This is a genomic window from Rickettsia sp. Oklahoma-10 (assembly GCF_039954865.1).
Taxonomy (GTDB): Bacteria; Pseudomonadota; Alphaproteobacteria; order Rickettsiales; family Rickettsiaceae; genus Rickettsia; species Rickettsia oklahomensis.
Window position 1 is genome coordinate 305858 of record NZ_CP157197.1, and the last position, 461373, is coordinate 767230.

Below are 461373 nucleotides of genomic sequence, written 5' to 3' on the forward strand. Positions count from 1 at the left end.
TCGGTTGCTTTAAGATTACAAGTGAAAGTGCCATAGCGACAGGTGTTCGCAGAATTGAAGCAGTTTGCGGTGAATTCGTAATTAAATTAATGAGAGAAAAAGAGAATTTACTTAAATCAGTAGAAAGCAGTTTAAAAACTAACAAAAATGAGCTTATTACCAAAGTAAACAACATTTTAGAACGGAATAAAAGTCTTGAGAAAGAGCTTGAAAAAGTCCATTTAGCCCATTTAGATTTAAGCATAGAGCAGATTAATAAAAAAGCTGAAGAGATAAAAGGAGTTAAGTTAATTTATCGATACATAGAAAATTTAGACAATAAAGTACTACGTCAGGCTGCAGACAATTTAACGAAAAAAATAGAGAATTTAATAGTAGTATATATTGTAGGTAATAGCAATAAATTATCTATTACGGTTGGGGTAAGTAAAGCTATAACAGATAAGTTCAACGCCGGTAATATTGCAAAAGAACTTTCATTATTCTTAGGTGGCACAGGAGGTGGTGGACAGGCAAGCCTTGCTCAAGCTGGTGGAAATGAGATAGGTAAGCTAACTAAAATACATGAAAAATTATATAGTTTATTAACAGTGTAATATGCTCTGTGAACATTTTAAAAAAGTTTTATTATCATTCCTGGCAGAGCTTTGTAGTTTTGTTGCACTGTTATCAATGCCATGCTCACGTAGGTAGACGTTGGTTACGTAAATTGATTTTGCAATTTTTATCCCCCGTGACTTAAAATAGCGGTATCCAGTTTAAAATGCTAAAATTATCAGTATTTTAAGTTGTTTTTGATCAAGGCCATGGGGGGGGGACGACACAGCAGGTTTATCGCACCAAACAAATGACAAGCGACTATATTAAACGTTCAGAATCCAAGGACTTACAATGTAACCAATTTTTCAAGTAGACGATTATATAGATTATATATAATTAAAGTGTTAATACTCAGTTCTCACAAAATAAAGGCCGAATGCGGGAGCAGTAGGACCCGCAGCTTTTCTATCTTTTGCTTCTAAAAGTTCTTTAATGTATTCTGCTTGCCAAACATTCTTACCGACAAGTACTAAACTACCGACAATATTACGTACCATATGATGCAAAAATGAGGGTGCTGAAAGATATAATTTTATTTCTTCGTCTTCTTTAATGATATTAAGTTCAGTTAAAGTTTTAATCGGTGATTTTGATTGACATGAGCTAGCCCTAAATGAAGTAAAATCATGTTTACCTAAGAGATAAGTTGCAGCTTTTTGCATAGCTAGAACATCCAAAGGTGAACTAATCCACCAAACACGATCACGATTAATTACTGATGAGTAAGGTCTATTAAGAATCCTATATATGTAGTGACGAGAGATAGCTGAAAATCTTGCATGAAAATTATTTGGAGCAATTTCACAGTTCCATACTATTACTGTATAAGGTCGTGCAAAATAGTTAATAGCTGTAATAATTTTGTGAGGTTCTAAATATTTTGAAAGATCAAAATGTGCTACCTGACCTATAGCATGTACACCAGCATCTGTTCTTCCTGATCCAAACAATACTACCTGTTCACCAGAAAATTTATAAATCGCTTCTTCTAATATTTGCTGTATCGACATTATTCCTACTTGCCTTTGCCAACCTGCAAGATCCGTGCCTAAATACTCAATGGTGATCTTATACCGATACATAATTAGCCTGATGTCATGCCGCAGCATAATATAAGTGTTATCACGCTTCTAGCAAATCCGATGGATTACTATCACTACGCTTTCCTCTACTTCTAAAACTATTAAGCTTCTTAGATCTAATAGGATGCTGTAACTTTCTTAAAGCTTTTGACTCGATTTGTCTTATACGTTCTCTAGTTACTTTAAATTGCTGTCCTACTTCTTCTAATGTATGATCAGTGTTCATACCTATACCAAAACGCATTCTAAGCACTCTTTCTTCACGAGGTGTAAGAGTTGCAAGTACTCTAGTAGTAACTTCTCGTAAATTTGACTGAATTGCTGCATCAATCGGTGCTACTGCATTCTTATCTTCGATAAAATCCCCTAATTGACCGCCATCACTCTCATCCCCTACGGGATTCTCAAGACTTACAGGTTCTTTAGCTATTTTCATGACCTTACGCACTTTATCAAGCGGCATTGAAAGACGGTTAGCGATTTCCGTTGCCGTAGGTTCATAGCCCAGTTCATTAAGCATTTGCCTTGAAGTACGCAATATCTTATTAATTGTTTCAATCATATGCACAGGAATACGTATAGTTCTTGCTTGATCAGCAATAGCTCTTGTTATAGCTTGTCTAATCCACCAAGTAGCATAGGTAGAGAATTTATAGCCACGGCGATATTCAAATTTATCCACGGCTTTCATAAGCCCTATATTACCTTCCTGAATTAAATCTAAAAACTGCAATCCTCTATTAGCATATTTTTTAGCAATAGATATAACTAAACGTAAATTAGCTTCTATCATATCTTTTTTTGCTTGCAGTGTTTGTCTTTCACTTTTTTGTATAGTATTCACTAATTTTTTAAAATCGTTAACTGAAAGACCGGTATCAGATTCTATAACCGATAATTCGACAATCATTTGATCTATATAATCTGATTCTTTGGTAATTAACTCTTTCCAAGCGACCTTTTTATTTTTTAGCATTTTTTCTTTCCATTCTGCATTGATAACCGATCCTATGTATTCATCAAGGAAATTTTGACGAGTCACTCCGTATTTTTCAGCAAGTTTTAAAAAAGCTGTTTCTTTATTAATTAAATCACGATTTATTCCATACATCTTACTTAAAATTTCTTCTGTTTTTTTAGAATTAAAATGTATTTCTGAAACTTCATTTATTAGCAATTCCAAGTTATTATTATATTTTTTGCTATGTTGTAAAACCTTCAATTCAAAAGATTTTTCATAACATTTTTTAGCTTCACATAGTAGTTCTTCGCAGATAAAAGAAATCTTTTTCATACGCTCTATAATATTAGGTAATATCTGCGTTTCTACTTTAGACATAGATAAGTGATTATCCTCATGCTCTTCTCCTTCAGTATCACTACCATTTTCTTCATCATTTTCGGATGTTTCATCATGTAACATGTTAGCTTCCAAATCTATTAGATCACGTAGTAATATTTTTTCATTCACTAAATCTTCATACCATAATATAAAACAACGCATAGCAATAGGGCTTCTGCATAAGGAAGCAGTCATTGTTTTACGCCCTTCCTCAATTCTTTTTGCTATTTCTACTTCGTTTTCACGAGTTAAAAGATCAACTCCCCCCATATCCTTAAGATACAATCTTACAGGATCATCGGTAGTACCTATATTTTTTTCTTCTACCTCATCATCAGGTTCATTATCAACATTGATAGATAACTTAAATTCTTCATCCATTCCAATATCAAGCTTAATTTCATCATCTTCGTTAGATTCTAAAATATCTACTCCCGCATCGGAAAATTTTAATATAGCTTCCTCTAATTGTCTTATCGAAGGATTTTTATTAAGAGGAAGAGCTTTGTTTATATCATCATAAGTGACCGGTATCTTTTTAGATTTAGCTTTTTTAAGTAAACTATCTACCTTATCTAGATCATTATCTATATTACTATTGCTCATTAAATACCTATATGTTTTTTTGCTTTCAAAAGGTAGTGTAATACTACTTATTGAAAGCAAAATTAAAATAATACGTGTATCGATATGGAAAGCAGTGCCCATCTCAAATACAAATTTAATTTATATTTTTTGTTTTCTTTACTCTTCATTATACTTGAAGTATAGAAATATTAAATTATAGTATGGTTAATAAAAGATTCGTTTAAAACTTGAAGTTCATTTGCAATCTTCAGAATTTCTTTTTTATATAGTAAAACTTTTTCAAAATCGTGATTATCATTACTGTTTATAATATACGTGTATTCTTGTTGTAAATTTATTAGATAATATTTCTTATGTAGCCACTGCCATAATAAATCTAGTCTGATGTTATTTTTATTAAATGAGGTATCTAAAAACAAATTATCTGTTTTTGATAATAATAAAAAAATATCAAAAAAGCTAGTTTTTTTGACAATTGCAGTAATTTCACTTGTTTCTACGTTATTATCTATAATCTCGTTTAAATACCAATTACGGAACGCTTCAAGCAATTTATTGTTAAAATTTAAATTTAGGATGAAATCTTTAATATCTTTTTCTTCAAGTATTGTAGGAAACTTAACCAACAAAGCACAAAAAGCATGTTCTAGCATTTCAAGCTCTGAATAGCCATGACTTGAAACTATAGGTATTAAATTTGAGCTTTTAGTTATAACTTTCTTCTGTTTTATGACTAAATTCTGCCATATTTGATCTTTAAAAAACCTGTAATAACTTACTCTTAAATCACTATCCGATATTTTGCTGCAATAATCTTTTAAATTTTTTTCTAAATTAGCTTTTTCTTCTGCAGTTTTAAAACTCTTGCCACTATATTCTATATGCCAAATCATTTCTGATAGGCTTATTCTTGTATCTATAAGCTTTACAAAAAAATCAGCACCATTTTTATTTACTGCATCGTCGGGATCAAGTCCGCTTGGTAACCTAATAAAAGAAATTTTCTTTTTACTATTAATAAGCGGCAATGCTATGTTAATAGTTCTTATGCTAGCTTTTATGCCTGCATTATCTCCATCAAGACATAATATAATTTCATCACCGGCACGCCATAATTTATTTAAGTGATGCTCGGTAACGTTAGTGCCGAGGCTTGCAACCGCTTCGCTAAAACCTGCTTGATGTAGTGCTATAACGTCAAAATAACCTTCTACTAAAATCGAGTGATTTTTTTTATAGCTACTGCTTATTGCTTTGTTCTCACCATATAGTGTTTCACTTTTTTGAAATACTATAGTTTCAGGTGAATTTAAATATTTAGGCAGCCCCTCCCCTAGTACTCTACCGCCAAAACCTACAATTTTATTGTAAATATTTCTAATTGGAATGGTAATACGATTAGAAAATAAATTATATATTTCTCCGTTTTCTCGTTTGCCAATTAAACCTGCTTTACCGAGTTTTACAACATCTATATTTTTATCATGAAAAAACTTTTCAAATTTATTATTTTTTGGTGCAAATCCTATTGAGAACTCTTTGACTGTTTTTTCAGTAATATTTCTCCCGTGTAGATAATTTAATATTTCAGGCGTTAATTGTGTCCTGAAAAACTTATTGGCGAGCTCTAGAATATTGAGAATTTCATCAGATTCTTCATAAAATTCTTTTTGTTTCACAGTTAATTTTGGCATTTCTATACCGTAATCAGTTGCAAGCTTTATAGCAGACTGCTTATAGGATAGACCACTAATATTAGAAGTAAATTTTATAACGTCACCGGCTGCTTTACAACCAAAACAATAAAAAAACCTCTTACTATCATTAACCGTAAAAGAAGGAGTCTTTTCTTGATGGAAAGGACACAAACCTACATAGTTACCGGATTTTTTAGTTAAAACTACTTTTTGCCGTATTACATCAAATATGTTAATACGGTTTCTTAATAACTCATAAAATTCAGATGCAACTCGCATATTTTATATTATATAAAAAAGAATAGTAGTAAAAAGACAATAAGCAAGAGGTATAGATAGATTATCGTTAATTTTTAAATCTTTTGAATAAAATTCAGATGCTGTAGCCCCTATACAACTTATAATGATAATAATAAAACTTGTATTATATCCTAAATAGAAATACACTAATATGCTTATAAACATTGCAGAAACTAAAAAGGTAATAGAACCTGCTATTGATTTACCATTACTTAAACTATTACCTATTTTAACGCCGACAAGAGCAGCTAAACAATCTGAAATAATTAAAATTAACCACGAACAAATTACTAAATTTTTAGGAAAAAAAAGAGCAGTTAAGAAAAAACCGAGCATCATAAAGCTAATGCCGCTTAAAACAAAAGAGCCGTTATTTTCTTCGGGCCTTATAACTTTTGAAAAAAATCTAGTTACAAATTTGCTAATTCTTGTATTATTATGACGTAATATATCTAAATATAATGTAATAACCGTTATTATAAATAATAAGAGCTTAATAGAGGTTCTTGGAATAAATAAATAAAGTATCGGAAATATTATAGCCGATAGGTGAAAAATTTTACGCTTTTTCTCGAAGTCAAAATCGTTAATTACCATAGAGCCGTTAATATGTTTTTAGATATGTGAAAAATAATGCCTGCATCATTGCAAGAAGCTTTAGTGCCATCCCTATGAAAACAATGATACATAAAACATAACCTGAGTATTGGCATAAAAATTAAATTACATATTTAGTAAAATAACCACATAAGAAACTAGTTTTTTTATACGTTTTACTGGATTTCCGCCTCTGCAAGAATGACATAACAAAATCCAACAATGCCAATTCACAATGAATATCTATAATTAAAAAGGCTTATTTGACAAATTTAACTATTACAAATATACTTGCTGAGATCTGAAAAGAGTATACTATAAATTACTAAATCTACACAATATAATTATGAATACAAAATTTCCTATCACTACTAAAGGTTTTGAAAAATTAGAATACGAGCTTAGACATTTAAAACATGTAGAGCGTAAAAAAATTAGTGAAGATATAGCAGAAGCACGAGAACACGGCGATTTATCTGAAAACGCGGAATATGAAGCAGCACGTGAAAAACAAGCATTTATAGAAGGGCGCATTAAAGAGCTTGAAGATATGACGGCAAGAGCGGAAATTATTAATATTGGTAAACTATCAGGAGATAACATAAAATTTGGGGCTACAGTTACTTTAATTGACGACGATTCTGAAGAAGAAGTAACATATATTATTGTAGGAGAATATGAAGCTGATATAACTAGAAAAAGAGTTTCAATAGCTTCTCCTATAGCAAAAGCGTTGATTGGGAAATCAGTAGGTGATTTTGTAGAAGTCACAACACCAAAAGGATCAAAATCATATGAAGTAGTTGAGATTAAATATAAAGAATTAGAACTTTAGCTACATAACTTGCCCTGAAAAAATTTATGCATCGATTCGGTACTCGCATCCTTACATACTTTGTGTACGTGGGTGGTGCTATATCCTGCATCTCTTACCAGTTCCTCCTTATTAGCTATGCTTATCTAGGTTTATACTTCTAAGTAAAATGAAGAGTTAATAGACAAGTATATTTCTTCTTAAACATCTCTATCATTCTTTTTGTCACTATAAATCCGCCGAAAATGTTTATAGAAACGAGTAAAGGGGTTTTTTCCCCGAAATTTTTGCAGTAGTAATAACTATACATATCCTTTAATATTTTTTGCTAAAAACTCCTCTTATTTAGCTTTGTAATCTTCCGAACTTTCTAAAGCATAACCTGATTTATCTTGCAAATCTTATTGTAGCTCTGGTGAAACAAACTTAGCTCCTAAGCTTTCTACCTGCTCTTTGGTAGCAGCTCTTCATCGTACCATACAACTATACTACCAAACCGTTTTGCTGTTGCAATAGTTTGAAGACCAGCAACATTGATACCAAGCACTAAAGTTTTACACGGTGAAATAGTCCCCGCTGCCGGTCATCATCAGAAAAGCTTTTGTGTAATGATAACTTGCCTCAATTACTGCTCTATACCCTATTAAATTACTTTGAGAAGATAAAGCATCCATATTTTGAGCTTTAGTAATTCTCGGCACAAACTCTATAGCAACAAGTATAAGCTTTTTTAGCTGCTGCTTTTATATAATCATTAAATAAGGGGTGATAGAAGACCGATAATAATTGCACCTGATTTTGCAAATTCAAGCTTACTATATTTATCTGTAGCAGATGAAGTTTGTATCTTTAATATAATATCGGCATTGGAAATAATCTCGAGCGATACCGAAAATATTTTAGCACCAGCTGCAATATACTTTTCATCAAGAAAACCAGCAGAAAGCCCTATATCTTTTTTACAGTAACTAAATAGCTTTTTTGACTAGCAACCTGCTACTTCAGGTGTTATAGCAGTACGTGCTTCATACTTGGCTTTTTCTTTTAAAGCGACGATTTTCATAAAAATTATTTGTTTTAACAAAAAAACTAAGGTAGTTTAAACATAATCACAAATATAAAACAATAAAAATGAAAAAAATATTGTTCTTAGCAGTTATTTGTTTTTTTGTAAATTCTGTTACAGTATATGCAAATAATCATACTGTTATTTTAGAGCTAAAAACTTATCTACGTACGATAAAATCAGTTGCGATAGATTTTACTCAAGAAGATTCTAAGAATACTATAGCTAAAGGAAAATTATTAATAAGAAAACCTTATTTTAGATGTAATTATTATCCCCCGTTTCCTTTAATTATAATAGGTACTAAAAATTTCGTATCGATGTATGATTATGATATGGAACAAGTAAGTCGTATTAATAGAAGTGAAAATATATTTAATTTCTTATTAGAAGATAATGAGAATTTTGACAAGGATTTTATTTTTGAATCAGTAATTAATGAAGGAAATATTTTTAAAATTACTATCTACCATACTCTAACAGAAAAGCGTAGCGAAATTACTTTTAATAAAGCTACTAAACAAATTGAGCTAATCAAAATATTTGAAGATAATAATATAGTCACTATTACTTTTGATAAAATAGCTAAAGTACAAAAATTTTCCGATGATTTGTTTAAATTAAAAAACCCTGAAATATTTGGACCGCCTGAAAGGTTACCAAAATCAGAAATAGAAAAAAAATATATTGTTTCTTCCAGATAAATAGGTTATGTTAATTATGCTAGTAATGGGCATTATGCCTGTTTAGTTGGTCAGGTCTGAAAGGAAGCAGCCGGAGCAGGATTTGGTGGGTCATTACTAGCACATTATTCTTAAAAGAATTGGATGTTATGCCTATTTTTCATTGTCACCCCACAACTTGATTGCAGTATCCAATTTAAAATACTAAAATTAGTAGTTATACTTTTGGATACCGTTGTCAAGTCACGGTATGGCATCGAGTATTTTTTAAATCGTGTAGTAACAATGCCTACAAGTGAGCTAGGTAATTATATCTTATAACAATCGTGACCGATATAAATTCATCTAATAAGTATATTCCTTTTGCAAGGAAATATCGTCCTAGTAACTTTGCCGAGCTTCAGGGGCAGGAGGTACTAGTCAAAGTTTTAAGCTATACTATTTTAAACGATAAGCTTGCCGGAGGTTATCTTTTAACGGGTATTAGAGGGGTTGGTAAAACTACCTCAGCCCGTATTATTGCTAAAGCAGTAAATTGTTCTGCTTTAATTACTGAAGACACTGTAGTCAATTCAGTTAACCTTAAATACAAGAGGCAAGGAGGGAAAACTATAGATAATAGAGCGACAAATGACAATGTAAACAATTTTAAATCAATTGACTATACTATTAGAACATGTGAAGAATGTACGAATTGCATTAGTTTTAACAATCATAATCATCCTGATATAATTGAAATTGATGCAGCAAGTAAAACTAGCGTAGATGATATACGTAGAATTATAGAATCAGCTGAGTATAAACCTTTACAAGGTAAATATAAAATCTTCATTATTGATGAAATACATATGCTTTCTAAAGGAGCGTTTAATGCACTTCTTAAGACTTTGGAAGAACCACCACCTCATATAATATTTATTTTTGCAACGACGGAAGTACAAAAAATACCTGCAACTATTATTTCAAGATGTCAGCGTTATGATTTAAGACGTCTTAGTTTTGAAGAGATTTTTAAATTACTTAAATATATAACTAAGCAAGAAAATTTAAAAGCCGATATAGAAGCACTCAGAATTATATCTTTTAAATCAGAAGGTTCAGCACGTGATGCAGTATCTATTTTAGATCAAGCAGCTAGTATGTCGGCAAAATCCGATAATATAATTAGCTCTCAAGTAATTAATCAAATGCTTGGACTTGTTGATACTTCAGTTATAATAGAATTCTTCGAATATATTATCTGTAGAGAGACAGAAAAAGCTATAAACTTAATAAATAAGCTTTATGGTTTTTCAGTTAATCTTGAGATTTTTATAGAATCAGTAGCAGATTTTATTGCTTATCTTAATAAAGTAAAAATGTTACCTAATTATAGTTTGCCCATATATGAATCATTTAATGGTAGAATTAAAAACATCTTAAGTGAAATTAGTTTGCCTTATCTGTCAATCTTATGGCAAATATATAATAAAGGAGTCACGGAAATAAAAAATTCCTATAATCAACTGACAGAAGCAGAAATGTTAGTTATAAAATCTATATATTCGACGTCACTACCATTGCTTACAGATTTTGACGTTAATAATCAAAATTCCAATCAATCAATCAATCCAGAAATAAAAAAAAAATTTGAAATTGTAGACTTTCTTGAATATCTATATAAAAATAATGAAATAGATATGTATTACTTCCTACTCAATCATACGGAACTTAAAAATTTTGGTGATAATAGATTAGAGTTCTGCAGTTTTGAAGCTACAAGCAATATAAAAAAACAAATAGAAGATTTACTAGTTACTTTTAGCAAGGAAAAATTTGAGGTTATAATAATAAAAGAGCAGAACAAGCAAACCTTAAAAAACCAGCTCATAGGGAAGATTGAAGCAAATAATGATTTTGCTTTAATTAAAAAACATTTCCCAAATGCAATGATTTCAGATATTTTACTTAAAAATTAAAGGATAGAATTATGGTAAATTTTAATCAGTTTTTAAAAAAAGCCCAATCAATGCAAAAGAAAATGCAAGAAGCCCAAGAACAAATGGCAAATGCAAGGTTTAACGGTAAAGCCGGAGGCGGGCTTGTTGAAATTACTATCACCGGCCATAGTGAAGTAGCAAATGTTTCAGTTGATGAATCTTTATTAAAAGTAGAAGAAAAAGAGATGCTTGAGGATTTAATTAAAGTTGCCTTTAATGACGCTAAGCAAAAATGTGATAAAGATTCCCAAAATTCTTTATCAGGAGCTTTAAGCGGTATAAATTTACCATCGGGTTTTAAAATGCCGTTCTAACATGGCTCTCATTTCATTCTAGCTAAAAGCAGAAATTTAGGTTATTTGTCTCACCTCTTGGCTTGACAACAGAGTCTTGATCTTAGATTATTCTAAGATACCAATACAAGCTCGCAGGGTTTTTAGGTTCCAGATTCTTAGCTAGAATGACATCGAACTCTTTTTAAGATAAAACAAAACCTGCTAAGTTCTGTAAAATTCTTTGGAAAGATATCTAATAATTCAAGATCAACAAATCCTTATCAATCCTGAAACTTTTAAAACGTTCTAATAGTGACATACCAAGTAGTGAAATATCAAGATCACCAAGACCTACATGACCTTTGATATTCTTAAATTCCGTACCGATTACTACACTGTTTAAGGTTATAGGTGCGGCTTTATTTTCACCGTTAGCTGTTAGGTAAGTTTTAGTATATTTTAATTTAGTTAAGTCAAATCCTAATTTTTGGGCATCTTCTTTAGTTAAAGCTATATCACTTGCACCGGTATCTACCATAAATTTTATTTTAATGTTATTTACAAAAGCATTGATATAGAAATGCCCGTCTCCACTACGGGCTATAATAATTTCTCCAACTTCAGTAGACCACTTATATGATGGAATTAAAGCAGACATTACTCTATGATAAGCATAGTTCAGCTCAAACCTAAAAGCATAACAGGTTATTATAACTAAAAAAATTGCTGTCCACATTGCTAATTGTAAGCAAAATTTGCGTACCTTATTTTGGTTAATAGTACTATAAATTATACTAAATAATATTAATAACAACGCACAAAAACTTCCTATATTTTGTGATTCTTTAAAAAATTTCGGATAATGTTGATTAATATATTTGTATAATAAACCGCTTACAATTATGGTACTGCAAACGATAAAAACAAATTTTATGAGTTTTTTATTCATACGTTAATATTGTTTATTGATTCGATGTCATTCCTGCATAGGCAGTGTTGTGTATGGATACCAAATCGTCATTGCAAGCGACTGTAAGGAAGCATGACAATCTAAAAAAATTTAAAAAATGCTAATCTTTAGCATTTTTATTCTTCATTGCTTAGTCAATTATTTCGTAATTTCCCTTAGCTCAGACGAAAAAACGATCCATGCAAACAACAAATTAAATTTTATATCAAAGGTTGAAGCCACCTTCATCTTTGGTACTATTTATTTACTCTTCTCTATGAAAAAATACATTTTTTCATAGAGAAGAGTTACATTAAATCACCAATATTTTCCAAAAACAACCTAGCTCGATGCGATACCGGTTTATTAAAAAAATCTGGTGCATCCTGATTTGCTAAAATCTGCCCTTGATCCATAAAAATAATACGATCTGCTATTAATTTTGCAAATTTCAAATGATGAGTGACTACTACCATACTCATTTTGTCTTTTAATAAATTTATATTCTCTATAACATCTTTAATATTTTCAGGATCTAAGGCTGAAGTTGGTTCGTCGAATAACAAAATTTCTGGCTTCATCATTAAAGCCCTTGCTATTGCTATACGTTGTTTCTGTCCTCCTGATAGGCTTGCCGGACATGAGTCAAATTTCTGCGTTAGCTTAAACTTTTTGAGTAGTTCTTTTGCCTTAAGAACTGCTTTTTCTCTTGGCAAATTTAAAACATTTATTGGTGTATATATTAGATTTTCCCCTACCGTTAAATGTGGGAAGAGATTAAAATTTTGAAAAACCATACCTACTTTTAAACGAAGTTTTCTTCTATCCCTTAGCAGTAGCTTTTTTCTGTCTACCAAAAAAGTACCACTACTTGGTTCTTCTAAATTATTTAAAATTCGTAACAGAGTAGTTTTACCGCTTCCCGAAGGACCTATTATTACAGTAGTTTCCTTAGTAGTAAAACTTAAATCAATATTTTTAATTGCGTAATTTTTGCCATAACGCTTACAGACTTTTTCTAATACTATCATACACTAAATAGTAAATTTATAACCGTCATAAAGTGGCTTAACATTACTTGGGAGTATTTTTGTAATTTCATGATAATCTATCGTGTGTCTCATATTGGTTAATAATATCTCTTCAGGTTTATATTTTTCACGCCATTCTAGAACTTTATCAAGCCCTGCATGATTCGAATTTGATTTGTAATCCATACAATCCAATATCCATACTTTTATATCTTTTAAAAATTTTTCCGATTCAAGTGGAAAATCGATTACATCAGACGAATAGACAAAATCACCTATACGTAACCCTAAACTATCTATAGAACCATGATACTGTCTAAAAAACTGTATTTCTATAGTAGAGATCTTAATTTTATCAAAAAAATCAATAGGTCTAGTAGCTAGCACTTGCCAAGGCATAACAAATAAATAATCGAATTTCTTATGTAGCTTTGCTATTGTATTATAATTGGTATAAATTTCTAATGGCTTTTTTGAGGTAAAAGAAAATACTCGCAAATCTTCAATACCGTTAACGTGATCAGAATGATCATGGGTTAATATCGCACAATCAAGCTTACTAATTTTTTCTCTAACTAGCTGATATTTAATATCATAACCGAAATCAACTAATATTTGACTATTTTCATCATTGATATATATTGCTGATCTAGTTCTTTTATTGTACTTTGAAGTAGATGTGCATATACTGCAATCACATCCGATCACTGGTACGCCTATAGATGCTCCACACCCAAGTATTGTTACTTGTAACATAAATATTTAAAATAATGTTTGAAGTTTTTTATAATTTTTGCCTATTAAATCAAGAAATATTCTTATTTTTAAATAAAATTACTAATATAGGTTTTATACCGTATTTTCTGAAAATAATTTCTTTTTGTTTTAATATTGCTAATTTCGCCTTAATATATATTTTATACTGTATATATCTTTATATTCAACTAAAGAAAATTAAAAATGATAATGAGCGACAAAATAAATTTTGGGGCAACTATAATAAATTAGTTGAAATCGGTATAATATACGCAGTATTCGGTTTAGTTTTTACTACTCTTAAATTTTCCGTTAGTTTACCTCGCCCTTATTGCAGTCTTCCTATAGATAGTTTCATGACCATAATAAATACTGCAAACGAAAGATGCTTTTCAAGTTTTCCAAGCAGCCATGCTGCTCTTAGCATTTTGGTAACGTATCTTGCTTGGGATTATATTAAATTACGGTTAAAAATCTTAATGATTTGTGTTATTATACTCGTGTCTTTATCTCGCATAAGTCTTGCTATGCATTACCCAAGTGATATAACCTACGGCATTGCTATTGCATTTATAACAATACTAATAGGTAAGTTAATTTATCGAATCTTTGCAAATAATGTAATAAAAAAGGTCGGTCATTATTTTTGCACGGCTCTTGATGTCATTCCCGTGCAGCTGGAAATCCAGAAAAAATAACCTTAACATTGGTACAAAAATTACGTATTTGATAAAAAATTGTTTTTGTCTTTCTTTCTGGGGATTCCCGCCTGCACGGGAATGACATAAGAGAACAGCAGGAATAATATCAAAAAAACATTATGTTACTATACCGAAAATACTTTATAAAAAATATTTTACCACTGCTTATAGTCATTACTTTTTCGATGACTAGTATAGTATGGATAACGCAAGTATTAAAACTTTTATATTTATTTGATAAAGGTATAAAAGTTATGGACTTCCTCAGTTTAATAGTTTTAGTACTTCCTACTTTATTATTTATTCTATTACCGGTAATAACAGTTATTGCAGTAATCTATATCTATAATAATTTAAAAGTTGAGCGACAACTAATTATATTACAAGCCTCGGGAGTTAACAATGTACAGTTGGCATTGCCTGCTTTGTATTTAGCATTAATAGTTATGCTGCTTGCTTATTATATATCTTCCACCATTATGCCTTTATCTCATATAAACTTAAAATCACGTTTAAGTTTTATAAAGAATAATTATATATCAAGCATGATTGAAGAGAAAACTTTTAATAAAGTAACTAAAGATATCACTGTTTTTATAGATAAAAAATCAGCAGGAAATATTATGAACGGTGTAATAATATTTGATAATCGTAATACTAATAACCCATCAGTAGTATTTGCAGATTCAGGTACTCTTAATATATATGATAATAGCCCGATTTTTGAACTTAATAAAGGTCTAAGACAAGAATATGACGTAAACGGTAATTTAACACAACTAACTTTCGATTCTTTAATGATAAAGCTGCAAAATGATAATCCTTTAGTATCACAAAGAACTAAACATAATAAAGAAGCAAACGAATATTATATAAGCGAATTACTTGCCCCACCTCATGATTTAGCTATTACTAAAAAAATTAAATTAATTGCTGAAGCACATCAAAGAATAATTTGGCCTTTATATAATTTTGTATTACCTTTTTTAGCACTGGCAGTTTTTTTGAGATATCCTTATAGCAAAAAAACAACTTTTATGCCGGTATTATTTTCAACTTTGACAGTATTGCTTGTTACTTCTATTCATTTTATATTACAAAACTTTGCTTCAAAAAATCCAGATTTTATTTTTGCTTGTTATTCCAATTTGGTTATTGCTTTAACTATTGGATTATATTTATTTATAAATAAAAAAATATAATCTTATTTTACTTTACTCCACAAACCCTGCATATCTTGTTTAAAACAATCAATTTTATTTTCCTGCTCAGTAAATTTATTTACTTTAGCTGTTAATTCTTTTAAATCTTCCGGTAAATCAGTTATAATAATTATTCTTTTAAAAACTTCTACATAGTCCTTAACTTGTAAAATTTTTCCTATATCTATGGGTGAAATAATGATAAGCACACTAGCATTATTAGGATTTTGTAACTCATCAGTAATATAAATCGGCTGTTTTTCAGGCTGCGGATCAAGCTTACTACCGTGAGGTATAAATTGCTTGCGTGAATAAGTCCAAAGATTTTTATTGAGGATTTCCTGCTGTTCTTTATCAGTCGCAAGTATAACACTTTTAAGATCAGAGTGATAACATTTTTCTATCAGAAGCAATATCGATTTTAGAAGTAATTCACCACTTGTTTGATAAATACTAAATTGCTGCATAAAATTTTTATATTATTTTTTATAAGAAAATTTAAGTGGTACGGATGAAGGGACTTGAACCCCCACGCCTCACGGCACAAGAACCTAAATCTTGCATGTCTACCAGTTCCATCACATCCGCATAATGATGCTATTTCCATAAAAGAATTGTTATATAGACCAGATAAATTAGCTGTCATCCCGTGACTTGATCACATGATCCAGTAAAAATGCTAAAATTACTAGGATTATAAGGATACTCTGTGGTTAAGCCATAGTATGATTTACTTTGATCCACAAAACAGCATATAACAGGAATAACTATTTATCGGTCAGCGTTTCAATCAAAAAATTATAATACACATCATATAATTTTTGTAAATCGCTAATTTTAGTGTATTCATTTATTTTATGTGCCGTTTCAGATAATAAACCGAACTCTACCAAGGAACAATAATTTTTAACGAATCTTGCATCCGAGGTACCACCACTTGTAGAGAATTCTGGCTTTATTTTTAATGTACTCTCTACTACATCAGCAAAATCTTTTATTTTATTATTAGGATTCTGAATAAAACTTTCAGCAGAATTAATATATTCTAGCTTATAGTCTACTTTATATCCTTTGCAATATTGTTTAACAATTTGCTCTATTAATTGCACTAAAGTTTCTGCATTATGTAAATTATTAAAACGTATATTGAAATATGCTTCCACACTTGCCGGAATTAAGTTTGAAGTATTATTGCCAACATCAATATTCGTCACTTCAAGATTTGAACTTTGAAAAAACTCTGTTCCCTCATCAAGTCTTATATTTATTAACTCGTTCAATATTTTTATTAAGCAAGGTAAAGGATTATTAGCTTTATGAGGATAAGCTGCATGTCCTGCTAAGCCTTCTATATTTAATTTAAAGTTAATGCTTCCTCTTCTACCAATCTTAATTGTATCGCCTATTTCTTTTTCGCAAGTAGGCTCACCAACAACGGAAAAATCAATCTTATGCTCTTGATCATAAATATATTGCAACATTTCTTTAGTACCGTGTTTTGCTTTTCCTTCTTCATCACTAGTCAGTAAGAAACTAACGGAACCTTTAAAATCAGGGTTATTTTTTATAAGATCTAAAGCTGCAGCTAGAAAGCACGCTATAGCTCCTTTCATATCAACTACACCCCTGCCGTATATCTTGCCGTCTTGTTCATTAACCTTAAATGGAGCGGAATTATGCCAAAGATGATAATCACCTGCAGGCACCACATCTACATGCCCAACAAAGCAAATATTAGGTTTGCCCTTACCATACACAGCATAAAGATTAGTGACTTGCTCACTTTTAGAATCACCGAATATTTTTATTTCAGTCTTAAAGCAGTGTTTTTTAAGCAAACCATCAATATACTCAATAGCTCCATTACTCTCAGGAGTTATAGATTTAAAACTGATCAAATCTTTTAAGTAGTTAATGTACATAAATATTATATATTCTTACACTAATATTTATATGGTAAATGATAAATAAAAAATTAATATTACCTGCTGCTGTAACCCTTGGCAGTATGGTAGTTCCTTCCTTAGTATACATGTTTTTTTATTATGATAAATCCTAGTTAATAAAAGGATGTAGTATTAACTTTGAGAGTAGTTATCATTTCAAACTCTATGAAAGCTGCAGTAATAATAGGCTTTTTAATTTCTGCATTATATTTGGCATAATCGTTTTAAAAAATTGAACTAAAAAAGAGTAAAATGTCAAATTAAGGAATAGAAAATATATACTCCTGATAAATGAAAAGTTTTGTTTGTATTCAAGATAGGAACTACTTTCTTTCCATCTCAAGTGCTTATTATTTTAAACTTCTTTCAAAAAAGCAGTATATAATAAATTCAGCCCCATTTTGTAACAAGCACGAGGAGGAAACCTATACCAATAGGTAAGTCGACAAACAACTAAGTACAAAGTGGAGATCAGTTTATTATACTCATTAAATAACGATGATAGGATTTAAATAAAATATCATATTTTTGTTTAGAAAAAACAGGATATGGTACTATATAGACATTATTGGAAGATGGAATCGCTTTTTCAAGCTTATTTAGTATAAAAGGCATATTATAATTATGCTCTACTAAAATTATTGAAGTAAGATTGTAAGTCAAAATAAAATCACCTGCTTTCTTAATATTATCTTCTTTAGAATTCGGAGCAAGTATTACTTGTTGTTCTATTACTCTATGTTCTTTTAACAAATTTTTTAATTGCTCTGCAGATTCTATACCGATAACAAATAATATAGGTGCATAGCCTGCCTTAAGCATCGAAATACTGGTTTCAATTTTATGCACTCCTCCTGCAAATACTATTATTGCATTAGTAGTGTTACTGTTAAGCTTATAAGAATTTATTAAATATATATAATAACTAAAACCACCGATCCAAAGAGCAAAAATTACTAAAATTGTGAGTAAAAAATTTCTGATCATTTAAATATTTTGTTAAATTCAGTTTGAATAATTTTATCAAATTCAGACATTTCAATATAAACTCCTAATTGATTTAAAGATATTACTAAAGAATTTTCAAGTCCACAAGGAACAATTCCACAAAACTTACTTAAATCTGTTGAAATATTTATAGCTACACCGTGATATGTAACCCATTTTCTTACTCTAACACCTATTGCAGCAATTTTTGCAAATTCATCTTTGCTTACTTTTACCCAAATGCCTACTTTATCTTTAATGATATATGCTTTAATTCCAAAATAATTTAAGCTATTTATAATCCATTCTTCAAGCATTTTTATATATAGCTTTAAATCTTTACTGCGATTCATTGAAGCTAAATTAATAATTGGATAAATAACACGCTGACCTGGTCCATGAAAAGTAAATTTACCACCACGTCCTGTATAAATTACCGGAATATCACCGTAATTTAATAATTCTTCTCGTTTATAATTAGTACCGGCAGTGTATACTTCAGAATGTTCAACTAAATAAACAATTTCTGGCTCATCAGCATTGATTACCTTATTAACATAGTTTTCCATTAATTTTAAAGTAACCTGATAATCTGTAAGATTCGGTATAGTTACAAATTGTACCATATTAGCTGCTTAACTCAGATTTATATTTTAATATTAATGCATCTAAAATTGCTACGGTTTCAGCATCCAAATTACCAGAAAAATTACTAGGACGAAAATGCATTTGAAATGAAATTATAACATCTTTCATTTTAGATTCTAAAACTCCGGTAACTTCAAGTTTATAACCATATTTAATAAATTTTTGCTGAATTGCCATAATATCGGTTATATCAATTTGCGGCAGTAACTCGTTAAAAGTTTGCTCATCATACCATGCTCCTATACCGTTATCATATAATAGCTTCCAAGGAAATAGCGGACCTGGGTCCTGCTTTCTACCTGGAGCAATATCAGAATGCCCAACCACTCTAGTAGGTTTAATATCATATTTAGCAATAATCTTTTTACACAAACTTATAACACTATTAATTTGCCTTTCTAAATAAGGTAACCACAATACATCATTATTTTTTGGATCTACTTTAAAAGCAGGATTCACGATTTCAATACCAATTGATGTATCATTAATATGCTCATGACCTTGCCAGTAACTCACTCCGGCATGCCATGCTCTATCACTCTCTTCTACTAATTGAAATATATGTTCAGGGTTTTTATCGTTTATTAAATAATGACTACTTAACTTTTCACCGGTTAGAAAATCTAAAGATTGTTTAAAATTACACTGTGTATAATGTAGCACTAGGAATTTAATACGTTTATCAAAACCTACAGCTCTATAAGATGTTTTATCAATTACTATCATAGGATAAAATTTTAGATGTTAATCTTACTTACCTCCAGCGTAAGCATTGTTGTGTGGCTCGGTAAAGTGGTTATCATACTGCGACTTGATCACGGGATCCAGATAAAATGTTAAAAGTTATTTTTTGGACACCATGGTCAAGCCATGGTATTATACCGAATGCGTTTTTGATCGACACAATAAAGCCTTCCCGCCACCTACACGGGAATAACATTGAGTAAGTAGGCCTTCCGTAACACCGCTTCTAGCTATCGATCACCTAAACGTTTGTACAATACATGACCAAGCCACAGTATGACATCTATATAATGTTCATATAGTAACAATACTATAATTAAAGTTAGAGATATTTTTTTGATGGTGCCGGATATCGGATTTGAACTGATGACCTACCGCTTACAAGGCGGTTGCTCTACCACTGAGCTAATCCGGCATACAAAGATAAAGTCAACTATTTAGAAATAAGCATATAATACCCTAATTATAATGAGCTGTTGTTGCATTGATCAACATTTTTCCATTTTCATCCCACGATCAAGCCAAGGGATGACAGGTTACTGGATCCCTGCTTTTGCAGGAATAACAATATAAAAACAAACTAAGCTTCTTTAGCTTCCTTTACTTGTTTTAGGTTTACGATTTTTTGCTTTAATTGCCATTCCTTTTTTGACTTTTTTAGGAATAATAACGCCAGCTTGCTCTATAAATTTTGCAACTCGTTCGGTTGGTTTAGCACCTGTACTAAGCCAATATTCTATACGATCTTTTTTTAAAATCACACGCTCACTATTATCTGAAGCCAGCATTGGATTATAAGTTCCAACTTTTTCTAAAAAATCACCGTCACGAGGTGCTGTTGCGTTAGCTACTACTACACGGTAAAAAGGATGCTTTTTAGCACCGCCTCTAGCTAAACGAATTTTTACTGCCATATATTACTTACAATTTATTTTATTTTTTCTTCTTTAAAAAGAACATGTCTTCTAACTACTTTATCATACTTACGAAAAGAAAGCTTCTCGGTTTGGGTTTTTGGATTACGTTTTTTTACCCAAAAAACACCTGTACCAGCAGTACTTACTAACTTTACCAAAACATTTTTATTTTTCTTTGCCATTAGCTGACACCTTAAATCAAGATATTATTTATTCTTCTAAGAATGAGGAGAATAAAACAAAATTGAAAAATAGTCAAGTAAAATGAAATAATTTAGCGACCGAATAAACGTTCTATGTCTTTAAGTTTTAATTCAATATAAGTAGGTCTACCGTGATTACATTGTCCTGAAAACGGTGTATTTTCCATTTGACGTAGTAAAGCATTCATTTCATCCACCGATAATTTTCGCCCTGATCTAATAGAGTAATGACAGGCATAAGTCTTTGTTATATGCTCGATCAACTCAGTTAAAACTATATTCTCGCCAAAGTCCAATAAATGATCAGCGAGATCTTGGATTAACTTTTGTACATTTACATCTCCAAGAATATTTGGAATTTCAGTTACTATAATAGATTTTTCACCAAATTTTTCCAAAGTTAAACCAAGTTTAGATAATTTTTCCCTATGCTCATACAAGCAATCTGATCTTTTTTCATTTGGCAGCTCTACTATTTCAGGAATAAGTAAACGTTGCTTTATTAGTTTTTCTGTATTAATATAGTTTTTTATTTTTTCATATCCAAGACGCTCATGTGCTGCATGTTGATCGGTAATTACTATACTATCTTCGGTTTGCGAAATAATATAAGTCGTATGAAGCTGAGCTTTAGCTGCTCCAAGTCTATATTGTTTACTAATTTGCTGCTCATGTTCTATACGATTTTCTACTTCCTGCTCTATTTTAGCATGTGGCAATGTATCAATTAGTTTTTGATAAATATGATTTTGTGATATTTTAGGCGTACTAGCTGAACTATAAGACCTATAATCCACTAATTTACTATTAACATTTACCTGTTTATTTATAGTCGGTTGTTTATTGATGAGAGAATTTTTAAATAACTCAAGAGTATCAGAGGCGATAGTAGTAGAAGTAACATGGCTTTTATTTGTTAAAGCACTTTTAATTGCTTCTATTAATAAGTTTCGTACATAATTCGGATCATGAAACCTTACTTCTGCTTTTGCCGGATGTACATTAACATCAACAAATTGTGGATCAATTTGTAAGAATATAACACATAGTGGATAACGATCACGGGCCAAATAGTCTTGATATGCTACCCTCAAAGCTACTTGCAGTAATTTATCTTTTACCGGTCTATTATTGATAAATAAAAACTGATCTTCACTTGAAGCTCTATTATATGTTGGGATACTAGTATAGCCACAAACAGAGAAATCCAGTGTTTTGAAATCTACATAAGCAGCATTTTTTATAAAACCATCACCTATTACATCAATTATACGCTGTTTTAAGTTAGTTCCTACATCTTTATTCTGTCCCTTTAGTTTTAATAAATTCTTACCGTCATGCGTTAAACTAAAAGAAATTTTAGGATGTGCTAAAGCGACTTTCTTAACTATATCCAAAATTGCTGCAAGTTCAGTTTTATCAGTTCTAAGAAATTTTAGACGTGCAGGTGTTGCGAAAAATAAATCTCGTATCTCTATTTTAGTACCTTCATTATGGACAGAAATAGTAACTTGTTTTTTACTACCACCAATTAATTTAATTTGAAAAGCTTTGTCAGTTCCTCGTTTTTTAGAAGTAATTATCATTTTGCTAATGGCAGCAATCGAAGATAATGCTTCACCACGAAAACCAAAAGTATGAATGTTTAGAAAATTGCTTTCATCAAGCTTAGAAGTTGTATGACGTTCAACAGCAATTTCTAATTCCTTATCAGTCATACCGATACCGTCATCAGAAATAATAATTAGGTTTTTGCCTGCACGTTCTAAAATAATATCTATTTTAGTACTACCAGCATCAACAGCATTTTCCACTAATTCTTTTACTACTGATGCAGGTCTTTCTATAACCTCACCGGCAGCAATTCGATTGATAGTACTTTCTGAAAGAAACTTAATAGTCATTTTGTTATTAATTTAAATTTCTTAATACAATATGGGCAGATAACTTCCTTCTTTTCTTTATCTATTTCTAAATAAACTTTTGGGTGGTCATATGGAGGTTCTTTGCCGCAACAAGATACAGATGCATCAACACTATTAATAATTTCCATAGTTTTATATATTTATTTCTTTAAATCTAATATAAGTTACTTTTAAATAAAAGACAAATAATATGAAAAGGATTTAACAAAATCACTTGCACGAAAACTAAGTAAATGCAGTATATAAGATATACCAAGATCAATTTCAAAAAGAACAAGGAAGTCTATAAGATGAGGAGCAGAGCATAAATTAATAAGTGAGTACCGCAGAACTTATAGATAGGACGACATAACCAATCTTTGAAGTTCATCAAGTATATTAACACTTTATACTTTAAAAATGATGTAACTTGTCTATAATAGCTAATTAGTAATTAAATTATTTAAAGCTCGATGAATAGATCTAAGTTCATTTTTTTATCTGCTATTTCAGGTAATGTACTCGAATATTATGATTTTACGGTATACTCAGTTTTTTCATTGATTATTGGACAAGTTTTTTTTCCAGGTAAGTCAGAATTTATCCGAACTCTTTTAAGTCTCGGAGTGTTTGCGGTCGGTTTTCTGACAAGACCGATAGGAGGAATATTATTTGGTTATATCGGTGATAGGTACGGCAGACGTACCGCTTTAATAATCTCGATGTTAGGTATGACTATTCCAACCTTTATTATGGGTCTCATACCCTCATACACAAGTATTGGGATTTATGCCCCCATAACGCTAGTTATAATGCGGCTTATTCAAGGTTTATGTATTAGCGGTGAAGGAACAGGAGCAGCTATTTTTATTCTAGAACATCGTCAAAATTTAAAACCTGGCTTTACAGCTGGTTTGGTTCACAGTTCAAATATTGCAGGTACTTTAGTTGCAACATTTATCGGTATTATAATTGAACATTATTTTTCCCATATAGATTTTGCTTGGCGTTTTGCTTTCTTGCTTGGTGGTTTCATGGGTCTTGTCGGATTTTATTTGCGGTTGCGTGTATCAGAAACACCAATTTTTAAAATGCTTGAGGAAAAGAAACAAGTTCTTAAAGCACCTTTTTCTAACGTAATTAAAACTGCTTGGAGATCTATGTTTTTAACTATATGTACAGGTGCAATTGCTAGCAGTGTTATGTATTTAGTAAAAACTTATATAAATGTTTTCTATCATAATATTATGCATCTTAGTAATACTATTGCTTTATCATATTTGGCTTATAGCTCATTTATTGCAATGATAGCGATGCCGCTTGCCGGCGGTACTACCGATATCATTGGAAAATTTAAAACGGCAATATTTGTTGGAGTTGCTATCTTAATATTAATTTTACCTACTATGTTACTTATGTCAGCAGAAGAGATGTGGCAACAATTTATAGCACTTACAATTCTTGGTATGCTTGCAGGAAGTATAGCAGGCACAGCTTATATATTCGTTATATCATTATTTACAGCAGAACAAAGATTTACTGGTGTTGCTTTCAGCTACAATTTTGCAATAGCGATATTCGGTGGAACTTCACCGATTATTTCTAGTTGGCTTGTAGAGCATACAGGAGTATTTTATGCTCCAGCTTTTTATATCATGATTATTGCTGCTACATTTTTAGTGATTATGTATATGATGAGAAATATAATTAAACGAATATCGGATAGTATACTCGTTTAATTTAAAAAATTGGCAGTGTTATTTCTTGCTTATAGTCCTTACGTAGATTAAACTACACTGTAAGCATTCAAAATGCTCTGCTCTTTTCTATTAAAATTCGTCTACTGACTCCTCATTTATTAGGTATGTGAATATGGAAAATAGAAAAATAACTAGTAATTGGTTTACTGATTTACGCGATTTATTATGCGCAGAATTTGAAAAAATTGAAGAAGAATATACAAAAGAAAAAGATATAGAACCTGCCAAATTTGTGTATTCAAACTGGGAACGTAACGGCGGAGGTGGCGGTGTTATGTCCATTATGAAAGGAGAAGTATTTGAAAAAGTAGGAGTTAATATTTCTACCGTATTTGGTAAATTATCTCCAGAATTTCGTACAGAAATTCCAGGAGCAGAACTAGACGGGAAATTCTTTGCAACCGGTATTTCAGTAGTTGCACATCTTAAATCACCGTTAATTCCTGCTATGCATTTTAATACTCGTTATATAGAAACTTCTAAAAGTTGGTTTGGAGGAGGAGGAGATTTAACACCATATTACCCAGAAGAAAACGAAACAACAAAATTTCATACAGCTTTTAAAAAAGCATGTGATAAATATGATTTTAGCTATTATCCTAAATTCAAAAAGCAATGTAATGAATATTTTTATCTAAAGCATCGAAAGGAACCAAGAGGAGTAGGCGGAATATTCTATGATTACTTAAATAGCGGTAATTTTGAGCAAGATTTTGCTTTCACTAAGGATGTAGGTAAGGCTTTACTATCGGTATATCCTGAAATCGTTAGAAATAAGCTATCTTTGCCTTGGACTACTGAACAGAAAGAATACCAACTTATAAGGCGAGGTAGATATGTAGAATTTAATTTACTATATGATCGCGGTACTAAATTCGGCTTAATGACTTATGGGAATGTTGAAGCAATATTAATGTCACTACCACCCGAGGTAAAATGGTGTTAAATACTTAAGTTTGATTGCACAAATTAAAAAACATGCCTAAATACTACACCGTGGTTCAACCACAGTACTCAAAAATATAACTTACAATACTAATAATTTTTTCATAGAACAATACCGGTCAAGCCAATCGAAAAGTGACACTATACTAGTCAAATGGCTTCACTATAACCATTATTACTGCAATAACCATACAAATAGTAGGAATCTCATTGACTATACCATAAAATTTTTCTGAATGGACATTCTTACCGTTTACAAAATCTTTTCTCCATCTAGCAAGTAAACCATGAAATATCACTAAAATTAATACTGCAAACATTTTAACGTGAAACCAAGTGCCAAGAGCAACAAATCCATAAATATGAGCATTTATTATACCAAATATAAATGTGCTAATCATTGCCGGATTCATAATGAATCTAAGTAATTTTAGCTCCATTACTTGTAAAGTATTATCTAGCTCACTACCTATTTTAGCTTTGGTATGATAAACATATATTCTAGGTAAATAAAGAAGCCCTGCAATCCAACATATAGCAGATATCAGATGGATTGACTTAAACCATAAATAATAACTTGCCATTTTTTTTCTTATTAATTCTTTAATTTACACAAGCATTTAGTAAATTCGTTTGGACATATTCTTGTACTAGAGCTACTCATAACTAAATTAGTATCAGCATTATTAATAAATCGTAGTAATATATTTGTCAAACTATTAATAAAAATTTTATTTGTACCAAGCGTCGGGATTCGAGTATATTGAATTTCATATCTATCTGCAATTAATTTATATTCAATATCCAGCTCTACAAGCGTCTCAACATGCTCAGACACAAAGGATATAGGTACAATAATTATGTCTTTTTTTAACTTTCCCGCTAGCTTTATTTCGTCTTCCGTACTTGGTTTCAACCATTCTATAGGTCCTACTCTGCTTTGATAAGTTATCTTATAATCTAGATCTTTTATATTTAATTCTTTAACTATTGCTTTTACTGTTTCTTTTATCTGAAAACTATAAGGATCACCTGCTTTTATTATTTTTTCGGGCAACCCGTGAGCAGAAAATAATATACGAAAATTTTTACTGTATAGTTTTTCTTTTATTAAGTAAACATGAGCTTTTATAAAATCTTCTTCTAGAGGATAACAGCAAACTACTTTAATTGGAATATCAAGATTTTGTAAAAAATTTTTAACCGACGATCCTGTCGTAGTACTTGAAAATTGAGGGTATAGAGGCAATAATATTATTTCACTTGGATTATACTTTTTTATTTGATTTATCGTTTCTTTAGCAAACGGTGCTGAATATCTCATATTTATAAAAACAGAAAAATCTTCTTTTACAAGTTGCTTTAGCTTTTCAGTTAATACTAACCGCTGCTCTTGCGTTTCCTGAAGTAGGGAAGATTTACCACCGATTAAAGAATAAATCTTTTGAGATTTTTTCTCTCTAGTAATAGAAAGTATCTTGGCTATAATATAACGCAAGGGATTTGGTAGATTAATTATAGCTTTGTCATAGAATAAATTAAATAAAAAAGGTTTTACGGATTCAAGACTATTTGGACCTCCTAAATTAAAAAGTACTATTGCTATTCTTTTCTTCATATTATCTCATTTTTTAAAACTTCTAACAAATTCTGTTAAAAATTCTACGTTTTCTTGAGGTGTTTCAGGCAAAATACCATGTCCTAAGTTAAAGATAAAATTCTTTCCTTCCATTATCTGAAGAATTTTGTAAGCTTTTTCTTTAATAATTTCTTTATTAGTAAGTAATACAACTGGATCTAAATTACCTTGTACTATTACTTTATCACTCCACTCTTTCATTTTTTCAAGAGGAATCATTTGATCTACAGCTAAAATATCTATCGGTGCTTCTTTTATAAATTTTTCGTACAATAATCCCGCTCCTTTAGGAAAAGCAATGATAGGAGTTTTTGGAAAAACTTCTTTTACTTTTAGTATAATCTTTTTTGTCGGCTCTATTACGAATTCTGTAAATTCTTCTTCTGCAAGTACTCCCGACCATGAATCAAAAAGTTTTAAAATGTTTGCTCCTGATTCTACTTGATTTATAAGATGATAAGTTGTTTTATCTATCAAAAAATTCAATAATTCTTTAGCTAATACTTTATTTTCATAGATAAATTTTTTGCTTGTTTTAAAATTCTGTTTTCCTTTTCCTTCTAGCATGTAACTCATCACTGTCCAAGGGCTTCCTGCAAATCCTATTAAAGAAGTAGTGGATGGTAATTCTTTTTTAACTTTTCTTATTATTTCATAAACCTTTTCTAATTTATTATTCGGATCGCTTTGCAAATATTTAAAATCTTCTTGCGATCTAAATTGTCTTAATATAGGTCCTATGTTTTCTTTAAAATCCACTTCCCATCCAAGAGCATGAGGTAAAACTAATATATCGGAAAAAATAATAGCTGCGTCAAAATGATACCGTCTTATCGGTTGTAATGTTACTTCTGTTGCTTTGTTAACGTCATAACAAAAATCTAAAAAATTTTTTATTGTTTCTCTTGTTTTTTTATATTCTGGTAAGTATCTACCTGCTTGACGCATAAACCAAACAGGTATTTTATCGCTATTTCCTTTTAATGGATTTAAAGGTTGCTTCATACTATTACTGAAAATATTAAGTTTAAGTATATTTGTTGTTTATATAAATAGAATTATGTAGATTAAATGTTTTGAACAGAGTTATCAACAAAATTTTCAATAAGATTTTCTTAAAAAGATTAGTATTTTTAATTATTATTCACATAAGTTTGTAAAGAATTTATAAAAGTGTATAATTAAGTGTAAAATTCATTTCTAGTTTAGAAAAGACTATTCTTTCAAAGAAAAATAATATTTATTCACAATTTTATCCACAAACTATTTATTTAAAAGGAAATACGCTAGATTTTCTTTATTTAATAAGGATTTGAGAAGATTTTTAATAGATTTTAATAGGAAAAATAATAAGTTATTAAAAAATTTATCCACAATTACATGTGTAAAGTATGACAAAGTTAATTATTCACTTGGTTTCAGACTCTTCCGTGCAAACTGCAAAATATGCAGCAAATTCTGCTCTTGCACAATTTACTTCTGTGAAATCAAAATTATATCATTGGCCAATGATTAGAAATTTAGAATTGCTAAATGAAGTATTAAGTAAAATAGAATCTAAACATGGTGTAGTATTATACACGATTGCTGATCATGAACTAAGAAAAACATTGACAAAGTTTTGTTATGAATTAAAAATCCCATGTATTTCCGTAATAGGTAAAATTATTAAAGAAATGTCTGTTTTTTCAGGTATTGAAATAGAAAAAGAACAGAATTATAATTGTAAATTCAATAAGACTTATTTTGATACACTTAATGCTATAGATTACGCTATAAGACATGATGACGGACAAATTCTTAATGAATTATCGAAAGCTGATATAATATTAATAGGTCCTTCTAGGACTTCCAAAACTCCGACTTCCATATTTTTAGCATATAACGGTCTAAAAACTGCCAATATTCCTTATGTTTATAATTGTCCTTTTCACGATTTTATAGAAAAAGATATAGATCAGTTGGTGGTAGGACTTGTCATTAATCCAAATAGGTTAATTGAGATAAGAGAAGCTAGGTTAAATTTATTGCAAATTAATGAAAATAAAAGCTATACGGATTTTAATGTAGTACAAAAAGAGTGTTTTGAAGTCAGAAAAATTTGTGAGCAAAGAAGTTGGCCGGTAATTGACGTATCTGCTAGATCAATAGAGGAAACGGCGGCTTTAATAATGCGAATATATTATAATAGAAAAAACAAATATAATAAATAAAAAGATTTTCATTATTTACAATTAGAAACCTGTACTTTATTATTTTTTATAAAAGATGTTGTTCACATGGATCAGAAAAAACAATATGTCATTCCTATAAAAGTGGGAATTCATTATAAATATAAGAAAACAGAAAGTTTTATATAAATTTAAAAATTTTAATAGTTCTATAATTTTTAAAATTTTTCTGGATTTATGCTTTTGTGAGAATGACATAGAGGCCATATGGGCAATACCACAAAAACATAGAGGACAAATATGGCAAATAACGTAAAGGATAGCTCTTTTAAGAAGGAAGTATTAGAATCGAATTTACCGGTACTAGTCGATTTTTGGGCAGAATGGTGTGGACCATGTAAAATGTTAACACCGGTAATAGATGAAATCAGTAAAGAATTACAAGGAAAAGTAAAAGTACTCAAAATGAATATTGATGAAAATCCTAATACTCCTTCAGAATACGGTATTCGTAGTATCCCGACAATAATGTTATTTAAAAATGGTGAACAGAAAGATACTAAAATAGGTTTGCAACAAAAAAGTTCTCTTTTAGATTGGATTAATAAATCTATTTAATATTTTTTTATGTTACTTAGCCATAGCCATTCAAAAGTGTTTATAGAGATAACCGATGGTTATGTAGAAGGTATAGATACTAACAAAAGAGCTCAAGGTTTAAAACATTTTTTTTTAAAAAAAGGAGTTTCTCTTTCTCCAAATATACCCATATTAAATAATATTAATTTTTCTTGTTATGAAGGAGAAAAAGTAGCTTTTATAGGAAGTAACGGTTCGGGAAAAAGTTCACTTCTAAAACTAATCGCTGGAATATACCCGTTAAAATTAGGTACAATAAAAGTTCGTGGAGATATTGCGGCAATTATAGATATGGGAGTCGGTTTTGAGCTAGAACAAACTGGTCGTGAAAATATAAAAATATTAATGCTATATAATAATATGCTGGATAAATATAGCAAAAAAATCGAAAAAGAGATTATAGATTTTTCAGAACTTGGCAGCAAAATTGATTTACCGATAAAAATTTATAGTTCAGGTATGTTATCACGCCTTGCTTTTTCTGTATCAATATTTCAAAATCCACAGATTTTGTTACTTGATGAGGTTTTTGCGGCAGGCGATAGTTATTTTATAGAAAAATCTCTTAGTTTAATGAAGAATAAATTTAAAAATACTCCTATTTCGATAATAGTAAGTCATCAAGAAGAAATTATAAAAGATAATTGCGATAGATGTATTTTATTGAAAGACGGTAATATTATAGGTGATGGAACCCCATCAGAAATGTTTAAAATTTATAATAGACTTCTTGTATAACTTTGCTTCTAAGGGTAATTTGTGCATTGATTCGGTACTCAAATCCTCATTTGATATGCTGTGTGTATCTCCTGCAAATTTCCTCTTTATTAGCTATGTTACACAAGAAGTCTAATGGAGAAACTCATAAATGATAAAGTATCTATTTTCTAAAGAATACTGGCAGGCAATAGCATTATTGGTTAAAGCTTCTATAATTAGACAAAATAAGGATTCTTTTTTAGGTTCTTTATGGAGTTTAATTCAGCCTTTTATTCACATAATGGTAATTTCATATTTTTTCGGTTTTTTATTAAGACAACCAAGAGAATTTATGGTAATGAACTTAGTTGGTGGTATTCCTTTATGGAGTTTTATAGTAAGCAGCCTAACTATTTGTTCAAGTTCCTTAGTTACACGTGATCAAATAATAAAAAAGGTTAGAATTTCTAAGACTTTTTTTCCTGTTGCAGATAGTTTAGGGCAATTATATAATTTAATTTGTTCCTTTTCGGCAATGTATTTTGCTTTTATTTTATTATTTCCGGAAAAATTTTCTTGGCAAATAGTATTTATGCCGATATTAATTTTACCCTTAATAATATGTGTGATTAGTGGCTCTATTGCAGTAGCATTTTTAACACCCTATATTCGAGATATTCCGCAAATATTAAATGTTATTCTTGGAGTTATTTATTGGAGTATACCGATAGTTTATCCCTATTCGCTAATTCCAGAGTCTAAAAGGATATATTTTGAGTTTAATCCGTTTTTTTTAGTTATAAGACCTGTACAAGCATTGGTGATTGATGGAACATTACCTGATATGATATTAACAGTTAAGTCTGTTATAGTTGCATTTATCACTGTTTGTATAAGTTATTTTATTTATAGACAATTTTCTAAAAGAGTTATTTATTATTTATGAAACTTGGTTTTAATCTAGATTTTAATGAATTAGATTTAACTGGGCTTAAAAAATTAGATCAAATATTTTTAGATTATCTCTTTAAAGCCGATAGATCTCTGCATAAAGATTTAATATTATTTAGATCAATTCCTTTCTCTATTATTCCACAAGATTATTCTAAGTTTTTATTAAAAATTTCTCCTTATTTAGATGATTTTTTAGCGGAGTTATTTTGTATTTCAAAAGAAGTAATAATATCAAGGTTGAAACATAAAGATTTTAATATTATTTATGAATGTAAAAGAAAATTTGTTCAGCGTATTGCTGTAAAAAAATATCCACTGGAAAAAATAAAAAATATTGATTTTGAAGAGATATATTTAAAGCTAACTGATTTAATAGGTACGAATTTTACTTCTAGAGAATTTGCAAAACAAATAATTATATGGCAACAGAAGGAAGAGAGTTTTGTACAAGAGTTAGACATAGCAGCACAATATGCAGCTTATAGGGTGTATGGTCAATGTAATTCTCTTTACAATCGTTGTCATTTCCGCGAAGGCGGGAATCTAGAAAAATTAAGTCTAGATCTGCATTTTCACGGGGATGACATAAGAAATGATAGTATATTATTCAATTTTCCACAAAAACTAGATAAAGAAAATCTAATAGATGATAAAAAAATATCAAAATATCAAAGGAATCAACGAATAGATTTTAATTATATCGATATCTTTTCAAATTTAGAGGAAGCTTTAAACAATTCTCATTATTGTATTTATTGTCATAAGCAGGATAAGGATTCATGTTCTAAAGGAATGAGTATCATTCCGTGGTCTTGCAACATGATCCAAAAAAAAGTTAAGAAAGACTGCGTCCTGCAATCAAGTCGCGGGATGAAAACCGGTTGTCCTTTAAAGCAAAAAATTTCTGAAATGAATTATGTTAAGTCACAAGGTTTTAACCTAAGTGCTCTTGCTATCATTGTTATTGATAACCCAATGGTTGCAGCAACGGGTCATAGGATTTGTAATGATTGTGTGAAAGCTTGTATTTATCAAAAGCAAGATCCAGTAAATATTCCTTTAATAGAATCTAATATTTTGGAAGAAACGCTTAAATTACCTTATGGTCTAGAGATATATCTGCTCCTTACCCGCTGGAACCCGCTTAATATTTATTCACCACTTCCGAAAGAATCTACTAATTATAATATTTTAGTTACTGGTCTTGGTCCTGCAGGTTTTAGTCTTAGCTATTATTTATTACGGTCAGGTCACAATGTTACAGCTATTGACGGATTAAAAATTTCTCACCTGCCTTTTGATATTAATAAACCTATCAAATTTTGGCATGAATATAAAAGTTTGTTATCGGAAAGAATGACAAGGGGATTTGGAGGAGTAGCAGAATACGGTATAACTGTTCGTTGGGATAAAAATAACCTTGATATATTGCGGCTAATATTAGAGAGAAATGATAACTTTAAATATTATGATGGAGTGACTTTGGGTAGTAATATAATGGAAGAACAAGCTTTTAGTTTAGGATTTGATCATATAGCTTTTTGTATTGGAGCAGGTCAGCCAAAAGTTTTAGATATAGAAAATTTTGAAGCTAAAGGCATAAAAACGGCTTCTGATTTTTTAATGACTCTGCAAAGTGGAGGAGCATTTTTAGAAAATTCTAATGCTAATATGCTAATTAGGATGCCGGTTGCAATCATAGGTGGTGGTCTTACTTCAATTGATGCGGCAACGGAAAGTCTATTTTACTATAAAATGCAAGTAGAGAAATTTTTTAAAGATTATGAGCTTGCTGTTCAAAAATACGGCAAAGATTATATAGAAAAAGATTTAACAGAGGAAGATAAAGAAATAGCTGAAGAATTTATTGTTCATGCAAGATTATTTAAAGAAGTTAAGAATAATGAAGAGTTAAGAAAGGTTTTTAATAAGCTTGGCGGTAGCACCATCTATTATCGTGGAAAACTTCAAGAGTCACCTGCGTATAAGTTAAATCACGAAGAGCTTATATATGCTATGGCACTTGGTGTTGATTTTAGAGAAAATATGCAACCTCTAGGGATTAACACTGATAAATATGGTCATGTAGAGTCTGTGGTGTTTATCCAGCGAACCGGGGTTCACGGAAAGTATCAGGACAATATTATCAAATCACGGGATAACACTAAAGTATTTAAAGCCAAAACTGTGATTATGGCAATCGGTGTAGAAAATAACCTTGAACTCAATGAAAATAAATATAGTTATTTCGGCGATTGTAATCCTAGGTATTCAGGTAGTGTGGTTAAGGCACTTGCAAGTAGCAAGGAAGAATATGAAAATATTAACAAAAGACTTATAAATAATAATCCTAGCTTTAAGGATAGTCACAAAGACTTTATAACGCAGCTTGATTATTTATTGGTCAGCAGAATCCATAAAATAAATATTTTAGATGATAAAACTTTTGAGTTGGTAATTCACTCACCTCTTGCTGCTAAAAATTTTAAGTTTGGTCAGTTCTTTCGCTTACAAAATTATTCTGAAGATGTTGCTAAATTAATAGAACCGTTAGCCTTAAGCCCCAAAGATATTGATATAGAAAAAGGTTTGATTAGTTTTATACTTTTTGAAGTAGGTAAGTCTACTAGCTTATGTAAAACATTATCTGAAAATGAGAGAGTGGTTTTAATGGGACCGACAGGCATGCCACTAGAAATACCTCAAAATAAAAAAATAGTTATTGTTGGTTCCGAAGTTGGTAATATAGGTTTGTTAAAAGTTTTAAAAGAAAATAATAATGAAGTTATATTTTTTACCTATCCTGATATAAAAACCTATAAATTAACTTCTGTGGATAGAGTAATAATTAATGCTTCTCCTGAAATAATAGAAGAATTGCAAAGTCTAAAAAATGAAATATTCGGTGAAAATACGGAAATAATAGTTAGCGTTAATTCATCGATGCAATGTATGATGAAAGGAATTTGTGGACAATGTATACAAAAAGTTAAAGGAGAGCAGAAATATATTTTTGCATGTAGCTGTCAAAATCAAAAAGCAGAAATAGTTGATTTTGAGAGCTTAAAAACTCGTTTACGTAAAAATTCTTTACAAGAAAAAATGAGAAGATTAGTTTGATAGGTATTCATACCGTGACTTGACCACCACGGTATCTAGAAAAATATTATAATATTAGTATTTATCTAGTTTTTACTGAGTTCCGTGATCAAGTCGCGAATAATAAAACATATAAGTTATTTCTCAAAATAGCAAAATGCTCTACTACTATCTTGATTAAGAAAATCAATAATTTGCATTACTATAGAATTATTTTTATACTTCTCTGCAACTTGTTTAATACGCTCAGCAAAATTACCTTCGCTTGAAAAAATTTCTTTGATGGCATTTAAAGCACTTAAAGACTCTGCTTTATCAAATCCTTTTCTATTCATACCGATTAGGTTTAAACCCTCAAGCACTGCACGTTTACTGCTTACAAGTCCGAATGGTATTACATCTGTTCCGACAGGTGATAGTCCGCCAATCATCGAATATTTACCGATTCTAGTATATTGATGTACTGCAGATAGTCCACCGATTATTGCGTAATCATCTACCTCAATATGACCTGCTAGGCTTACGTAATTAGCAAATACTATATTATTGCCGATTTTACAGTCATGGCCGATATGAACACCGACCATAAATAAATTATTATTTCCTATTCTTGTTATCATTCCACCGCCTTGGCTTCCTGCTTGCACTGTAACATATTCTCTAATAGTATTATTAGAGCCGATTATCGTACTTGATCTCTCATTAGCATATTTTAAGATTTGCGGCGGTTGACCAATTGATGCAAAAGGATAAATAACTGTGTTTTCACCGATTTCGGTAATCCCTTCAATTACCACATGAGATTTTAGCTCTACATTATCATGAATTACTGCTTCAGGACCTATAATACAATACGGACCGATTTTTACGTTTTTACCAAGATTTGCACCTTTAGCAATTACAGTTGTAGAATGTATATTAGAATTTGACACTATATGGTTCCTATGCTTTATCTTTAATCATTGCAGTAAATTTACTTTCTGCAGCTATTTCATCTTCAATTTTAACTGTACTTGAAAATTTCCATACGTTAGTTCTTTGCTGATCAATAACAACGTGGATATGCATAGTATCCCCAGGCTGAACAATTCTACGAAATTTTGAGTTCTCTATTGCCATTAAGAATACTTCTTTATTCTTAGTAGAACCTAAAGATCTAGCAACTAATATAGCAGCAAGCTGTGCCATGGCTTCAACCATTAGAACACCAGGCATCACAGGTTTTGTCGGAAAATGTCCTTTAAATTGCGGTTCATTAACGGTAACGTTTTTTATACCTAGTATTGATTTGTTAAGATCAATTTCAAGTACTCTATCTACTAATAAAAATGGGTAGCGATGAGGTATCAAATCCATAATTTCTGTAATATCAATCATCATTTATTTAGGTCTCTTTTTTAGTAATTGTTTCATAATAATAGATTGTCTATGCCAGTCTATGATATGAACTGCAGGGCTGCCGCCGACAATTTTACCTGCCTCTATATTTTGTGCTACGCCGCCTTGTGCCGCTACCTGTACTCCGTCGCCTATATTTAGATGTCCTGCAATTCCTACTTGTCCTCCAAGAGCACAATATTTCCCAATTGTACTACTACCTGCTATACCTGCTTGTGCTACGATAATAGAGCCTTTACCTATTTTTACGCCATGCCCTATTTGTACTAGATTATCTATACGGCATAAATCTTCTATAATTGTATCTTGAAGTGCCCCTCTATCAATAGTAGTGTTCGCACCGATTTCAACATTATTGCCGATTTTAACTATCTTTGCATGAAATATTTTATGATGTACACCTTTTTCGGTAGAAAATCCAAACCCATCTTGTCCTATTTTTGCACCTGTGAGTATTACAACGTCATCGCCTATAATTGCATAATTTATTGAAACATGTTGCTCTATTCTAGCGTTTCTGCCTAAGTTTACACCTCTACCTATAAAACTTCCAGCTTCTATGATACTATTATCACCTATAATAACATCCTCTTCAATAACTACATTGTGACCTATATAACAATTTTTTCCTATAATTGCTGAATCTGCAACAATAGCTGATTTCATTATTTTAGCAGGATATGATTTAATAGGAGTATAAAAAAAATCAATCAATTTGCCGTAAGCAAAATACGAGTTCTCAGCATGTATTAAAAGAGTATTTGGATTTACTTCTCCTGTAAAATTTTTTGGCACAATACAAGCAGCAGCTTTAGTAGTTTTTAAAAATTCGGAATATTTTGTGTTACTTAAAAAGCTAATATCATTTGGGGATGCTTCTTGCAGAATTTTAATATCATGAATAGCTATATCTTCATGAATCTTAGGAGGCTCTATAATATCATGTAAAAAATCTATAATTGTCGTTAGTTTTCGTGGTCCTAGATTTTTATAAAATTTACTACTTGCCATATAAGACTTCAGCAAAAATGGTGGTGGCCACGGTTGGAATCGAACCAACGACACAAGGATTTTCAGTCCTTTGCTCTACCGACTGAGCTACGTGGCCATAATAAGTGACTGTCATTCTCCTGTGGAAGCCGGAACCCAGAAAAATATAATTTTTAAATTATCAGCACTTTTAAGTTACTAGATTCCCGCTTCTGTGGGAATGAAATTTTATTCAGAAAGAAACATAACTTAAGCTTATAATAGATTCATCGGCTTTTGTCTATTCTTAATTAGTAATATTAGACAAAAATACTTAATTATACTATTATACGAGTTTATTTTATAACGGTTTTTATGATCAAAATCGGTGATATTGTACTTTCTTCAAATATTATACTAGCGCCAATGTCAGGTGTTACGGATTTAGAATTTAGAAGATTAGTAAAGAAATTTGGTGCAGGGCTGGTAGTTTCTGAAATGGTTACAAGTAGAGCAATGATTGTGGAATCTAGACAATCGTTACAAAAAAGTGCCATTATGCGTGATGATGCAACAAGTGCTTGCGTGCAGTTAGCAGGCTGTGAACCAAATGTAATAGCAGAAGCCGCAAAAATGAATGAGGATATGGGTGCAAAAATTATTGATCTTAATTTTGGTTGTCCAGCAAAAAAGGTCATAGGAGGTTATTCAGGTTCAGCTTTAATGAAGGATGAACAGCTTGCAGCTAAGATTTTTGAAGCAACCGTTAAAGCAGTAAGAATTCCAGTAACGGTTAAAATGCGTATGGGCTGGGATGATCAAACGAAAAATGCTCCAACTTTAGCTAAAATTGCCGAAAGTTCAGGTATTCAGATGATTACTGTTCACGGCAGAACAAGGTGTCAATTTTACTCCGGTAATGCCGATTGGGATTTTATACGATCAGTTAAAGAAGTTGTAAAGATTCCGGTTATTGCTAACGGTGATATTACTAATTTTACCAAAGCAAAAGAAGCTCTGCAAAAATCCGGTGCGGACGGTATTATGGTCGGTAGAGGGGTATATGGCAAACCTTGGCTTATTTCACAAATTGATCATTACCTTAAAACAGGTGAAGCAAAACCTGCTCCCTCTATAGCAGAGCAGCTAGATATTGTAACAGAGCATTATGAGGCAATACTTGATTATTACGGTGAATCTGTGGGCATATCTATTGCTCGTAAACATATTGGTTGGTATAGTAGCGGGCTACCTAATTCAGCAGAGTTTAGAGGTGCTGTTAATTTAATGAACGATTCTATGGCGGTAAAAGAGAAAATCAATGAATTTTATACGAGTGTTATGAATGCGAATAAATGAAAAAAGTTTTATTTTTATAATATTATTTTTTAATTTAAGCTATGCAAGTGAAAAGGCAGCAATTATAACTGATTATAAACCGGTATTTTTGCCTGTAATTGCTAAAAATAAAAAAATGAAAATTGCTATTCGTTCTTATTTAAGTAATGAAAAATCATATTTTGTGTTAGTAGATCCGAATTCTTTTAAAACTGAACTAGTTCTAAAAGAATGGGTAATTTTACCTATGAATAAAATAGAAAAACAAAATCTTCTAAAAAAATTAAATAAAACTCCGTATATTAAAACTTTAAATAAATATAGCTCTGCACCTTATATACAACAAAATTACGGTGCTACAAGTAGCATACATGAAGAAAAAGGACAATTTCTTACAATTGATATGTGTCCTTCTTCTAAAAATTTTGAAGAAGAGTTTTTTAACACGCTTGTAGAATTAGCAATAAAACTAAATAAGCCTATTCCGATTGCTATATGTGTTTCAGGCTTATGGATTAAAAGACATACGGAAGAGTTTTTGTGGTTAATAAAGCAACAAGAAAATGGTTATCTACAAATAACATGGGTTAATCATTCATTTAGCCATCCTTACTTTAAAGATAAACCACTTGAAGATAATTTCCTTCTTTCCAATAAGAAGGATTTTGAAAATGAAGTATTAGAAGCAGGAAAAATATTGGTAAGTTATAATATTGCTCCATCACCTTTCTTTCGTTTTCCAGGATTAGTTTCTGATCAAACATTAATAGAAAAATTAAAAGATCTTGGACTTATTCCACTCGGTAGTGATGCTTGGCTTGCTAAAGGCGAAAAAGTTCAAGATGGTTCTTTTATATTAGTACACGGTAATAGTAATGAAAAAGTTGGAATAGACTTAATTATGTCGATGTTACCAAAACTAAAATTATTTCCTATTGAAAAAGCATTTTTACCATATACTAATTGATTAGCTAAATATTAATAATTATATAAACTAAATAAATGAATCAAACAGTAAAATCTCTTGTAATTATAAATAAATACGGTAAACCCATGGTGGTTCTTATATTGCATTAAGAATATGAGAAATTTAATCAGCTTGAATATATATGGGGCAAGACAAGCAAAAAATATAAGTAAAAGCAGTTTTTTATTATAGAAAGAAAGTAAGGATTTTTTAGAATAAGATATTAAAGGAATAGATATGACTATAATTCAATTTTTAGAAAGACTTTTATCTATTTGAATATCAAGCTTTGTACCCTGAGAATTTTGTAAAAAATCAATAAAGGAAGAATTCTTGTTTATTATTTGTTGTAATACTACACAAACGTTTGTTTTCGTCTAATACCTCTAGGTTTACCTCAATTAAAGTAGATGGAAGTAGGTGCTTAATTATTTTAGACCATTCTATTAAAATTAAATTACAGTTTAACGCATCTTCAAATCCAAGCTCATAGATTTCTTCAGGTGATTTTAGACGATAGAGGTCGTAGTGATAAATAGTGAAGTCAGAGGCTTTATATGTTTGGAGTAAATTAAAAGTTGGGCTTATAATGCTTGTATGTTCACCGCAAAAATATTTAATAATTTCACGACAAAAAAACGTTTTACCGGAACCAAGATCACTGTTCAGTAAAACTATATCATTTGGTTTTAAGTTTTGTGCAAAGAGTTTTGCAAGATTCTTTGTCTCTTCTTCATTATTTAAGTTTATAAACATTTTTTAACTTGATCAATTATTTGTAAATATTGATTTTGAAAAGTGTTTGAATTAATACTTTTTACATTCCAGTTTTCGCTATTTAATATTATCATTTTAGTATTTAATTTATCATATAGTTGTGAATTTTGTTCATTACTTAAAACAAGACATTTATTATTAGACCCTTTAATTAAAGCTTCTAAATTCCTTATATATTGGAGACTTTTTTGACTTTCACTGTATAGTTTTGCAGTTTTGATATTAGTATTAAGAAAAAAATACTCTGTACTATCACTTAATAAAATTACATCTTTTAAAGTAGCAAGCTCATTATTTTTAATTTCTTGTAGCTTGTTTAATTCTTTAAGTGCTGCTGAAAGGTTATTGTTAATATCTTCTTCTAACTCAGGGAACTTCTCGCTAAATATTTGTGCAAATTCTTGTAATAAAATTGCAGCATTATTAAGATCAAGCCAAATATGCCAATTGTCTTTTATAGTGGTTAAAGATTTAATATCACTGATTTTTATAATATTTTGGCTATGATTATCAATTAATTTTTTAGCAAAACCATCAAATTGTTCATTAATGTAAATAGATATATACGCATTTTTAACTTTGGCTAAATCAGTAGGTTTTAAATGATAATGATGAGGACAATTGCTATTAGTAGCTAAACTTTCTATATCTGTTTTATCTTTAACAAGCATTGAAATAATACTAGCGATTGGCGTAATGCTTACAACTATCTTAGGCTTAGCATAACTAGCAAAGCTGAAGAACGTAAAGAATATTAATGTTATGTATGTCATCCCATGACTTGATCAGTGTTGTTGCAGGTTGCTGATGTCATTCTTGCAAAAGCAGGAATCTAAAAAAAGTAAAGTAATTTCTATTTTTCATGTTTGCTCCTTTTGAATACTGGATCTCTGCTTTCGCGGGAATGATATTACACGTAACAATTCTAATTTACTAGGTTTAAAATCCTGTTCTATCCAAAAATTTTTTAGATATTCTAATTTTGTACCTATCTCTTTTTTTTCTATATTCATATTTAACAAATCATTACCGTTTACTTGGAATTTAGGACGTAACACTGCATCATATTTATGTATAAATTCTTTTACTTGTAAATAATCTAGTTTACCTATTATACTGGCAGCTAATAAATATTCTTTATAATTCTTTTTTTCTAACCAAATTTTCTTCATATTAAATTTAGTGTTATTCAAAAAGTTTGTTATTGATAGTATTTGCATTGCCTCATGTTTTGAGAATTTCCAATCTAGAAAAACCTGTAAGTTTAACTCTTTTTGATTATATAATAAGAGTGCATATCGAGTAGCTAATTCTAATTTAAAATCATTTGCCTGCTCAAAAAATTTTATTTTATAATTTTGTATAGAAAATATTAGTTCTAATATTCCTATTTCAAACATAGTTTCTAAAATTTGTGCTGCTCTTTTTGAAATAATAATTTTATCCATTTCACTTTTTGTTCGCTCTTGTGATAAAGTTTTTAAGCCGTTTTTTAAAGCTTGACATGCTTTTAACCCTTCATTATCAAGCTGATTAGCATAATAGCTAGAAAAACGGAAGAAGCGTAGAATTCGTAAATAATCTTCTTTAATTCTATCCAGAGCTTTCCCTATAAATACAACCTTTTCCTGTTGTAAATCCTTAAACCCGTCAAAATAATCATATATCTCGTTCTTAAAGGGACAATAACTTAAAGCATTAATAGTAAAATCTCGTCTTGCAGCATCTTTGGCAAAATCATTTGTGAATACTACTTTGGCATGCCTGCCGTTGCATTCAATATCTTTTCTAAGAGTTGTAATTTCAAATTTTTCCTTATCTAAAATAGCTGTAATCGTACCAAATTTTAAACCGGTCGGGATGGTTTTTATTTTAGCTCTAGACAAAATATTTATTACTTCACTTGGTATCAAAGTAGTATCTATATCAATATCGTAGTTATCCTTTTTAAGTAGAGCATCTCGCACGCATCCACCTATAAGTCTTGATTGTCCTTTTTCATTTAAGAGGCTTAAGATTTTTATATATCCTTTTGAAGAAATTTTTAATGTTTTTTGTATAATTTGCATCTTTTATAATGAATATATTTTTGAGTAAGATAATACAATTTCTTTGAATATATGACTATATTTAATTTTTATTGATATTAATTATCATATTATATGGTAATTGCATAAAAATTAAGATAAATTATTATGACCGCTAATATTAATGTAGATTCCACAGATAAAAACCTATAAGAAAGATTAGAAGCATTGTCATTAATGAAATATATTTTGTGAGTTTGAAGAAACATTAAAAATATTTCAAAAATTATATCAAGGTAATCATCGCTATATGCTAACTCTATAATAATGTTGGATTAACTTCTAATAAATTAGATAATACTAAAAAGAGATGAAATATCTAGAAGAAGAAAGGTGAAACCATTTTAAACAAACTATTAGATAATGGTTAGTATGGCTATGTAACTTTATCATCATTATGGGAAAAATCAGATTTATCTATAAAATTTTTAGCAATGTTGCTCTCTAAAAGCTTAACTGACTGAAAATATTTGGAGACAAGTTTTATCACTTCATCACAAAATTCATCTTGTAATTCTTTACTTGTGATTAATTTTTGGTTTTGAATTAATTTCATAGCATTAGATTTTTTATGCTCTAAAAATTCTTCAATTTCTTTAGTTTTTTCTTGAATGATTTTTTTTGTAATTTCATTGCTTTCTTCTATCATTTGAGAGCGTAAAGTTTCTAATTGCTTTATTTGTGCATTGGCTTGTTTAAAGAGTAAGGTAGCATCTTCTTTTAACTTTTCAGCTTTTAGAACTCTTTCTTGGACTTCTAAAATCTTAGCATCTAAAGAATTTAAAATAGCTTTTTTTGCTGGTCTATAAATTAAATATATAAAAATTACAAAACTAATTGCAAGCCAGAAGCTTTCATCTAGGAAATTCATTATTTTATTTTTTTTAGTAAATCTATATCTGCTTTAGTTCCGGCTACTTTTTCAATAATATGAACTGCAAGTTCTATAATTGCTTCACCTTTATTAATTCTAAACTGCTTAGCAGCTAAATTTATATCTTTAATATTTTTATTTATAGAATTTTTTAAATCTTGTTCTAGATTCTTTTTCTTAATTAAGAATTCTGATTCTAAAGAGTCTATTTTTTCTTTTTTTAGCCTATTTATTTCAGTATTTGTTTTTTCTATTTCCTCATTATAATATTTATTTAGTTTTTCTGCTTCTAAGATCAGTGTATCAGCTTGTGTAATATTATCTTGAATATTTGTCTGTCTATTATTAAAAATTTCTTCAGCTTTTGGAGTGATAAATTTATAAACAAAGATATACAATAAGCTGAAAGCAACTATAAGCCAAAAAATTTGTGAATAATAGGTAGCAATATCAAATTGAGGCATCTTATTTTGCATTTTAAGAAAAAATAAGTAACATAGCAATCACAAAGGAAAAAAGCCCCATTGCTTCAGCGAGACCTGCTCCGATAAGAGCCATTCTTTGTAAGTTTTCTGCAGCTGAAGGATTTCGTGCTATTGAACTAAGTAGAGAGCTAAATATATTACTAACGCCTAGAGCTGCACCATACATACCGATAGCCATAAACCCTATACCAATAAATTTTAAAGAAACTATATCCATAAGAAATTCCAATTTTAATTAAAAACATTTAAGAATTCTTACAAAATTGGCTTATAGAGAAGAATTTGAAGGAGACGCGCACAACCACAGTGTACACAAAAGTACATGATGATTCAAGTACCGGATCAACATACAAATTACCTCTAGAAGTAGAGCTTTGTAAGAAGTCTAGTGTAAATTAATAGCATCATTAAGATACATACAAGACAAAATAGTAAAAATATAAGCTTGAAGTACTGAAACGAAAATTTCAAACCCAATCAGTATAACCATAAGAGGGATTGGCAGAAATTTCAAGTAAATCATTAATGAAACGGTAAAACCGGCTATTACTTTTAATAAAACATGCCCTGCCATCATATTAGTAGCAAGTCGTAAAGATAAACTAACCGGTCTTGCTAAATATGTAAACAGTTCAATTACTATCATTAGCGGTGCTAACCATAAAGGAGTACCGTGTGGTAAAAAAAGAGTTAAAAAACGTAAGCTGTGTTTTACAAAACCAACTATAGTTACCGTTAAAAATACTAAAATTGCTAAGGCAAAAGTAATGATAATATGACTAGTAGTAGTAAAGCTATAGGGTGTCATACCAAGTAAATTACAGAATAAAATGAAAATAAATAAACTAAAAACTAAGGGAATAAATTTATGTCCTTTTACTCCTATATTCTGATTTAACATATCAGCTACAAGATTATAAACTATTTCAGCACTTACTTGTAATCTAGAAGGTATTACATTCCGGTTATAAAAAGCTAAGTAAAAATAAGTTAAAGCTAAGATGCTAGCAAGTAACATATAGACACTCGAATTAGTAAAACTAACATCAAAACCAAAAATTTTGATTTCTATCAATTTTTTGATATCAAATTGTATTAAAGGGTTATGTATCATTTCCTTACTGTTTATTATTTACTTTTTGCCTTATAATATTAAAACCAGCAATTATTCCTATTATTGTAAATATAATAAGAAATAAAGGTTTAGAATAAAAGAACTTATCTGTGAATATTCCACTCACGACACCTACCATTGCACCTGCAACTAAATCTATAGCGATAGTGAACGGACTAATTTCTTGCTGAATTTTAGAATTAGAAAGTTTAGCACTTTTTAATTCTTTAATTCTTGCTTTGATATTATTTAGTTTTTCTGTATCCACAGCTATGCTCGTTTAATTTGAAAATTGGCTACGTCGTCTGTATAAGTTACAATGCTCACTTACTAAATATAATGTACGCTCCTTTTCCAAATTAAACTTTGTATAGCAATCATAATTATATTAAATTATAAATTCATCTCATTTTTTGCTTTTTCCTTTTGCTCATCTAAAGCTTTATCCACCGTTGCAGAAATATTATCTATACTATAATTTTTGGTTTGTACTCCATTAACAAATAAAGAAGGAGTGCCTATAAATTTTGGTACTTTTGCTACTAAATTAGTATTAGCAATTAGTATTTCAGTAATTTTTTCACTATTTAAGCATTGTTGATATTCTTCCGGAGAAATGCCACCAAGCTGACCTATATCTGTTAATAATTCTCTGTATTTATTGCTATATGCCCACTTATCTTGTTGTTTTAATATGATATTATGAAACTGTATAAAACTACTTATATCACCCTTGCAACGGGCTAAAATTGCAGCATCTAAATCTTGTTTAGTACCAATAAATTCACGAACCACATATGCAATTTTATTAGTATCGATATATTTTTTCTTAAGTTCCGGAAAAATGTTCTGATGATAATAAGCACAATGTGGACATGTAGGAGAAAAATACTCAACTACTATAACATTTGATTTTTTGTTACCGAGAACCATATCATAGTCATCAACTTTAAAAGTGACTTTAATAGGTTTTGTTTCAGGATTTTTTTGTTCTTGTGAATCTGGCGTTGGTAATTCATTAGTCTGATTGCTATCATTAGCAGGTACTATCAATTTAGCTGCATTTTTAGAATTTACAGCTTCTTGATTTATTTCTTGAGAAGTTTCGTTATTTTGTATGGTTTCTTGCTCTATTATTTGTTTCTCCCCGTGGTTCTGATCTTGTGCTTTTGCTTCTGAATAGCTACTCAAAAACAATAAAAATACTAGCACAATAAAAATACTTCGCATATTTATCCTTACCTTATATTAACGTTAACTTTACTTAAAATATAGATTGTATCGATTTTATTTCAATAAAAATATCTACTTTATAAAAAAAGTAAAATATGTTATTCTATAGAAAGATAATAGTCTAACATTAAATTCTTAGGCACTAAAACCACTACGGAGGAATTAATAATGGCAAATACAACACAATCCGAACATAAAACGAAATCCGAGTTTAAAATAGGACAACGAATTGTCTATCCTGCACATGGAGTGGGTGAAATAACAAATATAGAATATCATACTATATCAGGTACTGAAATTAAAGTATATGTAATTTTTTTTGCTCAAGATAAAATGACATTAAAAGTTCCAGTTAATAGGGCTACAATTGTTGGTCTTAGAGCAGTCGCAAGCAGGAAAGATTTAGATATCATATATTCAATTCTTCAAGGTAAACCAAAACAAGGGAATAGAATGTGGAGCAGAAGAGCACAAGAATATGAAGGCAAAATTAATTCAGGTAACATTGTAGCTATAGCTGAAGTATTACGCGACTTACATAAAAATGTCGATAACGATCGTTCTTACAGTGAAAGAACACTCTATGAATCAGCTTTAAATAGACTTGCAGGCGAACTTGCTATCCTTGAAAACATACATCCAACCGAAGCAATTAATAAATTAGTTGAAGTATTACGTGAAAAATTAGTAGCATAGTTGCACTTTTTGTCATTAGTGAGTATGCATCGTTGCGCATGAATCAAAAACACGCTTCAGGTTATTCTGTGGTTTGACCACGGGATCTTAAAGTACTCATAATCTTAGTATTTTAACTGAAGCCCGCTATCAAGTTGTGGCGGGCGACATAAAATCATACTGGTTTACCTTACTAAAAGATAGTTTATTCGAAATTTCTCAAGAGACAAAGTAACTATATAGTCAATAAATTCTTTTAACAATTTTGGATCAGTTATTTCCCGTCCTTTATTATCGCGAGCAGTTAAGAGTTTTGAATTAATCTTTTCAAGAACTTCTTTTTTAATATCATCAATATTATGAGTACCGTCTAACATTTCTAAAATATATTTTTCATGTAATGTTATACCTATCATATCATTAAGTCTATTAGTAATACTAAACATATTAGTTGCATTATTAAACTGCGCTTGTTGTGTTTGGTATCTTGCAAATTCACTGGTTTTAGGTTTTTTAGTGATAGTAGCTATAGTATGTGGTTTGGTCTCAAATATTTTTAGATAACCTTGAAAAATTAATTTGATAAAATGTTGCTCTAGTGCAGATAGGAAATCTTGCAATCGATATTTATCAAGCTTTTTTAAAGCTTCTTTTGCTACTTGTTCTAAACTTATTGGATTGCTAATATTTTCAGCATATACATATAAAATGGCTTTTATAATTGGTGAAGTGCTTGAAATAAAAGGGTCAGGTAAATTTTCATAATAGAAGCTGAGATTTTCTTGTTCGTTAGTTAAATCAGCATCTTTTTCCAGAGTTACCGGTCTAATATTAAGGCTAGTATAAAAATCTTTTAAATTATTAAATTCAATTTTTCTATTTATAGGTATGTTCTTATGACATAACAATGTAGAGCGGAACTTTCGATTAGTAATAAAATCCATATATTGCTCAGTACGGACAATATCATTAATAGTTTGTAGCTTTTCTGCTGTCTTAGCAGGTAAATTACCGATAAACATTGAAGCAAGCAACGCATCTCCTAAGTAATTTAAATGATTTTTTTGCGCTTTTTCTATGAATTGATGAAAATATATACCTGTATTAATTTCACCTAAATATTCATGTAATACGTATGAATTATTATATGCAGATAATAATTTTGTTTCGTCACGTAAAAAGCTAGAATAAGGCGTTGTAGAACTTTCTAATGATTCATTGATAAAATTTAAAAGTAATCTAGCTTGCTGTAACTTATCATGGCTATTATTAAAAAGTTCTGAGTGAAACATCATCATGTCACGTATTGTTCTCTGCATATTCCAACCAGGCAGAGTATTATAGCTTATAAAAGTTATACCGTTTGGATTTAGCAGCTTACTACAAACTTCAAATATCTTATTTTGTACTTCTTCAGGTACCCACGAATATACACCATGACAAACTATGTAATCAAACTTACCGTATGATTCATCGAGGTCCAATATAGATAATGCCTTTAGTTCAGCATTTTTTATTTTTAAATCACCTATAATTTTTTTGCCTAATTCTATTTGTGTTTTGGATAAATCAATACCAAGAGAATTTGATTTAGGATATGTTTCAGCAAAGTTAAGTATATTAACTCCAACCCCGCAACCGATATCAAGTATTTTAGCAGTTTCAAGAGGTGGTGGATTTAGCCCAAATAGCTTGCCGATAGTTCTTAAATGTGACGGAGCAGTATAACTGAAAGTAAATGGGGGATAAGGTACTTCGTCATAGGATATTTTATTGGTTTGTTTTGTCATAGTAGATACATAAATTAAAAGTTAATTTTAAGCAGTTTCAAAAGATTAAGCAATACATTTATAAATTTAATTGACATTTCAGTTTTAATTTTAATACAAAGTTGTCTTTTGCTTCATTATAAATATAAAGATCTGGCAGATAGATTTATTATAGCTGTTGCTAGAACAGTTAATGCATATTTTTACTTTATGATCAAAAATTGTAGAATATGCTAATTTAGGTTATTTGAAAATAATACAAATTAAATGATCATAATTATAATTTAATCAATTGTACTTTACTTGCAAAATTTTCTATACTTTCTAAATTGGTAGCGGTAATCCATAACTGTAAATTTAAATAGGTAAAAAATCCAGTTAAATAATCACGTCTTTTACCGTCTAGATGCACAAAGACTTCATCCAAAAGTAAAACCGGTGCTATTTTAGTGAGCTTTATAGCATAATTCATTTCAGCAAGAATTATTGCAATTAATATGGCTTTCTGCTCACCGGTAGAACAGAGTTTTGCTAATATATTTTTCTTTTTATGCTTCACTAGAAAGTCACTTTTATGAACTCCAAAACTAGTACGACCGGTTAATTTATCTTTGCTTCTTGTTTTATAAAGTTCTGCCGTAATAACACTAACTATATTCTCTTCACCGTCTAATATTTTTTGTTCAACAATGCCATCAATCGATAAATTGGCTTTTGGAAACTCGTTTTCAAGATCATCTATTGCTTGCTGCATAAATTCTAAGGTTTTTAAGCGGTTAACAGCAATATGGTTAGAAATATAAGCCATTTTTTCTTCAATGATTTTCAGCCAATTATAATCTTGTATTTCTTCTGCTAGAATTTTATTTCTCTCATGCATGTAATATTCATACTTACACACTAATTCTGCATGTTTTGGATCAAAATTATAAACTATTCTATCAAGGAATTTTCTTCTTTCTACAGTTCCGCTTGTAAAAATTCCTTCCATTTGCGGAGTTAACCATACCATACTAGTGAATTTACTTAACTCGTTATTGGCTATTTTACTTTCATTATATTCGGTTATTCTTCTATTTGAACTACGCTTGAATTGTGTAGTGAGCTCTGCAAGCCCTAATTTACTTTGTAATAAAGCTTTAATAGAGAAATGATCTTCTGAAGTTTTACATATATCAGCAAGTTTAGCTGATCGGAGCCCTCTTCCTGGATAAAACAGCGATATTGCTTCTAAAATATTGGTTTTACCGCTACCGTTTTCCCCGATAAGAATTATAGGTGTATTATCTGTTTTCAGTTCAAGATTTTTAAAATTACGATAATTCTCAAAAATTAAGGAGTGCAGAAAAATATTTTTCATTTAGTAGAAAGAAGAGAAGAATAGTTAAATTGATATACTGCTGCTTTTTTTAAAACTGGCATGAGCTTTTTCAAGCTTTTTAATAAGTTTAGGTGAATATGATTTAATATTTTTTTCCTTGCCACCTTCATATTTTTGAGCGAGTTTCATTCCACCTTTGATCATATTATAGGCAAAGTTCATTAGCTTCGTTTCGCCTGCTATTCTTTTTGGGTTCATAAACATATAAATTTGATAAACGGCAAAGCTTTTTAATAAACGCTTTAAGTTTATTCTAGCTTGTTTGGTTAAACCTTGCAATTGATCTTTTGGGTTTGCAAGGTGTTTATTAGCATCTCTAACTATTTTAGAATGTTGATGCATTAAATAATTACTGACTTCGGCAACATTCTTGTTAATGTGCTTCTCATTCACTTTAAGCATTTTAAGCTTAAAGTTTCTAGTTTTACCTAAATACTTACGGATTAATAAGATAATTCGGCTTTGCAGTTGAATCAAATCCATAGTTTGTTCGTTTAAGATAGCAAGTATTCGCTCTATCTCATACTCAAATTCTTCATTTTGGCTTAATTCTTCAAAAATTTCCTCTACCTCTTTACTCTCAACCACAAGATCATCACTAATACCCATTAATGCATCTTTTATTTGATCGGCAATTTTTTTGGTATCTTCAGAAAACTGATTATTTGTCATAATCTAATTCATTGTTAAATATAGCTTATTTTTATATCAGCAACTTAATTTCTACTTTTCTATTTAAATAATTATTAAGAGATATTTTTTCTGTATCATAATTATAATTGACTAAAAAAGCTACATTTTCTTTAGAAAATGTAGCTATATTCTATGAATGAGCTGTATTTCTTCTATTATGAAGGAGATTATATTTTGTATTGTATAGATCAACAGATGAATCATCTTCTGACTATTCTTCTATATTACTACTAAACCTTTGTGCTAAATTATTGTTATTTTATTACTCTTAAACTCCTAATTTTGATCTTTAAAAAGATTAGTTAGAATGTTTTAATTCTCTTTATAGTCTTAAAATAACTATAGCTTTTATTTTTGCTCATATTCATTATTAGCTTAACCGGTTCTAATATTTCAAAAACAGATTTTTCTGTTTCTTGCAAATTGAGTACCATGTTAATTATTCGAAACAGTTGTTTTTATAATTTAACTTTAAGGTTAACTCAAAAAAATCAACTTAGCTAAAAAATAAAAATATCACAGTTTAGATATTACAATAGTTAAAACATATTAGAAGATGATTTTTAGACAAGAATAAGTTTTATTTCAATAATTATTTATGATATGAGAACTAACAAAAACTAAATGTAGTTTATATATTAAAAATATTCGATATGAAAATAAACAAATATGAATTACACAAAATTCTAACTTTGTGTATTTAATTTAGTAGTAAGGGAAAATTTTAAAGCATTATTGCTTAGGCTTACCGAAAAATATTGATTAAATAAAAACGTCATTTCTAGATAAAAGTGGAAACCAAGAAAAAAGTGAGGCAGTTTAGTCATATTAGTTTTAAATTAAACCCAATTGTATTTGTGCTTTTGACTGTGGTGACTCCTGTTTTTGCAATTTGCAGGAAGTAACATATGAGCAATGCCCAATGACGTTATCTAAGCATTGCCTATTTGTGATGAGAAATGTGTTTCATCAATACCTAAGTGCTTTAATGCATTATGCCATTTACTTTCAGGATTATCAGCAAAAATAAATTCTTTATTGCAATCCATAACCAGCCATAAGTTTTTTTCTAATTCTTCTTCAAGCTGTCCAGATTTCCATGCGGTATAACCGACAATGAATAAACTATTTTTAGGTCCTTTACCAAAAGCTATATCTTCCGAAATTTCTAAATTAGAGCTTACTGCTAAATCATTATGGAAATCCAATAACAAATTTTTATTATAATCGCTAGAATGAAGAAAAAACCCTTTTTCATGTTCTACTGGTCCACCAAGATATATAGGAACCATAACAGGGTTTATTATTTCATCATTTTTTATTTTAAAAAATGATTTTAAATCTATGTGATTTACTAAACGATTAAAAATTAATCCTATTGCTCCTTCTTCCGTATGTGATAACATATAAATTAATGACTTATGGTAAATGCCCTTTGTAATCACATATGGTGTAGCAACGAGTGTTTTACCGGATAAGTTATGAAAAATTTTATCACTCATAAATTAAACTTTAATTATTATAATTAATATATAAGATATAAATCAAATATATTCAATAGAAGTTAACAATAATGATTACATTTTTTGATATTACTATTTTTGCTATTATTACTATTTGCTCATTTTTTGGGTTATATCAAGGCATAATTGGGTTTTTAACTAGAATACTCAGTTTTATTACTTCTATAATGATAGCATATTTCTTATATCAATATATTGCTGAATTAATTGGGAAATATATGGACAATGAGGTTATAAGAATAATTATTGCCGGTGTTATATCTTATGTTATTTCTTTAATTTTATGTGTTTTTATATTTTATAAATTTCTTGCTATAATTTCGTTTATGAGAAACGGTTTTATTGATAGATTCTTAGGGCTGTTAGTAGGATTTGCCGTAGGTGTTACTATCTCGGTAGTACTATTTTTTATAACAATGATTTTTACTTCTGAAAATTATTTTAAAAGTAAATCTTTAAAAGATTTTATAGTAAGTAGCAAACAGAGCAAATATTCAGGGGTGCTGAAAGTTTCTGTCACCACTGATTATTTAGATAAATTAAGTAAAAATATTATATTTATAATTCCAAACGAGACTTTCAAATCTATTGAAATATTTGAAAATAGAGACTTTAATAATTTTAAAAACTCTCTTAAGAAATCGAATGATTCTAACGATGATGAGGATATCTTTTCTCAAGAATTACAAGATGAGCTTTATAGATTATAAATAAATTGCTATTACATTGCTTGAAAAACACGTTCGATTTCATTCCTGCTTTCGCGAAAATGAAATTATGAGCTATGCAACGAAAACACTCATTCATGGGATCCAGTTTAAAATATTAATATTATAAAGGTGGATACCTGTAGTCAAGCCACGGTATGATAACTGAATGAATTTTTTAACCCACAAAACAAGTACCATAACCCTACCTAAACAATTTATTCCCTTAAATTGCATAAATTTAATATTTAATAGATATTAATTGAGAGTAAATTAATTATTGTATGTAAACTATAATATGCAAGTAAGTTAAGTGGTAAAACTATTAAAAACAACAATTTATAGTGATGAGATCTTATTAAGAAAAAACTTTTTTAAATAAATTTTTATTACTAACAATTAGTATTTGGTCTACTTTCAAGCATAAAAAGCTTTACAGTAGATACTTCTGCCATGGAGGACATGTTTTAATGGAATCAGGGTTTCCTACAGTATAATGGAGGTAATTATGCTCTACAAAATGTCAATAATATTATTTTAACAGAAAATAGATTTTGATATATAAGTATTAGTATAGGTAATATTAATAATCTTTACGGTTATAGTTCAGATGGATTTGTAATTCATGTAAATAATCCACTCGTACAGTTAATATTAATAACCACTAAGCCCAAATGACAGTTCCAGTGTACAGGTTCTGAATTAATTATTACCAGTATGATATTAGTTCTGTTGATTTTTTAGAAATAGCAGGAGGAGGGTACTAAACTCTTTCTTCAAAAACATTACGGTAAATACTACACAATAATATTCTAACGGTATTGCTAGAGGAATAATAAAAATAAAAAACTAATGTTAAAATAATAGTATTTGTCTAATGTAAGTAGATTATTATGAATCAATCACTTTAAAATCCGCATGTTCATTCTTAGAGATATTATGCTGGAAAAAATTCCGTACTAATCGTAGATTCTTCTAAACAAAATATAAATGTTTAATCTGGGATTGTTATTGATAAGCTTGGAAGTATTGAGGATGGTTATGGTAAAATTCAAGTGCAAGGATAACAAGAATACTGTGTGGATATAGGTATAAGAACAAGAATTGCTGAAATGAATATTGAAACCGGCAAGAAAACTACATGTAAAAGGGATGTATAAAAGACAATTAAAGTAGCAGTCAATAGATATTATATTTGAATAAAAAACTTGATATGTATGCTATTGATAACAGACAATGAAAATGCCGGTAATTTTAGAATTTTACAGGTCGTGGTAAAAAATTCAATAAGGATTTCATCGGTAATATTACTATATAAAATGCTAATCAAGGTAAAGTAACTTAATATACATACTCCTGATATTTACAGTGTCGGTGCAGTAAATAAAAGAATAAAGAAGCTAATATTTACAGGTAACCATGTTCCACAATCTGCATAAAAATATTCAAGGGACTCAAGTTAATTTTTGATGTAGGCACCGATTAAATAATGTACCTGTTGCTGTAGCCGCTACAAATATCACAACTACTGTTAATGTTGTACTTTCGCAGATGAAGTGGCGGTCTCGCTCTCTTTTCACGGTTCATAGCGCTAAGTTTGCTCCTGTAGGTCATTAATTATGATACAGGTACAGAAAACTTTAACTTTACCAATTAATGCACAAGTGCAGGTTCAGGCTCAGCAGCAGAGCCTACAAGTTTAAGTAGCAGTTACACCACCAAAGCTGGAACTAGCAAAAATGTTATTTCTAATGTTGCTGTTCCTACTGTATCGTAAGACCTTAAGGTACTGGAAGCACGTCAAGAAGTGATCAGAGAGAAAACATATGGTAAGAACTTGCTCAGGAATTAGTAAATAATAAAGTTGAGCTTAAAGAAGTTGTAAAGTAGCAGTAGTGATGGTACAGCTATAAACGCTAAAACAAAACAAGAGCAATTCGTAGCAAACTTAGTGCAAATCTCACCTAATAAAGAAAAAGAAACGGTATAGCATTTAGCAGAACAAGGAACACTATCTGTAGTGCCTGTTACACATGAATCAGTAACTTCTAACATTAATATCACCCAGGTGGGGTAAGTATGATAGCAGTTGCAGTAGGTGAGAAAACACTATAATTACTAAAAAAGATTATGGTTTGCCGTGTACTTAGATTCATATGAAGAGTCCTAGCGATAAAGGCACAGTAACAGGAGTCAATCTTTATATCAGGGAAAACCGTCTTGGCGGTATAGCTGTATGAACTCTGACTTTAAGTTTAAAGGTTCTAATTATTGGCAGAAAGTGATATTATTTCTTTATTATGGTCAGCAACAATTTATTAGTTTTAATAACTAATAGCATTGATGCTGTTTGATTATGGATTCCCGCAGTATACGCGGGAATAACATAAAGATATACAAAAAGCTCATTGGAAGGCAGGGAATTACGTATTAAATATGTGATTTATAGACAATGTATTAATTTACTTGCCAAATTTAATTATATTATTAACAGGTATAAACTCAAGTATCTTAATTTATTGTTTTCTTAACTAATGTGTCATCTTTAGGTTCTTACTTTTATGTAAGACCAATCTAATATTTCCTCACATTTTATAGGTTTACCTGTTTTAGGATCTATATAACATTGAATCAAGTAAGTAAATATATATATATTTAATGTATTTATTATTTTACTGCTATATTTCAGCTGCAGTAATTTTAGGAAATAATTTATATACTTTGTGAATATGCAGATTACAAATATTCACAAAATTTGGTACAGATAAATTAGTTGTTTCTTAAATATAAATCAGTTTCATGACTATGAATATTTAAGTATATCCATAATTTTTGCAGAACCCGGATTATCAAAAGTTATTGCTTTTAAGTAATTAAAATTTTGATGAGCAAAACATAAAATAAACTCTGCAAACCAAGTATCTAATAAATAACTGCTAAAAGATAGATTATAATTATTCTCTTCAGCGTATTGAATAATTTCCTTTATAGCTTAATATGATCCCGCTTGTGGCTATCATTTGTCAGCTAAAACACTTTTAAAATGATGAGCTTTAAGCAGTGAATTAGTTTTGAGCAAATTTCTAATTTTTCAAATATAGTAACCACAATGAGCAAATACTATTTAACTTTATATATATGCTGCGTAATATCTTCCTATTTTAGGCTCATTAAATATTTTAATCTTCTAATTGTTCATTGTGAATTCTTATCTTTTCATCATTTTCATAGGATCTATAATAAACATGTAAACTAAATAAACCATACACAAATTCATTAGGGTGATGCTTATAATTTTGTAATTTCAATTTTTTTTACAAGATCAATAGAAGCGTTAGACGTTTTACTCCAGCTTACATTACTAATAAAATTATTACTTTGGATTTTGCTTGCGAGTTCCCACTTAACTGCTCTTGGTTCAGATACCTATTGCTAAGATTAAGATGAATAAATAAAGGATCATTCTTATCTAGACATGCTATAACTGTTTAATCGTCACTTATATATTTTGAGAATAGTTAACTGGATTTTTTTTGAAAAAAACTATTTAATAAATATATTTCATAAGATTTTATTAGCTGTATTGTATAGCTCTAATTAGAATTTATTGTTTTAACCATGAAGCATTATGAATTAAAGGTTATCAACTATTATTTTTAATGTTTTTTTGAATTTCAAGTTCTAATTATAAAATTAGATTATTTAGGTAATACATTTATGGAAAATAGAGAGTGGTGACTCCTACGGGACTCGAACCCGTGTTCCCACCGTGAAAGGGTGGTGTCCTAACCGCTAGACGAAGGGGCCTTAATTTTATAAGTAAACAGGTAGATGCATTAAAAGCTTGCCATCCCGTGATTTACTCACGGGTGAAAGTAAGTTAGGTGTTTTATACAACACCTTTGCAAATATTGCAAGTATAAAAATTATAGGTTTACCTTAAGCTTAATGCTACCTTGATGACTTCGATAATGTTTATTTAGATAATAATTATAATCCAAAGAAATAGTAGTATTTTTTATAATTCCCATAACCCCTGCTCCTAAATTATAGGATGTTTTTGCTTGTTTTGGTATTAGATAATTTTGCTTGAATGTATTATCAAATATTTTAACAACTCTATTTATTCTTTGGGTTTTCTCTTTAAAATTATGCTCTACAGCTCCTTGGAATATTAGCCCTAAATTATGAAATTTTAAAGCATCTTTCAAAGGTACTTTAACTTTAGTACCAACAATTCCGGACAATATATTATTCTCTTTCATTGTAAGAGCTATTTCTTGTACATTAATACCAGTTTCATTGTATACCCCGTCTCGTGACTTGCCGTATCTTAAGCCAATATTTGGAGTAATAATGAGATTGTTTTTAACAAGATAATTATAATTTAGTAATGCTTCCGCATTATAACTATGATTACGATGCTTTACATTACTTCTAATTTTAATACCACCGTATGAATAAGTCGTCTTATCTTTAATAAAGTTTTTAGAAGCAGATACTAAGGCTTGTACTAAAAAATTCTTCGGTAATTCTTTTTGTCCGTAAATAGAAACTACATGACTCTTAATAAATTCTTTGTCATTATTTTTACTATTTTTAAATTTAAATACTGAATAAACATTACTATAAGCTATACCTACAATATTATTATCGATTTCAATGTCAAAGCCGATAGTAGCAGCTTTATTAATACCTCTATAACCGGTCATATTGTCAACACGTCCATGATTATTAGTGCCGTACATACCACGAATCCATAAACCTCTTTTTATACGAAAATCTTCTTCATCACCGGATGCAACGGCATTAAGAGCTTCAGAGGAATCTAACCTTGCACTAAGAATAGACTTACTTATATTTTTAACGACTTGAACTCCTTGATTAAGGGTAGGAGCAATTGCTGCAATACTCTTTTTTGCTTCTTCTATTACTTCCTGTTTAAGAGAAGTAACTGTATCAAATTCTGTTGTTGTAAGATTATCCTCTCTAGAGTCATCAGGTAATTGATCTACTAATTCATCTTCAGATTCTGAACCTATTCCTGAGTCATGATCATTATCTTCAGATTCTGAAGCTATTCCTGAGTCATAATCGTTATCTTCAGATTCTGAACCTATTCCTGAGTCATGATCGTTGTCTTCAGATTCTGAAGCTATTCCTGAGTCATAATCGTTATCTTCAGATTCTGAACCTATTCCTGAGTCATAATCGTTATCTTCATCTTCACTATCATCACTTAATATTAATTTATACTCATTACTTGATATAGGTAGTGTAGCAGGTAATCCTTTATCTTCTGCTTTTTGAATACCTGTGTCTATTGACTCTTCATCTTCTGATGATTGTTTCTCTTCTGATTGCAAAGAATTTATAGTTGTATCATCATTGTTTGAACTTAACATTTTCTGTGATGTTGCATCCAAAGTAGAGTCAGGATCTTCCAGGTCTTTAGATTCAAGAATATTAATAACTGATCTGGAACTCCCTGCACTCACTTTTTTAAGTGCATCATTTATTTCTTCAAGAGAAACATTATTTAATTTTGATGGATCTGCTATACATGCATTTATAATATCATGCATAGTTAGTTCTTCTTCTTTTAGCTCTTTAATTTGCTGAGAAGTTTGATCAACTCCTGAGCTTGTACTTGGTAATTGTTCTAGTTCTTGCCTTTTAACCGTTACTGCTATTTGATATGCCTGCAAAACAGCTATTTTATTTCTGATTGATGTTGTTGAATCATTCGAATCAATACCACTAGATACACTGTTTATGTTGTCAACTGAAGATGAGCGTGATAACTCTGAGCATCCTGTGTCTGAATATATAGCAGATTGAAATAAAGAATCTATGGCTTCTATATCTTGTTCTAATTGTGACTGTTTTTTTTGTGGCGCCATATGCTCTATAGTTAATTTCTCAGGTTTTGGGTTATCTTCAAGTACAAAGTATTGTCCTTCCGTATCTCTCTTAGAAGCAATTAATTTTTGAGATTCCTCAGGTACAGCATCATATTCTCTTAGAGGTACAAGCTTTGCTTCAAGTACTGGATCTAAGTGCTCTAATGGTTTTTGTATATTATTATTTCTTCTATTATTTTCTTTGTTATCCTCTAAAGCTTTTTTAACTAATTTTATATCCGTATTATATTTTTCCAATAATTTGCTCACTAATGCTGCTTGCTCTTTTGCTTTATTATCATTTGGATTATGTGTTACATGTACAATAGCTTGCTCTGCTACCAGCTGAGCTTCTTGCTTTTTTCTTTCTAAATCTTTTAATAGGTTCTGAAATAATATAGGATGTTCTATACTATCTGCTCTAGCAATTGTATCTAATTGCTGATTAATATTATCTTGATACCCTAAAGCTTTCAAAGCAGCCACTTCAGACGAAGGTTCTTTTCCAACTTGTAAATATGTACCTTCACCCCAACTTGGATTAAATCCAACATCTGTATCTGTTTCTTTACCTAAACTTACAAAGCCTAAATCCATACTTTTAAGGTCTACTACTGTTTGATCCGGCAACACTGTTGTATAAATTTGTGAATGAGCTTGGTTTGGGACTAAGTACCCATCTTTCTCATCAAGTTGCTTGCCTAAAGTTCCCTGAATTCGACTAGTTAATAGCATGTCTGGCTTCGCTTTTGGCGGCTGCTTATAAATAGAATCTTTAGAATTATAAACAACAGGAGTTAATAACTTTATCTTATCCTCTATCTTATATAATTGTTTAGAATAATCATTCATTTTATCTTGCATTGCTCGTAATGCTGTTCTACTTGTTTCTGTTTCTAAATCACTTACTGTTTTTTCTGCCTTACTTACTAATTTTTCTATATTTTTTAGTTCTTTTTTTATTTTTGCTGATACTTTATTTTTTGCTTCTATTTTTTCCGCTTCCTGCACTTTCTTCTTATAATCCAACATTTGTGTCAGTTGCTCTGAAACTGTCAATTTTATATTTCTTATCTCTTCAGCCTTTTCTGCTTGTTTATTTCTTTCTTTTCTTGTCTTTTCTGCTATGGTTCTAACCTTTTTGTCGTTAGCAGTTTTCTTTTCTTCTTCAGTTTTAGTTAATTTTATCTTCTGCAACAAGGTTTTTTCTTTTCTAACTTTATCTGCTTTTGATTTATTTTCAATCTTTATTGTTTCGCGTTTATCTAATTTTCTTTTGCGTTCTTCAGCAATATGTTGTTGATTTTGTTCTAATTGAGCTTGCTTTATTTGAGCTATGAGTTTTTTCGTATCTGCACTATTTCTTTTTACTTGCTCTGCTTGCGCTTTCTTTTTATCAACTACAGCTTTTCTAACAGCATTGACTCTCTGCTGTTGATTAAACACATCCAATTTTCTTTGCTGATTTAAGAATGGTCCAGCTATCGTTGTCTCTGTAACCGGAGCTTTTTCTTGAGGTTTTGTTAAAACTAATTCATTTACTAAACTATCTATTTCTTGAGATAACTTATCTGCTTCATTTTTTTTATCTGTTAACTTTTTTTCAAATTGCTTTATTTTTTCTATATTTTTTGTTATTTGTGTTTTGTGTTTTGCTCGCTCATTATCACTTTTTATCCCGTTGTTACCATCTTGTAGACTTGTATTTGCCTTAACTAATATTCTTATTTCTTTTTCTATATTTTTTGCTTGTGACTCTACTTTTTGTATTTTTTTCTGGTCAGAGGCTATTCTTGATTTTATCTTTTGTGCTGCTTGTTTAACTTTTTTATCTGATGTTTCAATAGCTGTTATTATCGTACTTAACTTGCTTTTTGCGTTTTCATTATACTTAGATATATGATTTATAATTCCTGCTGTAGTTTCAAGTGTGGTTGGTTTTGGAGGAAGTACGGGTTTAATCGTTGTAATAGCTTGCCCTATCTGTTGTGGCTCACTAAACGATAATCTTCTTTGTACTGCTGCTGGGTTGAACTGTTTATGACCTGCTACTGCATGTTGATTATTTGGAGTAGCATGCGTGGTAGGTTCATACTGAGTGCCAGGTGCTGTAGTATAAATATGTTCCGGTGATGTTGACGGAGTTAAAAATATTGGTGTAGTACTTGGGGTGTTAGGTGCAGTGACAAAGCTACTTGAAGTTGAGCTAACAGTAGGTTGCTCTGTCGGTTCAGGATTATAAGTATTTTGATTTTGTTCTGTTGTTTCATTACCTACTAATGTTTTCCTTCTAGTAGGAGGCCTTTTTCTCTTATTATCAGCAGTACCAAAAGACTTAACACGCTCAAATTTATTATTTATTACAGGTGGTAATAAACCATTATCTCCTCTTTCAATAACATTTAAATTAATATGTTCACTACTCGCGATACCCTCAAAAGGTACTGTCATTATTGCTCCTACTGATGAGATGGAGGCAAGCAGAGAATATTTTAAAAATCTTGATTTTTTAAGCGGGTTTTGTTCTATTAACTTACTCATACAAATACCTCAGTTTAAATTAATATATTAATATAAATAAAAAACGTTGAGTATTGTAATAAATAAGTTAATAAAAAGCAATATATGAGTTTAACTTTTAATTATAAGAAAATTTGGTTCTCATATTGAAAATATTATGGATATAATATATAGTATATTATATTTCTAGTTGAAATAGAATGTTTCGAAATAACTTTGGAAGCAGAATATAATAATTTAAATATTGAGTGTGTTGTTCGTTTTATTTATAGGGTATAGTAATTGATTTTGAGTTTTCATTTACAACAAATTTCATCATTTTTTGTGTTTGCTTAATAGTAACTACTACTAGAAAGTTTAGCATATTTTTACAGTTTTTACTGTATGATTATTGCTTTTATTTTTTGGTGTATTTATCTATAAATATTATGTGACAAATTTACATGGATAAACTCTTTACAAACCAATAATCACAGAAATTAGTATCAATATAGAATCTATAAAACCCACTCTTATAGGAGGACAAGTAGTATTTAATTTTAACATTAAGATTGCAAACATTAATAGAAATCTTGTCAAATGAGCTTATAGAAAGGAATTTGTAGAAGACATAATAAGTAGTGTACAAGAATGTAATTATCAGATCGATGCACAAATTACCTATAGTAAGTAGAGTTTGAGAAGAACTCTACTAAAATGCCTATTTTCCACAGAACTTACTGGTCTAATTGGTTTAAAAAGATAGCTTCTTAGTATTATCTTTAGAAAAAATGTTTTTATAATTACTTATAATTAAAAATTCTTATTAATAAGAACAATAATTGTACCAACGCCGAAATTCATAATTAGAAAACGAAATGCTATGTGGACATTTTAGTTTGTTCTGAATACATCTTACTTCTAACTTTCTTGCTTTTCTTAAAACTAGTATTTGTTGATCTGTTATATCAGTTACTTTCTAAAAAGGAAATGTATGTAGTTTTCTGCTTAAATTATGTAATCCATCTACACCTTTATACCATTTGTGTAAAGTTAATCTCGAAATACTATAAGTGTAGCCACAACTTTCCCTGTATTACCTACCTCTTTATATAAATTAACCCAATTTAAACGTAATCTTAGGATCAATACTGGCATTTTTATAACTAGATCACTGCTAATCTTACATTATTATTGTAATTATGTCTATAAATCATATAATTAAAGCAATAGCTTATAATTCTCTGACCGGTTTTATTACTAATTTCTTGTTATTAAAAATATTAATTTTAGTAAAGAAATTACTTTTTGGCTTTTTAAAATCACGTTTATAATCTTTACCGGTAACGACATTATAGTTAGTAATTAAAGAAGGTATCACCTCATTAATAATATTTTTTTAAAGGTTTTGCTTAGTTTCTTTGGTATTTAAATATCCCCATTTTACGGCTTGCTTAGGTACTCTTGCTAAGGGTTTAATCAAGCTATTGCTCCTTCAATTTTAGGGTTTTTATTTTTATATACGTCAGCTGCCGGTGATAAATTAGTTTGCATATTTTTAAAAGTTCTTGAGCTGGGATAAGCTTGAGTTTTACTGCTGCAGTAAGGCTGTTGCCGTAAGTCAGATAACCTTTGTTGTTTTTAGCAAAAGGATTACCGCTGCATTAAACAAAAATAGCTACATCCTTGCCGTTAGTATTTTGCATACTGCTGCTCCTACCAGTTGCCAGTTAACCATATCAATTATATAGCCGATTTGTGCGAGTAGGTAAGAAATACTTCTGTCTTATTAAGAAGAAGCCACCTTATTACGATTGGATGAGCAGATTGGACAAAAATACGTGTCAATAATTTTGATACTTCTTGCTTAACAGTCTGTAGCTTGTGTATTTACTTTTTTAAATTGTCAAAAATTGATTTTATTTTCTGACCTGAAGCGGAGTGTCTGTATAAACTCTCAAAAAGCTTGGTAGTTTCATAGATTAAATGCAGGTTTGCTAGTTGTTCTTTACTAACTATTAAGCTTATATTAAGAGCGGAATTGATAAATCTTGCAAAATTGCAGCAATCATTGGTAGCTATTTGTAATTTACCGGACTTAATTAATTGCATTGCCAAATGCTCACACTCTATTATTCTATGTCCTACTTATAAATAAATAGCAGGAACATGATCAAGAATGTGGTACATGTTGGTAATATTATTTAATTTAGTAATTCACAACTGCTATTTCAACATCATTTCTAGAATGCAAACATTTATATCAAAATGTAGTGTCAAATACAAGTTCAGGGTTCGGTTTATTTTCTTCTTCTAATAGAAGTTTTACAAAAACTTTAACAATATTTAAAATTAAGGAATACTTTTTTAAACGAAGCAATCTTTAAAAAATTTATCTGACAATTTTAACTGTGTAATTCAAGTAATGTTTTTTGTCTAGTTGCTTTTGAATTTCCTGAACTGTTGTCTCATTCTCTCGGCAAGTTTGTATTACTCTTTACATGTAAAGTACACTCGCAGCTTTCTTTAATTTACCTGCTTTATAATGTAAATCTTATTTATCTCTTGGATCATTAGTAGCGTCTGCTTGGCAAGCATAAATAATACCCTTTTCATAGTAATGGTATTGTTTGTGTGCAGTGCAGCTAGTTCTTTATTAAATACTTCTTTATATACACAGAGTGCTTTAATATAATATTTGTTCTATATATATTCTAATCTATATTAGCTAATTTTTTAAATCATATTATAACCGTTGTTGATGGAAATAGTCTCAACTAAAAATGCTATAGCTCTAGCTATTTCTTACGGTGTACATAGTTTTGGGAGGATTAACACTTTTAAGCACGTCTTCATGTACTACTCATACCATTTCTGTTGCAATATGGAGGCAGTTAAAGGTGAGAAGTAGATTCACATGCTAAGACTTTAGTGAAAACAATAATGGTAGCCTTAGCAGCACAATAATTAGTTTGCTCAATCTTGCCCTGCTTGAGAATTAATTGAACTGATATTTACTATACGACCATAATCTTGGTTTTGCATCTGCTCTATCACACTACTAGACAAAATAAGAATTAAGATTAATATTAATCACATCATTACAATTTTTCTACAAATCTGTAAAATTATACATTCCAACATTTAGTTTTTATGCCGTATTTTTCTTCCATTTCTTTAGCAGCATCGTAATTACTGAAAAATTTAGCAACTACTGCAAGCCCCTTATTTTGTGATTCTAGAGTAGTAGCTTGTCCTATTCCTTTAATCCTGCCTGTTACAATTGCATTTAACCGTTGGTGTTATCGAAGGATTTAAGTCATGACACTGATTCAGTTATTGGTTTAACAACTTGCCTATCACTGCATATTGTGACAGATTCTTGAGGATGACTTGCTTCATATCAAACTTTCTATCCATACTTTTTTCTGCAATTTTATTTGTTTTAGCTGTTACCTCCATTGTAGCATCAAGGTATTTTTCTACTTTTTGGAATACCTGTTTTATTTTCGTTTTTTGTGCCATAATACCCAATAGTTGCGCTATCAGCGTTTTGACAGTATGACTGTTTTTAAGCAATTGCTTATCTAGCTCTCTATATGTTGATATATTTAACTCATTTGCTACCACCCATACTATCTGATTATGTATAGAAAAACCTGTTCTATCCTTACCACTTACACATTGTTAGTATTGCTTCTTTTTGTTGAGCCAAGTATTACTTGTTTTTGCTGTTAGAAAATTAAATTTAGTTAATATTTTCTTTATCAAAAAATAACCTAAAGGGTATATAAGTTTTTTCAACATCTTCTCTTAATTTTATAGCATTTCTTAATGTCTATTTATCGTGCAATTCTAATAATGATTTCTCTATCAATGTTTTTGTATTTTTACAGGTTTATTAATTCCAGAAAGCCGTTTCAAACTTCATCTAGGCTAATATGATGTTGTAAGTTCTTCATGTGAATTTTCTGCTCTTGTTTCAATAGCATCTTTAATATCAAATTATTTGCACCTCTTGCTAAATTAGAAAGACGAATTAATGTTTTCCCATGTTTTCATAGTTTTAATAATCTCCAGATGTATTGATAGGTTCTGAATTTAACGTATTTGTATGGAGTATTTTACCTATTTTTCATTTAAATTGGTAGTTTCTTGCCTAGAACCCTTATTATACGAAAGGGATGTAAGTGCGCCTTCATGTTTTGAATTATGTAATTCTTTACCATCTTTGTCAGTTATTGCAGTAATTTTTTCAAAAGCATTCTTCATACCGGCGACTTGCTGTAATTGTGTTGTGATAAGATGCTTAATGTTTTGAATTACATCGGCCTATTTATTGACTAGTTTTCTTTCTCAAACTAGCATTTTGGTAACCATTTTTTATCTATTCAGTTTTGATATTATTGTTTTTGCTTGTCTGTTCCCTTTTGAAGCTCATTCTGCTTCAACTACTTACCGTATTATATTTTCCTTGCTTATCGGTAATTTTAGCAAGTGTTAATTATATTAATAATGCTGATTGTTAAAATTTTGAAAATCCTTAGTGATATTTAGTTTCTTATGGGCATCTTTAGCACTGTTTTCACTTAGTAATTTGCTACACCGTCAATTTCTGTTTTTATCTTCTTTGAGAGATTTTCTTGAGATTTTTTCATATTCAAGGCATTAAAACTTTTAATAAATTTTACAGTTTCTTTATTTAATTTTAGCACAAGCTCAGATTTATTTTTACCATCTGCTATGTTGATTACTCCTCTGATGGTTAAATATTATATTTCAAAAGATTCAGTGTATAAAACCCATGATTTGTTAGAATTCTTTCGACCATCATATATTAATATAGTATCCGTCTTTTCTTTCAATTTTGATGAGCTTTATACCGGTTTTGTCTTTATATAAAATTTCGAGTTTTGCAATGCCTAAGTAAAATTACCATCTTTAATTGCCTTATTGACCTCTTCTCTATTAGCTCTTAAAGGTTCACCGAATTCTGAATTTTGGTTTAGAGGTGATACTGTCATAAGGTAATATTTTATAATTATTTCACCCCTTGTTATTTTAATTTCATATAATTATATGAAAATTAACTATTAAAAATATTATTTATATGAACATTGATAAATTTACTGCACATGCTAAATCAGTGATAGTTAGTAGCCAATCGCTTGCTGCTAAAAACGATCATCAACAAATATTACCTTTGCATTTATTATCTAGTCTTTTAAGTGAGGAAACAGGCATTATCAGGAGTATTATTAATAATATCGGTGGTGATTTAAATATAATACACTCTCAAGTCAAAGCAGAGCTAAATAAAATACCGCAAGTACAAGTTGCAGGCGGAGGACAAGTTTATTCTTCTGCTGAAGCTCTTAAAGTTTTAGAAAAAGCGAGTAGCCTTGCTAAAGATAGTAGTGATAGTTTTGTAACCATAGAGCGTGTACTTGAAGCATTAACTTATGATAATACTATAGCCGGTAAAATTTTAGTGAATAATGGAGTTGGTAGTAAAAAAGTAGCAGCTAGCATTTTGCAGCTTCGTAAAGGTAAAAGAGCTGATACTGAGTCAGCAGAGAATAGCTATAATGCTCTAAAAAAATACGGTAGAGACATAACAGAGTTGGCAGAAAGGTGTATGCTTGATCCAATAATTGGGCGTGATGAAGAAATAAGAAGAACTGTGCAGGTACTATCACGCCGCATGAAAAATAATCCTGTATTGATTGGTGAGCCTGGAGTTGGTAAAACTGCTATAATTGAAGGTTTAGCTCAAAGAATTTTTAGCAAAGATGTACCTGAATCACTTATGAACTGCTGTATTATTGAGCTTGATATGGGAGCATTAATAGCAGGAGCTAAATATCGAGGCGAATTTGAGGAGCGTCTTAAAGCAGTACTTAGTGAAATCAAAGAATCAAGTGGTGAGATTATTTTATTTATCGATGAATTGCATCTATTAGTCGGTACCGGTAAAACCGACGGTGCTATGGATGCCTCGAATTTACTAAAGCCGATGCTTGCTCGTGGTGAGCTACACTGCATTGGTGCTACTACTTTAGATGAATATTGTAAATATATTGAGAAGGATGCCGCACTTGCCCGCCGTTTTCAGCCTGTTTATGTGAGTGAGCCGACTGTTGAGGATACTATATCAATACTTAGAGGCATTAAAGAAAAATATGAATTACATCATGCTGTGCAAATTTCCGACAGTGCAATAGTTGCAGCAGCTACGCTTTCAAATCGTTATATTACTGATCGTTATTTACCTGATAAAGCTATTGATTTGATCGATGAGGCTTGTAGCCGTATGAAAATAGAATTGTCAAGTAAACCTGAAGAGCTTGATGAATTAGATCGTCGTATTATTCAGATAAAAATTGAGCTTGCAGCACTTAAAAAGGAAAATGACGAGCATTCTAAAAAGAAAATTACCCATTTAACAGAAGAACTCGAAAAGTTGGAATCTAAATCATATGATATGAATGCTAAATGGCAGGCGGAAAAGTCTAAATTACAGCAAGCCCAAAAACTTAAGGAAGAGTTAGAACGAGCAAGAATTGATCTAGAGCGTGCTGAGCGTGATGCTAATCTTGCTAAAGCTAGTGAATTAAAATACGGAATTATACCTGAGATTATGAAAAAAATTCAGGAAGCCGAAAGTATGGATAATAAAGGGTTGTTAAAAGAAATTGTATTGGAAAGTGATATAGCAAGTATTATCTCTCGTATTACCGGAATCCCAATTGATACTATGCTGTCAAGTGAGCGTGAGCGTTTGCTTGTAATGGAGCAGAAATTACGAGAATCGGTTATAGGCCAGGATGAAGCGATTAAAGGTGTTAGTGATGCAGTTAGAAGATCACGTGCAGGTATTCAGGATATTAACCGTCCGCTTGGTTCGTTCTTATTCTTAGGACCGACTGGTGTCGGTAAAACAGAGCTTACCAAAGCATTAGCTAATTTTCTTTTTGATGATCGTAATGCAATACTGCGTATAGATATGTCGGAATATATGGAGAAGCATACTATTTCTCGTCTGATAGGAGCTCCTCCAGGCTATATCGGATATGATCAGGGTGGCGCACTAACAGAAGCAGTAAGACGCCGTCCTTATCAGGTAATATTATTTGATGAAGTGGAAAAAGCACATCATGATATTTTTAATATTATGCTGCAAATACTTGATGAGGGAAGATTAACCGATAGTCAAGGTATAACAGTTGATTTTAAAAATACTATTATAGTTTTAACATCTAATTTAGGTGCAGAAATACTTGTTAACCAAAAAGAAGGTGAAGATAGTTATAAAGTTAAGAATAAGGTTATGGAGTATGTTAGAGCAGTATTTAAACCTGAGTTTTTAAATAGGCTAGATGAGATTATATTATTTCATCGCCTAAATCGTAACAATATTCACGATATTGTTAAGATTCAACTTGAAAGCTTGAAGAAAATTTTACTAGCACAAAATATTACTATTGAATTTGATGAATCTGCCTTAAATTATTTAGCTACAAAAGGCTATGATCCAAGTTTTGGAGCTAGACCATTAAAACGCCTTATCCAGCGAGAAATACAAAATAATTTAGCTAAGCTGATTTTAGCAGGTGAAATAAGTAGTGGTAAAACGGTTAAAATAAGTAGAGAAAAAGAAGAGCTAAGGATAAGTCTTGTGAATTAAGTCCTAAAGAGTACTAAAATTATTAGTACTTTGAGTTGTTTTGTTAAATACCGTGATCAAGCCCACGGTATAATATTTTGATTGTGTTTTAATCCATGCAGATAATGTCTTTAGAACTTCAGCTAGGTTTATATTTAAAAAATATAGGGTTAACAACTTTCAATCTCAGCTAAATTTATTAATTCTCCTGATAATTTATAATCACCAGTATCAGTAGAGTTAGGAATTTGTAAATCAAATAATAGTGTTTTTTCTTCTTTATACGGATCAACTAAGTAAGAGTTTGTAATATCTTTAACTATTGGCGATAAGTAGCTTGTTGTTTCTATAAGTTTATTAATAGCATTTTGTCCGTCTTTTAATATTTTATCAACTAGTTTTTTATCATTATAAACAGTATTTACGGCACCTATTAAGGTTGTTGATATCTCATATATAATAAAACCATTTTTAATTATATTGGTCATATTAGAGTCTAATTTTGCTGTTTTAGAAAGAATTAAAGAAATAACAGTAGAATATTTATGAAATACATTAGGTAATTCTAAAAAATTATTTACAGCTGAATAGGCAGAATTTGTTGCTTCTGAAAAACAATTAAATGCTTTATATATGTTTTCATAATTATTAGTACTCATAAACTTACCTTTTTTATAGATAATTGCCATGAAACATGGTAATTACATATTATACTACAAATTAAGAAGTGTCAATATTAAAAATTATATAGTAAACTAATTTGAATGCTGTAACGTTATTTGTTGACGTGCCTATATTGACTTCGCTCCTCAAGTCTGTCATAAAATGGGGTTGAGTTTAACTATATTTCTTCCAAGCTCCACCTAGCTTTTGGACAGAAATTCAAAGAAGTAAATAACTTATTATTGTAACGCTCAAGTCCTGCGTATGCAATCATTGCAGCATTATCGGTGCATAAGTGGATAGGTGGATAAATAAGCTGATAACCATATGTTTGAGCACAATTACTTAATATTTTTTGTAAATATTTATTAGCAGCCACACCGCCGGCAATTACTATATTTTTCTTATCACAATTATTTATCATTTGTTCATATGCTCTAACAGCATCCTGTACCTTACTACTGAGAATTTCTCCTATTGTGAACTGAAAACTTGCTGCTATATCATTAACTACAGTATCATTAATTTCCTTTAGGCTCATTATTAAAGTATGTACGGCAGTTTTAAGTCCTGAAAAGGACATATTGCAATTACCGCTGTTAATTATAGGTTTTGGAAATTTATATTTATGAGAATTACCAAATTTTGCTCTTTTCTCAATTTCAGGTCCTCCGGGAAAAGCTAAATTTAACATTTTGGCTACCTTGTCAAAGGCTTCGCCTATGGCATCATCTATAGTAGATCCTAGTATTTTATATTTTCTGAGTCCTAAGATTGCTACAAATTGGCAATGCCCACCTGAAGCTAGTAAGAGTAAATAAGGATAAGGGATATTATTGGTTAATCTTGCGGTTAAGGCATGACCTTCTAAATGATTAATTGCAATAAAGGGTTTTTTTAAAGCGCTGCTTAGTGATCTTGCAAACATTGAACCCACCATAACACCGCCGATTAAACCGGGACCGGAAGTTGCGGCAATTGCACTAATATCCGTTAATTTAGTATTACTTTCTTTTAAGGCACTTTTTAATGCTTTATCTAGATTTGATAAATGAGAACGTGCAGCAATCTCAGGTACTACCCCTCCAAAAACTGCATGTTCTGTATTTTGTGAAATGATTATATTAGACAAGATTTCTCGATTTTCGGTGATTATAGCAGCAGCTGTATCATCACAACTTGATTCTATACCTAAAATTTTTATCATTCAAATTGAAATTAACTAGATACCTTTAAGGTATTTAATTGATTATACAGCTTATAAATAGATTGTTCAGCATCAATAATTTTTTTATTAACTATTTTTAGTAATCTTTCTGAAGATTTTTCTGTTACTTGTGTTGCAGAACTTATTTGCTCCGCTAAATTTTTAAGCGATTCTTGTATTTCTACAAAAGATTTTTTAAATTGTTCTTTAATTGTAATAGATGATTCTTCAAGTTCCTTAATTTTAAAGCATAAATTTTCTAGAAGCTGATCTACTTTAGTTTGCATTAGGCTCAATTTTTGCTTTTGTTTTTCGCTAAGATATCTTAAAGTTTCTTGCATTTTTGCCTGTATCCGCACTTTTGTGGTAAGTTCGAGTTCTGAAGCTAACCCGACTTTACTCATTAAAAATATTATCCATTTGTGAACATCAAAATGATACCATTTTGCACCGTTACGATAATCTGAAGGAAAAGCATGATGGTAATTGTGCCAATTTTCACCGAGTAAGAATAATGCCATCCACCAAATGTCTCCAGCAGTGCCTTTATAATATTTTTTACTACCAGCAAAATGGCATAAAGAATTGACGCAGAATGTTGCTTGCTGTTGCAGGAATCTACCGAGTCCCATAAATAAAAATCCTGCATATGCTGATTGCATAGTGCCGTTAACTAAATAACCGATAAATAAAGGTACAACAATATTCATAAAGGCTGCTATTTGCCAATAATATTTTAGCTGCCATTTTAATAAATTGTTCTTCCCATGCTTAGCCCAAGTAATGCGATCAATAGATTTATAGCTACCGCTTCCAACTAACATCCACCCTATATGAGACCACATAAAACCTAAGAATTTATTGTCAAATTTTAAAGGAGTATGCGGGTCTTGATCTTTATCTGTAAAAGCGTGATGTTTATAATGATTTGATGCCCAAGATAAAGCCGGTCCTTGTAATGTTCCTGCAGACAGCATAACTAAAATAAACTCAGCATATTTATTTATTTTATAAGAATTATGAGACCATAGCCTATGTAAACCGATTCCAACGGTAATATTATTAACATAATAGCTAGCAATTATAAGAATAACTTCAGCTAATCCTATTCCATAATCAAATGAATATTTAACTATAAGAGATATAATCAAAATAGGATAAAATATTAAAGAAAATAAAGCAGGTTTATTTAGTTTACTTAACATAAAATTTACGGTTTTTAGTTTAAAATATACAATTGGTACTTCAATTAGTACATGTAAGTATTATAACATATTTAATATATAAATACAAAGAAAATTTTAGCTACAAAATTCTGGTCGCTATCCTTGCTTAAACAATAACCGGTAAACCAAACGGTTTTAATAAGTAAATATGTCTTTTCCTAAAGTCTTTTATAAATATCTATTAAGACGTTCATTAAATACCTTTTCACTTGCTCATAAAATATTTTTATTTCTCTTGACACAAAAAATACTTAATTTGGAAACTGAACAACAAGTAGTAAAATTTTAAACTCAGTAGGATCTATACAAATGTGCGTCTTTAAATATACGTTTTTCTTTATATTCTTAAATTCAATAATGTTGTCTTGTAAAACTAATTTGTATCTGAATAAACTCTATTTTTTGTTATTAAAGGATTTTCCTGTAATTCTAAACTAATAATCTTGATAACAAGAGGTTAAAAAATAAGTTAATGCTTTTTTTAGAGTTGAAACTCTACCTTAATTATATAAAGTTGCTAAAACATTTTTTATTTTTTCTTCTATAATTAAAACCTCTAGGTAATAGCTGATCAAAAACTGAATTAATCTCAATTAATATTTAAAATAATTAAAACTTTTATAATATATTTTCTAATTTATTAGGGTTTATAGCAGCATACTTTAATTGTAACAAAGAAAAAGAAATGATTATTTTTAAAGATAATACTTGAATTTAATAGTTTTAGTTGCTATAAAGTTTATTTTAGTTTGTTTGGAGATCCTTATATATCATGAGCTTTTATGAATCAGTTTTTATTATACGACAAGATGTGTCATTAAACGATATAGATAAAATTGTTGATGATTTTGCTAAAATTATTAAAGATAATAATGGCACTATCATAAAAAAAGAATATTGGGGGTTAAGAACTTTAGCTTATAAAATCGGTAATAGTAAAAAAGGACATTATTATTTTTTAGGTTTAGACATTACTAGGAATGTAAAAGAAGAAATAGAAAGAAAAATGAAGCTTAATGAAAATATCATTAGATTTCTTACAATTAAAGCAGATTCAATTAGTAGTGAACCTTCGCCGATATTAAAAAATCAGAGTACAGAGAATACTCTGGTAATTGATGTAACAGCTAATAATTAAATTTGTCAGGATTAAGGTTAAAGAATGTTAAAAAGTAATAATGCTAGTGAAACAGCTATAAGCAAAATGGGAGATAAAACTAATAAAAAAGTATTTTTTAGAAGACGTAAAGGATGTCCTCTTTCTGTGCCTAATGCACCTATTATTGATTATAAAAATCCTGAACTTTTAATAAAGTTTGTTTCTGAAGGCGGTAGAATGTTACCAAGCAGGATCACAAATGTTTGTGCAAAAAAACAAAGAAAGTTAAATAATGCTATTAAAATTGCGAGAATTTTAGCGTTATTACCTTTTGTATTTCAAGCTAAATAAAGGCATAATACATGGAAATTATATTAATAAAACCCGTAAGAAAATTAGGTAAAATTGGCGATATACTCAAAGTAGCAGACGGATTTGGTCGTAATTATCTTTTACCGCAAAAATTAGCTATTAGAGCTACTGAGACTAATAAAGAATTAATAGTTAAACAAAAGCACGAATTTGAAGCAAAAGATAAGCAAATAAGAGAAGAAGTAGAAAAAATCAATGCGCTTATTAAAGATCAAAAATTAGTTTTTATCCGTCAAACATCAGATGATGGTAAACTTTTCGGTTCAGTTACTAATAAGGAAATAGCTGATAAATTATCTGAAAATGTATCTTATAATATTATTCATTCAAATATTGTCCTTGATAAAAAAATTAAATCTATCGGAGTTTATACGGTTGAAATAAGACTCCATGCAGAACTTAATTCTATAGTTACGGTTATTGTTGCAAGATCAGAATCAGAGGCACAAGATTATTTACGTGAACAAAAGACTGAAATTTCAGAAACATTAGCTGAATCAGCATAAAATCTTTCTTTATCCTCTAGTTTTATAGATACAAAAATTTTCATAAGCTAAGCAACTGAAAGGATTATGATAATCCAGTAAAATAATTATATTTTTATTCTTCCTTGTTTTGTCAATTTACTGTTGTAAATTTTCTCACAGAAAAACAAGTTATAACAGCATACATTACTGTATAATAATACTAGATATTTTTCAACTATGCTACAGCTAAATCTATGTTGTTTCAGATAGGATGAATTTAAGAGTAAGTCTGCGAAAGCAGTGCAAATAGTACATGAGCGTAGACTTAACTCAAACAATTTGCCTGTATTAAGCTTTTAAAATGATGCTATGTATTCCTGTGAAATGAAGAGTTGGGATATGAAGTTTAACTTGGAAAAGAACAAGGAGCCTATAAGCCAAGGAGCAGAGCGTATAATAAACGTTCAGCATCCAAGGGCTTGCAAAGACATTGTTCCCAATTTTTCAAGTAAGGCGAGTATATATGAAAAATTTGAGTATAATATCAATAATCTAATAGGTAATTTTGGTTTATCTAAAATAGCAGTTGCAGTCTCCGGTGGAAGTGATTCGGTAGCACTTCTTTATCTTACTAATATTTGGGCAGAAAAAAATAATGTAGAATTATTTGTTATATCGGTTGATCATAATTTACGGGCACAGTCAAAGCAAGAGACTTATTATATTCAAAATATCAGTAATAGTCTAAATCGCAAACATTATAATTTATCTTTTGATCATCAAAATAATTTTTCTAATTTACAAGAAAGAGCAAGAGAAGGACGATATGATTTAATGACAAATCTATGCTTGGAACTTGATATATTAGTGCTTCTAACTGCTCACCATGAGGATGATTACATAGAAAATTTTTGTTTGAGGTTAGAACGCAATAGTAGTATATTTGGTCTTAGTAGCAGCAATATAAATTGGCATAATAATACACAAATTATTAGGCCTCTATATAATATTCCAAAAAGTGAATTAGTAAAATATTTAGTCAGCCATAATATAAAATGGTTTGAAGACGAATCGAATTTATCAGCTAAATATAAGCGGAATCTTATTAGACAAAAATTAGCTAAAGAAGAAGGTTATATTAAAGCCGATATAATCTTGCAACAACTTAAAATTAATAATCTACTGGATGATAAATTTAAACCGGAGTTAATATCAGCAATAGCTGAAGCGGTCAAGATGTTTAAATATGGTTTTGCTTTTCTTGATTTAGTAAAATTTGATAAGTTTTCAAATGAGGTAAAAGTACAACTAATTAATTTTTTACTGCTAATGATTAGCGGAAAATTTAGAGTAGCACGTTTTTATTCAGTATCCCATATTTTGGAGCTAATTACTCAAGAGGTAAACTTTAAGAAAACACTTCATGGTTGTGTAATTAAGCGTATACAAAACCAGTTGCTTATATACAGGGAATTTGGTAGAAAATTACCTGAGAGTAAAATACTACTAGATAAGTCGGTTATTTGGGATAGTAGATTTTGTATTACAAAAAATCAAGAAACACCAAATTGTTTTGTAACTCATTTATCGTTAGAAGATTATAAAACGATAAAGAAACAATTAGATTTAGAACCTTTAAAAAGTTTATCCTGCAAAAACCACAATGCAATTTTATTTACCTTACCTATCGTTAAAATACTTGAAAAAGTTATAGCAATACCACATATATCATATTATGATAACGACATGAGGGGTTTTGGAGTCTCTTTTGCTCCAAATTTTGTATCTCGTTTTACACATTTTTGCTGAGATTAGTATTAAAGATTTTATAATCTTATACTGATGCATTTTATATATTTTGTTAGGTTTTATATCGATGAATAATCAAGGTAGAAGTATTTTAGCTTGGGCAGCACTTTTCATTTTTGTAATATTACTTTTTAATGTTTTCCAAACCGATGGTTTACTTGGTGGAAGAAATAATATAACTTTCTCGGATTTTTTAACACGAGTTGATGAAAAGACTGTTAATTCGGTAAAAATTCAAGGTAGAGTAATTGAAGGCACTTCAAATGATGGCTCTACTTTTAGCACTTATGCTCCTGATTATCCTGATTTAGTAAATCGTCTTACTAGTAATGACGTTAATATTGAAGTCGTGCCTCTTGAAACAAGAATGAATACCTTTTTAGGTTTCTTAATTTCTTGGTTTCCTATGCTTTTGTTGATAGGTGTTTGGATTTTTTTTATGCGTCAAATGCATGGCGGTGGCAAAGTCATGGGGTTTGGAAAATCTAAAGCTAGATTGTTATCAGATAAAGGACCCAAAATTACCTTTAAAGATGTGGCAGGTATCGATGAAGCAAAAGAAGAATTAACTGAAATAGTAGATTTTTTAAGAGATCCAAATAAGTTCCAAAAGCTTGGCGGTAAAATACCGAAAGGCTGTTTGCTTATTGGTCCTCCAGGAACAGGAAAAACACTTCTTGCTAAAGCAATTGCAGGCGAAGCCAATGTCCCGTTTTTTAGCATATCCGGTTCTGATTTTGTCGAAATGTTTGTAGGTGTTGGTGCAAGTCGTGTGCGTGATATGTTCGAGCAAGGTAAACGCAATGCTCCATGTATTATCTTTATCGATGAGATTGATGCTGTAGGTCGTCATAGAGGTATCGGTATGGGTGGCGGTAATGACGAGCGTGAGCAAACATTAAACCAAATGTTAGTTGAAATGGATGGCTTTGAAGCAAATGAGGGTGTCGTGATCATTGCAGCTACGAATCGCCCTGATGTTCTTGATCGTGCCTTACTACGGCCCGGTAGATTTGATCGTCAAATTGCTGTTGCAAATCCCGATATAAACGGTCGAGAGCAAATCCTAAAAGTACATTTAAAGAAGATTAAATATAATAGTACAGTACTAGCACGAATTATTGCTCGTGGTACCCCAGGTTTTTCTGGTGCTGAACTTGCTAATTTAGTTAATGAAGCTGCTCTTATTGCTGCAAGGCTTGGTAAGAAAGAAGTAGATATGCACGATATGGAAGAGGCAAAAGATAAGGTGCTAATGGGAGTGGTACGTCGCTCTATTGCAATGTCAGAGAAGGAAAAAAGGTTGACTGCGTATCATGAAGGAGGACATGCATTAGTTGGGCTTTATTGTCCTGCAGCATCACCTATTCATAAAGCTACGATTATACCGCGTGGTAATGCTCTTGGGATGGTGCAAAGACTTCCTGAAACTGATGAATATTCTCAGAATCGTGAACAAATGGAATCATCTATAGCAGTTTATATGGCAGGAAGAGTAGCGGAGGAAATCGTTTTCGGTAGAAATAAAGTTACCTCAGGAGCTGCATCTGATATAAAAGGTGCAACCAATATTGCAAGAGCAATGGTTACAAAAGCAGGTTTAAGTGATTTAATAGGACCGATATTTCATGGTTCAAGCAGTGATGATATGTATGGTAGACAACCTAATCATGAAACGTCAGAAGCTACTGCAGAGTTAATTGATACTGAAGTTAAAAGAATTATTATGCAAGGATATGAATTTGCAAAAGATATTTTAACAAAGCATATAGATCAGCTTCATACGCTAGCTAATGCTTTAATTGAATATGAGACATTATCTGGTCAGCAAATTAAAAATTTACTTAGTGGTCGAGCTTTAGATTCAGAAGAGGAAAATAAATTTCCTTTTAATGATTCATATGCTATCAAACTAGATAAAGACAAATCACCTGAAAAAGCAAAAACAACTACAGCTAAAAAAGAGAGTACTTAAATGGCAGCGTTAAGATTACCGCCAAATTCAGTAGTAGAAAAAGGTAGAGAGTATAAAGAAAATGAGGAAATGCTAAAACCTTGTAAAATAAAGATTTATAGATATAATCCTGACCTTGATAAGAATCCTACTATCGATAGCTTTGAGATAGATTTAAGTAAAACCGGCCCAATGGTTTTAGATGCTTTAATTAAAATCAAAAATGAAATCGATTCGACTCTAACATTTAGACGTTCTTGTCGAGAAGGAATTTGTGGTAGTTGTGCAATGAATATTGACGGCACAAATACTTTAGCATGCATAAAACCAATAGAAGATATATCGGGCGATATCAAAATCTATCCGCTGCCTCATATGAAAGTAGTGAAAGACTTAGTACCTGATATGTCACATTTTTACGCACAATATGAATCGATAGAACCTTGGCTTAAAAATAATAACCCTGCTCCTTCAAACTCTGAAAGGTTACAGTCAATTAAGGACCGAGAAAATCTTGATGGTTTATATGAGTGCATATTATGTGCATGCTGTTCTACTTCCTGTCCTAGCTATTGGTGGAACAGTGATAAATATTTAGGCCCTGCGATTTTGTTACAGGCTTATAGGTGGATTGCCGATTCGCGGGATGATCATACCGGTGAACGTCTTGAAGCTTTAGAAGATCCGTTCAAGCTTTATCGTTGCCATACGATTATGAACTGCACTAAAACCTGTCCTAAAAGTTTAAACCCTGCTAAAGCTATCGGTAAAATAAAAAGTTTAATTGCAGAACATAATAGCGTGTAATTCTTAATTTTTTCTAAAAATAATGAAAAAACAATTATTTGCTGTTAGGCTATTACTTACTTCTATATCTTGCATTTTTGCCGTTGATTGTAATAGTGCCCTAACACAAGGTAACATGAAGATTATTGTGTTGGTAAAGAATATAAGAAAGTTGATAAGAAACTAAATTAAATATACCAAGGAATGTTAAAACGTATTTCAGATGAATAAGAACAAAGTCATTTGCTTAAAAAACCTCAAAACTTATGTATTAAGTATTGAAAGCTAAATGTGAATTCTGGAGTTTAGGTTGGCTCTGTATACCTAATGATACTGCTTACGTGTTTTACAGGAAAAATTGGAGAGCGTATCAAAGAATTTGAAGTTATGCTGAAGTGTAAAGAAAGTGACTTAAGTTGTCCAGTGCTAATCAAGAAAGACGCAGAACCTAGATAATTGAGGATAGCAAATATATTTATGTAATTTGCTATTTGTGGTATAAATTATTAAGAACTATTCGTCCCTTTTTTAATATTTTTTGTTATAAGACTTGATTTAATTGATTAATTCAATTATTTCACTAATTTCAAAAAAATCACCTATATTACCTAGATTATCATTTATAATATCAATAATAAATTTATGAAATTCTCCGATTTGTTTTGTGATATTGTCTTTCTAATTGCTTTTCTATATATTTGTGCTTGCTCAGACATAAACTCTATTTTTAGAGGTACTTTGTACTAGATGATAGTTTAAATTCTTATATAGTTTTGATTACATTGGAAATGTCTCTTTAATACAAAAAGTTATTCAAGAGGGCTTATTTTTAACGTTTAAATACATATTTAAAAAAATTATAGCTAATCAAATATATTTTACTTTATAGTAAAAGATTATACCAATAAGTCAGCCTAGTAAATCCTGGGATGCATTCTGTTGGAACAACAAAAAATTTAGCCAATACTAAAATGGAACGAGAAGTTTCTACCATAAAAATTTAGAAAACTCTCCTAGTACTACAGCTGAACATATTAAGATTAATAGGCTCTAGCGAGTTAACTGATGTGATGTGGCTAGTTTATCGGCGCTTATGGTAAAATACGCATCTATTTGCTATTAGAAATACTATAATCTACAAATAGAAAACGAAGAAGCTTTTATTGCCAATATGTCAGCCTGTATGATAAAAAAGGTTAATAAAGATAAAGCACTGAATATGTTAATTGATACGATAATGCCTAATCAAGGTAGATTGGATGCAATATAAAATGTAGGAAAAGCTCTGACGTTATTACAATTCCTGTTGAAATATGCTTAGAGAAAGCGTTTTAGATAGTAGAGCTCAAGGATGAGTAATAATCGGTTATATTATAAATTCAAATATTAATGTTGCAAAAAGATTTCACAATATAATGGATAAAAAATATAAATTGGTTGACGATGACATCAATTGGGAAGCAAAAACCAATCTTAATGGAAGAGGGTAAGTTTAAAAGAGAAAAAGTAGAAATACATGAATGATAGGGCAAGATTAGATAAATTTTGACATAAACAAAATCTCAATCCTAATACTAAGTGTTTAAATACAGGCAGGATTATAAAACCAATAATCTATTTATAAATTTGAGGATAGTAAAGATATAGAGTGACGTATACCAATTTTAAGGATTAAGCTAAACGTATTGGAAAAGAAATATTAAATTCTGTTAATTTGTTGACAAATTCTACTACTTCTAATATAGATTAAGAAGGAATCTGCATATAAACTACAGGTATGAGTATTTCAAATAATATTTGATGAAAAAGGGAGTTATATGTCAAAAGAGAATAAATTAACTGAATAAGAGATGAAATTTGGTGATAGAAAATCTGAAAATGCAATTATTAATGCTGTAGTTGAAAATTTTAATGCATAAGACTAGGATAAAATATTATTAGGAGAGATATCTTCAAGAGAAAATACTTCTAACACTCCTACTAATATAGATAAAGAACTAAATTGTGAGACTTTCTATAGAGAGATCAATACTAATGCATTATTTGTAGGACTTTAAATAATTCTCCCATTTGTTTTGGCGATATTAGTCTTTCTACCTGCTTTTCTATTATTTGTGCTTGCTCATCGTTAAGCTTATCTTGCAATGTTTTGCTACGTAATAAGATTCCGTTTTCTATTAAAAAATCACGTTGCAAGAGTGTATCTATTACATTTATTTTGCTATTTTTAGCTACCATTTTTAATGTATAAAAATCTACATGTGCAGATAAATCGGCCTCTCCACAATTCTCAAGGATGGAACAATATTTGTGATTTTTAACCGCTTGTAATGTTGGATTATATTGATAGCTAGTTCTACTACTCAAAGCTATATCATAGCCGTAATCTATTATTAAGCAGCTGCCGCTTAGTTTTTGTAGATGTTTAGCTATAAATTTTATAATTTCTATCGATTTATAAGATTCTTCAAGTATTGCTCCGTCTTTTGCTTCAATATGAGTTCGCAGCAGATATTCTTGTAATTGCTTATTAACGCTTATTTTATCGTATTTAATTCTTCCGTCTCCTGGCTGTACCACAAATATTCTTTCATACCATAATTCCTTGATTTTAATATATTGCTTTATCGGCATAGAATCAAAGAATTCATTAGCTACTATTATGGTAGGTTTTTTTGGTATATCTTTTATAAATGATAAGTGTTTAATCGGTAAATTAATATCTTGTAAATTAGACTTTTGATGAGCAATAAAATTTTGATTAATTTCTATTAGTGTAATTGATAAAGCTTTATAAAATTCTGGTACTAATTTTGCGGTACGTAGTAAATCACGCATTAATAGGCCTCGACCAGGTCCAAGCTCAACTAAACTAAGACTTTTGGGACAACCAATTCTTTGCCACTCTTTAATACACCATAAGCCGATAATTTCACCAAATAGCTGTGAAACTTCAGGAGCAGTAATAAAGTCACCTTCGCTAGCCAAAGATTTTGTTTGTCTATAATATGAAGCAGGATGTGAATGTAATATTTCTTGTATGAGAACATCGCAAGTAATATAACCGTTTTGATCAATTAATTGTCTTATCTTGAAGTCGATCGACATATTAAATAACTTCCTAAGATTAGCATTGGTATTGATAAAATCTGTCCCATAGTTAAGATATCTAAAATAAACCCAATCTGCACATCGGGTTCTCTAAATATTTCAATAGTTATTCGGCAAAGAGCATAAAATGTTAGAAATAGTCCTGAGTTTAAAGCACGTTGTTCAAGAGTTTTGTGCTTAAATGTTACATATGCTAAGATACAAAATAATACTAAACCTTCAAAAAAAGCTTCATATAATTGACTAGGGTGACGTAGACTCAGATCACTATTTGGGAAAATTATACCAAAAGAAGAATTTGTAATACGTCCATATAGTTCACCGTTAATAAAATTAGCGATTCTACCTAAAAATAATCCGATAGGTACTACCGGTGCTATTATATCTGTAAGACTTAAAAAATTAACTTTATATTTTCGACAAAACAAATAAGCAGTAATAATTACTCCTAAAGCTCCGCCATGGAAAGACATTCCACCTTCATAAGTTTTTAAGATATCTATTGGATTTGCAAAATATCTAGAAGGGTTATATAATAAAACAAATCCTATTCTACCTCCAACTATTATACCTATAACAGCATAAGTAATGAAATCTTCTAGATTTTTTTTGGTAATTTGAGGCTTAAATTTTTCTATAATTTTGTTTGCATAAAACCAGCCTAGTAAAATTCCTATTACATATGAAAGGGAATACCAAGATATAGCAAATGGCCCTATAGAAAAAATAACAGGATTAATATTTGGAAATATCATAGTAAATAAGTAATTAGATGTTTTGTATAACTTGCTTCTGAGGATAATTTGTACGTTACCGGTACTTGTATTCTCACGTATGTCTTAATATATGCTTGCAGTGCTGCGTTCTGTGTTTCCTTCAAGTTTTTCCTTATTATTTATTATACAAAAAATCTATTTTTTTGAATTAGAATTATTGATAAAATAAAATTTTTAGTAATAATAAAAAAGATTTATATTTTATCAATAATAATAATAATAGGAAAGTATGCAATATTTAATAGATCTATATTATACCTCAAATATGGAGTTAGTATTATTGTTTATTATGTTAGTATCTCTTATACCGGTGATATTTCTAATTAAAAGATTAATTTTTGTTCCTGTAAACAATTATTTAACTAGAAATTATTATGATGATTATGAAAGGACACTAAAAAAATATCCTATATTTCGTTATTTATTACACACTTTATTAGCATTTTATTTTGTCTGTTGGAAAAATATTTTCCATACTACTTCTTTTAAAGCCCATGTGTTACTTAGAATTAAAGATACTATAGTAATCTTATATACTAGTATATCCATGACTATGTTATTATTAACGCTTATAGATGCGTTTGCAGATCTGTATCACAATAGGATCAAAACCATTACAAAAAATGTGCCGCTTAGCTTATATTTTCAAATATTAAAAATCATTATCATGGTTATTGCAGCTATGATAACTATTTCCTACATATTAAATATTTCACTTAGTACATTTCTAACAAGTTTAGGTGCAGCTGCAGCTCTTTTAACATTTGTTTTTAAAGATACCGTTTTAGGATTACTTGCAAGCTTGCAACTAACTACTCAAGAAATTATTAATATTGGAGACTGGGTACGTATCGGCGAAATTGAAGGAATAGTTGAAAAAATTACTATTTCTGTAGTGAAAATTAGGAATTTTGATCAGTCTATTTCTACAATTCCTACTTATAGTATTTTAAATTCTAACGTCACTAATTATAAAGGAATTAGTGAATCAGGCGCAAGAAGGGTAAAGAGAGTATTTAATATTAATATGGCAACTATTAACTTCTGTGATGCTACTCTTTTAAAAGAATTAAAAAAATCTCCTTATATATCAAAGGATATAATCAGTCAAATCACTCTTGATAAAGAAGAAAAAGATTTAACTAATATTAAGCTATTCAAATTATACGTTCAGGAATATCTAAGAAATAATCCGGCAGTATATACCGCAGGGTTTACGTTTTTAGTAAGACAGCTTGAACCTACGATTAACGGGTTACCTATAGAAATATATATCTTCGTTAAAGAAGTAAATTTAGTAGGTTATGAAAATATACAAGATAGTATTTCTGAACATTTGATTTCTATACTACCTGAATTTAAATTAAAAATATTTCAGAGGGGAGGAGTAGTATAGTATATCCGAGTAAATGAATATTAGTAAAAATAGAAAAATAAATTAAATTTGCATCCAAGGTGGAAGTTGACTTTCATTTAAACTTATTTCAAAAGTAGGTATATACTACTTGATTATTTTCTATAAATGCTTTAACTTTAAGCTTTAAAAATATGAAATTTTAAGACCTAGGAATGAATAATAATATAATTAATTTAATAGCCGCTATTATAATGTCTTTAAGTATAATTTTCGGTTGGCAATATTTGGTTTTAAAACCTGAATACAAAAAACAACAACAGCAAATAACAGTGCAGAAAGCAGAAAATTTAAAGAAACAAAAGTTAAAAGCTTTAGTGGAACCTACATCTGATATTTTTGTGCAAGATGAAAATCAAGTACAGCGTATTAAAATAGAATCTGAATCACTTTCTGGTTCTATTTCATTAAAAGGCCTTAGATTCGACGATTTAATATTAAAAAAATATAAACAAGATTTATCTAAAAATAGTTCTGAAGTAAGGTTATTTTCAGCTGCTAATACAGAGAATGCTTATTTTGCCGAAATTGGCTTAGTTAGTAATTTATCTAGTGTAAAACTTCCTAATAACGATACTATATGGAATAGCGATAGTGAAATATTAAGTCCTGAAAAACCAGTTAATTTATTTTGGGTTAATGAAGACGGAATTAAATTTTTAGTTACTATTACTATAGATAAAAACTATTTATTTACTATAGAGCAAACCATAGTTAATAATAGTAATAAAGCACTTCCTGTGCAATCTTACGGTTTAATAAACCGTAAATATGTTGCTGTAGAGAAAGCGGTGAATATATTACATCAAGGACCTATAGGTTGTATAAACGAAAATCTTAAGGAATATTCGTATGATGATATTAAAGATAAGAGAAGAGAAAAGTTTGCAGCAAGTAAAGTTGATTGGATAGGAATTACTGATAAATATTGGTTATCTGCCTTAATTCCAGATAAAGCAAGTCATTACAGCTCAAATTTTAATTATGCTCTTAAGCAGGGTGTTGAAAGATATCAAGTAGATTTTATTTCACCGGTACAAATAATAAAGCCTGGTGAAAATTTTTCCATTACAAACAGAATGTTTGCTGGAGCAAAAAAAGTAGACTTACTAGATAAATATGAAAAACAATATGATATTAAGTTATTCGATAGGGCTATTGATTTCGGTTGGTTTTATGTAATTACTAAACCAGTCTTCTATGCCATGAATTTTTTCTATGGTTATGTTGGTAATTTCGGGATTAGTATATTAATCGTTACGGTTATAATTAAACTGCTAATGTTTACTTTAGCGAATAAATCTTATCGTTCGATGAAAAAAATGAAAAATTTGCAGCCGGAAATAGATAGGATAAAAAATTTATACGGTGATGATAAAGCGCGTTTAAATCAAGAAATTATGACTTTATATAAAAAAGAAAAAGTAAATCCGGTAGCGGGTTGTTTGCCCATACTTGTGCAAATACCTGTATTTTTCTCTATATATAAAGTATTGTATGTAACTATTGAAATGCGGCAAGCACCGTTTTACGGTTGGATTCAAGACTTATCTGTACCTGACCCTACTACTATTTTTAATTTATTCGGTTTATTACCATTTTCACCGCCATCATTTTTAATGATTGGAGCATGGCCTATTTTAATGGCTATTACTATGTTCTTACAACAAAGAATGAGTCCTGCACCTGCTGATCCCGTGCAGGCACAAGTAATGAAATTTATGCCGTTAATTTTTTTAGTAATGTTTAGTAGTTTTCCTGTGGGGCTTTTAATATATTGGTCTTGGAATAATATTCTATCTATAATCCAACAATATTATATTAATAAATTTAATTAATGAGAATAGATAAAAATTTACCTAATTATCTAACTGTTGCTCGAATAATGGTAATTCCTGTTATTATACTGGTATTTTATATAAATAATTCACTTGCACGTACATTTGGGGCATTATTATTTGTTTTAGCTAGTATTACAGATTTTTTTGATGGTTATATTGCAAGGAAATATAATTTAGTTACAAGTTTTGGTAAGATGTTCGACCCTATAGCAGATAAATTATTAGTAGGTTGTGTTATTATAATGCTACTAAAGAAAGATAATGTAGATGAGATACCTTGTTTATTAATTTTAGCACGAGAATTTTTAGTTAGCGGTCTTCGAGAGTTCTTAGCTCTAGTAAAGGTTAGTTTACCTGTGTCGCGACTCGCTAAGGTAAAAACGTTTTTACAAATGTTTGCTTTGTCTATATTAATACTAGGTTCAAAAGGTTCAGGAATTGTTTATTTAGATATAGTAGGGGAAATAATTTTGTGGATTGCTGCCTTTTTAACAATCATTACAGGTTATTCTTATTTTAAAGCATGTAAGAAATATTTTTAAAAATGCCAATAAAATTACTATAGGTAATTTGCTATTGATTGAAAGGTGGTAGCAATAAAGCTGAATATATTTATATTATATTCATACAAAATTGCTCAACTTGAAAGATTTATATCTAAGAGAGAAGTCTCCTTTCTCTTTGGATATTAATTATTTTGTACTGAATAGCTATTTATCCTATAATTAGGTATTTGAATTAAGAAGACTTTTAAAAAATATATAATTTTAGGGTTTATTTTTAAATCTTTATGCTGCTAACAATAATATAATTGCTGATAAGAAAGTTGTAAAGGTAGAAGTAAGTCATAGGAATATTTAAAAACATTAAATGAAGCTTCTACTCTTTTATGTGTAGATTTAATAGATGAAACAGATAAATTAATGAAGCAATTGGGATTAGAAGAAGATAATTTTCGATAAAGTATCACTGCAGTGTGTGTATCGTTTATCCTTGTTAATCAGAAATATACTCATTGGAGAAAAACAATAGAAAATACTAGTGAGCTTTTGCAAGAATTACATAAATATTAAACAAATTGTTTTTTAATCATAGAGAATGTAGAGCCTATAGTATAGGCCAGGGGTAGCTAAACACTAAGAAAAAAGAAACAGTAGTACATGCAGCAATTTTAAATAAAGGCATCTAGCATAATAAAAATTTCTTTCAATTATAAATTTTATACGGCTTGACATGGAGCAGGTCTTATAAACCTACCCACACCATACACCTTACAAGTGCACAAAATAATAGATTTTATTTTGTATCTTTATCCTTATTATCGTTAGAATTAGTAGCATTATTTGGGGGGTCATTTTCTGTTGTTAGTTTAGAGAGAGATAGTTTTTGTTTGTATTTTTGTTGCTCTACTAAAAAATTTTGAGCTTCTTTAGAAAGGCTATTGTATAATTTACGTTTTTCTTTGTTGATATTAACTATTTCTACTCTATATTTTTGTATTTCCTCACGTACTTCCGGTTTTATAGTACCGGCGTAAGCAGAAAAATCATCTATAATTTTTTGTGTTGTAAAATCATTAGTTTTCGCTGCATCTTTTTTAGGGCTATTGGAAGTGATACTGTTAGCAGAGCTGCTTGTACTAAGTAAAAAAGCTATTCCATATATGATGTTTTTAATTATTTTTCTTGTCATATAAACCTTAATTTACGCGAATAGTGAATTATTACATAATCCGCTATTTGGTTAGAAATATTGCATATAGTAAGATGACACCTTACATTATATACTAAAACCGGGATGAAGAACTGCTTCAAACGCCGATTTCTAGAACTTTTTAATCAATAGCAAATTATAAAAGTAATTTGCTATTGGCGATAATTTTATCCCTAGCAAGTAGATCATGTTTAAGTCTAATAGTCAATGAAAAGATATATAATAATTAGGGTATTAGCTAAAAAGAATTATTTGGAACAGCTTTATGCTTCAATGTCATTCCCGCGAAAGTGGAAATCGAGAAAAAATATTAATACAAAAATTACATATTTGATAAAATGAACATATAAAAACAAGTTTTATATATTTTATTGGATCCTTGCTTTTGCAGGAATGACAATAAGGTCTTTTAAAGAGTTGTGTAAAATAAAACCATTTTTTTAGGCAATGCCAATAATAGCACCTCATATTTCACACTTGTATTTTATTATTGGTTACAAAAGTATAACTATTACTCATAGTTGGGCAATATATAAAATGATGAAAAAGATAAGCATTATGCATTTGTTCACTATTGATCCTAAGGATTTTGGGTTTTAATTTTAGTTAAAGTAACCACTTTATAGGCAGAGACACAGTGGATGCTATGGCACTGCGTAATTATTATACTATAGTGATGATGGTAGAGCACACTTAACTTTAATGATTAACAGCTTAGTCTTAGAAAGCACTTACGAAGTTTGTTAAACATAGATCAAAGTAATATTCAAATTACTAAAGCTAATGAACTAATTTCATTAGAAGTAGACGATAAATATATTATTTCAAATCTAAAAGATATTACTTTCTATAATGTTTGGGTATTCTAATACATTAACGCCGTATACTAATAAAGAAATGTTGGTTGACCGAAATTTTATTATTACAGAAATAAGTGGGTATGGTGACAAATTCCATTTAAAGGTTTTAATTGTCCTTTCCACAAGCGACAAGTTGTCAGCAGTAAATATTAAGTGATTCCATAAAGCTGAATTTAGAATTTATCGATAAAATTTAAGTAAAAATGTTTCAGTAGTAACCGGTATTCTCTTGTTTGTTCAAAATAGTAAGAATGTTATTGTAAGTTTATTTTTAACAGAAATAGCCATAGCAAGGGATTGTGATTTATCGGATCAATTGAAGACGCTTTCTTATTTAAGAGTAAAGGTAGCGCAAACTGCTAGGAAATGAAGCTAAAAGTATCAAATGACTAAAGTTTAGAGCCATTGCTCAATTATACTGATTAGAATTTTGTATATATTATTAGAACTACAAAATTTTCTACCTAACACTACTTTAGAATTATTAATTGAAATAGATGAAAATATTTCTCATATTATCGGGTGTCAGTGGCATAAGATTGATTATTCCAGTGAAAATATGAAGTTACAAGGTCGAAGAGCAAAATATGCTTGTTCTAAATATAGTATATTTCAAATCTGTAGATTGCAAAAACTGTTTAACAGCTGAATCAAAACAGTCCTATTTTACTAAAAATAAGGTCTAAGTAGATTTTGTTGTTACATCTCTCTATCTAATGACATTCTCCCTAGAGCAGGAAGAAATGAAAAAGATTTTAATTATAGCAACTAAAAATTATTTGTTGTGCCACTTGTATTTTATTGAGTTATGTAAAAGTCAATTTGTCAAGCTTAGCAAATCTAGAAAATTCTAAGCTTTTATTAGTTGCAGTTCTCTATATACATAAGCTTTGTTACATTTTTCTAAATATGCTTCTTTACTCAAGAGTTTTTAGAGAGATTTATAATCTAAAAGTACTTTTCTATTTGGATGATCAATTTCTGCTAGATAACTCTTGCTAAAAATCCTTCTATAATATCTTGAATTTGGTTCCTGGTTCCAATTTTATATTATATGCCTGATAATGACTTGTTTTATATCTTACTACCAGTCCTGTAGCATTTTTAACAGAAAAGTATCATTTGTAATCTTCATGTTTGTCAACACCTATCAGTTTATATGATGGGTTGATCCATATGGTTTTAGGCATTGTATCAGTAAGGTTAATATGCTTTTTTTAAACTCTTCATTTTCATGTACTGAAAATATTATTATATGTTTTTGATATGTCTATTTGTTGTGCAGTAAGCCCTTTCCCATTTTCTTCTTGATCATATTGCTTTTCTAAAATAGATTTATTGCATAAACCTGTTATAGATAATATAATGGAAAGTTTAAAATTTTTGCCTGTTGTCGATAGTTTTATCCTCTGAACTACAGCTTCTATATTTAAGGTTATATATTTTGGTAATAAATCTTTTTTATTGAATATATTTTTGTATCTTTACAACCTCTAATAATAATGATTATTATATTTCTTTACTTATCTTAACATTAATAATTTCATTCAATTGCCTTTGAGTAAAAATCAATACATTTGACTTTTCTAACATATTCTAGTAGAATATATATCTTTAAAAATAAATAGAAAAATTTAATTTATGAGTACTACGAAAAGTGATAATTCTATCTCAGAACTGAGAAAAGTAATTTGGCCTATAGAAAGATATGAAAATAAAAAGTTTCTTCCTATGGCGTTTATGATGTTCTGTATTTTATTAAACTATTCAACCCTTCGCTCAATTAAAGACGGGTTTGTAGTAACGGATATAGGGGCAGAAGCAATAAGTTTCTTAAAAACATATATAGTATTACCTTCTGCTGTAATTGCTATGGTAATTTATGTTAAACTTTGCGATATTTTAAAGCAAGAAAACGTGTTTTATGTCATTACTTCATTTTTCTTAGGGTATTTTGCACTATTTGCATTTGTTCTTTATCCTTATCCTGATTTAGTACATCCTGATCCTGAAACGATTAAACATTTGAGTTTAGCTTATCCTAATTTCAAATGGTTTATAAGAATAGTTGGGAAATGGAGTTTTGCATCTTTTTATACTATGGCAGAGCTTTGGGGAACAATGATACTGAGTTTATTATTTTGGCAATTTGCTAACCAAATTACTAAAATTGACGAAGCTAAACGTTTTTACTCAATGTTTGGTTTACTTGCTAATTTAGCCTTGCCTGTAGCATCTGTTATTATTGGATATTTCTTACATGAAGAAACACAAATAGTTGCAGAACATCTAAAATTTTTTCCGTTATTTATTATTATGATAACAAGCAGCTTTTTGATAATATTAACATATAGATGGATGAATAAAAATGTTTTGACTGATCCGCTTCTTTATGATCCTACTCTTGTAAAAGAAAAGAAATCTAAGGCAAAAATGTCGCTCCTAGATAGCTTTAAAATGATTTTTACGTCTAAATATGTGGGTTATATTGCTCTACTCCTTATTGCTTACGGTGTTTCTGTAAATTTAGTTGAAGGGGTTTGGAAGTCAAAAGTAAAAGAATTGTATCCAACAAAAGAAGCTTATACTATGTATATGGGCAGATTTCAATTTTATCAAGGTTGGGTTGCTATTGCTTTTATGATTGTAGGCAGTAATATTTTACGAAAGGTATCATGGTTGACTGCTGCAATGATTACTCCTTTAATGATGTTACTTACCGGTGTTGCCTTTTTTACATTTATCTTTTTTGATAGCATTATTGCTATGTATTTAACAGGAATTCTTGCTTCAAGTCCTTTAGTACTTTCGGTTATGATTGGTATGATTCAGAATGTTTTAAGTAAAGGTGTAAAATATTCTTTATTTGATGCAACTAAAAATATGGCATATATTCCACTTGATAAAGATTTACGTGTAAAAGGACAAGCTGCCGTTGAGGTTATCGGTGGGAGATTCGGTAAATCAGGCGGTGCTATTATTCAATCTACATTCTTTATTTTATTTCCTGCATTTGGTTTTATAGAGGCGACTCCTTATTTTGCTTCTATATTCTTTATAATAGTAATATTATGGATATATGCAGTTAAAAGTTTAAATAAAGAATATCAAGTTTTGGTCAATAAAATCGACAATAGAATTTAAGTTTAATGTCATAAAAAACAAGCGTTTAAGAAATTTGTGTTTTTTTATAGTTCAAGGGTTTATGGTATGACAAATACAAAATCCAAAATTAAAACTCCAAGATCGCCATATGTGAAAAAATATAATAGTTGGCGAGTAAGGATTTTGTATTCTATTATTATAGGGTATGCGACTTTTTATTTTTGTCGTCAGAATTTTAATATAGCAACTCCTGATATAAGAGAATATTTTGGGGTTACTAAAACACAAATTGGTTGGATATTAACAGCTTCTTCTATAATGTACGGAGTTAGCAAAGTTTGTAACGGCTTTATTAGTGATAAAGTTAATGCACGTATATTTATGGTATTAGGGCTTTTACTTGTTGGGATCATTACTATTCTAATAGGCTGTTCGGATTCTTTATGGCTTATAGGTATTTTATGGATAGCCAGTAATTGGTTTCAATCTATGGGCTGGCCTCCTGCAACAAAAATGCTTACTCACTGGTTTGCTCCAAAAGAGCTTGGTACTAAATGGGCTATGGGTGCAACTTCCAATCAAATAGGCGGGGCTTTAGCTATGGTAAGCTGTGGTTATTTAATCGATAAATTCGATTGGAGAACTGCTTTTTTTGTTCCCGGTGTTGTTGCTTGTATAATATCGTTTTTCTTATATAATAGGCTTCGGCATTCTCCAAAAGAAGTAGGCTTATCTACCGTGGAAGAATATAAAGAATATCCACCTGAATCTATAGGTGATTATGAAAAGCTATTAACTCCGCAATTACTTAGAATGGTTTTTTGTAACAAGCTAATGTGGTATGTTTGTCTAGCTAACATGTTTGTTTATATAATACGTTCCGGTGTAATTTATTGGGCTCCAACATTTTTAAGAGATTTACGTAATATCAGTCTTGCAAATGCAGGCTTACAAGTCGGTTTATATGAAATGATAGGTATTCCAGGGGCATTAATAGCAGGAGTTTTATCAGATAGACTATTCCAAGGGCGTCGAGGTCCTGTTGCTGCCATATGTATGATATCACTGAGCTTATTGCTAGTCTTGTTTTGGAAAATACCTATTCAAAGTGAATTATTAAGCATAGTAATTCTTTCTTTAGTAGGCTTTTTTGTTTCAGGACCGCAGCTCCTTGTAGGTATTGCTGCTGCGGATTTTAGCTCACGTCAAGCTGTTGGTACTGCTAACGGATTATCAGGGTTATTTGGTTATTTAGGAGCAGCTATTGCAGGTGTTGGGGTAGGATGGATTAGTGATAATTATGGTTGGAATGGGGTATTTATCTTTTTTAGTCTTTCTGCTCTTTTAGGAGGTAGTTTATTTGCTTTAACATGGAATCATTCAGCTAAAAAATAAATTTAATAATTATATTAATAGGTTAAAAAATGACAATACAATATACTTTTTCAATGATTAAGCCTGATGCTATTAAAAGGAATAAAATAGGGCAAATCAATACTTATTTAGAAAATGCAGGCTTAAAAATAGTAGCTCAAAAAATGAAGCATTTAACTAAATATGAAGCAGAATGTTTTTATGATGAACATAGAGCAAGACCATTTTTTAATAGTTTAGTTGCATATATTACTTCAGGAGCAGTAGTGCTTCAAGTTCTTAAGGGTACAGATGCTATAACTTTAAATCGTAAGATTATGGGAGTGACTAATCCTGATGAAGCTGAAGCCGGAACTATTAGAAAAGATTTTGGTGAATCCATTGAAGCTAATAGTATTCACGGTTCTGATAGTGAAAATAGTGCAAAAAGAGAAATTGAGTTTTTCTTTAATAAATCTGAAATTATAGAATAATTAATGTTAAAATATGACGTAATAGTTATAGGTGGTGGGCATGCAGGAGCAGAAGCTGCAGCTGCTTCTGCACGTCTTGGAGTTTCTACTCTTTTAATTACATTAAAACCGGAAAATTTAGGTGAAATGTCTTGCAATCCAGCAATTGGTGGAATTGCAAAAGGCACATTAGTTAAAGAAATCGATGCACTTGATGGGTTAATGGGTTATGTTATAGACCAAGCCGGTATACATTATAAAATGCTTAACGAAACTAGAGGTCCAGCAGTTTGGGGGCCTCGGGCACAAGCTGATAGGAAGCTTTATAAAAAAGCGATGTATCAAATATTAACAAATTACCCGAATTTAGATATTTTATATGGAAAAGTGGAAGATATAGAAATTAAATCTTCTAAAGTTGAAGCAGTTGTTTTAAGTGATGGTAACAAAATTTCTTGTCAAAAAATTATATTAACTACAGGTACTTTCCTATCAGGTCTTATTCATATTGGCTTGACAAAAATTCCTGCAGGTAGATTAGATGAAGAATCTGCTTATGGCTTATCCAATACATTAAAAAGAGTAGGATTTAAGATTGCTCGTTTAAAAACAGGTACACCGCCGCGAATTGACGGGCTTACAATTGATTATAGCAAAACAACTCTACAGCCTGGTGATAAAACTCCTAATCCTTTTTCGGCATTAACAAATATTGTTGATGTTCCTCAGATAAATTGTTTTATCACAAAAACCACCTCAGAAACTCATGATATTATACGTGAGAATCTTGATAAATCTGCTATGTATTCAGGACAAATACAGGGTATAGGACCAAGGTATTGTCCTTCTATAGAAGATAAAATAGTCAGATTTAGCGCAAAATCAGAACATCGTATATTTTTGGAACCTGAAGGGTTGGATGATTATACAATTTATCCAAACGGTATTTCTACTTCTTTGCCTGAAGAAGTACAATGCAAATTAATAAGAACAATCCCTGGTCTAGAAAAAGCAACTATTTTACGTCCTGGTTATGCTATAGAGTATGATTATGTTGATCCACGTGAAATAAGTATTACTCTAGAGACAAAAAAAATAACAGGACTATATTTTGCCGGGCAAATTAATGGTACTACAGGATATGAAGAAGCAGCAGGACAAGGTATAGTTGCAGGTATTAATGCTGCTTTGGCGATAAAAAATCAACCACCTTTTATATTAACAAGAGCAAATAGTTATATTGGGGTAATGATAGATGATTTAACAATATTTGGCACTACAGAGCCATATCGCATGTTTACCTCCCGCGCGGAATATAGATTGTCTTTAAGAGCAGATAATGCGGACTTACGTTTAACTGAATTAGGAATAAATATTGGAGTTGTATCAAAAAAACGTAAAGAAATTTTTGAAAAAAAATGTTTTAATATAGAAAAAGCAAAAAATTTATTAAAAACATTATCTTTCACTACTAGTAAGCTTGTTAAAATAGGAGTGCAAGTGGCACAAAACGGTACGTATAAAACCGTTTTAGATTTATTTAAAATACCTAATTTTACTATTGAGCAGGCTATTAAAATTTTTCCGGAGCTTCAAGACATTAATAGTAATATTTTACAATTGTTATATATTGAAGCTAAATACGAATCATATTTAGCTAAACAGCAATCAGATATTAATTTGTTTCAAAATGAGGAAATGCAGTTAATACCTAAAAATATTGACTATTTTAAAATACCAAGTATATCATTAGAAATACAGGAAAAACTTTCTTATCATAAGCCTACTACTATTGGCGTAGCACGTCGAATTCCATCGATTACGCCTGCAGCAATTACAGCTATTATAATTTATTTAAAAACTAAATATAGTGATAGAAGTTCCACATGAAATGCTTGAAAAGTTAGAAATGTTTCAAGAATTAATAAAAAAATGGAATAAAGCAATTAATCTTGTATCAGATAATAGTATACATAATTTTTGGCAACGTCATATATTAGACTCATTACAATTAATACAATACATTGATAATAAAGAGATACACTTGGTTGATATAGGAAGTGGTTCCGGTTTTCCCGGTATAGTATTATCTATAGCAGGTGTAGCGAAAGTAAGTTTAATAGAAGCTGATTTACGTAAATGTATATTTTTAGAAGAAGCATCAAAGCTATCAAATAATAACATACAAATAATCAATCAAAGAATAGAAAAGGTAGAAATGGATTGTAGTATATTAACTTGTAGGGCTTTTTCTAACTTAAATACAATATTTAATTGTATAAAGAATATTTCAGTACAAGAAAAATTTTTGTTATTAAAAGGAAAAAATTATTTAACTGAAATAGTAGAAGCTAAAAAGAAGTGGTTATTTGATTATTTAATACATCAAAGTATCTCTTTTAGAGAAGGGAAAATTCTAGAAGTTAGTAATTTAACAAAAATTATATGAAAGTTATTGCTATTGTTAATCAAAAAGGAGGAGTAGCTAAAACTACAACTACTATAAATTTAGCTACAGCTTTTGCTGCTGTAAATAAAAAAGTTTTAGTTATAGATCTTGATCCTCAGGGGAATAGTAGTACTGGTTTTGGAATTGGTCAGCAACAACGCAAAAATACTATATATCAGGTATTAATAAATCTAATAGAATTGAAAGATGCAATAATTCCTACAAATATACCAAATTTAGAAATAATTACTTCAAATACTAATCTATCTGCAGCTGAATTAGATTTAACAAAATTAAATGACCGAGAATATATTTTAATGAATTTATTAAAAGAAGTAAAAGCATTGTATGATTATATAATTGTTGATTGTCCTCCTTCGTTAAATTTATTAACGGTAAATGCTTTAGTTGCAAGTGATGGAGTACTGATTCCAATGCAATGCGATTTTTATTCTTTAGAAGGATTAAGTCATTTGCTAAAAACAATTAGAATTGTAGAAAAAAAATTAAATCCTAAGATAAAGATTGCAGGTATATTATTTACAATGTATGATAAGCGTAATCGTTTAACTGAGCAAGTAGAAGATGATGTTAGGAAATGCTTAGGAGAGTTAGTATTTAAAACCGTTATTCCAAGAAATATTAAACTATCTGAAGCTCCTTCATATGGAAAGCCAGCTATTATATATGATTATAAATGTTCTGGAGCAGTTGCATATATAGAACTTACAAAAGAAATCTTAGAAAGATATGGCGAAAAATAAAGGATTAGGAAGAGGATTATCTGCATTACTTGGAGAAGAAGTTATCCCTATAGAATCAGAAAAAATACAAATAATAAATATTGATAAAATAAGACCGAATGAAAATCAACCTAGAAAAAACTTTGAATATGATAAAATAAAAGAGTTAGCAGATTCTATATTGAATAATGGTTTATTACAGCCTATTATTATTGATAATAATTTCCAAATTATAGCAGGAGAACGACGCTGGCGTGCATGTAAATTAGCAAAAGTTTTAGAGATACCGGTAATTGTAAAAAATTTAGATGCTAAGGAGAGTATGGAGGTAGCATTAATTGAGAACATACAAAGAACTGATTTAACAGTTATGGAAGAAGCTCGTGGTTTTAAATATTTAGTAGAAAATTTTAATTACACGGTAGAAAAATTAGCTGAGAGGCTTGGTAAGAGTCGTAGTCATATAGCTAATTTGTTAAGGCTTAATAACTTGCCGCAGTCTATTCAAGATAAAGTAAACAAAAATATACTAAGTATGGGTCAAGCTCGATGTTTAATAAATCATGAACATGCAGAAGTAATAGCTGATCATATTATAAATAATAATTTAAATGTACGTCAAACAGAAGAACTAGTAAGACAATGGTATAAAAATGAGTATACTAAATCTCATAAAAATAATACCAAAGTAGGAAAGCGTTTTTCAAAGGAAAGTACCACAGACAATGATTTAGAACTACTAGTAAAAGTTTTATCAGAAAAATTTGGTATAAAAATAACAATAGAAAATTATCAATTAGGCGGCAAATTAATATTGCATTATAATGATTTGGAAGAATTAGACTTGATATTATTAAAATTAAATGCAATATGGAAAAATCATCAATAAGCTTGAACGAAATAAAGTTAGTAGGTATAACAGTATAAGCAATAATAAAGCATTTAATCCTCAAACTGCTAAAATTAAAGTATGTGTACAGCATTTTATTTCGTAAGATTTGACAGATCAAATATCTGAACAAGAAAAACCAATGATAGAAATTAATAATATCTGATTTTAAATTATATGATCATAGAGCAATAAATTCATACAATGTGGTGGTAGCAGATTATAAAATAATAATATAAAGAAATAAGTATGTATGTCATATCAATATGTTTATGAAATGGTGGGTTTAAGCAAAGTTATAAATGGTAAACAAATTTTAAAAGAAACGAATTTATCATTTTTACCAAAAGCTAAAATTGGTATAATAGGTTCAAATGGAGCAGGTAAATCGACTTTATTAAAAATAATGGCAGGTATTGACAAAGAATTTGAAGGTAAAGCAACGGCTAAAGTTGGTATAAAAGTAGGATATTTACCTCAAGAACCGTATCTTGATCCTAGTAAAAATGTTTTTGACAATATTATAGAAGGCCTTCATGAAAAGAAAAAACTTATTGAAGAATTTAATGATATAAGTAACAAATTTACTACTGAGATCACTGATGAAGAAATTCAAAAGCTTTTTGATAAGCAAGCAGAATTACAAGAAAAAATAGACAATTGTGATGGATGGAATTTAGAACGTGAAATAGAAATCGCAATGCTTGCTTTACGTTGTCCACCAAAAGACGCAGATATTACAAAAATTTCTGGTGGGGAAAAAAGAAGAGTAGCTTTATGTAAATTGCTTTTAGAGAAACCTGATATGTTGTTACTTGATGAACCTACAAATCATTTGGATGCAGAATCAGTTTCTTGGCTTGAAGATTATTTAAAGCATTATGAAGGTACCGTAATAGTAATTACCCATGATCGTTATTTTTTAGATAATGTTACAGAATGGATATTAGAAATAGATCGTGGCAATTGTATACCTTGGGAATCAAATTATAGTTCTTGGCTTGAGCAGAAGCAAAAAAAATTAGCTTTAGAAAATAAAGAAGACAATGATAGAAAAAAACAATTGAGTCGTGAACTTGAATGGATTCGTCAAACTCCAAAAGCTAGACAATCAAAGAATAAAGCACGTATTACAGCATATCAAGAGTTATTAAACAAACAACAAGAGCAAAAAAATGACTCTACTCAAATAATAATACCTAACGGACTTCGTTTAGGTGATCTTGTTATTGAAGCAGAACATATAGCTAAAAAATTTAACAATAAAATATTATTATCAGATTTTAGTTTTAAAGTTCCACGTGGAGCTATTGTAGGAATTATTGGACCAAATGGAGCAGGCAAGTCTACTTTATTTAATATGATTACAGGTAAAATAGTACCGGATAGCGGTTCTATTAAAATTGGTCAAACAGTAAAATTAGGATATATTGATCAATCACGTGATCATTTGGATGATAATAAAACTATATGGGAAGAAATTTCAGAAGGTTTAGATGAATTGCAACTTGGTAATAGAATAGTTAAAAGTAGAGCTTATTGTGCAGCTTTTAATTTTAGGGGTGGTGATCAACAAAAGAAAGTTGGAAACCTTTCAGGTGGAGAACGTAATAGAGTGCATTTAGCAAAATTACTAAAAGAAGGAGCAAATGTTCTATTATTAGATGAGCCATCTAATGATTTAGATATTGATACCTTAAGAGCACTTGAAGATGCTATTTTAGATTTTGCAGGTTGTGTATTAGTGATTAGTCATGATAGGTGGTTTTTAGATAAAATAGCCACTCATATTATAGCATATGATAAAGCAAATAATGCTACATGGTTTGAAGGAAATTATCAAGATTATCATGAGTATATGTTAAGTACTAACGGGGAAAGTATTTTAAATCCAAAATATAAACATAAGAAACTAATATAAATATGTCTTTAACGCAAATATTATTAATTTTGTTTGTAGGAATATTGGTAACAAAACCGAGTGATATTTTTATAATTATTACAGAATTTAAAAAAATAAAAGCATATTTAATTAATATTAATTCTTCTATTATAAAAAATATAGATGAACCATTAGAAACAGAACGATTAAATTTTTATTTAAAAAAAATTATTAACCTAGAAGGTTATTATCATGGTAATTATGATTTAACGACAATAAAAGAAAAATATTATACATTAATTAACAATGACTTACTAAAAACTAAATCAGTAACTGATGTAACAGAGAAATACTAATTCGTTACTCACTTAATAATTAAATCTAAGAATTATGCAAAAAGTAATAAAACTTAACAACATCAAAATAGGAAATGATTTACCGTTTATTCTAATTGCAGGACCATGTCAGATTGAAGGACAAGATCATGCTTTATTTATGGCGGAAAAACTTATTAAATTAACTAGCAAGCTTGATATTCCGTTTATTTATAAATCTTCATTTGATAAAGCTAATAGAACTTCTATAAATGGGGTTAGAGGGCTTGGTATTAAGAAAGGTTTGGAAGTTTTATCAAAAGTAAAAGCTGAATTTGATTGTCCTATTGTTACTGATGTCCATTCAGAAAGCCAATGTACTGAAACAGCGGAAGTAGCAGATATTTTACAAATTCCGGCATTTTTATGCAGACAAACTGACTTACTTCAAGCTGCAGCGAAAACTGGTAAAATAGTAAAAGTAAAAAAGGGACAGTTTTTAGCTCCTTGGGATATGAAAAATGTACAAGTAAAACTAGAAGCTTTTGGAGCAGAAAATATATTATTTACAGAGCGTGGGGTATGTTTTGGCTATAATAATTTGGTGTCTGATATGCGTAGTATTGCAATAATGGCAGAGCTAAATGTACCTGTAGTTTTTGATGCAACACATTCTGTTCAGCAACCTGGAGGATTAGGAAGTAGTACCGGAGGGAAAAGAAAATATGTAGAGTTACTTGCAAAGGCAGCAACGGCTGTAGGTATTGCCGGTATATATATGGAAGTACATCAAGATCCGGATAACGCTCCAAGCGATGGTCCATGTATGATTAAGTTGAATAATCTAGAGTCTATTCTTATCAAACTAAAAAAGTATGATAAAATTACAAAAGAAAAATAACCTTAATTTTACCTTTCAAAATATATTATTAAATATCCCCTACTAGTTCAATTTTAAAATAAGAGTGATAACTTTTTTAAGCAGTAATATTTATTCAACTTACAGATTAAAAATATTTAAATTTGTATTGATATTATAAAGATATAATTATTATGTGTTATTTGAATAGTGTCATTAGTAGTATGTTTGGTAGCACACAACAGGAACAAGTTTAAAAAAATATAAATGATTTTTTGACAGAAAATTTTTAATAATCTTTTTAAAACAAGGAAAAATCAAACCTTAACTGTTGCTCAATAATGCAGTGCTTTAGAAAAATTATGTAATATTAAGAATATATTAACTCCAAACAAAAACAAGTGCTGCATAGCTGATTATAAATATGAAGATATTATAGATTTGCTTTCTAATAATACCCATTCTAACTTTAATGAAAAATTAGTAACCCCAAATAATGAGTTTATGCAATTTATTACTATAGTCACTTTGGATTTTAGTCATGACACCTTTATAACAAAAGATCTACAATATATAACAAATTATTTAAATATAACAAGACTACCAGTATTTAGATAACTGCAGTATAAATGATGAGCAGCTACTAATGATCAAAAAGAATTAATCAAACAGAATGATACATAGCAGTAAGCACAAGAAGAATCTTTAGTGCAGCAACAGGAAATACACCGTCTGTTAATCAAACTTTTGTAAAAGCAACAGAAAATATAGGCTAAATTCTCAAACTTTATATCCACATTCCATGCTTTGCATTGGAAAACCGGAGTACTGGTATAGTGAATATGAAAATCAAAATGAATTCTCTATAGTTCAGCATGTTGATTTAACAAAACCTGAATTACAAAAGATACGCTGAAGGTGAGAGTGAATGGGGATTTGATTAAAGATAATAAAACTGTACTTATGCCTATAAAATACAGGACATGCATATTGGATAAGTATTAATACAAATATACTTATAATAATCCTTTATGCACACTGTTAAATAATTAGTCCTGTCTTTATTACCAAGGTTTGTCCTGATGCAACAATAATAAGGAAGAAGTAGAAGTCCTTCTTTCTTATGGTGATAATAATGAAGTGGATGGGATTGGTAGTATCTTTCAACCTAATTATCTAGATTATACTATAAGTTTTTTATAGGTTTCACTGGATTCACACTTTTGCTGGAATAACATTATGTTACAATGTTTACTCATAATATTCGTATCTATACTGCAAAAGAATTGCCGCAACCGCATTTTGTCTTAGCTTGTGGATTGCTAACATTGAAATATGAGCTACTAAGTTCTTCTATAAAATCTAAAGTACAATCCAACATAAATTTTTGAGAAATAGAATCAATAATAATTGTAGCATTATGTTTAGTAATGACATAATCATCCTGTTCTATAGTGTTTTTTGAGACTAATTCATAATTATACATTAGACCTGAGCAACCACCGCTATCAACAGAAACTCGCAATGCTAAATTCTTATCTTTTTCTAGCCCTATTAGCTCACAGACTCGCTGAAAGGCTCTATCCGTAATTGTTATCATCACTTAAAATTACCTTGTAAAAGTCTTATAAATTATATAGTATATTTTGATATTTTTCAAGATTGCGTTGTTGCATAATGCTTGATGTCATTGACGCCTTTGCTGGAATGACATAGAACGCTTTTCAAAATAAAGGATAATGATGCTAGCTTCATATGCTTCCAATCCTCTTAAAAGTAGGGGAAGATTATATAAAGAGATTCCGACTTCATATAGAAATGAATTTGAACGTGATCGTGATCGCATCATTCATACTAATGCATTTAGGCGTTTACAGTATAAAACTCAGGTTTTTATTAATCATGAAGGAGATCATTATAGAAATAGATTAACTCATTCTCTAGAGGTTTCAACTGTTGCACGTTCGGTTGCTAATACTTTAAATTTATCAAGTGACTTAGCTGAAACAATAGCACTTGCTCACGATCTTGGTCATACGCCTTTTGGTCATGTGGGAGAGAGAGCTTTAAACGCTTGTATGAGCGAGTATAATGGCTTTTCCCATAATGCTCAATCTTTAAAGATACTAACACTACTTGAAAAAAGATATGTGGCTTATAACGGAGTGAATTTAACATGGGAAGTTTTAGAAGGAATTGTAAAACATAACGGGCCTATAACTGGTGAGATAAATGAATATATAGCAGAGTATAATAAGCAAAATGATTTAGAGCTTGATACATATGCATCTGCAGAAGCACAAATAGCAGCACTTGCCGATGACATTAGTTATATTTCGCATGATTTGGAAGATAGTATCAATGCTAAAATTATTGATTTTAATAGTCTTGCTGAATTTAAATATATTGATCAGCATGTTTTTGAACTCAAGTCAAAATTTAAAAATATTAGCTCGTCATGTCTTATTTATGAGATAGTACGTAAGCTAATGCATGAATTGATAACCGATGTATTATGGAAAACAAAAGAAAATTTAAATAAAGAAAAAATTACTGATATAGATGAGATACGTAATTTGAATTATCAGCTAGTGGATTTTACGGAAAAAACTAATGAACGTATTAAGGAAATTAAAAAGTTTCTACATGAGCGAGTTTATAAAAGTAATAAAATTATGTCTATCAGCCTTAAATGTACTAAAATCATACAAGGTTTGTTTAAAGTTTATATGGATGATATTAATTTATTACCGGTTAATTGGAAAATGCTAATAGACTCTAATGAAATATATAGTAAAGCTAGAGTTATTGCCGATTATATAGCAGGTATGACAGATCGCTTTGCTATTCAGGAATATAATCAGCTTTGTTAGACTTTCTGCATAACTTGCTTTTAAGGGTATATTTTTGTAAGCCGATTCAGTGCTCAAGTCCTCATGTGCTAAGTATATGCTGCGGTTCGCAGCGAAGTGTCTCCTATATAAATTCTTCCTTATTAGATAGATTATGCAGGGAGTTTATTCTATACATTTTAATGAAATCTAAAATTATGAATATATTTAATCAGTTGAAACAAGACATAATTGCAGCAAGCCAGCAATTATATAATGATCAGGAAATAGCGAATATTGCTACTATTGAAATGTCGAAAGATAATTTTAACGGTGATTTATCAAGTAATATTGCAATGATCATTGCTGCTAAAGAAAACGTTCCTTCCCGTACGGTGGCCCTGAAGTTTAAAGAAATACTTATAACATTACCTTATATTGCGAGTATAGAAATAGCAGGACCGGGATTTATTAATTTTACTATAAAAGCTGAAAGTTGGCAGGTAGCAATAAAAAATATTCTACAGCATGAAGAAAAGTTTTTTGAAATTGATGTAGATCAGAACAAAAATATTAATATCGAGTATGTTTCGGCCAATCCCACTGGTCCAATGCATATAGGTCATGCTAGAGGAGCAGTATACGGTGATGTGTTAGCAAGAATTTTGCAAAAGGTAGGTTACAATGTTACAAAAGAATATTATGTTAATGATGCAGGATCACAAATAAATGATTTAGCTAGTACAGTATTATTACGTTATAGAGAAGCTTTAGGCGAAAAAATTACTATCCCTGTCGGTTTGTATCCAGGAGAATATTTAATTCCGGTTGGGCAAGTTTTAGTGAAAGAATACGGTAATAAATTATTAGCGATGGATGAAGCGGAAAGGTTTAAAATAGTTAAAAATTTTGCTGTAAAAAAGATGCTTGATTTAAATAGAAAAGATTTAGAAGAGCTAGGTATTAAACATGATCTATTTTTCTCTGAACAGTCATTACATGATAAAGGTGCAATAGAGGCAATAGTTAAATTACTTACTAATATGGGGCTAATTTATGAAGGTACACTACCTGCTCCTAAAGGTAAAATTTATGAAAAATGGGATAACAGAGTTCAAAAATTATTTAAATCTACCAATTATGGTGATAGTCAAGATCGTCCTATAGAAAAAGCTGATGGAAGTTGGTCGTATTTTGCTTCCGATCTTGCATATGCTAAGGATAAAATAGATAGAGGAGCTAACCACTTAATTTATATACTTGGCGCTGATCATAGCGGATATGTTAAAAGAATTGAGGCAATAGTTAAAGCTCTAGGTAAAGAGCAGGTTAAAGTAGATGTTAAAATCTGTCAATTGGTCAATTTTGTTGAAAACGGTGTGCCGGTTAAAATGTCAAAACGTCTTGGAAGCTTTGCTAGTGTACAAGATGTAAATCATGAGGTGGGGAAAGATATAATAAGGTTTATGATGTTGACTAGACAAAATGATAAGCCGCTTGATTTTGATTTAGTAAAAGTAAAAGAACAATCACGAGAAAATCCTATCTTTTATGTACAATATGCACATGTGAGAACAATATCAATTTTATCAAAAGCCATGGAACTAATGCCGGAATCTTATAGTGCTTTTGAAGCCGGTATATATGATTTATCATTATTATCATCAGAAGAAGAAATTGAGATCATAAAACTTTTATCTGCATGGACAAAAACATTAGAAGCATCTACAAAATATTTTGAACCGCATCGTATAGCATTTTATTTAATAAATTTAGCTTCAAAATTTCATTCTATATGGAATTTTGGTAAAGAAAATAGTGACTATAGATTTGTAATTGGAAACAATAAAGAATTAACTACCGCTCGTCTTGCTCTTGCTAAAGCTATACAAAAAGTTATAGCTAGTGGTCTTGAAGTGATAGGTATAGAACCAATGAAAAAAATGTAATTATTATAAAACGTTAGTACTAAACTTGCTATTGTCATTCCCGCTTTTGCGGGAATGACGGCCAGAGTATTTTATTTATGATCAATAGTATTGTTGTTAAAATATGTCTAAGGTGTTTAATATGTATATCTGCTATCTATTTTGCTTATCAATATTATCAGAATAGTAAGCCGGTAATTACTATTTATCCTGATGAGCTGCTCACCAAAATAAAACCGTCTATAATAGAAAATCACCAAATAGCAGCAGTACATAGTACGATATATGAAAATCTTATTGCTAAAGATACAAATATTAAAACTGTAAAATTACTTCCTGATCCTGAGAAACCAATAAATATAGATTCTCGCAACCAAATTCAAAGCGATGAATCTTTTGATAAAATATCTAGCCTTATTACAGTAATAGAGCCAAGTAATAACTCCAAAAATGAAACAAATTTAAATATAATAAAGCTTGAAAAAGGAAGTAAAGATAAGGCTAGTAATGCTAAAAATTGTAAAAATAATGAAAGTTATAAAGTACAACTTGGTTCGGTAAAATCTGAAGCAGAAGCAATAAAGGAAGGGGAAAGAATAAAACAGAAATTCCCGAAAATTCTTAAAAATGTTGTTATCACAACCAAAAAAGTTAAATATGACGATGGCAAATTTTTCTATTTAATCTTAGCTGGTGATTATGATAGTTTTAGTCAAGCTAAAGCGGTTTGTAAGAAATTAGCTTATAACAAGCAGAGTTGTGTGTTAAAATGATGTTTTATTGTCATATCGTGGGTTTGACCACGGTATCTAGAAGTACAACTTAAAAATATTAATAATTTTAGTATTTTTAGCTGGATCATGAGCTCAAGTCGTGGGATGACAACAAAAAATCGAGCTATACAATAAAGTTTTCGCTAGAATGAAATAGTAAAAACAAATACTAAACATTTTATGAAAGAAGCTAAAATAGAAAATATTGATTTTGGTAATGCATTATCGGAGCGTTATCTTGCTTATGCATTATCAACAATTATGTCACGCTCGCTTCCTGACGTACGTGATGGACTTAAGCCTGTACATCGTAGGCTATTATACGCAATGCTACAGTTAAGGCTTGAGCCGAATTCCGGCTATAAGAAATGTGCAAGAGTAGTTGGTGACGTGATCGGTAAATATCACCCACACGGTGATGGTGCAGTATATGATACTTTAGTGCGTCTTGCTCAGCATTTTTCATTACGTTATCCTTTAATTGACGGACAGGGCAACTTCGGTTCTATAGACGGTGATAATGCAGCAGCTATGCGTTATACCGAATCACGTATGACTGAAATATGTATGTTATTAATGGATGATATTGATAAAGATACGGTAGATTTTCGCCCTACTTATGATGATTCCGATTTAGAACCGGTAATAATGCCGGCAAGTTTTCCGAACTTGCTAGCTAATGGTTCTGAAGGGATAGCAGTCGGTATGGCAACCAATATACCGCCGCATAATTTATATGAGTTATGTGATGCTCTAATACATTTAATCGACCATCCAAAAGCTGAAATTAGTGATATAATGCACTTTATTAAAGGGCCTGATTTTCCAACTGGTGGCATAATTATTGATAAAGCTGAAGTTATTAATACTGCATATAGTACGGGACGTGGTAGTCTTAGAGTGAGAAGCAGATGGGTAAAAGAGGAGTTAAGTTACGGTACATATCAGATAGTTGTAACCGAAATACCTTATCAAGTGCAGAAATCAAAACTCATAGAACAAATAGCAATATTACTAAAGGATAAAAAAATCCCGCTTGTTAGTAATATTAGAGATGAATCAACCGATGTTATCAGGTTGGTTATAGAGCCAAGAGATCGTAGTTGTGATCCGCAGATAGTGATGGAATCTCTATTCAAGCTAACGAATTTGGAAAGCAGAATTCAACTAAATATGAATGTAATAGGAAGTAATAACATACCGAGAGTAATGAATGTTTTAGAGATTTTACAAGAGTTTCTAGATCATAGACAAAATATTGTTACTCGCAGGTCAACTTATCTTTTAAATAAAATCAAACATCGTTTAGAAATTCTAGAAGGGCTTAGAATAACTTATCTAAATCTTGATGAAATCATTAAAATTATTCGTGAAGAAGATGAGTCGAAAGTGATAATGATGGAGCGGTTTAAGCTAACTGAAATACAGGTAGAGGCAATATTAAATACCCGTCTTCGTTCGCTTCACAGGCTTGAAGAGCAGGAAATTATTAATGAATATAGTAGTTTACAAAAACAGCAAGTCATATTAGACGAGATTTTAAATAATCCTAAAGAATTATGGACAGTAGTGAAAAAAGAAATAAAGACAGTACAGACAAAATTTGGATTAAATACAGTAATAGGAGCAAGGCGGACCTACTTTGAAGAAGTAACGCTTACAAATCAAGTAGTTGATATAACGGCTTTCATTACTAAAGAACCAATTACTATTATCTGCTCAAAAATGGGGTGGGTACGTTCATTAAAAGGCCATAATACTGATTTATCAAATATAAAATATAAAGAAGGTGACGCAGAAAAATTTATTTTAGAAGCTTATACGACTGATAAAATATTAATAGTTAGTTCGGAAGGGAAGTTTTTTACATTGCTTGCTGATAATATTTCTAAAGGTAAAGGAACGGGTGAATCTATAAAGTTACTTGTGGATATAGGGAATAATGATATTATTAATATTTTAGTCTATAAACCTGATCAGCTTTTATTACTTGCAAGTAGCATAGGTAAGGGATTTTTAGTTAATTCAAATGACGTGATGGCTCAAACAAAAGCAGGCAAGCAAATTATGAACATACCAAACGGACATATATGCATTACTTGCTTGCCTGCAAATGGAGATAGTGTTGCTTGCATTGGTGAGAACCGAAAATTGCTTGTGTTTAATATAGATGAAATACCTGAAATGAAAAAAGGACAAGGCGTCATGTTACAAAAATTTAAAAATGCAAAGCTTCTAGATATTAAAATATTTAATAAAGAAGATGGCTTAGGCTGGAATAATAATGGCAAAGTAAAGCTCGAGAAAAATATTATTGCCTTTTTAGGGAAAAGAGGTGGTACAGGTAAATTACCACCTATGGGTTTCCCTAAAAATAATAGGTTTTCATTATAATTGTAATAAAGATTGAGTATATATAAGAAACCAACCATATTTTATATGGTTTTATACAAGCGAATTATTTACAAATTTGCTCATACCAGTCTGTATATTAAAAGTTTTTGTAAGCTTTTAATTTCATCTTTTAGTTCAAATTAATAGATGTTAATCTACACGCCTATAACATCAACTTAATCATCCTGATGACCTTCCTTTGGCGAAAAATCTTCATGATATTTATTATTACTGAAAAAGTTATAAACACTAGTTAAGAACTTTTACTACCCTTGAAAGATTGAATTAGTCTTCTCTAATTGTATCTATCAAAGGTTTCCGATGGCGGGTAGCGCTGTGCTGGTATATTTTATTGCATCAAAATTGCTTATAACGTGGTGGTGGTTGGGCTTGAAATTTTTTTATCCTCATTAAATGAGGGATTGCTGTAATATATTTATCTATAATATTACTTATTTTCATAATGTTTTTAAATACATTTAATATAGGAAAAAATTTTTTCATTGTTCTCTCTGATTCTTGCTTTTTTATGTTTTGAGTGATATCTATCTTATAAACTTGTTGAATATTTAACTATGTGATCAGTTGAAAAATTATATGTAATAATAATTTAAAGTGGCTATATATCTTGTAACTGATTTTAATATATTTACACAAGAATATCCTGAGCTTGTAAGTTGAGCATGATTCATAGTGTTACTTCTGCTTTAAAATATAAAAATCACATATTACATGATTACCAAAATACACATGATTTTATTTAATCAAAGCAGTAATTCTTAGTCATTTGATACAAGCGAATTTCTCAGGATTTGCTGATACACACCTAATTTATTCTGTATAGTCTCAATTTTAAATTCATCTTGCTGTAGCTTTTTGGAATATGCTGTTTTAGTAATAGCTAAGCATAATTTGATAAGAAATTAGAAATCTACAGGCTAATAGAATAATTGAGAAGTTTAACAGAAGAGTAAAAATACTATTATAACGACAAACTATAATAAAAACTTATTGATAGTGCGATTAGAAAAGTTGAGTAATCAAGGCATTAGCTTACTCTAAGCCTTGGTTTCAATAGTGATAGAATTTATTATATCCTCATGAATAGCATAACGAATTTGTTAGTAATTTTGTTAACTCTTAAAGCTAATGCTATAAAAAGATATCAATTTGTAAGCAATTAAAACTTAAGTTTTGTGCCTATAAGAGCAACAGTACCTCGTGTTGTCTTACTAGGTGCTTCAGGGCAATATACAGGCTTACCTTTAGCTTGGAAATGAGAAATTTCAGCATATGGTAATAAACCAGGCATGATATTATATTCAGTAGCTAAGCTTACAGTATCAAAGGTGTTTTTATATTTTGAAGTTTTAAGATATTCAAGGCTTGTTTTTATAGGTCCTTGTCTATAAGCAACTGCTCCATTGTAATAATAGGTATCACGACTGACTTTATGATATTCCTTAGCAGTTAAGCTTTTACCTAAACTACCGTAAGAAGCCCCACAAGAGAAATTACCGTAAGTAAATACTAAGCCAAGATTATATGCTTTTAAATTAGAAAGCTTATAAGTATTTAGTGCTCCTACTACTTTAGTGTCGTCCATTTTAGCATGAATAAGACGACGAACAGGTCTGCCATACTCTCCGGTAACAGATAATTTCAAGTCTGCATCTTCACTAATTTCATGTTCATAAGTTAAGCCGGCAGAAAAAGCATCTCTAACATTTTGATTGATAGTCATAGTTTCATTATTTCCTAATTTCACTGTCTTTATTCCAGTTTTAGAAACACTCATCCCATTTCTTCCTGAGCTTTCAAGTGCTAAATTATTTATATCTCTATTACCGCCTGTATTAGCAGTATCGGGAGTATAAGAGATACCGGCTTGGAAGCCTTGCATTTTAGGTGTAAAAAAGTTTATTCTTCTAGCTCTTTCAGATTTATCATTGATTTGATCAAAAGAGTTCGAGTATGATTCAAGATAAAAGCTAGAATTAGTATCAAAATCTGGTTTTAAGCCTTTATACCTCATATACTGACCGTCAAGTAGGGCATATCTAGAACATCCTCCGGTTCCTGCAGTTACTTGAGAGCCGGTAATACGCAATTTAGCACTTGCGTCGGCAGGAGAACCGAGTTCTACTTTACCGTAACTAGTTTCAATGAAGATATGTGATCCATTATAACTTGTTGAGGTTTTTGCTCTTGTGGTAGGCTGAAGCACTATTTTAGCACCTGCTACTACATCATTGATTATTTTAGTAATAGTTGCTGCAAACGCTGCTTCCGTATAAAACCCTAGCTTTTTCCTATTATCGGTCAAATTTTTATCAAATAAAATTAAATGATCCTGTTTAAGATAACCACTTTCAAATAAATAAAATCCTTCTAATTTTATTTCAGTATCAGAATGAGAAATAACAGGTATTGGATTTACTGCAGCAACACCAGCCGATGCAAAACAAATAATACTTGTAGCTAATAATAAACTTTTCATTTTATAAAGCCTCCATAAACCTTAAATATAAATCTAACTATGCTACATAATACTTTATTATAATTGACAATAAAAAACTAGTTTAATTTTTAATAGTTTAATTTTTAAATAAGATAATGTTGTATTATTATCACTATCATTATTCAAGTAGTTTTAGGCCTAGAGTTTAAAAGAAAAATTTTGTATTGTAAATAATTATAAGTTATAATTATTAGTTTATTAATTAAGTTAAGTTTTGATTATGGCTATTATGTCAGATAAGTGGATAAAAGAAGCTGTTATAAATCAAAGTATGATTAAGCCATTTGTGGAAAATCAGGTAAGAGTTCTTAATAAAGAAAAGATTATTTCTTATGGCTTATCTTCTTACGGCTATGATGCTAGAGTATCTAATGAATTTAAAATATTTACTAATATTAATTCTACTACGGTTGATCCAAAAAATTTCAGTAAATATAATTTAGTTGATAGAGAAGTAGATGTGTGTATTATTCCACCTAATAGTTTTGCACTTGGCAGAACTATAGAATATTTTAAAATACCGCGTGATGTATTAGTTATTTGTGTCGGCAAGTCCACTTATGCAAGGTGCGGTATAATAGTAAATGTGACTCCGTTAGAGCCAGAGTGGGAAGGACATGTAACTTTAGAGTTTTCTAATACTACTCCATTACCTGCTAAAGTATATGCAAATGAAGGAGCTTGTCAATTTTTATTTTTAAGAAGTGATCAAATTTGTGATACTTCATATGCTGATCGACAAGGGAAATATATGAAACAAGTAGGTGTCACTTTACCGTTAACATAACTGTTTTATGTAAAAATTTTATTAGTTCTTAACTTTAAAAAACAATACTAATTTAAGTAAGTAATTAATAAATATTTAATGTTTAAAAAGGATTTTTATGAGCACAATAAATACCAATACAAATGAGGCAATGCCTCATATTTCCGTTAATGCACAATATATAAAAGATTTATCTCTTGAGAACCCTTCCGCCCCATCTTCTCTTGCAGCTTTGGATCAACGCCCTCAAATTGATTTATCTTTAGATATAAATATTACTAATTTATCGGAAGAAAATTTCTATGAAGTAGAGTTAAATATTGAAGCAATTGCAAGAAATGCAAAATATAAATTATTTCAGATAGAATTAAAATATGCTGGAGTATTTAATTTAATTAATATTGATTCTAAACAACATCCGATTTTATTATCCGTTCATTGTCCGGCAATGATATTTCCATTTGCTAGAAAAATTATAGCTAGTTGTACTCAAGATGCAGGATTCCAGCCTTTAATGATTGATCCTATAGATTTTGGTGCCTTATATCATAAGAAAATGTCAGCGCATCAAAACTAAGAAAATCATTTAATTATTTAATAAACTTCATTTTAAACACCATGGTTTTTAAATCTATAGAGATGTAGTAAAAATTTTATCAATATGATTAAATATTCTTTACTTATATTATTAATGAATGTATAAAGCGCTAGATAAGAAATTATAAATTAATTAATAATAATTAATTGTAGTTAAATTTATAGTACAATACAAAAATTGAATTTTATGGAGAAAAACAATGAGAGTTTTGTTAATTGAAGACAAGCCAGAAATGGCTAACTTAATTGAGCTAGCTTTAGCTTCAGAGGGTATAGTTTGTGATAAAGCTTCAGTTGGTGTAGAAGATTTAAGGCTTGCTAAAGTCAGTGGTTATGATCTAGTGATTTTAGATCTTATGTTACCTGATATTAATAGTTTTGAGATCTTACTAAGATTGCGTGCTGCAAAAATCAAAACCCCAATCTTAATTCTATCAAGTTTAACAGATACAGATCAAAAAATTACTGGTTTCTCTTTTGGAGCCGATGATTATCTAACCAAGCCGTTTGTAAGAGAGGAATTAATTGCTAGAATTAAAGCTATAGTGAGACGTTCTAAGGGGCATGCAACATCAGTATTTAGATTTGATAAGGTTAGTGTAAACCTAGATACTAGAAGTGTAGAAGTGGACGGCAAAAAAGTACATTTAACTAACAAAGAATATGCTGTTTTAGAGCTATTAATACTTCGAAGAGGAGCTATTTTAACTAAAGAAATGTTCTTAAATCACTTATATAGTAGTGTTGACGAACCGGCAATGAAAATTATTGATGTATTTATTTGTAAGCTTCGTAAAAAGTTAAGTGATGCTGCTGGTGGTAGAGATTATATCGATACAGTATGGGGACGCGGTTATATGCTAAAAGAATATGATGAATTACAACAAAAAGAAATTTTAGCACAAGGAGCATAATTAATGCCGTTATCTGCTTCTTTACTTGGTAAAAAAAGTACTTATAAAGATAGTTACGATGCAACTTTATTATTTAAAATTCCACGTATAAATAATCGAAACAAACTTGGAATAAATAGTAATAATCTTCCGTTTTATGGTGTAGATATTTGGAATACATATGAATTATCTTGTCTTAATAAGAACGGTAAGCCGTGGGTTGGAGTGGGCACTTTTTATATACCAACGGATTCTGAAAATATAGTTGAATCAAAATCATTTAAATTATATCTTAATTCTTTTAATAACTTTGTTGTTGAATCAATAGAAGAATTAGAACGAATTATCTTGCAGGACCTAAGTAATGTTACACATGCTAAAGTAACAGGAAAGATATTTCCTATAAATACAAAAATAGAATTTGGTATTCCAAGCGGTAAAAATATCGATTATTTAGATATAGAATGTAATAATTATGGTCCACCCGATAATAGTTTAATTGAGTATGAAGATGTTTTGGTAGAAGAGGAGATTAATTCTAATTTACTAAAATCAAATTGCTTAGTAACCGGTCAGCCGGATTGGGGTACAATCGTTATAAAATATCAAGGAAAAAAGTTAAAACATGATGCTTTCCTAAAATATCTAATATCTTTTAGAAATTGTAATGAATTTGCGGAGCAGTGTGCCGAACGTATTTTTACAGATATTAAAAACACTATAAATCCTGATTTTCTTTCTATTTATATAGTATATACGCGACGTGGAGGGGTTGATATTTGTCCATATCGTTCTCTAGATCAAAATTATAATTTACCTAGCGATACACGACTTATTAGACAGTAATTTACTTTTTAAATCCATAAAAAAATTCTCCTTGTGCGGAAGGCTTGTACGTGGATAACAAGTCATTATTGTGAGCATTGGTTGGTCTTGTTGCATGGATCGAAAAATGTGTTCGGTGCCATACTTTGGTTTGACTACACGATTCAGAAATACTACTTACAATACTAATAATTTTATTATTTTGAACTGGATCCCGCAATCACCACGTGTGCAGTATAGATGATAATCAGAAAATGATCCACGCAAGCAAGTACTTCGCAGAATAGAAGTGAGTATAATTTTTATGATTCTTTTGTAGGATGTATAGGTTTTAATATTTCTACTATTTTATTTAGGTCTATTTGACTACAGATTCCCAGTAATACAGGGTCACGAGGACGAATAGAATTCATATTCCAATGGCTACGCGTTCTAATAGCATCGATAGTAGTTTTAGTAGTACCTATTAGTTTAATTATTTGATGGTCTTGGATATTTGGATAATTAGACAATAACCAGTATATAGCATCTGGTTTATCTTGACGTCTTGCTATAGGGGTGTATTTAGCACGTTGTTTTTTCTGATTTTTCATCAACTCATTAGCTGGACTACATGAAATTTGCAAGCTAGTATTAGGATCTTTACTGCAACGCTCAATTTCCTCTAAAGTTAATTGACCGTTTGCAATTGGACTTAACCCTTTTATAGATTGTGCTACTTCACCGTCAGCCATACCTTTTATTTCAAATTCATGAATGCCGCAAAAATCGGCAATTTGTTTAAAAGTTAAAGCAGTATTTTCAATTAACCACATAGCCGTGGCTTTTGGCAGAACCGGTAATGTTTTTTGCAAATTCATGATAATTGTTTTTTGGCTTAATTTAAAAAGTTATAACAAATAGAGTTATTTAAGTCAATCTTCATTTAAAACGATTAATATTATTCTAACTAAAAGCAGGAATCTGGTAACATATAATGTTATCACGCGAGCTTGTAATATTTGTTACATGGATACCTTGCGAGTCACTGTAATATGGTAATCCAGAAAAAGTAATATAAAGAATACTATAAATTAGCATTTTTAACTGGATTGCTGCATCAATTACTTTGTAATTTTCTTTACAATGATGAAAAAATCGGTTTATGCAACAAAGAGCTGAGCTTGTAGCAGGGTCCATCCAGGTCTTTTTATTTTTTTTATGGATATCGTGGAGAGGCACAGTATGACAAAGAAAAGATCTGAATTCCTGCTTCTATGGGAAGATATATTACATTCTAATCTTCATTTAAAAATTTAATGATTTCCTCAGCTACTTTCTTAGCATCTCCATAATAAGTATTATCATGATACAATAGTTCATTTTCTATGCCTGCATATCCTGATGTCATAGAGCGTTTAATAAACAAAATAGTATGAGCTTTTTCAACATCAAGTACTGGCATACCGTAAATTGGACTATTCGGATCATTTTTAGCAGCGTGATTAGTTACGTCATTTGCCCCAATTGCAAGTACTACGTCAGTGGTAGTGAAATCTCTATTAATGTCTTCAAGCTCAAGTACTGTGTCATAATCTATATTAGTTTCTGCAAGTAAAACATTCATATGCCCGGGCATTCTACCGGCTACCGGATGTACGGCAAAACGTACATTAATATTTGAATGCTCTAATATATCAACCATCTCTTTTATAATATGTTGAGATTGGGTTACTGCCATAACCCAGGACAATTATCACCGATAATGCATTAAGTAGTAGAATATGAATTTATATCAATAATACTCCAATTAACAGTGATAAAAAGACTATTATAAATAAAAATATATCCTCTGAACGAATAAAATAATCTTATCAAAAGAACTAATATTATTGCTGTTAATAAGCTTACATATTGCTGATTGTAGAATTTTAACGTGTTACTTTTCATTAAACCTTGTAATTTTAGAAAAGCTATTATCGAACCACTAAAAGTTAAATGCGCTTATGGAAATGCCGAGTGATATCTTCTATTAATGAATTAATTGATACGCTGCCTGCTGTTCCTATAGAAAAATTTTCAGGAGTAAGTAACGTAGTGTAAGCTACAAATACTGCAGCAAGACCGACAAAAGAGTGAAAACCTGTTACTAATTGAGGGATTGCCGTCATAGAAATTTTAAGTGCAGTAATTCCTCCAATTATACTGCCCAATAATATAGTGATTATAATGGGTAATTTATGAGTAAAACCAGGTAGGAAAAAAAGTAACACTGACTGCTATTGTCATCCCCAAAGTTCATATAGTACTACCTAACCGTGCTTTTTCTGTGAGGATAAGAACTTGAGGGATAAAATAAAACAAATAGCAGAAGCTAAATATAGTAATTGGATAATCTGCAAAGACATAGGTGAATTACTTAATTTTTAGATTCCTGCATATGCGGGAATGATATGAGAACCATGCAGGTATGAGAATAACAGCAAAAATTAACTATTATTAAAAAGTAAATCCTATACCTATAGAAACTATTAAAGGATCAAGCTTAACTTTAGAGGCCACGGTTTTATTACCTACTAAATTCGGTTTGTATTTAAGTTTGGGATTTAAGTAAAATTGTTTTATGTCTAGATTGATTAAAGTATCATCTTTAGCGTAAAGATCTACACCTATTTGTCCTACGGCACCATGTCCGTTTCTAATTTTAAGACCGGTAGCTTGTGTAAGCATATAAGAACCGTGATAACCCAGACCTATATATGGTCTTATCCCACCGTAAGGAGCTATATGAAACTGTGTTATAATCGTTGCAGGAATCATATAAATTGGTTTGTTTTTTCCTAGTTTAGCGTCAAAACCATAATTATGAGCAACCTTTGTAAGAGATATATTCTTGGTACGTAGAACATTAAAGCCAAGTGATAACTCAGTCGCTAAATAATTGTTAAAGAATATGGTAGTCGATGCATCAGCACCATAACCGTTTTCTACAATTTTTCCTATTGAACCCGGTTGAGTAGACGTAGGAGGAGGTAGTCCATTTTGCTTAGCACTTGAAAAAACACCGCCTAGACGCACCTTGAAAACTAAACTTCCTTCATTTTCATAATATGGTGTATCATATACCAGCATAGAGTCTATATCATAGCTTTTAGCAAAACTATTAATGCTTATGCTGGATACAAACAAAATTACCCCTAATTTTTTCACTATTCTTAACATATAAGTATAACCTTTACTTGTTTAAAATTGATTACCATATTATTATATAAAATTTTGTTTATACATTTATACACATTGGCATAAATGATAGAATTCTTTTATGCCAAAAGTCAAGACATTTAAATAAATTTATAGGAATAATCGGAGTATATTAATGAATAATGCATTAAAAACATATTTAACCGGTATAGGTTGGTTTTTACTTAGTTTAGTCAGTAGTAGTGCCAATGATGTAATGTCTAAATATCTTGGGACTCGTTTACATAGTTTTGAAGTAGCTTTTTTCCGTTTCTTTTTCAGTAGTATAGTTTTACTACCTTTTGTTGCTTACTACGGTAAAAATACCTTAAAGACAAGTCGTCCTTTTGTACATATATTAAGAGGATTATTATTATTTTTCGGTATGACTGCATGGACTTACGGTCTTACTATTGCTCCTGTTACTACCGCAACCGTCATAAGTTTTGCTATCCCTTTATTTACTTTAATACTTGCCGTATTTTTTCTTAGCGAAAATATTATTTGGCAAAGATGGGTGGTTACCATAGTAGGATTTATAGGGCTTGTTATTACGCTTAAACCGCATGCAGAGGATTTTAATCCCGAAATTTTGTATTTTGTATTAGCGGCTATTTCATTTGCTATGCTTGATATTATTAATAAAAAATTTGTAATAAAAGAATCAATGATTAGTATGTTATTTTATTCTGCAATAGTTACTGCTGTAGTATCGCTACCTGTAGCATCTCAGTATTGGCTAACTCCAAGTAGTTTTGAATTAGTTTTATTGTTTGTACTTGGTAGTAGTGGAAGTGTAATATTATTCTTCCTGCTTAAAGCCTTTTCTATGATAGATGCTACCGCTACTGCTCCTTATAGATATTTAGAACTTGTAATTTCAGCAATAGCAGCATATTTAATATTTAATGAATTTCCTGATAAAAACACACTCAATGGAGCAGTAATAATAATTCCGGCCACCTTATTTATAATATACTCTGAAAAAAAAAACATGAGCAGATAACATGAATCGCAGTAAACTAGTATTTTCAAGTGGTATCGCCAATACTTTTGAATGGTATGATTATGTATTATTTGGTTATTTTGCACCTATAATCGGAGCGAAATTTTTCCCTAATGATGACGCTAATACTTCTTTACTACAAGCTTTTTTAGTTTTTGCTATAGGCTATTTAGCAAGACTGCTTGGAGGAATATTTTTTGGTATTATAGGTGATAGATTTGGGCGAAAAGTAGCCCTAACTAGTGCATTATTTTGTATGTCTGCTCCAACCGTATTAATTGGAATATTACCGACCTATCATACTATCGGCATTACTGCTACCGTATTAATGATTATTGTTAGAATTTTGCAAGGATTCTCGATTGGAGGAGCTTTGACAGGTTCTATTTCATTTGTTATTGAGCATACTAGCAAATACCGAGGCTTTACCGGTAGTATTTTAATGTCTAGTATATGCTCCGGTTTACTGCTCGGTGCTTTTGTTTCTTATATAGTCAAGAATATCCTAACAGCTTCGCAATTTGATAATTTTGGCTGGAGAATACCTTTTTTACTTGGTTTCTTTATTCTTTGTGCAGCATTTTATATTAAAAAACATACCTACGAAACACCGAATTTTAAACATCTAATAGAGCAGAAAAAGATTTTACAATCACCGTTAAAAAAAGTTATTACCAATCATTGGTTTGATATATTAATCTCAATTTTTATCAATGCTCCAGGTTCAATAATATTCTACCTCACTACAATTTACTTAGTATCATTCCTAAAAATCAGCCGTAATTTCACTGGAGATGAGGTAAATAGTCTCGCCAGTGTATGTTATGTGATAATGATAGCTGTAACTTTATTAAGCGGTTATCTATCAGATATTATAGGTCGCAGGATAATTTTTGTAATTAATCTTGTAGTAATTATTGTAATGACACCATTTTTACTTAATAATTTTGAGAACGGCGACTTTACAAACGTAATTATCTCACAATTTATATTGGCAGTACTTGCTGCTAGCTATATTGGTCCTGAGCCAGCATTGCAAGCAGAATTTTATCCTACAAATATACGTAATACCGCTCTCTCTATTTCATATAACACTGCTACAAGTATTTTTGGTGGTACTACGCCCCTTGTCTTTGAATACTTAGTACAAAAAACAGGTCATGTAACCTCGGCAGTTTATTACACTATATTAAGCTGCATTGTTGCATTGATCGCCTTATCTTTTTACAAAAATAGAAGTTTAGATAAGAATATTAAAAGCTAACATGATGTAATAATATAACAAATTAAAAATTCTTCTTGATTTGATAGCAAATATGTGGCACAAAGAGTTTGAAATAAAGTTTAGGCTACTATAGCTCAGGGGTAGAGCACTTCATTGGTAATGAAGAGGTCGGGGGTTCAATTCCCCCTAGTAGCACCACTGGTAATATTTAAAGCTTTATAAGTTTTGATCTTTTCTTGAAAAAATACGCTGATTTTAGTCTAGTTTCTATCAGATAATATTTTATAGTATTACGTTTATTTTAAAAGCTAAGTTGCAAATAATATAAAACTAATGTATAAATCTTATTTATAAGTACGTTAATAATTATTTATAATGATAGACATATTTCTTTTTGTACATATTATTATTGCAATATTGTTAATTATAGTTATTCTGATGCAGCGTAGCGGATCAGATGGAATTAGTAGTATAAGCGGTGGTAATAATATGGGAGTGGTCAGTGCTAAAACAGTTGGTAATTTTCTTACTAAAAGCACTATAATACTTACTATATTATTTTTAATAAATGCAATAGTACTTGCCAACCTTTCAGCAAAAAAGAAATCTGATTTAGTTTCTAAGATTAATCAAATTGAAGAAAATCAAGCCGAAAATAGTTTACCTATAGCTAAATAAGTTACAGCTTTACAGTTGCTTATTATATTAATATAATTCTATCTTTGTAGTACATTGTTGTTAGTTTGATGTGTAGCAGCAATTGATGTCATACTAGTGAAAAAGGTATCCAGTAAAATAAACTTGTTTTTATACGTTTATTTTATCAAATATTTTTATATTAATATAAGGTTATTGGTTCTAGATTCCTGCCTACGTGATAATGACCTCAAAGCATTAGAGCTAACTGAAGCAATTCTTTTTAGGAAAAACCTATAATGTAATGTTAAAAATGTCTGTAGAATTTATTAATATAAAAGAAAGCTTTATATCATTTTGTGTACGTTTCTTACGGTACTTATTAATTATATGTTTGCCTTAATCTTTTTAATTTTTATATTCTTAAACGCAGGGCAATTTTTTACCTGTTAACTTTTTTCTGGCTTAATAGCTAAGTTTTACTGTAAAGCTTGCTATTAGTTTTACTATAATAGTAGTTTAATAATTAAGTCTTATGGATAAATTGAAGCTACTAATTGGTCTAATGTTGATAACATAATTTTTTATAAAGTTTTTGGTTCATATCATATATCTTTTTAGCATCAACTTTTGCCTGCTATATAGCTCAACTTGTTTATATTAATATCTATTTATAGATAAAAAACAATTTCAGTACAGCAATTTCTTCTTAATACGAATAGTGAATTATTACATAATCCGCTATTCTAGTAATAATAATATTTAGACATCTTTCTAAACTTTGCTTCTAGGTAATTTATACGTCGATACAGTACTTGAATCCTCACTTATGTCTATAATAAGCTCTTGTTCAAGGTAAAGGGCCTCATTTCAATTTCTTTCTATAAGTTGGTTTGGAAAGATGTCTATTGAATATAAAAGGCGAAAGACGACCTCTACCTTTTATATAAAAATATATATTATTTTGAAATCAGGGTGGAGAACTGCTGCAAAACTTTATAACTTAAATCAATAGCAAATTACATATATAATTTGCTATTGTTGATTGGTGATTTATAAATTGACTTTTAATTTAACAAGACCTTGATGGCTTTGATATTTTCTATGCGTATAATAATTATACTCAAGTAGAATATTTATATTTTTTCTACTCATAAGTATAGTACTACCGATATTATATCCAAGCTTAGGTTGTTTTGGTAGAATAATTGTTTCTTGTAATGTTTGTCCTTTAAAAGTCGCTTTTGCATTAACTTTTGTATTTTTATTATTGAAGTGATGCTCAATATTACCGTACAAACTTGATGTTAATACTATATCACTTATGGTTGCTATAGGCTTAAACACTATTTTACCTCCAAGGCTACTTTCAAATGATTGATGTGATTTCTTTTGAATCATTAAATTTTCTATATCTACATTATACTCTTTATAGTTGCTAGCTCTTGAATAATCATATTTAAAGCCGATATTAGGAATTAAATATAAATCATATTTTGTACGATATTTATAATTTAACGAGCTTTCAAAACTTATGTTATTGTTTTGATATTTTCCAATTATATTATTGGTACTTATAGATTTGTTTTTAATATAATTATGACCGTAAGATGTTATAGCTTGCAACAAGAAACTGTTATTTAGTTCTTTTAAACCGTAAATGCTTAAAAGATGACCGTTAACTGCTGTTTTGCCTAGGTTTTTATTATATTTCACTTGGGAGGCCAAACGGCTATAAGCTATTCCCATGACATCATTACTATTGATAAATTCAGCATCGACCCCGATAGTTATACCGGTTGTACTACCTTGATATTTTGGAATATTTTTCCAAGTGCTTTGTTTATTGATCCCATATAAGCCGCTAATCCATAATCCTCTATTTATACTAGCTTCTTCATCATCACCGGCAGCTATAGCACCAATATTAAGTCTATTAGTTAAAATACTAGGATGAACATGCTTATGAAGAGTTGAAGTAGCTTTAACTAATACTGCTACTTTGTTATTAGTATCTTTAGAGATCTTTAATACAGCCTCATCTTGTCTTACAGTTTCTAATGACATATTGGCTTCATCTTTGGTTTCTAAAGGTATATCTTTTAATTCTTCTTCAGTTGTGTTATTGTTTTCTTCTAATTCTTGTTCATCAGTTTCATACCCTTCATCTTCTTCATCACTAGAGCTTAATGCTAGAAGTGATTTTGTATCATCTGAGGATTGATCATTTTTGCTATCGTTAGAATCTGATAAGCTTGATGATAAAGTAGTTTGTAAATCAGATACCTCTAACTTTTTATTGTTATCTTCATGTTGTGTATCACTTTCTGTTGAGGATACATCATTTTTGCTATCGTTAGAATCTGATAAGCTTGATGATAAAGTAGTTTGTGAATCAGATACCTCTAACTTTTTATTGTTATCTTCATGTTGTATATCACTTTCTGTTGAGGATGCATCATTTTTGCTATTGTTAGAATCCGATAAGCTTGATGGTAAAATAGTTTGTGAATCAGATACCTCTAACTTTTTATTGTTATCTTCATGTTGTGTACCACTTTCTGTTAAGGATGCATCATTTTTAACTGCGTTTTCTTGTGGGGAGAATCGTTGTTTTATTTTATCTACAAGCAATTTTTTCTTATCTTTATTTTCTAGTTTAATATCAATACCATGTTTTTGTGCTAATTCAGTAGATTCTACTAGTAATTGTTCAACAAAACACAATAAGTCTTTATCTTTTATCGATTCTAAAAGCTTCTCTTTATAAATATTATGTACTTCTTGCCCTATTTCGGTTCTAGGACCTATAAAATCAGTGTGAGCAGTATTAAATGCCTCTATTACTGTTTCCTCTATATGTTTCTGTATATCCTGTTCTATTGCAGTTCTAGGACCTATAAAATCAGAGTTAGCAGCTTTTATTACTTCTTCTGTATATTTCTGTGTATAAATGTTATGTATATCCTGTTCTATTGCAGTTCTAGGCAAATTAGAGCTAGCAGAAGCAAACGCCTTCATTAATTCATCTTTACGTTTTTTGTTAGGTTTAATATTATCTTCAACATATCTAATAAATTCTTTATCTTGTGTTAATTCCAAAAGTTTAGAAGTATAAATATTATGTACTTCTTGTCCTATTTCAGTTCTAGGGCCTGTAAAGCTAGAGTACATAGTGCTAATTGCCTCTTGAATTTTGTCAAAATATTCCTTGTTCTGATTGGCTTCAGATACATTTTTTGAATGCTCAAGTGCTATTGATTCTACCATAGCTTTTTCAAGCAAATTGGTATCCGAGTATTTTGCTTTATGTCCTGCTGATTTGTGTCCTGATAAAGCCAATTCATTGTATCTTACAGCTATATCAGACTTAAATTCATAAACTTTCGGAGCTGCTGTGCTAGTACGTTTGTTAGTATTTTCATTTAATTTATGAATTCTATTTATCCAATCTTCAGTAATACCTAATTTTGTTAGATAAGTTAGTTGTAACATTTTTGAACCAGGTGGTGGTGGTGGTGGTGGTGGTGGTGGCGGCGCCCCTGGTGATATATTGCTAGTATGAACTGGATTTTTAGTGTTTTCTTGCGCATATTCTTTAAGAGCATTTAATATTACAGACATATTTAGTTTATTAGCAAGAAGTCTTACTTGTTGATCACTCATACCTGTAAATGAAGGTAAAGCTAATCTTAATTGATCTAAATTATTATTACTTTCTTGTTTGATAATAGTAGCTTTTAAAAACTCTTTTAATAATTCAGGCTCTTTTGCTTTTACTATAGCAATAAAATCATTTTGAGATAAATTTGTTGTAGTTAATTCTTCAAATTTTATTGTGTTTAAAATAGCTGTTTTTAAAGCATCAAGTTTAGCTTGTGCTGCTTGGTCAGAATTAATTACTTTTTTTAATTTATTATTTTCTTGTGTTAAGAAAGTAATTTGTTCGTTGATTGTTAATATATCAGGGTTTTTGATTAATGTTGCAATCTGAGTGTCAAACCTCTGACCAAGAATTCCTGAATTTTCATAAGCAAATTTTAATTGTTGAAATGGATTTTGTTTACTCTCTAATTCTCTAATCAATTTTGATTTATTTAATTCATATACAATAGGTTGCTTTAATTCTTTAGATATTTTACATGACGATAATAAAATACGCTCTACTGCATCATCACTGTCTTCATTAAAAAGATTTTGAAGTATTACTTCGCTTGTTATGGCTTTCTTACCAGTTGCGGTTAAATCTTGTATATATGGGTCTTGAACAAGGCTAACAAAAACTCCTTTAGCTTTTTCTGTAACTTCTGGATTTGGATTACCAAATAAAGTTATAAGATCTTCAGTATTGATTCCTTGCTCAGCATATGATGCTGTTAATATTTGGCGGATAACATTTGTAATATCACTTTGTTTCTTTATTAGTTGATCTTGCAAATCATCAGCTTTATGACCGCCTGTCTCAGCTCTATATTGCTTATATAATTTAGCATATTCTGTTTTTGGTTCACTTCTTTTTGGAGTATTACTTTTAATTATATTTTTATGGGGCTTTTTTTGATTTTGTGATTTATTGTTCTGAATAAATTGATCATATAATGCATGTAATTGAGGAATATTTTGAAGTTTATTCAAATAAGGATTAATACCAAATACAGGCAGTGGTGGTGGTGGTGGTGGCAGCGACGGCGGTTGCGTGGTGTTATCATTAACATGTAATCCAAACAAATCATATATTTGCTTAGTTAATTCTTGCTCAGAAGAGGTCATAATTCTAATACTATCTTCAAATGCTTGAGTCTTAAAAGAATTTGCTAACTTCATTATTTCTGAACTACTCAAGTCTTTCTCTATAGCATTACGTTCTCTTAGTACAGCATTAATTGCTTTTATTACTTCAGGAGTTATACCATTGCCTTGAGCATTATGTGAGTGTAAATCATTTTTTAACTCTAATTGTAAAGTTAAAAGTTCTTGTACTATTGATTTGTCTGTAATTGCTGCTAGTTTCAGCAAATCTGATAATTTATCATGTCGAATTTCTCCTTTAAATACTAAAGGAATTATATTTTCTTGTGCATATTTGCTAATATTTTGAATAATTTTATTTCTTTGTTCTTCAGAGCTATTTTTCAATAATTCTTTTAGAATAGGTTTATCTTTAACGTTAATATTTGTATTAAAATCTAATTTTCCATTATCATCACTAAATAATATTTTTTGAATAAAAGTATTATTAAAATTACTTAAGATAGTATCTACTGCTTCTTTTTTATAAATACTATCTACTTCAAGATTTAGTGCTGCTATAGGATCTGTTTTAATAAGATTCTTAAATTCTTCAATATTTGCTTCTTGTTGTATTATTTTATATATATTTTGCTGGGACTGCGTATAATTCTGTCCTTTTCCTTTAAGCAAGCTTTCGAAAGTCCTTCTAGGATCAAAAGAATATTTTTGTTTCTCTTTTCTACCTGTGTAAAAAGGAAATTGAGATTCTGCAGTATTTATAGTTGTTCTAGAATGTTGAGTAAGTGGTTTAGTAGTCTTTTGGTTATTTTCAGATTGATTCTTTATTTCTATTTCAGTTTTTATTTGCTTTAGATAACGGTTTGCAAGTTCTTTATCTATATTAAATTCTTGCATTATTTCTTGAGTTTTAGGAATAGTAGTAGTCTCTATATACTTCTGTTTTTTATTCTGCATAACAGTCTGTCTTATATTCTTACTATATTGTTTATCATTTGATTCTTTATCTTTACCAAAAAGTTTATTCAGTTCTTCTTGTGTAGGAACCTTACCAATAGTTATAAGCTCTGCTTTTTTATTCTCCATCACTTGATGTCTTATTGCAGTCCTACGAAGTTTTGCTGTGGTTTTATCTATATTCAGTCTTTGCATTAATTCTGCTAATTCAGGAACCCTGCCGGTATTTGTATAATCCGTTTCTATAAGTGCAATTCTTACTAAATCAATATATCGATCTATTATTGCTTTCTTATCCTTTTCTGCGCGACGTACTTTTTGATCTTTTTCTATTTTATTGTTTGTTTTTCTAACATCATAATCTATGCCAAGGCTTTGTCCTGCCTCTTCATGTGTTGGAATGACTCCTCGCTTAATATATTCATTAAATTTTTTATCATAATCTGGTTCTGCTATTTGTTTGATATATAAAGTAATTTCAGCATTTTTTTCTCTTGCTTTGTGTCGGACATTTTTGTTTGGATCTGATAAAAGATTTGGATCAAAACCATTTTGTACATCAAGTATTGCTTGATTAAGATTAGGTACTAACTTTGCTGCTTTCCAAGCTGCTTGTTTGGTTACTAAACTATATTTATTCCATGTATTTTTTTGCTGCACTTCTGAAAGATTGCTCAAAGCCGGTGTTATGTTAGCTAATTGTGTAAAACTTGCTGCTCTAGCACTTGTACTTAAAAAGCTACCAGCCAACAAACATGTTGACATAAAAAAAGCTAAGGCATATTTTTTTGAATTGAAACCTTGTGAATGCATTAGAACCTCAATTAGTTATTATTTTTTAATATAAACGAGGCGCATTATATAATATTTATTAACTTATGTAAAATATTAATTACTAATTTCCATTAATTAATAAATTTTTTGTCAAGTGTGATTATTATAGTATGCAATGGTAATTCAGTTTTCAGTAATAAAATATGCAGGTTCAATTTCATTTATATAATACGCTTACTCGCACTAAAGAGCTTTTTAGCCCTCAAGCTCAGACTAATGTAAAAATGTATGTATGTGGACCGACTGTTTACGATAATCCTCATATAGGCAATAGTAGATCGGTAGTGGTATATGATTTACTTTATCGTATACTTATAAAAATATTTGGAAGTGCAGCAGTAAAATATGTACGTAACATTACCGATGTTGACGATAAAATTATCAATAGAGCTAAACTACTTGGCAGTACTATTAATGAGTTGACTGATAAAGTTACACAGGAGTTTCATATAAATATGGAATATTTAGGTTGTAAACTACCAAGTATTGAGCCGAAAGCTACAGAGCATATTGATATAATGATTGAAATAATAGAACGCTTAATAGCAAAAAAACATGCATATATTGCTGATAAGCATGTATATTTTAACGTTTTATCAGCTCCTCATTATACAGAATTATCTAACCGAAATTTGGAGGAAATGTTTGAGGGAGTACGTGTAGAAAATAGTAAAACCAAAAAGCACCCAAAGGATTTTGTATTATGGAAACCAGCAAAGCCAAATGAATCCGCAAATATGAATTTTGAGAGTCCTTGGGGACTTGGTCGTCCTGGATGGCATATTGAATGTTCAGCCATGAGCTACAAATATTTAGGTGAGAATTTTGATATTCACGGTGGCGGAGCAGATTTAATATTTCCACATCATACTAATGAAATTGCTCAAAGTAGATGTGCGTTTCCAAGTTCTACCTATGCTAAATATTGGGTACATAATGGTTTTTTAACAGTTAATGGCGAAAAAATGAGTAAATCCCTCGGTAATTTTATTACCGTAAGGGACTTAATGGACAAAGCAATTTCAGGAGAAGTAATAAGATTATTTTTATTAAGTAGTCACTATAGACGTCCCCTTGATTATAATGATAAAGCTATAGAAGATGCTAAGAAAACTTTAGATTATTGGTATAGAGCTATAGTAAATATTAATTTACAAAAAATAGACATCATACCTCATGATTTTATGCAAAGCTTACTTGATGATATAAATACGCCGCTTGCCATAAAAATAATTAATGATTACGCTAAAGGGATATTTACTTCTATAACTGAAGAGGAAAAAAAGTTTAATGCATCTAACCTTATTACTTGTGCTAATTTTATTGGTTTAATGAATAAGACTCCACATGAATGGTTTAATAGTGGTGTGAATGAATTCTATATAAGTGAGCTTGTAAATAAACGTTTAGAAGCCAAAAAACAAAAAAATTGGTTATTAGCCGATCAAATTCGTAATCAATTATTAGAACAACAAATAATTCTAGAGGATAAACCTGATGGTACTACTATATGGCGAAAAGAATAAAAACTTGTAAATTACGTATTATGCTTATATAATTTGTAGTCTTATGAGGTTTGATCTGTCGTTACCCAGATAGGTAGAAATCCAGAAAATAACCTTCAGTACATATTTGATAAAATAAACTTTTTATATGTTTTACTAGGTTTCTACCTATCTGGGTAACGACATCCTAGATCTAAATAAGGAAAATTCACACGTAAGATATATGTTAGTTCATTGGATGAACATCTTACGGAGGTATAAACTAACAATTAGGAGAATGTAAAAATGTCAAAAATACCATCTGTTAACATTAAAGCATTATTGGATGCGGGGGTGCATTTTGGTCACAAGACCTCACGCTGGAATCCTAAAATGGCATCTTATATATATGGTGAACGTGATGATGTGCATATAATTGATTTAAGACAAAGTGCCGTTTTAATGAGTGTTGCTTTGAATGCGATATATGAAACTGTAAAAAAAGATGGTAAAATATTATTTGTAAGTACAAAAATACAGGCAAGTGATATTATAGCAGAATATGCTGAAAAATGTGGGCAATATTATGTAAATCATAGATGGCTTGGTGGTATGCTAACTAACTGGAAAACTATTGCAGGTTCAATAGAAAAACTAAATAAGTTAGAAAAAACCTTAGAAAATGAAGAAGCACTTATGGGCTATACTAAGAAAGAGATACTGGATATGAGCCGTAAGAAAGATAAATTACTTTTATCTCTTTCTGGTATTAGACATCTTAATGCTCAACCTGATCTTCTAGTAGTTATTGACACTAATAAAGAGCATATAGCAATTAATGAAGCGGTAAAGCTTAATATTCCTATAATTGCAATAGTTGATACTAATTCTAATCCTGACAATGTGGATTATCCGATTCCAGGTAATGATGATTCTATAAGATCAATAAGACTTTATTGTAGTTTATTTGCAGATGCGGCATTACAAGGACTTGCAGAATCAATGAGAGCCTCAGGAGTTGATATGGGTGTTATGCAGGAAGAACATATAGATAAGGTGTTAACTTCTAAAAATGTTTCTAAATTAAAACAAGCTAGAAAATTCTCTAAAACAAAAAATATTGATGAAGAGACAAATACAGGATTTGAGCAAGCATTAAATGATTCAGATAAAAATAAAAATTCTGAAAATGCATAATTAAATGGGAGATTAAGTAAATATGAGTAAAGTAAATATAAGTGCTGCAGTAGTTAAAGAATTAAGAGAAAAAACCGGTGCAGGTATGATGGACTGCAAAAAGGCATTAATAGAAACTAGCGGTAATTGTGAAGAAGCTATAGATTTTCTTCGTAAGAAAGGTTTAGCTGCTGCTGCAAAGAAATCCGGACGTATTGCTGCTGAGGGCTTAACAGCTGCAAAAGTTAAAGGACTTGCCGGAGTAGTCATTGAAGTAAATTCCGAAACAGATTTTGTTGCTAGAAATGAGCAATTTCAGGATTTAGTTAAGAATATTGCGAACCTTGCGGTAATTGCAAAAACTATAGACAAGTTAAAAACATCTAAAATGCCGAATGGTCAATCAGTTGAAGAAGATATTATAGAAAATATCACTACAATCGGCGAAAATTTAACATTACGTCGTATGGATGTATTAGAAATATCCGAAGGAGCAATTGGTTCGTACGTACATAATGAAGTTGTACCAAATCTAGGAAAAATTTCTGTATTAGTAGGTCTAGAGTCTAAGGCAAAAGATAAAATGAAACTAGGAGCTTTAGCTAAGCAAATTGCAGTTCATATAGCAGGGCATAACCCGCAAAGTATAGATGATTCAAGTTTGGATCAAGCACTTGTGGAGCATGAGAGAAAAGTATTCTTTGAGAAATCTAAAGAAGAAGGAAAGTCTGATAATATTATAGAAAAAATGGTAGAAGGTAGAATACGTAAATTCTTTTCGGAAGTTGTATTACTTAGACAAGGTTTCTTGTTTGAGCCTAAACTTACCGTTGCGGAAGTAATTAAAAATACTGAAAAAGAACTCGGTGCAGAAATTAAAATTACCAAATTTATTAGATATGAACTTGGTGACGGTATAGAACATAAAGAAAAAAACTTTGCAGCTGAAGTAGCAGCGATTAAACAGGGTTAACATTTGTATCAAGTTGCCGTCAAGCTCAAGAGCTAAGCAATAGTGTGGCAATCTAGCAACAATAATAAGAAATACTAATAATTTTTTACTGGATTGCTTTGTTAAACTTAGAATTTTTCCTTGCAATGACTTTAAATTATTAAGCTCTTTTCAGCTTAATAAAATAAGTCTTGATTATAGATCATATATAGCTTCTATATGATACGCAGGGTCAGTGTACATAATACGCCTTTATTTTTATAAATTTTTTGAGTTAAATACTCATAATATCCACTATTTACCGGTAAATATTATGTAGTTGTTATAGCCGATTAACACCGGATAATGAGAAATATGACAAGGTACTGGAGGATTGTTTAAAGCTCACTTTTATAATTTATTGTTTATATTATAAATTTTAAAGCAAGTTTTATTGATCTCCATTCTTTCTCAACATGATTATGTAAAGCTAATTTGTATTGAAATGAACTATCTAGATTTACAGTGTCGGTAAAAGTAAGATTGCTATAAATCTTGTTATTAAACTTATATTTTAGTGGATTGTTTATAATATCTTTATGCTTCACTGTAAGTCTGCTTCTCATGAATAAGTGGGATCATTTTATAAGGCATATTGCATTTTTGGTTTAGAAGTTGTAACTTTGTGTTTATCTGTCTCATGAGTACTAACTATTTCTGTGGTACTAGTAGTTAATTTGTAAGCAGTTGTGATCAATTTATTAGCTGATTTACTTCTTTTTCAATTCATTTCAAAAGTAAAATTTTATTAACTATAACCTTAACTATCAAAGAAACTTTGTGATTACTTTCAAATATTCATATAGGATTTTTTGGTTGTGCGCAATAAAGTTTAAAGCATTTTCACGATAAATTTTAAGTTCTATAGAATTATTAGATCTGAGTAGATATTTTAGTTTAGTTAGTAAATCCTTACCATTTTTGATTTGGATAGCAGCTTTATGTTGCAGTATGTCTTTAGCGATATCAGTGTTTTTACTCATATCGGGACCGAATATAATACAATTAGAGAAATATGCTGCTTCTAAAATATTATGTCCACCTTGTTTAAAAGAGCCACCTATAAAAGAAATTGCAGCTACAGAAAAAAACAGTCCCATTTCACCGAATCTATCAACTATATAAAGATCATCGCTTAATACCGGTAAATCATTTTGGGATTTAGCAGTAGCGGATAAATTATGTAACTTACAGTTATCAATAATAGATTTAACTCGCTCAGGATGTCTTGGAATTAAGATAACATAACAATCTAAAAACTGTTCTTTTAAGCTTTTAATTATAGGTAAAATCAGTTCTTCATCTTCCACGTGAGTGCTAGCGAATACCACGACTTGCCTATTGTTTAAATGTGAGCTTAATTTTGATAACTCTTCTTGATTGACTGGAAGTTTTTCATTAGCGAATTTAATATTTCCTAGGTTAATTGCATCTGATACTCCAAGTTCATTAAATTTTTGTAAGTCACGTTCACTTTGTACAATAATTTTACTGAAATTTTTGAGGATAAGCTGAAAAAAACTTTTTCTTTTTTGCCAAGCTTTAAACGATTTATCAGAAATACGAGCATTTATTAGTAGTAATTTACACTGTTTAGCTCCCTCATTAATAGTACACGGCCATAATTCCGATTCTATAAAAATACCTAAATTAGGTTGCCAATTTCTTAAAAATTTTTTAGTAACAATAATATTATCTATTGGTAAGAATTGATGCGTGGCTATTTTAGGTAGCTTAGTACTTAATATTTTAGCGGAAGCTTGTGTCCAAGAAGTTACTAGAAACCGAATATCAGGATAGCGTTTACTTATATTATGTATTAATGTTAAAGCTGCCATAGATTCACCGACGCTAGCTGCATGAATCCATATTAAGAAAGAGCTATTTTGTCTATGCTTCCCAATAGCAAAACGTTCTTGTATACGTTTTATATCTTCTTTACCTATTAATAAACGAATAAGAATTATGATAAAATAAACAGGTAATAATATAAAGCTTAAAGCGTAATATAATAACATCATTTCTTTAAGCTCTCTGTTAAACTTGCTAATTGTTTTTCAAGGTTTATATGGTTTTGTATTGTATCATTTGTAAGTTCTAAAGGTGCCCCAACTATGATTTTAATAGTACCAAACGGTAGGGGTATTATTAATTTATCCCAACTGTTTAGTCTAAAGCATTTAGAGGTACTACTTATTATCGGAATAACTTTTTTGTTATATCTATACGCAATTTCAGTAATTCGACTATTTACTTTATATACTGGCCCTTTAGGACCGTCCGGCGTAACTATTATATTTGCACCTTGAGATAGCTTACCTATAATATTGCGTAAAGCTTTAATTGGATTTTTATTAGTAGAACCTACTATAACTCTGCAACCGAATTTTCCTACTAGATCGTTTAAAATTTTCCCATCTAAATGTGGTGATATTAAAGCATAGATATTTCTATGTCCTATAAACATAGCCGGACTCAAAGCAAGCATATTATGCCAAAATGCAAAGATTGTACCTTGTTCGTTTAGGAATTTTTCCTTATTGCTGTTATTGTAAAATATAAATTTCTGCCTTGAAGTAAAGTAAACAAAACGCAAGTACCAATATAGTACAATAGTAATTATACTAAGTACGCATTTGTTACGTTTTAAAAATTTTTTAAAAGCTTTCCGCATTATTTTTTTTGTTGGTTTGGCTTTGCTCTATATTATTCCCGCTTTTGTGGGAATAATATCAATCGCTCTCTCAATTCTAAGGCAAGCTTCTTCTAGCTCTTTCATAGAAGTAGCATAAGAAATTCTAAAATAACCCTCTAAGCCGAAAGCAATACCGGGTACTACGGCAACTTTTGCTTCTTCAAGTAAATATTCTGCAAAATCATTACTATTTGTAATCATTTTTCCTGACTTAGTTTTATGTCCAAATATTTTATCGCATTTAACAAATAAGTAAAATGCCCCTTCCGGTTTATAGCACTCAAAATATTTTACTCTTTTCAAAATTGATAAAGCGAGGTCACGCTTTTGCTGAAAATTTAAAGCATTAGGCCCTATATAATCTTGAGGACCGTTTAATGCTTCAATAGCAGCCATTTGACTTATTGAGCTAGGGTTTGAGGTGCTTTGCGACTGAATAATAATCATTGCTTTAATTAAAGCTTTTGAACCTACGCCGTAGCCTATACGCCATCCCGTCATAGAATAAGTTTTAGATACTCCGTTTACAGTAAATATTCGTTCTTTTAAATCTGGTGCTATTTGAGCTAATGTATAAAATTTAAAATCATCAAAAGTAATATGTTCATAAATATCATCTGACATTACATTTACATGAGAATATTTTCTTAAAACTTTAGCAATATCTTCTAATTCTTCAAAATTATAACTTGCACCTGTAGGATTACTTGGAGAGTTAATAATAAGCCACTTAGTTTTATCTGTAATTAAACGTGCCAGAACTTCCGCACTTAATTTAAAATTATTTTCAATTCCGCAATTTGCAAATACCGGCGTTCCTAAACTAAGTGCAACTATATCAGGATATGAAACCCAATAAGGAGCTGGAATAATTACCTCATCCCCTTTATCTAAAGATGCCATAAACAGATTATATATAACTTGTTTACCGCCGGCACTAATTATTATTTCATCAAGTTCATAATCTATATTATTTTCACGTTTGAACTTGTCTTTTATTGCTTGCTTTAAAAGCGGCATACCCTCAACGTTAGTATATTTGGTAAAGCCGTCTTTGATAGCTTGAATTGCCACTTCCTTAATGTTATCAGGCGTATCAAAATCAGGCTCACCGGCACCAAGGGCAATAATATCAACGCCCCGCCTTTTAAGCTCAAGAGTTTTTGTTACAACTGCAAGGGTTGGTGACGGCTTTATAGAATTTAGTCTAGTAGAAATAATTGACATAATTTTGAGTATGTATTGTTAGGTATCTGTTATTGCACAGTTCAATGTCATTCCAGTGAAGGCAGGAATCCAATAATTAAAAATTTTAAAATATTAATAAGTTATAGTTGTTTCACTTATTTTCTGTATTCCCGCCTACGCGGGAATGACATACGTAGTTTTTCTGAGCTATATAACAAGGCTTAATTTATAAAAGCAATAATACAGTAATTTTAATCCCAATAAAATTATTTTATTTAAAAATTTATCAAGATATGTTTATTATAATTAAGTAATATTAATTTAGTAATTGTACTATGCTCGGTAAAATAAAAGATAAAATTAAATATGCTTGCTTAGCTATAATAAATATACCGAATTTTATTAAGAATAAAATTTTAGGATTTAAAAATTATATAAGTGATTGTAAATATAAATTCTCCCATCTAGCTGAAACAAATTATCAGCTTGGACTCGATCATTTATATAGAGGTAATTTAAATGATGCACTACTGAGATTTAAACTAGTTGATAAATTTTTTAATCCTAACGATTCTAAAGTATATTATCAACTTGGATGGGTCTATTTTTTAAAAAATAACTACAGGCAAGCCATAGAATATTTAGAAAAATCTCATGAAAAATATACAACTATTTTTATAAATTTTTTGAAAAATTATAAGGATTTTACTGAAATACCTCAAGAAATTTGGGAAAAATATCGAGACTTAAATGCAAAATATTATCCTACTATTTTTAATAACGATAAAAATATTCATCTTCCATATAGGATTGTTAATGAAACACTGAAGCAAATATCTGATTTACCGGATAATTACTCTATTTTAGAACTTGGAAGTAATATAGGGCTTGTAGGTTATGAAATACAAAAATATTTTCCAGAAAGTTTTACTTTAACTGGTGTAGAAATTTCTACTTTAATGAATGATTTACAAGAAACATATTATCCAAATACTAAAATTTACAATCATATATATAATATTTCTATCAATAAATTTTTAAGCCAAAACTCTGATAAATTTAATATTATTTTTAACTTTTGTGGATTATCGTTTACTAACAATTTAGTAGAATATTTTAATTTAATATACTCATCTCTTAGTGCACAAGGGTATTTTGCCCTTTGTTTACCTACTTCTGTACAGACACAATTTTCAGTAAAACGCAAAGAATTTATTTTTAACTTAAATGAAATACATAATATTTTACGTAAAAATAATTTTACTATATTGACTTCGGACGAAATAGTACTAGCGGAAAACAATAAATATAGTATTATTGTTTGTTGTAAGGAAACAACATAAATCAATGAGAATTTTAATTATACTATCTATTATACTATGCTCATTGTTTGTAAGAGCTGATCTTGAATATGTTGATGATGAAATATATAATTATAATGGTGGAAGAAATGAAAGCGGTTGTTTAGAAGTTTATGATCCATACGAAAAATTTAACCGTAAAGTGTTTGCATTTAATTCTGCGTTAGATTATATAATATTACGTCCTTTAGTGGTAGTTTATAAGAATATCACGAATGATTACGTAAAAGCACGCGTTAATAGTTTTGTTAGTAATGTTAATACACTGCCTACAGCAGTAAATTATGGGCTTCAGTTAAATTACGATAAAACTATGAAAAGCATTTGGCGGTTTCTTATTAATACAATGTTTGGCATAGGCGGTTTATTTGATGTGGCAGGTAAAGTAGGTTTGCCATCTGAGCATCAAACCTTTGGTAATACTCTTGCACATTATGGAGTAGCTCCAGGTCCTTATTTAGTATTACCGATAATTGGTAGTACTAATGCAAGAGATATGACAGATCCGATATTTACTAACTATCTTTTTAATCCCTTAATGTACACTCATAATGATTTTGATCTTGGAGTATTGATAGTTAGTAAAATAAACGATCGGTATGTTGTACTACCATTTAGTGATTATGTAATGAAGAATTCTACTGACCCTTACGTGGCTATTAGATCGGCATTACATCGTGCTCGTGAAGCATCGGTGCAATATCCTGAGAATTTTAAATGCCCTAAACCTACAAATTAACTTAAAAGAGGATTATATGCAAAAAATTATTACAGGTTTATTTCTATTAGTTATAACGTGTTCTGCTTATTCTAATGAGAAAGTACCTGCCGGTTTGAACGATTATGTTACTAATTTAGTAAATGAAGCTTCAATTACACTAAATAATAGCAGGTTATCTCAAGAAGCAAAAATTTCTAAAGCTCGTAAGTTAATATACAATAACTTAGATTTTAACTGGATGGCTAGATATACTTTAGGACGTAATGGAGTAAAAACTTTATCTAATGAACAAATTAGGGAATTTACAAAAATTTATTCTAAATATGTTACTAAAGCTTATACTGATTTAATAAAAGATTATAAAGGTGCAAAACCTAAAATAGTAGGAGTACGTGCGTTGAATTCTACTGATTTTATGGTTGCTATGAATATTATTAGTAATAAAGGACAAGAGCCTATTAAAGTAGAGTATTTAGTACGCGAAATGAAAAAAGACGGGAAAGATATTTTTAAAGTTTCTGATATAATTACAGAAGGTGTAAGTCTTGTTGGAGCTCAACAAGATGAGTTTACAAATACTTTAAAGAATGAAGGTTTTGATCAATTAATACAAAATTTACAAAGTCGTTCTTAAATTTGGTGTCATCACTAAAATGTCATTGTGGGCATTTGTTTGGAGCATGGCAATCAAGAAAAATTATATCATTTTTTCTGGATTGCTTCGTCAGTTACTTAGTAATTTGTCTTGCAATAACCTTAAACAACATAAACTACACACATGAAAGTCCTAGCAGGCAGTAGTAATGAGTTACTCGCATCTCGTTTAGCTATGGCATTGAGTACATTAAGTATTAAATATATTGAGCCAAGAATTACCTATTTTGATGATTCTGAAATAAAAGTAGAAATTCAAGAGTCGCTTCATAATGAAGAGATAATAGTAGTACAATTTACTTTAAAACCTGTTAATATTTATTAATTGCGCTGTTTTTGTTAGTATATGCAATAAAAAAGCGGGAGCGAATCGAATAATATTGATAATGCCTTATTTTGGTTATGCAAGGCAAGATAATATATGTTTTAATTCTATCTACAATTCCTGCTAGGTTAATAGCTGATTTTTTAGAGAAGCTTGGAGTAAACCATGTAATTACTATTGATTTACATTCCGAAATAGAGAAATTTTTTAAAATTCCTGTTTCTAATCTCAAACCTACAAATATTATATATCCCGTTTTTAAAAACTTTTAGCAATTGCACCGTCGTTGTACTCGACAAAGGAAGTATTGAGCGAATTCAAAAAATTAGTAATTTACTGAATATAGATTCAGCTTCTATAAATAAAGAAAGAGATATAAATAATAATTGTGAGATGCTAGAAATAAGGGGTAAAACCCAGGGAAAAATTGCATATTAATTGATGATATTATAGATAGTGGCGAAACAATCTGTAAAGCAGCAAGGTTTTAAAAAACATTCGGCTTTATTGGTTAATGCTTTTATAACTCATGCAGTGTTGTCTGTTAATTCTAAAGGTCAAGTTGAAAATTCGCTGATATATAATATTTTTGTTACCGATACTATACAAAATTTCATATAATACCCGTGTTGCATATCATCATAAAAGAGTTAAGAAATATAATATGAGCTTGTGTACTTTAGAAATAAATCTATCTGCAATAAAAAATAATTATCGTTTATTACAAAATATTTGCAAAAACTCGTTAGTTGGTGCTGTCGTTAAAGCTAACGGTTACGGTCTTGGAGCAGTACAAATTTCTAAAGCTTTAATAGAAGAAAATTGTAGACATTTTTTTGTAGCCTCAAATGAAGAAGGAATTAATGTACGTAAAGCTTTAGAAATAGATGTTAATATTTTAGTCTTAAACGGTGTTTTTGAACATGATGCTTTAGAGCTTATAGAATATAATTTAATACCTGTCCTAAATAACTTAAAGCAAATCGAAATTTGGCAAAAATGCGGTAATTTGAAAAACCGATTATTACCTTGTTATTTACATTTTAATACGGGGATTAATCGTCTCGGTTTAAGCGCTAATGAGATAGAGCAGTTAATTAATAATCGTGATTTGTTAAAAGGGCTCAATTTACAATATGTTATAAGCCATCTAGCTATATCTGAGGAAATAGATAACCCCTATAATCTAGAACAATTAAACAAATTTAAAGCTTATTTACGATCTTTTCCAAGTACAAAAGCAAGTCTTGCTAATTCCGGAGGCATATTTTTAGGGCAGGATTACCATTTTGATTTAGTAAGACCTGGTGCTGCTTTATATGGTCTTAATCCTTTAATGCAAAATCCTGTAACCTTGAAAGCTCCCATAATTCACTTACAGAATTTGACACTAGATAGCCATATCGGTTATAATATGACATTTACCACTAAGCGTGATAGTGTTATTGCAACATTACCGCTTGGTTATGCCGACGGGTATAGCCGTAATTTTAGTAATCAAGGCGAAGTGTTTATTAACGGTTACAGCGTTCCTATAGTAGGGCGAGTATCAATGGATTTGATAAATATTGATGTTACCGATCTACCACCTTCTGATATTTTTCTAGGGCAGGAAGCAGAAATTATTGGAAATCATTGCACGCCTGATAAAATAGCGAGTAGTATAGGTACTATCGGGTATGAGGTATTAACTAGCCTTGGTAATAGATATAGAAGAAAGTATTCTAGATGAATTTTAAAAATTTGTTGCGTCATTCTACAAGTACTGCGGTGCTCATGTGCTAAGTATATACTCCGCTATTTGTATTGTACGTATCCTTACTTTTTTTGAAGTTGATCTTCGTATATCGGATAATTTTTAAAAATGTTATGTTTGCGTAAGGTGTGAACAGCCTTATAATGTCATGCTTGTGAAAGCGGGGGCCAGAAAACACTGAAATTATAAAAAAAGATATGCACAAATGTTATTAAATATAGCTAATTTAGTTGGTAAGCATACCATAAAATTTGCTCAAAATATAGGCAATTTTTCTCTATTTAGCTTTGCTGCCGTTAGCAGTATTATAAGACCACCTTTATATTTTAGTTTAATCGTTCGTCAATTACTATTTATCGGGTTTTACTCTTTGCCAGTTGTTGCTATGACAACTTTCTTTTCAGGTGCAGTACTTGCATTACAGAGTTATACTGGTTTTTCCCGTTTTTCAGCTGAAAGTTCCATTGCAACAGTAGTAGTATTATCCTTGACTAGAGAACTTGGGCCTGTCTTAGCTGGGCTAATGGTAGCAGGAAGAGTTGGAGCATCGATTGCTGCTGAAATAGCAACAATGAGAGTAACGGAGCAAGTAGATGCTTTATATACTTTATCTACCGATCCTATTAAATATTTAGTTTTCCCAAGGGTGATAGCAGCTATTATTACAATGCCTTATCTTGTTTTAGTAGGGGATGTAATCGGTGTTATGGGTGGTTATTTGGTAGGTGTATATAAACTTGATTTTAATAGTGCAGCTTATTTAAGCAGTACTTTTCAGTATTTAGAGCCAATTGACGTAATTTCCGGTCTTGTTAAAGCGGGAGTTTTTGGGTTTATTATTTCTATAATAAGTTGCTATAGCGGCTATTATTCAGGTAAAGGGGCTAAGGGAGTCGGAAGAGCAACTACCTCGGCAGTAGTAAATTCGTCTATTCTTATCTTAATAAGCAATTATTTAATAACTGAATTATTTTTTAAAGTATATATATGAGTGCAAAAGCAGAATTTAAAATTAAAGTTCGGTCATTATATAAATCATTTGCTAATCATAAGGTATTAGACGGGATAGATTTGGATGTAAAAAAGGGTAGTTCATTAGTTATTTTAGGTGGCTCCGGTAGTGGCAAATCGGTTCTCATTAAAAATATAGTAGGACTTATTAAACCTGATAAAGGTCAAATTTTTATTGATGATGTAGAAATCCAAGATATCTCAAGTAAAAAAAAAAATGAGGTTATGGGCAGTATAGGTTTTTTATTCCAAGGCGGAGCATTATTTGACTCCTTAAATGTACGTGATAATATTACTTTTGAGATTAAAAAATTGTCTAAGAAAGAAAAAAACGACCTTGCCGGTGCAAAGCTTAATTCTGTCGGTTTATCCCCTAGAATACTCGAGCTTTATCCTTCCGAATTATCAGGAGGAATGCAAAAAAGAGTCGCCCTTGCTAGGGCTATTTGTAGTACACCGTCGATTTTATGTCTTGATGAACCGACCACAGGGCTTGATCCTATAATGTCAAATGTTATTAATGAATTAATTATAAAAATACAAGAGGAGCTTGGGGCAACTACGATTACTATAACTCACGATATGATTAGTGCTAAAAAAATAGCTAAAGAAGTAGCTATGATTTATCAAGGAAAAATTAAATGGTATGGCAGTAAAGATGAAATGTGTAATAGTGATAATCCTTATTTACAACAATTTATAAATGGATTAACTACCGGTCCTATAGATTTTAATTAGGATAAGCATTTATCCTAATTTTGTATTATTGAGGTATAACATGTTAAGAAATTTATTATTTGTAATAATCTTTTTAGGTATAAATCTGAATGTTTATTCTGTAAATAATAGTTCTTATACTGCAGATGATATACTAAAAATAGTAATTATTCTTGGAATAGTTATTTTAATTTTTAGTCCTGCAAAATTTCGTATAGTAGTTATCGGTACTATTTTAGGTTTGGCTTTTGCCTATTTCACGTATAAATATATTATACCTATTTTTATTTCTTCATTAAATGGACCATAATTACCTCTTGACACTAGGGTAGTATTACTTTATATTTTTCACCTGTTGTATATTAATAAGTTTTCAGGTATTTAGCTTATGTCTCGTAAGTGCGAACTCACAGGTGTGGGTGTTTTATACGGCAATAATGTATCACATTCTCAGCGTAAAATTAGAAGACGTTTTGAGCCTAATTTGAGATCAGTTAAATTTAGAAGTGATATCACAGCCCGAGAATATAGATTATCAGTGAATGCTAGATGTATTAGTTCAGTGGAAAAAGCTGGCGGTTTTGATGCATATATTCTAAAAGCCGATGATAATGTTTTATCTAGTACGGCTAGAGCTATTAAGAAACAAATAATTCAGAATAAAATGGAAAAATCATTATGAAAAGCGGTATACACCCAGAATATAAAAAGCTTTTGATTAAAGTAGGGAGTGATGTTTTTGAAACAATGTCAACTCATCCTACGAGTGAGATTTTAATGGATGTTGATTTTAGAAAGCATCCAGCATGGAATAAAGATTCTGGAAATGTGTTAAATCAATCGAATAAAAGTGTTAGTGATTTTAATAAAAGATTCTCAGGTCTTTCTTTTGGTAGTAAGAAAGAAGCTAGTTAAGCTTATATTTCTTGGGCATTATAAGGAAGTTCTTTTGTTACATGTGTTAGTTTCTCGTATTTTTACATCCCTTTCAGTTGCTTAGCTCATGACGATTAGTATCTAAGTAAGTCTTACGCAGAAGTGACATTCTAAGTGTTCGTATAGCATTGGTTTAGCACGATATAACACAGGCTCAAAGTCATTAATTCTCAATTATTGCGGGGTGGAGCAGCTCGGTAGCTCGTCAGGCTCATAACCTGAAGGTCGTTGGTTCAAATCCAGCCCCCGCTACCATGTTTCTATATTTTCAGTAAAGTTATTTTTTTTAGGTTATTGGACAATTTGGTAACTCTAAGAAGTTATGGTAGTTTTTTGATCGATATCATTGTATAGATATCGATGTGATTCTTGTTCAATTGTTGTTGCATGGATCAGTCAAATCCTCTGGGTATCACCCCGTGGTTTGACCATGGGGTCCGAAAAACAACTTAAAACACTAATAATTTTAGTGTTTTAAACTGGATCCTGCGATCAAGTCGCAGGATGACAATCAGAAAATTATCCACGCAACAATAGTGTCTTTCTATGAAAGTGGCAAAAAATAACTTTGATATTGATACAAAAATTACATTTTTGATAAAAAACATATAAAAAAGTTTTTGTATATGTTTTACTGGATTCCCGGTTTTAGTTAGAAATAATGTTTTAGCTATTTTCTGAGCTATGTAACAAAACCTAATTCTTTCCGCAATGATAATTAAAAAATTATGACTAATAATGAGAAAATGATAAATAATCAAAAATCAACTGATAGCTGCGAGCTTTTTCGTCGTCAAGCTAAATTTGTAGCTGGTGCTATGAATATAAATCAAATTCCTAATTTCTCATTACCGGAAATTGCTTTTGTCGGTAAATCAAATGTTGGTAAATCAAGTCTCATAAACACTATATGTAATAATAAAAATCTTGCTAAAGTTTCTAATACTCCAGGGCGTACTGGGCAAATCAATTTCTTTAACCTTGCAGATAAACTTATTATAGTTGATCTTCCAGGTTATGGTTTTGCTAATGTACCTATATCAGTCAAAGAACAGTGGGAGTTATTAATTAGTTATTATTTACAAAATAGCCATAATTTAAGGTTAGTTAACTTATTGATTGACTCAAGAAGAGGCATAAAAGAAAACGATAAAAAAGTAGCTGAGCTATTACTTAAGAATAAACGAAATTTTCAAATGATTTTTACAAAGTTCGATAAAGTTACGGATTGTAAAAACCTGACTGATGAAGCACAGAATTTTCTTGCAACTTTAAACTACTCATGTAATGTTATGTATGTAAGTAGTAGGAGTAAAGAAGGTGCAAGAGAACTTAAAGCTAGTTTGGCAAAATGCATCAAACATGAAAGGTAAAGAGATAGATAGTATTTCTTCATTAAATAACATTGCTATAATTAAGAATATAATAAAGTGTAGTAGTGAGCTGAAAAATCAAGTAATAGTTCTAAAATTACCTACTACTGTTATTATTGACGATAAATTATTTACGGCTTTTATTGAATCTGTTAGATTGCTTGAGATGTGTGATGCTAAAGTATATATAGTACATGATCATATTGATTTACAAAGTGCGTCTTTAATATCACAAATAGATGAAAACTTTAGTCAAAAGATTAGTAAAATAAGCGACTATATTTCTCTAAATAACCCTATTATTATGGAGATTTTATCCAGTTACGTTAACAAGCTTATAGTAACAAAGTTAAGTAGTATAGGTTGTTATGCAGTTGGTATTTCGGGTAAGGATGCTAATTTACTGCAAGCAAAAAAACCAAAATTATCTCACCGAAAAATTGTAAATCATGATGTTATAAATGTTGGTTTTTTAAGTGAGCCTATTCTGGTTAATCCAGAAATTTTATTAAATTTTGAAGATAATAATATTATACCTGTAATAGCACCATTTGCTAACGATGATCGGGAGAAAACACATTTATTAAATGTTAACTTAACAGTATTAACAATTACTTCTGCATTAAGTGCAGAGCATTTAATATTGCCATATGAGATATTAGAGGTATCCGAGACATTGCCGTATAATATAAAAATACGAGATATTAACTTATTGAAATCAATGTTAGATGATACTAATAATTTTATTGAAGAAGAATTAATTAAAATAGCAGTTAATGTACTTGAAAATAATAACAGTTACATACATTTTGTAAATAGCGGAGTACCGAATGCAATATTGTCAACTATATTTGATATTAATATAAATTAATGAAAATAGCAAATTATATCTGCTATTAATTAAATTAAGAGAGGTTTTTTATGGCAGGAACATTATCATCCGATCTTTTATTTGTAGGGTTGACTAGACCACCAATGATATTTGGAGTAAGTATTAAGTTTGCTGCATTAAATATGATAATGACGATGATAGTATTTATTTGGAGTAACGGTATTATAATTTTATTCGTTGCAGCGGTTTTGCATTTGATAGCTTATATTATATGTTTTAAAGAACCAAGGTTCATAGAATTATATTTAAATAAAATGTCAAGAACTAGCCAATGTCCTAATAAATTTTACTACGGAGCAAATTCGTATGGTATTTGAGTTTGATGTCATTCCCACCTATACTAGAAAGCATTGTTGTGTGGCTCGGTAAATCGGTTTTTATCCCACGACTTGTAAGCTGCTAGAACCAGATGAAAATGTCAAAATATATACTAAAAGTTGTTTTTTGGATACTGTGGTCAAGCTAAGGTATGATGTCGCATATGTTTTTTGATCTATGCGACACAAAGCCATGCAGTAGTGACATCAGTGCAATCTTTCAGAAAGAATAAAATAATATTTTAAATCGGGTGAGTAATGAAGTTATTTAGAACTAGAGCAGCTAAAGAATTAAGGTCTAAACAAGAAAGATCCACCTCACATTTTATTCCTTATAAATGTCATTGGGATAGTAATACCATTTTAACTAAAGATAATTCGTTATTACAAGTTATTAAAGTAAACGGCTTTTCTTTTGAAACTGCGGATGATGAAGATTTGGACATTAAGAAGAATATAAGAAATTCCTTACTCAAAAATATGTCTTCAGGAAATATCGTTATGTATTTCCATACTATTAGAAGACGTAAAGCAGTAATATTTGATGATACTGAATTTACTTATGATCCTACTGTAAAAGTACCTAATGATTTTATTACTTATTTAGGTGCAGAATGGCGTAAAAAACATGCAGGTAGTAAGTCGTTTTTTAATGAATTATATATTAGCATTTTATATAAGCCTGATACTGGAGGTGCTGCTATAGTTGAGTATTTTCTCAAGAAGCTTAGACAAAAATCTAATAAAACCGCTTGGGAAAACGACATGAAAGAGATGAAAGAAAATCTTCAAGAAATGTCCACTAGAGTGGTTAATACATTCAGAAGTTATGGAGCAAGATTACTTGGAGTGCGTCAAACGCCGTCAGGTAATTATTGTGAAATTTTAGAATTTCTTTCATCTTTAGTTAATTGCGGTGATTCACCCGGTCCTATAGCATTACCGCGTGGTACTATTGATGAATATTTACCAACACATCGCTTATTTTTTGATTCACGTACTATTGAAGCAAGAAGTCCGCTTGGCAAAAAATATGCAGGAATAATTAGTATACTTGAATATGGTCCTAATACTTCAGCGGGAATTTTTGATGGATTTCTGCAAATGCCTTTTGAATTTGTTATGACTCAAAGTTTTGTTTTTGCTAACCGAACTGTAGCAATAGGTAAAATGCAATTACAACAAAACCGGATGATACAAGCAGGTGATAAAGCTACTTCACAAATTGCTGAAATTTCAATGGCGCTTGATATGGCTACTAGCGGTGATATCGGTTTTGGTGAGCACCACTTATCCCTTTTATGTTCTGCAAATAGTATTAAATCTTTAGAGGATATATTGTCAATGGCAGCAGTTGAGCTGTCTAATTCAGGGATTCAACCGGTAAGAGAAAAGGTTAATATGGAACCTAGTTATTGGGGGCAACTACCCGGAAATATGGAATATATAGTACGTAAATCTACTATAAACACCTTGAATATGGCTAGCTTTGCATCGCAGCATAATTACCCGCTTGGTAAGATTAAAGATAATCATTGGGGAGAATATGTCACAGTGCTTGATACTACTTCAGGTACACCGTTTTATTTTAATTTCCATGTAAGGGATGTTGGACATACTCTAATTATTGGTCCAACAGGTGCCGGTAAAACAGTTCTTATGAATTTTTTATGTGCTGAAGCACAAAAATTCAAACCTCGTATGTTCTTTTTTGATAAAGATCGAGGAGCAGAAATATTTATACGTGCTTTAAACGGGGTTTATACAGTAATTGATCCGGGTTTAAAATGCAATTTTAACCCTTTGCAGCTTGAAGATACTGGTGAGAATAGGGCGTTTATTTTAGAGTGGCTTCGTGTGCTTGTAACTTCTAACGGTGAAAGTTTAACTGCACAAGATAATAAAATCTTATCTCAAGCGGTAAGTGGTAATTTTAGATTAGACAGAAAAGACAGAAGGCTTAGTACTGTTATAGCATTTCTTGGTATTGATACACCAAATAGTTTGGCAAGTAGGATGGCAATGTGGGTCGGTAAAGGTTCACATGCTAAAATATTTGATAATGAAATAGATGATATCGATTTGCAAAAAGCAAGGGTATTCGGTTTTGATATGACTGAATTACTTAAAGACCCTATAAGTCTTGCACCGGTATTGTTATATATTTTCCATCGTATTAATATCTCTTTAGATGGGCAGAAAACCATGATAGTGCTTGATGAAGCATGGGCTTTGATCGATAATCCGGTATTTGCACCTAAGATCAAAGATTGGTTAAAAGTGTTGAGAAAATTAAATACTTTTGTTATATTTGCGACGCAGAGTGTTGAAGATGCTGCAAAAAGTAGAATTAGCGATACACTGATTCAACAAACAGCCACACAGATTTTTTTACCTAATTTGAAAGCTACGGATATTTATCGTAGTGCATTTATGTTAAGTCAGCGAGAATATATTTTAATTAAAACTACCGATCCTACTACACGTTATTTTTTAATAAAACAAGGAATAGATGCCGTAGTTGCCAAAGTTAATTTAGATGGTATGAATAATATAATTAGTGTTTTATCTGGCAGAGTTGAGACTGTAATATTGCTTGATCAAATTAGAGAGAAATATGGAAATGATCCGGATAAGTGGTTACCTATATTTTATGAAGCAGTTAAAACATTATAGATTGAAAGTGTGTCAAAAAGGACTGTCATACTGTGGCTTGACCACAATATCTATAAAAATAATCAAGAATAGTATTATGGATACTGTGGTCGTCAAGCCACAGTATGACAGTGTTACTATACACGAGGCAAGTAACTAGTTATGCAATTATTTCCTCATAGGATACTTATAACATTAGTAATAAGCTTTGCCTTAAATTTAGGGCTAGTCACTAACATTCATGCCAAAGATACTCTTGATAGCATTGTAGATGTTTTAAGCGGTTTAACTTGTGAAACTCAAGGAGTCGGTGATTTATTACGTAGTGAATTCTCTCATACATGTATTGTTGCCCCGTTCTTTACTTTTGCAGTAATGAATCTAGTTTCTCCTGTTTTATACATGAATACGTTTTTAAAGCTTAAAATAAATGATAACGATTTATTTGGTAAGAATGAGCATGATGATTTTGGGTATTTTCCTGGAGGTCAATGCACTCGTGAAAACAGAATTGATCCTAAAAAGCCGGAATTACGTTTTGCTTTATGTAGCAATACTAAATTAATTATAGCTCGAGCAGAAGCAGTAGCACAATCAGCACTTGCTATTGCTAAAGCTGTATTAACAGGGAGCGATCCTTGGGACGATATAAAAGAAGCATGGAAAAATAATAAAAAGGATTATTATGTTCCATATAGCGGTAAGCCTGGTGATGATGGTTTTGCCTTTGATATCGGCTTCCCTGTAATATATTGGAAAGTTATTCAAGATAAAGATAGAATATGTGTCTCAACAAAGGGTTTTACAGGAGATATTCCAGTCGGCTGTAAATATATGAAAGAGCCGTTTCCAAAATCTATGTATAATAGTTTTATGGATATAGAAGATAAGGATTTTATTGAGGATCCAAATAAAACTCCTACCGATCCTTTAGCCCTAGTTTCATGCAGTAGTGCGGGTGGAGGATGTTATCAAAAAGCTTATAATGCTTCAAAAACTGCAGTAGTTATGACCTCTCCTCTTATAGAATGTATAAGGCAAATGATTGCTAGGTTACTCATTAGTAAAGATGTTTGTAGTGTTGATAATGTAAGTCAAGTTGTTAATTTTGCTTCGAGGCAAGATAGTGCATTATTTCAGTTCCAGGTAGGAATGTATAAAATAGTTACAGCTTTCTTAACTTTATATGTTATGTTTTTTGGTTTTAAACTGCTACTTGCAGGTGGAGTGCCGCCAAAAAGTGAGTATATAAATTTTATATTGAAAATGATATTCGTGACTTATTTCTCAATAGGAATTAATATAACCCCTGGTAGTGGTTCTCCGTATGATCGGCTAGACGGTATGATTCAGTGGGCGTTTCCTTTCTTACTTGATGGTATAAACAGTTTAGCAAGTTGGGTTATGAATGCTGCTCCGTCTAATTTATGTAAATTTAATGGTCCTAGTGTTTCCTATGATGGTAGTGTTTCCTATATTGCATTATGGGATGCATTAGATTGTAGGGTAGCTCATTATTTAGGGCTTGATATATTATCTACGTTACTTGTCGAAAATGCTTACCGAAGCCATGATTTTTTAAATTTTGATTTCTTTAGTTTTAGTGCTCCGCCATATATTTATTTGCTAATTCCAGCGATAATCTCTGGTCATATGATATTAGTGTCACTCGCTCTTGCTTATCCGTTACTTGTGATTTCGGTTGCTGCCTTTATGGTTAATGCAACAATTATGTGTATAATATCTATAGTAATACTTGGCATTTTAGCTCCTCTTTTTGTACCCATGTTTTTATTCACGTATACGCGAAATTATTTTGATAGTTGGGTTAAACTAATGATCTCGTTCTTGCTACAGCCTATGGTGGTAGTTACTTTTATGATCACGATGTTTTCAGTATATGATTATGGTTTCTATGGTAAATGTCAATATAAGAGCAAGTTAATTCACAATAGTATAGAAAATCGTGCACAGGGTGGTACTTCAAGTCGTGATGTTTTGATATTTTATATTAATAATGATTGGAATGATAAGTCACAATATCCTACTAATGAGGATGTGGAAAGTTGTCAAAATAGTTTAGGTTACATGTTAAATAACCCTATGACTACTGCATTTAATTTTGCAAAAGATAGTGTAAGTGAAATTGTTGATAGTAAACCTGGTGCTACACCTACCGATAAATTTCTTGCCAAATTTCAATTTTTATCGGGAGTTGTTTTAAGTCCAGGGATGTTTTTTATATCCCCAAAAGTGCTTTTTGAGAAAGTTAAAAATATTTTGCTTGCGTTAGTTACGGCATGTTTTACATTGTACTTGATGTATCATTTTAGTAGTCAGTTGGCTGCATTTGCTGCAGATATGACGGAAGGAGTAGCTCTTAATAATGTTGTTATAAAGCCACAAGCAATATTTAAGGCAGGTATGGCAGCAACAGCTGCTACTGTAGGTGCTGTAACCAAGGGTTTCGATCAGGTAGCAAGTAGGAAAGGAGTTGTAAGTGATTTGGCAGGTGGTGCAGGCGGAGGAGTAAGCGATAATATTTCCACAAGTGGAGGTGTGTCAGCAACTAAGGTAAAGACGACAACTTTATCTTCTGCAGCCACTTCTAGCATAAAAACTGTAGGTAGTGAAGCAAGATCCGGTGTTGTTACTCCTGCTACTCATCCAGAAGTTGTTTTAACGTCTGCTAGTATTAGATCCACACCTGCACCACAAAGTAATATTGAAGCTGAAAGTGCTGTAAAAATCATAGGAGACAATGATCGAGAAAGTAAAAAAGAGATATATACTCCACATTCACAAGAAAAAGTTGAACATACAAATAAGGGTTCAGAAGTAATTGATTATAGTGTTAACTTGAAAGAATATGATAATCCAATACGGGTAAAGCAGATACGTGACAATGCAGAGATTCGGGATCAACGTGTAAAAGTAGAAAAAACATGGAATGAACTAGTAGCAAGTGGAGGAGAAAGAGTAAGAGAACAAGAAGAAGGAGAAATATCAGAACGGTATACAAATGCTGAAAAGGTATTGGATGAGTCGGTAAAAAATGGCATAGTAATAGAAAAAAAAGATAATAGTTCTAATGACAACTCTTAAAACCTTAAAGATATTTATTATAGTTTGTATAGTGTTTGTACGCTTAGATAGCTTTGCCGGTTTTGGGGAGTCATGTTCTAGTTTACCGACTTCAGACCACTATTTAGAAACAGATACGGCATATGGCTATATCATTCGTAATATTGATATGAAAGATCCAAGAGGTAGTTGTGACTCGGCTGTGTCTGGTATAACGTTTTGTTTTAAAAATAAAGAAGGTAGTAGTAGTCCTTGTACTATGTATACTTTAAAAGAAGGTGATTCTAGGAAGATTAGAGATTTAAGTACTGATAATAATCCTGACCTTGGAGAAAATCCTATATTAAAGAATATAGTTTTGACGGTTAAAAAATGGGGTCATGATTTATGTTTAGTTATGCCCACATCAAGGGGACCAATGCCGGTAGCATGTAAATCTTTAAGTGATACTCCGCCACCTACTCCACCTGATTATGAAAATTGTAATATAGGCAAAAGCTGTTATACGGGAACAAGTTATAGTCAATCGTTAATTAATTTTTCTGGTCTTGCAGTTCAGTGTTTGAGTGAAACGCTTAATAAAATATTTTTTGTTGGAAATAGCTGTAGTGCTCAAAATCAAGATTCTATAATAACTCATCTTGCTGCTTTTTCTACGTTTCAAGGTTATTTAAAGAGAACTATAGGTGCAGCACTAATTCTTTATACTATGTTTTTTGCCTGTAATATGGTTCTAAATAAAGAATATGCAAGTACTGAGAAAATAGCTTTTTTTATAATAAAATTCTTATTTGTTGCTTATTTTTCTATCGGTCTTGGACCTTTAGATTTTAGCAGTGGTCAGCCGACAAAAGAAAACGGTATGTTAAAATACGGACTACCTATTTTGACTGGAGCAGCACCAGATTTTGCACAGATGATCTTTAATGCAGCAGGTTCTCGAGGATTATGTCAGTTTGATAATTCAAAGTATAAGGACGGTTATAAATTTTACGGTTTATGGGACGCTATTGATTGCCGTATAGGTTATTATCTTGGTTTAGATTTACTTTATAATATAGATAAGAATGGAGTTTTAGGACGTTCAGTCGGCAATGGTCCAAGTGGTAATAACAAGAAGATACCTAACCTTGGCACTCCGGATAAAAATAGTCCTAGTGATTTAAGTAAAGCAGGATCACTGAGGTTTTTTACAGTTATGTTTGGATTCTTTATGGCTGGAAACATCATTATATTTGCAGCAGGTTTAGTATTTTCTGTAATGTTTTTATCTATACTTTTATATTTTATTACGCATTATTTAGTTTGCATAATTACTATTTACGTTATGACATATATTTCTCCTATATTCATTCCTATGGCTCTATTTACTCGTACAAAAGCTTATTTTGATGGGTGGTTAAAAGTATGTATTTCATGCGCATTGCAGCCGGCAGTAATAGCAGGTTTTATAGCTTTATTAATAACTATGTATGATTCCGCAATATTTAAAAATTGTGAATTCCTGAGATATGATTATGAAAAAGGAGATATTAGATTTAGTACTTTTGAGTTGAGGCTCCCTGTTAATGCTGCAGACAAATGTCAGGAAAGTTTTGGATATAAAATGTTACAATATTATGCAGGTGAAGGTTGGGAAGAACATTTATTGATACTTTTTCCAATAAAGTCAATTGTTAAAGATGTTGTATCTATTTTAGCAGAACTTTTGTGCGTATTCGTATTTTCAGTTATTTTTTATTATTTCTCTAAATCTATAGGGCGGTTTGCTGCTGATTTAACTAACGGTCCTAATATGGACGCAGTAACAGCACGTTCAACTAAAATCGTTGATTTAGTAAAGAAAGGAGTTGCTTTCCTTAAGGATGCTACTATGCCCTCGCAAGGTAAGCCACCGGTTGGAGATAAGTCGAATGGAGGAAGTAGACGTAAAGGTGGCGAGCAAAGTGATGATACACTTGGTTCAAATGGTGGAAGTAGTGATGATGTTGAAGACACTTTATCGACAAGTAGAGGTAAATGATAGAATATGCAGAGTAACTTGTTAAAAGTTTTAGGAGTACTCGCTATAGTAGCAATGTTAGTTTGCTTTATTTTTGCAGCACTTGGTATGATAGGAGCAGTAAAAGTTGGTAGCGGTTGCTACATGAGATATGATGCGGATGGTAAAAGCGGTATGGATTCAATAACCAATACCGTAACCCTTAATGCTAATGGTAATTATGTACAAACTTATAAGATGCAGCCCAACGGTGTAACTCAGCTGATTCCTGATCCTACTCATTATGGTGAATGGTTAAATACTCAGGTGCTAGTAGCAAATAGCCAGCCGGTGAATTTACAAGTGGTTGGTCAGATTAGTTTGTGTTTAGCTTATATACCGAAAGATAATGTCCAACGTACTGGACCTAGATCTAATTTAGATGATCACGGTAAAATGATTCCGATTCCTCGTGTCAACAATGCAAATACTCCGCCTGTCTCTCTGATAATGGATGCAAAAAATAGTGAATGGCGTAATATTGCCGAATTATACGCCAATGATAGGGTTTTAGTTTCCATATCTCCTAATTTTGTTGGTGCGGAGGTGACAGTTAATGATGCCTTTAAAGGTACTACGGTTACAAAAGATTGTTCACAAGGTAAAACTTCTTATGAGCCAATTTGTGGAAAATATTCTATTTATTCCGGTAAATATGTTAATGCTTGTGAATTGAAAGAAAATTATTGGCAAGGTAATAAGCATCGGGAAGAGTGTTATTGTGTTTTGGGATGTATTCATAAAGAAGACGTTGCTTCGTGGTTATGTGATAGTGCTAATGCAGCTTCTCATTGTTGCGTTGGTTTGATATGTGACTCTTTACCTGCTTGGATAAATCACTATGGCACAATGCCAGAATCTTATAAAGATGATGGTAGTTTTACCTTTAGTTGGTCAGATAATTTGAATAATTTATTTATTGATTATGCGAATCTCCAATGTTCCATTAATGTTAATATTGCGCCGAATGGTCAATGTCCTGATAGTGTCGATGATCGTAGTCCTAAAGATAAAGATTATATTGGAGGTGTAAATTGTACTTCAGGAATATGTAACAACGGAGATTTTCAAAAGGATCGGAGGTTTTGGTATACGGCGGACGGTAAAGGAGGAAGAGGACCAACCGGATTAATATATCAAATGAATGATACGGGTTCTGTAAGTAAAACTTTGCCTTCTAATCTAGAATTTGCTCAGTTTGTTGCAGATTCAGATCAACCGTTTGAATATAAAGATAAAGGCGGTAAATATATATATAAAGTTATATATAATACACCTTTTAACAGTAATGTTGAAAAAAGTTATTTACAATATAGACTTTGGTCTCCCCCCTCACAAGATGCTAGTAATAATACAGGCGGATATGTTCTAAATATTAAACAGACTAAATGCTATAGAGAAAACGGTAATAGTTTTAACGACACTTTTAATGAGCGTGGACGAGTGCAATACATAATAGTAGCAAGTTCAGAAAACCCGAATACTAGCGGTAAACCTTATTCGCCTCAAGGAATTAACGTTGATAGTGACGGTAAAGCTAACTTTATTGCAAATGGAGACGGTTATATATGGATGAGAATTCTAAACGATTCTAATGATTACAAAGATAGTGATGGTCAATATAAAGTACATTTCTCAACATCCTTAAAAATAGGAAGTTTTACTATTAAGGTAATGAATCCGTTGCTTCAGTTATTTAAAACGAGAGTGCAAGGTGCTGCTACTTCTATTTTTAAAAATATGGTATGTTATAAAGCTAGTGATAGCTCATCCTGTACTAATTTTTTTACCTATGTTAAAGCGATTTTAATTCTGTATGTGATGACTTACGGAGCAATGTTCTTGCTCGGCTTTGCTAAGATAAACCAAAAAGAGCTAGTAATTAGAATAGCAAAAATAGGAGTGGTTAGTGGGCTTATAAGCGGTAATACTTTTGAGTTTTTCAATAATTATCTTTTTGATGCAATTACCGGTTTTTCAGATTCAATTATTGCTAATATGAGTGGGTATAGTTTGTTTACTTCTACTAATACTATTTCTAATCCTTTTATGTTTTTAGATGCAGTAATGAGTAAAATATTTTTTAGTCAAACATTTATTGCACAATTACTTGCACTTCTTTCTCTTGGGCTTAGCGGTATTATATATTTTGTAATTACTTTTATTGCACTTGGTATAGTAATTATTACAGTACTTAGAGCTATTGCCGTTTATATTATGGCATTTATGGTAACTTGTATATTAATCGGTATAGCCCCTTTATTTATCAGTTTCTTATTATTTGATTTTACTAGGTATTTATTTGATAATTGGGTAAGGTTTACGATCCGCTATATGATAGAACCAGTAGTTATGATGGCAGGTATTATAGTATTAACACAGCTATTTACCATTTATTTAGATTTTGTTTTAGGTTATAGCGTTTGTTGGAAATGTGCTTTACCAATAAAAATTCCATTTATTGGTACTATTTTACCGATTGCATTACTGAATGTGCCAATTTTCTGTATTAATTGGTTTGCCCCTTGGGGGATGGATTATATGTCAGGTATGATGGGCGTGAATATGCAAAACATTGTAGCTTTAGTTATTATTGCTTACTGTATGTATGGATACGTCGAATTTTCAGGACGTATGGTAGCAAAATTAACTAGTGCTGCTGGACCTTCGGCTACTGGTATGGGCGAAGCAATGTATAATGCTGCAGAACAGAAAACGTTGAGTCAAGTAGGAATGGATGCTGGGACAAGAAAAGGTATTACCGGCAGAGCGAAAGCGCGATTAAAACAACGCAATAAAACGTTAGATCAAGCTGAGAAAAACAGAAAAAATACTCAGCAAGAATGAGGTGAGAAGACAAATGAAGAACCGTCTAAACCTGAAACACTGAATAATATAATTTGATGAAAATTCTTAAGAGTTTAGTTTTGTTAGTTTTATTTATGACCGTACCAGCTAAAGCTGTTGATGCTTTTTCATGGATGTCAACCAGTTTTAGTGGGTTAAAAAGCTTATTTGGTTGTTTAGAAGTGCCTGAATTTACAAGTTTTCAAGAGGGTAATATAGGAATTAGTTTATCTACAGCTGGAACTTGGCAGTCAACAGGTAATGCTGTTAAGAAAGGTAAATTGTTAAAAATAAATTGGTCGACTCCAGGTGTTACTCATGAACCTAGAAGATATCTAGTATTATATAGAATTGATCCAAGGTTTAGTAGGCCGCAAGTTTTTATTAAAACTTATAATTATAATAAATTAAAATTTGAGGCTTTAGGATTTCCTCGTTTTGTTACAGAAAATAACGGTGCTATACCACCTGATAAAGACCTTGATGCACTTTCATTTACTAAAATGTCTGATTATATTAAGTATTTTTACTATTCTAACGGAAAAATTCAAGTTAATGCCGGTGATGTAGTAAATATTAGTTTAGTTGGTAAAGATAGTTTTTTTGGCTCTAATACTGTAGATAATATTTTAACACAGGAGCTTGATAGTTCGGTATTTGCTGCTTCTGCACTTTATACTCAAAGTAACCTTGGCGACTTTGATAATAGAATAATTTACTCATCTGCAGAGCAGGTATGTAATATAATAGATCCTGCAAGGACAAGCGTATGTAGCGGTACAGGTACTGCTACAAAATATAAAAATACCGATAATGGAATAATAGTTGGTAAGCCTATGATGGTGGAAGCAGTACAGAATTTTATGAGCTTAATTAATTCTTGTCCTCCTAATTCTTTTTTAGATGTTAGCCCTGCTTGCTATTACGATCAAGGTAGAGGGATGTTAATTCTAGTAGGCAAGAATGTTATTAAGAGACAAGATCAGCGTTTTGTAAATTCAGGCAGTACTCGCAGTAGTTTTATATATTATCACGCAACTCAAGGCGGTATGATGGATTTTACTACTGACTGGTTGCCTTACGGAATGTTTAGTAAAATAGTTTCAATGTTGGGTTGGAATCGAATTTATTCTGGTAATTATAATAGGTTTATAAATGATATAAATAAGAATGATTGGTCAGCTAATTTTTTATATTTCGGTCGTTATGTGATGCTTGTTGAAATAGGTAATGGGGAAAAGTCAATTAGTTCAAGTAATCAACAAAGTATAAAGTTAGAATATTTAATAACACCGGACTGTGTGTTACCTGATTCATCTGTTCGTGGTACTCCGGTAGAGTATAATTTTGCAATTGATGCACCGCAAGATGGATATTTATGGTTAAGGGTGGTAAATCCTAATAGTAATATACAAGGGGTAGTTAGTGTAAATTATGCTAATTATACCGGTACAACTTGGTTTTCTGATATAGTATATAACGGTGCTATTAAACCTATTACAGATCAGTTTAGAACTTTTAGTCAAAACTTTTATATTAAGTTAGTAAAAAATTCTGCAGTGCAGAATATAGCTAAAGCTTCATTAACCCTTTATATTACTATATTTGGACTAATGTTTGTTGCAGGAGCATTAAAATTAACTGCCGTAGAAGTAATAACACGTCTGTGCAAGATAGCTATAGTAGCTCTTTTAATTAGAGAAGACAGTTGGGATTTCTTTAATACATATTTTTTTAGTGTATTTACTAATGGTATTGATTTCTTTGTAACCAATGTGGTAGGTGCTACAAGCTCTAGATCTAATATTTTTGGTTTTATTGACCCTATATTTGATAAATATACTAACGGTAGGATTTGGGGACTGCTATTTATTGAATTATTGCAAATACATAATGGTTTAGCGTTTATTGCTATTATAACCATTTATTCTCTTATCACTTATTTTAGAGCTATTTTAGAAGTTATAATAGGCTATATTATTGCATTCATAGGGGTAACTGTTATAATTTCATTAGCACCATTTTTCATAATATTAATGTTATTTGAAAAAACTAAGAGTTTATTTGATAACTGGATATCGATATTGCTTAGCTATGTAGTGCAACCGACAATATTATTAATTTTCTTTTTATTTATAGATCAGGTTTTATCTGAACAGCTTTTAAAAGTAGTAGTTAGAGCCTGTTGGGATACTCTTATACCGATAAAGATAGGGTTTGATTTAACACATCTTAATATTCCAGTCAATTTCTCTTTTACATTGCCGTTCTTACCTGGAATACCTTTTTTTGTACCAGATGTTCCGGAAATTAGTAGTTCAAATATTTTAACGAACAATGCTAATACTTTTTTAGTATTATTTACTACAGCTTTATTATTTTATTCATATTGCCTGATGTCATATGGTTTAGTAACTTTTGTAAATGTAGTAGTTGGAATGCTTACAAATGTTACACCGGCACGAATATCGGGAAATTATCAAGAACGTTCTGATCCTGTGGGAGACATTATGCATGATATAGGTTCGGTAACAAAACCGATTAAAAAGGCTGCAATGGTTCCATCTAGAGTTATCAAAGACAAGATCATTGATCAAAATTATAAAGCTAGAAAACCAGACGGAGGTAGTGAATATACAAATAAATTCATTGCTGAGCGTAATGATGGCCAGAAAGAGAAAGAATAGATTAAATAAATTAATTTGTTATATCGTGATTTGATTGCGGTATATATCTATAAAAATTAAAAATAACTGTTTTTAAAGATGTTGTGATCCAAGTCACGGCATGACAAAATAACTTGAAATGAACATAAATATTTTTAGTACATTATTAATATTACTATTATTGCTTTCCGGTTGTACCGGCGATACTTGCATTGATCCTGATGATTTTGGTTTTATCAAATTTAATGTCTCTTCTAGATATAATCTGGAAGAAATTACTTCAAAACAGGAAGGAGATCAGGTAGCACCATGGCGTGATAGTACTTATAAAGTAAACGGTTATCCTTTAACCATTATGGTAAGACCGTGGAGTTATATACTTGGTGATAAAAATACTCCAGGTCAGTTGTCTGCATGGTGTCCATGGTATGGTCAAAAAAATAATACAACTACTTTATCTGCTTTTTGCGTTAAGCTACAACCGTGTCTTTTTATAGATAATGACATGTGTAGACCTAGTCCTACAAATCAAAATGATGCAGCTATTTATAATGCTCCATGTATAATGACAAACGGTGTAGGGCTTTATTTTCTTATTGCCGCTAAAAATACTGATCCTAATATTTCGCCGGATTCACAGCGTAAACCGCAAGGTATAACTCAGCATTTAGGAGAACCACCTCCAAATAACGATTATGCATTTTATAGTGTTAGTAGTACAGGACAATTCTTGAAAGCTGGCGGTATAAATTATCAATATACAGGTGAGGATAAGTCAAAATATGCTCAATCTTCTCTTTATTTTAAGATTATAGATAAATTTTATAATGATAATAGCGGGCAATATAGATTAGTGATAAAGTCTGGCGTTAGTGATACTAGGCCTGACCCATTACAATTTTTAACGAATTTAATAAAAAAAGTATTATTTGGTACTAGTGATCAAGATCATGGCATTGTAAGAAAAGTTTATAAACAAATAATTGAGACTCCTGGTTATAGAATAAGTGTTTCGGCTATTTTAACTCTATATATAATGTTTACGGGTTTTTCCTTTTTAATAGGTAATATAAACCTTACTCATGTCGAACTTATAATTAGAATATTAAAAGTTAGTATAGTCTCAATATTACTAAGTACTAATAAAGCTTGGACATTTTTTCATGATTATTTATTTGTATTTTTTATTGATGGAGTGCAACAAATACTGCAAATAATTAATGAGGCTTCTGCTAACGGGCCAGGTTCTCAAAGCTTGCTTGGGTTACTTATTGCTCCTCAAACTTTATCTAAATTATTTTCTTTACTGTTTGTTGATTGGCTTGGCTTTATATATATCATTTTATATTTGATAGCTCTGTATTTTCTTTTCTTTCTTATATTTAAAGCTACTATTATCTATCTAACTGCTCTTATAACTATTGGTATGATTATAACTATGGGACCGATATTTATTTGCTTCATGTTGTTTAATATTACTCGTTCGTTATTTGAGAATTGGTTAAGGCAATTAATATCATATGCAATACAACCTTTAATCTTATTTACCGGTATCGCTTTTATTTCAATGATCATCAGAACCGAAATATATTCAACACTTGGTTTTGCAGTATGTAAACATGATTTTCCTAATTTAGGTCCGATAAATGAAATATTTGGTAGTTTCCTTGAGGATATAGATCCAAGTCTTGGTAATTCGATATTTTATTGGTGGTTTCCCGTACCAATGAAAGGTGGTATACATAATTTCCACAAAGCAAAGATATTAGTTCCTAAAGATCATATAAAAGATGACGGTACTACTAACGATAAGCATTGTGCTGCGTATGAGTGTATAGATGAACGCTATATTGAGTTACCGTTTTTAGATTTAGTTAAAGATGCAAAAAGAATTAATAATTTTATAAATGGGAAATTTATCCAACTTGATGGAATATTACTGATTTTTGTATCTATTTATTTATTAAGTAAATTTAACGATACTGCTATATCAACAGCAGAATTTATTGCTAGTACTTCAGGTAATTTAACAGACATACAAAAAGTTAATCAGCAATCTGTATCATCTGCAGCGAAGCAAATTAATAGACCGCTAAATTATGTCGCTAAGACAATAAGTACACCTGTAACTACCCGTGTCAGTTCTAAGTTAGAGAAAACTAGTATGTTCTTTGCCACGAAATTTGAAAATATGATGATGGGAAGACTTGAAAATCAAGCTCTTGGTTCTTCTGCTAACAAAGCAGTACAAAATGAAGTTAAGAGAAAATACGGTATAGATTATAAAGATGTAAAAATGAATGCTATTACGGATTATGAAAACAGTATTGCAGAATTATTAAAGCATTTACCTAAGGGGAATGAATTGAAAGCAAAAGAGCTATCACAAATGAAATTTACTCAGCTTCGAGATAAAATTGCTGAAAATAATTATGGAGTGAAAGATTACACTGCTTTAAGTAAAGAACAAAAAACAGAGCTTGATAAGTTATTAAAAGATTCTAACTTGCGTGAACTCGCTAGTGATGCAAACTTTACTAGAGATTATCAAAAAGCTTATAGAGATGCTCATCAAGATATGTCAGGGCGAGGAGTAGGTTTATTTGGTAAGAATATAGGAGTACTGAGAAGTTGGCAAGAGATAGAACATCGGGTTGAATCTAAGAGAGTGTTAAAAGAACAAAAACGTGTGGGTATAGGCGAAAAAATATATGCTGGTTATACAGGAATAAAAAGAGGGGCTTTAACTGCAATAGTTGGTAAAGATTTACGTGATGCTTATGAGGGTAATATAACTAGTGCCGAATGGCATGATTTTGAATATAATGATCCAAGACTTAGAACTTATAGTGAAAAATTAAAAGATGAAGAAAAAGCACGAGAATTTAAAGAGCTGCAAATGCATATTAATAAGGAAACGTTAGCTGCCCAAGCAGATGTGTTATCACCGGAATATCTAACAAGACTAGAGAAAACAGGTAGACAGAGTGATGTGGAATACTATCAAGCATTAGCTCAAAGAGAGCTCATTCATGAGGTACGTAGTAGGTTATCTGAAGGAGATGATCCAGTAATAATGGGTGACAGATTTATGCGTGAGAAAGCTACTGATTCTCAGATGCGGGATATGATAGATAACGCTCATAGAAAATGTGCACAATTTATAGATGAAGATCGATATACGCGTCGTCAAGAGTATTATGATATTATGCGTGAGAAAGCTCAGGAAAATTTAGAACAAACTTATAAGGAGCTTAAAGATCATTTCAAAAGAGATGATATAAAGCTCAAAGAAATGCCGGTATTAATAGCACAAAAGGTTAAAGATACTGAAGGGGGAGCTGAAATAGACAAAAAGATTAGAGAAGAGATTAATAGTTTTAATGCTAATGTTAAAAATTATGAATATAGTGCTGAAGTACTAAATAAAATAGAGGAAAGAAAGCAAATTATTACCGATGAAGTAAATGCTCAGATCAATCAGATTAATAAATATAGGGAAAATGCAAAAATGCAAACATATGTAAAACCTATAGTAAATGAAGGCAGAAAACTAAGAAAATTAGAAGATCATTTGAGAAATATGAAATAGTAAAATATAGAATTTTTGTTTGTGTAATTATATATACTATCCATGTATTATTATGAATAAAGCAAAGATATTTATTAGTGGTCAAAGTTGAACAGTAAGATTACCTAAGGAATTTTATTTTCAGCTAAAGATAAGCATCATTCCTTTAGGAAAAGTAATAGTATTGCAGCCAATATTTAAAAACATGGGAGGAAGTCTTTGATGAAATAAACCTATAGGTGTTTTCCTTCTGAAGGAAGTAGGGATTTACTACTAAAATTGGGAGTTGTTTAAATGATTTACATGTTAAATATAAACATTTGTATTTCAGGAATTCATAAAGAACCTATACCTTGCTTACCAAATGGTTAAAATAGTTGAAAAAATAACTCTGTAGTTATTTCTTCTATAGTATGAAACAAAGTTTCAGTATGGAGTGTCTTATGCGAATAATCAAAAAACAAAATTAACTTAGATGCTTTTTAAAATAAAGTTGCAGTAATAAGTTTCTCTGCAAAATGTGTATTTTATTATGACGAATTGAGAAGTATGTTAGAGAAGAAAGGGACTATAATAATAAGGAGTCATAATTTAATTTTAGACAATTGGGATAAATAAAAATAGTAGACGAAGTTTAATCTGGAAAAAGAGCAATGAGTATCTAATGTGAGGAGCAGAGCGTATATTAAATGTTTGTTTAGCAGTCTATAAATACGACGTAGAGCCAATTTTCAAGTTCAACGAGTATGTACACTGTTGCGGTAATGCTGCTTATAATTTTCTATTAAAAATCATCTTTAATTTTCCCTTTAATTACTTAATAATATATTATCTAATTAAGTTTAGTAATTAATTTATTAAGGGGTTTATGGAGAAGCAACATATAATAACAAGACTTTTTTAGATGCGATTCTAGCTAAGAAATTAGGCACTAATTACACTCCTCCAGAAGCAATCAACAATCCTAACTTTGACTAAGCAGCAAAGCATTTAATCTGATCGATAAAGAGTTATTACTCGGTGGCAGTTAGAGAGCAGCAAAATTTAATGTAATAAGAACAATTTTAATTAGGCTTTAACATAAAATAGAAGCAGTAGCAAAAGTTAATAATGTTGATCTTGAGGATTATCAAGTAATGAACATTGGGGTCTATAGCCCCACGGAGCAGTAAAAAAGTCGTAGAGCTTGCACAAGAAAAGAGAAGTAGCAGTTCTTATGAAAGGATTATTGTATAATGATGAGCTTATGTCTGCAGTAGTGCATAAAGACAATAGTCTTCATACCGAACACTGTATAAGTCATGCTTTCCTAATGGTGGCAGTTGCTATTGTTCCACATCGCTTATTATTACCGATGCTGTTATTAAATATCTGCCTTACTCTAGAAGATAAATTTGATATAGTGCAGAATGCTATTGATTTATGATTAAAGAAGACAAATTAAGTTAGAGTGACGGTATTAATCATCAGTTGAAACAGTAACTTCTACAATCCTTGATGCTGACATTTTATCAAAAATTGTCAATCGCAGACAGATTACGAATGCTATAGTTATGGAACGCTTTGCGTTTGATAATGCTATATGTTGTTGCTGTAGAAACAAATGGTATTAGCTCCTCAGTTTCAGGAAATGTTGATATATTAGTAAATCAGCTAATATACTTGAAACCAAGCTAAAGTATTTGGGTTAAGCGGTTATAGCAGGTATTGTTGTAGTGTGCCGATTATTCTAATAAGCAGAGCCATACTATAGATATGCATGTTATTGCCTGTGTACTTTCTTTGTTTGTTTATAATCATACCAAGGTAAAGTTACAGCATATCCAAGCCAAGCAGGTACATAATATGAAAGATATTATTTTAATAGCTAATGCCGGTTCATCTAGTTTTAAAAATTTCTATTTTTGCAACTCAGAATAAAAATTAGGAAGATTTAAGCTTTAAAAGCCCCTTGCATTAACCCTATAATTTGCAGGTACTGGATTTATTTTTTCAGAAATATAAAGAAGTCTCGCATATAACCTGTTTTGATACATCGTTTCATTCTACCAATTCGCCTATTACAAAAGCTTTTAGTTTATCACAAAAATATTATGATAAAGGGATACTTTGTTATGGGTTTCATGGGTTATATGTTATTAGCCATTTTAAAGAAAGGAAGATTTACATGCTAGGACTAATTCACTTAGGAAGTAGTAGTCTATGTGCTATTAAAAATGGTCTCGGTTTAACAAAAATTCCATGGACTTTAGTGTAATTGACAGTGTTATGATGGGTACAAGAATAGGTAACCTTGATCTTGGAATAGTGCTGTATCTTGTTGATCATGAGAAAGTGAACGCGCAAGAAGTAACCGAGTTATTATATAAGTAATCAGTGTTAATAGGTATGTATGTTCAGTGAAAGCTCTGGGATACGTACTTTACTTGTAAGCAATGTCCTTGACGCCTAAATTCGCTATAGATTTATTTGTATATCATATCCAACTTGAAATAGTTAAGCTAACTGCTGTATTTGAGCAGCTTGATTATACTTAATGTTTACTGTTGGTGAGAATTCTACTATAATACATGGATGATTAATGAAAAACTTGCATGGTTAGGCATTAAAATAAGTGATGCAAAAAACCAAAAAATGAGTTATAATAAGTATCGAAGATAGCAGCGTTAAGGTCTTCAATGTGTCGACAAACGAAAAGCTATTATATGCAGCTATAAATATATTTTAAACTTAAGTTTTGGAGGAAGTTATAGTAAGAAATTTGATCAACAATAAGCAGAAAAACAAATAAAGGATATAAAAAATAATATGATAAATCCATATCGTGATGCAATAAGGTTGGGTTCTGAAGTGGATTTATAAAACAGCAAACTAAAAATCATCTAAAGATTATAATAAAACATTAGAGATAAAAGCGGCAACAGTTGGAGTTAAGCTAGATAAAGTTTTTATGATACATTTGGATAAAATATAAAGACCGTCTTGAAGCAGATACGCAGAAAAGTAATTTAAACAATATCAAAGTGCTCAGGCTCGTAGAACGAATTAACAAAAAAGCTGAAGTGTTTAGGTGTAGTGTAACAGTTTCTGCTAGAAAGTAAAGAAAAGAAGGTTATAACAGAGCTACCTTTATATAAAATTATAATTTTATTGTGTTAATTGGTAGGTATTATTTTAAACATATGTCTATACTTCATGCTATAATCTTAACCGTTTTTCCTGAAATGTTTCCTGGGACTTTAGGGTATTCTTTAGCAGGGCAAGCACTGCACAAAAATATTTGGTCATATGATGTTATTAATATTCGGGATTTTGGTTTAACTAAGCATAAAAATGTTGATGATGAAGCTTACGGTGGAGGTGACGGGCTTATCATGCGTCCTGATGTGCTGGGGCATAGCATAGATCATGCTTTATCGTTAAATCCTAATGCTGAAATTTATTATCCTTCACCTCGTGGTAGAGTCTTTAATCAAAGCTTTGCTAAAGAAATGATAAAAACCAAAAACCTCATATTCTTATGCGGACGTTATGAAGGGATTGACGAACGTATAATTGAAGAGTATAATATCATGGAAATTAGTGTGGGTGATTATATTTTATCCGGTGGAGAAATACCTACCCTTACCATTCTTGATTGCTTAATTAGGTTACTTCCTGGGGTGTTGATGAATCAAAATACCTTATCTTCCGAGTCTTTTGAAGAAGACGGAGAATTTAAGGGAGGGCTTGAATGTAGTCTATATACAAGACCTGAAATTTGGCGTGGAAGAAAAGTACCTGAGATATTATTATCAGGTAATCATAAATTAATTAATGACTGGAAAAGAGAGCAGTCTCTTATGATTACTAAATTACGCCGTCCAGAGTTACTTAAAGATTTATAGATCGCCAATGGCAAATTATATAAGTAATTTGCTATTGTAGTCTTCACCCAGGTTTCAATTAATATATTATTATATTGAGTAAAGAATTATTAGTGTTTACTAAAAAATAACGTATGTTATGAATTTATATAAAAGGTGGAAGTTGTATTTCACCTTTTATATTCAATATTTTAACCGAATAGTGGGTTATGCAATAATGTGCTATTTGCATCATATAGATTAAGGAGTTAAAAAATGAATATTATTGATAGTTTTGAACAAGAAAGTATTTCAAAACTTACGGCAAATAAAAAGATTCCTTATTTTGAAGCCGGCGATACAGTTAAGGTGACTGTTAAAATTATTGATAGATCAATTGAGAAAGACGGTAAGGAAAAACTAACGGAAAGATTCCAAGCTTATGAAGGTGTAGTGATTGCCAAAAGAAATCGTGGTATTACTTCTTCTTTTTTAGTGCGTAAAATTAGCCATGGAGAAGGTGTTGAAAGACGTTTTATGACTTACTCGCCGATAGTACATTCTATTGATGTAGTAAAGTACGGGGTGGTTCGTCGTGCTAAACTTTATTATTTAAGAAATAGAAGTGGTAAGTCAGCTAGAATTAAAGAGAGATATATCCCCATTGCTAAAACTAGGGCAGCAAAAGCGTAAGTATTAGCTGTGTCAGCCCTAGTTAAATTGATTGGTCTTACGTGGTTTAGTTTTTTCATCATTACGAGTGACTGCAAAGCATTATTGTATAGTTTAGAAAAGGCACTCGGTGTTGTATCATCACTTAACCGCGGTATCTGAAAAAATATACAAACTATATGTCTTAAGTTATTTTGCTTGATTTTCGCACATTCGTGGAGATGACATCTTAACTGTTTGTACAATACATGGTCAAGCTACAATATCAAAAAATTCAAATTCCTAAAGTATCTCTATAAAGCTCAAGCATAGCGTCTTGTTCGGCAAGTTTATCTTTATCTAATTTCTTTAGTTTCAATATAGATTTCATAGCTTTAACGTCAAATCCATGCGCAGAAGCATCTTGAAAAATATCTTTTATTTCCTCTGATAAATCAGCTTTTTCTTGTTCTAATCTTTCTATTTTGCTTATATATTGCTCTAATTGTTCTTTTACTACTACTTCTGACATAAAAAAATCATTTAACCTTTTTAAATTTACTATATAATATAAATATCACTTTTATTCAATACAATATAATAATAATGCAATTTTATCCTTTAAAGCTTTTACCGAATAAAATCGATTTTGATTTTATGAATTGTAAAAAAGTCAGTTACACTTTTTCAATTATTTTATCACTTATCAGCTTTATTTGGATTGGTATATATAAATTTAATTTCGGTATTGATTTTGCCGGTGGTATAGTTATTGAAGTAAGGCTGGATCAAACTCCTGATTTGCCAAAAATGCGTCAAGTTCTAGGCGATCTTGGAATAGGTGAGGTGGTCTTACAAAATTTCGGTACTGAGCATGATTTATCAATTAGATTTGGTAGTAGTGCATCAAATCTTATGAAAAATATTGAGCTAATTAAAGCATCTTTGCAGAATAATTTTCCGTATAAGTTTGAATATCGTAAGATAGATTTTGTCGGTCCGCAGGTTGGTAAGCAGTTAATAGAAGCAGGGGCTATGGCAATGCTATTCTCTTTCTTAGCAATTATGGTTTATATTTGGGTACGGTTTGAATGGTATTTTGGTCTTGGTATACTTATTGCTTTAGTGCATGACGTAATAATTGCTCTTGGTTTTATGAGTATGACAAAGCTTGATTTTAACTTAAGTACTATTGCTGCAGTGTTAACTATTATAGGTTATTCCGTTAATGATTCGGTAGTAATATATGATAGGATTAGAGAGAATTTACGTAAATACCATAAAAAAAATATCACGGAAATTATTAATTTAAGTATTAACGAGACTTTATCGAGAACTATTTTAACGGTAATTACTACGCTACTTGCCAATTTAGCTCTTATTCTTTTTGGTGGGGAGGCGATTCATAGTTTTAGTGTACTTGTATTTTTTGGGATAATAGCCGGTACTTATTCATCAATTTTTATCTCTGCTCCGATACTTACAGTATTTGCTAATAAGAAGAAGTTTAATAATAAGAGGTAATGAATACTTTTATTCATTATTATCTTGCAACTTGATCGCAGGATCCAGTTTTTTTAATTTTTCTGGATACCACAAACCACGTTATGACAATAATTAAAACGAGAACTATTTATGTTAAAAGAAGAAGATAAAATTTTTATTAATCTACATGGTCAGCAAAGCCATGATTTAAAATCTAGTAAGAAACGTGGTGATTGGGCTAATACTAAAGCTTTGCTTGATAAAGGTAGAGACTTCATTATTGAAGAGGTCAAGAAATCAGGGCTTAGAGGGCGAGGTGGTGCAGGCTTTTCTACAGGTATGAAATGGTCTTTTATGCCCAAAAATTCGGAGGAACCTTGCTATTTAGTAGTAAATGCAGATGAGTCTGAGCCTGGTACATGCAAAGATCGGGATATATTAAGGTGTGAGCCGCATAAATTAATAGAAGGTTGTTTGCTTGCAAGTTTTGCTATAGGAGCAAATAATTGTTATATCTACATTAGAGGTGAATTTTATAATGAAGCTTCTAATATTCAGCATGCATTAGATGAAGCTTATAAAGAAGGATTAATAGGAAAGAATGCTTGCGGTTCAGGATTTGATTGTAATATTTATTTACACCGTGGAGCAGGGGCTTATATTTGCGGTGAAGAAACAGCACTGCTTGAAAGCTTAGAGGGTAAAAAAGGCATGCCACGGCTGAAGCCGCCTTTTCCTGCTGGCTTTGGGTTATATGGCTGTCCAACTACTATAAATAATGTTGAGTCTATCGCAGTAGTGCCGACCATTTTAAGACGTGGAGCTAATTGGTTTGCGTCCATTGGTAAGCCTAACAATACGGGAACTAAGGTTTTCTGCATATCAGGTCATGTTAACAAGCCTTGCAATGTTGAAGAAGTAATGGGGATTCCGTTAAAAGAATTGATTGAGAAATATGCTGGTGGTGTGCGAGGTGGTTGGGATAATCTTAAAGCCATAATTCCAGGCGGTTCTTCCGTTCCATTAATTCCGAAATATATCTGTGAAACTGTTGATATGGATTTTGATAGTTTGAGAGTTGCGGGTTCCGGACTCGGTACAGGCGGTATTATAGTGATGGATAAATCTACTGACATTATTTATGCAATAGCTAGGCTTAGTAAGTTTTATATGCATGAATCATGTGGGCAGTGTACTCCTTGTCGTGAGGGTACAGGTTGGATGTGGCGGGTTATGATGCGGTTAGTTAAAGGTAATGCCAAAAAATCTGAGATAGACGAACTTCTTAATGTTACAACAGAAATAGAGGGGCATACTATTTGTGCTTTAGGTGATGCGGCAGCTTGGCCGATTCAAGGACTGGTACGCCATTTTAGAGATGAGATTGAAGAGAGGATATTATCAATCGCGTAGATTGATTTAGCTTGTTGTATGGGTTAGCCTATGTCATTTCAGCAACGGAAAAATAACCTCAATATTAATATGATAAATAAACATATCAAAAAACAAGTTCTTTAATATGTTTTACTGGATTCCCGCTTACACAGGCATGACATAGTTAAGAGCCATGTAACAAATCTTAATGATCAATAATTAAGAGATTATGCAAATAGATACAAAAACAAAAACTCATAAAACAACTGCTCAAGAATGGAAATCTTTTGCTTTTGTAGTATGTATTGCTTTACTGATTAGAATCCTTATTATGGAGCCGTTTACCGTTCCAACAGGTTCTATGAAAGCAACCATACTTGAGAATGATTATATATTTTCTACTAAATATAGTTATGGTTATAGTAATTATTCTTTATCTTTCTTTGATTTTATTCCTCTTTTTAAAGGGCGAATATTTGCTCATGAACCGGAGCGTGGCGATATTATAGTTTTTCGTCCACCTAATGATATGAGTGTTAGATATATAAAACGCTTAATAGGGTTACCTGGTGATAAAATTCAATTGATCGATGATGTGATATATATTAACGATAAAAAAATAGAACGCACGGAAGTTGGAACTTATATAAGTGAAGAAGGAAGAAAATATTTGAAATTTAAAGAAACATTGCCAAATGGTAGGGTATATTTTTCATATAAGCTTGCTCCTGTTTTTGGTGTTATATCTGATGATAGGTACGCTAATACAGATGTTTTTTATGTGCCAGAGGGAAAATATTTCTTTTTAGGCGATAATAGAGATCAATCAAATGATAGTAGAGTAAATCTTGGATTTGTACCGTTTGAAAATTTTATTGCTAAGGCACAATTTATTTGGTTCTCAACAAAAATAACTTTGTGGGATAATGATATAGGAGTTATTAATTTAATATTAAAGTTAAAACCATGGATTGAATCTATTAGATTAAATAGAATTTTTAGAAATCTTTATAATATGGATGAATAATGTCGTCATTTAACGAATTAGAAAAATTACTAGGCTATAGTTTCAAAAATACAAAGCTTTTAATAGAGGCGTTAAGTCATCCGTCTTTAAGGCAGCATCACGAGTACAAGGATGATAAAGATTATGAACGGTTGGAGTTTTTAGGTGATGCCGTATTAAATTTAGTAATCACAGAAATTTTATTTAGTAATTTTGCAAGTTATAATGAAGGGAATTTAGCTAAAATTAGATCATATTTGGTTTGCAAAGCAACAATATGTATGGTTGGTGCTAAGCTTGCTTTAAAAGATTATATAATTATGACTCATGGTGAAGAAGTAGCAGGGGGGCGTGATAACCCTAATAATATAGCAAATGCTACGGAAGCTTTGATTGCAGCTATATATCTTGATAGCAATATTAAGACAACCCATAATGTTATTGGGAAATTATGGGCAGAATTTATAAAAGTTCAGAATTTAATAGATTATGACCCAAAAACTGCTCTACAAGAATGGGCTCAAGCTAGTGATCGTTACCTACCTATATACCGTTTAATCAAAAGAGAAGGAGCTGCTCATTCATCGATTTTTACGGTTCTTGTGAAAGTAAAAGATTATGAACAAGTCGGTATAGGTTACTCGATAAAAGAAGCAGAGAAAAATGCAGCAAGAAGCTTATTACATAGGCTTAAAAATGATTAAACAAATTCAGAAAACAGTTTCAGTGTGTATCATCGGCAGACCAAATAGTGGTAAATCAACTTTATTAAACAGAATAGTTGGTGAGAAGCTTTCTATAGTTACGCCCAAAGTCCAAACAACTAGGTCAATTATTACTGGCATTATTACCTTAAAAGATACGCAGGTAATTTTATATGACACGCCTGGTATATTTGAGCCGAAAGGGACACTTGAGAAAGTGATGGTTAGATGTGCATGGTCAAGTTTACATAATGCAGATTTGGTTATGTTGATTATCGATAGTTTAAAACCGTTTGATGATGTAACGTATAATATTTTAGATAAGCTTCGCTCACTTAATATTGTACCAGTATTTTTATTGAATAAAATAGATATCAAATCAAAATATCTCAATAACATTAAAGTTTTTTTAATGGAAAATCATACTGATAGTTTGCTTTTTCCTATTTCTGCTTTATCAGGCAAAAATATTGATAGATTGCTTGGATATATAACAAGTAAAGCAAAAATTGCTCCTTGGCTTTATGCGGAAGATTACATAACGGATTTACCGATGCGTTTTATTGCAGCAGAAATTACAAGAGAGCAGTTATTTTTAAATTTGCAGCAAGAACTTCCGTATAAACTAACAGTGCAAACCGAAAAATGGACAGAGCTTAAAGACAAGTCTGTAAAAATTAATCAAGTTATAGTAGTTTCAAGAGAAAGCTATAAAACTATAATCCTTGGTAAACATGGCTCTAGAATCAAAGATATTGGGGCAAAATCCCGTATGCAAATGGAGCAGTTTTTTGGATGCTCCTTTCATTTATTTTTATTTGTTAAGGTGCGTGAGCTGTGGGAGAATAATCAAGAATTTTATCAGTATATGAAGATATGAAAGTATATCATTTCTACAAAAGCAGGAATCTTAGTAAAAATGAATTATTGTTACCCCATGGCTTGACCACAAGGTCCATAAAAAAAGACTGGATGCTGTGTTCAAGTCACAGAATGACACTGGCAAAACTGGATTCTTGCTTTCGCAGGAATAACATCGGAATCGTGCATAAGCATAAAAAATAAAATACTCACTATGATAGTAATTGGTATTGATCCAGCACTTGTGAGTCTTGGATGGGCATTAGTTGCAAGGCAGTCGACAGCATTGAAATATTTAGCCAGCGGTACGATAAAGACAAATAGCAAAGATGCAATTTATTATAGGCTTGCTTTTATCAATAGCACGTTAGAAAAAGTAATATTAGAATATCGGCCAAATATGGCAGCGATTGAAGAAACATTTGTTAATACTAATAGCGTGACTTCTTTAAAACTCGGCTATGTTAGAGGTGCGATAATGTCGCTGATCGGTAGATATAATTTGGGCTTACAAGAGTTTAAGCCAAATACGGTAAAAAAGACCATAACAGGATATGGTCATGCAAAGAAAGAACAAATTTTGCATATGATTAAACTCTTGCTGCCTGGAACTCCCTTAATTACTAACTCTGATGAAGCGGACGCTGTGGCAATCGCTTATACTTGCCTAGTTACTACAAATAAGTTATTAAAATGAATCCAATAGTAATATTAGTTGCACCACAAATGGGTGAAAATATTGGTGCTACTGCAAGAGCAATAAAGAATTTCAATTTAAATGAGCTTAGAATCGTAGCACCAAGAGACGGATGGTCAAATGAGCAAGCGCGCAGTAATGCAGTGGGAGCAGTCAATATTATAGATAATGCAAAAATTTATGATAGCTTAAAGGATAGTATTAAAGACCTCGAATATTTATACGCTACTACTTGTATTAAAAGGGCTATGAATAAAGATTATGTATTTTCACAAAATTTATCTTTAGATTATCCAAATTCTGTAAAAGTTGGGATAATGTTCGGGCGGGAAAATAACGGGCTGAGTAATGAAGAGATTTCAATTGCCAATAAGATTATCACTATTAATACAACTGAATTTAGCTCGTTAAATATTGCTCAAGCAGTGATTATTATATGTTATGAATTATTTCATAATTCTAAGCCTAGAGAGAATATAAATAATATTCAAAAATTAGCTACTAAAGAAGAAATAGAGCATTTTTTAACAAATTTATTCGGCAAACTCGATAAAGTTGGATTCTTCAAAGCTCCCGATAAAAAGTATAATATGCAGCAAAATATCACCAATATATTTACACGTATCAATAACCTCTCTTCTCCTGAAGTTCAACACTACAAGGCATTATAAAGTCTTTGTATACTTAGATCAACTTTAAAAAGAGCAAGGAGTTCATAAGGTGAGGAGTCATTAATATGTGGCACCACGGTTATTATAGAACAACTTGGCCAATTTTTGAAGTTGGTCAAAAGTATATTGCTCGGAGAATATATCATTCTTAATGACAGGTATTTATTTTATCAAAGATTTAATGATTTTAGCTACTCGATCTGCTTCATTTAAAGGTTTATAATTATATTCTTCTAGAGAAATAACTGACTCATTAAAAATTCTTGCTATTTTCTGCTCTACTAATTGCTTTATAAAAATCTTATGTTTTGCGGAATTAAAGTTTGGTGGGCAGAATATATAAAGAGGCTTACCGCTTGAAGCTGCTTCGCTACACATTGAAATCGAATCGGCTGTAACTATTATGTACTTCGCATTAGCAAGCATAGCAATATAAGGGTTATAGCCTATATCTTTATTCGGGTCATAAATAATTGTGGAAGACGGCATGTTATTTTTAATAATGGACTTCACTTCTAAAGGAGTACGTCTACTGAAACTAATGAAAAAAGGTATTTTTTGATTAGTATATATTTTATTTAATAATGAAGAAAATAAAATTGCTTCATCTTCATGAAAATTAAATTTTTTATTATTTCCGCCTATTATCACTGTAATAAATTGTTTAAGATCAGGATAATATTTTTGTAGTTCTAGACTTGCAGCAGCAAACTTATCGGTTACGTTGTTGATAGCTCCATTGATGGGAATTATTTTTTTATATTTGATATTATTCCAGCAAAAGCAGGAATCCACTTTGTCATACCATGGCTTGACCAAGGTATCTAGAAAATAATTTATATTATTAATTATTTTAGAATTTTGATTGGATTCCGTTGTTAAGTCGCAGGATGAAAGATGACAATCGTGATAAGGCAGGATAACGGCATCAAATGTATTATAAGGAAGATTAGGTTGCATTATTTGTATTAACTTGATGTTTTTAAATTTCTTTTTTAAGTAAAATGCCAGTACTGTAGTTCTCCTTCCAGCGGTAATTATCATGTTAGGCAGGGATTTATTCAAAATATCTTGCAATAGTTCACTTTTTATATGAATAGGATAATATTTTAGTAAAAAGTTCGGTAGCTTAGCTAAGCAATTATATTGAAGTTTAATTAAAGTGTAATCTGTAGCTAATTTTTCTGCAAGTGCAATGGTCTGATGTGTGTTGCCTGTTCTATCATCTGCAAATATGTATATTTTCATTATAGATATTTCTCTAAAGGTAGTGTTAATAAGTCTGTTAGGGGTAGTGATTTATCACAAGCATTAGCTATTTGTGGTGTGATTGGGATTTGAGCAATTAAAGGTATATTATATTTTTGTGATAGATGGTTGCCACTATTATCTTCAAGCATATAGCTCATATTTTCAATTATTCCAAGTATAGGTAGTCCTAATTTTTGATATAAATCGATAGAACGTATTACATCTATTTCTGATATTTTTTGTGGAGTAGTGACTATTATTACGCCGTCTAAATGATAATTCTCTAAGATACTTAAATGAATATCACCGGTACCAGGGGGCATATCGATAATTAAATAATCAAGGTTATCCCATTTTGTTACTGATAATAATTGATAAATAGTCTTACTTGCCATAGGACCACGCCAAATAATAGCTGAATGATCTTTAACAAAAAATCCTATAGACATAATTTGAATAATAGATATCTTCCAAAACTTTACTTCTATAGGTAATTTGTGCATTGATCCGGTACTCATATCCTCACATACTTCTTTGTACGCTGCGGTGGTACGTTCCGTATTTCTTTCAAATTCCTCTCTATAAGTGCATTTGGAAAGATATCTATTTTGTGCCGTTATAGGTATTATTCGACCTTCAATGGTTTTTGGCACTTCGTTAATGCCAAAGATGTGAGGAATTGACGGACCGTAAATATCAGCATCTACTATCCCGACTCGGTAATTTTCGCAACTTAACTGCTGAGCAATAAGAGCTGCTATTGTAGATTTGCCAACTCCGCCTTTACCTGACGCTACTAAGATAATTTTTTGTACGTTTTCTACCAAGTGTTTTGGTTTTTGAGGTTTTTGTTCTAAAGTTTTGTGGTGTGTAAAAACAATTGTTATATTACCTATTCCAGAAATTTCGTTAAGTTTATTAATTGCTTTAAGTCTGATTTCTTCAGCTTCTAACTTTTCTTTACCTGATATATTTATTGAGAAACCTATATTATTACCCTTAATTACAATATTCGATATAACTTGTTTTAAAAAAGAACCGTCTTTAAAAGTAATATTCTGAATCTTATCGATAATTTGTCTTTGATGTAAATTCGCCATAATTAAATTTCCTTTTTAAATCTATTAAAGCTCATAACTTGACGTTATATACTATATAATATATATAATTATCTCATCTTTAAAATAATATAAAAAGCAAATGCTTAATAAAAAATATATCTTGATTTTAAAAAAATCTCCATGGAGAGATTTTGATTCTAATAAAGACGATAACATATTCACAAGACCGCGTAAAAATCAATTTAATTTTGATAAATTTCAATTCCAGTTTAATTTTAATGCTAAAACAATAATTTTAGCTGTTGTTGCGGTGGCTACTTTATGGTTTGCTTCGGGTATTTATGAAATAAAAGAGGGTGAAGAAGCTGCAGTGATAAGGTTTGGACGCTTTGTACGTAAGGGCTATCCAGGGCTTAATTATCATTTACCTGCTCCTTTTGAAAAGATAATAGTTGAGAAGGTTAAACAATCACGTCGTATTGAAATTGGTTATCGTACAAATAACTCGATACGTAGTGGTGGCGATAATACTAAAAATATTGCCGGTGAAAGTATAATGCTCACCGGTGATGAAAATATCGTTGCTTTAAATTGTGATGTAATGTGGCATATTAATAATCTTGAAGAGTTTATTTTTAATGTACAAAGACCTGAAGAAACAGTAAAAGCAACAGTAGAAAGTGCTGTTAGGGAAGTAATAGGTAATACTCCTATTTCTTGGGTATTATCCGATCAAAAGCAAGAAATTACTTATAAGATAGAGACATTAGCACAAAAGATACTGGATAGTTATAATGTTGGTGTTATGATTGAGAAAGTACAGTTATTGAAAGCTGAGCCACCTGCTGAGGTCATAGATGCTTATAGAGACGTGCAAACTTCAAAGGCTGATAAAGAGAAAGAAATAAACCAAGCTCAAGCATATAATAATAAAATTTTACCGGAAGCGAGAGGAGCAGCTGCAAAGATTATACAAGAAGCAGAAGGTTATAGAGAAGAAGTAATATCAAAAGCAGAAGGTGATAGCCAAAGATTTAATGCTATTTATAAACAATATACTACAGGTAGGCAAGTAACTAGAGATAGGTTATATTTAGAGGTAGCTGAAGAAATATTAAGCGGTTCAAATAAAACAATTATTAATAATGCACTGCTACCACATATGGCTATTAAACCATAGGGTACTATGTCATTCCTGTTTTTGTGGGAATCCATAAAACATTGAAAAAGACTTGATCTAGCTCACAAGTCATGGGGATGATAATCTCGGGAAACTGATCGATGCAACAAAGTCCTTTCACAAGAATGAAATTTAAACAACAAGGAATATATAAATGCAACAAAAGATTTCTTATATAATTTTTACAATTGTTTTCGGGCTGATACTGATTTCTAGCTCCTTATTTTCAGTGGATCAACGCCAATCTGCTGTGGTGTTCCAGTTTGGTGAGGCAGTTAGAACTGTAGAAAATCCAGGGCTGCATATTAAAATTCCATTTATTCAAAATGTAGAGTTTTTTGATAAACGTCTTTTAGACGTTGAGGTTGAGGCAAAAGAATTAACAGCCGCCGACGGTAAACGAGTTATTGTTGATGCTTATGCCAAATTCCAAATTAATAATCCGGTTATGTTTTATAAAACGGTGCATAATTACCAAGGGGTAAAAATTAGATTGACTCGGAATCTTGAGTCCTCAATGCGCAAGGTGATAGGTAAAATCTCACTAAGTAGTCTTTTAAGCCAAGAGCGTAGTAACGTAATGTTAAATATCTTAAACCAAGTGGACAGAGAAGCTAAAAGTTTTGGTATTGATGTTGTAGATGTTAGAATTTTAAGAGCAGACTTACCAAAAGAAAATAGTGCAGCTATTTATCGCCGTATGCAAACGGCACGTGAAAAAGAAGCAACCCAAATTAGAGCAGAAGGACAAGAAGAAAGCGTACGTATTCGTTCAAAAGCAGATAAAGAAAGTAAAATAATACTTGCAAAAGCTTATAGAGATGCACAAATTATCAAAGGTGACGGCGATGAGAAAGCAGCAAAAATATATAATTCTGCTTATTCCGTCGATCCCGAATTTTATAAATTTTATAGATCACTTTTAGTATATAAAAATTCTTTAAAGAAAGAAGATACTAATTTTGTAATTTCATCTGAGGCTGAAGTTTTTAAATATTTAAATTTAGCTAAGTAGTAATTATGTACCCTAAAATGTTTAAATATATTTTTGCCGTAATAGTTATTCTGTTAAATAATAATGTTTTAGCAACAGAGAATATTAAAAAACAAGAAATTTTAGACGTAAATGAGTTTACGGAAATAAATTCTGCTCCTTTAAAAGTAAGTGAAGCTGCTCGTTATAGCTTTGCCGATATAGTTGAGCCGTTAATTCCTGCGGTCGTTAATATTTCAACTATAGAATATGTTAATAGTAAATCAGAAAATGCTGAAAAAGATCCTCTGCAAGAAAAAAAACCTTTAGATTTCATTAATGATTTTTTAGAACGGCTTAATATACCGCTGAATTTGGAAGAAGTGGATAAAACTCCTAAAAATGTTCCACTTGGCTCAGGATTTATTATTGAGCCTAATGGATTAATAGTGACAAACTATCATGTAATTGCAAATGTTAATAAAATTAATATAAAACTTGCAGATAATACTGAATTACCAGCTAAATTGATAGGTAGTGATACTAAAACTGATTTAGCTCTCTTAAAAATAGATAGTGAGGAGCCTCTACCTTTTGTTGAGTTTGGAGATTCAAATGATGCAAGAGTAGGTGATTGGGTTATTGCAATTGGTAATCCGTTTGGTAATCTAGGTGGTACGGTTACTGCCGGTATTATTTCTTCTAAAGGTCGGGATATCGATATAGATACGGATAATATAGTTGATAATTTTATTCAAACGGATGCTGCAATTAATAACGGTAATTCTGGTGGTCCTATGTTTAATTGGGATCAGAAAGTAATCGGCGTAAATACGGCAATTTTCTCACCACTTGGCACTAATATAGGTATTGGTTTTGCAATACCATCAAATACTGCAAAGCCTATAATCGAACGCCTTAAGAAAGATGGTAAAATAAATAGAGGGCGTCTTGGAGTAACAATACAAGATTTAACCAAGGAAATTTCTGAAGGGTTAGGACTTAAAGATACTAGTGGGGTGTTAGTAGCTAAAGTACAAGAAGACGGTCCAGGGGATAAAGCAGGTATTAAAACAGGTGATATAATAATAGGGTTTGCAGATATACCGGTTAAAAATACTAAAAAATTACGTGTAATTATTGCAGATGCTCCTATTGATCAGGAAGTCAAAGTAAAAATACTTCGTGACAAAAAAGAGCTTGAATTACCTATTAAGATTACTGCAGATAATGAAGAAGTTAACAAAGATTTAGCAGAACATGTAGATAAAGAAGAAATAACAAACAAAGGAGAAAATGATTTATCTATTACTAAAAATAATATTACTTTTAGTAATTTGACTGAAGAATTAAGACAAAAATATACTATCCCTCAGGATAAAACGGGAGTAGTTATAACCAATATTGATCAAGAAGGAAACAGTTTTAAAATTGGTGATCTGATAACCAATGTTAATCAAGAAAACATAGACAATATAAGTAAGCTAGAAGAATTATATGAAAATGCTAAAAAATCGAATAAGCAAAATATTTTGCTCTTGATTGAAAGAGGAGATAATAATATGTTCATACCACTACATGTTATGTGATTAGTGTAATACGTTGGTCACGCCATGGTATGATGCTTCCGAAGTGTTTTTCAAGAGTCATGCTATAATAACTTTAAAAATAACATTAAATAAATTATGAATGAAAAAATAGCAATTTTAAGTGCATATAGTTTTGTTAATATAGAAGAGCCAGAAAATTTGATACCAAAGCTTTTGCTTATTGGTAAAAGAAAATATATTAGAGGTACTATTTTATTATCACAAGAAGGTTTTAACGGTTCTTTTTCAGGTTCATATGAAAATGTAAATCTTGTGCTTGAAGAATTGATAAAGCTAACTGGGACCAAAGATGTTAACGTTAAAATAAATTATAGTGATGCTCATCCTTTTCAGAAATTAAAAGTCAGACTTAAGAAAGAGATTGTAGCAATGAATGTCAATGATTTAGATGTTGATTTATTTAAGGGCAAATATATAGAGCCGAAGGATTGGGATAGTTTTATTACACAACAAGATGTTATAGTAATAGATACTCGAAATACTTATGAAGTAGAGGTCGGTACATTTAAATCGGCAATTAACCCGTATACGGAAACATTTAAGCAGTTTCCAGCTTGGGTTCGCCAAAATGAGAAATTACTTAAAGGTAAGAAGATTGCTATGTTTTGTACTGGCGGTATTAGGTGTGAAAAATCTACCAGTTTACTTAAAAGCATAGGCTATGATGAGGTATATCATTTGAAGGGGGGTATATTGCAGTACTTAGAAGATACACAAAACAAGAATAATTTATGGCAAGGCAAGTGCTTTGTATTTGATAATAGAAGAGCAGTATCAGATGATTTATCACCTGCTGAAGGGTATACTCGTTTATCTTCTACTTAATTTTTTATTATGTTAAATAGCATGACTAAAACAAAACAGGAAATTTATAATAAGCGTCCACTTTCACCACATTTAAGCATATATAAACCTCAGATAAGTTCTACGTTGTCGATTTTGCATCGTATGACCGGTGTTGCTTTATTTTTTGCAGTATCAATTTTGGTGTGGTGGTTGATTCTTAGTAAATATGACAATAATTATTTGCATTTTGCTAGTTGCTGCATTATAAAAATATGCTTAGTAACCGTTAGCTACACTTGGTTTTATCATTTATGTAATGGTATTCGTCATTTATTTTGGGATATTGGTTATGGCTTTTCTATAAAAGCAGTGAACATAACGGGTTGGTGTGTAGTTATATGTTCCATATTATTAACTATGTTGTTATGGGTGTAAGCTATATGTTGTTGTAGAAATTATGAAAGCTACTTTACCAAAACGCTCGCTTAGATTAGGGCAAGGCTCAATTTTATAGTCCAGCAAATCTAGATATTGCACAAGGAAAATCACCATGATTATCTTATATGGAACATATGCTAGAGGCAGAGTAACATGGTTTAGTTAATATTTATCATAATGCTAATAATACTAAGAAAAGGTAAAAATAAAAGGGGCATACTACTGTAAGACTTGAAATTATATCTATAAAAGATTAGACAAAACAAGAGTAATAAAAAGGATTAGAGTATCTCTGATGGTTCAGAAATATCTATAGTTCTTGAATCCATGGAAGTATTTTTATACAGATCTTACAAAGAAAGTAGTGCATTTTATATTATAGTGATACTTATAAGTGAAGTTAAGGCTTTAACTGGGAATAAGGAAAAGGAAATTACTCAAGCAAGGTTATTATAAAGAGTGGTTTAAAAGTCGATTTGGTTTTTTGATTGATTGCAAGTATCCATTTGAAAGAGGTGAGTTAAACAAAAGTGCTTTTTATATTTATTAAGCTACGGAAAGTTTTTATAGTAGAATTTTATTAGTTTTGTCAAATTATAAACCTAAGTTGCATGATATAAAACAGTTAGGTAATAGAGCAAAAAATTATAATGATGAGCTGTTGCAATTATTTACTATAGCAACGTCGGGGTAAGAAGAATGTTTTAATAAATTGTTTTGGAAAGCTTATATTGATGTAAGATATGATAAAAACTATCAAATTACCAAAGAACAGCTTGTATATTTAATTTCAAGAGTTGAGAAGTTTAAAATAAATAACAGAAAAATGTGTTTGAGAAAAGTAATGGTATATGCTTTTAAAGCAGAAATTGTAAAAGCAAAGGCCGATGGCGCTGTTAAAAGTGGTGCTTATCATTGGTTATTACAAAGGATTACAGGGCTTGTATTAGCTTTATGTTCTATATGGTTAATATACTTTACATTAACTAATAAAAATAGTGATTTAAGTATCATTATGTTGGAGCTTAAAAAACCTTTTAATGTAGTAGCATTATTAATTACGGTAATTATTTCTTTATATCATGCTATATTGGGTATGCAGGCAGTAATAGAAGATTATATAAACTGCAATAATAAATTACGTAATGCATTAATTATAGTAGTAAAATTATTCTGCTTAGTTACTATTGCATCTTTTGTGATGGTTATGCTTTATGAGAGATGATTGAGTTATGTTCAGTGTCATCCTGCAACTTGATCACAGGATCCAGAAAAATCCCTAATAATTATTAGTATTATTAACTGGATCCCGTGGTCAAGCCACGAGCTGACAATTGAGAAACCAAACCTATTCACGTAACAATGCTTTATCGTAATGATGTTGATGCCAATATTTTAAAATACAAGATTAAAAATTAAATTAATGACTAAAGCTTATAATATCATTCATCATAAATTTGACGTCGTTGTTGTAGGGGCAGGCGGAGCAGGGCTCCGTTCTGCTTTCGGTATGGCTAAAGAAGGGCTACATACTGCTTGTGTAACGAAGCTATTCCCGACTCGTAGTCATACCGTGGCTGCTCAGGGTGGAATTAGTGCAGCTCTTGGGAATATGGGCGAAGATGATTGGCGTTGGCATATGTATGATACTGTTAAAGGTTCTGATTGGTTAGGCGATCAAGATGCCATCGAGTATATGTGTAAGAATGCTCCTGATGCGATTTTAGAGCTTGAGCATTACGGCGTACCTTTTTCAAGAACCGAAGAAGGAAAAATTTATCAGCGTCCTTTCGGTGGTATGACAACAGAGTACGGTAAAGGAAAAGCGGCGCAGCGTACATGTGCTGCAGCAGATCGTACTGGGCATGTCATACTCCATACTTTATATCAACAATCATTGAAAAATAAAGTACAGTTTTTTATTGAATATTTTGCTATTGATTTATTGATGGAAGACGGTGAATGTAGAGGTGTAGTGGCATGGAATTTAGATGATGGTAGTATACATTGTTTTAGAGCTCATAATGTAGTACTTGCAACAGGTGGATATGGGCGTGCTTATTTTTCGGCTACGTCTGCTCATACTTGTACAGGTGACGGGGGGGGAATGGCGATTCGAGCCGGTTTGCCTCTGCAAGATATGGAGTTTGTGCAGTTCCACCCGACTGGTATATATTCAGCAGGCTGTCTTATCACCGAGGGAGCTAGAGGTGAGGGGGGGTATCTTGTAAATGCAAATGGTGAGCGTTTTATGGAGCGTTATGCTCCGGCTGCAAAAGATTTAGCTTCAAGGGATGTAGTGTCAAGAGCAATTACTATCGAAATTCGTGAAGGTCGAGGAGTTGGTGAGCATAAAGATCATGTATTTCTGCATTTAGATCATTTATCTCCTGAAATTTTATATAGTCGCTTACCCGGTATTTCCGAAACAGCTAAAATTTTTGCAGGTGTGGATGTTACTAAAGAGCCGATACCAGTACTTCCTACAGTTCATTATAATATGGGCGGAATACCGACTAATTACCACGGTCAAGTTGTCATTAAAGACGGCACAAATCATAACACTATAGTAAAAGGTCTTATGGCAATTGGTGAGGCTGCTTGTGTATCGGTACATGGTGCTAATCGTTTAGGATCAAACTCTTTGCTTGATTTAGTAGTATTTGGTAGAAGCTCTGCATTAAAAGCATCTGAGCTTATTAAGCCTGCCAATCCGCATAAGCCTTTAAAAGAAGAAATCCTTGAAAAAGTTATAAATAGATTTGATAAAGTTCGTCATAGTAACGGTAATATTTTAGTTGCAGATTTAAGGCTTAAAATGCAGCGTACTATGCAAAGCCATGCTTCAGTATTCAGAACTCAAGAGGTGCTAGACGAAGGGGCGGAAATGATTAGTGAAATGAGGGCCGGTTATAAAGATATAAAAATTAACGATAAATCTTTAATTTGGAATAGTGATTTAGTTGAAGCCTTAGAACTAGATAATTTGCTTGATCAAGCTTTGGTAACGGTATATTCGGCAGCTGCAAGAAAAGAAAGCAGGGGCGCCCATGCTAGGGAAGATTATCCTGATCGTAATGATCGGGATTGGATGAAGCATACCCTTAGCTCTATAGATGAAGTAGGTAAAGTGGTGCTTGATTATAAACCTGTGACGCTAACCACTTTAACCGATGAAGTAAAAGCAATACCGCCGGCAAAGAGAGTGTACTAATGTATATTAGTTTAATTTTGAAAATTTGCGTTGTTGGTTTGTCAAGACTAAAATCGTTATTGTGCACATTTGTTCAGAGCCTGGCAAAATCCATTAGAAGAAATAAAAATGCTAAAAACTACATTTTTATTTCTTCCTTGCTTAGTCAATTATTTTGTAATTTTTCTTGCAATGACGAAAAAATCGATCAACTCAGGAATAAATCTATAAATAATTTATGTTTGAGTATTTAATAAAATTCTATCCAAAAATCCTTTTTATTGTAGAGGGGACGCTAGTTACTTTAAAATATAGCATTATAGCCGTTATATTTGGTTTGATGATAGGGACGTTACTTGCTATTTGTAAGGTAAATAAACATTGTGCTTTAAGATTTTTTGCAAATTTTTATACTTCTATTTTTAGAGGGACGCCTCTATTAATTCAGCTAAGTATTATTTATTTTGCATCGCCTTATATAGTAGGTATTAAATTTAGTGTGTTTACGGCAGGGGCTATTTCCTTTTCTCTTAATTCGGGTGCATATGTTTCGGAAGTAATTAGAGCAGGAATTAATGCAGTTGATAAAGGTCAGTTTGAAGCGGCTGAAGCTCTTGCTATTCCAAAATTTTTAATCATGAAAGATATAATCTTACCGCAAGCAGTTAGAAATATTTTTCCATCATTAGTAAATGAACTTGTGAATTTAATTAAAGAATCAGCCATTATTTCTATGCTTGGAGAAATAGATTTAATGCGTAGAGCACAAATTGTATCAATTGAAACATATAATTATTTTTTTCCAATGATTATTGCTGCATGCTGTTATTATATTTTAGTCATGTTAATCAGCTTTATAGCAAAAATAATTGAGAAAAAAGTGATTGTTAATTAAAACATACTTGCTTTTATGGCAAAAGTAATTATAATTTAAATTTAGTGTAATTTATAAGTTTTTTGGAGTATTTATTTAAATGCCGACATATAATCAATTAGTACGTTTTGGGAGAAAGTCAAAAGCTCGTAAGACCAAATCTCCTGCCTTAGAATCTAATCCTTTTAAAAGCGGTGTTTGCTTAGTAGTAAAAACTGTTACCCCTAAAAAGCCTAACTCTGCACTTCGTAAGATTGCGACGGTGCGTTTAAGTAATAAAAGAACCGTAAATGCATATATTCCAGGTGAAAAGCATAGTGTAAAGGAGCATGATAGGGTGTTAGTAAGAGGTGGTCAAGTTCCTGATCTTCCAGGGGTAAAATATCATATTGTACTTGGTGCTTATGATATTGCTGGAGTTAAAGGACGTAAACAAGGTCGTTCACGTTATGGTGCTCCTCGTAAACAAGTTGCAGTTACAAAAAAATAAATTATTAGTTAGAGAGAAAAAATAAAATGTCACGTCGTCATGCCGCGGAAAAGCGAGTAATTTTACCTGATATGAAATATAACAGTATTTTGCTGTCAAGGTTTATCAATAATATTATGAAAGAAGGAAAGAAAGTTCTTGCAGAGAAAATTGTTTATTCAGCTTTTGATAAAATTGAAAAGAAACATAAAGTCGATCCATATCAAACCTTTAATAATGCTATGCATAATGTAAAGCCGCATTTAGAAGTCACTTCAGTTAGAGTAGGAGGTGCTAATTATCAAGTTCCAACACATGTTGATGAAAGAAGAGGTTATGCTCTCGCTAGCCGTTGGATTATTAATGCTGCGTCAAAACGTTCTGAAAAAATGATGATTGATAAACTCGCTGAAGAGTTGTTTGAAGCTTCTAATAACAGAGGAATTGCCATTAAGAAGAAAGAAGATACTCATAAAATGGCTGAAGCTAATAAAGCCTTCTCTCATTTTAGTCCTAAAAAAATGAAGTAAGGTAAGCTATTATGACTAAGATAAACACACTTGAGTATATTCGTAATATAGGTATATGTGCTCACATCGATGCTGGTAAGACCACAACTACCGAGCGTATTTTATATTATACCGGTAAATCACATAAAATAGGTGAAGTTCATGAGGGCGGTGCTACCATGGACTGGATGGAGCAGGAGCAAGAGCGTGGTATAACAATTACTTCAGCTGCTACTACCTGTAGATGGCAAAATAAGATAATAAATATTATCGATACTCCCGGACATGTTGACTTTACTATTGAGGTAGAACGCTCGCTGCGTGTTCTTGATGGTGCGGTTGCAGTATTTGACGGTGTAGCAGGTGTTGAGCCACAATCTGAGACAGTATGGAGACAAGCTGATAAATATAATGTTCCTAGAATGTGTTTTATCAATAAAATGGACAGAATGGGAGCGGATTTTTATAGATGCGTTGAAATGATCAAAGGTCGTTTAGGAGCAAAACCGCTTGTTGTTCAGTTGCCTGTAGGGCTTGAAGAGAATTTTAAAGGTATAATTGATCTTGTTAAAATGAAAGCAGTGATTTGGAAAGATGAATCACTTGGAGCTGAATATTTTGAAGAAGATATACCTGTCGATATGAAAGACAAAGCTAAAGAATATCGTACTAAGTTACTTGATATGGTTGTTGAATTAGATGACCATGTTATGGAAAAATATTTATTGGGTGAAGAAGTAACGGAAGAAGAGATTAAAAGATTAATCAGAAGTGGTACTATATCAGCAGCTTTTTATCCGGTTTTATGCGGTAGTGCTTTTAAAAATAAAGGAGTACAGCCTTTACTTGATGCTGTAGTAGATTTCCTGCCTGCACCTATTGACATAGGTATAGTAAAAGGCATTGAAGTAAGTACTAGTGAAGAAAAAGATTTGCCTATTTCAGTAACTGAGCCTTTTGCAGCTTTAGCATTTAAAATTATGAATGATCCGTTTGTTGGTTCATTAACGTTTATTAGAATATATTCAGGGAAAATCACGGCCGGATCGACTGTTATTAATACTGTCAAGAATAAAAGAGAAAAAATTGGTAGAATGCTATTAATGCATGCTAATAATCGTGAAGACGTAAAAGAAGCGTCAGCAGGTGATATAGTAGCTTTAGCAGGTCTTAAAGATACTACCACAGGTGATACGTTATCTGATATTGATAAGCAAGTAATCTTAGAAAAAATGGAATTTCCGGAGCCGGTAATTGAGCTTGCGGTGGAACCTAAGTCAACAGCTGATCAAGAAAAAATGAGTTTAGCACTTGCTCGTTTGGCAGCAGAAGACCCATCATTTAGAGTTTCAACAGATCATGAAACAGGACAAACAGTGATAAAAGGAATGGGAGAGCTCCATTTAGAAATTATCATTGATCGTATGAGAAGAGAGTTTAAGGTTGAAGCAAATATTGGAGCTCCTCAAGTAGCATATCGTGAGACTATAACCAAAGCTTGTGAAATTGATTATACTCATAAAAAACAGTCAGGTGGTGCAGGGCAATTTGCACGTGTAAAAATTATCTTTGAACCTTTAAATCCAGGCGAAGGGTTTATTTTTGAAAGTAAAATTGTCGGTGGTGCTGTGCCTAAAGAATATATACCCGGTGTTGAAAAAGGATTAAATAATATTAGAGAAACCGGTGTTATTGCTGGTTATCCTATGATTGATTTTAAAGCAACTTTAGTTGATGGTGCATTTCATGATGTAGATTCTAGTGTACTTGCATTTGAAATTGCAGCAAAGGCAGCATTTAGAGAAGGGATGCTGGAAGGTAATCCTAAGTTACTTGAGCCGATTATGAAAGTTGAAGTTATCACTCCTGATGAATATATGGGAGATATTATAGGTGATTTAAATAGCCGTAGAGGACAAATCCAAAGCATGGATCCAAGAGCAAATGCTCAAGTAGTTACCTCTAATGTTCCTTTGGCAGAAATGTTTGGTTATGTTAATACGCTTAGGTCTCTATCTCAAGGTAGAGCTCAGTTTAGTATGATATTTTCTCATTATGCTCAAGTGCCGCATCAGATAGCTAATATTATTAAAGCTAAAAAATAATTGAGTAGTATAATTAGATATAATGTTATGTTTTACAAAGATAAATGTTTTTTTTGCTGTTTCTAAATTAGATGTGCCGGTTATTTAGTAATTTTTTATTATTGATTTTTTATTAAAAATATGATAGGAGTGTAGCTCAATTGGTAGAGCACCGGTCTCCAAAACCGGAGGTTGCAGGTTCGATTCCTGTCGCTCTTGCCATTATAGATTTGAGTTTTTTACTATAAAATATAGACTTCTTATAAAACTAATGCTCTTCTAGAGAAGAATTTAAGGATGCACTGCAGTTTGGGTCGCATCATACATCTTTAGATGAGGATTCAAGTGTTGAGTCATTATCTTAATTACCTCTAGAAGTAGAATTTTGTAAGAAATATCTAAGTTACCTAACAAAAAATATGTTTAAGGGATATAATATTTATAAGTTTTTTGAACAAGTTAAACAAGAAACTTGCAAGGTAGTTTGGCCAACTAGAAAAGAGCTTGTTACTTCAACATTAATAGTGGTAGTAGCAGTTTTTATTTTTAGCTTAATTTGTTTGATGCTTGATTATAGTATACATAATATAATGCAGCTTTTGCTTAATATTGGCAAATAGTATAAGGAATAAATTATGATAGAACAGAATATGGATAATATATTTCCTTCTTCTGAGAAAAATGTAAAGCAGTGGTATGTAGTACATACAGCATCGGGAGCAGAGAAACGTATAAAAGAGGATATATTAAGGAAAATCGCTAAACAGAAAATGACAGGTTTTTTTGAAGATATATTAATACCTGTTTTTGGAGTTTCTGAAGTTAAACGTGGTAAAAATGTCAAGGTAGAAAAAAAACTAATGCCGAGTTATCTTTTGATAAAGATGAATATGACTGATAAATCTTGGCATTTTGTGAAAAATATACCTGGAGTAACTGGCTTTTTAGGGAGCAAAACCACGCCAAAAGCTCTTACAGAAAGTGAAATACAAAATATTTTTAATAATCTGGAAGCAGAAGCTAAAGAAGCAAAAAATTCTAAATTGTATGAAGTTGGTGAAATAGTGACTGTTACAGATGGTCCTTTTGAAACTTTTATGGGTATGGTGGAAGAAATAGATCAAGAAAAAAACAGGTTAAAAGTTTCAGTTTCAATATTTGGGAAAGCAACTCCAATAGAACTAAATTTTAATCAAGTAAAGAAAAATAATTAAAAGTTAGTAGTATATTTAGAATACTCCTAAATAAAATGAAGAGTAGGAAAGATATAGATAAATTTTTTAGAATTGGAAACAGTTTTTCTATTACTTAATTATTTAAAACTTCTTTAAAAAAGCAGTATATGTCTAATGAGGACTAAAGTGCAATATATAAATTATCTCTAAGTAAGAGTGTTATAAAGTAATATTAATTTAAGAGAAAATAAGGATATTTATAAATGTCTCAGAAAGCAATAAAAGGTTATATTAACTTGATAATTCCGGCTGCCGGAGCTACTCCTGCCCCTCCTATAGGGCCAGCACTTGGCCAAAGAAAAGTTAATATTGCAGCATTTTGTAAAGATTTTAATGATGCTACACAAGGTATGGAAAAAGGAATACCTCTGCCAACTGTAATTACCGTTTATGAAGATAGGAGTTTTGCTTTTAAAATCAAAACTCCTCCAGCCTCTTATTTTTTAAAGAAGTATGCTAAAATTACTAAAGGTTCTAGTGCTACTAAAAAAGAAGTTGTAGTAGGTAAAGTTACTATGGATGATTGCCGTGAAATTGCAAAGTTAAAAATGACTGATTTAAATACAAAAAATATTGAAGCAGCAACAAAAATTATTTGTGGTAGTGCTGCATCTATGGGACTTGAAGTGGTAGGAAATTAATTATTATGTCAAATAACAAAGATGTTGCCGTAAAAATTAGCGGTGGTAAAAAAATAAGAGAAGCTAGAGAAAAAGTAAAATCAGATTATTTGTATAATTTAACAAATGCGGTTGAGCAATTAAAATCAGCATCATATGTTAAATTTGATCCAACCTTAGAAATAGTTATGAAGCTTGGAATTGATCCTAGGCATTCCGATCAAATGGTACGCGGCGTAGTTAATTTACCTGCCGGTACAGGCAAAACTGTAAGAGTTGCTGTTATTTGTAAAGAAGAAAGAGAAGAAGATGCTAAAAGTGCTGGAGCAGATTTAGTAGGTGCAACAAGTATAATTGATGAAATTAAAGCAGGAAAAATTAATTTTGATGTATGTATAGCTACTCCCGATATGATGGCAGCTATAGGCTCAGTTGCAAGAATTTTAGGACCAAAAGGTTTAATGCCTAATCCTAAACTTGGTACCGTAACTTTAGATATTAAAAATGCTATAAAAAATGCTAAAAGTGGTCAGGTAGAATATAGAGCAGAAAAAGCTGGTATAATTCATGCAGGGCTTGGAAAATTATCTTTCTCAAACCAAGATTTATTAAAAAATTTAAATGCATTTATTGAGGCAGTAATTAAAGCAAAGCCTGTTGGGTTGAAGGGAAGTTATTTAAAAGCAATATATTTGTCCTCTACTATGGGAGCATCAGTACAAATAGATTTAACTAGCATAGCATAATTTTTATTAAACTGTTTCTATTTAAACAATGCAAATATCGAATTATTTTACATGATCCGCTATTTGGGTATGATATTGAATATAAAAGGTAAAAGGCAGTTTTCACTTTTTATATAAAAATATTAGTTTTATGTAAGGATTTTAAATCAAGCAAAATCCGCTGCATATACAGCTTTTAAAACAATAGTACATTACATATGTAATTTTCTATTGGTGATAAATAGATAATCAAATAATAGTTTTTGTATTATTAAAATATATTTAAAACTGTTGTTATAAAAGGAGAAGTAATAGGTGTTAAGATCAGCAAAAACATTAGCAGTAGAGGGTATTGTAAATATTTATAAAGAGTCACCGTCTGTAATTATTACTCATTATCAAGGGTTAACCGCTAGTCAAATGAGTTCACTTAGAGAATCACTTAAATCTAAAGCAGCAGGTTTTAAAGTAGTTAAAAATGCTTTAGCAAAAATAGCTGCGAATCAAACAGGACTTGATAATATTGCTGAGTTATTTGTAGGGCCTACTGCTATTGTTTATTCTAAAGAACCAGTTGAGATAGCAAAATTAGTAGTTAATTTTGCTAAGGCTAATGATAATCTTAAGATTATTGGCGGAATAGTTGATAATCATGTGTTAGATAAACATTCAATAAAAGAACTTGCTAAGCTACCTTTACTTCATGAGCTTAGAAGTAAAATTGTTGAGTTATTACAAGCACCGGCTACTAAGGTTGTAGGTGTTTTACAAACCCCGTCTTCGAGTATGGCGAGAGTAATACAAGCATATGCTAGTAAAAATTAACTTAATATAAAAAGTAAAAAGGAAAAAATTATGGCAGATTTAGCTAAAATTGAAGAACAATTATCATCATTAACATTAATGCAAGCAGCTGAACTTGTGAAAATGCTAGAAGAAAAATGGGGTGTATCCGCAGCTGCTCCTGTTGCTATGGTAGCTGCAGCAGCTCCTGTTGCTGAAGCAGTTGCAGAGAAAACAGATTTTGAAGTAGTTTTAATAGCTGTAGGTGATAAGAAAGTGGAAGTAATTAAAGCTGTAAGAGAAATTACAGGTCTCGGTTTAATTGAAGCTAAGAAATTAGTTGATGAGGCTCCAAAGGCAGTTAAACAGAGTGTAAAGAAAGCAGAAGCAGAAGGAATTAAAAGTAAATTAGAATCTGTTGGAGCAAAAGTTGAATTAAAATAATTATTTCTGCGCTAGGTTCTGTAAAGAATATTATTTATATTTTAGATGTTTTAAGGTGAAAATTAATAAGTTTCTTCTCCGATTGGTTGTTTTTTATTCCAAAAAATCTTATAATTTACAATCAATAAAGAATTAAATATAGATTAATTTCCCTTTACAGAACCTAATATTTTTTGCATCACAGATGAAATATTTTATAGCTTTAAATTAACTTCTTAAAATCTAAAAAGCCTTATTTTAGTGATTAAATTTGAATAAGGCTTTTTTGTTTACAAATTATTTTAAAGCTAATTTTAAGTTATTTTTTGAAATAGGATAAAAAGCTATTACATTAAAAATTTTACTAATTAAAATACGCCTAGATATAATTATTAAAATTTCCTAGGTTCTTTGAACATTTCTAATTGATTTGTTATTTTTGGATATTTTGAAGTGAAAATTAATAAGATTTTTATAGCTGCTCCTTTAGGAAATCTTATAATTTGCAGTAAAAAATAGTCAAAATAAAGTCTTTTTAGAAATGTACACAGATCCTACACAAGATCTAAATAGGTTTCTTTAATTTAGATTCTAAAAAACAGTATATTTGTTTTTTGCTACTAAATTATAAGTATTTTGTTGCAATAGATAGCTATTCCAATAAAAACTTTATTGTTTTAAATATAATTTAAATTTTATATACATAGTCACTTCAATAACGGGCAGTAATTTTATCAGTCAGGAGATTATATGGTTTCATTAAGGGATAATATAGAAGCACAACCCTTGTCACATAATAGAAGAATAAGAAAAAATTTTGGTCACATAAATTTAGTAGCAGATATACCGAATTTGATTGAAATTCAAAAAAATTCATATGAAAAAAACTTCCTACAGTTAAATATTAAAGATTCTGAAAGAAAAAATAAGGGTTTACAATCTATATTAAACTCAATTTTTCCTATTTCAGATTCTTCTAATGTTGCTAACTTAGAATTTGTCAAATATGAATTTGATACTCCAAAATATGATGTAGAAGAGTGTAGTCAAAGAAGTTTAAGTTATGCTGCTCCTCTTAAAGTTACCTTAAGATTAAGTATTTGGGACATAGATGAGGATACCGGTACTAGAGAAATTAAAGGGATTAAAGAGCAAGAAGTATATATGGGTGATATCCCGTTAATGACTAAAAATGGTACTTTTATTATCAATGGTACGGAAAGAGTCGTTGTATCACAAATGCATCGCTCACCAGGTGTATTCTTTTATCATGATGAAGGCAAAATCCACTCTTCCGGAAAACTTTTATATTCTGCTCGTGTTATTCCATATAGAGGTTCTTGGCTTGATTTAGAGTTTGATGCTAAGGATGTTATTTATTTTAGAATTGATAGAAAAAGAAAGCTTTATGCTACTACTTTGCTTAGAGCTATAGGCATGAGTACTGCAGAAATTATAAAATTTTATTATAATTCAGTCACTTATAAGCTTGTTAAAAATAAAGGTTGGGCAGTTAAATTTATGCCAGGGCATATTACTGCTCATCGTTTAACAAATGATTTAGTAGATGCAGATAACGGCAATGTTTTACTGAAAGCAGGACAAAAAATTACCCCTCGTTTAGCTAAAAAATATTCTGGAGAAGGGCTTAATAATATTTTAGTAGCTCATGAAACTTTAATCGGCAAATATTTATCCGAGGATTTAAGAGATCCTGTAAGTGGTGAAATTTTAGCAAAAATTGGTGAAATCATTACTGCTGATATACTAAATATTATTAATGATCTTAAAATTAAAAATGTTAACGTATTAGCGATCAATCCTCAATCAGGTCCGTATATAAGAAATACCTTATTTGCCGATAAAAACCAGGATCGTGAGGCAGCATTATGTGATATTTTCAGAGTGTTAAGACCAGGTGAACCTGCTAATATTGAAGCAGCTGAAAGCTTGTTTTATAGTTTATTTTTTGATGTGGAAAGATATGATCTTTCAGAAGTTGGACGAATAAAAATGAATTCTAGGTTAGAGCTGAATATTTCTGAAGGGGTTACAGTTTTAACAATTGATGATATTAAAAATATAGTAAGGGTTTTAGTTGAGCTTAAAGATGGTAAAGGTATTATAGACGATATTGATCATTTAGGTAATAGAAGGGTGAGATCGGTAGGTGAATTGATAGAAAATCAATTTAGAATAGGTTTAGTCCGAATGGAAAAATCTGTAATTGAAAGGATGTCGGTAGGTGATGTTGATACAGTAATGCCTCATGATTTAGTAAATTCTAAAATTTTAGTTTCAGTAGTAAAAGAATTTTTTAGTACTTCACAATTATCACAGTTTATGGATCAAACAAATCCATTATCGGAAATAACTCATAAAAGAAGGTTATCGGCACTCGGTCCTGGAGGTCTTAGTCGAGATCGAGCAGGTTTTGAGGTGCGTGATGTACATCCGACTCATTATGGTCGTATTTGTCCTATCGAAACACCTGAAGGTCAGAATATTGGATTAATTAACTCTATGGCTACCTATGCTAGAATAAATAAACACGGTTTTATAGAGAGTCCGTATAGAAGAGTTAAAGATAGGCGTGTAACTGATGAAGTGGTATATCTTTCTGCCATTGAAGAAGGTAAATACAAAATTGGGCAAGCAAATTCTAAAGTTGATAAAGACGGGTTACTACAAGGAGAGTTTATTAATTGTCGTGTTGAGGGAGGAAATTTTGTAATGGTAGAGCCTCATGAGGTGGATTTCATTGATGTGACTCCTATGCAGGTAGTATCAGTTGCAGCTTCTCTTATACCTTTCCTAGAAAATGATGATGCTAATCGTGCTTTAATGGGTTCAAACATGCAAAGACAAGCTGTTCCTTTAATTAGAACTGATGCACCTTTTGTAGGTACCGGAGTTGAAGGAGTAGTAGCTAAAGATTCTGGAGCATCGGTAGTTGCATTACATGACGGTATTGTTGAGCAGGTAGATTCAAATAGAATCGTGATTAGAACTCTAGAACAAAAAGCTGATGGTTCTCCTTCAGTTGATATTTATAATTTACTAAAATTTCAAAAATCTAATCATAATACTTGTATTAATCAAAAGCCTTTAGTTCAAGTTGGTCATTACGTTAAGAAAAACGATGTTATAGCTGACGGTCCTAGTACGGATAACGGTGAAATTGCTTTAGGTAGAAACGTACTTGTGGCTTTCTTACCGTGGAATGGTTATAATTTTGAAGATTCAATTTTAATATCTGAGCGTATAGTCAAAGAAGATATTTTTACATCTATTCATATTGAAGAGTTTGAAGTAATAGCCAGAGATACACGTCTTGGTCCTGAAGAAATTACTCGTGATATACCTAATGTAAGTGAAGAAGCATTACGTCATCTTGATGAAGTTGGAATAATTTATGTAGGTGCAGAAGTAAAAGCCGGTGATATTTTAGTTGGAAAAGTAACACCGAAGAGTGAGTCACCTATTACACCTGAAGAAAAATTATTACGTGCTATTTTTGGGGAAAAAGCCTTTGATGTAAAAGATTCGTCGCTGCACGTACCTTCCGGAGTTAGCGGAACCGTAGTAGAAGTAAGGGTATTCTCTCGTAGAGGTGTAGAAAAAGATCAGCGTGCTATTGCTATTGAAAAACAACAAATTGAAAAATTAGCAAAAGACAGAGATGATGAGTTAAAAATTATTGAACATTTTGTATTTAGTTGGCTTGAAAAGCTTTTAGTAGGGCAGGTGATTATTAATGGTCCTAAGCAAGTAAAAGCAGGGCAAACTATTACTACTGAAATGCTAAAAGGTTTATCTAAAGGGCAATTTTGGCAGCTTACTGTGGAAGATGCAAGTGTAATGAATGAAATAGAGAAGATAAAGACTCATTATGATGAGAAAAAAGAAACTCTTGATAAAAGATTTGCTACTAAGGTAGAGAAATTGCAAAGTGGCGATGATCTACCTCAGGGAGCTTTGAAAGTAGTAAAAGTATTTATCGCAACTAAGCATAAATTGCAACCAGGTGATAAGATGGCAGGAAGACATGGAAATAAAGGTGTTATTTCACGTATCGTACCTGAAGAGGATATGCCATTTTTAGAAGATGGGACAGTGATAGATATTGTTCTTAATCCGCTTGGTCTTCCGTCTCGTATGAATATAGGGCAGATTTTAGAGACACATCTTGGGTGGGCATCAATAAATTTAGCGAAAAAAATATCTACCTTAGTAAAGGAACATCAAAATAAAAAGATTGGTATTGAGCAAATTAAGCAATTTTTAATTGAGCTGTACGGAGAAAATATTAATTCTATACTTGTAAGATCGGAAGAAGATATTATCTCTTTCTGTAAGAAAGTAAGTAAAGGTGTATATTTTGCAACTCCTGTATTTGACGGAGCAAAAGTGCAAGATGTTAAAGATATGCTAAAGCTTGCCGGTCAAGATCCTTCAGGACAAGTAAGATTAATTGACGGTAGAACCGGTGAATATTTTGATCGTCTAGTAACTGTCGGACAGAAATATTTGTTGAAGTTGCATCATTTAGTTGATAATAAAATTCATTCTCGTTCTATAGGACCTTATAGTTTAGTAACACAGCAACCGCTTGGGGGTAAATCGCATTTTGGCGGACAGCGTTTTGGCGAAATGGAATGCTGGGCTCTGCAAGCTTATGGTGCTGCTTATACGTTACAGGAAATGTTAACGGTTAAATCAGATGACGTAAACGGTAGGATTAAAATTTATGATTCTATAGTACGTGGTGAAAATAATTTTGAATCAGGTATTCCTGAGTCATTTAATGTTATGATAAAAGAGTTTAGATCTTTATGTCTTAACGTAAAGCTTGAAGTGACTTCAAGTTAAATGTGTTATCCCATGGTCAAGCCAGCTTTGATGTGTAGATCGATTCTTTTTATTGTCATCCCAGTGACTTGATAACAAGATCCAGTTAAAAATACTAAAATTATTAATATCGTAAGTTGTGTTTTTGGATACTGTGGTCAAGCCACAGTACGACATTTTAGAGAGCAAGTAATTTTTAAGGAAAAGTATTTATGAGCGTAGTAAATTTTTACGGACAATTAAGTAATACTCAACAATTTGATCAGATAAGGATTAATATAGCAAGTCCTGATCAAGTACGTTCGTGGTCTTTCGGTGAAGTAACGAAGCCTGAAACAATTAATTATCGCACTTTTAAACCTGAAAAAGATGGGTTGTTTTGTGCAAGAATTTTTGGTCCGGTAAAAGATTACGAATGTCTCTGCGGTAAATATAAGCGGATGAAAAATCGTGGTATTATTTGTGAGAAATGTGGTGTTGAAGTTACGGTTTCTAGAGTAAGACGTGAAAGAATGGGGCATATAGAGCTTGCAGCTCCCATTGCTCATATTTGGTTTTTAAAGTCGCTACCTTCAAGAATTAGTACGCTTCTTGATATGACAATGCGAGATTTGGAAAAGATTCTTTATTTTGAAAATTATGTTGTAGTTGATCCAGGGTTATCAATTTTACAAAAAGGTGAACTCTTAACAGAGGAAGAATTACAGAAAGCAAAAGATAAGTATGGTGAAGATGCATTTACTGCCTCTATAGGTGCAGAAGTAATACAACAAATGCTTAAAGAGCTTGATTTTGCGAAGTTAAAGCAAGAGTTATACGCAGAATTACAAAATACAACTTCAGAGGTAAAAAAGAAAAAATTAGTAAAACGTTTAAAATTAGTAAAGGATTTTTTAGAGTCGGAGAACAGGCCGGAATGGATGATTATAGATGTTTTGCCAGTGATTCCTCCTGAAATTAGACCACTTGTTATGCTTGATGGAGGAAGGTTTGCTACTTCAGACTTAAATGAGCTTTATCGAAGAGTAATTAATAGGAATAATCGTTTAAAGAAACTAATAGAGTCAAAAGCACCTGATATAATAGTCAGGAACGAAAAAAGAATGTTACAAGAAGCAGTAGATGCGTTATTTGATAACGGTCGTCGTGGGCGAGCAGCAAAAAATGCTAATAAGCGTTCATTTAAGTCATTAAGTGACATGCTTAAAGGTAAGCAAGGTCGTTTCCGTCAGAACTTGCTTGGTAAGAGGGTTGATTATTCAGGGCGTTCAGTTATTGTGGTAGGACCTGAGCTTAAGCTTCATCAATGCGGCTTACCTAAGAAAATGGCTTTAGAGCTATTTAAGCCGTTTATTTATTCTAAGCTTGAGTTGTACGGCATCGCTACAACTATTAAAGCTGCTAAAAGAATGGTAGAAGCTGAAAAACCTGAAGTTTGGGACGTGCTTGAAGAAGTGATAAGAGAGCATCCAGTTTTACTTAATAGAGCTCCAACGTTACATAGGCTTGGTATTCAAGCATTTGAACCTCTATTGATAGAAGGTAAAGCAATTCAGCTTCATCCGCTTGTTTGTGCTGCGTTTAATGCAGATTTTGACGGTGATCAGATGGCAGTACATATCCCGCTATCGATTGAGGCACAGCTTGAAGCTAGGGTATTTATGATGTCTACGAATAATATCTTAAGCCCTGCTAACGGACGTCCTATTATTGTACCGGATAAAGATATAGTACTTGGTTTATATTATCTAACCCTTGCATTTGATAATGAAGTAGGTGAAGGTATGATGTTCTCAGATTTAGCTGAGATGGAACATGCTTTATATAATAAATTTATAACTATTCATACAAAAATAAAATATCGTAGAAGTCAGTTAAATGCTGAAGGTAAAATTGTTCCTGTTATAATTGATACTACTTACGGTAGGTTAATGGTTGGTGAGTTATTGCCTTCTAATCCTAATATAGAGTTCAAGTTTATTAATAAACAACTAACTAAAAAAGATATATCATTAGTTATAGATTTAGTGTATCGTCACTGTGGTCAAAAAGCTACGGTAATTTTTGCTGATCAGTTAATGAAACTAGGCTTTAAATATGCTTGTTCTTCAGGTATTTCTTTTGGAATGGATGATATGGTAGTGCCAGAATCTAAGAGTACTCATATCAATGAAACTCAACTTGAAATAAAAGAATTTGAACAACAATATTCAAACGGTTTAATTACTTATGGAGAAAAATATAATAAAGTAATTGATGCTTGGTCGAGATGTACTGATAGAGTAGCAAACGATATGATGAAAGAGATTGCTACGCCGCCGATTAATGATAGTCCAAATCATCAGAAAATAAATGCTATATATATGATGGCTATTTCTGGAGCAAGAGGTTCTTTCCAGCAAATTAAGCAGCTTGGCGGCATGCGAGGTTTAATGACTAAGTCAAACGGTCAAATTATACAAACTCCTATTATTTCTAATTTTAAAGAGGGATTAACTGAGTTTGAGTGTTTTAATTCTGCTAACGGAATGCGTAAAGGACAAATAGATACGGCTTTAAAAACTGCAAGCTCAGGTTACTTAACAAGAAAATTAGTAGATGTTGCACAGGATTGTATTATTACAGAGAAGGATTGCGGAACCGATAAAGGAATTGAAGTTAAGAGTGTTATTGAAGGTGGAGAAGTTATAGTATCTTTAGCTGAAAAGATTTTAGGTCGTACTGCTGCTATAAATATATTTCATCCGGTAACTAATGAGCTAATCCTAAATAAAGGCGAGCTTATTAATGAAGCAAAATTAGAACAGATTGAGTCGGCAGGATTAGACAGAATGATGATCAAATCCGTATTAACCTGTGAAAGTACTACCGGTATATGTAGCATATGTTATGGTAGGGATCTTGCTACCGGTACATTAGTGTCGGAAGGTGAAGCAATCGGGGTTATTGCTGCTCAATCTATTGGTGAACCAGGTACACAGCTTACAATGAGAACTTTCCATATAGGAGGAGCGGCAACAAAAGGTGCTGAGATTTCTTCTATAGAAGCTTCTTATGATGCAAAAGTGAAAATTATAAGCCGTAACGTTGTTATTAATTCCGAAGAACGTAAAATTGTTATGAGCCGAAATTGTGAGTTATTATTGCTTGATAACAGTGGTAATGAAAAGGCATGTCATAAAATTCCATACGGTGCTAGATTACTTGTTGATGACGGTGATATGGTTATTAAAACTCAAAAACTAGCGGAGTGGGATCCGTATACTATACCAATTATCACGGAGAGGTCAGGTAAAGTTTTATTTAAAGATATGGTTGAGGGTATTTCTATTCGTGATGTAACTGACGAAGCTACCGGAATACCAAGTAAAGTTATTATTGAATCAAAGCAATATTCACGTGGTGCAGAATTACGTCCGCGTATACAGCTTTTAGATGTTAAAGGTGAGATTATAACCTTATCAAACGGTTTAGAAGCTAGATATTATTTGCCGGTTGGAGCAGTTTTAAGCGTTGAAGACGGAGTGCAGATATCAGTAGGTGATATTATTGCACGTATACCGAAAGAATCAACCACTACTAAAGATATTACCGGTGGTTTACCAAGAGTTGCCGAACTTGTAGAAGCAAGACGTCCTAAAGATCATGCAGTTATTGCTGAGGTTGACGGTAGAGTAGAATTTGGTAAAGACTATAAATCTAAAAGACGTATTATCGTACATCCAATTGATAACACAATGTCCATTGAATATATGGTGCCAAAAGGTAAGCATGTTGTAGTTAATGAAGGTGACTTTGTTAAAAAAGGTGATTTATTGATTGATGGTAATCCGGTACTCCAAGATATTTTAAAAGTAATGGGTGTAGAAGTTCTTGCAAATTATATTGTTAAAGAGGTTCAGGCTGTTTATCGTCTACAAGGTGTAAAGATTGATGATAAGCATATAGAAGTTATTATCCGTCAGATGTTACAAAAAGTAGAGATTACAGATTCAGGTGGTACTACGTTATTGGTAGGTGAAAAAATAGATAGACATGAATTCAATGAGATAAATGACAAAGCTATTAAAAATGGTTTAAAACCTGCTGAAGCACAATTAATATTACAAGGTATTACTAAAGCTTCGTTGCAAACTAGATCATTTATCTCTGCAGCATCATTCCAAGAGACTACTAGAGTTTTAACTGAAGCAGCTATTGCTGGTAAAGTAGATAAGTTACGAGGACTAAAAGAAAATGTGATAGTTGGAAGATTAGTACCTGCTGGAACTGGTTATTTTATGGAAAAAATGCGTAAAGCAGCCGTAAAGCTTGATGAAGAGAATGTTGTAAATGCTGACAAAGGGTAAGATCTTTAATCTTTTATACTAAATTAATGTTATGCACGTTTAGCATGTCATTCCTGCGGAAAGGAAATAGTAATCCATAATTTAAATATTTTAAGATGGATCTGGCTTACAAGTTGCAGTATGATAACTGATAAATTGAGATTATTACCAAAAGAAATAGAAAAAATAACCTTAATATTGGTACAAAAGTTACATATTTGATAAAATTTTGTTATATGTTTTACTGGATTTTCACCTACACAGGAATGATATCAAAGCATTAGCTTATACCACCCCACGTGATCCTTTTTAGGCAATGCCAAATTGATTAATATAAAAAACCATCTCTAATAGCAAATTTACAAAAATATTTTAAGCTTAACAAGAGATCGGTGCTATTAAATTTTCATAGTCTTGGCCTAAACAGGAGATGGACTGTTCTGAGATGTACCTATTATTGTTGTCATAATTATAATTACTGTATAATTGTAATCGTGTTAAATCCTCAATACAAGCGTTTTTAAGGATTGCTTGATTATGACGTATCTGGTATTCTGCTAGATAATTTTCAATATAGACTTTTTGTAATTCCTGACAAATTCCATCATATAAAGCTTTAAGCATTATTAAGCTTATTAATGGGTTAGTATTAACTTCTTCATATTTTTGATCATTAGCAAGAGGTATATTACTTACTTTATCTATTTGAAGAGTTTCTGATTCAGCATTGACTTTTTCTTCAAAATTTATCTTTGGGAACAGAGCTTTTACATCTGTTATTTCAAGTTTTCCTCCTTTTTTACCTACTTCATAAGCTTTGGAAACAATTTTTTTGTAGATTATGTTAATTAATTCTCGTTTTGTTTGTACTTCATAAGAATAGTGGATTCCTCCTTCATTCCAAAATTTAAATATTTTAGAAAAAGTAGGAATATATTGACCGATCTTTGCTAAAAATTTTTGTACAAATGTATGTTCAATGAGAGGCGCTAATGTAGGATTCTCTTCATATTTTTTAAATACATACTCGACAATTTTAAGTATATTTTGATCTGTTTCTATTTCATCAGGTAAGCCATGTAATATTTTTTTTGCTATTGCTTGATCCATCTTCTTATGCAAAACATTAACCCCAATCCATGTCCATGAGGGATTAGCTGTAAAACAGAACTTTATTGCATAAAATGTTAGTGATATAGGTAGAGATAATAGCTTTAAATAGCTAAGGCAAGTATATCGTATTGGGTGAGGCGTGAGACTATAAACCTCACCCATATCACAGGTTAACTCACATGATTTTTTAATCATTGTGTATTTCTGTTTAATTAAGTAAGAAGTGATGTCTTGTGTCATATCGGTTACTTAAATTGAACAATCTTATCAGTAAGATATAAAAAATATTAACATTTGTCAACTAGTATTTAATGAGATTTTTAAAATCAATTATAATACTTGCAAAGTTTTATCAAGATAAATAGAATTATCGCTAATAAATGTACTCTTATGCTTTCAAGAATTGCTTGTTCCTTTTTAAGGATTTGCATCCTTACCTATTATTCAGTATAGGCTATGTATGGGTGTTTATCTCTCCAAATAAATATTAAGTTCTTGAAATCATTTTTAGTAAGTTAATATAAGGAATAGTTATGCTTAATGTAAATTTTACTAATGAACAATCGTTTAACAATCAAGGTTTAGTAGTTTTTATTGATGAACAGTTAAAACTTGATAACTATTTAGTAGCACTTGATCAACAACATCATGGATTAATTTCTAAAACTATTGCAGATAAATTACAATTTACTGGTAAATATGGACAGATCAAGGTTATTCCGTCCTTCATGATTAGATCAAGCGAGATTAAATATTTGATAATAGCAGGGCTTGGGGATGAAGACAAGTTAACTGAATCAAAAATCGAAGAGTTAGGCGGCAAAATTTTACAGCACGCAACTAGTGCTAAAATTTCTACTATCGGCTTAAAAATTCTAAATAGAATAAGCAGTTTTCCATCTTACACATTTGCATCTTTAATTGTTAGCGGTGCACTTCTTGCTTCTTACAGATTTGATAAATATAGAACTACCTTAAAAGAAGTAGAAAAGTTTGTAGTGGAATCAATTGAAGTTTTTACCGATAATAATACTGAAGCAGCAAAATTATTTGAAATCAAAAAATTAGTTGCTGAGGCAGTATTTTTTGCAAGAGACATAAGTAATGAACCGTCAAATATTAAAACTCCGCAAGTCTATGCTGAAAGAATAGTTGATATACTTGAACCGCTGGGAGTAGATGTTGATATTATCAGTGAGCGTGAGATGAAAAATCTTGGTATGGGAGCATTACTTGGTGTGGGACAAGGTTCACAAAACGAGTCAAAGTTAGTGGTTATGGAGTATAAAGGTAGTAGTAAAGATGCTCCTACTGTTGCTTTGGTTGGTAAGGGAGTGATTTTTGATACAGGTGGTATTTCCTTAAAACCATCAAGTAATATGCATTTAATGAGATATGATATGGGAGGTTCTGCAGCAGTTGTGGGTAGCATGATTGCAGTTGCCGGTCAAAAATTACCTGTAAATATAGTCAGTGTTGTAGGGCTTGTAGAAAATATGCCGTCCGGTAACGCACAGCGTCCAGGCGATGTGGTAACTACCATGTCAGGGCAAACTGCAGAGGTTTTGAATACTGATGCAGAAGGGCGTTTAGTATTGGCTGATGCTGTTTGGTATGCACAAGAAAAATTTAAGCCTAAATGTGTGATTGATATTGCAACTCTAACAGGAGCAATAACTGTCGCGCTTGGTAGTACATATGCTGGTTGTTTTTCCAATAATGATGAGTTAGCAAGTAAATTAATAAAAGCAGGGGAAGAAGTTAATGAAAAACTTTGGAGAATGCCGCTTCATGATGAGTATGATGAAATGATTAGCTCCGATATAGCCGACATGGCAAATATCGGTAACGTACCAAGCGCGGCCGGAAGCTGCATAGCTGCACATTTTATTAAACGTTTTATTAAAGATGGAGTAGAGTGGGCCCATTTAGATATAGCAGGCGTTGCAAATAGTAATAAAGCTTCATCGCTTGGTCCTAAGGGGGCAGTGGGGTATGGTGTTAGACTACTTGAAAAATTCATCAAAGAATATACTCGATAAACTTCAAAATTGGCTATGTCGTTCTACAAGTACTGCGGTACTCACGTATTAATTATACACTCCGTTCCTACTTTTGTGAACCTCTTATGCTTTTTGAAATTGATCTTCGTAGCTACTTTGCGCTTACTACTAGTTATGCTTATTCTTTGTTTTTTTAGTATCATATACTCCTAATAAATGAAGAATAGTTAGAATAAAACATAATTACATGTGTATTTGAGATGGAAACAGCTTTTTATCTCAAATACATATTATTTTAAACTTCTTTCAACAGGAATAGTAATATTACTTTTGAAAGAAAAGAAGTATGTTATGAACAGTAAACCTTATATTTTTGTTATAGGCAATGAAAAAGGAGGAGCAGGTAAAACTACCTGTTCTATGCATCTAATAATAGCTCTGCTTTATCAAAATTATTCGGTAGTAAGTATAGATACCGATTCACGTCAAAGTTCTTTAACAAATTATTTAAAAAATCGAGATTTATATAATAAACATAATCCAGATAAACCTGTATTAGTACCGAAACATTTTCATATACCTGAAAGTAAAGTAGAAGAGCAAGCAAAGAATTTTGAGCAGGTACTCAAAAATAATAAGTATGCCGATTATATAGTGATTGATACCCCAGGTAGTCATACTCCTTTATCAAGACTCGCTCATTCTTATGCTGATATGATTATTACACCGATTAATGATAGCTTTCTAGATTTAGACGTGATAGCAAAAATCGATAGCAAGGACGAAATTATTAGCCCATCAATCTATAGCCAAATGATTTGGGAACAGAAAATAGAGCGTGCTAGTCGTGATAGAATCAGTATAGATTGGATAATACTTCGTAATCGTTTAAGTAACCTTGATGCATTAAATAAGAGACGTGTAGGAAATGTATTAACTAAACTTGCTAAAAGAATTAACTTTAAACTTGCAGAGGGATTTAGCGAACGTGTAATATATAGGGAATTATTTTTGCAAGGTTTAACATTACTTGATCTAAACATTGCAAAATATGATAGAGCATTTCATAGCTCACATTTGCTTGCACGTCAAGAATTACGAAATTTTTTAGACTTTTTAGGTATTAAGACCATGTTTAAAGGTTAATTTCTATACAAGTTTTTCTTGTACAAAGTTAAAAAATATATATTATGAATTAATATGTTTTAACTTTTAAAAAGAAACACATGCAAAATATTTCTGAAAATATTTCACCGGAACAACGAAAGGAAGCGAATGAGCTTATTAATAAATATAAAAATTTAACTCCGGAAGCACAAAAAGAAGTTGATAGAAAACTTGAATTACATTTTAGAGAAAAAGAGCTTGAACGAAATGAACTTCAGTTAAGAATGAATAAGATATTTCGTAATCTATCAAGCGAAAATAAAGAAAAATTACAAGTAAATAATAATCCTATAAATAAAATTAAAGAGGAGTTATTACCATTAATTAAAGGAATAATAAATTTAGTAGAAAATGTTGCAGAGATAATTAAAAATCCTAAGAAAGCAATATATGAATGGATTAAAGGTGAGTTAAATCAAGTAAAACCTCAACAACAAAATCATATCCAATCATTGCCAAAACAAAAGAATGTTTCTACTTTATTAAGATAAATTTTTTGTTTTTATTTGCGAAAATCCACAATTTTATGTATATAAATTATAGATAGTGGAAAGTGTATATAAAAAAATAAAAATGCATAAATATAGAACTCATAATTGTAATGAATTACAAATATCTGATGTAGGAAAAGAAGTTAAATTGTCAGGTTGGGTACATAGAAGAAGAGATCACGGTAATATAGTTTTCATAGATTTACGTGATCATTATGGTATAACTCAAATCGTATTTACAGATCAAAACCTTCAGCTTATGGAGACGGCTAGTCGTTTGCGTTATGAGTCAGTCATTACGGTTATTGGTCAAGTTGTAGCAAGATCAGGTGATACTATTAATGAGATGCTTACAACTGGTCATATTGAAATATTAGCCGGAGAATTTATTGTCGAATCAGCAGCAGATACTCTACCTTTTGTCATTAATACCGAAAAAGATGCTCCGGAAGATTTGAGGCTTAAACATCGCTTTTTAGATCTTAGACGTGAGAAATTACATAATAATATAATACTCCGCTCGCAAATTATTGCTTATATTCGTCATTTGATGATGGCAAGAGGTTTTACTGAATTTCAAACGCCGCTTCTAACGGCTAGCTCACCTGAAGGAGCTAGGGATTTTTTAGTACCTAGTAGACTGTATCCTGGTAAGTGTTATGCACTACCGCAAGCACCTCAACAGTTTAAGCAGCTTTTAATGGTTTCGGGGTTTGATCGTTATTTCCAAATTGCTCCTTGTTTTCGGGATGAAGATGCAAGAGCTGATAGATCCCCCGGTGAGTTTTATCAGCTAGATGTAGAAATGTCTTTTGTTACACAGGAAGACATATTTAGTACTATTGAGCCTGTGATGCATGATTTATTCACTAAATTTACAGACAAGAAAGTATCAGAAAGTCCTTTTATCCGTATCCCATATAATGAATCTATGCTAAAATACGGCTCTGATAAGCCTGATTTGCGTAACCCTATTATAATTGCTGACGTAACAGAAATATTTAGAGATACTGATTTTACGATTTTTAGAGAAAATATTACAAAAGGTAGTGTCGTTCGTGCAATTCCTGCGCCTAAAGCAGTAGCACAACCTCGTAGTTTCTTCGATAAAATGATAGAGTTTGCTATATCTGAAGGAGCAGGAGGACTTGGCTATATCCAGTTTAGTGAAAGCGGTAAAGCAAAAGGACCGGTAGCAAAATTCTTAAGCCCGCAGCAATTAGAGAGTTTAAAGGCTACTGCAAATATAAGTAACGGTGATGCCGTATTTTTTGTTAGCGATAGAAAAGAAAAAGCTGCTAAACTTGCTGGTAAGGTTAGAATAAGACTTAGCGATGAGCTTGATTTACTTGAAAAAGATTGCTTTAAATTCTGCTGGATTACTGATTTTCCATTCTATGAATTAAATGAAGAAACAGGTAAAATTAATTTTAGCCATAATCCGTTTTCTATGCCGCAAGGTGGTTTAGATGCTTTAGAAAATGCTAAAACAACTGAAGAGTTGTTAGAGCTTACTGCATACCAGTATGATATTGTTTGTAACGGTATTGAACTTTCCAGTGGTGCTATTAGGAACCACAAGCCGGAAATTATGTATAAAGCATTTTCCATAGCAGGTTATAGTCAGAAGGAAGTTGATAAGAGATTTGGCGGTATGATTAGAGCGTTTAAGTTTGGTGCTCCACCACATGGTGGAATAGCTCCAGGAATTGACCGAATTGTTATGTTGCTTGCAGAAGCCACAAATATAAGAGAAATAATTGCATTTCCCTTAAACCAACAGGCGGAAGATTTACTTATGAACGCCCCAAGTTATATAGAAGATAAAGCTCTAAAAGAGCTAAGCATTATGCTCTTACCGTCTGCTAAAATATAGGTTTGTTAGGCTCTTGAAAAATGTTCCGATGTCATACCGTTGTCCACAGTAAAACAAATATTTATGGATTTCGCTATAAGCTTGGTATTGCTATATGATCTCGGTATAGCAGCAATTGGATGTTATTCCCACAAAAGTGGAAATCCAGAAATTTATTTAAGCTTAAAATTTAGTGTGTTTATATTTTCTTCCGCAGGAACGACATAAAGAGTATTTTTTGATCCATGCGGCAAACAACACTTAAAGCTGCGAACCTGGCATCATGGGCTACACTACACATGATTTTTGCTCCTAACTTAGGGTTTAAATACGATTTACCGCTTCTATTTTATCATTTTTTTTTGATTTTATTCAAGGTGTAGAATAAAAATTAACTTTTTAATACCGATATTAATTTTAATAAATTCAGGTAAAAGATCAGCTATTTCTTGCCATCTTAATAACTCTTGTTCGTGCATATGCATATACTTCATAAAAAATTGTAAAATTCCATGCTAAGCATTGTCTTTCAATTTTTGATCAGATATATATCATGCACTTTTATAAATAATTATTAATCTAAGATTTTTAAGTTCAATCAAATAACTCCTAATAAATTACGGGGAGCATTATATTTGTCTGTTATAAACACGGATATATAAAAGGAAATTTCTTATTTTCGTTGTTTTCATATGATATTCAGCAATGTTTAACATACTTAAACAAATGAAAATCCATATAATAATCAGATTTACTTTGATGTTCTAATAATAAAAATACTGTCTTTTACTGCAAAAATTTAATTGAAAATAAAATGTCCAATATGGAATTTTATATCCACAAAACTTCTCCATTTTAAGAGTTTCAAAGGAAAGTAATTAATGTTGTGTATATGATGCAATAAACGCATTTCAAAAAACTCTTTAGCAACTATCAGATTGTCAAATACACCGCTTACAATCTCATCATGTTTAGGATCTTTCTTTTTTGACATAATATAAATTTATGAAAACACTTTTCCAAGTCTGCTACTTAACAGATTTTTAGGGTTCATTTTATTTGCTTTTTTCATCATATCGCTTATTTGCTTATATCGCTTTAGTAAAATATTGACCTTTTGTACTGTAGTACCAGCACCTAAAGCTATACGTTTTCTGCGAGAGGCATTAATTATATTAGGATTCTTACGTTCTTTCGGTGTCATAGATAAAATAATTGCCTCTTGATGTTCAATTATTTTATTATTTAGTTTTGACTGATCTATTTGAGCCATAATTTTACCGCTACCTGGTAACATGCTAAGTATGCTTCCAAAGCCTCCCATTTTTTTTATGCTTCTCATTTGCTGCATATAATCATTTAGATCGAATTTACCTTTTTTTAATTTAGCAGCTGTTTTTTCTGCTTCTTCTCTATCAACGATACTAGCTGCTTTTTCAACAAAGGATATAACATCGCCCATATCAAGTATTCGAGAAGCTAAACGTTTAGCATCAAACTCTTCTAAATCGGTTAGTTTTTCACCGCTACTCAAGAATTTAATTGGCTGTTTGGTAATATATTTTACACTAAGTGCTGCACCACCCTTAGAATCACCGTCAATTCTAGATAAAATTAATCCTGAAATTTCTAACTTTTCATTAAAGCTACTTGCCGTAACTACTGCATCCTGCCCTGTCATACTGTCAATTACTAATAAAGTTTCCGTAGGCTCTACTATCTTTTTTATTGATAACGCCTCTTCCATCATCTCTTTATCAATTTGTGTTCTACCGGCAGTATCATAAATTACTACATCATAAGCAGAGAGTTTAGCTTCAGCCATAGCTCTTTTGACAATATCAAGAGGTTTCTCACCTTGCACAATAGGTAATGAATTAATCTGTATTGAACTTGCAAGTACAGCTAACTGCTCTTGTGCTGCCGGTCTGTAAGTATCCAGAGAAACAAGTAAAACTTTTTTATTTTGATTTTTAAATCGTAAAGCAAGTTTACTACTCGCTGTAGTTTTACCGCTACCTTGCAACCCTACCATTAGGAAATTTACAGGCGGCTTTGAATTTAAATTTAGCTTTGTCTCACTTTCACCGGTAGCTAAAAGATTTATCATCTCTTCATGAATAATTTTAATTATCATCTGCCCAGGTGAAACAGACTTAATAACCTCCTGCCCCAGTGCTTTTTGTTTAACTGCTGCTATAAAATTTTTTATCACCGGCAATGCTACATCCGACTCTAAAAGAGCGACTCTTATATCCCGCATAGCAACATCTATTTGGGCTTCTGTCAAAATACCTGAGCTAATTAGTTTATCAAAAGTCTTAGTTAAATTTTGTGTTAAAGTTTTAAACATGTAAATAATTTGATTTCAATAGAGTGAACCTAATACTACGAGTAAATGCACAATAGTCAAAATAAAACATAAATTAAATTTGTATTTGAGATGAGCACTGCTTGCCATCTTGAATACCTATTATTTTAAACTTCTTTCAAAAGGAGTATATTTCGTTCAATATGTTTTAGCAACAATATATTTTTTATGAATAATGTGAAAGGGGTTTAAAGTGATATCGAATTCAATTACTAAAAAATTCATTAACCACTAATATATAACTTGCTTTTAAGTCCAAATCATAATCAATGGTATTATATATTAATTTTTTTATTTTAGTAAATTTTTGCAGTAAATATGAAGGGTGTTGATTGGATAGTTTATTAAAAATCTTATTTTCTAAATCTAGAAGTTCAATGTTAACGTTAGCAGATTTTTTAAGAATTCTATTCATTAATAACAATACATTATCAATAAAATCTAACCATAATTCCCGGTCTTTAGTATTAAAACGATTAATAAAATTTAACGTCTCATTATCTGCTATCGGCTGAATAAATTCAGAATATAATGCGTTTTGAGTATTATGGATAGATGATCTAATATTAATTTTGAAACATCTTGATCTAATCGTAGAAATAATACTTGCAGCTCTTGAAGTAATTAAAAAAATGTAACTATTATTTGGTGCATCTTCAAGAATTTTTAAGCATGAATTCGCTGCATTCAAATTCATAAGATCTGCCGAATAAATTACGGCAACTTTATAACCTGAGATTGCATAGGTTTTACTTAAAAAGTCTTGTAACTTTCTTATTTGTTCAATAGAAATATTTTTAACATTAGGTATACCTGAAGTTTTCCTAGTGATAAAATGATAATCCGGATTATGTTCAAGAGGAATGTTTTTCTTAAAAAGCTTAACGTATATAAAATCTTCTACGTCTTTTAAAGCTTGTTCTATATTTTCAGCTTCGATAAGCCAACTATTATATAGCTTATTGTGTCTTAAGTTAAACTCTAGATGTTCGATTATCATAATATAAAAAGAGTTATCATAGTAACAAAAAATGGCTTAGCTTATGGTTGTAATATCATTATCGAATTGTACTTAAGATAGTGTTCTGCATCATTCTAACTTTTGCAGAGCATTATTGCATGAGCCAACTTTACTTACGAGTGTTACCGCACACACTTGAACAGCGTTCAGAAAATTATTAGTGTTATTCTAAGTTACGCCTTGAATGACTTGATCAAATTACGGTATCACACTGAAGCATTTTTCTAGAGCCATGCAATAAAGCCCTTTTGTAGGAGTTATTATACAATAAATCAGAATCATTAATTACAAGCTTCTTTCATTTTTCTTCCAGCTCTAAAAGTAGGTTGGTTGTAAGCATCTATTTTCATTTTTGCTCCAGTTTTTGGATTGCGCCCCTCACGTGCTTTTCTATGATGTATTTCAAATGAACCAAACCCTGTTATATTAATATTATGGTGACTCTTTATAGCATTAATCACACTATCAAGAACTAAATTAAGCGCTTTCTCAGCGTCGGCTTTTGTTAATGGTTTATGTGAAGCATGTTTATGATTATGACCATTGCCGGTCATAAATGTTATAAATTCGGTTTTATTCATTTTTTTTGGTTCTTGTTTGTTATGTGCACTCATAATAAAATCCACTCTCCTTTAATGGGTTAATATACATTGATGTTTTAATATACATAATGATATTTTTTTATAAAAAAATATATACAACTGGCAATAATACACATCAATATATTTTTGATGTGAGTTAATTATAACAAACTACCCACATACTGCAAATGCCAGTTATTTACAAAGTTTTAAATATATACGTTATTATATTAATTTATAAAAAAATGTAGCCATTTTACATCAGTAATATTATTAAAACTATCTTAATCAAGTAATTGAAAGTGAAAATTTATTATTAAAACTCTAATTTTAGTAAATACAGTAATTTGCTATTGGGTAAAATTGTAAAAACCATGGTTTGAAGCATTGCTTCCCCGACTTCAAATATTTATTATATTCTATAAAAAATTATAAGTTTTTATTAAAAATAATATATTAATTAATGCATATATATATATAAGGTAGAAACGGCCTTTTAACTTTTATATTTAATATTTCTAACTGATAGCAGATTATGTACTAATCCTATCTATTCGCATTAACTTAGAATAAAATTTTTAAAAAAATATATTAAATCCAATGTTATTGTCTGAAATTTGCATTAAACGTCCAGTATTTGCTACAGTTTTGAGTTTAGTTATCGTAGCTTTTGGAGCAATTTTTTTTACCAAACTACAAATTAGAGGAACTCCCGATATTTCAGTGCCTATTATAAACGTTAATGCTTATTATGCAGGTGCCAATGCTTTATATATGGAAAAAGAAATAACAACACGCATAGAAAAAGCTTTGAGGACGGTTAAAAATCTAGATTATATAACTTCTCAAAGTTCCACTGGTGAAAGTAGTATTACTTTATCGTTTCTACTATCTACTGATATTGAAGTAGCACTAAATGATGTTCGTTCTAAAATATCGGATATTACGTTTATGTTTCCACAAGATATGAAAGCTCCGTCGGTTGCAAAACTTGATGCCGATAGTTTTCCAAGTCTTTTCATAAGTATTGAAAGTGATCAATATAACCACTTAGAGTTAACGAAGATCGTCAAAAATAGCCTACAAACACCTTTAGATAAACTTGAAAGTGTAGGACAATCACAAATTTACGGAGGCAGGGAATATATAATGAGAATAGAACCCGACTCCAAAAAATTATATCAGCATAAAATTTCTTTATTAGAGATTGAATCTGCAATAAAAGCACAAAATAAAGATTATCCCGCAGGCACAATTAAAACAAGAAGTAATAATTTTATAGTCACTCTTGAAGGTTCTTTATCTACACCAGAAGAATTTGGCAATATTATTTTAAAAGTACAAAACGGAAGCATAATAAAATTACGAGACATTGCGAAAATATCTTTAACTTCTCACGATGAGGATATAATTTTCAGATATAACGGCAAAAGCTCTATTGCCCTTGGTATTATAAAAGAATCAAAAGCTAACATCATAGACTTATCAAATGAAGTAACTAAAGCATTAGAAAGAATTAAAAAATCAATGCCCAAAGGAATAAGAATAGGTATTGCATACGATGGAGCAATACCTGTAAAAGCATCAATTTATGGAGTATTTCAAACAATTTTTGAAGCTTTAATATTAGTAGTGTTAGTTACTTATTTATTTCTTGCTTCTGCTAAAATTACCTTAATTCCGTTTGTGACGATTCCGGTATCATTGATCGGTACTTTTAGTGTAATGTATGCTTTTGGATTTTCTATTAATATATTTACGCTCCTTGCTATGATACTTGCTATAGGTCTTGTGGTAGACGATGCAATAGTTATGCTTGAAAACATTTTTAGATATAATGAAATGGGTTATAAACCCATGGAAGCAGCTATGCTTGCTTCTAAAGAAATTGGCTTTGCAATCATTGCTATGACTATTACGCTTTCTGTCATATTTTTGCCTGTCGGTTTTATAGAGGGTTTCATCGGGAAACTATTTATTGAATTTGCTTGGACTTTAGCATTTTGTATCCTGTTTTCAGGATTTGTTGCTTTAACTTTAACTCCTATGATGTCAAGTCTTATGGTTACAAAACATAATACAGACTTACCAAAATTCTTAGTAAAGTTTAATAACATTTTACAATTTATTCAAAATAAATATATTTATTATCTAAATCTAACTTTTGAAAATAAAAAGAAATTTGTCATCATTATTGCATCATCATTTATAGTGCTGATTATTAGTTTTAAATTTACTCCAAAAGTTTTTGTACCGCAAGAAGATGACGGCCTTTTACAACTTTCTCTTAAAGGACCTGAAGGTTCTAGTTTAGAATCTTCTACTAAAATAGTAATGGAAACCGAAAAAATCCTTGCTAATTATAAAGATATATTAGGTTATTTGATGGTAATAGGTGCAGGAGGTAGTAATAATGTTTTTGGGTTCATTCCGTTAAAAGACTGGAATAAGCGTTCTCGTTCACAAAAAACTATTAAAAACATGTTAAATAAGCAATTTTCCGAAATACCTGGAATGTCGATTTTCGCTATGGATCCACGTTCAATGGTTAGCGGAAATGCAAATAGCCCTATCGAGTTTACTATTCAAACAAACCTTGAATATGATGACCTAGATAAAATATCACAACAATTTGTTGATATAATGAAAACAAACCCTATTTTTTTAAACGTTAATAGAAATTTACAATCGGCAATACCAACTCTAAGTATAGATGTTAAGCGTGATAAGGCTTACTTATATGGAATGGATTTGGCAAATATAGGCAAAACAGTACGATATTTACTTGCAGGTCAACAAATTGGAGACTTTAGAATGGGTAATGATTTATATAATGTTATATTACAATTTAATCAACAAGATCGAAAGGATATTAGCGATTTTAGTAAAATTTTAATTAGAGCAAAAAATAATAATATGTTACCGCTTGAATCGATAGCCAATATTACGGAAAAAATATCGGTAAAATCATATAGTCATTATAATCATTCAAAATCCGTTACTATTTCTTCCGATCTTGCTCCTGATGGGAAAATGAATGATGCAATCGATGAAATCAATAAAATAGCCTCTAAGTTACTTGATCCTAGTAATACCATAATTGAATATATCGGAGAAATTAAACAAATGAGAGAGGCAGACAGTAATATGCTTATAACATTTGTATTGGCTCTTGTATTTATCTATCTAGTGCTTGCAGCGCAATTTAATAGTTTTGCTGATCCTTTATTAATATTACTTGCCGTACCTTTCTCAATAACTGGAGGTGTACTTGCTCTTTGGCTTGCAGGTAATAGCATTAATATGTACAGCAATATTGGACTTATTACTTTAATTGGATTAATTACTAAGAATTCTATTATGATAGTAGAATTTGCTAATCAGCTAAGAGAAAAAGGATTAAAGGTTCGGGAAGCTATAATAGAATCCTCAAAACTTCGTTTGCGTCCAATTCTTATGACTACCCTTGCTGCTGTAGTCGGAACTTTACCTCTAGTGTTTGCAAACGGGACTGGTGCTGCTGCTCGTAATTCTATCGGTTGTGTAATAGTTGGAGGATTAAGCATCGGTACTATATTTACAATTTTTGTTATACCCGTAATATATCAAACTTTTAAGAAAGATTAATAAATTATAGAATTGTAAAATATTAGTAGATAAAAATGAGAAAGGATTATTTTACGTTTAATGAATATAAGGTCAAAATATGTTACGAAATACTTCTAATCTGCTTATTACTAACTAATACATTTACTATATTCTATAGTGCTATAAATTGGGGCTTGGTTGGCTGATGTAATTTAGTTACACTTTTTTTGACTTATTCCCAATTATTGTGACAATATTTTATATAATTATAGGCTTTTATTGTGTATATTCTTTCCTTTGTTTAGGTAAGCTATTTTGAATAGAAACGATGAAGTAAAACCCTATCACTCTGTGGCCGGCATTAATTATTGTATGAATTAACAAATTGGCTCAAGTCCATTCCTATGGAGGCAGGAACCTAGAAAAAATGTAACAATACTAGTAGTATTTATGCTTTCACCTCCGCAGGAATGACATAGTAAGAGATACTTGTACTATAGCAGTGATCGCTGCTGTTTCAGCTCTTAGTATATTACTTCCTAAACTTATAGATTTTGTATTCTTATATGAGGTAAAAAGTTCAAGCTCATCATTAGTAAAACCGCCTTCCGGTCCAATAACAATATCTACCTCACTATTATTAAGTGATGATGAAATTTGTAATATAGAATTTTCTACTTTTTCATGTTCATTAGCATATAATATCAAATTATTATTCTTTTTAAGATAATCTTGTAATTTAATAGCTTGCTCAATTATCGGGGGAACAAGACGCTCCGATTGCTCTGTCGCTTCAATCATACATTTTGTTAAACGTTCGATATTTACTGATCTAAATTGACACCGTTTGGTAATTAACGGAATAATTTTAGTTATACCAAGTTGTGTAGCCATATTTATTGCAAGCATTAATTTATCTTGCTTTATTATAGCAACAGCAAGCGTTAAACTAGATTCTGTACCAGGCTTTTTTAACTGTTCTTTAAGCTTAACCGATAGGTTATTTTTACTTATATCAATAATTTGTGCTAAAAATTCTCCATTCGTACCGTTAAAGATACGCAAACTATCATTTACTTTAAGACGTAGCACTGTTTTAATATAATGAATATGATCGATTGTTAATTCTAGCTTGCTATTTTCAGCTAAATGACTATTAATATATATGCGGTTATATTTCATGTTTATTTAGTACTATGGTAAAAAAAGATGATAATATATCAGAAAAGAAAAAAATTGGCTAAAAGAAAAAGAAATTGGTGGTGTTAGAACCGATAAGATATGACGATTGGCAACATAAAGTTAAAGTGATGGCTTTTTAGGTGTTGTGTAGTAAGTTTAAATTATTTATATTTCAGGACTTTTTATGCAAAAATTAATACGGTTCATGCTGGAATGGTTACCCCTATTTCAAAAAAATCTTATAATTTGTAGCTAAACAGACCAAAATAGATTAATTTAAACTTACTGCACAATACCTACTATGACCTCATTTGAGCAAATTAAAATTTTACCTTATAAACCGCAAGAATTATTTGATTTGGTTTGGGATGTAAAGTCTTATCCTAAATTCGTGCCTTGGTGCATTGCGTCCAGAATTATTTCAGGAAATAACCATGAGATCATTGCTGAGTTAGTGATCCAGTTAAAAGGTTTTTCAGAAAAATATAATTCACGAGTTACAAATGTAATAACAGATGATGGAATATATTTGATTGATACGGTAGCTATTGCAGGACCTTTTGAATATTTAAAAAGTACTTGGCAATTTGTTCCAAATATAGCAGGAACTGAATTAAAATTCTTTATTGATTTAAAAATGAAGCCTGTAATACTAGATAAATTAATCAGCACTTATTTTACAAAAGCAACCGAAAAAATGATTATAGCTTTTGAAAAAAGAGCACAGGATGTTATTAGATAAAAAAAGATAAGCTAAAAACTTATCCTTTGTTTATTGTAATTAGAAAGATTTAATAGCGTTAACCTTAACAACTAGACTCAACTCCTACTAAAACTATACTTCCTTCTTCTTCTGTATGAGCAAAATCTAACTCAATTTTAGCAGCATTATCGGAATAATCATAAACAGTGTTAATACTTGCTTCTAGGTTTTGTGTAGCTGAATCAACATATGTCGGTATATATTGAATAGCTTCTTTAATTTTAGGAGAGATCATTTTACCTATAATACTTCCAAAAATTTTTTCTACTGTAAAATCAAGTGCATATTCTGCATAACTAGTAACTATATCTGTCAAATTTAAAGCTGATAATGTTTCTTTTATATCTGTAACTGTTTTTTTAGCCGTATTTATATATTCAAGATACTTTTTTTTAGCCTCTATCATAGATGAATAAGTTTTTGGACCATTATTGCTATAAAATAAATTTGAAAACATCATTCCCTCTTCTTAATAAAAAATTAATAATTACCACGTTTCATGGTCTTTCTTTCATAAGTAAATGCATTTGTATCACAAAGGTAAACAAATGTCAACTTTAGCTCTTGAGTAATAATAAGACTTGACATATTCCATATTTTATGGTTTTTTAGGTAAACCTATTTTAAGGGGTAAAAATAATAAAGAATTAATATAATTATTAATGGGGAATAAAAATGAAAGAATTTGAATCTTTAAATACAGCAGAAATTCCTACAACCACTATAAATTATAAGGAATTCGCTCATTTAGGAATAAATCTTGCGTATAAGACAGATTGCGCAAATCAATACCTTGTAGAAGCATTAATGACAGATGGCAATCACTTAGTAGGGAGTGGTTGGGAAATACTCGCTGCTTCTTGTAATAATACAAATACAGCTCAATATGGTTATAAAGCTGTTGCCTTTATAAATAAGGACACTAAGGTAATTCATATTGCTAGTGCCGGTACAAAGGCAGATATACATGACATATTGGATGATATACGTATTACTTTCCATTATTATCCTAATAAATTAATAGTCGTTAAGAAATTTATTGATGAAATAATTGCAAAAATAGGCGGCATGGAGGAAGCTGCAAAATATACTTTTGATACTAGCGGTCATTCACTTGGAGCAATAGTTGCAGATTTAACTGGAGTAGAATTACATTCTCGTAATTTAAATTTTAACAAATCTGTAACTTTTGATAGTCCAGGTTCACAAGAAGTAATTAAATATGCTATAGCACAGGATTTATTTACAGGAAAAGTCACAACTCCTATAGAAGAGTTAGTTAAATATTCTGAGGTATATAATGCAGAACCTAATCTTATTAATAGTACCAATAATCATTTCGGTCAAGTAAACTTAGTTCTGCCAAAAGTGAATGATGTCGAGAAGTCAGAATCACCACAAGTAGAAGAAGGATGGGCATCATATTTATATAATATGGTTGGTTCTGTTGTTCAAAAAGCTTCAGAATATCTAGGCATTGATAAAGTGATAAAAGGGATTAATAATCATAAATTAAAAAATTTTTCTAATTTAGAAGAGAAGATTATTTTACCTATGGCCGATTGGAAACAGCAAATATTAGAAAATAATGAATATACTCAAAAGCTTAAAAACATTTTAGGTCGTGGTAAAGATTTAGTTTTATTCGATACTGATAGTGAAGCTGAACATCCTAGTATGGTTGAAGTAAAGTTGTATCATTTGGGATATAATGATTTACAACAGTGTGCTATGGAAGTTAACCAACTAGGTAACATAAAATCTGATAGTGTAGAAATTGCATGTTAGACCACATTATTTTTGGTATAGCTAGGTTTATAAGAGGTACAGTTGATACTGTTTCAAATATAGTAGAAACTAATACAAATATTATTTCTACTATTTTGAGTACAACAGATAATAATGCAAGTATAGTTAATGATCCTAATATTGTAGAAACACTTGATGACAACTGGGTAGTAGTATCATTAGGGGACGAGTCATCTTTTGTAACCAAATCATAATCTCAGTATTATAGCTTAAATTACCCTCAATTATTGGAGGGAATTTTGTATTGCTTATTTAGAGCAACTAAATAGATTTCAGTGGATTCACTACGGCTGGATGAAGGTTTAAAATGTTTTACCATCCTAAATTCACTCTTCACTTTATTTAATAACTCGGTTTCTGCACCACCGCGAAAGATTTTAGCAATAAAATGACCTGAAGGTTTTAAAACTTTTAAAGCGAATTCAAAAGCTTGCTCACATAAAAGTAAGGTTCTGATATGATCAGTAGCTTTATGACCTATGGTATTTGATGCCATATCACTCATGACTATATCAGCTTTACCATCTAAAGCCTGAATCATTAATTCTTCCGTACCTTCTTCAAAAAAGTCTTTTTGAAAAAACTCAACTCCAACAATAGGTTCGATTTCTAATAAATCTATAGAGATTATTTTATTGTTTAGTCTATTATTCGAAGCTTTAATAAGCTTAGAAGCTATTTGACTCCATCCGCCAGGAGCTGCTCCTAAATCAACAATTTTCATATTAGGAGTAAAAAGTTTAAATTTTTCATGAATTTCAAGCAGTTTATACGCAGCTCTTGATCTAAAACCTTGGGTACGTGCCTTTGCAACATAAGGATCATTTAATTGGCGTCTAAGCCAATTATTAGATGAGATGGTACGCTTTCTAGCAGTCTTAACTCTAACAACTTTATTTCTATAACCGCTTAAGTTATTTGTCATTGGATTTTTTTATTTTCATTTGCTATTTTATCTAATACAGAATTAACAAAACCGATCTCATGTTCATTTAACATATCATTTGCTATGTCTGTATATTCGTTGATTACTACTTTAGCAGGCGTAGTAGAGCAAAATAATAGCTCACATATACTAACACGAAATAAAGCCCGGATTAAGATCGGCATATGTGCAGGATCTTTATCATTTTTTAAATGATTGTCGATAATTTCATCTAGTTTATTAATATTTTTAAATACTGACTTTACCAGCATTTTAAAATGACTTATACTTAATGATATTTTTAAATTCTCCGATAAATCTGTTGTAAAATTATTATTTTGATAAAAAGAAAGTACGTTCTGCAATATATACTCCATATCTTGATTATCGTGTAATATATGTTGATACATAGCCTGCACTGCTGCGATACGTGCAATCGACTTTTTATTAATTTTATTTGAACCCATAGAGAAAAGAATTTTAAAATTTAATTTTCGTCATTGTGAGTGTGTATTGTTGTGTAGCTTGAGTGTTCCATTATTTGTCATCCCATGAATTGATTGTAGGATCTAGTATGTTTTTTTATTTTTTCTGGATACCGTGGTCAACAAGCTACAGTAACAAACAATGGAACACTTAAGCTACACAACAATACACACTCACAATGACAAAATGATACCTATAACCTTAACATTGCAATTTATACCTTAAAATAATTTTTTAGTAAACTCTATAAAAATCTTATGTTATCTATAGTTGGATTTATTATAACAATTAGTATCTTAGTATTTATCCATGAGTTTGGACATTATGTGGTTGCTAGATCTGTTAATATAAAAGTTGAGGAATTCTCGATAGGCTTCGGTAAAGAACTAATAGGTATTACCGATAAAAAAGGAGTTAGGTGGAAGATTTGCCTTGTACCGCTTGGCGGCTATGTCAAGCTTTACGGCTATGATCGTACTATTGTGGTTAACACTAAAACAGAAGTTAATGAAAAAGCAGCTTTTTATGCTAAATCTTGTTTAGAACGTTTTTTAATAGTTGCAGCAGGTCCACTCATTAATTATTTATTTGCCATAATAATATTTGCAGGTTTTTATTGTTATTTTGGAAAAACAGAGATTCCTCCTATAATAGGTGACGTATTAGCTTCATCACCTGCAGAGAGAGCAGACTTAAGAGAGGGAGATAAAATTGTTAAGGTTAACGATAAACCTGTTAAAGATTTCAGGGATGTACAGCAAGAAATATTCATTAATGGTTTTAGTGCTTCTACTTTAACTATAGAAAGAAAAAATGAAGTATTTACTGTTAATATAATACCCCAAGAAACAATTATATCATCTCCTGAAGAAAAGAAGGTGCAGAAAACTCTCCGAATCGGTATTGTAGCTAAAAATGAACCTATTCATACTAAAATAGGAATTTTAATAGGATTTTGGGAAGCTATTAATACTACTATAGATATGTCCACTTTAACTCTAAAAGCAATATCACAAATGATTGTAGGAAAACGTTTATTAGACGAGATAGGAGGACCGATAGCTATTGCTAAAGAGTCAGGAAAATCTATAGCTCAAGGAACTCAAGTATATCTATTATTTATAGCAATGCTTTCCGTTAATTTAGGGTTACTTAACTTATTACCCATACCAGTACTTGATGGTGGACATTTGATATTTATACTCTATGAAGCAATTACCGGTAGATTACCAAATCCTAAAACTAAAAATATTCTGTTAAAATTAGGTGCAGCAATGATAATTTTTCTTATTATAGTATCTGTTTCGAAAGATATACAAAATTTATTTTCTTAAATAATAGATTTACTTGCTCTGACTAGTATTATCCACTATATTGGGTACATAAATTATGTTTGAATGCATTAATGCAGGAGACTTTATGTCATTCCCAAGTAGGTGTGTGAATGACATAAAATGTTTTTCAAACTAATATAACATTTTATCTAAATTAATAGATAACGCAAAGCAATTTAAATTAAATCTTAACAGAAGGTTTTAAGTGAAAATCAAATCAATTAGTAAGTTAACAATTTTATTATTAACAATTTTTTATTATCATATTTCATTAGCTGATACTGTAATTCATAAAATAACTATCGAAGGTAACCACAGGGTTGAGCGTTCTACTATCGAGAGCTATTTAAAGCTTAAAGTAGGAGAAACTTACAATAATTCTAAAGAAGATGAGGCAATAAAACGTTTATATGCCACCTCACTTTTTAGAAATATAAATATGTATATAACAAATGATGGTAATTTAATAGTTAATGTTACGGAAACACCTTTTATAAGTAGCGTAGTATTTAGCGGTAATTCTAAAATCAAAACTAATATGCTTGCTAAAGAAATTTATACAGTATCGGGTGAATCTCTTAGCCAAGCTAAAATCGAATTAGACGTAAAGAAAATATTAGAAATTTATAAACGTAGCGGACGTTTTGCTACTACGGTAACACCTAAAATTGAGAATTTAGAAAATAACAGGGTTAAGGTTATTTTTGATATCGCAGAAGGACCAAAAACTGGTATTAAATATATTCATTTTAGTGGTAATGAAAATTATAGTGATTCAGAACTTAGATCTATTGTTTTAACTAAAGAATCTCGTTGGTTTCGTTTTTTAGATAGTAATGATACTTATGACCCTGATAGGGTGGAGTATGATAAAGAATTACTAAGAGAATTTTATCAATCTGTTGGTTTTGCAGATTTTAGAGTAATTTCGGTATTAGCAGAACTTAATAATACTAAAGAATATTTCACCCTTACATATTCCATTGAAGAAGGAGAGAAGTATAGTTTTGGTAATATTACAATAGATAACAAATTAACTAATATAGATATAACTCCACTTAATAAAGTTGTTAATATTAAGCGAGGTAAGGTTTTCAATATGAAAATGGTTGATGATATAGCTAAAAAAATTGGAGAATATTTTACTGCTTCCGGTTATCCTGCAGTAAATGTTTATCCAGATATAATGAAAAATGCTAATTATACTGCAGATGTTAAATTTATTATTGAGAAAACCGATAAGGTTTATATTAATAAAATTAATATTATTAATAACCTTAAAACTGAAGACCATGTTATAAGAAGAGAATTGAAAACAGAAGAAGGTGACATAATTAACCGTTCATATATTGAAAAAGGTGAACGTAATCTTAGAAATTTAGATTATTTTGAGAAAGTAGCAATTAGCTTAGCTCCAACTAAAGCTCGAGATAAGTATGACGTTAATATTGAAGTTGATGAAAAATCTACTTCCTCTATAGGTTTTGATTTAGGGTATAACACTGCCGGTGGTTTATTTGGTCGTTTTTCTTTCTTAGAGCGTAATTTAGTTGGTACTGGTAAACTGCTTAATGCCGGTATACAAGTAAGTAAAAACAGTACAAGCTATTATGGCAGCATTATCGAACCGCATTTTTTAGATCGTGATTTATCACTTGGTATAAACGCATTTAGTAACTATACTGGACGCGGTACTAGTATATTAAATACAACTGATCAAAGCTATAAATTATACTCTATAGGAGTCAAAACCTCTCTCAGTTATGAAATTAAAGAGAATTTAAATCACGAAATAGATTATTTAATCAAACGTGATGTTTTAAGTTCACCAACTCTGTTAACTTCAATATTCTTTAAGGAGCAAATGGGCAAATTCATTACCTCTGCTCTAGGACATACTATTACTTATGATCAGACCGATAACAAAATTATTCCAAAGAACGGTTATTTAGTAAGTGGTACACAAGAATTTGCCGGAGTTGGAGGCAATAACAAGTATATAAAACATGAAGTTGACAGTAAATATTATAAATCTTTCATGCATAATAAGCTTACTTTAAAAGTATCTGCTTCCGGTGGTGATATTACAGGACTTGGAGGAAAAATCGTTAGAATTTCAGATCATTTTAATTTAGGTGATTATAGTTTAAGAGGCTTTGCAAGCGGCGGTGTCGGCCCTCGTGAAAAGAATAATAAGGAGGGGCTTGGAGGTAAGAGATATTATGCATTCTCAACAGAGCTGCATTTCCCGACTCCTGTTCCTGAAGAGTTTAATTTAACGGGGGCAGTCTTTATGGATTTAGGAAGCGTATGGGGAGTAAGTGTAAATAAAAAACGCCATGAAACTCCAAACGAGTTTTATAATGATAAATCACTTAGAGCTTCCATTGGTTTTGGCTTTATTTGGATAACGCGTTTTGCTCCAATCAGAATGGACTGGGGATTTCCAGTAAAGAAGAAAAAATATGATGATACTCAGCACTTCCATTTAAGATTGTCAACGCATCTTTAGAGATACTGTGATTATAGTTGTATAACCTCTATATGTCATTCTAGTTAAAGGGAAAATCTTTTGTTATCAACCGCGACTTAATCACGAATCACGGTATCTTAGGGTACAACCTGTAGTATAACACCCTTTGGTCAATCCACAGGGTGACAGCAAAAAGCCTGAGTTCTCACTTTTAACTAGAATGACATAACATATTAATACAATAATATTTTAGCCGATGTAGCTCAGCTGGTAGAGCGGCGCATTCGTAATGCGTAGGTCTGGGGTTCAAGTCCCCACATTGGCACCACTTTCTAAATACAAATTTAGGATATTTTATCCTAAATTCTATGGAGATTTCTAAAAAGATTTAATTTTGACTCTTTATTTGCTGTAAATTATAGATTTTTCTGAAATAGAATTCACTATTCCAACAAGAATTTTGTTAATTTTTGCTAAAAAATAGCTCATAATAGCAAATTAATTAGAAATTGCCATAGAACCTAGGATTAAGGTAGGTTTAGTTCTATCTACTTTTGATAAATGATTAGTTGCATTCTATAATATGAGTTATTTCAAATTCTCCTAAAGCCTTTGTATATTTACTACCCCATAAAAAGCTGTAGAAATTGAGATTTGAAACAGTTATTATATTGACTTGCCTAAAGCATTGTTTTGGATAATCTAATACTTTGGATGTCATTCCCGCATGCAGGGATAGCAATAAGGTCTTTTTAAGAGTTGTATAAAACAACATCGCCTTTTAGGCAATTCCATTATGTTTTGTAAAGAATTATACGTTCTTACTAAAAAAGAAATATATACTTAACTTTATATAAATAGGTTAAAACGATCTATCGCATTTTATATTCAACTTTTTAAACCAAATAGCAGATTATGTAATCATTCGCTATTCGTGTTAATTAACTATTATTTTTTTTCTTGGAGGAATATAGATTGTTTCATCTTCAGCATGTGGAATCTTTTCTAAAAGTCCAATAAAACGGTCTTTATTAGGTACTAGCTTTACTATTGCCCACCCCTCTTCTATTGATTTCTTTATGCGTTCTATATCAGACTTATGGTCTGAAAAAGATATAACTTTTTGTGCTGGATTTTGCATATTGATAATCAATTATATAATAAACATTAATATTATAGTAAATATTTTTAATAAATCAATCACATATTTATTATTTGCTAAATATAAATAAAATTAATATTAGGTTCTGTATACAAAATTTAATTTAAACTGTATAATTTAATTATGTCAAACGATAATTTACAAGATAATTTACAAGTTCATTCTACTCTATCCAAAAAGCAATTATTTGCTTTCTTTGGTATGGTTGTCGGGATGTTTATGTCAGTACTTGATATTCAAATTGTTGCTAGCTCATTATCTGTAATAGCTACAGGCCTTGCTGCTTCAAGTGACGAGCTTTCTTGGGTTCAAACATCATACTTAATAGCCGAAGTTATCATTATTCCTATTACAGGCTTTTTAGCAAGATTACTTTCTACTAGAATATCTTATTTTATTGCAGCTCTAGGATTTACGGTTATGAGCATATTATGTTCGCTTGCCACTAATATTGAATCAATGATTATCTTTAGAGCATTACAAGGATTTTTTGGCGGTGCGATGATACCGACAGTCTTTAGTACTGTTTTTATAATTTTTCCGGTATCGCAACGTCCTACTGTCACTATTTTAATTGGACTTGTTGTAACTGTTGCACCTACTTTAGGACCTACGCTCGGTGGATATATTACGGAAATTTTGTCATGGCATTTTATGTTTTTATTAAATGTTATTCCAGGAATTTTTGTTTGCAGTGTCGTGTTTTTATATGGGAACTTTGATAAACCAAATTATAAATTACTTAAAAATTTTGATTTCCTCGGTATACTATTAATGACTTTAACGCTTGGCTTATTACAGTATGTTTTAGAAGAAGGCAACAAAAAAGGTTGGTTTGAGAATAATTTAATATTATTTTTAAGTATTGCAGTAGCTTTATGCTTTATTTTATTAATCATTAGAGAACTAACCTTTATTAATCCAATTTTAGATTTAAACACATTTCTTTATAAAGACTTTACTTTTGGTTGCCTTTATTCGTTTGTGATGGGTATAGGATTGTACGGGGCAGTGTATATATTACCGCTATTTCTCTTTAGCATTACCGGATATGATACATTACAAATCGGGACTACTATGATGGTGACGGGCGGAGCACAATTTTTATCTGCACTTTTAGCCGGCATGATGCTAGGATTAGGGGTAGATTTACGCCTGATGCTTATTATAGGGCTTGGAGGGTTCGCTCTTGGATGTCATTTGAATAGTTTTCTAACGCCTGATTCTAAATTTGCTGCATTTATACTGCCTCAATTTGTTAGAGGTCTTTCATTAATGTTTTGTTTTATACCGACCAATAATATAGCTCTTGGCAATATACCAAAAGAACGAGTAGGTAATGCTAGTGGACTTTATAATCTGACCCGTAATCTAGGAGGAGCAGTAGGGCTTGCAATAATTAGCACTGTAATTACTAATGATACTAAAACCTTTATACAATATTTATCGGAAAATATCTCGTCTACTTCTATAATAGCATTAGAACAGCTAGATTTTTACACTGCATTATTAAGCGGGAAAGTTCTTAATCCTGAAAAAGCATCATATTTGTTATTAGCAAATAAATTAAATAATGATGCTTTTGTAATTGCAATAAATAATATATTTAATATGATAGGGCTGTTATTTGTATTTATAATGCTGCTTATACCTTTTACTTCAAATATCAAAAACCAAAAATATTAATGCCCACTAAAATTAAATTTATATTATATCTTCCTTGGCTATTATTAGAAATATGGAAATCGGCCTTCTCGGTTATTAAAATAATTTGGCAAAGAAAAATAAAAATAGAACCGGTTTTTGAATGGATTGATGCAAAAGGACTAGAAGAAATAGGTGAAATAGTATATAGTAACTCCATTACATTAACACCTGGTACAATAACGCTTGATATAAATAATAATATGTTATTAGTGTACGCACTCAATAAATCATCGATTACCAATCTACAGAGAGGTATAATGATTAAAAAAATCAAACAGTTATTTAAAAACAACCTGAAGTAGAAAATGGAATCAGATATAAACGCTCTGAAGTATAAAAAAGTGTTGCTTAAAGTTTCAGGGGAAGCTTTAATGGGAGAGAAGCAATTTGGGCATGAATATAACGTAATAAGAAAGATTGCAGGTGATATTAAAGAAGTTATCGATTTAGGAGTAGAAGTCACTATTGTAGTCGGCGGTGGAAACATCTACCGTGGAATTAATGCAGCACTCGTCGGTATGGATCGTGCTTCAGCGGATTATATAGGTATGCTTGCAACAGTGATTAATGCTTTAACTTTACAAAACGTTATGGAAAGCCTCAATATCTATACAAGAGTCCTATCAGCTATCCCTATGATGAGCGTGTGCGAGCCTTATATTCGTCGCAAAGCTAAAAGACATATGGAAAAAAAACGAGTAGTAATTTTTGCCGGCGGCACAGGTAATCCGTTCTGTACAACCGACAGTGCTGCAGTACTTCGTGCAATTGAAATGAATTGTGATATTTTGTTAAAGGCAACTCAGGTTAACGGCGTATATGATTCTGATCCTAAAAAAAATCCAAATGCTAAAAAATATTTCACTATTAGCTATAAGGATATTATAAATAACAACTTGCAAGTCATGGATACGGCAGCTATAGCAGTAGCACAAGAAAATAAATTACCTATAAGGGTATTCTCGATAAAAGAACAAGGAAATTTTGCTAAAGTAATACAAGATAGAGGCGAATATACGACAATTGAGGAATAATATATGGATACAGACACGTTAAAGAAAAATTTACAAGAAAAGATGGAGAAAGCTCTAAAAGTTTTAGATCATGAGCTTAAAGGACTACGTACAGGTAGGGCTTCAGTTAATCTACTCGACAGTGTAACCGTAGAAGCTTACGGGAGTAAAATGCCGCTTTCACAAGTTGCTTCCCTATCCACCCCTGATGCACGAACAATTAATGTGCAGGTCTGGGATAAATCTATGGTATCATCGGTAGAGAAAGGCATTACAATAGCAAATCTCGGCTTAACTCCTGCAACGGACGGTCAACTAATTAAACTACCAATACCGGTTTTAACTGAAGAAAGACGTAAAGAACTTGTAAAGCTTGCTTATAAATATGGTGAGGATACTAAAATTTCATTACGTAATATTAGAAGAGACGGTAATGAAGAACTTAAAAAACTAGAAAAGAACAATATTCTTGCAAAAGATGAGCATCATAGCTTATCTGAACAAGTACAAAAACTAACCAATGATTATAGTAATAAAGTTGACTCGGCAATAAAACAAAAAGAACAAGAAATAATGACTGTTTAATGTCATATCGTAGCTTGATCACGGTATCCATAATTTTAGTATTTGGATACCGCTACAAGCTCGTTGGACGATAAAAAAGTGGAATCGATTCACGCAACGAATGCCTTACTGAAATGACATCAGGCTATACTACTAATCAAAATAATAAAACTTATGATTACAAAAGAAGAAGCACAAAAAATAGCAAAATTAGCTAGATTAAAATTTGAAGAAGATACTGTAGAAAAATTTTCTACTCAGCTTAGCTCTATAATAGATATGATCGATATTTTAAATGAAATAGATTGTAAAAATATAGAGCCTTTAACTTCGGTTTCTAATATGAATGCTAGAATGCGAGAGGATGAAGTTACAAGTTCTGATTTATCAAATAAATTATTTGATAATGTAAGTGGAGATAGCGCTCAACTTGCTAAAGAAGTAAAATATTTTATCACTCCAAAGGTTATTGAATAATTATGACAGAACTAAACAAATTAACAGTAGCAGATAGTATAAAAGGTCTAAAAAATAAGGATTTCACAAGTACGGAATTAGTTAATGCACATATTAAACAAATAGAGAAGCATAAAAACCTAAATGCTTATGTTACCAAAACTTTTGATCTTGCCTTAAAGGGTGCACAAATTGCAGATCAAAATTATGCTCAAAATAAAGCAAGAATACTTGAGGGTATCCCATTTGCCGCTAAAGATCTTTTCTGTACGAAAGGAATTAGAACTACGGCATGTTCTAATATACTGAAAAATTTTATACCTAATTATGAATCAAGCGTTACACAAAATATTTTTGATAAGGGCGGTGTGATGCTTGGCAAAACTAATATGGATGAATTTGCGATGGGTTCGGCAAATATTACTAGTTGTTTTGGAAATGTAATTAGTCCTTGGAAAGCGAATAACGACAATAGTGATCTAGTGCCAGGCGGTTCTTCTGGAGGATCGGCTGCATCAGTTAGCGGTTTTATGGCGCCTGCTGCTCTTGGTAGCGATACAGGTGGCTCGGTACGCCAACCAGCGAGTTTTACGGGTTTAGTCGGGTTTAAACCGACATACGGACGTTGCTCAAGATACGGAATGGTATCATTTGCTAGCTCTCTTGATCAGGCAGGGGTATTTACTAGAAGCGTTCTAGATAGTGCTATTATGCTTGAAGCAATAATGGGATTTGATGAAAAAGATTCTACTTCGATCAAAGCAGAAGTACCACAATTACAATCTGCTATCGGCAGTTCGGTAAAAAATATGAAGATAGGCATACCTATTAGCCTTGGTGAAGGCAGTATTATTGAGCCCGATATTATGAAAATGTGGCAGGATACTATAGAGCTACTTAAAAATGCCGGTGTTGAAATGTTTGATATTACTTTACCGCATGCTAAATACGGCGTTGCCGTTTATTACGTAATAGCACCGGCTGAAGCTTCTTCAAATTTGTCTAGATATGATGGCGTTAGATACGGTCTTCGGGTAGAACATGAAAATATGACGCTTGACGAAATGTATGAAATGACTAGATCAGCTGGATTTGGGGAGGAAGTAAAACGTCGTATTATGATTGGAACATATGTACTGTCATCTAGTTGTATGGATGCATATTATTTAAAAGCTCAAAAAGTACGTAGTTTAGTTGCAAGCGACTTTAATAATGCTTTTGAAAAAGTTGATGCCATTTTATTACCGGCTGCTCCATCTGAAGCATTTAAGATCGGTGAAAAACAAAATGACCCGACTATTATGTATTTAAATGATTTATTTACTATTCCTGCAAGTTTAGCCGGGTTACCTTGTGTATCGGTTCCTGCCGGATTATCGGCACGAGGTTTACCTCTTGGAATGCAGATTATCTGTAAACAATTAGATGAGTATAATGTTTTGAAAATAGCATCAATAATTGAGTCAGGTGTTAAACATATTAAATTTGAGCCAAAGGATTTTTAGTTATGACATATATTGAAGGTAATACGGGGAAATGGGAATATGTAATAGGGCTTGAAATTCATGCTCAAATCTCCTCAAAATCTAAGCTTTTTTCAGGAAGTAGTAATACATTTGCAGCAATGCCAAATTCACAGGTTTCTTATGTTGATGCCGCAATGCCCGGGATGTTACCGGTACTAAATAAGCACTGTGTACACCAAGCAATTAAAACAGGACTTGGACTTAAAGCACAGATAAATAAATATTCGGTATTTGATCGTAAAAATTATTTTTATGCTGATCTACCACAAGGTTACCAAATTTCCCAATTTTATTATCCTATAGTACAAAACGGAACTATGGAAATACAGACTAATACTGGTGATCTTAAAACTATTCGTATTAACCGTTTGCATTTAGAGCAAGATGCAGGTAAATCTATACATGATCAATCTCCGCGTTATAGCTTTATAGATTTAAATCGTGCCGGCATTGGGCTTATGGAAATTGTGACCGAACCTGATATATCATCCCCAGAAGAAGCAGCTGAATTTGTTAAAAAATTGAGAAATTTGCTACGTTATATCGGTAGCTGTGATGGCGATATGGAAAAAGGATCAATGCGTTGTGATGCTAATATATCAGTAAGACGTAGCAGTGAACCACTTGGTATAAGATGTGAAATTAAAAATATTAACTCAATTCGTAATATCATTAAAGCAATAGAATTTGAAGCTAAAAGACAAGTAGATTTAATTGAGAATGGTGGAATCGTAATTCAGGAAACACGGTTATTTAATGCTGATAGCGGCGAAACAAGAACTATGCGTTTAAAAGAAGAAGCTATTGATTATAGATATTTTCCTGATCCTGATTTATTACCGCTTGTTATTTCTGATGAGTTAATAAGTGAGCTGAAAGCAAGCTTACCTGAGCTACCTGATCAAAAAATTAAGAAATATACAAAAGAATTTGGCTTAAGTAAATATGATGCTGAAGTAATCGTAGCCGATGAATCAGTGGCCAAGTATTTTGAGCAAGCAGCAAATGAGTGTAACCCTAAAATGCTTGCCAATTGGCTAACCAGTGAGTTGTTTGGACAATTAAATAAAGCATCAATAGAAATAAGTAAATGTAAAATTACTCCCAGTAGTTTTGCAAAACTAATAAAATTAATAGAAAATGATACTATTTCCGGTAAAATTGCAAAAACTGTTTTTGAAATTATGTTTGAAACCGGTAAAGCACCTGATAAAATAGTAGAGGAAAAAGGACTTGTACAGGTTTCAGATAATAACGTGCTAAACACGGTAATTAATGAGGTAATAGCTGAAAATCCTGAATCTATAGAGGCTTATAGAAGCGGTAAGAATAAATTATTAGGTTTTTTTATAGGACAGGTAATGAAAAAAACCGGCGGCAAGGCTAATCCAATACTTGTAAATCAGCTTTTAAAGGAGAAATTAGGTTCTTGATGTGTTTTCACCGCGACTTGATCACTGTATGACACAGGAGGGCATGCTCAAACTTAAAACATTGTTTTTATGAAATTTCTAAAAATATTTTTACTATCTTGCTTACTAGTTTCTTGTAAAAAAGAAGACACTGAAAACACTTTAATAGTTGGTACTGCTGCAGATAATCCTCCTTATGAATTTATCAAAGATGGAGAGATTGTTGGGATTGATATTGATATCATCAAAGCAATAAGCGAGCGTCTCAATAAAAAAGTTATAATAAAAAACTTCGACTTTAATGGTTTACTTGCAGCTTTGATTAGCGAAAATATTGATGTTGCGGTGGCGGAACTTTCCGTAACACCGGAACGTGCCGAATATATCAGCTTTTCCGATAATTACGCTACTGCAAGATTCGCCATAATATACAGAACAGGCGATAATATACAATCTAGCAAAGATCTAGAGAATAAAATAGTAGGAGTACAACTTGGCAGTGTTTTAGAAAAAAGAGCACAAGATCTATCACATACTATAAATATTAAAGTTCATTCTTTAGCAAATCATTTAATGTTAGTTGAAGAATTAAAAGCCGGAGTCATAGATGCTATTATCTCCGAAGAATTTCAGGGCATAAAATTAAAAGAAAATAATTCAAATTTAGAAAGCAGTACTTTAGAAGAATTTTCATCCGATTTTGCTATAGGTATGTCTAAACACTCAGGATTAATTAATGAAATTAATGAGGCAATCTATTCATTAAAAAAAGACGGAACCATTAACAAAATTATGAAAAAATGGCTGGGACAGTAACAGAAAGTCAATTTAAAGATGCTATGAGCCGCTTCCCACATGGGGTGACTGTTATAACTACAAATTGTAACAATAAACTTTTTGGATTTACTGCTAGTTCTTTTATTTCTGTATCTTTAAGACCGCCTTTAATATTATTTTGCCTTAATAAAAACTCTTTTAGCATACACAGTTTTCAAAAAAGTAATAAGTTTGCAATTAGTATTTTAGCAGAGAATCAAATTGATATCTCAAAGCATTTTGCTAAATCACAACCTAACAAATTTACAAAAATTGATTATAAGCTTGGTAATAAAACTGATTGTCCTTTAATAAATGGTGCAACTTGCCATATAGAATGTAATAAATATGCTTCTTATAATGCCGGTGATCATGCTATATTTATTGGTGAAGTAATAAATACCGCTATTAAAAACAATCTAAAACCTCTATTATATTTTTATAAATCCTATACAAATTTACAATAAAGCAAATATGATAAATATTGGTCTTAGTGGTTCTACCGGTAAAATAGGAAGAACTATTGCTGAAAAAATAGGCGAATTTGAGAATTGCACAATTTCAGCAAAATTTAATAGTACTAATAGTCTATATGATTTAGACAATTTTTGTAAAAATTCTGATGTAATCATCGATTTTTCTACCCACGAAATATTAGAAAAATTAGTTAATTATGCATTAAAACACAATACAAAATTAGTGATCGGCACAACAGGTCTTCAGCCTAAACATTTTAAGTGTTTAGCAAAAGCAGCTCAAACTTTACCTATTTTATATTCCGCAAATATGAGTATAGGAGCTAATTTACTCAGCTATCTAGCTAAAGAAGCCACGAAAATACTAGGTGATTACGATGTTGAAATTTTAGAAATACATCACCGTAATAAAAAAGATTCACCCTCAGGTACTGCTATTATGCTTGCTAAAACAATTGCAAGTGAAAAAGGTTTAGATATAAAATTTAATCGCGGTAACAGACCAAGAAAAAAAGAGGAAATAGGTATTTCCTCACTTCGTGGTGGGAATGTTCACGGTATACATGAAATATCTTTTTTAGATGATAATGAAATAATCACTTTAAAACATGAAGCTCTAAATAAAAATTCTTTTGCCAACGGTGCAATTAAAGCTGCTATTTGGCTACACGATAAACCTTCTGCTTTATATTCAATGCAAGATTTTTATAAAATTTAATTAATTATAGCTTGAAAAAACACTTTTCAAAGACTATATTTTATTGTGTAAATACATAGTAGGTTACTTATGATTGATTATACAAAAACTTTAACTGCCACCTCAAAAAATAACACTTTTGATGAAGGCTTAAGAAAATACATGCTTAAAGTATATAATTATATGGCTTTAGCACTTTTACTAACTGGCTTAGCAGCTGTAACAACTATATCAGTTGAGCCTATTTATAACGTAATGTTTCAAACCGGCTTCGGCACTATTATAATGTTTGCTCCGCTCGGTATTGCTTTATATTTCTTTATGGGCTTTGGACGCATGAATCTGCAAACGGCACAAATATTATTTTGGGTTTATGCCGCTTTAATTGGTATGTCGCTTGCATATTTAGCTCTTATTTATACCAGTGCATCAATAGCACGTACTTTCTTTATTTGTTCCTCTGTTTTTGGAGCAATGAGCTTATACGGTTATAGTACAAGTAGAGATTTAACATCTATGGGGTCATTTTTTGCAATGGGTCTTATAGGTCTTGTAATCGCCTCACTAGTTAACCTATTTTTACAAAGTTCAGCTCTCTCTTTTGCTACTTCTCTTATTGGAATAGTAGTATTTATGGGATTAATTGCTTGGGATACTCAAAAGATTAAGTCTATGTATTACATGGCAGGAAATGATGAAGTGGGACAAAAGCTTTCTATTATGGCAGCCTTTACTTTATATTTAGATTTTATTAACCTTTTCTTATATTTAATGAGATTTTTAGGTAATAGAAGGGGTTAAAAAATTTTAATGCTTTTTTATGTCCATAAAGACAAATAATTTAACCTCGATAATTACCAATAGCGAGTTATGTAATAATTCGCTATTTGCGTTTGTGACTTAATTATAGTATAGTAGTATATACTGTTCTAGCATATCAGCAACAAGGTATAGGAGGGGGAATAAGAAAAGAAAAAATTATTATAGAAAAAAATTTAATCAAAGCTGGTTTGAAGATTGACTTGATAATTGTCTCAACTGGATTTAAAAAAAGAAGAAATTGAGAAACTAAACATAAAGTATCTGCATTTTTTAAAAATATAAAATATGAAAGTTACAGCAGATGATTTAAGTATTTATATTCATTGGCCGTTTTGTGTGTCAAAATGCCCTTATTGTGATTTTAATTCTCATTTGGCAAGCACTATAGATCATGATCAGTGGCTTAGGTCATATGAAAGGGAAATTGAGTATTTTAAGGCCATTATTCAAAATAAATATATAAAATCTATTTTTTTTGGTGGTGGCACCCCTTCATTAATGAATCCTATAATAGTGGAAGTAATAATAAATAAAATTAGTAATATAGCAATTATTGATCAGCAAACTGAGATAACTCTAGAAACAAATCCCACATCATTTGAAACTGAAAAGTTTAAAGCATTTAAATCTGCAGGAATTAATCGTGTTTCAATTGGAGTACAATCCTTAAAAGAAGATGATTTAAAAACACTAGGTAGAACCCATGATTGTATGCAAGCCATTAAAACAATTGAGGTGGCCAATACGATTTTCCCACGAGTATCATTTGATTTAATATATGCACGTAGCGGTCAGACATTAAAAGATTGGAAAGAAGAATTAAAACAAGCAATACAGCTTGCTACCTCACATATTTCTCTTTATCAGTTGAATATTGAAAAAGGCACACCATTTTATAAATTATTTAAGGACGGTAACCTGGTTTTGCCACATTCGGATGAAGCAGCTGAAATGTATGAATGGACAAACCATTATCTAGAATCTAAAAAATATTTTAGATATGAGATATCTAATTATGCTCTAGCGAGCCAGGCATGTTTACATAATTTAACTTACTGGAATTATAATAGTTACTTAGGTATAGGTCCTGGAGCTCATAGTAGAATCATTGAATCCTCAAGTTCAGTATCAGCAATTATGATGTGGCATAAACCTGAAAAATGGTTAGACTCAGTTAAAACAAAAAATGTTGGTATTCAAACTAACATTAAGTTAACACATCAAGAAATTATTGAAGAAATGTTAATAATGGGATTGCGTCTTAAAAGTGGCATAGATATTGCTACATTAGAGCAGAAATTAAATACAAAATTAGAAAATATTTTAGATATGAATAATCTGAAACATTATCAAAACCAAGACTTAATTAAGTTAGATAAAAATTTTTATCTTACCGATAAAGGTTTAATGCTGCATAGTTACATAGTATCTAGATTGATCAAGTAATTTTAAAGTTTATAATTATTTTTACTTCTATTCATGGGATGGAATGTAAACTTGAGTATAAGAGTGAAAAAATGTATATGAAAGTATCGAGTATGATCAGAAAGTTGGGAATTCAATTATATCGTTAGCAGATAGCTATTAATGCAGATAATATCGATAAAGTAAAAAAGATAGATAAGGGATATGGAGTAAACAAAACATGCTTGGGTTGAACTTTTCTAGATTATGCTATATCGAGAATAATAATATAAAAATTGCCGAATTTTTAATTAATCAGGGAATGCGTCCTAATTTAGGATATGAATAGCTAGTCCAGAATGATGTTAGCCGCAGAAAGAAATAATCCTGATTTAATCTTTAAGTTTGGATAAGATTGGTTCCAATAGTAATTTTTTGTAATTTGCTACCTTATAAAAAGTAGAAATTGATGGTTAAATATATCGGACAGAAAATTATATGTTATTGTTAGGAGTTGCGTTAGGCAACATGCGGTAATCTTAGAAGTTTTCTAGATTATCATGCATTCTACGCATGTTTGTAATGGTGTTTTTACATGATTTACATAAAACTATCTATCCATATATCCTAAGGTTGAGCAGAATTTGCCAATATGAATATTTTATAATAAAATAACAATCTTTTCCATCCAGTTGTTATTCTTGTATGTCAAACCATTTTAATGATATTACTGGAAGCAATATATATAATTTTGAATAGATTTTTGGTCTACAAAATTTTATTTAACAACTCTACTACTCTTTGTATTTCAGGAATAGTATCCATCTTTTTTTCTGCTGTAATAACCATTAGCATTATTAAAAGTATAGAATATACTCTATTTTATATATTTTTTCTTTTGGGCGTATTATTTCTACTTTATTAATCACCCTGTAAGAATTATATTCTATTATCTTATTTTAGAGTTTGATTAATATTTTCAAAACCGATATCTATACTAATAACTTTTCCGTCTTTTACCAATAAACTTTATATGCCCGTCAAACCCAAGGGTAATAAATTTAATTATAGTTTTGAGTTTTAATTTTTGGATTAAACCTTTAGTAGTGATAATCTGAAAAGGACTTTTTTATAGTATATTTTCCCAATTAACAACTACTCTCGGCTATAGAATGCAAAGATGATTCCGGTAAAGCTCTATTATTTATAATACACACCTTTTTGATGGTGCTATTTATGAAATTTAATATATATAATCAACTTCAAGTTAATATAGCTAAATACATACTTCAGGCTCTAAAATCAAAAGTTGAAATATATTAAAGATATGTAACAAGTATAATATGAAATGAAGAGTTGGGGGCATGAAGTTCAACTTGGCAAAGAGCAGTAGCAATATATAAGCTGAAGAGCACCGCGTATACTAAATACGTGAGCATTAAGGGATAGACAAAGCAAGGTAGCTAAGTCCAATTTGAACGAGTAGAGTATATTAAGATAAATATACTTCCTTATCTAAAGTATTTTCGCTGTTGTCTATAATCATAGTAATTGTTGCATCGCCGGTAATATTGATAGTAGTACGGAGCATATCAAGTATTCGGTCAATACCGGCAATAATTGCTACTCCCTCTATGGGTAAGTGAACCGAAGAAAGAACCATAGGAAGCATTATTAAAGAGGCACCAGGAATACCAGCACCGCCGATAGAGCCAAGTGTTGAAGTGAGAATAATTACTAAATAGTCATGAGGAGCAAGTGTTACTCCCATCATCTGAGCAAAAAATATAGTAGTAAGAGATAAATTTATAGCAAAGCCATCCATATTAATTGATGCACCTATTGGAAGTACGAACGCAGTACTAGACTCTGAAATGCCAAGTTTTTCACGACAAACTTGCATAGTAGTTGCAAGAGTTGCTTTACTACTTGAAGTAGCAAAAGCAAGCATCTGATACTCAAAACTTTTCTTATAAAAAGGTATGGGGGAAACACGGCAGAATACATATATAAGTAAGCCAAAAACTAAATATTGAAACGTCATAGCCACAACTACCGCTACAACAAGTTTTGATAAACTAATCATTACCTCAACTCCTTGCATACCTACAATCCAGCCTGTTAAGGCAAAAGCACCGTAAGGGGATAATTGAATAACAAACGATATCATTTTTAATATTAATTTTGACATTACATGAATTAAATCAGTAATAGGTTCACTGATAGATTTCATTTTATTTAAGGTAATTCCAACAAAAATAGCAAAAAATACAACTTGTAAGACATCGCCGTTTGCAAAAGCTCCAACTGCATTATCAGGGACAATATTTACAAAAAAATCAATTATATTAAATGAAGTTCTACTTGTCGTTCCTGAATAGGCAAGATCTATAATATGTAGGCCTACTCCAGGCTTTAATACTAAGGCAACAGTGAGTCCAAAAATCGTGGCAAAAAAAGTAGTACCTAAAAAAGCGGCTACCGCTTTCATTCCTACTCTACCGAGTGTGGAAGTATCGTTCATACTAGTGATACCAGAAACCAAACTGAAGAAAATTAAAGGAGTAATGATCATTTTTATCAAACGTAAGAAAATGTCACCAATAGGTTTAATATAATTAACATATTGTGGTAAGTATATACCAAATATTATACCTAAGATTAACCCTAAGGTAACTTTTTGCCATAATTTCATAATTTATTTACTTAATTTTAAATTTGTTTAACTATAAATTTATTTACTATTTTGGTCAATCCATTCTAAGTACTTTTTAAAGCCATAGTCAATATTTATTTTTATTATTTGTGGTAATTCATAATTATGAATTGAAATGATTTTGTTTTCAAGTTCGTCATAATTAGAAGATTTTGCTTTAATTATAAGTCTATGTTCGGTTTCTAAAGTTACTCTACCATCCCATCTAAAGTAACTGTTGACATCATCAATCTGAATGCAGGCAGCAAGATTTAATTCTAACAAAATAGATGCTATTTTCTTGGCAATTTGCAAATCATTAGTAGTAGTTAAAATTAAACAATAATCTTGTATATTCGATGAACTTGAGAAATTGACTATGTCCTCTTTATGAGTACTAGGATGTTCCAGTATTTTTGTCTGATTCGTACCTCGGCTTATAGATTCCTTACTATCTTCAAAGTTGGTCTGCATATAACCCCTCTTCATTTTACCGAGATACATGTCTAAACCTCAACAAAACAATTAGGTGTTTCAAATAGTTTGAGGCTAGTAATAGAGAACTTTTGGTTTATGAAAAGTTTAGGAAAAATTTCATCTTTTAAATGTATTACTATATTTTCAGCAGTCGGGTTATTGTTCATGTAATATATTTTTTGACCGGTACAATGTTCTATTTGCTGTCCCATTTCCTTATCGTCTTGATGTAGAATTAGGCTATGATCAAAATTTTCATCAATCCATTTTTTTACCAAATCCTTAATTAAACTAAAATCGATTACCATACCAAGTTTATCGGTTTTATTTGCAGCTATAGTTATCTCAAGAACATAGCGATGGCCATGTAAAAACTGACATTTATTTTGATGTCCAATAATTCTATGTCCCGAATCAAATTCAATGCGACGAGTACATTTTATCATGATATATACTCCTAATAAATGAAAAGTAGATAAATGAAATTTAATTTGGAAAAGAGCAAGGTGTTTTGATATTTTTAACCAACCGTAACGTAGTAAAACTTACTTGAGGATTCAAAATGAAAAACAACTTACCCAATTTAAATTAAAACGAGTGTAATTATAAGTTTAACAATAATTTCTCAGGATTCTCAATGAGCTGCTTAATTTTTACCAAGAACGATACTCCTTCTTTTCCATCAATTATACGATGATCATAGGATAAAGCTATATACATCATCGGACGCACTTCAATTTTACCGTCTATAACTACGGCTCTTTCCTCAGTTTTGTGTAAACCTAAAATACCTGATTGAGGGGGATTAATAATTGGCGTGGATAATAATGAGCCATATACGCCGCCGTTAGAAATCGAAAATGTCCCTCCTGACAAGTCAGTCATAGAAAGCTTGCCTTCACGTGCCTTTTTAGCCAAAGTTCCTATCGCTTTTTCTACTTCAGCAAATCCCATTTTATCAGCGTCTCTCACAACAGGTACGACAAGCCCTTGCTCTGTTCCGACAGCTACTCCTATATCGTAATAATTTTTATATACTAAATCATTGCCGTTTATTTCAGCATTTACCGATGGAATAAGCTTTAAAGCTTCTATAGTTGCTTTGACAAAAAACGACATAAATCCAAGTTTCACAGCATGCTTTTTCTCAAACTCTTCTTTATATTGATTACGCAAGGCAATTACTTTTGACATATCGATTTCATTGAAAGTAGTCAAAATAGCTGCCGTATTTTGTGAATCTTTCAAGCGTTGTGCAATAGTTTTACGTAAACGTGACATACGAACACGTTGGACCCTATCTTCATTAGATTTACTCATTGTAGGAGTAGAAGTAGTTACAGTCGGAGCGTTTAGTATTTCAAGCACGTCACCTTTGGTAATCCTACTGTCTCTACCTGTACCTTTTATGTTATTTGGATCAAGCTGATTTTCGGTAACTAATTTTTGTACAGAAGGGGCAAGAATATTATTAGCAACGGCAGGTTTCGCTACAGCCTTTTCTGAAGTATTTTGCATGGCTGCTTGAGGGTTTGCAGATTCATTATTAGTACTGTCAGTACTTGCAACCACTCCTTCATTTATTTCAGCTATTTCTTCACCAATTGTAACATTTTCACCGTCAGTTTTCAATATTTTACCTATAGTACCGCTGCAAGGAGCATTAACTTCTAACGTTACTTTTTCGGTTTCGATTTCTAACAGTAGGTCATCGGTTATAACTGAATCACCTTCTTTCTTATACCACTTGGCAATAGTTGCATCCGTTACAGATTCCCCAAGTGACGGTACTATAATTTTAATACTCATAATTTATTTACTCCTCAAAAATCGAAAAACGTATTCGGTATTATAACTGTGTTTTGACTACAGTATCCAGAAAAACAATAGAGAATACTAATAATTTTAGTATTTTACACGCGATCCTGAGATCAAGGCGCGTTATGACAACTTAATTTTTCAAACTATCTAACCACAATATTCAAACCTTTATAGCTGCTTTTAGCAATTTTTCTTGCTGTTTATTATGTACTTGCAGCGAACCTACTGCAGGGGAGGCTGATTCCTCTCTACCTACATATTTAAATTCGTTATTAATTCCAGCTTCTTTTAAAGCATCGTTTAAATGAGAAACTATATAAAGCCAGGCTCCCATATTTTTCGGTTCTTCCTGACACCAAATAAATTCCTGTGTCCTATTATATTTTTTTAATAATGATGCTACAACCTTTTTTTCAAAAGGATATAATTGTTCTAACCTAATAATCGCTATATTACTATTATTCCCACGCATTTCCAACAAATCATAATATACCTTGCCACTACATAAAATTACTTTTGTAATATTGTTTGCATCTACTTTATTTACTTCATCTAAAACTGGTAAGAAAGTAGTATTTTCACCTATCTCATCAAGTTTAGATACAGCATATTTATGACGTAATAATGATTTCGGTGACATTACAATTAATGGTTTGCGGGTATCATCGAGTATTTGGCGACGTAGCAGATGAAAAATTGAAGCAGGAGTAGTAGGATATGTAACATACATGTTATCTGCTGCAGCTAATTGTAAAAATCTCTCAAGCCTTGCCGAGCTATGCTCTGGTCCTTGTCCCTCAAATGCATGAGGTAACAAAACCACAAGCCCGCTCATACAAAGCCATTTAGTTTCACTGCTTGAAATAAACTGATCAAAAATAATTTGAGCTCCATTAGCAAAATCGCCGAATTGTGCCTCCCACAAAATCAGGTTTTTAGGATTTACTAAAGAATAACCGTATTCAAAACCAAGCGCTGCATATTCAGATAAATTACTATTGGTTACCTCATATTTTGCTTGCTTTTCCGATAAATTATTTAAAGGTATATAGGTAGTATCGTCAATTTGGTGATGCAATACCGAATGACGATGCGAGAAAGTACCGCGTCCTGAATCCTGTCCTGTTAATCTTATATAAGTTCCTGTATTAAGCAGCGTTGCGAAAGCTAACTGCTCTGCCGTCGCCCAGTCAATAGTCTGGTCTATAGTTAAACTAGCCTTTCTATTATCAAATAATTTTACAAGTTTTGGATTAACAGCAAAATTTTTCGGTATTTCGCATAGTTTACTTCCTAAATCTTGTAATATTTCTTTATTTATACCTGTTACTGCAGTAGATTTGAGAGTACGAGAAATGCCTTGCCATAAACCGCCTAAGAAATGAGCTTCGTGTTTATAACTTTTAGCCTGCTCATATTCATTATCTAGCTTTGCTTTAAATTCTTCTTTTAATTTAGGAAAATAATTATTATCAATTATACCACTTTTTACTAACTTATTTGCATAAATATTTCCAGGGGTAGGTTTTCTTTTAATAATGTTATACATCTTGCCTTGTGTATACATCGGTTCGTCACCCTCATTATGCCCGTATTTTCGGTAACAAACAATTTCTACTACAACATCTTTACCAAATTTCTGCCTATATTCTACAGCAATATTAGTTGCTTTTAACACTGCCTCTATATCGTCACCGTTAACGTGTAAAATTGGAGCAGCTATTATTTTAGCGAACTCTGTAGAATATCTACTCGCTCTAATATCCGTAGCATTTGCTGTAAAACCTAGCTGATTATTAATGACAAAATGTAATATCCCGCCGATATCATAAGCGGCTAAAGGTGACATTGCTAGACTCTCTGCTACTACACCTTGACCGCAAAAAGCAGCGTCACCATGCACTAAAATAGCTTTGACTTTATTACGTTTAGTATCTTTAAGTATATCTTGCTTTGCTCTTACTTTTCCTGCAACTATAGGGTTTACTGCCTCTAAATGCGATGGATTATCGGCTAATGATAAATGTATTTTCTTATCCCCTATGACTCTATCCGAGGAATAGCCTAAGTGATATTTTACATCGCCTGAAACATTTAGCTCATCAGGAAATGTGTTGCCGCTTATGAAGTCTGCAATAACGGCTTTATATGGTTTGCCAACTACTTTAGTCAGGGTGTTTAACCTCCCTCGATGTGCCATACCGATGACAACTTCTTCAACACCTTGATGCATAGATAAATCTATAGCTTTACTCATGGCGACTATAGAAGCATCACCACCCTCAATGGAAAAACGCTTAGCTCCAGGGAATTTTATATGTAGATATTGTTCAAACCCTTCTACTTCTACTAAATCATTTAAGATAGTTTTTTTGTCTTCAGAAGAAAAGGTAACATCGTGTTCTAGCTTATTATATAACCAGGTTTTTTCTTCTACATTTTCTACTTGTTCAAACTCTATACCTATAGAATTTGTATAAATTTTATCAAGCTTGGTCACTAATTCAGATAATTTGCAGTTCCAAGTACCCACAAATTCATCTCTAATATTAATATTTTCTTCTAGCTGACCGCTATCAAAACCAAAAGTTTCGATATTAAGCTTTAAATCATTTTTTGTTTTACGTATTTCAAGACCAAGCGGGTCAAGATTTGCTAAATAATGAGCATGCTTGCGATAAGCATTTATCATTTCTTTAGCTTTGAAACTATTTAAGCTTTCAGCAGATAGATTATTATTTAACAATTCTGTTTTAGTATCATCAGAGATAATTATTTTTGCTGTACTTTTATTAAACAAATATTCATTATTGTCTTTAACCTGAGAAAAAAAGTCTAGCCAAGTTTGATCAACTGAAGCGGGATTTGTTAAATATTGTCTATATAGCTCTTCAACAAAAACAGCATTCCCGCCAAATAAGAAGTCTGTTGTTTTTAAATATTTGTTCATATTGTTGTTTATATTATTTGATTTTTTATCGTAAATACATCATTGCAAGGAGGTATTGTTGTGTAGAATGATTTCCACTCTTTTCATCCTGAAACTTGATCGTGGGATCCAGTTAGAAATATCAAAATAATGCACACTCTAAGTTGTTTTTTATACCCTGTGGTCAAGTTATGTGGTGACACAGCGGGTTTTACCTATCCATGCGGTAAAGTCTTCAATCACTGAGCTCATGACGGTGTTTACTATAAATACTTCCTCTCTAAATACTTGATATACCCTTCAGGGTTTATCTTGTCCTCACCGCTAACACTTTTTAATAAATCGGTTGAATTTTTTAACGAACCGAGATTTCTAAAATTCTTATTTAGATAATTATTTAGATTACTAAAATCACCCTTTAATATATCCTCTTTTATATTTGGGTGTATCTCTTGTACTTTTTTCATCACCATTGAAGCAATAATTGCACCATTTGTATAGGCGGGAAAGTAACCGAAACTTCCGTGTGACCAATGAATGTCTTGGAGACAGCCGTTACTGAAACTTGACGGTTTAATACCTAAATATTCTTCCATCTTACTGTCCCAAAAGTTTGGTAACTCATCAAGGTTTAAATCACCATTGATTAGCAGTTCTTCAATCTCGAAACGTAATATTACATGCATTGGATAAGTTAGTTCATCTGCATCCACTCTTATAAAATCAGGCATAACTCTTGTAATTTTTCTATATAAATTTTCTGCTGAATATTCTTTGCCTTTTATATTAAATTCATTGTGCAGTAATTTGGCTAAAAATTCTGTAAATTCTCTTGATCTACCTATTTGCATCTCCATAAATAAAGACTGGCTTTCATGAAAAGCTATACCTTTAGCAAGTCCTACCGGTTGTCCTTTATACATTTCTGGTAGATTCTGCTCATATAAAGCATGACCTGTTTCATGAATAATCCCCATTAAACCGCTTATGAAATTGTCTTTATCATACCTAGTAGTTAAACGTATATCGTTTGGTGTGCCACCGCAAAAAGGATGAAGTGATTCGTCAAGTCGTCCTTTTTTCAGATCAAACTGCATAATTTCTATAATGCGTTTTCCGATACACTTTTGTATCTCAGGATCTAGTCTAATATTCTTTACTAATTCTTTTGTACTATTTTGCTTTTCTAAAACTTTATTTATAAGTACCCGAAGTGCTTTTTTAAGTACTGAAAAAACTTGCTTGATCTCGCTACTTTGCCTGCTTGGATCATACATATCTATTAATGAGTCATATAATCTGCAATTAAAAACATCTGCTCGTGCTTTTGCTATTTCTTTCGTATAATATAAAACTTTTTGTAAGTGCGGTTTGAATAAATTATAGTCATTGTTTTTTCTTGCTTCTCGCCAAACAAGTTCTGCTTTATTAGTAGCAGCGACTAACTTCTTTTGTAGTTGCTCATCAACACAATTTGCATCTTTTACCTTTCTCTCAATCTCTCTAATATTAGCATTTTGCCAATAGTTAAGGTTTTTTGATTCTTCTTTTGCCTTGCTAAGTAGCTCTTGTAGGATAGGAGATTTGAGCATTGCATGAACATGCGACGTTAAAGTTACTATTTCGTTGCTGCGACTCTCACCTGAACCTATAGGCATATTCACAGCAATATCCCAGTATAATATGCTTAGAATATTATTAAAATGAGAGATGTTTGAAAATTCATTTTCTAATTTTGTGTAGTTGTTCATATTTTCTTCTATTGTATGTTTTGTCGTACGACTTCGATGTCATTCCCGTGAAAGCAGGTATCTAAAACATTTAGTGTCATTCCACAAACTTATGGCGGGATCTAGTAATAAAAGTTACTAGTATCATAGATTACTTCTCTAAATCCCTTGATTAAGTCGCGGGATGACAATGAATACTAATACAAATGCAACAATTCCTTTGCTGCCTTTAAACTTGCCTCGGTAATTGTTTTACCTGAAATCATGCGGGCAAGTTCCTCTTGTCTTTCAGATAAATTCAAAGTTTTTGCCGTTACCTTTGTTTCATTTTCTAGCTGCGTTTTCTCAATTTTGATATGTAAGTCGGCTTTACCTGCTACTTGAGGTTGGTGTGTAATAACTATTACTTGAGTAAAAGTACTAAGATTTTTTAATCTCTCACCTACTTTATCTGCAACTGCACCGCCGATTCCAACATCTATTTCATCAAATATAATAGACGGTTTTAACATTTTATCAAATAGAGCAGTTTTTAAAGCAAGCATGAACCTTGATAATTCACCGCCGGAAGCAATTTTATTGATTGCTTCCGCTGTTGTTCCAGGGTTAGTAGAAGCCTTAAACACAATATCGTCATTACCACACGCTGTCAGTTCTTTTCTAGTAGTTATTTCAATTCTAAAGATTGCTTTTGCCATTTTAAGCTGTTGTAGCTCCTGATGCAACGATTCTTCTAGATGTTTTGCAGCAATAAGACGCTTTGTAGATAAACCGCTTGCTAGTTCATAATATTTTTTCTGCAATAGCACTTCTTGAGCTTTTAACTCATTGATATTTGTTATTTTATTTTTTAATATACTGAGCTGCTCTAAAGATTTATCTAAAAATACACCTAACTCATCAGCAGGAACATTATATTTACGACTAATAGCTTTTATTAAAAATAATCTTTCTTCTATTTCTTCAAGATTATATTCCTCATAATTAAACCTATCTAACAGGTTTGATAATTTTTGGCGTGCTATTTCTAAATTATTATAGGCTTCTTCTAAACTTGTAGCGATAGTTTTAAAATGTTCATGTTGACCTTGTCTTGCTAATAATTTTTCTGCTCTATTAATTGAAATATTTATTTCGGGATTGTTAATCTGTTCTAGAATACCTTTTATTAGTTGTAACTCTTTATCTTTATTTTGCAAATCTTTTCGTATATTTGATAATTTTTCTTCTTCACCTATTTGAATGTTCAACTTAGATAATTCTTCCGTTGCAAAGTTTAAATAATCAATTTCTTGTTTTATAGAATTGTGTTTAAGTGTTATTTCAGCAATTTCTTTCCGAGTATCTTGCCAAACCTGATAACATTTGGTAAGCTCTGCTCGGAAGTCCAAAAGATTTCCGTAACTGTCTAAAATATCACGCTGCGTATTTGCTTCTAGAAGCGAAATATTATTATTTTGTCCATAAAGCTCAAATAAGTAAGTAGCTAATTGTTGCATAATAGTCTTATTAACTACTTGATTATTAATGAAGAAATTTTTGCGTCCCTCGGCTTTTTGCAAACACTTTACAAGTAATAACTCTTCAGGTTCAATAAAATTTTTGAGTAGAAAATTTTTAATTTTTTCATTTAAAATGAATATTATATTAACAGCAGCGTAATCTTTTCCATGCTTTATTATGTTGTGTGAAGTTTTATAACCTAGGCAAAATAAAATAGCATCAAGCAAAATAGACTTACCGGCTCCTGTCTCACCGGTAATAACACATAAACCTTTATTAAACTCAATTTCCAGCTCGTCTATTAGAATGAAATTCTTAACTAAAATACTCTGGAGCATAATTATACTAATATATCACTTCAAAAATTGGTATTGTTATTCTACAAGAGTGCAGGGAGCTACGTATTAATAATAATATACGCTCCACTCCTTGCCTTGTAAATTCCTTACTCTTTTTAAAGTTGATCTTCATATAACTCTTCTTCATATTTACCGATATCATACTACTTGACTAACTTATATGCATAACTATACCAATGACTCTCGGGGTAGTTATAACCTAGTATTGAGGCATATTTTTTTGCTTCATCTGGTAGTCCGAGTATCATGTAGCTTTCAGCTAAACGGTAAAGAGCTTCTAGCGAATGAGAAGTAGTTTGATAATTATTAATTACCTCTTCAAATCTGTTAATTGCTGCCATAGGATTTTTTTTCTTTAAGTAAAAACGACCTACCATCATCTCTTTAGCTGCTAGATGATCATTTACTAGGTCAATTTTTAAAGATGCATCAATAGCATATTTGGTATTTGGGAATTTGTCTATTACGTCTTTAAAACTGTCTTTAGCAAGGAGAGTTCTAGAGTGATCATGTTTTACATCAGAAATCAACATATAATATGATAGAGCTTTAAGGTAATATGCATAAGCAATATCAACATTTGCAGGATGCAAATTAATAAACGTATCAAGTATATCAACTGCTTCTTCATATTGAGTAGCAAGGAATAAAGAATAAGCCTGCATCAATTCAGCTTGTGGCGTTATTTCATTACCTGGATGTTGATAAAATACTCTTCCAAATTCTTCTGCAGCTTTCTTATATTTTTTCTTTTCTAACAAAGTAATACCTTCGTTATAAAGAGTTGTAATAGGAACTACTATATCATCATTGTTTTTTTTGCTTTTACAGCCACTTAAAAATAGTCCTATAATGAACAGGACACTTAATAATTTTGCTAATTTCATAAGAACTTAAATTCAGTTAATACCTCAATATACATATAGGTTTGTCGAATTTCAAGGGTTCAATTTAAAATCTCATAAACTTATAATTTTTTGGACTTAATTTCTCTACCTAGTGTCCTTTATCATTTTTATTGTATTGTTTTTCAACGGTTGACCATGCATACTTTGTATAACAACTGCTTCTCTTGAATCATCCTTACATCTTTTATCGTTTTATTGGTACCATTATATTGATTAATGCATGATTAAAAGCTTCGCGATAAATATCCTTAGTATATGGTCCGAAAGATATTTCTTTTACTGAATCAGGTAATCGTCCTTAATTTTTATGATACATAGAAACCTCAGGTCACATTATGTAAATAATTATTTTATAACATCACAGGTTTTATTTCTATAGGATAGTAAAGCAAAATTTATGACCATAAGCTTTTCATTTTGTTAAAAAAGCTGCTATCGTTTTCTTTTTCACTTATGGATTCTTTTTTGAATTCTTCTAACAACTCACGCTGTCTTTTAGATAAATTTTTAGGTACTTCAACATGAATATGTGTAAGCATATCACCCCTAATAGTTGATCGCATTTTAGACATACCTTTGCTGCGTAGTCTTAATTGATCGCCGTTTTGTGTACCTGCAGGAATTGTTAAATTTACTTTTCCGCCTTCAATGATCGGTACTTCTACTTCCCCTCCAAGGGCGGCATTTACAAAACTAATAGGTAGTTTACAATGTAAATTTGCTCCGTCTACTTTATAAATATCATGAGGTTTTATTGATACATCAACGTATAAATCACCGCTATTCCCGCCTCTAATACCTGCTTCTCCTTCACCTGTGTGTTTTATTCTAGTACCATTTTCAACACCGGCAGGAATATTTACTGATAAATTTCGTTGCTTATGGTAACGTCCCATGCCGTGGCATTTTTTGCATGGATTTTTTATAATTTGTCCATTGCCTTGGCATTTATGGCAAGTTTGCTCGATCGTAAAGAACCCTTGCTGAATTCTAGTTACTCCAAGACCGCTGCAAGCATCACAAGTTGTTACAGTTTCACCTTTTTCAGAACCGCTACCGTGACAAGTGTCGCATTTTACTTCGCTAGAAAAGCTAATGTTTTTTTCTATACCGTGAAATGCTTCTTCTAAATTAATTGTTAGATCATATTTTAAATCTGAGCCTCTAACTTTGCTTGAAGTTGGACGTGACCTTCTACTACCTCCCATAAAGTCACTAAAGAAGTCACCGAAAATATCATTAATATCGGGATGAAAACCACTAGTCCCTCCTGCTGCTCCTCTTCGTGATTGTTGATTTTGAAAAGCATCATGCCCAAAACGGTCATAAGCTGCTCTTTTTTGTTCATCTTTTAAAATGTCATAAGCAGCATTGATTTCTTTAAATTTCTTCTCTGCATTCGTATCTCCGGCTGCCGCATTATCGGGATGATATTGTTTAGCTAGCTTGTGGTAAGCTTTTTTAAGTTCAGCTGAACTAGCTGTTTTACTCACACCTAGAACTTGGTAATAATCTTGTGACATAATTTAATTTACAAACATGGTTGGCATCCTGTGACTTGACCGCAGGACCTTAGGAATCCATTTATATATTTTTTGGATACCGTGTGGTCAATCCACAGTATTAAAATACTTGCTTTACTTCTTTTCTACATCCTTAAAATCGGCATCTACTACTTTTTCATTGTTAGCAGTATTGCCTTCAGAAGACTGACTTTCACTTTGTGTTTTATACATTGCTTCACCAATTTTCATACTAGCTAAAGTTAAGCTTTCAGTCTTTTCTTTAATTAAAGCTGCATCTTCCGAATCAAGAACGGCTTTTAAAGCAGCTAGTGCTTCTTCGACTAGTCCTTTATCTTCTGATGATAATTTATCGCTATAATCTTTTAAAGTTTTTTCAGTAGAATAAACTAAACTATCGGCAGCATTTTTTACCTCAATAAGTTCTTTACGCTTTTTATCTTTATCAGCATTTTGTTCAGCATCTTTAACCATTTGTTCAATTTCAGCATTACTGAGTCCTCCTGAGGCTTGAATAGTTACTTTTTGCTCCTTACCGCTCGCTTTATCCTTAGCTGATACATGTACTATTCCATTAACGTCAATATCAAATGTTACTTCTATTTGCGGCACACCTCTAGGTGCAGGAGGTATTCCCTCAAGATTAAACTGACCAAGTAATTTATTATCTTTTGCCATTTCACGTTCACCTTGGAACACTCTAATAGTTACGGCATGCTGATTATCATCGGCAGTGGAGAATACCTGGCTTTTTTTAGTCGGGATAGTAGTATTGCGATCTATTAATCTAGTAAAGACACCGCCAAGAGTTTCAATACCCAGGGATAAAGGTGTAACATCTAATAGTAATATATCCGTTACTTCTTTATTAAGCACTCCACCTTGGATAGCAGCACCAAGAGCTACAACCTCATCGGGATTGACGCCTTTATGTGGTTCACGTCCAAAGAATTTTTTTACGGCTTCTTGTACTTTTGGCATTCTAGTCATACCACCGACTAACACTACTTCCTGAATATCGGAAGGCTTTAAACCTGCATCCTTTAATGCTTTGTGACAAGGTTCGATGGTTTTCTCAATTAAATCGTCTACTAATTTTTCAAGTTCTGCTCTAGTAAATTTGATATTTAAATGTTTTGGGCCGCTACTATCGGCCGTAATATAAGGTAAATTAATATCAGTAGTTACTGCGGAGGATAGCTCTTTCTTAGCTTTTTCTGCTGCTTCTTTCAAACGTTGCAGTGCTAAAGGATCATTACGTAAATCTATACCGCTTGCTTTTTTAAATACATCTATTAAATGGTTTAATATTCTTGTATCAAAATCCTCACCGCCAAGGAATGTATCACCGTTCGTTGATTTTACTTCAAAAACACCATCACCGATTTCAAGGATTGAAATATCAAACGTTCCACCGCCTAAATCATAAACCGCAATAGTCTTACTTGCAGATTTGTCAAAACCGTAAGCAAGAGCTGCTGCAGTCGGTTCGTTAATTATTCTAAGCACTTCAAGACCTGCTATTTTGCCTGCATCTTTTGTTGCTTGACGTTGTGCATCATTAAAATAAGCAGGTACAGTTATTACTGCTTGTGTTACTTTTTCTCCTAAATAATTCTCGGCAGTTTCTTTCATTTTTTGTAAAATAAAAGCACTAATTTGACTTGGTGAATATTTTTTATTATCCGCTTCCACCCATGCATCACCGTTATCGGCTTTAACTATATTATATGGTACGATATCTTGGTCTTTTTTAACCATAGGATCAGTAAAATTTCTACCGATTAATCGCTTTACTGCATATATAGTATTGCGAGGGTTAGTTACTGCTTGTCTCTTAGCTGATTGCCCTACTAATTTTTCGCCATTTGCAAAAGCTATTATTGATGGTGTAGTTCTCTCACCTTCTGAATTTTCTATTACTTTTGGCTCTTTCCCTTCCATGACCGCAACGCAAGAGTTAGTAGTACCAAGGTCAATACCTATTACTTTTCCCATAATAATCCTCGTTTTCTTAAAATTTTCTATTTTGTTATAACTTTATTGTTTGATATAGTGTGACTTTAATGATTTTACAAGAGGTGAAAATGACAAAACTATCGATTGTACTAAAACTTTTATTTATTATTAATTTAGTTTTCTTTAACAAGATAGTTTTAGCTTCTGCAGAAATGAATAGTACTATATTTGAAAAAGCTAAGAAAGCAATTGTAACGATTGATACTAGAATTGCTGTATCGGCTTATGAAGATACAAGAAGTTGGACTGGAACTGGATTTATTAACGATAAGCAAAACGGTTATATAATTACTAATACTCATGTGGTTGGTATTGCTTCGATCGGAACTTATTTTGTTACGTTTTATAACGGTGAGCAGGCAGAAGCAAAACTTATCTATTACGATATTTGGCAAGATTATGCCATTCTAAAAGTAGAGAGTAAAGACATACCGGTATCGGCGACACAAATATCTTTTGCAAGTGAACTTCCAAAATTAAATCAAAAAGTTTTTGTAGTAGGTAATACCGAATCTCAAGGCTTTTCTTTCCATACTGGTTACTTATCAGATCTTTATAATGTTGCAGGTATGATGCCGCAATGTACTTATGTTATTAGTTTAAATACTACAGGAGGTGCTAGCGGTTCACCGGTGTTAAATGATAAGATTGAGGCTATAGGCGTATTATATGGCGGTGGTAAAACCCATGCTTTGGCGTTGCACGGTAATTATGTAGCTCGCACTTTGGAAAGTTTGAAGAATAATAAAGAACCAAAGCGGAATCATATTGGGGTAGTAGGTGAATTATATTCTTTAAATAAGGCAGTTAAACATCATAATTTTCCTAAAGAAGAAATGGATAAATATATAAATAAATTTCCTGATAGTAGAAATAGAGTGATAAGCGTTAAAGCAATTCTAGCAGGATCGCCTGCTGAAAAGCTTTTAAAAGCCGGTGATATTATTTGGGCCATAAATGACAAAGAACTTGGTGGTAATCTAGCATTATTTGATAAAGAAATGGATAATTTTAAAGGAATAGCTATTAAGCTTACTATATTTCGTGATGGAAAAAAGCTAGAACAAGCAGTAGATTTATATGATATAAATAGTACTAAAATCACTAAAATGATAAATTTTGGTGGTGCCGTATTTTTTGAAACTGATGATTATTTTAGTAATAAATCAGGTATTCCGCTTAAAGCTTTAAGTATAGCTTCTGTTCAATCGGGTAGTAGCTTTAGCTCTATACCAACGTTTTTTACTAAAGATTATAAAAATGTTTATAGGTTGCAAATTCTTGACATAAAAGATCTGAAATTAAATAATATTGATGATTTGGTGAAATTCTTACCTGCTATTACTAAAGAGAAATTTATAACGGTTAGATTTAGAAATTATCAACCTTATTACGCTAATTTTGGTTATAATGAACTTATCTCATCACATGATAATATGATTGCGGATGTAACTCTGGATTCTATAGATATTAAGCCTTATATATTGAAATATAATACTATTTCTCATGACTGGGATATGGAAAATATAAAACTTCATTAAGTAATTAATTCTATATATTAACATTAATTTGTTGTGTTGTTATTTTCTCATTAATACTCTTAAATTTATAATCTTATATTTAAGGCTCTGTGAAGGAACATTAAATTATTTATTTAGATATTATTGAGCAAACATTAATAAGATTTTTGTAGGAATAGTTATTCATTTAAAAGCTTATAATTTACAGCTAAAAAGAATAAAATATATTAATTAATTTTTCTTCATATAGCCTAAATATAAGATTATAAATTTAAGAGTATTAATGAGAAAATAACAAATACCTACATCAGATTGCAATTAATATAAAACTCCAAGCCGAAATTCGTCCTATTCAGATAGAGAAATGAAATCCATGTCAGTAAGGATTATAGAAGAGTTGGCAAAATTATTAATAAGCGCATGAAAACTTTTAAAAGTGCATTCAAGGTATCTCTTGAAAATAATCCCAATGCCGTATTACAGAAGCAGTTGAACATGGTGAAAAAAGATTTAGTAGTAGGGATATTAGAAGCAAATGGATGCTACAATTGCAGCAAGTAAAGAAATTATTGAAATTTTATTAAAGGAAAAACCTACTTAGTAACGATAAACGATCTTTCAGGTCTTGCTTCCTCACGTTATAACTAGTAAGGCAATAATAGAAAATATTACAAAATTGTGAGCAGGATATTATAGACCGATTTACTAGAGGCTTATGGTGTAGTTGGGAAAAAGATTTTGAAGAATATATAGAAATTAAAATAGTAATAAAACAAACTAATTCTAAAATTAATAATGATAAGCTTTAAAAAACTTCAACTAAAACCGTTAACGCGCTTGGACCCATATCTTCCTTGTAAATAATTACTTATGAAGTATTAAATTTGCAATGAAGATAGAAAGTGTTTTAATAAAGAACTATAAGTACTTAGAACTTACCGATGAAGTTTTTAAGCTTAAAAAACTATAACTCAGTGGTAGGAATATACTTGGTAATAACTCCATCTTCTCCTATCAATGGGTAATATTCTGTTTGAGGGTTATAATCATCATTATTAATTGGTACTGCTGATGATAGTTTTTGTGCTAATATTACCAATTTTTCCTCATATAACTTACAAGATTTTTCTAAATCCCCTCTTGTAATCTTTGCAGTTTTAGATTCGTCTGTGTTTACGTTGAGTGCTTTAATATCTTCTATTGAGTTAGATACTGTAAACGTGCCTTTTTCTTCTTTTTTCCAGGAAAAATGTGTTTTTATTTTTACCAATGTTATTTTTATTTCTTTTGGAAAATGTTGGAACGAATGTTGGCACGCTGTAACAAGTTTATATATTATCATTATAATACCTTACAAATTAATCTTGGACGATACTATATAAGTCTTATTTATAAATGTCAATATGAATTTACATAATTATTACAAAGGCTCATTATTATATTTTCTTGCACAAGAATATTTCTATGTCCATACCTGCGAAAGCAGGAATCTATAAAATTTTAAAGCAAATTAGATGTCAAATTTTTATATAATGTTGGTAACTATTTTTTTTCTGGATTTCCGCTTTTGTGGGAATAACATAATTAAGTTGTGCAACAAAATCTTCACAAAACTGAAATAAACCGATATAGTAAAAATAAAAATTATGCATTCTTTATTTATAATAATATTCTTTCTAATAAGTAGCTGTAACTTAAAGCCCGTATATAGAGAAGAATACAATAGAAATAATGATTTAGAATCTATTGAAGTTGAGTCGATTAAAACAATTGAAGGGGCTGAATTTTATCATCGCTTAACTAGTATTTTACCTCAGAAAACAAAAGCAAAATACCTACTTAAGGCAGAGCTTATCACAACAACTATGCCTGCTACTATTGACAAAAATTCCAATATTTTAAGGGAATATATTAATCAATTAGTGCGATATAAGTTAATTGATATAGAAAGCCAAAAGGTTTTAATTGAAGAGAAGTTTTACCAAAACACATCATATAATGCTGTTTTTACATCATATGCAACAAATGTTGAAAGAGATGGAACAGGAATAGATTTAGCATATCAGGCAGCTGAGGAAATTCGCAGCAGATTAATTTTGTATTTTACACGGAAGTAGGTTCTATGTATCATATGTCTCAAAAGTAAAATATTTGTATTTTAGAATATTTTTAAGTTAAAATTAATAAGAGAATAAGATTTTTGAGGGAAGAGAGCTAATCCTATTTTAAAAAATCTTGTAATTTATAGTTTAAAAGAACTAAATAGATTATTTTACTTATTTATACATAGCACCTAAACTTATGAAATTTTATTTTTCACAAATTAAGCGGTTATTTGAACTAATAACAGCTGGAAAAATTAAAGCTCTTTTACTATATGGTCCTGATAAAGGTTATATAGAGAAAATTTGTAAGCACTTAGTAGAAAGCTTAAATATGCTAAAAACTTCTATAGAATATACAGAACCTAATATTGCATCTTTAGAAATATTGCTTAATTCATCTAATTTTTTTGGTCAAAAAGAATTAATTAAAGTTAGATCAGTCGGTAATTCAATCGATCAAAATTTAAAAACAATTCTAAGCAGTGATTATATAAATTTTCCTGTATTTATAGGTGGAGAAATTACTTCTAGTTCAAGCTTCAGAAAATTTTTTGAAACGGAAGAATATTTGGCGGCAGTTGCTTGTTATCATGACGATGAAGCAAAAGTTGAAAGAATTATTTTAGATAAAGTAGGAAAAACCAATAAAACTATAAGTAAAGAAGCTAATGCTTATTTAAAAGCTCACCTAAAAGGTGATCACTATCTAGTTTGTAATGAAATAAATAAGTTGATATATTTTGTTCATGATCGAAAAGAAATTACTTTAAACGATGTTCTAGAAGTGATAAGTAGCGAAGTTACGGCCAACGGCAGTGATTTAGCAATGTATTTTTTAAAAAAAGATTATAGTAATTTTTTGCGAGAGCTGGATATTTTAAAAACACAAAATATCAATGAAGTTTTAATTATCAGAGCCTTAATAAGGCATTACTTAAATTTATATATAGTGTTATCGAAAGTAAAAAACGGTGAACGTTTGGAATCCGCAATAAAGTCATTATCACCACCGATTTTTTATCAGTATATTAATGATTTTATAAAAATAGCAAGTAGTCTTAGCATAGCTGAATGTTTAGAGACTTTAAAACTGCTGCAGCAAGCAGAGGTAGAATATAAGCTAAACCCTGCTAGTTTTGATTTACTGCAAAAAATTTATACTCGATGAACTTTCAAAATTAGCTACGTCAACTTACAAATACTGTGGTACTTAATTATATATTGCTCTGCTCCTAGTTTTGTGGGTTCTTTGCTCTTTTTGAAGTTGATCTTCGTACATACTTTATTAGAAGTACATTATATGCCAAGACCTGATTTTTCTGACCCTAACAAACAAATGCATGAAATTATTAGAGTAAATCATGCTGGAGAGTATGGTGCAACAAGAATTTATCAAGGGCAGCTAAAATATATTAAATCTCAAAATGATTATAATTTGATTAAAGAAATGCTTGATCACGAAGAGATACATTTAAATTTTTTTGAAAGAAAATTACTAGAAAGAAAAGTAAGACCCACGGTTTTATTATTTTTTTGGCATTACTACGGATTTTTACTTGGTGCTTTATCTTCCTTAATGGGAATAAAAACGGCGATGCTTATTACCGAGAGTGTAGAAGAAGTAATAGAAAAACATTATGAACAGCAAATAAATTATTGGCATGGCCTAGGTTGTGAACAAGAATTATTAGATAATTTAATTAAGTTTCAACTTGATGAAATTGAACATAAAAATATTGCTATAATGCATGATAGCACTAAGGCGATATTTGCAGAAATAAGTAGTAAAATAGTGAAGATAATTTGTCGTATCTCTATAATTTTAAGCAAGAAAATTTAGAGTTCGTAGTTTAATAAGCAAGGATATATTTTTTGGTGATTACTTAAGTTAGTTAAACAATCTAGAAATATTTCACTTCTAATATCTTAAGAAGATAATGAAAAAATATTAATAATATTATTAGGAACAGTAGTGCAAGGAAAATTGTTGTAATTTTTTCTTTAATTTATTTTTTAGAATTAATAAATTTTTATTTTTATCAAACATAGCTAATACTACTCGCAATTCCTTTATTTAATATGCCTAACCTAATCTAGAAATTAAGGTATCAGGGGTTAATCTCTGTTGCTGTAAGATAACAACCTCCATATATATTGCATGATTTTACTTACTTTAATAATAATTAATATACCTGGCATAACTTAATATTAAGTTATGCCAGGTTGGTCTTGCAACAATGGATCTTAAAACATTATTAGCAGTCTTTCTAGATATTAGTTGAATAAGTATAAAGAGCCAAGAGGTTTTAGTTGTAATAATAAATAATGTGATTCTGAGTATGAGGTATAGTTTCTATATAATCTGCTTTAAAATAAATAATAGTGTATTATTTATTTTAAATGCAAATACTTTTGTAGTGTGTTATTGATGATATTTAGGAAAAATAAAATAAAAATATGAGTCAAAAATTGAATAATGCACATCCTATTACAAAATCACACTTATTTCATATAGTAGACCCAAGCCCTTGGCCTGTCCTCACATCTTTTGCTTTACTTCTTTTGGTTATAGGCGGCGTCTCGTTTATGCATGGCTACAAGTTTAATGTATATATTTTATCTGCAGGAGTTATTGCAGTAGTTTACTGTTTATATTCTTGGTGGCAAGATATAGTAAAAGAAGGGATGGTAGAACACCAACATACAATATCGGTTAGAAAAGGTTTACGAATAGGTATGACGTTATTTATCTTAACGGAAATAGTATTTTTTGGTGTATTTTTTGCTTCTTTTTTTAAATCAAGTCTATCACCCGTAGGTCTTTTAGACGGTGTATGGGTTGTAAAACAAGGAGTTTGGCCTCCTCCTACAATTAATACTTTTGATCCGTTTGATATTCCTTTTATCAATACTTTAATACTACTCTTATCAGGTACCACCATTACTTGGGCGCACTACGCTTTAGAGGAAAAGAATCAAAAAGATTGCGTAACTGCACTCGCTCTTACTATATTGCTTGGAATATTTTTTACAACTATGCAAGTATATGAATATTATCATGCAGCTTTTAAATTTACAGATGGTATATATGCTTCTAATTTTTATTTAGTCACAGGTTTTCATGGAGCTCATGTAATTATAGGTACTATATTTCTAATGGTTTGTTACTTTAGAGCAAAAAGAGGAGATTTTACTACAGAAGGTAATGAACATTTAGGGTTTGAATTTGCTGCATGGTATTGGCATTTTATTGATGTGATTTGGTTATTTTTATTTACGTTTGTTTATATATTTGGAAGTTAAATGATATATGTGATTATAATGTTACTTAAAACAAATGGTTTTAAAAAATTTTTACATATTAATTAAAATTGCATATATTTAGGAGTTGATTTATATATAAATAAATTATAAATTATCTTTTTAAATGCTAATTATTGTTGAGGTAAAACATATGAACTTTACTATTCATAAATTAAATGAAGAATTGATCGATTATAATCTATCATTACGGATATTATTTACTATTCTAAGCGTGGCTATTATTATGGTAGCTTTTGATAGCTTAGGTGATAATAGTGCCAGTGATCCTGTAGGTAATGCATTGTGTAACTTAATTAAAGTATTCAGAGGAAATACTGCAAAAGGTATAGCTGTTGTTGGTATAATTGTTCTTGGAATTCAAACATTAAGAGGAAAATTGCAGTGGGAAGTAGCTTTAGTGGTAGTTACTGCAATTATTATATTATTTAAAGCTCCTGATATTGTTGACATGGTATCAGGTTCTGCTGATAGTGTAAAATGTGGTGTTTCCTAATACACGATAATGCAAATTATTATATCTTTAAGGTTAGTACCTGTAAGTTTCAACTTATGGGTATTTTTGCTTTTAGACACAGTAAACATTACTATATCATTTCAGTTTTGTTACATGATTGAAAAATGCCTTCACAGTGTCATACCGTGGGATGACAACAGGAAATCGATCCTGTAACAAGACGCTTTTTTGGTTTGAATGACATAAGGCATCATATCCACAACACCTAACTCGTAAAATACAAAGTGCCTCTCACTTAAATAAAAGTCCTAATCTATTACCTATAGCAATGTCAATATATTTTGCTGTAACAGGTATCCCGTCAATATTCATTTCTAGATATATTGCTTGTTTTGCAGCAATTTTTGTTTGTAGCTTTGTAATTGATATATATTCATCTAAAGCTTGATTATTAGTATCCATTACTCTAACTTTAATTATAGGATCGGAAATTAGATAATCCGATTCATTATATAATTTATAAAATATCTTCATACCGTCTATATGACGAGATTTTCCTAAATTAATTGCCTCTATTTTTAGTTGATCATATTTACCTAAAAATTTAAAACTATCAACTAGTAATATTACTAAACAAAAAATTATAAAGTTAGTCCATAATATTGGAAATATATTATATTTTTTCTTAGGAGGAATATACGGTAAAATAACCGGCACATTAGTATTGTAATGATTTTTAATAGTTTCCGTGTTTACTTTATCTTTAAAGTCATTTAATTTACTAGTATTATAGTCTAACTTTTGATACCACAAATAGTTACATTTGGAACATTTGACTCGTCGTCCGTTAATACCTATTTGATTACTCGTAACAATAAATTTTGTTTGACAATTGGGGCACGTAATATACATTTTTAATTGTAATTATTATATTTGACTTTAATGATAATCTCATTTATTATTTTTGGCAATAAAACAATTAAAAGATATGTCCTCTCTTATTAAAGAAATTGAAGAAGCTTGGCAAATGAAGGACAAACTTCTGCAAGATTCTTCAAAGCTTATAAAATTAAAAAAGACTCTTCATGATATTATAGCAAGCTTAAATCAAGGTACAATTCGTGTCTGTGAAAAGAAAGAAAATAGTTGGCAAGTTAATGAATGGGTAAAGAAAGCTATATTGCTATATTTTATTACTACGGAATCACAACTTTATAATAACAATTATAATAGTTGGTATGACAAAGTTGCTCCTAAATTTTCTGCAGATATTGATAAAAATACATTCAAAGAAGCAGCTATACGCACAGTTCCCGGTGCTTTTGTTAGAACCGGTACTTATATAGCTAAAAATGTTGTTATTATGCCTTCTTTTATTAATTTAGGTGCTTATATAGATGAGAGCACAATGATTGATACATGGGCTACTATCGGTTCATGTGCCCAAATCGGCAAGAATTGTCATATTTCAGGTGGTACGGGAATAGGTGGGGTACTTGAGCCATTGCAAGCAAAACCTGTGATCATTGAAGATAATTGTTTTATCGGTGCAAGATCGGAAATAGCAGAAGGTGTAATAGTCGAGGAGGGATCAGTAATTAGTATGGGGGTGTTTATCGGTAGCTCTACAAAAATAGTATATAGAGATACAGGGGAAATTATTTATGGCAGAATTCCGGCTTATTCTGTTGTAGTACCGGGGGTATTACCTGCTCAGGAAGTAGGTAAGCCTGGACTTTACTGTGTAGTCATCATAAAACAAGTTGATAAAACTACTAGAGCTAAAGTAAGCATAAATGACTTATTAAGATAACGTGAATAGTACTTTTATAATTTGCTATTGGCAATAATATAGTTAACGTTTCTTCAAATAATAATTCTTTAATTTATAGGTCGCATACATAATGGTAACCTCATCTTGCAATATAGCCTAAAATTTGAAGTATTGCTGTTATGAGGTGATCCTATTATTCTGTAGGTGTTCTGATGTTTCTGCCTGCTTGTATTTAGTGAATAATTAACTTCCATCAATGGATAGAATATTTATTTTTAAAGAGTCAAGAGCAGTTGCGTCCCTCGCCCAGAAAGATTTAAGATCAATTTCTATGGTGATTTTAAATTTCATATATAATAACTTATTCTTTAATATAAATTTTTATACTATCGCTTTCCCCGTTATCACTTATAGCTCTAATAAATTCACCAACTTGTGCCTTCCATATTACTGTTTTGTTTGGTTTTGCAGTTGATATTAATTGCATTACCCACAAACCAAAAGATATTATTCTGTTATCGTTAGTTGTCTAAAAGTAATATCTTGCTATCTTTAATTGAATGTACGGAATTTCTTAACTGGTATATAATTTTAGGTTTTTGATGATGCCAATTTATCAACCTATTGCAATGGTTTGTAGTTATTGGTTTCGGTAATATGGTAATATATGTATTCCTGCTTTTTGGTAAACCGAGAGCATATCTATCGGCCATGTCTTAATTCTGTTTGTCCTTTGATAAAGTTGCAAGCAGGTATGCCAATTTAAATCTATTAGCATCTTTCTATAAATATCTGATTGTTTTATCAGTGATTTACCTTTAATAAATAAGGTTTCTGCTTTAACCGGTCATAATATTTCCTGTATCTGCACAAATTTTTACTTTAGTAATATTTAGTTCATAAATTTTTGAAAGGCTTAAATCCTCATCTTTAATTTGGTTGTGCTATGGCTTCGATAATATTAAAGAATAAAGGGGCATCATAATACTACCTGTAAATGTTCCGTGAGTTTGACCTTTGAAATCTCCAACCCAAACTGCAAATATGTATTTCCCAAATATTCCAACGCTAAGTGCATCTCTAAATAAGCTAGAAGTACCTGTTTTCCAATAAATCGGTAGGTAAGTTATATCTTGTATTATTATAGGTAATAGGACGAATAGTATCTTTTATAATATCAAGAGTTAGATAACTTACTTCAGGGGATAATATTTTAGAATCAGTCATAAAATCATTGATGTTATCCAGCGAGCTTGTAGATGGATTCAGTCTTTTTAAATTTTTCTAGATTTTATGTTCAAGCTACGGTATGACATGGCACTAGCTTCCTGCTTTTGTGTGCATGATATTATATAATACTGTCTTAAGTGGTTTATAATTACCAAAAGTAGCAAGCATAGCATAAAGAGTAGTTAACTGTTCAAGAGTAATTTCTACCGTACTGAGTACTATAGATAAGCCGTAATTTTCAGGTTTTTGTAAGCCAATAATTTTTGCTTGTTGTAAGAACTCATAAAAATTTGGATTTTTTAATTTAGAGGCTAGAAATATTACTAGTACATTACATCTTTTTATTAATGATTCTTTAGCATTTAATCCGCCTAATCTGCTATCAAAATTTTCTGGTTTATAATGATTATAGTCAGTAGGTGTATCCTTTAGTAAAGTTAACAGGTGTATTAGTGATTGATCAAAACTAAGTGCATAGACAAATACTTTTAAAGCTGAGCCTGGAGATCTATGGCTTTTAGTACCGTTAATTTGCCAGCAAATATCATTATTAAAAAAGTCTCCAGAGCCAATACTTGCAAGTACTTCTATAGTAGTAAAATCAATAAGAATTACAGAGGCATTATTAATACCATATTTTTTCAGGTTATATTAATATATAGCCGAATTTGTTGCTCTATAATAGTTTGTAGATTTTTATCTATAGTATTACTATAGGATTATCATTATTTGCTAGAATATCTAAAATAAAATGCAGTGCAATAAAAGGAAGATCTTTTTTTGATTAAATTTAATCGGTAAACTAATTAACTGATTATAAATAATATCTTGTGGATGAGCCGCTAGCCATTCGGTAAATAAATATTTATGTGCATCAAATATATTAAGGTTGTTTCCGCCTCTTTTAAGTGGATTCTGTGGTATTACTGCAAGGCTTAAAATATCAACAAATTTAAGTCTTTTAGGTTGCGATTTAAGTAAATATAACTAACGGTTGCTACCCCTTCAATGTTACTACCGTAATGCACTAGGTTTAGATAAGTTTCTAGGATTTCGTCTTTTGAATAATATATATGAACAGCTTTAATAATTTGATGAATTTTACCAAAGAGAGTAGAAGAGTTTATTCCGTATCTAAGGCGTGCTACTTGCATTGTTATGGTAGATCCGCCTATTTTTCGACTATTTTTTAAATAAGTAGAATAAAAAGATTTGACTAAAGAAACGGGATTAACGTCGAAGTGTTTGTAAAAATGCTGATCTTCTATAATAGTATTGCTTCTATAAAACTCGCCGGTATTTCACTTTAGTAGAGTGAATATACCTATATTTATCGTCTCTTTAGAAAGCGAAATACGCATTAATCATATACTCTTTATGAGAAACTTACGTCTTTAAGTAGAGCAGGAGGAATAATAAAGGCTTGTAATAAAGAGTAATTTGGTTTTAAGAGACAAAGTATATACCTTATAGTTTTTATTTTATTCTAGCTGTTGCTAATTTCATCTCCAAGAAAAAGCAGGAATTCAGACAATAACTTTTAAAATTTATATAAAATATCATGTTTTCCTATTATTGACTGGATTCTTGTAATCAACAGTATGACATTAAGACTATGCAATAATTATTATAAAGCATTAAAAAATAATGAAAGATTTAATAATATAGCTTGCATGTATACAAGTAACATTGTAAACAGCGTATACATGCACCACAAGGCATTAAAATTAACTAATTGTAATTAAACTAAAAACCCACATTGTTTATACTAGTTTATAGCTCAGCAATAAAAATTTCTTGATATAATATTTTTTCATGTATAAATAACACATTAATACTTTAGGTCATAATTAATATTTTATAAAAATGGAATTAGAGAAAAATCTATAAATTTTTCTAAATTTATATTTCAAGTGGTGTAGCTTTAGAAGCTTAGGCCGCTGCTAACTGTTGTATAGAGATAGAGGCGCGTCATGCCGTTGCTGCTGCGAGATTTTAGGCGTAGCAATCATTGATAATATTGTAGAAGTTGCCGTTAATGTGGTAGCAAGAATAGGTGATTTAAGACCGGCAGCAAGGGTAGTGAGAAATGCAAGAATACATAAAGGGGTCACCCAAGTATTGGAACAGTTTGTACCTCATGTAACCCCGAAATATGAAATGATAATTTGGAGTATATTGAATTTTGTGCTCATATATACGAGAAATACCTGCCGACGAAAGAAAGTACTGCCCTAATTAATAGAGTGCAAGAAAATATTGTTCCGTTAACGATAGCATGTCAAGTTAAACAATAAAATGGTTGTTGGTCTTATAATAAAGGTAAATATACCTATAAACTCTAATCAGAGCGTCAAGAACAAGTAGTACGAGTTGTTAATATTGATACTACAGTTGGGTATAAAAGTATTTTCCACTGTCTGTAATATTATCATTCTGCTAAGAAATAGATGTTACTGATAAGCTTATTAAGTCAGGAAACACTTTTGAAATACATGGTGTTAGACAGTTCAGAAGTAAGGATTATTTAACGTTTGATCAACTCCATGAAAATGAAAAAATATTAAAAGGTTTGAAAGAAAATATTAGCATTGCAGTAATAGACAGTATAAATATACTAGGAGTAGTTGACAATATTCCTGTGCCTCATAATCTAAGCTATGTTTGCTTACAATCATAATATAGTGAAGAGTAGAAATTAACTGTTTAGGTACTATTGCAGCCGGTAGATATATAACTTTGAAACCTTATTAAGTTATAATCAATCTTATGAATGGTATTGCTTTTACTCCAAATCTTGGTATAAGATATGATCACTCTAAAGATGGTGTATACTAATAGGTATTTAGCATTTAATTATTGCTTCTAAAAGTAGCATTTATAGAGTGGTTTTTAGTCATCAAAGTAGCTTTTAGCTCCTCAGAAAATACCTGAAGTGTTTAGGTATTATGCCTGTACTTAACATTGCTTTAACTATTAAGAGTAAAAAGCTTAATGCTAAAGTAAAATGGAAAGATAGAGAAGTTAATGAAACCGTTGCATTACCAAAGCAGCCTAAATTCAGTTATAGTATCGGTGCTAGCGTTTTAACGGAAAAAGGTAATGTAAGTATATTACTTAAAAATACAACTGCTACTTATACAAAGACATATTAAAGCCACCAAGGTTTTGTGAAGTTGTAGATGATTACGCAATGTATGGCTTGAAAAACTTATCTGTTACCCCGTAACTTGATCACGTGGTCCAGTTTTAAATATTAAAATTATGTATTTTAAGTTGTTTTTATGGATACCTTGGTCAGGTAGCAGGGTAACACACAGTAATAAGCTTTTTCGCTTCCCAAAAGAATGACATAAGGGCAACACGATAATGCTTATTACTCGTCTCTTACTACTAACACTGATATATCTGAATGGCGGACGATTTTAGAAGCATTAGGTCCAAGCATATAATCTTTTAATTGCAGTCTAACTGCAGAGATTATTATTAAATCGGCTTTAATTTTATTAGAGTACTGAATTATTTCATCATAAACGGCACCACTACCTATATAATAATCTGTTTCAATTTCATCAGGAATATACTGTTTGATAAGTTCTTTAATTTGGGATTGATACTTTTCTTTTTTCTCTGTTCTCCAATTTTTAGGTAAATAATCTTCAAACATTTTCATACCGAATTCAGGAATTACATACATAAAATATAATTTCGCTTGAAAGGAAGTAGCAAGTATTAAAGCCTTAGAAAGCATGCCTTTTATAGATTTTTTATCATTTAAATCTATAGGTATAAGTATATTTTTAAATATAATCTTTTCAGACATAAGATATTGTTAGTTTTTATTTCTTACTGAATCATGTTTTGGTAGAACAAAATTTTTAGTATTGGCAAAATAGTTATTGTCAAAGTTATTTAATAAGTAATTAGAAAGTTTAAAATTTGCTATGTTTCTATGAAACGCACCAATAAATTTATCTAAAATATCACGATCCATATCATCTCTAGTTACTAGAATTGCCGATACTTTTATTGTAGTTTGATCATTGGTAATCCCTGGATATAAGCCCTTGTGAAGTATAGTTTTATGAAAAGTCCTATTTTGTTTTACTAATTCTGCTATTTTATCATTTTCAATTGATACAAAATTAACTTCACACTTATTAGCTATTAAATTTACTAAGGGGTTAGAGTGTCCAACCATCATTATTATAGCATCTATTTCCTTATTACAGAATTTATCAATAGAATCTTCATAATTAATGTGTAGTTCTTCAGGTTCTTTAGAAAATTTATATAAAGGACGTACAGCATTATAAGTAATATTACTACCGGAAAATGCCGAATCATTAGTGATTTTTTTCCCGTCAATATCAGCAAAAACTTTTATTTTATCATCATCTTTTACAATAACTGTAAAAAATTCATCATGTAGATTAAGTACCTGCCGTAAATTTTGCATTTTTTCTTGAGTGTGATAATAACCTATACCTTCATATGCTTCTAATGCAATATTGGCCTGCACTAAGGCTAAATCAATTTTACCTTGTTGTAATAATTTTAAATTTTCTATACTACCAGTTGTTGCAACAACTTCACATTTAATATGTTCATTATTTTTGTCATCAGTTGTAATAGTCTTGCATAAATCAAGTCCAAGAGCATAATATCCTTTTAAAATAGATCCGGTACCGATTTTAACTCCTTTTGGAGCAGCATAAATATTACTACAAATAAGAAATATGCTAATAATAGTAGTATGTAACACTAATTTAAAATTGTTCATAAACCTAATTTAGATTATTTCCGGTGTGTTTGCCTTCTTGATGTTAGTCAAGTTTTAGTTTCAATAAATTAATTGAACCAATATTTATACCTTTATCTGAAAACTCAATATCAAACTTAGCGTTCTCGATATTGTTATATGCCAAATTCGTATCATTTTGATCTATATTCAAATCCTTGTCAGAAGCTTTATTAATTGCCTTGGCAATAATTGTTTTAATTATTTTTTTAGAAAAAATAATATTATTCGGTAATAATTTATCAATTATGGAATTATAATTTTCTAGCTCAAAATATAGTTTGCCTTCCGGTGATTTATTGGCAAAGAATTGTAAAGCACCGTTTAAATTAACTTTAGAATTATTATCACAAGTAAAAATAAATTTTACTATATTAACATGTTGTAAAATAGCTGAATCTTTTTCATCTTCAGTAAAATTTAAAGAGACAGCAATATCTAAATTAGCATTTTTAAAATTCAAAATATCTTTTTCTGAATTATAATTCATATTTAAAAATAAGGATATATTTTCTTCACTTGCTAAATTCTGTTTTCTTATAAGGAATGCTAAATCATTAATTTTAAAGATTTCTTGATTATCTTTAAATATTGATAATGCTGTATTATTTAACTGAATTGATTTTAATACCTCTTTTAAATTATCATCCTTTAATATTTTATATAAAGGTTTATTAAATTTGCTTATACCTTTTATGTCATCATTGCTGCGTACATCATATGTAAATATTTTGTCGCCGTAATTCTCAACTTCTCTAATTAAAGGACCGAAATTAAGAGTTGCTCTTTTAGTACTAAAAGCTATATTTAGGACAATATTTGCGCTAGTAAATTCTTTAGAATTTACATGATCAATTAATTTTACTTTAGGATCTATGACGGTAATTTTCCAATTAAAAGGATAACCTGAGAACTTAATCACATTATAAGATATTTTAAGATTATCGGATTCAGAATTTTTAATTAAACTTACAACGTTATTTTTTATAGTATATGCAATTGCAAACCATATTATAGTAAAGGCTAAAAACACAAAAAGAAGTATTTTACGTATCACTTTTTTAATCCATTATAATTTTATATTACGAGTAGCAGAAGGAAGACGTACTTTTATGTTGTCTAATTCTTTATTTAAAATAATTTGACACCCTAATCTAGAAGTATCTGTAAGACCGAAGGCTAAGTCAAGCATATCTTCTTCTGCTTCCGTAGGTTTTTTTAATTTGTTGTAATATTCTTCTTCTAAAATAACATGACAAGTAGCGCAAGCAAGCGATCCTTCACAAGCTCCTTCAAGGTCTATATCATTACTATGGGCGATTTCTAAAATAGAAAGTCCTATGGGTGCTTTTACTATTTTTTCCTCTCCATCATTTATAATAAATGTTACGCTTATTTCTCCTGACATTCTAATTATTTTTCCTTATCTAAATTAATTCAATCATATAAAATGTTATATAACTGAGGCTATTGAATCTAATTAATATTTTAGCCTTTTAGCAAATCATTAATTTTTATTTTTATATTAAACTTTATATTCATAGATTTTTGTATTTTGGATTTAAACTCTTTAATAGAATGCCTAATTAAGATCCGATCTTTAGCACGTATAGCGTCTTTTATATTATATAATAAAGAATTAATTATAGATATCTCACTTTCTGATAATATAGTTGTTAATTCTGCTATAGTATGTTCTATATTAAAGATTAAAGCCTCTGCTTCAATTACTGCTTCTTGTAATAATCTTGTATTATAATCTATTTTAGCATTTTTATAAGCGTTTTCTAGCATAATATCAATCTCAGTTTTATCAATACCATGATTTGGTTTTACTTCTATAGTATGTGATGTATTACTGATTTTTTCATAAGCAGAAACAGATAATATGCCGTCTGCATCAATAGCAAAAGTAACTTCGGCTCTAATATCACCTGCTTTCATCGGAGGTAATCCTTTTAACTCAAACCTTGCAAGGCTGCGGCAATCTACAGCCATTTCACGTTCACCTTGTAATATATGAAATTGTATACCGGTTTGATTGTCAGCATAAGTAGTAAATTCTTTCACTACCGAAATGGGAATCGGAGTATTACGCATGATGATTTTTTCAACTATACCGCCATATAATTCCATGCCCAGTGATAAAGGTACTACATCAATCAATAATGAATTTGTATGGGGTGTTATTAAATTTTCTGCTTGTAATGCAGCCCCCCATACAACTGCTTTGTCAGGGTCGATATCTGATAGAATATCTACTTTAAATGCTTTATATAATTCATTTTTTATTAAAGAAATGCGGGTTGCCCCACCTACTAAAATAACTCCATCTATATTTGGATTTCCTGCTTGTTCTAAACACTCTTTGGCTATATTGATAGTACGTTCTATTAAAGGTAAAATTAATAGTTCTAATGTTTGCTTATTAAGTGATATGGTATCAGTATTAAAACTATCTTTATATGTTAAGGTTTCTTTTATTTTTTTTGTAAGTTGTAAAGTATCTATAGAATCAGGTAAATCAAATTTCTTACAAAGATATTGTGTAATTACTACATCTATATCGTCACCGCCGAGCATATTATCTCCGTTTGTTGCTATAACTTGAAAAATACCTTCTTGTATATTAAGAATAGATACATCAAAAGTGCCGCCGCCGAGGTCATATACTAAATAACAACTGTTTTGATTAGACTCCCTCGGAAGTTTTACTTCTAGATGTAAATTGTGAGTCAATCCGCTACTCGCATCTTCACATGCTCCTTTGTATGTTGTAGTGCTGTGCTGTGTATCTCCTACAAATTCCTCTCTATAAGCAAGTTTCTTAGGGAGTTTATTTTTATTTAAGCCGTAAGCATAGGCAGCAGCAGTAGGTTCAGCAATTAGCCTTAATACTTCAAGACCTGCTATTTTAGCTGCAAGCATTATTTCACCTCTTGCTGCATCGTTAAAATGTGCAGGTACCGTTATAACTGCTTTAGTTATACTAGTCTTTAATTGTTTCTCTGCTTGATTTTTTAGATAAATAAACACTTCTGCTGCAATTTCAGGGATGTACATCCTTTTATTGGCAAAATTTAGTTTAGGTTTATCACTATTTATATCTATATAGTCTTTAACTAACGAAAAAAGTGCAGGCGTATTTAGAATTTCTTTTAATGTTTTCCCGAATAGTCTTTTAATGGAACGCAATCCGTTATTATTACCTATTGTAAAATTGCCATCTGTAAATTCTATAGTAGTCGGAATTAATTCTTTATCATCTATAGTCTTAATAACTTTAACTTTTCTATTAGTTGAAATAGCTATTAATGAGTTAGTAGTGCCAAAATCGATGCCGACTGCTATTTGCCGTTCTTGCTTAAAATCAGCTTGATTCGGTTCCTTAATTTCTATTATTTGCATGATTTTATTTTTTCTTGCAGCTTATTAAGCAATGTTTCAATATATTTAAGTTTGCTAGTTTTTATAGTCGCATCTGATAGATTTTGTTCTTTAAAAGCTTGTTTTAAAGAATCAATTTCATGCTTTTCCATTAATTTATATTTATCTTTTATTTTTTCTAGATCACTAAATATGTTAGTATTTTCAATTATTTCCAGTTCATCCCAAAATATGCTTAACTCTAGGTTAGAAAGTAGAGTGCGTACCTTTTCATCATTCAAGTTTATATTTTGCAAAAGCAGCATATATTCAGCACGTTTTAAGGCATTTTTAAGAGTAGAGTAAGCTTTATTTAATTCAGACACAATAAGTAGATTTTGTTCCTTTTCTTGCAAAGTTTTTACTGTATCAGGATGATATTTTACCTGCATAGCCAAATATTGCTTTTCTAGTATCTTAAGATCAATATCGTAATTTTGCTGTAGTCCTAGTAATTGAAAATAATTTTGCACTTTTACTTTTTTATAGTTCTAAGTTATTTTAGGTTTTGTTGCATAGTTTTTAAAAACGACTAATGTCATTCCTGCATATGCAGAAAGCCAGAAAAATAATTTTAATAAAAATTACACATTAATTAACAACATTAAACTAAAAAACAAGGTTTTTATAGATTTTACTCGATTTCCGCCTATGCAGGAATGACATCGATCCATGCAACGATGCCAATTTTTAGGCTAAATGAGTATACATTAAAAACTTAAAAAATACAATTATGGAAATGGACTTATTACAGTATGAGAAGAAATATCAGGAATATATTGTAGCAGGTATAGATGAAGCAGGTAGAGGGCCGCTAGCAGGTCCGGTAGTAGCTAGCGCTGTTGTAATCGATAACACAAATATTATTCCAGGTATTAAAGATTCTAAAAAGCTTTTTAAAAGAAAAAGAGAATTATTATATGCGCAAATAACTAGTAATTATGTTTGGTCGACCGCTATTATTTGCAATACCGAAATTGATGAGATTAATATATTAGAAGCAACTAAAAAAGCTTGTTCTATTGCTGTGGCAAATCTTACTATTAAACCAGAAATCGTTTTAGTTGACGGTAATATGCAGTTTAATGATAAGAGATTTATTAGTATAGTTAACGGTGATAATTTATCGTTATCGATTGCAGCAGCTTCTATTATTGCCAAAATTACTAGAGATCGTTTAATGTTAGATTTAAGTACTGAATTTCCACAATATTTATGGCATAAAAATTTCGGCTACGGTACTAAAGAACATATAGAAGCTATTAATACACACGGCTTATCATCGTATCATAGGAAAAGCTTTAGGTACACTTGTTTAATTTGAACATTGGTGTCGTTATCGCTTTTAATCCTCATCTAGTTCTACACTACAGTCAAAAGCTTTAAATGCAAATCGCTTTGTAAATTAAACTGCATGTACTTCTGCTCTCTTGACATTAAATAAAAATGTTAGCTCAATTCCAATGCTGTCTCTTCTAGAGTTTTTAACTGATCACGAAGTGTTGTGGCTTGTTCAAATTCAAGATTACTTGCCGCTTTAAGCATTTCTTTTTTTAATTTGTCAATATGAGCTTTTAGTTTAGCAGGGTTATCAAATAAAATATGAGCTTGTTGTTTATCAAGCTTACTATCAATTTTTTTAAGTGTAGTTAAAGTGTGAATAGCACGGTTAATGGTTTTTGGAATTATGCCATATTTTTCATTATATTCCTGTTGAATCTGTCGTCTACGCATTGTTTCACTAACAGCTTTATCAATAGATTTAGTCATTTGATCGGCATAAAGTATTACTCTGCCCTCGCTATTGCGTGCAGCTCTTCCAATTGTTTGTATTAATGATACTTCCGACCGTAAAAACCCTTCCTTGTCAGCATCTAGTATGGCTACTAAACCGCATTCAGGGATATCGAGCCCCTCACGAAGCAAATTAATACCTACTAAAATATTTATAGTCCCTTGTCTTAAATCTCTTAATATTTTAAGACGCTCAAGTGTATGAACATTAGAATGTAAATAAGAGGTTTTATATTTTAGTTCCTGCAAATAGGTAGTTAAATCTTCTGCCATTTTTTTTGTTAAGGTGGTGACTAAAACACGAAAACCTTTAGTGATAGTGGTTTGAATTTCACTAATTAAATCCTCAACTTGGTTAGTAGCAGGTTTTATAATACATTCGGGATCAAGCAGTCCTGTCGGTCTGATAATTAATTCTACTACGCGGCCACCAGTTTCTTCTAACTCGAATGGTCCCGGGGTTGCAGATACAAAAATGGTTTGCGGTCTAAATTTTTCCCATTCTGCAAATTTTAAAGGTCTATTATCAAGAGCAGAAGGCAGACGAAACCCATGCTCTACCAACACTTTTTTCCTTGCTCGATCGCCGTTATACATCGCTCTAATTTGTGGTACGGATACGTGGCTTTCATCAACAAATAATAATGCATCTTTTGGTAGATACTCAAATAACGTTGGTGGTGGCTCGCCGGCATTACGCCCTGTAAAGAATCTCGAATAATTTTCAATACCTTTACAACTACCGGTTTCGGTTAACATTTCAAGATCGTATTGAGTACGTTGATTTAGTCTTTGGGTTTCAAGAAGTTTATCTTGTGACTTTAAGAATGCTAAGCGTTTTTGTAACTCCTCCTGAATATCTGATATAGCTTTATTTACTGTTTCTTGCGGCATCACAAAATGTGAATTACCAAAGACCATAGCTTTATCAAGTTTAGCAAGTTTTGTACCTGTTAGGGGATCAAATTCATGTATATATTCGAGTTCATTGCCGAAAAACGATAAACGCCAAGCTTTATCGCTATAATGTGAAGGAAAAATATCGATATTATCACCTTTAACCCGAAAGCAGCCACGTTCAAACCCAATATCGTTACGTTCATATTGCAGATTGACCAAATCATTTAGTAGTTTATCACGAGGGTAACTTTTGCCTGATTCTAAATTAACTGTCATGTGGTAATATAAATCAGGAGAGCCAAGCCCGTAAATACATGAAACAGAAGAAACTACTATAACGTCGCGTCTTTCTAATAGTGATCTTGTAGCGGAATGACGCATTAAATCAATCTGTGCATTAATTGATGAGTCTTTTTCTATAAAAGTATCAGTGCGTGCTATATAAGCCTCAGGCTGATAATAATCATAATATGAGACAAAATATTCAACAGCATTTTGCGGGAAAAGAGATTTCATTTCTGAATAAATTTGCGCAGCTAAAGTTTTATTATGTGCCATAATAAGAGTAGGGCGATTTGTTTTTGCAATAATATTCGCCATAGTAAAAGTCTTACCTGATCCTGTAATACCGAGCAACATTTGGGAACGTTTCTTGCTATTTAATCCTGCTATAATTTCATCTATTGCTTTTGGTTGATCACCTGCTGGTTTATATTCTGAGATAATAGAAAAATGATTCATGCATTTTTACTTGCTTTAAAAATTATAGTTTAAGATAATATATTAAAATCTAACAAAAAAATATAACAATTATGAATAAAAATATGTTACATACGATCATTATTTATACTCTCGCTAGTTGTCCTTATTGTATCAAAGCTAAGGCGTTACTTGATAATAAAGAGGTGGCTTATGAGGAAATTGAAGTAAGTGGGTTTACTCAGGAAGAGAAAGAAAAATTCATAAAGAAAGTTGGTGGTAGCAGAACTGTTCCGCAGATATTTATAGATAATATTCATATAGGTGGTAATGATGATTTACAGAAGCTTAATGAAGAAGGCAGGCTTGATAAGTTGTTAGAAGGACAGCCTAAGAAGAATCCGACTGCTGCTGGTGTGTAGGAAGTAAAAGAGCTAGTGCTATTATCATGTCCGTGTAAGTATGTTGTGTGGATTGAAACACTTGTTTGATGTCATAATGTGGTTTGATGACTACGGTATCCAAAAAACAGCTTACAATACTAATAATTTTGTATTTTGATCTAGCACACAAGTCGCCGGAGGTGGTAGGGTTGGCATCATGTAACAATGCCTTTCCGTATAGACAGGAATCAAGAAAAAATAAATAAAAATGTATTCGGTATCATATTATATTCTAATCGCAATGGTGCTTTGTATATTGGTATTACTAATAATATATTACGCCGTATTTATGAACATAAGCAAAAAAGTAGTCAAAAGAGATTTAGGGCAAAATATGATGTTATAAAGATTGTTTATATATAATATATAAGAATTTGCTGATATTAAAGGGCCTTCTGCTAGAGAAAAAGCATTAAAGAAGTGGCGTCGTAGTTGGAAAAAAACTTAATGTTAATTGGGGAAATTTAGTGGGAGTATTGTTTCGGGTTCTCGTCTACGCAAGAATGATATCGAGTCACACCTATATGCTTCCTGGATGGCAAAACTATATACATGCAATTCACACAAACCTTAATAGTAATGTTCAAAAACAACAATCATAAAAATTCATTCTATCTACTTCTTTCTTATTTTAGTCATAGCAAAAATAATCAATATTTTTGTTCCGGTTGTTTATAAATATATTATATAGACGGAAATATAGACTTTGTTCTTTCAGTTATTATTGGGATTATTTTTTTAGGCGGTACTTAAAATACTTGTACACATTTTCAGTGAGCTGCAAAATATCATTTTTTCAAAAGTAGGGCATCAGGCGCTCACTTAGTTGTTCTAAATGTTTTTAAACATATGCATAATTGAAGTATGCGTTTTTACATATTACCCGAAAGAACAGGAGGCTTAAGTAGATTATATAGAGTGTGGTACTAAAGGTATTGAAGCAGTTTTGTGGTATTCATTCACTATAATATTTGTCCGACAATTGTAAAAATCGTACTTTTAAGTTGGATGTTCATAGTATGTTTACAGTATATGGTTTGCCGTGACTTTTAATAACAATGATGGTTTATGTTGGTTATACTTTTCTAATTAGCATTTGTAGGATTTCATTTACAAGGGAAATGCACCAAAGCGATAACACTTTCATAATAGGGCAATTGATAGTTTGTTGAATTTTGAAACCGTTAAATATTTTGGTCATGAAGAATATGAGGCAATAAAATTTCATGAGGTTTTACAAACTTATGAAAGATCAGCCACTAACACTACTAATAGTCTATCGATTAAATATCGGGCAGGATGTTATTATATACTTAGGACTTGTTTCTTTAATGATGCTTTCGGCAAATGCTCTATTAACTAAAATATAAAGACTGTTAGTGATTTAATAGTATTTCAATTGTCAATTCCACTGTTAATACTTGGCTTTGCTTATAGAGAAATTAAGAATATTCTAGTTAGTATGGAAGATATGTTTAATGTGCTTGATGTAACGGTAGAAGTGCAGAATGCTGTAAACGCTAAAGAACTAATTATCTCAAAAGGCGAGGTTAGTTTCAATATAATATTAGGTTCGCTTATAATCAGGAACATCTGATTTTTAACATAAGCGTTATGATTGGCAGCGGCAAAATCTTAGCAGATTCGGGTAGTAGTGGAGCAGGTAAATCGACTATATCATGCTTGTTTTATGGGTTTTACAATATTAGTAGTGGTAGTATTGCTATAGGCGAAAAATATATAGTAGAAGTTACGCAACCATCTCTTTGTAAATGTATCGGCATTATTCCACAAGATAAGTATTGTTTAACGATACAATATATTAAAATATCGCATACGGTAATAATGCAGCAAGCTTTGATTAAGTTATAGTAGCATCAAAATGCTCATATTCATGAGTTTATTAGTATGCTACCTGAAGGCTATGATACACAGGTAGGCGAGAGAGAATTAAAGCTTTCGGGTGGTGAGAAACAAGATAGTAAGAACAATCCTAAAAAATCCTGCAATATATGTTTTTGACTAAGTCACTAGCTTGCTTGATGCTAAAACCGAACAGCTAATTCATGCAAACCTTAAAGAAATCTTGGAGTATCATACTATCCTGATCAAGTCATGGCATGACATAATTATTTTAATACTTCAATAGAATGTTTATTATATTTTGTTGGAAATGGTTATTTTAGCATTGGGCCTTATAGTAAATTCTAGGTAAGAAGCATCATAGTTAGATAATTTATTTTGTATTGCGAGTTCATTAATAAAATATAAAAATTCAGGAATACATGAGAATTTATCAATATAAATTGGTATATGCTGAATAGTTTCTAAGTATTATTGCTAATCTTTTAGCTTAATTCTTTTTCTGTTTATACAGAGAATAAAAAATTATTACATTTGAGATACAATATTGCAGTTTTATATATTATATAAGTGATACTGTATCTCAAGTTGATTTTCTTCAGGCAAAATCGTAGATCTAACTATAGAGAAGTTAACTACTAAATTCATTTACGTCCTTCATTTTGATAATATTGCCAAGTTGGAACACATTCTTTTAAATTTTGTATCTTAATAAAAGCTTTTTCTATTTTAATAATATTTTTATTATTTCCTTATTACCTTTTTTATAAGCATGATGCGGAGTGTTATACTATTAATATCTTTCGCTTATGTCACATTTTCTATGTAAATATATTCCTTACGTTTGAAAATATTATCTTCTTCAACTGCTGCATATAATAGAATCGGTAATAAACTTATTTTAATTTTTGCTTTATTGTAAAAAGAATTTTCTAAATTTTTCAACATAAGACGCTATTTAAAATTATATGTGCATTTTAATAACATATTATACCTTAAACAACTATTACTTGCAAAATTTATCAAAAGTATCTTTAGCTATTTCATACCAAGAGTTTCCAGAAGTAGCAGATTTATTACTAAAGCCGCATATAATTAGATGGTCTCTAGCTCTCGTCATTGCAACGTATAGTAGTCTTATATATTCTTGTAGGTCTTTTAGGTTTTTAGCTTCTTTTAGTTCTTGTAAAAATTGTGGAGTATCAGAAGCATTTGCGGAAAAAAACATTTCCCCGTTATCATTCCAAATAAATTTATTGCTGCTTACTGGTAAAGAAGTAGAATCACATAGTATAACAATAGGGGCTTCAAGTCCCTTAGAGCTGTGTACAGTCATTACTCTTATTTTATCCGAATGTTCCATATTACGTTTAATATATATATCATTATTTTCAAACCAAGCAACGAATCCTTGCAAAGAATTATCTATATCATTCGCGTAATTACTACTTAATGTTAATAACTCATTTATCATGTCATCGCTATCATCGCCGTTATAAACATTTAAGAGTTCACGCAAATTTAGACTATTAATGACTAGAGTAAAAAAATTCTCAGCGGTTGAGGTTTTATAAATCTCAATTAAGGAATTTAATTTTTCATATATATTAAGGTATAAGGATAGCGTATCCCACAGGCTTTCATCTTTTTTATTTATAAGAAGTTCATATAATTGCTGCTCATTTATTCCAATAATTGGTGATTTAAGTAAGCAGGCAAGGTTTAAATCATCATCAGGTAATAACACAAATTTAGCCACGGACATTAAATCCATTATTGATAAATGATCTTTAAGATTAATTCTATCACTTATCTCAGTCTTAAGCTTAGCTTTACTAAGTTCTTTTATCAAATTATTACTAAATTCATCTCGCTTTCGTACTAGTATCATAAAATCTTTTTCAGATATACTCGATGAACTTGACAATTTGGCTGAGTAATCTTTGTAAGCCCTAGGATGCTGAACGTTTATATGTCCCGCTCCTTGACTTACTACAGACTCCTTGCTCTTCGTATAACTGCTATTCATTGCACAGATTGAGGGCAAGATTTCTTTGTTTTCTATTTTTTCTTTTATGAAATTTACAATTTTTTCTATAAGTAAATCAGCTGCAGATTTAGAGTTTTTATAATCTTCAGGCAATGCCCAAAAAAGTTCTTCTTGTTTTTCACTGGTCACTAAAGGCCAAACCTCTACTATACCTTGATATGTGTGAAATGAGGATATTAAAGGATTATCCGGAAAGAATAAATTAGGGTAATCAGATTTTATATTTTTCAAAACATAGTGAGTAAATTGTAAAATCTCTGCACATGATCTATATGAATATTCAAGGGTGATATTTTTGAATTTCTTATTAGCCTTTGTAAGGTTTGCTTTTAGTTGTTCATTTACTAAGCTGAAATTACGAAGATCGGCACCTTGAAAACTGAAGATGGATTGTTTATCATCACCTACTATAAAAATGCTATTATTTGGCTTATCTATGGTATTAAATTCTGTTATTAAAGTCGTAATAATATTCCACTGCTGGGAGCTTGTATCTTGTGCTTCATCAACCATAATATGATTTATTTCACTCTCTAGCTTATGCAGCAACCATTTGTGTGTAGCTTTATTATTTAGTAATTTTTCGGTGTAGTAAATTAAATCGTCGTAATCGAGTAAATTATTTTCGTCTTTATATGAATCGTACTTTTTTAAAATAATATAAGCAAGTTTAGTAAGTAAATTCGTATGATGTTCTAGTTCCTCTATGCGCCGTAGCTCATCTAAGCGGTAAATTTCAGAGGTAATTTTTTCTAGCTCTAGCAATAATTTAGGATATTTTTTTATTAATTCTTGCGATAAAAGTCTTTTACGTTTTTTCCCGTCTTTGGTAAAAAAAATTTCTTTCGGTTCTACTTCTAAATCATAATTTACAAATAAGTTTCTTACTTTATCATAAATATTATTTAATTCTCCTAATGCTAATCTTTTATTTTGTATTTCTTCCGGAATAGTTTTATGAGTAAATAACTTTCTAAATTTAATTTTCTGCTCTATGATTTCAGTAAAAATATCTTGCAGAGTTGTTTCATGAAAACAGTTAAGTAAAATTTTAATTAAGTCATTATGCTCATCGCTTAAGTAAATTTCATTTCTGATATTTAGGAAGATATTTTGTAGTGTCGTTTCTTCAAGAATATTGAATTCTGGTGTGATACCTGCTTCTAAAGGAAAAGTTTTAAGGATTTTTTGACAAAAAGCATGTATGGTATAGATATTTAAAGATTCATTGCTATTTAATATTTTATCGTACAAAGTTTTTGTGTTTTCTATTTCTTGTTGCAACGGTTTATTGCCTAGCATTAAAAAAAGTTCTTCTTCTAGTTTCTCTACATTACAAAGAGAAAGATATTGAAGTTTGCTATTAATCCTTGCTTGCATTTCTATGGCAGCAGCATTAGTAAAAGTAATGCATAAAATATGTGAAGGTTCTACTCCTTTGATCAATAAGCGTAAGAACCGATCGATTAGGATTTTGGTTTTACCGGTACCTGCTGATGCCGATACCCAAACTGAATAATTAGGATCAGACGCTTCTCTTTGTAAATCACGCATTATTATTTTTTCTATATTGTAAGATCCAATGTCGTTTCTGCTTGGATCAATTTATCCTTTGTTATCCTGTGACTTGACCAAGGGGGCCAGCTTAAAATACTAATATTATTTAGTATTTTGAATTATTGTTCTGGATACCTTGGTATAGGCAACGGGGTGACATCAGAACGTTTGTCAAAAGTTATGTATTTAACGACACCTATAAATTACATAAATTACAATTAAGGAAATAGCAAGTCCAAACCAAGTTAGGGCGTATTCTAAATGGTCGTTTCTAATAGCTGCTAAATGACTTATTGCAAGAGGTAATAAAATATCTAAATTGCTAATGTCTTTTCCTTCCTCGATAATATAAAAATTCTCTAGATTTAACCCTAACGTTTCGGATGCAGCTTTTAAATCTAACGTTAGCCACACATTATTTTTTATATCGTTGGTAGGTAAGTAACTATGGGTTTTTTCGGAAGGCATAATAACACCAATTATTTCATGTTTTTGATCATTGGTTGCTTGTGTAATAGTATTTTTATTGCGATTACTAAACCAGCCTCGTGCTACTAAAATAATTTGTTCTTTTACAGTTTTAAAGGGAGTCACTAAATAATATCCGTCTTTTTCACTCGCCATTGATCGCCTACCATATAAATATATGTCTCTATTAGGCAAAAATTGACCGGTAATTTTTACCTTACGATAAATTAAATTACTACCTAGTTCTTCTAAGTTAATTGCAGGTGAGATTAGATTAGCTTGCATTGATGCTAAAAATAATTTCTTTTCTTTTAAACGACTAAGCTGCCACAAGCCTAAAGAGATAAATATTATAAAGGTTATAAGTACAAAAAAATTTGTTAAATTAGTTTTGTTAGTCATGGTTACCTAATGTCATTTCTGAGTAGATCAATTTTTTTTGCTGTTCATAATACCGCGGTTTGACCACAGTATGACACTGAGTGCGTTTTTAAATGCACAATAATGCCTCCGCAAGAATGACATTAGTATCACAATTTAAGCCGGTGTTAAAATCTTATTTATGAAATCTTTATGTTTTTGTAGTTCTTCTTTTGTAGGTTTAATAACTATAGTAGTTTGTCGTGTTTTATGCTTTACTTGATTAATTGCTAAATTATTTATTCCAATAGATTGATCAACCATCTTAAAAGTAGATTGTCTACCGCCTGTTAGTTCTACATACACTTCTGCAAGTAATGCTGCATCTTTCAAAGCACCGTGAAGTTGTCTACCGGAATTATCCACTTTAAATCTTTTACATAATGCATCAAGATTAGATTTTGCTCCCGGAAACATGTTTCTGGCCATCACAAGAGTATCAATAGTATTTGCTAGTTCCAAGAGTTTAATCTCAGCTCTCTTTAATAATGATAATTCATGATTTAGAAATTGAATATCGAAAGGAGCATTATGAATAATAAGTTTGCTATTTGAGATAAACTCTAAAAAATCATCGGCTATTTTATGAAATAGCGGTTTATCTTTCAAAAATTCACTGGAAATGCCGTGAATTCTATAAGCCTCAAACGGTATGTCTCGCTCAGGATTAATATAAGAATGAAAATTCCTACCTGTTAATACCTTATTTACCATCTCAATAGCACCAATCTCAACGATTCGGTGACCTTGTCTTGGGTCGAGTCCTGTAGTTTCAGTATCTAAAATTATTTCTCTTAAACTTGACATTCTAACTTTTTTATTAAATTACTTATTTGTTGCTCTAAGTTTAACATATCAACGCCGCTATTGATAGAAAAGTCTGCTTTTTCTATTTTACTCTCTTGTGATAGTTGAATTTCTCCGATTTTATTATAAATTTCTATATCAAATGAAGATCTTGTTATCGCTCTTTGCATTCTTACTTCTTCAGAGCAATATATTGTTACAACAAAATCAAAATATTTATCAAATTTAGCTTCATACAGTAGAGGTATTTCAGCAAAAACAAATTTGGAATTAGCATTTTCTTTTTTAAATAAAATGAGTTTATCTATTAGTAATGGGTAAATAAAATTTTGTAATTTCTCTCTAGATAGGTCATAATTGTAGATTAAATTACTGATTTTTCTGATATTGAAATACTCAAGTTCAGGTAGTAATGTCAAGATTTGATTTTGTACGCTTAAATCTTGATATAATTCTTTTATGCATTGATCGGCACAAAAAGTTTTATATCCCTTCTCTGCTAGATAATCCAAAATAAAAGTTTTTCCTGATGCATAGCTACCGGTAATACATATTGCTAACATTTTGCTATAAAAATTTTATGTTTATTGGCGAGTTTTACAGTTAGTTCTTGTTCGACTACAATCATTTCATCTGCTTTGATTGCTATACCACTATAATTATGCTTCGCAAGGTTTTGTATAGTATCTGGACCGATCGTCGGCATATCTAGCCTTGTATCCTGACCTAGTTTTGGTATTTTTACTAACACTCCTTCATGAGGATTTTTACGTAAATCTGCACATCTCGCTATTAAATTATCAGTCCCTTCGGCAGCTTCTATACCAAGTATGTAGCCACTTTCAACTATAACCGATTGTGTAATGTCGAATGGACTTAAATGATTTAATATTTTTATTCCAAGCTCAATATCGTTTTTATCTGAACTCGTAGGGTTAGTATCGGTTATAATATTGGAGTCATATTGTTGATTTTTATATATTTTGTTACTTGAAATTACTTTAAAACCATAACTTTCAAAAAAATCTGCTACTGTTTTTAGCAAACTATCATCTCCTCGAATTTTTTGTTCAAGTATTTTGAAAAGCAATAAGCTGCCTATTTTATCTACAGCTAAATTTTTAAAATTTGGTCTATTAACTCCACCTATAAAAATAATATTTTGTACCTTATTCTCCTTAAAATATTTTATGGTTTCTCCAACCATACCGATTTTTAAAACTTTATATGTAAAATTTTTAATTTGGTTTATATTGGCTTCGCCTTTAATTGCCGCTATATAACATTTACCGCCTTGCTTAGTATAATTATTGGCTATTAAGTAAGGTAATAAACCTTTGCCTGCGATAATTCCAAGATTTGGTAGCATAATTAAATTTTTAATTTAGAAGTCTAAACATTTATTATAAGTGCATTTTTAATATAAATCTAGAATTCTTATTTGACCTTTACATTTTGATCAAATTAAGGCATAATACTAGGTGCTAGTATAGCTATAGTAATAAACGTAATTTAGAATAGAGGTTGCGGACTCGGGGGCAGTACCCGACGCCTCCACCAATATGTAAGTGTTATATATGTTCTATGTCATTCCCGCTTTCGCAGGAATGACATAGAACAAGCCACCACAATAATAATTTGGGGGGCGAAATAGGATCGACGTGCTTAAAAAAAATTGCTTTTACTCGGTATGATTCCGCCGATGGCTTTTGCCATATGGGTCAAAATAAAGAAACGCAAACGATAACACTCGTTATGTAGGTGCTCCAGCTTTAGCTGCAGCTTAAACCTACGCGGCTTGGGGGTTTGCCGGGCAACAGAAAAATCCTCACGTATACTTGTTTAATTTGAAAAATGGGTAATAAAGTCTTTTGCTGATAATCCTAACTCACGTACTTAGTATGTATACTGTGGTTATCAGTTGCAAGACCTATTCCTCTTTCCTAAATAAACTGTGTCTACCTATTTTTATTTATTTTAAAGTGTATATTTGACTTTTCTCATATGAATACTGAATATAAAAATTTTGTGAATAAATATATGCTAGAATTTGTGAAAAAAATTCTTACAAAAATTCAGCATGAAAATTTATATTGGGATCAGTTGATATATATATCATATAGAACTGATAATCCTGCAGTAATTTTACCCTTAAAAGTTAAACAAGCATATCCAAAACAAATAACAATAGTGCTGCAATATCAGTTTGAAAATTTAATAGTAAATGATACAGGTTTTTCTTTAACGGTAAGTTTTTACGGTGTTAAAGAAATAATTTACATACCTTTTGATGCGCTTATCAGTTTTATTGATTCTAATAATAATTATAGTTTAACTTTTAATCAGTCGTTAAATGTACAAGAAAATCAGCAATATGAAGAGGAAATAAGTAATAATAAAAGTTGCAAGACTTTATTATCTCCAAATCCAAATGTTATAATGTTAGATAAGTTTCGTAATTCTTCTAAACCTAAGCTCCGTTAAAATATTGAAAGAGAATATATCGAAAGTAATTATATATACTGATGGTGCATGTGCAGGTAATCCTGGTCCCGGAGGATGGGGAGCTTTACTTCAATTTAATGATACTAGCAAAGAAATATTAGGTTATGAATTAGATACGACTAATAATCGTATGGAAATTACGGCAGCACTTGAAGCATTGAGGATTTTGAACAAATCTTGTAATGTTGAGATTTATACTGATAGTAAATATTTGCAACAAGGAATTACAGCTTGGATTCATAATTGGGTAAAAAATAATTGGTGTAAAAGCAACAATGAACCTGTTAAAAATGCTGATTTATGGAAAAAATTATACGCAGAATTAAGTAAACATACTATTATTTGGAAATGGGTAAAAGGTCATTCAAATAATAGTGGTAATATTGTTGCCGATAAGCTTGCAGTGCAAGCAAGACGAACTGCTATAGAAATTTTAAAATGTCGTGGATAAATAAGGTTTTTATTACTTTTTTTCACAAAAAAGTAGGAGAAGATGAGTTTTTGAATCAATATTATGAAAGCCGTAATATTGATTATTTAGGACGTCCAAGGAGATTTGTTATTTATAAAAATGTAAATGAACCTGAAAAAATTGCACCAAGTTGGCATGCTTGGTTACATCATTTAGTAAATGAGATACCAAAAAATATTCAGCTTTTTCCATGGCAACATGATAATAGACATCTTGCCAAATTCTCTTATAGAGGGGAATTTAAAGGAGACGCGAAACACAGCACCGCAGCGTACATAAACATGCATGAGGATGCGAGTGTTGGATTGATGTATGAATTACCTCTAGAAGTAGAGTTTGGGAAAATGTCTAAAAAAAAGCTGCCTAAAACATCAAGTCTTAAATATAATAGATGGCAACCGTAATTAATTTTATAAAATATAAAAAACAATGAAACAGAATATTATTGAAACAATTATCGGATTTGTAGTATTAATTATTGCTGTACTATTTTTGATTTTTGCCTACAAAACAGGTAGTTCTATTACTCACTCAAAAGGTTATCAGGTAACTGCTAATTTTCAGAGTGCAGAGGGTATAGCAGTCGGAAGCGATGTGATGATTTCAGGTATAAAAATTGGTAGTGTAAAGAAAATTACTTTAGATCCAAATAGCTTTTACGCAAGTATATATCTAAATATTAATGATGATGTTAAAATACCTAAAGATTCTAAAGCTCAAGTAGTCACCAGTGGGTTACTTGGAGGTAAGTATATTTTGATCGTACCCGGTCATGATGATGAAAATTTAGCGGATAATGAAGAAATAAGATATACTCAATCAGCAATTAATATTGAATCATTAATTAATAAAATCGTTTCTTCATTTGGCAATAAATGGTAAGAAACACTAAAATCATTAAATTCAACCAAATCTATTTTCAGTTTTGAACTTGAAGTATGATTTAATCATTTCAAGAGTAGGATGTCCTATAGCAGTTCTTGTTAAGAAGTTTATATAAAAAATATTTTAGGCAGTTATTAGTTATTATTTTGAGGTCCTGATTAATAATTTGTTGTTTGTAATAAGATAATTGATGCATAAAAACTATAATCATAGCTGTAAGACTTGCAACTAAGATAGAGTATAATTTATTGATTGAAAAACATATTTTTACTATATTCTAGCTATAGCTACCAACGATAGTATTTTTTGCTTTGAAATCTGAAAATGATTAATTGCTGTATATTGTACTTATTTTTCTTTCAATTAGTTTGTTTATCACATATTTATTGTGCCGTTAATAGAGCATGAGTAAATTTTTTTTGATCAAAGCGATAAATTGGTATAAAACTCTATACCAATTATATTATAAAGGAACTTAAATTTTAATACATAAAGCATAGTAAAAATATAAAATAAATATTTGTATAAATTAATTTTTAATTATGTATTTACATTGATTTTCGCAAGTATATTATCTTGGTATAAAAGTTAACTTTATGTTAAGTGATGAAAGAGCAAGAGAAAGTGATCTAAAAAATTTTTTTAAAAAGTAAACATGATAATAATTTCAAGAAGTTACAGTAAGCTTGCAGGATTAATTATTTCTTATACACATATTCATTCTGAGGACGGAGCATATAAATTACTCTTTGTTAAAATAAGCAGTGTAAGGGTGATTTGGTGAGACACAGGATATAATAAGCCGAGATATGAGTCTTGGAGATATATTGAAGCAAATAGATACAGCTCCAATCCATGTGGTTTTAGTATCTAGAACTGGTAAAGAAGGTTGTTTCAATGTGAGATTTGCAACTCTAAAATAAGTAGGCATGCTAAAATATTGGATAGAAAATGATTAAATAAAATTGAACTTTAATTATAAAGAACAAAACAATGGAAATTTTAACAAATTAATTAGTAGGAGAATTGACTCTTCATCCCTATTAGTGCAATCCTATTAAATATAATGCAGATAACATTATGAACTGGTATCGTCTTAATAGAATCTGAAGAAATACGCACCAGCCCTCTTAAAATAATAGGTGAATCAGAGTAAGTTTGAGGTTTATCATAAAGATTTTAAATTATTGAAACAATTAATAACACTTTCCAGACGTTTAGACGCTATTCTTAGTAAAGATATACATTACAATCCTTATAAAGTGTATTAAGTTGTACTTTATTTTCTTATTTATAGTGTAAAGTGAAATTTCCTATTGACTTTAATAAAACAGTATCAGTTTCTTTACAATTTAATTTGTTGTAAAGAAATTATGCCGGGTTATGAAGAAAGAGAAATTTAACTAAAAAACAAAAGGAAGCTGTAGGGTTTATATCTATCGTTACATTCCTGGAATATTTTAAGTTTATGCTATATATGGCAGTACTACTTAAATGAAGTATTTTTTCCTACATGTTGGTAACATTTTTTTTTTTGACGCTTCCCAACCACCAAGGGGTATGCTCTTCAGTTGTTAAAACTGAACTCAATTCAGTAACTGGAAGCAATAATAGACCACTCAATTATTTATTTTTAGCAAATATAAACAAGTAGAATCAAAGAAAAGCTTAAAAAAGAAAATAAAGTCAAAAATAGCAGAGTCTTTAATCAAAGAAGCCATACAAATAATAAATGAACACTTAACAATATTAGAAAAAATTTATCAAGATGCTGAGAAATAAATGTTAATGTTGCAGCACTAGAGTAATAAAACCATAATATCAACAAGTAGGCTAATCTTATAATCACCCTAAAGATAGAGAAAGTTTTATAAACACCCTCTTCAAGCCTTTTAGAAAATCCAAGGTCTAGTTTAACAAGTAATACATGTGAAAGATTGTTTATATTAAATCAGTCTTGCATTTAGGAATACATCTATAATATAAATTGATGATACAGGCTTACCCGTTCGATAAACTGCAAGAAGTGTTTGGTTTTCCAGATTGGTTGAGAGCGTGGAACATTATGCGAACTTGTGAGGAGGTCAGGTTAGTTTTTATTCAGGCAGCGTTTAAGCCTTGTTATGCTTTAATTTAAAACCTATAGTTTATTTATTAATATAAATCATTAACTCTTAATATAAAGCAAACTATTATTCAATTAATGGTGATAGGTTAAAAACGTACTCCTATTTTAAATAGGATGATGAAAAAAATAAAATTAATACCCAGAAGTATAATGTAAGTTTTTATACAACCCAGAAAGGGTTTATAGAATAATAAAGAATAATTTTAGAGATATAGACCATAGTATTACCGAGAAAAGATATTTTTGTTTCAAGATAACCATATAAGAATTTTTGGAGAAGGATACCTACAAAAGGGTAAGAGGATTTATGAGCAAAAAACAAAATACACTGACTGGAAAAATGGGTGCAATAAAAATAGTCAAAGATTTTACTGTATCCTAAAGAGTTATTATTAAAAGATAATGTAGTAAAAGTAACTATTTTGTTAAGCAAAGAAAGTGTAAAATTGTTTAAAGTAAAGGCCAGGCAGCTGCTGCCCATATTCCTGATCAAAAAATGATTAGGATTTTACTAGATAAGTATACTAAGCATTAAAGAAAATAAAATAAAAGACATAATACTTTAAATTGAGTTGGCGGAGAGAGAGGGATTCGAACCCTCGATACGGTATGACCCGTATAACGGTTTAGCAAACCGTCGCCTTCGGCCACTCGGCCACCTCTCCGTTTATGGCTTAACTTTATATCATCTAAATTATACAATTTCTAGAATTATTTTAGAATTTTTATTACTAATTATAAATATTATGTATAATCATAGTTTAGTAGTTTTGAAGAAACTTTACCCACCCATAGGAAGCATATCATTATTATAGGTAATCCTTCTAAGGTTCTAAAGAATAAAATATTCTAGAACTTCAGGTTTTATTGTATTTGCACAAATATCAACAAGTTGTGTGGTTATATGACAAATAGAATCCTTATCACCTTTATATGTATTTGTCATATATTTTACAATTTCATTTAGTTTTTCTAAATCGAGAGAGATAGAATTGAAGGTGAATAATTTTACTATTTTAAGTTTTGTCGCATTATTACAAATATTAAAAAGCCGAGTTATATGACAAGAATCATAATCTGCAATGTTATCCACCACATAGGTTATGGTTTTAGTTTGCATTTCTACATTACGAGAGAGAGTCTGAAAGCAATGATTTTATAAAATCATTATTATCACCACAGATGCTAAATAATATTCTTGAAGAATATTCTTGAAGATTCTTCACTAAGATTATTAAATAATTTTTGATATTTAACTAAAAATCTATTCCAGAGTATCGCTTTAATATTTATAACACCTTTATGATGTTTTGGTTGGCATTTTGAATCATATTTTTGTGACAGTAAAAGTTAATTTTATCTAAATTTTGATAAACATTTGTAGCTCTTCAAAACGTTTAGCTATAAAAAGGATTGTACACTAAGTTATAAAATAAAATTGATGATATTTGATAAATCTGTTATTAGCTTGCTATCTAGTTTTCTAATATCATGTAATATGTTACGTATATATTTTAATTCTTCATCTGTATGATGTGTAGATTTAATACTTGAATCTGCAAAGCTAATAATTTTTTACCTTTTGCTATTTATATATGTTATTTTATAGTTTTTAATTATGTATTATACATTATTACAATGTCTGGATTATATATCTTTAAAATTATTTCTCAGCATATTTTTTACTGTATTTTGGTTCAGATAATCAAGTACCAATATAAATATTGGTAAGTAACAAACTCATATATTTTATTTGATTAAAAGGAAGAATATAGCACAGATATTCACCTTTGTAAATGTCTCCTCGGGTACTATAATACTCTTCTTTTAAGAATGTAGTATTATTATTTTCTCAAGCTAAAAAATTTACAAGCTCTTTTTCTCCCATTTGGATAGCTTTTTCAGTCAACAGTTAAAATCTTAGTGATTGCTTAAAAAACTAAAACTAATTTGCATATAAAGTTAATTTAAAAGCTTTATAAATTAGAGGTGATTAGAAAGCATTATTTGTTCACTCTGTCTAAAAAATGCTGTAATTCCTCTATATTACTTAAGTTAAATAGATAATTGATTTTTCGGAGCATATTTGGATAATTGATTTTTCGGAGCATATTTGTTAACACATTTCCAGCTCCTATTTCTACTATATGCGTGACTTCTAGCGTATTAAATAGTTCTAGAGTTTCACGCCATCTAACTCGTCCACATATCTGAAGAATTAAATTTTGTTTGATTTCTAGGGGATTAGTAGCAGGTTTTGCAGTATAATTCTGAATCACAGGTATTATTGGTTTATTAATTACTGTTTTATCAAGTGCCAGTTGCATTTGATTCTCTGCAGGTTTCATTAGACTACAGTGAAATGGAGCGCTCACTTTCAGCTTGATCGCTTTATAACCTAAATCTTTAATTATGCTTATAGCATAATCGATAGCATCTACTTTGCCGCTAATAACTATTTGCCCGTCGATGTTATCGTTGGCTATTTGGCATAAATTTATTTTGTTTATATCTTTTAATATTTCTTCAAGCTTTTGAAGCGGAATATTGATACAAGCTGCCATGCTTCCCTCATCTTCTGGACATGCTTCTTGCATAGATGTACTACGTACATGAAGTAGTTTTGCAGTATCTGTAAGGCTAATACTTTCAGTAGCACAGAGAGCGCTATATTCACCTAGAGAGTGACCAGCAGCATAATCACAAAGACTATCTAAACTTTTACCGGTTTCAGCCTTGATAGTATTTATTATTGCCATAGATACCGCCATTAATGCCGGTTGTGTGTTGGTAGTTAGTGTTAGTTCCTCAGGAGTACTATTAAAAATTATGTCAGTAAGTTTTCGGTTTAGTGCTTCATCGATGGTTTGAAATGTTTCTTTAGCTGCCTTAAAATTATCGTAAAAATCTCTTCCCATGCCAATCAATTGTGATCCTTGACCAGGGAAAATAAAGGCTGTTTTCATATTTTAGTATTATTGATTGAGCTGATTAATAATACTATGAAATTTTTTTAAAATAGTCAAATTATTTTTTAATATTTAGTATTACTTTTTCAATTATTACGCTAGTAAGTATTAACTACTATTAATTTACCTTAATCATTTTCAACTTAAATAATATTATCGTATTACAACATAGATACGTAGCATAGAATATGAAATTATTAGACTATAATTAGAAGACATGGCTTTTGGTTCATAGCTTCCTGTATTTACGAAATTGTTTAGTAAGCGGGAGCTAGATGCTGAATTAGAAGCGATACAGTGGAAAAAACATATTTATAAGGAAGTTATAGATCAGATACAAGCTAATATTAAAATTATTGAATTAAATAAGTTGAACAGTAAAAGCCAAAATGAAATAACTACTCCTTGCTCAAATAAAGTGTAGATAGTTATTAATAAATTAAAATCAGAATTGCTTGTGATATATAAGCAAGTTGATTAATTAAGATTAAAATTGGAAAAACAGTTAAAAAAGAAATAATTACTAAAAAACATTTAGTAATTTTGCCTAATATATTGTTGAAACAAATAAATTAGGATTGTAATTAACTGAAAATCAAAAATTTGAATTACAAAATGAGGGTATAAGCTTTAGTAAGTAAATACACTTTTTAAAGTAAAGGATAAAAATTTTATAAGAATTAAGGATAATATTTATAAAATCAATACATATGACTGCAGAACTTGAAAAGACTATTTTCTAGCCTTAGAATATAAAAAATCTATTAAGTAAATTTAAACCTTAGTTATTAACATTCAATTAAAAATTTGTAGGATTTATCTCTAATTTACTGAAAAAATATAGTGAATTTAAGGATTACTTTCATAGTGAAGAAAAAATACATCTTTTTTAAAGAAACCACTTATATAAAGTAAGTTGTAAAGGTAAATTAGTTGAAAAATTTTAAAACTCTATGAAAAAAGAGAATGAATTACAAGCTTATTTAGGTGTATATGAATATAATTGCAACATTCCTCAATCTGATTTATTAGGGCAGGATTATTACCCTAAGTATAATAATATATAAATTATTATACTCTAATTCCTATTTTAGGAGTGGCTGTTTCAACAACAATTTTATTAATTTTCTTATGACAAGATATTAAATATTAATTATTTAAATTTTTAGATATAGGTGTTAAGTTGAAATAAATGTTACTACTAAAATAATATTTAATGTAAACTCAATTCTATAGAAATTAATGATATTTGATCAATAAAAATATCTTGTATTAAATTCTTTTCTTAAATTAAGTGTAGTTCTTTTTCTAATCAGACTCATTATTTCTAAACATATAACAATATGAAAAACCTTAAAAGTCTAGCATTGAGAATTAATTCTTTTTTAGAAAAATCCTATTTAAATTTAGATGATATAAGGTGATTTTGCAGGAAGAGTTAGCAGGTGATCAAGAGTTAAGTAGTTTATTTATAGAGATAATTAAAGAAGATATTACATCATTTTTAGATGAAAGGCTATAACATCTTTGTATAAGTACTCCATAATAATAAGGATTCTAAGGATCAAGAAGAATATAGATTACATGTTATATACTACCTAATCACATAAAGAAGTAAGACGCAAAAAAATTTATTTATATAAAATCTCCTTATAAATTTACTAAGGAGGTGAAATACTGGATATTTATATACTATAGTGCAGCTATTAATACTAATTCGGAGTAAGCTAGGAAGTCATTAATTTTCCTTCAAAGGGCCTAGATATATTGTGATAGTACAAATCTGATCTTTATATAAGCCACTCTTTAATGTTCTGTAAGCTCTAAATCATCGTGTGAGGTTGTAAATTAATTCACATTTGAGATAAAGTTTGAAAATATTTACTATGCCGTAACATAGCAGTAGTAATTGATCTTTTGCCATGTAATATAGTCATGAATATGGCTTGGTAGTAAATCAATATAACGAGCTGATCTATTGTGACTTATATTGAAAGGTTTTATAAATTATACTTCTAAATATCTTGCTGTGTGTGATAAGATTCAGTAATTAATTCATAAAAATATCTCCTTAATGATAATCTGCAATATGTACATTATGAGTATTGCTATCATGTCAAATAAAACATATACGCCACTGATTCGTTAATACGAATACGATATTGATTTATCAGAACACAAACAAAGAGTTATAATGAAATTATTTTAGAAATGTTTACAGAGCCTAGGTGATTTTTAAAAGTATTAAGTTAGAATTCTTGCAAGAATAGCAGTAATATTATTCCGGGGAAGAAACTATAAATTGCAGTTAGCATACATTAACCATAAAGTAATGTAATCTTCGAATTTATTAGGGTTGTGGTGATTTTAGCTATATTTGTGTACACTATATAACTTAAAAGCTATTATAACTGTTGTGTGATGGTTTTCTAACGACCGCCCTGACAACCATCCGAGGTTAAAATCTTTAGTGGTTGAAACTTAAGCGACTTAAGTTTAACTAATCGGGAGCAACTGTATGTTAAATCAAAAAATAAATTATTATCTAAAATATAACCAATTTCTAAGAAAAATAAACACTTAAAGAAACTTAAATCTAAGTTTAAACAAACGTTAGAAGAGCAGTTAATGGTAGATGTAAGAAAGAATAGCATAAAGTTCATTGAAAGAATAAAATAATTATAGGTGCTGTGAAGGAAAATTAATAAGATCTTTGCAATAATAATTACTCCTAGTTCAAAAAAATCTTATAATTTGTAGCTAAAAAGAATAGAAATAGATTCTTTATAGAACTCTAATAATATATAGAGGTTTGTTAATTCTTACAATTATAAATACAAGCAATCCTTGAAAGAAATTTATTATGTCTTTATAATTCATTAAGTAAAATTTAAGGCTAAGTAATTGTGACTGATAAATATTCTCCTAATTTAATACCAGTAAATATCGAAGATGAGATGAAAGTATCTTATCTTGATTATGCTATGAGTGTTATAGTAAGTAGAGCTATACCCGATGTTCGGGACGGCTTAAAGCCGGTACATCGCCGAATTATATATTCTATGCATGAAGCTGGTAATCATGCTAGCAAACCTTATAGAAAATCCGCTAGAATAGTCGGTGACGTGATGGGTAAATACCATCCACATGGCGATAGTGCAATTTACGACTCATTAGTACGTATGGCACAAGATTTTTCCTTGCGTTTACCGCTTGTAGACGGACAGGGTAATTTTGGCTCAATGGACGGTGATGCAGCGGCGGCAATGAGATATACCGAATCTCGTATGGCAAAGGTTTCACATAAACTTGTAGAAGATATCGATAAAGAAACCGTTAGCTTTAATCCTAATTATGACGGTTCTGAAGAAGAGCCGTCGGTACTTCCTGCAATGTTTCCAAATTTATTGGTTAACGGTAGCGGCGGTATTGCCGTCGGTATGGCAACTAATATTCCTCCTCATAATCTTGGTGAAGTGATTGATGCTTGTTGTTTATATATAGATAATAACGATATAGAGATTTTAGATTTACTCGAAGTCGTTAAAGGACCGGACTTTCCTACAGGTTCAATGATTTTAGGCATTAGCGGTATTAGATCTGCATATCTTACCGGTAGAGGTAGTGTCATTGTACGAGGTCGTGCTAAGATTGAGAATATAGGGAGTAGCCGTCAGGCAATTATTATTACTGAAATACCATATATGGTAAATAAAGCAAGGCTCGTTGAGAAGATTGCTGAAATGGTTAAGGTAAAACGTATAGAGGGTATAAGCGATTTACGTGATGAATCAAATAAAGATGGTATAAGGATTGTTATTGAGCTAAAAAAAGATATAGAGGCTGAAGTAGTATTAAATCAAATATATGCTTGTACGCAGCTTCAAACCAGTTTTGGTGTTATTATGCTTGCTCTTAAAGACGGACTACCGAAAGTTATGAATTTGAAAGAAGTAATTGATTCTTTCGTTAGTTTTAGGGAATTAGTAATTACTAACCGTACTATATATTTGCTAAATAAAGCAAGAAATAAGGCGCATATTTTATTAGGGATGACTATTGCCGTTAGCAATATTGATGAAATAATACGTATTATTAAAGCTTCAAATGATCCAAATGCCGCCAAACAAGAAATAATGGCACGCAAATGGGATGCATTAAATATTCTACCTCTTATAAAGCTGGTTGACGATAAAGCAATGCTAAATGAGTATGGTAAGTGCAGCTTTACTGAAGTACAAGCTAAGGCTATCTTAGAAATGAGACTACAACGCCTAACCGCGATGGAGAAAAACAAGCTTGAAGAAGACTTAAAGAACCTGGCTATGGAAATTACCGAATATCTTGATATACTTGGTTCGCGTGAACGTTTACTTGAAATTTTAAAAGAAGAGCTAATTAAAGTTAAAGAAGAATTTGCAACTCCTAGACTTACTTCAATTGAATTTGGTGAATTTGATCAAGATATAGAGGATTTAATTCAGCGTGAAGAAATGGTAGTAACTGTAACGCTTGGAGGGTATATAAAACGTGTACCTCTAAGTAGCTATCGTGCGCAAAAACGTGGAGGTAAAGGAAGATCAGGACTTTCAATGCGTGATGAAGATATTACCACGCAGGTTTTTGTCGGTAGCACTCATACCCCAATGTTATTCTTCTCAAATATCGGTCAGGTTTATAGTTTAAAACTGTATAAACTGCCTTTAAGTAATCCCCAAGGTAAGGGTAGACCAATGGTTAATATATTACCGCTGAAAGAAAATGAGCGTATTACAAATATTATGCCACTTCCTGAAAATCAAGATGAGTGGGATAATTTAAACATTATGTTCGCAACTGCCAAGGGTAATATCAGAAGAAGCGATTTATTAGATTTTAAAAAGATTCAGTCAAACGGTAAAATTGCTATTAGGCTTGATGAGGACGATAAATTAATTGATGTAAAGCCATGTAAAGAAGAAGAGCATATTTTACTTGCTACCAAAGCCGGTAAAGCTTTAAGATTTCCTGTTGAATCGCTACGTGTTATTAAAAGCCGTACTTCTGACGGTGTACGAGGTATGAAGCTTGTTGGAGAAGATTCCGTGATTTCTATGACTGTGCTTAAAGGTATTAGCAGTACAAAAGAGGATCGAGATGCTTATTTATCCGTGCCGTGGGAACAAAGACTTGAGATTGCTAAGGGGGGGGTATTTAATCCTGAAGAACTTGGCGTAAGCTTAACTCTAGATTCTATTTTGGAAATGGCACATTCCGAAGAATTCATTTTAACCGTAACCGAGAATGGTTTTGGTAAAAGAAGTTCAGCATATGGTTATAGGATTACCGATCGAGGCGGTAGCGGTATAATCAATATGGATGTTAACGACAAAACTGGTTTAGTTGTTGGCGTTATACCGGTTAAAATGGATGATGAGTTAATGCTGATCACCAATAGTGGTAAGTTAATTCGCTGTAAACTTGAGTCAGTGCGTATTACGGGACGTAACACTAGTGGTGTAATCCTGTTTAAACTAGATGATGGTGAAAAAGTCGTATCTGTCTCTTTAATTGCTGAAACTTCTGAAAGCGAAAAAGAGAATGAGTTAGAGGAAGAGAATTTAGATCAGCCTAAATAGGTATAGTTGTTCTGTGGCTTGATTCCACCTCTGTCATCCTGCAAGCTTATAGAGGTTTTGTGGTATTAGATACCCAAGTCGTTATTAGCAAGTGACTGGAAGGAGTGTGACAATTCAGAAGAATAATAAAAAATGCCAATTTTAGCATTTTGTGACCAGGTTGCTTCGTCAATTACTTTATAATATTCCTCACAATGATAGGAACACTTAATCCATACAACAACAAGTTCATAATCTTTGTGTAGAAGTTATATCTTGAGTAATAAATTATGATATGGTTATTAATTGCGATTAGTTTAACCCTTATGGTTTTTGTTATAGGGGTAGTGTCTATGGTTATTAGAGGAACATTTTATAAGAAATTTAGCTCAAAGCTAATGACTTTAAGAGTTTTTTTTCAGGCAGTTGCTATATTTTTATTAATTATAATATTTTTTTATAAAGTTAGTTTATAAAGGTCTAAAAACACAGCTTTAACATTGCCACTCTTGACACCACATTTTGCAGGATTCTCTTATACTCACATATTACTCACTTTTACATTTCATATCAATTACCATAATACTTTTTGCTATAACTCAAAAAGCTACTTAATCAACTTCTCTCATTTCGTCTTGTATTTCTTCCCATTTATCTAAAATTTCTTCTAATATAGCTAACTTCTTTAACTTTTTTTCTTTATCTTCAAAATCCTTTAAATCTCTAATTAGTATCTCTAGCTTTGATAGTGCAATTTTTTTATTTATATTGATCGTTATAATGTTCTTCAAGTTGTGCAGCTATTTCTTCAACAAATGCATTATTATTCCTCCTTAATCTTATTTGCGTTTTTATTTATTAACATATGTTATCTAATAGTTATCATTATTTTTTACTCAATACTATTAACTCAATAAATTAATTATTATTATGTGAGTTTATTATGCAACTACTAGAGAATTTAAATCTTTGTTTGCTTTCTTTACATTTAGGTGGTTTTATGATATTTTAAAAAAATTACTAAACTTAAAATTATGTCACTATTACCTATAGTAACGGCACCGGATGAAAGGTTAAAACAGAAATCTCATAGGGTTCTAGAAGTTACTAATCAAACACGAAAATTTATGGATGATATGCTTGAAACTATGTACCATGCAAATGGTGCAGGGCTTGCCGCAGTACAAGTAGGTATATTAAAACGTATTTTAGTAATTGATATAAAAGATCATGATCCGGTAGAAAGACCAAAAGATTTTTACCCGCTTTTTATAGTAAATCCTAATATAATAGAAAAATCAGAAGAGCTAGTTACAGCTAATGAGGGATGTATTTCAGTACCGCAGCAACGTATTGAGGTAGCACGATCAGAATCTATAAAGATTAGGTATTTAGACTATCATAACAACCCACAAGAGCTTAAGGCCAACGATTGGCTTTCAAGAGTTATTCAGCATGAGTATGATCATTTAGAAGGGAAACTTATGATTGATTATTTAAGTATTCTAAAACGTGATGTGATACTTCGTAAGCTCAAGAAAATCAAAAATAATATATTGTGAAAGTAATCTTTATGGGAACGCCTGAATTTGCAGTTCCTGCTCTTAAAAAACTTATAGCTCATCATGAAGTTATGGTTGTTTTTACTCAGCAACCTAAAGCTAAGGGTAGAGGCCTTAGCTTAGCTAAATCTCCGATACATCAATTAGCATTTGAGTATCAGATTCCTGTTTATACTCCTTCTACTCTTCGTAATGAAGAAACAATAAATCTCATTAATAAAATTAATGCTGATATTATAGTTGTTACTGCATATGGTTTTATTGTGCCGGAAGCTATATTAAATGCTAAAAAATATGGTTGTCTTAATGTCCATCCATCTGATTTGCCTCGTCACAGAGGAGCGGCTCCTCTACAGCGGACTATTATTGAGGGAGATAAAACAAGTAGCGTATGTATTATACGTATGGATATAGGGCTTGATACAGGCGATATATTAATGAAAGAAGATTTTAATTTAGAAAAAAGAACAACATTGGAAGAATTGCATAATAAATGTGCTAATTTAGGAGCAGAATTATTAATAAAAACACTTGCAAATATCGATAATATAGTACCGATAAAACAGTCAAGCTACGGCATTACATATGCTCATAAACTAACCAAAGAAGAAGGAAAAATTAATTGGCAGGATTCCGCTTATTCTATTGATTGTAAAATAAGGGGTATGAATCCTTGGCCTGGAGCATATTTTAGTTATGATGAAAAAATAATTAAAATTCTTGAAGCAGAATATTTAAATGTAGATCATCACTTTACTCCCGGTACCGTTATTAGCGATAAGCTGGAAATAGCTTGTGGAAGCGGTATATTACAAGTGAAAAAACTTCAACAAGAGAGTAAAAGAGCTTTGAATATAGAAGCATTTTTACGTGGTACACATATTTTAAAATATACAGTACTAAAATAAGAGTATTAATTATGGGTAAAGATAAAGAATACGTTTAATGATAATTTAGACTTTAAGGAATTGACCTCAAAGTTTGAAAAGAACAGTGATATTTATTCATGTAAAAAGGAAAGTAATTATTTAGTATAAGGTCAAACTAAGCTACTTACAGCAACTCAATTCTTTATAAAAACTATACACGGCAAAATATCTCAATATAAGATTAGTGGCTTTATTAACAGAGCTGGAAAACATATAACCGATCCAAGGCAAATAAAAGAAATTTTAAAATTATATACTCATGCCAAATTTGCTGATGTATAGAAAATATTTTAGTTAAATTTGATAAGCATAGTAAATATATTAAAGGATTTTTTTTGAGATTGATGTAGTATTTAGAACAGACAATAAATTATTTTTTTGTTAAAACTCAAAACAGTTTGATAAACAGAGAAGGTAAAATGAAAGCAGTAAATTATATTTTACAAAAAGGTAGATTTGAAGATTTTGTAGTAAGTAGATACAAAATTTAGTACTGTAAAAAGCTGAAAGTCTACTCTAAAACGATGCTAAAATAACTTTGTAGGTACCTCAAAAAAATAAAATTAAAATTATTTGAAATTAGTATTTGACAAGCTTTTAAAATATAGATATAAGATGATCACACAAAGTTTGAGACGTAAAACTTTGTAGCTGTTTAAAAAGTTGATAAAGCTAAAAACTAAATACACCGCGATAATAAAAATTTATATCGTAAGTAGATACTGAAAATAATTGTAGAATTAATTCTGTATGCATTGTGTAATCTCAAGTTAAAAGCATAAGTAAATATAATAAGAGCATTTGGTGAATGCCTTGGCACTAGAAGGCGATGAAGGACGTAATACGCTGCGATAAGCTTCGGGGAGTTGCGAATAAACTTTGATCCGAAGATTTCCGAATGGGGGAACCCACCTAATTTATTAGGTATTGTATAGTGAATACATAGCTATACGAGGCAAACCCAGCGAACTGAAATATCTAAGTAGCTGGAGGAAAGGACATCAACCGAGACTCCGTTAGTAGTGACGAGCGAACGCGGACCAGGCCAGTGACTTCAAAAAATAACTAAAACAACATGGAAAGGTTGACCATAGAGGGTGATAGTCCAGTATAGGTAAAAAGTTTGAAGTCCTTGAGTAAGGCGGGACACGTGCAATCCTGTTTGAACATAGGGGGACCACCCTCTAAGCCTAAGTACTCTCTAGTGACCGATAGTGAACAAAGTACCGTGAGGGAAAGGTGAAAAGTACCCCGACAAGGGGAGTGAAATAGTATCTGAAACCAAATGCTTACAAGCAGTCGGAGCAAGCATATTTAGTATGTCTTGTGACGGCGTACCTTTTGTATAATGGGTCAGCGACTTAGTTTATTTAGCAAGCTTAAGCCGTTAGGTGTAGGCGTAGCGAAAGCGAGTCTGAATAGGGCGTTTTAGTTAGATGAATTAGACCCGAAACCGGGTGATCTAGCCATGGCCAGGTTGAAAGTGGAGTAAAATCCGCTGAAGGACCGAACCCACTACTGTTGAAAAAGTAGGGGATGAGCTGTGGTTAGGGGTGAAAGGCCAATCAAACTCGGATATAGCTGGTTCTCCGCGAAATCTATTTAGGTAGAGCGTTATAGCGATTACCGTTGAAGGTAGAGCACTGAATGAGCTAGGGGGTCCCACAGACTTACCAAACTCAATCAAACTCCGAATGTCAACGAGTACAGCATAGCAGACAGACTATGGGTGCTAAGGTCCATAGTCGAGAGGGAAAAAGCCCTGACCGCCATCTAAGGTCCCTAAATCATGACTAAGTGTTAAAGGATGTGAGAAGACCAAAACAACTAGGATGTTGGCTTAGAAGCAGCCATCATTTAAAGAAAGCGTAATAGCTCACTAGTCTAAATAAGTTTTCTTGCGCCAACAATGTAACGGGGCTCAAGTCATGTACCGAAGATGCGGACTTATGCATTTAGCATAAGTGGTAGCGGAGCGTTCCGTAAGCCTGTGAAGGTGAACCGTAAGGTTTGCTGGAGGTATCGGAAGTGAGAATGCTGACATGAGTAGCGATAAAGAATGTGAGAAACATTCTCGCCAAAAGTCCAAGGGTTCTTGCGTAAAGTTAATCTGCGCAAGGTTAGTCGGCCCCTAAGGTGAGGCTGAAAGGCGTAATCGATGGGAATCAGGTTAATATTCCTGAACCTGAAGGATGTGACGAAAATAGTAAATTGTACAGTCTTATTGGATTGATTGTGCAGTGGATATTTTCCAGGAAATAACACCTTCATTATAGACCGTACCCGAAACCGACACAGGTGGACAGGTAGAGTATACCAAGGCGCTTGAGAGAACGATGCTGAAGGAACTAGGCAAATTGCATCTGTAACTTCGGAAGAAAGATGACCTGCATATGGGTAACCATTTGCAGGTGGCACAAGCTAGGGGGTAGCGACTGTTTATTAAAAACACAGGGCTCTGCAAAGTCAATAGACGACGTATAGGGTCTGACGCCTGCCCAGTGCTGGAAGATTAAAAGGAGGGGTGCAAGCTCTGAATTGAAGTCCCAGTGAACGGCGGCCGTAACTATGACGGTCCTAAGGTAGCGAAATTCCTTGTCGGGTAAGTTCCGACCCGCACGAATGGCGTAACGATTTCCCCACTGTCTCCAGTATCGACTCAGCGAAATTGAATTCTCCGTGAAGATGCGGAGTTCCCGCGGTCAGACGGAAAGACCCCGTGAACCTTTACTATAGCTTTGCACTGGTGTTAGGGATCAGATGTGCAGGATAGGTGGGAGACTACGAAGCAGAGGCGTCAGCCTTTGTGGAGTCAACCTTGAGATACCACCCTTTTGATTTTTGACATCTAACCGAGGTCCTTGAATCAGGATCCGAGACAATGCATGGTGGGTAGTTTGACTGGGGCGGTCGCCTCCCAAAGAGTAACGGAGGCGCGCGATGGTTAGCTCAGGTTGGTCGGAAATCAACTTTTAGAGTGCAATGGCATAAGCTAGCCTGACTGCGAGTCTGACAAGACAAGCAGAGACGAAAGTCGGTCATAGTGATCCGGTGGTCCCGAGTGGAAGGGCCATCGCTCAACGAATAAAAGGTACTCCGGGGATAACAGGCTGATGATTTCCAAGCGTCCATAGCGACGAAATCGTTTGGCACCTCGATGTCGGCTCATCACATCCTGGGGCTGGAGAAGGTCCCAAGGGTTCGGCTGTTCGCCGATTAAAGTGGTACGTGAGCTGGGTTTAGAACGTCGTGAGACAGTTCGGTCCCTATCTGCCGTGGGTGTAGGAAGTTTGAGAGGATCTGCCTTTAGTACGAGAGGACCGAGGTGGACGTACCCCTGGTGGACCAGTTGTCGTGCCAACGGCACAGCTGGGTAGCTAAGTACGGAAGGGATAACTGCTGAATGCATCTAAGCAGGAAACTCACCTCAAAACTAGACTTCCCTATTAGAGCCGTGGAAGACCACCACGTTGATAGGTCGGATGTGGAAGCACAGTAATGTGTGTAGCTAACCGATACTAATAGCTCGATTGGTTTACTTTGCTGTGAGATTATATATGCATATAGTGTTAATTCTATAAGAATGTGGTATCAACTCACAAAGTTATCAGGTTTATATATACCTTTATCAATGAATAAAGATATTGTTGCATGACTCAATTTGTCATAGGATTTGACTGCAATATCCAGTAAAAATTACTTTGCTGAGTATCGTAGTAAAAGTTAAGGTATAGTATTAAAGCTTTTTTAGAGATGTGCAACAATATTAACAGCAGGCTAAAATTCTATTTTTTTAAAGTTTGTATTGCTAGCTTGGTGGTTATAGCATGAGTGAAACACACGATCCCATCCCGAACTCGAACGTGAAACCTCATAGCGCTAATGGTACTATGCCATAAGGCATGGGAGAGTAAGTCGCTGCCAAGCTTGCAATGCAAATTTTTAATTTTCTTTTTTTATAAGATATTTTATATTTACAATCTTTATCTATGTTTACGTGTTAAAGAATAAGCATCAATTTAGTTCAAGTAAGAATCATTAAAATCTAATTTAGAAGTTAAAAAGCTATTTAAAGAATTAAATGACAGGTCAATTGTATTTTAGTGTTACCGACAGTAATTAATAAAGGTACAGTTTTAACGTAAGAAGGTTATATTTATACAAAGACACTCAAACAAGCTTAGGTGATAACATATTTTATTAAATAAAACACTAGATATTAATATAGAAAAACCTTTATATTTTAATGGAAAATTAGCAGTAATTTTATTTCTGGGTTCTAAAAATTGGTATCATTGGTTGCTAAAATTTTGGCCTAGATTAATTCTGTTAAAAGAATCAAATTTTGAAAATGATCGTATCTATATTAATAATTTAAAATGTTCATGACAAATTAAGTCATTGGAAATAGTATTTAATTATTTAAATTTTAGCGTTAATAAAAAGATTTAAGACGTTTTTTTATTAAGGCTAATAGTAAAGCATATGATAAAATATATATTTCTAGTAAATATGTTTCTACCTGAAAAATAGTTAGAAGATGAATTAAATAGAAAAATTTTCATAGCTCTAAAATGTAAAGTAGTAGAGATTGATCACGACACAACTCCTCCTAGAAATTTTTACAAAAGAATGGTAAGTTATATGTCGTGTGATTATTATCCCTTTCATGTAAATCAAACGACTGAAGAATATGATATGAAAATCAATATTGATCAATTTATTAAGTTTCTTAAGAAATTCTATTCCTAAAATAATGATTTAACAAATAAGATGCACTATTCATTTCATTTAATCTTGATATAGTGCGTTTGAATTCTTCACTTCGATTAGAACCTTGATATATTTTATTAGGATTATCTTCTAAGCTCATAAACAAGAGTATTTTATAGAAATAGGCGTTATCGATAAAATTGATAAATCTAACGACCGTATTTGTATCCTCGATAGTATGAACATTATGAACTATAATAACTTTGAAATTTTGACAAATATTGACATAATCGATATAGCTAAGGTTTCTTGTAAATAATTCATTATAATCAGTGACTAATATTCTTTTATGCACTTTTTGAAATGATATTGTTTTACCTAAAACTTCAATATTTTGAGGAGTAAAATTAGTATAGTTCCTTTTCAACTCTACTTCTAGATTCAATCCGTTGTTCGCATCTTGACGTACTGGTGTGTACGCTATGGTACTTTGCTCAGTATCTCCTATACATTCCTCTCTATAAGCGAGTTTTGCAAGAACTCCTGTAATAATTTTTTCAAGTTTATTTTGATTTTCTAGAGTTAAGGGATAAATAATTCTTTCTCCTGTAACTCCTAAAGCTTTATCAAATCGATAATCATGGTGATTATCTAGATATTTAACATAAAATGTGTTATAGATTATTTTTATAAAAGGTAAGAAAGATTCTAGTTGTAACCCATCTTTGTAAAGATTGTTAGGACTTGTGTTAGAGGTGATAAAAATAAAAATATTTTGCTTGGTGAGTTCATAAAATAATCTACTGATTATCATCGCATCAGTAATATCCTGAATTTCAAATTCATCTATACAAAGTACTCTGGTTTTCTTAGCATAACCTTTAGCAATTTTTGCAATAATATCTTTTTGATTTTCTGTTTGTAATTTATGCCTTGTTTTGTGAATTTCCTGCATAAGGTTCTGATAATGTATTATTATTTTAGGTGCAGTTAATTTTTTAAAAAAAGAATTCATCAGCATAGTTTTGCCACTACCCACCGGACCGTATAAATAAATTCCACTTTTTAGGTTATTTTTGCTAAATATTTGAAGTAGTTTTCGAGGTTTATTAAGCTCTAAGGCAATCTCAGCGAACTCTTTGGATAAAGCAATTTGTTTTACGTCTAATGTTATTGTCACTTGATTATATCCTTTTATACGATTTAACACATTTCGTGGGGTAGTACTATCAATTTTTTCATAAGTATTTTTTAGGTAAATAATTCAATAACTAAATTCAAATTTTTTTACAGAAACGGCTAATACATAATCATTTTTATTTACTTTAGAACTCTCTAAAATATTATGTAATTTGATAATTGCTTGCTCTACTGTGTTAATAAAGAATTTTTTTAAAATTAATAATATTTTAGTTTATCATTATCGTACACAATCTATTTTTATAAAGAATATCTGCGTTATATACTAATATTTAAAATTTGTTGCTAATCAATTTTATTTACACTAGGGCAGAGTGCAATATCTGCACTCATTATTATCACTTCTTTTGCATGTGAGTCAAAAAGCCAAATTTGTTCTATAAAAGGTAATTTAGTAAGATTTGTTAAAAAAGGAAGATTCTATGAACTATTCATATTTTTCTATACAAAAGTGTTGCATCGCCGTAGCTGAAAAAGCGCATTTTTTCTTTTATAGCATATTTATATAATTCATGCATTTCTTTAAATCCTGCAAAAGCACATATAAGCATAAATAAAGTAGATTTAGGAAAATGGAAATTAGTAAGTAATATATCTGCTGTTTGAAATTTAAAGCCTGGAATTATAAATATATCGGTTTCAAAATCACCAGCTTTTACTGTGCCGTTATTGCAAGAACTCTCAAGGGTTCTAAGTGTCGTAGTGCCGACTGCAATAATACGTCGCTTTTCTTGCTTTGCTTTATTGATTAGTCCAGCAGTTTCAGGAGTAATAGAGCAATATTCGGTATGCATTTTATGTTCATGAATATTTTCGGTTTTTACCGGTAAAAAAGTTCCAGCTCCTACATGTAGTGTTAAAAATGTAGCTTGTATATTTTTTGCTTTAATTTTATTAAGTATATCCTTAGTAAAATGTAGTCCAGCCGTTGGTGCTGCAACTGAACCTTCTATACTACTATAAACGTTTTGGTAACGTTCATTATCGTTTTTTTGTGCTTCGTGGCCTCTAATATAAAGCGGTAGTGGCATCTCACCGTATTTATCTAGGAACTCAAATACAGAAATATCATCAAGCTCAAATTTTACTTTGATCTCACCCATCGCAAGTTTTTCGGCAATGATTATTTTATGATTATCAAAGTAAAACTCATCGCCTATATTAAGTTTTCGTGCAGGTTTTGCGAAAGCCGACCAACAATTATTAGATAATCTTTGATTTAAATTTATTGTAATATTAGATCTATTTCCCGACTCTACTTCTAGGGGTAACTTGTATGTCAGTCTACTACTCGAATCCTCAATTATGTTTGTGTACGCTACAGTTTTACATTTCGTGTCTCCTTCAAATACTTCTCTATACGCGAGTTTAGACAGAGGGCTATTTTTCTTTAAATTTAGTTTTGCCTTGATGACTTTGCTATTATTAAAGACTAATAAATCACCTTCTTGTAAGTAATCTATTATGTTGTAAAATTTAGTTTTAATAGGTGGCGTAGCAGTAATTAATAAATCTGAATGGTCACGTTTACTAGATGGATATTGTGCAATAAGTTCACTTGGCAAATCAAAGTCAAAATCAGATAGTTTCATTATTTAAATATTAGTAGCTAAAGTAATTATTATAATAGCATATTACAATATTTAATATAAGATTTTATTTATTGATTACTTATTAATAACTCAATTATTTATTGACTAATAAAAGGCAATTTTTATGAAAATACAATCAGAAAAATCATGATATCTGGATGATGTGATTAGGGATAAATTTGTAGTTATTAAGTCATAAAGTATATAGAAAACAATCAAGAATTAGGCTGAATAATATAGATTGTTATTCAATATCTGAACAATATGAAAGTAAAATAAAAAGCTATGCATTTTTGAGAGAGTAGTTTATTCAAGAAGTAAAAGATTTAATTAATTAGGATGAAGATATTTTATAAATCTACTTAATTCAACCTATGATATAGCAATATAATTTCTAAAATAGTAAAGGATCTGGTAACCGCTATATAATATTAATTTAGTAGGGACTTTGTTAACAAATCTAGATGCAAATACAGAATTTAATAAATATAGAGATAAAAACTTTTTACAAGCTGCATACAATATGCACAATAAAGAAATGGTTAAGCTTTTACTTACAAAAAGAATAGATCCGGTTATTGAAGTTTTATAACCAAGTAAAAGAGAATAACAATTCAAAAAAAATGAGGTTTGATTATATAGATGATTATTCTAAAGTTAAAGCTGCAATAAATTATAGCTCAATATTGAAGAAAAAGAAATGAAATTATGTTAAAATAAAGCAATATGAATTTTTAGAGAAAGTTTTGTCAAGGAATTCAAAGATTCTCTTGAAGGCCAGAGTTAAAGATCTATCCTTTCATACATTGCGATATATGCAATATTACAAAATCCTGGTCCTGTTATAGTTAAAGCAATTCATCAGGACTATTACGATTTAGTGTATAGAGTTTGTTAACAGCTCTAAATGAATTAGTCCAAATACAGTAAATACATATATTGGAGTATGGTTCTAGCAATCTTTTAAATTTTGCGTGTGTTAATTATCAGAAAAATATAGATAGGCTTTTATTTAAAGAAGGAGCAAGTATAGACTCTGGCGATAATTCAGGTATAACTCCTTTATGTAATGCTATAGAAGTCAAGTATTTCTAATTGAAATAGAGCTAATCCTAATTATGGTGAATAGGGAAAAATATCTTGTTTAGATATAGCTACTTAAAAAAGAATAGATCTAATAGATAGAATAAATATGCCAAAAGTATTTTTATAATATGGTGGTAACTCAGATTTATTAATTCCTTATTCTACCAAACAAATGCTCTATGATGAAAGAATCAATACAGGTGTTAGGTCATTTAAAGTAAAATGAGAATAAGCGTTTTGTAAGAAAGATTATAAGGAAATTGAGGCTATTGACAAGAAAGATTTAGCTGCATTTTTTCAATGAAAAGCAGACATATTGTCAGTTATAAAAGATGTTTTTAATTTTAAAGAATTTAAGTCAATAATATAAGTTTATTTTTAATAAAAAGTCTTTTTTAGGTGGTTCTAAAATGCAGCAGTTAGGGAAAAATAGATCTTTATGTGAAAAATTATGAACAATAAGTAAAAAGACGTTACGTATTCACCTTAAAAGTTCTATGTGCTTTTAAACTCCAAAAATCTTATTAATAGTAACAGCAAAGGCTCATGCTGACTTAGTTAAAGGTTAAGTCTATTATTACCGCGCTTGTTGTATGACTTCTATGTCATCCCTGCGGAAGTGGAAATTCAGTAAAACCTTGTTGTTTTTAGGTTTAGTTTATCAAATATGTACTAATTATTATTTATTTTAGATTCATGACATCAAACATAGACAAGGCAGCGCTGCCTCACACTATCAATCCTTTTACTTGAGAATCCCATAATTTTTGATATAGCTTACTATTTTTTAGTAATTCTGTGTGGCTACCTTCATCAATTATGTTTCCTTTATCAAAAACTAAAATTCTATCCATATTTAGTAAAGTTGATAATCTGTGGGCAATAACTATCACGGTTTTATTTTGCATTAAATATTCTATTGATTCTTGAATTAGGTTTTCCGTTTCGCTATCTAAACTACTTGTTGCTTCATCGAGAATTAAGATAGGAGCATTTTTTAATATAGCCCTTGCTATAATAATTCTTTGACGCTGACCACCGGATAAATTATTTCCCCGCTCTCCGCACATAGTATCATAACCGTTCGGTAAATTATTGATAACATTGTGGATATGTGCAGATTTTGCTGCTTCTATAACTTCCTCAAGAGTAGCTTCTTTTTTCCCGTATCTGATATTTTCCAAAATAGTACGATGAAAAAGTACCGGTTCTTGCGGTATAAGACTAATAGCTTTTCTAAGAGAATCTTGAGTTACATTTTTAATATTTTGATTATCTATTAAAATCATTCCTTCTGCTATATCATGTAACCTAGTAAGCAAACTAATAAAAGTGGTTTTTCCTGACCCGGAAAATCCGACTAGACCTACTTTTTGTTTACTTGGTATTAATACCGATTTATTATAAAATAGATTATTATTATGATGATAATTAAAGGTAACATTTCTAAATTCAATCACACCTGCTTTAATATCTAAAGGCGTAGCATTTTCAATATCCGTTATAATATGCGGTGCCATTAAAGATAAACCTTGGTTAAATGCACCAACCTGTTCAAATATATCACCTATTTCTTGGGTTAAATCCCAGATATCGTCTGCTACATTTATGCATAATGTGAACACTAATACGCAATCACCTATAGTTATAGATAATGTGCTGCGAAGTACCGACAAATAATAAATCATTATAAAAATCATTATTGAACAAGAAGTCCCAAGAGCATAGCGTAATTTGAACATAAAGAATTGCATAGTTTGCTCATCGGCTACAGCATTTTCTACTCTTGTTTCTAGGTGCTGACGTTCAAATTTATGGGCTGTAAACATTCTAACTGCATTAATGTTGCTAATTGCATCTACTATACTACCAGCAACAAAAGATTGGCTTCTAGCATAATTTAATGAGTATTTATTGATTTTATCTGAGAAAAGAACACTAAGTCCTAAAAAAACCGTAATCCATAAAATAAATATCGTAGCAAAAATATAATGTACCGAATATAAAGCAATTAATGCAAATACAATAATTGCTAGTTTACGAAGAATTTTTTCACCGAATATTGAAATGATCATCTCAAACGATCTTGCGGTTTCGGTAATACGATTGCTAATATGTCCTGCTAGATTATCCTGAAAGAATTTATGGCTATGATATTGTGTATAATTATAAAGTTCATTTAGTATTTTTCCTTTTATTACAGGCAGAGTCTTTAGATACAAATAATCATATGAACGATATGCTATATTAATACTCTCCCACCAAAGAGCATAAAATACTGCCCAGTAAATCATGGACGATAAAAAGTTGTGAGTATTCTCACCGCTAAAAGATTCAATTAAATCAATGATTTTCTGAAGTAATATACTATCAATTGCTGGAATCATACCAAGTAAAATACAGATTACTGTTAATAAAGTAATTTTAAATTTATCGCATTTTAAAAAATAAATACCTAAGCTAAATGTCGATTGGGATAAAGTAGGGTATGTTATCACGATAATGCACCTCGATTTCAAAATAATATAAAATAATATATTAATGCGTATTAAGAGCATATATTCAATTATTTTGCAAAAATATACCTAAAAGATATTAAATGTATGGAAAAATAATAAACAAGCCTTGCTTCTTACCCTAAATAATGCTACAAAACTCAGACAATAAATTCAAAATCATTAGAAATGCAAGAAAAAGAATTATCTAATAATTTTTTAGAAGAACAAGAAAAGTCTAAGGAAGGCGATTCTCCGTTCTTTGATGTAAAATATATTTGTCAAGCCAGTTTATTAATTACAGATTCTATCCGAAAAGGGTATGATGTAACGCAATTGCCTAATGGTGATATTAATGTTACAGAAGTAAGAATAGTAAATGTTCATTATAATTGGAACTCCGAAAAAGGGAAATTTGTTAAAACTAATCAGATAGAATTTAATAATAGCAAAAGCGGCTTATTAAATCAAATACTGTATTGATGTGATTGTATGTCATTCCCGCGGAGGCGGGAATCTAGAAAAACATATAAAAATTTGTTTTTTCTCATATATTATTTATTGCGTCAAATATATAATTTTTGTACCATATTTTGGGATCCCCACCTCCGTGGGAAGGATATATCATAATGGAATTTGATCAAGTATTATTATCGAGGGTTCAATTTGCTTTTACCATAAGTTTTCATGTAATATTCCCTGCCTTTACTATAGGGCTTGCAAGCTTTTTAGTGGTAATTGAAGGGCTATGGTTAAAAACAAAAAAACAGGTTTATCAAGAGATATACAGATTTTGGATTAAGATTTTTGCTGTTGCTTTTGGTATGGGGGTGGTTTCAGGCATTGTAATGTCTTATCAATTCGGCACTAATTGGTCAAATTTTTCAGATAAGATTGGAAATGTCCTCGGACCGCTTCTCGGTTTTGAAGTATTTACTGCCTTTTTCCTTGAATCTTCTTTTTTAGGTATAATGTTATTTGGCTTTAATAAAGTAAGTAAAAAAGTACATTTTATTTCTACGTTAATAGTGGCCATTGGTACTGTAATCTCAGCTTTTTGGATAATTGCAGCCAGTAGTTGGATGCATACGCCTGCAGGTTTTGCGCTGCAAGGCAAAGGGTTCTTTTATCCTGTAAATTGGTTGGATATTATTTTTAATCCTTCTTTCCCATATCGTTTTTTCCATATGATTACGGCGGCTTATTTAACTACTTCTTTTGTCATTGGTGGTGTAGGTAGTTTTTATTTACTCAATAATCGTTATAAAGAGCATGCTAAAATTATGCTTTTTATGGCGGTGTTAATGGCGTTAATCGTTGCGCCTATTCAAATATTTATCGGTCATCTACATGGTTTAAATACTCTTAAATACCAGCCGGTCAAGGTTTCGGCTATAGAAGGTATTTGGAATACGGAAAAAGGAGCAGCTTTTAATCTTATCGGCTTGCCTGACGGGAAAGAAGAAAAAACGAAATATGCTATAGAAATACCTTATGTTAGTAGTTTAATCTTGACACATAGTATAGATGGTGAGGTGAAAGGGTTGAAAGAATGGACACAAGAAGAGCGTCCGCCGGTTGCAGTAGTATTTTTTAGCTTCCGTATTATGTTAGGTATTGGTTTCTTAATGGTATTTACAGGTGTAGCAGGCTTATATCTTTATTTGAAGAAAAGATTACATACTACGCATTGGTTTCAATATTGGTATATATTAATGTCACCTTCAGGTTTTATTGCAGTACTTGCTGGTTGGTTTGTAACTGAGGTAGGTAGACAACCTTATATAGTGTATAATATTTTAAAAACCGTGGATATGGTATCACCGGTACTTGGTAAATATGTATTTATTTCTCTAATTGCTTTTATAGTAGTATATGCGCTCATTTTCGGAGCAGGTATATATTACATAATGTATTTGATAAAAAAAGGTATAGAGGCGATAGATAATAAAGAAATGTATGGAGAGATTGGATTGAATAACCCTTTATTAGAAAAGTAAAACAGTTTTTATATTAATATATAAAATCATTATTGTAATTTTAACTATATTTATTGAATAATCAAAACATTTTTTAAATATGCACTTAGAATATATAGTTAATATATCTGAAAATGGCAGAATAAATATTCCTGCAAAATTGAGACTAATTACATATTTCTTTAGGAGATCACTTAATGTTAATATTTGATGAGGAATTAAAATTGATTCCTTTAAAAATAAAATAAAAGAATTGCAAATATTGGTAAAATCTAAAGATAAGAAGTAATATATAATAATTTAGTCTTGAATTGATGCAAGAAAAAAGGAATTTAAAAATGAATAAAATGCATTTTAGATGCATCTGCTTTGCTTGCATTATTTAACTTAGAAAATGATAGTGAGAAAGTTGAAGAATTATTGCCGTTATCTATTATGTCTATGGTAAATATAGCGGTAGTGTGATAGCAGAGCTAAATATATCATCTTCTAAAAGTAAAGCAATGATTTCAGCTTCAATAAATAAAATTATATTATTAGCTTTTGATCAGGCTATAGAAGAAATGAAACGCTTAAAAAAAGAAGCAGAGCAATTTGGTTTGCCTCTTGGTGAAAGAGCTTGTATTGGATTAATCGCCGGTTATCTATCGATATATTACAGCAGATAACGCTTTGGCTAAATTGTATTATCATTTTAATTTAATTTGTTAAAAAACTCATGTTAAACTTTACATCTTATATAGATTTACCGCTTGTTTGGGGTGGGCTTATAGCTACTACTATTTGTTTATATGTTTTATTAGACGGTTTTGATTTAGGGATAGGAATCTTATTTCCATTTGCACCTACCGATGATTGCCGTCATAAAATGATCAATTCTATTGCTCCTTTTTGGGATGGTAACGAAACTTGGTTGGTACTTGGTGGTGGCGGTTTATTTGCAGTTTTTCCACTTGCATATTCACTGTTAATGCCGGCTTTATATATTCCTATTACATTGATGTTACTCGGTCTGATATTTCGCGGTGTAGCTTTTGAATTCCGTTTAAAGGCTCATATAGGCCATCGTTATATTTGGGATTATGCTTTTCATTTTGGTTCTATGCTTGCTGTTTTTTGTCAAGGTTTAATGCTTGGTACGTTTGTTCAAGGAATAGAAATAGAAGAACGAGAATTTGCAGGGGGGGGGTTTGATTTTCTTACTCCCTTTTCGTTGATGACAGGGGTAGCATTAATATTTGGTTATGCACTCTTGGGTGCTACTTGGCTTATTCTGAAAACAGAAAAGCAAACACAAGATTGGGCTTATAAATCTGCTTTATATATTTTATTTTACGTTGCACTTTTTATGGGCCTTGTAAGCTTATGGGTTCCTTTTTTAAATAACCAAATAAATCATCGCTGGTTTAGTGTGCCGAATATTTACTATTTATCAATTATACCTATTGTAACTGCTTTAATATTTATCAAATTAATTAAAGCCATCAAGCAGAAAAAAGAAGTAAAGCCGTTTATTTATACGATCTTATTATTTCTATTAGGATATTTAGGGCTTGTTATAAGTATATGGCCATATATCGTTCCTTATAACGTTACGTTTGAAACTGCAGCGGCAGCACCGGAGTCACAGTCTTTACTGCTGATAGGAGCTGGGATATTTCTGCCTGTCATATTTGGCTACACTTTCTATTGTTATTATATATTCCGTGGCAAATCATCTCATCATCCAATATATTAAAAAGTTAGAAAAGATAACCTCTTGTCTAAAAGGGTGGCAATGGTTTATTATTTTATGGCTTAGCGGATTATTATCCACATTACTTTTAACATATGTAGTTAAATTAGTGTTGAGGGTGATAGTATATGTTTGATTTTTTTGTTGTCACCCTATGGCTTTACTAGGGGATTATGAGTATTTTTATTGTTTTTATGGGTTTCGTGGTCAAGCTATGGAACGACACTGAATACATTTTTCGATCCATACAACAAGGTGTAATTTTCTTGCAATGACTGTAAGTATATGACAAAAATCTCAGCATTTATTATTACTAAAAATGAAGCAGTCAGGATAGCAAGAGCTATAAATAGTGTAAAAAATATTGTTGATGAGGTGATAGTAGTAGATAGTGAAAGTAGTGATGATACGGTTAGTATAGCTGAAGAATTAGGGGCAACGGTAGTGATAAAGCCGTGGCTTGGTTATGTAGGGCAGAAATCTTTTGCTGAAAGTCTTTGTATAAATGATTGGATTCTTAATATTGATGCTGATGAGGAGTTGTCTAAAGATTTACAAAATGAAATAGAATATATTTTTGTATCTGGAAATCAAGATCGTTATTTAGCCTATAAAATAAAGCTTTTAATAATGCATCGTAATGACCGAAAGCCACGGATGTTTGCTCCATTTAATAAATGTATCAGGTTATATAATAAAAAATTTGCAAGCTTTGCAAATACTGTAAATAGTACTACTCATGATTCGGTAGTATTTAATCAAGATGTGGATTTTACAGATAAAGTTTATTTATTAAATGAAGATGCTTATCATTATTCGGGTACTTCAATTGATCAGTTGGTTACTAAAGCAAATTTTTATTCTAGTGAGCAGGCACAAGATTTAATGGTACAAGATAAAAAAGTTTCAAATATCCGAATAGCAACTGAAATGTTATGGTGGGTTTTTAAAGCATTTTTTATCAGACGATATTTTGTATTCGGTTTTGACGGGTTTGTAGATTCAATGATTTTTGCCTTTGCAAGATTTTTGCGTCTTGCAAAATTAAGAGAGAAAACAAAAAATAATTATGAAAGAAAATTTTAACGTTAGTAAATTAAAAAACGGTTTGACGATTTTAACATATAATATGCCTTATGTTAATTCGGTGGCGATAAATTTAATTGTTAAAGTCGGAAGCCGCTATGAAAATCCTGAAGAAGAGGGCATTTCTCATTTTCTTGAGCATATGGCTTTTAAAGGTACTAAAACAAGAACGACAAAACAAATAGCTGAAGAATTTGACGAGATAGGTGGTCATTTTAACGCTTACACAGGTCATGAAAAAACAATATATTATGCACGTGTATTATCCGAAAATTGTGATAAAGCACTTAATATACTTGCTGATATAATACAAAATTCTATCTTCTCTGAAGCAGAGATAGCTAAGGAGTATCAGGTGATATTACAGGAAATAGCCCATAGCCACGATAATCCTGATGATTTAATATATGAGAAGTTTTATAGTAGTGTTTATAAGGATCAGCCACTCGGTAAACCCATTCTTGGGACAAGCAAAACACTAGCTAGTTTTACTAAAGAACATTTTTTGAGTTTTATAGATAAACATTATAATGCTGGAAATATGTATTTATCAGTTGCCGGAAATGTTGATCATGATAAAATAGTATGTACTGCAGAGCGATTGTTTTCTTCTTTGAAGCAAGGAGTAAAAAGTAGTTTTCTACCTGCAAAATATATAGGAGGTAATAGCTTTATCAATAAGGATTTAGAGCAAACTACTTTAATCCTGGGTTTTGAAGGAACGCCGTATATTAATTTAGAAAGGCTTTACCGAACACAGCTATTTGCTATAATATTCGGTGGTGGTATGTCTTCACGTTTATTTCGGCATATTCGTGAAAGGCTAGGGCTTGCATATGCAGTTGGTAGTTATAATATTACATATGTTGATAGTGGAGTATTTACTATTTATGCAAGTACCGCCCATGATAAATTGGAATTATTATGTAAAGAGCTAAAAAATGAAATAGTCAAGATGACTGAAAAAGTTAATGAAGAAGAGATGATTAGAGCTCAAATGCAATTACGCAGTAATTTGTTGATGGCACAAGAAAAAGTAGCTTATAAATCAGAAGAAATAGGGAAAAATTATGCAGCTTTCGATAAATATATTTCGCCTGCAGAGACCATGGAAATTATTATGAATATAAAAGCCGATGACATTATTAATACGGCACATAAAATATTTAGTGGTACTACTACATCAGCAATTATTGGTCCTAGTACTCTTTATTATGAATTTTGAGATAAATAAATGAAAAAAAAATTATATGAAGGTTCGAGTAAAATCTTATATTCTGCCGAAGAAGATTTTTTACTTATAATGGCTTTTTCCGATAAGGCTATTTTAGAAACTGGTGAGATTGTTGATATATCAGGTAAAGGGGTACTTAATAATAATATTTCTTCTTTTCTAATGGATAAACTAGAAATGATTGGCATTGCAAATCATTTTATCGAAAAAATAAATATGAGGGAGCAATTAATTCAATATGTTGAGGTTTTTCCGATACAAGTAATAATATCATCAGTAGCGTGCGGTAGATTTGTAAAAGAATTTGGGATGGAAGAAGGATATGTATTTGATAAGCCGCTCATTGATTTTAAGGTCCGAAATCGTGAATTTAAATATCCGATAGTTAATGAGTATCAAATATTAAATTTTGGCTGGTTAACTAGGGATGAAATTAAAGCAGTAAAAGAGCAAGCTTTGCATATATATGATTTTCTAAGTGGCTTATTTATTGGTGTTGGGATTCGGCTTGTTGAGTGTAAATTGGAATTTGGGCGTGTTTTTAACGGTGAAGAATCCATCATTATGTTAACTGATGAAATTAGTCCAGATAATTGTAGATTATGGCACATTAACAGTAATGAGAAATTAGGATTTGAGTTGCTTGAAACTGAACCAAGTAAAGCTTTTGAATCATATCAGCTAATAGCCGATCGTTTTAAAGAAAAATAAATATATTTTTAAGCGGCATGTGCTGTTTTGAACTTGAAAAATGCTTTTGATACACGGCATTTAGAAAAAGTAAAATAAAGACTAGGCACCGTGGTTAAGCCACAGGGTGACATCAGACAGCTTATCCACGCAGGAACGACATTTTTACAATAATTTTTTACAGTAGAAAAGATGAAAATACGATTTATTATAATAAGCTTCTTAGCACTAATATTAGTAGGTTGGGGATATGCTGCCTATAAATTTGAATCTCAAAGTAAAGAGAATATTATTTCTATTCTTGATAAATATAAAGAGTATATAACTTATAATTCAATAAAAGTTAATAAATATAGCTTTAGTGTTACTTTAAATAAAGTAATGTTAAAACCTCTAGATTTTTATTACGATGAGATAGTTATTAGATACGTACCGTTTTTGAATATTACAAAAATTGATTCTTACGGAAATAATGTAAAAATTACTACTGCTAAGGATGAAGAAAATGTTTTTTATTCTCCTGATCATCATACAACAATTTGGTTTAGAAAATCTTTATTTAATAGAGAGACTGATTGTTGGAAATTAAGTATGAGTGATAGAAAATCAACTCTATATAGTTCTCAGGGCGCAAAAAAATTAGCAGAAAGTGATATTAGTAATTGTGTAATTACTAATATTAAAACATCAGATAATCTTAATTTATTAACTTTGGATGGACAAAGTATCGTTTTATTTATTTCGGAAAACTATAGTAAAAATTTCTCTGACAAAGTTTTAAAATTTTTAAGAGATAAAATAGGAGAGAAAGTTAATTTTGACTCATTTGAATATGATGTAACACACTTGGATGTATTAAATGTACCAACTACTTATACAGGACAACTAAAGCTTAAATATAGCGATGAGCTAGTAGCTCTTGGAAAACTGTTAATTCAAAACTTTTCTCTAGATCAAAAGCAAGATGATGCTGTTGTTTTTATGCAAATACTAGGCGAATTAGTAAAAGGTAAGCCATTTTTATTTGCATGTGGTATTGAAAGACAAGGAAAAGTAGAAAGTAATTTATATAACTTAAATATAGAAAAAGATAAAATTGTTAATTTTGCTTTAAATATTAAATCTACTATAGAACCTTCGGAGATATATCAAAAGACAGCAGTTGAAGCTTTAGGACGTTACTTTAGTAATGCTTTAAATAAAAGAGCTGAGTTAGACAAAATTTTTAAACTTAATAGCCCTATTACTCAAGAAGATGGAGAGAGAATAATGGCGGTTTTTGCAAAAATAAATAATTCCGAATTTAATTTAAAAGGTGAGTTTGACCCTGAAGAAAAAAAATTATCTGGTCAAACTAATCTTGTAATAGATGATTTTAATTTTACTATTGATATTGATATGCCTAATTTAGAGAATCCTCTGAATCTAGAAAGTGTAATAAAATTATCGGATCCAAATGTGTTTATAAATAATTTTGTGAATTATACTAATAACGCTATAATACCAGTACTTAATAAAATAGAAAATTCCAAGTCATTTGCTTTAAATCTAGGAAAACAATCTTCAGTAATAAAGCAATACGGCTTTGGATCAATAGAAGCGTTTAGTAAAAATTCTGCATTAAAAGACGGCGAATCTCTAATAGTTGATATAAAAGTTACAGATGATGGGTTAACTGTTAACGGTAAAACTATAGATCAGATTTTTAGTGATGCGAGAGTATTAGAATTTATGAATGCTATTGCTCGAATAGATCAAGAAAAAGAATAAGTTATCAGTAAATAATTTGAAGTATTGTACGGTTCAAGAAATCGAGTTGTTATACCATGACTTGATCGCGGGATTTATAATGCTATAAGTTATATTTCTGGATATATACTGTGGTTTTTAAGTTACGGTATGACATCGGACTTTTTAAGAACCATAACGGCAAAGCAGAAACCTAGAAATAATAAAGTTATAATAAAAAATGATAAATATTTTTTTACCCGATGGTAGTGTAAGACAATTTGAAAAGGACATTACCGTCTATGAAGTAGCGAATGCAATTTCAATGTCACTTGCAAAACACGCAATGGTTGCTGAAATAGATGGTGAGCTTAAAGACTTAAGTACTATAATTGAAAATAATTGCAGGCTTCGTATTTTAACTGCAAAGGATCCTGAATGTCTTGAAATAATAAGGCATGATGCAGCTCATTTAACTGCTGAAGCTGTAAAAGAGCTGTTCCCTGAAACTCAAGTAACGATTGGTCCTGCAATTGAAAACGGCTATTATTACGATTTCGCTCGTGATAAACCTTTTACTCTCGATGATTTAGCTGTTATAGAAGCTAAAATGCAAGAACTTTCCAAGAAAAACGAGAAAATAACAAGAGAGTTATGGAATAGGGATAAAGCTGTAGCATTTTTTAAGTTGATAGGAGAGCATTATAAAGCCGAAATTATTGCTTCAATACCAATGGATGAGCCGATTACTTTATACAGACAAGGTAATTTTATTGATTTATGCCGAGGACCGCATGCTCCATCTACAGGATTTGTTAAGTATTTTAAGTTGATGAAAGTTGCGGGCACCTATTGGCGAGGTGATAGTCGTAATAAAGTATTACAGCGTATATACGGTACTGCTTGGGCTACAAAAGAGCAGCTAGATAATTACCTTATTATGCTTGAAGAAGCTGAGAAACGTGACCATAGAAAACTTGGGCGTGAACTTAATTTGTTTCACTTTCAAGAAGAAGCTCAAGGTATGGTATTTTGGCATGATAAAGGCTGGAGTATATATAATATAGTTGAGCAATATATCAGAAAAAAAAATCGTAAGAACGGTTATACTGAGGTTAAGACTCCTGTTTTAGTTGATAAGAGCCTTTGGCAAGTTTCAGGACATTGGGAAAAATTCCATGAAAATATGTTTACCTTAGATGTTGATGGTAAGACATTAGCGTTAAAACCAATGAATTGTCCTTGCCACGTGCAGATTTTCAAACAAGGTATCAAGAGTTATCGTGATTTGCCGTTTCGTATGTCAGAGTTTGGATTGTGTCACCGTAATGAGGCATCTGGTGCATTGCACGGTTTAATGAGAGTACGGAGCTTAGTACAAGATGATGCTCATATATTTTGTGCAGAGGAACAAATGACCGATGAGACAGTTAGTTTTTGTAAATTACTGACGGAAGTTTATAAGGATTTCGGCTTCAACAATATAAAAGTAAAGTTTTCTGATCGCCCTGAAATTCGTGCAGGTAGTGATGAAGTGTGGGATAAGGCCGAGAATGCTTTGAAAGAAGCAGTAGAAAAAGCAAAGTATACTTATACGCTAAACCCGGGGGAGGGAGCATTTTATGGTCCAAAGCTTGAGTTTGTATTAACTGATGCGATAGGGCGGCAATGGCAATGCGGTACGCTTCAGATGGATTTTGTATTGCCAGCACGACTTGATGCTAGTTATGTTGCAGCAAGCGGTGAAAAGAAAAGACCTGTAATGCTGCATAGGGCAATACTTGGTTCACTTGAGCGTTTTATAGGTATATTGATAGAAGAATATGCAGGGTGCTTTCCGTGTTGGCTTGCACCTGTACAGGTTGCTATTGCAACAATCACAAGCGATTTAAACGATTACGCTTTAGAAGTACAAAAAGCTTTAATTGATAATGGTGTAAGAACAGATATTAATATCTCACCTGATAAAATTAATTATAAAATTCGTGAGTTTTCTAATCAAAAAATACCAATTATTGCTGTAATCGGTAAACAGGAAGAAAAAAATAAACAAGTAACAATTAGAAGACTCGGTACTACTGACCAGGAAGTATTATCAGTCAAACAGTTAATAACATTAATTAGGGAAGAAAATAGTAAGTATCTTTAAGAAACAATGTATATTTGTCTACTGACTCTTCATTTACTTGTTAGTATATATGAAATTTGGAGTTGCCTAACAAGAATTGCTTGCAACCAATCTATGTAACAATGCATGCTTGCAATGATGGTTTTGGTATTCATATACAGAAGTTTCCTAAATTTGACTAATATTTCTTCAACTTATAAAAACCAAAATTTATTCCATTTCTTTTTTATGGGCTGTTGTAAAGCTATATAAATATTTATATCTAACATGATGCTTGCACCGCTTGTATGCGGTATTTATTCTAATTATATAAAACTATACTGTGATTTATTGACGCAAAATGAATAAATTACGTTTAAAGGTATAATAAAAAGTCAGTAGTGTGTTTTAATAGTACAATTATACTTGACTTGGTTTGGTGTGGTCACGATTTTACTCAACTTAACAGTAATGCCTGATATCTTTCAAGATATGATGAATATGTAATCACTATTTTAATTTGTCCTATACTGATTTTCAAAATAACCTGTCCAGTTCAGTAATAGGAAGAATAGCGGTATAGGTGATGATTATTATAATAATGTATCAAGTAATTTGAATATAAATTAAGTCAAACTTAGTACATTATTTTCCATTATAACCACTTGCATTACAGTTTTGTACCCAACTTGTCAAAATGGAGTGCATTAGGTAAGATGCATAATTTATTTTATTAAGTAGCTGATTGTAGCAATTAAATATTATAAGTATGATCTAATTATCTCTATAATACTACACTTAGTATATTGGATATATATGTAATTTACTTAAGTAATCTGGTTAGGATTAGTGGGGCTATAGCTTTTATTATGTCTCTAACGTTGCTATTTGCTGAAAATTTCTGGTATGCTACTACATAGCAGATATCATGAATGCTTCAAATTGTGCTTTTGCATCGCTCAATCAGCGAGAATTGGGTACGTAAAAAAAGAGAATGCTATGCAAAAGGAAAGAGAAAGTGCTGTAAGAGCTATAAATATCTATGAATTTATTGAGGGTTTACTGGTATGGTATAACACTATTGTTAGTGAGAAAGGTGTTGGGTAAAGACAATGGGTTGCAATTGCCTGTGTTATTCTTAAAAATGCTCCAATCTTGTTTTTGATCAAGCGATGGTTCACGTTTCACTAATATATTAAGCTGTTATCTTATAATTGGTTATTATGCCTAATTATTTTAATTTATTTTTTGCTTCTAATGCAAATATGAATCATATAAAGTATCTTTATTATTTTTGGTGGGGCTAAAAAATTCTACATTTATTTACTATATTTTCATTTTTATACAAAGAAGCTACAAATTGCCAAAGTCAATGCCAAACCATCTAGTAATCCTTAAGTCAGCATTGGTTAATTTTATTAAACAATATAGTAACAAGATATGTATTTAAAATATTTTAATAAAACTACCTATTTAGCTAGGAAGCTGATTTTAATAAATATAACTTAATCAAAGCTTACTCCTAAAAGTAATATACATACAAAAAAGATATAATTGGACGTGTAATAAAGGCAGAACCTGCCTTTTATTTGGTTACTCAATAATTTAAAACCTGCTTTGAAGAGGAGTATAAAATGCTACTCTCCAAAACAAAGAAGTATATTATACCCCTAAAGCCTTTTTACCTTTAGATTGTTCTTGTTCAACTGTTTGGGTATGAGATTTGACTTGAAGGATTGCAAGGTCGACTACATGTTCATATCTAACACCATTTTCGAGTAAAACCTGACCGCATTTATTCACTTGAATAACATCTTCTTTAGAGAATTTATTTAAAATAATTTCCGTGATGTCATAAAGAAATTTCCAAGATAATTCTACTCTTTCTTGTAATGTTAGCTTTTTATTCTTTGGCTTTTTACTACTAAGAGCAACATTTTGGTTATAGTCAACATTACTTTCTACAGTAGGGAATATATTTTTTTTACATGCTACTATTTTCTTATATATTAAAAATGTTACTATTAATGCTAAACATCCTATGGCAATTAAAATATGAGTATTATAATTAGACAATGTTTGTTCTTCCTTGTTATTGAGTTAAGTTGTGTGTTTTTCGTAACCACTGCTTTACCTATATTAACTATATTAGGAGCTAGATTTGCTTGCAACTGCTAAGATCGGAGGCAGTACTAAGTTAGTTTTATTGCTAAATTTATAACACTTCCAAGTTTGTTACTACTGGGTGTTATTCCTACTATTTTTTTTACGTTACTTGCAGTTTCTACAGCTTTTCCCACTGCTTTACAGAAGAATTCTATCTTTTCGGCAAACGAATCTATCTACATTTAATATTTTTAATAATTCTGTTTTAGTTTCGTTTAGATTATTAGAAATAGTAATATTGACATAATTTGTCAATATTTATATATTTTGGAATTGCACTTTCAATATTATTTTTTAGTTCTACTAATTTTTTCTTCGACTTCATCTTTACTGTTTGCTATATTTTGATAGCCTCTACAACATTCTCTAGGGTAGCTTTATTATTAAGATTTTTATTTGCTATTTCAATAATTTTTCGAGATGGTTCTTTTGATATTTCTGAAAAAAAAAGCAACTTTCTTGGCTTTTGTATATACCTTTTCAGGATTTGTATTGTCTTTAATTTCTTGCCTCATTTCTTTTATATCATTATGCAATTTTGTTACTTTTAACAATAGCTTGCTTTTCAGAGTCAATAAGATTATTTATTTTTGTTAATGTTCTATTTATTTGGATAAATATCCCAAGAATCAGTATTTGGGTTGATATGATTCCAACTAGTATATTTTCTCATGATTCTATAATTTTTTTTCGAAGCTCTAGGAGAGAGTGTATCCAATTCTTGCTGAAATTTTAAAACTTGTTCTAAAACGTTTAAACATTTTTCTATAATAATTTCGTCAAATAAAAAAGATATCTTTTGTTTTTAACTGTTCTTGATATACTTTCTCAAGTGCTGCGGATAGAGTAGTTATGGCTTCTTGGATTGTTCTATTAAAAAGCTTTTCTATTTTTTCTACATCTATTTTCAGTGTGAGATAATTCATTTAAAGAATGTTGTAAAATATAAAATAAATGATCTTCCAAATCTTTTACATTTATTTTATAAAACCGTTTAATTTTATTAAAAGTGTTTGTAGTTCTAATTGTTGTTCTTTATTAAATTGACTGAAGTGAGAAAAATCAATTATAGACATAAAATTTATTAGTTTATTATCAGATGTTAAATAATCTTAAAGCTTTATAACCATAAAATAAAATGTAAAATAGTTATCATTGTCCTTAAGATTAATTTTTGTTATATTAAGTGTTTAATATTGCTACAATAGATTTATATTATTTATGGTATAGCTATATATTTTTGAAAGATTACACTAATCTAACTAACATATTATTAATTATTCAAAAAATTTATGCGTAAATTAACTACATTCATTGTTATATTATTACTTACTAGTTCAGCTGTCTCTGTTGATTTGCAGGAAGCTTTAACTGCAGGGTATAAGAATAATGATGAGCTGAAAGCTGCGAGAATTAAATTTTTGAACTCAATTGAGAGTTTTTCACGAGCTTTTTCAGAGTTTATGCCTAGTGCCGGATTGCAGATTAATAGAAATAACAATAAAAATAAATATAATAAAAAATATGCAGAGAGACTTGGTCTTACCCCAGTGGAAACAGATAGCGATCAAGGTGCATTCACAATTGAGCAATCATTATTTAACGGGGGTTCTAGTGTTGCAGCTCTTAAAGCTGCTCAAGCAGGATTTAGAGCGTCACGAGGCGAATATTATGCCAGCGAACAGAAAGTATTATTAAATTTAATAACTGTTTATCTTGATTGTTTTGAGAGTAAAGAGAAATATGATATTTCTGAAAGTAGGGTCCGCACTAACATACAACAAGTTAATATAGTTGAAGAAAAATTAAAGCTTGGAGAAGCAACAGAAATAGATATAGCAACTGCAAGAGCAGGGCTTGCAGCGGCAGAAACAAATAAACTAGCTGCTTATGCCGATTTTCAAGGAAAAAAAGCAAATTTTATTAGAGTATTTGGAATAGAACCAACTAATATAACTATGCCTGATTTACCTAAAATGTTACCTGTGTCATTAGATCAGTTAACAAAAAAAGCTGTTAAGTTAAATCCTGATATTGATGCGGCAAGGCATAATGTGACTTCGGCTAAAGCTGTAGAAATGGCAGAAAAAGGAAAATTATTGCCGCAAGTAAGCGTAAAGTTGCAATCGGGTAGAATCAACTATAATCCGCAAGATCCAGTTGTTCAAAATATAAACACTAAAAGTGTTACTACTACTCTTGCAGTCAATATACCTATTTATCCTGAAGGAGGAGCTCAATATTCGCGAATTAGATTGGCTAAGAATCAAACAAGAAGTAGCGCAGTTCAGCTTGATAGTGCGATAAAGCAGACCCACGCAGGGGTTGTAAGTGTGTGGGAGGGATTTGAAGCAGCAAAATCACGTATTATTGCAGCTAATCAAGGTGTGGATGCTGCTCAAATATCATATGATGGTACTGTGCAAGAAGAAATAGTCGGGTCTAAAACAATATTAGATGTTTTAACTGCTGAAGAAAAATTATATGAAGCGAAAATAACTCGTGTAGATGCGTATAAATCTTCAGTAATTGCGGCATATCAAATGAAATTGTTAACCGGCGAGCTAACAGCTAAAAGTTTAAAACTTAAAGTAAAATATTTTAGTCCTGAAGAAGAGTTTAAGACTCTTAAAAAGAAAATGTTTATAGGTTTCTAACGTGAGTACAGAAAGTAAGAAGCAAGATATGTCTATAGAAGACATATTAAAATTGATCAAAGGAGTAATTAACAAGCGTAAAAATCATATGCACGGAAATGATAGTGAAGATGAAGATATATTAGAACTAACAGAGATGGTAAATCAAGATGAAGGAGAGAAGTTAATATCAACTAAATCTGCTGAGGTAATAGGTGATATTTTAAAAAATTTTACCGATATTATTAAAGAGTACAAGTTGGATAATAATATTCCATCTAAAAATGCACTTGAAGAATTAGTTATTGAGATGTTGAAACCAGAACTTAAGCTATGGCTTGATAAAAATCTACCTTTACTTGTTAAAGAGTTAGTAGAGGTTGAAATAAAGAAATTGGTGCAAAGTAGTAAGAGATAAGGTATTTATGTCATTCCAGCGGAAGCAGGAGTACAGAAATATAACCTTAATTATAGAATAGGTACATATTTAAAAAATAAACTTATAAAAAACTTATTTTTTATAGGTTTAGATTTTAGCATCCGTAATCTATCAACTATATATTTAATAAGGAATGATATGTTAAATAAATTATGTAAGATATTATTTTTTGTCAGACTGTTATTGGTGACAGGCCAAAGTTATGCTATACCACCCTCGTTATCTGGTGCCGAAGTAGTTACCGAAGACAAAGAGGTTAGCTCTAATTCAGATACTTCTATTTTTGATAAATTTAAGCAATTTTTTAGTAAACAAAACGATATACCTCCTAAATCAAAAAAAACTAAAGCAGCAGATCAAGAGGATCCAAAGCTTTCACAAGAGCCTAGTGAAAATGAACATGCTAAGTTGTTTATGGATGTAGGTAATGCAACATTACCTAGTGCTGCAAGTAATACTGTTCATACAAAAAATACCAGTCATGCAAGTAGTGTAGATTTAGCTTCTCATGACATTAATGAATCTAATGAAACTGAGGCATCTGAACCTTTTATAGATGTAGGTAATGCAACATTACCTAGTGCTGCAAGTAATACTGTTCATACAAAAAATACCAGTCATGCAAGTAGTGTAGATTTAGCTTCTCATGACATTAATGAATCTAATGAAACTGAGGCATCTGAACCTTTTATGGATGTAGGTAATGCAACATTACCTAATGCTGCAAGTAATACTGTTCATACAAAAAATACCAGTCATGCAAGTAGTGTAGATTTAGCTTCTCATGACATTAATGAATCTAATGAAACTGAGGCATCTGAACCTTTTATGGATGTAGGTAATGCAACATTACCTAATGCTGCAAGTAATACTGTTCATACAAAAAATACCAGTCATGCAAGTAGTGTAGATTTAGCTTCTCATGACATTAATGAATCTAATGAAACTGAGGCATCTGAACCTTTTATGGATGTAGGTAATGCAACATTACCTAATGCTGCAAGTAATACTGTTCATACAAAAAATACCAGTCATGCAAGTAGTGTAGATTTAGCTTCTCATGACATTAATGAATCTAATGAAACTGAGGCATCTGAACCTTTTATGGATGTAGGTAATGCAACATTACCTAATGCTGCAAGTAATACTGTTCATACAAAAAATACCAGTCATGCAAGTAGTGTAGATTTAGCTTCTCATGACATTAATGAATCTAATGAAACTGAGGCATCTGAACCTTTTATGGATGTAGGTAATGCAACATTACCTAATGCTGCAAGTAATACTGTTCATACAAAAAATACCAGTCATGCAAGTAGTGTAGATTTAGCTTCTCATGACATTAATGAATCTAATGAAACTGAGGCATCTGAACCTTTTATGGATGTAGGTAATGCAACATTACCTAATGCTGCAAGTAATACTGTTCATACAAAAAATACCAGTCATGCAAGTAGTGTAGATTTAGCTTCTCATGACATTAATGAATCTAATGAAACTGAGGCATCTGAACCTTTTATGGATGTAGGTAATGCAACATTACCTAATGCTGCAAGTAATACTGTTCATACAAAAAATACCAGTCATGCAAGTAGTGTAGATTTAGCTTCTCATGACATTAATGAATCTAATGAAACTGAGGCATCTGAACCTTTTATGGATGTAGGTAATGCAACATTACCTAATGCTGCAAGTAATACTGTTCATACAAAAAATACCAGTCATGCAAGTAGTGTAGATTTAGCTTCTCATGACATTAATGAATCTAATGAAACTGAGGCATCTGAACCTTTTATAGATGTAGGTAATGCAACATTACCTAGTGCTGCAAGTAATACTGTTCATACAAAAAATACCAGTCATGCAAGTAGTGTAGATTTAGCTTCTCATGACATTAATGAATCTAATGAAACTGAGGCATCTGAACCTTTTATGGATGTAGGTAATGCAACATTACCTAGTGCTGCAAGTAATGAAATGCGTTATGATGAAATTATTTCTAATGCACATGCTGAAACAAATCTAGCATCCAATATAACTCTTAACGTACCAAGACAGATGGTATCTATGACTCCGGTTCGCCCTGAAAACTATGTAGTACTTCCGTCACCACCTGTACATACGCCTATTCCGCTTAATCCACCTCCTGATGCTAATAAAGAGAAAGAAAGCGTAATACCTATAGTATCGTCGGCCACACTGTCTGTGTCTAATATGCCTGCTATTTCTCTGCATGCAGTTAGTACACCGGTAACCCAAGATACTACTTCAAGTACCATGCTGGCAATAGTGCATCCGGCAGAAAATCTGGTAGTATCTGTACCTGCACCGCCGGTAATACCTACATATCAATCGTCTACACAACCTATAATGCCGAGTAGTCCAAATACACCTGTTAGTACTCTGCCTAAAGTAGTGTCTGTAACTAATTCTTCGGCAGAGATAAATAATACGAAAAAGACATTAACGGTTAGCTCGTATATGCCGAAAAAACAAGATTGGAATACTCCACTCATACCTGTTGTAGTGAAACCCAATCACAGTAAGCCTTTAGAGACGCAGAATAGTCAAGCTACAAATAATCAAGAGAAATCACTGCTAGTAAGCTCTCCAAATGTTATGATTCAAGAACAAGATAATGCACTAGATAATGAAACATTGGAATCGGCAACAAAATTTGTTAAAGATGAAACACAAATGTTATTTTTACCTGATGATGATATAGTTCTTGGTAAACTAACTGAGCAAGCGACTTTAGAGCAGATGGATATGTATGCATATATAGGGCTATTCCAAAAGAAAAAAGAATGGATAGTAAATGCTGAAAGAAGAAAAATTGTAGAGAGTTTTATTAAATATGATTATGATATAAATAAACACAAAGATATTTATGCCAACTTATCTTATTGTAGTGCAGTAGATAATGCTTTTAGAGCAATTGATAACAATAATATTTCTGAACTGCGTACGTTACTTGATGTTTATCCTATATTGCACGAAAAGAACAGACTAGGTGAAACATTACTAACTGCTTCTATTTATAATGATAATTACTATTTAGCAAAATTTCTGGTCATACGCGGCATTAAAATTTCTACTCTAAATGATGAGTGCAAATATCCGTTAGATATTGCATTAGTTCAAGGAAATGCTAACATAGAGTGTATGTTAATAAAAGCTAAAGGTTATAATTAACGTTATTTTGTTTGCGTAATTCTCATCCCATGGTTTGACCACAGGATCTACAAACACTTAAAGTACTTATAATCTTAGTATTGTACATCTGGTGGGTCCCGCGATCAAATCGCAAGATGACACCGGATATTTTTCTGATCCACATCACAATTTAAATAATTCTTGCAAAGCATAATTGCTTTTCTATATTAAATAGTTTAATTTAGAAAGAAAAATAATTAATTACCTCCCCTAATATATGAATGATTTATTCAGCTTTAACAAAGAAAAAAAATTTAATCTAGTTGATACTAGCTATAGTGCAAAAGATATTGAAGTATTAGAGGGACTTGAGCCTGTTCGTAAAAGACCAGGAATGTATATTGGCGGCATCGATTCAAATGCTATGCATCATTTAGTATCTGAGGTGCTGGATAATGCTATGGATGAAGCAGTGGCGGGTTATGCAAGTATTATCACGATAGAAATGCATCAGGATCATAGTATTACTATATTTGATAACGGTCGCGGTATCCCTATTGATAATCATCCTAAATTTCCTGATAAATCTGCTTTAGAGGTAATTTTAACTACTCTTCATTCGGGCGGTAAATTCTCAAATAATGTTTATAATACTGCAGGCGGTTTACACGGTGTTGGAATATCTGTAGTTAATGCTTTATCTAAACATTTAGAAATCAAGGTTTATAAACAAGGTAAATTATATAGTCAAAGTTATTCTAGAGGAGCAAAGTTAACTGATTTAATATGTGAAGAAGCACCTAAAAGACTAAGAGGTACATCAATAAATTTTATTCCCGATCCAGAAATTTTTGGTGAAAAATTACATTTTAATCCTAAAAAGATTTATGAGCTTGCAAGATCAAAAGCTTATTTATATCGCGGTGTTACTATAGAATGGGAGTGTGAAGTAGAAGTGCCGTCAGATATACCTAAAAAGGCATTAATAAATTTTCCGAACGGTTTAAAAGATTATTTAAGTTCAAAAATAACTCTAGATAATTTAATTACTCAGGAAATTTTTTCAGGTAATATAGAGTCTAAGCTGGACGAGGTAAAACTTGAATGGGCAATCTGCTGGCAAAAGAACTATAACTCAGCGTTTATGCAATCTTACTGTAATACCGTTCCGACTCCGCAAGGAGGAACACATGAGCACGGGCTTAAGTCAGCTATTTTACGCGGGCTTAAAGCATATGGTGAAATGATAGGGAATAAAAAAGCTGCTAATCTGATCATTGAGGATATTTTAGAAACTGCAAGTGTAGTACTTTCTGTTTTTATATCTGCACCATCTTTTCAGGGGCAAACTAAGGAAAAATTAGTATCAAACGGTGTAAGCAAACCTGTTGAGAATATAATAAAAGATCATTTTGACCACTTTCTTAGTAGTAATAAAGTTTTAGCTACTAATCTTCTTGAACATGTAATTGCTATTGCCGAATTTAGAATAAGTAAGAAAAACGAAAAAAATATTTCTCGTAAAAATGCTACTCAAAAATTACGTTTACCTGGTAAACTTGCTGATTGCACACGTACCTCACCCGAAGGAACAGAATTATTTATTGTGGAAGGTGATTCGGCAGGAGGTTCTGCAAAACAAGCGCGTAATAGGGAAACACAGGCAGTGTTACCGTTATGGGGCAAGGTACTAAATGTGGCGAGTTCTACGCTTGAGAAAATCCTTAATAATCAAGCAATACAGGATTTAGAAATAGCACTTGCTTGTGGTAGTTTAAAAAATTATAAAGAAGAAAATTTGCGTTATGAAAAAATAATTATTATGACTGATGCAGATGTAGATGGTGCCCATATAGCTTCATTATTAATGACTTTCTTTTTTGTACGAATGCCAAAATTGGTAGAAGGGGGGCATTTATATTTAGCGAAACCCCCGCTTTATCGTTTAACGCAATCTAATAAAACTTATTATGCAGCTGATGAAGATGAAAAAGTAAGGTTAACAGATAAATTATCAAAAACAAGTAAAGCTAAAATTGAAGTAGGTAGATTTAAAGGTCTTGGTGAAATGATGCCTGCTCAATTAAAAGAAACTACTATGCATCCTGAAAAAAGATCGCTTTTAAAGGTGACTTTAGAAGATTTCCAAAATGTCAATAAAATAGTAGATGATTTAATGGGTAAAAAGCCGGACAAAAGATTTCAATTTATTTATGAACAAGCTTTAGTTAAAATGGACGAAATTATTAATGATTTGGATATTTGAAGAAACATGTCACCCCGTGGCTTGACCACGGGGTCTTAGGAGAAAAAGTTTATTATACAAGATTCCATGATCAAGTTGCGGGATGACATTGAGAAAATTAATTCACACTGGTTATGCATTTTCGCAATGACGTTAAAAACACAAAATTAAACACATATTTGGAGTATTATGTTATTACGTTTAATTATAACACTATTATTTATAATAAATTCTATTTGTGCATTTGCAGAAGCAGAAAAAGAACCTGAAAATAAAATATCGAATCAGGAAGCTTATAAGCAATTTCAAAACGTATTTGAACGTATAGAAAAGGATTACGTACAGATACCCGATAGGCAAAAAATGATAGATGAAGCAATTAACGGTATGTTAAATTCGCTTGATCCTCATTCAGGCTATTATACTGATGAGGATTTAGAAGATATTTTTACTTTTACAAAAGGTGAATTTGGCGGAATCGGTGTTGAAATAATGTATGATAGCGGAGTAATTAAGATTATATCTCCTATTGACGATTTGCCGGCTTTCAAAGCAGGACTGAAAGGTGGGGATTATATAGTAGGTGTGAATGACGAATTAGTCTCTACGCTTGGTCCTAATAAAGCTATAAAAGAAATGCGTGGTACAGCTGGTACTAAGGTTAAATTGTTGATAATTAAGGAAGAAGAGGCAAAGCCACAAGAAGTAGAACTTACTCGGGAAATAGTAAAAATCAAGCCGATAAAAGCACATTTAGAGAAGAATAATATTGCATATATACGTATAATTACTTTTAATGAGTCAACAATTTCTGAGTTGAAGAAAGCAGTAAAAAAGTTAAACACTGAAAGTAAAGAGGGTCTTAAAGGTATTATTCTTGATTTACGCAATAATGCTGGAGGTATACTCGATCAAGCTATTGCAGTTAGTGATTATTTTATTGATTCCGGTATAATTGTAACAACAAAAGGTAGAACTGTATCAAGTAATAGTGAAACTAAAGCAAATGAGTTTTCGTTAAAAGCTCCCAAAGTACCTATGATAGTGTTAATAAATGGTAATTCTGCCTCTGCCTCGGAAATAGTTGCTGGAGCTTTGCAAGATCATAAAAGAGCAATAATACTTGGTACTAAGTCTTTCGGTAAAGGATCAGTTCAGGCTCTAACGCAAATCAATTCTAGGGCTGCCGTAAAACTCACCATATCTAAATATTACACCCCAAGTGGTCGTTCTATTCAAGCAGAAGGAATAGAGCCTGATATTATAATTGAGCCAGCAAAAGTCGAATATCCTGAGGTGAAAAAAATAGATAAGCGTTTTTCAGAGAGTTCTTTAAAAAATTACCTAAAGAATGATAATGCAAAAAATAAAGATAATGCATTTAAAAACAAAGATAGTAAAAAAGAAACAAAAACCAAAAATAATAAACAAGAAGAGAATGAATTATCGGAATTATACAAAAAAGATTATCAATTTGCTCGTGCTTATGATGTGATTACAGGGTTAATTATTAATAAGAAGTTGGAAACAAGTAATGTTAAACAAGAAGGTAAGGAGCAGCAAGAGTAATATAATTCTTTGTCATTCCTAACTTTTTGTATAGATCCCTATTTCATGCCCGCAACATGTAAGCGGTAGTCTAGTAAAACCTAAGCAAAACTTGTTTTTCAGGTTTATTTTGTTAATTAATTTATAATTTTGTACTAATAGTAAGATTATTTTCTAGATTTCCGCCTCAGCTGGTATAAAATCCTGAATGTTAGTACAGTAGAGGGGCAAGCTAAAGGGTGATATCGGTTGAGCTAAAAATAAATACTAGGTTTCGTAATGAACCATAATAAATATATAGTAAGATTATCGTTCATTATATTGTTTCTTAATATTATTATAAATATGATGTTTTACCGTTATTTTATAATAAAAGAAATGATAGTAAAACACGTAGCTTTGGAACATACTAAAATTGTAGAACTTTACATTGATAATATTTGGAATACTCATCAGCATGTAATCAGTAAATTACATAAATTCGATTATTTAAAACTATTACAAGATCAACAGTTTATTGATTTTGTAAAGATTACCGCTCAATGGTTCACTAACCTTAATATTAATATTTCTCTCTACGATCTTAAGGGTAATAAATTTATTACTAGTAATATGTTACATATGTATAGTGTAGAAAACTATAAAGATGATAATTTGGTTGAGATAGCTACCGCAAAAATCGATAAATTTTTTTTAAAGTCTTTTACTTCCAGTGCTCCGCTTCAAGATGCTTTTGAAGGTATTACAAGTAATATATTATTACCAAGGGTAATAATAGAAAATGAGAGTGACTTAACATTGGAAGAAGCTTCTTTTGTTACTAGCTATATCCCTATTATAGGTAATAATTTAGATTGTCCAGTAGATGCAGTATTTGAGATTAATACTAATATTACCAACCAGTGGCAAAATATAACATCGCTTGAGCAAAAAGTTTTTATAACGTTTATTATTATTTTTATAATATTCTGCACTATAATTATTAGTAATACTAACTATGCTAGAAAAATCATTGAGGAGCAGCTTGAAACAAATAGAAATTTAAAAGCTCAAATAGTAAAGCTAGAAAAAACTAGTTCTTCAAATACAAAATTTTTTACTAATATTAGTCATGAGTTGCGTACACCACTTAATGCTATAATAGGTTTTTCGGAAATTCTTATGTCGGAAAGGGATATAGAAAAAAGTAAAAATTATATTAAAGATATAAATGATGCCGGTAAACATTTACTTAGTATGATTAATGATATTTTAGATCTTTCTAAAGCTTCTGCCGATAAATTAAAAGTAGATAGTATTGATCTTGATTTAAATAAATTAATTAGTTCTTCGCTTATACTTGTTAAGCCTCGTGCTGATAAAGCCAAAGTGGCCTTAATTAGTAAATTACCGAAAGAGCATGTTGTTATAAAGGCTGATCCAAAAAGGCTAAAACAAGTATTCTTAAATCTTTTATCAAATGCCGTGAAATTTACAAATTCTGGAGGAAGTGTTACTATTGCACTTGAAAAAGACAAGTTGGCAAAATTAGTATATATAAAAGTTATAGATACCGGCATCGGTATTGAGGAAAAAGATATTCCAAAAACTTTGTCAGCATTCGGCCAAATTGATAGTGAGCTTAGTCGAAAATATGAGGGGACCGGTCTTGGGTTGCCGCTTACTAAAAAGCTGGTTGAACTTATGAATGGTAAATTTGATTTACAAAGTAAGATAAATAAAGGTACCACTGTAACAATAACTTTTACATATGACGTTAGTATTGAAATATAGGCGTTGTAAAATAAGAGTTGATAGCTTAAAATTCTATGTCATTGCGCAGAAAACTATCAGTTTTGACTTATCAAGGAAGCAAAATACTAATTCTTAGTATTTTTCTGGATTGCTATACTTCTTTTTAGTAGCATAGTTCATGATAAAATCTATAGTTATTTAGGCAATGCTACAAAATATATGTAGAATATAAAAAATTTTTTGGGTATTATAAGAAATGTTATAAATTTTTACAAAAAATATGAAATTGATTATCTTATTATTTGCGTTTTTATTTTCTATAGTTTCTTTCGGAGAAAGCGAAACTATAAAAGGAAAGCCTTTAAAATGTGTAGCAAATGATGATTTTGAAAATAGGCTAGATGAACAGGAACAAGAAATCAGAAGATTAATTGGTACAGTTGAGGTTTTACAACATAAGATTGATATGTTAATACAAAACTCAAATATTCCAAATCAAGTAGAAAATACTGAAATTGTAGAAAGTAATAATTCAAAAAGCCAAGACGTTTTTGATGTAGCTTTGCTAAAAGATATGCCTGATACTGCTTCTAAAAAAACCATTACAGTCAATAAGGATGTAGCTCCTGATAAGCAATCTTATGATTTAGCTCTAGCTGTTTATAAGGATAATAAGATTACTGAAGCAAAAGATAAATTTAAAAATTTTATCCAAAAGTATCCTAACAGTTCGCTAATTAGTAATGCTTATTTTTGGTACGGGGAATGCTTTTTTAAACAAAGAGATTATAACAGAGCAGCAGTTAACTATTTAAAAGGCTATAAAGAGTCACCGACAGGGGCAAAATCTTCTGATGGGTTATTGAAATTAGCACTTTCCTTAGGTGAACTAAAAAAAACTCAGGAAGCATGTAATATGCTTGCTAAGCTTGATAAGGAATTTCCAACTAATAGAACAGCTGCATCTAGGAAAATGACAGAAGATGCTAAGATCAAATTTGGCTGTAAAAATAAATAAAAATAATAAAATATGACTGATATTTTAGATGAAGTATTGAGTGATCAACATGAAGAAAAAAGGTTAATTTTTTTCAAAAAGCTTTTATCTATAATAATAATCATTTCTATAATAGCTATTACTATAATGGTTGTTATTAATAATAATAAAGATAAAAGAATTAAAAATAACCAGAAAAATGGAGATCTTCTTGTTAAGACCGTTGGTTTAGAAGTAACAAAAGATAATAAAGAATTAGCTTTTAATACTTTAGAAAATTTAGTTACTACTAGTAATACTAGAATAAAAGAAATAGCTGCATTAGAACAAGTAGCTATAAAGATTGCGGAACAAAAATATTCAGAAGCTAAAGACCTGCTTAATAAAATTATCGAAAATAAAGAATATTCTGAAATTTCTACTTCTTATGCACGTATTTCATGGTGTGGTCTCGTCATTGATGATCAAAATTTAGATATGCAAGATAAAGAAACATTGACAAAATATTTAAACTATTTTGATGATGAGAAAAAACCTTTTTGGGCTACAGCCACTATTATGAAAGCTATATGGAATATTAAGAATAATATAAAACTAGAAGTAGAAAAAAATCTAAAAAATTTATTAATTTCAAATAATGTATCTGATTTGTTAAAAGATCAGGCTAAGGCTCTACTCGTAAATTTAAATCCATAATAATTTAGTACTTAAGGAAAAATATGACAAAAAAAATAGCACTTCTGTTATTACCTTTTATTTTAATTTCATGTAGCAGACTTGGACCGCAAAGGGTAAAAAATATTGTTGAACTGACTCCTAAATTATCAATGCAAACTAATGAACCAATATATTTAGATTCTAATACAAATATGTATGCATTTAATGTAAATATGCTTAAAGATAAACAGTATAGTTTTGCTAGAAGCAAAATAATTACCGATCCAGTTTTTATAGGTGATATTATTTATGCATTGGATATTAGCTCAAATATTTCAGCATTTTCTATAGAGAAAAATAAGATTATTTGGTCTTATAAATTAAGTAGACATAAGAAAGATAATTATGTAGGTGGTGGAATTTTACATTATAACGGCAAGCTATACGTAACATACGGCTCAAGATTGTTAGTAGTAGTAGATGCAAAATCAGGTTATGAAATCATTAGAAAAGAACTACCGGATATTATTAGAATTAAGCCTGTTATGCTAAATGATAATACTGTTTTAGTGCAAACTATCAGTAATCAAACAATTGCTTTAGATGCAGAAACTTTAAAAACCGTATGGGAGCATGAAAGCCTTACGGAAGTTTTATCGGCTAGTTATTTTATGACACCGATAGTACAACATGACAATGTAATAGTAACTTATAATTCTGGGCAAGTACTTGCATTGAATATAAAAAATGGTGAAGTAAGATGGAATTTTGAGTTTGCAAATCTTAGCGATCACATAGCTATACCAAATTTTGATGAATCAAGTATTTTATGTAAGCCCGTTCATGATAATATGAATTTATATATAGCAACCGGTCTTGGTAAGCTTATTAAATTGAGTACAGCAACCGGCAGTGTGATTTGGCAGGTAAATGCAGAGGATATCCAATCAATGTCTTTAATCGGTAATAGTTTATTTGTAACAAATAATGCAAGACAAATAGCAGCATTTAATCCTGAAACAGGGAAAGTAAAGTTTGTAGCTGATTTAAATGATAGAAATGATCCTAAGAAACTAAAATCTGCTACTTTTTTAGCACCGTTTGTTGGAGTTGATAATAACAATAAGCAAAGTTTAAATGTGATTTCCGTTAACGGTGTTTTATATAGTTTTGATGTTGATAATACTGGATTAAACATGATGCCTCATATCGGCAAAATTATAAAGAATATTCGTTATTATGGTTTAAGTACAAATAATCATCTATATTTCTCTACTGAGAGAAATATAATATTTGGAAGTAAATAGATTATATTTAACTTGACAAATGGTAGCTATTAATGCTATTAAATGTGTTCCAGCCTTTATTTAAAAATTAAAAAGATACTATTGTGAAAACTTATTCTGCAAAACCATCGGGCATTGAAAAGAAATGGTGGGTTATAGACGCAAAAAATATTGTACTCGGACGACTCGCTAGTAGAGTTGCTAATATGCTACGTGGTAAGCATAAGCCTAGCTTTACTCCTCATTTAGATTGTGGTGATAATATAATCATAATAAATGCAGCGTATGTAAAATTAACAGGTAAAAAAGCGGATACCAAAGATGGAAAAATATATTACAGACATACAGGATTTCCAGGTGGTATTAAAGATACTACGGCAGGTAAAATCTTAAGCGGTAAACACCCTGAGAGGGTTATTAAAATGGCTGTAAAAAGAATGATTACAAGAAATGCTTTAGGTGCTAAGCAAATGAGTAATTTGTATATTTATGCGAATAGTGATCATCCTCATGTAGGACAGCAGCCTATAATTTATGATTTTGCGAGCCAAAATCCAAAAAATAAAAAGTAATTACCTATGACAAAGTTAAAGATTAAAACAGACAAGCTATTAACTAAAAAAGTTCTAACTTCTGAGAAGCTAGCAGTAAAAGCACCTAAAGAAACAATAGATAATTTAGATAAGTTTTATGCTACAGGGAAAAGAAAAAATGCTATAGCACGAGTATGGCTTAAAGTAGGAGAAGGTAAAATAGTTGTTAATAAAAAAGCAATAGACCAGTATTTTCCTTCTGAAACTTATGTGAAAACGATCTTACAACCTTTTGTTTTAACAAATACTATCAATCAGTATGATGTAATTTGTACTGTTAGAGGTGGAGGAATTTCAGGACAAAAAGGAGCCATTTTACATGGGATTTCTAAAGCTCTAGATAAATCTGCTCCGGATTTCCATGCTATTTTGCGTAAAGGTGGTCTTTTAACACGTGATTCTAGAGTAGTAGAGCGTAAGAAATACGGACAGCGTAAAGCGCGTAAGAAAACACAATTTTCTAAACGTTAAGATAGAATTTAAGCTGTTTGCATTGCAATTGTTACATGGCTCTAATATTATTTCCGCTTTTGCTGGAATGATATAGAATACTTGCAACAGCTGTAGTAAACAATATCTGTAATAATATATTATTTCTCCTCTGTGGCGGGGTAGCTCAGTTGGTGAGAGCAACGGAATCATAATCCGTGTGTCGTGGGTTCAAATCCCTCCCTCGCTACCATTCATTCATCTTTTTAAAAGTTCTAGTTTTTAGTAAAATTTTGTATAAATCATTTTATATTAGGGTCTGTGAAGATTGCTAACAAGATTTAATTTTCACTAAACAATATATTAAGATAACTAATCAATTAGAAACTTTTGTAGAGCCTAGCATTTTATGAAATTGATATTAATAACTTTAATTCTTATGTTTATGTACTTTTCTTAAATGTATGCCAGATCCTTACCTAAAGGGTTTGTGTATCTTAAAGATATCGATCCTACACTTATCCAAAGTATGTGTTATTATGCAGATGAAAATTTTGTTGGTAAAAGGTAGAGGATTATAAAACACCGGAAGCAATTTTACCATATGAAGCTGATAAAGTTCTTAAAGTATTATCGGATGAGGAAAGATGGTTATTCACTTACACTTAATTATATATTATGCATATAAATGACAAAAAGTTGTACAGCGCTTTTTAAGATGAAGATAATTTTGATTAAAAAAATAAGAATCATTTTTACCCATATATGATAAGTCTAAATGTTTTACATTAGGTTATATAGCTGAAAGATCGAGAGTATGAGTGTATATTAAGGGTAGTACACTATATAGATTTATCGATAAGAAAACTTCGGCAGGACGTTAATAATAATCCTAAAGCAAAAGTTGAAAGACAAGCGTGTTATATCCTATTTAGATGACAATAACATGCGACATATATACTTCTTGTAACATATTTTGATGAAGCTTCACATAATGACTGTAAATTAATTGATATGCAATATTTAGCAAAACCTAATTATTTAGGTTCTAAGATGCAAAAAACATAATTTAAAAGTAATGTCAAATTGAGTGGTGGCATGTACACTTGAAGATGTATCTTATAAAGATTAATATTTTAACTTTGATATAGAAAAAACTATGACAGTATTAAGTGAAAAAAATGTATTCCGTGTCAAGGTGGAGTGCTGCCACTTGATAAAAAAGAAATTGATTGCTAAATTATTAGCTGAATTACAAAATGCATATCAAGTAAATGAATTAGTACATCTTAAGAAATATAAATTTCCTAATTTTGTAAAAGCTATAGAGTTTGCAGATAAGATAGCTGCAATTGTAGAACAAGAAGCGCATTATCCCGCATTAAGATTAAGTGATTGAATATATAAATTTTAATGCCGAAACTCAAATTGATACAATTAATTGGAAAACTGACACTACAATAAATCACTACCTCAGTAATTTTATTATAAATTGACATATTAAGAGAAGTAAAGGATTTTATAGCTAACCTCGCAAATGCTATTTACTGCACATATAATTGGTGATTATAATTATAACTGAATAAAGAATGATAGTACATAATATTATGGTTGGATCTAGTTGCGGTCAAGATATAGAGTTACACAATGATTGTGCTGTATTTTAGGCAATGATACTACAGATAGCTCATTATTTAGTGCTATAAATCAGTTAATTGAGAGTAGAGATATCAAGTACTCTTTAATTTCTATATTACAGCAGTAACATAAGTAATTAGGCTAGGATATATAGCTAATAAAATTAAGGTACATGTACATATCAATTCTGATCACTATGAATAATAGTGATCAACATAATGTATGTTTAGGTCAAATATAGGATCAAGAGGCTATAAATAATTTAATATATAAAACTTTTACTGAATTAATGAGTCAAATTCTTTTACAACGGCTTGATAAAGTTTCCTTTTGAAAGGAATTATAATAGATAATAGCTCGTCAAGTGATGCCCACCTCCATTGGTCAAATTCCGGATTAGAGGTATTTATATTAATATCTTCGTTATTTCCAGTAAATCTAATTAGAAACCAGCGTTGTTTCTGTCCACGAAAATTACCGTTCCACAATTTAGGTATTAAAAAGCTTGGTAAATCATAACTATACCAGCATTTGCTTTCGGCAATAATATATCCTTTATCACTTCCTATTTCTTCAAGCATCTCACGCATTGCTGCAATACTTGGAGTTTCACCGGGCACTATCCCACCTTGCGGCATTTGCCATGCAGATATTTTTGTATCTATTCTTTTACCGACGAAGATATTATTATCAGCATTTAATATCATCATGCCGACCCCTGGTCTATATGGTAAATCAAGATATTTTTTGGAAACATTTTTCATTATTTTTCTACTTTAAATAATCAATTATAATGTTATTACTTTATTTTTACCTGTTGTTTTAGCTGTATACATAGCGTTGTCAGCACGTTCAATAAAAGATTCTATAGATTCTTCTTTTTTATATTCCGTAACTCCGATTGAAATAGTTTTATTTAAAGGTTCCATGTGATCTTCAATGTGAAAATCCGTATACTCTATTTTAACTCTAACTCTCTCCGCAGTTTCAATTGCTTTAGAAATATCTATATCTGTTAAGAGGATAGTAAATTCTTCACCGCCAAATCTTGCTATTAAATCTGTTACTCTGAGAGTATTTTTCAAAATACGGGATACAATTGTTAAAACCTTATCGCCTGCTTGGTGACCGTAAGTATCGTTTACATGTTTGAAATTGTCGATATCGCATATAAGTAAATATAATTTAATATTTTCTTTATTAGCTTTCTCAATCATTTGTTTGAGGTGTATATCAAAATAGCGACGATTAAATAGACCGGTTAAGCCATCTTTAGCTGCTAAATTAACACTTTGCTCAAGATCATTACGTAAATTATCTTGATATTGCTTACGCCTTAATTGTGTTCTAATTCTAGCTAGTAATTCGCTTTCCTCTATAGGATAAATGAAATAATCATTAATACCGAGTTCAACACCTTTTACAACCAAAGGCATACCGTCTTCATCAATTTGTAAAATTATTACCACTCCGTTTATTTCTGCTTTACCTCTTAAAATAACACTAATTCTTAAAGGATCATCATTTTCAAGCGTACTACTAATAATTATTAAATTGGGTTTGTATTTATTGATAATGTCTAATTCATCGGAATTACTGATCACCTTTACGTTTGTTGTAATCTTAAGTAACATTTGTTTTATATTTTTTGCTTGTACTATATCATCATTAATGAGTAATATTTTTTTATCTGCAAAATTGTCATGCATTTCAATATTTGTTACGCCTAATAATGCATTAGTGCTATTACGAAGTTTTAATTCATCGATTAAGCTTTTCATTCTGGATAATGATTTAAGTCTTACAAATAAAGCGGTATCATTAATTGGCTTTGTTAAAAACTCATCAGCTCCTGCTTCAAGACCTTTTACTCGATCATCAATATCGGAAAGTGCAGTCACCATTACAACCGGTATATGAGTAGTTTCTGGATCGGTTTTTATCGTTTTACATACTTCAAATCCATCCATTTCCGACATCATAACATCCAGTAGTATAATATCAATTTTTCCCTTTTTTAGAATTGCCAATGCTTCTTTACCGCTATTTGCAGTAAGAACCGTATAATACTCTTTTAAAAGTTTGGCTGTTAGTAATTTAATATTGGTTTCTATATCGTCTACTACTAATATTGTGGTCATAAGATTAAATTCTTGTTTTTAAAGGAAATAATTTGTATACTTATACTTTAATTTTAAGTCTTAAACATAGTATAATATATGAAAGTTTCAGCAAATTCAATTAGAACAGGTAACATATTAGTTTATAATAATGATTTATGGGTTGTAAGCAAAACGCCGGAACATACGCAACCTGGGAAAGGTGGAGCTTATGTACAAGTTGAGATGAAAAATGTAAAAACAGGGGTAAAACGTAACGAAAGATTCAGTTCTTCCAATTATTTAGAAAAAGCTGCGCTTGAACAAAAAGATTATCAATTTTTATATTTTGAAGGTGATGATTTAGTATTGATGGATACAAAACATTTTGACCAAATAAATGTTCCCAAGGGGATTTTAGAAGAAAAATTACCTTTCTTAACTGAAAATATGATAGTTAAAGTCGAATTTTATAATGAAAAGCCTTTAAATATTGAGCTTCCTCCAACCGTTATAATTGAGATTAGTGAAACTGATCCGGTAATAAAGGGAGCAACTGCTAACGCTTCTTATAAATCAGCAATTTTAACAAATGGTATTAAAGTTAAAGTACCGCAATATTTAGAAATAGGGGAAAAAATTGTTGTCAAAACTGATGATATGACATATGTCGAAAGAGCCAAATAAGTCTACTAAGATAGAACTTCAAAAATTGGTGTAGTTGTTCTAAAAGAGAGCTACAGTATGAACTATAAAGTATACATTGCGTTCCAAGGACTTTGCACTCCCTTGCTCTTTGTTGAAGTTGATCTTCGTATACTGTTTTTACTTTAATATTAATTAGATGCAACCTATAACTAATTTATTGATTAATGTCCTGCGTAAAGCAGTTAAGTTTTTGCATAGAGATTTTTTAGAACTCGAAATGCTGCAAAGAAATTCTGTAAGAAATGAAGAATTTTGCACGCGGTCTTATTTAAAATTGAAAACTTTATTATGTGAAGAATTACAAAAACATACACAATATTTATTTTTTCCGGAGGATAAATTCGATTTAAATAATAATTATGATAGTGTGTTTTTAATGAACCCTATAGATAGTGTAAATAATTTCGCTAGAAGTATACCTTTTTTTGCGATATCTGTAACTTATTTAAAAAGGAATCAAGGAGTTTTGACTCCTACTTCTACAATAGTATATTTCCCCGCTCTTAATGAAATTTATTATGCTGAAAAAGGTAAAGGAGCTTGGATAGAAAAAAATAATTTATACTCTAATTATCAAAGATTAAGGCTTAGAGTTTCTGATAATGCTGATTTAAAGAACTGTTTAGCAATTATTGAAGATTTAAATCATAATGATTTGGGAGAGGTAGATAATATTAGATCTTTTGGCTCTCCTTGCTATGCGGCTACACTTATAGCATCAGGTAAAGCAGATTTAATATGTTTATCATTATTAAATTTTACATTATATTATGCATTTGACCTTCTTATTAAGGAAGCAGGCGGTATAATTATGGATTCTAGCGATAAATTTATGTATTCAAATCGCTATATTGCAAAGCAACTTAAAAAATATTAGACAAGAAATTATTTTAGTATTTGCATTTTTATTGTGAGAATATAATATTATTATGCATAAGGTTATGGTACATTATAAAGAGTTTGAATTTGACTGTGATTTTGGTGGACAAAGAGCCAAGTTTAAGTTTTATATAGGTACGCCGCAAGAAGGTCATCATCCACTGCAATTTCAAGCAAAATGGTTATCTGATGAAAGAGGCGGTACTATTCCTGATGAGGTTATGAAAGCAATATCACAGCTAAATGATCTTGCAAAAAAAAATGGTGTTCCACTGCCGGATTTATGTGTATATGCTCTTGGTTCTGCTCAAGAAGCCCAAACTATCCTTCAAGAAGAAGATGAAGACAAGGATGATCACTAAGAAGATGCAGTAGAGCAGGCATAGTTAAAATAATAAGGAGATTCATAGAGATTAAAATGAAACAATATAATGATGTATTTAAAATTATTCACCGCGAAGGATATATATTTATTGCTAGTTTTGCATTAGTAAGTTTTTTATTAGCATCATTTAATGCAAAACTTGGCTGTATTGGTTTTATTGCTACTGTGTGGTGTATTTACTTCTTTCGTAATCCCGATCGATATGTTCCTATAAATGATGATTTGGTTATAAGTCCTGCAGATGGAATAATTCAAGAAATTAAGGAAGCATTGCCGCCGCCGGAATTAGGGTGCGGTGATGTAGCAATGATTAGAGTTAGTATTTTTCTAAATATTTTCAATGTCCATGTTAATAGAATTCCGGTAAATGGAAAAATTTTAGCACTTCATTATAATCCAGGGAAGTTTTTTAATGCTTCACTTGATAAAGCTAGTATTTATAATGAACGTCAATCAGTATTAATGGAAACTGATCAAGGGCAGAAAATTGTTTGTGTGCAAATAGCCGGACTCATAGCAAGGCGTATAGTGTGTGATTTAGAAGAGGGTAATGAAGTTAAAATGGGTGAGCGATATGGTATAATTCGTTTTGGTAGTAGATTAGATGTTTATTTACCGTTGAAAACAGCTTTATTAGTGAGTAAAGGGCAGACCACTATAGGCGGTGAAACTATCCTTGCTGATTTTGGACGTAAAAAGACAGCAGAATTCAAGTTTGAGAGGAAGTAGATATTTTTACGTGTCATACAAGTGTCCAGGATATAATTTCCACGTAGAACTTTTGTACTAATTAAGATTATTTTTTCTAGATTCCTGTTTTTGCAGGAATAACATAAAAGATGTAAATTTACTAAAATACATTTTGAGTATAAAATTGTTAAAAATTCGTAAGTCTATAATAACTAAGCCTGTACCTATAATAAAATTAATTCCCAACTTTGTTACATTGCTTGGCCTTGTAACTGGTATGAGCTCTATAAAATTTGCTTTGGATAGTAGATGGGAACTTGCAGTGTATTGCATTATAGTAGCAGCAATTATTGATGGTATCGACGGTAGAATAGCAAGAATGCTAAACGCAGCTAGTCCATTTGGTGCAGAGCTTGATTCATTATGCGATTTTGCTAATTTTGGTATAGCTCCTGCTTATTTAATATATTTATGGTCTTTTCAACAATATGAGTATAAGGTATTTTCATCAGCAGTAATGCTATTATTTATAGTGTGTATGGCATTGCGTTTAGCTCGCTTTAATGTTGGCATTTATCACCTGAAACAAGATAAAAAAACTGAATATTTTTTTACCGGTGTACCGGCTCCATGCGGAGCTTTACTTGCTTTAACGCCTGTAATGATAGATTTTGAAATCGGTACGTTATTAAATGTCAATACGCGTACTCACACTATAACAATTAATATATATTTGGCTATTATAGCTTTTCTACTTGCTAGTAGGCTTCCTACAATCTCAACAAAAAATTTAAGTATTAAACCTGAGTATTTATCGCTTGCAATGATTTTAGTTGCTATTGTTATTATAAATCTTATCATATATCCATGGTATTCACTGCCGTTAATTGCAGTGATATATATTCTTTCTATACCAATTTGTTATTTTTTTAAACATAGAGGGTATTGGTAAAGTTAATTATGCTGAGTGTATCACAACACGCTATCGACAAATATAAACATCATCCATTTACTAAATATGTAATTATTATAGCATTAGTAGTTTTTATTTATTTTGGATATAGAGTTTATGTTTGGGCAAATACACAATCCACGGACAATGCTTACATAAATGCAGCTATTTCAAACGTTAGTGCTGAAGTTAACGGTGTTTTAATAAAGTTGTTTATCACAAATAATACTAAAGTTAATAAAGGTGATCTGATAGGTGAAATTGATGATAGCGATTATAAAGCAAAGCTTGCGGCACTTGAAGCATCTATTGAAGCTTGCAAAAAAAATATAGAAATTATAGAGCAAAAAATCTCAATAGGGAGGATTAGCTTAGAACAAGCGGCTGAGAAATTAAAGCTTACTAAAATAAGCTTTAATATTGCGTCAACAGATTTTACTAGGATGCGGGAATTAAATAAGGCAAAATTTGCTAGCTCTAAAACATTAGATGATGCTAGAAATAATTATCAAAAAGCTAAAACAGATTATAAGCAAGCACAATTAGATTTAGATATATCTAAACAAAATGTTGTTCTTTTAGATCTTGAAAAATCTGCAGAAAAAGAAAAATTGAAAGAATTAACGGAAAATAAAAAAGTTACCTTAAGGAGCTTACAAAATACTAAACTTATTGCTATGGTATCAGGTATCTTCAGCAATAGTAGTTTAGAAATTGGAAATTATATATTACCTGGAAGAGCGTTGTTTTCTATAGTGCAAGATAATACTATGTATATTCAAGCTAATTTTAAAGAAACGCAAATTAAGAAATTTAAGTCCGGTATGAAAGTAAAAATTGAGTTTGATGCTTTGCCTAAAAAAGTAATTTACGGTAAGATTCGTAATATTGCTCCTGCTACCGGTTCTAAATTTAGTTTAATCCCACCCGATAATGCTACTGGTAATTTTACTAAGATAGTACAACGTGTACCTGTTCTAATAGATTTTGAGTCCCCAAGTGCCAGTCTAGTTCCCGGCATGTCAGCAACAGTATCAATTAGAACTGATCAAAAGATATAAAAATTATGGTTATATTATTAGCAGTGATAGTGCATTTGCTTCTATACAGTCATGTATTAAGAATTTATCTATAGGTCCATTATTTTGATGTATATATTATTAATCTGTAAGAGTAGTTTGGTATGTACAAAAATAATGTAAATATAAATGTGAGTAAAGTGATATTATAGGTATAACAAAAAGAAAGCTTTCAAAGTTCTATATTTATTATTCCTCCTACAGAATTATTACAGCTCTATCATACAATATAACCTGTAAGTACGAATACCTTAAAATTATAGGTTCAAGAATAAGATATAATCATAACATTTTCAATTTTATGTGTATGTGGGCTAAGTAATAGATTTACTTCATGTTATTAGATTCAATAGGTGATAATTAGGTATTATCAACTAGAGTAGCAGGAGATCATATTTTCGCTAGGGAATAATTGGTGTTCTTGAAAGTTATAAAAGTTCTAATAGATATTGATAAGGTAAAAATGCAGCAGGCTTCACATCATGTACAGGGTACATATCCTCCAAAACTTTTTATGTACTTAAAAATATTAACTTGTAATTATTTACCTGTTAATTCTGCTAATTCTTTTTTTAGTTTTATTACTAAAGTTTGTAATTTTTCAAATTCTTCGCGAGTGACGTAGTTACCTTTAAGTATTTTATCCTCAATTATGCCATAACTTTTATCCGCTATATTATTTAAAGCTTTTTGTGCTACGCTGCTGGCTCCTACCGCAACTTTTATAATATCATTTGTTTTCATCATAGTACCTCTATAGATAACGCATGTAGACCGTTATTAAATTCATCGGCAAGTAAGTTATTAATAGTGCGATGATTGGCAATTAGACTTTTTCCCTGTAAAATTTTTGCAGAAATTCTTATTTTTATATGGCTTTGGATTCCATCATAGTGACTCGTATGTTTATAGCTTTCATCTATTATTTCTTGAAAATCTGGTTTTAACACACTTAATTTTTTTTGTATCCTTTCTATGCGATTCATATTTTTATTTCATTTACAGTAAAAATGTCCTAATATTCTTAAGTATATAATTTTATGATAAAAATTGCAATGTCGGAATTAATAACGGAGTATGAAGATTTACAAGATGAGATAGATCAATTGGAAAAAGGCGTATGTTTTGCTTGTAGATTAGTTAATTATGATGAAATAGAATTTATAGAGCAAGATAAACACTTTATAATTAAAGATTTAGATCAAATCATTGAAAATGTAAGTGCAGAGCTTAATGTTTTCCCAAAGTTTAAGAAAATAAAGAAAGATAGAATATTTTTTATCCTAAATACTACTGATTCTGACTTAATTAAAAATTTTGCTAGAAAATTATATTTATTTTCGCAGCTTTATATTAATAAACAGAAGCCGGCAATTTATATGAATTGTTACATTGCTAGTATTCAATTTCCAACAGTAAGTAATAATGCTAAAGAAATTGAAAAAATATTAAATATGTTACTTTCACAAAATAATAATTATTATTACCGCGAATATAGCAGCACATCACATGATTTGGGAAATATAAGAAAATCTAACCTTCAGCTTAACTTACTACGACAAGCTTTAGCAAACAAGACTATGCGATTTGCTTATCAACCTATAATAGATCGCAGTACTATGGAAATTCATTATTATGAATGTCTACTGCGTATACCTGATGAGAACGGTATTTATATTTCTGTAGGTCCTATAATTCCTATTGCTGAAAATAAAGGATTAATTTTTATAATTGATCAAATTGTTTTAGAAATGACTGTTAATGAACTTGCCAAAAACCAAAATTTAATGTTAGCCGTTAATATTTCAAATATAGGAACAGGAGATGAAGCTTTATGGGACATAGCAGAAAATTTATTAAAAGCTTATAATGTGCGAGATCGTTTAATTATTGAAATTACGGAAACTTCTTTCAATGAGAATTATGATAAAATAAATGTGTTTATTAATAAGCTACGTAAATACGGATGTAAATTTGCATTAGATGACTTTGGTTCAGGTTTTACCTCTTTTAAACAACTCCAAAGCTTATCTATTGATATTATCAAAATTGACAGTAAATATGTACGTAGTATTACAAGTGACGTACAAAGTAGGTATTTTGTAGAAAGATTAATTAAAATTTCAGAAGATTTAGGTATTAAAACGGTAGCTGAATTTGTAGAGAACGGAGCAATAGCTCAATGTTTAATTGATCTAAAAGTTGGTGGGTTACAAGGGAGTTTCTATTCCGAAGCAAAGTTTGATAGAGTGGATATTATTCCTGCAGAGTCAGGAATATAGTCTCAGTGTTAGGGAAAACATAGTTTTGACAAAGTAATCTCGTGCCAAAGTCTTGAGATTGCTACACTCTCTTCATTAGCTCGCCATGACATGAATTATAAGCCTTGACAACATATATAAAAACCTATATGCAGAACTCAACTTTCAATGATTAAAATTATATGCTGTTACTTGAATTAAAAAAAACTAATCAAACCTTAGAAACTATACATTTTATAGGTATTGGCGGCGTTGGAATGAGCGGTATTGCCGAGATATTACATAATCTAGGTTATAAAGTACAAGGTTCTGATTTAGTAGAAAATTATAATACTAAAAGGCTTGAGTCATACGGCATTAAAATATTTTTAGGACATGTTCCGCAAAATATTACCAATGTTTCGTATGTCGTTATTTCATCGGCAATTAATCCAAATAATCCTGAAATAAAAGAAGCATTAGAACGTAAAATTCCAATTATTAGACGTGCGGAAATGTTGGCTGAACTTATGAGATTAAAATGTTCCGTAGCAGTTTCAGGATCACACGGTAAAACCACTACTACTTCTCTAGTTGCTTGTTTATTTGAGGCAGCTGGCTTATGTCCTACCGTTATTAACGGTGGGATTATAAATAATAGATCTACTAATGCATATCTTGGTTCAAGTAATTATTTAATTGCGGAGGCCGATGAGTCCGATGCGACATTTATTCATATCCCCTCAACTATTGCGATAATAACTAATATTAATCCCGAACATTTAGATTATTATAAAGATTTTGAAACATTAATTAGTGCTTTTAGAAGTTTTATTATCAATTTGCCATTTTATGGTTTTGCAGTTTGTTGTATTGATCATAAAGTAGTTCGTAAATTAGTAGATGATATTACTGAAAGAAAGATTGTGACTTACGGAATTGATTCAGCTGATGCTCATATTGTAGCATTTAATATTAACACTGATATTGCTTCCTCTACTTTTGATGTAAAAATTAGTTTACCGCATGTACTAGGTACAACGATTATTGAAAAAATTACTATTCCAACATCTGGAAGACATAATATTTTAAATAGTCTTGCTGCAATCGCCGTTGGGATAGAATTAGATTTTGGTATTAAAGCTATTAAAAACGGCTTTAATAATTTTAAAGGAGTGAGGAGGAGATTTACTAAAGTAGCTGAATATAATAGGGCTTCAATTATCGATGATTACGCTCATCACCCTGAGGAAATTAAAGCAACGCTTGCTACGGCTAAAAATATAGCAAATAAACAAAACGGTAAAGTTATTGCTATTTTTCAGCCTCATAGATATTCAAGAATGCAGTATTTATTTGATGATTTTACGCTTTGCTTCGCTGATGCTGATATACTCTATATTACCGATATATATGCTGCAGGTGAAAAACCTATAGAAGGAATAACAGGACAAAGTTTGGTTGATAAGATTACTAAGAATAAGCATCACGATCACGCAAATTTTCTAGCTGAACTAGATGATGCGGTTGGAGTTATTATAGATCATGCAGCTTCCGGTGATATGATAATTATGATGGGAGCAGGTAATATTTCAAGTTTTGCAAATGAATTATCAAAAAAATTCGGTAATTTGTGATGACTTTACCGATAGTAAAAGGCGAGTATAAAAAGGATTATAATTTAACACATCTGACATGGTTTAAAGTAGGCGGTAATGCTGAAATTTTCTTTAAACCTTTTGATAGTGAAGATTTAGCAAGTTTCTTGATACAAAATAAGCAAAAATTACCTATAACTATTTTCGGTGCAGGCTCAAACATTATTATACGAGACGGCGGTATAGAAGGAGTGACAATAAAGCTTGGTCAGAATTTTAGTAATATTGATTTTATAGATGATAATCATTTATTAGTGGGCAGCAGCTGTCTTAATTATAATTTAGCAAAATTCTGTCAATCACATGCTATTTCCGGTTTTGAATTTTTAGTAGGTATTCCTGGTACTATCGGTGGTGGTACTGCTATGAATGCTGGTGCTTACGGTTCTGAATTTAAAGATATCATAGTTAGAATTGAAGCAATCGATTTTGCAGGAAACTTTTTAACATTTACCAACGAAGAAATCGGTTTTAAATATCGCAGTAATAATTTACCAAAGGATTTAATTATTCTTAAAGCTGTTTTTAAAGTAAATAAAGGCGACAGTGAAAGTATATTATTACGGATGAATGAAATAAATGCTACAAGATCACGGACGCAACCTATTAAGGAACGTACAGGTGGTAGTACTTTTACAAATCCTGAGGGCCTTAAATCATGGCAGCTTATTGACAAAGCAGGACTTAGGGGCTATAGAATAGGCGGTGCTTCAGTATCAGAACTTCATTGTAATTTTATGATAAATAATGGTGATGCTACTGCTAAGGATTTAGAAGATTTAGGGGATTTTGTCAGGCAAACCGTATTTGAGAATAGTGGTATTGAATTAAAATGGGAAATAAAACGAATCGGCAAATATGTTTAGAATGTTTTATTCATGTATTATATCATTCCCATTTCCGCGGGAACGCGGTAATGATATAAGAGCCATGCTGGTCATGCTGAGCAGCCACAGTGTAATATAGGGAAAATATGTATAAATCAAACACATTGGGTGGAATATTCTGAAGTTAAAATGTTGAGTAATATAGTCAATTTAGTTGGACTTGAATACAAGGAGCAAGGAGTGAAACATATCCCTAATAGGAGAGGGATAAGCGATGAATTACGCGAGTCCAAATCAATTGAATATAGCGATAAAAAGCATATAGCGTTAGTAGCAGGTGGTATGTCTACTGAGCGTGAAGTATCTTTAGTGTCAAGTACAGGAGTGAGTAAAGCCTTAATTGCATTAGGATATAAAGTAACCTTTATTGATATGGGAGCAGATATTGCAGTTAAATTACAAGCAATCAAGCCTGATATCGTTTTTAATTGCCTACACGGTAAGTATGGTGAAGATGGTTGTTTGCCAGGATTACTTAATATAATGCGGATTCCTTATACTCATAGCGGGGTGTTATCTTCAGCATTAGCATTTGATAAAGTATATTCTAGGAGCTGGTTTTTAACGAATAATATTAATATGGCAGAAAGTATTGTCATAAATAAAAGCGATAATATAAAGATTGACCCTATGAAACGACCATATGTAATTAAGCCTATGATGCAAGGATCAAGTATCGGCGTTGAAGTAATATTTGAAGAAGATGATTTTAAATGGGTTGATTATGATTTTCCTTACGGTGATCGGGTAATAATAGAGCAATATATAAAAGGGCGAGAGTTGCAAGTAGCAGTATTAAATGGCAAAGCTCTAGGAGTTTTAGAGATTAAATTACTGAAAAATCGTTTTTATGATTATGAGTCTAAATACACTGAAGGATTTACTGAGCATTTGTGTCCTGCTCCACTGCTTGCTAATTTATATGACGAATTACTTATAGAATCAGAAAAAATTTATAAAACAATGAATTGCAAAGGTCCTGCTAGAGTAGAATTTATTTTAGAAGATCAAACAAACAAATTATATGTTTTGGAGATAAATACTCACCCAGGTATGACTCCTTTATCAATAGTGCCAGAAATTGCAGCTTATGCAGGGATAAATTTTACTCACTTAATTGAAGAAATTATAAAGACGGCAAGCTGTGAATCATGAGAAAAAAAATAAACTCAAATAAACAAAAACAGAAAAAAAAAACTAATAATATCTCATTACGCCGAAAATTAGGACTAATTTACAAAAAAGCAATATTAGGGTTTAAGGTTGCTTTAATAATTTTTGTATGTTTATTTACTTTTACAAAATATTTTGCTGGCGTAAAAACCTCCTTAACAACAAATATACATAAAATGACAACAAAACTCGGTTTTAAACTTGAGAATGTTATAATTGAAGGACAGCAAAATGTCGATGAACCTACAATATTAAAGGTTTTAAACGCAAGTAATGGTAGCCCTATTTTTGCTCTTAAGTTAGACGAAATTAGAAATAATTTAAAAAAAAATAAATGGATTAAGGAAGTATATGTCACTCGCAGGTTACCAAATACAGTATATATAAAGTTATTTGAAAGAGAAGCTATTGCTATTTGGCAGATCAATAATCAACTTTTTTTGGTTGATGAAGAAGGTTACAAAATTAGTAAAAATATTCAGCCTTTTCCTCATTTATTACATGTTGTAGGAGAAGGAGCAAATATCTGTGCAGGTAAATTAGTAAGTGAGCTACAGAAATATCCAGCATTAATTAATAAAACTTTAGCTGCTGTAAGGCTTGGAGATAGAAGGTGGGATTTAAATCTTAAAGGTAATATGAGTATTAAGTTACCTGAAAAAGAGTTTGAAGAAGCGTTAAAATATATTGATGCACTCAATAAAGCTAACAAGTTATTTAACCAAAATTATAAGGTTTTAGATTTAAGAGATAGAAATAAGTATTATATAGAGAAGTACTAATAGTGTATGTCATGCCCGTATAAGGATGTTGTTGTATGACAATAATTTACATAAAAAAATGAAAGAGAAAATATTAAATTTTGTTACACTTGATTTCGGTAGTAGTAAGATTGCTGTAATTGCTGCCTATATTAGTAAAAAAGGTGAGATTAAAGTAGCGAGTCAAAATTTGCATCATTCTAAAGGTATAAAATCAGGAGTTATATCAGATTTAAAAAATGCTGAAACTAGTATTGTGTCGGCAATTTATGCACTTGAAAAAGATTGCGGTAAAAATATAAAAAAAATTATATTATCGTTATCAGGTGCTGATACCAAATCTTATTATATAAATTATACAATTAAAATTAACGGGCAAACTGTAACGCAGCAAGATTTTAAAAAATTATTACAAAAAGCATTGCTTGAATTTAAAGTTAAAAACCAAGAAATTATTCATTATTTTCCTCTTGAGTTTACTCTTGATAATAATTCCGTTGAAAACCCTATAGGTATGTATGGTAGAGAACTTAGTTGTGCATTACATATTATTGCAGCTAGTTCAAATATGTTATCAAATATTGTACAATGCTTCGCTAAATGTCATGTTGAAGTCACAAACATTACTCTTGCAATTTATGCTTCTGCTATTAGTTGTCTTACAAATGATGAAAAAAATCTAGGTTCGCTTATAATCGATATGGGAGATAAAACTACTTCTTTCGGTATTTTTTTTGCAGGTAAATTAATATATACGGGGTATATAAATGTGGGTAGTTTTCATATTAGCTCGGATATTGCTAAAGTTTTTGGTATTGATCTTGTTACGGCAGAGAAATTAAAAATTTTATACGGTAACGCAACTATACCTTTATTTGAAAAAGATGGTATTATAAATATGGATGATTTGCAAGTTGATACTCATTATAATTTAAATACGTCTGTAACAATTTATAAGTTGGCTGATGTAATAAGCGCAAGAGCTGAAGAAATATTATCAATGGTAAAAGCCGAATATGATAAAGCAACAAAAGGACAAGTTGAAGTTTTTAGAGTTGTAATTACCGGTGGTGGGTCTCAGCTTAGAGGACTTAAAGAGCTTTCAAATAGAGTTTTTGAAAAACAGAGTAGAATCGGTAAACCAGAGATTCTTGCTGGTTTCGTAGAAGATTATAATCCTGCTATATATTCGGCAACTATAGGTATGCTAAAGATTCATGCATTAAAACAGCAACAAGAATTTGCTCATATTAGACTTGATGAAAATAGCAGCTTCTTTAAAAAAGCCTTTGATTGGTTTAAGGAGAATGTTTGAAGAGATAAGATTTTAAAAACCTTATCTCTATATAAATATTACTCGGCAACTGGAATAAAATCTCCTATTATGCTTATATATTACTTTCTAACTGGTTTGTTATATTAAATTTAGGTTTAAGTAATAGGATATTGCGCTAATTGTTTAATGACTTCTTGATTAACTTTATTATTAAGTATTTTTTTCGATATTGCTGTTAAATTAGCTATATTTTTAAATAATAAGCAGCAGTAATTAACACTTGGGCTTTTTATTTAGTAATAACTCTGTAAAAGATTGCTCGTCTATGCTATTATATAGAGTTGCATAAAAGCCATTCTGGGATAGAACCAAATTTATTACATACTAAATCAATAATTTCTTGGTTTTCGTAGTGCTAGCAATTTTGAGTATGTTGTAATGAATACCGGTTTTCTATGACTATCCAGATTTCCAGTGTTAATAGCTATAAATGTATGTATATCAGTGGCTTTTTCTTCTCCGGTTAATATTTTAACTATAGCTTCATAGCCCAATAAAATAATTGGTTTTTACCAGTTTTAACAACTATATCAAAATTTATAGCATCAGCTATTCCTACTTTGTTAAGTAGTATTTTAAATTGTATAAAAGTTAATGCTGCCGCTTCTTGTATTCTATCGAACATCATGTTAATTATTTGAGTATGATCATCAATTTATAGGTAGAGTATCACTTGCTATAATTGCTATGCATAAGTATGAATCATTAACTTTAATATTATTGAGTATTAATGCAATGCCAGTTATGTTGTATTGTTTCATTACTTAAAATGTAAAAATGTTCGGTTTCTAAAGCAATGAGGTTAGTATAATTTATATTTAATATTGAATTAAAAGCCTCTTTTAGTTTTTCTGGAGTATATGATCGTGTCTAGAAAATCGTATTTAGGTATTAATGCTTCGTATTTGTCAGAGTATCGCTGGTAAAGCTCTTTATAAAATTTAATTACAATATCATATTGTATCTGTAAAAATTTTGAAAAAGTATCTAATTCATTTGTTTTATAGGTGTATGATCAAAATGCAAGAGATATATTATCAGTTAAATTATAGATAATAGTAAAATCAGTACCTATTTTTTAGTAAAGGTCAGTTTTTTACTATATCTCTATTAAGTAAAAGCTTACTAATACATGCCTTTAACGTATTAGTAGATTTAGTATAAGTACATGGTACAATATCCCCTTTAACCTGACTTAAGTTATACTGAGCTGCATCTGAAGACAGGAAAGTATAATGATACTAGGCATATCTCCAACTGTATTTTTATCTTTGTAAGTATATTGTGAGCAAGCCTTTACAGATAAAATTAGATTTATCCTCTTTTGAACAAAAGCTCATAGTGCATTGAGGAGGCAGATTTTTTGCAGATATTCTTTGACCATAATTATGGGTGGTATAATTAGTAGGTATTACATCATCTCCTAAAAAGCATTGCTAACTCTTCAGTATGAGTTAATACATTAGGTCCTTGTTATATTTATTACCCCTGATTAATTATTAAAATTTTTAAACATATTGAGGTCAGGTAATAAATAAGATAATTAAATCAATATTTAAAAAGCCCATCATAATTTAAATACGTTATGATCATTGCTTATTATTTTGTGTTGTACACAAAAATTTTATTTTTACAAGAAAATAGTGAATTTTTAATTAGGCTCTATAATAGATAGGAAAATATGAGGATATTTAGTTATGATTAGGTTTGTGTCTAGAGCAAATTAAGATGTTGCCTTTAACTGCAATAATAAAAAGGTGATCGCCTTTTTTTGCTGCTTCTTCATTTGGTGCAAGATAAGCATTCATAATAACACCAGACCATTTTACTTGCCCTATAGTATGGGAAGAGATGGTAGAGCTATGGATTTCTACGGTTTTGCCTACCATATCTGAATAATTTTCTGCTTTAGCAGTTGTACTATAAACATATTTTTTAAGAGGTAGGTATAATATAATAAACCAAATAAGTGATAATATACTAAAAATCATTATTTGATTTTGTAAGTTAATATTGTAGTTATATACCATAAGAGTGTTTGATAATGCTCCAAGTCCAAAAAATAAGAATACAATGCTTGAAACTGTAAACAATTCAATAACTAAGCAAATTAGGCCTATTATTAACCATATGTTGGTGGGATAATTATTTATCATGAACATAAGTTTTTAAAAATAATATTACGTCAGCTATGTCTTGCAGTTTTGAGATACCAGCAAACGACATTTTAGTTCCTGGGGCATAATGGTTTGGTTTATGTAAGAAAGCAAATAAATTGTCATCATCCCATATGCCGCCAAGTTTTGATAGAGCAGGGGAATATTTATAGTCTGCTATGCTTGCTTTAGGGCGACCTGCTACATCCCAAAGATGCGGTCCGAGTTTTTTATTTGGACCATCTTTATCAAGAGAATGACACATTGAACATTTTTTTGCTATTTTACGACCGTTATCGGCATTAGCAGTTTTCATCAATTCTGGTATATTTACTGGTGCTTGTGCTTCTGACATAGAAGCTACTGAATTTTCGTGAACTGTCACACTATAACCGCGATGTAAAATTTGTAAGTTTGGTTTGTATAATATGTCTGCAACAAACCCAACCATCATAGCAATTAAACTAGCAAATAATATGGCGGCAACAATTTTATTTAATTCTTTTCCAGACATTGATTTTGTTGTTTTTATTAGAATTTATACTATAATTTAAGCTATAGGAGAAGTTAATTAAATAAATAAAAGAAAAATTTATAAAAAAAATTGTTTTTTAGAGATCAAGTATTAGAAAAATATTTAATAAGTCTAAATCTTATTAGACTAGTTTTAGACAAAGCAGAATCGGTAAAATGTTATTTATAAGCTTAAGTTATGTAGCTTCCTCAGTTTCTATATCAATGGTCGTTTCCGGACTTTTTACTCCTAATATAACTGATAATTATAGCTGTAGTTGTTGTTTTTAGGCGTTAGTTTAGGAACACTCTATAAATGGTAAAAGTACATAGTTTGCGTAAACTTCATAAAGAGAACAATTTATTAGTTCATAACAGTAATGCTAAAAGTCAGCAAGATTATAATTATCATTAGAACCAAGCTTACAAGATATTTTGAACAATGAATTATATAGGGCACAGACGACAGGTAAGAATTCTCTATTCAAGATAAGTATCAGTTAAATGTTAATAAATTGAAAAGTACAGGACGAATATTTAGAAATGATTTAGTTAGAGGAACACATTTGGATATCTTATTATTAAGGAGCTAATGGTAATATGTTTGATATATTAAAATCTACAGGTTATGTTGTAGTTACGACTCATTTATAGCTGGTCTTGCCGAAAAGGAAAAAATAGAAATAAAAGCAATATATAAATTAAATATAAATGAAACAAGATACTCCTAATATATGAAAATATAGAACAATAGAGTTAATTATTACAAACCATTAGCTTTAAAAAAATTAATAACGGATAAGAATTATTAGAGTATGAATAAAGACCAACAAATATAAACATTTTGCGAAATAGTTTTAATTTTAAAATAAAAAGGACGAATATAAGATTATATAGTAAATGACTTAACTACAGTATAATTCGCTTGCAGTAACAAATTTGTAAGAGGTGATATCACTAAATATTTTATGCAATAATTCATTATTAAGAGCATGGCTGGTTTTATAACCTTTAATTGCACTTACAACGTTAGTGCCGACGGTGTATAAATCACCGAATAAGTCTAATAGTTTATGCCGCACAAATTCATCCTCATAACGCAAGCCGTTTGGGTTTAGAATTTTGTCCTCTTCATTTATGGCTATAGCATTTTCAAATGAAGCACCTAGTGCAAGTCCTTTGCTTTGCAAATCATTCACATCTTTCATAAAACCGAAAGTTCGAGCATCTGCAATATTTTTAGTGAAAGATTCTTGATGTGAAAAACTTAGATTTTGTTTGCCTATAGCTTTACTGCTAAAATCAATGGTTAAATCTACAGTCATGTGATTGGAAGGAGTGCAATATAATTCACAATCTTTATGAATTACTTTTATATCTTTTAAAATTTTTAGATATTTTTTAGGAGCATTTTGTAATTTTCTTCCTGCACATTCAATCATAAACACAAAAGGCTTACTACTGCCGTCCATAATTGGTACTTCAGGACCATCAATTTTAATAATTGCATTATCGATTTCACATCCCCAAAGTGCTGCCATTAAATGTTCAATTGTTGAAATTTGCACTTTATGATCATTACTTATAGTGGTAGATAACACGGTATCGGAAACATTACAATAGCTAGCCTTAATATAATTCTTTTCAGAAGAAATGTCGGTTCTAATGAATATAATTCCAGTATTTTCTTTAGCAGGTTCTATAGTTAATTGGGTGTGTTTGCCTGAGTGAACTCCAATCCCGTAACAACTAACCGGTTTTAATAATGTACTTTGCTGCATTTATGCATTGTAAAAATATATTTAAATATTAATATTTAATGCCAACTTATACAAGTGATTTTATGTTACAAAATATTACATAAATAAATACTTAGATCACATTTGTCATACTGCGACTTGTTAGTTAGATCAAATCTTTCTAAATTTTTTCTAGATACCGTGTTAAATTTAGAATCTATATAATTTATATTTAATAAAATACCAAAAATGATAAGCTACAAAACTACCGACTACGGCAAAAACAGAAAATAAGAAATCACTACCGTTAATATTGCCGTAAGGTACATGAGATGATAAAGCTCCGGCATATATACCGATGCTACACATTGAAAAATATGAAAATAAAGCTGTTCTAAGTTCATAATCTCTAAATTTATCAATTATTATTAAAATATTGCAAATAAAAATGGATCCTAAACAGCTACCGATTAATATTATATATAATATATTAAGGTTTTTATTAGTGCCATGCAGTGGTAGTAAAATAAAGCAGATGAGTAAAATTATAGTTAGTGCTAAATTAGCCAAATATTTATTTACTTTGCTTAATATGTAGCATATAGGAATTATAGAAAAACATATTACTAGGAAAATATATTTTAGTATCAGCCTTAAATTAATTAATGCTAATTGTTGCTTTAATGCAAAAGCTTCATAATACCATACTATATCTAATGTAACATAAGCCACTACGAAGCCTGTCAATAATTGTAATTCAATATTTTTTATTAAGGATGAGAATTTTGAATTTAAATTTAATTTATGAGATGTAGCATTATAATGCAGAAATTCGGTTAGAATATTAATGCAGTATAACAACGCACAAATTATTATAGTATTATTTGTCGGTTTTATAAATGGATTTAATAAATCTACCATTAAATTTCCACATGCCCATAACAACATTATACAAGCTAGAAAAAAATATTTCTTTTCTTTAGCACATTCAATAATGTGTAATGTTATGGAAGTGAAATATGAAAATATTCCAAAATTAATTAAAATAAAATTAATTTTAATTAGAGTATAATTGCTCAATAAAATTAGGTTTATTGTACAAATAATTAATAAAGATAAGCTAATTAAAATAATTTTTGTATTACTTAACTTATTAATTAAATGTGTTAAGGCAAAGCCTGCTATTATTGAGCCTATAAATTTAGTTTGATTTATATTATTTATTTGTTCTCCACATAGATTTTTGTTGATCAGTAAAAAAATTTTAAAATTATAAAAATTTATGGCATTGATACAGGAAAAAATAAATATTCCCAAAAGGGAGTAAAAAATAGTTTTATAATCGTTTTTTAAAGTCATAAATTAAGTATTTGCTAAACATAAATACATGGTATATAACTCATCATTAAATGATTAAGATGATTATCTTAAAAAATTAAAAGATTTGTAATTCCATTATTTAAGTATATATGGAGATTAGATTATCAGCTTTTAATCAAGTATGATAGTCTTAAATTTGTAATTTGTATATAATTATTTAATTTAAAAAAATTAATGAATTAAATAATATGGAAATATTTTAATGTAAGAAAAATAATAATATATTTTTTGGTATTTTAAAGAGGTGTTATTTGAAGTTTATCTAGAATGTCATTTTTTCTCTTTAAATTATAGATAAATTATCTATTTAAATTAATACAAGATAAGCAATGCTGTTTCTTAAGATTCAAGCAATTATATTAATTATTTGTTCTTCAAGTTAGTGAGCAAGATAAATGAATAAAAAAATTATAATTGATGCTAATTTTCCAACTGAAACAAGAGTAGTTTTATTGGGACAAAGCAACAATATAGAAGATATTGAGTTTCAAACAACTGTAAGACAACAAAATAAAGGTAATATTTACTTAGCAAAAGTCACAAGAATAGAACCATCGCTACAAGCTGTGTTTATAGAGTACGGAATGGATAAAAGCGGTTTTTTACCGTTTAGTGAAATCCATCCAAACTATTACAATTTGCCTTCCTCGGAGAGAAATTTTCCGATTAATGCTTTTCCTGAAATAGCTCTTGCAAATATTACGGTTGAAGATGATAAAGAGAAGCCTGTTACTATATATGATTCTTTAGTTGATAGTGAAGAAATTGACCTAAAAATCATAGAAGATTTAGTAGAGAGCAAAATTCAGTCAGAACTTAATTTAGAAGCAGCTGATGATATTGAAATTATTCAAAGCGGCATTGAGTCAAATATTCCACAATATAAACAATATAAAGTTCAAGAAGTAATAAGAAAAAACCAAATATTATTGGTGCAAGTGACTAAAGAAGAACGAGGAAATAAGTGTGCTGCTTTTACTACTTATATATCATTGGCTGGGAAATATTGTGTTTTAATGCCTAATAAAGGGTTGCAAAATGGCATATCACGTAAAATATCAAACGGGGAAGAAAGAAAAAGACTAAGAGATATTTTAAATAAAATAGTAAGCGGTGACAAAAATACTTACAGCGTTATTGTTAGAACCGCAGGTAGAGGAAGTAGTACCTTAGATTTGAAGAAAGACTATAATTATTTAGTAAGATTATGGAATAAAATTCGTAAAAGTACTATTAAATTTCCGGCTCCGTGTTTTATTCATGAAGAAGATAGTATAATACGTAAAACCATACGTGATATGTGTGATCACAATGTACAAGAGGTAGTGATTCAAGGACAGGAAGCTTATGAAAATGCTTCAAAATTTATGCAGGATTTATTACCTTCAGAGCTTTCAAAACTTAAAGAACATAAAAATAAAACTCCTATATTTACGAAGTTTCAAGTAGAAGAGCAATTAGTTAAATTATATCAGCCTGTTGTGACATTACCTTCAGGAGGGTATATTGTTATTAATCCTACAGAAGCTCTTATTGCAATTGACGTAAATTCCGGTAAATCAACTTCTGAGAAAAATATTGAAGAAACGGCACTAAAAACTAATTTAGAAGCAGCTAAAGAAGTAGCAAAGCAAGTCAAGCTTAGAGATCTATCAGGTTTGATAGTGATTGATTTTATAGACATGAGCGAAGCAAAGAATCGTAAAATTATTGAACGATCCTTTAAAGAATTGTTAAGTCGTGATCGTGCTCGTATACAAACTGGTAATATTAGTCAGTTTGGATTACTTGAATTTTCAAGACAGAGATTGCGTTCTTCTTTCTTAGAAACTAATTCGGCAATTTGTTCTCATTGTAACGGTAAAGGAGTTATTAGAGCTAATGACGCTAATGCTATGTTAATTTTGCGCACTATAGAGAACGAAATTTTTGAAGAAAAAATTGATGTAATAAATGTTTTTGCCAACATCGGTTCAGTTATTTATCTACTTAATAATAAACGTATCGAGATAAAATTTATTGAAGAAAAATATAATATAAAACTTAATTTTTATTCTGATCCTAATGCTACATCAGATAGTTATTCGATTGAAAAGGTAAAATTATTGAAGAAAAATAACAATCATGTTAATTCTGTTAAGCCAGTGATCCAAAATCATAGTATCGATTATACTGAAGAAGAACCCAAAAAAGAACAATTACGCAAGAATAAACATAAATGGAAGACAGTTAATAATAACGTTTTAGTTGAAGAAAAAAATAAAAAACTAGAGACAAAGCAAGAAGTGGAAGAATTGACACGAAGTGTAGAGGGTGTAAATGAAGATTTGCAAATTATAGAAAGTGATGTAGTAACAGTAGAAGTGCCGGCAAACAAAACAGTAAAGCGTAGATATCGTAATAAGAAATCAAATAAGAAAAATGCTCCTAATATTGCCACAGATATGGTAAAGAAGGTAGGGGCTTGATTTTACTGCTAATTAGGTATTATTTTATAACTCGGTAAATGTTCTTTATCTCATTCCTGGGGAGGCGGGAAAAATAACTGTTAAATTACATATTTTACTGGATTCTTGCGTTCCCTTCCCAGGAATGATATATAAAGAAACAATATAAAAACATAAACTTAAAATATAAAGTGCAGCAAAGTTTAATTATAAAATGGTTGTCTATAAGTTGTATAATGGTCATAGTGATGATTGTTATAGGAGGGATAACGAGACTTACAGGTGCTGGTTTATCTATAGTAGAGTGGCGTCCGATAACAGGTATTTTACTGCCTTTTAGCTTTGAAGCTTGGCAAGTAGAGTTTGCTAAATATAAAGATTTTCCTGAATATAATTCCGTTAATTACGGGATGACTTTATCGCAGTTTAAATTTATTTATCAGTTAGAGTTTGTACATCGGTTACTCGGTAGAATTACAGCTTTAATATATATTGTGCCTTTAATATATTTTTATTTTAAAGGCATTATCAAAAATCGTGATACTGCAGCTTATATAAGTGCTTTGTTATTATTTTGTATACAAGGTTTTGTGGGGTGGTATATGGTTAAAAGCGGTTTATTGAATAGTCCGTCTGTTAGTCATTTCCGGCTTGCATTTCATTTAATTATCGCTGTAATTATTTATCACATACTTTTTTATCAATTAATAAACAATTGTTGTGATATTTTATTAATCCCGTCACAAATAGATTTAAAATTACCGTTAATATTTTCTAGTATTGCTATTACTGTAATATATATGCAAATTTTTTTAGGTGCTTTAGTTGCGGGGCTTGATGCAGGGCTGATATATAATAGCTTCCCGCTAATGGGTGATAATTTTATTCCGATGGAGATAAAAGATAATTTCTTTGATCTTAAAAATTGGTATGATCCGGTTTTTATACAATTTATGCATCGTTTAGGCGGTTATAGCATATTTTTGGTTGTTATGGTTTTAGCAACTTACTTGTTGAAAATAGAGCATCCGAAATTAAATAAAATAGCATATTTTCTAATTATTACGTTATTAATGCAGATATCTAATGGAATAATTACTCTTTTATACTCTGTACCTATAATAATTGCTTCTACTCATCAATTTTTTGCGATAGTGCTTTTATCGGTAATAATTTGGTGCTATTTTTTAATCAAAACTTCTAAATGATTATCAATGTCGATACTCCTATTTCTTCTAGATTAGATAAATATTTAAAACGTCTATATCCGTTATTAACTCAAGGAGTAATAGAGAAGGCATTACGCCAAAAATACATTACAGTTAATGCTCAGAAAGCAGAAGCTAGTTTAAGAGTAATAGACGGTGATAAAATTTTTATTAGTGATAAGTTTAATTTACCTGTTAAACAACCTGAAAAATTAGTTTTTACCGATGCTGAAATTAAGCTAGCGAAGAAAATTACTACAGATTATTTGATATATGAAGATGATAATTTAATAGCTATAAATAAACCTATAGGGCTTGCTACTCAAGGCGGCAGTAAAATAAATTTATCTATTGACTCTGCATTAAAATATTTGAATTATAAAGGTGCTGATTTTAAGCTAGTACATAGGTTAGATAAAGAAACAAGTGGTTTGCTCTTAATAGCCAAAAATTATTTGAGTAGTATAAAGTTTCATGATGCTTTTAAAGAAAAATTGGTTGTAAAAACATATTATGCAATTACTTATGGTAAGCCAATTAAAAATGTAGGCGAAGTAAGAAGTAATATAGAAAAGAGTAAGGGTGGTACACCTAAAATTACTGATATTGAGAGTGAAAATGGTAAATTTGCCATTACTTATTATAAGTTACTTAAAGCACTTGATAATAACTTATTTTTAGTTGAATTTACTCCGATTACAGGTAGAATGCATCAATTAAGGTTACACGCTAAATTATTGGGTTGTCCGATACTTGGAGATGATAAATATGGTGATAAAGACATAATGCCATATAGTAAATATATGTTCTTACATGCTAATAATATATGTTTATATGAAAAGGTTTTTGGTAAAGAAATTAATTTAGAAGCAAAATTACCGTTTTATTTTCTAGACTTCATAACTAGCTTCTAAAGCTAATTTGGACAATGATTCAGTACTTGAGAATCCTCAAGTATTTTTTTGTACACTGCGGTTCTGCGTTCTGTATCTCCTTCAAATTCCTCTTTATTAGCTTAAGACGTCTACTGATAAGTTTGTGGAGTGTTGAAGTTATGATTTGTAGATATATTTTATTACTAATTGCATTAATTGTTTGGCAGATATAAAGCAAAGAATCAATTAGGCAGAAAAAGAATATATAAGTAATAGATTTTTAAATGCCGTTTTTATGTTTGCCGATGATTATAAACCTTTATTAACCGGTGCTAAGAGGCATCTTTGCTTTAAACGGTGAGCAATTAAAAGCAAATGAAATGATGCCTATTGCTTCTGCTACGCAGCCTTTTACAGCAGCAGGAATCTTAAAATTACAAGAACAGGAATTATTAAATATTAACGATAAAATCTATAAATATCTTGATCCAGAAATGTGGGGTGGAAAAGTGCCAGATTGGGTATATAAAATATCTATCCATAATTTATTAACGCATAGTAGCGGTATTGTTGAATATTTTAGTTTTATTAAACTTGATTTAAATATGTCTAAGCAAGAGATTTATAAGAAAATATTACAATTTGTTTCTTCTAAACCTTTAGAAATATCTATAGGAAAAAAATTTAAGTATAGTAATACTAATTTTGTTATACTTGGTATGATTATTGAAAAAGTAGCTAAAAAAGATTTAGGTAACTTTTTTTATGATGAATTTTTTAAACCTCTTACTTAATATGAAATCTACTAGTTTTGCTTCATATAGTGAAGCTGCTAGAATCCAAAAGAACGTTATTAGTTCTAATTATCCGGTAAGATATTTTTTAACGCTCAATAATAGTAATAAACCTATATTTACTCCTGTAACAGCTGATTTTTTAGCGGTTCCTTATGCAGATGGGGGTGTATAATATCGACACCAAACGATCTAGTTAAATGGTACAGGGCATTAAATAAGGGGCAAATTCTTTCTAAGAAGTCGTATAAACTTATGACTACTAAATATTTTTTAGTAAAAGATATAGAAGGGCGTAAGTCCTATATGGGTTACGGTATTTTTCTTACTGATCTTGATTCTAAGCATTTAATGATTCATTATACGGGCAAGGCCTGCGGAATACAAAGTGAAGCAGGATATGTTTTGCCTAATAATCTTTACTTTGCTATACTTAGTAATACGATGATTAAAATTCCTGAAGCAGGAAAAGATAAAATTGACATGAAAAATCCTTTAAATCAGCTTGGAATAATTTATTTTAGAGATGCAATAATAGAGGTAGCTATAAAAAGTTAGATGAAGATAGTTACTTGGAATATTAATTCATTGCGTCTACGGATCGATTTATTAAAAAAATTAGCATATGAACATAAGCCAGATATTATATTGCTTCAAGAAACAAAGGTGGCTGATTCATTGTTTCCTCTTGAAGTTATTAGAAATATAGGCTATGAACATGTAATATACTCTGGACAAAAATCATATAACGGTGTTGCTATTATTTCTACATTTCCTTTGGATAATGTTTTTTCTTTAGAATTATATAATAGTGATAAAAGGCATATAGCAGCTACTGTTAATGATATAGAAATACATAATTTTTATGTTCCTGCTGGCGGTGATATACCTGATATAGAGGTGAACTTAAAATTTAAGCATAAGCTAGAGTATGTAAGGCTAATGCAGGAATGGTTAACAGTTAACCGTACTAAAAATGATAAAATTATCATTGTCGGTGATCTAAATATTGCTCCGCATGAGAATGATGTATGGTCTAGTAGGCAATTGCGAAATGTTATCAGCCATACCGATATTGAACGTTCATTATTGGTAGAGTTACAAAACTCGTTAGGTTTTATCGACAGTAGCAGGCATTTCGTATCACTTGATGAAAAATTCTATACTTGGTGGAGTTACAGGAATATAGATTGGAAAAAGTCTAACAGAGGCAGAAGACTTGATCATATTTGGGTGAGTAATAATTTAAAAGATGCATTATTGTCTATAAATTTACTATCAGAAGCACGTGATTGGCTATCACCTTCAGATCATGTACCGTATTTTGTGAATTTGAATTTTGATAGTGTTATCCAGCGATCTTGTAGTGGAATCCAATAAGAAATTTAAAAAGACTGGATCATGTGATTAAGTCACGGGATGGATGACATATACTTCTAGATTTTTGCCTACGTGGGAATGAAAGAGGGATCTTAGGGACATAAGACTAAAAATATTAAGGAGTAATTAGTGGATATTAAGTTAGGAAAATATAAGCCAATAAAGGAAGAATATATAAAAAGCTTTAAAGATATGCTTCTGCTGCGGCGTTTTGAAGAAAAATGTGGTCAGTTATACGGAATAGGAGAAATAAGTGGTTTTTGTCATTTATATATAGGTCAGGAAGCAGTAATTGCAGCAGTAGATATGGTTAAACAAAAAGGTGATAACACTATTACTAGCTATCGTGACCATGCTCATGTTATTTTAGCGGGCACTGAGCCCAAATATGTCCTTGCCGAACTTATGGGACGAGCTACAGGCTGTTCAAAAGGCAAGGGTGGTTCTATGCATTTATTTGATGTACCAAATAAATTTTATGGTGGGCACGGTATAGTAGGGGCTCAAGTGCCGATAGGTACAGGGCTTGCTTTTGCTGAAAAATATAATGGTACGAATAATATTTGTTTTACTTTTTTAGGTGACGGTGCCGTTAATCAAGGTCAAGTATATGAAGCATTTAATATGGCTGCTTTATGGGGTTTATCAGTAGTTTATATTATTGAAAATAACGAATATTCGATGGGAACTTCTGTTATCCGCTCAACCTTTATGCGTGATTTATATAAGAAAGGGGAATCATTTGGGATTAAAGGATTTCAGCTAGACGGTATGGATTTTGAAGAACTGTATGACGGCGCTAAACAAGCAGCAGAATATGTTAGAGAAACTAGTCAGCCGCTGATATTAGAAGTAAAGACTTATCGTTATCGTGGGCATTCAATGTCTGATCCGGCAAAATATCGCAGCAAAGAAGAAGTTGAGCAATATAAAAAGCGTGATCCGTTAGTAATAATAAGAAAAACAATACTTGACAATAAATATGCAACCGAAGAGGATTTAAAAGAAATAGAGCAGTCGGTAAAAGAAATTGTAAAAGAAGCAGTAGAGTTTTCAGAAAATTCGCCACTACCTGATGAAGAGGAGTTATATACAAATGTTTATTATACCATGACTTGACCACGGTATCCAGAAAAAATAACCACAGACTAGATCTAGTTCACAAGTTGTGGGATAATGATATGCAAGATTACTGGATTCTAGCTTTCGTGGGAATTACATAAGAACATTTAATTTAAATAAGAATAAATAAGAAAAATGCAAATAACGGTACGTGAAGCATTGCGTGATGCGATACAAGAAGAGATGATACGAGATAACAAAGTTTTCGTTTTGGGTGAGGAAGTTGCAGAATATCAAGGAGCTTATAAGGTAACTCAAGGATTACTTGAGCAATTTGGTCCTAAAAGAGTAATTGACACACCAATAACGGAATATGGTTTTACAGGGCTTGCAGTTGGTGCAGCTTTTGCAGGACTTCGTCCGATCGTGGAGTTTATGACCTTTAACTTTGCTATGCAAGCTATGGATCATATAGTGAATTCAGCTGCAAAAACTCATTATATGTCAGGTGGGCAGGTAAAATGTCCAATAGTCTTTAGAGGACCAAACGGGGCAGCGAGTAGAGTAGCAGCACAGCATAGCCAAAATTATACAGCTTGTTATTCCCATATTCCAGGATTAAAAGTAGTAGCTCCTTATAGTGCAGAAGACCATAAAGGACTTATGATTACTGCTATTAGAGATGATAACCCGGTTATTTTTTTGGAAAACGAGATTTTATACGGTCATAGTTTTGAAGTGCCAGAAACAATTGAGCCTATTCCTTTCGGTAAAGCAAAAATTTTAAGAGAGGGTAATAGTGTAACCATAGTCACCTTCTCAATTCAAATAAAACTTGCCCTAGATGCTGCAAATGTTTTACAAGATGATAATATTGATTGTGAGGTTATTGATCTGCGTACTATTAAGCCTCTTGATACTGAGACAATAATAGAATCAGTGAAAAAAACTAACCGTTTGGTTGTAGTAGAAGAGGGGTGGTTTTTTGCAGGCGTTGGAGCAAGTATAGGCTCTATAGTTATGAAAGAAGCGTTTGATTATTTAGATGCTCCGATAGAGATTGTCAGTGGTAAAGATGTCCCTCTTCCTTATGCTGTTAATTTAGAAAAATTAGCTTTGCCTAGTGAGAGTGATGTAATAGAAGCCGTTAAGAAAGTTTGTTATTATAGTGTTTAGAGGGTTTACGTTGTTGTTTATTTCATTCTTTAGCTAAAGGCATTGTGATAGTTTCATTTTCGCGGAGGCATAAATCCAGAAAAGATAACCTTAGTGTTGGTACGAAATTTTATATTATATTGACAAAATAAACCTAAGAAACAAGTTTTTATAGGTTTTACTGGGTTTCCGCGCATGCAGGAATGACATGTGATCAATGCAACAATACTGCTTTTAGTTAGGAGCAACCTTTTGCTTTACAGCTCTCTTACGGTCGTTAGGGTCAAGTAGAGCTTTACGTAGTCGAATAGATTTCGGTGTTACCTCTACTCTTTCATCATCTTGTATATAGCTAATTGCCTGTTCTAAAGTTAAAAGCATCGGCGGAGTTAGCCTTATGGCTTCGTCTTTACCTGCTGCTCTAACGTTGCTTAGTTGCTTCGCTTTTAGCGGGTTTACCTCTAAATCATTATCACGATTATGTTCGCCGATAATCATACCTCTATATACTTTATCACTAGGGTTTATAAACATTTTCCCCCTTTCTTCTAGATTCCATAGAGCATATGCAACTGCTGTCCCGTCACAGTTTGATATAAGCACACCGTTACGTCTCCCCTCAATATTTCCTTTATAATCGGCATATCCGTGGAAAATACGGTTCATTATGCCTGTGCCTCGAGTTTCAGTTAAAAACTGACTGTAGTAACCGATTAGTCCTCTAGACGGTCCGATGAAAGTAATACGGCTTTTGCCTCCGCCTGATGGTCTCATATCAGTCATTTCAGATTTTCTAAGTGCTAAAGATTTTACGACCACCCCGACATAATCATCATCAACGTCAATCTGAATTTCTTCCATCGGCTCTTGCTTATTGCCGTTCTCATCAGTTTGAAATAATACTTCAGGTCTACTTATAGATAGCTCAAACCCTTCACGACGCATAGTTTCAATTAATATACCTAATTGTAACTCACCGCGTCCTGCAACTTGAAAAGCATTTTTCTCAGCAGTTTCGGTAACTGTGAGTGCGACGTTACTCTCAAGCTCACGCATTAATCTATTACCTATTAGACTTGATGTCACTTTTGTTCCCTCACTTCCTGCAAGTGGTGAATCGTTAACGCTAAAGGTCATAGATAGAGTTGGGGGGTCGATAGGTAGAGATGGTACAGCCTGTGTTACTTCAGGAGAGCAGATAGTATCAGCAACATTGGCATTTTCAACACCTGCCACAGCAATAATATCACCGGCTGTAGCCTCATCTATAGCAATTCTCTCTAAACCTCTAAATGCTAATATTTTAGTAATTCGTCCGTTTTCAAGTACCTTATTCTCACGATTTAATACTTTAACGTTTTGGTTGATTTTAACAGTTCCACTTTGTACACGTCCCGTTAAAACCCTACCAAAGAAAGAATTGTATTCTCTAGTAGTAACAAGCATAGAAAAAGGTGCTTTATAGTCAGATATGGGTGTAGGTACGTGTTTTACTATGAGATCAAAAAGTGGTGATAAATTATCTGTTAAATTATCTAAAGGATTAATTTTATCATCAAATGTTAAAGCAGCTCTTCCTGCTCTACCTGATGCATAAACTATAGGAAAATCAACCTGATCGTTATTTGCTTCAAGTGCGACAAATAACTCGAATACTTCGTCAATAACTTCTTTAACTCTTTGATCTTCTCTATCAATTTTATTAATAACAACGATAGGTTTTAAGCCAAGATTTAAAGCTTTAGATAATACAAATTTTGTTTGCGGCATTGGTCCTTCTGAAGCATCAACAAGTAATACAACACCGTCAACCATACTAAGTATACGCTCTACTTCACCACCAAAATCAGCGTGTCCAGGTGTATCAACTATATTAATACGTGTATCGTTCCACATAAGAGCGGTGCATTTGGCAAGTATAGTAATACCACGTTCACGTTCAAGGTCGTTAGAGTCCATGGCGCGTTCAGCAACCGCCTGGTTAGCTCTAAAAGTACCACTTTGTTTAAGCATGTTATCGACAAGTGTAGTTTTTCCATGATCAACGTGGGCAATAATTGCTATATTACGAATAGATGTCATCTTTAAAAATTCTCACAAATTTACAATAGTGTCTAGTATTATATACTAAAATACCAAAAATTGGAATAAAGTTCTTGAAAAAGAAACTGATGTAACTACAAAAAATTACTAAGAATTTTTAAACTTTAAAATAAGAGAAATTAATGAACTATCATATAGCATTATAATTAAGGCTTATTCACATCATTATATTGGATAGTAGGTAGTAGGTTTAATAGAGCAGAATATACAAAAACACTTTTTTATCTCATATGATGAATGTGTTAAAGAGATGGTTAGGCTTGAGCAAAAATTCTCTATAGATTTCATTGAGAAATTTCTAAATAATTAGAATTTAGGTTAAAAAATGAAGAATAATTAGTACGTTTTTTTAAAATATGATATAGTCCGGTTATAAAATAGCTTATAGTATAGTTGCATGCTTATCCCCCGATACCGTAAAATTTCATTAGAACAGTTATTAGGTGAAGAAACGGTAAAAAATATATAAAAATAGGTTTGCTAAGAGTGCTGAAGAATAAAACTTTGTAATTAAAGTAACTTAATATTAGAGAAGTGATGAATAATAGTAAAATAACGAATAGAGCAAATGTATTTTTTATGGATGAGATGATACAAATATTGATACTGCAAAAGACTATAAAATCCAAGCGGTTTTGGTTAAGAAAGATGACAAGGAATATATTCAGAAAGTGTTTAATTTTTTATGACTTTAATGAAAAGCCGAAATTTATGTTGAGTTAGCAGATCCTGCTACTGAAATATATGATGAGAACAGTATCGATTTTAGCAATACATACTGTTCAATATTTGAACCTTTTCCTAGTGATTATTATTTGAATAGCAAATATACCTCATGGGGGACTGGAGTATATCAACGTTAAGTAATAGTTAAATTTTTAATTATAGACAAATCACTTGATGTTATTTATTTTTAGATAAAATGACCTTAGTATCATGTCGTGGCTTGACTACGGGGCATGACAATACTAGCTATGAAACATTTTAATCTAAAAGGATTAGCAATGATATATCGAATATTATGTTTATGTATATTCATAATAAATTTCTCAATGATCACGGAAGCACAAAGTGTGCTGATTAAAGAAGATAATTTCAAAGTTAGAGTAGCTGTTGTTGATATACAATCTATATTGGAAGGTTCAATAGCTATAAAAGATTTGCGTAATAAGATCGAAAAGCTTAATAATAAAATTCAAGATGATATTGCGGCAAAAGAAGCAGAATTTAAACCTCTAGAAGAGAAGTTACTAAATGAACGTTCTAATTTAAGTGAAACCGAATTTGAGCATAAAGTAAACGAATTTAATGCAAAAGTTAGTCATGTTAGAAAAGAAATTCAGATTAAGAAAACAAAACTTGAACAAGCTCATGCTGAAGCTATGAGTAGAGTCCATAGCGCAACTATTACAATAATTAGTGAACTTGCTGAGAAATATAATCTGAATTTGGTAATTCCAAGTGCTCAAGTCTTATATGCTAAAAATAATTTAAATATAACTTCCGAAGTAACTTTTATGTTGAATGAGAGGTTAAAAGAAGTAACAATTAACTATTAATAATGTTATGGCTCAAACAAGTGTTCAGTGTTTAGATAGTTGCTTGCCCCAGTAGTGTACGAACATTTATTATATCATGCCCGCGAAAGCAGGAATGACATAGGAGACACATAACAATTCTATTATTTAATGAGGGTATTTAATATGGTAGAATTTACACCGATTACAATTGCATATGGGGACGGTATAGGTCCTGAAATAATGGAGGCAGTGCTTTATATATTACGTAAAGCCGAAGCTCGTATTCGCCTTGAGACTATAGAAGTAGGTGAAAAGCTTTACAAGAAGTATTACACTTCAGGCATAAGTGAGGAAAGCTGGGAATCAATACAACGTACCGGTATTATACTTAAAGCTCCAATTACTACCCCGCAAGGTGGAGGATATAAAAGTTTAAACGTCACGATTCGTAAAACGTTACAGCTTTTTGCTAATATTCGTCCTGCCGTTTCGTTTCATCCTTTTACTAGATCATTACATCCAAATTTGAACCTCACTATTATACGTGAAAATGAGGAAGATTTATATGCAGGTATAGAATACCGCCAGACTCATAACATGTATGAATCGGTAAAGTTAATTAGCCATACTGGTTGTGAAAAAATTATTAGATATGCTTTTGAATATGCAGTAAAAAATAACCGTAAAAAAGTTACTTGCTTAAGCAAAGATAATATCATGAAATTTTCCGATGGAATTTTTCATAAAGTATTTAATGAAATTGCAAAAGAATATTTGTTCATTAATAATGAGCATTATATTATCGATATCGGGATGGCAAGGCTTGCTACCAAACCGGAAATATTTGACGTAATTGTGACTTCTAATTTATACGGTGATATTATATCTGATATAGCTGCTGAAATTTCAGGTTCGGTAGGGCTTGCAGGTTCTGCAAATATCGGGAAGCATTATGCGATGTTTGAAGCGGTACATGGGAGTGCTCCCAATATTGCAGGTCAGGGTATCGCTAATCCTTCAGGGCTTTTAAATGCTGCTATAATGATGCTAGTGCATATAGGGCAAGGTGATATTGCTAGTTTAATCGAAAATGCGTGGAAGAAAACTATAGAGGATGGAGTTCACACAGCCGATATATATAACGAACAGACTTCTAGTAAACAAGTCGGTACAAAAGAATTTGCTGAAGAAGTAGTGAAAAGATTAGGACAGTTACCAACAAAGCTATCTAAAGCAGATTATCCGTTAATTGTAGAGAAACAAGAAAGTAATATATATTATAAAATTGATACCACAGAAGTTAAGAAGCTGGTTGGAACCGATATATTTGTAAATATGAATGTTTTGTCTGCTTATGATATAGCAGCTAAAATTAGTAAGCTTGATATTGGTAATTTTGAGTTAAAAACCATATCTTCAAAAGGTTTAAAATTATGGCCTCATAATGCAAGATTTGAAACTGTGTCCGATCATTGGTGTTGTCGTTTTATGAATAAGGACGGTATGGAAATAAAGCATCAAGATATAACACGATTGCTTGAAGTTTTAAGCAACGCAAATATTGATTTTATCAAAGTAGAGAATCTATTTGAGTTTGACGGGGTGGCAGGTTATAGCTTAGCCCAGGGGGAATAATTAAATTATTGTCACATAGCGCGCTTGATTACGGGGCTATAAAAACTGTATAATAATAGTTGTTTAAATATTTTCTTAGATCCTGTGGTCAAGCCATTTGATGACACCGATTAGACCCATACATACAACAAATGACATAATACAGAAATAAAAATAATGATACTATATTATATTGGAATATTATTGGTAATTATTGGATTATTTGCTATATTTTCAGGAATAATCGGGTTTTTTAGATTTCCTGATTTCTATCCTAAATTACATGCTGCAAGCGTTGTTGAGAGTTTTGGAGTGCCTATTTGTTTAATAGGTTTTGCGTGTATTAAAGCAGATATTATTAACTCTGTTAAATTAATTTTAGCATCTTTATTGATGTTGCTACTAAATCCGGTCGCAACTCATGCACTTGGTAAAGCTTCGCTACATTCAATGTTATTTCTGCGAAAGCAGGAATCTAGGAATAATGAATTATTGTTATGCTGTGGCTTAACTACGGCATCCAGAAAAAAATTAAAAAAGACTGGATCCCGCGATCAAGTTAGCTAAGATGACAATAAAGGTTATTGGATTCCCACTTTTGTAGGAATGACATTGAACAATATGGTTAACATAAAACTAAATGAATATAGCTTTAAATTTTACTCTCGGCAATTACCTACTTAACTTAATTGCTTTTTTATTGATTTTAATATCCATAACAATAATTTTTGCTAAAGATTTACTAAATGTAGTGATTGCTTCTTCTGTCTTTAGCTTATTAATCAGTGTATCTTATCTCATTATGGATGCTCCAGATGTTGCAATGACTGAAGCAGCGCTTGGTGCTTGCTTATCAACATGCGTATATTTGAATTTGTTATGCAAACTACCTTATAGTTTAAAGAATATCAAGAGAACTAATATTATTTCTGCAAGTTTAATATGTTTAGTATTTGTAATAGTTCTTACTTATATGGGGCTAGAATTACCAAATTACGGTGATGATAATGCTCCTCTTCATATACATTTAAGTAGATATTATATCAAGAATACTACTAAAGATATTGGTATACCTTCCCTTGTTGCAGCTATTCTTGCTAGCTATCGTGGTTATGATACTTTAGGTGAAACTAGCGTAATTTTAATTGCAGGAATTGCTGTGTTATTGGTTTTTTCAAAGAAATTTGAGATAGAAGACGTGTCAAAAAATGTCATCCCGCAGCTTGACAGTGGTATCCGTAAAAATATAAACTGGATGTTGTGGAGGGATCACGGTATGACAAATATAATAAAATATATTACTAGTTTTATAATCCCTTATATAATTTTGTATAGTATATATATTCAGCTTAACGGTGAATCTTCACCAGGTGGTGCTTTTCAAGCAGGTGTTATATTTGCGTCTAGTTTCATTGCTTATGATTTAGTGTACGGCAATCGAAAATTAAATCGATACTTCTCTCCTAATATATTAATTTATATTGCTATTTTAGGGGTAGCAATATATACAATTGTAGGAACAATATCATTGTTTTTTAACGATAATTATTTAAATTATTATTCACTAACAAATTTTATCAATGATAAGCTACTTGCTCAACATATAGGGATATTTATAGTAGAAATTGGTATAGGTTTAACTGTTGCAGCTATTATGTATTTAATTTATAACTTATTTAACCATGAATAATCTATTTATATTAATTAAGCGTGAATTTATATTGCAGAATCGGATTAATAATATAATAAAATATTTAGTGATATTTTTTTTGTTTTGCATAATTAGTACTGTTTTAATTAACAGTGAAAGGGATATTAACAAATTCGGTTTAATTTTTTCGATAATTTGTTTATTAATTTCATTAATAAATTTTTCTTCTATTATATTTAAATCTGATTTGGAAGACGGAAGCTTAGAATTGTTATTATCAATTGTTAGTCATGCTAAAATTATATTAGCTAAATTTTTTGCTATATTTATCAGTAGTACGATAGGGCTAGTTTTTATTTTACCAATTATTTATATTTTTTTTGATCAAACTGTGCTTGAGATAATATTTTTCTTTATTAGTGTATGGATGATGTTAGTTTTATCAAGTAGTTTAGTAGTTTTATCCGGTAGCGTGCAATGTTATTTTAAGAAGAATGCTAATTTTGTCGGTACGTTTATTATGCCGTTATTAATTCCAGATATTATAATGGTAGGTTTAATATTACAAGATAATAACTTACAATTCATTTTTATTATGATGGGAATTAATTTAGTATTTTTGCCGATTTCATTCTTATTAAGTTCCTATTTAATTAAAAATATTTATAATATTACATGATTTTGCTTTATTTTTACTAATGTAGTGATATAAAGTAAGATGAATGTTGGTAATAAATTTTTTTGAGTAAAATATATGTGGCAGGTTTTACGAAGGTTAATTGCAGCGAACCCTATAGGGTTTTTTCTCTGGTCTATTATAACTAAATGGTATTTAATTATAGCAGTTGCGTCCTTAATTACTTTATATTATACGGTATTGGGCTTAAAAAAAATTGGATTTATAGATTATTTTACTAAGACTCTAGTAGAAATATTAGATACAAGTAAAGCAGTGGCCCAAAATTGTACTACAAAACTTGGCCCTGATTGGAATCATTTAGTTAGCTTTTGGAGTTGCTTAAGTGATCCTGGAGAATATAAGCATGAGCAAAGAACAGGAGCAGAAGAGTTAGAAGATAAAATAAATAAGCTTATGTCAAAACAAGCAGATGTTGCTGCAGACGCTGAATTTCCTATAATAAACCCTTATGAACAACTAGAAAATCAAAATAATCGTTAATTTATATCACTTTAATATTATATGTTGGATACTGAAGATAATAAACAAAAACAAACTACACGTCGTGATTTTATTGTTCTAACAGCTAGTAGTATTGCAGCAGTTGGGGCTGCATGTGCACTTTTACCTCTTATTGATTCCTTAAACCCTTCTGCAGATGTGCTAGCTTTATCATCAATTGAGGTTGATCTATCAAATATTGCGATAGGGCAAACAGTTACGGTTAAATGGCAAGGTAAACCAGTTTTTATCACCAACCGTACTCCTGATAAAATAGCTGAAGCGAGAGCGGTAAAAATGTCGGAGCTTATTGATCCTGAAACAGATGAAGCACGTATTAAAGTGGGTCATGATAATTGGCTTGTAACGATTGGGGTCTGCACGCATTTAGGTTGTGTGCCGCTTGCTAATCAAGGTGAATATGATGGATGGTTCTGTCCATGCCATGGCTCACAATATGATTCTTCAGGTAGAGTTAGAAGAGGTCCTGCTCCTTTAAATTTAGCAGTACCACCTTATACCTTTATTAGCAATAAAAAAATTAGAATTGGGTAGTTATTTATGAATGAAGATATTACCCCTAAAAAGCCTAATGCTATTATAGAATGGGTAGATTATCGGTTACCTATTTTTTCTTTCCTAAAGCATTTTAGACATTATCAAACTCCAAAAAATCTTAACTATTTATGGAATTTAGGCTCTATCGCCGGTATTGCTCTAGTAATTCAGATAATTACCGGTGTGGTGCTTGCTATGCACTATACCCCGCATGTGGAGTATGCTTTTGATAGTGTTGAGCGAATCATGCGTAACGTAAATTACGGCTGGTTACTGCGTTATACTCATGCAGTAGGTGCATCAATGTTTTTTGCTGCAGTATACTTACACATAGCAAGAGGCTTGTATTACGGCTCTTATAAATCACCTAGAGAACTACTTTGGCATATCGGTATTATCATTTTTCTAACTATGATGGCTACTGCTTTTATGGGGTATGTATTGCCATGGGGGCAAATGAGCTACTGGGGTGCAACAGTAATTACTAATTTATTTTCAGCTATTCCGCTAATAGGGGAGTCCATTGTTACGTGGTTATGGGGTGGTTTTTCTGTTGATAATCCGACGTTAAATAGATTCTTCTCTCTGCATTATTTATTACCGTTTATTATCGTTGCCCTTGTAATGCTCCATTTAGTAGCCTTGCATCAGCATGGTTCAAATAACCCAAAAGGTATCGATGTTAAATGCTCTAAAGATACTATTCCGTTCCATCCTTATTATACCATAAAGGATTTTGTTGGTTTTGGGGTGTATTTCATGATATTCGCCTATTTTATTTTTTATGAACCGAATTATTTAGGACATCCCGATAATTACATACCAGCAAATCCATTAGTGACACCTGCTCATATCGTACCTGAATGGTATTTTTTGCCGTTTTATGCGATCCTTAGAGCTGTGCCGTCTAAGCTTGGTGGGGTGGTATTAATGTTCGGCAGTATCTTCGTATTGTTTTTACTACCTTGGTTTGATACTTCAAAAGTTAGAAGTAGCAATTATAGACCAATATACCGAATTGCTTTTTGGATATTTATGGCAGATTGTTTATTGCTTGGTTACTTAGGGTGGCAGCCATCAGAAGAGCCGTATATTACAATTAGCCGTTTTACCGTTTGTTATTACTTTTTCCATTTTTTAGTAGCCTTACCTCTAATTGGTAAATATGAGAAGCCGTTGCCATTGCCAGAGGAATTGTAAAAGTAATATATCATTCCTGTGTGGTAGTGTTGTTTAGACCAATCCCAGATTGTCATACTGCAACTTGATTGCGGGATCCAGAAAAAATTATGTTATAAGTTGTTATTTTGGCTGTAGTGGTCAGCCACGATATAATATCGTAGCATTTTTCAAGATCCATGTTAATTCTGGTACCAGAAACTAGAATGATACAGTGATATAAATTTAAAAATACTATGAAAGTTAGACGAATTATCTCCATTATCATAATAATAACCTCTAGCTTATGCTTAGCAGGTGAAGAAGCATTACCACCACAAAAGATGCAATGGTCGTTTGACGGTGTATTTGGCACAGTTAATCGTGAAGCTGCACAAAGAGGTTTTCAGGTTTATAAAGAAGTTTGTAGCGTTTGTCACGGTTTGAATCATTTATATTACCGTAATTTAAAAGATATTGGTTTTTCTGATGATGAAATAAAAGAAATTGCTAAAGCATATACGGTAAAAGATGGACCAAATGATGATGGTGAGATATTTGACCGTCCCGCTCTTCCATCCGATCGTTTTATCCCTCCTTACCCTAATGAGCAAGCAGCAAGAGCAGCTAATAACGGAGCATATCCTCCTGATTTATCTTTAATAATAAAAGCACGTCATGACGGCGCTAATTATATATATTCGCTGCTTACCGGTTATAAAGAACCGCCGGCAGGTTTTAAGCTGATGCAAGGTACTCATTATAATCCCTATTTTCCTGGTGGGCAAATTGCAATGCCACCGCCACTTATAGATGGGCAGGTGACTTATATGGACGGCACTAATGCAAGCATAGGGCAGATGTCGCATGATGTTGCAGTATTCTTACAATGGGTAGCCGAGCCAGAAATGGAACACCGTAAATCTATGGGTCTTAAAGTTATGATGTTTTTAGTAGTATTTACTATCTTTTTCTATATTGCCAAAAACCGCATTTGGTCTAATTTAAAGTAGTTTTTTCACATCTTGTTGTATAGCTTCTGTGTCATTCTCGCCTTTGCAGGAATAACATAAATAATTTTTGCAGCTCATGCCTATGCTGGTAACTCCTCTTCCCTCTTTCTTAGTATAGTAATTAATTTTTGTTATACTTATCCTAAATTGTAGGTATTTATGATGATTTTGCAGATAAATAGGCTTTATTAGCTCTATCATTCCTGAAATTTTCAAAATATACAAATATATTAACGACAAAAACACGAGATAAATATTTTAGATAGTCATAATTAATACACTCAATCAATCCAAAACTTTTACAGAGCTTATCATATCGCCAAAAATGGCATAGCAATATTCTTTACTCCACTTATAAATCAAATGTTAGTTGGATTGATGCTGTAAACAGCTCAGTAAGTCCAGTACTTGTTTATAGCTTCTTTACAATGTATAGAGAAGTTAAAGCAGGGATTATTAGTTTTTACTTTGGTCAGCGTACTTTCAGTAAATTATGGAAGTATTAGACTTGAATTTTAAATAGATAATTTTATATATTTAAATATATAACTAACAAAATTAATGGTGGTTTTATGTTAAAGAGTGTAAGATTATATACGTCTATAGCAACTATTATTTTATCAAGTAATATTGCAATGGCTAATAAGAATTATGATGCCGGTTATGCGACGCCTTTGCGTCAAGTAGTGGATTTAATAGATAATCAAATTATAAGTATTGATAATTTATTTAAAAATAGATTGCCGTTTTATGAATCTAATAGCATAAAAAGCAATTTTATTACTAAAGATAAGCAGTATAGTGTTGTTATGGAAGTACCTGGATTTGATAAAAGTCAAATTAAGGTTAAAGTAAACGGCAATAAATTATTTATTACAGGGAATATAGAAGCAAAAAATAAGTCTGATGATTTAGATAATTATATGAATAAAAATTTTAATTATGTAATATCATTATATGAAGATGTAGATCAAACAAATATCTCTTCAAGCCTTAAAAATGGAATACTTACTATTGTTCTACCTCGCATTAAGGTTAAAGAACAAGACGCAAGAGAGATACCGATTAATTAGTATTGTAAGTTGTATTTCTAGATACCGTGGTTTGACACGTTCTGACGCTAGGTGTGATTTCAATCTACGCAATAACGCCTAGCGAGCATGACATAGAGTAAAACATATAAATAATTTCATTTTTTACTACCAGCATTTATAGCAAGGCTTGCGGAAACAAATTCTTCAAGGTCACCATCAAGCACTGATCTAGTGTCAGAAGTTTCATAATCAGTACGTAAATCTTTTACCATTTGATACGGTTGCAGGACATATGACCTAATTTGGTGTCCCCAGCTATTATCAGTTTTAGTTGCATTCTGCTCATTAACATTGTTTGTACGTTTCTGCATTTCAAGCTCATAGAGTTTAGCTTGAAGCATTTTCATAGCTTGCGCTTTATTCTTATGCTGTGACCTATCACTTTGACATTGTGTTACCGTTCCTGTCGGTATATGGGTAATACGTACGGCAGAATCTGTAGTGTTAACGTGCTGCCCGCCAGCTCCTGATGCTCTGAAAGTATCAATTCTTAAATCTTTATCCTCAATAGTAATGGCTATATTATCATCAATTTCGGGATATACCCAGCTACTTGCAAAACTAGTCATTCTTTTACCTGCTGCATTAAATGGGGAAATACGCACTAACCTGTGAACTCCTGCTTCGGTTTTAAACCAGCCGTAAGCACGTTTGCCTATTATTCTAATCGTACATGATTTAATGCCTACTTCTTCGCCGTTAATCATATTGATTATTTCAGTTTTAAAGCCTAATCTTTCGGCAAAACGCAAATACATACGAGTCATGATAGATGCCCAGTCATGGCTTTCAGTGCCTCCTGCTCCGGCATTAATCTCTAAAAAGCAATTATTACCATCTGTTTCACCTGAAAATAAATATTCTGTTTTAAATTTAACAGCAAGTATGCTTAAATTTTTAAGATCTTGTTCAACTTGTGAAAGTGTTTCTAAGTCGTTTTCGGTTTCAGCTAGTTCTTCAAGTTCTAAAGTATCTTTTAAATTAGATTTGAGTTTGTTAAAAGTATTTAGTTTTTCTTCTAAAGTACTTTTTTCTCGAAGTAATGTTTGTGCGTTAACCTGATTATTCCATAAATCAGGGTTTGTTGTTAGTTCTTCTAATTCTTTTAATTGTTTAGTCGAAGTTTCGACATCAAAGAGACCTCTCAAGCAATTCTAAAGATTGCTCAATTTTTTTTACATAATTTTCTATTTCGGCTCGCATTATTTTTTCCTGTTATAAATTTTGATTTTGCTATATATTATTGTGATTGTCTGGAGTGTGTTTATGTCATTTCCCAGTAAGAATGACAGGGGTGCAAATTGATAAATGCAACAATGCCTATGCGGAAATGACAAAGGCGATCACCTCAATAAACAAATATAAATTATATCACAATAATTATGAATAATCAAAAATATATAAGGAACTTCTCAATAATTGCTCATATCGATCACGGTAAATCTACGTTAGCTGATAGGTTAATTGAACATTGCGGCGGACTTCAGGCTAGAGAAATGAGCCAACAAGTATTAGATTCGATGGATATTGAAAAAGAACGAGGCATAACTATTAAGGCACAAACAGTAAAGCTTATATATAAGGCTAAAGACGGTAATATTTACTATTTGAATCTAATGGATACACCGGGACATGTCGATTTTGCTTATGAAGTTAGTAGGTCTTTAGCCGCTTGTGAAGGTTCATTATTGGTAGTTGATAGTACGCAAGGAGTAGAGGCGCAAACGCTTGCAAACGTTTACCAAGCAATCGAGAATAATCACGAAATAGTACTGGTGCTTAATAAGATTGATTTACCCGCTTCCGAACCTGAGCAGGTTAAACAGCAAATAGAGGATATAATTGGAATTGATGCAAGCAAGGCTGTGTTAATTTCTGCTAAAAGCGGTATAGGGATTGATTTAGTTTTAGAAGCAATAGTAAATAAATTACCTCCACCAAAAGAAAGTAGTTCTAATATTTTGAAAGCTTTGCTTGTTGATAGTTGGTATGATCTATATCTTGGTGTAGTTATTTTAGTACGTATTATTGACGGTGCTTTACGTAAGAATATGCGTATTAAAATGATGGCTACAAACTCAGTTTATACAGTTGAGAATGTTGGATATTTTACTCCGAAAAAACATATTACGGATGTTTTATATGCAGGGGAGATCGGCTTCTTTACTGCATCTATAAAGCAGGTAGCAGATTGTAAAGTCGGGGATACTATAACTGATGAGAAAAAGCCTTGCGAGCAAGTATTGCCTGGCTTTAAACCAAATTTACCTTTAGTGTTTTGCAGTCTTTATCCAACTGATAGCTCAGAGTTTGAGCATCTAAAGGATTCACTTGCTAAATTGCGCCTTAATGATGCCAGCTTTGAATATGAAATGGAAAGCTCCTCAGCACTGGGAGTAGGATTTAGGTGCGGCTTTTTAGGGTTACTACATTTAGAGGTAATTCAGGAACGTTTAAGTAGGGAATTTGATTTAGATTTAATTACTACTGCACCAAGTGTAGTATATATAATTTATATGCAAGATGGTAAGAGTTTGGAAGTTCATAATCCTGCAGATTTACCTGATTTGCAAAAAATCAAGTCAATGGAAGAACCATGGATTAAGGCAACTATAATGGTACCTGATGAGTTTTTAGGTGCAGTATTGTCGCTGTGTACTGAAAAAAGGGGAGTGCAGCTAGATCATAGCTATATAGCAAACAGGGCTAGAATAGTTTATAAATTACCGTTAAATGAGATAGTTTACGATTTTTACGATCGTTTAAAAAGTTGTTCTAAAGGTTATGCAAGTTTTGAATGGCAAATGGATGTTTATAAACCTTCTGAGCTTGTTAAACTTGGGATTTTGGTTAACGGTGAGGTAGTTGATGCGTTATCGACAATCGTACATCGCTCTCGTGCCGAGCAGAGGGGTAGGGCCTTATGTGTAAGGTTAAAGGACTTGATACCAAGACAGCAAATCGATATAGCAATCCAGGCAAGTATAGGTAGCCGTGTTATTGCCCGTGAGACTATTAAAGCTCTGCGTAAAAACGTGTTATCTAAATGTTACGGTGGTGATATAACCCGTAAGCGTAAGCTTCTTGAGAAGCAAAAAACAGGGAAAAAGAGAATGAGACAGTATGGTAATATTGAAATCCCTCAATCTGCCTTTATTACTGCTTTAAAAATATGTGATGAGTAATTTTTTATCGCTTGATTTGTATTAATTTTTTTATTTAATATGAAGAAAATGCTAGACGTTATAGAAAAGATTTGTTATAAGAAGTTATCTAAAATTATTCCTCGGTAGCTCAGTGGTAGAGCAAACGGCTGTTAACCGTTCGGTCGCTGGTTCGAATCCGGCTCGGGGAGCCATCCTGTACAGTTGCTACTTTTATTAAACGGGCAAGCCAATTTAAAAATTTCCTTTTCTCAGGAATTTTTGCACCCTTCTTATAAAAGTTTCATATGAATTTGTCTTGACATTTATAAAATTTAGAAGATTTTGCGATAACTTGTCTCTCAGCATAACTTTTATTAATTAGTTTGATTCGTATTGACGTTCTTTTAATTGTGTTTCCTTACGAAACAATTCTTAAAACTTTGGCCGTGTCTTAAAAGATATATGAATTGCGCTTATTGGATTTGAAAACTAGAATGACTTGTTAAATGTCGTCAAATAGAATATGCAGTCTTTTTAGGGAAGGATGGTTTAATTATTACAACCAACAATTATAGTTATTGACTTATTTTAATTACTTCTATAGATTACTCATCTTAGGACTAATTAAGTTCTATCATGCATATATAAGTTAGTTTTAAAGAGTTAAAATATAGAAAATAAAGAAGAACAAATTTTAGCCTCTGAATCTTAATTGATAAAGAGGGAGAAAAGCATTTAAAAGCTGCAGAGTCAAGGAAAGACTTAAGTTAATATTAGTAACATTTCTATTATTCTTACTAAGTTTTTTAACTATAATGAAAGAGAAAGCAGTAGAGTATAAATTGCAGATGGAGTAAGACGTTAAAGCAACTAATAAAATAGAATGATAGTTGTTAAGATACCAAAAGATTAAAATTATTAATACCTCCTTAAGGTTAAAAAATGATTTATTATTACATTTTTAAAATTTTTACTATAACCAATTATTTTAATAAGTAATTTTTATAGCAGATTTAAGCGCTTGGAAAGAAAATTTTGAAGTTTGTGTTTACACTAAAAAAAGCTACTTGATATAAAATATTTAAACACTAAAGAAAAAATCCTGTTGAGATAGAGGAAATTAAAAAAGTATCTACATGCCTACAAATATCACATTTCTTACATGCATTAACCATTATTATTCTATTCTTATCTGATTGAAATGGCGTATATGTTTGCTGAATTTGTAGCCAAAGTTATAACGCTATTATGCGGTAAGCCGCACTGCTTCACTATACTATTGAAGATATAGAGCTTACCAAATAGTAATAACTATAATTTTTGAGCTATAAGTTGCAAATCACTTAGAGGTTTTACTAGAATCAAACCTTACTGAAAAATAAGTAGCGATGTATGAATTTGCTAGTTAGACAAATACTCATAAAATTATTTGATCGTGTACATAAACATCCACACTTTGGGAGCTAAATCATCTAAGAAAATGAAAAAGATTATTAAAGAGACTTTAGCAAATTTTGTGACTTGAGCTATGTATTTGGAAATACCAATTGTACAAAGTAAAATCATACAACTCTGTTTTTTCAATATTTACATATTATATCACAGCATTTTGGGTATAATTTACAAATGGCTTTTTAGGACAAATGTTCAACCTCTTTTTCTAATTTTATAAAATGATCTAATCCAAATGTATAATCTACACCTATTGGAATTGTTATAATCCCCTAACATAAATTAATAAATACATAAGACTAAAAATATTTGTTGCATGGACTATAGCAAAATATAGCTACTAGCTCTAACTAATATGCTTAAATATAGGATGATGTTTAAAAAATATAGGTATTGCTAAAGATATAAGTACATGTATGATTGCACTTTAAGAACTTTCAACGGATATATTGTATAATTTAAATAAGTAAAAATATTAGTCATAGTTACATCATTGAAATATAAAAATTTTGTCTTATAATATCTGTGGCACTATATTTAAAGTGAGTTTTTAGAATGTTACCGCACATATAAGCTATGTAAAAAACTATACAGGCCTAGCATGGTATTAAGAGTAAAGATAAAATGGTTTTTGTTAGTTCTTATTTGCTATAGTTATTCTTGTGAAGTAATGTTTTCTCTCATTTAACTTTCTCTAAAGTTTTATGTAGTTGAAGTTTTGTATCGGCAAATTCTGGTGCTTCTCGTAGTCTAGTGCTAGTAGATGATCTGACAGACGCTATTTCTGTACCAAACCAAAAAGCTATACTTTCTTTACCTTCCCTTGCTACACTTTTTACTCCTTTTTATATCCTAGCATAGTTTTTTATAGAAGTTAATTTGTAAAGAAATCTATACTGTTTTATATAAAAGTCAATAGGGTATTGCGCTTTATACAATAAATAAGAAAATGAAGTACAACTTAATTATTAATGTGTTATTACCAATGAAATAATTATGTATTTTTTATAGATATAATGGAATCTAGTTTAAAGCGGTATGTCTGTGTACCTGAGCATTCATCACAAGTCCAAAACCAATTAGCATAGATGCAATCATTGTTCCACCGTAAGAAATAAACGGTAGGGGTACGCCTACTACAGGAAGTAAGCCCATCACCATAGCTATATTAATAAATACATGACTAAATAAAATTGCAGTAATACCTATTATCAGTAATTTACTAAAAATCTCTCGGCAATTTGCAGCAATTAATAAAGAAATAGTTATAAGTGCAAAATATAATATTAATAAAAACATGCCTCCTATAAAACCAAATTCTTCAGCAAAGGTAGCAAAGATAAAATCAGTTTGATGTTCGGGAAGAAAATCTAAATGGCTTTGACTACCTTGATTTAAACCACGTCCAAATAAGCTACCTGAACCTATAGCAATTTTAGATTGAATAATATTATAGCTAGCACCAAGCGGATCATGCTCTGGATCAAAAAAAACCATCACTCGTTTTTTTTGATAATCATACATCATATTCCAAGCAATAGGCAGGCTAACAAGAGTAGCAAGGCCTAGTATTATAAAATATTTTATTCTAAAACCTACTGCAAAGAATATAATTGCTGAAACAATTAAAACAATCATTCCTGTACCTAGATCTGGCTCTCTAATTATTAGAAAAGCCGGTATTAAAACTCCTATAATCGGTATAATAACTTTATGAAGTTTTGTAAGATCATCAATTGTTAGTGAATGACAATATCTAGCAAGCATTAATACAACAGCAATTTTGATTGGTTCAGAAGGTTGAAGTTTAACTATACCGATATCGATCCATCTTTTACCACCCATGGCAGTTGAGCCGAAAAGCTCCACGGTGACTAATAAAGCCAGTACGCAAAAATAAAAGATATACGATAACCTAAAGATTATCCGCAAATCAATTAATGCAATAATAATAGCTAAAGGCAAGAATATACAAAAATTTATAATTTGTTTGTAAGCCCAAGGCTGCAAATTGCTGTTTGCTGCCGAATAAAGCACAATGAAACCAATACAGCAAATTAAGCTAATTAGTACAATTAAAGTAATCGGTAATTTTTGTAATTGTTCTAGATAATTTTTATGCATTGTTTTTATATTTGGTAATTATTACTATTATGTCATTCCCCCCATAAGCGGGAAGACATATACCTCTTAAATTTTCGCATTAAACACTTTAAAAATAAATACTAATTCCTCAGCTGTTTCTTTCAGATAATCAAAACGACTGGCAGAACTGTCATGTCCTGTATCCATATTTATTTTTAATAATAATGGGTTATTGTCCGTTTTGAGCGCTCGTAATTTTGCGACCCATTTAGCAGGTTCCCAGTAACCTACACGTGGGTCAGATATACCACAAGTAATGAATAGAGCAGGGTAGTTTTGTGCTTTTATGTTTTCATAAGGAGAATAAGATTTAATATATTCAAAATATGCTTTTTCTTTTGGATTACCCCACTCATTATATTCCAAGAGAGTTAGTGGTAAACTATCATCGAGCATGGTATTTAGTACGTCTACAAATGGTACATGAGCGATTGCTGCTTTATAGATTTCCGGCTTTTCATTAAGTACATAACCGATTAGCATACCGCCAGCACTACCACCCACTATGACTATATTTTGTGTGTTTGTATATTTCTCTTTAATTAAAGTTCTACTACAAGCTATGAAATCTTCAAAGGTTCTTTTTTTAGTTAAAAACTTTGCTGCTTCATACCAATCATGACCTAGATCATCACCGCCTCTAATATGAGCAATCGCGTAAATAAAGCCGCGGTCGGCAAGCGTTATTGCCGTATTTCTAAAGTTGACAGGTATGCTAATCCCATAAGCTCCGTACCCCATTAGATACAAAGGGTTTGAACTGTCTTTTTTAAATAAAGATTTTTTGTAGAATAAAGTAATAGGTACTTTTACGTCCTCACTGTCTGCAAATATTCTTTCTACTTTATACTCCTTTGGATTAAAGCCTGAAGGTATTTCCTGTTGCTTTAATATTGTTAATTTATTGTTGTCAAAATCGTATCTGTAAGTGGTATTTGGTCTTGCTAGAGAAGAGTAATTTACTCTGATATCGTCTTCCTCAAAGTTTGTGGAAAAACTACTTGCTTGCAAACTTTCGTCGGGAAAATGAATTATTTTTTCTTGTAGATTTTTGAATTGCTTTATTTTAATTAGCGGTAAGCCATGGGTACGATAATTTAAGATTAAATAATTACTTGTAATATCAAAGCTTTTTAAATATTTGTCCTGTTCTTCTTTAATATAAATATCATCTAGGCTAGCGTTTTCAAAATTATTTACTGGCAGTTTTACAATATGGAAATTTCTAGCTTTATAATTAGTTTTAATATAAAAATAATCGCTTTTATGTTCTATTTCATAGAATATGTTGTTTTGTGCAGGTTGTACTAGTTTGGGAGTGAAATTATCATCCTGCATAGAAATTATGTAAATTTCATTTTCATTATGATCACCTGAGTTTATAAAAATATATTCACGACTTGCTGATTTCTTGCTACTAATAAAATGAAGAGGGTTTTTGACCTTGAATATTAATTTGTCCTGAGAAACATCTTCACCTAAATGATGAAACATTACTTTATCCCAACGTTGATTCTCATTAATAGTAATATAGAAGAAGCCATTTAATTTTTCATGCCAAATTATATTAGGAGCAATATCCTTGACATTATCAGGTAGGTATTTTTGTTTTTTAAGGTTGTATATTTTGATATCGTATTTTTCGTTACCTGTAAAATTAACGCTATAAGCCATTAGATTTTGATCAGGTGATATTGCAATTTTGGCAACATCAGTAAAACTCCCGTTGGGAGCAAGAAGGTTAGCATCTAATATTATTTCTTCAGGAGCATTAATATTATTATGTTTTCTGCAATATATCGGATAATTTTTATCCCCCTCTACTCTTGTATAATAGTAATAATCTTTTTTCTTAACATACACTGATTCATCATCTAATTTGATCCGTCCTTTTAATTCTTCAAAAATCTTTTCCTTATCCTTTTGCAGATCGGCAAAGAAATTTTCAGTATATTTATTTTCTGCTGCTAAATAATCTAAAATTTTAGAGTCTTCTACCTTTGGCCATTTAGGATCACGCAACCAGTGATAATCATCGTTTATTGTTTGTCCATAAAACTCAAAGCTGTAATTTTGTTTATCTATTATTGGTGGTTTCATATGTTATTAATATTGCAATGTTAAAATCGAACTAATTAATAGCAATAATACAATAAATATAGCTGTTTGCTGATTATGCCAAGTAGATATTTTACTTAAAAAATTACACCAAATAACTTTAAAATTAAAATATTCTTCCACATCTTTATTATTGTTTGCCATTTTTTTATATTTCTCGATACTAAAATATATAAGTTTTTCAGTATATTGGTATAAGTCAAGATTGATATTTTGTGTTGAAATATGTGGTTTTTTTCTAAATATTAAAGCTAATAATAGTGAGGTTATAGGAATGACTAACTTGAAGTTAGCAGTATGTGTTGATATTTGAATAGGATAAAATAAACATATGCATAACGTTATAATGCAGAAAAAGAAATACACCACACTTATCATACCACGACTTGATTGTGATATCCATAAATATTTATGATCATTGCTTATTTTTTTTCTAGATAGCGCAATCAAGTTGTGGTATGACAAGTTATCTATACTTTCCAACAACAACCAAAATAGTACTGTACAAGTTACTATCTTGTAAAATAGCATTAAATTATTTTCATTTAAAATATTAGCTATTTCATTTTTGATATAAGAAGAACTAATAGGCAGTATAGAGGTATATATTAATATACTAATTATAAATCCAATTAGTAGAATAGGATTAGTAGCAGTTTTAAGATCTTGGTAATTTTTAATATTGTACGTATCTTCTACATAAGTGAAATATAAAGCAAATAGTCCGTTATATAATATATGTACGAATATAAAGCTTGTAATAAGATAAGCAATACTAGGTGAGTTTATACTAATAGCTGTTAATATAAAACCAAGTTGTGATACGGTAAGGTAACATATCAATCGTTTAAGGTTTTGCTCAATTATAGAAAATACTAACCCGTAAATGATCATTGATATTCCAAAAAACTTAAGTATCTCAAGACCGCTAAATAATTTTAAAATGATAATTAAAATAACTTTAGTAGTAAAACTAATTAAATATACAATACCGCTACTTGAAGCTATAGGATAGCAATTAACAAGCCATCCGTTTACAAAAATAGCTGAGGCATTAATCAAACAACCTGCAAGTATGAATATTGCTGGTAATTCAGCATTATATACTGACTTAGTTAAGGAAATAAAAGCTGTATTACCTGTTGTTTGAATTAGAAGGGTCATGCCAATTAAAATTAATCCGCTACTAAATAAATGTGTAAGAAAATATTGGCGTACTGGTTTTATTTTTAATTGGTTACAGAAAATAATTATGCAGGCACAAATCGTCATGAATTCAAGCGAAATGATCATGGAAATAAAATCAGCTGCAAATACACATATAATAGAGGATAAACAGTATAAACTACCTATTAACGTCTCAAATTTTCTATTTTGAAAAATTGTATAAAGATTTAAGATAGTGGTAACAATTAAGAATGCTAAAGCTATTAATTGATTGTGAGAATTAAGGTCAAAAACCAGTTCAAAATTAGCTAGCGAAAATACAAATGTGGTGTTTTGAATAAACATTTTAATCTTGAGAAGAAACTGTTAACACTTCTAGTCTGTGAATCATTTTAAAGTCTTTTGCATTTAGAGTGAGCATTGAAAATTATTTGTGATGGCGATCGCAGCAATGAATAAATCATGAGTACCAATAGTGATATTTGCTGTATACAAATTATGAATAATGCCGGTGTATGTATGTACATGCATTCTTCAATGCCAAAAGTTAATATAGTAAATAAGTTTTTTTTAAGTACTCTATAAAATCTAAACGTTTTATGCGTATATTGTCATTACCTGCTCTATCAATTCCCATTAACAATTCTATTGATGTAATAGAGCTGATAAAAGCTTTATAATAATTTGACCACGCTTTAAGTAGTTGTTGTCCCTCTTGCTAAAGCTATAAATTTTGTACTATATTTAGCCTCAATAAATCATTACCATGTTTACATAATTATATGATTATACGTAAATTATGTAAATATGTTTTATGTAATATAAGCTAAAAATTCTCTTATTAAGATTTGAATAAAGTAAAATAATGTTATAGCTAAAGCACAAATTATTATGCTGATTCGCATGGAATAGGGAAGTAGCTTTGTTACGCTGGATGCTCTCAAAGAAGGTTTATAAATATAGCTTAATATTTTGATAAGGTAAAGGCTTGATAATATACTACTAGCTATTATGACCATCATAACGATGATTTGATTCTGCTCGCTTGCGGCAAGTAATATTGAGAATTTGCTAATAAATCCGCTAAAGATAGGTATACCGATTAGTGATAATGAAGAGATAGATATAATAAAAGAAATTAAAGGGAATCCTTTAAATATACCATGTAAATCCTGTACTTGATCAGTTTTCTTTACACTATAAATACTTCCCATACTATAAAATAAGCAGATTTTTGTAAAAGAATGTGAAACTAAGTGTAAGATTGCAGCCCCGAATGCTTTAGGTGTTAACATGAAAGCACTAAGTAATGCTAAGCTTAGTTGATTCATAGTAGAATAGGCAAGTATTTTTTTAATATTATCCGTGCCTAGTGCCTTGATTGAGCTGTAAAATATGCTTACTATCGGTATAAAAATTAACCAGTTAAACTCGGCAAATACCCTTTGTAAATATGATAAACCGAATATATATAATAGGATTTTGTAAATACAAAACAATCCGGTTTTAACCACTATTACGGCATGCAGTAAACTACTAACTGGGTAATGTGCAACCATAGCGGCAGGAAGCCATGAATGTACCGGAAAAATTGCAGTTTTGGCAATTCCAAAAATAAACATTAATAATAAAATAATTGATTGGTTTTTAGAAAAATAATTTTCTACTAGACTACCACTTGCAAAATCTCCATTACCGGTTTTATTATAAATAATTATCACTGCCGGTAAAAATAATATTGTGGCAGAAATCATCAGAATTTTTAGATATTTATATAACCCGCTAAGTACTATATTATTTTTAGTATGTCCTATCAAAAAAGCAGTAGAAATAGTTAAAAGCTCATAGCAAATAAACATAGTGAATAAATTGCTAGATAAAGCAATTAAAACTCCGATTAGAATAGTTAGGTTAAAACAAAATAAGAATCTAGAAGAGTATTCTACATTATTAATAGCAAGATATTTTTGAGTGTACAGTAAAGCACAAATCCATAAAAAACCTATTAAGCTCAAGAATATAAGTCCTAAAGGTTCAAGATGAAAACCTATGGAATAATTAGCAAATATATTAAATTCAAATCCTGCTCTGATACCTTTTAAAAATAACCAGTCAATAATTAAAATATTACCGAAGAAAAAAATAGTGGTAATAATAAGTAAGAAATTACGTATAAAACTATCTTTTCTAGTAGCATACGGACTTATTAAATTTAATGCACCAACTAGCAAAGTTGATAAGATTAAGAAACTCGGAATAGTAAATTGTGTAATCATGATAAGCTAAACAGGTGTTTAAATCGTGATAATTCCTGCAATCTTGCTCGCTCGCTTTAAAGCTTTATCAAGCGTTGCTATAGGTATGCCATAACGTAACGCTAATTCCAAATAGCTAGCGTCATAAAGAGTTAATCCATATTGTGTTCCTATGTCCATTGTTTCAAGCCAAGTACGCTCTAAAGTTGTTTGATCAATTTTGATATATATATCTTTTAGAGTATAAATTGCTTGATTACGTTGTTTTGTTGTAAGATATCCTGCATGTTCAGCACATAATAAAACATTTCCTATCTCAAGCCCCCAAATAGCAGGGACAATTGCTTTTCCTGCTATAGTTTTATCTAATATTTCTAAATTTGCTGTTTCATCAGGCATAAACCATGAAAGAGTTACTGAGGAATCTAAAACAAAAGATGACATTTTTGCGTTTTACCTTTATTTCTATAATTTAACCACTCTTCAAAACCAGAAGGTTGTAAATTAATTTCTTTAGCAAGTTTCCGGAGTCTGAGTGCTGCTATTCTTGAAGTTTCAATATCATATTCTGTATTGATTGGAACAATTTTTGCTGCTACTTTACCTCTTTTGGTAATTAGAATTTCTTCGCCTTTACTAGCACGATCTAATAATTTAGAAAAATGAGTTTTGGCATCGAATGCTGTAATAGAATTATGCATATAATTAACCTGGTCTGTTATCTAGTTAATTATAATATATTGTACCAGAATGTCAAAGGTTAATTAATTCTTCCAAAGAATAACTTTCACCATTTTATAATGGTAAAATAATGATTCTACGGAGCTGAGTAAAATTATAACAAAATCTAATAGTAGATTTTGTGTTAATAATAATTCAAGAATATTTACTTTGATAAAGAATAATGGGCTTATAGGTAGGCCACAGCTGCAAATAATAACAATTAGTATTAAAACTTTGTTAGGATTTCTTTTATAGCTTTCATTATAAGCATCTATTAAGAAAAGAGCTATTTTATTTATACTATCTGCAAGTAATAAGCTTGGTAAAAGTATTATACCACCCCTGGTAACATATAATAGGAATACATAACCTATTTGAGTAACACATGAATAAACTATAATATTTTTGAAGTTTTTGGCCTGGTAAGCAAAATATGGGGCTATAATAAGAGTAGCGAGAGCAATAGGTCTGATAAAACTTGTAATAGCTGTTTTAATTGTCTCATAGCCTATAATAGTATAAGTAAATTTATATATAATATATATTCCTATTATAGTAGAAGTCACTGCTAAATATACTAAAATAACTGAAGCCGTGTTATTATAAGCTCTCATCATCCAAAAATGCATCGGGAATAAAGTTGCTTTTAAAGTAGCACCTATTAAGAAAAAACCTATAGCTATAGTAGTTATACGCGAATTAGGATACTCTTGTAAATAAGCTGCAACATAGTACATATTTAAGCTGCCCGTAATGCTGAGTAAAAATCCTATAGATATAAGAATAAGAGTTGCGCCGATACTACCCATGATTAAATAATCAAGAGCTCCAATTAAGGATTTTGGATTAGCTCCTTGTGCTATTAAGACATAGCTACTCAGTGCTGAAATCTCTATGAATACATATAGGTTAAAGAAATCGTGAGTAGCAATTATTCCTAAATAGCCAGTGTGAGCAAATAATAATATACCGTAAAATAAAGATTTTCTATTGTTGTTAATGTGTTTTAAGATTGTTTGATTAGTTATTTTATGACAGAAAAATAAAAAGAATAATAAGACAAGATTAAGATAAATAATAATAGTTTGGTTTAACGAATTTAGTCGATATTCTATTCCTATTTTTGAACTCCATTCTCCCATTGTGTAAGATAGTTCCGTATTTTGTATAATGCTATATCCATAAATACTGACCAACAGATTAGATAAAATGCAAACTGTAGTAATTACTCGTGCAAAGTTAGTAAAGTGAAAAGATATTATTGAGAGTAAAGCTCCAAATAAAGGAAGTAATATTTGTATGATAGGGAAATGGTTAGCTAGGATCATGAAATTTTATTCAAAACTTATATTACACTTTTATGTCATTCCCGCTTTTGCGGGAATGACATAGTTGAAAATCATTTATCAAAATTAATTTCACTTTCTGATATTGTACCAAAATGTTTATAAATTTGATATATTAAACTTAAAGCTACGCTAAGAGTAGCAAATCCAACTACTATAGCAGTTAACATTAATACATGAGGTAAAGGGCTAGTGTAAATAATGATACCCTCTTGTAAAATAGGCGCAACACCTGTTTTAACTTTTCCAAGACTTAAATAAAATATTAATACCGAACTTTGAAAGATCCCAAGCCCAATAATTTTATGAATATAATTATGGCTTGTAAGCATTATAAATAAGCCGTTAGTTAGTAAAATCAAGGCAAAGAAATATATTGAATGCGACATTACTAGTACGCTTTGAAAGAATGATTAAATACGCATGTGACTTTTTTACCCTTACGTATAGCGAGCTTAGGAAAAACCTGCTCAAGAATTATCATATTAGGATTATCTTGAGCAAGGCGATAATTTACTAAAGATTCTCGAAGTGAATCATCTACGGCAAAAATACCGGGAATTTCAGCGTTTTTATCCCTAAATTGAAGATAGGTAAACTCGCCGTCATCAAAAATTTTAATAGGCGCTATTTCTTCGCTGCCACTAATATAGTAATTGAAGTTGTATTTTTCAGGATGAGTAAGATCAGGACTTGCCACGGAAGCAGAAAAAGTTTGCATATGACCGCTCATATTGTCATTTTCGTCATCCGGATAAAGAAATTTTACATTAAAGACCATTTCAGGGTCACGCATATCGAGTGTTTCTGCAGCGTATAGTTCAAAGAAGTAGGTCCGTTTATTAGTAATTAAAGTCATATTAGTAGTAGCATCTGGTTCCATTGGTTTGATGAAAATCCTATGACCAGCAGGCACTATTTGCCATGAAGTAGTATCTCCCATAGAAATACTTACTATTTCCTCATCTCTTGCGAGTTCTATACTTGCTTGATAGCCATAATATCCTGTAAATTTAAAAACATCGTCAGGGTTATAAGTCATAACTCTTAAACGTGGGTCTCGACCTAAAGGTCGTGATATAGTAAGAGCAAACACATCTAATGTAAGTAGTATAAAAGTACAAAATATTATTAGTTGCTTCATATTATTTCTTATTTGTATTCTTTAATAATTTTAGCTTGTAATTAGTAACGGTAAAATTAAATGCTGTATTCGGTGATATATTTATACCGATAGAATCCATTATAAACCCTATCCTTGATTCCCATATCATCTTTTCTAAGATTTCACCTGTACTGTTCTTTGCCAATGATTCAAACATAACGACTGCCTCATTATCATTTATATTGTTAATTGATAATATATTAATTGAGCGTTTATATAATTTTTGATATCTTATGACTGGTGATAATGGGTTATCAATATTCATAAAATTAGCAAATTGCATATAAACAATACTTGTAGAAGTATTTTTGATAAAGATAAATTGTTCTTTTAATAAATCATAATTATATTCTTCTCGTTGTTTTACATAATTTTGAAGCAGAATATTTGCAATAGAAATATAAGGATTTGCTAATGACGAATGTTGAGTATTAGTAATGATAGCTTGTTGTTCAGCATCATTTTTTATTAAATAACTTACTTTTTTGTTTATTGGTAGCAATATATTGATATTTATACAAATTAATGTGAGTAGTAAAGTAAAAGTTGTGCATGTTAAAAGTAGAAGGCTTCTATGACTTAACGGTAAGATATACTTAAAATTATACCATTGTCTTGCATCAATAAAATATTTGCCGGATTTGATATATTCTTGTATTGCGTTGGTTAATGGGTCCATAATTACTATCATCAATAACACATTACTTTTTGTAATGTTGTTATTCGCATTTATTAGCTTGCTAATTTATTTAATATTATTTAAGCTATAATATAAGTTTAATATTGTTGCTACAATAGCAAATATTATTTAACTTTAAAACTACAATAAATAAATTATAAATTAAAATTATACAAATAATTATTGATGATATTTGTTAGTTGTATACTCGTACTGATTTGAAGAAGTGATTCTGCAACACTTATTTGGAACTCACATGCTCACCTAAGTATATGCTGTGCGTGTTTGTTCCTAATTTTTCATTCCCATTCTAATCATTTGAGTATACTAATTCGCTATTCGTATTAGTTTACAATCTTTTTAATATTTTTTTATATTTATAAATAAATTTTTTCAAAAAATGCTTGTGAACTGTTTTATAGTAAGGTAATAAAACAGTAACAAGATAATTTAAATAATGTATAATTAGAATGTTAAAATCATTAAAGTTTTTATTAGTATTAATTATGTTTTCTCAATTGTTGTCATGTACCACTTCAGCTCCTTATGAAATTAAAAGCCCATGTGTTTCTGCTGATATAGGTGCTGGATCGAGTTTAAGCGTAAGTCCTTGTATAAGAAGACCAGTTAATTCAGTAAATATAGCATAACAGCAGTAGTTTTACACAATAATAATTTATACAATACCTTTGATATGAATAATATATTTGGCTTCTTTAAATCAAGTAATAAATCGCAACGCGGTTCAGGAGACACACAAAATCCAGAAAGTATTACATCAGCTAATCCTTTAAAAATTACTCAGAATTGGTATGAAGAGCGATCTGATAAGTTAATTGTGCAACGTAACTTACTTATCATATTAATAATAATACTAACCATTTTTATGGTTATATCAACTTTAGTAATAGCATTTGTAGTAAAATCTAAACAGTTTGATCCTTTTGTTATTCAGCTGAATAATAATACCGGGCGTGCCTCGGTGGTAGAACCTATTTCATCATCGGTATTGACTGCGGATGAGTCGCTTACAAGGTATTTTATAAGGAAATATATAACGGCACGGGAAACATATAATCCGGTTGATTTTACTACCTTAGCTCGTACGACAATAAGATTATTTTCCACAAGCAGTGTTTATTATAATTATCTTGGCTATATAAGAAATAAAGATTTTGATCCTACTTTAAAATATAAGGAAGATAATACTACATTTTTAGTAATAAAATCATGGTCAAAAATTGCAGCAGATAAATATATAGTTAGATTTTCTGTAAATGAAACATCAGGAAACCAATTAGTTTATAATAAAATAGCGGTAGTAAGTTATGCTTATGTGCCTATGCAATTAACAGATTCAGAACTTGCTATAAATCCGGTAGGATTTCAAGTTAACGGATATAGGGTAGACAATGATAATAGTTAGATTTTGTTTTTTAGTTTTTGTATTATTTAGTAGCTTTATATCTCAAGCTAAATGTCCTCTTATAGAAGATGCTCCATGTAGTAATAATTATTATGTAGATGATTTATCTATAACTAAAGATAATAGGATAAAAACTTATATATATAATCCAAATGAAGTTTATTTGTTAGTGTTGCATTTTGGTTTTCAATCTCATATAGAATTTGCTAAAAATGAAGAAATTCAAAATATAATTCTTGGGGATGCTTATGCGTGGAAAATAACTCCACTGGCAAATAGATTATTTATAAAACCCCTTGAAAAAGATATTCGTACAAATATGACTATTATAACTAATAAAAGAACATATGAATTTGATATCGCTTCTACAGAACTTATGATGGGTAACGAAAGGGATTTAGTATATGTAATTAAATTTTACTATCCTAAGAAAAATAGTAATTACATGGCAAGGTTTTAGTAGTATCACTGTTATCCTCATGAAAGCTTATTTGTGTGGAATGTGACATCCTAACTGTTCATACTCTATATAGAGATAAACCATGGTATGACAACTTTTTTAATAATAATGAAAACATTTTAACTAATATAAATTTAGATATGGCTAAAGAGCAAAAAAAAAATAATAATACCGGTTCTTTATCAGGAGTAGATGCGTCTGAAATACAAAGAGAATTATCAAAAGTTGCAGTTAGCTTTAAGAAGAGTATTGCAATAGTAGTTGTAATTTGTTGTATTTTTATATATATTTTTTATACTATTTTTTTCGATACTAAAACACCAGAGATACCGGAGACTCAGGTGTCGATTCAGTTGCCGAGTAATATTGTAAAACCTGTTACGGATGTTGAGGATAATATTCCGGAGATTCCAAAGCTACCTGATCCGCCTAAGCTTGAGATACCCCCCGCTCCACCACCAATGCCTCCGGTAGTAGAAGTTCCACCGCTTTTACCTCCTACTACTCCTGTAGAAGAGAAGAAAGAAAAAACGCTTCCATTGCCGCCGGCTTCATTGCCTTCAACCCCAGGGAAGCTAGTTGAGAGTGATGAAGCGAAGAAACGTCGTGAAGCAAAAAGAAAATCATCTATAGTGTTGGTTAGTGGTGTAGAGTCTAAAAAAACACCAGAACAGATTAAGGCAGAAGCAACATTTAAAGATCGTGGTGATATGTCTTTGGTTCTTGGACGCGGTAAATTAATTGATGCAGTGCTTGAGACGGCAATAAATAGTGATCTTGGCGGTGAAATAAGAGCCATTATTAGTAGAGACGTGTTTTCTGAGAAAGATAAAGTTATCTTGATACAGAAAGGATCAAAAATATTTGGTAAATATGCAACCTCAACTTCATCAGATAGTTATGGTAGAGTTTCTATAATATGGGATAGAATAGATTTAACTAACGGTTATACTATAGAATTTGATTCACCTGCGGTCGATAATTTAGGTAGACCGGGGATACACGGAAGAGTTGATTATAAATATAAAGAACAATTTGCAAATGCGGTTTTACAATCTGGTTTTAATATAGGTCTTGCTAAAGTTCTTGATAAGTTGGTGCCGCCTCCTATAAACTCGCAAGCTGCAGCAACTAATAGTGCTATAGCGACGCAATTATTAAATACTGCTCAAACTATTTCATCTAATACCTCAATGGATCCAAATACTAGGATAGTTACAATTTGTACTAACATACTTGCTGCTATTACTGATAAAACTTCAACAGCTTATACTACTATGACTCAAGCATGTACAATAGCACAAGATCCTTCGTCAGCAAATACTGCCGATCAGAGATTATCTACGTTAGTACAGGCAGTTAATAAGGCAGCTTCAAGTTTGCTTACTACTACGTCTAGAGCATTAACTCCGACGCAAGCACAGCAAGCTTCTACTCAAGCTTTTAAAGGTGTTACAAATATTGTACAAAATATGATAACTCATCAGCAGTTTAAGCCGACAACGACAGTTAATCAAGGTACACCGGTTAGAATATACGTTAATAAGGATTATAAATTCCCAAAAGCCGTTTTATTGAAATCGAAGGTAATGAAATGAATGAAGAATTTGCAGCCTTAGAGACATTTTTACTGCCTTTTAAAAATTTATTTGCTGAAGATGGTATTAATGAAATTATGGTTAATAAGCCTGAAGAAGTATGGGTTGAAAAGAAAGGTGATATATATTCTAAGTCAATACCGGAACTGGATAGTGAACATCTACTTTCATTAGGGCGTTTAGTTGCTCAATCTACTGAACAGATGATTTCAGAAGAAAAACCTTTGCTTTCTGCAACTTTACCAAATGGTTACCGTATTCAAATAGTATTTCCTCCTGCTTGTGAAATAGGACAAATCATTTATTCTATCAGAAAGCCTAGCAGTATGAATTTAACTTTAGACGAGTACGCTAAAATGGGGGCATTTGATAAAACTGCAACAGAGAGTTTAGTAGATGAAGATGAAGTAATTTTAAATAATTTCTTAGCTGAAAAAAAGATTAAAGAATTTATTAGATATGCAGTTGTTTCAAAGAAAAATATCATAATTAGCGGCGGTACTTCAACCGGTAAAACTACTTTTACAAATGCGGCACTGACTGAAATACCTGCAATAGAAAGGTTAATTACTGTAGAAGATGCTCGTGAGGTTGTACTATCAAGTCATCCTAACAGAGTGCATTTACTTGCTTCCAAAGGAGGACAAGGGCGTGCAAATGTTACTACTCAAGATTTAATAGAAGCCTGTTTGCGTTTAAGACCGGATAGAATTATAGTTGGGGAGCTCCGAGGTAAAGAAGCTTTTAGTTTTTTGCGTGCTATTAATACTGGTCATCCAGGCTCAATATCGACACTGCATGCTGATAGCCCTGCTATGGCAATTGAACAGTTAAAGCTTATGGTTATGCAAGCTGATCTCGGTATGCCACCTGAAGAAGTAAAGAAGTATATTTTAACCGTTGTAGATATTATTGTACAGCTAAAACGTGGTAGTGGTGGGAAAAGATATGTTTCGGAAGTATATTATAAGAAGAACAAAAATGCTGAAGGAATGGTATAGACTCGTTTAATTTGAAAAATTGGCTACATTACTTATTTACTTATAATCCTTACGTAGTAATCCTACGCTGCGTTTATAAGCTTCAAATTATCTTGCTCTTTTCCAAGTTAAACTTGTATATCGCCTCATAATAACGTTAACAATATTAAGTAATAAGTAAACACTAGGAATATTAATTCATGGAATGGCATAAGATACTTAAAGTTACTAGGAATATATTTAGTCATGCTACAATTTATCCGGTTGTTATTTTTTGTACCATGTGGATAAGCGGTGCATTTGTTGCAATTTTTACTAATGAGGTGAGCGCTTTAGGCATAGATATAAATGCTATAAATATTGCTTATAAGTGGGCTTATTGGCTTCTTAATGTTTGGGGGCAGTTAAAAATTTCTGATTATAATTATTTAAAATTGAAACTAATTGCATCTCTTCTTGGGCCTACTATTGTTATTATAATATTTTATATTAAAAATTTTGAAAGAATAAAATCATTACAGTTTTTTAAGCAACCAGAAAAAGTATATGGAGATGCTAGCTGGGCTAATCCATCAGATATAGAGGCTGCAGGTCTTAGATCTAAAAAAGGTATGTTAATAGGTGTTGATGCCGGTGGATATTTTGTTGCCGATGGTTTCCAGCATGCTTTATTATTTGCTCCTACCGGTTCAGGTAAAGGTGTAGGCTTTGTGATACCTAACTTGTTATTTTGGAGTGATTCGGTAGTAGTACATGACATAAAGCTTGAAAATCACTGTTTGACGAGCGGTTGGCGTGAGAAACAAGGTCAGAAAGTGTTTGTATGGGAGCCTTCTAATCCCGATGGTATCACTCATTGTTACAATCCGATTGATTGGGTTAGTACTAAGCCTGGTCAAATGGTTGATGACGTTCAAAAAATTTCAAACCTTATAATGCCTGAAAAGGATTTTTGGAATAATGAAGCACGAAGTTTATTTTTAGGTGTAACTTTATATTTAATAGCTGATCCTACTAAAACTAAATCTTTTGGTGAAGTAGTACGTACTATGAGAAGTGACGATGTAGTTTATAATCTAGCAGTTGTACTTGATACTTTAGGCAGTGTAATACATCCTGTTGCGTATATGAATATTGCTGCGTTTTTGCAAAAAGCTGATAAAGAGCGTTCAGGTGTAATATCGACAATGAACTCATCTCTTGAATTATGGGCAAATCCATTAATAGACTCTGCTACCGCTACCTCTGATTTTAATATACAAGAATTTAAAAAAGTAAAAACCACCGTATATGTAGGACTTACTCCCGATAATATACAACGCTTGCAAAAATTAATGCAGGTATTTTATCAGCAAGCGACAGAATTTTTAAGCCGGAAAATGCCGGATATAAAAGAAGAACCTTACGGTGTGATGTTCTTACTTGATGAGTTCCCAACTCTTGGGAAGATGGATACTTTTAAAGCTGGTATAGCATATTTTAGAGGTTATAGAGTACGTTTATTTTTAATTATTCAAGATACGCAACAATTGAAAGGAACATATGAGGATGCCGGTATGAATTCATTCTTATCTAATTCAACATACCGTATTACTTTTGCTGCTAATAACTATGAAACAGCAAATTTAATATCGCAGCTTGTCGGTAATAAAACAGTAGAACAAAGATCATTTAGTAAACCTTTATTTTTTGATCTTAATATTTCTACTAGAACACAAAATGTTTCTCAAGTTCAAAGAGCTTTACTTTTACCTCAAGAAGTAATACAGTTACCTAGAGATGAGCAAATTGTTTTAATAGAATCCTTTCCACCTATAAAATCTCGTAAAATTAAGTATTACGAAGATAAGTTTTTTACTAGTAGATTATTACCGCCTACTTTTATACCTATTCAAGTACCTTTTGATCCTAGGGCAAATAATCATGAGGATTCTGAAGAGACCGAAACAACAACTGCTCTAGAAAATAATGAGTAAGATCCAAAGATGCGTTCAGCTATTATTGATATCGGTTCAAATGCTTTAAGAGCTGTAGTTTATGAAAGTGATGAGCTTGGAGCTCCAGAAATTTTTAATTATAAATTTAGAAATTATCTTACAAATTTACTTAATTTAGATAGTTTAGACGTAAAACATCAAACATATTTGTCTCTCCAATATCTTATTCATATTTTTACCAAACTGTCTGTTACTAATATTAGATGTGTTGCAACAGCTATACTTAGAGGGCATCCTAAAGCAGATGAATTCAAAACTGTAATTAAAAAGAGATTCAATATTGATATTGAAATTATTTCCGGTGAACGTGAAGCGTATTTAACTGCTGCTGGATTAATTTCCGGTATTAGTGATGCTTTCGGTATTGTAGCAGATCTTGGTGGTGGAAGTCTTGAGCTTGCACAGATTGGAAATAAGAAGGTCGGTAAATTAAAATCATTGCCACTTGGTACTAAAATTATTGCTAGTAGCAAATTTAGTGATGTCGGGCTAATTACTCAAATGCTAGAGGAGGAATTTGGAACTGCACATTATCCTAATTTATATTTAATCGGCGGTGCATTACGTCTAATGAGCCGTATATATATGAAGTCTATAAATTATCCTCTTAAAAATTTACATAATTTTGAAATAAATCGTGTAGAGTTTGAGTTATATTTAGAGAAATTGTCGCAAATCGATAAATTAAAGCTGAATTATTATGAGCAGAAAGCCATAAATTATAATGCTGTTTTAGTAATAAAAGCAATGATTAAGGTATTTTCGCCGGAAAAAATTATTATCTCAAATTATGGTTTAAAAGAAGGAGTAAGATTTGACTCGTTACCACCGCATGAAACAGAAAAAGATATTATTTATGAGAGGGTAAAGAGATTAGTAAAATTTGATAAAAATGTGTGTAAGATTGAAAAATATATAGAAGCAGTACAATATCTTTTGATTAATTCTGATGCAACAACTCTTATTATTATTGAACTTGCTATAATGTTAGCACAATATAATAAAAATATTGATAAAACGCTCAGAGCAAATTTTGTTTCAGAATTTATATTATCCTCAGATATTCCTTTTAGTCATAGACAGCGTCTTATGTTAGGGATTGCCCTTACAGTTACTTATACTACTAAAACTGACATGCAGATTAATAAAATAGCTAAGAAAATGATTAGTAAAAGTGATTATTACAACAGTCATATAATCGGATATTATATAAAAATTGCTAGAGAAATTGATGGACCGGAATTCCAAGAACCTTCTTTTTCAATTAAATTAAAAGACAATAAATTTTTACAAATTAATGCTTTAAATATCTTGCCTAAGCAAGTTTTTGAAAAGGTTTGTGAGCGTTTAAAAGATATAAGTACTGCTAGAAAAAATATTAGTCATAATTTTAGTGGTTAGGTGTGTATATAAATGCACTTGGTGTCAACCTTAGTTTGACCAAAAAAACAACTTTTAGTGCACTTTTGACCTTTTTATTATGGATCATACAATCAAGTTGTGGGATGATAGGAGTAAAATCGATTGATCCATGTAAGCAAGCCTTAAGTGGGGCGCTGACATTGGAGAGTTTAAAATAAATATAATAATTTACACTCCATCAAATGCGTCACAATTATATTCGTTACCTAGATATTTGTACTTCTTGATCTTGAAAAACCATAGAAATTTCATGACGCTTTTTATAATTATTTAATAATTTAAGTATTTCCAGTTTATTATTATTGGCTGAGTCTAAAGTGTTACTATTATGTAAATTTTTTAAATGTTGATATGATTATGGGAGTTACGAGCCTTATTTATGGCTTATTACACGCTGCTGTAAGAACTTGCTTGTGTTTTATTATATTGACTCCATATATCGAAGTAAAACAATTTCACCTGATCCTGGGATCATATTAATGCTACTAATTAAATTTTCAACCTTTGCATAATTAGTTGGTAAATAAATATAGGATTTTCTTGTTATCTCAAATGAGAAACTTGGCATAATATTGCCGCAATCTTCTAAAGGCAATTCTTCAAATACTATACAACTAAGCGATCTAAAAGTCGGGGTTTTACACATACTTAAGTTGTTTTCAATGCACGGATCAGGTAATTGTGTGTCTGATCTTTTATATAATCTAAAAATTATACTTGCCTAAATTTATTACCTTATCACATGCCCATACTCTAATTTCTCCCTAAAAAATACGGACAGCAAATGAAAAGAAATAGCTATATTCAGTAAAAATTAGTAACGGATTTTAAATTGTGGAAATATGGGAAATATTCTTTATGACGGGTAACTATTTGCTATCTCTTTAATTTGATCTGCTCAAATTCTTTTGCCATTAACTCTTGCAGCACCGAAAATTAGTGGTATAGGTTTGCGGTAACTTCCTTTAGTATATTTAAAGTTTTATAATATTTTGTTAGTTCATGATTTAGTTAATCTAAATACTCACCACGCATTTTGTCAGGAAATGCACTTGAATATGTGCCCCCAAAATGTATTTACGACAGTACCGCATGCCTAGTGTACTAAAAAACTTTCAAATATATTTACTATATTATAATTTAATATGGATTGATATTATCATTATGATGTGGTAACACTAAATATATTAAAATATTAAATTTCGTCATTGCGAGTGGTGCGGATCTATGTTGTTCCCGCGTAAGCATTGTTATGTGGGTGGAAAATATGTTCGATGTTATACTGTAACTTGACCACGATATCTAGAAATACAAAAAATACTCATGATTTTAGTATTTTTACTGGATGCTGCGATCAAGTCACGGGATGATAGGGCGGAAACCAGTCCACATAACAATACTTTTCCACCTACGTGTGGGTGACATACTACGTCTCTTACTCTTAGGCATAAAAATAGAAACTATTAATGTTTAAAAAATATATATTTATTTTGATATTATTTATTACATCCATAACACGTGCAGAGATTATAGAAGTAGATAGCTTGAATAAAATAAAACAAGATTTTAATGAAAATTATAATCAAAATTATTTACCACATGATTTGTTAGTAGTAACAGTTTTAGATGTATTCCTGTTTAAGCCTTTAGTTCCTATCGGTAAACACATTGATAAGGATACTTATTTAAAAATAACTCCTATTTTGCGTAATATTAATACAAATCCAAAAGCTATTTATATAGATCAATTGATTTTAACTAATAATAAATATAATAAAGAGTTACAAGAATCAGATTTTCCAACTTTTGTCAGTGAAATTAGTGATAGTAAAATCCCTATAATAGCTGTAAATAAAGGATTTACCGGTAATTTTAATAATATTCCTAAATTTGAAATATGGTTTGCAGATTACTTAAAGAAAAATTTCGATATTGATTTTTCAAATAGTTTTCCAAATAATAATTATATTATTTTTAATAATTTAGACAGTTTTGCTAATACTTATCCGGTATTTTATAAAGGTATATTGACCAGTAATAATATACCAGAAGCAGAGATGATTTTTAAATTCCTTATTCAAATAAGATTTATGCCTAAAGCTTTTATAATGATTAGCAGTAACATAGAATTGTTAAAATCAATGGAATTTCAGCTTAGTAGTTATAGTTCTAATATATTATTTATCGGTTATCATTATAATAATAAAAATACCCAAGAAGATCAAGATGTGACAAATTATACTAAACTAATTAATGATTTAATACCTCAAATCAATAAAGTAAAAAGAAATAATCCACCTTTAAAGAATAATAATACAAAAGGTAAAAATCCTTATGACAAAAGTAGACCTCTTAAATAACCTACCTTATAAAGAGGAATTTGAAGGAAACACGGAAGGCAGCACTGTAGTGTACAAAAAAATACTTGAGGATGCAGGTACTGGATTGATGTACAAACTACCTTTAGAGGTAGGTTATTTAAGAGGTCTAATCAATAAAGTTTTATTGAGTTTACTTTGCTTAGTTATTTCGTATGTCGGTTACGGTCAAATTATTCCTACTTACTCTGTAGATTCGGTAACAATGAAAAATTTATTGCCGAAGATAGATGCAAATACGCTGGTACTTGTAAATATAGATAATACTATTATAACACCACAATCAAAATTATTTCGATACCAAGATAATTCTTATATAAATTTTACTAAATATTTATATAGTCTTGCAGTGCATAACTCATCAGTTAATAAAACTATTGCACAATTGATAGAGCATCGTCAAATGATGCTTGTTGAATCTAAATGGATAGATTTAATTAATAAGATGAAACAGCAAGGTGCAATGGTTTTAGGTCTTCAGGAAATAACACCCCCGTGTAATTTAATTGAAAATTATGAAGGATGGCTATATACCTTACTTTACAAACTTAATATTCATTTTACTAATAAAGTTAATGATAAAGATGTATTTAGATTTAATCCGAGTGATGCCGGGGGCCCTATTTTTTATTTAGGTATAATATTTACTGGTAATATAAATAAAGTAAAAACTCTTATAGAGTTCTTGAAAATTATACCAAAACAACCTACAAAAATAGTAATTTTTGCAAATAATAAAAAAGATTTAGAAAATATGGACTCTTATTTAAGAATGGTTGATATAGAATATTACGGAATTGAGTATTTAGGGTGGACTCGATTACCTGGGTCACCTGATCATCAAATCGCTGAGTTGCAGCAGGATGTGCTTCTAAATACCGGTCAGTGGTTAGAGGATGATATTGCTGCAAAAATGTTAAATAAATAATATGGATGATAATTTAATAGCTGCTTTAAAAGATTTAATTATTAATACTGGTAAAATTGCACTGGATATAAAAAAGGCAGGAGTATTGACTGATATTAAATCAGACGGTTCTTTTGTCACTAATGCCGATAAGGAAATTAGTAAAATAATTTATCAAACTCTACAAACCTTAACCCCACAAATAGCTATAGTATGTGAAGAGCAGCCGCTACCTATATTAAGTAGTGATACTTTTTGGTTAATAGATCCTATTGACGGGACACAAAGCTATGTAAATGGTAAAAGTACCTATACAGTAAATATAGGGCTTATTAAAAATAATATTCCAACTATTGGTTTGGTATACCAACCTGAATCAGATAAATTATATTATACAAATGCGAAACAACAATTAAAAATTGAACAAAATTCTTTAGAAATGACTATTAACTATGAATCTAAAAGAGAGGAATTTAATGCGGTAATAGGTTTTTATAATTTAAATAAAGCTACTAAAAATTTTTTAAGCAAATATTCATTCGGTAAAATAAATGCCATAGGTAGTTCAATCAAATTATGCTTAATTGCTGAAGGAACAGCTGATGTATATCCAAAATTTGGTCAAACTATGGAGTGGGATATAGCGGCAGGTCATGCTTTGATTAGAGCTGGTGGCGGTAATATTTTAGATTGCGACGGAAAAGAAATTACTTACGGTAAAGAAAATTTTGCTAATCCTAATTTTTTCGCCTGTAGTAAATATTGGTTGGAAAAATAGTAACAGTTGTCATGCTATACGACTTTACCCGTGTTATCCAAAAGCAATATTTTTAACTGGATATTGCTATTAAATTGTGGGATGACAATCCATTTTGGATTCCCGTTTTTACAGAAATGAAATCCTAAACGTTCAGATAGTTCAAGCCACGGTGGGTGTATTGACATTTGGTTAATTAAATATTAATTGATCAATCTCTTCTTGGCTTCAATATTAGAATCCTATATAAGCACTACTAATAAGTTAATAGAGTAATTAATTTATTAAAAATTAAACAGGGATTTTTTATGTGTGAAATTTTAATCGATAGTGAAGAAGCAGTATTATAGTTCTTCACAGCTGAAACATATTCAAGTGGTGAATATAATCTAACTCCTAAAATATTTGATCTAGTAAATTCAGGAGATATTTTTACTTCTGCAGAATTAGAAACTCCAATAACTAGACCTTCGGATGATAATTTTACTGTGATGTATAGGCACAACAGTAAAATTAGTAAACTCATTAGTAGGATATGTGTATGGTTTCTTTTGGGATAGTAAATGATTTGTAGATTCTTGCTTTTAGCTGCATTGTTTAAATCCATGCAACACTGCCAACTTACATTAAACCATTTTCTTTAACTCATAAATTAGCTCAAGTGCTTCTTTAGGTGATAGTTTATCAGGATCAATAGTGCTAAATTTTTCGTCTAATTTGCTGCTTATAGTAGTTTTATTAGCTTCGAGGTTAAACAAACTTAAATTATTTGATTCCATCGATAAGATATTTTTTCTTTTATTGGTAGAAGTTTTTTCAAATTTAAGTAGAATTTGCTCTGCTCTATTTATAACGCTTGCAGGAAGACCAGCTAAGGCTGCAACATGGATACCATATGACCTATCGGCGGCACCTGAGATAATATTATGTAAAAATAGAATATCTTTATCTGACTCCTCAATCGCGACAGTATAATTTTGTAAAGCTGGTAGAAAATTACTCATAAAGGTTAGCTCATGATAATGTGTAGCAAAAAGACAGCGGCATTTCAGTTTATCATGGATATATTCAAGTACCGACCATGCTATAGATACACCGTCGTAAGTGGAAGTGCCTCTACCTACCTCATCAAGTATGATTAGTGAGTTTTTTGTAGATTGGGCAAGAATTGCCGAAGTTTCAAGCATCTCTGCCATAAATGTTGATTGTCCCTTAATTAAGTCATCGGCAGCACCTATTCGGCTAAATATTTTATCAACTACTCCTATTGTGGCACTTTTTGCTGGTACAAATGAACCTATTTGTGCAATGATTGCAATAATAGCATTTTGTCGTAAGAAAGTACTTTTTCCTGCCATATTAGGACCGGTAATTAACCAAATACGCTCAAACTCTGATAATCGGCAGTCATTATATACAAAGCTTTTGCTTTCGTGCTGTAGTGCTTTCTCTACTACAGGATGTCGTCCTTTAACGATATCAAAACTTAGGTCATCGGTAAATTTAGGCTTAACATAATCATATTCATCAGCAATATAAGCAAAATTACAAAATACGTCAAGCCCACTTAAAGAGCTTGCAAGCATTCGTAAATAAGGAGCTTTTACAATTACTTGCCTACAAATATCCGCATATAATTCTTTTTCTAAGCTTATTACTAAAGTCTTAGCATTGACTAGGTCACTTTCAAGCTTTTGTAATTCAGTAGTAGTATAACGTACACTATTAACTGTTGTTTGACGGTGAATAAATTTAGGATCAGTAATTTTTTTAGCATTTTTAGCAGTTATATCGATAAAAAGACCTATAACATTATTATGGCATATTTTTAAGCTATCTATACCCGTTTCTTTACGATATTGATCTTTTAGCTTTTCAATGTATAATTTTCCATTATTAATTAAATCATGTAATTGTGCTACTTTCGGATGATATTTATGTTTTATTATACCGCCTTCATTTATGTTGTTTGGAGCATCTTCCCTTATTGTTTCCTCTATTAAATTATATAATTCTTCGTTGCCTGCGAGAGGTTTGATAATTTTTTCAATAAAATCAGGTAAATTAAAACCATAAACATCGACAAATACTCCTTTAATAATCATCGCCGTTTCTAAAGTATATTTAATACTAAGTAAATCACGACCTGAGCTTCTATTCATTGTAATACGAGTTAAGCAGCGTTCTATATCGCTAATTTTTTTTAAGTATTCACGGATTTTTGACACTATTTCCAGATTGGAATAAAAGAAATCGGTAATATTTAAACGGTGGTTTAGTTTTGCAATGTCAGTTAAAGGACTAGAAAGAAAATTATATAATAAACGTCCTCCTTGTTTAGTAACCGTATGATTAATGGTGCTTAGTAAACTTCCTTTCACGCCACCTTGTGAGTTTGTTACAATTTCAAGGTTGCGTCTAGTTGCAAAATCAATAGTCATATAGTTATGAAAATTGAGAATCTTAGGGATCGGCAAATGAGGGATATTTTGTTTTTGCGTTAACGATAAATATTCTAAAATGCTACCTATAGTACAAATTTGACTGCTAGATATCTCGCCAATTCCTTTAATATCTTTCATTTTATAAAAATCTAAAATAATTTTTTCACATTTATTAATATCAAAAAAGTTATCTACTTGGTAGGTAATACGAAAATTTAATAGTTTAAAGATATTATCTGCAATATTAGAAGATCTTAGATTCTCGCTCAGTAAAATTTCACGAGGTTTTAGACGAGCGAGTTCATTAAGAATTTCAGCTTCCGGTACATTAACTACAAAAATTTCAGAAGTAGAAAGATCAACATAACAAAGGCTAGCTGTTTCTTTATTTTTTAGTATTACAAGACTTACTAAATAATTAGGTTCGGCTGGAGCAATTAAATTTTCTTCAATTATAGTACCTGGTGTTATAATCCTTGTAACGTTTCTACTAACTACCGCTTTATAACCACCTCTATTTTTTGCTTCTTCAGGTGTTTCGAGTTGATCACAAATAGCAACTTTATAATTTTCTTCAATTAACTTAGTTAAATAGTTCTCAAGAGCATGATAAGGTACGCCACACATTGGGACTACTTCTTCACCATTTTTGCCTCTTTTTGTTAGAGCTATACCGAGTACGTTACTTGCAAGAATTGCATCCTCATAGAACATCTCATAAAAATCACCCATTCTAAATAATAGTAAACAATCTAAATGAGCAAATTTAATGTCTAGATATTGCTGCATCATTTTCGTTGCAACATCATAATTATATTTTTGTTTAAACTCTTGTAGATCCATATTAAGCAGTATCATATACTTCTTTTCTTTGAAGAATCAGTATACAAATGCTTCTTCAAAGAAGCATTAAAATAATGAGTAATAAAGGTGAGAAACAATTTCTACCTTTACAAAATTTATTTTTTATCTTTCATATTCTTCATTTATCCGGAGTATATATTGATTTTATCAAAATATATAGGAATGTCTCATTAAGTTAAATATATATTTTAGAGAAAAATTAAAACACTTAAATTTAATTATAATGTTGCATTTCCTGCTATTGTGTATTTATACTAAAAATACTTAAATTAGATCATTATGTAAATACAGCTTGTAGTTCTCACTGATATATGGCGCATTATAACTCCAAGTTATTTTAGAGAAAATCAAATGTATCTATAGGTAGCAACAAGCTAGAGCTAATAGTACAAGATAATTATTTTATAGTAATACCTATAAAATAAATCAGTTAAAAACTTGAAACATACTTTACCAAAATCTAAAAATATTCTTGCTTATAGATGCAATGAGTGAAATTATTAAAGGTTCATATGATAGGCATTGATACACATATTCTAATTCATTACTTAACCGAAGACGATAAAGTACAAAGTATTAAAGCTATAGAATAAAAATATTCTGGTAAAGAAAATTCAATATTTGTAAAAGTTATATGTGAATTAGTTTAGGTATGACCATAAATATTCAAAAGAGTAAACAATTTTAGTACTAGAAATTTTTATTGCAATTGCTTTTAGTTTTGAAAATTAACAAGTTTTATAATTATTTGTGTTAGAATATAAAAATTATAAAATAGCTTTTTCCGATATATTAATAGATAAGCTAAATATATTTAATGGTTGTAATTATATTTTACTTTTGATAAAGCTGCAAGCGAACTAACAATGTTTAATAATTTATAAAATTACTTTATCTTTAATAAGCGGGTGTTATGTCTACCGCCTTCAAATTTAGTGGTTAAAAACCTATCTATAATATCAAATACTATTTCAGGATCTATGGTTTTTGCACCGAGTATTAGTATATTAGCATCATTATGAGCTTTAGCATTTTCGGCAGTTAATATATCATTGCATAAAGCAGCTCTTATGTCCGAGCTGCGATTGGCAGCTATCGACATCCCTATCCCTGTATCATTAATTAAAATACCGATAGGTGCTAATTTTGCAATAATAATATCTACCACTTTCTTAGCATAATCAGGATAATCAACGATTTGTGTATTATTTGTTCCACAATCATAAACCTTTAAAGATTTATGTTCTAAATAATTAATAATTTTAGACTTAAGCTTGTAACCTGAATGATCACTAGCTATAACAATATTATAAGTTTTCATATTTAATTTTTTGATGGAAAATAATGATAAAATTATTATACTATGTAAGATTTACTTACTAATGTAAATAATAGTTTTGTTAAATATATGAAATATCCTGTTGCACTTAGTACTATTATATATTTTTGTTTAATTGCTTGCGTTGATCAGTCACCTGCTCCAATTGAGTATAAAGTGGGAGCTATTAATGCAAATAATAATCTTATTGAACTAGATCATGATGAGGGATTAATAGTGCAAAGAACTATGGAGGATACTACTACATCAGAAAAAGTTAGTGGTATACTTGAAGAACCAAAGGCAAAAATTATAGAAGAGGATAATGATAATATTGAGATCCCTATATTTCAGCATGAAGATGAAGAAGTGATAGAACAATTAAACTTTGCAAAACCGTTAAATGGGGTAATTATTACCAATTTTAAAGCCGGTAAAAGTAAAGGGATAGATATTGCAGCTAAAGAACATAGCGAAGTTAAATCTATAGCTGCAGGCACGGTAATATATTCAGGTTTTAATAAACAATTCGGTAATTTAGTAATAGTGAAATTAGATAAAGACGATCTAGAAGTAGCATATGCTAATTTGGACGATTTATTACTTAAAAAAGGTGATAAGGTTGCTAAAAATAGTGTTATCGGGCATGTAGAACATAAGTTATATTTTGCTATGCGTAAACACAAAGTAGTAGTTGATCCAAGCAAATATATACCTAGCCTAAATGAATAATAATAGTATTTGTAAATGTAAGATTTTGTTACTCTAACCAAATATGGTTGAATCTTAAAATATTATTAGTAATGAGAAGAAAAATATAGCTATTTGAATTACAGATAAAGGGGCATAGCTTTTATTATCTCTTAAGGTAAAAGCTGATAAAGGTCATAATTTTCTGTTAGTTAAAGAATATTGGGTTAAGTAAAAATTACTTCGTGTCGTAATATAACTGAGATACCAAGGATAAAGATAAGATTTTTATTTAGGTAAATCTTATAAAATAATACATATTGATTCGTCTAAAAATCAGATAAAACTAAATAATGCTATATTATCAGTGTATTGCAAAGTAGGAGAAGTATTCATTCCTTAAAGAGAAATTATTATATTAGTAGAGATAAAAATAATAGTATAGAGGATATATCCAAAAAACATAATTTGACTGATTCCAATATTAGAATAATAGAAAAGGTTACTCGTTGGGGAAGTTGTTGTAGTAGAGGGAACCTTGTGTTTAATTGGTGAGTAGTTTTTACTCCCTTTTGAAGAAATCTTTGAAGTACTGAAATATTTAGTCGTTCATGAAATGACACGTTTTTAAAAGAAATGAACCATAGAGAAAATTTTTTGCAACTATTTAGATTATATATCCTGAATACCAACCAGTAAAATCTTGCTGAAAAGAAACGGTAAGAATGTATAGTTATTTGTTATGAGGTGTAAGGTTTGTGTGGATCAAGAAAAGTACTGTATGTCATACTGTGGCTTGGACCACGGTATCCAAAAAATAATGTAAAAAGACTGAATCCCGTTATCAAGTTGTGGGATGAAATTAGAGTTTACTGGATTTCTGCTTTTGAAGACATAACTAACAACGTAATATTTGCAATAAAAAATACAGAGAATATAGAATGCACAACACCACAAAAAGATTAGTAGTGCCAGCACTTGAAGAAATCTTATACGAGCCTATAAAAGTGTTAGATCACGGTTTTATTAGAGTTATTGACTATATGGGAGATGATAGTGCTATAGTACAAGCAGCACGTGTTTCTTATGGTAAAGGGACGAAGCAGTTAAACCAAGATAAAGGGTTAATAAATTACTTACTGCGGCATTATCATACTACCCCTTTTGAGATGTGTGACATTAAATTTCATATTAAACTACCGATATTTATTGCAAGGCAATGGATTAGGCACAGAACAGCTAGTGTTAACGAATATTCAGCAAGATACTCTATTTTAGGCAATGAATTTTATCTACCTGAACCGGCAAATATTGCTTCGCAATCTGTCGTCAATAAACAATGTAGAGAAGGCGATAGTTTACCACAGGAAGTAGCAGAAAAAGTATTAATGATTCTTGAAAAAGATGCTAGGCAGTGCTACAGACATTATAAGGAGTTAATGAATGCCGATGAAGAGGGTAATATTATAGATGAGAATGCTATAGGGATAGCAAGAGAACTTGCCCGTATGAATTTAACTTTAAATTATTATACTGAATGGTATTGGAAGATTAATTTACATAATTTACTTCATTTTTTAAGGTTGCGTGCTGATCCTCACGCTCAATATGAAATTAGGGTTTATGCAGAAAAAATGCTTGAGATAGTCAAAGCTTGGGTACCTTTTACTTATGAAGCTTTTGAGGAATATCGCTTGCATGGAGCAAATATTTCACGTAAAGGTTTGGACTTAATTAAAAGAATGATCAAAGGTGAAAAAGTTACTCATGAAACTAGCGGTATGACTAAAAGAGAATGGGCGGAGCTGATAAAGATTTTTGGGTAGTTGATTTTTGATATTAAATAGTGGTTTGACCACGATATCAAGGAAAAAATTAGAAAGGACTCGATACCGTGATTAAGTTGCGGGATGACAACTGATTTACTATTCCAAGTAAAAAATTTTTTGATGGAATGACATAAGCTTATTTAACAACCGTAGCGGAATTTGATAAAAAGGAGTAATTTGGAGTGAGAAATATTATATATTGTATACTATTGTGCTTTAGTTTTACAGCTTATGCACTTGAAAAAATAAACATTGAGTATGGGAGAGCTGATCCTACACCTATAGCAATAAATAAATTTGATGCTGATACTTCTACTGATGATATAGTAGGTCATGATATGGTTAAAGTTATTGCTAATGATTTAAAGCTTTCTGGATTATTTCGTCCTATTTCCTCTGCATCTTTTATAGAAGAAAAGACAGGAATAGAATATAAACCGCTTTTTTCTGCGTGGCGTCAGATTAATGCTAGTCTTTTAGTAAACGGTGAAGTGAAAAAACTAGAAAGCGGTAAGCTTAAAATTAGTTTTATATTATGGGATACATTACTTGAAAAACAGCTCACCGGTGAAATCCTTGAGGTACCGAAAAATTTATGGCGAAGAGCTGCTCATAAAATTGCTGATAAAATTTATGAAAAAATTACCGGTGATTCTGGCTATTTTGATACTAAAATAGCATATGTATCAGAAAGCAGGTCTTTACCAAAAATAAAAAGAATTGCTTTGATGGATTATGATGGGGCTAATAATAAATATCTTACCAATGGAACATCACTAGTACTAACACCAAGGTTTGCCCGTTCAGCAGATAAGATTTTTTATGTTTCATACGCAACTAAAAGAAGAGCACTCATTTATGAAAAAGATTTAAAAACAGGCAAAGAAAGTATAGTTAGTGATTGTCCCGGTATATCTTTTGCTCCTAGATTCTCACCAGATGGTAGAAAAGCTGTAATGTCGATAGCTAAAAACGGCTCAACCCATATTTATGAAATCGACCTTGCTACTAAACGGCTTCATAAATTAACTGATGGTTTCGGTATTAATACTTCTCCTAGTTATTCGCCAGATGGTAAAAAAATTGTGTATAATTCTGATAGAAACGGTGTTCCTCAATTATATATTATGAATTCAGACGGTAGTGGTGTTCAGCGTATTAGTTTTGGCGGAGGTTCTTATGCTGCGCCTAGCTGGTCACCTAAAGGAGATTATATAGCATTTACTAAGATTGCTAGAGGAGATGGAGGAAAAACTTTTAATATTGGAATTATGAAAGCATGCCCACAAGATGATGAAAATAGTGAAAGGATAATAACAAGCGGATATTTAGTTGAAAGCCCTTGTTGGTCACCTAACGGACGAGTTATTATGTTTTCTAAAGGCTGGCCGTCAAGATTTAAAACTCCAGGAAAAAACAAAATTTTTGCAATTGATCTAACAGGTCATAATGAAAGAGAAATTATAACTCCTGAGGATGCTTCCGATCCGGAATGGTCTATGGTACTGAATTGACTAATAAGTATTATTATATAGGTAAGGCATTGGCTAGACATCATCCCATGACTTGATATTGTGGGATCCAGTTAAAATACTAACATTGTTAGTATTTTAGGTTGTTTTCTTTGGATGCTGTGATCAAGTTATGGTATTCACTGCTCTACCATGTTTTAAAATAAACTTTTTTATTTTTTCAAATGCCGTATTCTCTATTTGTCTAATACGTTCCTTAGAAATATTATACTCATTGCTTAGAATATCTAAAGTTTTAGGGGTATCTTTTAATTTACGCTCTGTTAAAATATGAAGCTCCCTATCGTTTAAAATCTTCATAGCACTTGCTAGTAAGTGCTTTTGAGCAGTATAATTTTGCTTATTAATAGCCATAGCCTCGGGAGTAGGGCGTGTTTCCGGTAATAATTCTATTAGCTCTCCTGATTCCGCATCGTCACTATTTATGGAGTTATTTAATGATAAATCAGGACCTGAAATTCTAGTATTCATTTCGGAGACTTCATTAACTGAAACGCCTAGCTCATCTGCTATTTGTACAAAATCATCGGTCGTAATAGCCCTTGAATATAAATTAGTAATTTTATGCTTAATTTTGTTAAGGCTAAAAAATAACTTTTTTTGTGCGGCCGTTGTTCCCATCTTTACTAATGACCAAGATTTTAATATATATTCTTGTATGGCAGCTTTAATCCACCACATAGCATATGTTGATAGACGAAAACCAAGTTCAGGGTTGAATTTTTTTACTGCCTGCATTAAACCTATATTACCTTCTGAAACCAATTCGGTAATAGGAAGACCATACGTCCTATAGCCACTTGCAATTTTTGCAACAAGCTTAAGATGGCTAGTTACTAATTTATGTGCAGCTTGTAAATCATTTTCCTCTAAATAGGATTTCGCTAATAAAAATTCTTCTTCTTGCGTAAGTGAAGGGATTTTATTGATTTTCTGTAAATAGCTATAAAATCCTGATTCGCTAGAGATTGCTAATGCATTAATATTATTAGTCATACTAACCTTAAAAAACTATTTTCTTTATACTAACATATATATGATCTAAAATAAACTTTTTCTAGAGTATTTTTAAATAAAATCCAATAATGTCTAAAAAATCTAATAGAAATTTTGCTTTTTCCTTACTAGGCTTAGTAATTAGTATGGTGTTACTAAGTTTTGCTTCCGTGCCTATTTATAATTTATTTTGTAAAGTTACAGGATATGGTGGTACTACTGTAAAAGAAACGGTGAGTGTATATTCTAAGACTAAAGGCACTAAACCTATAATTATCGAGTTTGATTCTAATGTCGATAAGAACTTGCCATGGCGTTTTATCCCAAGGCAACAAAGAGTACAAATTGTTCCAGGGCAGAATACTCTAGTGTTCTATGAAACAGAAAATTTAAGTAATAACGATATAATAGGGACATCCGTATATAATATTACTCCTAATAAAGCAGGAAAATATTTTGTAAAAATTCATTGTTTTTGTTTTGAAGAACAATTATTAAAAGCTGGTGAAAAAGTCTTAATGCCGGTTACGTTTTATATAGATAAAGATTTTGAGCTTGATCCTGAAATGCAAGATATTAAAGTACTCACCTTATCTTATAGTTTTTTTAAAGTTCGAGATGTTAACTTTAATAAATAATAGTTAACCCTAAAAGAAATTTTTACACTCAATTTACCTCTTATCTATATTAGATTTTGCAAAATTAAGAATTAGTTTTGTACATAGAATTTAATAATATAAGGAGTTTCATACGAATATTAAGTTTTTTTTATCGATTTAGAATGTGCTCATTAACAGATCTTTCTTTAACTATAATAATAACGTAACTAAGAAAATTTATGTAAAAAATAATATTAAATCACTAAATTATGATGTTTCAACTATTTCTAATATGCATAAATTATAATAATTCATGTTGAAATCTTAGGATAAATCTTGGACTATGGATGGTTCTCTGTCCATAGTCTTTATAGTTTAAAATTCTCGATAATCCATTTACGAAGTCTAACAATCGGTGGAGTATTTATCAGAGTGGTAGAAGGTAAAACTTTGCCGTTAGTATTAAAATTAATTATAGGTTCAATACCATATATGCTATACCAAGGCTTTAACGGTGAGCTATTTGAATATTTACGGTGAAACCAAGATAAAAAAGGTGTTGTTTCCTCATATTCTAGTACTTTAACCGATTGTGGATTTTTGTGATATATAAGACTCAGTACTGATTGATCGGAATGATGCCATTTATATTCATCGTAATTAGGGTAAATATTATAATTTTTACCTGAAAGAATTCTAATATCTTCACAACTTTTTAGCCATTTTTCAATAAAAGAACGAGACAACTCGGTATTACGCACAACAATAACAGCGCTCCAAATGTGATCGGCATTTCTACATTCGTCATTAAGACAATCCATTAAAGCAAAAGTTTCTCCTTTAACAAAACTACCGTTTTTACGATTGCGATCATGTACCAGTAATATATCATTATTGCCTAAAAGATTTGTTAAATTGCTGATATGCTTTTTAATAACAAATGCTGAATCTAAATATACTATAATAGCGCCTTCCGGTGCATTTTTCATTGTTTCAAGTATAATATAAGGCTTCCATAGCCATAAGCCTGCTCCTGCAGGTTCATTAAAAATTTCTTGGTTTTTTTCTATAAATATCTTGTTAAGGTGTTTTTTCTTATAGTTAAATATGAAATCTATGCCTTTATTAATTGCATAATGATTTGTTGCATTCTGGTTACGATAAACATATTCAGGGCCATCGGTATAAGAAACTAAATAAATAGGTTCTTTTATAGAATTCTGAATAGATAAATCTATTTTTTGTAGTGATAAGTCATTAATAAAACCTTGCCGTGCATATTCTAGAATAATCAGTATAAAATAAATTAGTATTAATGTAATAACTATTTTGTATAATACTTTACATAACATATAATTTTTTAATTCTTTAGACTACGTCAGTTACAAATGCTATAAATTAGCATTTTTTATTTTTTTGCTGGATTGCCACGCTTCGTCGTGTACAGTACCTGTAATGATGTAATTATTAAACAATAGCTAATAATTATAGCATTTTAATATAAAAAAGATAGTGTTGTAATTTAATTATAAATCTAGTATAATTTGCTGTTTAAGGTCCTTATGATTAATTTAGGTGATAAGCAGTCTACCATAGTTGTTGCAATGTCCGGCGGTGTTGATAGTTCAGCAGTTGCGGCAATGCTGCATGAACAAGGATATAATGTAATAGGTATTACCTTACAGCTATATGATCACGGTATAGCAGTAGGCAAAAAAAATGCCTGTTGTGCTGGTCAGGATATTTATGATGCTAAAATGGTCGCAAATAAGCTAGGTATTCCTCATTATGTACTTGATTATGAGAGTAAATTTAAAGAGTCGGTAATAGATAATTTTGTCGATAGCTATTTACAAGGTGAAACACCGCTTCCATGTGTGCAATGTAATAAATTGGTAAAATTTAGGGATCTAATTAAAACGGCTAAAGAGCTTGGAGCAGTGCAGCTTGCTACCGGTCATTACGTACGAAAAATAAATGTTGATAACAGAGCGGAATTATATACAGGGCTTGATCCGGTAAAAGATCAGAGTTATTTTTTGTTTACAACAACTAAAGAACAATTGGAATATTTAACTTTCCCTCTAGGTGGGCTTACTAAGGATGAAACACGTAAGCTTGCTAGTAAATTCGGGCTTGATGTAGCATATAAGCCTGACAGCCAAGATATTTGTTTTGTACCTGACAGAAATTATAAGAGTGTAATAACTAAAATACGTCCAGGTAGTAGCGAACGCGGTAAGATTATTCATATAAATGGGTTTGAGCTAGGAGAGCATAGTGGTATAATTAATTATACTATAGGGCAACGTCGTGGGCTTGGTGTAGCTTATAATGAGCCTTTATACGTGATAAAGATCGATCCTAATAATAATATAGTGTATGTGGGACCGGAATCCGCATTAAATGTACAGGAATTTATAATTAAAGATGTGAATTGGCTTGCAGATGAGATTCAAGATAATGAGAAGCTAGAAGTAGCCGTTAAAATTCGCTCAACAAGACCACCTCGTTTAGCTGAAATAAGTAAATTTGGTGATGATAAAATGAAAGTAAAATTTTTATCTGAAGAAAAAGCTGTTGCCCCTGGCCAAGCATGTGTTATTTATGCTGGTGAGAGGGTACTTGGCGGCGGCTGGATTACTAGGGATATCATTATCACTCCGTGACTTGATTACAGAGTCCAAAAAAATAAAAAAGACTAGATCTCTTGCAGTCAAGTTGCGGGGGTTACACTGAAAAGAATTGGATTCCCGCCTCCGCGGAGTGGCATCAAACTAATAATTATTAATAAAACAATACGGAGAACTGATGAGTTTTTTAAAGAAGAAAAGTTTTGAATCTGTAAAGGAGATAGGTAGTTCAAGCGGTCTTAGCAAGACACTTAGAGCGTTCGATTTAATATTACTGGGTCTTGGTTCAATGATCGGTACCGGTGTATTTGTCGTTACCGGTATAATTGCTGCTAAATACTCAGGACCTGCAGTCATGCTATCTTATGCTATTGCAGGTATTACCTGTATTTTCGTAGCACTTGTTTATACCGAACTTGCCGCAATGCTTCCGACTTCCGGAAGTATTTATACTTATTCCTATGTTGCATTTGGTGAAGTATTCGCCTGGATGATTGGTAGTGTTATAATATTAGAGCTTGGTGTTGCTGCGGGAATAGTAGCTGCTGGTTGGTCTGGTTACGTACAGGGAATACTTGCCGCTGGTGGCATTAACTTACCGACAGAACTAACTACGGTACCAACAAACGGAGGGATATTAAATCTACCGGCATTTTTAATTTCAGTATTTATTGGATTTATTTTATATTTAGGTACTAAAGACAGTACGCGACTAAATGCAATTTTAGTTTTTATAAAAATGGCTGCAATATTTGTATTTATACTTGCTGCTGCTCCGCATTTTGACTCTACTAACTGGAGCAATTTTATGCCATTCGGTTTTAGTAATGTTTTAGTAGGTGCATCTATTTTGTTCTTAGCTTTCACAGGCTTTGGAACGATTGCAACCGCAGCTGAGGAATGTAAAAATCCAAAACGTGATATAATGATTGGTATTATAGGTTCGCTTGTTTTAACAACTATATTCTATGTAACGATGGCAGGACTTGTTACTGGTATTGCGCCTTTTGATCAGTTAAATAACGATCAACCGCTTGCTTATGCTTTAACTATTAATAATAGCAAGATTGGTTCTGCTATAGTTGCAACTGGTGCTGTTTGCGGGATGATGACGGTGTTAATGATGAATATATATGGAACGTCACGTATTTTCTATGCAATTGCACGTGACGGTTTACTACCGAAAAGTTTTGCAAAACTACACCCAAAATATGATAGCCCATATATTACAATTATAATATTTGCATCTCTTGCAGCTATTCTTGGAGGATTTTGTTCTACAGAATTATTAACACAATTAACTTCAATGGGAGCGCTTATTGATTATATAACCGTCACAGTAATAGTGGTATTATTTAGGATAAAGTTACCTGATGTACAAAGGCCTTTTAAATGTCCTTTAGTATTTATTATTGTACCGTTTATTTTTATTACTTGTGTATATTTACTATTTATTCAAATATATGACAGTGAATTTAATTTATTAACAGCAGGTCGTGTATTAATATATTGGTTTATTATAATATTTGTTGTATATATTGTAAGATCATTTTTTATGATAAAAGAACAAAATTAGATGCTACATATCTTGACTACAGTATCCAGTTAAAAATTAAACAAGACTGGATTCTATGATCAAATTGTGGGATGACAATAATAAGTTATTAGATTACCGCTTTCGTGGTAGAAAGCTAATAATAAAAAACACAATTAAACAAATGTTAGACAAATTCCAGTCACTTCGTGGAATGAAAGATCTTTTGCCAGATGATTATAAAGTTCATGACTATATAATTAATAAAGCAAGAGATGTTGGAGTATTATACGGCTATAGACAAATGAGTATTCCTATCCTGGAGTATACTAAAGTCTTCAATCGTTCAATGGGCGAAAGCTCTGACGTAATTAGTAAAGAAATCTACAGTTTTGTAGATAAAAGCAATGAATCTGTAGCACTTAGACCTGAGTTCACAGCTGGTATTATAAGAAGTTGTATCTCAAACGGCTTACAACATAAATTACCCTTAAAGTTATTCTCGACTGGTCCTATTTTCCGCTATGATAGACCGCAAGCAGGGCGTCAAAGACAATTCCACCAAATAAATTACGAATATATTGGAGCTAAAGGAGCAATTACCGATGCCGAGACTTTAAAGTTAGCGGTAGACATACTTAAAGTACTAGAAATAGATCAAGATACTACCTTAGAGCTTAACTCTCTTGGATGTAGTGAATCAAGAAGCGTTTATCAAAAAAAATTGTTGGAATATCTCAATGATTTTAAAAATCAGTTGTCAGAAGAAAGTAGAGTAAGGCTGATCAAAAATCCAATGCGGATTCTTGATTCTAAAAGTGAAATTGATCAAAAAATAATAGCTGTTGCTCCAATCTTATCTGAATATTATACCGATGAATCCAAAGAATATTTTGAGGAGTTAATAAAGTATCTTGATATTTTAGGTGTGAAATATAGAATAAATCCACATTTAGTTAGAGGGCTTGATTATTACTGTCATACTGTGTTTGAATTTACGACTTCAAAACTTGGAACGCAATCTACTATTCTGGCTGGTGGACGTTATGACGGGCTTGCTAAAATCATGGGTAATAACGATGATATGCCGGCTATCGGTTTTGCTGCCGGTATTGAGCGAATTGCTTTAATGCGAGAATATAATATATCTTCAACAAATTTAGTAGTTGTATTACCTATAGGCAAAAATAATATTTGTTATGCTCTAGCAATTGTCAATAAATTACGAACAAAAAATATTGCGACTATTATAGAACCCACTGGTAAAATAGCTAAAAGAATGCAGCGTGCTTTAGATAAAAATGCTAGGTTTATTATTTTTATAGGTGATGAAGAGCAAGCAAAGAATAATCTCAAACTTAAAGATTTAGAAAAGCAAGAAGAATATATACTTGGTTTTACAAATGTTCTTGAGTTATTGAAGAAGTATTAAATCTTCTCAATCATTTCTGAATTTAACCATATATAATAATATAATTGTTATAAATAATTTAGCCATGAGTTACGGTATATATGGTATAAAGATATCTAGACAACAACCTAATCATACGGCGATTCTAAATTTTGCAATTTTAAAGTATTTTTTTAAGCAATTGGTGGTAATTATTTGATGATTTGTGCTTTAATAAATTGAAATATTTTCTTGTTAAGTAGTTCTTATCTTAGACTTGATTAAAAGCATTTATTTTTGAATATCGATCTTTTTATTCGTCATGTAAAAAGTAATATTCATAATCTTTTGGAAGATTTAATATAAATTGAGAATTTTTTAAACTAAAAGTTAGTTAATCAATTCAATACGAGATATAAGGTTTTTATGGTTCAAAGACAAAATAGTAGTAATTTGTAATTGAACTATACCTAAGTTTTATCCCTTTCTATTTTGATGTTATTAGATTATATCAATAATTCGTCTAAGGTAAATAAATTGTTTGTATTTATTAAGCTATGGGCCAAAAAGCTATAGATTCAAGTTTTTTAAAGTATTGAACTAATCCCATATACAACTATAAGTTAAATTTACAACAAAAGCAACATTCTATGTAAAAATTGAAAAATATCAAGCGTTATTAAATTAATAATCTAAATCAATATATTTACCCAGTGACTTGTACACTAGATATAGTCTTTTTTAAGATCTAAGATCCATGCAACAACATTGAATTGACCACTAAAAATTTTCACATAACCTAATGACAAAAAGAAAATAATACTATATTATTTTAGAATATTATTTACTTCAGGAAGTTATGAGTACGGATATTAATAGTATTAGTGAAAGTTTAGAAATCGTTACGCAAGATCATTTGTCAATTTTTTCTTTAATAAGCTCATCTGACATTATAGGTAAGTCGGTTATGTTGATATTGCTTGTTGTGTCCATTTGGTCATGGGCTATTATTTTAGATAAAATATTTAAGCTAATGCAAGTACAGCAAAGCATGAGGGCATTTGAAAATGTGTTTTGGTCAGGGGGAGTACTAGAACAGTTATATGAAAGTATAAAAAGATCGGTTAATAATCCGCTAGCTTTAATTTTCGTCTCAGCTATGAATGAGTGTAAAAGCTTAAATAGCAAAGGGCTTTCCGATGCACTTAAAAATAATCATAAAGAGCGTATAACTGGTGCAATGTACTTAGCTCAGAATAGAGAAATCGAAAAGCTTGAGAAAAATTTAAGCTTTTTGGCAACTGTTGGATCTAGTAGTCCATTTATAGGTTTGTTCGGTACTGTTTGGGGGATTATGCACGGCTTTCAGTCAATCGCTACTTCAAAAAATACTTCTCTTGCTGTAGTAGCCCCGGGGATTGCCGAGGCATTACTTGCAACGGCTATCGGTTTATTTACAGCTATTCCAGCAGTAATTTTTTACAACTATCTTATTTCCCGTATTACTCTTATCAACAATAAAATTGAAGATTTTATTAGTGAGTTAAATTCTATACTTTCCAAGGCAATTGATCAGGAGAAGATATAATGGCTATAAAGTTTGCCGGAAGTAATAGACAAAGCAAAAGACTGGTAGTTAGCGAAATTAACATCACGCCGCTTGTTGATGTGATGCTTGTACTATTAATTATTTTCATGATCACTTCCCCAATGCTAGTTTCAGGCGTGAACGTGGATTTACCTGATACAAATTCTAGCCCGATTTCAGAGCAGGATGAACCGCTGGTTGTTACTATCAATAGCAAAGGTGAAATTTTCTTGCTTGAAACTCCTATAGAGAGAGCATATTTAACCGACAAGCTTGCAAATATCACCAAAGAAAAAAAGGATACTAGAATTTTTATAAGGGGCGATAGAAATGTCTCTTATGGGCAGGTAGTAGAGATAGTTGCTGAAATTCATGTTGCTGGATTTTCTCGTGTATCTCTCATTTCAAATATTAAAAATAATGAAAAGTAACGATCAAAAAAATAGGGATAATTTTACGATGTTCCTTAGTTGCTCTATTGTTCTGCACTTACTTCTTTTATATTTTTTTTTCTTCAGTATGCCCTCACTTTTTGAAAAATTACCGGAAGAGCAAACTATAACTTTTGAAATATTACCTGTTAGCAATAAATCAAACATTATCACTCAGACAAAACAAAAAGAATCCTATATAGAAAATGAAGATGCAAAAAAGTCTGAGCAGAGTAAGCCTAAAGAAGAAAAAGTAAAAGAAATCGAGACTAAAACAGTAGAAGAAAAGTCAAAAATAGGAGAGACAAAAACTATAGAAGAATCAAAGCCTGAAGAGGTAAAAGAGCTATTGCCTGAGAAAAAAGAAGAGAGGCAAAAACAAGCAGAAGAAAAGAAGAAATTTGAAGAAAAAAAAGATGAAATAACAGCTAAAAACCCTAAAAAAAAGCCAAAAGAGGTAAAGAAAAAAGAACCTAAAACTGATGAACTTGATTCTTTACTTAAGAATTTAGAGCAATCTTCGGAAGGAGATAATGTAAAATCCAATAAGCATAAAAGATCAAAAAAAGTTGATAATGTAAAAGGTGCTAAAGGTGTTTATACTGAAGGTTTTCCTCTTTCCGATAGTGAAAGCTCGCTAATAAAGCAACAGATTGAAAGACATTGGAGTAATATACCGGCAGGGGTTAGAGGTAATAATAAAGTAAAAGTCATTATTAGCATTACGCTAGATAAAGCGGGTAATGTTGAGCAGGCAAAAGTGCGAGAAAAAATATGTCCTAATATTCCAGCTAGCGTTTGTGAAGCTTTAGCGGATAATGCAATTAGAGCGGTATTGCAAGCAAGTCCTATCGAAAATCTTGATCCTGCACGTTTTAACCACTGGAAAGAAATTAATTTTAGTTTTGATCCAAGTAAGTTGTAGGTTGGATACTTCTTGTCTTTCAAAAGTAGTATGTAACACTACTTTTGAAAGAAGTTTAAAATAATAGGTATTTGAGATGGAACGTTGAGCCCATTAAAAATAAAGTTAAAGCAGCATTATTATTATACCTTGATGCAAAGCTGATAAAATCGTCGTGTCTATGCCTAGATATGTGTAGGTCTTTTATCACGACAAAATAAATAGATATTAAGATTATTGTAGTGAGAAAAATATAGGTGATATAGTATATAAACCTTTGTACAAAACTATTTTTAATATATAATCATTTTTTAGTATTTAAAATAGAACAATTATTCAAATATAAAGCTTTTTAATAAAAAGAAAATAAGATGATTATAAGCACAACCGATAAAGTAAAATATATAGAATTGGAATATTTTATGAGAGATATAGAGTATTGGGAAAAAATTTTTGAGAGCTGTAAGTATTCAGATAAATTAATCAAAAGGATTTTATTTTTAAATACCCAAGTAAAACAACCTATTGATATTAGAGAAGTTAAAAAAGGGATTTATTATGCTCGTAAATATCATGGTGCACAAATGCGTCAATCGGGTGACCCTTATTATTCTCATCCAATCGCAGTAACACTTATGGTAGCAGAATTTGTAGCAAAAGAAGTTCCTAAACTCTTTACTTTTAGAATGCTACAAGCTGCATTACTTCATGACACTATTGAAGATACTGCGCTTACTATAGAAATGATTCGCAACATTTTTGATGAAGAAGTAGCAAGACATGTAGAAGGTCTAACTAGAATTAAACCTTGTGGAAAAATTAGTGCAGCAGAAAATCTTAATTTATTAATTAAAAAAAAAAGATATGATACTGCTCTTATAAAACTGTTTGATCGAATACATAATTTGCAAACTTTAGGCGCTCAATCGTCTGAAAAAGCTCAGAAAATAGTTAAAGAGACATTAAAAAGCTTTCTAGTTTTAAGTGAAATGCTTGAAATACCTTTAGTTTCAGAGCTGATATATACTGAATGTTATAAAAATAATTTGAAGTTTAATATAAACGATGCTTTTAATAAAATTATAAACCTCGATTCTTTTCCATTTTCTCAAAATAAGTTACTCCCATGAAGAAAGTGATACCTATCGGAATAAAAATTGAAAATAACCCCCAATACCCTAAATAACTAGTAATATAAACTAAACCAAATGATGTTATAATATAAGTAAATAATTTTGCTATTGCACTTAGCATACTAGTATATGTAAATCTCTTAAAAACTGGAAAATACTTATAAAATATAGGTGCTGCTGGTACGTGATCAAATACGAATAATGCAGCTAAACATTGAAAAATAAAAATATATAAAGGGGTAGGATTATAATTTAACATTATAGGGAAAAAAATGAGAGAGATAAAAAATAGATATAACTTTACTTTTAATATTTTTAAAGGATGGATTTTATAGCTAATAAATGCAAGACTGATAATACCAAGTAAATCTACTATAGATACCCAAAAATTTTGATTTATAATTTGATTCGGAGTAAATCCACATTCTCTTTTTAATATATCGCCACAGTATATATACACAAAATAAAAACACGGCGGTCTAGCACACTGGATAAAGAAATACCAAATAGAAGTCGCGTTCGGAACTTTTTGATCTAGAATATCTTTGTCAATTTCTTCAAGCATAATATTATTGTCTTGAAGTCTTAGTTTTAATTTGTGTTTTTTATTTGAAAATGCATCCGCTTCTTTTAAACTAGTCCTTGCAATAGTACCTACAAAAGCAATAGTTGCACCAACGAAAAAGGCTATACGCCAACTTGATTCATGTTGATAAATATTTTGATTAGTAAAAATTGATGCAATACCTAGTGCTACCGTGGTGCCTACGGCAGAAAATACAGTTATAATTGCCACTAATGGATATTGTATAGGAGGAGCTGAATTTTCAGTTAGATATAACTCTGCGCCTCGCGCTTCTGCAGTTGCCGACATACCTTGAATTATGCGACATATAGTAAGAACCCAAGAGGCTGTTATACCTATCTGTGCATATGTTAGCATGCTACCTATAATCACACAAGTAATAGCCATTAATAAAGTAGTTAAAACAACTACAACCTTACGTCCAAAATGATCGCCTATATACCCAAATATTAATGCTCCTATAGGTCTCAGCAAATAGGTAGAACAGAAAGAAAAGGCAGTAAGCAAGGAAAAAGTGAAAGGATCATATTCTGGAAAAAATAAATTATTTAAAAGTACTGCCATATGCACATAAAGCATAAGATCAAAATACTCTAGAAATGTACCTATAGACAGTAATCCAACAGCTTGTTTTTGTTCTTTACTTAAACTTTTTTGTTCTTGTTCGTAGCCTAACATAACATTTATATAACTAGATTGTATAATAAATAGGTTACACTATTTGGATTAAAAGTCAATATATTATTAAGAAATTTTAATAAACATTACTATAAATTATCTATTTTTCTCTAAAAGCTTTAAATGCAGTATCGGTAACGGGATCAAGTAAATATCTAAGTAGTGTTCTTGTACCTGTTACAATTTGCACTTCAGCTTGCATACCGGGGTGTAGAGTAAGATTTTTAATTTTAGCAACTTTATTAAATTCATCCATATTGATTTCAACTCTTGCAACATAATAATTATCTTGTTGTTGTCCCAGATGCTGTCTTTCATCTTGTACTATATCAGGGGATATACTCACCACTTTACCAGTAAATGTTGGAGTTGTTCTTGATTTAAATGCACTGAAACGTATTTTTGCAACTAACCCCTCATGTACTGCATCAATATTTTTTTGAGATACCTTTGCTTCTATTATTAGTGGATCATTAATTGGCGAAATTTCCATAATAGTTTGTCCAGGACCTATTACACCGCCAATTGTATGATATTTTAAATTATTAACTATACCCTCAACAGGTGATCTGATTATCACACGATTAAGCGAATCCGTTAAGGAATTATATTTTTCTTTCAGGCTTGCAGTTTGTACTTGTGCATCACGCAGCTCTGTTAAAGTTTTTTCAGTATATTTATTTTGTAGGTTTATAATACTAATTTGGCTTTCGGTAATAGTATGATATATTCCAGCTATTTCAGCTTCAATTGTTGCAACGTCGCTTTTTGAAGCAGCAACTTTTGCCTCTTGGTCTAATAAGACTGCTTTTTGTACAAAGCCTTTTTCTTTTAGCGTTCTTAAAGCTTTTAAACGGTCTTGATAAACTTCAGTTGTTTTAATAGCCGCAACTTTTTTTGCTTCTAAACCTTCAATTTTTTTCTCGAGTTGAGCAATACGTTGATATAATGCATCTTTCTCTGAGTTATATACTTCTTTTCTAGATCTAAATAAATTTTCCTGGGTATGAATTATTTTAGCTACTTCCGGCAAGTTTATATCTTGCATTAGAAAATCAGAAAATTCAATTTGTTCTAAATTATCACGTTCGGCAATTAAACGATTTTCAGTTGCTAAAAAATTACGATACTGACCAAGAATATTTTCATGCTCACTTTTTATTCTAGTTTCTTCAAGCTCTATTAACTTATCGCCTTCTTTTACTTTATCACCTTGCTTAACGTAAATAGTATTAATTATTCCGCCTTCATGATGTTGGAGTATTTTTTTATTAGTGCTTGGTATTACTATACCGATAGCTACAGAGCCGCTATCAAGAGGTGCAAGAGCCGACCATAATCCGCCTATCGATACTAAAAAGATAATAACATAAATACCGAAAAGTATAGGTGATCTTGCAGCTTGTGCTACGTTATTACGATCTTTATCCGTTTTCTTGGTAATAAAATTAATAAACCTATCAAGCTTTACTAATAGGAATTCTATAGCATAAGAAGTTTTCTTTAATATAGTATTTATTAAAGTTTTATGTTTAGAGATTTGACCTTTAAGGCTTAATTCATCTGCTCTTAAAGATAATAATTGTTTTAATTGTTCCTGAGTAATTTGAGGTTTATTATGTTTTAAGTCATGCATAAAATTTAATCATTACTATATATTTTAGTCAGTATTTATCTGGGTTGCTTCTGATGTCATTCACACGGAAGCAGGGATGACATCCTGAGCGTTCGTTTGTACAACATATGGTTAAACCATGTGACATTATTGGTCGGCATTAATATGATATTGTATCACTTTTTAAAGTTTTAAAGTGTTTTTGAATCTCTTCTGCAGTTCCGTAAACTGCAACGGTTCCATCCTGTAATACTAGAATTTTATCAACAACGGATAATACGGAAGGTCTATGTGAAATTACAAGAACTGCTATTCCTTTCAGTTTTGCTTGTTTTAAGGCACTTGCAAGAGCAACTTCACCTGTCTCATCTAAATTAGCGTTAGGCTCATCTAAGACGATGAGTTTTGGGTTGCCATAAAAAGCTCTAGCAAGCCCAATACGTTGTCTCTGTCCACCTGATAGATTAGAGCCTGCAGGACCAATATCAGAATCATAACCGTTGGGAAATCTTAATATCATCTCATGAGCGCCGGCTATTTTAGCTGCTTCAATAACTTGTTGTGGATCGGCATTTTCTTCCATTCTAGCTATATTTTGTTTAATACTACCGCTAAAAAGTTCTATTCCTTGAGGAAGATAGCCAACATGTCGACCGAAATCTTCTCTATTCCAACGATAAATTTCAGCACTATCTAAACGTATAGAACCTGATGATTCTTTCCATACCCCGACTATGATTTTAGCTAAAGTTGATTTTCCTGTAGCAGAAGGACCGATTATTGCTAAAACTTCGCCTGGTTGTACTGCAAAACTAACACCTTTTAAGATATATTTCGGTACAACAGGTTGAGGTAAATATTTTGGTATAGGGTGAGCATAATAAACATTTTCAACGGTAAGATGGCCCTCAACGTTCGGAATTGGCATTGCTTCATCTCTAGAAGTATAAGTATTAAATAAATTATTAATATTCTTATATGATTTGATAGCACCACTGATGCTTTTCCATAACTCAATAGCATTATCGAAAGGAGCAAGAGCTCTACCGACTATAATAGAGCTCATAATCATATTACCAGGAGTCATATCTGCACTGTGAGATTTTACAACAATATAAGCACCGACACCAGTAACGGCCATTTGCATTATATTACGGATAAACCTTGAAAAGTTAGAAATAACACCGTTACGATAGCTAGCAACTGATTGCTTATCAAGGGCTGATATATTAAATTTATGCCAATTTTTCGTAACATTCTTCATCATTCCCATTGCTTCAATTGCTTCTGCATTTCTGTTTGCAATATCAGCTTGGGTCATGCCTTTTATAGAAAATTCGGTAGCTTCACCGAGTGTTTTATTAGTAGCTACTGCGTTAAAGAAAGCAGTTGAAACTATGATAATTGTACCAAAAACAGTAATAAGACCGATATATGGATGAATTGAGAAAATAACTGCAATATAGATGATACTCCATGGGGCATCGAACAAAGTATTAATGCCGGTACTTGTTAGAAATGTTTTGACGGATTGAAAATCACGTAATAACTGACTAGACCCCATATTTGTTCGTGTTGCAGCTGCAGAAATTGAAGAAGCAAAAATCACAGGTGCTACTGTTCTATCAAGCCATTCTCCTACCTTTATAAGTGTAAAAGAACGAGCAATTTGTAGTAATCCGTAAACAAAATAAATATATGCGATTATTATCGATAAAAATAATAATGTGTGTAGATTACCGCTCCCAAGAACTCTATCAAGAACTTGTAGCGAGTAAAGAGGAGTAATTAACATTAGTAAGTTAATTACAAAAGCAAACCAAAAGACTATCCAAAAAGCTGTTCTGCATTCGCCTAATGCTATTACTAAAGGGTTTTTTTTATTTAAATTATTATTATTCATATTATTTAGTTATTTTTTATAAATAAGTACTAATTAGTTCTTCAGCAATTTGGACGCTGTTTAAAGCGGCTCCTTTACGTAAGTTATCACATGTGATCCATAAATTTAGCGTATTAGGTCTACTGAAGTCATCTCTAATGCGTGAGACATATACTGCATCTTCACCTACCACTTCAACAGGTGAAATGTAAGCAAGGTCGTTATTATTAGAAATTGTAATGATGCCGTCAGCATCTTCTAGTATTTCTTTAGCGATGTTAGCATCTATTTTGTTACTAAATTCTATATTAACTGATATAGCATGACCTATAAATACTGGTACTCTGACAGAAGTAACACTAGCTTTAAAGTGGTTACCTATAATTTTGTTTAGCTCAAAAGCAATTTTTGCTTCTTCACTTGTATAGCCGTCTTTATTTAAATCACCTATATGAGGAAATAGGTTAAATGCGATCTGTTTTGGAAACTTTTTAGGATCGTTTTCTCTAAACACGTATTGAGATTTTGTTTGGTCGTAGAGTTCATCCATTCCTGTTTTACCTGCTCCTGATACCGATTGATAAGTAGATATTACTACTCTTTTAATTTTTATTTCATTATCTAGTGGTTTTAATGCTACTGCAAGTGGAATTACGATACAGTTAGGGTTAGCAATAATATTTTTAGTATTAAACTCTTTAAGTGTTGATAAATTAACCTCAGGTACAATTAATGGAACTTGATTGTCAACTCTAAACAGTGAGGATTTGTCGATAACTATACAATTATTAGCAGTAGCTTTCGGTATAAATTCTTTTGAGACTTCTGAACTAGCACAAAAAAAAGCAATATCTAACCCTCTAAAATCTAAATTCTTTAAACTATTAATTTGTAGTATTTTTTCTCCGAAGCTTACTTTTCGTCCAAGAGAATTATCTGAAGCTATAGCATGAATCTTATTAATGGGGACATTACGCTCAGCGAGAATATTTAGAGTTTCACGCCCTACGTTTCCTGTAGCTCCGATTACTGCAATATTGTATTTTTTAATCATTTTTATTTATTAGTCCGATGAGTTTTTTGCCACCAATAATATGGAAGTGAAAATGAAAAATAGTTTGTCCTGATTTCTCACCTTTGTTAGTTATTAAACGATAACCGTCTTTATCTAAACCTGCTTCATTTGCAATATCAGAAATTTTAGTAAAAAAATGTTGTATTTCGTCTATGGAAGCGTTAGAGATAAAATCAGCATAATCTATATATTCGTTTTTAGGTATAATGATAATATGTATAGGTGCTACAGGTGCTATATCTTTGAATGCTAAAATGTGTTCGTCTTCGTAAATTATTTCTGCCGGAAGATTTTTATCTATAATTTTAGCAAAAATATTTTCTTTATTGTACATCATTTACTCCTGTTAAAGGCTTTATTGCATCGACCAATTTCATTCCCGTGTAGGTGGGAATCCAAAATAACATTAATACTACCACAGACATTACACACTAATTGACAAAATAAACCTAAAACCCAAGTTTTGTATAGGTTTTTTATTGGATTTCTGCTTTTGCAGGAATGACATTAAGGGCGTGTTCCTATTCATGTAACAACACTCCTATTAAACGATTATATTACGTTTTAGAAATTTTAATTCAGCTTCAATGCTAGAATTTACAACTATAATATCCTCTAGTCAGTAATGATTTCTTTTTTAAGAATTCTTTCTAATATCTGAAGCAAAAAAACCGAACCCTATAAATATAAGCTTTAACTCTTCAATATTAATGCCGTAATAATTTTGCTAATATTAGTAAGCAAATACTAACCACATTTTATGGTATAAAGCCCAAAATGTGCTTATTTAAAGAGCAACTATCCATGAAAAGCTTTCTTCAAAAACTATTTTTTCTGTAGAGTTATATGTATATTACGTATATATTATTATTTAAGTTTAAGTCTTGAAAATTCAAGGGACAATAATTAATTAAATTGGATTAGTCAAGTATACTCGTGTACTTAATAATGCCTTTATCACGGGTATATTATTAACTTTTAATTTATTCTAATACTATGGATATAGTACTTAATTAACAACTTAATATCAAGAAATTTTATATTATGTTAGACAATTTAGCCTTACACGGTACTACAATACTTTGTTTAAAAAAGAACGAAGAAATAATTATAGCAGCAGATGGACAAGTCTCTCATGGCAATACAATATTAAAGTCTAGTGCTAGGAAACTGCGTACTATAGCAAGCAATAAAATTATTGCTGGTTTTGCAGGATCTACGGCTGATGGACTTGCTTTATTTGAAAAACTGGAAGCAAAAATAGAAAAATATTCGTATAATCTAATTAGAAGTGCAGTTGAGCTTGCAAAAGATTGGCGTAGCGATAAATATTTACGACGACTTGAAGCAATGATGATTGTTGCCGATCGTAATCATATATTAATTTTGACTGGGAATGGTGACGTTGTAGAGCCTGAAAATAATGTTGCGGCAATCGGTTCAGGTGGTTTATTTGCACTATCTGCTGCTCGTGCCCTAATGTCTTACAAGAATAATTTAACTGCTGAAGAAATTGCTTTAAAGGCTATGAATATAGCTGCGGATTTGTGTGTATTTTCTAATCATAATATTATAATGGAAAAAGTTGTATGAAAGCTACTAAAACTACTTATAAAAAAGACCCTATGGGACTTACCCCTTCTCAAATAGTTAATGAACTTAATAGATTTATCGTAGGTCAAGAAAAGGCCAAAAAAGCTGTTGCTATTGCACTTAGAAATCGTTGTCGTCGTAAAAGAGTAGAAGGTCATTTACGTAATGAAATAGTACCGAAAAATATTTTAATGATTGGTTCAACTGGAGTCGGTAAAACGGAAATAGCTAGAAGGCTTGCAAAACTCACTAATTCTCCTTTCTATAAGATAGAGGCAACTAAATTTACCGAAGTTGGGTATGTAGGGCGTGATGTAGAATCAATAATTCGTGATTTAGTTGAAATAGCCGTTAATACTAAAAAAACTTTAGCAAAAACAGAAGTAGATATTAGTGCGCGTGAAAAAGCGATAGAGAGAATATTAGATAGTTTAGTAGGTAAAACTTCTAGTAGTGAGACTAGAGAAAAATTCAAAGAAAAAGTCTTAAGTGGCGAACTTAATGATACAGAAATCGAGATTAGTGTAACTGATACTGCACCTGTTGGTGGTGGAAGTTTTGAAATACCAGGGATGCCTGGAGCATCAATGGGTGTGCTTAATCTTGGTGATATGATCGGACGAGCACTTGGCAGCAGTAAGACTAAAACAAAAAAAATGCTAGTTAAAGAGGCTATGGCTATTATTATACCTGAGGAATCAGAAAAATTAATAGACCAAGAAAAAATTATTCAGCAAGCTATAAGTTTAGCGGAAAATGACGGTATAGTTTTTATTGATGAAATTGATAAAATAGCTTCAGCTCCTAGTTCCGGTTCAAACAATGCCGAAATAAGTAGAGAGGGAGTGCAAAGGGATTTATTACCTTTGATAGAAGGGACGACAGTTAATACCAAGTATGGACAGGTTAAAACTGATCATATATTATTTATTGCTTCTGGCGCTTTCCATATTGCCAAACCTTCTGATTTATTACCAGAGTTACAAGGCAGGTTACCGATTAGAGTAGAATTAAATTCGCTAACTAAAGATGATATGATTAAAATATTGCTTGAACCTGAAACTAGTTTAATAAAGCAATATTCGGCGTTAATAGGTACTGAAGATGTGCATCTTGAATTTACTGCTGCTGCTATTGAGAAGATAGCGGATTATGCTATTACAGTTAATTTAGAAGTCGAAGATATAGGGGCTAGAAGGTTGCATACTATACTTGAGAATTTACTTGAGGATATAAGCTTTGAAGCTAGCGAAATGAAAGGCAAAAAAATAACTATAGATGATCAATTCGTAGAAAATCAATTATCAAAAATAATCACTAATCTTGACTTGGCTAAGTTTGTTCTGTGATATACTTTTTTGATTAATAGTTGAGATCAGATTGTTGTATGACTCTTTATTATACTATCTGTGGGTTGACCAGGATTTCCAATTATTAGTATTATAGTTATGCTGCTGGATGCTGTGGTCAGGCTACAGTATACCGAGGATTTTTGAGAGTCATACAAAAATACTTACAAGCTTGTAGTGTAGGATAGCATTTTAAGAAAAATTTTATAATAATTTATGTAACAAGGCTAAAGGGTAATGGAATTGATATTATCGATGTTGACGTACAGGTAGAAATATTATATGGTATTCCTGCTTTTCTATCAGCTTGCTGTTAAAACTATAAGCCGCATTCAAAGAACGAGTTAAGCAGCACTGTCTTCTATAGGGTTTGGACTACCTATAAAAAGATTTGGGTACATTTAGCTCAGGCAGCTTTAGTAAGATAGGGAAGTCATTTAAATCTTGCGGTTGCCTGCTCAAACTACAATAAATACTTTACTAGAGCTTGAAATATCGGAATATTTTATAATATGAGAATTATTAGTTAGACTGTTCGATCTTACCGGTAAGTGGAACTTTGCTGGTAATGATTAGATGTAATTAAAGTACTTATTGGTTTAAGTAAAAACAGCTTGGAAGCTACTTGGTGGAGTTACAATAATATATTTGTTGCAGGTAATTTGATTGAAACTCTTTTAAAGTTCCCAAGTTTTAACTCCTATAGCAACTGAGTTGCAGATTGGCCGATAAATTATCCTGATTTTAAAGGTATAAAATGTCAAAAAATTGTTAAAAGAGCGTTAGAAATTAACAGTATCAGCAATGTATAACCTTTGAAGTTTTAGTTCTCCCGGAACAGGTAAATTAAGGCTTGCTGCCAAGTATTTTACCTAAAATGTCTACAAAAGAAATGTTATGAGTGCAGCATGATTAAAAAAGTATTGCCAGAAATTGTTAGACGGTAAACTTAACAAAGAAAAACCATTTAGAACACCATGTTATTCATGTTCACTTGCTACTATTGTTAGGAAAAAGTAAAGCCTAGTGCAATTACGGTTGTTCATAACGGAGTATTATTTTTTATATGAATTACCTACATTTTCGCACAATAATTATTGATTCATTAAGATAGCCTATTGAAAACGGTGAAATACTAATCTCAAGATCGAACGCACATTAAAATATCCTCCAAGTTTTTAGCTGATAGCAGCTATTAATTCTTGCAAATGCAGTTATTTAGGTGATGCGTTATATAAAAGCTCCAAAATATGCTAGCGATTCTCAAATGAAAGTATCAGGCCTATTATGGATAGATTTCATTTGCATATATAAGTGTCTAGTATTAATATTTATAATTATAATCTCATGGCTTATAATTCTAAAGAAAATTTTAGGAATATAGCTGCAAGAGCTGAGAGAGTATCTTGATTCAAGGCAAGAGATATAAGGGTTATTATATTAAAATAACAGATTTAGACAGTAAGTTATTAATGGATTACGCTATGCCTGCAGATGAAGGAATATCTTTACTGAATGAGGCGGAAATTGCGTTTATCGATGCGTGCTTATAAGTCAAATACTTAGAGATTAGAAATTTTAAAATACATATTGATGCAGCTTGAAGTTACCGTTTAATTGAATTTAATCTATGATTAGATAGAAAAATATGAGTATTATTATAATAAGTTTTGATTACGCTATAGAATATTTGCTTAAGGATAAAGGTTATAGCTCAGTCAAAGTAATAGCATTACTTTGAGAATATGAGATAGTATTTAATATGATTATATAGTGTCTGCTGGAGAAGTAATGTAGAGAACAAAGCATGACAAAAGATATAAAAGAATGTAGGTAAGAATGGGGAGTGATAAAAAGCATAAAAATAGCACAAAAGTTGTTCATTAAAAAAAGATCTATAAAAGAAATAGAGCAATTAAAAGTAGAAATTGAGAACCTTAAAATCAATATCTTCACAATTAGAATTCTTAAACAAAATGGCAAAAATTTACTTTATAGCCGGGGAAATGTCAGGAGACTTTATCGGTGGGTGTATAATTCAGCATTTAAAAAACAATACAGGAGTACAGTTTTTTGGTGTTTGCGGTAAATATATGGAAGAAGCCGGTAGTTTTAAAAGTTTATTCCCTATATCTGAAATAAATTTAATAGGTTTTATAGAAATTTTACCTCATGTGTTTAAGCTTAAAAAATTAATTGATAAAACTGTGGAGGATATAATAAATAGTAAAGCTGATTTATTGATTACCATAGATTCACCCGGTTTTACTTATCGTGTTGCGAAGCAGGTAAGAAAACTTTTACCAAAGCTACAAATGATTCATATCGTTGCTCCATCAGTATGGGCGTATAAAGAGGATAGAGCAATAAAATACGCTAAAATTTATAATTGTTTATTTGCTGTACTACCCTTTGAACCTCCATATTTTACTAAAGTAGGGCTTGATTGTAGATATATAGGTCATCCGATTATAGAGCAAGAGTTTTATAGTGATAAAATAGCTTTACGTAAAGAGTTTAAAATAGATGAGAATGAGAAAATTCTATGTGTTACTCTTGGAAGTAGAAGAGGAGAGATTCTAAGACATTTACCAGTTTTTATTTCCTCAATAGAAAAAATACTCAAGATTTGTAAGAATCTTAAAGTTATATTTACTCTTGCAAATCCTGCTCATAAGATAATAATAAAACCATTTTTAGAAAATGTTAAGTTTCATTATTTATTTTCAAGTGAAAGGCTTAAAACTTATGCCGTCTCTGATTTAGCTCTAGCAAAATCCGGTACTAATACTTTAGAAATAGCTGCTTCTGGTACCCCTATGATTGTAATATATAAGGTTAATATTTTAAGTTTTCTTATCATTAGAGCATTAATAAAAATAAAATATGTTACGTTGATAAATATTATAGCTGGCAGCGAAGTAATTCCAGAATTTATACAATTTAATTGCCGAGCTACTCTTATTAGTAATAAGCTGCAAGAGTTATTATTTAATTCTAAAAAAGCTTATAAACAGGTAATAGAAAGTCAAAAAATCTTACAAAAATTAAGATTTAAATCAAATCAATTACCTTCTTATATAGCTGCAGAAATTATTAGACAGGAGTTCTTAGAGCCTAAAATAAAGTTGTTAAAAGAGAAAAATTAGTACTTAAACCGGTAGGCCATAACATTTTTTGAATTATAATAAATATTAATATTAATATAATAACAAAATATATTTCCATGTTTTTTCTTATAGTATTAATTTGTTTCATTAAAATTTCTAAATCATTGGAAATTTTTTTATATTCCTCATTGTGATCAGAACGCATTGTTATCAAGAAACCGGATAAGTTTCCTAACTTATTTTGTAAAGCTTTTAATCTTTTAGTATGCTCTTCGTGTTTTAGAGCGGTATTGTGATCTTGTATCATAATATATAATGCCCATTATAAGATCAGTATTAATGCCGGTTAAGTAATATGAACTATGAATAAAGTTATATTTTTTGTAAAAATTCCAACTGTTCATTTCACAGGAGTATACTGTTGTTATAGTAAATTAGTTTGCATTACTAATTTTGTTGCTCATTGGTCATCTAGTTTTAATATTTTAATTGCTTAATATTAAAACTATTGAGTTATTTAGCAAAACTATATAACTTATAATTTAGCAAATATTTAACTTCAGGCAAACTTTAAGGTAGCTTTACTATATGTTATTTCAAATGTCAAGAAAGAACCATGTTTCGTGGTAATATTTATCAATATTTCTAAGTTTTATAAAAAATATAGTTGTTATGTTAAAAGATCTATTAAAAACTAAACTGTTTTTAGTTATAGTATCTTTAATTGTATTTATTACTTTACTAAATTTTAGTATATTTTATATTGTTGTGCCGGGTAATCTTACTCAAAATAAAACAATAATTATTGAACCTAAATTATCTGTAAATCAAATAGTTACAAAATTGTATCTTAATGAAGTAATTAAATATCCAAGAATTTTTAAAGTAATTGCTAAAATTTATTCTGTAAAAAGCCCTCTTAAAAGTGGTGAATATGTGTTTACACGTAATATATCGCCTCTGCAGACTTTAAGAATATTAGCAAGTGGTAAATCTATAATACATAAGATAATTGTGCCGGAAGGTGCGGTAGTTAGTGAGGTTATAAAGAAAATTAATGAAGAAAGGCGATTACTTGGTGAAATAAAAGGTATAATACCTGAAGGTTTTTTAATGCCTTCAACGTATTTTTTTTCTTATGGAGATCAAAAAGAGCAAATAATTGATCAAATGAGAAATTTAATGTCTGCTAATTTAGATAAGGTAATGCAAAATCTTCCAATGGATTCTCCATTAAAAACTAGACTTGAAGTATTAACTCTAGCTTCTATAGTGGAAAAAGAAGCTGGCTCAAATGCAGAAAAGCCTATTATAGCAGCAGTATTCATTAATCGTTTAAAGAAAAATATGAAGCTACAAGCTGATCCGACTACTATATATGCTTTGACTGAGGGAAAATTTAAATTAGCAAGAGCTTTAACAAAAAAAGATTTATTACAAGAACTGCCTTATAATACTTACTATATTAAAGGTTTACCGCCGGGTCCGATTGCGTGTCCTTCGTTAAAATCTTTAGAAGCAGTAGTAAAACCTGCTAAAACAGATGCCTTATTTTTTGTAGTTGACGGTAAAGGAAGGCATAATTTTTCCAACAACCTTAATGATCATAATAGATTTGTTGAAAGTTATAAAAAAAGTTTGATTAAGATACCTGAGCCGGAAATTGATCCTGACAAATAGATATATATTGATTATGAATAATGCCGAATTTAGTAAAATAGCTGAAACAACAATTGCATATATAGCAGACAAGATAGAAGAGCAAGATACAGAAACAAGTATATACATAGATTTACAAGGTGATATATTAAATCTTGATACTGATAAAGGTGTATACGTAATAAATAAACAAAGTGCAGTAAAAGAAATTTGGTTGTCGTCGCCGGTTAGTGGTCCTTATCACTTTTTTTATGAACAAGGAAAATGGAGAAATAGAGTAGGGCTTGAATTAATGGTTATTTTGGCTGATGAGCTTGGTATTGATTTTAATAATATAAAGTAAAAACCGTATGAAAAATTTTGAAACTGCTGATAGTGCGTTAAGAATTTATGATTTAATAATGAAAAATACATCTTCTAATACTTTAATATTTCTTGATATAGACGATACTATTATGACCCCTAAATCAAAAACTTTTAGAGCAGCACCTTATAATCAAATGATTGATAGAATTAAAGACAATAAAAGTAATTATGATCATTATGAAGAAATTGTCAGTAATTGGCGACTACAGAGAAAGGTAATATTAATTGATGAAGAGTGGGTAGAAGTTTTAAATAATCTAAAAGAAAATTATCCAGTTTATGGTCTTACACAGATGAATACCGGAGAATTCGGTAATATCCTTTCTATGCAAGATTGGCGATATAAAGAATTAAAAGAATTTGGTATAGAGTTTTGTGATAGTGAAAAATTGGTAGCTTATAATTCAGGACAAAAGGATGAAGCTATGTTTTATAAAGGGATATTTATGACGGGTAATCATTCAAAAAGCGGTACTTTATCAAAATTTTCTGATGAATTAAATGCTCGTTTTATTGTATTTGTTGATAATTGCATGAAGCATATTGAAGATGTAGGAAGTTATTGTAAAAAGCATAATATTAGTTTTTTAGGTATTTTATTTGAAGGGCTTAAAAATTTAAAAGGTACACCTGATCGAACACTTGCAGAATTTCAAGAGACATATTTAATAGAAAATGCCAAATGGCTTGAAGATGAAGAAGCATATAAATTAATGGTAGAAAGTAACATATGAATTTAATAAAAGTTACATTCTTCCTAATTTTAGTCTCAAACTTAGTATTTGCAAATACTTATCGACAATAAAATAACACCTTTTTAATGCTTCCGCTATTAAAGTTAACATGGAAATAATCGGTACTATGGACGGCGAAGTTATTTTAGATTTACCTTATGCATGGGCAAGTGGTTCTATTATGTACAAATAAAGAATGTCAAACTTGCTTTTATGTACAATTGGAGAGTTACAGTTTAGAAATTAAAATGGGAATCAAGCTGTTTAATTATAAGGATTAAATAGAGTTTAATATTGCATGGAATAATATTGTTGATAGCTCGAAACAGTGTCAAATTATGGTCTTAGTAAATCCTTTTACATTTAACCATAAAAAGGAATAGCTACTTAGTGCTTTGTATGTATGCAGCACAGAGGATTTACGTATCTACAAAATTGTTGATCAGAAAAATCTGTCATATCTTTCTTTGCAAGGTCAGTTTGATTTCACGGATAAGGAAATTATATATTCCCTTGATAAAATTATTAAAGGATAGGATAGCCGTGCATTTAGGTTTAGGGGTGATAACCCTCGGCATATGGGTAGAACAAGTGTAGCAAATAGTTTTACTGCCTTTATTCCAAAAGGTTTAGATAAATAATCGTTATATCACTCTGCCCATAAACATTTATATAATTGGATAGGTCAAAAAATAAATATAGGTGAAGATAAGGAATTAAAATATTGGTGGAGTGAAGGATTGACTGACTATTAATTAGTCGAGTTTTGACTTTGTGTTCTACAGTTATAACATTTGAAGACTTTATACAATGAGTATAATTAGTTTTTTAAAGATTATTATCATGATTTTGTTTCTTATTTAGATAATCTCATTAAAGATAGTAATAAGAGTAAATCATTAGATAATGTTATGCTTGATTTATTTAAAACCTCAAAAACACAACAAGCGGTTATTTAAAAAAATAGTTAAAAATATAAACAAATATATAGAACAAGGTAACACTATAGATTTGACTGACATAGCGAAAGTGCTTGCTGATTAAGAAAGGAAAAATGTGTTTATATGATCATGGTTTTGATCGTGATGCTTTAGTTAATAATAATACAATAAAAAATATTGACGAAAATATTAATGCTTATAAAGCAGGTTTGCAGCATGGTGATATGAATTCCTAATAGGTAATGATCTTGGTCAGATTATTATAATTAAAGCAACTAAAGGCGAGGTTAAATTTAGACCTGAAAGTGCTGATAAAAAACATATATACAGATTCAAGCCTAATCTATCTAAAAACTATAAGCTAAAAATTAAAAAGTTTTTTCATGGCTAAATAACACCCTCTTTGCTTTAATATATTATTAATCCTTTATTAACAATGTCCATGGACATAATCTAACATTTAATTTATCATTGTGTCGCAAGTGTCACAATTTGATTTTAAGGGGAAATGATATTAAAAACTTAGAGGCTTACAAATCTCAAAAAAATATCCAGCTACTTTGATAGTGTTGTAATTCATTTTTCAAATGTTAACAAAGCTGAATCAGATTACACAACACATGCTAGTTCAGCAATAACAAATGTTACTAATATAGTGGTGAACGGAAATTTGTAGGTTCTATTCAAGAACTCGCTGCTGATGTAAGTAGTGCTAATTATTCTTTACCGCTACATTTGTTTCACGCAACGGCAGCTGGTCTTGTGAGTCTTGCTTACGATATACATCCAGTTCTTATTAGGGTGGAGCAATTTAAATTTCACTATCCGGTTCTATCGAATGTGTCAAAAATATAGTAACAATAGGGTTAACTGCAGGATATGTTGCTTGTGAAACTATGGAAGATTGTAGAAGGAACAGAAGTTATAATTTCTCATATTCTTTATAAGATCTACGGCGACATCGCAGAACTTGCCTGTGCTATTAATACCAAATAATATTATAGAGTATTACTAAAATTAATGCCTTACTCAATTGTAAGGCATTGCCTTTGTTGCATGGATCAAAAAAGGTTCTCTAGATCAGATCATAATAACGTGGCTCTTGACTACAGTATTCAAAAAATAATTTAAAACACTAATGATTTTTTCTAACTGGATCCTGCGATCAAGTTGTCATGATAACATGGGTGGAATCGATACACACAACAATGCCTACATGGAAAAATGACATAGAATTCATACAACAAAGTGCTTTTACGTTAATCGTTTTATTATCTCTTTCCGCTCAATCAAAGGTAATACTTCTGCAATTTCTGGTCCTGATTCTCTACCGGTTAAAGCAAGGCGAAGAGGTAAAAATAACTCCTTACCTTTCTTGCCTGTGATATTTGTTATTTCTTTAGTCCAAATATTCCAGCTATCTTTAGTGATTTCACCTTGTGGTAACAACTCTGCTGCTTGCTTTAAATATTCCTTATCTAAATTGAGATTTTCTACATTTGGAGTTTGATGGCAAATATTCCACCAATCTTTTACATCACGTAATTTTTGCAAGTTAGGTCTTACCGATAACCAGAAATTTTCATCAATATATTCGGCACCTATTTCTTTAAGGCGATCTTTTACTTCATCAAAATCTACACTGATAAGTAATTTATGATTTAATCTTTCTAAATCTTCCGGTTGATAAATAGTCGGGCTTTTAGAGAAATGATTTATCTCAAAATGTGTTGCTAATTCATCCATATTTTTATAAGGCAAGATTTGTGATGAAGAACCAAGTAAACTAAAAAAGCTGGCAATTGCCATAGCTTCAAGCCCTATTTGTTTCCTAAGAGTTGCGATCTCAAATCCTCCTACTCTTTTAGAAATTTTCTCATCTTTATTGATTATTAAACTTAAATGCCCAAAAACCGGCGGCATCTTATTTAAAGTTTCAAACATCTGAATTTGAATAGCGGTATTGCTAACATGATCTTCCCCTCTAATAATATGAGTAATATCATAGTCGATATCATCAATAACTGAGCAAAGCATATAGGTCATACTACCGTCAGCTCTGATCACTATTGGGTCGCTTAAAGCTTTGCAATCATATTTAACCTCGCCTTTGATCATATCATGCCAGCTAATCAGCTTATGATTTACCAAAAATCTATAATGTGGTTTTCTTCCTTGTTCTATATATTGTTTTATTTGTGCTTGCGTCAAATTACAACTATTTCGGTCATAAATTGGAGGTAATCCTTTAGATAATTGAACTTTACGTTTTAGCTCTAGCTCTTCAGGGGTTTCATAGCAGGCATATAATCTTTTTTTGTTTAATAATAGATTTTTGATTTCATCATATCTACTTAAACGGCTTAATTGGTTAAATATGTGATCCCAATTAATATTTAAAAATTTTAGATCTTCCTCTATAGCATCTTTATATTCTTGTTTGCTGCGTTCTAAATCCGTATCATCAAACCTTAAGATAAACTGTCCGTTATACTTCTTTGCATATAGCCAGTTAATTAGTGCTGCCCTAATATTACCTACATGTAACATACCGGTTGGTGATGGAGCAAATCGTGTTATAACTTTTGTCATTATTTGTAGTATTTAAATTATTAAAATACATATGTCATACGGTAGCTTGACCACAGTATCCAAAAAAATAACTTAATGGATCCTGCTATCTAGTTATCTAGGATGACATTAGAGGTACTGAATACTGTACAGTATAATACTTATCACGCTTGTTTCTTTTCTAATTTTGCCTTATTGTCTTCGATTAACTTTATTGCCTCATCTAAGCTTAAATTTAGAAAATCATATTTCTTTGGGATTGAAATAAACTTACCAATATATTTTATATAAGGACCAAATTTACCATATCCTATAATAATTTCCTTGTTAGTATCTTTATGAAGACCAATTTTAAATGGTAAGCTTAGAAGCTTTAATGCTATATCAAATGTGATATCACTTTGGTTCAAACTAGCAGGAACGGGGCTACGTTTCGGTTTTACTTTACCTTCCTGTCCTCCATGTTGAATATAAGGTCCGTAAGGTCCTTTTTTCAGATATATTTCTATCCCATCTTTATCAGTGCCTAAAATTTTATGCTCATTAGGAGTAGTAGAAAGCTCATCTTCATTCTCGTTATTATCATTACCGCTAACAATGGATTTTCTAAAGGTACATTTAGGGTAATTGCTACATGCTAAAAACGCTCCAAATTTACCGAGCTTTAAACTAAGTTCGCCTGTTTTGCATGAAGGACAAGCTTTAGATTCTTTATTCTCACCAAATAAGTGATAATCAAGGGCGTTCTGCACATAGCTAATAATCTCGGTTATTTTTTGTTCGTTTACCGATTCAATATTATGGTTAAAACCGCTCCAAAAATTACTTAAGGCAGATTTCCATTCGAGTTTACCGGCTGCTATTTCATCTAATTCATTTTCAAGACCTGCAGTAAAATCATATTCTACATATTTTTTGAAGAAACCAACTAAAAATACTGTTACCAAACGTCCCAGCTCTTCAGGTATAAAACGTTTTTTCTCAAGAGAGACGTATTTTCGCTCTTGTAACACCGATAAAATAGTAGCATAGGTGGAGGGGCGACCAATCCCAAGTTCTTCAAGTTTTTTCACTAAGCTTGCTTCCGAATATCTTGGAGGTGGTTCTGTGAAATGCTGATTTGGAATAATTTCTTTAGTTTTTAGCTGCTCATTTTCTTTTAAAAGTGGCAGTATCTTATTTTTTTCCTCTTCTTCATCGTCTATACTTTCACGATAAACCTTATAAAACCCGTCAAAGGCTATAGTCGATCCATTTGCTTTTGCCAAATATTCTTTATTTTCTGAAGCTAAATTTGCAACTACCAAATCTATTATAACATTTTCCATTTGGCAGGCTATAGTTCTTTTCCAAATTAGTTCATAGAGTTTATAATAGTCTTTTTCTAGTTTTTCTTTTAAGTTATCAGGAGTATAAGTTATATTTGTCGGTCTTATCGCCTCATGAGCTTCTTGAGCATTTTTTACTTTGGATTTATAAATTCTAGGGCTGCTCGGTAAATATTTATCGCCATAATTTTTATCAATTAACTTACGTATATCTGCTACTGCTTCATTTGATAATGTAACACCGTCGGTTCTCATATAGGTAATAAGCCCTATAGTTTCATTCCCTATGTCAATACCCTCATAAAGTTTTTGTGCTATTTGCATAGTCTTCTTAGCACTAAAACCTAATTTCCGTGCTGCTTCTTGTTGTAGTGATGAAGTAATAAAAGGAGGTTGCGGTTGACGTTTCTGTTGTTTCTGTTCTATCTTATCGATATGAAATTTTTGAGACTTTAATTTTTCGGTTAAATCTTTTGCCTCTTTTTCATTAGTAATTGAGAATTTTTCTAGCTTTTGATCATTTACATGAGTCAATTTAGCAGTAAATAATTCATTATTACTATTTTGCATTTTAAGGCTAATATCCCAATATTCTTCTGACTTAAAACGCTCTATTTCATCTTCTCGCTCACATATTAATCGTAGAGCTACAGATTGTACACGTCCTGCCGATTTACATCCAGGTAACTTACGCCATAAAAGAGGTGAAAGGGTAAAGCCAACCAAATAGTCTAAAGCTCTTCTTGCTTGTTGAGCATTTACTAAATTAGTATCAAGTTTTCTAGGGTTTTCAACTGCATGAATAATTGCTTTTTTAGTGATTTCGTTAAAGGCTACCCTTTTAAAAAAATCATCAGTTTTAACCTTATTTTTTTCTTTTATTACCTCTGCAACATGCCATGAGATAGATTCACCCTCACGATCCGGATCGGTTGCAAGATATACCACATCAGCTTTTTTTGCATCTTTAACTATTGCATCTACATATTTACCAGCTTTGTCTGAAATGTCATATTTCATTGCAAAATTTTCATCAGGTAATACTGATCCTTTTTTAGAAGGTAAATCTCTTATATGACCGAATGATGCAATGACCTTAAACTCGTCACCTAAATATTTATTTATTGTTTTTGCCTTTGCCGGCGATTCTACTATTACTAATTTCATCTACGTATTATAAACTAATGAGATTTTGTTACCAGTATTGCGTAACACTTTACCAGCGAGTTCTAATTCTAATATTACCGTGTATTAATAGGAAGTGGTAATTCTGTTTCTTTGTGTAAATATTCAAAATTAATAGGTACTGCTGATAATAGCTCCAATATAGCATTACACTCCTTTTGTGATAGTTCTTTTAGATATATTGTATCTAGTGTTTTAAAATTAGTGTCCATTTAAATAAAATCTTTATATGACTCATAATCTTTTTCAATAAATTTTTTATATTGTGGTAAATTAGCTACAATATTGTCTGCCGATTCCGCTAAGTACGCTCCTTCTCTAATTAATTTATTTGTGCCTTGACATTTTAGATCTAAATGGAAAACTAGAACGCAAATATTTTTCTATTACTTGTTCAAATACAAATTTTGCAGTTATTAACGAACCTGATTTTAAGCGTGATTCTACTACTATTACCTTTAAGGTTAGTCCTGATATTTTCTATTACGTTGTAGAAAATGTTTACCAAGAGGTGTAGACCAGATAGGTAATTACAGTTAATATTAAACCTTCTTCAACTAAACTTTCAAATAATGTTTTATTTCTAGTGGATATTATGATCAATAATACCACCTGCAATAACTCCAATAGTTTTATAAGTTGCAGCTTGATGCACTCTACCTATTCCTCTTGTTAGTCCTGAAACAGTTGTATAATTTTACTAAACCAGTAGCAATTTATAAGCCAAGTGTTTTCCATTTGTATAAGCATTTCTTAGCCCTAGTATTTATTATGATTTAATAACTCTTAATATTGCCTTTATAGCTATACCAGCACAAGATCATAAATTTCCAGTAATAATTTGAATATTCTGGAGATTTATATGTGCTAATCTTAGCATTGTTCTGTTCAAGAAACTCTACTTACTTTTTCAGTATCACTTTTGCTAAAGCTCTTAATTGCTTTTGAACTACCATCTCTTAAAGAAAAACCCGGAGCATTATCTATATTAGTGGTAGCTGTATCACCAAATAATTGAATTAAACTACAGCACGCTTTAGGACCAACATTTTTACTCCTAATAAGCCGTAAAATAGTGTCATAAGATATTGCGGAACTAGAGGCAGAGAATAATTCTTTTAGCATTATTTAGGGTTATTTGATATAAACTAGTGTTCTTGAACGCGGGGACCTTAGGACAAAGCTTGTAATACAAGATCCCGTAGTTTAATCACGGGATATTAATAGAACAACTATAATTTCTCTGCATGTGAGCTTAAATAATGTGCTATACCCTCATGTGACGGGGTAATTGCTTCTTCACCTTTATGCCAACCTGCAGGACAAACTTCACCGTACTGTTGATGGTGAGTTAAAGCCTCGATTACTTTTAATGTATAATTAATATCACGACCGATAGGCAAATCGTTAACTAGCATATGACGTACTATGAAATCCTTATCAATTAAAAAAGTTCCACGCAAAGCGACTCCATCTTCATTAAGTACGTTATATTTTGAAGAAATATCTTTTTTTATATCGGAAACCATAGGGAATTGAACTTGTCCAAGTCCTCCTTTATTATGCGGAGTATTTTTCCAAGCTAAATGGCTAAAATGAGAATCAACGCTAACAGCTACTATTTTAGTACGTCTTTCGGTAAATTCACCAAGTTTATTGTGAAATGCTATAATTTCTGATGGACAAACAAAAGTAAAATCTAGGGGATAAAAAAATAACACTATATTATCTCCTGTAGCATAGTCACTAAGTTTAAACTTATCGTCTATATTATTATTAGGCATAATAGCTTTAGCTGTAAAATCCGGAGCAGTTTTGCCGACAAAGACTGACATATTCATAACCTTTTATTAATTAATAATCTGATATGATATATAAAACTAATTATTATTACAATAATAAATCTTTATAAATTATTACTTATTTGTTTTATTTTCAGAAGAAGTTTTTAATTGGTTAAATATAGTTAACGCTCCGGTTACAAAATTGCTCGGTTCTGAAAGATTTGCAGGTAAAATTATAGTGTTGGTATTTTTAGCCAAATTACCAAATGCACTGATATATTGTTCGGCTATTTTAAGAGCGACTGCATCACTTCCTCCTGTTTTTTGTACTGCTGCTGCAACAATCTCAATACTATTTGCTGTAGCGGTAGCGACTAAGCCTATTGCTTCTGCTTCACCTTTTGCCCTGTTCACTTGATCTGTATAAGAAGCTTCTGAATTCAGTACGATTTGTGCTTTTTCACCTTCTGCATGGTTAATTTTTGCTTGCCTATTACCTTCCGATTCTAGAATTTGGGCTCGCTTTTGACGCTCGGCTGCGACTTGTAATTCCATAGCTTTAAGTATGGATTGCGGTGGCTGTATATCTTTAATTTCATAACGCATACATTGTATACCCCAATTTATAGCAGCTTGGTTAATTGCTGACACTATAGCAATATTTAATGCTTCACGCTCTTCAAAAGTTCTATCTAAAGGTAATTTTCCGATTTCTGAACGCATGGTAGTTTGGGCAAGTTGCGTTATAGCATAGTAAGGATTATTTACACCGTAAGAAGCTGCCATTGGATCAATGATTTTGACATATAAAACGCCATCAATAGATAGTGTCACGTTATCGTTTGAAATAGCAGTTTGTGCATTAACGTCTATTGCTTCTTCTTTTAAAGTATGTTTGTATGCTACTCTTTGAATAACAGGAATTAGTAAATTTAAACCAGGTTGCAGTACCTTATCAAATTTTCCAAGTTTTTCCACTACCCATGCTTGTTGTTGCGGTACAACTTTAACCATTTGTATTATAACTAAAATTGCTATAATACTAAAAATTAATAATGTGTATTCCATATTTGATACCTTTTTTATTTTTACTTTATATTATTTTTAATTATAAAAACAGTATTTAAATCAAAAAAATATTATTATATTTAATGGGTTCTAATTACTTTGTATAAAGAAAGAATGCTTGAATATTCTTTAAGTTGTTCATATGCATTTTTCATCTTATTAAAGCACTACTTAAATCTTCCTTTAATAAATACATTTCTGCAGTTTGATTTTATTCTAATGTTTTAAGTAAAATATTTTGTAAAAATCTATAATATTTTATAGTCTTCTTCTAGTTTAGATGTATCAGAAATATATATATAATTATTTAAGATATTAATTTATGTATTGATTTTTAATAACTCAATAATTTTTAACTAGATTTACATATACTTAGGTCTTTATCTATTATGTTGGAATCTATATTTAAACAATCAAGAATTGAGTGAAATACATAATCATGGTTAATTTCGGTATTAGCATAATTTTTAATTGAAGATACTGCTTCAGGATATTTTGCTTTAAAGTCATCCGATACCCAAACTATAAGTGGCACGGTTACTTGTTCTGCAAGTAACGGACCTCCATGTCCGTAATAGCCATTTTCTCCTAGTGATTCACCGTGATCTGATACATATAATAAAAATGCATTTTTATTTTTAAGTAGATCTATTAAATTGGATAAAAAAAAATCAGTATATAAAATAGAGTTGTCATAGCTATTAACTAAAGCAAGCTTATCGCAATCACTTGCATCTCCCTTAACCTTAATAGGGCATGTAGGGGTAAAATACTCAAATTCTTTAGGATATCGCGCATTATAGTTCCAGTGACTGCCTGAGGTATGTACTACTAAAAACTGTTTGTCTGACTTTGTTATTATTTCTTTTATAAAAGGCAATATTTTCTCATCATGATCATTTAGAGAGAATAGGGCAGAGCCGCCTGGTACTATAGTAAAATTAACGTCATTGTAGATATGACTTAGGTCAAAATTTGCAAAACTCCTCATTAAAGTTTGAGTGCCAATCCAAGTAGTATTAAAGCCAAGGTGTGTTAAAATTGATAAAAAGCTGTTCTCTTGTCTAGCATTTTCAATTTGACTTGCAGGATAACGTGAAAGTAACGATGGTACGGAAATATAGGTAAGGTTAGAAGAAGATTTAGCTTTGAGAGAAATGAGGTTTTGAACACTTTTTAAGTAAGGAGTCGTATCTCTTTCGTAGCCGTTAATACCGAAATGATCAAATCTTGCCGATTCGCCTATAACTAAAACGCCTATAATATGGGTGTCAGAGTTATCTATAAAATTATATTGGTTGCTAATATCTATACATGCATAATTTTTATCACTAAACTTTCCGGTAAAATTAAGATAGGTATTATGTAAATACTGAACAGGAAAATAATTTTTTAGTATCTTAAATGAAGGAGTAATAATATTATATACAAAAATAAATAAACAAGCGGCAGATAATAGTTTTGTTACAAATGATTTAGAATTTTCAGCAGCGAAAGATTTGAGGGTATAAAAACAGGTAAAAAGGCAAAAAATTATCCATATTATTAACTTAATACTGGTTAACTCATAAACTTCGTTTAAATCTGTTGAGAAAAAACTACCTATTACTTGTTTAGTAGGATTTATTTTGAAAAAATAAATGTAATAACTAGCAATAGCGGATGTTATAAATAAAAATCCTGTACCGATTATTAACACTAATCTATGTACGCTAAGACCAAAAAATGCTATAAAAGAAAATATATAAATATAACAAAAATCTTTTGATAATTCTAATATCCCTCGAAAGATCGTTGCTTTATAATAATCAAATTTATAAATCAATATTGCGGTATTAAATAACAAACAATAAATAAAGGCTAAAATTGCCGATAATGTAACTAATTTCGTATCTAAATGTTTTTGAATAATTTTTAGCATATAAAATCTAAATATAATATAGACTTAAAACTACCATGATCATAAAAAATCTTCAAGAATTTTATAGGTGTTTAATACCGAATGCTCCACTTATCGGCATTGATTACGGGAGTAAAAAACTTGGTATTGCTATGTCCAATGTGGAACGGAGTATTGCTATGCCTTTAAATACTATAACCGAGTTAGATAAAAATGCTGTTATTACTTTTTTGCTTAGTATCATCGCAAAATATAAAATTTGCGGCGTTGTAATAGGTTTGCCGATTGACATGAGCGGTGTAGTAACACGGCAAACTAATATAGTGATGAAATTTGCTGAAGAGTTAGCAAAGTCTACAAATTTGCCTATATATTTACAAGATGAAAGACTAACTACAAAAGCAGCGAATAATTTCCTTAAGTCATTTGGAGTGAAAAGAAAAAACCGTAATAATAACGATGATGCAGTAGCAGCTAGTATGATACTGGAAAATGTGCTTGATTCAATTAAGCGGTTTTAATTTTTGTTGTTAAAATTATAGATTCTTATTAATTAGGAAAGAATTTATGACACACAAGTTCCCACCTTATTACACAGGGACGAATTATTTTAGCAGGATTTATGGAGCATGTGGGTATTTATAGACAAAGTAAATGTGTTCGTGATATTAATGTAACTATTACTAGAATCAATAATATAATTAAAGCATCATCACTCTTATTTTACTGCTGATACCGCGCTTCGCTTAGGTAAATATTGTGATATGGTTGGTGGTGGATTAATATGTAAACCAATATGAATCAGAATTAATAATATCGACTTTGCATTCAAAATATAGAACAAGCAAGCAATATACTTTATAAGTATAAAGATTATTGAATTCTAATTAAGAATTAAAGCTTATGAAAAAAGAAGGAGAGATAAATTGATGCGTTGATAATTATATATTTCTATCGGTATTGCCTAAAAGAATTTCTTGGGAAAACCCTAATGTTTCTAAATCATTTCCATTTTTGCGGGAATGAAAATAGGGTATTTTTAAAGAGTCGGGTAAAAGTCACTTTTTAGGTAATATCTTTCTAGATTTGCAAAAAGCTTATTGTAAAGATATATTATTTATGGTAGAAACGATGCGATAAAATGAAGTTTCATATACCATGAAAATATTAATTCTAGGTGTTACCGGTATGCTAGGTAATAGCATATTTAGGTTTTTAAGCAGTGATAAAAAATTTGATGTTTATGCGACAGCTCGCAATAATTCCGCTCGTTCTTATTTTTCTAAGGATTTATCCGATAAATTAATTACAAATTTAGATGTTGAGCATCATGATTCTTTAGTTGAAGTATTTAATAAAATAAAACCTGATATAGTAATAAATTGTATAGGACTTGTAAAACAACTAGCAGATGCAGGTGATCCGTTAAAAGCATTGCCGATAAATAGTTTGTTACCGCATAGATTAGCGGGTTTATGTAGGCTTGCAGGTAGTAGGTTAATTCATATTAGTACGGATTGTGTATTTTCAGGCAAAAAAGGGAGTTATCAGGAAAGTGACTTGCCTGATTGTTATGATCTCTATGGACGTTCTAAGCTTCTTGGTGAAGTAGACTACCCTCATACTATTACGCTGCGTACTTCCATTATAGGTCATGAACTAGCAGGAAATAGAAGTTTAATCAATTGGTTTTTAAGTGCAGAAGGTTCAGTAAAAGGTTTTGAGAAAGTTATTTATTCAGGTTTCCCGACAGTAGAACTTGCAAGAATAATAAGGGATTTTGTATTGCCTAATAAAGAGTTATACGGGCTTTATCATGTTGCATCAAAACCGATTAATAAGTTAGAATTGTTAAAATTAGTAGCAGAAATATATAATAAAGAAATCGATATTATTCCGTCAGGTGAGCTTGTAATAGATCGCTCACTTGATGCTACTTGTTTTAATGAGGTGACAGGATATACTCCGCCTGATTGGTGTGAGCTTGTAAAAAATATGTATAAGTTTGGTTGATAAGCTTGTTATCTTGCGACTAGGTCGTGTTATAACAATGGAAAAACCGGTTCACGTCCACGCAACAATGCCTATGCTGGAATGATGTTACAATTTTTTAAAATAGGTATTTATGTTTGTAGATAAAACTTTAATGATTACAGGAGGTACTGGTTCGTTTGGTAATGCGGTGCTTTCTCATTTTCTTAGATCCGATATTATTAACGATATTAAAGAAATTAGAATTTTCAGTAGGGATGAAAAAAAGCAAGAAGATATGCGTATTACTTTAAGTAATCCAAAACTTAAATTCTATATAGGTGATGTACGTAATTATAAAAGTGTTGATGAGGTGATGCATGGTGTAGATTACGTATTCCATGCAGCAGCTTTAAAACAAGTGCCGACTTGTGAATTTTATCCTATGGAAGCAATCAATACTAATGTGCTAGGTGCTGAAAATGTTTTAAGTGCAGCAATTAATAACAAAGTTGCAAAAGTTATAGTGCTTAGTACAGATAAAGCCGTATATCCAGTTAATGCAATGGGATTATCTAAGGCGTTAATGGAGAAGTTAGCAATAGCAAAAGCACGTATGCATTCAATGAATGAAACAGTGCTATGTGTTACTAGATACGGTAATGTTATGGCTTCTAGAGGTTCAGTCATTCCTCTTTTTATCAATCAAATAAAACAAGGTAAGGAATTAACCATTACTGAACCGTCAATGACACGTTTTTTAATGTCGTTAGTAGATTCGGTAAATTTGGTTTTATATGCGTTTGAGCATGGTCGTCAGGGTGATATTTTTGTACAAAAATCTCCGGCAAGTACAATTGCAGTACTTGCAAAAGCGTTACAAGATATATTTGGTAGCAAAAATAAAGTACGCTTTATCGGTACACGTCATGGAGAAAAGCATTATGAATCGTTAGTATCATCCGAAGATATGGCAAAGGCTGAAGATTTAGGTGATTATTACCGTATTCCTATGGATGGACGTGATCTTAATTATGCAAAATATTTTGTTGAAGGTGAAAAGAAAGTAGCGCTTTTAGATGATTACACTTCGTATAATACAAGACGTTTAAATTTAGAAGAAGTAAAAGAGTTATTACTGACTCTTGATTACGTACAAGAGGAGCTAAAAAATGCTTAAGGTAATGACGATTGTTGGTACTCGTCCTGAACTTATTAAACTATGCTGCGTGATTTCCGAGTTTGATAAATATACTAATCACATCCTAGTTCACACCGGTCAAAATTATGCATATGAATTAAATCAGGTTTTTTTTGATGATATGGGAATTAGAAAACCTGATTTCTTCTTAGAAGTAGCATCAGATAATACTGCAAAATCTATCGGGCTTATTATTGAAAAAGTTGATACAGTTTTTGAGAAAGAAAAACCTGATGCTGTTTTATTCTACGGTGATACTAATTCTTGTTTAGCAGCAATTGCTGCTAAACGTCGTAAAATTCCGATTTTCCATATGGAAGCAGGAAATCGTTGTTTTGATCAACGAGTACCTGAAGAAATAAACCGTAAAATAATTGATCATATTAGCGATGTTAATATTACATTAACTGAGCATGCTAGGCGTTATTTAATTACTGAAGGCTTGCCGCCTGAGCTTACCTTTAAATCAGGTTCACATATGCCTGAGGTCCTTGACCGCTTTATGCCTAAAATATTAAAATCTGATATTTTAGAAAAATTATCACTTACATCAAAACAATATTTCTTAATTAGCTCACATCGTGAAGAAAATGTTGATGTAAAAAATAATCTGAAAGAATTATTAAGTAGTTTACAAACTCTTATTCAAGAGTATAATTTCCCCGTAATTTTCTCAACACATCCAAGGACTAAAAAAAGGCTCGAAGATTTAGAAGGCTGTCAGGTGTTAGGAGATAAAATAAGATTTTTGCCGGCTTTCAGGTTTACGGATTACGTTAAGTTGCAGATGAATGCATTTTGTATTTTATCCGATAGTGGTACTATTACCGAGGAAGCATCGATACTTAATTTACCTGCTTTAAATATTAGAGAAGCACATGAGCGTCCTGAAAGTATGGATGTTGGCACATTAATTATGTCGGGTTTTAAGGTTGAGCGTGTGCTACAATCAGTCAAAGCTATTACGGCAGAATATGAAAGTAACAAACGTATGCAAAATATAATACCAGATTATGTAGAAGCAGGACTTGTATCAAAGAAAATATTACGTATAGTTTTAAGCTATGTGGATTATATTAACCGTACGGTTTGGTTTAAATGATAAAAGAAGATAAAGTAGTTGAAGAATGGTATTCGGCAGATATTTTTCATACTAAAATAAAAGAATTTATAAGTTCTGTTTCCAGTATTATGGATATTGGATGCGGGATTCGTCCCCAACAATATGTAGTTCCTGATTTACTTATTTGTGTAGAACCATATCAAGAGTATGCTGAAATATTAAAAAAGAATTTATCAGGAACTAATTCAATAATAATTCCTTTAGATGCAAAAGCTACTCTTACTACATTTTCCGATAAATCTATTGATTCAATATTTTTAATAGATGTTATAGAGCATATGCCTAAGGAAAGTGGGAAAGAAGTATTAATTGAATGTGAACGGGTAGCTCGTAAACAAATTATAATATTTACCCCTTTGGGTTTTATGCCGCAAGAAATACATGATACCGACGGTTGGAATTTACATGGAGGAGAATGGCAAGAACATAAATCCGGATGGTATCCAGAAGATTTTCCAGGATGGAGTATTATAGGATGTAAAGTATTACATACTCGTAATGCTAAGGGTAAGCTTCTTACTACTCCTTATGGAGGGTTTTATGCAATAAAAAATATAGTATATACTGAAAATTATTTTAATGATGTGTATGGACACAAGATTTTATTTGATACTACTAATCATTTAGAAAATTTTACAGCTACATTTCCTGACTTTAGAGAAAAAGTTATAAACAGTGAAATTATAAAAAGTAGTTTAAAATGTGGTTTATGGAAGTGTCAACGTACAACAGAACTATTAATTGAGAAAGGAGCAACGACGTCTTTAAAAGAAATTTTAGAAATAGTCGAGAGTGAAAAAATAAATTTTGCGATTAATACAGCTCAAGAATATGTATCTAAGATAAATAAATTTGCTTCACAATTTAAAAATATCAATAATTTACAAAAATTACTAGATTCTGCTAATACACAAATAAATAATTTGCAAGAATTATTAAAATCTACTACAGACCAATTAACAGATCAGTTAATCGTTAATACTGAAGAATTAGAAATACTTAAAGAACAGTTGAAAATCAAGGAGCAAGAACTAAAAATCAGTAATGAGAATCACTCTATTTTTATAAAGATTTACTCTAAAATAAGAAGAATATTAAATAAATTAAGAGCAATATGAGAGTGCTATTATAGCGTTTAATCAGGTCTAAGTTAAATGAAAATATTACAAATAAATGGTTATGAATCGCCGGGTCGTAGGTTTCATGGTTTGTCTATAACACCAATTTTAAAAAAATATGGTGTTGAATCTAAGCACTTAGTATGGGCTAAGGATACTAATGATCCTGAAGTACTGACATTTGAGGGTATAGTAACAAGAAAAGTAAATTTAATTCTTCAATTAATAGAAGAGCAAGCTTCTCTACAATCTATTCTGTATCGTAATGTTCCTAAAATAATAAAAATGCCGGCTTTTCAAGAGGCAGATTTAATACATCTTCATATTATACATTCCGGTTACTTTAGTATTAGAGATCTATCAATGATCACAGATTTAAAACCTACTCTTTGGACATTACATGACCCTTGGGCAATGACTGGACGTTGTGTTTATCCAATGGGTTGTTTAGGCTGGAAAAAAGATTGCGGCGTTTGCCTTGATCTTAACACTCCGTTCGCAATGAAAAAAGATAATAGTAGATTTTTATTTAACTATAAACGTATGGCTTATGAGAAGGCTAACTTTAACATAATTGTAGCATCAAAATGGATGTATAATATGGTTAATGTCTCTCCACTGTTTAATAGTAAAGAAATTAAAGTTCATTATTTACCTTTTGGTATAGATTTAGAATTTTTCTCTTCCGATTTCACTGCAAATGCAAGAAGACGCTTTAATATTAGTGAAGATAAAATAGTAATATGCTTTCGTTCTGAAGATACTCATTTTAAGGGATACCAATATATTATGGAGGCACTAGAAAAATTAGAAACTACAAAACCTATATGTCTTTTAACGGTTGGTAGGCATAATATACTAGAACGTTTTAGAGGAAAATTTGAGATAATTGAGCTTGGTTGGACTAATGATGATGTATTACTCCGCGATGCTTTAGCTGCTTGTGATATTTTCCTGATGCCGTCTGTTGCTGAAGCATTTGGTGTTATGGCAATAGAAGCTATGGCATGCAGTAAACCGGTAATAGTTTTTGATGGCGATAATTCATTGCCTGAAGTAACTTTTGCTCCAGAAGTCGGTATCTCTGTTCCAATGCGTGATAGTAACGCTTTATCATATGCTGTAAAGCAATTAATTGATAATCCGCAAGAGTGTTTAGAGCGAGGTAATAAAGGTAGGAAAATAGCTGAATTACATTATAGTCAAGATATGCACATAAAAAATTTAGTAAGTATTTATAAAGAGACCTTAAATAAATGAAAATTTTACTTTTAACTGATATACCGCCGTGTGAGAATTATACGGCAGGGTTAGTATTATATCCTTTAGTACAGTTTTTACCTTTAGATCAAATTGTTATCTGTAGTGTTGCAAATCCTACTCTAGAATTTAAAATACCAAAAGAACTAAAAGCAATTCCTCACTTAAAATTATTTAAACCTATTGAAGCTGCTAGAAGACATAAAGAAGGAAAAGTAGGAGACTTAGTTGCTTATAGTTTTGAGCTATTTAATGCTGTAAAAGTAAAATATTTGTTACTTCCTAAAATAATAGAATTTGCTAAAGAGCAGCAAGTTGATGCTATATGGGCAGTATTACAAGGGCAAACTATAATTAGATTAACACGACTGTTAGCTAAAAAGCTAACAGTGTCTTTATTTACTCAAATATGGGATCCTTTTGAGTGGTGGCTTCGAGCTAATAAAATTGATTTGTTTACTCAAAGAAGGCTTTTAAAAGAATTTGATGAGGTAATTAAACATAGTACTTGCTGTGCTACTGCTTCATGGGCGATGTCTGAGAGTTATAAGACTAAATATAATATATCTACTATACCGGTAATTGCAGGATTACCAAAAGAATTTGCCCGATTACTTTCTGTTTCTTATAGAGATGAAGATGAATTTATCATTAGTATGGTAGGACAGTTTTATGCTCAAGATGAATGGCTAAGTCTTATTAATGCGCTTAATCAAGCTAACTGGATTATTGCAGGCAAAAAGATTAAAGTGCGGGTAATGGGTAGATGTTTTCAAGCATTTACGCAGTCACCTGCTAATTTTGAGTATTTAGGATGGCGTTCTCAAGAAGAAACCATTAGATTACTTACTGAGTCAGATCTTCTTTATATGCCTTACTGGTTTTCTAAAGAATTTTATAAAGAATCAAGTACAAGTTTTCCTTCAAAATTAGTTACATATTTTGCGTCCGGTAGACCCGTCTTTTGCCATGCTCCAGACTATTCTTCACCAAGCAAATATATAGCAGAAAATAATGCAGGGTATTTATGTAATTCTCTTGATGCTGATAAAATAATATATGAACTTGAAAAGGTAATAACTGATGAAGATTCTTATAAAAAATTTGCTAAAAACGGTTCAGAATGCTTTTTTCGAGATTTTACTTTAG

At 30.9% G+C, this 461373-nt stretch carries 365 protein-coding genes, 11 tRNA genes, 2 rRNA genes, 2 other RNA genes and 30 pseudogenes (2 of these 410 only partly in view); 253 read left to right on the forward strand and 157 right to left on the reverse strand.

All coding sequences use genetic code 11. The annotated features are described in order from the left end of the window. A protein-coding gene (gene alaS, locus AAGW17_RS01385) for an alanine--tRNA ligase (protein WP_347939154.1) crosses the window boundary here: on the forward strand, positions 1-596 show its 3' end. The gene continues 2038 nt to the left of window position 1, outside the view; 596 of the gene's 2634 nt are visible here — the last part of the coding sequence; its start codon lies beyond the left edge, outside the window; it ends in the stop codon at positions 594-596. A 348-nt stretch (positions 597-944) separates the two neighbouring features. On the opposite strand, the gene truA is transcribed toward alaS, so the two are convergent. From truA to AAGW17_RS01405, 4 genes are all read right to left on the reverse strand, one after another. Then, positions 945-1682, reverse strand: a complete 738-nt coding sequence (gene truA, locus AAGW17_RS01390) for a tRNA pseudouridine(38-40) synthase TruA (RefSeq protein WP_347939155.1) — start codon at positions 1680-1682, stop codon at positions 945-947. A 40-nt stretch (positions 1683-1722) separates the two neighbouring features. After that, positions 1723-3630 (reverse strand): RNA polymerase sigma factor RpoD, encoded by a 1908-nt coding sequence (gene rpoD, locus AAGW17_RS01395; RefSeq protein ID WP_347939384.1) that lies wholly within the window; start codon positions 3628-3630, stop codon positions 1723-1725. A gap of 170 nt (positions 3631-3800) precedes the next feature. Beyond that, positions 3801-5588: a DNA primase gene (gene dnaG, locus AAGW17_RS01400; protein WP_347939156.1), complete on the reverse strand. Its 1788-nt coding sequence runs from the start codon at positions 5586-5588 to the stop codon at positions 3801-3803. Positions 5589-5591: 3 nt separating this feature from the next. Continuing rightward, positions 5592-6206, reverse strand: a complete 615-nt coding sequence (locus tag AAGW17_RS01405) for a diacylglycerol/polyprenol kinase family protein (protein WP_347939157.1) — start codon at positions 6204-6206, stop codon at positions 5592-5594. A 346-nt stretch (positions 6207-6552) separates the two neighbouring features. Here AAGW17_RS01405 and greA point away from each other — a divergent pair, with 346 nt between their 5' ends. After that, positions 6553-7041, forward strand: coding sequence for a transcription elongation factor GreA (gene greA, locus AAGW17_RS01410; protein WP_347939158.1), 489 nt, complete (start codon positions 6553-6555; stop codon positions 7039-7041). Positions 7042-7180: 139 nt separating this feature from the next. Here the strand turns inward: greA and AAGW17_RS01415 are convergent. Then, a pseudogene (locus AAGW17_RS01415) lies at positions 7181-7285 on the reverse strand (proton-translocating transhydrogenase family protein); the annotation flags it as partial. A gap of 5 nt (positions 7286-7290) precedes the next feature. Then, positions 7291-8083 (reverse strand): annotated as a pseudogene (locus tag AAGW17_RS01420) (NAD(P)(+) transhydrogenase (Re/Si-specific) subunit alpha); the annotation flags it as partial. Between the two features lie 68 nt (positions 8084-8151). On the opposite strand from AAGW17_RS01420, the gene AAGW17_RS01425 reads away from it, so the two are divergent. From AAGW17_RS01425 to AAGW17_RS01440, 4 genes are all read left to right on the forward strand, one after another. Next, positions 8152-8790, forward strand: coding sequence for an outer membrane lipoprotein carrier protein LolA (locus AAGW17_RS01425; RefSeq protein WP_347939159.1), 639 nt, complete (start codon positions 8152-8154; stop codon positions 8788-8790). Between the two features lie 14 nt (positions 8791-8804). Beyond that, positions 8805-8898, forward strand: an RNA gene (gene ffs / locus AAGW17_RS01430) — signal recognition particle sRNA small type. A gap of 197 nt (positions 8899-9095) precedes the next feature. Next, positions 9096-10727 carry a DNA polymerase III subunit gamma/tau gene (gene dnaX / locus AAGW17_RS01435; protein ID WP_347939160.1) on the forward strand — a complete coding sequence of 544 codons (1632 nt, stop codon included), beginning with the start codon at positions 9096-9098 and terminating at the stop codon, positions 10725-10727. Between the two features lie 11 nt (positions 10728-10738). Further along, complete coding sequence (locus AAGW17_RS01440; RefSeq protein ID WP_347939161.1) at positions 10739-11062, forward strand: YbaB/EbfC family nucleoid-associated protein; 324 nt, start codon at positions 10739-10741, stop codon at positions 11060-11062. A gap of 214 nt (positions 11063-11276) precedes the next feature. Here the strand turns inward: AAGW17_RS01440 and AAGW17_RS01445 are convergent, their stop codons facing one another. The 3 genes from AAGW17_RS01445 to AAGW17_RS01455 form a co-directional block, all read right to left on the reverse strand. Continuing rightward, positions 11277-11972 (reverse strand): TIGR02281 family clan AA aspartic protease, encoded by a 696-nt coding sequence (locus AAGW17_RS01445; protein WP_347939162.1) that lies wholly within the window; start codon positions 11970-11972, stop codon positions 11277-11279. Positions 11973-12280: 308 nt separating this feature from the next. After that, a complete protein-coding gene (locus AAGW17_RS01450) occupies positions 12281-13003 on the reverse strand; it encodes an amino acid ABC transporter ATP-binding protein (RefSeq protein WP_347939163.1) in 723 nt (240 codons plus the stop codon). A 3-nt stretch (positions 13004-13006) separates the two neighbouring features. After that, on the reverse strand, positions 13007-13759 hold the full coding sequence (locus tag AAGW17_RS01455) for an MBL fold metallo-hydrolase (protein WP_347939164.1): 753 nt from the start codon (positions 13757-13759) through the stop codon (positions 13007-13009). Between the two features lie 14 nt (positions 13760-13773). Here AAGW17_RS01455 and AAGW17_RS01460 point away from each other — a divergent pair, with 14 nt between their 5' ends. Beyond that, on the forward strand, positions 13774-14457 hold the full coding sequence (locus tag AAGW17_RS01460; protein WP_347939165.1) for a phosphatase PAP2 family protein: 684 nt from the start codon (positions 13774-13776) through the stop codon (positions 14455-14457). A gap of 122 nt (positions 14458-14579) precedes the next feature. Beyond that, positions 14580-15662 carry an LptF/LptG family permease gene (locus tag AAGW17_RS01465; RefSeq protein ID WP_347939166.1) on the forward strand — a complete coding sequence of 361 codons (1083 nt, stop codon included), beginning with the start codon at positions 14580-14582 and terminating at the stop codon, positions 15660-15662. A 2-nt stretch (positions 15663-15664) separates the two neighbouring features. On the opposite strand, the gene AAGW17_RS01470 is transcribed toward AAGW17_RS01465, so the two are convergent. The 11 genes and pseudogenes from AAGW17_RS01470 to AAGW17_RS01520 all read right to left on the reverse strand — a co-directional run bounded on the left by AAGW17_RS01470 (position 15665) and on the right by AAGW17_RS01520 (position 23160). Continuing rightward, positions 15665-16129, reverse strand: a complete 465-nt coding sequence (locus AAGW17_RS01470; RefSeq protein WP_347939167.1) for a DNA polymerase III subunit chi — start codon at positions 16127-16129, stop codon at positions 15665-15667. A gap of 36 nt (positions 16130-16165) precedes the next feature. After that, a tRNA-Leu gene (locus AAGW17_RS01475) sits at positions 16166-16250 on the reverse strand. A 179-nt stretch (positions 16251-16429) separates the two neighbouring features. Next, positions 16430-17584: a succinyl-diaminopimelate desuccinylase gene (dapE, locus tag AAGW17_RS01480; RefSeq protein WP_347939168.1), complete on the reverse strand. Its 1155-nt coding sequence runs from the start codon at positions 17582-17584 to the stop codon at positions 16430-16432. 495 nt (positions 17585-18079) lie between these two features. Next, complete coding sequence (locus AAGW17_RS01485) at positions 18080-18595, reverse strand: YdcF family protein (protein ID WP_347939169.1); 516 nt, start codon at positions 18593-18595, stop codon at positions 18080-18082. Next, positions 18592-19221, reverse strand: a complete 630-nt coding sequence (lipB, locus tag AAGW17_RS01490) for a lipoyl(octanoyl) transferase LipB (RefSeq protein WP_347939170.1) — start codon at positions 19219-19221, stop codon at positions 18592-18594. The genes AAGW17_RS01485 and lipB overlap by 4 nt, the downstream gene beginning before the upstream one ends. Position 19222: 1 nt before the next feature. Continuing rightward, positions 19223-19969, reverse strand: coding sequence for an N-acetylmuramoyl-L-alanine amidase (locus AAGW17_RS01495; protein ID WP_347939171.1), 747 nt, complete (start codon positions 19967-19969; stop codon positions 19223-19225). A gap of 358 nt (positions 19970-20327) precedes the next feature. Then, positions 20328-20402, reverse strand: a tRNA-Thr gene (locus AAGW17_RS01500). Between the two features lie 165 nt (positions 20403-20567). Continuing rightward, positions 20568-20901, reverse strand: a pseudogene (gene rpsP / locus AAGW17_RS01505) (30S ribosomal protein S16). Between the two features lie 14 nt (positions 20902-20915). Further along, on the reverse strand, positions 20916-21086 hold the full coding sequence (rpmG, locus tag AAGW17_RS01510; RefSeq protein ID WP_347939173.1) for a 50S ribosomal protein L33: 171 nt from the start codon (positions 21084-21086) through the stop codon (positions 20916-20918). Between the two features lie 92 nt (positions 21087-21178). After that, positions 21179-23011, reverse strand: a complete 1833-nt coding sequence (gene mutL / locus AAGW17_RS01515; RefSeq protein ID WP_347939174.1) for a DNA mismatch repair endonuclease MutL — start codon at positions 23009-23011, stop codon at positions 21179-21181. Continuing rightward, entirely contained in the window at positions 23008-23160 is a 153-nt protein-coding gene (locus AAGW17_RS01520) for a zinc-finger domain-containing protein (protein WP_347939175.1), read from the reverse strand. The genes mutL and AAGW17_RS01520 overlap by 4 nt, the downstream gene beginning before the upstream one ends. A 324-nt stretch (positions 23161-23484) precedes the next feature. On the opposite strand from AAGW17_RS01520, the gene AAGW17_RS01525 reads away from it, so the two are divergent. Both AAGW17_RS01525 and hemF read left to right on the forward strand, forming a co-directional pair. Then, positions 23485-24750: an MFS transporter gene (locus AAGW17_RS01525; RefSeq protein ID WP_347939176.1), complete on the forward strand. Its 1266-nt coding sequence runs from the start codon at positions 23485-23487 to the stop codon at positions 24748-24750. A 127-nt stretch (positions 24751-24877) separates the two neighbouring features. Further along, positions 24878-25717: an oxygen-dependent coproporphyrinogen oxidase gene (gene hemF / locus AAGW17_RS01530; protein WP_347939177.1), complete on the forward strand. Its 840-nt coding sequence runs from the start codon at positions 24878-24880 to the stop codon at positions 25715-25717. 145 nt (positions 25718-25862) lie between these two features. On the opposite strand, the gene hemJ is transcribed toward hemF, so the two are convergent. From hemJ to hemE, 3 genes are read right to left on the reverse strand one after another with little or no spacing between them, the layout of a single operon-like run. Continuing rightward, the gene (gene hemJ, locus AAGW17_RS01535) at positions 25863-26300 is read right to left on the reverse strand and encodes a protoporphyrinogen oxidase HemJ (RefSeq protein WP_347939178.1); all 438 of its coding nucleotides are present in this window, start codon (positions 26298-26300) and stop codon (positions 25863-25865) included. 11 nt (positions 26301-26311) lie between these two features. Further along, complete coding sequence (hemH, locus tag AAGW17_RS01540; RefSeq protein ID WP_347939179.1) at positions 26312-27334, reverse strand: ferrochelatase; 1023 nt, start codon at positions 27332-27334, stop codon at positions 26312-26314. A 6-nt stretch (positions 27335-27340) separates the two neighbouring features. After that, positions 27341-28360 carry a uroporphyrinogen decarboxylase gene (gene hemE / locus AAGW17_RS01545; protein WP_347939180.1) on the reverse strand — a complete coding sequence of 340 codons (1020 nt, stop codon included), beginning with the start codon at positions 28358-28360 and terminating at the stop codon, positions 27341-27343. A 386-nt stretch (positions 28361-28746) separates the two neighbouring features. Here hemE and AAGW17_RS01550 point away from each other — a divergent pair, with 386 nt between their 5' ends. The 5 genes from AAGW17_RS01550 (at position 28747) to AAGW17_RS01570 (ending at position 34938) form a co-directional block, all read left to right on the forward strand. Further along, positions 28747-29568 (forward strand): pyruvate, water dikinase regulatory protein, encoded by an 822-nt coding sequence (locus AAGW17_RS01550; protein WP_347939181.1) that lies wholly within the window; start codon positions 28747-28749, stop codon positions 29566-29568. Between the two features lie 258 nt (positions 29569-29826). Then, positions 29827-30144, forward strand: coding sequence for a thioredoxin (trxA, locus tag AAGW17_RS01555; protein WP_347939182.1), 318 nt, complete (start codon positions 29827-29829; stop codon positions 30142-30144). A gap of 9 nt (positions 30145-30153) precedes the next feature. Beyond that, positions 30154-30903 (forward strand): ABC transporter ATP-binding protein, encoded by a 750-nt coding sequence (locus AAGW17_RS01560; RefSeq protein ID WP_347939183.1) that lies wholly within the window; start codon positions 30154-30156, stop codon positions 30901-30903. A 130-nt stretch (positions 30904-31033) separates the two neighbouring features. After that, positions 31034-31810: an ABC transporter permease gene (locus AAGW17_RS01565; RefSeq protein WP_347939184.1), complete on the forward strand. Its 777-nt coding sequence runs from the start codon at positions 31034-31036 to the stop codon at positions 31808-31810. Next, positions 31807-34938, forward strand: a complete 3132-nt coding sequence (locus AAGW17_RS01570; RefSeq protein WP_347939185.1) for an FAD-dependent oxidoreductase — start codon at positions 31807-31809, stop codon at positions 34936-34938. The genes AAGW17_RS01565 and AAGW17_RS01570 overlap by 4 nt, the downstream gene beginning before the upstream one ends. A gap of 116 nt (positions 34939-35054) precedes the next feature. Here AAGW17_RS01570 and lpxA read toward each other — a convergent pair whose 3' ends face one another. The 4 genes from lpxA to AAGW17_RS01590 form a co-directional block, all read right to left on the reverse strand. Next, positions 35055-35849, reverse strand: a complete 795-nt coding sequence (lpxA, locus tag AAGW17_RS01575; RefSeq protein ID WP_347939186.1) for an acyl-ACP--UDP-N-acetylglucosamine O-acyltransferase — start codon at positions 35847-35849, stop codon at positions 35055-35057. Between the two features lie 10 nt (positions 35850-35859). Continuing rightward, a complete protein-coding gene (gene fabZ, locus AAGW17_RS01580) occupies positions 35860-36297 on the reverse strand; it encodes a 3-hydroxyacyl-ACP dehydratase FabZ (protein ID WP_347939187.1) in 438 nt (145 codons plus the stop codon). Further along, complete coding sequence (gene lpxD, locus AAGW17_RS01585; protein ID WP_347939188.1) at positions 36298-37326, reverse strand: UDP-3-O-(3-hydroxymyristoyl)glucosamine N-acyltransferase; 1029 nt, start codon at positions 37324-37326, stop codon at positions 36298-36300. 21 nt (positions 37327-37347) lie between these two features. Next, a tRNA-Phe gene (locus tag AAGW17_RS01590) sits at positions 37348-37423 on the reverse strand. Positions 37424-37659: 236 nt separating this feature from the next. Between AAGW17_RS01590 and dusB the strand changes: the two genes are divergently transcribed. Both dusB and AAGW17_RS01600 read left to right on the forward strand, forming a co-directional pair. After that, complete coding sequence (dusB, locus tag AAGW17_RS01595) at positions 37660-38643, forward strand: tRNA dihydrouridine synthase DusB (RefSeq protein WP_347939189.1); 984 nt, start codon at positions 37660-37662, stop codon at positions 38641-38643. Then, the gene (locus AAGW17_RS01600) at positions 38630-39589 is read left to right on the forward strand and encodes a polysaccharide deacetylase family protein (RefSeq protein WP_347939190.1); all 960 of its coding nucleotides are present in this window, start codon (positions 38630-38632) and stop codon (positions 39587-39589) included. The genes dusB and AAGW17_RS01600 overlap by 14 nt, the downstream gene beginning before the upstream one ends. Before the next feature lie 248 nt (positions 39590-39837). On the opposite strand, the pseudogene tsaE reads toward AAGW17_RS01600, so the two are convergent. From tsaE to AAGW17_RS01630, 6 genes and pseudogenes are all read right to left on the reverse strand, one after another. Then, positions 39838-40345: pseudogene (gene tsaE / locus AAGW17_RS01605) on the reverse strand (tRNA (adenosine(37)-N6)-threonylcarbamoyltransferase complex ATPase subunit type 1 TsaE). After that, positions 40336-41139, reverse strand: a complete 804-nt coding sequence (locus tag AAGW17_RS01610; RefSeq protein ID WP_347939192.1) for a metal ABC transporter substrate-binding protein — start codon at positions 41137-41139, stop codon at positions 40336-40338. The pseudogene tsaE and the gene AAGW17_RS01610 overlap by 10 nt, the downstream one beginning before the upstream one ends. Positions 41140-41226: 87 nt before the next feature. Next, positions 41227-42435: a CCA tRNA nucleotidyltransferase gene (locus AAGW17_RS01615; protein ID WP_347939193.1), complete on the reverse strand. Its 1209-nt coding sequence runs from the start codon at positions 42433-42435 to the stop codon at positions 41227-41229. A 394-nt stretch (positions 42436-42829) separates the two neighbouring features. Then, the gene (locus AAGW17_RS01620) at positions 42830-43324 is read right to left on the reverse strand and encodes a F0F1 ATP synthase subunit B (protein ID WP_347939194.1); all 495 of its coding nucleotides are present in this window, start codon (positions 43322-43324) and stop codon (positions 42830-42832) included. After that, a complete protein-coding gene (locus tag AAGW17_RS01625; protein WP_347939195.1) occupies positions 43324-43791 on the reverse strand; it encodes an ATP F0F1 synthase subunit B' in 468 nt (155 codons plus the stop codon). Before AAGW17_RS01625 ends, AAGW17_RS01620 begins: the two co-directional genes overlap by 1 nt. A gap of 13 nt (positions 43792-43804) precedes the next feature. Next, entirely contained in the window at positions 43805-44029 is a 225-nt protein-coding gene (locus AAGW17_RS01630; protein WP_347939196.1) for a F0F1 ATP synthase subunit C, read from the reverse strand. A gap of 22 nt (positions 44030-44051) precedes the next feature. Between AAGW17_RS01630 and AAGW17_RS01635 the strand changes: the two are divergent. Further along, a pseudogene (locus AAGW17_RS01635) lies at positions 44052-44199 on the forward strand (palindromic element RPE1 domain-containing protein); the annotation flags it as partial. On the opposite strand, the gene AAGW17_RS01640 reads toward AAGW17_RS01635, so the two are convergent. The 3 genes from AAGW17_RS01640 to AAGW17_RS01650 all read right to left on the reverse strand — a co-directional run bounded on the left by AAGW17_RS01640 (position 44198) and on the right by AAGW17_RS01650 (position 46156). Beyond that, positions 44198-44926 carry a F0F1 ATP synthase subunit A gene (locus AAGW17_RS01640; RefSeq protein ID WP_347939197.1) on the reverse strand — a complete coding sequence of 243 codons (729 nt, stop codon included), beginning with the start codon at positions 44924-44926 and terminating at the stop codon, positions 44198-44200. The pseudogene AAGW17_RS01635 and the gene AAGW17_RS01640 overlap by 2 nt on opposite strands. A gap of 4 nt (positions 44927-44930) precedes the next feature. Next, positions 44931-45194, reverse strand: a complete 264-nt coding sequence (locus tag AAGW17_RS01645) for an AtpZ/AtpI family protein (protein WP_347939198.1) — start codon at positions 45192-45194, stop codon at positions 44931-44933. A 125-nt stretch (positions 45195-45319) separates the two neighbouring features. Continuing rightward, on the reverse strand, positions 45320-46156 hold the full coding sequence (locus AAGW17_RS01650; protein ID WP_347939199.1) for a DsbA family protein: 837 nt from the start codon (positions 46154-46156) through the stop codon (positions 45320-45322). 171 nt (positions 46157-46327) lie between these two features. Between AAGW17_RS01650 and AAGW17_RS01655 the strand changes: the two genes are divergently transcribed. After that, complete coding sequence (locus tag AAGW17_RS01655) at positions 46328-46855, forward strand: CarD family transcriptional regulator (protein ID WP_347939200.1); 528 nt, start codon at positions 46328-46330, stop codon at positions 46853-46855. Between the two features lie 164 nt (positions 46856-47019). Here the strand turns inward: AAGW17_RS01655 and AAGW17_RS01660 are convergent, their stop codons facing one another. The 4 genes from AAGW17_RS01660 to AAGW17_RS01675 form a co-directional block, all read right to left on the reverse strand. Beyond that, positions 47020-48624 (reverse strand): class I SAM-dependent methyltransferase, encoded by a 1605-nt coding sequence (locus tag AAGW17_RS01660; protein WP_347939201.1) that lies wholly within the window; start codon positions 48622-48624, stop codon positions 47020-47022. Positions 48625-48880: 256 nt separating this feature from the next. Next, positions 48881-49963 (reverse strand): DNA replication/repair protein RecF, encoded by a 1083-nt coding sequence (gene recF / locus AAGW17_RS01665; RefSeq protein WP_347939202.1) that lies wholly within the window; start codon positions 49961-49963, stop codon positions 48881-48883. Between the two features lie 24 nt (positions 49964-49987). Then, the gene (locus AAGW17_RS01670) at positions 49988-50656 is read right to left on the reverse strand and encodes a DUF5394 family protein (protein ID WP_347939203.1); all 669 of its coding nucleotides are present in this window, start codon (positions 50654-50656) and stop codon (positions 49988-49990) included. Positions 50657-51609: 953 nt separating this feature from the next. After that, the gene (locus AAGW17_RS01675) at positions 51610-52179 is read right to left on the reverse strand and encodes a YqgE/AlgH family protein (protein ID WP_347939204.1); all 570 of its coding nucleotides are present in this window, start codon (positions 52177-52179) and stop codon (positions 51610-51612) included. Between the two features lie 71 nt (positions 52180-52250). On the opposite strand from AAGW17_RS01675, the gene AAGW17_RS01680 reads away from it, so the two are divergent. Then, entirely contained in the window at positions 52251-52910 is a 660-nt protein-coding gene (locus AAGW17_RS01680) for a CvpA family protein (protein ID WP_347939205.1), read from the forward strand. 3729 nt (positions 52911-56639) lie between these two features. On the opposite strand, the gene AAGW17_RS01685 is transcribed toward AAGW17_RS01680, so the two are convergent. From AAGW17_RS01685 to AAGW17_RS01705, 5 genes and pseudogenes are all read right to left on the reverse strand, one after another. Then, positions 56640-56714 (reverse strand) — tRNA-Glu (locus AAGW17_RS01685). Positions 56715-56833: 119 nt separating this feature from the next. After that, on the reverse strand, positions 56834-61351 hold the full coding sequence (locus AAGW17_RS01690; protein WP_347939206.1) for an autotransporter domain-containing protein: 4518 nt from the start codon (positions 61349-61351) through the stop codon (positions 56834-56836). A gap of 1192 nt (positions 61352-62543) precedes the next feature. After that, a pseudogene (locus AAGW17_RS01695) lies at positions 62544-63508 on the reverse strand (DUF2748 family protein). A 1137-nt stretch (positions 63509-64645) separates the two neighbouring features. Continuing rightward, the gene (locus AAGW17_RS01700) at positions 64646-64939 is read right to left on the reverse strand and encodes a hypothetical protein (RefSeq protein WP_347939207.1); all 294 of its coding nucleotides are present in this window, start codon (positions 64937-64939) and stop codon (positions 64646-64648) included. Positions 64940-65437: 498 nt separating this feature from the next. Beyond that, positions 65438-65581 (reverse strand): hypothetical protein, encoded by a 144-nt coding sequence (locus AAGW17_RS01705; RefSeq protein ID WP_347939208.1) that lies wholly within the window; start codon positions 65579-65581, stop codon positions 65438-65440. 838 nt (positions 65582-66419) lie between these two features. Between AAGW17_RS01705 and clpB the strand changes: the two genes are divergently transcribed. Further along, positions 66420-68996 (forward strand): ATP-dependent chaperone ClpB, encoded by a 2577-nt coding sequence (gene clpB / locus AAGW17_RS01710; RefSeq protein ID WP_347939209.1) that lies wholly within the window; start codon positions 66420-66422, stop codon positions 68994-68996. Between the two features lie 149 nt (positions 68997-69145). On the opposite strand, the gene AAGW17_RS01715 is transcribed toward clpB, so the two are convergent. The 3 genes from AAGW17_RS01715 to AAGW17_RS01725 form a co-directional block, all read right to left on the reverse strand. After that, on the reverse strand, positions 69146-69634 hold the full coding sequence (locus tag AAGW17_RS01715; protein ID WP_347939210.1) for a DUF5424 family protein: 489 nt from the start codon (positions 69632-69634) through the stop codon (positions 69146-69148). A gap of 182 nt (positions 69635-69816) precedes the next feature. Continuing rightward, a complete protein-coding gene (gene tsaD, locus AAGW17_RS01720; protein ID WP_347939211.1) occupies positions 69817-70845 on the reverse strand; it encodes a tRNA (adenosine(37)-N6)-threonylcarbamoyltransferase complex transferase subunit TsaD in 1029 nt (342 codons plus the stop codon). An 11-nt stretch (positions 70846-70856) separates the two neighbouring features. Continuing rightward, on the reverse strand, positions 70857-72050 hold the full coding sequence (locus AAGW17_RS01725; RefSeq protein WP_347939212.1) for an acyl-CoA desaturase: 1194 nt from the start codon (positions 72048-72050) through the stop codon (positions 70857-70859). Positions 72051-72843: 793 nt separating this feature from the next. Between AAGW17_RS01725 and rpsF the strand changes: the two genes are divergently transcribed. The 6 genes from rpsF (at position 72844) to AAGW17_RS01755 (ending at position 78579) form a co-directional block, all read left to right on the forward strand. Further along, positions 72844-73209: a 30S ribosomal protein S6 gene (rpsF, locus tag AAGW17_RS01730; RefSeq protein WP_347939213.1), complete on the forward strand. Its 366-nt coding sequence runs from the start codon at positions 72844-72846 to the stop codon at positions 73207-73209. A gap of 24 nt (positions 73210-73233) precedes the next feature. Beyond that, positions 73234-73521, forward strand: coding sequence for a 30S ribosomal protein S18 (gene rpsR / locus AAGW17_RS01735; protein ID WP_347939214.1), 288 nt, complete (start codon positions 73234-73236; stop codon positions 73519-73521). Positions 73522-73532: 11 nt separating this feature from the next. Beyond that, complete coding sequence (gene rplI, locus AAGW17_RS01740; RefSeq protein WP_347939215.1) at positions 73533-74048, forward strand: 50S ribosomal protein L9; 516 nt, start codon at positions 73533-73535, stop codon at positions 74046-74048. 360 nt (positions 74049-74408) lie between these two features. Then, positions 74409-75818: a tRNA lysidine(34) synthetase TilS gene (gene tilS / locus AAGW17_RS01745; protein WP_410528111.1), complete on the forward strand. Its 1410-nt coding sequence runs from the start codon at positions 74409-74411 to the stop codon at positions 75816-75818. Positions 75819-75885: 67 nt separating this feature from the next. Further along, a complete protein-coding gene (ftsH, locus tag AAGW17_RS01750; protein WP_347939218.1) occupies positions 75886-77793 on the forward strand; it encodes an ATP-dependent zinc metalloprotease FtsH in 1908 nt (635 codons plus the stop codon). Beyond that, positions 77794-78579 carry a succinate dehydrogenase iron-sulfur subunit gene (locus tag AAGW17_RS01755; protein WP_347939219.1) on the forward strand — a complete coding sequence of 262 codons (786 nt, stop codon included), beginning with the start codon at positions 77794-77796 and terminating at the stop codon, positions 78577-78579. 2010 nt (positions 78580-80589) lie between these two features. Here AAGW17_RS01755 and AAGW17_RS01760 read toward each other — a convergent pair. Continuing rightward, entirely contained in the window at positions 80590-81666 is a 1077-nt protein-coding gene (locus AAGW17_RS01760; RefSeq protein WP_347939220.1) for a class I SAM-dependent methyltransferase, read from the reverse strand. Continuing rightward, the gene (gene lgt / locus AAGW17_RS01765; protein WP_347939221.1) at positions 81645-82424 is read right to left on the reverse strand and encodes a prolipoprotein diacylglyceryl transferase; all 780 of its coding nucleotides are present in this window, start codon (positions 82422-82424) and stop codon (positions 81645-81647) included. Before lgt ends, AAGW17_RS01760 begins: the two co-directional genes overlap by 22 nt. A 250-nt stretch (positions 82425-82674) precedes the next feature. Here lgt and AAGW17_RS01770 point away from each other — a divergent pair, with 250 nt between their 5' ends. From AAGW17_RS01770 to AAGW17_RS01785, 4 genes and pseudogenes are all read left to right on the forward strand, one after another. After that, positions 82675-83841 (forward strand): mechanosensitive ion channel domain-containing protein, encoded by a 1167-nt coding sequence (locus AAGW17_RS01770; RefSeq protein ID WP_347939222.1) that lies wholly within the window; start codon positions 82675-82677, stop codon positions 83839-83841. A gap of 173 nt (positions 83842-84014) precedes the next feature. Beyond that, positions 84015-85697 (forward strand): membrane protein insertase YidC, encoded by a 1683-nt coding sequence (gene yidC / locus AAGW17_RS01775; protein ID WP_347939223.1) that lies wholly within the window; start codon positions 84015-84017, stop codon positions 85695-85697. Further along, positions 85697-86242, forward strand: coding sequence for a CDP-diacylglycerol--glycerol-3-phosphate 3-phosphatidyltransferase (gene pgsA, locus AAGW17_RS01780; protein WP_347939224.1), 546 nt, complete (start codon positions 85697-85699; stop codon positions 86240-86242). Before yidC ends, pgsA begins: the two co-directional genes overlap by 1 nt. 195 nt (positions 86243-86437) lie before the next feature. Continuing rightward, a pseudogene (locus tag AAGW17_RS01785) lies at positions 86438-86826 on the forward strand (carbonic anhydrase); the annotation flags it as partial. 170 nt (positions 86827-86996) lie between these two features. Here AAGW17_RS01785 and AAGW17_RS01790 read toward each other — a convergent pair. Next, positions 86997-87380 (reverse strand): hypothetical protein, encoded by a 384-nt coding sequence (locus AAGW17_RS01790; protein WP_347939385.1) that lies wholly within the window; start codon positions 87378-87380, stop codon positions 86997-86999. A gap of 773 nt (positions 87381-88153) precedes the next feature. Between AAGW17_RS01790 and AAGW17_RS01795 the strand changes: the two genes are divergently transcribed. The 12 genes from AAGW17_RS01795 to kdsA all read left to right on the forward strand — a co-directional run bounded on the left by AAGW17_RS01795 (position 88154) and on the right by kdsA (position 100382). After that, a complete protein-coding gene (locus tag AAGW17_RS01795; RefSeq protein ID WP_347939225.1) occupies positions 88154-88282 on the forward strand; it encodes a hypothetical protein in 129 nt (42 codons plus the stop codon). 421 nt (positions 88283-88703) lie between these two features. After that, positions 88704-88922: a hypothetical protein gene (locus AAGW17_RS01800; RefSeq protein WP_347939226.1), complete on the forward strand. Its 219-nt coding sequence runs from the start codon at positions 88704-88706 to the stop codon at positions 88920-88922. A 992-nt stretch (positions 88923-89914) separates the two neighbouring features. Further along, the gene (gene tlc1 / locus AAGW17_RS01805; protein ID WP_347939227.1) at positions 89915-91417 is read left to right on the forward strand and encodes an ATP/ADP exchange transporter Tlc1; all 1503 of its coding nucleotides are present in this window, start codon (positions 89915-89917) and stop codon (positions 91415-91417) included. Positions 91418-91483: 66 nt separating this feature from the next. After that, positions 91484-92773 (forward strand): MFS transporter, encoded by a 1290-nt coding sequence (locus AAGW17_RS01810; RefSeq protein WP_347939228.1) that lies wholly within the window; start codon positions 91484-91486, stop codon positions 92771-92773. 29 nt (positions 92774-92802) lie between these two features. After that, on the forward strand, positions 92803-93225 hold the full coding sequence (gene ndk, locus AAGW17_RS01815; protein ID WP_347939229.1) for a nucleoside-diphosphate kinase: 423 nt from the start codon (positions 92803-92805) through the stop codon (positions 93223-93225). A gap of 3 nt (positions 93226-93228) precedes the next feature. After that, a complete protein-coding gene (gene mnmG / locus AAGW17_RS01820) occupies positions 93229-95094 on the forward strand; it encodes a tRNA uridine-5-carboxymethylaminomethyl(34) synthesis enzyme MnmG (RefSeq protein WP_347939230.1) in 1866 nt (621 codons plus the stop codon). Continuing rightward, positions 95075-95653 carry a 16S rRNA (guanine(527)-N(7))-methyltransferase RsmG gene (gene rsmG / locus AAGW17_RS01825; RefSeq protein ID WP_347939231.1) on the forward strand — a complete coding sequence of 193 codons (579 nt, stop codon included), beginning with the start codon at positions 95075-95077 and terminating at the stop codon, positions 95651-95653. The genes mnmG and rsmG overlap by 20 nt, the downstream gene beginning before the upstream one ends. Then, on the forward strand, positions 95650-96417 hold the full coding sequence (locus AAGW17_RS01830; protein WP_347939232.1) for a ParA family protein: 768 nt from the start codon (positions 95650-95652) through the stop codon (positions 96415-96417). Before rsmG ends, AAGW17_RS01830 begins: the two co-directional genes overlap by 4 nt. Then, positions 96404-97285 (forward strand): ParB/RepB/Spo0J family partition protein, encoded by an 882-nt coding sequence (locus AAGW17_RS01835; protein WP_347939233.1) that lies wholly within the window; start codon positions 96404-96406, stop codon positions 97283-97285. The genes AAGW17_RS01830 and AAGW17_RS01835 overlap by 14 nt, the downstream gene beginning before the upstream one ends. 253 nt (positions 97286-97538) lie before the next feature. After that, a complete protein-coding gene (ettA, locus tag AAGW17_RS01840) occupies positions 97539-99206 on the forward strand; it encodes an energy-dependent translational throttle protein EttA (protein ID WP_347939234.1) in 1668 nt (555 codons plus the stop codon). A gap of 2 nt (positions 99207-99208) precedes the next feature. Next, positions 99209-99523, forward strand: a complete 315-nt coding sequence (locus tag AAGW17_RS01845) for a DUF2672 domain-containing protein (protein WP_347939235.1) — start codon at positions 99209-99211, stop codon at positions 99521-99523. Positions 99524-99557: 34 nt separating this feature from the next. Next, positions 99558-100382: a 3-deoxy-8-phosphooctulonate synthase gene (kdsA, locus tag AAGW17_RS01850; protein ID WP_347939236.1), complete on the forward strand. Its 825-nt coding sequence runs from the start codon at positions 99558-99560 to the stop codon at positions 100380-100382. A gap of 1228 nt (positions 100383-101610) precedes the next feature. Here kdsA and AAGW17_RS01855 read toward each other — a convergent pair. Next, positions 101611-101943, reverse strand: a complete 333-nt coding sequence (locus tag AAGW17_RS01855; protein WP_347939237.1) for an iron-sulfur cluster assembly accessory protein — start codon at positions 101941-101943, stop codon at positions 101611-101613. 139 nt (positions 101944-102082) lie between these two features. On the opposite strand from AAGW17_RS01855, the gene AAGW17_RS01860 reads away from it, so the two are divergent. From AAGW17_RS01860 to parC, 4 genes are all read left to right on the forward strand, one after another. Next, positions 102083-103213 carry a deoxyguanosinetriphosphate triphosphohydrolase gene (locus AAGW17_RS01860; RefSeq protein ID WP_347939386.1) on the forward strand — a complete coding sequence of 377 codons (1131 nt, stop codon included), beginning with the start codon at positions 102083-102085 and terminating at the stop codon, positions 103211-103213. A 176-nt stretch (positions 103214-103389) separates the two neighbouring features. Further along, positions 103390-105120 carry an arginine--tRNA ligase gene (gene argS / locus AAGW17_RS01865; RefSeq protein ID WP_347939238.1) on the forward strand — a complete coding sequence of 577 codons (1731 nt, stop codon included), beginning with the start codon at positions 103390-103392 and terminating at the stop codon, positions 105118-105120. A 77-nt stretch (positions 105121-105197) separates the two neighbouring features. Beyond that, positions 105198-105872, forward strand: coding sequence for an SPOR domain-containing protein (locus AAGW17_RS01870; RefSeq protein ID WP_347939240.1), 675 nt, complete (start codon positions 105198-105200; stop codon positions 105870-105872). 180 nt (positions 105873-106052) lie between these two features. Then, positions 106053-108266 carry a DNA topoisomerase IV subunit A gene (gene parC / locus AAGW17_RS01875; protein WP_347939241.1) on the forward strand — a complete coding sequence of 738 codons (2214 nt, stop codon included), beginning with the start codon at positions 106053-106055 and terminating at the stop codon, positions 108264-108266. A 357-nt stretch (positions 108267-108623) separates the two neighbouring features. Here the strand turns inward: parC and AAGW17_RS01880 are convergent, their stop codons facing one another. Beyond that, positions 108624-108770, reverse strand: coding sequence for a hypothetical protein (locus AAGW17_RS01880; RefSeq protein ID WP_347939242.1), 147 nt, complete (start codon positions 108768-108770; stop codon positions 108624-108626). Positions 108771-109446: 676 nt separating this feature from the next. Further along, the gene (locus AAGW17_RS01885; RefSeq protein ID WP_347939243.1) at positions 109447-110766 is read right to left on the reverse strand and encodes a porin; all 1320 of its coding nucleotides are present in this window, start codon (positions 110764-110766) and stop codon (positions 109447-109449) included. 241 nt (positions 110767-111007) lie between these two features. On the opposite strand from AAGW17_RS01885, the gene dcd reads away from it, so the two are divergent. The 4 genes from dcd (at position 111008) to queF (ending at position 113889) form a co-directional block, all read left to right on the forward strand. Beyond that, positions 111008-111574: a dCTP deaminase gene (dcd, locus tag AAGW17_RS01890; RefSeq protein ID WP_347939245.1), complete on the forward strand. Its 567-nt coding sequence runs from the start codon at positions 111008-111010 to the stop codon at positions 111572-111574. Between the two features lie 97 nt (positions 111575-111671). Next, entirely contained in the window at positions 111672-112130 is a 459-nt protein-coding gene (gene secB, locus AAGW17_RS01895; RefSeq protein ID WP_347939246.1) for a protein-export chaperone SecB, read from the forward strand. Between the two features lie 220 nt (positions 112131-112350). Continuing rightward, the gene (ctrA, locus tag AAGW17_RS01900) at positions 112351-113064 is read left to right on the forward strand and encodes a response regulator transcription factor CtrA (RefSeq protein WP_347939247.1); all 714 of its coding nucleotides are present in this window, start codon (positions 112351-112353) and stop codon (positions 113062-113064) included. Positions 113065-113067: 3 nt separating this feature from the next. Continuing rightward, positions 113068-113889 (forward strand): NADPH-dependent 7-cyano-7-deazaguanine reductase QueF, encoded by an 822-nt coding sequence (gene queF, locus AAGW17_RS01905; RefSeq protein WP_347939248.1) that lies wholly within the window; start codon positions 113068-113070, stop codon positions 113887-113889. Between the two features lie 281 nt (positions 113890-114170). Here the strand turns inward: queF and AAGW17_RS01910 are convergent, their stop codons facing one another. The 3 genes and pseudogenes from AAGW17_RS01910 to AAGW17_RS01920 all read right to left on the reverse strand — a co-directional run bounded on the left by AAGW17_RS01910 (position 114171) and on the right by AAGW17_RS01920 (position 117069). Next, on the reverse strand, positions 114171-114728 hold the full coding sequence (locus tag AAGW17_RS01910) for a cell cycle transcriptional regulator TrcR (protein WP_347939249.1): 558 nt from the start codon (positions 114726-114728) through the stop codon (positions 114171-114173). 416 nt (positions 114729-115144) lie between these two features. Beyond that, positions 115145-116255 (reverse strand): annotated as a pseudogene (locus AAGW17_RS01915) (NAD(P)(+) transhydrogenase (Re/Si-specific) subunit beta). A 91-nt stretch (positions 116256-116346) separates the two neighbouring features. Beyond that, positions 116347-117069 carry an OmpW family outer membrane protein gene (locus AAGW17_RS01920; RefSeq protein WP_347939250.1) on the reverse strand — a complete coding sequence of 241 codons (723 nt, stop codon included), beginning with the start codon at positions 117067-117069 and terminating at the stop codon, positions 116347-116349. 154 nt (positions 117070-117223) lie between these two features. Between AAGW17_RS01920 and AAGW17_RS01925 the strand changes: the two genes are divergently transcribed. The 4 genes from AAGW17_RS01925 (at position 117224) to secG (ending at position 119996) form a co-directional block, all read left to right on the forward strand. Further along, positions 117224-118093, forward strand: a complete 870-nt coding sequence (locus AAGW17_RS01925; protein ID WP_347939251.1) for a DMT family transporter — start codon at positions 117224-117226, stop codon at positions 118091-118093. 1 nt (position 118094) lies between these two features. Continuing rightward, positions 118095-119357, forward strand: a complete 1263-nt coding sequence (locus AAGW17_RS01930) for an MFS transporter (protein ID WP_347939252.1) — start codon at positions 118095-118097, stop codon at positions 119355-119357. 84 nt (positions 119358-119441) lie between these two features. Then, positions 119442-119516 (forward strand) — tRNA-Thr (locus AAGW17_RS01935). A gap of 177 nt (positions 119517-119693) precedes the next feature. Further along, entirely contained in the window at positions 119694-119996 is a 303-nt protein-coding gene (gene secG, locus AAGW17_RS01940; protein WP_347939253.1) for a preprotein translocase subunit SecG, read from the forward strand. A gap of 1011 nt (positions 119997-121007) precedes the next feature. Here the strand turns inward: secG and AAGW17_RS05300 are convergent. Further along, entirely contained in the window at positions 121008-126473 is a 5466-nt protein-coding gene (locus AAGW17_RS05300) for an autotransporter outer membrane beta-barrel domain-containing protein (protein ID WP_347939254.1), read from the reverse strand. A 164-nt stretch (positions 126474-126637) separates the two neighbouring features. Here AAGW17_RS05300 and cysS point away from each other — a divergent pair, with 164 nt between their 5' ends. The 3 genes from cysS to tsf all read left to right on the forward strand — a co-directional run bounded on the left by cysS (position 126638) and on the right by tsf (position 130127). Then, entirely contained in the window at positions 126638-128020 is a 1383-nt protein-coding gene (cysS, locus tag AAGW17_RS01950) for a cysteine--tRNA ligase (protein ID WP_347939256.1), read from the forward strand. A gap of 264 nt (positions 128021-128284) precedes the next feature. After that, positions 128285-129175 carry a 30S ribosomal protein S2 gene (rpsB, locus tag AAGW17_RS01955; RefSeq protein ID WP_347939257.1) on the forward strand — a complete coding sequence of 297 codons (891 nt, stop codon included), beginning with the start codon at positions 128285-128287 and terminating at the stop codon, positions 129173-129175. A gap of 22 nt (positions 129176-129197) precedes the next feature. Continuing rightward, positions 129198-130127: a translation elongation factor Ts gene (gene tsf / locus AAGW17_RS01960; RefSeq protein WP_347939258.1), complete on the forward strand. Its 930-nt coding sequence runs from the start codon at positions 129198-129200 to the stop codon at positions 130125-130127. Between the two features lie 785 nt (positions 130128-130912). Here tsf and waaA read toward each other — a convergent pair. Genes waaA through AAGW17_RS01975 form a run of 3 tightly spaced genes read right to left on the reverse strand, consistent with a single transcriptional unit; the run spans position 130913 to position 134067 of the window. Then, entirely contained in the window at positions 130913-132166 is a 1254-nt protein-coding gene (gene waaA, locus AAGW17_RS01965) for a lipid IV(A) 3-deoxy-D-manno-octulosonic acid transferase (protein WP_347939259.1), read from the reverse strand. After that, the gene (locus AAGW17_RS01970; RefSeq protein WP_347939260.1) at positions 132163-132819 is read right to left on the reverse strand and encodes a lysophospholipid acyltransferase family protein; all 657 of its coding nucleotides are present in this window, start codon (positions 132817-132819) and stop codon (positions 132163-132165) included. The genes waaA and AAGW17_RS01970 overlap by 4 nt, the downstream gene beginning before the upstream one ends. 27 nt (positions 132820-132846) lie before the next feature. Then, the gene (locus AAGW17_RS01975; RefSeq protein WP_347939261.1) at positions 132847-134067 is read right to left on the reverse strand and encodes a pyridoxal phosphate-dependent aminotransferase; all 1221 of its coding nucleotides are present in this window, start codon (positions 134065-134067) and stop codon (positions 132847-132849) included. Between the two features lie 296 nt (positions 134068-134363). Here AAGW17_RS01975 and AAGW17_RS01980 point away from each other — a divergent pair, with 296 nt between their 5' ends. The 25 genes and pseudogenes from AAGW17_RS01980 (at position 134364) to rplS (ending at position 165493) form a co-directional block, all read left to right on the forward strand. Continuing rightward, entirely contained in the window at positions 134364-135371 is a 1008-nt protein-coding gene (locus AAGW17_RS01980) for a tetratricopeptide repeat protein (protein ID WP_347939262.1), read from the forward strand. 4 nt (positions 135372-135375) lie between these two features. Beyond that, positions 135376-136128, forward strand: coding sequence for an MlaA family lipoprotein (locus AAGW17_RS01985; protein WP_347939263.1), 753 nt, complete (start codon positions 135376-135378; stop codon positions 136126-136128). A 16-nt stretch (positions 136129-136144) separates the two neighbouring features. Continuing rightward, entirely contained in the window at positions 136145-136744 is a 600-nt protein-coding gene (locus AAGW17_RS01990; RefSeq protein ID WP_347939264.1) for an MlaC/ttg2D family ABC transporter substrate-binding protein, read from the forward strand. A gap of 144 nt (positions 136745-136888) precedes the next feature. Beyond that, positions 136889-137089 carry a ribose-phosphate pyrophosphokinase-like domain-containing protein gene (locus tag AAGW17_RS01995; RefSeq protein ID WP_347939265.1) on the forward strand — a complete coding sequence of 67 codons (201 nt, stop codon included), beginning with the start codon at positions 136889-136891 and terminating at the stop codon, positions 137087-137089. A 77-nt stretch (positions 137090-137166) separates the two neighbouring features. Continuing rightward, positions 137167-137361, forward strand: coding sequence for a hypothetical protein (locus AAGW17_RS02000; protein ID WP_347939266.1), 195 nt, complete (start codon positions 137167-137169; stop codon positions 137359-137361). Between the two features lie 392 nt (positions 137362-137753). After that, positions 137754-138821 carry an alanine racemase gene (locus AAGW17_RS02010; RefSeq protein WP_347939268.1) on the forward strand — a complete coding sequence of 356 codons (1068 nt, stop codon included), beginning with the start codon at positions 137754-137756 and terminating at the stop codon, positions 138819-138821. A 229-nt stretch (positions 138822-139050) separates the two neighbouring features. Further along, complete coding sequence (locus tag AAGW17_RS02015; protein ID WP_347939269.1) at positions 139051-139836, forward strand: MlaE family ABC transporter permease; 786 nt, start codon at positions 139051-139053, stop codon at positions 139834-139836. After that, positions 139833-140594 (forward strand): ABC transporter ATP-binding protein, encoded by a 762-nt coding sequence (locus AAGW17_RS02020; protein ID WP_347939270.1) that lies wholly within the window; start codon positions 139833-139835, stop codon positions 140592-140594. Before AAGW17_RS02015 ends, AAGW17_RS02020 begins: the two co-directional genes overlap by 4 nt. 40 nt (positions 140595-140634) lie before the next feature. Beyond that, positions 140635-140883 (forward strand): DUF5510 family protein, encoded by a 249-nt coding sequence (locus AAGW17_RS02025; RefSeq protein ID WP_347939271.1) that lies wholly within the window; start codon positions 140635-140637, stop codon positions 140881-140883. A 78-nt stretch (positions 140884-140961) separates the two neighbouring features. Further along, positions 140962-141255: a 50S ribosomal protein L28 gene (gene rpmB, locus AAGW17_RS02030; protein ID WP_347939272.1), complete on the forward strand. Its 294-nt coding sequence runs from the start codon at positions 140962-140964 to the stop codon at positions 141253-141255. Further along, positions 141252-141488, forward strand: coding sequence for a 50S ribosomal protein L31 (gene rpmE, locus AAGW17_RS02035; RefSeq protein ID WP_347939273.1), 237 nt, complete (start codon positions 141252-141254; stop codon positions 141486-141488). The genes rpmB and rpmE overlap by 4 nt, the downstream gene beginning before the upstream one ends. A gap of 199 nt (positions 141489-141687) precedes the next feature. Continuing rightward, positions 141688-141764 (forward strand) — tRNA-Met (locus tag AAGW17_RS02040). A gap of 473 nt (positions 141765-142237) precedes the next feature. Further along, complete coding sequence (yihA, locus tag AAGW17_RS02045) at positions 142238-142882, forward strand: ribosome biogenesis GTP-binding protein YihA/YsxC (protein WP_347939274.1); 645 nt, start codon at positions 142238-142240, stop codon at positions 142880-142882. After that, positions 142830-143753 (forward strand): acetylglutamate kinase, encoded by a 924-nt coding sequence (locus tag AAGW17_RS02050; RefSeq protein ID WP_347939275.1) that lies wholly within the window; start codon positions 142830-142832, stop codon positions 143751-143753. Before yihA ends, AAGW17_RS02050 begins: the two co-directional genes overlap by 53 nt. A gap of 50 nt (positions 143754-143803) precedes the next feature. Further along, positions 143804-144091: a type IV secretion system protein VirB3 gene (locus tag AAGW17_RS02055; protein ID WP_347939276.1), complete on the forward strand. Its 288-nt coding sequence runs from the start codon at positions 143804-143806 to the stop codon at positions 144089-144091. Between the two features lie 258 nt (positions 144092-144349). Then, positions 144350-146767: a VirB4 family type IV secretion/conjugal transfer ATPase gene (locus AAGW17_RS02060; protein ID WP_347939277.1), complete on the forward strand. Its 2418-nt coding sequence runs from the start codon at positions 144350-144352 to the stop codon at positions 146765-146767. A gap of 141 nt (positions 146768-146908) precedes the next feature. Then, a complete protein-coding gene (locus AAGW17_RS02065; RefSeq protein ID WP_347939278.1) occupies positions 146909-149851 on the forward strand; it encodes a type IV secretion system protein in 2943 nt (980 codons plus the stop codon). Beyond that, a complete protein-coding gene (locus tag AAGW17_RS02070; RefSeq protein ID WP_347939279.1) occupies positions 149838-151853 on the forward strand; it encodes a type IV secretion system protein in 2016 nt (671 codons plus the stop codon). The genes AAGW17_RS02065 and AAGW17_RS02070 overlap by 14 nt, the downstream gene beginning before the upstream one ends. 6 nt (positions 151854-151859) lie before the next feature. Next, positions 151860-154718 carry a type IV secretion system protein gene (locus AAGW17_RS02075; protein WP_347939280.1) on the forward strand — a complete coding sequence of 953 codons (2859 nt, stop codon included), beginning with the start codon at positions 151860-151862 and terminating at the stop codon, positions 154716-154718. A 56-nt stretch (positions 154719-154774) separates the two neighbouring features. Further along, a complete protein-coding gene (locus AAGW17_RS02080) occupies positions 154775-157405 on the forward strand; it encodes a type IV secretion system protein (RefSeq protein WP_347939387.1) in 2631 nt (876 codons plus the stop codon). 118 nt (positions 157406-157523) lie between these two features. After that, positions 157524-160976: a type IV secretion system protein gene (locus AAGW17_RS02085; protein WP_347939281.1), complete on the forward strand. Its 3453-nt coding sequence runs from the start codon at positions 157524-157526 to the stop codon at positions 160974-160976. Between the two features lie 847 nt (positions 160977-161823). After that, a pseudogene (locus tag AAGW17_RS02090) lies at positions 161824-162791 on the forward strand (phosphate acetyltransferase); the annotation flags it as partial. A 124-nt stretch (positions 162792-162915) separates the two neighbouring features. Beyond that, positions 162916-163683 (forward strand): annotated as a pseudogene (locus AAGW17_RS02095) (acetate/propionate family kinase); the annotation flags it as partial. Between the two features lie 454 nt (positions 163684-164137). Then, positions 164138-164842, forward strand: a complete 705-nt coding sequence (gene trmD, locus AAGW17_RS02100) for a tRNA (guanosine(37)-N1)-methyltransferase TrmD (protein ID WP_347939282.1) — start codon at positions 164138-164140, stop codon at positions 164840-164842. A gap of 234 nt (positions 164843-165076) precedes the next feature. Further along, a complete protein-coding gene (gene rplS, locus AAGW17_RS02105) occupies positions 165077-165493 on the forward strand; it encodes a 50S ribosomal protein L19 (RefSeq protein ID WP_347939283.1) in 417 nt (138 codons plus the stop codon). Between the two features lie 253 nt (positions 165494-165746). On the opposite strand, the gene AAGW17_RS02110 is transcribed toward rplS, so the two are convergent. Beyond that, positions 165747-165983: a DUF2312 domain-containing protein gene (locus tag AAGW17_RS02110; protein WP_347939284.1), complete on the reverse strand. Its 237-nt coding sequence runs from the start codon at positions 165981-165983 to the stop codon at positions 165747-165749. A gap of 74 nt (positions 165984-166057) precedes the next feature. Between AAGW17_RS02110 and secF the strand changes: the two genes are divergently transcribed. The 7 genes and pseudogenes from secF to AAGW17_RS02145 all read left to right on the forward strand — a co-directional run bounded on the left by secF (position 166058) and on the right by AAGW17_RS02145 (position 172266). Beyond that, a complete protein-coding gene (secF, locus tag AAGW17_RS02115) occupies positions 166058-166975 on the forward strand; it encodes a protein translocase subunit SecF (RefSeq protein ID WP_347939285.1) in 918 nt (305 codons plus the stop codon). Positions 166976-167086: 111 nt separating this feature from the next. Beyond that, positions 167087-168349 (forward strand): NADH-quinone oxidoreductase subunit NuoF, encoded by a 1263-nt coding sequence (gene nuoF / locus AAGW17_RS02120; protein ID WP_347939286.1) that lies wholly within the window; start codon positions 167087-167089, stop codon positions 168347-168349. 190 nt (positions 168350-168539) lie between these two features. Continuing rightward, positions 168540-169337, forward strand: a complete 798-nt coding sequence (lepB, locus tag AAGW17_RS02125; RefSeq protein ID WP_347939287.1) for a signal peptidase I — start codon at positions 168540-168542, stop codon at positions 169335-169337. After that, positions 169337-170020, forward strand: a complete 684-nt coding sequence (gene rnc / locus AAGW17_RS02130) for a ribonuclease III (protein ID WP_347939288.1) — start codon at positions 169337-169339, stop codon at positions 170018-170020. Before lepB ends, rnc begins: the two co-directional genes overlap by 1 nt. Then, positions 170013-170900, forward strand: a complete 888-nt coding sequence (gene era, locus AAGW17_RS02135; RefSeq protein ID WP_347939388.1) for a GTPase Era — start codon at positions 170013-170015, stop codon at positions 170898-170900. The genes rnc and era overlap by 8 nt, the downstream gene beginning before the upstream one ends. 195 nt (positions 170901-171095) lie before the next feature. Then, positions 171096-171578 (forward strand): crossover junction endodeoxyribonuclease RuvC, encoded by a 483-nt coding sequence (gene ruvC, locus AAGW17_RS02140; protein ID WP_347939289.1) that lies wholly within the window; start codon positions 171096-171098, stop codon positions 171576-171578. Beyond that, positions 171575-172266 (forward strand): annotated as a pseudogene (locus tag AAGW17_RS02145) (RNA methyltransferase). The gene ruvC and the pseudogene AAGW17_RS02145 overlap by 4 nt, the downstream one beginning before the upstream one ends. 145 nt (positions 172267-172411) lie before the next feature. Here the strand turns inward: AAGW17_RS02145 and AAGW17_RS02150 are convergent. Together AAGW17_RS02150 and AAGW17_RS02155 are read right to left on the reverse strand one after the other, a co-directional pair. Continuing rightward, complete coding sequence (locus tag AAGW17_RS02150) at positions 172412-173497, reverse strand: mitochondrial fission ELM1 family protein (RefSeq protein ID WP_347939290.1); 1086 nt, start codon at positions 173495-173497, stop codon at positions 172412-172414. Continuing rightward, positions 173497-174600: a P-loop NTPase gene (locus tag AAGW17_RS02155; protein WP_347939291.1), complete on the reverse strand. Its 1104-nt coding sequence runs from the start codon at positions 174598-174600 to the stop codon at positions 173497-173499. Before AAGW17_RS02155 ends, AAGW17_RS02150 begins: the two co-directional genes overlap by 1 nt. A gap of 100 nt (positions 174601-174700) precedes the next feature. On the opposite strand from AAGW17_RS02155, the gene hflK reads away from it, so the two are divergent. From hflK to rpoC, 20 genes are all read left to right on the forward strand, one after another. Beyond that, positions 174701-175741, forward strand: a complete 1041-nt coding sequence (gene hflK, locus AAGW17_RS02160) for an FtsH protease activity modulator HflK (protein WP_347939292.1) — start codon at positions 174701-174703, stop codon at positions 175739-175741. Positions 175742-175895: 154 nt separating this feature from the next. After that, positions 175896-176756 carry a protease modulator HflC gene (gene hflC / locus AAGW17_RS02165; protein WP_347939293.1) on the forward strand — a complete coding sequence of 287 codons (861 nt, stop codon included), beginning with the start codon at positions 175896-175898 and terminating at the stop codon, positions 176754-176756. Between the two features lie 17 nt (positions 176757-176773). Further along, entirely contained in the window at positions 176774-178303 is a 1530-nt protein-coding gene (locus AAGW17_RS02170; protein ID WP_347939389.1) for a Do family serine endopeptidase, read from the forward strand. Positions 178304-178399: 96 nt separating this feature from the next. Beyond that, on the forward strand, positions 178400-179149 hold the full coding sequence (locus AAGW17_RS02175) for a rhodanese-like domain-containing protein (RefSeq protein ID WP_347939294.1): 750 nt from the start codon (positions 178400-178402) through the stop codon (positions 179147-179149). A gap of 21 nt (positions 179150-179170) precedes the next feature. Next, the gene (sdhC, locus tag AAGW17_RS02180; RefSeq protein WP_347939390.1) at positions 179171-179545 is read left to right on the forward strand and encodes a succinate dehydrogenase, cytochrome b556 subunit; all 375 of its coding nucleotides are present in this window, start codon (positions 179171-179173) and stop codon (positions 179543-179545) included. An 847-nt stretch (positions 179546-180392) separates the two neighbouring features. Then, positions 180393-180773, forward strand: a complete 381-nt coding sequence (gene sdhD / locus AAGW17_RS02185) for a succinate dehydrogenase, hydrophobic membrane anchor protein (RefSeq protein ID WP_347939391.1) — start codon at positions 180393-180395, stop codon at positions 180771-180773. 198 nt (positions 180774-180971) lie between these two features. Then, a complete protein-coding gene (sdhA, locus tag AAGW17_RS02190; RefSeq protein WP_347939295.1) occupies positions 180972-182762 on the forward strand; it encodes a succinate dehydrogenase flavoprotein subunit in 1791 nt (596 codons plus the stop codon). A gap of 217 nt (positions 182763-182979) precedes the next feature. Next, positions 182980-183636, forward strand: coding sequence for an amino acid ABC transporter permease (locus tag AAGW17_RS02195; RefSeq protein ID WP_347939296.1), 657 nt, complete (start codon positions 182980-182982; stop codon positions 183634-183636). Between the two features lie 79 nt (positions 183637-183715). Beyond that, positions 183716-184105: a 30S ribosomal protein S12 gene (gene rpsL / locus AAGW17_RS02200; RefSeq protein WP_347939297.1), complete on the forward strand. Its 390-nt coding sequence runs from the start codon at positions 183716-183718 to the stop codon at positions 184103-184105. 26 nt (positions 184106-184131) lie between these two features. Then, positions 184132-184614, forward strand: a complete 483-nt coding sequence (gene rpsG, locus AAGW17_RS02205; protein ID WP_347939298.1) for a 30S ribosomal protein S7 — start codon at positions 184132-184134, stop codon at positions 184612-184614. An 11-nt stretch (positions 184615-184625) separates the two neighbouring features. Next, positions 184626-186698 (forward strand): elongation factor G, encoded by a 2073-nt coding sequence (gene fusA, locus AAGW17_RS02210; RefSeq protein ID WP_347939299.1) that lies wholly within the window; start codon positions 184626-184628, stop codon positions 186696-186698. Positions 186699-186823: 125 nt separating this feature from the next. Then, positions 186824-186899 (forward strand) — tRNA-Trp (locus tag AAGW17_RS02215). 197 nt (positions 186900-187096) lie between these two features. After that, positions 187097-187297 (forward strand): preprotein translocase subunit SecE, encoded by a 201-nt coding sequence (gene secE / locus AAGW17_RS02220; protein WP_347939300.1) that lies wholly within the window; start codon positions 187097-187099, stop codon positions 187295-187297. Positions 187298-187312: 15 nt separating this feature from the next. Beyond that, positions 187313-187891 (forward strand): transcription termination/antitermination protein NusG, encoded by a 579-nt coding sequence (nusG, locus tag AAGW17_RS02225; protein WP_347939302.1) that lies wholly within the window; start codon positions 187313-187315, stop codon positions 187889-187891. Positions 187892-188115: 224 nt separating this feature from the next. Further along, positions 188116-188553: a 50S ribosomal protein L11 gene (gene rplK, locus AAGW17_RS02230; RefSeq protein ID WP_347939303.1), complete on the forward strand. Its 438-nt coding sequence runs from the start codon at positions 188116-188118 to the stop codon at positions 188551-188553. A gap of 5 nt (positions 188554-188558) precedes the next feature. Beyond that, positions 188559-189278, forward strand: coding sequence for a 50S ribosomal protein L1 (gene rplA, locus AAGW17_RS02235; protein WP_347939304.1), 720 nt, complete (start codon positions 188559-188561; stop codon positions 189276-189278). A 294-nt stretch (positions 189279-189572) separates the two neighbouring features. Further along, on the forward strand, positions 189573-190082 hold the full coding sequence (gene rplJ, locus AAGW17_RS02240) for a 50S ribosomal protein L10 (protein WP_347939305.1): 510 nt from the start codon (positions 189573-189575) through the stop codon (positions 190080-190082). Positions 190083-190112: 30 nt separating this feature from the next. After that, positions 190113-190484, forward strand: coding sequence for a 50S ribosomal protein L7/L12 (rplL, locus tag AAGW17_RS02245; protein WP_347939306.1), 372 nt, complete (start codon positions 190113-190115; stop codon positions 190482-190484). 729 nt (positions 190485-191213) lie between these two features. After that, positions 191214-195335, forward strand: coding sequence for a DNA-directed RNA polymerase subunit beta (gene rpoB / locus AAGW17_RS02250; protein ID WP_347939307.1), 4122 nt, complete (start codon positions 191214-191216; stop codon positions 195333-195335). A gap of 191 nt (positions 195336-195526) precedes the next feature. Continuing rightward, entirely contained in the window at positions 195527-199663 is a 4137-nt protein-coding gene (rpoC, locus tag AAGW17_RS02255) for a DNA-directed RNA polymerase subunit beta' (protein WP_347939308.1), read from the forward strand. Positions 199664-200020: 357 nt separating this feature from the next. On the opposite strand, the gene AAGW17_RS02260 is transcribed toward rpoC, so the two are convergent. Beyond that, entirely contained in the window at positions 200021-200995 is a 975-nt protein-coding gene (locus AAGW17_RS02260; RefSeq protein ID WP_347939309.1) for a DNA-binding protein, read from the reverse strand. 293 nt (positions 200996-201288) lie between these two features. On the opposite strand from AAGW17_RS02260, the gene AAGW17_RS02265 reads away from it, so the two are divergent. The 4 genes from AAGW17_RS02265 (at position 201289) to aspS (ending at position 206292) form a co-directional block, all read left to right on the forward strand. Beyond that, entirely contained in the window at positions 201289-202797 is a 1509-nt protein-coding gene (locus tag AAGW17_RS02265) for a leucyl aminopeptidase (RefSeq protein WP_347939311.1), read from the forward strand. A 312-nt stretch (positions 202798-203109) separates the two neighbouring features. Beyond that, a complete protein-coding gene (locus AAGW17_RS02270) occupies positions 203110-203904 on the forward strand; it encodes a division plane positioning ATPase MipZ (RefSeq protein ID WP_347939312.1) in 795 nt (264 codons plus the stop codon). Between the two features lie 80 nt (positions 203905-203984). Next, positions 203985-204416 carry a DUF3106 domain-containing protein gene (locus AAGW17_RS02275; protein ID WP_347939313.1) on the forward strand — a complete coding sequence of 144 codons (432 nt, stop codon included), beginning with the start codon at positions 203985-203987 and terminating at the stop codon, positions 204414-204416. A gap of 82 nt (positions 204417-204498) precedes the next feature. Beyond that, positions 204499-206292: an aspartate--tRNA ligase gene (gene aspS, locus AAGW17_RS02280; protein ID WP_347939314.1), complete on the forward strand. Its 1794-nt coding sequence runs from the start codon at positions 204499-204501 to the stop codon at positions 206290-206292. 347 nt (positions 206293-206639) lie between these two features. Here the strand turns inward: aspS and AAGW17_RS02285 are convergent, their stop codons facing one another. From AAGW17_RS02285 to AAGW17_RS02310, 6 genes and pseudogenes are all read right to left on the reverse strand, one after another. Beyond that, positions 206640-206765: a hypothetical protein gene (locus AAGW17_RS02285; protein ID WP_347939315.1), complete on the reverse strand. Its 126-nt coding sequence runs from the start codon at positions 206763-206765 to the stop codon at positions 206640-206642. A 205-nt stretch (positions 206766-206970) separates the two neighbouring features. Beyond that, a pseudogene (locus tag AAGW17_RS02290) lies at positions 206971-207021 on the reverse strand (hypothetical protein); the annotation flags it as partial. Positions 207022-207070: 49 nt separating this feature from the next. Continuing rightward, positions 207071-207265 (reverse strand): hypothetical protein, encoded by a 195-nt coding sequence (locus AAGW17_RS02295; RefSeq protein ID WP_347939316.1) that lies wholly within the window; start codon positions 207263-207265, stop codon positions 207071-207073. Positions 207266-207274: 9 nt separating this feature from the next. Further along, the gene (gene ffh / locus AAGW17_RS02300; protein WP_347939317.1) at positions 207275-208624 is read right to left on the reverse strand and encodes a signal recognition particle protein; all 1350 of its coding nucleotides are present in this window, start codon (positions 208622-208624) and stop codon (positions 207275-207277) included. 223 nt (positions 208625-208847) lie between these two features. Then, entirely contained in the window at positions 208848-209642 is a 795-nt protein-coding gene (locus tag AAGW17_RS02305; protein WP_347939318.1) for a DNA polymerase III subunit delta', read from the reverse strand. A gap of 302 nt (positions 209643-209944) precedes the next feature. After that, positions 209945-210277 carry an HU family DNA-binding protein gene (locus AAGW17_RS02310; protein WP_347939319.1) on the reverse strand — a complete coding sequence of 111 codons (333 nt, stop codon included), beginning with the start codon at positions 210275-210277 and terminating at the stop codon, positions 209945-209947. 567 nt (positions 210278-210844) lie between these two features. On the opposite strand from AAGW17_RS02310, the gene AAGW17_RS02315 reads away from it, so the two are divergent. Further along, positions 210845-213871, forward strand: a complete 3027-nt coding sequence (locus AAGW17_RS02315) for an efflux RND transporter permease subunit (RefSeq protein ID WP_347939320.1) — start codon at positions 210845-210847, stop codon at positions 213869-213871. Between the two features lie 79 nt (positions 213872-213950). After that, a pseudogene (locus AAGW17_RS05230) lies at positions 213951-214151 on the forward strand (DUF378 domain-containing protein). A gap of 137 nt (positions 214152-214288) precedes the next feature. Here AAGW17_RS05230 and AAGW17_RS02320 read toward each other — a convergent pair. Continuing rightward, on the reverse strand, positions 214289-215014 hold the full coding sequence (locus tag AAGW17_RS02320) for a 16S rRNA (uracil(1498)-N(3))-methyltransferase (RefSeq protein WP_347939321.1): 726 nt from the start codon (positions 215012-215014) through the stop codon (positions 214289-214291). 301 nt (positions 215015-215315) lie between these two features. Here AAGW17_RS02320 and AAGW17_RS02325 point away from each other — a divergent pair, with 301 nt between their 5' ends. Then, a complete protein-coding gene (locus AAGW17_RS02325) occupies positions 215316-215756 on the forward strand; it encodes a type II toxin-antitoxin system RatA family toxin (RefSeq protein ID WP_347939322.1) in 441 nt (146 codons plus the stop codon). Between the two features lie 64 nt (positions 215757-215820). Here the strand turns inward: AAGW17_RS02325 and AAGW17_RS02330 are convergent, their stop codons facing one another. Beyond that, on the reverse strand, positions 215821-216234 hold the full coding sequence (locus tag AAGW17_RS02330; RefSeq protein WP_347939323.1) for a hypothetical protein: 414 nt from the start codon (positions 216232-216234) through the stop codon (positions 215821-215823). 218 nt (positions 216235-216452) lie between these two features. On the opposite strand from AAGW17_RS02330, the gene AAGW17_RS02335 reads away from it, so the two are divergent. Both AAGW17_RS02335 and AAGW17_RS02340 read left to right on the forward strand, forming a co-directional pair. Further along, positions 216453-217565, forward strand: a complete 1113-nt coding sequence (locus AAGW17_RS02335; protein ID WP_347939324.1) for a hypothetical protein — start codon at positions 216453-216455, stop codon at positions 217563-217565. Continuing rightward, positions 217559-217780: a hypothetical protein gene (locus tag AAGW17_RS02340; protein ID WP_347939325.1), complete on the forward strand. Its 222-nt coding sequence runs from the start codon at positions 217559-217561 to the stop codon at positions 217778-217780. Before AAGW17_RS02335 ends, AAGW17_RS02340 begins: the two co-directional genes overlap by 7 nt. A gap of 26 nt (positions 217781-217806) precedes the next feature. Here the strand turns inward: AAGW17_RS02340 and AAGW17_RS02345 are convergent, their stop codons facing one another. Both AAGW17_RS02345 and nusB read right to left on the reverse strand, forming a co-directional pair. Next, the gene (locus AAGW17_RS02345; protein WP_347939326.1) at positions 217807-218511 is read right to left on the reverse strand and encodes an RlmE family RNA methyltransferase; all 705 of its coding nucleotides are present in this window, start codon (positions 218509-218511) and stop codon (positions 217807-217809) included. Then, positions 218508-218978: a transcription antitermination factor NusB gene (gene nusB / locus AAGW17_RS02350; protein WP_347939327.1), complete on the reverse strand. Its 471-nt coding sequence runs from the start codon at positions 218976-218978 to the stop codon at positions 218508-218510. Before nusB ends, AAGW17_RS02345 begins: the two co-directional genes overlap by 4 nt. A gap of 276 nt (positions 218979-219254) precedes the next feature. Between nusB and rseP the strand changes: the two genes are divergently transcribed. From rseP to AAGW17_RS02365, 3 genes are all read left to right on the forward strand, one after another. Further along, positions 219255-220331 (forward strand): RIP metalloprotease RseP, encoded by a 1077-nt coding sequence (gene rseP / locus AAGW17_RS02355; RefSeq protein ID WP_347939328.1) that lies wholly within the window; start codon positions 219255-219257, stop codon positions 220329-220331. 205 nt (positions 220332-220536) lie between these two features. Beyond that, on the forward strand, positions 220537-222843 hold the full coding sequence (gene bamA, locus AAGW17_RS02360) for an outer membrane protein assembly factor BamA (protein WP_347939329.1): 2307 nt from the start codon (positions 220537-220539) through the stop codon (positions 222841-222843). A 213-nt stretch (positions 222844-223056) separates the two neighbouring features. After that, a tRNA-Thr gene (locus tag AAGW17_RS02365) sits at positions 223057-223132 on the forward strand. A 609-nt stretch (positions 223133-223741) separates the two neighbouring features. Here the strand turns inward: AAGW17_RS02365 and AAGW17_RS02370 are convergent. Beyond that, complete coding sequence (locus tag AAGW17_RS02370; protein ID WP_347939330.1) at positions 223742-223945, reverse strand: DUF2674 domain-containing protein; 204 nt, start codon at positions 223943-223945, stop codon at positions 223742-223744. A gap of 144 nt (positions 223946-224089) precedes the next feature. Between AAGW17_RS02370 and AAGW17_RS02375 the strand changes: the two are divergent. The 12 genes and pseudogenes from AAGW17_RS02375 (at position 224090) to hemW (ending at position 234901) form a co-directional block, all read left to right on the forward strand. After that, positions 224090-225662: pseudogene (locus AAGW17_RS02375) on the forward strand (DHA2 family efflux MFS transporter permease subunit). Then, the gene (locus tag AAGW17_RS02380; protein WP_347939392.1) at positions 225646-225975 is read left to right on the forward strand and encodes a monovalent cation/H+ antiporter subunit E; all 330 of its coding nucleotides are present in this window, start codon (positions 225646-225648) and stop codon (positions 225973-225975) included. Before AAGW17_RS02375 ends, AAGW17_RS02380 begins: the two are co-directional and overlap by 17 nt. A gap of 3 nt (positions 225976-225978) precedes the next feature. Further along, positions 225979-226707 (forward strand): UMP kinase, encoded by a 729-nt coding sequence (gene pyrH / locus AAGW17_RS02385; RefSeq protein WP_347939331.1) that lies wholly within the window; start codon positions 225979-225981, stop codon positions 226705-226707. 3 nt (positions 226708-226710) lie between these two features. Then, on the forward strand, positions 226711-227271 hold the full coding sequence (gene frr, locus AAGW17_RS02390) for a ribosome recycling factor (protein WP_347939332.1): 561 nt from the start codon (positions 226711-226713) through the stop codon (positions 227269-227271). A 153-nt stretch (positions 227272-227424) separates the two neighbouring features. Next, the gene (gatC, locus tag AAGW17_RS02395) at positions 227425-227727 is read left to right on the forward strand and encodes an Asp-tRNA(Asn)/Glu-tRNA(Gln) amidotransferase subunit GatC (protein WP_347939333.1); all 303 of its coding nucleotides are present in this window, start codon (positions 227425-227427) and stop codon (positions 227725-227727) included. 2 nt (positions 227728-227729) lie between these two features. Continuing rightward, positions 227730-229211 (forward strand): Asp-tRNA(Asn)/Glu-tRNA(Gln) amidotransferase subunit GatA, encoded by a 1482-nt coding sequence (gatA, locus tag AAGW17_RS02400; protein ID WP_347939334.1) that lies wholly within the window; start codon positions 227730-227732, stop codon positions 229209-229211. A 2-nt stretch (positions 229212-229213) separates the two neighbouring features. Then, on the forward strand, positions 229214-230665 hold the full coding sequence (gene gatB, locus AAGW17_RS02405; RefSeq protein WP_347939335.1) for an Asp-tRNA(Asn)/Glu-tRNA(Gln) amidotransferase subunit GatB: 1452 nt from the start codon (positions 229214-229216) through the stop codon (positions 230663-230665). Positions 230666-230734: 69 nt separating this feature from the next. Further along, a complete protein-coding gene (locus AAGW17_RS02410; RefSeq protein WP_347939336.1) occupies positions 230735-231460 on the forward strand; it encodes an ABC transporter substrate-binding protein in 726 nt (241 codons plus the stop codon). After that, complete coding sequence (locus AAGW17_RS02415; protein ID WP_347939337.1) at positions 231445-231927, forward strand: flavin reductase family protein; 483 nt, start codon at positions 231445-231447, stop codon at positions 231925-231927. Before AAGW17_RS02410 ends, AAGW17_RS02415 begins: the two co-directional genes overlap by 16 nt. Positions 231928-231934: 7 nt before the next feature. After that, the gene (dapB, locus tag AAGW17_RS02420; RefSeq protein ID WP_347939338.1) at positions 231935-232654 is read left to right on the forward strand and encodes a 4-hydroxy-tetrahydrodipicolinate reductase; all 720 of its coding nucleotides are present in this window, start codon (positions 231935-231937) and stop codon (positions 232652-232654) included. Positions 232655-232723: 69 nt separating this feature from the next. Next, positions 232724-233434 carry a Bax inhibitor-1/YccA family protein gene (locus AAGW17_RS02425; RefSeq protein ID WP_347939339.1) on the forward strand — a complete coding sequence of 237 codons (711 nt, stop codon included), beginning with the start codon at positions 232724-232726 and terminating at the stop codon, positions 233432-233434. Positions 233435-233740: 306 nt separating this feature from the next. Next, positions 233741-234901 carry a radical SAM family heme chaperone HemW gene (gene hemW / locus AAGW17_RS02430; protein ID WP_347939340.1) on the forward strand — a complete coding sequence of 387 codons (1161 nt, stop codon included), beginning with the start codon at positions 233741-233743 and terminating at the stop codon, positions 234899-234901. Positions 234902-236351: 1450 nt separating this feature from the next. Here the strand turns inward: hemW and AAGW17_RS02435 are convergent. The 10 genes from AAGW17_RS02435 to dnaK form a co-directional block, all read right to left on the reverse strand. Next, positions 236352-237554 carry a dicarboxylate/amino acid:cation symporter gene (locus AAGW17_RS02435; RefSeq protein WP_347939341.1) on the reverse strand — a complete coding sequence of 401 codons (1203 nt, stop codon included), beginning with the start codon at positions 237552-237554 and terminating at the stop codon, positions 236352-236354. A gap of 39 nt (positions 237555-237593) precedes the next feature. After that, positions 237594-237908 (reverse strand): divalent-cation tolerance protein CutA, encoded by a 315-nt coding sequence (cutA, locus tag AAGW17_RS02440; protein WP_347939393.1) that lies wholly within the window; start codon positions 237906-237908, stop codon positions 237594-237596. A 152-nt stretch (positions 237909-238060) separates the two neighbouring features. After that, positions 238061-238477: a 6-pyruvoyl trahydropterin synthase family protein gene (locus AAGW17_RS02450; RefSeq protein WP_347939342.1), complete on the reverse strand. Its 417-nt coding sequence runs from the start codon at positions 238475-238477 to the stop codon at positions 238061-238063. 157 nt (positions 238478-238634) lie between these two features. Continuing rightward, the gene (odhB, locus tag AAGW17_RS02455) at positions 238635-239840 is read right to left on the reverse strand and encodes a 2-oxoglutarate dehydrogenase complex dihydrolipoyllysine-residue succinyltransferase (protein WP_347939343.1); all 1206 of its coding nucleotides are present in this window, start codon (positions 239838-239840) and stop codon (positions 238635-238637) included. A 172-nt stretch (positions 239841-240012) separates the two neighbouring features. Further along, positions 240013-242802, reverse strand: coding sequence for a 2-oxoglutarate dehydrogenase E1 component (locus AAGW17_RS02460; protein ID WP_347939344.1), 2790 nt, complete (start codon positions 242800-242802; stop codon positions 240013-240015). Positions 242803-243044: 242 nt separating this feature from the next. Then, positions 243045-244532 carry a carboxypeptidase M32 gene (locus AAGW17_RS02465; protein WP_347939345.1) on the reverse strand — a complete coding sequence of 496 codons (1488 nt, stop codon included), beginning with the start codon at positions 244530-244532 and terminating at the stop codon, positions 243045-243047. Positions 244533-244708: 176 nt separating this feature from the next. Further along, a complete protein-coding gene (gene recN / locus AAGW17_RS02470) occupies positions 244709-246352 on the reverse strand; it encodes a DNA repair protein RecN (RefSeq protein ID WP_347939346.1) in 1644 nt (547 codons plus the stop codon). 164 nt (positions 246353-246516) lie between these two features. Beyond that, the gene (locus AAGW17_RS02475; RefSeq protein ID WP_347939347.1) at positions 246517-247260 is read right to left on the reverse strand and encodes an outer membrane protein assembly factor BamD; all 744 of its coding nucleotides are present in this window, start codon (positions 247258-247260) and stop codon (positions 246517-246519) included. Positions 247261-247676: 416 nt separating this feature from the next. Continuing rightward, entirely contained in the window at positions 247677-248804 is a 1128-nt protein-coding gene (gene dnaJ, locus AAGW17_RS02480; RefSeq protein ID WP_347939348.1) for a molecular chaperone DnaJ, read from the reverse strand. Positions 248805-248918: 114 nt separating this feature from the next. Next, a complete protein-coding gene (gene dnaK / locus AAGW17_RS02485; protein ID WP_347939349.1) occupies positions 248919-250802 on the reverse strand; it encodes a molecular chaperone DnaK in 1884 nt (627 codons plus the stop codon). 68 nt (positions 250803-250870) lie between these two features. On the opposite strand from dnaK, the gene AAGW17_RS02490 reads away from it, so the two are divergent. Beyond that, positions 250871-252364: a S1C family serine protease gene (locus tag AAGW17_RS02490; protein ID WP_347939350.1), complete on the forward strand. Its 1494-nt coding sequence runs from the start codon at positions 250871-250873 to the stop codon at positions 252362-252364. 943 nt (positions 252365-253307) lie between these two features. On the opposite strand, the gene AAGW17_RS02495 is transcribed toward AAGW17_RS02490, so the two are convergent. Further along, positions 253308-253685, reverse strand: coding sequence for a hypothetical protein (locus tag AAGW17_RS02495; RefSeq protein WP_347939351.1), 378 nt, complete (start codon positions 253683-253685; stop codon positions 253308-253310). A 304-nt stretch (positions 253686-253989) separates the two neighbouring features. On the opposite strand from AAGW17_RS02495, the gene AAGW17_RS02500 reads away from it, so the two are divergent. From AAGW17_RS02500 to AAGW17_RS02520, 5 genes are all read left to right on the forward strand, one after another. Next, entirely contained in the window at positions 253990-254460 is a 471-nt protein-coding gene (locus tag AAGW17_RS02500; protein WP_347939352.1) for a hypothetical protein, read from the forward strand. Positions 254461-254644: 184 nt separating this feature from the next. Beyond that, on the forward strand, positions 254645-255616 hold the full coding sequence (gene holA / locus AAGW17_RS02505) for a DNA polymerase III subunit delta (protein WP_347939353.1): 972 nt from the start codon (positions 254645-254647) through the stop codon (positions 255614-255616). Positions 255617-255748: 132 nt separating this feature from the next. Continuing rightward, positions 255749-256288 carry a demethoxyubiquinone hydroxylase family protein gene (locus tag AAGW17_RS02510; RefSeq protein WP_347939354.1) on the forward strand — a complete coding sequence of 180 codons (540 nt, stop codon included), beginning with the start codon at positions 255749-255751 and terminating at the stop codon, positions 256286-256288. A gap of 617 nt (positions 256289-256905) precedes the next feature. Then, complete coding sequence (locus AAGW17_RS02515; protein ID WP_410528113.1) at positions 256906-257751, forward strand: cytochrome c oxidase subunit 3; 846 nt, start codon at positions 256906-256908, stop codon at positions 257749-257751. A 151-nt stretch (positions 257752-257902) separates the two neighbouring features. Continuing rightward, positions 257903-258265, forward strand: a complete 363-nt coding sequence (locus AAGW17_RS02520) for a TrbC/VirB2 family protein (protein WP_347939395.1) — start codon at positions 257903-257905, stop codon at positions 258263-258265. A 252-nt stretch (positions 258266-258517) separates the two neighbouring features. Here the strand turns inward: AAGW17_RS02520 and AAGW17_RS02525 are convergent, their stop codons facing one another. Further along, positions 258518-259138, reverse strand: coding sequence for an MJ0042-type zinc finger domain-containing protein (locus tag AAGW17_RS02525; protein ID WP_347939355.1), 621 nt, complete (start codon positions 259136-259138; stop codon positions 258518-258520). A 76-nt stretch (positions 259139-259214) separates the two neighbouring features. On the opposite strand from AAGW17_RS02525, the gene dapD reads away from it, so the two are divergent. After that, the gene (gene dapD / locus AAGW17_RS02530) at positions 259215-260039 is read left to right on the forward strand and encodes a 2,3,4,5-tetrahydropyridine-2,6-dicarboxylate N-succinyltransferase (protein WP_347939356.1); all 825 of its coding nucleotides are present in this window, start codon (positions 259215-259217) and stop codon (positions 260037-260039) included. Between the two features lie 322 nt (positions 260040-260361). Here the strand turns inward: dapD and AAGW17_RS05235 are convergent. The 3 genes and pseudogenes from AAGW17_RS05235 to AAGW17_RS02540 form a co-directional block, all read right to left on the reverse strand. Next, positions 260362-261224 (reverse strand): annotated as a pseudogene (locus AAGW17_RS05235) (penicillin-binding protein 1C); the annotation flags it as partial. Positions 261225-261352: 128 nt separating this feature from the next. Continuing rightward, positions 261353-262687, reverse strand: a pseudogene (locus tag AAGW17_RS05240) (transglycosylase domain-containing protein); the annotation flags it as partial. 486 nt (positions 262688-263173) lie between these two features. Next, positions 263174-263344, reverse strand: a complete 171-nt coding sequence (locus tag AAGW17_RS02540; protein ID WP_347939357.1) for a hypothetical protein — start codon at positions 263342-263344, stop codon at positions 263174-263176. An 834-nt stretch (positions 263345-264178) separates the two neighbouring features. On the opposite strand from AAGW17_RS02540, the gene AAGW17_RS02545 reads away from it, so the two are divergent. Beyond that, entirely contained in the window at positions 264179-264385 is a 207-nt protein-coding gene (locus tag AAGW17_RS02545; RefSeq protein ID WP_347939358.1) for a hypothetical protein, read from the forward strand. A gap of 221 nt (positions 264386-264606) precedes the next feature. Here the strand turns inward: AAGW17_RS02545 and AAGW17_RS02550 are convergent, their stop codons facing one another. From AAGW17_RS02550 to hscB, 6 genes are all read right to left on the reverse strand, one after another. Then, on the reverse strand, positions 264607-265053 hold the full coding sequence (locus AAGW17_RS02550) for a universal stress protein (RefSeq protein ID WP_347939359.1): 447 nt from the start codon (positions 265051-265053) through the stop codon (positions 264607-264609). A 9-nt stretch (positions 265054-265062) separates the two neighbouring features. Then, the gene (locus AAGW17_RS02555) at positions 265063-266013 is read right to left on the reverse strand and encodes a TAXI family TRAP transporter solute-binding subunit (RefSeq protein ID WP_347939360.1); all 951 of its coding nucleotides are present in this window, start codon (positions 266011-266013) and stop codon (positions 265063-265065) included. A 43-nt stretch (positions 266014-266056) separates the two neighbouring features. After that, entirely contained in the window at positions 266057-267088 is a 1032-nt protein-coding gene (locus AAGW17_RS02560) for a hypothetical protein (protein WP_347939361.1), read from the reverse strand. Between the two features lie 12 nt (positions 267089-267100). Beyond that, positions 267101-267439 carry a ferredoxin family 2Fe-2S iron-sulfur cluster binding protein gene (locus AAGW17_RS02565; protein WP_347939362.1) on the reverse strand — a complete coding sequence of 113 codons (339 nt, stop codon included), beginning with the start codon at positions 267437-267439 and terminating at the stop codon, positions 267101-267103. A gap of 80 nt (positions 267440-267519) precedes the next feature. Then, the gene (gene hscA / locus AAGW17_RS02570) at positions 267520-269439 is read right to left on the reverse strand and encodes a Fe-S protein assembly chaperone HscA (RefSeq protein ID WP_347939363.1); all 1920 of its coding nucleotides are present in this window, start codon (positions 269437-269439) and stop codon (positions 267520-267522) included. Beyond that, positions 269430-269930 carry a Fe-S protein assembly co-chaperone HscB gene (gene hscB, locus AAGW17_RS02575; RefSeq protein ID WP_347939364.1) on the reverse strand — a complete coding sequence of 167 codons (501 nt, stop codon included), beginning with the start codon at positions 269928-269930 and terminating at the stop codon, positions 269430-269432. The genes hscA and hscB overlap by 10 nt, the downstream gene beginning before the upstream one ends. 260 nt (positions 269931-270190) lie before the next feature. Here hscB and AAGW17_RS02580 point away from each other — a divergent pair, with 260 nt between their 5' ends. Then, on the forward strand, positions 270191-270781 hold the full coding sequence (locus AAGW17_RS02580) for a ribonuclease HII (RefSeq protein WP_347939365.1): 591 nt from the start codon (positions 270191-270193) through the stop codon (positions 270779-270781). Positions 270782-270906: 125 nt separating this feature from the next. Here the strand turns inward: AAGW17_RS02580 and uvrB are convergent, their stop codons facing one another. Continuing rightward, positions 270907-272892 (reverse strand): excinuclease ABC subunit UvrB, encoded by a 1986-nt coding sequence (uvrB, locus tag AAGW17_RS02585; protein WP_347939366.1) that lies wholly within the window; start codon positions 272890-272892, stop codon positions 270907-270909. Positions 272893-272963: 71 nt separating this feature from the next. On the opposite strand from uvrB, the gene grxC reads away from it, so the two are divergent. From grxC to AAGW17_RS05245, 3 genes and pseudogenes are all read left to right on the forward strand, one after another. Next, a complete protein-coding gene (gene grxC / locus AAGW17_RS02590) occupies positions 272964-273272 on the forward strand; it encodes a glutaredoxin 3 (RefSeq protein WP_347939367.1) in 309 nt (102 codons plus the stop codon). A gap of 186 nt (positions 273273-273458) precedes the next feature. Beyond that, complete coding sequence (locus AAGW17_RS02595; protein WP_347939368.1) at positions 273459-273656, forward strand: GIY-YIG nuclease family protein; 198 nt, start codon at positions 273459-273461, stop codon at positions 273654-273656. Between the two features lie 216 nt (positions 273657-273872). Continuing rightward, positions 273873-275403 (forward strand): annotated as a pseudogene (locus AAGW17_RS05245) (ABC transporter transmembrane domain-containing protein); the annotation flags it as partial. Between the two features lie 560 nt (positions 275404-275963). On the opposite strand, the gene AAGW17_RS02615 reads toward AAGW17_RS05245, so the two are convergent. The 7 genes and pseudogenes from AAGW17_RS02615 to AAGW17_RS02640 all read right to left on the reverse strand — a co-directional run bounded on the left by AAGW17_RS02615 (position 275964) and on the right by AAGW17_RS02640 (position 281827). Next, on the reverse strand, positions 275964-276104 hold the full coding sequence (locus tag AAGW17_RS02615) for a hypothetical protein (protein WP_347939372.1): 141 nt from the start codon (positions 276102-276104) through the stop codon (positions 275964-275966). Positions 276105-276162: 58 nt separating this feature from the next. Beyond that, positions 276163-277080, reverse strand: a pseudogene (locus AAGW17_RS05250) (3'-5' exonuclease); the annotation flags it as partial. Positions 277081-277197: 117 nt separating this feature from the next. Beyond that, positions 277198-278760, reverse strand: a pseudogene (locus tag AAGW17_RS05255) (UvrD-helicase domain-containing protein); the annotation flags it as partial. 189 nt (positions 278761-278949) lie between these two features. Next, positions 278950-279633, reverse strand: coding sequence for an SURF1 family protein (locus tag AAGW17_RS02625; protein WP_347939374.1), 684 nt, complete (start codon positions 279631-279633; stop codon positions 278950-278952). 135 nt (positions 279634-279768) lie between these two features. After that, positions 279769-280458, reverse strand: coding sequence for a DNA polymerase III subunit epsilon (gene dnaQ, locus AAGW17_RS02630; RefSeq protein WP_347939375.1), 690 nt, complete (start codon positions 280456-280458; stop codon positions 279769-279771). Beyond that, positions 280446-281021: a dephospho-CoA kinase gene (coaE, locus tag AAGW17_RS02635; protein WP_347938523.1), complete on the reverse strand. Its 576-nt coding sequence runs from the start codon at positions 281019-281021 to the stop codon at positions 280446-280448. Before coaE ends, dnaQ begins: the two co-directional genes overlap by 13 nt. Beyond that, the gene (locus tag AAGW17_RS02640; RefSeq protein ID WP_347938524.1) at positions 281015-281827 is read right to left on the reverse strand and encodes an LpxI family protein; all 813 of its coding nucleotides are present in this window, start codon (positions 281825-281827) and stop codon (positions 281015-281017) included. Before AAGW17_RS02640 ends, coaE begins: the two co-directional genes overlap by 7 nt. Before the next feature lie 74 nt (positions 281828-281901). On the opposite strand from AAGW17_RS02640, the gene ssrA reads away from it, so the two are divergent. From ssrA to AAGW17_RS02670, 6 genes and pseudogenes are all read left to right on the forward strand, one after another. Beyond that, positions 281902-282289, forward strand: a transfer-messenger RNA (tmRNA) gene (ssrA, locus tag AAGW17_RS02645). A gap of 173 nt (positions 282290-282462) precedes the next feature. After that, complete coding sequence (locus AAGW17_RS02650; RefSeq protein ID WP_347938525.1) at positions 282463-282942, forward strand: SspB family protein; 480 nt, start codon at positions 282463-282465, stop codon at positions 282940-282942. A gap of 4 nt (positions 282943-282946) precedes the next feature. After that, on the forward strand, positions 282947-283414 hold the full coding sequence (rnhA, locus tag AAGW17_RS02655) for a ribonuclease HI (RefSeq protein ID WP_347938526.1): 468 nt from the start codon (positions 282947-282949) through the stop codon (positions 283412-283414). Further along, a complete protein-coding gene (locus AAGW17_RS02660; RefSeq protein WP_347938527.1) occupies positions 283402-283839 on the forward strand; it encodes an NADH-ubiquinone oxidoreductase subunit NDUFA12 family protein in 438 nt (145 codons plus the stop codon). Before rnhA ends, AAGW17_RS02660 begins: the two co-directional genes overlap by 13 nt. Positions 283840-283864: 25 nt before the next feature. Further along, positions 283865-284317, forward strand: coding sequence for an outer membrane lipid asymmetry maintenance protein MlaD (mlaD, locus tag AAGW17_RS02665; protein ID WP_347938528.1), 453 nt, complete (start codon positions 283865-283867; stop codon positions 284315-284317). 2374 nt (positions 284318-286691) lie between these two features. Further along, positions 286692-286983: pseudogene (locus AAGW17_RS02670) on the forward strand (hypothetical protein). A 38-nt stretch (positions 286984-287021) separates the two neighbouring features. On the opposite strand, the gene AAGW17_RS02675 reads toward AAGW17_RS02670, so the two are convergent. The 3 genes from AAGW17_RS02675 to fabD form a co-directional block, all read right to left on the reverse strand. Then, a tRNA-Ser gene (locus AAGW17_RS02675) sits at positions 287022-287113 on the reverse strand. 167 nt (positions 287114-287280) lie between these two features. After that, the gene (locus tag AAGW17_RS02680) at positions 287281-287568 is read right to left on the reverse strand and encodes a hypothetical protein (protein WP_347938529.1); all 288 of its coding nucleotides are present in this window, start codon (positions 287566-287568) and stop codon (positions 287281-287283) included. Positions 287569-288451: 883 nt separating this feature from the next. Then, the gene (fabD, locus tag AAGW17_RS02685; RefSeq protein ID WP_347938530.1) at positions 288452-289414 is read right to left on the reverse strand and encodes an ACP S-malonyltransferase; all 963 of its coding nucleotides are present in this window, start codon (positions 289412-289414) and stop codon (positions 288452-288454) included. 2909 nt (positions 289415-292323) lie between these two features. Between fabD and gyrA the strand changes: the two genes are divergently transcribed. Next, positions 292324-295035: a DNA topoisomerase (ATP-hydrolyzing) subunit A gene (gene gyrA, locus AAGW17_RS02690; protein WP_347938531.1), complete on the forward strand. Its 2712-nt coding sequence runs from the start codon at positions 292324-292326 to the stop codon at positions 295033-295035. A 269-nt stretch (positions 295036-295304) separates the two neighbouring features. Next, positions 295305-295490, forward strand: a complete 186-nt coding sequence (locus tag AAGW17_RS02695) for an HIG1 domain-containing protein (RefSeq protein WP_347938532.1) — start codon at positions 295305-295307, stop codon at positions 295488-295490. A gap of 135 nt (positions 295491-295625) precedes the next feature. Here AAGW17_RS02695 and AAGW17_RS02700 read toward each other — a convergent pair whose 3' ends face one another. Next, the gene (locus tag AAGW17_RS02700; RefSeq protein ID WP_347938533.1) at positions 295626-295805 is read right to left on the reverse strand and encodes a peptide deformylase; all 180 of its coding nucleotides are present in this window, start codon (positions 295803-295805) and stop codon (positions 295626-295628) included. A gap of 243 nt (positions 295806-296048) precedes the next feature. Between AAGW17_RS02700 and def the strand changes: the two genes are divergently transcribed. The 5 genes and pseudogenes from def (at position 296049) to rrf (ending at position 301432) form a co-directional block, all read left to right on the forward strand. Next, positions 296049-296576, forward strand: coding sequence for a peptide deformylase (gene def, locus AAGW17_RS02705; RefSeq protein WP_347938534.1), 528 nt, complete (start codon positions 296049-296051; stop codon positions 296574-296576). Beyond that, the gene (gene fmt, locus AAGW17_RS02710; RefSeq protein WP_347938535.1) at positions 296573-297484 is read left to right on the forward strand and encodes a methionyl-tRNA formyltransferase; all 912 of its coding nucleotides are present in this window, start codon (positions 296573-296575) and stop codon (positions 297482-297484) included. Before def ends, fmt begins: the two co-directional genes overlap by 4 nt. A gap of 165 nt (positions 297485-297649) precedes the next feature. After that, positions 297650-297963, forward strand: a pseudogene (locus AAGW17_RS02715) (hypothetical protein); the annotation flags it as partial. A 322-nt stretch (positions 297964-298285) separates the two neighbouring features. Then, positions 298286-301048, forward strand: a 23S ribosomal RNA gene (locus tag AAGW17_RS02720). Positions 301049-301317: 269 nt separating this feature from the next. Continuing rightward, positions 301318-301432: ribosomal RNA gene (gene rrf / locus AAGW17_RS02725) — 5S ribosomal RNA — on the forward strand. Positions 301433-302237: 805 nt separating this feature from the next. Here the strand turns inward: rrf and zapE are convergent. Next, the gene (gene zapE, locus AAGW17_RS02730; protein ID WP_347939396.1) at positions 302238-303398 is read right to left on the reverse strand and encodes a cell division protein ZapE; all 1161 of its coding nucleotides are present in this window, start codon (positions 303396-303398) and stop codon (positions 302238-302240) included. Between the two features lie 451 nt (positions 303399-303849). Beyond that, the gene (gene queA, locus AAGW17_RS02735; protein WP_347938536.1) at positions 303850-305010 is read right to left on the reverse strand and encodes a tRNA preQ1(34) S-adenosylmethionine ribosyltransferase-isomerase QueA; all 1161 of its coding nucleotides are present in this window, start codon (positions 305008-305010) and stop codon (positions 303850-303852) included. A 448-nt stretch (positions 305011-305458) separates the two neighbouring features. On the opposite strand from queA, the gene AAGW17_RS02740 reads away from it, so the two are divergent. Then, on the forward strand, positions 305459-305602 hold the full coding sequence (locus AAGW17_RS02740; RefSeq protein ID WP_347938537.1) for a hypothetical protein: 144 nt from the start codon (positions 305459-305461) through the stop codon (positions 305600-305602). Between the two features lie 1222 nt (positions 305603-306824). Here the strand turns inward: AAGW17_RS02740 and AAGW17_RS02745 are convergent. Then, positions 306825-308594 carry an ABC transporter ATP-binding protein gene (locus tag AAGW17_RS02745; protein WP_347938538.1) on the reverse strand — a complete coding sequence of 590 codons (1770 nt, stop codon included), beginning with the start codon at positions 308592-308594 and terminating at the stop codon, positions 306825-306827. 186 nt (positions 308595-308780) lie between these two features. On the opposite strand from AAGW17_RS02745, the gene AAGW17_RS02750 reads away from it, so the two are divergent. The 10 genes and pseudogenes from AAGW17_RS02750 to thrS all read left to right on the forward strand — a co-directional run bounded on the left by AAGW17_RS02750 (position 308781) and on the right by thrS (position 319192). Next, entirely contained in the window at positions 308781-309074 is a 294-nt protein-coding gene (locus tag AAGW17_RS02750; protein ID WP_347938539.1) for a DUF2671 domain-containing protein, read from the forward strand. 146 nt (positions 309075-309220) lie between these two features. After that, a complete protein-coding gene (locus AAGW17_RS02755) occupies positions 309221-310591 on the forward strand; it encodes a cytochrome ubiquinol oxidase subunit I (RefSeq protein WP_347938540.1) in 1371 nt (456 codons plus the stop codon). 79 nt (positions 310592-310670) lie between these two features. Further along, a pseudogene (locus AAGW17_RS02760) lies at positions 310671-310859 on the forward strand (AbrB/MazE/SpoVT family DNA-binding domain-containing protein). A gap of 53 nt (positions 310860-310912) precedes the next feature. Then, positions 310913-311281, forward strand: a pseudogene (locus AAGW17_RS02765) (type II toxin-antitoxin system VapC family toxin). A gap of 7 nt (positions 311282-311288) precedes the next feature. Beyond that, complete coding sequence (gene cydB / locus AAGW17_RS02770) at positions 311289-312308, forward strand: cytochrome d ubiquinol oxidase subunit II (RefSeq protein WP_347938541.1); 1020 nt, start codon at positions 311289-311291, stop codon at positions 312306-312308. Between the two features lie 282 nt (positions 312309-312590). Continuing rightward, positions 312591-313391, forward strand: a complete 801-nt coding sequence (locus AAGW17_RS02775; RefSeq protein WP_347938542.1) for a glycosyltransferase family 2 protein — start codon at positions 312591-312593, stop codon at positions 313389-313391. After that, complete coding sequence (locus AAGW17_RS02780; RefSeq protein WP_347938543.1) at positions 313375-314616, forward strand: M16 family metallopeptidase; 1242 nt, start codon at positions 313375-313377, stop codon at positions 314614-314616. The genes AAGW17_RS02775 and AAGW17_RS02780 overlap by 17 nt, the downstream gene beginning before the upstream one ends. A gap of 9 nt (positions 314617-314625) precedes the next feature. Beyond that, the gene (locus AAGW17_RS02785) at positions 314626-315336 is read left to right on the forward strand and encodes a phosphoribosylaminoimidazolesuccinocarboxamide synthase (protein WP_347938544.1); all 711 of its coding nucleotides are present in this window, start codon (positions 314626-314628) and stop codon (positions 315334-315336) included. Between the two features lie 171 nt (positions 315337-315507). Then, complete coding sequence (locus AAGW17_RS02790; RefSeq protein ID WP_347938545.1) at positions 315508-317085, forward strand: phosphoribosylaminoimidazolesuccinocarboxamide synthase; 1578 nt, start codon at positions 315508-315510, stop codon at positions 317083-317085. 199 nt (positions 317086-317284) lie between these two features. After that, on the forward strand, positions 317285-319192 hold the full coding sequence (gene thrS / locus AAGW17_RS02795; protein WP_347938546.1) for a threonine--tRNA ligase: 1908 nt from the start codon (positions 317285-317287) through the stop codon (positions 319190-319192). Positions 319193-320812: 1620 nt separating this feature from the next. On the opposite strand, the gene AAGW17_RS02800 is transcribed toward thrS, so the two are convergent. Further along, a complete protein-coding gene (locus AAGW17_RS02800) occupies positions 320813-321226 on the reverse strand; it encodes a DUF2660 domain-containing protein (protein WP_347938547.1) in 414 nt (137 codons plus the stop codon). An 869-nt stretch (positions 321227-322095) separates the two neighbouring features. Further along, positions 322096-322242, reverse strand: coding sequence for a hypothetical protein (locus AAGW17_RS02805; protein WP_347938548.1), 147 nt, complete (start codon positions 322240-322242; stop codon positions 322096-322098). A gap of 366 nt (positions 322243-322608) precedes the next feature. Here AAGW17_RS02805 and AAGW17_RS02810 point away from each other — a divergent pair, with 366 nt between their 5' ends. The 13 genes and pseudogenes from AAGW17_RS02810 to AAGW17_RS02870 all read left to right on the forward strand — a co-directional run. Continuing rightward, positions 322609-323973, forward strand: coding sequence for a TolC family protein (locus AAGW17_RS02810; protein ID WP_347938549.1), 1365 nt, complete (start codon positions 322609-322611; stop codon positions 323971-323973). 1 nt (position 323974) lies between these two features. After that, a complete protein-coding gene (locus tag AAGW17_RS02815) occupies positions 323975-324370 on the forward strand; it encodes a DUF2497 domain-containing protein (RefSeq protein ID WP_347938550.1) in 396 nt (131 codons plus the stop codon). Between the two features lie 159 nt (positions 324371-324529). Then, the gene (locus AAGW17_RS02820) at positions 324530-327586 is read left to right on the forward strand and encodes a hypothetical protein (protein ID WP_347938551.1); all 3057 of its coding nucleotides are present in this window, start codon (positions 324530-324532) and stop codon (positions 327584-327586) included. A gap of 238 nt (positions 327587-327824) precedes the next feature. Then, positions 327825-329813, forward strand: a complete 1989-nt coding sequence (parE, locus tag AAGW17_RS02825) for a DNA topoisomerase IV subunit B (protein ID WP_347938552.1) — start codon at positions 327825-327827, stop codon at positions 329811-329813. A 168-nt stretch (positions 329814-329981) separates the two neighbouring features. Next, on the forward strand, positions 329982-331361 hold the full coding sequence (locus AAGW17_RS02830) for a S41 family peptidase (RefSeq protein ID WP_347938553.1): 1380 nt from the start codon (positions 329982-329984) through the stop codon (positions 331359-331361). Between the two features lie 258 nt (positions 331362-331619). Beyond that, positions 331620-333113 (forward strand): sensor histidine kinase, encoded by a 1494-nt coding sequence (locus tag AAGW17_RS02835; RefSeq protein WP_347938554.1) that lies wholly within the window; start codon positions 331620-331622, stop codon positions 333111-333113. 241 nt (positions 333114-333354) lie between these two features. Continuing rightward, on the forward strand, positions 333355-334092 hold the full coding sequence (gene ybgF, locus AAGW17_RS02840) for a tol-pal system protein YbgF (RefSeq protein WP_347938555.1): 738 nt from the start codon (positions 333355-333357) through the stop codon (positions 334090-334092). A 12-nt stretch (positions 334093-334104) separates the two neighbouring features. Continuing rightward, positions 334105-334767, forward strand: a complete 663-nt coding sequence (locus AAGW17_RS02845) for a DUF2659 family protein (protein ID WP_347938556.1) — start codon at positions 334105-334107, stop codon at positions 334765-334767. Positions 334768-334790: 23 nt separating this feature from the next. Further along, the gene (locus AAGW17_RS02850; RefSeq protein WP_347938557.1) at positions 334791-336035 is read left to right on the forward strand and encodes an outer membrane protein assembly factor BamB; all 1245 of its coding nucleotides are present in this window, start codon (positions 334791-334793) and stop codon (positions 336033-336035) included. 83 nt (positions 336036-336118) lie between these two features. Continuing rightward, on the forward strand, positions 336119-336586 hold the full coding sequence (gene rplM, locus AAGW17_RS02855) for a 50S ribosomal protein L13 (protein WP_347938558.1): 468 nt from the start codon (positions 336119-336121) through the stop codon (positions 336584-336586). Between the two features lie 6 nt (positions 336587-336592). Beyond that, positions 336593-337078, forward strand: coding sequence for a 30S ribosomal protein S9 (rpsI, locus tag AAGW17_RS02860; protein WP_347938559.1), 486 nt, complete (start codon positions 336593-336595; stop codon positions 337076-337078). Positions 337079-337212: 134 nt separating this feature from the next. After that, positions 337213-337289: transfer RNA gene (locus AAGW17_RS02865), tRNA-Met, on the forward strand. A 906-nt stretch (positions 337290-338195) separates the two neighbouring features. Then, a pseudogene (locus tag AAGW17_RS02870) lies at positions 338196-338429 on the forward strand (4a-hydroxytetrahydrobiopterin dehydratase); the annotation flags it as partial. A gap of 523 nt (positions 338430-338952) precedes the next feature. On the opposite strand, the gene AAGW17_RS02875 reads toward AAGW17_RS02870, so the two are convergent. Together AAGW17_RS02875 and AAGW17_RS02880 are read right to left on the reverse strand one after the other, a co-directional pair. Further along, positions 338953-339438, reverse strand: coding sequence for an RNA pyrophosphohydrolase (locus AAGW17_RS02875; RefSeq protein WP_347938560.1), 486 nt, complete (start codon positions 339436-339438; stop codon positions 338953-338955). 24 nt (positions 339439-339462) lie between these two features. After that, positions 339463-340815 carry a PleD family two-component system response regulator gene (locus tag AAGW17_RS02880; protein WP_347938561.1) on the reverse strand — a complete coding sequence of 451 codons (1353 nt, stop codon included), beginning with the start codon at positions 340813-340815 and terminating at the stop codon, positions 339463-339465. A gap of 78 nt (positions 340816-340893) precedes the next feature. On the opposite strand from AAGW17_RS02880, the gene efp reads away from it, so the two are divergent. From efp to AAGW17_RS02910, 6 genes are all read left to right on the forward strand, one after another. Next, the gene (gene efp / locus AAGW17_RS02885; protein ID WP_347938562.1) at positions 340894-341460 is read left to right on the forward strand and encodes an elongation factor P; all 567 of its coding nucleotides are present in this window, start codon (positions 340894-340896) and stop codon (positions 341458-341460) included. 157 nt (positions 341461-341617) lie between these two features. Beyond that, positions 341618-342358: an inositol monophosphatase family protein gene (locus AAGW17_RS02890; protein WP_347938563.1), complete on the forward strand. Its 741-nt coding sequence runs from the start codon at positions 341618-341620 to the stop codon at positions 342356-342358. 64 nt (positions 342359-342422) lie between these two features. Beyond that, positions 342423-342722 carry a DUF2610 domain-containing protein gene (locus AAGW17_RS02895; RefSeq protein WP_347939397.1) on the forward strand — a complete coding sequence of 100 codons (300 nt, stop codon included), beginning with the start codon at positions 342423-342425 and terminating at the stop codon, positions 342720-342722. Between the two features lie 56 nt (positions 342723-342778). After that, on the forward strand, positions 342779-343474 hold the full coding sequence (locus AAGW17_RS02900; protein ID WP_347938564.1) for a phosphatidylserine decarboxylase: 696 nt from the start codon (positions 342779-342781) through the stop codon (positions 343472-343474). A 145-nt stretch (positions 343475-343619) separates the two neighbouring features. Continuing rightward, positions 343620-344387, forward strand: a complete 768-nt coding sequence (locus AAGW17_RS02905) for a CDP-alcohol phosphatidyltransferase family protein (RefSeq protein WP_347938565.1) — start codon at positions 343620-343622, stop codon at positions 344385-344387. 8 nt (positions 344388-344395) lie between these two features. Next, complete coding sequence (locus tag AAGW17_RS02910; RefSeq protein WP_347938566.1) at positions 344396-345448, forward strand: HlyD family secretion protein; 1053 nt, start codon at positions 344396-344398, stop codon at positions 345446-345448. Positions 345449-346006: 558 nt separating this feature from the next. Here AAGW17_RS02910 and AAGW17_RS02915 read toward each other — a convergent pair. Both AAGW17_RS02915 and AAGW17_RS02920 read right to left on the reverse strand, forming a co-directional pair. After that, the gene (locus tag AAGW17_RS02915; protein WP_347939398.1) at positions 346007-346210 is read right to left on the reverse strand and encodes a hypothetical protein; all 204 of its coding nucleotides are present in this window, start codon (positions 346208-346210) and stop codon (positions 346007-346009) included. Further along, positions 346210-346452: a BolA family protein gene (locus AAGW17_RS02920; RefSeq protein WP_347938567.1), complete on the reverse strand. Its 243-nt coding sequence runs from the start codon at positions 346450-346452 to the stop codon at positions 346210-346212. Before AAGW17_RS02920 ends, AAGW17_RS02915 begins: the two co-directional genes overlap by 1 nt. A gap of 54 nt (positions 346453-346506) precedes the next feature. On the opposite strand from AAGW17_RS02920, the gene AAGW17_RS02925 reads away from it, so the two are divergent. The 6 genes from AAGW17_RS02925 to ftsA all read left to right on the forward strand — a co-directional run bounded on the left by AAGW17_RS02925 (position 346507) and on the right by ftsA (position 353500). Beyond that, complete coding sequence (locus AAGW17_RS02925; protein ID WP_347938568.1) at positions 346507-347748, forward strand: EAL domain-containing protein; 1242 nt, start codon at positions 346507-346509, stop codon at positions 347746-347748. 161 nt (positions 347749-347909) lie between these two features. After that, positions 347910-349343, forward strand: coding sequence for a UDP-N-acetylmuramate--L-alanine ligase (gene murC, locus AAGW17_RS02930; protein ID WP_347938569.1), 1434 nt, complete (start codon positions 347910-347912; stop codon positions 349341-349343). Further along, on the forward strand, positions 349340-350230 hold the full coding sequence (gene murB / locus AAGW17_RS02935) for a UDP-N-acetylmuramate dehydrogenase (protein WP_347938570.1): 891 nt from the start codon (positions 349340-349342) through the stop codon (positions 350228-350230). The genes murC and murB overlap by 4 nt, the downstream gene beginning before the upstream one ends. Positions 350231-350380: 150 nt before the next feature. Then, positions 350381-351406: a D-alanine--D-alanine ligase gene (locus AAGW17_RS02940; protein WP_410528097.1), complete on the forward strand. Its 1026-nt coding sequence runs from the start codon at positions 350381-350383 to the stop codon at positions 351404-351406. Further along, positions 351403-352206: a cell division protein FtsQ/DivIB gene (locus AAGW17_RS02945; protein ID WP_347938571.1), complete on the forward strand. Its 804-nt coding sequence runs from the start codon at positions 351403-351405 to the stop codon at positions 352204-352206. Before AAGW17_RS02940 ends, AAGW17_RS02945 begins: the two co-directional genes overlap by 4 nt. 58 nt (positions 352207-352264) lie before the next feature. Further along, positions 352265-353500 carry a cell division protein FtsA gene (ftsA, locus tag AAGW17_RS02950; protein ID WP_347938572.1) on the forward strand — a complete coding sequence of 412 codons (1236 nt, stop codon included), beginning with the start codon at positions 352265-352267 and terminating at the stop codon, positions 353498-353500. A 496-nt stretch (positions 353501-353996) separates the two neighbouring features. On the opposite strand, the gene AAGW17_RS02955 is transcribed toward ftsA, so the two are convergent. The 3 genes from AAGW17_RS02955 to AAGW17_RS02965 form a co-directional block, all read right to left on the reverse strand. Continuing rightward, entirely contained in the window at positions 353997-354149 is a 153-nt protein-coding gene (locus AAGW17_RS02955) for a hypothetical protein (RefSeq protein WP_347938573.1), read from the reverse strand. Between the two features lie 1063 nt (positions 354150-355212). Continuing rightward, positions 355213-355683 (reverse strand): NfeD family protein, encoded by a 471-nt coding sequence (locus AAGW17_RS02960; RefSeq protein ID WP_347938574.1) that lies wholly within the window; start codon positions 355681-355683, stop codon positions 355213-355215. Then, complete coding sequence (locus AAGW17_RS02965) at positions 355667-356191, reverse strand: c-type cytochrome (protein WP_347938575.1); 525 nt, start codon at positions 356189-356191, stop codon at positions 355667-355669. Before AAGW17_RS02965 ends, AAGW17_RS02960 begins: the two co-directional genes overlap by 17 nt. A 110-nt stretch (positions 356192-356301) precedes the next feature. Between AAGW17_RS02965 and AAGW17_RS02970 the strand changes: the two are divergent. After that, positions 356302-356999, forward strand: a pseudogene (locus tag AAGW17_RS02970) (hypothetical protein); the annotation flags it as partial. Between the two features lie 96 nt (positions 357000-357095). Here the strand turns inward: AAGW17_RS02970 and lpxC are convergent. Both lpxC and AAGW17_RS02980 read right to left on the reverse strand, forming a co-directional pair. Beyond that, positions 357096-357971, reverse strand: coding sequence for a UDP-3-O-acyl-N-acetylglucosamine deacetylase (lpxC, locus tag AAGW17_RS02975; protein WP_347938576.1), 876 nt, complete (start codon positions 357969-357971; stop codon positions 357096-357098). A 168-nt stretch (positions 357972-358139) separates the two neighbouring features. Then, positions 358140-359288: a hypothetical protein gene (locus AAGW17_RS02980; protein WP_347938577.1), complete on the reverse strand. Its 1149-nt coding sequence runs from the start codon at positions 359286-359288 to the stop codon at positions 358140-358142. A 416-nt stretch (positions 359289-359704) separates the two neighbouring features. Here AAGW17_RS02980 and AAGW17_RS02985 point away from each other — a divergent pair, with 416 nt between their 5' ends. From AAGW17_RS02985 to AAGW17_RS02995, 3 genes are all read left to right on the forward strand, one after another. After that, entirely contained in the window at positions 359705-361777 is a 2073-nt protein-coding gene (locus AAGW17_RS02985) for an Rne/Rng family ribonuclease (protein ID WP_347938578.1), read from the forward strand. A 170-nt stretch (positions 361778-361947) separates the two neighbouring features. Then, complete coding sequence (locus tag AAGW17_RS02990; RefSeq protein WP_347938579.1) at positions 361948-362964, forward strand: COX15/CtaA family protein; 1017 nt, start codon at positions 361948-361950, stop codon at positions 362962-362964. Beyond that, positions 362961-363878 carry an RluA family pseudouridine synthase gene (locus AAGW17_RS02995; RefSeq protein WP_347938580.1) on the forward strand — a complete coding sequence of 306 codons (918 nt, stop codon included), beginning with the start codon at positions 362961-362963 and terminating at the stop codon, positions 363876-363878. Before AAGW17_RS02990 ends, AAGW17_RS02995 begins: the two co-directional genes overlap by 4 nt. Here AAGW17_RS02995 and AAGW17_RS05260 read toward each other — a convergent pair. After that, positions 363864-363979 (reverse strand): annotated as a pseudogene (locus AAGW17_RS05260) (palindromic element RPE1 domain-containing protein); the annotation flags it as partial. The gene AAGW17_RS02995 and the pseudogene AAGW17_RS05260 overlap by 15 nt on opposite strands. A 50-nt stretch (positions 363980-364029) precedes the next feature. Between AAGW17_RS05260 and AAGW17_RS03005 the strand changes: the two are divergent. The 4 genes and pseudogenes from AAGW17_RS03005 to AAGW17_RS03020 all read left to right on the forward strand — a co-directional run bounded on the left by AAGW17_RS03005 (position 364030) and on the right by AAGW17_RS03020 (position 368251). Next, positions 364030-365191 (forward strand): annotated as a pseudogene (locus AAGW17_RS03005) (serine hydrolase domain-containing protein). Continuing rightward, positions 365192-366013, forward strand: coding sequence for an exodeoxyribonuclease III (gene xth / locus AAGW17_RS03010; protein ID WP_347938582.1), 822 nt, complete (start codon positions 365192-365194; stop codon positions 366011-366013). Positions 366014-366142: 129 nt separating this feature from the next. Then, positions 366143-367132: a pyruvate dehydrogenase (acetyl-transferring) E1 component subunit alpha gene (gene pdhA / locus AAGW17_RS03015; protein WP_347938584.1), complete on the forward strand. Its 990-nt coding sequence runs from the start codon at positions 366143-366145 to the stop codon at positions 367130-367132. 138 nt (positions 367133-367270) lie between these two features. After that, complete coding sequence (locus tag AAGW17_RS03020; RefSeq protein WP_347938585.1) at positions 367271-368251, forward strand: pyruvate dehydrogenase complex E1 component subunit beta; 981 nt, start codon at positions 367271-367273, stop codon at positions 368249-368251. A 213-nt stretch (positions 368252-368464) separates the two neighbouring features. Here AAGW17_RS03020 and typA read toward each other — a convergent pair whose 3' ends face one another. Next, positions 368465-370312, reverse strand: coding sequence for a translational GTPase TypA (gene typA / locus AAGW17_RS03025; RefSeq protein WP_347938586.1), 1848 nt, complete (start codon positions 370310-370312; stop codon positions 368465-368467). A 1025-nt stretch (positions 370313-371337) separates the two neighbouring features. On the opposite strand from typA, the gene AAGW17_RS03030 reads away from it, so the two are divergent. The 10 genes from AAGW17_RS03030 (at position 371338) to AAGW17_RS03075 (ending at position 380100) form a co-directional block, all read left to right on the forward strand. Next, entirely contained in the window at positions 371338-371892 is a 555-nt protein-coding gene (locus tag AAGW17_RS03030; protein WP_347939400.1) for an OmpH family outer membrane protein, read from the forward strand. A gap of 144 nt (positions 371893-372036) precedes the next feature. Further along, positions 372037-373488, forward strand: a complete 1452-nt coding sequence (locus AAGW17_RS03035) for an NADP-dependent isocitrate dehydrogenase (RefSeq protein WP_347938587.1) — start codon at positions 372037-372039, stop codon at positions 373486-373488. 156 nt (positions 373489-373644) lie between these two features. Beyond that, on the forward strand, positions 373645-374034 hold the full coding sequence (locus tag AAGW17_RS03040; RefSeq protein ID WP_347938588.1) for a Na+/H+ antiporter subunit G: 390 nt from the start codon (positions 373645-373647) through the stop codon (positions 374032-374034). A gap of 73 nt (positions 374035-374107) precedes the next feature. Continuing rightward, positions 374108-375157 carry a DUF4040 domain-containing protein gene (locus tag AAGW17_RS03045; RefSeq protein ID WP_347938589.1) on the forward strand — a complete coding sequence of 350 codons (1050 nt, stop codon included), beginning with the start codon at positions 374108-374110 and terminating at the stop codon, positions 375155-375157. Beyond that, on the forward strand, positions 375150-375797 hold the full coding sequence (locus AAGW17_RS03050; RefSeq protein ID WP_347938590.1) for a heme exporter protein CcmB: 648 nt from the start codon (positions 375150-375152) through the stop codon (positions 375795-375797). Before AAGW17_RS03045 ends, AAGW17_RS03050 begins: the two co-directional genes overlap by 8 nt. 75 nt (positions 375798-375872) lie before the next feature. Further along, positions 375873-376298: a DUF2670 domain-containing protein gene (locus AAGW17_RS03055; RefSeq protein ID WP_347938591.1), complete on the forward strand. Its 426-nt coding sequence runs from the start codon at positions 375873-375875 to the stop codon at positions 376296-376298. A gap of 21 nt (positions 376299-376319) precedes the next feature. Continuing rightward, positions 376320-376853 carry a ubiquinol-cytochrome c reductase iron-sulfur subunit gene (gene petA, locus AAGW17_RS03060; protein WP_347938592.1) on the forward strand — a complete coding sequence of 178 codons (534 nt, stop codon included), beginning with the start codon at positions 376320-376322 and terminating at the stop codon, positions 376851-376853. Positions 376854-376859: 6 nt separating this feature from the next. After that, complete coding sequence (locus AAGW17_RS03065) at positions 376860-378056, forward strand: cytochrome b (protein ID WP_347938593.1); 1197 nt, start codon at positions 376860-376862, stop codon at positions 378054-378056. A gap of 215 nt (positions 378057-378271) precedes the next feature. Then, on the forward strand, positions 378272-379027 hold the full coding sequence (locus tag AAGW17_RS03070) for a cytochrome c1 (RefSeq protein WP_347938594.1): 756 nt from the start codon (positions 378272-378274) through the stop codon (positions 379025-379027). A gap of 572 nt (positions 379028-379599) precedes the next feature. Further along, entirely contained in the window at positions 379600-380100 is a 501-nt protein-coding gene (locus tag AAGW17_RS03075; RefSeq protein WP_347938595.1) for an Hsp20/alpha crystallin family protein, read from the forward strand. A gap of 116 nt (positions 380101-380216) precedes the next feature. Here the strand turns inward: AAGW17_RS03075 and prfB are convergent. Beyond that, positions 380217-381324 (reverse strand): peptide chain release factor 2 gene (gene prfB, locus AAGW17_RS03080; protein ID WP_347938596.1). Its coding sequence is split into 2 segments (ribosomal slippage): positions 380217-381254 and positions 381256-381324, totalling 1107 coding nucleotides; the frame shifts between segments, so codons are not numbered across the junction. A 179-nt stretch (positions 381325-381503) separates the two neighbouring features. Between prfB and lepA the strand changes: the two genes are divergently transcribed. Together lepA and AAGW17_RS03090 are read left to right on the forward strand one after the other, a co-directional pair. Continuing rightward, positions 381504-383306, forward strand: coding sequence for a translation elongation factor 4 (gene lepA / locus AAGW17_RS03085; protein WP_347938597.1), 1803 nt, complete (start codon positions 381504-381506; stop codon positions 383304-383306). Positions 383307-383404: 98 nt separating this feature from the next. Then, positions 383405-383479 (forward strand) — tRNA-Asn (locus AAGW17_RS03090). A gap of 2263 nt (positions 383480-385742) precedes the next feature. On the opposite strand, the gene rodA is transcribed toward AAGW17_RS03090, so the two are convergent. The 10 genes from rodA to AAGW17_RS03140 all read right to left on the reverse strand — a co-directional run bounded on the left by rodA (position 385743) and on the right by AAGW17_RS03140 (position 396317). Continuing rightward, on the reverse strand, positions 385743-386843 hold the full coding sequence (rodA, locus tag AAGW17_RS03095) for a rod shape-determining protein RodA (protein WP_347938598.1): 1101 nt from the start codon (positions 386841-386843) through the stop codon (positions 385743-385745). A 66-nt stretch (positions 386844-386909) separates the two neighbouring features. Continuing rightward, entirely contained in the window at positions 386910-388964 is a 2055-nt protein-coding gene (locus tag AAGW17_RS03100; protein ID WP_347938599.1) for a S9 family peptidase, read from the reverse strand. Positions 388965-388970: 6 nt separating this feature from the next. Continuing rightward, complete coding sequence (locus AAGW17_RS03105; RefSeq protein ID WP_347938600.1) at positions 388971-390494, reverse strand: proton-conducting transporter membrane subunit; 1524 nt, start codon at positions 390492-390494, stop codon at positions 388971-388973. 467 nt (positions 390495-390961) lie between these two features. Then, positions 390962-392425: a proton-conducting transporter membrane subunit gene (locus AAGW17_RS03110; RefSeq protein ID WP_347938601.1), complete on the reverse strand. Its 1464-nt coding sequence runs from the start codon at positions 392423-392425 to the stop codon at positions 390962-390964. 18 nt (positions 392426-392443) lie between these two features. Beyond that, complete coding sequence (locus AAGW17_RS03115; protein WP_347938602.1) at positions 392444-392848, reverse strand: type II toxin-antitoxin system VapC family toxin; 405 nt, start codon at positions 392846-392848, stop codon at positions 392444-392446. Continuing rightward, positions 392830-393105 carry a type II toxin-antitoxin system Phd/YefM family antitoxin gene (locus AAGW17_RS03120; protein ID WP_347938603.1) on the reverse strand — a complete coding sequence of 92 codons (276 nt, stop codon included), beginning with the start codon at positions 393103-393105 and terminating at the stop codon, positions 392830-392832. Before AAGW17_RS03120 ends, AAGW17_RS03115 begins: the two co-directional genes overlap by 19 nt. Before the next feature lie 63 nt (positions 393106-393168). Beyond that, the gene (locus tag AAGW17_RS03125; protein WP_347938604.1) at positions 393169-394455 is read right to left on the reverse strand and encodes a proton-conducting transporter membrane subunit; all 1287 of its coding nucleotides are present in this window, start codon (positions 394453-394455) and stop codon (positions 393169-393171) included. 71 nt (positions 394456-394526) lie between these two features. Continuing rightward, positions 394527-394862: a Na+/H+ antiporter subunit C gene (locus tag AAGW17_RS03130; RefSeq protein ID WP_347938605.1), complete on the reverse strand. Its 336-nt coding sequence runs from the start codon at positions 394860-394862 to the stop codon at positions 394527-394529. A 2-nt stretch (positions 394863-394864) separates the two neighbouring features. Beyond that, a complete protein-coding gene (gene virB9 / locus AAGW17_RS03135; protein WP_347938606.1) occupies positions 394865-395617 on the reverse strand; it encodes a P-type conjugative transfer protein VirB9 in 753 nt (250 codons plus the stop codon). 1 nt (position 395618) lies between these two features. Further along, positions 395619-396317, reverse strand: a complete 699-nt coding sequence (locus tag AAGW17_RS03140) for a VirB8/TrbF family protein (protein ID WP_347938607.1) — start codon at positions 396315-396317, stop codon at positions 395619-395621. A gap of 470 nt (positions 396318-396787) precedes the next feature. Here AAGW17_RS03140 and AAGW17_RS03145 point away from each other — a divergent pair, with 470 nt between their 5' ends. From AAGW17_RS03145 to AAGW17_RS03175, 7 genes are all read left to right on the forward strand, one after another. Beyond that, entirely contained in the window at positions 396788-396967 is a 180-nt protein-coding gene (locus tag AAGW17_RS03145) for a DUF2706 domain-containing protein (protein ID WP_347938609.1), read from the forward strand. A 44-nt stretch (positions 396968-397011) separates the two neighbouring features. Beyond that, complete coding sequence (locus tag AAGW17_RS03150) at positions 397012-397743, forward strand: virB8 family protein (protein WP_347938610.1); 732 nt, start codon at positions 397012-397014, stop codon at positions 397741-397743. Then, positions 397730-398203, forward strand: coding sequence for a TrbG/VirB9 family P-type conjugative transfer protein (locus tag AAGW17_RS03155; protein WP_347938611.1), 474 nt, complete (start codon positions 397730-397732; stop codon positions 398201-398203). The genes AAGW17_RS03150 and AAGW17_RS03155 overlap by 14 nt, the downstream gene beginning before the upstream one ends. 140 nt (positions 398204-398343) lie before the next feature. Continuing rightward, a complete protein-coding gene (locus AAGW17_RS03160; protein WP_347939401.1) occupies positions 398344-399801 on the forward strand; it encodes a TrbI/VirB10 family protein in 1458 nt (485 codons plus the stop codon). Beyond that, complete coding sequence (virB11, locus tag AAGW17_RS03165) at positions 399798-400802, forward strand: P-type DNA transfer ATPase VirB11 (RefSeq protein ID WP_347938612.1); 1005 nt, start codon at positions 399798-399800, stop codon at positions 400800-400802. The genes AAGW17_RS03160 and virB11 overlap by 4 nt, the downstream gene beginning before the upstream one ends. Before the next feature lie 179 nt (positions 400803-400981). After that, on the forward strand, positions 400982-402757 hold the full coding sequence (locus AAGW17_RS03170; protein ID WP_347938613.1) for a type IV secretory system conjugative DNA transfer family protein: 1776 nt from the start codon (positions 400982-400984) through the stop codon (positions 402755-402757). Between the two features lie 9 nt (positions 402758-402766). Then, positions 402767-404179: a Ppx/GppA family phosphatase gene (locus tag AAGW17_RS03175; RefSeq protein ID WP_347938614.1), complete on the forward strand. Its 1413-nt coding sequence runs from the start codon at positions 402767-402769 to the stop codon at positions 404177-404179. Positions 404180-404621: 442 nt separating this feature from the next. On the opposite strand, the gene AAGW17_RS03180 is transcribed toward AAGW17_RS03175, so the two are convergent. Further along, positions 404622-404846, reverse strand: coding sequence for a hypothetical protein (locus AAGW17_RS03180; RefSeq protein WP_347938615.1), 225 nt, complete (start codon positions 404844-404846; stop codon positions 404622-404624). An 820-nt stretch (positions 404847-405666) separates the two neighbouring features. Here AAGW17_RS03180 and AAGW17_RS03185 point away from each other — a divergent pair. The 3 genes from AAGW17_RS03185 (at position 405667) to AAGW17_RS03195 (ending at position 408263) form a co-directional block, all read left to right on the forward strand. After that, positions 405667-406560: a DUF2608 domain-containing protein gene (locus AAGW17_RS03185; protein ID WP_347938616.1), complete on the forward strand. Its 894-nt coding sequence runs from the start codon at positions 405667-405669 to the stop codon at positions 406558-406560. A gap of 88 nt (positions 406561-406648) precedes the next feature. After that, on the forward strand, positions 406649-407506 hold the full coding sequence (locus tag AAGW17_RS03190) for a DUF2608 domain-containing protein (RefSeq protein WP_410528116.1): 858 nt from the start codon (positions 406649-406651) through the stop codon (positions 407504-407506). A gap of 1 nt (position 407507) precedes the next feature. Beyond that, positions 407508-408263, forward strand: coding sequence for a 3'(2'),5'-bisphosphate nucleotidase CysQ family protein (locus AAGW17_RS03195; RefSeq protein ID WP_347938618.1), 756 nt, complete (start codon positions 407508-407510; stop codon positions 408261-408263). Between the two features lie 14 nt (positions 408264-408277). Here AAGW17_RS03195 and AAGW17_RS03200 read toward each other — a convergent pair whose 3' ends face one another. The 3 genes from AAGW17_RS03200 to rpiB form a co-directional block, all read right to left on the reverse strand. Further along, positions 408278-408430: a hypothetical protein gene (locus AAGW17_RS03200; protein ID WP_347938619.1), complete on the reverse strand. Its 153-nt coding sequence runs from the start codon at positions 408428-408430 to the stop codon at positions 408278-408280. Positions 408431-408868: 438 nt separating this feature from the next. Then, positions 408869-411529, reverse strand: coding sequence for a DNA mismatch repair protein MutS (gene mutS, locus AAGW17_RS03205; protein WP_347939402.1), 2661 nt, complete (start codon positions 411527-411529; stop codon positions 408869-408871). Between the two features lie 907 nt (positions 411530-412436). Beyond that, entirely contained in the window at positions 412437-412871 is a 435-nt protein-coding gene (gene rpiB / locus AAGW17_RS03210; RefSeq protein ID WP_347938620.1) for a ribose 5-phosphate isomerase B, read from the reverse strand. An 87-nt stretch (positions 412872-412958) separates the two neighbouring features. On the opposite strand from rpiB, the gene AAGW17_RS03215 reads away from it, so the two are divergent. From AAGW17_RS03215 to tolB, 4 genes and pseudogenes are all read left to right on the forward strand, one after another. Beyond that, positions 412959-413600, forward strand: coding sequence for a murein hydrolase activator EnvC family protein (locus AAGW17_RS03215; RefSeq protein WP_347938621.1), 642 nt, complete (start codon positions 412959-412961; stop codon positions 413598-413600). Between the two features lie 67 nt (positions 413601-413667). Continuing rightward, positions 413668-414291, forward strand: a pseudogene (locus tag AAGW17_RS03220) (YgjP-like metallopeptidase domain-containing protein); the annotation flags it as partial. Between the two features lie 208 nt (positions 414292-414499). Further along, positions 414500-415384, forward strand: coding sequence for an FAD-dependent thymidylate synthase (gene thyX / locus AAGW17_RS03225; protein ID WP_347938622.1), 885 nt, complete (start codon positions 414500-414502; stop codon positions 415382-415384). 185 nt (positions 415385-415569) lie between these two features. Continuing rightward, the gene (gene tolB, locus AAGW17_RS03230) at positions 415570-416901 is read left to right on the forward strand and encodes a Tol-Pal system beta propeller repeat protein TolB (protein ID WP_347938623.1); all 1332 of its coding nucleotides are present in this window, start codon (positions 415570-415572) and stop codon (positions 416899-416901) included. A gap of 123 nt (positions 416902-417024) precedes the next feature. On the opposite strand, the gene rpoH is transcribed toward tolB, so the two are convergent. Beyond that, positions 417025-417915 carry an RNA polymerase sigma factor RpoH gene (gene rpoH, locus AAGW17_RS03235; RefSeq protein ID WP_347938624.1) on the reverse strand — a complete coding sequence of 297 codons (891 nt, stop codon included), beginning with the start codon at positions 417913-417915 and terminating at the stop codon, positions 417025-417027. Positions 417916-418004: 89 nt separating this feature from the next. Between rpoH and AAGW17_RS03240 the strand changes: the two genes are divergently transcribed. Then, a complete protein-coding gene (locus AAGW17_RS03240) occupies positions 418005-418553 on the forward strand; it encodes a cytochrome c oxidase assembly protein (RefSeq protein WP_347938625.1) in 549 nt (182 codons plus the stop codon). 329 nt (positions 418554-418882) lie between these two features. Here AAGW17_RS03240 and AAGW17_RS03245 read toward each other — a convergent pair whose 3' ends face one another. Continuing rightward, positions 418883-419866 (reverse strand): hypothetical protein, encoded by a 984-nt coding sequence (locus tag AAGW17_RS03245; protein WP_347938626.1) that lies wholly within the window; start codon positions 419864-419866, stop codon positions 418883-418885. A gap of 210 nt (positions 419867-420076) precedes the next feature. Between AAGW17_RS03245 and mnmA the strand changes: the two genes are divergently transcribed. From mnmA to AAGW17_RS03280, 7 genes are all read left to right on the forward strand, one after another. Further along, positions 420077-421183 (forward strand): tRNA 2-thiouridine(34) synthase MnmA, encoded by a 1107-nt coding sequence (gene mnmA / locus AAGW17_RS03250; RefSeq protein WP_347938627.1) that lies wholly within the window; start codon positions 420077-420079, stop codon positions 421181-421183. Between the two features lie 142 nt (positions 421184-421325). Beyond that, positions 421326-422723, forward strand: coding sequence for an amino acid permease (locus AAGW17_RS03255; RefSeq protein WP_347938628.1), 1398 nt, complete (start codon positions 421326-421328; stop codon positions 422721-422723). A gap of 142 nt (positions 422724-422865) precedes the next feature. Then, on the forward strand, positions 422866-424113 hold the full coding sequence (hisS, locus tag AAGW17_RS03260; RefSeq protein WP_347939403.1) for a histidine--tRNA ligase: 1248 nt from the start codon (positions 422866-422868) through the stop codon (positions 424111-424113). 817 nt (positions 424114-424930) lie between these two features. Beyond that, positions 424931-425659, forward strand: coding sequence for a protein TolQ (gene tolQ, locus AAGW17_RS03265; protein WP_347938629.1), 729 nt, complete (start codon positions 424931-424933; stop codon positions 425657-425659). Beyond that, the gene (tolR, locus tag AAGW17_RS03270) at positions 425659-426090 is read left to right on the forward strand and encodes a protein TolR (RefSeq protein WP_347938630.1); all 432 of its coding nucleotides are present in this window, start codon (positions 425659-425661) and stop codon (positions 426088-426090) included. Before tolQ ends, tolR begins: the two co-directional genes overlap by 1 nt. Continuing rightward, complete coding sequence (locus AAGW17_RS03275; RefSeq protein ID WP_347938631.1) at positions 426080-427015, forward strand: energy transducer TonB; 936 nt, start codon at positions 426080-426082, stop codon at positions 427013-427015. The genes tolR and AAGW17_RS03275 overlap by 11 nt, the downstream gene beginning before the upstream one ends. A gap of 401 nt (positions 427016-427416) precedes the next feature. Beyond that, on the forward strand, positions 427417-428124 hold the full coding sequence (locus AAGW17_RS03280; protein WP_347939404.1) for an HD domain-containing protein: 708 nt from the start codon (positions 427417-427419) through the stop codon (positions 428122-428124). Here AAGW17_RS03280 and AAGW17_RS03285 read toward each other — a convergent pair. The 6 genes and pseudogenes from AAGW17_RS03285 to AAGW17_RS03310 form a co-directional block, all read right to left on the reverse strand. After that, complete coding sequence (locus AAGW17_RS03285) at positions 428075-429391, reverse strand: MFS transporter (RefSeq protein WP_347938632.1); 1317 nt, start codon at positions 429389-429391, stop codon at positions 428075-428077. The two genes, AAGW17_RS03280 and AAGW17_RS03285, sit on opposite strands and share 50 nt — an antisense overlap. A gap of 100 nt (positions 429392-429491) precedes the next feature. Further along, positions 429492-431027, reverse strand: a complete 1536-nt coding sequence (locus tag AAGW17_RS03290) for an HlyD family type I secretion periplasmic adaptor subunit (protein WP_347938633.1) — start codon at positions 431025-431027, stop codon at positions 429492-429494. 139 nt (positions 431028-431166) lie between these two features. Continuing rightward, the gene (locus AAGW17_RS03295; protein ID WP_347938634.1) at positions 431167-432909 is read right to left on the reverse strand and encodes a type I secretion system permease/ATPase; all 1743 of its coding nucleotides are present in this window, start codon (positions 432907-432909) and stop codon (positions 431167-431169) included. Positions 432910-432925: 16 nt separating this feature from the next. Next, positions 432926-433942, reverse strand: coding sequence for an aspartate-semialdehyde dehydrogenase (gene asd / locus AAGW17_RS03300; protein WP_347938635.1), 1017 nt, complete (start codon positions 433940-433942; stop codon positions 432926-432928). Continuing rightward, a complete protein-coding gene (locus AAGW17_RS03305; protein ID WP_347939405.1) occupies positions 433935-434297 on the reverse strand; it encodes an HIT domain-containing protein in 363 nt (120 codons plus the stop codon). Before AAGW17_RS03305 ends, asd begins: the two co-directional genes overlap by 8 nt. A gap of 210 nt (positions 434298-434507) precedes the next feature. Continuing rightward, positions 434508-434859: pseudogene (locus AAGW17_RS03310) on the reverse strand (DUF2628 domain-containing protein). Positions 434860-435007: 148 nt separating this feature from the next. On the opposite strand from AAGW17_RS03310, the gene hslV reads away from it, so the two are divergent. From hslV to lpxB, 4 genes are all read left to right on the forward strand, one after another. Further along, positions 435008-435556 carry an ATP-dependent protease subunit HslV gene (hslV, locus tag AAGW17_RS03315; protein ID WP_347938636.1) on the forward strand — a complete coding sequence of 183 codons (549 nt, stop codon included), beginning with the start codon at positions 435008-435010 and terminating at the stop codon, positions 435554-435556. Next, on the forward strand, positions 435553-436905 hold the full coding sequence (hslU, locus tag AAGW17_RS03320; protein ID WP_347938637.1) for an ATP-dependent protease ATPase subunit HslU: 1353 nt from the start codon (positions 435553-435555) through the stop codon (positions 436903-436905). Before hslV ends, hslU begins: the two co-directional genes overlap by 4 nt. A gap of 1406 nt (positions 436906-438311) precedes the next feature. Next, positions 438312-438458, forward strand: a complete 147-nt coding sequence (locus AAGW17_RS03325) for a hypothetical protein (RefSeq protein WP_347938638.1) — start codon at positions 438312-438314, stop codon at positions 438456-438458. Positions 438459-438881: 423 nt separating this feature from the next. Next, a complete protein-coding gene (lpxB, locus tag AAGW17_RS03330) occupies positions 438882-440054 on the forward strand; it encodes a lipid-A-disaccharide synthase (protein ID WP_347938639.1) in 1173 nt (390 codons plus the stop codon). Here lpxB and AAGW17_RS03335 read toward each other — a convergent pair. Next, positions 440023-440322 carry a hypothetical protein gene (locus AAGW17_RS03335; protein WP_347938640.1) on the reverse strand — a complete coding sequence of 100 codons (300 nt, stop codon included), beginning with the start codon at positions 440320-440322 and terminating at the stop codon, positions 440023-440025. The genes lpxB and AAGW17_RS03335 overlap by 32 nt on opposite strands. 55 nt (positions 440323-440377) lie before the next feature. Between AAGW17_RS03335 and AAGW17_RS03340 the strand changes: the two genes are divergently transcribed. From AAGW17_RS03340 to AAGW17_RS03360, 5 genes are all read left to right on the forward strand, one after another. Next, entirely contained in the window at positions 440378-440512 is a 135-nt protein-coding gene (locus AAGW17_RS03340) for a hypothetical protein (protein ID WP_347938641.1), read from the forward strand. Between the two features lie 175 nt (positions 440513-440687). Beyond that, on the forward strand, positions 440688-441695 hold the full coding sequence (gene mltG / locus AAGW17_RS03345; RefSeq protein ID WP_347938642.1) for an endolytic transglycosylase MltG: 1008 nt from the start codon (positions 440688-440690) through the stop codon (positions 441693-441695). Between the two features lie 13 nt (positions 441696-441708). After that, a complete protein-coding gene (gene cyaY, locus AAGW17_RS03350; protein ID WP_347938643.1) occupies positions 441709-442017 on the forward strand; it encodes an iron donor protein CyaY in 309 nt (102 codons plus the stop codon). A 7-nt stretch (positions 442018-442024) separates the two neighbouring features. Then, complete coding sequence (locus AAGW17_RS03355; protein ID WP_347938644.1) at positions 442025-442774, forward strand: DUF2608 domain-containing protein; 750 nt, start codon at positions 442025-442027, stop codon at positions 442772-442774. A gap of 1054 nt (positions 442775-443828) precedes the next feature. Continuing rightward, a complete protein-coding gene (locus AAGW17_RS03360) occupies positions 443829-443951 on the forward strand; it encodes a hypothetical protein (RefSeq protein ID WP_347938645.1) in 123 nt (40 codons plus the stop codon). Between the two features lie 1018 nt (positions 443952-444969). Here the strand turns inward: AAGW17_RS03360 and gltX are convergent. The 8 genes and pseudogenes from gltX to AAGW17_RS03400 form a co-directional block, all read right to left on the reverse strand. Further along, on the reverse strand, positions 444970-446307 hold the full coding sequence (gene gltX / locus AAGW17_RS03365) for a glutamate--tRNA ligase (RefSeq protein WP_347938646.1): 1338 nt from the start codon (positions 446305-446307) through the stop codon (positions 444970-444972). Positions 446308-446450: 143 nt separating this feature from the next. Further along, a complete protein-coding gene (topA, locus tag AAGW17_RS03370; RefSeq protein ID WP_347938647.1) occupies positions 446451-448781 on the reverse strand; it encodes a type I DNA topoisomerase in 2331 nt (776 codons plus the stop codon). A gap of 74 nt (positions 448782-448855) precedes the next feature. Next, positions 448856-449011, reverse strand: coding sequence for a hypothetical protein (locus AAGW17_RS03375; protein ID WP_347938648.1), 156 nt, complete (start codon positions 449009-449011; stop codon positions 448856-448858). A gap of 676 nt (positions 449012-449687) precedes the next feature. Continuing rightward, positions 449688-449924 carry a DNA processing protein DprA gene (locus tag AAGW17_RS03380; protein WP_347938649.1) on the reverse strand — a complete coding sequence of 79 codons (237 nt, stop codon included), beginning with the start codon at positions 449922-449924 and terminating at the stop codon, positions 449688-449690. Positions 449925-450031: 107 nt separating this feature from the next. Next, a complete protein-coding gene (locus tag AAGW17_RS03385; RefSeq protein ID WP_347939407.1) occupies positions 450032-450634 on the reverse strand; it encodes a peroxiredoxin in 603 nt (200 codons plus the stop codon). An 81-nt stretch (positions 450635-450715) separates the two neighbouring features. Next, complete coding sequence (locus tag AAGW17_RS03390) at positions 450716-451651, reverse strand: SPFH domain-containing protein (protein ID WP_347938650.1); 936 nt, start codon at positions 451649-451651, stop codon at positions 450716-450718. A gap of 80 nt (positions 451652-451731) precedes the next feature. Then, positions 451732-451913, reverse strand: a pseudogene (locus tag AAGW17_RS03395) (hypothetical protein). Between the two features lie 90 nt (positions 451914-452003). Further along, positions 452004-453572, reverse strand: coding sequence for a phosphoethanolamine transferase (locus AAGW17_RS03400; protein ID WP_347938651.1), 1569 nt, complete (start codon positions 453570-453572; stop codon positions 452004-452006). A gap of 35 nt (positions 453573-453607) precedes the next feature. Here AAGW17_RS03400 and ruvX point away from each other — a divergent pair, with 35 nt between their 5' ends. The 7 genes from ruvX to AAGW17_RS03435 all read left to right on the forward strand — a co-directional run. After that, positions 453608-454072, forward strand: coding sequence for a Holliday junction resolvase RuvX (gene ruvX, locus AAGW17_RS03405; RefSeq protein WP_347938652.1), 465 nt, complete (start codon positions 453608-453610; stop codon positions 454070-454072). Between the two features lie 637 nt (positions 454073-454709). Next, a complete protein-coding gene (locus AAGW17_RS03410) occupies positions 454710-455564 on the forward strand; it encodes a dTDP-4-dehydrorhamnose reductase family protein (RefSeq protein WP_347938653.1) in 855 nt (284 codons plus the stop codon). 112 nt (positions 455565-455676) lie between these two features. Continuing rightward, on the forward strand, positions 455677-456702 hold the full coding sequence (locus tag AAGW17_RS03415; protein WP_347938654.1) for a polysaccharide biosynthesis protein: 1026 nt from the start codon (positions 455677-455679) through the stop codon (positions 456700-456702). Further along, positions 456695-457825 carry a non-hydrolyzing UDP-N-acetylglucosamine 2-epimerase gene (gene wecB, locus AAGW17_RS03420; RefSeq protein ID WP_347938655.1) on the forward strand — a complete coding sequence of 377 codons (1131 nt, stop codon included), beginning with the start codon at positions 456695-456697 and terminating at the stop codon, positions 457823-457825. The genes AAGW17_RS03415 and wecB overlap by 8 nt, the downstream gene beginning before the upstream one ends. After that, complete coding sequence (locus AAGW17_RS03425; RefSeq protein WP_347938656.1) at positions 457822-458964, forward strand: methyltransferase domain-containing protein; 1143 nt, start codon at positions 457822-457824, stop codon at positions 458962-458964. Before wecB ends, AAGW17_RS03425 begins: the two co-directional genes overlap by 4 nt. Before the next feature lie 36 nt (positions 458965-459000). Continuing rightward, complete coding sequence (locus AAGW17_RS03430) at positions 459001-460224, forward strand: glycosyltransferase family 4 protein (RefSeq protein ID WP_347938657.1); 1224 nt, start codon at positions 459001-459003, stop codon at positions 460222-460224. After that, positions 460221-461373 carry the 5' portion of a glycosyltransferase gene (locus AAGW17_RS03435; RefSeq protein WP_347938658.1) on the forward strand. It continues 47 nt past the right edge of the window, so 1153 of the gene's 1200 nt are visible here — the first part of the coding sequence; the start codon lies at positions 460221-460223; its stop codon lies off the right edge, out of view. The genes AAGW17_RS03430 and AAGW17_RS03435 overlap by 4 nt, the downstream gene beginning before the upstream one ends.

Bases quoted from the DNA above. Each gene is read 5' to 3' on its own strand.
- AAGW17_RS02960 (WP_347938574.1), bottom strand. From the start codon at position 355,683: ATGTTCATGATAAATAATTATCCCACCAACATATGGTTAATAATAGGC.
- AAGW17_RS03055 (WP_347938591.1), top strand. From the start codon at position 375,873: ATGTGGCAGGTTTTACGAAGGTTAATTGCAGCGAACCCTATAGGGTTT.
- AAGW17_RS02065 (WP_347939278.1), top strand. From the start codon at position 146,909: ATGCAATTATTTCCTCATAGGATACTTATAACATTAGTAATAAGCTTT.
- AAGW17_RS03150 (WP_347938610.1), top strand. From the start codon at position 397,012: ATGAATAATATATTTGGCTTCTTTAAATCAAGTAATAAATCGCAACGC.
- AAGW17_RS02520 (WP_347939395.1), top strand. From the start codon at position 257,903: ATGAACTTTACTATTCATAAATTAAATGAAGAATTGATCGATTATAAT.
- lpxB (WP_347938639.1), top strand. From the start codon at position 438,882: ATGGCAAAAATTTACTTTATAGCCGGGGAAATGTCAGGAGACTTTATC.
- AAGW17_RS03035 (WP_347938587.1), top strand. From the start codon at position 372,037: ATGGTAGAATTTACACCGATTACAATTGCATATGGGGACGGTATAGGT.
- AAGW17_RS02755 (WP_347938540.1), top strand. From the start codon at position 309,221: ATGGAATTTGATCAAGTATTATTATCGAGGGTTCAATTTGCTTTTACC.
- AAGW17_RS02265 (WP_347939311.1), top strand. From the start codon at position 201,289: ATGCTTAATGTAAATTTTACTAATGAACAATCGTTTAACAATCAAGGT.
- AAGW17_RS01450 (WP_347939163.1), bottom strand. From the start codon at position 13,003: ATGATAGTATTAGAAAAAGTCTGTAAGCGTTATGGCAAAAATTACGCA.
- AAGW17_RS02415 (WP_347939337.1), top strand. From the start codon at position 231,445: ATGGCTGGGACAGTAACAGAAAGTCAATTTAAAGATGCTATGAGCCGC.
- AAGW17_RS03355 (WP_347938644.1), top strand. From the start codon at position 442,025: ATGAAAAATTTTGAAACTGCTGATAGTGCGTTAAGAATTTATGATTTA.
- parC (WP_347939241.1), top strand. From the start codon at position 106,053: ATGAAAGAAGCTAAAATAGAAAATATTGATTTTGGTAATGCATTATCG.
- frr (WP_347939332.1), top strand. From the start codon at position 226,711: ATGGATACAGACACGTTAAAGAAAAATTTACAAGAAAAGATGGAGAAA.
- AAGW17_RS02595 (WP_347939368.1), top strand. From the start codon at position 273,459: ATGCCTTTCCGTATAGACAGGAATCAAGAAAAAATAAATAAAAATGTA.
- thyX (WP_347938622.1), top strand. From the start codon at position 414,500: ATGCACAACACCACAAAAAGATTAGTAGTGCCAGCACTTGAAGAAATC.
- AAGW17_RS03415 (WP_347938654.1), top strand. From the start codon at position 455,677: ATGTTTGTAGATAAAACTTTAATGATTACAGGAGGTACTGGTTCGTTT.
- AAGW17_RS02020 (WP_347939270.1), top strand. From the start codon at position 139,833: ATGAGTGCAAAAGCAGAATTTAAAATTAAAGTTCGGTCATTATATAAA.
- mlaD (WP_347938528.1), top strand. From the start codon at position 283,865: ATGAAACAGAATATTATTGAAACAATTATCGGATTTGTAGTATTAATT.
- AAGW17_RS02680 (WP_347938529.1), bottom strand. From the start codon at position 287,568: ATGCAAACTAAAACCATAACCTATGTGGTGGATAACATTGCAGATTAT.
- recF (WP_347939202.1), bottom strand. From the start codon at position 49,963: ATGAAAAATATTTTTCTGCACTCCTTAATTTTTGAGAATTATCGTAAT.
- gatB (WP_347939335.1), top strand. From the start codon at position 229,214: ATGACATATATTGAAGGTAATACGGGGAAATGGGAATATGTAATAGGG.
- AAGW17_RS01990 (WP_347939264.1), top strand. From the start codon at position 136,145: ATGCAAAAAATTATTACAGGTTTATTTCTATTAGTTATAACGTGTTCT.
- rpmB (WP_347939272.1), top strand. From the start codon at position 140,962: ATGTCTCGTAAGTGCGAACTCACAGGTGTGGGTGTTTTATACGGCAAT.
- greA (WP_347939158.1), top strand. From the start codon at position 6,553: ATGAATACAAAATTTCCTATCACTACTAAAGGTTTTGAAAAATTAGAA.
- AAGW17_RS01565 (WP_347939184.1), top strand. From the start codon at position 31,034: ATGATAAAGTATCTATTTTCTAAAGAATACTGGCAGGCAATAGCATTA.
- AAGW17_RS02335 (WP_347939324.1), top strand. From the start codon at position 216,453: ATGAAAGAATTTGAATCTTTAAATACAGCAGAAATTCCTACAACCACT.
- AAGW17_RS02490 (WP_347939350.1), top strand. From the start codon at position 250,871: ATGATTTTACAAGAGGTGAAAATGACAAAACTATCGATTGTACTAAAA.
- queA (WP_347938536.1), bottom strand. From the start codon at position 305,010: ATGAAACTATCTGATTTTGACTTTGATTTGCCAAGTGAACTTATTGCA.
- AAGW17_RS02450 (WP_347939342.1), bottom strand. From the start codon at position 238,477: ATGATAAAATGTACTCGTCGCATTGAATTTGATTCGGGACATAGAATT.
- secG (WP_347939253.1), top strand. From the start codon at position 119,694: ATGATAGACATATTTCTTTTTGTACATATTATTATTGCAATATTGTTA.
- cyaY (WP_347938643.1), top strand. From the start codon at position 441,709: ATGAATAATGCCGAATTTAGTAAAATAGCTGAAACAACAATTGCATAT.
- AAGW17_RS02845 (WP_347938556.1), top strand. From the start codon at position 334,105: ATGACTGATATTTTAGATGAAGTATTGAGTGATCAACATGAAGAAAAA.
- lipB (WP_347939170.1), bottom strand. From the start codon at position 19,221: ATGGTACAATTTGTAACTATACCGAATCTTACAGATTATCAGGTTACT.
- AAGW17_RS02625 (WP_347939374.1), bottom strand. From the start codon at position 279,633: ATGACTAACAAAACTAATTTAACAAATTTTTTTGTACTTATAACCTTT.
- AAGW17_RS02640 (WP_347938524.1), bottom strand. From the start codon at position 281,827: ATGCTACCAAATCTTGGAATTATCGCAGGCAAAGGTTTATTACCTTAC.
- AAGW17_RS02790 (WP_347938545.1), top strand. From the start codon at position 315,508: ATGAAAATACGATTTATTATAATAAGCTTCTTAGCACTAATATTAGTA.
- nusG (WP_347939302.1), top strand. From the start codon at position 187,313: ATGATAGAACAGAATATGGATAATATATTTCCTTCTTCTGAGAAAAAT.
- AAGW17_RS03160 (WP_347939401.1), top strand. From the start codon at position 398,344: ATGGCTAAAGAGCAAAAAAAAAATAATAATACCGGTTCTTTATCAGGA.
- AAGW17_RS03100 (WP_347938599.1), bottom strand. From the start codon at position 388,964: ATGAAACCACCAATAATAGATAAACAAAATTACAGCTTTGAGTTTTAT.
- rpsG (WP_347939298.1), top strand. From the start codon at position 184,132: ATGTCACGTCGTCATGCCGCGGAAAAGCGAGTAATTTTACCTGATATG.
- AAGW17_RS03110 (WP_347938601.1), bottom strand. From the start codon at position 392,425: ATGATTACACAATTTACTATTCCGAGTTTCTTAATCTTATCAACTTTG.
- AAGW17_RS01910 (WP_347939249.1), bottom strand. From the start codon at position 114,728: ATGAATTTGCAAAAAACATTACCGGTTCTGCCAAAAGCCACGGCTATG.
- sdhD (WP_347939391.1), top strand. From the start codon at position 180,393: ATGGTATATGCTTTTAAAGCAGAAATTGTAAAAGCAAAGGCCGATGGC.
- era (WP_347939388.1), top strand. From the start codon at position 170,013: ATGATTAAACAAATTCAGAAAACAGTTTCAGTGTGTATCATCGGCAGA.
- rpoC (WP_347939308.1), top strand. From the start codon at position 195,527: ATGAGCGTAGTAAATTTTTACGGACAATTAAGTAATACTCAACAATTT.
- tilS (WP_410528111.1), top strand. From the start codon at position 74,409: ATGAAGTTTAACTTGGAAAAGAACAAGGAGCCTATAAGCCAAGGAGCA.
- AAGW17_RS03400 (WP_347938651.1), bottom strand. From the start codon at position 453,572: ATGCTAAAAATTATTCAAAAACATTTAGATACGAAATTAGTTACATTA.
- AAGW17_RS02320 (WP_347939321.1), bottom strand. From the start codon at position 215,014: ATGAAATATAACCGCATATATATTAATAGTCATTTAGCTGAAAATAGC.
- AAGW17_RS02965 (WP_347938575.1), bottom strand. From the start codon at position 356,191: ATGTCTGGAAAAGAATTAAATAAAATTGTTGCCGCCATATTATTTGCT.
- dapB (WP_347939338.1), top strand. From the start codon at position 231,935: ATGATAAATATTGGTCTTAGTGGTTCTACCGGTAAAATAGGAAGAACT.
- AAGW17_RS03335 (WP_347938640.1), bottom strand. From the start codon at position 440,322: ATGATACAAGATCACAATACCGCTCTAAAACACGAAGAGCATACTAAA.
- AAGW17_RS02435 (WP_347939341.1), bottom strand. From the start codon at position 237,554: ATGAAATTATGGCAAAAAGTTACCTTAGGGTTAATCTTAGGTATAATA.
- AAGW17_RS01845 (WP_347939235.1), top strand. From the start codon at position 99,209: ATGTCTTTAACGCAAATATTATTAATTTTGTTTGTAGGAATATTGGTA.
- AAGW17_RS02500 (WP_347939352.1), top strand. From the start codon at position 253,990: ATGCATTCTTTATTTATAATAATATTCTTTCTAATAAGTAGCTGTAAC.
- AAGW17_RS02110 (WP_347939284.1), bottom strand. From the start codon at position 165,983: ATGTCAGAAGTAGTAGTAAAAGAACAATTAGAGCAATATATAAGCAAA.
- AAGW17_RS03040 (WP_347938588.1), top strand. From the start codon at position 373,645: ATGATACTATATTATATTGGAATATTATTGGTAATTATTGGATTATTT.
- AAGW17_RS03155 (WP_347938611.1), top strand. From the start codon at position 397,730: ATGATAATAGTTAGATTTTGTTTTTTAGTTTTTGTATTATTTAGTAGC.
- AAGW17_RS02830 (WP_347938553.1), top strand. From the start codon at position 329,982: ATGTTATTACGTTTAATTATAACACTATTATTTATAATAAATTCTATT.
- truA (WP_347939155.1), bottom strand. From the start codon at position 1,682: ATGTATCGGTATAAGATCACCATTGAGTATTTAGGCACGGATCTTGCA.
- AAGW17_RS02940 (WP_410528097.1), top strand. From the start codon at position 350,381: ATGTTGAGTAATATAGTCAATTTAGTTGGACTTGAATACAAGGAGCAA.
- mnmG (WP_347939230.1), top strand. From the start codon at position 93,229: ATGTTAAAATATGACGTAATAGTTATAGGTGGTGGGCATGCAGGAGCA.
- AAGW17_RS03120 (WP_347938603.1), bottom strand. From the start codon at position 393,105: ATGCATAATTCTATTACAGCATTCGATGCCAAAACTCATTTTTCTAAA.
- AAGW17_RS01425 (WP_347939159.1), top strand. From the start codon at position 8,152: ATGAAAAAAATATTGTTCTTAGCAGTTATTTGTTTTTTTGTAAATTCT.
- dnaJ (WP_347939348.1), bottom strand. From the start codon at position 248,804: ATGTCACAAGATTATTACCAAGTTCTAGGTGTGAGTAAAACAGCTAGT.
- AAGW17_RS02425 (WP_347939339.1), top strand. From the start codon at position 232,724: ATGATTGATTATACAAAAACTTTAACTGCCACCTCAAAAAATAACACT.
- rpsI (WP_347938559.1), top strand. From the start codon at position 336,593: ATGACAAAGTTAAAGATTAAAACAGACAAGCTATTAACTAAAAAAGTT.
- AAGW17_RS02880 (WP_347938561.1), bottom strand. From the start codon at position 340,815: ATGACCACAATATTAGTAGTAGACGATATAGAAACCAATATTAAATTA.
- AAGW17_RS02270 (WP_347939312.1), top strand. From the start codon at position 203,110: ATGAACAGTAAACCTTATATTTTTGTTATAGGCAATGAAAAAGGAGGA.
- mnmA (WP_347938627.1), top strand. From the start codon at position 420,077: ATGATTAATTTAGGTGATAAGCAGTCTACCATAGTTGTTGCAATGTCC.
- rpiB (WP_347938620.1), bottom strand. From the start codon at position 412,871: ATGAAAACTTATAATATTGTTATAGCTAGTGATCATTCAGGTTACAAG.
- AAGW17_RS03115 (WP_347938602.1), bottom strand. From the start codon at position 392,848: ATGTCATCTTTTGTTTTAGATTCCTCAGTAACTCTTTCATGGTTTATG.
- rnc (WP_347939288.1), top strand. From the start codon at position 169,337: ATGTCGTCATTTAACGAATTAGAAAAATTACTAGGCTATAGTTTCAAA.
- AAGW17_RS03240 (WP_347938625.1), top strand. From the start codon at position 418,005: ATGTCTAAAAAATCTAATAGAAATTTTGCTTTTTCCTTACTAGGCTTA.
- lpxD (WP_347939188.1), bottom strand. From the start codon at position 37,326: ATGGCAAGTAGTAAATTTTATAAAAATCTAGGACCACGAAAACTAACG.
- AAGW17_RS01985 (WP_347939263.1), top strand. From the start codon at position 135,376: ATGAGAATTTTAATTATACTATCTATTATACTATGCTCATTGTTTGTA.
- grxC (WP_347939367.1), top strand. From the start codon at position 272,964: ATGAATAAAAATATGTTACATACGATCATTATTTATACTCTCGCTAGT.
- AAGW17_RS03375 (WP_347938648.1), bottom strand. From the start codon at position 449,011: ATGGACACTAATTTTAAAACACTAGATACAATATATCTAAAAGAACTA.
- AAGW17_RS01600 (WP_347939190.1), top strand. From the start codon at position 38,630: ATGCGAATAAATGAAAAAAGTTTTATTTTTATAATATTATTTTTTAAT.
- AAGW17_RS01625 (WP_347939195.1), bottom strand. From the start codon at position 43,791: ATGCCTCAATTTGATATTGCTACCTATTATTCACAAATTTTTTGGCTT.
- AAGW17_RS01970 (WP_347939260.1), bottom strand. From the start codon at position 132,819: ATGCGGAAAGCTTTTAAAAAATTTTTAAAACGTAACAAATGCGTACTT.
- parE (WP_347938552.1), top strand. From the start codon at position 327,825: ATGAATGATTTATTCAGCTTTAACAAAGAAAAAAAATTTAATCTAGTT.
- AAGW17_RS02305 (WP_347939318.1), bottom strand. From the start codon at position 209,642: ATGATAATCGAACATCTAGAGTTTAACTTAAGACACAATAAGCTATAT.
- hisS (WP_347939403.1), top strand. From the start codon at position 422,866: ATGTTAGACAAATTCCAGTCACTTCGTGGAATGAAAGATCTTTTGCCA.
- AAGW17_RS03030 (WP_347939400.1), top strand. From the start codon at position 371,338: ATGATATATCGAATATTATGTTTATGTATATTCATAATAAATTTCTCA.
- AAGW17_RS02025 (WP_347939271.1), top strand. From the start codon at position 140,635: ATGTTAAGAAATTTATTATTTGTAATAATCTTTTTAGGTATAAATCTG.
- hscA (WP_347939363.1), bottom strand. From the start codon at position 269,439: ATGCAAATAATAGAAATTAAGGAACCGAATCAAGCTGATTTTAAGCAA.
- AAGW17_RS02660 (WP_347938527.1), top strand. From the start codon at position 283,402: ATGTCGTGGATAAATAAGGTTTTTATTACTTTTTTTCACAAAAAAGTA.
- AAGW17_RS02460 (WP_347939344.1), bottom strand. From the start codon at position 242,802: ATGAACAAATATTTAAAAACAACAGACTTCTTATTTGGCGGGAATGCT.
- rplK (WP_347939303.1), top strand. From the start codon at position 188,116: ATGTCTCAGAAAGCAATAAAAGGTTATATTAACTTGATAATTCCGGCT.
- rseP (WP_347939328.1), top strand. From the start codon at position 219,255: ATGTTATCTATAGTTGGATTTATTATAACAATTAGTATCTTAGTATTT.
- secE (WP_347939300.1), top strand. From the start codon at position 187,097: ATGTTTAAGGGATATAATATTTATAAGTTTTTTGAACAAGTTAAACAA.
- AAGW17_RS02850 (WP_347938557.1), top strand. From the start codon at position 334,791: ATGACAAAAAAAATAGCACTTCTGTTATTACCTTTTATTTTAATTTCA.
- trmD (WP_347939282.1), top strand. From the start codon at position 164,138: ATGTCTATACTTCATGCTATAATCTTAACCGTTTTTCCTGAAATGTTT.
- mutS (WP_347939402.1), bottom strand. From the start codon at position 411,529: ATGGATCTACAAGAGTTTAAACAAAAATATAATTATGATGTTGCAACG.
- AAGW17_RS02015 (WP_347939269.1), top strand. From the start codon at position 139,051: ATGTTATTAAATATAGCTAATTTAGTTGGTAAGCATACCATAAAATTT.
- rplL (WP_347939306.1), top strand. From the start codon at position 190,113: ATGGCAGATTTAGCTAAAATTGAAGAACAATTATCATCATTAACATTA.
- argS (WP_347939238.1), top strand. From the start codon at position 103,390: ATGAATATATTTAATCAGTTGAAACAAGACATAATTGCAGCAAGCCAG.
- ruvC (WP_347939289.1), top strand. From the start codon at position 171,096: ATGATAGTAATTGGTATTGATCCAGCACTTGTGAGTCTTGGATGGGCA.
- AAGW17_RS02955 (WP_347938573.1), bottom strand. From the start codon at position 354,149: ATGATGTTCGATAGAATACAAGAAGCGGCAGCATTAACTTTTATACAA.
- AAGW17_RS02835 (WP_347938554.1), top strand. From the start codon at position 331,620: ATGAACCATAATAAATATATAGTAAGATTATCGTTCATTATATTGTTT.
- dnaK (WP_347939349.1), bottom strand. From the start codon at position 250,802: ATGGGAAAAGTAATAGGTATTGACCTTGGTACTACTAACTCTTGCGTT.
- AAGW17_RS02995 (WP_347938580.1), top strand. From the start codon at position 362,961: ATGATTATCAATGTCGATACTCCTATTTCTTCTAGATTAGATAAATAT.
- holA (WP_347939353.1), top strand. From the start codon at position 254,645: ATGAAATTTTATTTTTCACAAATTAAGCGGTTATTTGAACTAATAACA.
- AAGW17_RS01670 (WP_347939203.1), bottom strand. From the start codon at position 50,656: ATGACAAATAATCAGTTTTCTGAAGATACCAAAAAAATTGCCGATCAA.
- AAGW17_RS05300 (WP_347939254.1), bottom strand. From the start codon at position 126,473: ATGCATTCACAAGGTTTCAATTCAAAAAAATATGCCTTAGCTTTTTTT.
- ffh (WP_347939317.1), bottom strand. From the start codon at position 208,624: ATGTTTAAAACTTTAACACAAAATTTAACTAAGACTTTTGATAAACTA.
- AAGW17_RS03280 (WP_347939404.1), top strand. From the start codon at position 427,417: ATGAGAGATATAGAGTATTGGGAAAAAATTTTTGAGAGCTGTAAGTAT.
- AAGW17_RS01690 (WP_347939206.1), bottom strand. From the start codon at position 61,351: ATGAGTAAGTTAATAGAACAAAACCCGCTTAAAAAATCAAGATTTTTA.
- AAGW17_RS03425 (WP_347938656.1), top strand. From the start codon at position 457,822: ATGATAAAAGAAGATAAAGTAGTTGAAGAATGGTATTCGGCAGATATT.
- AAGW17_RS01455 (WP_347939164.1), bottom strand. From the start codon at position 13,759: ATGTTACAAGTAACAATACTTGGGTGTGGAGCATCTATAGGCGTACCA.
- sdhC (WP_347939390.1), top strand. From the start codon at position 179,171: ATGACTAAAACAAAACAGGAAATTTATAATAAGCGTCCACTTTCACCA.
- AAGW17_RS03245 (WP_347938626.1), bottom strand. From the start codon at position 419,866: ATGTTATGTAAAGTATTATACAAAATAGTTATTACATTAATACTAATT.
- AAGW17_RS01655 (WP_347939200.1), top strand. From the start codon at position 46,328: ATGGCAAATACAACACAATCCGAACATAAAACGAAATCCGAGTTTAAA.
- AAGW17_RS02310 (WP_347939319.1), bottom strand. From the start codon at position 210,277: ATGAGTGCACATAACAAACAAGAACCAAAAAAAATGAATAAAACCGAA.
- AAGW17_RS01560 (WP_347939183.1), top strand. From the start codon at position 30,154: ATGTTACTTAGCCATAGCCATTCAAAAGTGTTTATAGAGATAACCGAT.
- AAGW17_RS02475 (WP_347939347.1), bottom strand. From the start codon at position 247,260: ATGAAATTAGCAAAATTATTAAGTGTCCTGTTCATTATAGGACTATTT.
- AAGW17_RS01620 (WP_347939194.1), bottom strand. From the start codon at position 43,324: ATGAATTTCCTAGATGAAAGCTTCTGGCTTGCAATTAGTTTTGTAATT.
- AAGW17_RS03200 (WP_347938619.1), bottom strand. From the start codon at position 408,430: ATGTCAATACACCCACCGTGGCTTGAACTATCTGAACGTTTAGGATTT.
- pgsA (WP_347939224.1), top strand. From the start codon at position 85,697: ATGAGAATAGATAAAAATTTACCTAATTATCTAACTGTTGCTCGAATA.
- AAGW17_RS03180 (WP_347938615.1), bottom strand. From the start codon at position 404,846: ATGTGTAAAACCCCGACTTTTAGATCGCTTAGTTGTATAGTATTTGAA.
- ftsA (WP_347938572.1), top strand. From the start codon at position 352,265: ATGAAAGAGAAAATATTAAATTTTGTTACACTTGATTTCGGTAGTAGT.
- AAGW17_RS02780 (WP_347938543.1), top strand. From the start codon at position 313,375: ATGAAAGAAAATTTTAACGTTAGTAAATTAAAAAACGGTTTGACGATT.
- ndk (WP_347939229.1), top strand. From the start codon at position 92,803: ATGACAATACAATATACTTTTTCAATGATTAAGCCTGATGCTATTAAA.
- AAGW17_RS01680 (WP_347939205.1), top strand. From the start codon at position 52,251: ATGATTACATTTTTTGATATTACTATTTTTGCTATTATTACTATTTGC.
- yidC (WP_347939223.1), top strand. From the start codon at position 84,015: ATGAATAATAATATAATTAATTTAATAGCCGCTATTATAATGTCTTTA.
- AAGW17_RS02260 (WP_347939309.1), bottom strand. From the start codon at position 200,995: ATGACACAAGACATCACTTCTTACTTAATTAAACAGAAATACACAATG.
- AAGW17_RS02775 (WP_347938542.1), top strand. From the start codon at position 312,591: ATGACAAAAATCTCAGCATTTATTATTACTAAAAATGAAGCAGTCAGG.
- AAGW17_RS02465 (WP_347939345.1), bottom strand. From the start codon at position 244,532: ATGAACAACTACACAAAATTAGAAAATGAATTTTCAAACATCTCTCAT.
- AAGW17_RS02170 (WP_347939389.1), top strand. From the start codon at position 176,774: ATGTTTAAATATATTTTTGCCGTAATAGTTATTCTGTTAAATAATAAT.
- waaA (WP_347939259.1), bottom strand. From the start codon at position 132,166: ATGATGTTATTATATTACGCTTTAAGCTTTATATTATTACCTGTTTAT.
- rpsF (WP_347939213.1), top strand. From the start codon at position 72,844: ATGAGCTTTTATGAATCAGTTTTTATTATACGACAAGATGTGTCATTA.
- AAGW17_RS03275 (WP_347938631.1), top strand. From the start codon at position 426,080: ATGAAAAGTAACGATCAAAAAAATAGGGATAATTTTACGATGTTCCTT.
- AAGW17_RS02810 (WP_347938549.1), top strand. From the start codon at position 322,609: ATGCGTAAATTAACTACATTCATTGTTATATTATTACTTACTAGTTCA.
- hemW (WP_347939340.1), top strand. From the start codon at position 233,741: ATGAAAGTTACAGCAGATGATTTAAGTATTTATATTCATTGGCCGTTT.
- AAGW17_RS01930 (WP_347939252.1), top strand. From the start codon at position 118,095: ATGAATCGCAGTAAACTAGTATTTTCAAGTGGTATCGCCAATACTTTT.
- topA (WP_347938647.1), bottom strand. From the start codon at position 448,781: ATGAAATTAGTAATAGTAGAATCGCCGGCAAAGGCAAAAACAATAAAT.
- tolQ (WP_347938629.1), top strand. From the start codon at position 424,931: ATGAGTACGGATATTAATAGTATTAGTGAAAGTTTAGAAATCGTTACG.
- AAGW17_RS03020 (WP_347938585.1), top strand. From the start codon at position 367,271: ATGCAAATAACGGTACGTGAAGCATTGCGTGATGCGATACAAGAAGAG.
- AAGW17_RS02650 (WP_347938525.1), top strand. From the start codon at position 282,463: ATGAATACTGAATATAAAAATTTTGTGAATAAATATATGCTAGAATTT.
- AAGW17_RS03070 (WP_347938594.1), top strand. From the start codon at position 378,272: ATGAAAGTTAGACGAATTATCTCCATTATCATAATAATAACCTCTAGC.
- sdhA (WP_347939295.1), top strand. From the start codon at position 180,972: ATGACTAAAGCTTATAATATCATTCATCATAAATTTGACGTCGTTGTT.
- AAGW17_RS03175 (WP_347938614.1), top strand. From the start codon at position 402,767: ATGCGTTCAGCTATTATTGATATCGGTTCAAATGCTTTAAGAGCTGTA.
- AAGW17_RS02525 (WP_347939355.1), bottom strand. From the start codon at position 259,138: ATGTATATTACGTGCCCCAATTGTCAAACAAAATTTATTGTTACGAGT.
- AAGW17_RS02325 (WP_347939322.1), top strand. From the start codon at position 215,316: ATGACCTCATTTGAGCAAATTAAAATTTTACCTTATAAACCGCAAGAA.
- AAGW17_RS03215 (WP_347938621.1), top strand. From the start codon at position 412,959: ATGAAATATCCTGTTGCACTTAGTACTATTATATATTTTTGTTTAATT.
- AAGW17_RS01650 (WP_347939199.1), bottom strand. From the start codon at position 46,156: ATGCGAAGTATTTTTATTGTGCTAGTATTTTTATTGTTTTTGAGTAGC.
- ettA (WP_347939234.1), top strand. From the start codon at position 97,539: ATGTCATATCAATATGTTTATGAAATGGTGGGTTTAAGCAAAGTTATA.
- mltG (WP_347938642.1), top strand. From the start codon at position 440,688: ATGTTAAAAGATCTATTAAAAACTAAACTGTTTTTAGTTATAGTATCT.
- AAGW17_RS01835 (WP_347939233.1), top strand. From the start codon at position 96,404: ATGGCGAAAAATAAAGGATTAGGAAGAGGATTATCTGCATTACTTGGA.
- yihA (WP_347939274.1), top strand. From the start codon at position 142,238: ATGACTAATAATGAGAAAATGATAAATAATCAAAAATCAACTGATAGC.
- AAGW17_RS02285 (WP_347939315.1), bottom strand. From the start codon at position 206,765: ATGAAGTATATGCATATGCACGAACAAGAGTTATTAAGATGGCAAGAA.
- ybgF (WP_347938555.1), top strand. From the start codon at position 333,355: ATGAAATTGATTATCTTATTATTTGCGTTTTTATTTTCTATAGTTTCT.
- AAGW17_RS02750 (WP_347938539.1), top strand. From the start codon at position 308,781: ATGCAAGAAAAAGAATTATCTAATAATTTTTTAGAAGAACAAGAAAAG.
- AAGW17_RS03430 (WP_347938657.1), top strand. From the start codon at position 459,001: ATGAAAATATTACAAATAAATGGTTATGAATCGCCGGGTCGTAGGTTT.
- gatC (WP_347939333.1), top strand. From the start codon at position 227,425: ATGATTACAAAAGAAGAAGCACAAAAAATAGCAAAATTAGCTAGATTA.
- AAGW17_RS02925 (WP_347938568.1), top strand. From the start codon at position 346,507: ATGATAAAAATTGCAATGTCGGAATTAATAACGGAGTATGAAGATTTA.
- AAGW17_RS02330 (WP_347939323.1), bottom strand. From the start codon at position 216,234: ATGTTTTCAAATTTATTTTATAGCAATAATGGTCCAAAAACTTATTCA.
- hemH (WP_347939179.1), bottom strand. From the start codon at position 27,334: ATGAAGAAAAGAATAGCAATAGTACTTTTTAATTTAGGAGGTCCAAAT.
- AAGW17_RS01980 (WP_347939262.1), top strand. From the start codon at position 134,364: ATGCTCGGTAAAATAAAAGATAAAATTAAATATGCTTGCTTAGCTATA.
- AAGW17_RS01460 (WP_347939165.1), top strand. From the start codon at position 13,774: ATGTTTGAAGTTTTTTATAATTTTTGCCTATTAAATCAAGAAATATTC.
- AAGW17_RS02805 (WP_347938548.1), bottom strand. From the start codon at position 322,242: ATGAATTATCTCACACTGAAAATAGATGTAGAAAAAATAGAAAAGCTT.
- AAGW17_RS02295 (WP_347939316.1), bottom strand. From the start codon at position 207,265: ATGTCAAAAAAGAAAGATCCTAAACATGATGAGATTGTAAGCGGTGTA.
- nusB (WP_347939327.1), bottom strand. From the start codon at position 218,978: ATGGGTTCAAATAAAATTAATAAAAAGTCGATTGCACGTATCGCAGCA.
- cydB (WP_347938541.1), top strand. From the start codon at position 311,289: ATGTTAAACTTTACATCTTATATAGATTTACCGCTTGTTTGGGGTGGG.
- AAGW17_RS01715 (WP_347939210.1), bottom strand. From the start codon at position 69,634: ATGAGTACTAATAATTATGAAAACATATATAAAGCATTTAATTGTTTT.
- AAGW17_RS02910 (WP_347938566.1), top strand. From the start codon at position 344,396: ATGCTGAGTGTATCACAACACGCTATCGACAAATATAAACATCATCCA.
- AAGW17_RS01870 (WP_347939240.1), top strand. From the start codon at position 105,198: ATGATCAATAGTATTGTTGTTAAAATATGTCTAAGGTGTTTAATATGT.
- AAGW17_RS02060 (WP_347939277.1), top strand. From the start codon at position 144,350: ATGAAGTTATTTAGAACTAGAGCAGCTAAAGAATTAAGGTCTAAACAA.
- AAGW17_RS02195 (WP_347939296.1), top strand. From the start codon at position 182,980: ATGTTTGAGTATTTAATAAAATTCTATCCAAAAATCCTTTTTATTGTA.
- rpoB (WP_347939307.1), top strand. From the start codon at position 191,214: ATGGTTTCATTAAGGGATAATATAGAAGCACAACCCTTGTCACATAAT.
- AAGW17_RS03125 (WP_347938604.1), bottom strand. From the start codon at position 394,455: ATGATCCTAGCTAACCATTTCCCTATCATACAAATATTACTTCCTTTA.
- lpxC (WP_347938576.1), bottom strand. From the start codon at position 357,971: ATGCAGCAAAGTACATTATTAAAACCGGTTAGTTGTTACGGGATTGGA.
- aspS (WP_347939314.1), top strand. From the start codon at position 204,499: ATGCATAAATATAGAACTCATAATTGTAATGAATTACAAATATCTGAT.
- AAGW17_RS03410 (WP_347938653.1), top strand. From the start codon at position 454,710: ATGAAAATATTAATTCTAGGTGTTACCGGTATGCTAGGTAATAGCATA.
- AAGW17_RS02785 (WP_347938544.1), top strand. From the start codon at position 314,626: ATGAAAAAAAAATTATATGAAGGTTCGAGTAAAATCTTATATTCTGCC.
- cysS (WP_347939256.1), top strand. From the start codon at position 126,638: ATGCAGGTTCAATTTCATTTATATAATACGCTTACTCGCACTAAAGAG.
- AAGW17_RS02920 (WP_347938567.1), bottom strand. From the start codon at position 346,452: ATGAATCGCATAGAAAGGATACAAAAAAAATTAAGTGTGTTAAAACCA.
- fabZ (WP_347939187.1), bottom strand. From the start codon at position 36,297: ATGATGATTGATATTACAGAAATTATGGATTTGATACCTCATCGCTAC.
- AAGW17_RS01860 (WP_347939386.1), top strand. From the start codon at position 102,083: ATGCTAGCTTCATATGCTTCCAATCCTCTTAAAAGTAGGGGAAGATTA.
- pyrH (WP_347939331.1), top strand. From the start codon at position 225,979: ATGGAATCAGATATAAACGCTCTGAAGTATAAAAAAGTGTTGCTTAAA.
- hslU (WP_347938637.1), top strand. From the start codon at position 435,553: ATGAAAGCTACTAAAACTACTTATAAAAAAGACCCTATGGGACTTACC.
- AAGW17_RS01760 (WP_347939220.1), bottom strand. From the start codon at position 81,666: ATGTCGATCGACTTCAAGATAAGACAATTAATTGATCAAAACGGTTAT.
- ruvX (WP_347938652.1), top strand. From the start codon at position 453,608: ATGATCATAAAAAATCTTCAAGAATTTTATAGGTGTTTAATACCGAAT.
- gatA (WP_347939334.1), top strand. From the start codon at position 227,730: ATGACAGAACTAAACAAATTAACAGTAGCAGATAGTATAAAAGGTCTA.
- AAGW17_RS03340 (WP_347938641.1), top strand. From the start codon at position 440,378: ATGAATAAAGTTATATTTTTTGTAAAAATTCCAACTGTTCATTTCACA.
- AAGW17_RS02985 (WP_347938578.1), top strand. From the start codon at position 359,705: ATGAATAAAAAAATTATAATTGATGCTAATTTTCCAACTGAAACAAGA.
- lgt (WP_347939221.1), bottom strand. From the start codon at position 82,424: ATGATATTTCCAAATATTAATCCTGTTATTTTTTCTATAGGGCCATTT.
- def (WP_347938534.1), top strand. From the start codon at position 296,049: ATGTCACTATTACCTATAGTAACGGCACCGGATGAAAGGTTAAAACAG.
- mutL (WP_347939174.1), bottom strand. From the start codon at position 23,011: ATGACTATTAAGTTTCTTTCAGAAAGTACTATCAATCGAATTGCTGCC.
- AAGW17_RS01885 (WP_347939243.1), bottom strand. From the start codon at position 110,766: ATGAAAAGTTTATTATTAGCTACAAGTATTATTTGTTTTGCATCGGCT.
- dnaQ (WP_347939375.1), bottom strand. From the start codon at position 280,458: ATGTCAAGTTTAAGAGAAATAATTTTAGATACTGAAACTACAGGACTC.
- AAGW17_RS03170 (WP_347938613.1), top strand. From the start codon at position 400,982: ATGGAATGGCATAAGATACTTAAAGTTACTAGGAATATATTTAGTCAT.
- typA (WP_347938586.1), bottom strand. From the start codon at position 370,312: ATGACATCTATTCGTAATATAGCAATTATTGCCCACGTTGATCATGGA.
- AAGW17_RS01995 (WP_347939265.1), top strand. From the start codon at position 136,889: ATGAAAGTCCTAGCAGGCAGTAGTAATGAGTTACTCGCATCTCGTTTA.
- AAGW17_RS02150 (WP_347939290.1), bottom strand. From the start codon at position 173,497: ATGAAAATATACATATTTGCAGATGATAGAACAGGCAACACACATCAG.
- rplS (WP_347939283.1), top strand. From the start codon at position 165,077: ATGAATATTATTGATAGTTTTGAACAAGAAAGTATTTCAAAACTTACG.
- AAGW17_RS02515 (WP_410528113.1), top strand. From the start codon at position 256,906: ATGAGTCAAAAATTGAATAATGCACATCCTATTACAAAATCACACTTA.
- AAGW17_RS01550 (WP_347939181.1), top strand. From the start codon at position 28,747: ATGACAAAGTTAATTATTCACTTGGTTTCAGACTCTTCCGTGCAAACT.
- fusA (WP_347939299.1), top strand. From the start codon at position 184,626: ATGACTAAGATAAACACACTTGAGTATATTCGTAATATAGGTATATGT.
- ftsH (WP_347939218.1), top strand. From the start codon at position 75,886: ATGAATAATCAAGGTAGAAGTATTTTAGCTTGGGCAGCACTTTTCATT.
- AAGW17_RS03145 (WP_347938609.1), top strand. From the start codon at position 396,788: ATGTTAAAATCATTAAAGTTTTTATTAGTATTAATTATGTTTTCTCAA.
- AAGW17_RS02550 (WP_347939359.1), bottom strand. From the start codon at position 265,053: ATGTCTGAAAAGATTATATTTAAAAATATACTTATACCTATAGATTTA.
- AAGW17_RS03105 (WP_347938600.1), bottom strand. From the start codon at position 390,494: ATGTTTATTCAAAACACCACATTTGTATTTTCGCTAGCTAATTTTGAA.
- AAGW17_RS03385 (WP_347939407.1), bottom strand. From the start codon at position 450,634: ATGTCAGTCTTTGTCGGCAAAACTGCTCCGGATTTTACAGCTAAAGCT.
- AAGW17_RS02070 (WP_347939279.1), top strand. From the start codon at position 149,838: ATGACAACTCTTAAAACCTTAAAGATATTTATTATAGTTTGTATAGTG.
- AAGW17_RS01405 (WP_347939157.1), bottom strand. From the start codon at position 6,206: ATGGTAATTAACGATTTTGACTTCGAGAAAAAGCGTAAAATTTTTCAC.
- AAGW17_RS01705 (WP_347939208.1), bottom strand. From the start codon at position 65,581: ATGAAGAATGCTTTTGAAAAAATTACTGCAATAACTGACAAAGATGGT.
- AAGW17_RS02000 (WP_347939266.1), top strand. From the start codon at position 137,167: ATGCAAGGCAAGATAATATATGTTTTAATTCTATCTACAATTCCTGCT.
- AAGW17_RS01465 (WP_347939166.1), top strand. From the start codon at position 14,580: ATGTTACTATACCGAAAATACTTTATAAAAAATATTTTACCACTGCTT.
- dapE (WP_347939168.1), bottom strand. From the start codon at position 17,584: ATGTACATTAACTACTTAAAAGATTTGATCAGTTTTAAATCTATAACT.
- hemJ (WP_347939178.1), bottom strand. From the start codon at position 26,300: ATGGCAAGTTATTATTTATGGTTTAAGTCAATCCATCTGATATCTGCT.
- AAGW17_RS02890 (WP_347938563.1), top strand. From the start codon at position 341,618: ATGCAACCTATAACTAATTTATTGATTAATGTCCTGCGTAAAGCAGTT.
- AAGW17_RS02010 (WP_347939268.1), top strand. From the start codon at position 137,754: ATGAGCTTGTGTACTTTAGAAATAAATCTATCTGCAATAAAAAATAAT.
- AAGW17_RS03185 (WP_347938616.1), top strand. From the start codon at position 405,667: ATGTTTAAAAAATATATATTTATTTTGATATTATTTATTACATCCATA.
- recN (WP_347939346.1), bottom strand. From the start codon at position 246,352: ATGCTCCAGAGTATTTTAGTTAAGAATTTCATTCTAATAGACGAGCTG.
- rpmG (WP_347939173.1), bottom strand. From the start codon at position 21,086: ATGGCAAAGAAAAATAAAAATGTTTTGGTAAAGTTAGTAAGTACTGCT.
- AAGW17_RS02085 (WP_347939281.1), top strand. From the start codon at position 157,524: ATGAACATAAATATTTTTAGTACATTATTAATATTACTATTATTGCTT.
- AAGW17_RS01630 (WP_347939196.1), bottom strand. From the start codon at position 44,029: ATGGATATAGTTTCTTTAAAATTTATTGGTATAGGGTTTATGGCTATC.
- rpsB (WP_347939257.1), top strand. From the start codon at position 128,285: ATGTCAAAAATACCATCTGTTAACATTAAAGCATTATTGGATGCGGGG.
- AAGW17_RS03140 (WP_347938607.1), bottom strand. From the start codon at position 396,317: ATGGACCCATTAACCAACGCAATACAAGAATATATCAAATCCGGCAAA.
- AAGW17_RS01615 (WP_347939193.1), bottom strand. From the start codon at position 42,435: ATGCAAATTATACAAAAAACATTAAAAATTTCTTCAAAAGGATATATA.
- AAGW17_RS01755 (WP_347939219.1), top strand. From the start codon at position 77,794: ATGGCAGCGTTAAGATTACCGCCAAATTCAGTAGTAGAAAAAGGTAGA.
- clpB (WP_347939209.1), top strand. From the start codon at position 66,420: ATGAACATTGATAAATTTACTGCACATGCTAAATCAGTGATAGTTAGT.
- rplA (WP_347939304.1), top strand. From the start codon at position 188,559: ATGTCAAATAACAAAGATGTTGCCGTAAAAATTAGCGGTGGTAAAAAA.
- tsaD (WP_347939211.1), bottom strand. From the start codon at position 70,845: ATGATAAAAATTTTAGGTATAGAATCAAGTTGTGATGATACAGCTGCT.
- secF (WP_347939285.1), top strand. From the start codon at position 166,058: ATGCAATTTTATCCTTTAAAGCTTTTACCGAATAAAATCGATTTTGAT.
- AAGW17_RS01610 (WP_347939192.1), bottom strand. From the start codon at position 41,139: ATGACATACATAACATTAATATTCTTTACGTTCTTCAGCTTTGCTAGT.
- dapD (WP_347939356.1), top strand. From the start codon at position 259,215: ATGTCCTCTCTTATTAAAGAAATTGAAGAAGCTTGGCAAATGAAGGAC.
- rpsL (WP_347939297.1), top strand. From the start codon at position 183,716: ATGCCGACATATAATCAATTAGTACGTTTTGGGAGAAAGTCAAAAGCT.
- AAGW17_RS03195 (WP_347938618.1), top strand. From the start codon at position 407,508: ATGGATGATAATTTAATAGCTGCTTTAAAAGATTTAATTATTAATACT.
- AAGW17_RS02980 (WP_347938577.1), bottom strand. From the start codon at position 359,288: ATGACTTTAAAAAACGATTATAAAACTATTTTTTACTCCCTTTTGGGA.
- AAGW17_RS03065 (WP_347938593.1), top strand. From the start codon at position 376,860: ATGAATGAAGATATTACCCCTAAAAAGCCTAATGCTATTATAGAATGG.
- dcd (WP_347939245.1), top strand. From the start codon at position 111,008: ATGGCTATTATGTCAGATAAGTGGATAAAAGAAGCTGTTATAAATCAA.
- AAGW17_RS01445 (WP_347939162.1), bottom strand. From the start codon at position 11,972: ATGAATAAAAAACTCATAAAATTTGTTTTTATCGTTTGCAGTACCATA.
- AAGW17_RS03390 (WP_347938650.1), bottom strand. From the start codon at position 451,651: ATGGAATACACATTATTAATTTTTAGTATTATAGCAATTTTAGTTATA.
- AAGW17_RS02900 (WP_347938564.1), top strand. From the start codon at position 342,779: ATGAAACAATATAATGATGTATTTAAAATTATTCACCGCGAAGGATAT.
- tsf (WP_347939258.1), top strand. From the start codon at position 129,198: ATGAGTAAAGTAAATATAAGTGCTGCAGTAGTTAAAGAATTAAGAGAA.
- AAGW17_RS01925 (WP_347939251.1), top strand. From the start codon at position 117,224: ATGAATAATGCATTAAAAACATATTTAACCGGTATAGGTTGGTTTTTA.
- AAGW17_RS03360 (WP_347938645.1), top strand. From the start codon at position 443,829: ATGTGTTTATATGATCATGGTTTTGATCGTGATGCTTTAGTTAATAAT.
- AAGW17_RS02565 (WP_347939362.1), bottom strand. From the start codon at position 267,439: ATGTCAGGAGAAATAAGCGTAACATTTATTATAAATGATGGAGAGGAA.
- tlc1 (WP_347939227.1), top strand. From the start codon at position 89,915: ATGAGTACTACGAAAAGTGATAATTCTATCTCAGAACTGAGAAAAGTA.
- rodA (WP_347938598.1), bottom strand. From the start codon at position 386,843: ATGCATAAAAATTATCTAGAACAATTACAAAAATTACCGATTACTTTA.
- AAGW17_RS03075 (WP_347938595.1), top strand. From the start codon at position 379,600: ATGTTAAAGAGTGTAAGATTATATACGTCTATAGCAACTATTATTTTA.
- AAGW17_RS02580 (WP_347939365.1), top strand. From the start codon at position 270,191: ATGGAAATGGACTTATTACAGTATGAGAAGAAATATCAGGAATATATT.
- AAGW17_RS02345 (WP_347939326.1), bottom strand. From the start codon at position 218,511: ATGACAAATAACTTAAGCGGTTATAGAAATAAAGTTGTTAGAGTTAAG.
- AAGW17_RS01920 (WP_347939250.1), bottom strand. From the start codon at position 117,069: ATGTTAAGAATAGTGAAAAAATTAGGGGTAATTTTGTTTGTATCCAGC.
- AAGW17_RS02175 (WP_347939294.1), top strand. From the start codon at position 178,400: ATGAATGAAAAAATAGCAATTTTAAGTGCATATAGTTTTGTTAATATA.
- rplI (WP_347939215.1), top strand. From the start codon at position 73,533: ATGGAAATTATATTAATAAAACCCGTAAGAAAATTAGGTAAAATTGGC.
- ctrA (WP_347939247.1), top strand. From the start codon at position 112,351: ATGAGAGTTTTGTTAATTGAAGACAAGCCAGAAATGGCTAACTTAATT.
- rpmE (WP_347939273.1), top strand. From the start codon at position 141,252: ATGAAAAGCGGTATACACCCAGAATATAAAAAGCTTTTGATTAAAGTA.
- AAGW17_RS02275 (WP_347939313.1), top strand. From the start codon at position 203,985: ATGCAAAATATTTCTGAAAATATTTCACCGGAACAACGAAAGGAAGCG.
- secB (WP_347939246.1), top strand. From the start codon at position 111,672: ATGAGCACAATAAATACCAATACAAATGAGGCAATGCCTCATATTTCC.
- AAGW17_RS01675 (WP_347939204.1), bottom strand. From the start codon at position 52,179: ATGAGTGATAAAATTTTTCATAACTTATCCGGTAAAACACTCGTTGCT.
- AAGW17_RS01485 (WP_347939169.1), bottom strand. From the start codon at position 18,595: ATGATCAGAAATTTTTTACTCACAATTTTAGTAATTTTTGCTCTTTGG.
- virB11 (WP_347938612.1), top strand. From the start codon at position 399,798: ATGAATGAAGAATTTGCAGCCTTAGAGACATTTTTACTGCCTTTTAAA.
- hflC (WP_347939293.1), top strand. From the start codon at position 175,896: ATGCAACAAAAGATTTCTTATATAATTTTTACAATTGTTTTCGGGCTG.
- tolR (WP_347938630.1), top strand. From the start codon at position 425,659: ATGGCTATAAAGTTTGCCGGAAGTAATAGACAAAGCAAAAGACTGGTA.
- hflK (WP_347939292.1), top strand. From the start codon at position 174,701: ATGCTTAATAAAAAATATATCTTGATTTTAAAAAAATCTCCATGGAGA.
- AAGW17_RS02315 (WP_347939320.1), top strand. From the start codon at position 210,845: ATGTTATTGTCTGAAATTTGCATTAAACGTCCAGTATTTGCTACAGTT.
- murC (WP_347938569.1), top strand. From the start codon at position 347,910: ATGCTGTTACTTGAATTAAAAAAAACTAATCAAACCTTAGAAACTATA.
- AAGW17_RS02075 (WP_347939280.1), top strand. From the start codon at position 151,860: ATGCAGAGTAACTTGTTAAAAGTTTTAGGAGTACTCGCTATAGTAGCA.
- virB9 (WP_347938606.1), bottom strand. From the start codon at position 395,617: ATGAAGCAACTAATAATATTTTGTACTTTTATACTACTTACATTAGAT.
- AAGW17_RS01640 (WP_347939197.1), bottom strand. From the start codon at position 44,926: ATGATACATAACCCTTTAATACAATTTGATATCAAAAAATTGATAGAA.
- gltX (WP_347938646.1), bottom strand. From the start codon at position 446,307: ATGACAAAAGTTATAACACGATTTGCTCCATCACCAACCGGTATGTTA.
- AAGW17_RS02055 (WP_347939276.1), top strand. From the start codon at position 143,804: ATGGCAGGAACATTATCATCCGATCTTTTATTTGTAGGGTTGACTAGA.
- odhB (WP_347939343.1), bottom strand. From the start codon at position 239,840: ATGAGTATTAAAATTATAGTACCGTCACTTGGGGAATCTGTAACGGAT.
- dnaG (WP_347939156.1), bottom strand. From the start codon at position 5,588: ATGCGAGTTGCATCTGAATTTTATGAGTTATTAAGAAACCGTATTAAC.
- AAGW17_RS02555 (WP_347939360.1), bottom strand. From the start codon at position 266,013: ATGAACAATTTTAAATTAGTGTTACATACTACTATTATTAGCATATTT.
- AAGW17_RS02615 (WP_347939372.1), bottom strand. From the start codon at position 276,104: ATGTTGAAAAATTTAGAAAATTCTTTTTACAATAAAGCAAAAATTAAA.
- AAGW17_RS03305 (WP_347939405.1), bottom strand. From the start codon at position 434,297: ATGTACAATAAAGAAAATATTTTTGCTAAAATTATAGATAAAAATCTT.
- AAGW17_RS02155 (WP_347939291.1), bottom strand. From the start codon at position 174,600: ATGGCGAATTTACATCAAAGACAAATTATCGATAAGATTCAGAATATT.
- AAGW17_RS02945 (WP_347938571.1), top strand. From the start codon at position 351,403: ATGAGAAAAAAAATAAACTCAAATAAACAAAAACAGAAAAAAAAAACT.
- coaE (WP_347938523.1), bottom strand. From the start codon at position 281,021: ATGTTAGCAATATGTATTACCGGTAGCTATGCATCAGGAAAAACTTTT.
- AAGW17_RS02080 (WP_347939387.1), top strand. From the start codon at position 154,775: ATGAAAATTCTTAAGAGTTTAGTTTTGTTAGTTTTATTTATGACCGTA.
- AAGW17_RS03045 (WP_347938589.1), top strand. From the start codon at position 374,108: ATGAATATAGCTTTAAATTTTACTCTCGGCAATTACCTACTTAACTTA.
- AAGW17_RS03130 (WP_347938605.1), bottom strand. From the start codon at position 394,862: ATGTCGCATTCAATATATTTCTTTGCCTTGATTTTACTAACTAACGGC.
- AAGW17_RS01440 (WP_347939161.1), top strand. From the start codon at position 10,739: ATGGTAAATTTTAATCAGTTTTTAAAAAAAGCCCAATCAATGCAAAAG.
- AAGW17_RS01470 (WP_347939167.1), bottom strand. From the start codon at position 16,129: ATGCAGCAATTTAGTATTTATCAAACAAGTGGTGAATTACTTCTAAAA.
- AAGW17_RS02370 (WP_347939330.1), bottom strand. From the start codon at position 223,945: ATGCAAAATCCAGCACAAAAAGTTATATCTTTTTCAGACCATAAGTCT.
- dusB (WP_347939189.1), top strand. From the start codon at position 37,660: ATGATCAAAATCGGTGATATTGTACTTTCTTCAAATATTATACTAGCG.
- fabD (WP_347938530.1), bottom strand. From the start codon at position 289,414: ATGAAAACAGCCTTTATTTTCCCTGGTCAAGGATCACAATTGATTGGC.
- AAGW17_RS01770 (WP_347939222.1), top strand. From the start codon at position 82,675: ATGCAATATTTAATAGATCTATATTATACCTCAAATATGGAGTTAGTA.
- queF (WP_347939248.1), top strand. From the start codon at position 113,068: ATGCCGTTATCTGCTTCTTTACTTGGTAAAAAAAGTACTTATAAAGAT.
- AAGW17_RS03295 (WP_347938634.1), bottom strand. From the start codon at position 432,909: ATGAATAATAATAATTTAAATAAAAAAAACCCTTTAGTAATAGCATTA.
- AAGW17_RS02820 (WP_347938551.1), top strand. From the start codon at position 324,530: ATGTTAAATAAATTATGTAAGATATTATTTTTTGTCAGACTGTTATTG.
- AAGW17_RS02545 (WP_347939358.1), top strand. From the start codon at position 264,179: ATGCCTGTACTTAACATTGCTTTAACTATTAAGAGTAAAAAGCTTAAT.
- AAGW17_RS02495 (WP_347939351.1), bottom strand. From the start codon at position 253,685: ATGATAATATATAAACTTGTTACAGCGTGCCAACATTCGTTCCAACAT.
- AAGW17_RS03290 (WP_347938633.1), bottom strand. From the start codon at position 431,027: ATGCATGACTTAAAACATAATAAACCTCAAATTACTCAGGAACAATTA.
- AAGW17_RS03190 (WP_410528116.1), top strand. From the start codon at position 406,649: ATGTACAAACTACCTTTAGAGGTAGGTTATTTAAGAGGTCTAATCAAT.
- wecB (WP_347938655.1), top strand. From the start codon at position 456,695: ATGCTTAAGGTAATGACGATTGTTGGTACTCGTCCTGAACTTATTAAA.
- uvrB (WP_347939366.1), bottom strand. From the start codon at position 272,892: ATGAATCATTTTTCTATTATCTCAGAATATAAACCAGCAGGTGATCAA.
- AAGW17_RS02915 (WP_347939398.1), bottom strand. From the start codon at position 346,210: ATGAAAACAAATGATATTATAAAAGTTGCGGTAGGAGCCAGCAGCGTA.
- nuoF (WP_347939286.1), top strand. From the start codon at position 167,087: ATGTTAAAAGAAGAAGATAAAATTTTTATTAATCTACATGGTCAGCAA.
- AAGW17_RS01660 (WP_347939201.1), bottom strand. From the start codon at position 48,624: ATGACAAAACAAACCAATAAAATATCCTATGACGAAGTACCTTATCCC.
- xth (WP_347938582.1), top strand. From the start codon at position 365,192: ATGAAGATAGTTACTTGGAATATTAATTCATTGCGTCTACGGATCGAT.
- hslV (WP_347938636.1), top strand. From the start codon at position 435,008: ATGTTAGACAATTTAGCCTTACACGGTACTACAATACTTTGTTTAAAA.
- AAGW17_RS01810 (WP_347939228.1), top strand. From the start codon at position 91,484: ATGACAAATACAAAATCCAAAATTAAAACTCCAAGATCGCCATATGTG.
- AAGW17_RS01570 (WP_347939185.1), top strand. From the start codon at position 31,807: ATGAAACTTGGTTTTAATCTAGATTTTAATGAATTAGATTTAACTGGG.
- AAGW17_RS01525 (WP_347939176.1), top strand. From the start codon at position 23,485: ATGAATAGATCTAAGTTCATTTTTTTATCTGCTATTTCAGGTAATGTA.
- AAGW17_RS03285 (WP_347938632.1), bottom strand. From the start codon at position 429,391: ATGTTAGGCTACGAACAAGAACAAAAAAGTTTAAGTAAAGAACAAAAA.
- trxA (WP_347939182.1), top strand. From the start codon at position 29,827: ATGGCAAATAACGTAAAGGATAGCTCTTTTAAGAAGGAAGTATTAGAA.
- rpsR (WP_347939214.1), top strand. From the start codon at position 73,234: ATGTTAAAAAGTAATAATGCTAGTGAAACAGCTATAAGCAAAATGGGA.
- AAGW17_RS02895 (WP_347939397.1), top strand. From the start codon at position 342,423: ATGGTACATTATAAAGAGTTTGAATTTGACTGTGATTTTGGTGGACAA.
- AAGW17_RS01830 (WP_347939232.1), top strand. From the start codon at position 95,650: ATGAAAGTTATTGCTATTGTTAATCAAAAAGGAGGAGTAGCTAAAACT.
- hemE (WP_347939180.1), bottom strand. From the start codon at position 28,360: ATGAAGCAACCTTTAAATCCATTAAAAGGAAATAGCGATAAAATACCT.
- rpoH (WP_347938624.1), bottom strand. From the start codon at position 417,915: ATGACTAATAATATTAATGCATTAGCAATCTCTAGCGAATCAGGATTT.
- AAGW17_RS02340 (WP_347939325.1), top strand. From the start codon at position 217,559: ATGTTAGACCACATTATTTTTGGTATAGCTAGGTTTATAAGAGGTACA.
- AAGW17_RS02695 (WP_347938532.1), top strand. From the start codon at position 295,305: ATGATATGGTTATTAATTGCGATTAGTTTAACCCTTATGGTTTTTGTT.
- lepB (WP_347939287.1), top strand. From the start codon at position 168,540: ATGCAAATAGATACAAAAACAAAAACTCATAAAACAACTGCTCAAGAA.
- AAGW17_RS01975 (WP_347939261.1), bottom strand. From the start codon at position 134,067: ATGTCAATTATTTCTACTAGACTAAATTCTATAAAGCCGTCACCAACC.
- kdsA (WP_347939236.1), top strand. From the start codon at position 99,558: ATGCAAAAAGTAATAAAACTTAACAACATCAAAATAGGAAATGATTTA.
- lepA (WP_347938597.1), top strand. From the start codon at position 381,504: ATGAATAATCAAAAATATATAAGGAACTTCTCAATAATTGCTCATATC.
- AAGW17_RS02875 (WP_347938560.1), bottom strand. From the start codon at position 339,438: ATGAAAAATGTTTCCAAAAAATATCTTGATTTACCATATAGACCAGGG.
- AAGW17_RS02410 (WP_347939336.1), top strand. From the start codon at position 230,735: ATGAAATTTCTAAAAATATTTTTACTATCTTGCTTACTAGTTTCTTGT.
- efp (WP_347938562.1), top strand. From the start codon at position 340,894: ATGAAAGTTTCAGCAAATTCAATTAGAACAGGTAACATATTAGTTTAT.
- thrS (WP_347938546.1), top strand. From the start codon at position 317,285: ATGATAAATATTTTTTTACCCGATGGTAGTGTAAGACAATTTGAAAAG.
- rpoD (WP_347939384.1), bottom strand. From the start codon at position 3,630: ATGAGCAATAGTAATATAGATAATGATCTAGATAAGGTAGATAGTTTA.
- AAGW17_RS01495 (WP_347939171.1), bottom strand. From the start codon at position 19,969: ATGATAGTAATTGATAAAACATCTTATAGAGCTGTAGGTTTTGATAAA.
- AAGW17_RS01880 (WP_347939242.1), bottom strand. From the start codon at position 108,770: ATGAAAAAATTTTTTCCTATATTAAATGTATTTAAAAACATTATGAAA.
- AAGW17_RS01725 (WP_347939212.1), bottom strand. From the start codon at position 72,050: ATGTTAAGTAAACTAAATAAACCTGCTTTATTTTCTTTAATATTTTAT.
- AAGW17_RS03255 (WP_347938628.1), top strand. From the start codon at position 421,326: ATGAGTTTTTTAAAGAAGAAAAGTTTTGAATCTGTAAAGGAGATAGGT.
- AAGW17_RS03050 (WP_347938590.1), top strand. From the start codon at position 375,150: ATGAATAATCTATTTATATTAATTAAGCGTGAATTTATATTGCAGAAT.
- asd (WP_347938635.1), bottom strand. From the start codon at position 433,942: ATGATTAAAAAATACAATATTGCAGTAATCGGAGCTACAGGAAACGTA.
- petA (WP_347938592.1), top strand. From the start codon at position 376,320: ATGTTGGATACTGAAGATAATAAACAAAAACAAACTACACGTCGTGAT.
- AAGW17_RS03380 (WP_347938649.1), bottom strand. From the start codon at position 449,924: ATGCTAAAAGAATTATTCTCTGCCTCTAGTTCCGCAATATCTTATGAC.
- AAGW17_RS01520 (WP_347939175.1), bottom strand. From the start codon at position 23,160: ATGGAAATTATTAATAGTGTTGATGCATCTGTATCTTGTTGCGGCAAA.
- AAGW17_RS02510 (WP_347939354.1), top strand. From the start codon at position 255,749: ATGCCAAGACCTGATTTTTCTGACCCTAACAAACAAATGCATGAAATT.